331 protein-coding genes, 1 tRNA gene, 2 pseudogenes and 2 riboswitches (1 of these 336 cut by a window edge) are annotated in these 354,583 nt (G+C 70.9%); of the genes and pseudogenes, 189 read left to right on the forward strand and 145 right to left on the reverse strand.

Going from position 1 to position 354,583, the window contains the following annotated elements; all coding sequences use genetic code 11:
- Positions 1 to 236: the beginning of an AMP-dependent synthetase/ligase gene (locus tag OG584_RS26325; RefSeq protein WP_405781435.1), read on the reverse strand. Its footprint begins 1,561 nt before the window's first position; only the first 236 of its 1,797 coding nucleotides appear in the window; its start codon is at positions 234 to 236; the stop codon falls past the left edge of the window.
- A gap of 229 nt (positions 237 to 465) precedes the next feature.
- On the opposite strand from OG584_RS26325, the gene OG584_RS26330 reads away from it, so the two are divergent.
- The 6 genes from OG584_RS26330 (at position 466) to OG584_RS26355 (ending at position 5,319) form a co-directional block, all read left to right on the forward strand.
- The gene (locus OG584_RS26330) at positions 466 to 1,227 is read left to right on the forward strand and encodes a metallophosphoesterase (RefSeq protein ID WP_405781437.1); all 762 of its coding nucleotides are present in this window, start codon (positions 466 to 468) and stop codon (positions 1,225 to 1,227) included.
- Between the two features lie 77 nt (positions 1,228 to 1,304).
- Complete coding sequence (locus OG584_RS26335; RefSeq protein ID WP_405781439.1) at positions 1,305 to 1,775, forward strand: SRPBCC family protein; 471 nt, start codon at positions 1,305 to 1,307, stop codon at positions 1,773 to 1,775.
- A 6-nt stretch (positions 1,776 to 1,781) separates the two neighbouring features.
- Positions 1,782 to 2,930, forward strand: coding sequence for an ArsA family ATPase (locus tag OG584_RS26340; RefSeq protein ID WP_405781440.1), 1,149 nt, complete (start codon positions 1,782 to 1,784; stop codon positions 2,928 to 2,930).
- A gap of 79 nt (positions 2,931 to 3,009) precedes the next feature.
- Positions 3,010 to 3,462 (forward strand): DUF5304 domain-containing protein, encoded by a 453-nt coding sequence (locus tag OG584_RS26345; RefSeq protein WP_405781442.1) that lies wholly within the window; start codon positions 3,010 to 3,012, stop codon positions 3,460 to 3,462.
- Positions 3,463 to 3,531: 69 nt separating this feature from the next.
- Positions 3,532 to 4,473 (forward strand): ROK family glucokinase, encoded by a 942-nt coding sequence (locus OG584_RS26350; RefSeq protein WP_405781444.1) that lies wholly within the window; start codon positions 3,532 to 3,534, stop codon positions 4,471 to 4,473.
- Between the two features lie 93 nt (positions 4,474 to 4,566).
- Complete coding sequence (locus tag OG584_RS26355) at positions 4,567 to 5,319, forward strand: endonuclease/exonuclease/phosphatase family protein (protein WP_405781446.1); 753 nt, start codon at positions 4,567 to 4,569, stop codon at positions 5,317 to 5,319.
- 73 nt (positions 5,320 to 5,392) lie between these two features.
- Here OG584_RS26355 and OG584_RS26360 read toward each other — a convergent pair whose 3' ends face one another.
- Together OG584_RS26360 and OG584_RS26365 are read right to left on the reverse strand one after the other, a co-directional pair.
- On the reverse strand, positions 5,393 to 5,968 hold the full coding sequence (locus tag OG584_RS26360) for a hypothetical protein (RefSeq protein WP_405781448.1): 576 nt from the start codon (positions 5,966 to 5,968) through the stop codon (positions 5,393 to 5,395).
- Positions 5,961 to 6,740, reverse strand: coding sequence for an alpha/beta hydrolase (locus tag OG584_RS26365; RefSeq protein ID WP_405781450.1), 780 nt, complete (start codon positions 6,738 to 6,740; stop codon positions 5,961 to 5,963). The genes OG584_RS26360 and OG584_RS26365 overlap by 8 nt, the downstream gene beginning before the upstream one ends.
- Positions 6,741 to 6,900: 160 nt before the next feature.
- Between OG584_RS26365 and OG584_RS26370 the strand changes: the two genes are divergently transcribed.
- The 4 genes from OG584_RS26370 to OG584_RS26385 all read left to right on the forward strand — a co-directional run bounded on the left by OG584_RS26370 (position 6,901) and on the right by OG584_RS26385 (position 10,858).
- Positions 6,901 to 7,665 carry a lysophospholipid acyltransferase family protein gene (locus OG584_RS26370; protein ID WP_405781451.1) on the forward strand — a complete coding sequence of 255 codons (765 nt, stop codon included), beginning with the start codon at positions 6,901 to 6,903 and terminating at the stop codon, positions 7,663 to 7,665.
- Between the two features lie 63 nt (positions 7,666 to 7,728).
- On the forward strand, positions 7,729 to 9,000 hold the full coding sequence (gene macS, locus OG584_RS26375) for a MacS family sensor histidine kinase (RefSeq protein ID WP_405781453.1): 1,272 nt from the start codon (positions 7,729 to 7,731) through the stop codon (positions 8,998 to 9,000).
- On the forward strand, positions 8,993 to 9,664 hold the full coding sequence (locus OG584_RS26380) for a response regulator (protein WP_405781454.1): 672 nt from the start codon (positions 8,993 to 8,995) through the stop codon (positions 9,662 to 9,664). Before macS ends, OG584_RS26380 begins: the two co-directional genes overlap by 8 nt.
- Positions 9,665 to 9,829: 165 nt before the next feature.
- Positions 9,830 to 10,858, forward strand: coding sequence for a 6-phosphofructokinase (locus OG584_RS26385; protein ID WP_405781456.1), 1,029 nt, complete (start codon positions 9,830 to 9,832; stop codon positions 10,856 to 10,858).
- Positions 10,859 to 10,927: 69 nt separating this feature from the next.
- On the opposite strand, the gene OG584_RS26390 is transcribed toward OG584_RS26385, so the two are convergent.
- Positions 10,928 to 12,787 carry an anthranilate synthase family protein gene (locus tag OG584_RS26390; RefSeq protein ID WP_405781457.1) on the reverse strand — a complete coding sequence of 620 codons (1,860 nt, stop codon included), beginning with the start codon at positions 12,785 to 12,787 and terminating at the stop codon, positions 10,928 to 10,930.
- 115 nt (positions 12,788 to 12,902) lie between these two features.
- Positions 12,903 to 13,013: a trp operon leader peptide gene (locus OG584_RS26395; RefSeq protein ID WP_405781459.1), complete on the reverse strand. Its 111-nt coding sequence runs from the start codon at positions 13,011 to 13,013 to the stop codon at positions 12,903 to 12,905.
- A gap of 50 nt (positions 13,014 to 13,063) precedes the next feature.
- Between OG584_RS26395 and OG584_RS26400 the strand changes: the two genes are divergently transcribed.
- On the forward strand, positions 13,064 to 14,419 hold the full coding sequence (locus OG584_RS26400) for a class II 3-deoxy-7-phosphoheptulonate synthase (RefSeq protein ID WP_405781461.1): 1,356 nt from the start codon (positions 13,064 to 13,066) through the stop codon (positions 14,417 to 14,419).
- A gap of 205 nt (positions 14,420 to 14,624) precedes the next feature.
- On the forward strand, positions 14,625 to 14,885 hold the full coding sequence (locus OG584_RS26405) for a bacterioferritin-associated ferredoxin (RefSeq protein ID WP_405781462.1): 261 nt from the start codon (positions 14,625 to 14,627) through the stop codon (positions 14,883 to 14,885).
- 11 nt (positions 14,886 to 14,896) lie between these two features.
- On the opposite strand, the gene bfr is transcribed toward OG584_RS26405, so the two are convergent.
- On the reverse strand, positions 14,897 to 15,376 hold the full coding sequence (bfr, locus tag OG584_RS26410) for a bacterioferritin (protein ID WP_405781464.1): 480 nt from the start codon (positions 15,374 to 15,376) through the stop codon (positions 14,897 to 14,899).
- Between the two features lie 154 nt (positions 15,377 to 15,530).
- Between bfr and OG584_RS26415 the strand changes: the two genes are divergently transcribed.
- Positions 15,531 to 16,163, forward strand: a complete 633-nt coding sequence (locus OG584_RS26415) for a sulfite oxidase-like oxidoreductase (protein ID WP_405781465.1) — start codon at positions 15,531 to 15,533, stop codon at positions 16,161 to 16,163.
- Positions 16,164 to 16,206: 43 nt separating this feature from the next.
- On the opposite strand, the gene OG584_RS26420 is transcribed toward OG584_RS26415, so the two are convergent.
- The 7 genes from OG584_RS26420 to thiO all read right to left on the reverse strand — a co-directional run bounded on the left by OG584_RS26420 (position 16,207) and on the right by thiO (position 22,293).
- Positions 16,207 to 16,719: a DUF4396 domain-containing protein gene (locus OG584_RS26420; protein ID WP_405781466.1), complete on the reverse strand. Its 513-nt coding sequence runs from the start codon at positions 16,717 to 16,719 to the stop codon at positions 16,207 to 16,209.
- Between the two features lie 118 nt (positions 16,720 to 16,837).
- Positions 16,838 to 17,689, reverse strand: coding sequence for a deoxyribonuclease IV (locus tag OG584_RS26425; protein ID WP_405781468.1), 852 nt, complete (start codon positions 17,687 to 17,689; stop codon positions 16,838 to 16,840).
- Positions 17,690 to 17,696: 7 nt separating this feature from the next.
- Positions 17,697 to 19,583: a Stk1 family PASTA domain-containing Ser/Thr kinase gene (gene pknB, locus OG584_RS26430; RefSeq protein ID WP_405784296.1), complete on the reverse strand. Its 1,887-nt coding sequence runs from the start codon at positions 19,581 to 19,583 to the stop codon at positions 17,697 to 17,699.
- Positions 19,481 to 20,020, reverse strand: coding sequence for a MerR family DNA-binding transcriptional regulator (locus OG584_RS26435; RefSeq protein ID WP_405784297.1), 540 nt, complete (start codon positions 20,018 to 20,020; stop codon positions 19,481 to 19,483). Before OG584_RS26435 ends, pknB begins: the two co-directional genes overlap by 103 nt.
- A 23-nt stretch (positions 20,021 to 20,043) precedes the next feature.
- On the reverse strand, positions 20,044 to 20,874 hold the full coding sequence (locus tag OG584_RS26440; RefSeq protein ID WP_405781469.1) for a thiazole synthase: 831 nt from the start codon (positions 20,872 to 20,874) through the stop codon (positions 20,044 to 20,046).
- 7 nt (positions 20,875 to 20,881) lie between these two features.
- On the reverse strand, positions 20,882 to 21,127 hold the full coding sequence (gene thiS, locus OG584_RS26445; RefSeq protein ID WP_405781471.1) for a sulfur carrier protein ThiS: 246 nt from the start codon (positions 21,125 to 21,127) through the stop codon (positions 20,882 to 20,884).
- Positions 21,124 to 22,293 (reverse strand): glycine oxidase ThiO, encoded by a 1,170-nt coding sequence (thiO, locus tag OG584_RS26450; RefSeq protein WP_405781473.1) that lies wholly within the window; start codon positions 22,291 to 22,293, stop codon positions 21,124 to 21,126. The genes thiS and thiO overlap by 4 nt, the downstream gene beginning before the upstream one ends.
- A riboswitch (TPP riboswitch) is annotated at positions 22,291 to 22,403 on the reverse strand. Its footprint overlaps the gene before it by 3 nt.
- A 131-nt stretch (positions 22,404 to 22,534) precedes the next feature.
- On the opposite strand from thiO, the gene OG584_RS26455 reads away from it, so the two are divergent.
- The 5 genes from OG584_RS26455 (at position 22,535) to OG584_RS26475 (ending at position 26,958) form a co-directional block, all read left to right on the forward strand.
- Positions 22,535 to 23,701, forward strand: a complete 1,167-nt coding sequence (locus OG584_RS26455) for an NAD(P)/FAD-dependent oxidoreductase (protein ID WP_405784299.1) — start codon at positions 22,535 to 22,537, stop codon at positions 23,699 to 23,701.
- An 86-nt stretch (positions 23,702 to 23,787) separates the two neighbouring features.
- Positions 23,788 to 24,153, forward strand: a complete 366-nt coding sequence (locus tag OG584_RS26460) for an Rv2175c family DNA-binding protein (protein WP_405781475.1) — start codon at positions 23,788 to 23,790, stop codon at positions 24,151 to 24,153.
- Positions 24,154 to 24,244: 91 nt separating this feature from the next.
- Positions 24,245 to 24,895 (forward strand): thiamine phosphate synthase, encoded by a 651-nt coding sequence (thiE, locus tag OG584_RS26465; protein WP_405781477.1) that lies wholly within the window; start codon positions 24,245 to 24,247, stop codon positions 24,893 to 24,895.
- Positions 24,896 to 25,025: 130 nt separating this feature from the next.
- Positions 25,026 to 25,943 carry a methylenetetrahydrofolate reductase [NAD(P)H] gene (metF, locus tag OG584_RS26470; protein WP_405781478.1) on the forward strand — a complete coding sequence of 306 codons (918 nt, stop codon included), beginning with the start codon at positions 25,026 to 25,028 and terminating at the stop codon, positions 25,941 to 25,943.
- Positions 25,944 to 25,995: 52 nt separating this feature from the next.
- The gene (locus OG584_RS26475; protein WP_405781480.1) at positions 25,996 to 26,958 is read left to right on the forward strand and encodes a hypothetical protein; all 963 of its coding nucleotides are present in this window, start codon (positions 25,996 to 25,998) and stop codon (positions 26,956 to 26,958) included.
- Positions 26,959 to 27,024: 66 nt separating this feature from the next.
- Here OG584_RS26475 and OG584_RS26480 read toward each other — a convergent pair whose 3' ends face one another.
- The 4 genes from OG584_RS26480 to OG584_RS26495 form a co-directional block, all read right to left on the reverse strand.
- The gene (locus tag OG584_RS26480) at positions 27,025 to 28,476 is read right to left on the reverse strand and encodes a phytoene desaturase family protein (protein ID WP_405781482.1); all 1,452 of its coding nucleotides are present in this window, start codon (positions 28,474 to 28,476) and stop codon (positions 27,025 to 27,027) included.
- A gap of 401 nt (positions 28,477 to 28,877) precedes the next feature.
- Positions 28,878 to 29,483, reverse strand: a complete 606-nt coding sequence (locus OG584_RS26485; RefSeq protein ID WP_405781483.1) for a TetR/AcrR family transcriptional regulator — start codon at positions 29,481 to 29,483, stop codon at positions 28,878 to 28,880.
- Between the two features lie 104 nt (positions 29,484 to 29,587).
- Complete coding sequence (locus OG584_RS26490) at positions 29,588 to 31,672, reverse strand: YhgE/Pip family protein (protein ID WP_405781485.1); 2,085 nt, start codon at positions 31,670 to 31,672, stop codon at positions 29,588 to 29,590.
- Positions 31,644 to 32,522: an ATP-binding cassette domain-containing protein gene (locus OG584_RS26495; protein WP_405781486.1), complete on the reverse strand. Its 879-nt coding sequence runs from the start codon at positions 32,520 to 32,522 to the stop codon at positions 31,644 to 31,646. The genes OG584_RS26490 and OG584_RS26495 overlap by 29 nt, the downstream gene beginning before the upstream one ends.
- A 186-nt stretch (positions 32,523 to 32,708) precedes the next feature.
- Here OG584_RS26495 and OG584_RS26500 point away from each other — a divergent pair, with 186 nt between their 5' ends.
- From OG584_RS26500 to OG584_RS26510, 3 genes are all read left to right on the forward strand, one after another.
- Positions 32,709 to 33,341 (forward strand): SAV_6107 family HEPN domain-containing protein, encoded by a 633-nt coding sequence (locus OG584_RS26500; RefSeq protein ID WP_405781488.1) that lies wholly within the window; start codon positions 32,709 to 32,711, stop codon positions 33,339 to 33,341.
- Positions 33,342 to 33,487: 146 nt separating this feature from the next.
- The gene (locus tag OG584_RS26505) at positions 33,488 to 34,246 is read left to right on the forward strand and encodes a methyltransferase (RefSeq protein WP_405781490.1); all 759 of its coding nucleotides are present in this window, start codon (positions 33,488 to 33,490) and stop codon (positions 34,244 to 34,246) included.
- Between the two features lie 248 nt (positions 34,247 to 34,494).
- Positions 34,495 to 34,887, forward strand: coding sequence for a DUF3040 domain-containing protein (locus OG584_RS26510; RefSeq protein WP_405781491.1), 393 nt, complete (start codon positions 34,495 to 34,497; stop codon positions 34,885 to 34,887).
- Positions 34,888 to 35,022: 135 nt separating this feature from the next.
- On the opposite strand, the gene OG584_RS26515 is transcribed toward OG584_RS26510, so the two are convergent.
- From OG584_RS26515 to OG584_RS26530, 4 genes are all read right to left on the reverse strand, one after another.
- Positions 35,023 to 37,437 (reverse strand): DUF3488 and DUF4129 domain-containing transglutaminase family protein, encoded by a 2,415-nt coding sequence (locus OG584_RS26515; RefSeq protein WP_405781493.1) that lies wholly within the window; start codon positions 37,435 to 37,437, stop codon positions 35,023 to 35,025.
- Positions 37,434 to 38,804, reverse strand: coding sequence for a DUF58 domain-containing protein (locus tag OG584_RS26520; RefSeq protein ID WP_405781494.1), 1,371 nt, complete (start codon positions 38,802 to 38,804; stop codon positions 37,434 to 37,436). The genes OG584_RS26515 and OG584_RS26520 overlap by 4 nt, the downstream gene beginning before the upstream one ends.
- On the reverse strand, positions 38,804 to 39,799 hold the full coding sequence (locus OG584_RS26525; RefSeq protein ID WP_405781495.1) for an AAA family ATPase: 996 nt from the start codon (positions 39,797 to 39,799) through the stop codon (positions 38,804 to 38,806). Before OG584_RS26525 ends, OG584_RS26520 begins: the two co-directional genes overlap by 1 nt.
- A 276-nt stretch (positions 39,800 to 40,075) precedes the next feature.
- The gene (locus OG584_RS26530) at positions 40,076 to 40,657 is read right to left on the reverse strand and encodes a beta-class carbonic anhydrase (protein ID WP_405781497.1); all 582 of its coding nucleotides are present in this window, start codon (positions 40,655 to 40,657) and stop codon (positions 40,076 to 40,078) included.
- 423 nt (positions 40,658 to 41,080) lie between these two features.
- On the opposite strand from OG584_RS26530, the gene rsmH reads away from it, so the two are divergent.
- The 16 genes from rsmH to OG584_RS26610 all read left to right on the forward strand — a co-directional run bounded on the left by rsmH (position 41,081) and on the right by OG584_RS26610 (position 58,823).
- Entirely contained in the window at positions 41,081 to 42,037 is a 957-nt protein-coding gene (rsmH, locus tag OG584_RS26535; protein ID WP_405781498.1) for a 16S rRNA (cytosine(1402)-N(4))-methyltransferase RsmH, read from the forward strand.
- Positions 42,034 to 42,555 carry a hypothetical protein gene (locus OG584_RS26540; protein ID WP_405781499.1) on the forward strand — a complete coding sequence of 174 codons (522 nt, stop codon included), beginning with the start codon at positions 42,034 to 42,036 and terminating at the stop codon, positions 42,553 to 42,555. The genes rsmH and OG584_RS26540 overlap by 4 nt, the downstream gene beginning before the upstream one ends.
- A 4-nt stretch (positions 42,556 to 42,559) precedes the next feature.
- On the forward strand, positions 42,560 to 44,515 hold the full coding sequence (locus tag OG584_RS26545) for a peptidoglycan D,D-transpeptidase FtsI family protein (RefSeq protein WP_405781500.1): 1,956 nt from the start codon (positions 42,560 to 42,562) through the stop codon (positions 44,513 to 44,515).
- Positions 44,516 to 44,529: 14 nt separating this feature from the next.
- Complete coding sequence (locus OG584_RS26550; protein WP_405781502.1) at positions 44,530 to 46,203, forward strand: UDP-N-acetylmuramoyl-L-alanyl-D-glutamate--2,6-diaminopimelate ligase; 1,674 nt, start codon at positions 44,530 to 44,532, stop codon at positions 46,201 to 46,203.
- A 4-nt stretch (positions 46,204 to 46,207) separates the two neighbouring features.
- A complete protein-coding gene (murF, locus tag OG584_RS26555; protein WP_405781504.1) occupies positions 46,208 to 47,629 on the forward strand; it encodes a UDP-N-acetylmuramoyl-tripeptide--D-alanyl-D-alanine ligase in 1,422 nt (473 codons plus the stop codon).
- A complete protein-coding gene (gene mraY, locus OG584_RS26560; protein WP_405781505.1) occupies positions 47,626 to 48,696 on the forward strand; it encodes a phospho-N-acetylmuramoyl-pentapeptide-transferase in 1,071 nt (356 codons plus the stop codon). Before murF ends, mraY begins: the two co-directional genes overlap by 4 nt.
- 32 nt (positions 48,697 to 48,728) lie before the next feature.
- On the forward strand, positions 48,729 to 50,102 hold the full coding sequence (gene murD, locus OG584_RS26565; protein WP_405784301.1) for a UDP-N-acetylmuramoyl-L-alanine--D-glutamate ligase: 1,374 nt from the start codon (positions 48,729 to 48,731) through the stop codon (positions 50,100 to 50,102).
- 74 nt (positions 50,103 to 50,176) lie between these two features.
- Entirely contained in the window at positions 50,177 to 51,499 is a 1,323-nt protein-coding gene (gene ftsW, locus OG584_RS26570) for a putative lipid II flippase FtsW (protein WP_405781506.1), read from the forward strand.
- 6 nt (positions 51,500 to 51,505) lie between these two features.
- Positions 51,506 to 52,600, forward strand: a complete 1,095-nt coding sequence (gene murG / locus OG584_RS26575; protein WP_405781508.1) for an undecaprenyldiphospho-muramoylpentapeptide beta-N-acetylglucosaminyltransferase — start codon at positions 51,506 to 51,508, stop codon at positions 52,598 to 52,600.
- Between the two features lie 17 nt (positions 52,601 to 52,617).
- The gene (locus OG584_RS26580; protein ID WP_405781510.1) at positions 52,618 to 53,424 is read left to right on the forward strand and encodes a cell division protein FtsQ/DivIB; all 807 of its coding nucleotides are present in this window, start codon (positions 52,618 to 52,620) and stop codon (positions 53,422 to 53,424) included.
- Between the two features lie 274 nt (positions 53,425 to 53,698).
- Positions 53,699 to 54,907 (forward strand): cell division protein FtsZ, encoded by a 1,209-nt coding sequence (gene ftsZ, locus OG584_RS26585; RefSeq protein ID WP_405781511.1) that lies wholly within the window; start codon positions 53,699 to 53,701, stop codon positions 54,905 to 54,907.
- 32 nt (positions 54,908 to 54,939) lie between these two features.
- Positions 54,940 to 55,668: a peptidoglycan editing factor PgeF gene (gene pgeF, locus OG584_RS26590; RefSeq protein ID WP_405781513.1), complete on the forward strand. Its 729-nt coding sequence runs from the start codon at positions 54,940 to 54,942 to the stop codon at positions 55,666 to 55,668.
- A gap of 6 nt (positions 55,669 to 55,674) precedes the next feature.
- Positions 55,675 to 56,394, forward strand: coding sequence for a YggS family pyridoxal phosphate-dependent enzyme (locus OG584_RS26595; RefSeq protein WP_405781515.1), 720 nt, complete (start codon positions 55,675 to 55,677; stop codon positions 56,392 to 56,394).
- A 140-nt stretch (positions 56,395 to 56,534) separates the two neighbouring features.
- Positions 56,535 to 57,149 (forward strand): cell division protein SepF, encoded by a 615-nt coding sequence (locus OG584_RS26600; RefSeq protein ID WP_164264969.1) that lies wholly within the window; start codon positions 56,535 to 56,537, stop codon positions 57,147 to 57,149.
- Between the two features lie 71 nt (positions 57,150 to 57,220).
- Positions 57,221 to 57,505, forward strand: coding sequence for a YggT family protein (locus OG584_RS26605; protein WP_250303709.1), 285 nt, complete (start codon positions 57,221 to 57,223; stop codon positions 57,503 to 57,505).
- Between the two features lie 49 nt (positions 57,506 to 57,554).
- The gene (locus OG584_RS26610) at positions 57,555 to 58,823 is read left to right on the forward strand and encodes a DivIVA domain-containing protein (protein ID WP_405781516.1); all 1,269 of its coding nucleotides are present in this window, start codon (positions 57,555 to 57,557) and stop codon (positions 58,821 to 58,823) included.
- 308 nt (positions 58,824 to 59,131) lie between these two features.
- On the opposite strand, the gene ileS is transcribed toward OG584_RS26610, so the two are convergent.
- Complete coding sequence (gene ileS / locus OG584_RS26615; RefSeq protein ID WP_405781518.1) at positions 59,132 to 62,278, reverse strand: isoleucine--tRNA ligase; 3,147 nt, start codon at positions 62,276 to 62,278, stop codon at positions 59,132 to 59,134.
- A gap of 559 nt (positions 62,279 to 62,837) precedes the next feature.
- On the opposite strand from ileS, the gene OG584_RS26620 reads away from it, so the two are divergent.
- From OG584_RS26620 to OG584_RS26640, 5 genes are all read left to right on the forward strand, one after another.
- Positions 62,838 to 63,671: a TraR/DksA family transcriptional regulator gene (locus OG584_RS26620; RefSeq protein WP_405781519.1), complete on the forward strand. Its 834-nt coding sequence runs from the start codon at positions 62,838 to 62,840 to the stop codon at positions 63,669 to 63,671.
- A 62-nt stretch (positions 63,672 to 63,733) separates the two neighbouring features.
- Positions 63,734 to 64,369 carry a signal peptidase II gene (gene lspA / locus OG584_RS26625; RefSeq protein WP_405781521.1) on the forward strand — a complete coding sequence of 212 codons (636 nt, stop codon included), beginning with the start codon at positions 63,734 to 63,736 and terminating at the stop codon, positions 64,367 to 64,369.
- Between the two features lie 38 nt (positions 64,370 to 64,407).
- Positions 64,408 to 65,352 carry an RluA family pseudouridine synthase gene (locus OG584_RS26630; protein WP_405781522.1) on the forward strand — a complete coding sequence of 315 codons (945 nt, stop codon included), beginning with the start codon at positions 64,408 to 64,410 and terminating at the stop codon, positions 65,350 to 65,352.
- On the forward strand, positions 65,352 to 65,846 hold the full coding sequence (locus tag OG584_RS26635) for a GNAT family N-acetyltransferase (protein ID WP_405781523.1): 495 nt from the start codon (positions 65,352 to 65,354) through the stop codon (positions 65,844 to 65,846). Before OG584_RS26630 ends, OG584_RS26635 begins: the two co-directional genes overlap by 1 nt.
- Before the next feature lie 505 nt (positions 65,847 to 66,351).
- Positions 66,352 to 67,938 carry a Na+/H+ antiporter gene (locus OG584_RS26640; protein WP_405781525.1) on the forward strand — a complete coding sequence of 529 codons (1,587 nt, stop codon included), beginning with the start codon at positions 66,352 to 66,354 and terminating at the stop codon, positions 67,936 to 67,938.
- Positions 67,939 to 68,061: 123 nt separating this feature from the next.
- Here OG584_RS26640 and OG584_RS26645 read toward each other — a convergent pair whose 3' ends face one another.
- Positions 68,062 to 69,162 carry a mechanosensitive ion channel family protein gene (locus OG584_RS26645; protein WP_405781526.1) on the reverse strand — a complete coding sequence of 367 codons (1,101 nt, stop codon included), beginning with the start codon at positions 69,160 to 69,162 and terminating at the stop codon, positions 68,062 to 68,064.
- A 30-nt stretch (positions 69,163 to 69,192) separates the two neighbouring features.
- On the opposite strand from OG584_RS26645, the gene OG584_RS26650 reads away from it, so the two are divergent.
- On the forward strand, positions 69,193 to 69,762 hold the full coding sequence (locus OG584_RS26650) for a dienelactone hydrolase family protein (protein WP_405781528.1): 570 nt from the start codon (positions 69,193 to 69,195) through the stop codon (positions 69,760 to 69,762).
- Between the two features lie 62 nt (positions 69,763 to 69,824).
- Here OG584_RS26650 and OG584_RS26655 read toward each other — a convergent pair whose 3' ends face one another.
- Genes OG584_RS26655 through OG584_RS26665 form a run of 3 tightly spaced genes read right to left on the reverse strand, consistent with a single transcriptional unit; the run spans position 69,825 to position 72,754 of the window.
- Positions 69,825 to 70,640, reverse strand: a complete 816-nt coding sequence (locus OG584_RS26655; RefSeq protein WP_405781529.1) for a thioredoxin domain-containing protein — start codon at positions 70,638 to 70,640, stop codon at positions 69,825 to 69,827.
- Positions 70,641 to 70,688: 48 nt separating this feature from the next.
- Entirely contained in the window at positions 70,689 to 71,375 is a 687-nt protein-coding gene (locus OG584_RS26660; protein WP_405781531.1) for a hypothetical protein, read from the reverse strand.
- 53 nt (positions 71,376 to 71,428) lie between these two features.
- Complete coding sequence (locus OG584_RS26665) at positions 71,429 to 72,754, reverse strand: DUF2252 domain-containing protein (protein ID WP_405781533.1); 1,326 nt, start codon at positions 72,752 to 72,754, stop codon at positions 71,429 to 71,431.
- Between the two features lie 146 nt (positions 72,755 to 72,900).
- On the opposite strand from OG584_RS26665, the gene dnaE reads away from it, so the two are divergent.
- Positions 72,901 to 76,437 (forward strand): DNA polymerase III subunit alpha, encoded by a 3,537-nt coding sequence (dnaE, locus tag OG584_RS26670; protein WP_405781535.1) that lies wholly within the window; start codon positions 72,901 to 72,903, stop codon positions 76,435 to 76,437.
- A gap of 87 nt (positions 76,438 to 76,524) precedes the next feature.
- Here the strand turns inward: dnaE and OG584_RS26675 are convergent, their stop codons facing one another.
- Entirely contained in the window at positions 76,525 to 76,710 is a 186-nt protein-coding gene (locus OG584_RS26675) for a hypothetical protein (RefSeq protein WP_405781536.1), read from the reverse strand.
- Positions 76,711 to 76,947: 237 nt separating this feature from the next.
- On the opposite strand from OG584_RS26675, the gene OG584_RS26680 reads away from it, so the two are divergent.
- The 4 genes from OG584_RS26680 to OG584_RS26695 all read left to right on the forward strand — a co-directional run bounded on the left by OG584_RS26680 (position 76,948) and on the right by OG584_RS26695 (position 80,870).
- On the forward strand, positions 76,948 to 78,204 hold the full coding sequence (locus tag OG584_RS26680) for an NYN domain-containing protein (RefSeq protein WP_405781538.1): 1,257 nt from the start codon (positions 76,948 to 76,950) through the stop codon (positions 78,202 to 78,204).
- A 98-nt stretch (positions 78,205 to 78,302) separates the two neighbouring features.
- On the forward strand, positions 78,303 to 79,274 hold the full coding sequence (locus OG584_RS26685; RefSeq protein ID WP_405784302.1) for an ABC transporter ATP-binding protein: 972 nt from the start codon (positions 78,303 to 78,305) through the stop codon (positions 79,272 to 79,274).
- Between the two features lie 53 nt (positions 79,275 to 79,327).
- Positions 79,328 to 80,140 carry an ABC transporter permease gene (locus tag OG584_RS26690; RefSeq protein ID WP_405784303.1) on the forward strand — a complete coding sequence of 271 codons (813 nt, stop codon included), beginning with the start codon at positions 79,328 to 79,330 and terminating at the stop codon, positions 80,138 to 80,140.
- A 34-nt stretch (positions 80,141 to 80,174) separates the two neighbouring features.
- Entirely contained in the window at positions 80,175 to 80,870 is a 696-nt protein-coding gene (locus OG584_RS26695; protein WP_405781539.1) for an AAA family ATPase, read from the forward strand.
- A gap of 181 nt (positions 80,871 to 81,051) precedes the next feature.
- On the opposite strand, the gene ybaK is transcribed toward OG584_RS26695, so the two are convergent.
- The 4 genes from ybaK to OG584_RS26715 all read right to left on the reverse strand — a co-directional run bounded on the left by ybaK (position 81,052) and on the right by OG584_RS26715 (position 85,410).
- Positions 81,052 to 81,552: a Cys-tRNA(Pro) deacylase gene (ybaK, locus tag OG584_RS26700; RefSeq protein WP_405781541.1), complete on the reverse strand. Its 501-nt coding sequence runs from the start codon at positions 81,550 to 81,552 to the stop codon at positions 81,052 to 81,054.
- Positions 81,553 to 81,598: 46 nt separating this feature from the next.
- On the reverse strand, positions 81,599 to 82,342 hold the full coding sequence (locus OG584_RS26705; protein WP_405781542.1) for an LON peptidase substrate-binding domain-containing protein: 744 nt from the start codon (positions 82,340 to 82,342) through the stop codon (positions 81,599 to 81,601).
- A 5-nt stretch (positions 82,343 to 82,347) separates the two neighbouring features.
- Positions 82,348 to 83,364, reverse strand: a complete 1,017-nt coding sequence (locus OG584_RS26710) for a hypothetical protein (RefSeq protein WP_405784305.1) — start codon at positions 83,362 to 83,364, stop codon at positions 82,348 to 82,350.
- A gap of 453 nt (positions 83,365 to 83,817) precedes the next feature.
- On the reverse strand, positions 83,818 to 85,410 hold the full coding sequence (locus OG584_RS26715) for an oxidoreductase (protein ID WP_405781543.1): 1,593 nt from the start codon (positions 85,408 to 85,410) through the stop codon (positions 83,818 to 83,820).
- Positions 85,411 to 85,534: 124 nt separating this feature from the next.
- Here OG584_RS26715 and hisD point away from each other — a divergent pair, with 124 nt between their 5' ends.
- Genes hisD through hisF form a run of 8 tightly spaced genes read left to right on the forward strand, consistent with a single transcriptional unit; the run spans position 85,535 to position 91,266 of the window.
- Positions 85,535 to 86,857 (forward strand): histidinol dehydrogenase, encoded by a 1,323-nt coding sequence (gene hisD, locus OG584_RS26720; protein WP_405781544.1) that lies wholly within the window; start codon positions 85,535 to 85,537, stop codon positions 86,855 to 86,857.
- Positions 86,854 to 87,960, forward strand: a complete 1,107-nt coding sequence (locus tag OG584_RS26725) for a histidinol-phosphate transaminase (protein WP_405781545.1) — start codon at positions 86,854 to 86,856, stop codon at positions 87,958 to 87,960. Before hisD ends, OG584_RS26725 begins: the two co-directional genes overlap by 4 nt.
- A 5-nt stretch (positions 87,961 to 87,965) precedes the next feature.
- Positions 87,966 to 88,559 (forward strand): imidazoleglycerol-phosphate dehydratase HisB, encoded by a 594-nt coding sequence (hisB, locus tag OG584_RS26730; protein ID WP_266861158.1) that lies wholly within the window; start codon positions 87,966 to 87,968, stop codon positions 88,557 to 88,559.
- A 2-nt stretch (positions 88,560 to 88,561) separates the two neighbouring features.
- Complete coding sequence (locus tag OG584_RS26735; RefSeq protein WP_405781547.1) at positions 88,562 to 88,729, forward strand: hypothetical protein; 168 nt, start codon at positions 88,562 to 88,564, stop codon at positions 88,727 to 88,729.
- Entirely contained in the window at positions 88,726 to 89,367 is a 642-nt protein-coding gene (gene hisH, locus OG584_RS26740; protein ID WP_405781548.1) for an imidazole glycerol phosphate synthase subunit HisH, read from the forward strand. The genes OG584_RS26735 and hisH overlap by 4 nt, the downstream gene beginning before the upstream one ends.
- Complete coding sequence (gene priA / locus OG584_RS26745) at positions 89,367 to 90,104, forward strand: bifunctional 1-(5-phosphoribosyl)-5-((5-phosphoribosylamino)methylideneamino)imidazole-4-carboxamide isomerase/phosphoribosylanthranilate isomerase PriA (protein WP_405781550.1); 738 nt, start codon at positions 89,367 to 89,369, stop codon at positions 90,102 to 90,104. Before hisH ends, priA begins: the two co-directional genes overlap by 1 nt.
- Positions 90,101 to 90,514, forward strand: a complete 414-nt coding sequence (locus OG584_RS26750; protein WP_405781552.1) for a RidA family protein — start codon at positions 90,101 to 90,103, stop codon at positions 90,512 to 90,514. The genes priA and OG584_RS26750 overlap by 4 nt, the downstream gene beginning before the upstream one ends.
- Positions 90,511 to 91,266 (forward strand): imidazole glycerol phosphate synthase subunit HisF, encoded by a 756-nt coding sequence (hisF, locus tag OG584_RS26755; RefSeq protein ID WP_405781554.1) that lies wholly within the window; start codon positions 90,511 to 90,513, stop codon positions 91,264 to 91,266. Before OG584_RS26750 ends, hisF begins: the two co-directional genes overlap by 4 nt.
- A gap of 82 nt (positions 91,267 to 91,348) precedes the next feature.
- Here the strand turns inward: hisF and OG584_RS26760 are convergent, their stop codons facing one another.
- Complete coding sequence (locus tag OG584_RS26760; protein WP_405781556.1) at positions 91,349 to 91,981, reverse strand: TIGR03085 family metal-binding protein; 633 nt, start codon at positions 91,979 to 91,981, stop codon at positions 91,349 to 91,351.
- A gap of 83 nt (positions 91,982 to 92,064) precedes the next feature.
- On the opposite strand from OG584_RS26760, the gene hisI reads away from it, so the two are divergent.
- From hisI to lgt, 11 genes are all read left to right on the forward strand, one after another.
- Positions 92,065 to 92,424 carry a phosphoribosyl-AMP cyclohydrolase gene (gene hisI, locus OG584_RS26765; RefSeq protein ID WP_405781558.1) on the forward strand — a complete coding sequence of 120 codons (360 nt, stop codon included), beginning with the start codon at positions 92,065 to 92,067 and terminating at the stop codon, positions 92,422 to 92,424.
- 53 nt (positions 92,425 to 92,477) lie between these two features.
- Positions 92,478 to 93,980, forward strand: a complete 1,503-nt coding sequence (locus tag OG584_RS26770) for an anthranilate synthase component I (RefSeq protein WP_405781560.1) — start codon at positions 92,478 to 92,480, stop codon at positions 93,978 to 93,980.
- On the forward strand, positions 93,980 to 94,630 hold the full coding sequence (locus OG584_RS26775; RefSeq protein ID WP_405781561.1) for a TIGR02234 family membrane protein: 651 nt from the start codon (positions 93,980 to 93,982) through the stop codon (positions 94,628 to 94,630). Before OG584_RS26770 ends, OG584_RS26775 begins: the two co-directional genes overlap by 1 nt.
- Before the next feature lie 152 nt (positions 94,631 to 94,782).
- The gene (locus tag OG584_RS26780; RefSeq protein ID WP_405781563.1) at positions 94,783 to 95,031 is read left to right on the forward strand and encodes an HGxxPAAW family protein; all 249 of its coding nucleotides are present in this window, start codon (positions 94,783 to 94,785) and stop codon (positions 95,029 to 95,031) included.
- Positions 95,032 to 95,120: 89 nt separating this feature from the next.
- On the forward strand, positions 95,121 to 95,594 hold the full coding sequence (locus tag OG584_RS26785) for a DUF2752 domain-containing protein (RefSeq protein WP_405781564.1): 474 nt from the start codon (positions 95,121 to 95,123) through the stop codon (positions 95,592 to 95,594).
- A gap of 115 nt (positions 95,595 to 95,709) precedes the next feature.
- Positions 95,710 to 96,519 (forward strand): indole-3-glycerol phosphate synthase TrpC, encoded by an 810-nt coding sequence (gene trpC / locus OG584_RS26790; protein ID WP_405781566.1) that lies wholly within the window; start codon positions 95,710 to 95,712, stop codon positions 96,517 to 96,519.
- 5 nt (positions 96,520 to 96,524) lie between these two features.
- A complete protein-coding gene (trpM, locus tag OG584_RS26795; RefSeq protein WP_405781567.1) occupies positions 96,525 to 96,665 on the forward strand; it encodes a tryptophan biosynthesis modulator TrpM in 141 nt (46 codons plus the stop codon).
- Positions 96,666 to 96,729: 64 nt separating this feature from the next.
- Positions 96,730 to 97,977 (forward strand): tryptophan synthase subunit beta, encoded by a 1,248-nt coding sequence (gene trpB, locus OG584_RS26800; RefSeq protein WP_405781569.1) that lies wholly within the window; start codon positions 96,730 to 96,732, stop codon positions 97,975 to 97,977.
- Positions 97,974 to 98,789, forward strand: coding sequence for a tryptophan synthase subunit alpha (gene trpA, locus OG584_RS26805; RefSeq protein ID WP_405781570.1), 816 nt, complete (start codon positions 97,974 to 97,976; stop codon positions 98,787 to 98,789). Before trpB ends, trpA begins: the two co-directional genes overlap by 4 nt.
- Before the next feature lie 72 nt (positions 98,790 to 98,861).
- Entirely contained in the window at positions 98,862 to 99,686 is an 825-nt protein-coding gene (locus OG584_RS26810) for a DsbA family protein (protein WP_405781572.1), read from the forward strand.
- Between the two features lie 86 nt (positions 99,687 to 99,772).
- Positions 99,773 to 100,759 (forward strand): prolipoprotein diacylglyceryl transferase, encoded by a 987-nt coding sequence (gene lgt / locus OG584_RS26815; RefSeq protein ID WP_405781574.1) that lies wholly within the window; start codon positions 99,773 to 99,775, stop codon positions 100,757 to 100,759.
- A 109-nt stretch (positions 100,760 to 100,868) separates the two neighbouring features.
- On the opposite strand, the gene OG584_RS26820 is transcribed toward lgt, so the two are convergent.
- Genes OG584_RS26820 through OG584_RS26865 form a run of 10 tightly spaced genes read right to left on the reverse strand, consistent with a single transcriptional unit; the run spans position 100,869 to position 112,147 of the window.
- Positions 100,869 to 101,750 (reverse strand): HpcH/HpaI aldolase/citrate lyase family protein, encoded by an 882-nt coding sequence (locus tag OG584_RS26820; RefSeq protein ID WP_405781575.1) that lies wholly within the window; start codon positions 101,748 to 101,750, stop codon positions 100,869 to 100,871.
- On the reverse strand, positions 101,747 to 102,985 hold the full coding sequence (locus OG584_RS26825; RefSeq protein ID WP_405781577.1) for a CaiB/BaiF CoA transferase family protein: 1,239 nt from the start codon (positions 102,983 to 102,985) through the stop codon (positions 101,747 to 101,749). Before OG584_RS26825 ends, OG584_RS26820 begins: the two co-directional genes overlap by 4 nt.
- Positions 102,986 to 103,008: 23 nt before the next feature.
- The gene (locus tag OG584_RS26830) at positions 103,009 to 104,418 is read right to left on the reverse strand and encodes an ADP-ribosylglycohydrolase family protein (RefSeq protein ID WP_405784306.1); all 1,410 of its coding nucleotides are present in this window, start codon (positions 104,416 to 104,418) and stop codon (positions 103,009 to 103,011) included.
- A gap of 20 nt (positions 104,419 to 104,438) precedes the next feature.
- On the reverse strand, positions 104,439 to 105,596 hold the full coding sequence (locus OG584_RS26835) for an ADP-ribosylglycohydrolase family protein (RefSeq protein WP_405781579.1): 1,158 nt from the start codon (positions 105,594 to 105,596) through the stop codon (positions 104,439 to 104,441).
- Positions 105,593 to 106,786 carry an ADP-ribosylglycohydrolase family protein gene (locus OG584_RS26840; protein ID WP_405781581.1) on the reverse strand — a complete coding sequence of 398 codons (1,194 nt, stop codon included), beginning with the start codon at positions 106,784 to 106,786 and terminating at the stop codon, positions 105,593 to 105,595. Before OG584_RS26840 ends, OG584_RS26835 begins: the two co-directional genes overlap by 4 nt.
- Positions 106,783 to 107,943, reverse strand: coding sequence for an ADP-ribosylglycohydrolase family protein (locus OG584_RS26845; protein ID WP_405781582.1), 1,161 nt, complete (start codon positions 107,941 to 107,943; stop codon positions 106,783 to 106,785). The genes OG584_RS26840 and OG584_RS26845 overlap by 4 nt, the downstream gene beginning before the upstream one ends.
- Before the next feature lie 34 nt (positions 107,944 to 107,977).
- Positions 107,978 to 109,303, reverse strand: coding sequence for an ABC transporter substrate-binding protein (locus OG584_RS26850; RefSeq protein ID WP_405781584.1), 1,326 nt, complete (start codon positions 109,301 to 109,303; stop codon positions 107,978 to 107,980).
- A complete protein-coding gene (locus OG584_RS26855) occupies positions 109,303 to 110,157 on the reverse strand; it encodes a carbohydrate ABC transporter permease (protein WP_405781586.1) in 855 nt (284 codons plus the stop codon). The genes OG584_RS26850 and OG584_RS26855 overlap by 1 nt, the downstream gene beginning before the upstream one ends.
- A complete protein-coding gene (locus tag OG584_RS26860; protein ID WP_405781588.1) occupies positions 110,154 to 111,113 on the reverse strand; it encodes a carbohydrate ABC transporter permease in 960 nt (319 codons plus the stop codon). Before OG584_RS26860 ends, OG584_RS26855 begins: the two co-directional genes overlap by 4 nt.
- The gene (locus OG584_RS26865; protein ID WP_405781590.1) at positions 111,110 to 112,147 is read right to left on the reverse strand and encodes a LacI family DNA-binding transcriptional regulator; all 1,038 of its coding nucleotides are present in this window, start codon (positions 112,145 to 112,147) and stop codon (positions 111,110 to 111,112) included. Before OG584_RS26865 ends, OG584_RS26860 begins: the two co-directional genes overlap by 4 nt.
- Before the next feature lie 298 nt (positions 112,148 to 112,445).
- Here OG584_RS26865 and OG584_RS26870 point away from each other — a divergent pair, with 298 nt between their 5' ends.
- From OG584_RS26870 to OG584_RS26890, 5 genes and pseudogenes are all read left to right on the forward strand, one after another.
- Entirely contained in the window at positions 112,446 to 113,177 is a 732-nt protein-coding gene (locus tag OG584_RS26870; protein WP_405781591.1) for a VIT1/CCC1 transporter family protein, read from the forward strand.
- 302 nt (positions 113,178 to 113,479) lie between these two features.
- Entirely contained in the window at positions 113,480 to 118,057 is a 4,578-nt protein-coding gene (gltB, locus tag OG584_RS26875; RefSeq protein WP_405781593.1) for a glutamate synthase large subunit, read from the forward strand.
- The gene (locus tag OG584_RS26880) at positions 118,050 to 119,528 is read left to right on the forward strand and encodes a glutamate synthase subunit beta (RefSeq protein ID WP_405781595.1); all 1,479 of its coding nucleotides are present in this window, start codon (positions 118,050 to 118,052) and stop codon (positions 119,526 to 119,528) included. The genes gltB and OG584_RS26880 overlap by 8 nt, the downstream gene beginning before the upstream one ends.
- Positions 119,529 to 119,746: 218 nt before the next feature.
- Entirely contained in the window at positions 119,747 to 120,322 is a 576-nt protein-coding gene (locus OG584_RS26885) for a HutD family protein (protein WP_405781597.1), read from the forward strand.
- A 40-nt stretch (positions 120,323 to 120,362) separates the two neighbouring features.
- Positions 120,363 to 120,731, forward strand: a pseudogene (locus tag OG584_RS26890) (VOC family protein); the annotation flags it as partial.
- A 48-nt stretch (positions 120,732 to 120,779) separates the two neighbouring features.
- On the opposite strand, the gene OG584_RS26895 reads toward OG584_RS26890, so the two are convergent.
- Positions 120,780 to 121,151 (reverse strand): VOC family protein, encoded by a 372-nt coding sequence (locus OG584_RS26895; RefSeq protein WP_405781598.1) that lies wholly within the window; start codon positions 121,149 to 121,151, stop codon positions 120,780 to 120,782.
- 466 nt (positions 121,152 to 121,617) lie between these two features.
- On the opposite strand from OG584_RS26895, the gene OG584_RS26900 reads away from it, so the two are divergent.
- Together OG584_RS26900 and OG584_RS26905 are read left to right on the forward strand one after the other, a co-directional pair.
- Positions 121,618 to 121,821: a cold-shock protein gene (locus tag OG584_RS26900; RefSeq protein WP_015607926.1), complete on the forward strand. Its 204-nt coding sequence runs from the start codon at positions 121,618 to 121,620 to the stop codon at positions 121,819 to 121,821.
- Between the two features lie 95 nt (positions 121,822 to 121,916).
- Complete coding sequence (locus OG584_RS26905; protein WP_405781600.1) at positions 121,917 to 123,494, forward strand: DEAD/DEAH box helicase; 1,578 nt, start codon at positions 121,917 to 121,919, stop codon at positions 123,492 to 123,494.
- Positions 123,495 to 123,576: 82 nt separating this feature from the next.
- Here the strand turns inward: OG584_RS26905 and OG584_RS26910 are convergent, their stop codons facing one another.
- A complete protein-coding gene (locus OG584_RS26910) occupies positions 123,577 to 124,467 on the reverse strand; it encodes a hypothetical protein (RefSeq protein WP_405781602.1) in 891 nt (296 codons plus the stop codon).
- A gap of 134 nt (positions 124,468 to 124,601) precedes the next feature.
- Here OG584_RS26910 and OG584_RS26915 point away from each other — a divergent pair, with 134 nt between their 5' ends.
- Positions 124,602 to 125,384, forward strand: coding sequence for a S1 family peptidase (locus tag OG584_RS26915; protein WP_405781604.1), 783 nt, complete (start codon positions 124,602 to 124,604; stop codon positions 125,382 to 125,384).
- 219 nt (positions 125,385 to 125,603) lie between these two features.
- Entirely contained in the window at positions 125,604 to 128,711 is a 3,108-nt protein-coding gene (locus tag OG584_RS26920; protein WP_405781605.1) for an endo-alpha-N-acetylgalactosaminidase family protein, read from the forward strand.
- A 152-nt stretch (positions 128,712 to 128,863) separates the two neighbouring features.
- Here OG584_RS26920 and OG584_RS26925 read toward each other — a convergent pair whose 3' ends face one another.
- Positions 128,864 to 130,615 carry a glycoside hydrolase family 35 protein gene (locus OG584_RS26925; RefSeq protein WP_405781606.1) on the reverse strand — a complete coding sequence of 584 codons (1,752 nt, stop codon included), beginning with the start codon at positions 130,613 to 130,615 and terminating at the stop codon, positions 128,864 to 128,866.
- Positions 130,616 to 130,796: 181 nt separating this feature from the next.
- On the opposite strand from OG584_RS26925, the gene OG584_RS26930 reads away from it, so the two are divergent.
- The 6 genes from OG584_RS26930 (at position 130,797) to OG584_RS26955 (ending at position 138,520) form a co-directional block, all read left to right on the forward strand.
- Positions 130,797 to 131,675 (forward strand): helix-turn-helix domain-containing protein, encoded by an 879-nt coding sequence (locus OG584_RS26930; RefSeq protein ID WP_405781607.1) that lies wholly within the window; start codon positions 130,797 to 130,799, stop codon positions 131,673 to 131,675.
- An 11-nt stretch (positions 131,676 to 131,686) separates the two neighbouring features.
- Positions 131,687 to 132,001, forward strand: coding sequence for a chorismate mutase (locus OG584_RS26935; RefSeq protein ID WP_405781609.1), 315 nt, complete (start codon positions 131,687 to 131,689; stop codon positions 131,999 to 132,001).
- A 97-nt stretch (positions 132,002 to 132,098) separates the two neighbouring features.
- Positions 132,099 to 132,965, forward strand: coding sequence for a phosphotransferase (locus OG584_RS26940; protein WP_405781611.1), 867 nt, complete (start codon positions 132,099 to 132,101; stop codon positions 132,963 to 132,965).
- 132 nt (positions 132,966 to 133,097) lie between these two features.
- Entirely contained in the window at positions 133,098 to 135,587 is a 2,490-nt protein-coding gene (gene pepN, locus OG584_RS26945) for an aminopeptidase N (protein ID WP_405781612.1), read from the forward strand.
- 168 nt (positions 135,588 to 135,755) lie between these two features.
- Entirely contained in the window at positions 135,756 to 137,120 is a 1,365-nt protein-coding gene (locus OG584_RS26950) for a pyridoxal phosphate-dependent decarboxylase family protein (protein WP_405781613.1), read from the forward strand.
- Positions 137,117 to 138,520: a lysine N(6)-hydroxylase/L-ornithine N(5)-oxygenase family protein gene (locus OG584_RS26955; protein ID WP_405781615.1), complete on the forward strand. Its 1,404-nt coding sequence runs from the start codon at positions 137,117 to 137,119 to the stop codon at positions 138,518 to 138,520. The genes OG584_RS26950 and OG584_RS26955 overlap by 4 nt, the downstream gene beginning before the upstream one ends.
- Positions 138,521 to 138,638: 118 nt before the next feature.
- Here OG584_RS26955 and OG584_RS26960 read toward each other — a convergent pair whose 3' ends face one another.
- Positions 138,639 to 140,450, reverse strand: a complete 1,812-nt coding sequence (locus OG584_RS26960; protein ID WP_405781617.1) for a bifunctional metallophosphatase/5'-nucleotidase — start codon at positions 140,448 to 140,450, stop codon at positions 138,639 to 138,641.
- Positions 140,451 to 140,610: 160 nt separating this feature from the next.
- On the opposite strand from OG584_RS26960, the gene OG584_RS26965 reads away from it, so the two are divergent.
- Complete coding sequence (locus tag OG584_RS26965) at positions 140,611 to 141,318, forward strand: SIMPL domain-containing protein (protein WP_405781618.1); 708 nt, start codon at positions 140,611 to 140,613, stop codon at positions 141,316 to 141,318.
- Positions 141,319 to 141,499: 181 nt separating this feature from the next.
- Positions 141,500 to 142,936 (forward strand): pyruvate kinase, encoded by a 1,437-nt coding sequence (pyk, locus tag OG584_RS26970; RefSeq protein ID WP_405781620.1) that lies wholly within the window; start codon positions 141,500 to 141,502, stop codon positions 142,934 to 142,936.
- A gap of 221 nt (positions 142,937 to 143,157) precedes the next feature.
- On the opposite strand, the gene OG584_RS26975 is transcribed toward pyk, so the two are convergent.
- Positions 143,158 to 143,241: transfer RNA gene (locus OG584_RS26975), tRNA-Leu, on the reverse strand.
- Between the two features lie 104 nt (positions 143,242 to 143,345).
- Between OG584_RS26975 and OG584_RS26980 the strand changes: the two genes are divergently transcribed.
- A complete protein-coding gene (locus OG584_RS26980; protein ID WP_405781622.1) occupies positions 143,346 to 143,999 on the forward strand; it encodes an ANTAR domain-containing response regulator in 654 nt (217 codons plus the stop codon).
- Positions 144,000 to 144,088: 89 nt separating this feature from the next.
- On the opposite strand, the gene OG584_RS26985 is transcribed toward OG584_RS26980, so the two are convergent.
- The 7 genes from OG584_RS26985 to OG584_RS27015 form a co-directional block, all read right to left on the reverse strand.
- Complete coding sequence (locus tag OG584_RS26985) at positions 144,089 to 144,805, reverse strand: ABC transporter ATP-binding protein (protein WP_405781624.1); 717 nt, start codon at positions 144,803 to 144,805, stop codon at positions 144,089 to 144,091.
- A complete protein-coding gene (locus OG584_RS26990; RefSeq protein ID WP_405781626.1) occupies positions 144,802 to 145,722 on the reverse strand; it encodes an ABC transporter ATP-binding protein in 921 nt (306 codons plus the stop codon). The genes OG584_RS26985 and OG584_RS26990 overlap by 4 nt, the downstream gene beginning before the upstream one ends.
- A gap of 8 nt (positions 145,723 to 145,730) precedes the next feature.
- Positions 145,731 to 147,506, reverse strand: a complete 1,776-nt coding sequence (locus tag OG584_RS26995; RefSeq protein WP_405781628.1) for a branched-chain amino acid ABC transporter permease — start codon at positions 147,504 to 147,506, stop codon at positions 145,731 to 145,733.
- A gap of 5 nt (positions 147,507 to 147,511) precedes the next feature.
- Entirely contained in the window at positions 147,512 to 148,444 is a 933-nt protein-coding gene (locus OG584_RS27000; protein WP_405781629.1) for a branched-chain amino acid ABC transporter permease, read from the reverse strand.
- A gap of 103 nt (positions 148,445 to 148,547) precedes the next feature.
- Positions 148,548 to 149,777, reverse strand: coding sequence for a branched-chain amino acid ABC transporter substrate-binding protein (locus OG584_RS27005; RefSeq protein ID WP_405781631.1), 1,230 nt, complete (start codon positions 149,775 to 149,777; stop codon positions 148,548 to 148,550).
- A 566-nt stretch (positions 149,778 to 150,343) separates the two neighbouring features.
- A complete protein-coding gene (locus tag OG584_RS27010; protein ID WP_405781633.1) occupies positions 150,344 to 150,802 on the reverse strand; it encodes a PaaI family thioesterase in 459 nt (152 codons plus the stop codon).
- Between the two features lie 93 nt (positions 150,803 to 150,895).
- Positions 150,896 to 153,175 (reverse strand): FdhF/YdeP family oxidoreductase, encoded by a 2,280-nt coding sequence (locus OG584_RS27015; protein WP_405781634.1) that lies wholly within the window; start codon positions 153,173 to 153,175, stop codon positions 150,896 to 150,898.
- 124 nt (positions 153,176 to 153,299) lie between these two features.
- Between OG584_RS27015 and polA the strand changes: the two genes are divergently transcribed.
- The 4 genes from polA (at position 153,300) to OG584_RS27035 (ending at position 158,983) form a co-directional block, all read left to right on the forward strand.
- Entirely contained in the window at positions 153,300 to 156,011 is a 2,712-nt protein-coding gene (gene polA / locus OG584_RS27020; RefSeq protein ID WP_405781635.1) for a DNA polymerase I, read from the forward strand.
- Between the two features lie 222 nt (positions 156,012 to 156,233).
- Entirely contained in the window at positions 156,234 to 157,475 is a 1,242-nt protein-coding gene (locus tag OG584_RS27025; RefSeq protein WP_405781637.1) for a lytic transglycosylase domain-containing protein, read from the forward strand.
- A 240-nt stretch (positions 157,476 to 157,715) separates the two neighbouring features.
- Positions 157,716 to 157,856, forward strand: a complete 141-nt coding sequence (locus OG584_RS27030; RefSeq protein WP_405781638.1) for an SPW_0924 family protein — start codon at positions 157,716 to 157,718, stop codon at positions 157,854 to 157,856.
- 128 nt (positions 157,857 to 157,984) lie between these two features.
- Entirely contained in the window at positions 157,985 to 158,983 is a 999-nt protein-coding gene (locus tag OG584_RS27035) for a DUF3068 domain-containing protein (RefSeq protein ID WP_405781639.1), read from the forward strand.
- Positions 158,984 to 158,990: 7 nt separating this feature from the next.
- Here OG584_RS27035 and hrpB read toward each other — a convergent pair whose 3' ends face one another.
- Both hrpB and OG584_RS27045 read right to left on the reverse strand, forming a co-directional pair.
- A complete protein-coding gene (gene hrpB / locus OG584_RS27040; RefSeq protein ID WP_405781641.1) occupies positions 158,991 to 161,558 on the reverse strand; it encodes an ATP-dependent helicase HrpB in 2,568 nt (855 codons plus the stop codon).
- Positions 161,559 to 161,562: 4 nt separating this feature from the next.
- Positions 161,563 to 162,402 (reverse strand): class I SAM-dependent methyltransferase, encoded by an 840-nt coding sequence (locus tag OG584_RS27045; protein WP_405781642.1) that lies wholly within the window; start codon positions 162,400 to 162,402, stop codon positions 161,563 to 161,565.
- Positions 162,403 to 162,810: 408 nt separating this feature from the next.
- On the opposite strand from OG584_RS27045, the gene rpsA reads away from it, so the two are divergent.
- The 5 genes from rpsA to OG584_RS27070 all read left to right on the forward strand — a co-directional run bounded on the left by rpsA (position 162,811) and on the right by OG584_RS27070 (position 167,334).
- Entirely contained in the window at positions 162,811 to 164,325 is a 1,515-nt protein-coding gene (gene rpsA / locus OG584_RS27050) for a 30S ribosomal protein S1 (RefSeq protein WP_405781644.1), read from the forward strand.
- A gap of 237 nt (positions 164,326 to 164,562) precedes the next feature.
- Complete coding sequence (locus OG584_RS27055; RefSeq protein ID WP_405781646.1) at positions 164,563 to 165,501, forward strand: PAC2 family protein; 939 nt, start codon at positions 164,563 to 164,565, stop codon at positions 165,499 to 165,501.
- Between the two features lie 31 nt (positions 165,502 to 165,532).
- Positions 165,533 to 166,132: a dephospho-CoA kinase gene (gene coaE, locus OG584_RS27060; RefSeq protein WP_405781647.1), complete on the forward strand. Its 600-nt coding sequence runs from the start codon at positions 165,533 to 165,535 to the stop codon at positions 166,130 to 166,132.
- Positions 166,133 to 166,198: 66 nt separating this feature from the next.
- Complete coding sequence (locus OG584_RS27065) at positions 166,199 to 166,567, forward strand: tetratricopeptide repeat protein (RefSeq protein WP_405781648.1); 369 nt, start codon at positions 166,199 to 166,201, stop codon at positions 166,565 to 166,567.
- Positions 166,568 to 166,632: 65 nt separating this feature from the next.
- Positions 166,633 to 167,334, forward strand: coding sequence for a class I SAM-dependent methyltransferase (locus OG584_RS27070; protein ID WP_405781650.1), 702 nt, complete (start codon positions 166,633 to 166,635; stop codon positions 167,332 to 167,334).
- Between the two features lie 71 nt (positions 167,335 to 167,405).
- Here OG584_RS27070 and OG584_RS27075 read toward each other — a convergent pair whose 3' ends face one another.
- Positions 167,406 to 167,741: a hypothetical protein gene (locus OG584_RS27075; RefSeq protein WP_405781652.1), complete on the reverse strand. Its 336-nt coding sequence runs from the start codon at positions 167,739 to 167,741 to the stop codon at positions 167,406 to 167,408.
- 178 nt (positions 167,742 to 167,919) lie between these two features.
- Here OG584_RS27075 and OG584_RS27080 point away from each other — a divergent pair, with 178 nt between their 5' ends.
- From OG584_RS27080 to OG584_RS27090, 3 genes are all read left to right on the forward strand, one after another.
- Positions 167,920 to 169,362: a carboxylesterase/lipase family protein gene (locus OG584_RS27080; protein WP_405781654.1), complete on the forward strand. Its 1,443-nt coding sequence runs from the start codon at positions 167,920 to 167,922 to the stop codon at positions 169,360 to 169,362.
- Positions 169,363 to 169,502: 140 nt separating this feature from the next.
- Positions 169,503 to 172,427, forward strand: a complete 2,925-nt coding sequence (locus tag OG584_RS27085) for a DEAD/DEAH box helicase (RefSeq protein WP_405781656.1) — start codon at positions 169,503 to 169,505, stop codon at positions 172,425 to 172,427.
- The gene (locus OG584_RS27090) at positions 172,424 to 173,584 is read left to right on the forward strand and encodes an SWIM zinc finger family protein (protein ID WP_405781658.1); all 1,161 of its coding nucleotides are present in this window, start codon (positions 172,424 to 172,426) and stop codon (positions 173,582 to 173,584) included. Before OG584_RS27085 ends, OG584_RS27090 begins: the two co-directional genes overlap by 4 nt.
- Positions 173,585 to 173,772: 188 nt before the next feature.
- Here OG584_RS27090 and OG584_RS27095 read toward each other — a convergent pair whose 3' ends face one another.
- The 6 genes from OG584_RS27095 to OG584_RS27120 all read right to left on the reverse strand — a co-directional run bounded on the left by OG584_RS27095 (position 173,773) and on the right by OG584_RS27120 (position 181,054).
- Positions 173,773 to 175,704: a cellulase family glycosylhydrolase gene (locus tag OG584_RS27095; RefSeq protein WP_405781659.1), complete on the reverse strand. Its 1,932-nt coding sequence runs from the start codon at positions 175,702 to 175,704 to the stop codon at positions 173,773 to 173,775.
- Between the two features lie 18 nt (positions 175,705 to 175,722).
- A complete protein-coding gene (locus OG584_RS27100; RefSeq protein WP_405781661.1) occupies positions 175,723 to 176,718 on the reverse strand; it encodes a LacI family DNA-binding transcriptional regulator in 996 nt (331 codons plus the stop codon).
- The gene (locus OG584_RS27105; RefSeq protein WP_405784308.1) at positions 176,715 to 177,542 is read right to left on the reverse strand and encodes a carbohydrate ABC transporter permease; all 828 of its coding nucleotides are present in this window, start codon (positions 177,540 to 177,542) and stop codon (positions 176,715 to 176,717) included. Before OG584_RS27105 ends, OG584_RS27100 begins: the two co-directional genes overlap by 4 nt.
- A 24-nt stretch (positions 177,543 to 177,566) precedes the next feature.
- Complete coding sequence (locus OG584_RS27110; RefSeq protein WP_405781662.1) at positions 177,567 to 178,496, reverse strand: carbohydrate ABC transporter permease; 930 nt, start codon at positions 178,494 to 178,496, stop codon at positions 177,567 to 177,569.
- Positions 178,497 to 178,508: 12 nt separating this feature from the next.
- On the reverse strand, positions 178,509 to 179,801 hold the full coding sequence (locus OG584_RS27115) for an ABC transporter substrate-binding protein (RefSeq protein WP_405781663.1): 1,293 nt from the start codon (positions 179,799 to 179,801) through the stop codon (positions 178,509 to 178,511).
- A gap of 719 nt (positions 179,802 to 180,520) precedes the next feature.
- Positions 180,521 to 181,054: a hypothetical protein gene (locus tag OG584_RS27120; RefSeq protein WP_405781665.1), complete on the reverse strand. Its 534-nt coding sequence runs from the start codon at positions 181,052 to 181,054 to the stop codon at positions 180,521 to 180,523.
- Between the two features lie 187 nt (positions 181,055 to 181,241).
- Between OG584_RS27120 and OG584_RS27125 the strand changes: the two genes are divergently transcribed.
- On the forward strand, positions 181,242 to 181,985 hold the full coding sequence (locus tag OG584_RS27125; protein ID WP_405781667.1) for a hypothetical protein: 744 nt from the start codon (positions 181,242 to 181,244) through the stop codon (positions 181,983 to 181,985).
- Positions 181,986 to 182,456: 471 nt separating this feature from the next.
- Here OG584_RS27125 and OG584_RS27130 read toward each other — a convergent pair whose 3' ends face one another.
- Entirely contained in the window at positions 182,457 to 182,828 is a 372-nt protein-coding gene (locus OG584_RS27130; protein WP_405781669.1) for a nuclear transport factor 2 family protein, read from the reverse strand.
- A gap of 39 nt (positions 182,829 to 182,867) precedes the next feature.
- Here OG584_RS27130 and OG584_RS27135 point away from each other — a divergent pair, with 39 nt between their 5' ends.
- Entirely contained in the window at positions 182,868 to 183,509 is a 642-nt protein-coding gene (locus OG584_RS27135) for a uridine kinase (protein ID WP_405781671.1), read from the forward strand.
- Positions 183,510 to 183,592: 83 nt separating this feature from the next.
- On the opposite strand, the gene OG584_RS27140 is transcribed toward OG584_RS27135, so the two are convergent.
- Positions 183,593 to 185,038: a WGR domain-containing protein gene (locus OG584_RS27140; RefSeq protein WP_405781673.1), complete on the reverse strand. Its 1,446-nt coding sequence runs from the start codon at positions 185,036 to 185,038 to the stop codon at positions 183,593 to 183,595.
- A gap of 115 nt (positions 185,039 to 185,153) precedes the next feature.
- Here OG584_RS27140 and OG584_RS27145 point away from each other — a divergent pair, with 115 nt between their 5' ends.
- Positions 185,154 to 185,285, forward strand: a complete 132-nt coding sequence (locus tag OG584_RS27145) for a hypothetical protein (RefSeq protein ID WP_405781675.1) — start codon at positions 185,154 to 185,156, stop codon at positions 185,283 to 185,285.
- The gene (locus OG584_RS27150) at positions 185,272 to 185,634 is read left to right on the forward strand and encodes a cupin domain-containing protein (RefSeq protein WP_405781677.1); all 363 of its coding nucleotides are present in this window, start codon (positions 185,272 to 185,274) and stop codon (positions 185,632 to 185,634) included. Before OG584_RS27145 ends, OG584_RS27150 begins: the two co-directional genes overlap by 14 nt.
- 127 nt (positions 185,635 to 185,761) lie before the next feature.
- On the opposite strand, the gene OG584_RS27155 is transcribed toward OG584_RS27150, so the two are convergent.
- The gene (locus OG584_RS27155; RefSeq protein ID WP_405781678.1) at positions 185,762 to 186,328 is read right to left on the reverse strand and encodes a methylated-DNA--[protein]-cysteine S-methyltransferase; all 567 of its coding nucleotides are present in this window, start codon (positions 186,326 to 186,328) and stop codon (positions 185,762 to 185,764) included.
- A 79-nt stretch (positions 186,329 to 186,407) separates the two neighbouring features.
- Here OG584_RS27155 and uvrB point away from each other — a divergent pair, with 79 nt between their 5' ends.
- The 4 genes from uvrB (at position 186,408) to OG584_RS27175 (ending at position 192,486) form a co-directional block, all read left to right on the forward strand.
- Entirely contained in the window at positions 186,408 to 188,540 is a 2,133-nt protein-coding gene (gene uvrB / locus OG584_RS27160; RefSeq protein WP_405781680.1) for an excinuclease ABC subunit UvrB, read from the forward strand.
- A 122-nt stretch (positions 188,541 to 188,662) separates the two neighbouring features.
- Positions 188,663 to 189,265, forward strand: coding sequence for a TerD family protein (locus OG584_RS27165; protein WP_405781681.1), 603 nt, complete (start codon positions 188,663 to 188,665; stop codon positions 189,263 to 189,265).
- 127 nt (positions 189,266 to 189,392) lie between these two features.
- The gene (locus tag OG584_RS27170) at positions 189,393 to 191,261 is read left to right on the forward strand and encodes a TerD family protein (RefSeq protein ID WP_405781682.1); all 1,869 of its coding nucleotides are present in this window, start codon (positions 189,393 to 189,395) and stop codon (positions 191,259 to 191,261) included.
- Between the two features lie 235 nt (positions 191,262 to 191,496).
- Positions 191,497 to 192,486 (forward strand): TerC family protein, encoded by a 990-nt coding sequence (locus OG584_RS27175; RefSeq protein WP_405781684.1) that lies wholly within the window; start codon positions 191,497 to 191,499, stop codon positions 192,484 to 192,486.
- Positions 192,487 to 192,504: 18 nt separating this feature from the next.
- On the opposite strand, the gene OG584_RS27180 is transcribed toward OG584_RS27175, so the two are convergent.
- Together OG584_RS27180 and OG584_RS27185 are read right to left on the reverse strand one after the other, a co-directional pair.
- Positions 192,505 to 193,161, reverse strand: coding sequence for an MBL fold metallo-hydrolase (locus tag OG584_RS27180; RefSeq protein WP_405781686.1), 657 nt, complete (start codon positions 193,159 to 193,161; stop codon positions 192,505 to 192,507).
- Between the two features lie 69 nt (positions 193,162 to 193,230).
- Positions 193,231 to 193,854 carry a maleylpyruvate isomerase family mycothiol-dependent enzyme gene (locus OG584_RS27185; RefSeq protein ID WP_405781687.1) on the reverse strand — a complete coding sequence of 208 codons (624 nt, stop codon included), beginning with the start codon at positions 193,852 to 193,854 and terminating at the stop codon, positions 193,231 to 193,233.
- 187 nt (positions 193,855 to 194,041) lie between these two features.
- Between OG584_RS27185 and uvrA the strand changes: the two genes are divergently transcribed.
- Positions 194,042 to 197,071, forward strand: a complete 3,030-nt coding sequence (gene uvrA, locus OG584_RS27190; protein ID WP_405781689.1) for an excinuclease ABC subunit UvrA — start codon at positions 194,042 to 194,044, stop codon at positions 197,069 to 197,071.
- A gap of 441 nt (positions 197,072 to 197,512) precedes the next feature.
- Here uvrA and OG584_RS27195 read toward each other — a convergent pair whose 3' ends face one another.
- On the reverse strand, positions 197,513 to 198,442 hold the full coding sequence (locus OG584_RS27195) for a carbohydrate kinase (RefSeq protein WP_405781690.1): 930 nt from the start codon (positions 198,440 to 198,442) through the stop codon (positions 197,513 to 197,515).
- A gap of 122 nt (positions 198,443 to 198,564) precedes the next feature.
- On the opposite strand from OG584_RS27195, the gene OG584_RS27200 reads away from it, so the two are divergent.
- The 11 genes from OG584_RS27200 (at position 198,565) to pgi (ending at position 209,999) form a co-directional block, all read left to right on the forward strand.
- Positions 198,565 to 198,987: a Rieske (2Fe-2S) protein gene (locus tag OG584_RS27200; protein ID WP_405781691.1), complete on the forward strand. Its 423-nt coding sequence runs from the start codon at positions 198,565 to 198,567 to the stop codon at positions 198,985 to 198,987.
- A 52-nt stretch (positions 198,988 to 199,039) separates the two neighbouring features.
- Positions 199,040 to 201,019, forward strand: coding sequence for an excinuclease ABC subunit UvrC (gene uvrC / locus OG584_RS27205; RefSeq protein ID WP_405781693.1), 1,980 nt, complete (start codon positions 199,040 to 199,042; stop codon positions 201,017 to 201,019).
- Complete coding sequence (gene rapZ / locus OG584_RS27210) at positions 201,012 to 201,956, forward strand: RNase adapter RapZ (protein ID WP_405781695.1); 945 nt, start codon at positions 201,012 to 201,014, stop codon at positions 201,954 to 201,956. Before uvrC ends, rapZ begins: the two co-directional genes overlap by 8 nt.
- The gene (gene yvcK, locus OG584_RS27215; RefSeq protein WP_405781696.1) at positions 201,953 to 202,981 is read left to right on the forward strand and encodes a uridine diphosphate-N-acetylglucosamine-binding protein YvcK; all 1,029 of its coding nucleotides are present in this window, start codon (positions 201,953 to 201,955) and stop codon (positions 202,979 to 202,981) included. Before rapZ ends, yvcK begins: the two co-directional genes overlap by 4 nt.
- Entirely contained in the window at positions 202,972 to 203,961 is a 990-nt protein-coding gene (gene whiA, locus OG584_RS27220) for a DNA-binding protein WhiA (protein WP_405781698.1), read from the forward strand. The genes yvcK and whiA overlap by 10 nt, the downstream gene beginning before the upstream one ends.
- A gap of 266 nt (positions 203,962 to 204,227) precedes the next feature.
- Complete coding sequence (gap, locus tag OG584_RS27225) at positions 204,228 to 205,232, forward strand: type I glyceraldehyde-3-phosphate dehydrogenase (protein ID WP_405781700.1); 1,005 nt, start codon at positions 204,228 to 204,230, stop codon at positions 205,230 to 205,232.
- Positions 205,233 to 205,339: 107 nt separating this feature from the next.
- Entirely contained in the window at positions 205,340 to 206,551 is a 1,212-nt protein-coding gene (locus OG584_RS27230; RefSeq protein ID WP_405781701.1) for a phosphoglycerate kinase, read from the forward strand.
- Between the two features lie 8 nt (positions 206,552 to 206,559).
- On the forward strand, positions 206,560 to 207,345 hold the full coding sequence (gene tpiA / locus OG584_RS27235) for a triose-phosphate isomerase (RefSeq protein ID WP_405781702.1): 786 nt from the start codon (positions 206,560 to 206,562) through the stop codon (positions 207,343 to 207,345).
- A 105-nt stretch (positions 207,346 to 207,450) separates the two neighbouring features.
- Complete coding sequence (secG, locus tag OG584_RS27240) at positions 207,451 to 207,687, forward strand: preprotein translocase subunit SecG (RefSeq protein ID WP_343235085.1); 237 nt, start codon at positions 207,451 to 207,453, stop codon at positions 207,685 to 207,687.
- Positions 207,688 to 207,820: 133 nt separating this feature from the next.
- Complete coding sequence (locus tag OG584_RS27245) at positions 207,821 to 208,156, forward strand: RNA polymerase-binding protein RbpA (protein ID WP_164263395.1); 336 nt, start codon at positions 207,821 to 207,823, stop codon at positions 208,154 to 208,156.
- Positions 208,157 to 208,343: 187 nt separating this feature from the next.
- Positions 208,344 to 209,999: a glucose-6-phosphate isomerase gene (pgi, locus tag OG584_RS27250; RefSeq protein WP_405784309.1), complete on the forward strand. Its 1,656-nt coding sequence runs from the start codon at positions 208,344 to 208,346 to the stop codon at positions 209,997 to 209,999.
- A gap of 91 nt (positions 210,000 to 210,090) precedes the next feature.
- On the opposite strand, the gene pgl is transcribed toward pgi, so the two are convergent.
- The 5 genes from pgl to tkt are packed head-to-tail and all read right to left on the reverse strand — an operon-like array spanning position 210,091 to position 216,672.
- On the reverse strand, positions 210,091 to 210,873 hold the full coding sequence (gene pgl / locus OG584_RS27255; RefSeq protein WP_405781704.1) for a 6-phosphogluconolactonase: 783 nt from the start codon (positions 210,871 to 210,873) through the stop codon (positions 210,091 to 210,093).
- Positions 210,870 to 211,907, reverse strand: coding sequence for a glucose-6-phosphate dehydrogenase assembly protein OpcA (opcA, locus tag OG584_RS27260; protein WP_405781706.1), 1,038 nt, complete (start codon positions 211,905 to 211,907; stop codon positions 210,870 to 210,872). Before opcA ends, pgl begins: the two co-directional genes overlap by 4 nt.
- Complete coding sequence (gene zwf / locus OG584_RS27265) at positions 211,904 to 213,427, reverse strand: glucose-6-phosphate dehydrogenase (protein WP_405781708.1); 1,524 nt, start codon at positions 213,425 to 213,427, stop codon at positions 211,904 to 211,906. The genes opcA and zwf overlap by 4 nt, the downstream gene beginning before the upstream one ends.
- Positions 213,428 to 213,431: 4 nt before the next feature.
- Complete coding sequence (gene tal, locus OG584_RS27270; protein ID WP_405781709.1) at positions 213,432 to 214,550, reverse strand: transaldolase; 1,119 nt, start codon at positions 214,548 to 214,550, stop codon at positions 213,432 to 213,434.
- A gap of 34 nt (positions 214,551 to 214,584) precedes the next feature.
- Positions 214,585 to 216,672 carry a transketolase gene (gene tkt / locus OG584_RS27275; protein ID WP_405781711.1) on the reverse strand — a complete coding sequence of 696 codons (2,088 nt, stop codon included), beginning with the start codon at positions 216,670 to 216,672 and terminating at the stop codon, positions 214,585 to 214,587.
- 332 nt (positions 216,673 to 217,004) lie between these two features.
- Here tkt and OG584_RS27280 point away from each other — a divergent pair, with 332 nt between their 5' ends.
- From OG584_RS27280 to OG584_RS27290, 3 genes are all read left to right on the forward strand, one after another.
- Complete coding sequence (locus OG584_RS27280) at positions 217,005 to 217,958, forward strand: heme o synthase (RefSeq protein WP_405781712.1); 954 nt, start codon at positions 217,005 to 217,007, stop codon at positions 217,956 to 217,958.
- A gap of 106 nt (positions 217,959 to 218,064) precedes the next feature.
- Positions 218,065 to 218,430 (forward strand): hypothetical protein, encoded by a 366-nt coding sequence (locus OG584_RS27285; protein WP_405781714.1) that lies wholly within the window; start codon positions 218,065 to 218,067, stop codon positions 218,428 to 218,430.
- 67 nt (positions 218,431 to 218,497) lie between these two features.
- Positions 218,498 to 219,583, forward strand: coding sequence for an amidohydrolase (locus tag OG584_RS27290; RefSeq protein WP_405781715.1), 1,086 nt, complete (start codon positions 218,498 to 218,500; stop codon positions 219,581 to 219,583).
- A gap of 18 nt (positions 219,584 to 219,601) precedes the next feature.
- Here the strand turns inward: OG584_RS27290 and OG584_RS27295 are convergent, their stop codons facing one another.
- From OG584_RS27295 to OG584_RS27305, 3 genes are all read right to left on the reverse strand, one after another.
- Positions 219,602 to 220,600 (reverse strand): COX15/CtaA family protein, encoded by a 999-nt coding sequence (locus OG584_RS27295; RefSeq protein ID WP_405781717.1) that lies wholly within the window; start codon positions 220,598 to 220,600, stop codon positions 219,602 to 219,604.
- 120 nt (positions 220,601 to 220,720) lie between these two features.
- Positions 220,721 to 221,488 carry an ABC transporter permease gene (locus OG584_RS27300; protein WP_405781718.1) on the reverse strand — a complete coding sequence of 256 codons (768 nt, stop codon included), beginning with the start codon at positions 221,486 to 221,488 and terminating at the stop codon, positions 220,721 to 220,723.
- The gene (locus tag OG584_RS27305) at positions 221,485 to 222,411 is read right to left on the reverse strand and encodes an ABC transporter ATP-binding protein (protein ID WP_405781720.1); all 927 of its coding nucleotides are present in this window, start codon (positions 222,409 to 222,411) and stop codon (positions 221,485 to 221,487) included. The genes OG584_RS27300 and OG584_RS27305 overlap by 4 nt, the downstream gene beginning before the upstream one ends.
- A 165-nt stretch (positions 222,412 to 222,576) precedes the next feature.
- Here OG584_RS27305 and OG584_RS27310 point away from each other — a divergent pair, with 165 nt between their 5' ends.
- The 9 genes from OG584_RS27310 (at position 222,577) to OG584_RS27350 (ending at position 230,816) form a co-directional block, all read left to right on the forward strand.
- The gene (locus tag OG584_RS27310; RefSeq protein WP_405781722.1) at positions 222,577 to 223,299 is read left to right on the forward strand and encodes a helix-turn-helix transcriptional regulator; all 723 of its coding nucleotides are present in this window, start codon (positions 222,577 to 222,579) and stop codon (positions 223,297 to 223,299) included.
- Complete coding sequence (sufB, locus tag OG584_RS27315; RefSeq protein ID WP_405781723.1) at positions 223,296 to 224,717, forward strand: Fe-S cluster assembly protein SufB; 1,422 nt, start codon at positions 223,296 to 223,298, stop codon at positions 224,715 to 224,717. The genes OG584_RS27310 and sufB overlap by 4 nt, the downstream gene beginning before the upstream one ends.
- Positions 224,718 to 224,779: 62 nt before the next feature.
- Positions 224,780 to 226,003 carry a Fe-S cluster assembly protein SufD gene (sufD, locus tag OG584_RS27320; protein ID WP_405781725.1) on the forward strand — a complete coding sequence of 408 codons (1,224 nt, stop codon included), beginning with the start codon at positions 224,780 to 224,782 and terminating at the stop codon, positions 226,001 to 226,003.
- Complete coding sequence (locus OG584_RS27325) at positions 226,003 to 226,323, forward strand: bifunctional 3-phenylpropionate/cinnamic acid dioxygenase ferredoxin subunit (protein WP_356833474.1); 321 nt, start codon at positions 226,003 to 226,005, stop codon at positions 226,321 to 226,323. The genes sufD and OG584_RS27325 overlap by 1 nt, the downstream gene beginning before the upstream one ends.
- A 7-nt stretch (positions 226,324 to 226,330) precedes the next feature.
- On the forward strand, positions 226,331 to 227,122 hold the full coding sequence (sufC, locus tag OG584_RS27330; RefSeq protein WP_405781727.1) for a Fe-S cluster assembly ATPase SufC: 792 nt from the start codon (positions 226,331 to 226,333) through the stop codon (positions 227,120 to 227,122).
- The gene (locus tag OG584_RS27335; RefSeq protein ID WP_405781729.1) at positions 227,119 to 228,375 is read left to right on the forward strand and encodes a cysteine desulfurase; all 1,257 of its coding nucleotides are present in this window, start codon (positions 227,119 to 227,121) and stop codon (positions 228,373 to 228,375) included. Before sufC ends, OG584_RS27335 begins: the two co-directional genes overlap by 4 nt.
- Before the next feature lie 74 nt (positions 228,376 to 228,449).
- Positions 228,450 to 228,905 carry a Fe-S cluster assembly sulfur transfer protein SufU gene (sufU, locus tag OG584_RS27340; protein WP_405781731.1) on the forward strand — a complete coding sequence of 152 codons (456 nt, stop codon included), beginning with the start codon at positions 228,450 to 228,452 and terminating at the stop codon, positions 228,903 to 228,905.
- Positions 228,902 to 229,240 (forward strand): metal-sulfur cluster assembly factor, encoded by a 339-nt coding sequence (locus tag OG584_RS27345; RefSeq protein ID WP_327298283.1) that lies wholly within the window; start codon positions 228,902 to 228,904, stop codon positions 229,238 to 229,240. The genes sufU and OG584_RS27345 overlap by 4 nt, the downstream gene beginning before the upstream one ends.
- A 178-nt stretch (positions 229,241 to 229,418) precedes the next feature.
- Positions 229,419 to 230,816, forward strand: coding sequence for a hypothetical protein (locus tag OG584_RS27350; protein ID WP_405781733.1), 1,398 nt, complete (start codon positions 229,419 to 229,421; stop codon positions 230,814 to 230,816).
- A gap of 69 nt (positions 230,817 to 230,885) precedes the next feature.
- Here the strand turns inward: OG584_RS27350 and OG584_RS27355 are convergent, their stop codons facing one another.
- Positions 230,886 to 231,980 carry a hypothetical protein gene (locus tag OG584_RS27355; protein ID WP_405781735.1) on the reverse strand — a complete coding sequence of 365 codons (1,095 nt, stop codon included), beginning with the start codon at positions 231,978 to 231,980 and terminating at the stop codon, positions 230,886 to 230,888.
- Positions 231,981 to 232,077: 97 nt separating this feature from the next.
- On the opposite strand from OG584_RS27355, the gene OG584_RS27360 reads away from it, so the two are divergent.
- The 3 genes from OG584_RS27360 (at position 232,078) to dapD (ending at position 234,099) form a co-directional block, all read left to right on the forward strand.
- Positions 232,078 to 232,398: a DMT family transporter gene (locus tag OG584_RS27360; RefSeq protein WP_405781736.1), complete on the forward strand. Its 321-nt coding sequence runs from the start codon at positions 232,078 to 232,080 to the stop codon at positions 232,396 to 232,398.
- Positions 232,398 to 232,976: a TetR/AcrR family transcriptional regulator gene (locus tag OG584_RS27365; protein ID WP_405781738.1), complete on the forward strand. Its 579-nt coding sequence runs from the start codon at positions 232,398 to 232,400 to the stop codon at positions 232,974 to 232,976. Before OG584_RS27360 ends, OG584_RS27365 begins: the two co-directional genes overlap by 1 nt.
- A gap of 124 nt (positions 232,977 to 233,100) precedes the next feature.
- Complete coding sequence (gene dapD / locus OG584_RS27370) at positions 233,101 to 234,099, forward strand: 2,3,4,5-tetrahydropyridine-2,6-dicarboxylate N-succinyltransferase (RefSeq protein ID WP_405781740.1); 999 nt, start codon at positions 233,101 to 233,103, stop codon at positions 234,097 to 234,099.
- Between the two features lie 28 nt (positions 234,100 to 234,127).
- Here the strand turns inward: dapD and dapA are convergent, their stop codons facing one another.
- The 4 genes from dapA to OG584_RS27390 form a co-directional block, all read right to left on the reverse strand.
- The gene (dapA, locus tag OG584_RS27375) at positions 234,128 to 235,021 is read right to left on the reverse strand and encodes a 4-hydroxy-tetrahydrodipicolinate synthase (RefSeq protein ID WP_405781742.1); all 894 of its coding nucleotides are present in this window, start codon (positions 235,019 to 235,021) and stop codon (positions 234,128 to 234,130) included.
- Between the two features lie 99 nt (positions 235,022 to 235,120).
- Positions 235,121 to 235,714, reverse strand: a complete 594-nt coding sequence (locus tag OG584_RS27380; protein WP_405781743.1) for a hypothetical protein — start codon at positions 235,712 to 235,714, stop codon at positions 235,121 to 235,123.
- Positions 235,715 to 235,861: 147 nt separating this feature from the next.
- Positions 235,862 to 236,722 (reverse strand): signal peptidase I, encoded by an 861-nt coding sequence (gene lepB, locus OG584_RS27385; RefSeq protein ID WP_405781744.1) that lies wholly within the window; start codon positions 236,720 to 236,722, stop codon positions 235,862 to 235,864.
- A gap of 196 nt (positions 236,723 to 236,918) precedes the next feature.
- The gene (locus tag OG584_RS27390) at positions 236,919 to 238,763 is read right to left on the reverse strand and encodes an endonuclease/exonuclease/phosphatase family protein (RefSeq protein WP_405781746.1); all 1,845 of its coding nucleotides are present in this window, start codon (positions 238,761 to 238,763) and stop codon (positions 236,919 to 236,921) included.
- A gap of 227 nt (positions 238,764 to 238,990) precedes the next feature.
- On the opposite strand from OG584_RS27390, the gene OG584_RS27395 reads away from it, so the two are divergent.
- Positions 238,991 to 240,451 (forward strand): hypothetical protein, encoded by a 1,461-nt coding sequence (locus tag OG584_RS27395; protein ID WP_405781748.1) that lies wholly within the window; start codon positions 238,991 to 238,993, stop codon positions 240,449 to 240,451.
- 69 nt (positions 240,452 to 240,520) lie between these two features.
- On the opposite strand, the gene OG584_RS27400 is transcribed toward OG584_RS27395, so the two are convergent.
- Positions 240,521 to 241,288 carry an SDR family NAD(P)-dependent oxidoreductase gene (locus OG584_RS27400; RefSeq protein ID WP_405781750.1) on the reverse strand — a complete coding sequence of 256 codons (768 nt, stop codon included), beginning with the start codon at positions 241,286 to 241,288 and terminating at the stop codon, positions 240,521 to 240,523.
- A 105-nt stretch (positions 241,289 to 241,393) separates the two neighbouring features.
- On the opposite strand from OG584_RS27400, the gene OG584_RS27405 reads away from it, so the two are divergent.
- From OG584_RS27405 to OG584_RS27415, 3 genes are all read left to right on the forward strand, one after another.
- Positions 241,394 to 241,624: a CarD family transcriptional regulator gene (locus tag OG584_RS27405; RefSeq protein ID WP_365855754.1), complete on the forward strand. Its 231-nt coding sequence runs from the start codon at positions 241,394 to 241,396 to the stop codon at positions 241,622 to 241,624.
- Between the two features lie 657 nt (positions 241,625 to 242,281).
- A complete protein-coding gene (locus tag OG584_RS27410) occupies positions 242,282 to 242,896 on the forward strand; it encodes a TetR/AcrR family transcriptional regulator (RefSeq protein ID WP_405781752.1) in 615 nt (204 codons plus the stop codon).
- Between the two features lie 44 nt (positions 242,897 to 242,940).
- Positions 242,941 to 243,174: a DUF6011 domain-containing protein gene (locus OG584_RS27415; RefSeq protein WP_405784310.1), complete on the forward strand. Its 234-nt coding sequence runs from the start codon at positions 242,941 to 242,943 to the stop codon at positions 243,172 to 243,174.
- 52 nt (positions 243,175 to 243,226) lie between these two features.
- On the opposite strand, the gene OG584_RS27420 is transcribed toward OG584_RS27415, so the two are convergent.
- On the reverse strand, positions 243,227 to 243,382 hold the full coding sequence (locus OG584_RS27420) for a hypothetical protein (protein WP_405781753.1): 156 nt from the start codon (positions 243,380 to 243,382) through the stop codon (positions 243,227 to 243,229).
- A 186-nt stretch (positions 243,383 to 243,568) separates the two neighbouring features.
- Positions 243,569 to 244,216 (reverse strand): winged helix-turn-helix transcriptional regulator, encoded by a 648-nt coding sequence (locus OG584_RS27425; protein ID WP_405781755.1) that lies wholly within the window; start codon positions 244,214 to 244,216, stop codon positions 243,569 to 243,571.
- Positions 244,217 to 244,304: 88 nt separating this feature from the next.
- Here OG584_RS27425 and OG584_RS27430 point away from each other — a divergent pair, with 88 nt between their 5' ends.
- Entirely contained in the window at positions 244,305 to 245,516 is a 1,212-nt protein-coding gene (locus tag OG584_RS27430) for a pyridoxal phosphate-dependent aminotransferase (protein ID WP_405781757.1), read from the forward strand.
- A gap of 39 nt (positions 245,517 to 245,555) precedes the next feature.
- Here OG584_RS27430 and OG584_RS27435 read toward each other — a convergent pair whose 3' ends face one another.
- The 7 genes from OG584_RS27435 to OG584_RS27465 form a co-directional block, all read right to left on the reverse strand.
- Positions 245,556 to 246,770 carry a TerD family protein gene (locus tag OG584_RS27435; protein ID WP_405781758.1) on the reverse strand — a complete coding sequence of 405 codons (1,215 nt, stop codon included), beginning with the start codon at positions 246,768 to 246,770 and terminating at the stop codon, positions 245,556 to 245,558.
- A gap of 117 nt (positions 246,771 to 246,887) precedes the next feature.
- Positions 246,888 to 247,886, reverse strand: a complete 999-nt coding sequence (locus OG584_RS27440) for a zinc-dependent alcohol dehydrogenase family protein (protein ID WP_405781760.1) — start codon at positions 247,884 to 247,886, stop codon at positions 246,888 to 246,890.
- Complete coding sequence (locus OG584_RS27445) at positions 247,883 to 248,758, reverse strand: carbohydrate ABC transporter permease (RefSeq protein WP_405781762.1); 876 nt, start codon at positions 248,756 to 248,758, stop codon at positions 247,883 to 247,885. The genes OG584_RS27440 and OG584_RS27445 overlap by 4 nt, the downstream gene beginning before the upstream one ends.
- Positions 248,755 to 249,702 carry a carbohydrate ABC transporter permease gene (locus tag OG584_RS27450; protein ID WP_405781764.1) on the reverse strand — a complete coding sequence of 316 codons (948 nt, stop codon included), beginning with the start codon at positions 249,700 to 249,702 and terminating at the stop codon, positions 248,755 to 248,757. Before OG584_RS27450 ends, OG584_RS27445 begins: the two co-directional genes overlap by 4 nt.
- Positions 249,699 to 251,066: an ABC transporter substrate-binding protein gene (locus OG584_RS27455; RefSeq protein ID WP_405781765.1), complete on the reverse strand. Its 1,368-nt coding sequence runs from the start codon at positions 251,064 to 251,066 to the stop codon at positions 249,699 to 249,701. Before OG584_RS27455 ends, OG584_RS27450 begins: the two co-directional genes overlap by 4 nt.
- A gap of 39 nt (positions 251,067 to 251,105) precedes the next feature.
- Entirely contained in the window at positions 251,106 to 251,867 is a 762-nt protein-coding gene (locus OG584_RS27460) for a DeoR/GlpR family DNA-binding transcription regulator (RefSeq protein ID WP_405784312.1), read from the reverse strand.
- A 248-nt stretch (positions 251,868 to 252,115) separates the two neighbouring features.
- Complete coding sequence (locus tag OG584_RS27465; protein ID WP_405781767.1) at positions 252,116 to 252,940, reverse strand: NAD-dependent epimerase/dehydratase family protein; 825 nt, start codon at positions 252,938 to 252,940, stop codon at positions 252,116 to 252,118.
- A gap of 255 nt (positions 252,941 to 253,195) precedes the next feature.
- On the opposite strand from OG584_RS27465, the gene OG584_RS27470 reads away from it, so the two are divergent.
- The 5 genes from OG584_RS27470 to araD all read left to right on the forward strand — a co-directional run bounded on the left by OG584_RS27470 (position 253,196) and on the right by araD (position 258,936).
- Positions 253,196 to 254,158: a 5-dehydro-4-deoxyglucarate dehydratase gene (locus tag OG584_RS27470; protein ID WP_405781768.1), complete on the forward strand. Its 963-nt coding sequence runs from the start codon at positions 253,196 to 253,198 to the stop codon at positions 254,156 to 254,158.
- A complete protein-coding gene (locus OG584_RS27475) occupies positions 254,155 to 255,318 on the forward strand; it encodes a hypothetical protein (protein WP_405781770.1) in 1,164 nt (387 codons plus the stop codon). Before OG584_RS27470 ends, OG584_RS27475 begins: the two co-directional genes overlap by 4 nt.
- 233 nt (positions 255,319 to 255,551) lie before the next feature.
- Positions 255,552 to 256,292, forward strand: coding sequence for a GntR family transcriptional regulator (locus OG584_RS27480; RefSeq protein WP_405781772.1), 741 nt, complete (start codon positions 255,552 to 255,554; stop codon positions 256,290 to 256,292).
- The gene (locus OG584_RS27485; RefSeq protein WP_405781774.1) at positions 256,289 to 257,209 is read left to right on the forward strand and encodes a dihydrodipicolinate synthase family protein; all 921 of its coding nucleotides are present in this window, start codon (positions 256,289 to 256,291) and stop codon (positions 257,207 to 257,209) included. Before OG584_RS27480 ends, OG584_RS27485 begins: the two co-directional genes overlap by 4 nt.
- A complete protein-coding gene (gene araD, locus OG584_RS27490) occupies positions 257,206 to 258,936 on the forward strand; it encodes an L-arabinonate dehydratase (protein WP_405781776.1) in 1,731 nt (576 codons plus the stop codon). Before OG584_RS27485 ends, araD begins: the two co-directional genes overlap by 4 nt.
- Before the next feature lie 41 nt (positions 258,937 to 258,977).
- Here araD and OG584_RS27495 read toward each other — a convergent pair whose 3' ends face one another.
- Positions 258,978 to 259,763, reverse strand: coding sequence for a GNAT family N-acetyltransferase (locus OG584_RS27495; RefSeq protein ID WP_405781777.1), 786 nt, complete (start codon positions 259,761 to 259,763; stop codon positions 258,978 to 258,980).
- A gap of 154 nt (positions 259,764 to 259,917) precedes the next feature.
- Here OG584_RS27495 and OG584_RS27500 point away from each other — a divergent pair, with 154 nt between their 5' ends.
- Positions 259,918 to 260,712 (forward strand): HAD family acid phosphatase, encoded by a 795-nt coding sequence (locus tag OG584_RS27500; RefSeq protein ID WP_405781778.1) that lies wholly within the window; start codon positions 259,918 to 259,920, stop codon positions 260,710 to 260,712.
- A 54-nt stretch (positions 260,713 to 260,766) separates the two neighbouring features.
- Here the strand turns inward: OG584_RS27500 and OG584_RS27505 are convergent, their stop codons facing one another.
- The 6 genes from OG584_RS27505 to OG584_RS27530 all read right to left on the reverse strand — a co-directional run bounded on the left by OG584_RS27505 (position 260,767) and on the right by OG584_RS27530 (position 266,684).
- Positions 260,767 to 261,204, reverse strand: coding sequence for a hypothetical protein (locus OG584_RS27505; protein WP_405781779.1), 438 nt, complete (start codon positions 261,202 to 261,204; stop codon positions 260,767 to 260,769).
- A 54-nt stretch (positions 261,205 to 261,258) separates the two neighbouring features.
- Positions 261,259 to 262,710 (reverse strand): peptidoglycan D,D-transpeptidase FtsI family protein, encoded by a 1,452-nt coding sequence (locus tag OG584_RS27510; RefSeq protein ID WP_405781781.1) that lies wholly within the window; start codon positions 262,708 to 262,710, stop codon positions 261,259 to 261,261.
- Positions 262,711 to 262,775: 65 nt separating this feature from the next.
- On the reverse strand, positions 262,776 to 263,441 hold the full coding sequence (locus OG584_RS27515; protein ID WP_405784313.1) for a response regulator: 666 nt from the start codon (positions 263,439 to 263,441) through the stop codon (positions 262,776 to 262,778).
- Entirely contained in the window at positions 263,441 to 264,727 is a 1,287-nt protein-coding gene (locus tag OG584_RS27520; protein WP_405781782.1) for a sensor histidine kinase, read from the reverse strand. The genes OG584_RS27515 and OG584_RS27520 overlap by 1 nt, the downstream gene beginning before the upstream one ends.
- Positions 264,724 to 265,716: a hypothetical protein gene (locus OG584_RS27525; protein WP_405781784.1), complete on the reverse strand. Its 993-nt coding sequence runs from the start codon at positions 265,714 to 265,716 to the stop codon at positions 264,724 to 264,726. The genes OG584_RS27520 and OG584_RS27525 overlap by 4 nt, the downstream gene beginning before the upstream one ends.
- 194 nt (positions 265,717 to 265,910) lie before the next feature.
- The gene (locus OG584_RS27530) at positions 265,911 to 266,684 is read right to left on the reverse strand and encodes an IclR family transcriptional regulator (RefSeq protein WP_405781786.1); all 774 of its coding nucleotides are present in this window, start codon (positions 266,682 to 266,684) and stop codon (positions 265,911 to 265,913) included.
- Positions 266,685 to 266,839: 155 nt separating this feature from the next.
- On the opposite strand from OG584_RS27530, the gene OG584_RS27535 reads away from it, so the two are divergent.
- Positions 266,840 to 268,366 carry an aldehyde dehydrogenase (NADP(+)) gene (locus OG584_RS27535; protein WP_405781787.1) on the forward strand — a complete coding sequence of 509 codons (1,527 nt, stop codon included), beginning with the start codon at positions 266,840 to 266,842 and terminating at the stop codon, positions 268,364 to 268,366.
- Positions 268,363 to 268,971 (forward strand): DUF1349 domain-containing protein, encoded by a 609-nt coding sequence (locus tag OG584_RS27540; protein ID WP_405781789.1) that lies wholly within the window; start codon positions 268,363 to 268,365, stop codon positions 268,969 to 268,971. Before OG584_RS27535 ends, OG584_RS27540 begins: the two co-directional genes overlap by 4 nt.
- 103 nt (positions 268,972 to 269,074) lie before the next feature.
- Here OG584_RS27540 and OG584_RS27545 read toward each other — a convergent pair whose 3' ends face one another.
- Positions 269,075 to 269,266, reverse strand: a complete 192-nt coding sequence (locus tag OG584_RS27545) for a ferredoxin (protein ID WP_405781790.1) — start codon at positions 269,264 to 269,266, stop codon at positions 269,075 to 269,077.
- A gap of 20 nt (positions 269,267 to 269,286) precedes the next feature.
- Complete coding sequence (locus OG584_RS27550) at positions 269,287 to 270,504, reverse strand: cytochrome P450 (RefSeq protein ID WP_405781791.1); 1,218 nt, start codon at positions 270,502 to 270,504, stop codon at positions 269,287 to 269,289.
- Between the two features lie 107 nt (positions 270,505 to 270,611).
- Here OG584_RS27550 and OG584_RS27555 point away from each other — a divergent pair, with 107 nt between their 5' ends.
- Both OG584_RS27555 and OG584_RS27560 read left to right on the forward strand, forming a co-directional pair.
- Positions 270,612 to 271,295: a TetR/AcrR family transcriptional regulator gene (locus tag OG584_RS27555; protein WP_405781793.1), complete on the forward strand. Its 684-nt coding sequence runs from the start codon at positions 270,612 to 270,614 to the stop codon at positions 271,293 to 271,295.
- A gap of 304 nt (positions 271,296 to 271,599) precedes the next feature.
- Positions 271,600 to 272,325 (forward strand): DsbA family oxidoreductase, encoded by a 726-nt coding sequence (locus OG584_RS27560; protein WP_405784315.1) that lies wholly within the window; start codon positions 271,600 to 271,602, stop codon positions 272,323 to 272,325.
- A 27-nt stretch (positions 272,326 to 272,352) separates the two neighbouring features.
- Here the strand turns inward: OG584_RS27560 and OG584_RS27565 are convergent, their stop codons facing one another.
- Both OG584_RS27565 and OG584_RS27570 read right to left on the reverse strand, forming a co-directional pair.
- Complete coding sequence (locus OG584_RS27565) at positions 272,353 to 273,462, reverse strand: serine hydrolase domain-containing protein (RefSeq protein ID WP_405781794.1); 1,110 nt, start codon at positions 273,460 to 273,462, stop codon at positions 272,353 to 272,355.
- Positions 273,459 to 274,301, reverse strand: coding sequence for an IclR family transcriptional regulator (locus OG584_RS27570; protein WP_405781796.1), 843 nt, complete (start codon positions 274,299 to 274,301; stop codon positions 273,459 to 273,461). Before OG584_RS27570 ends, OG584_RS27565 begins: the two co-directional genes overlap by 4 nt.
- Positions 274,302 to 274,355: 54 nt before the next feature.
- On the opposite strand from OG584_RS27570, the gene OG584_RS27575 reads away from it, so the two are divergent.
- Genes OG584_RS27575 through OG584_RS27595 form a run of 5 tightly spaced genes read left to right on the forward strand, consistent with a single transcriptional unit; the run spans position 274,356 to position 279,550 of the window.
- Positions 274,356 to 275,930, forward strand: a complete 1,575-nt coding sequence (locus OG584_RS27575) for an ABC transporter substrate-binding protein (protein ID WP_405781798.1) — start codon at positions 274,356 to 274,358, stop codon at positions 275,928 to 275,930.
- Positions 275,927 to 276,925, forward strand: coding sequence for an ABC transporter permease (locus OG584_RS27580; RefSeq protein ID WP_405781800.1), 999 nt, complete (start codon positions 275,927 to 275,929; stop codon positions 276,923 to 276,925). Before OG584_RS27575 ends, OG584_RS27580 begins: the two co-directional genes overlap by 4 nt.
- Entirely contained in the window at positions 276,922 to 277,833 is a 912-nt protein-coding gene (locus tag OG584_RS27585; RefSeq protein WP_405781801.1) for an ABC transporter permease, read from the forward strand. Before OG584_RS27580 ends, OG584_RS27585 begins: the two co-directional genes overlap by 4 nt.
- On the forward strand, positions 277,830 to 278,642 hold the full coding sequence (locus tag OG584_RS27590; RefSeq protein ID WP_405781803.1) for an ATP-binding cassette domain-containing protein: 813 nt from the start codon (positions 277,830 to 277,832) through the stop codon (positions 278,640 to 278,642). The genes OG584_RS27585 and OG584_RS27590 overlap by 4 nt, the downstream gene beginning before the upstream one ends.
- Positions 278,639 to 279,550, forward strand: a complete 912-nt coding sequence (locus OG584_RS27595) for an ATP-binding cassette domain-containing protein (protein WP_405781805.1) — start codon at positions 278,639 to 278,641, stop codon at positions 279,548 to 279,550. The genes OG584_RS27590 and OG584_RS27595 overlap by 4 nt, the downstream gene beginning before the upstream one ends.
- An 86-nt stretch (positions 279,551 to 279,636) precedes the next feature.
- Here OG584_RS27595 and OG584_RS27600 read toward each other — a convergent pair whose 3' ends face one another.
- A complete protein-coding gene (locus tag OG584_RS27600) occupies positions 279,637 to 280,605 on the reverse strand; it encodes an ROK family protein (RefSeq protein ID WP_405781806.1) in 969 nt (322 codons plus the stop codon).
- A 41-nt stretch (positions 280,606 to 280,646) separates the two neighbouring features.
- Between OG584_RS27600 and OG584_RS27605 the strand changes: the two genes are divergently transcribed.
- From OG584_RS27605 to OG584_RS27620, 4 genes are all read left to right on the forward strand, one after another.
- Positions 280,647 to 281,429: a creatininase family protein gene (locus tag OG584_RS27605; RefSeq protein ID WP_405781808.1), complete on the forward strand. Its 783-nt coding sequence runs from the start codon at positions 280,647 to 280,649 to the stop codon at positions 281,427 to 281,429.
- 57 nt (positions 281,430 to 281,486) lie between these two features.
- Positions 281,487 to 282,614: a mandelate racemase/muconate lactonizing enzyme family protein gene (locus OG584_RS27610; protein WP_405781810.1), complete on the forward strand. Its 1,128-nt coding sequence runs from the start codon at positions 281,487 to 281,489 to the stop codon at positions 282,612 to 282,614.
- A complete protein-coding gene (locus tag OG584_RS27615) occupies positions 282,611 to 283,042 on the forward strand; it encodes a RidA family protein (RefSeq protein ID WP_405781812.1) in 432 nt (143 codons plus the stop codon). The genes OG584_RS27610 and OG584_RS27615 overlap by 4 nt, the downstream gene beginning before the upstream one ends.
- 119 nt (positions 283,043 to 283,161) lie before the next feature.
- Entirely contained in the window at positions 283,162 to 284,208 is a 1,047-nt protein-coding gene (locus OG584_RS27620) for an aminotransferase class V-fold PLP-dependent enzyme (RefSeq protein WP_405781814.1), read from the forward strand.
- A 19-nt stretch (positions 284,209 to 284,227) separates the two neighbouring features.
- Here OG584_RS27620 and OG584_RS27625 read toward each other — a convergent pair whose 3' ends face one another.
- Positions 284,228 to 284,740 (reverse strand): MarR family winged helix-turn-helix transcriptional regulator, encoded by a 513-nt coding sequence (locus tag OG584_RS27625; RefSeq protein ID WP_405781815.1) that lies wholly within the window; start codon positions 284,738 to 284,740, stop codon positions 284,228 to 284,230.
- An 88-nt stretch (positions 284,741 to 284,828) separates the two neighbouring features.
- On the opposite strand from OG584_RS27625, the gene OG584_RS27630 reads away from it, so the two are divergent.
- On the forward strand, positions 284,829 to 285,896 hold the full coding sequence (locus tag OG584_RS27630; RefSeq protein WP_405781817.1) for an alkene reductase: 1,068 nt from the start codon (positions 284,829 to 284,831) through the stop codon (positions 285,894 to 285,896).
- Between the two features lie 70 nt (positions 285,897 to 285,966).
- On the opposite strand, the gene thpD is transcribed toward OG584_RS27630, so the two are convergent.
- The 5 genes from thpD to OG584_RS27655 all read right to left on the reverse strand — a co-directional run bounded on the left by thpD (position 285,967) and on the right by OG584_RS27655 (position 290,618).
- Positions 285,967 to 286,869: an ectoine hydroxylase gene (gene thpD, locus OG584_RS27635; RefSeq protein ID WP_405781819.1), complete on the reverse strand. Its 903-nt coding sequence runs from the start codon at positions 286,867 to 286,869 to the stop codon at positions 285,967 to 285,969.
- A gap of 4 nt (positions 286,870 to 286,873) precedes the next feature.
- Positions 286,874 to 287,272 (reverse strand): ectoine synthase, encoded by a 399-nt coding sequence (locus tag OG584_RS27640; protein ID WP_328539463.1) that lies wholly within the window; start codon positions 287,270 to 287,272, stop codon positions 286,874 to 286,876.
- Positions 287,273 to 287,311: 39 nt separating this feature from the next.
- Positions 287,312 to 288,580, reverse strand: a complete 1,269-nt coding sequence (gene ectB, locus OG584_RS27645) for a diaminobutyrate--2-oxoglutarate transaminase (protein WP_405781820.1) — start codon at positions 288,578 to 288,580, stop codon at positions 287,312 to 287,314.
- 29 nt (positions 288,581 to 288,609) lie between these two features.
- Positions 288,610 to 289,140: a diaminobutyrate acetyltransferase gene (gene ectA / locus OG584_RS27650; RefSeq protein ID WP_405781822.1), complete on the reverse strand. Its 531-nt coding sequence runs from the start codon at positions 289,138 to 289,140 to the stop codon at positions 288,610 to 288,612.
- A 371-nt stretch (positions 289,141 to 289,511) separates the two neighbouring features.
- Positions 289,512 to 290,618, reverse strand: a complete 1,107-nt coding sequence (locus OG584_RS27655; RefSeq protein WP_405781824.1) for a pyridoxal-phosphate-dependent aminotransferase family protein — start codon at positions 290,616 to 290,618, stop codon at positions 289,512 to 289,514.
- Between the two features lie 104 nt (positions 290,619 to 290,722).
- Between OG584_RS27655 and OG584_RS27660 the strand changes: the two genes are divergently transcribed.
- Both OG584_RS27660 and OG584_RS27665 read left to right on the forward strand, forming a co-directional pair.
- Entirely contained in the window at positions 290,723 to 291,808 is a 1,086-nt protein-coding gene (locus tag OG584_RS27660; protein WP_405781826.1) for an amidohydrolase family protein, read from the forward strand.
- Positions 291,809 to 292,144: 336 nt separating this feature from the next.
- Complete coding sequence (locus OG584_RS27665) at positions 292,145 to 293,083, forward strand: SCO1860 family LAETG-anchored protein (protein ID WP_405781828.1); 939 nt, start codon at positions 292,145 to 292,147, stop codon at positions 293,081 to 293,083.
- 163 nt (positions 293,084 to 293,246) lie between these two features.
- Here the strand turns inward: OG584_RS27665 and cobC are convergent, their stop codons facing one another.
- Complete coding sequence (gene cobC / locus OG584_RS27670) at positions 293,247 to 294,311, reverse strand: Rv2231c family pyridoxal phosphate-dependent protein CobC (RefSeq protein WP_405781830.1); 1,065 nt, start codon at positions 294,309 to 294,311, stop codon at positions 293,247 to 293,249.
- Positions 294,312 to 294,420: 109 nt separating this feature from the next.
- Positions 294,421 to 294,855 (reverse strand): annotated as a pseudogene (locus OG584_RS27675) (cobalamin biosynthesis protein); the annotation flags it as partial.
- 74 nt (positions 294,856 to 294,929) lie between these two features.
- On the opposite strand from OG584_RS27675, the gene OG584_RS27680 reads away from it, so the two are divergent.
- Positions 294,930 to 295,652 (forward strand): ZIP family metal transporter, encoded by a 723-nt coding sequence (locus tag OG584_RS27680; protein ID WP_405781831.1) that lies wholly within the window; start codon positions 294,930 to 294,932, stop codon positions 295,650 to 295,652.
- Between the two features lie 38 nt (positions 295,653 to 295,690).
- Here OG584_RS27680 and OG584_RS27685 read toward each other — a convergent pair whose 3' ends face one another.
- From OG584_RS27685 to OG584_RS27715, 7 genes are all read right to left on the reverse strand, one after another.
- Positions 295,691 to 297,067 carry a cobyrinate a,c-diamide synthase gene (locus OG584_RS27685; RefSeq protein WP_405781833.1) on the reverse strand — a complete coding sequence of 459 codons (1,377 nt, stop codon included), beginning with the start codon at positions 297,065 to 297,067 and terminating at the stop codon, positions 295,691 to 295,693.
- Entirely contained in the window at positions 297,061 to 297,657 is a 597-nt protein-coding gene (gene cobO / locus OG584_RS27690; protein ID WP_405781834.1) for a cob(I)yrinic acid a,c-diamide adenosyltransferase, read from the reverse strand. The genes OG584_RS27685 and cobO overlap by 7 nt, the downstream gene beginning before the upstream one ends.
- Entirely contained in the window at positions 297,657 to 299,702 is a 2,046-nt protein-coding gene (locus OG584_RS27695) for a putative cobaltochelatase (RefSeq protein WP_405781836.1), read from the reverse strand. The genes cobO and OG584_RS27695 overlap by 1 nt, the downstream gene beginning before the upstream one ends.
- A 94-nt stretch (positions 299,703 to 299,796) precedes the next feature.
- Positions 299,797 to 301,302, reverse strand: a complete 1,506-nt coding sequence (locus tag OG584_RS27700) for a cobyric acid synthase (RefSeq protein ID WP_405781838.1) — start codon at positions 301,300 to 301,302, stop codon at positions 299,797 to 299,799.
- Positions 301,299 to 302,228 carry a cobalamin biosynthesis protein gene (locus OG584_RS27705; RefSeq protein ID WP_405781840.1) on the reverse strand — a complete coding sequence of 310 codons (930 nt, stop codon included), beginning with the start codon at positions 302,226 to 302,228 and terminating at the stop codon, positions 301,299 to 301,301. Before OG584_RS27705 ends, OG584_RS27700 begins: the two co-directional genes overlap by 4 nt.
- Before the next feature lie 121 nt (positions 302,229 to 302,349).
- Positions 302,350 to 302,492: riboswitch (cobalamin riboswitch) on the reverse strand.
- A gap of 127 nt (positions 302,493 to 302,619) precedes the next feature.
- Positions 302,620 to 302,862: a hypothetical protein gene (locus OG584_RS27710; RefSeq protein ID WP_405781841.1), complete on the reverse strand. Its 243-nt coding sequence runs from the start codon at positions 302,860 to 302,862 to the stop codon at positions 302,620 to 302,622.
- A gap of 19 nt (positions 302,863 to 302,881) precedes the next feature.
- Positions 302,882 to 304,123, reverse strand: a complete 1,242-nt coding sequence (locus tag OG584_RS27715; protein WP_405781843.1) for an anion permease — start codon at positions 304,121 to 304,123, stop codon at positions 302,882 to 302,884.
- A 260-nt stretch (positions 304,124 to 304,383) separates the two neighbouring features.
- Here OG584_RS27715 and OG584_RS27720 point away from each other — a divergent pair, with 260 nt between their 5' ends.
- The 3 genes from OG584_RS27720 to OG584_RS27730 all read left to right on the forward strand — a co-directional run bounded on the left by OG584_RS27720 (position 304,384) and on the right by OG584_RS27730 (position 307,756).
- Positions 304,384 to 305,055, forward strand: coding sequence for a class II aldolase/adducin family protein (locus OG584_RS27720; RefSeq protein ID WP_405781845.1), 672 nt, complete (start codon positions 304,384 to 304,386; stop codon positions 305,053 to 305,055).
- A 106-nt stretch (positions 305,056 to 305,161) separates the two neighbouring features.
- Positions 305,162 to 306,289, forward strand: coding sequence for an alpha/beta hydrolase family protein (locus OG584_RS27725; RefSeq protein WP_405781847.1), 1,128 nt, complete (start codon positions 305,162 to 305,164; stop codon positions 306,287 to 306,289).
- Between the two features lie 99 nt (positions 306,290 to 306,388).
- Positions 306,389 to 307,756, forward strand: a complete 1,368-nt coding sequence (locus tag OG584_RS27730) for a hypothetical protein (RefSeq protein WP_405781849.1) — start codon at positions 306,389 to 306,391, stop codon at positions 307,754 to 307,756.
- 110 nt (positions 307,757 to 307,866) lie between these two features.
- Here the strand turns inward: OG584_RS27730 and OG584_RS27735 are convergent, their stop codons facing one another.
- Positions 307,867 to 308,262, reverse strand: a complete 396-nt coding sequence (locus tag OG584_RS27735; RefSeq protein ID WP_405781850.1) for a VOC family protein — start codon at positions 308,260 to 308,262, stop codon at positions 307,867 to 307,869.
- 208 nt (positions 308,263 to 308,470) lie between these two features.
- Here OG584_RS27735 and OG584_RS27740 point away from each other — a divergent pair, with 208 nt between their 5' ends.
- The 3 genes from OG584_RS27740 (at position 308,471) to OG584_RS27750 (ending at position 311,604) form a co-directional block, all read left to right on the forward strand.
- On the forward strand, positions 308,471 to 310,069 hold the full coding sequence (locus OG584_RS27740; protein WP_405781852.1) for an ABC-F family ATP-binding cassette domain-containing protein: 1,599 nt from the start codon (positions 308,471 to 308,473) through the stop codon (positions 310,067 to 310,069).
- A 397-nt stretch (positions 310,070 to 310,466) separates the two neighbouring features.
- Positions 310,467 to 310,688, forward strand: coding sequence for a helix-turn-helix domain-containing protein (locus OG584_RS27745; protein ID WP_006123601.1), 222 nt, complete (start codon positions 310,467 to 310,469; stop codon positions 310,686 to 310,688).
- Between the two features lie 124 nt (positions 310,689 to 310,812).
- Entirely contained in the window at positions 310,813 to 311,604 is a 792-nt protein-coding gene (locus tag OG584_RS27750) for an enoyl-CoA hydratase/isomerase family protein (RefSeq protein ID WP_405781854.1), read from the forward strand.
- A gap of 38 nt (positions 311,605 to 311,642) precedes the next feature.
- Here the strand turns inward: OG584_RS27750 and amaP are convergent, their stop codons facing one another.
- Genes amaP through OG584_RS27775 form a run of 5 tightly spaced genes read right to left on the reverse strand, consistent with a single transcriptional unit; the run spans position 311,643 to position 313,934 of the window.
- Complete coding sequence (amaP, locus tag OG584_RS27755; RefSeq protein WP_405781856.1) at positions 311,643 to 312,221, reverse strand: alkaline shock response membrane anchor protein AmaP; 579 nt, start codon at positions 312,219 to 312,221, stop codon at positions 311,643 to 311,645.
- A 7-nt stretch (positions 312,222 to 312,228) separates the two neighbouring features.
- Positions 312,229 to 312,885 carry a DUF6286 domain-containing protein gene (locus OG584_RS27760; protein WP_405781858.1) on the reverse strand — a complete coding sequence of 219 codons (657 nt, stop codon included), beginning with the start codon at positions 312,883 to 312,885 and terminating at the stop codon, positions 312,229 to 312,231.
- Positions 312,882 to 313,226, reverse strand: coding sequence for an Asp23/Gls24 family envelope stress response protein (locus tag OG584_RS27765; protein WP_405781859.1), 345 nt, complete (start codon positions 313,224 to 313,226; stop codon positions 312,882 to 312,884). Before OG584_RS27765 ends, OG584_RS27760 begins: the two co-directional genes overlap by 4 nt.
- On the reverse strand, positions 313,223 to 313,414 hold the full coding sequence (locus OG584_RS27770) for a hypothetical protein (RefSeq protein ID WP_266858302.1): 192 nt from the start codon (positions 313,412 to 313,414) through the stop codon (positions 313,223 to 313,225). The genes OG584_RS27765 and OG584_RS27770 overlap by 4 nt, the downstream gene beginning before the upstream one ends.
- Before the next feature lie 28 nt (positions 313,415 to 313,442).
- On the reverse strand, positions 313,443 to 313,934 hold the full coding sequence (locus OG584_RS27775; RefSeq protein WP_405781860.1) for an Asp23/Gls24 family envelope stress response protein: 492 nt from the start codon (positions 313,932 to 313,934) through the stop codon (positions 313,443 to 313,445).
- Between the two features lie 93 nt (positions 313,935 to 314,027).
- On the opposite strand from OG584_RS27775, the gene OG584_RS27780 reads away from it, so the two are divergent.
- Positions 314,028 to 314,723, forward strand: a complete 696-nt coding sequence (locus tag OG584_RS27780) for a hypothetical protein (protein WP_405781862.1) — start codon at positions 314,028 to 314,030, stop codon at positions 314,721 to 314,723.
- Between the two features lie 75 nt (positions 314,724 to 314,798).
- Here OG584_RS27780 and OG584_RS27785 read toward each other — a convergent pair whose 3' ends face one another.
- The 5 genes from OG584_RS27785 to OG584_RS27805 form a co-directional block, all read right to left on the reverse strand.
- A complete protein-coding gene (locus tag OG584_RS27785) occupies positions 314,799 to 315,554 on the reverse strand; it encodes an SDR family oxidoreductase (RefSeq protein ID WP_405781863.1) in 756 nt (251 codons plus the stop codon).
- A gap of 4 nt (positions 315,555 to 315,558) precedes the next feature.
- Positions 315,559 to 317,358 (reverse strand): glycoside hydrolase family 15 protein, encoded by a 1,800-nt coding sequence (locus OG584_RS27790; RefSeq protein ID WP_405781865.1) that lies wholly within the window; start codon positions 317,356 to 317,358, stop codon positions 315,559 to 315,561.
- A gap of 30 nt (positions 317,359 to 317,388) precedes the next feature.
- The gene (locus OG584_RS27795) at positions 317,389 to 318,177 is read right to left on the reverse strand and encodes an SURF1 family protein (protein WP_405781866.1); all 789 of its coding nucleotides are present in this window, start codon (positions 318,175 to 318,177) and stop codon (positions 317,389 to 317,391) included.
- Positions 318,178 to 318,248: 71 nt separating this feature from the next.
- On the reverse strand, positions 318,249 to 318,482 hold the full coding sequence (locus OG584_RS27800; RefSeq protein WP_356833628.1) for a hypothetical protein: 234 nt from the start codon (positions 318,480 to 318,482) through the stop codon (positions 318,249 to 318,251).
- A gap of 64 nt (positions 318,483 to 318,546) precedes the next feature.
- Positions 318,547 to 319,530, reverse strand: coding sequence for a DEDDh family exonuclease (locus OG584_RS27805; RefSeq protein ID WP_405781867.1), 984 nt, complete (start codon positions 319,528 to 319,530; stop codon positions 318,547 to 318,549).
- Positions 319,531 to 319,732: 202 nt separating this feature from the next.
- Here OG584_RS27805 and OG584_RS27810 point away from each other — a divergent pair, with 202 nt between their 5' ends.
- From OG584_RS27810 to OG584_RS27825, 4 genes are all read left to right on the forward strand, one after another.
- Complete coding sequence (locus OG584_RS27810; protein ID WP_405781869.1) at positions 319,733 to 320,443, forward strand: VIT family protein; 711 nt, start codon at positions 319,733 to 319,735, stop codon at positions 320,441 to 320,443.
- Positions 320,444 to 320,638: 195 nt separating this feature from the next.
- Positions 320,639 to 321,736, forward strand: a complete 1,098-nt coding sequence (locus tag OG584_RS27815) for a sterol desaturase family protein (RefSeq protein WP_405781871.1) — start codon at positions 320,639 to 320,641, stop codon at positions 321,734 to 321,736.
- Entirely contained in the window at positions 321,733 to 322,404 is a 672-nt protein-coding gene (locus OG584_RS27820; protein WP_405781872.1) for a lysoplasmalogenase, read from the forward strand. The genes OG584_RS27815 and OG584_RS27820 overlap by 4 nt, the downstream gene beginning before the upstream one ends.
- Positions 322,405 to 322,422: 18 nt before the next feature.
- The gene (locus OG584_RS27825; protein WP_405781874.1) at positions 322,423 to 323,463 is read left to right on the forward strand and encodes a zinc-dependent alcohol dehydrogenase family protein; all 1,041 of its coding nucleotides are present in this window, start codon (positions 322,423 to 322,425) and stop codon (positions 323,461 to 323,463) included.
- A 32-nt stretch (positions 323,464 to 323,495) separates the two neighbouring features.
- On the opposite strand, the gene OG584_RS27830 is transcribed toward OG584_RS27825, so the two are convergent.
- On the reverse strand, positions 323,496 to 325,022 hold the full coding sequence (locus OG584_RS27830) for a S8 family peptidase (RefSeq protein ID WP_405781876.1): 1,527 nt from the start codon (positions 325,020 to 325,022) through the stop codon (positions 323,496 to 323,498).
- A 214-nt stretch (positions 325,023 to 325,236) separates the two neighbouring features.
- Between OG584_RS27830 and OG584_RS27835 the strand changes: the two genes are divergently transcribed.
- The 3 genes from OG584_RS27835 (at position 325,237) to moaA (ending at position 328,381) form a co-directional block, all read left to right on the forward strand.
- Complete coding sequence (locus tag OG584_RS27835) at positions 325,237 to 325,602, forward strand: DUF485 domain-containing protein (protein WP_405781877.1); 366 nt, start codon at positions 325,237 to 325,239, stop codon at positions 325,600 to 325,602.
- Positions 325,599 to 327,221, forward strand: a complete 1,623-nt coding sequence (locus OG584_RS27840) for a cation acetate symporter (RefSeq protein WP_405781879.1) — start codon at positions 325,599 to 325,601, stop codon at positions 327,219 to 327,221. The genes OG584_RS27835 and OG584_RS27840 overlap by 4 nt, the downstream gene beginning before the upstream one ends.
- A gap of 170 nt (positions 327,222 to 327,391) precedes the next feature.
- Complete coding sequence (gene moaA, locus OG584_RS27845) at positions 327,392 to 328,381, forward strand: GTP 3',8-cyclase MoaA (protein ID WP_405781881.1); 990 nt, start codon at positions 327,392 to 327,394, stop codon at positions 328,379 to 328,381.
- Between the two features lie 45 nt (positions 328,382 to 328,426).
- On the opposite strand, the gene OG584_RS27850 is transcribed toward moaA, so the two are convergent.
- Positions 328,427 to 328,687 (reverse strand): hypothetical protein, encoded by a 261-nt coding sequence (locus OG584_RS27850; protein WP_405781882.1) that lies wholly within the window; start codon positions 328,685 to 328,687, stop codon positions 328,427 to 328,429.
- A 239-nt stretch (positions 328,688 to 328,926) separates the two neighbouring features.
- Complete coding sequence (locus tag OG584_RS27855) at positions 328,927 to 329,301, reverse strand: DUF3099 domain-containing protein (RefSeq protein WP_405781884.1); 375 nt, start codon at positions 329,299 to 329,301, stop codon at positions 328,927 to 328,929.
- A 212-nt stretch (positions 329,302 to 329,513) separates the two neighbouring features.
- Here OG584_RS27855 and OG584_RS27860 point away from each other — a divergent pair, with 212 nt between their 5' ends.
- The gene (locus OG584_RS27860) at positions 329,514 to 329,789 is read left to right on the forward strand and encodes a GlsB/YeaQ/YmgE family stress response membrane protein (RefSeq protein ID WP_405781886.1); all 276 of its coding nucleotides are present in this window, start codon (positions 329,514 to 329,516) and stop codon (positions 329,787 to 329,789) included.
- 81 nt (positions 329,790 to 329,870) lie between these two features.
- Here OG584_RS27860 and tyrS read toward each other — a convergent pair whose 3' ends face one another.
- The 3 genes from tyrS to OG584_RS27875 are packed head-to-tail and all read right to left on the reverse strand — an operon-like array spanning position 329,871 to position 334,114.
- On the reverse strand, positions 329,871 to 331,139 hold the full coding sequence (tyrS, locus tag OG584_RS27865) for a tyrosine--tRNA ligase (RefSeq protein ID WP_405781887.1): 1,269 nt from the start codon (positions 331,137 to 331,139) through the stop codon (positions 329,871 to 329,873).
- A 45-nt stretch (positions 331,140 to 331,184) separates the two neighbouring features.
- A complete protein-coding gene (locus OG584_RS27870) occupies positions 331,185 to 332,594 on the reverse strand; it encodes a metallopeptidase TldD-related protein (RefSeq protein WP_405781889.1) in 1,410 nt (469 codons plus the stop codon).
- Entirely contained in the window at positions 332,591 to 334,114 is a 1,524-nt protein-coding gene (locus tag OG584_RS27875) for a TldD/PmbA family protein (RefSeq protein ID WP_405781891.1), read from the reverse strand. The genes OG584_RS27870 and OG584_RS27875 overlap by 4 nt, the downstream gene beginning before the upstream one ends.
- A gap of 184 nt (positions 334,115 to 334,298) precedes the next feature.
- Between OG584_RS27875 and fabG the strand changes: the two genes are divergently transcribed.
- The 3 genes from fabG to OG584_RS27890 all read left to right on the forward strand — a co-directional run bounded on the left by fabG (position 334,299) and on the right by OG584_RS27890 (position 336,392).
- On the forward strand, positions 334,299 to 335,015 hold the full coding sequence (gene fabG, locus OG584_RS27880) for a 3-oxoacyl-[acyl-carrier-protein] reductase (RefSeq protein ID WP_405781893.1): 717 nt from the start codon (positions 334,299 to 334,301) through the stop codon (positions 335,013 to 335,015).
- Between the two features lie 4 nt (positions 335,016 to 335,019).
- On the forward strand, positions 335,020 to 335,787 hold the full coding sequence (gene fabI / locus OG584_RS27885; protein WP_405781895.1) for an enoyl-ACP reductase FabI: 768 nt from the start codon (positions 335,020 to 335,022) through the stop codon (positions 335,785 to 335,787).
- Between the two features lie 275 nt (positions 335,788 to 336,062).
- Positions 336,063 to 336,392: a hypothetical protein gene (locus tag OG584_RS27890; RefSeq protein WP_405781897.1), complete on the forward strand. Its 330-nt coding sequence runs from the start codon at positions 336,063 to 336,065 to the stop codon at positions 336,390 to 336,392.
- 6 nt (positions 336,393 to 336,398) lie between these two features.
- On the opposite strand, the gene OG584_RS27895 is transcribed toward OG584_RS27890, so the two are convergent.
- Complete coding sequence (locus OG584_RS27895; protein ID WP_405781898.1) at positions 336,399 to 337,076, reverse strand: FadR/GntR family transcriptional regulator; 678 nt, start codon at positions 337,074 to 337,076, stop codon at positions 336,399 to 336,401.
- A 78-nt stretch (positions 337,077 to 337,154) separates the two neighbouring features.
- Between OG584_RS27895 and OG584_RS27900 the strand changes: the two genes are divergently transcribed.
- The 4 genes from OG584_RS27900 to OG584_RS27915 all read left to right on the forward strand — a co-directional run bounded on the left by OG584_RS27900 (position 337,155) and on the right by OG584_RS27915 (position 339,635).
- Positions 337,155 to 338,459, forward strand: a complete 1,305-nt coding sequence (locus tag OG584_RS27900; protein WP_405781900.1) for a CynX/NimT family MFS transporter — start codon at positions 337,155 to 337,157, stop codon at positions 338,457 to 338,459.
- Between the two features lie 17 nt (positions 338,460 to 338,476).
- The gene (locus OG584_RS27905) at positions 338,477 to 338,593 is read left to right on the forward strand and encodes an SGM_5486 family transporter-associated protein (RefSeq protein WP_405781901.1); all 117 of its coding nucleotides are present in this window, start codon (positions 338,477 to 338,479) and stop codon (positions 338,591 to 338,593) included.
- 176 nt (positions 338,594 to 338,769) lie between these two features.
- Positions 338,770 to 338,985 carry a hypothetical protein gene (locus tag OG584_RS27910; protein WP_405781903.1) on the forward strand — a complete coding sequence of 72 codons (216 nt, stop codon included), beginning with the start codon at positions 338,770 to 338,772 and terminating at the stop codon, positions 338,983 to 338,985.
- A gap of 98 nt (positions 338,986 to 339,083) precedes the next feature.
- The gene (locus OG584_RS27915) at positions 339,084 to 339,635 is read left to right on the forward strand and encodes a SixA phosphatase family protein (protein WP_405781905.1); all 552 of its coding nucleotides are present in this window, start codon (positions 339,084 to 339,086) and stop codon (positions 339,633 to 339,635) included.
- 134 nt (positions 339,636 to 339,769) lie between these two features.
- On the opposite strand, the gene serB is transcribed toward OG584_RS27915, so the two are convergent.
- Positions 339,770 to 340,999: a phosphoserine phosphatase SerB gene (gene serB / locus OG584_RS27920; RefSeq protein ID WP_405781907.1), complete on the reverse strand. Its 1,230-nt coding sequence runs from the start codon at positions 340,997 to 340,999 to the stop codon at positions 339,770 to 339,772.
- Between the two features lie 297 nt (positions 341,000 to 341,296).
- Here serB and OG584_RS27925 point away from each other — a divergent pair, with 297 nt between their 5' ends.
- Positions 341,297 to 343,864, forward strand: coding sequence for an FHA domain-containing protein (locus tag OG584_RS27925; RefSeq protein ID WP_405781909.1), 2,568 nt, complete (start codon positions 341,297 to 341,299; stop codon positions 343,862 to 343,864).
- Between the two features lie 105 nt (positions 343,865 to 343,969).
- Here the strand turns inward: OG584_RS27925 and OG584_RS27930 are convergent, their stop codons facing one another.
- From OG584_RS27930 to OG584_RS27940, 3 genes are all read right to left on the reverse strand, one after another.
- Positions 343,970 to 344,716, reverse strand: coding sequence for a transglycosylase SLT domain-containing protein (locus OG584_RS27930; RefSeq protein WP_405781911.1), 747 nt, complete (start codon positions 344,714 to 344,716; stop codon positions 343,970 to 343,972).
- A 263-nt stretch (positions 344,717 to 344,979) separates the two neighbouring features.
- Complete coding sequence (locus OG584_RS27935) at positions 344,980 to 346,068, reverse strand: S-adenosylmethionine:tRNA ribosyltransferase-isomerase (RefSeq protein WP_405781912.1); 1,089 nt, start codon at positions 346,066 to 346,068, stop codon at positions 344,980 to 344,982.
- Positions 346,065 to 346,763 (reverse strand): SDR family NAD(P)-dependent oxidoreductase, encoded by a 699-nt coding sequence (locus OG584_RS27940; protein WP_405781913.1) that lies wholly within the window; start codon positions 346,761 to 346,763, stop codon positions 346,065 to 346,067. Before OG584_RS27940 ends, OG584_RS27935 begins: the two co-directional genes overlap by 4 nt.
- 191 nt (positions 346,764 to 346,954) lie before the next feature.
- Between OG584_RS27940 and OG584_RS27945 the strand changes: the two genes are divergently transcribed.
- The 3 genes from OG584_RS27945 (at position 346,955) to OG584_RS27955 (ending at position 349,125) form a co-directional block, all read left to right on the forward strand.
- On the forward strand, positions 346,955 to 348,100 hold the full coding sequence (locus OG584_RS27945; RefSeq protein ID WP_405781915.1) for a GAF domain-containing sensor histidine kinase: 1,146 nt from the start codon (positions 346,955 to 346,957) through the stop codon (positions 348,098 to 348,100).
- A complete protein-coding gene (locus OG584_RS27950) occupies positions 348,093 to 348,752 on the forward strand; it encodes a response regulator (protein ID WP_405781917.1) in 660 nt (219 codons plus the stop codon). Before OG584_RS27945 ends, OG584_RS27950 begins: the two co-directional genes overlap by 8 nt.
- A gap of 133 nt (positions 348,753 to 348,885) precedes the next feature.
- The gene (locus OG584_RS27955) at positions 348,886 to 349,125 is read left to right on the forward strand and encodes a chaplin (protein ID WP_405781918.1); all 240 of its coding nucleotides are present in this window, start codon (positions 348,886 to 348,888) and stop codon (positions 349,123 to 349,125) included.
- A gap of 118 nt (positions 349,126 to 349,243) precedes the next feature.
- Here the strand turns inward: OG584_RS27955 and OG584_RS27960 are convergent, their stop codons facing one another.
- Positions 349,244 to 350,032: a hypothetical protein gene (locus OG584_RS27960; protein WP_405781920.1), complete on the reverse strand. Its 789-nt coding sequence runs from the start codon at positions 350,030 to 350,032 to the stop codon at positions 349,244 to 349,246.
- Between the two features lie 132 nt (positions 350,033 to 350,164).
- Between OG584_RS27960 and OG584_RS27965 the strand changes: the two genes are divergently transcribed.
- The 3 genes from OG584_RS27965 to OG584_RS27975 all read left to right on the forward strand — a co-directional run bounded on the left by OG584_RS27965 (position 350,165) and on the right by OG584_RS27975 (position 352,474).
- On the forward strand, positions 350,165 to 350,962 hold the full coding sequence (locus tag OG584_RS27965; RefSeq protein ID WP_405781921.1) for an ABC transporter ATP-binding protein: 798 nt from the start codon (positions 350,165 to 350,167) through the stop codon (positions 350,960 to 350,962).
- Between the two features lie 59 nt (positions 350,963 to 351,021).
- The gene (locus tag OG584_RS27970) at positions 351,022 to 351,450 is read left to right on the forward strand and encodes an NfeD family protein (RefSeq protein WP_405781923.1); all 429 of its coding nucleotides are present in this window, start codon (positions 351,022 to 351,024) and stop codon (positions 351,448 to 351,450) included.
- An 82-nt stretch (positions 351,451 to 351,532) separates the two neighbouring features.
- A complete protein-coding gene (locus OG584_RS27975; RefSeq protein ID WP_266858387.1) occupies positions 351,533 to 352,474 on the forward strand; it encodes an SPFH domain-containing protein in 942 nt (313 codons plus the stop codon).
- A gap of 93 nt (positions 352,475 to 352,567) precedes the next feature.
- On the opposite strand, the gene OG584_RS27980 is transcribed toward OG584_RS27975, so the two are convergent.
- The 3 genes from OG584_RS27980 to OG584_RS27990 all read right to left on the reverse strand — a co-directional run bounded on the left by OG584_RS27980 (position 352,568) and on the right by OG584_RS27990 (position 354,573).
- Positions 352,568 to 353,071 (reverse strand): HNH endonuclease, encoded by a 504-nt coding sequence (locus tag OG584_RS27980; protein ID WP_405781924.1) that lies wholly within the window; start codon positions 353,069 to 353,071, stop codon positions 352,568 to 352,570.
- Positions 353,072 to 353,212: 141 nt separating this feature from the next.
- Positions 353,213 to 353,749, reverse strand: coding sequence for a YbhB/YbcL family Raf kinase inhibitor-like protein (locus OG584_RS27985; protein ID WP_405781925.1), 537 nt, complete (start codon positions 353,747 to 353,749; stop codon positions 353,213 to 353,215).
- Positions 353,750 to 353,790: 41 nt separating this feature from the next.
- Entirely contained in the window at positions 353,791 to 354,573 is a 783-nt protein-coding gene (locus tag OG584_RS27990; RefSeq protein WP_405781927.1) for a sporulation protein, read from the reverse strand.
- Positions 354,574 to 354,583 lie beyond the last annotated feature (10 nt).

The following is a 354,583-nucleotide window of genomic DNA, read 5'->3' on the forward strand; positions in this document are numbered from 1 at the left end:
GTCCGGGACATCAGGGCGACCCGGTCACCGGGCTGCACACCCGCGGCGATCAGCCCCTTCGCGGCGTCCTGGACCTCGGTGAGGAACCGGGCGGCTGTGACATCGGTCCAGGCGCCGGCCACCTTGCGGCCCATGACCGCGACATCGGGATGCTGAGCGGCGTTGCGGCGGATCAGATCCGTCAGATTGCCGTCCGAAGGGACCTCGTACAGGGCCGGAAGGCTGAACTCACGCAAGACTGCTGCTCCTCTGGTCGACATCGCTGTCGCCACGACTGGACCTGACCGCCCGGACGTTACCCATGAGTAAGCGGTTCCCGATAGGGGGTTCCGGCCAGATGTTCCATGCGTCACATGCCGCTGCGGTGCTTCGCGCAGACTAGTCCACGCATGTCGGGACGCGACGGTATTCGCAGGTCCGGCACCCTCTATCCAGGTTGTGTCCAGGAGTTCTAGGGTGATCTCCATGCGCGTGCATGTGGTCAGTGACGTCCATGGCAACACCAGCGGCCTCGCGAGGGCGGGTGAGGGTGCCGACGCCCTGATCTGCCTCGGTGACCTGGTCCTCTTCCTGGACTACGCCGATCACTCGCGCGGGATCTTCCCCGACCTCTTCGGCGTGGAGAACGCCGACCGCATCGTTGAGCTGCGCACCGCGCGGCGCTTCGACGAGGCGCGCGACCTCGGCAGCCGGCTCTGGGGCGCGGTGGACCGGGACACCGCGATCGAGACGGCGGTGCGCCGGCAGTACGCCGATCTGTTCGCCGCGTTCCCCACTCCGACGTACGCGACCTACGGCAATGTCGATGTCCCACCGCTCTGGCGGGAGTACGCGCGACCGGGCACCACCGTCCTCGACGGCGAGCGCGTCGAGATCGGCGGCCGGGTCTTCGGCTTCGTGGGCGGCGGTCTCACGACCCCGATGCGCACGCCCTACGAGGTCAGCGACGAGGAGTACGCGGCCAAGATCGAGGCGCTCGGGGATGTCGACGTGCTCTGCACCCACATCCCGCCGGAGGTCCCCGAGCTGGTGTACGACACGGTGGCCCGCCGCTTCGAGCGGGGGAGCAGGGCCCTGCTCGCCGCGATCCTGCGCGTCCGGCCGCGGTACGCGCTTTTCGGCCATGTGCACCAGCCGCTGTCCCACCGGGTCCGTATCGGCGGGACGGAGTGTGTGAACGTCGGACACTTCGCTTCGACCTCACAGCCCTGGGTCATGGAGTGGTAGCGGTCCGGGGCCCGGTGCGCACGCGATAGCCTTCACAGCGCATGCACACCGGATTCCGTACTGGAGGAGCCACGGCGATGGCTGAACACACCAGCTCAAGCATCACGATCGAGGCCGCACCGGCCGACGTCATGGGCGTGATCGCCGACTTCGCCCGCTACCCGGAGTGGACCGGCGAGGTGAAGGAGGCGGAAGTCCTCTCCACCGACGCCGAGGGCCGCGCCGAGCAGGTCAGGCTGGTGCTCGACGCCGGTGCGATCAAGGACGACCACACCCTCGCGTACACCTGGACCGGAGCCAACGAGGTCAGCTGGACGCTGGTCAAGTCGCAGATGCTCCGTGCGCTCGACGGCACCTACCTCCTCGCCCCCACGGGCGACGCCACGCAGGTCACCTACCGGCTGACCGTCGACGTCAAGATCCCCATGCTCGGGATGATCAAGCGCAAGGCCGAGAAGGTCATCATCGACCGCGCCCTGGCCGGCCTGAAGAAGCGGGTCGAGTCGGGCGCCGCAGCTTCGGGCACCGCACCGCAGCCCAAGGACTGACGCCCGATGCGCACGGTCCTCGTCACCGGCCCCGGCGGCGCGGGCCGCACCACCGTCGCGGCGGTCACCGCGCTCGCCGCCGCCCGCGAAGGCGAGCGGGTCCTGCTGCTCTCCACCGACCCGGACCCGGGCGAGAGCCTCTCCGCAGCCCGTGAGGCGGGTGTGCGGGCCGAGCGGATCGACTCCGGTGCCCACTTCCGTACCGAACTCCTCGCCCTCCAGGAACGCGGCACCACCGCCCTGGAGCTGCTCGGCGCGGCCAGGCTCGACGAGGAGGAGCTGACCGAGCTGCCGGGCGCCGAGCAGTTCGCGCTGCTGCACGCGCTGCGCACGGTCGACAGCGCCGCGTGGGACCTGACCGTCGTCGACATGCCGCCGGTCCAGGAAGCACTGGCGGTCCTCGCGCTCCCCGAGCAGCTCCGGCGCTACCTGCGCAGGCTGCTGCCGCCCGAGCGGCAGGCGGCCCGCGCGCTGCGTCCGATGCTGGCCCAGCTGGCGGGCGTTCCGATGCCGGCCCAGTGGCTGTACGACACGACCGCACGCTGGGAGACCGAACTGGCCGCCGTCCAGGCCAGGATCGACGACCCGGACACCACCGTGCGCCTGGTGGCCGAGCCGGGACCCGCCGCGACGCGGGCGCTGCGCACCGCTCGTACCGGGATCGCCCTGCACCGCCACACCCTGGACCTGGTCGTGGCGAACCGGGTGCTGCCCGCCGGCTCCCGCGACCCCTGGCTCGCCGCCCTGGCTGAGCAGCAGCAGGAGCACCTCAAGGAGCTGACCGCCGGCTTCGGCGACGGCGTACACGTACAGGAGCTGCCCCACCTGGGCCGGGCCCCCCGCACCGCCGGAGAGCTGGCCGCGCTGGAACGCCCGGCCGCCCCCCACGCCGCGGCCCCGGAGTGGAGCATCGACGACCGGCTCGCCGACGACGGTGTCCTGGTCTGGCGGCTGCCGCTGCCCGGCGCGGTCAAGGAGGAACTCGGCCTGGTCCGGCGCGGCGACGAACTGCTGCTCACCGCAGGGCCGTTCCGCAGGACCGTCAGGCTCCCGTCGGCGCTGCGCCGCTGCACGGTCGACGGCGCGGGGCTGACGGACGGCGTGCTGGGCATCCGGTTCGCGCCCGATCCACGGCTGTGGCCGCAGAGCCGGTGAACGCCGCAGGGCCGTTCGGGTACCGTCGTGAGTACGGCCCGAAGCCCGAAGCACACCCGTCCCGTCGCAGGAGTCCGCCATGAGCGAAGCCCCCGAGCAGCCCGCCACCGACTCGGACGCCTGGGCGAAGGCCTGCGCCGAGGACCTCGCCGCCGAGAAGGCCCGCCGCCGTGCCGAGAACGGGGGCGCCGACGGATCGGCGGCCGACGAGCTGCGCAAGCTCTTCGACGCGGTCGCCGACAAGGTCTCGGACTTCCAGTCGTCGCTGCCCGGAATGGCCGCCCAGGGCGCTGTCCAGCAGTTCCTCAGCCAGGCGAAGTCCGTCGTCGAGCCGGTCGTCGAGCGCAACCCCGATGTCTTCGACCACCTGGCAGCCGCCGGCGGCGAACTCCTCGCCGCCTACCGCTCCGCGGTGGAGAAGCAGGAGCAGCGGTGGACCGCCGGCCGGGGAACGGACACCGCCGACGACACCGGCAAGGACGACGGCGGCCCCGAGGACCCCGGGCCGGCCGAGCGTATCGACCTGGACTGACCGCCCCGGCAAGGCGGCCCTCGGGTACGGTTGCCCCTCAGCGGGGCTCGACCGAAAACTGAGGGACTCATGGGACTCACCATCGGCGTCGACATCGGCGGCACCAAGATCGCGGCCGGAGTGGTCGACGAAGAGGGCACCATTCTCGATGTGCACAAAGTGCCCACCCCGCCGACCGCCGAAGGCATCGTCGACGCTATCTGCGCCGCAGTCTCCGAGGCCGGCAAGGGGCACGAGATCGAGGCGGTCGGCATCGGGGCGGCCGGCTATGTCGACGACAAGCGCGCGACCGTCCTCTTCGCGCCGAACATCAACTGGCGGCACGAGCCGCTCAAGGACAAGGTCGAGCAACGTGTCGGCCTGCCCGTTGTCGTCGAGAACGACGCCAACGCGGCCGCCTGGGGCGAGTACAGGTTCGGTGCGGGGCAGGGACACGAGGACGTCATCTGCATCACGCTCGGCACCGGCCTCGGCGGCGGCATCATCATCGGCAACAAACTGCGCCGCGGACGGTTCGGCGTGGCCGCCGAGTTCGGCCACATCCGGGTCGTCCCGGACGGTCTGCTGTGCGGCTGCGGCAGCCAGGGCTGCTGGGAGCAGTACGCGTCGGGGCGGGCGCTCGTCAGGTACGCGACGCAGCGCGCCAACGCCACCCCGGAGAACGCACAGGTGCTGCTCGGCCTCGGCGACGGCACGCCCGAGGGTATCCAGGGCAGGCACATCAGCGAGGCCGCCCGCCAGGGCGACCCGGTGGCGATCGACTCGTTCCGTGAGCTGGCCCGCTGGGCCGGTGCGGGCCTGGCCGACCTGGCCTCGCTCTTCGACCCTTCGGCCTTCATCGTGGGCGGCGGTGTGTCGGACGAGGGTGAACTGGTCCTCGACCCGATCCGCAAGTCGTTCCGGCGCTGGCTGATCGGCGGAGCCTGGCGGCCGCACGCGCAGGTGCTCGCGGCCCAACTGGGCGGCGAGGCAGGGCTGGTGGGCGCCGCGGACCTGGCCCGCCAGGGCTGACCCGGACAGCCGGTCCGGTCAGTGGCCGGTGCCCGGCGCACCCTGGGGGTGCGGCGGGCACCGGCCACCGGCCACCGTCGTAGGGTGTCGCCCATGGCGATCACTACGCTGCCCGAATCCTGTACGGAGCGCGGCTCGGCCGTAATCCGGGTGCTCAGCTACAACATCCGCTCGATGCGCGACGACCGCGGGGCGCTGGCCCGTGTCATCCGCGCCTGCGAACCGGATCTGGTCCTCATCCAGGAGGCCCCGCGCTTCTTCCGCTGGCGCAAGGCCGCCGCCCGGCTCGCGGCCGCCACCGACCTGGTGACGCTCGGGGGCGGCGCCACGGCCGCGGGTCCCCTGCTGCTCTGCTCGCTGCGCGCCACGGTGGAGCGCACCGAGGACGTGCTGCTGCCGCGCACGCCGGGGCTGCACCAGCGCGGCCTCGCGACCGCGGTGGTGCGCGTCGGGGGCGCCCGGCTCGGAGTGATCAGCTGTCATCTGAGCCTGCAGCCCGACGAACGCCACACACAGGCGGGCCTCGCGCTGGACCGGCTCGGCGCGATGGACGTCCCGCACGCGGTGCTCGCCGGAGACCTCAACGACCGCCCGGACGGCCGGAGTTTCCGGCGGCTGGCCGCGGAACTCCAGGACTGCCGCGCGGTGAAGCCGTGGGGCGGTGAACACACGTATCCGGCGGTCGCCCCGGACCGGCGCGTCGACGCGGTCTTCGCGACGCCCGGGGTCGAGGTCCTGGGGTGCGGGGTGCCGCAGGACGTCGCGCACGCGGATCTCCGGGCGGCCTCGGACCATCTGCCGGTGCTGGCGGCGCTCCGGGTGCCCACGGATCCGCAGGGCGGCTGAACGGGGCGGGGCGGCCCGGACGGGGCAGCCACGCCTGCCGGTACGGGTGATGCGCCCCGATTGCCGGACGGTCTCAGACCACAGCGCCCCGGCCCGGGTCCTCCTCGTCGTCCTCCGGGCCCATACGTGCTACCAGCACCGCGAACCCGCCGAGGAAGCCGCCGATCCCGAGCGTCGTGAGCCACCACGTCATGTCCCAGCCCAGGACCACGGCGAGGATCAGCAGCACCGGGCCGCCCACGACGGCCAGCCACGCGAACTTGGCCGTGACGTCCGCCTCCGGAAGCTCCGGATCGGGCTGGACGAAGTGATCCTCGTCCGAATCGTCGAAGTCGGCGCCCGACGGGCTCGCCAGGCTGTGGTCGCGGGGCCCGCCGACACCCGGCGCGAACACGACCGAGCTGCCCAGCGGCCGGTCGGGACCATCCCCGGTCTCCGGCCCGGGGTCCGCGTCCGGCTTCTCCGCACCGGTCTCCCGGGCGCCGTCGGCGTTGACCCCGTCCTCCAGCAGGGCGAGGTCCTCCACGGATTTGAACGGCTTGGTGCCCGCCGGATCCGCGGGCTCCTCTCCGTACCCCGCGACGATCGCGGCCCACACCGCTTCCTCGTCGATCGGCTGCGGCTCGCGCTCCGCCTCGTTCTCAGCCACCGGTGGTGCTCCCCTTCATCGCGACGCTCGGAGCGAGGCGGCCGATGAACGCGTGGCTCCTGTCGAAAATCCGCTCCGCGTCGTGGTCCAACGTCGCCACGTGGTAACTCTGTTCCAGCAGAACCTCCTCGACGTCCGTCGAGGAGACCCGGCTGAGGATGCGGACCGAGTCGGCGGGCCGCACCACATGGTCCTCGGCGCTGTGCATCAGAAGCAGCGGCTGGGTGACCTGTGGCAGCTCACGGTCCACGAGCCGGCAGAAGCGGCGCAGCGAGTGGGCGCAGTGCAGCGGCACCCGGTCGTACCCGATCTCGGTGGATCCGGCCAGGGCGATGTCGCTGGCGATCCCCTTCGTCGTACGCACCAGGTGCCGGGCGACCGGGAGTGCGTGGGCGGCGAGGCCGTGCACCTTGTTCAGCGGGTTGACCAGGACGATGCCGCTCACCGAGTGACCGTGCTTGGCGGCCAGCCGCAGCGCCAGCGCGCCGCCCATCGAGAGGCCGAACACGAAGACCCGCTCGCACCGGTCGAGCAGGGCACGCAACTCCCTGTCGACCTCCGCGTACCAGTCCTGCCAGCCCGTTACCTGCATGTCCTGCCAGCGGGTGCCGTGCCCGGGAAGCAGCGGCAGCGAGACGGTCAGACCGCGCGCGGCCAGATGCTCCGCCCAGGGGCGCAGCGACTGCGGCGATCCGGTGAATCCATGACAGAGGAGGACGCCGGTCTCCCCGCCTTCGTGGCGGTAGGGCTCGGCTCCAGGAAGCACCGGCACCGGGGTCTCCTGTTCGTCAGGTCGTGAAAGGTGTACTTCACCGTACGCGACCGTGCCGACACCGACCAGGGCCGTCACCGCGCGACGGGGAGCGGATGGCCGGGAGCGTGCCCGCCGCGCGGGTTATGGTCGGTCCGACCGTCACAGGAAGGTATCCGAGTTGATCTACGGCGCAATGAAGTTCGCCATCGGGGGATCGCTGAAGGTCGCCTTCAGGCCCTGGGTGGAGGGTCTTGAGAACATCCCCGACGAGGGACCCGCCATCCTCGCGAGCAACCATCTGTCGTTCTCGGACTCCTTCTTCCTGCCCGCCGTGATGGACCGCAAGCTCACGTTCATCGCGAAGGCGGAGTACTTCACGTCGCCGGGGGTGAAGGGGAAGCTCACCGCCGCGTTCTTCAAGGGCGTCGGTCAGCTGCCGGTCGACCGCTCGGGCAGCCGGGGGGCGGGCGAGGCCGCCGTCAAGAGCGGTGTCGACGTGCTGGCCAGGGGCGAGCTCTTCGGTATCTACCCGGAGGGCACCCGCTCGCCTGACGGCCGCCTCTACCGGGGCAAACCCGGTGGGCTGGCCAGGGTGGCGCTGGCATCGGGCGCCCCCGTCATCCCGGTCGCGATGATCGACACCGAGAAGATCCAGCCACCGGGACAGGTGGTGCCCAAGCTGATGCGGCCGGGTATCAAGATCGGGAAGCCGCTCGACTTCAGCCGCTACTACGGCATGGAGAACGACCGGTTCATCCTGCGCTCGGTGACCGACGAGGTCATGTACGAGATCATGAGGCTCTCCGGCCAGGAGTACGTCGACATCTACGCGACCGCCGCCAAGCGCCGGATCGCGGACGAGGACAAGGCCGGGAAGGCCGCGGAGAGCGCCGCGGCCGAGCAGAAGCGCAAGCACGAGGAGGCGGACGGGTCCGGCAGCTAGCGGCGCGGCGGGCATCCGCCCGCCGCGGCACTGGCCGGACCCGTCCGCCGGGGGGTGGGGGACATGGCGAAGGACCGGCGTGAGCGCGTCGTACGCATGTCGGTCGAGCTGCCGCTGTGGCGGGCGCTGACCGCGTACCGGGTACTGACACTCGTCTACGCGATCGTGCTGTTCGGCTGCGCGCACGGGGAGTTCCAGCGCCAGTGGGTGGCCGTCGGCTTCTTCACGGTGCTGAGCGTGTGGACCCTGGCCACGCTCCCCAGGGTGTCCAACGCGGCCCGCTGCACCAAGCGTTTCCTCGGCGCCGACCTCACCATCGCCCTCGCCGGCATTCTGCTGACGCCCGTCGCCGACTCGCACGCCCGGGTTGTCGGGGGCGCCACGACGATGCCGTCCATATGGACCGCGGGTTCCGTCCTCGCCTTCGCGATCAAGGGCGGCTGGCGCTGGGCGGCGTTCGCCTCGTCGCTGGTGGCGGTCGCCAATGTCACCGAGCGCGGCGAGCCGAGCGGGGACACCGTGCACAACGTGATCCTGGTGTGGATCGCCTCCATCGCGATCGGCTACATCGTCGAGGTGGCACGGGCCTCCGAACGCACCCTCGCCCGCGCCCTGGAGATCGAGGCCGCCACCCGCGAACGGGAACGGCTGGCCCGCGGCATCCACGACAGCGTGCTCCAGGTCCTCGCCATGGTGCAGCGGCGTGGTGCCGAGCTCGGCGGGGAGTCCGCCGAGCTCGGCAGGATGGCGGGGGAGCAGGAGGTGGCCCTGCGCACCCTGGTCTCCACGGGCCTCGTCCCGCTCGCCAGGGACCCCGCCGAAGGGGGGCCGGAGGGGGGCCGGGGGGACGGGGCCGGCGGGCGGCGGACCGGGGAGCCGGGCCCCTGCGATCTGCGCACGCTGCTCGCCCCGCACGCCGGATCGCGGGTGAGTTTCGCGGAGCCGGGCGCCCCGGTACTGCTGGAGCCCGCGGCGGCGAAGGAGCTCGCCGCGGCTGTCAGCGCCGCCCTGGACAATGTCCGCAGGCACGCGGGCGGCAGCGCGCGGGCGTGGATCCTGGTCGAGGACGAGCCGGACGAGGTGATCGTGACGGTACGGGACGACGGCCCCGGCATCCCCGCGGGGAGACTCGCGGTCGCCGAGGGGGAGGGGCGCCTCGGCGTCGCTCTCTCCATCCGGGGCCGGCTGCGGGATCTGGGCGGCAGCGCGGAGCTGATCTCGGTGCCGGGCCAGGGCACCGAAGTGGAGTTGAAGGTCCCGCGGAACACGCGGGACGGTTACGGCAGTGCCGCGCACTCCGCGCGGACACACGGGGGGACGGATGCACATGAGTGAGCAGCGGACGGTCAGGGTGATGGTGGTCGACGACCACCCGATGTGGCGTGACGCGGTCGCCCGGGACCTGGCGGCCGCAGGGTTCGACGTGGTCGCCACGGCGGGTGACGGCCCCCAGGCGGTGCGGCGGGCCAGGGCCGCCGCACCCGATGTGCTGGTCCTCGACCTCAATCTGCCGGGCATGCCGGGTGTCCAGGTCTGCAAGGAGCTGGTCGGCGCCGACCCCAAGCTCCGTGTCCTGGTGCTGTCGGCGAGCGGCGAACACGCCGACGTGCTGGAGGCCGTGAAGTCCGGCGCCACCGGCTACCTGCTGAAGTCCGCCAGCACGCAGGAGCTGTCGGACGCGGTCCGCAGCACCGCGGCCGGTGACCCGGTCTTCACACCGGGCCTGGCGGGCCTGGTGCTCGGCGAGTACCGCAGGCTCGCCTCGGACCCCGTGCCCACCGCCTCCAACGAGCCGAAGGCACCGCAGCTCACCGAGCGGGAGACCGAGGTGCTGCGTCTCGTCGCGAAGGGGCTGAGCTACAAACAGATCGCCGAGCGCCTGGTCATCTCGCACCGCACCGTTCAGAACCATGTGCAGAACACCCTCGGCAAACTCCAGCTGCACAACCGTGTCGAGCTCGTCCGGTACGCCATAGAGCGCGGTCTCGACGACATCTAGGGCCTGGCCCGGCAGGCCCCCCGGGGCTCGTGGTGCCAGGGCCGGTTTCCCACGGGCAACTGCGTTACCACGACCGGGAATTGACCTGCCGCCCTATCCCTTTGTGACCTGGGTCACCGTAGCGTGGACGGTACGGCGTCTTCCACTGCGAAGGGACGTGGTTCCATGCGGGTCGGAGTGCTGACCGGGGGCGGGGACTGCCCCGGGCTCAACGCGGTCATCCGGGCTGCCGTCCGCAAGGGCGTCCAGGAGTACGGCTTCGGCTTCACCGGATTCAAGGACGGCTGGCGCGGGCCACTGGAGGACCGCACCGTCCCGCTCGGCATCCCGGAAGTACGCGGAATCCTGCCGCGCGGCGGCACCGTACTCGGATCGTCGCGCACCAATCCGTTCCGGACCCAGGACGGCGTCCGAAGGGTGCGGGAGAGCCTCGCCAGACATGGGGTCGACGCGCTCATCGTGATCGGCGGCGAGGACACGCTGGGGGTGGCCGACCGCCTCTGGCGCGAGCACGGGATCCCCTGTGTCGGCGTACCGAAGACCATCGACAACGACCTCTCGGCCACCGACTACACCTTCGGGTTCGACACGGCGGTCAATATCGCCACCGAGGCCATCGACCGCCTCCGTACCACCGCCGAGTCGCACATGCGTGTCCTGGTCGTCGAGGTGATGGGCCGGCACGCGGGGTGGATCGCGCTGCACTCGGGGCTGGCCGGCGGCGCCAACGTCATCCTCATCCCCGAGCAGCGCTTCGACATCGATCAGGTCTGCGCCTGGGTCACCTCGCGCTTCCGCGCCTCGTACGCGCCGATCGTGGTCGTCGCCGAGGGGGCGATGCCCAAGGACGGCGACGCGGTGCTCAAGGACGGTACGCGCGACTCCTTCGGCCACACCCGGCTCTCGGGGGTCGGCGAATGGCTCGCCGCCGAGATAGAGAGGCGGACCGGCCACGAGGCCCGCACCACCGTCCTCGGCCATGTCCAGCGCGGCGGGACGCCCAGTGCCTTCGACCGCTGGCTGGCCACCCGCTTCGGCCTGCACGCCGTCGAAGCGGTACGGGACGGGGACTTCGGCACGATGGTCGCGCTCCGCGGTACGGACATCGTGCGGGTGCCCATCGCGGTGGCCACCGCCCGGCTCAAGACGGTCGACCCCGCGCTGTACCGGGAGGCGGGGGTCTTCTTCGGCTGAGCGGGCGCAGGGCGGGCGCCGCAGCGAGAACACGCCGGCGCCCGCCCGCGAAGGGCGACCCGGGCCCGGCTACACCAGTACCCCGGCCAGCAGCCCTGCCACGATCCCGGTCCCGTCCATCGTCAGCACCGACTCCGGGTGGAACTGCACCCCGGCGAACCCCGCTCCCCGCATCGCGTGCACCTCACCGCCGGCCGGCTCCCGGCTCAACTCGATCCGGTGCGCAGCCAGCTCCGCCGCCGTGCCCTCGTCGCACCGCGCCGTGAACGAGTTGTAGAACCCGACCGTCTCGTGCCGCCCGAAGAAGTCGATGCGCTCCTGGGCGCCCTGGTGCGGGACCGCCTTCCGGACGATCTCCAGGCCCAGCTCGGCCGCCAGCAGCTCGTGACCCAGGCACACCCCGAGCAGCCCGTGCCGGTGGTCGCGGAGCAGCTCCGCCGCGAGATCCCGCAGCAGGCGCATCCTCGGGTCCCCCAGGTCCGTCGGGTCGCCCGGCCCCGGGCCCAGCACGACAGGGCCCCGGTGCCCCCGTACCCGCTCCCGCAGACCGGGCTCGTCGTAGCGCCGTACCGTCACGTCGAGCCCCGAAGACCGCAGCAGGTGCGCCAGCATCGTGGTGAAGGTGTCCTCGGCGTCCACCACCAGCGCGTGGCCCGTCATGGTGGCGGCCGTCTCCTGCATCCGCAGCCAGAACGGCGCGAGGCCGGCCCGCCGGGACTCCAGTGCCGCCCGCACCCGCGGGTCGTCCGCGAGCCGCGCACCCGCGGCCCCCCGTCGTGGCCGCCCCTCCCGTACCCCGAGAGCGGTCAGGACCCCCGCCGCCTTGGCGTGCGTCTCGGCGACCTCGCCCGCCGGGTCCGAGTGGCGCACGAGCGTGGCGCCGACCCCGACCCGCAGTGCGCCCCCGGCCGAGATGTCGGCCGTCCGGATGAGGATCGGCGAGTCCAGCGTCTGCGCCCCGCCCGCGTCCCGGCCGATGAGTGCCAGCGCCCCCGCGTAGTAGCCGCGCCCGTCCGGCTCGTACCGCTGGATGACCCGGCAGGCGTTCTGCACCGGTGAACCGGTGACGGTCGCGGCGAACATCGTCTCCTTCAGTACCTCGCGCACATCCATCGAGCTGCGGCCGCGCAACTCGTACTCGGTGTGCGCGAGATGGGCCATCTCCTTGAGCCGCGGCCCGACGACGACGCCGCCCATGTCGCCGACGGTGCACATCATCTTCAGCTCCTCGTCGACCACCATGGAGAGCTCGTCGGTCTCCTTGCGGTCGCCGAGGAACTCCAGCAGCGCGCCGACGGACGGCCCGTCCTCCGGGTAGCGGAAGGTCCCGCTGATCGGGTTCATCACGACGGTCCCGCCGGACATCCGGACATGCACCTCGGGGCTGGCGCCGACCAGGGTGCGCCCGCCGGTGTGCACGACGAAGGTCCAGTACGCGCCCCGCTCGCCGGCCAGCAGCCGCCCGAAGAGGGCCAGCGCGTCCGCCCTGCCGAAGCCGGGTACGGAGCCGGTGTACGTGCGCCGGACGACGAAGTTCGCGCCCTCGCCCCGGCCGATCTCCTCCTGGACGACCCGCCCGACGATCTCCCGGTAGGCGTCGTCGCTCACGTCGAAGCCGCCGTCCTCGACCCGGACGGCATGTGCGGGTAGCCCGCCGAGCACATCGCCGAGCGGCAGCTCGTACGTCTCGTCGGCGACCAGGACGGCCAGCGGCGTCCCGTCGTCGTGCACGTCGAAGCCGCGCTCCGCGATCTGCCGGAACGGCACCATCGCCAGTACCGGGCCGCCGCCCACCGGGATGTCCGCGAGCCGCTCCACCTCGTGGACCTCGCCGATGAGCAGCTCGACGACGTCGTGGTCATGGCCCGGAGTGCGCCTGTGCAGCAGGGCGAAGGGGCGGTGATCGTCCAGCAGTGCGCCGATGAGCATCGGGGTTGTTCCTTCCGGGCGTCCCGCGGTGCGGGGGTGGGTACGGGGAGGAACGGCCGGTGGAAACACGGAAGGCCGCCCTCGGGCGGCCTTCGCTTCGTCTGTACGCGCGATGTCAGTGGGCCGCCGGATGAGCGGTCCACCACCAGTTTCGAGTCGTCGTCGCGAACATGGTGGGGACTGTAGCGCATGGGTGGTGTCCGTCCGGGGCGCCCGGCCGTCTCATCCATCGGGCGGCGCGAAAACCGGTGACGGCGACCCCGTACTGTTGCCTGTGTGACCGTGAACGCTGATTTCCAAGCCCCTGCCGCAGAGGCACCCTGGCGAGACCTTCCCGCGGTGCAGCAGCCCGAGTACCCGGATGCCGGCGCGCTGCGCGATGTGATCGCGGACCTCACGTCGTATCCGCCGCTCGTCTTCGCGGGCGAGTGCGACCAGCTGCGCGAGCGCCTGGGAGCCGTGGCCAGGGGCGAGGCGTTCCTGCTGCAGGGCGGCGACTGCGCCGAGGCCTTCGACGCCGTGTCCGCCGAGCACATCAGGGCGAAGCTCAAGACGCTGCTCCAGATGAGCGCCGTGCTCACCTACGCGGCCTCCGTGCCGGTCGTGAAGGTCGGCAGGATCGCGGGCCAGTACTCCAAGCCGCGCTCCAAGGGCACCGAGACCCGCGACGGTGTGACGCTGCCGACGTACCGCGGTGACTCGGTCAACGGCTTCGACTTCAACGAGAAGTCCCGGGTCCCGGACCCGGACCGGCTGAAGCAGATGTACCACGCGTCCGCGTCGACGCTGAACCTGGTCCGCGCCTTCACCACCGGCGGCTACGCGGACCTGCGCCAGGTGCACGCCTGGAACCAGGACTTCGTGAAGTCCTCGCCCTCCGGGCAGCGTTACGAGCAGCTCGCCCGTGAGATCGACAGCGCGCTCAACTTCATGAAGGCCTGCGGCACCGACCCGGCGGAGTTCCGCGCGGTCGAGTTCTACGCCTCGCACGAGGCGCTGCTCCTGGACTACGAATCGGCGCTGACCCGCACGGACTCCCGTACCGGCAAGCTCTACGACACCTCGGGTCACATGGTCTGGGTCGGTGAGCGCACCCGCCAGCTGGACCACGCGCACATCGAGTTCGCCTCGCAGATCCGCAACCCGGTCGGTGTGAAGCTCGGCCCGACGACCACGCCGGAGGAGGCGCTCACCTACATCGAGCGTCTGGACCCGGACCGCGAGCCCGGCCGGCTCACCTTCATCGTCAGGATGGGCGCGGACAAGGTCCGCGACAAGCTGCCGAACCTGGTCGAGAAGGTCACCGCATCCGGTGCCCAGGTCGTCTGGGTGACGGACCCGATGCACGGCAACACCTTCGAGGCCGCGTCCGGTCACAAGACCCGCCGCTTCGACGACGTGCTCGACGAGGTCAAGGGCTTCTTCGAGGTGCACAAGAGCCTGGGCACGCACCCCGGGGGCATCCACGTCGAGCTGACCGGTGACGACGTCACCGAGTGCGTGGGCGGCGGCGACGAGATCTTCGTCGACGATCTGCACCAGCGCTACGAGACGGCCTGCGACCCGCGGCTGAACCGCAGCCAGTCGCTCGACCTGGCGTTCCTGGTCGCGGAGATGTACAGGGCCCAGTAAGGGGGCCTTGCACTGGCGGGCCCCGGCAGGCAGGCGGGGCCGGCGCGGCCGCCGGACAGTGGCGAGGGCCGTGGGGCGCGGATCACAGCGATCCGCCCCCCACGGCCCTTTTGCACTCCTGGAGCGACGGGTAAGGTTAGGGTTACCTCACCGAATACTTCGGGGTGGTGCCCGTCAGCGACCCCCGTCCGGGAGGTGAACCCGCGTGTACGTCTGCTCGTGCTTCGGCGTGACCGAGAAGCAGGTGAAGGACCACGTGGACGCAGGTGCCTGCACCCCCCGCGACATCGCGTCGGCCAGCAAGGCCGGCACCGACTGCGGTGGCTGCGTACGCAGCATCCAGGCGCTTCTCGGCCGGGGCGGCTGCCCCCGCCGTGAGCTGCTCGACGGTCGGCTGCAGCCCGCGGGGGAGCCTGACGGCGGCCGGCCGGAGCCGGTCGGATCGCCGCTCCCCGAAGCCGCCTGACCCCGTACGGCTCAGCTCTCCGGCTGCTCGATCAGCTGGGCGATGTACAGCGGCTCACCGAGCTTCTCGACCAGCTCCAGCTGGGTGTCGAGATAGTCGATGTGGTGCTCCTCGTCGGCCAGGATCGACTCGAAGATGTTGGCGGACGTGATGTCGCCCTTGCCGCGCATGATCTCGATCCCGCGCCGGAGCCGGTCGATGGCCTCGGCCTCGACCTGCCGGTCCGCCTGGAACATCTCGGTGACCGTCTGGCCCACGCGTACGTGGAAGAGCCGCTGGTAGTTCGGCAGGCCGTCCAGGAAGAGGATCCGGTCGGTGAGGATCTCGGCGTGCTTCATCTCGTCGATCGACTCGGACCTGGTGTATTTCGCGAGCTTGGTCCAGCCGAAATTCTCCTGCATCTTCGCGTGCAGGAAGTACTGGTTGATCGCCGTGAGTTCTGCGGTCAGCTGCTCGTTGAGGAACTCGATGACCTCGGGGTCGCCCTGCATTGCAGAGGCTCCTTCCAGGCGTGTATCCGGGCAGGTTTCGCGCATCCTCGCACCGCCCATCGGGGGCGTCCAGTAAGTGCAGGCTTAGTACGAGTTGACCGAATCGGTGCAGACCTGGTCATGACCACCCCGCGAGGTCTGTCACCATGGATACATGGGTCAGCCGGAAAGCCGGGAGCGGCAGGGAGCGGTGCAGTCCGAGCTTCCGCCGGGACAGCGGCTGCAGCGCGGCTGGCCGGTCACCCACTACGGACCCGTCCCCAAGTTCAAGCCCGACCGGTGGGAATTCCGGATGTTCGGGGCCACGGCGGACGGCGAGAAACACTGCTGGAACCACGAGGAGTTCTCGGCCCTGCCGTTCTCCACCGTGGTCGCCGATCTGCACTGCGTGACGAAGTTCTCCATGCTGGGCGCCGAGTGGGGCGGTGTGCTCGCGAGGACGCTGGTCGAGCTCGCGCCCCCGGCGCCGCAGGTCACGCACGTGATGGTCTGGGCCGAGTACGGTTACAGCGCCAATCTCCGGCTGTCGGACTTCACGGACGCGAAGACGCTCTTCGCCACCCACAAGGCCGGTGAGCTGCTCACCGCCGAGCACGGGTTCCCGCTGCGCCTCGTCGTACCCAGGCTCTACGCCTGGAAGGGCCCCAAGTGGGTCCGTGGCATCGAGTACATGGCGGCGGACCGCCGTGGGTTCTGGGAGGAGCGCGGGTACCACAACCTCGGTGACCCCTGGCAGGAGCAGCGCTACTCGTACCAGGAGGGCCCCGGAGACGGTCCGGAGCTCTGAACTCCGCACCGGCCGGGACCCGCGCCGCCCCCAGGTTCCGAGGTCAGTGGTGGTACTGGTGCACCACCGCGTGGCCCTTGCCGCGGCCGATCATCCACTTGTTGACGGGTGTGGTGACCGTGAACGCCAGGGCGAGCGAGAGGGCCAGCGAGGCCCAGAAGAGCACGTCCGCGAGCTGGGCGTTCATCGCACTGGGCCAGACGGCGATCACGCCGTTGTCGATCAGTTCCATCACCGCGATGGAGAGGGTGTCGGCCGCGAGCGCCACGCGGAACGCCGCCTTGAACCCGATGCCCGCCCTGAGGATCGACCGCAGGGTCAGGGAGTAGCCGAAGGCGAAGGCCAGCGCGATCGCCATGACCGTCGTGGGGATGTTTCCCCAGCCGAGCGCCGTGCCGATCACCATGCCCAGGATCTCGCCGATGGCGCAGCCGGTGAGGCAGTGCAGGGTCGCCCGTGCGGCCATGGACCAGCTGACCGCTCCGGGAGCGCCGTCGTGGTGTGGACCGTGGTGCGGGCTGTGCTGTCCGTGCTGCGTGTGTGCCTCGTGCCGCATGACGTACCCCCAGGGCCTGGAACGGATGCCGGTTCCTGTTCACCTGGGGAACAAGATACCCCTAGGGGGTATTCCTGCGAGAGTCTCCCGGCCCGGATTCCCGGAGGGAGCGGATTCCTCAGGGGCGCAGGGACTTCAGGCGGGCCACGTCCGCCGTGTGCCCTTCCTTGCCGCCGGGGGTCTCGATGATCAGCGGCACCCCGGCGGTCGCGGGATGGGCGAGCAGCTCTCGGAACGGCTCCGCACCGATGTGACCCGCGCCGATGTTCTCGTGCCTGTCCTTGTGGGCGCCCGCAGCCTCTTTGGAGTCATTGGCGTGGATCAGCTTGAGCCTGCCCTCGCCGACGGTGTCCACGAGGAGGTCCAGGGTCTGGTTCATGCCGCCGGGGGCGGCGAGGTCGTGTCCCGCCGCGAAGATGTGGCAGGTGTCCAGGCAGACACCGAGCCGCGGGTGGGAGTCGAGTGCGTCGAAGTACGGGCCGAAGTCCCACGTGCGTGCGCAGAGCGAGGAGCCCTGGCCCGCCGTCGACTCCAGCAGCAGGAACGGGTCGTCGTCGTGCGTCAGCTCGTCGAGAAGCGGCAGCAGATGGGTACGGACCTGCGCGAGCGCCTCGGAACGCGGCCGGCCACCCGTCGCCGAGCCGGTGTGCACGACCACGCCCAGCGCGCCGATCGCCCGGCCGCGGCGCAGCGAGTGGCGCAGTGAGTCGACCGACCGCTCCGCCGTCGCGGCGGTGTGCGAGCCGAAGTTGATCAGATACGGCGCGTGCACGTACGCCGTGACCGACTCGTTCGCGCACTCCTTGCGGAACTGCTCGTCCTGGTCCGGGTTCCCGGCGGGTGTCGCCCAGCCACGCGGGTTGGCCACGAAGACTTGCACGGTCTCGGCGCTCAGCTCGCGTGCGTAGGGCAGTCCGGTCCTGGCGAGGCCGCCGGCCACGGGTACATGGCCGCCGATGGGGTTGCGCACGGTGTGTTCAGAGTCCCTTGGTCTTGATGGTGATGGTGCCGCCCTCGGGGGCCCGGTCGCCGCCCTCGACGGACTGACTCGCGACGGTGTCGCTGAAGGAGAGGAACGGCCGGTCGACGTGGACCTTGAAGCCCTTGTCCGTCAGCGCGCTCTTCGCGTCGTCCACGCTGTCGCCGGTCACGTCGGGGACGCTGATCATCCGGGGGCCCTTGGAGACCGTCAGCGTGATGGTGTCGCCCTCGGCGGCCCTGGCTCCGTCCGCCGGTGACTGCTCGGCGATGTCGCCGGCGTCCTCGGAGGAGTTGACGCGCCCCGGAGCGACCACGACCTTGAGGTTGTCGTCCTTGAGGTCGGCGGTGGCGTCCTCCACGGACTCGCCCGTGACATCCGGCACGTCGACGGGGGCGCCCTTGGAGACCACCAGGGCGACGGCGGAGTCCGTGTGCCGCTCGGCGCCGGCCGCCGGGTCCGTACGGATCACCTTGCCCCGCCCGGTCCCGTCGCTGAACTCCTTGGTGACCATGCCGGACCCCAGTCCTGCCTTCGCCAGCTCCCGCCTGGCCTGCGCGAGGGGCTCACCCTCCACGCGGGGGACCCGGACGATCTCGGGGCCGCGCGAGACGACCAGGGAAACCGCGTCGTTGTCCCGGATACGGGCGCCCGATGCCGGACTGCTGCTCATGATCTGGCCGCGGTCGTAGGTGTCGCTGAACTCGCGTTCGGTCTTCTTCACGTCGAGTCCGGCTGCCGAGAGCCGTGACCGGGCCGTTTTCTCGGGCTGGCCGAGGAGCGAGGGGACCCGGGTGAACTGGCCCGAGTTGATGTACCAGACACCGGCTCCGGCGCCCAGCACCAGCAGCACGGCGACGACCGAGGCGATCAGACCGCGGCGGGTCCGGCGGCTGCGGCGTACGGGCCGGCGCTCGGGCTCGGGCTCCGCCACGGCGGGCATCACCAAGCGGCTGGTCCGGTTGGACCCCGCCACGGGGAGCGGGCGCCGGATCACATCCGTACGGTCCTCGGAAGCACCGGCACCGGCGGGCCCGCCGGAGAGTGCCTGCGGCGGGGCGGCGTCCAGCTCCCGGTCGCTGAGCGCGGCGCGGGTCTCCAGAACCTCGCCGAGCAGCGCCGCGGCGTCGTGCGGCCGGTCGTCGGGGCGGCGGGCCGTGGCGCTCGCCACCAGCCCGTCCAGCCGGGCGGCGAGCCCCGGTACGGCCGCGGACGGCGCGGGCATGCCTTCGTTGAGGTGCTGGTAGAGGACCTGGGCGGCCGTGTCACCGCCGTGCGGTTTGGCGCCGGTCAGCATCTCGTACAGCACCACACCGCATGCGTAGACGTCCGCGCGGGTGTCGGCTGTGCCCTGCTCGATCTGCTCCGGGGCCAGGTAGGAGACGGTGCCCAGGATGGTGCCCGTGCTGTTCGTCTCGGTGTCCACGGCCCGGACGAGGCCGAAGTCGGCGACCTTGACCCGGCCGTCGTCACCGATCAGGACGTTCTCCGGCTTCATGTCGCGGTGGACGAACCCGGCCCGGTGCGCTGCGCCGAGTGCGGCCAGCACCGGCTCCAGGATGTCCAGGGCCGCGCGGGGGCACAGAGCGCCGCGCTCGCGCAGGACGTCACGCAGGGTGCACCCGGCGACGTACTCCATCGCCAGATAGACGTGCGCGCCGTCCGCGCCCTGGTCGAACATGCCGACCACATTGGGGTGGTCGAGGCGGGCGACGGACTTGGCCTCCCGGATGAAGCGCTCCACGAAGGTGGCGTCGACCGCCAGCGCGGGGTGCATCACCTTCAGCGCGAGCACCCGGTCCAGGCGGGTGTCGACGGCCCGGTAGACCGTCGCCATACCACCGACGGCGACGCACGCGTCAACCCGGTAGCGGCCGTCGAGCAGCTGCCCGACGAGCGGGGCCTGCGGGTCACCAAGCGTCGTATCCACGCAGGCGAGTGTACGAGTCGGCGCCGACAGGGCCTAAGCGGTCCTGGTGAACGGGACGTGACTGAAGCCGAGCTGTGACAGGCGTGTGGCGCCCGTGAGCGCGCCGCCGCACGGCCTCCCCGCTTCGTGGCGCGAGGGCAGGTCCGTGCGGCGGGGCCGCCCGGAGCGTCGCCACCCGTTACGGGCCGGCCGTGCGGGTGCCCAGCCGGACGAAGGTGACAGCGGTCTGCACGGCGAGTGCGGCCGGCCCGGTGCCCGCCGGCAGTGCGCCGGGACGGGCTGAGCAGCCCGATGGTGTCCCAGTGGTGGAGGCTACGCACGGTGAGTCCGCCGGCCTCGGCCAGCGGACCTGCCTTCCAGGTCGCGGAAGCGGTCATGGGGCAACAGTGCATCCTCACGTGACGTGAGGTTCACGTCATGAAGGCGACTGCCGCTGTCCGCCCGGAGCCGCCCCGAAGGCGGGCCGCTCCGGATCGAGCACCGCACGCCCCTGTTCCGGTGACGATGCCCGTGCGAAGTGCCTCATCGGGATACGTCCCGCCCGGTAGGCCAGCCTGCCCGCCTCCACGCCCCGCCGCATCGCGGACGCCATCAGCTCCGGCTCCTGCGCGCGCGTCACCGCGGACGCCAGCATCACCGCCGCGCACCCGAGCTCCATCGCCAGCGCCGCGTCCGATGCCGTACCGGCCCCCGCGTCGAGGATCACCGGCACCCCGGCCCGCTCCACGATCAGCTGGAAATTGTGCGGGTTGCGGATGCCGAGACCCGAGCCGATGGGGGAGCCGAGCGGCATGATCGCCGCGCAGCCCACCTCCTCCAGCCTCCGGGCCAGCACCGGATCGTCGTTGGTGTACGGCAGGACCGTGAAGCCGTCGTCGACCAGGGCCTCGGCGGCGTCGAGCAGCTCCACCGGGTCGGGCAGCAGGGTGTGCTCGTCGGCCACGACCTCCAGTTTGATCCAGTCCGTGCCCAGCGCCTCGCGGGCCAGGCGCGCGGTGAGGACCGCCTCGCCGGCCGTGAAGCAGCCGGCGGTGTTGGGGAGCACCCTGATGGAGAGCCGGTCGAGCACCGAGAGCACCGAGCCCTGGACCGTCGGGTCGAGGCGGCGCATCGCCACCGTCGTCAGTTCGGTCCCCGACGCGATCAGGGACCTCTCCAGCACGTCGAGGCTGGGCGCACCGCCCGTACCCATGATCAGCCGGGAGGACAGGACGGTGTCCGCGAGAGTGAAGGGGTCGTCAGCCATGTCCGGTTCAGCCTCCCTGGACCGCGGTGAGGATCTCGACGCGGTCGCCGTCGGCGAGCACGGTGCGGGACCACAGGCCCCGCGGTACGACGGTCTCGTTGACGGCGGCCGCGACGCCCGAGGGAGCACTGGTGAGAGTGGCGACCAGCACGTCGAGGGTGGTTTCGGGCGCGACGGCACGGGCCGCGCCGTTCACGGACACCCGCGGCGAAGGCGCACCCACCGGTGACGCTTGGACGGATGGCACATTCATGCGGGCTGCTCCTGTCGTACGGGCGAGAAGCGCAGGGGAGAGAAGGCACGGGCCTCGGCCGGCAGCTCTCCGGTGGTCAGCAGTCCGGCCATCACGTCGCCGGTCATGGGTGTGAGCAGCACACCGTTGCGGTAGTGGCCGGTGGCCAGCAGCAGGCCGGGCAGCGCGGTCGGGCCGAGCAGCGGCGCGTTGTCGGGTGACGCCGGGCGCAGCCCCGCGCACGTCTCGGTGAGCGGGAGTTCGGTGATGCCGGGCACCAGGTCGTGGGCGTCGCGGAGCAGCTCGTAGACCCCGCCCGCGGTGACCGTGGTGTCCCAGCCCAGCTCCTCGCTGGTCGCGCCGACCACGAGTTCGCCGTTCTCACGGGGGACCAGATAGACGTGACTGCCCCGGACGACCGCGCGGACGGTCCGGCTGAGGAACGGCGCGTAGACCCGCGGCACCGTCAGCCTGAGCACCTGGCCCTTGACCGGACGCACGGGCGGAAGCACCGCGTCCGGCAGCCCCGCGAGCTGTCCGCTGCGGCTGCCGGCCGCCAGCACCACCTGGCCCGAGGTGAGCGCGGTGCCGTCGGCGAGCACGACACCGGTGGCCCGGCCGCCCTCCGTCGTCAGGCGCTCCGCCCAGCCGCGGTGGAAGGTCACCCCGGCCCGCTCGCACGCGATGAGCAGCGCCTTCGCCAGCCGCCGCGGATCGACCTGGTGGTCACCGTCCACCCGCAGCCCGCCGCGCACACCCGGCGCGAGCATCGGTTCGAGCCGCCGGCACTCGCGCCCCGTGAGCCACTCCGACTCCAGACCCGAGCGGAGCTGGAGCGCGTGCAGCTCCCGCAGATGCGCCCGGTCGTCCAGGTCGAGGGCCACGGAGAGCGTGCCGCAGGCGCGGTAGCCGAGATCCTGCCCCGACGCCTCCTCCAGCTCCGCGGCGAACGCCGGATAGCGCCGGGCGGACTCCAGATTCAGACCGAGCAGCACCTGCTCGCCGTAGTGCAGTTCCGTGACGGCGGCCAGCATGCCCGCCGCGACCTGCGCGGCACCGCCGCCCGGCTGCGGGTCGACGACAGCGGTGCGCAGTCCGCGCTGCGCCGACCGCCAGGCGGTGACCAGACCGATGATCCCGCCCCCGACGACAGCTACGTCCGAGGTGTTGGCGTGATGTGTGTGCATGGGCGTCCAGCCCCTCCCTTCGCCGGCATGACCCGGATCAGGTTCGTACGGTCGGAGGCCGTCCAGCCTCCCTCTCAGCCCGGTGCGCCCGGACTCCCGCGAGTAGTTCCGCGTGCCAGCCTAACCCCGGTCCGCACCGCCCCGTAAGGCGTCCCATGACCGCCCCTGTCCTGACGCCGAGTCAGCTGCTTAAGGTGATCAGGTGAGCGAGCCGAGGAACGTCGTCATCGCCGGTGCGGGCATGGCCGGAGTCCAGACCGCTGTCGCCCTGCGGGACCAGGGCTTCACCGGATCCGTCACGCTGATCGGTGAGGAGGCCCACCCGCCGTACGACAGACCGCCGCTCTCCAAGGCGGTGCTGCTCGGCAAGGCCGAACACTCCGCCTTCGACGTCGACTTCGGCGCGCTCGGGGTCGAACTGCGGCTGGGGTGCGAGGTGACCGGCGTACGCCCGGCAGACCGGGAACTGGACACCGCGAGCGGCCCCCTCCCGTACGAGGCGCTGGTCGTCGCCACCGGTGCCCACCCGGTCACGCTGCCCGGCAGCGAGGGCGTCCCCGGCGTCCATCTGCTGCGCACGCTCGACGACGCGGGGCGGCTGCGGGCCGTCCTCGCGGACCGGCTGGACGTCGTGGTGGTCGGTGCCGGGTGGATCGGCGCCGAGTTCGCGACGGCCGCGCGGGAGGCGGGGTGCGCGGTGACCGTGGTGGAGGCGGCCGGCCGGCCTCTTGCCGGGGTGCTGCCCGCCGAGGTCTCGGCTCCGATGGCCGGCTGGTACGCCGACAGCGGAGCCGAACTCATCACCGGCGAGCGGGTGGCCCGTGCCGAACCCGGCACCGTGGTCCTGGAATCCGGGCGGAGGCTGCCGGCCGGGGCCGTGCTCGTCGGAATCGGGGCCAGACCGGCGACCGGCTGGCTCGCCGGCTCCGGGATCGCACGGGGCGCCGACGGCTCGGTCACGGCGGACGAACGGCTGCGCACCTCGGCCGCCGGTGTGTACGCGGTCGGCGACTGCGCGTCCTTCCCGTCCCGCCGGTACGGCGAGCGGCTGCTGGTCCACCACTGGGACAACGCCCTCCAGGGGCCGCGCACGGTCGCGGCGGACGTGATCGGCGGGGAGCCGCGGATCTACGACCCGGTGCCGTACTTCTGGTCCGAGCAGTTCGGCCGGTTCGTCCAGTACGCGGGCCACCACGCGGCCGCCGACACACTGGTGCGGCGCGGCGACCCGGCGGGCCCCGCCTGGTCCGTGTGCTGGCTGCGCGAGGAGCGGCTCGTCGCCGTGCTCGCCGTCGGCAGACCCCGCGACCTGGCTCAGGGGCGGAAGCTGATCGAGTCGGGAACCGCGCTCGACCCGGTGCGCGCCGCCGACCCGGGCGTGCCGCTCAAGTCGGCGGTCCCGCGGTAGACCGCGGGGCCGCGGGCGTGGTCCGCCCGGCCCTGAAGGGCTGAGTCCGGGTATCGGCTGTCAGTGCGGGATGGCAGGCTTGTCCCGTGACCGAGATTGACGCAAGAACAGATGCTCTCGTCCCCGCCTGGCTGCACCTCCCCGACATCGCCGAGATGTTCGACGTCGAGGTGACTCGCGTACGCCAGCTGGTCAGGGACGGCACGCTGATCGCCGTACGCCGCGGTGAGAACCGTGCGCTCCAGGTGCCCGCCGCCTTCATCGACGGCAGCAAAGTGGTCAAGGGCCTCGCCGGCACCCTGACCCTCCTGCGGGACGACGGCTTCAGCGACCAGGAGATGCTGGAGTGGCTCTTCACCCCCGACGAGACCCTGCCCGGCACGCCCGCGCAGGCACTGAGCGAGAATCGCGGGACGGAGGTGAAGCGCCGGGCCCAGGCGCTCGCCCTCTGATCAGAGTGTGAACACCTCCGCGGTGCACGGACCGGGCCCGCCCCGGTCCGTGCACCGCGCCGTCCACTGCCTTCCACGGGGGGAACGCCCGATGTCCACCGCATCCGCACCGCTGTCCGACGCCCGGCTGTACCTCTGCACGGACGCCCGCAAACGCCAGGGGGACCTGCCGGAGTTCCTGGATGCCGTCCTGGCCGGCGGTGTGGACATCGTCCAGCTGCGGGACAAGGGCATGGAAGCAGCCGAGGAGCTCGACCACCTCCAGGTCTTCGCCGACGCCTGCCGCAGGCACGGCAAGCTGCTCGCGGTGAACGACCGGGCCGACGTCGCGCACGCCATCGCCTCCGACGTGCTGCACCTGGGCCAGGGCGACCTGCCGGTCCCGGCCGCCCGCGCGCTCCTGGGCCCCGATGTGCTCATCGGCCGCTCGACCCACGCCGAGTCCGAGGTGGACGCGGCCGCGGCCGAGCCGGGCGTCGACTACTTCTGCACCGGCCCCTGCTGGCCGACGCCGACCAAGCCGGGGCGGCACGCACCGGGGCTCGGTCTCGTCCGGTACGCGGCGGCTCTCACCACCGAGCGCCCCTGGTTCGCGATCGGCGGGATCGACGCAGGCAACCTCGACGAGGTACTGGACGCCGGTGCGCGCCGCGTGGTGGTCGTCCGCGCGATCACCGAGGCGGACGATCCTGCCGCTGCCGCCGCCGCTCTCGCCCGCCGGGTCAGGGCACGCGCCACCTGACCAGCAGGTGGCCGCGAAGCCGCAGGTGGCAGCGGTGAGAAGTGTCCGAATGGTGGGCAAGGATCTCACAAATGGGCCATAAAGCCCCGGCGTGGTTGGGGAAGCGGCAAGCCCTGACTAACCTGCCCGTATGGCCTTCGGTACTTCTTCCACCAGAACCGACCACGCGCGGACCGTGCGTGACCTGCTCGCGACCGGCAGGACGCTGTACTCCTTCGAGTTCTGGGCTCCCAAGACCGAGAAGGGCGAGCGGAACCTCTGGAACGCGCTGCGCCGGGTCGAGGCGGTGGCGCCCAGCTTCGTGTCCGTGACCTACGGCGCGGGCGGCTCGTCGCGCGCGGGCACGGTCAGGGCCACCGAGCAGATCGCGTCGGACACCACGCTCACCCCGGTCGCCCACCTCACGGCCGTCGACCACTCCGTCGCCCAGCTGCGCAACATCATCGGCCAGTACGCCGGCGCCGGAATCCGGAACATCCTGGCCGTCCGCGGTGACCCGCCCGGCGACCCGATGGGCGAGTGGGTCAGGCACCCCGAAGGCGTCACCTACGCTGCCGACCTGGTCCGGCTGATCAAGGAGTCGGGCGACTTCTGTGTCGGCGTCGCCGCCTTCCCCGAGATGCACCCGCGCTCGGAGAACTGGGAGACCGACATCCGGCACTTCACCGACAAGTGCCGCGCAGGTGCCGACTACGCGATCACCCAGATGTTCTTCGACCCCGAGGACTACCTGCGGATGCGTGAGCGGGTCGTCGCCGCCGGATGCGACACCCCGGTGATCCCCGAAGTCATGCCCATCACCAGCGTGCGCCAGTTGGAGCGGTTCGCCCAGCTCAGCAACGCGCACTTCCCGACCGGCCTGAAAGAGCGCATCCTCGCGGTCAAGGACGACCCGGCCGCTGTACGCTCCATTGGCATCGAGTTCGCTACGGAGTTCTGCGCGAAGCTGCTCTCCGAGGATGTCCCTGGGCTGCACTTCATCACGTTGAACAACTCCACGGCGACCCTCGAAATCTACGAGAATCTCGGACTGCACAAGCAGTCCTGACCGGCACACCCGGCCCCCGTACCGGGCCGGGCGGCCGCAGAGAGGGGCGTACATGGGCTGGACGGTCCTCTATGTCGGGTTCGGATTCGTCGCGCTGTGGCTGCTGGGCGAGGTGCTCCTCCAGTACAAGGCCAGGCTGCGCTGGCGCCTGCTCGCCTTCACCGGGTTCCTCGGCGTGGTCATCGGGGTGCTGCTGCACTCGGTGCCGGTGATCGTGGTGGGGGCCATCGCCTTCGCCGTCGGCCAGCTGTACGTCACGCTCTCCTTCCGCCGCGGCTTCTCGACCGGCTGGGCGATCGGGGGCGCGCCCAGGGCGAGCAAGCGGCGCAGGGCGCGCGGCGCGAGCGTGAAGGAACCGGTACTCGAAGTCTCGGACCTCCAGTACCAGGAGGCAGAACAGGGCCGGCCGGAGGGCCAGGAACAGCAGGCCGGGCACGACGACGCCTTCGCGCAGCCCGGTCAGGACCACGACGGATACGGGCAGAGCGCGTACAGCGAGAACGCCTACGCGACGGACGACGGCTTCGGCTACGACGTGTCCGCGTACGGTCAGCAGGCCGCGGGCGCCGGCGTCTTCCCGGACTTCCCGCAGGATCCCGAGACCATGGCCGCGGGTGTCTACGCCCCGCAGCCGATGCCCGACGACACCGGCCAGTACGGCGTGTACAGCGACACGGCGTACGGCTCCGCCGCGCAGTACGGCACCGGCGGCTACGACCAGAACGGCCAGCCGTACCAGGGGCAGTACGGCTACGGCGGCGAGCAGGAGCAGTACCCGGCCTACTCGGACCCGTACATCGGCGCGGGCCAGTACGGGGCCTCCTACGGCGCTGAGCAGCAGTACGCCGACCCCTACCCGGACCCGTACGCCAACGACACCCCGCCCGGCGGGGTCTGGGTTCCGCAGCAGCGCGACAACGAGCCGGCGTACGGCGGCCCGCCCCACCCGGAGCAGCCGGGACACGAGCCGTACCAGCAGGACCACAACGGTTATAACGACCAGCAGCGGTACTGAGCGGGGGCGCCGACGGGTGGCGGGCCTCCCCGGGGCGAGGCGCAGGCCCCGCTACCCGCCGCCCGCTCACTGCGAACCGCGGAACCCCTCACCCTCGACGATCAGCCCGGCGGCCAGCGCCCCGGACATTCCGGCGTGGGCGAGTCCGCCGCCGGGGTGCGACCAGCCGCCCGCGAGGTGGAGACCGGGCAGCGGCGACCGGTTGGGGGCGGGCAGCAGCCGGCCGCCCGCACCGGCCAGGGCCGGGCCGGGCACCTGGAGCGCTCCGGTCTCCCGCAGCGTGTCCGCGGGGGTCCGCACCTCCCGCCACAGCACGCGCTCGCGCAGACCGGGCACAGCGGCCTCCGCGGCCGCCACCACCCGGTCGGCGAACGCCTCCGCACGCGCCTCCGCGTCCTCCCCGGTCCACTGCCCCCCGCCGCCGGTTCCGCCGGGGACCGGGACCGTGACGGTCAGCGTGAGCGACTCATGGCCGGGGCCGGGGATCAGCGCCGGATCACCCGGACGCAGCACCGTCACCACCGGCGGAGCGCCCTGCCCGCCGTGCACCACCGTCCGGTGGGCGGTGTCCGCCGGACGGTCCCCGCGCAGTGCCAGACAGACCACGACCCTGCCGGTCCGCGCACCCGTCTCCCGGTTCGGCCAGGGGCCCGACGGCACCCCGGCCACCGGGGCGCCGGCGACCACGTGGTCCGCCTCGGCACAGCCTCCGCCCGCCAGCCCGACACCGCAGGCCCGGCCGTCCTTCTCCCGTACGTCCGTCACCTCGGCCGAGAACTCGAACGCGACCTTCCGTGCCAGGCACCGCTCGTACACCGCGTCCGCGAGCGCCCGCATCCCCCCGCGTACGTACCAGTTGCCGAAGGTCTGCTCCATGTACGGCAGCACGGCCGCCGACGCGGGCGCCGTCAGCGGATCGAAACCGTGGGCCAGCGCGTAGCTCGCCAGCAGCGCCGTCAGCCGCGGGTCCCGCAGCTCCCTGCTGCCGACCTCGCCGAGCGTGGACGCGCTGCGCCGCAGCAGCCCGGTCCTGAGCGCGGGGTACGGATCGCGGCCCAGCGGGGCGGTATCGGCGGGCAGCGGCTCTTCGAGGAGCGGCCGCCTGGTCCTGTCCCAGGTCTCACGCGCCCGGTCCAGGAACGCGCCCCAGCGCGCGCCCGCGCCGCCGCCCAGCGCGGCGTCGAGCGCCTCGACGGCTCCGGCGCGTGAGGCGTTCGGGAGCAGCACGTCCGTCCCGTCGGCGAACAGATGGCGGCTCGCCGGGTCCACCTGGACGAGCTGGACGCACTTCTCCAGCGGCTCACGGCCCGTCTTCACGAACAAGTCGCGGTATACGGCGGGCAGCTGGAGCAGTCCGGGCCCGGTGTCGAAGACGAAACCGTCCCGGGCGAAGCTGCCCACCGCCCCGCCGTAAGTCGTCGTACGTTCGTACACCGTCACCCGGTGGCCTGCCACAGCCAGCCGGGCGGCAGCCGCCATGGCGCCCATCCCGGCGCCGATCACCGCAATCCGTGCCATGGCACGGACTTTATCGGTGCGGTGTGCGCCAGGAGGAAGCCGGACCCGGCGGCGGGCCGGCGGCGAGGCTGTGCACACAGGCCCGCACACGGTACTGAGTATCCGTACCTAGGGGCCGAGATGAGTAATTGCACGGATGGGCTCTCACCTGCAAAGACGGCAGAGTGTGGGACACGGAAGGGGCGCAGCGCCGAACCGCCGACACGGGGCGGCGGAACGGCGCGGCTCCCCGGACGAGTACGGAATGTACGGGGGAGTACAGCGGGGGAGTACGGGGGACAGCGCCGCTCACGAACGGCCCGGGTGACCGGGCCGGGACGGGCGGCGCTCTTCCTTTCCGGCCCTGTTTCCCGCCTCGCCCTCCGGGCTTCCGGCTTCCTCGTCCCGCCCCGCTGCCCGGGTCAGCGGCCGCTGACGCGCCCGTGCAGCAGCCGCGAGAGCGCCGCGTGCACCTCGTCGATGGACCGTTCGCTCTGGAACGCCTGCCAGTCGAGGGCCGCCACGAGGACCATCCCGACCAGGGCGGCGGCCGTCAGCGGGATGTCGATCTCCTCGTTCAGCTCGCCGCCTTCGACGGCCTCGCGCAGCACGGTCTCCACGACCGCGACAGCCTCCTGGCGCACCACCAGCAGGGTCGACTGCCAGGCGCGGTTGGTGCGCCACACCTCGGCGACATACAGCTGGGTGAAGGCCGGATAGGCGTCGATGAAACCGAGGCCGGACCTGATCATCGCGTCCAGCGCGTCGACCTTGCTGCCGCCGCGCCCGGCCGTGGTGTCGGCCGCGGACTGGAGCGAGGCGGTGAGCAGCCCCACCCCGTGCCGCAGCAACTCCTCGAAGAGCACGGTCTTGCTGGCGAAGTTGTAGTAGACCGTGCCCTTCGCGACCCCGGCGCGCTCGGCGATCTCCTCCACCGTCGTGGCGGAGAAACCCTTCTCCGCGATGAGGGTGACGGCCGCCTCGTACAGCTTCTGGCGGGTGGCCTGCCGTCTGGTGCTGGTGTCCATGCCCCTGATTCTCACAGGTTCTCCGCGCCGGCCTGTCGCACCGGCCGCGCCGAGCCCGCGGGCCTCCGCAGCTGATGCTCCCCGCCCCGCACGGGCCACGCCCCTCACAGGCTGAGCTCTGGATGCAGGCGCTCCATGGTCCACACCTGTTTGCTCCGTGCGGAGAGCGCGGTCAGCGCCAGCGCGGCGACGGTGAAGGCGAGGAGTACGGCCGAGCCCGTCATCACGGGCGCGAGACCCCCGCCCGTGATGAGTCTGCGCAAGCCCTCGACCACGTAACTCATCGGCAGATAAGGGTGGATGGCGTTGAAGAACGCCGGGCTCGTCTGTACCGGATAGGTGCCGCCCGCCGACGTCAGCTGGAGCATCAGCAGCGCCAGTACGAGGATCCGCCCCGCCGCGCCGAAGCGGGCGTTGAGCCACTGCACGATCGCGGCGAAGCAGCACGTCACCAGGGCCAGGAAGCCCAGGGTTCCGGCGGTGCGCACCATCTGCAGCCCGATCGCCCAGTGCAGTACGGCCATCAGCGCGGCGGTCTGGAGCACACCGATCGCGGCCACCGGCAGCCAGCCGGCGAAGGTGATCCGCCACGCCGAGGCACCGGCGGCCAGCGCACGCCGGCTGAGCGGCTGGATGAGCATGTACGCCACCATCGCGCCGACCCAGAGCGAGAGCGGGATGAAGTAGGGGGCGAAGCCCGTGCCGTAGTTGGGCGCGGGGTGCAGCGACTTGGAGGCCAGCTGCACCGGATCGGCCATGACACCGGTGCGCCGGTCCCGGTCCTGCCTGTCGTAGTCGGGGATCTTGGAAACACCGTTGTGCAGACCGGTGGCGAGGGTGCCGGCGCCGTCGGAGAGCTTGACGATCCCGGTGCGCAGGGTGTGCGCGCCGGTGTCCAGTTTTCCGACGCCGGTGTGCAGATCGTCGGCGCCCGTCCTGGCCGACGCGAGCCCTGTGTGCAGCCGTGCGGCGCCGCTCGCGACCTGGTGCGCCCCGCTGTCGAGCTTGTTGATCTTGGCCACGGCGGTATCCAGGTCGGTGGCGAGGTCCGGGGCGTGCTCCGCCAGGCTGTCCGCCTGTTTCTGGAGGGTGGCGAGCTGTCCGTCGAGCTTCTTCAGATCCCCGTTCTGCTGCTGGACGAGGCTGTTGACGTCCCCCGCGATGCGGGCCGTGTCGGCGGCCGCCTCCTTGGCCTTCTTGAGCTGGGGGCAGGCCGGGTCGGGGACGGGCAGGTCCTGGCAGCGGGCCCGGTAGACGGTGTTGAGGTCGGCCGACGCCGTGGTGGCGCCGCTCGCCGCCACCGGGGCCGCCTTCACCAGCGTCGCGAGGTGATCCCGTACGGCCTGTGTGGTGTCGGAGACCAGCCGGGCGGCGTCACCGATGGTCTTGCTGTTGTTCTTGAGGAACGGACGGACCGGTCCGGCGGCGCCGTTCACCGTGTTGGCCAGGGTCCGGGTGCCGGCGGCGACCTGTTTGGAGCCTGACTGGAGACCGGCCGAGCCCTTGTCGAGCTTCTTGATGCCGCCCGCCAGCTTGCCGCTGCCGGCCTTGGCGTCCTTGAGTCCGTCCGCCAGGGCCTTGGAGCCCTTCTTCGCCTTGCCCAGACCGGACTTGAGGTCCGAGGCGCCGTCGGCCGCCTTGGCCGTCTGGTCGTGCAGACTGGAGAAGGAGAGATAGATGCGGTCCAGGAAGGTCCGGGACGCGTGCGTCGATGCCGAGGTCCTGACCTCGGAGAACACCGTCCGGGAGATCTGCCCGACGATGTAGTTGTTGGCATCGTTCGTCCGGACCTGGAGTGCGCCGGTCTCCGGGTCGTCGCCCGAACTGGACGCCACCCGCCTGCTGAAGTCGGCCGGCATGGTCAGCGACAGGTAGTACGTGCCGTCCTCGACGCCCTTGTGGGCCTCGGCGGCGCTCGTCTCGTGCCAGTCGAAGACCTTGCTGTCGCGCAGTCCCTCGGTGATGTCGTCACCCGCCCGGACCTTCTTGCCGGCGGCTTCGGCGCCCCGGTCGTCGTTGACCAGGGCGACGGGTATCCGGTCGAGCCGGCCGTAAGGATCCCAGAACGACCAGAGGTACAGGGCGCCGTAGAGCAGGGGGAGCAGCAGGAGCGCGACCAGCGCGGCGCGCGGGAGCCTGCCCCTGCCGAACCGCTTCAGCTCAAGCGCGGCCAGTCTCGGCGAGCGCATCGGCTGCCCCTTCCGTTGTGTCCTTCGGATTCTTCGTGTCCTGTGTGCCGGTGCCGGTGCCGGTGCCGGTGCCGGTGCCGGTGTCCGTGGTGTCCGTGCCGGTGTCCGTGACGTCCGTGGTGTCCGTGACGTTCGCGGCTGTCCGGGTGCCCGGCTCCTGCCGGGTGGAGACGGTGACCGCGCCTTCGGGCGCCCGGCCGCAGACGGCAAGGACGGTGACACCGCCCGCTGCGACGGAGCGCAGCATTCTCCAGGCCTCGTCGCGTTCGGGGCCCGAGAGCTTGAGGTCCGCGTCATCCACCGCGAGCAGCCGCGGACCGCCCATCAGGCCGAGGGCCACGGAGAGCCGCAGCGCCTCCAGACGCTCCAGATCCCGCACGGAGGTGCGGCCCTTCTTGGGCAGCGTGGTGACATCGAGCCCGGCTGTCTCCAGCGCGCGGTCGATGCTGACCCGGGCTGCGGCGGCGCGCTCGGAGCGCGGCCGCAGCAGGGCGCGGAACGATCCGCTGTACCTGTGCTGGAGCAGGGCGCGCTCGCGCAGATGCTCGTCGACGGTCAGTGCCGGGTCGAGCTCGCTCACCCCGGGGACCGGCCCCAGCGCACTGATCCGCCGTACTTCGGCCAGCCGCTTCGGCAGCCGGAGTCCGGCCACATCGGCGTGGCCCTCGCTCGTACGCATACGGCCGGTCAGCGCGAGGAGCAGACAGGTGCGCCCGGAGCCGGACGGACCTTCGACCGCGACGAGCGCGCCAGGACCCGCGTCGACGCTCACGTCTCGGAACGCCCAGCCGTAGGGGCCCCTGAGCCCCAGACCCTCCGCTATGACAGCTGCCCCGTGCGGGCTGTCCACGACACCCTCCCCTACGCCGTCGGCGAGGTCCGCCTCTCCGACTTTTGAACTGACCGGTCAGTGCAAAAAAATACGCTGTCCTTCGCGACTCTGGCAAAGCCCCAGGTCAGGGCCGATTGTCAGTGGGGGCGCGCACTCTGGACACAGACGGCCACAGACCGTCACACGACGACAGGAGGTTCCGTCATGGCCAGCTCGCACGCCGCATCAGCGCACCGGCACCGTGTCACCGCCCCTGCCCCTTCGCCCGCCGCTTCCGCCGATCCGTCCCGCGCCGCCGCACCGGCGTCGCCGGCTCTCTTCACGCCCGCCTCCCCGGTCCCGCCCCCCTCCTCCGCACCGGCCGACATCCACCCGGTCGCGCGGCGCTCCTCCGCTCCCGCGGCCGCTCTCGACCTGCTGTCCCAGGCCCGCGCCGGGCTGGACGAGGCCGCCACGCTCGGGACGCCGAACGAGCGTTACGCCACAGCCCATCTCGCCGCCCTGCGCACCGCTGCCGCGGTCCTCGCGTCGCGCGCCGTGCCGGAGGACGTCCCCCGCCGGAGGGCGGGCGCTTCCCGGCGCCGCCGGAACACCATCCGTACCGCCTGGGAGCTGCTGCCCGAGCTCGCGCCGGAGCTGACCGAGTGGAGCGCGCTCTTCGCCTCCGGCGCGGGGCGCAGGGCCAGGGCGGAGGCGGGCATACCGGGCGCGGCAGGCAGCCGCGACGCCGACGATCTGCTGCGTGACGCGGCCATGTTCCTGCGCCTCGTCGAGCGGCTGCTGGCCCTCCAGCCGGTGCTGCCGCAGCCGAGGAGCGAGCAACCCCACGGCGGGTGAGCCGGCAGGCCGGGGCGCGGCCCATCCGCGGCGCCCCGGCCACGCGCGGTGATCAGGGAGACCTGCGAAGGCAATAGGGTGGGAGCCAGTCTTTGCTGTCTACGGCCCGCCGTCCGCGGCGGCACCGCGCCGAGGAGTCAACCGCCGTGTCGGACCAGCTGCGCCCCCGCGCCTCCCTTCGTACCGCCGTGGTGTGGGACGTACTCAAGGACGCTCTCGACCGCCGGGCCGAAGCGACCGGCCGGTCCGCCCTGGACGTGCTCGACACCGGTGGCGGCACCGGGAACTTCGCCGTGCCCGTCGCCCGCCTCGGGCACCGGGTCACCGTGGTCGACCCCAGCCCCAACGCGCTCTTCGGCCTGGAGCGCAGGGCTGCGGAGGCCGGGGTCGCGGACCAGGTGCACGGGGTGCAGGGCGATGTGCTCGGCCTGTTCGACGTGGTGGAGCGCGGCGGATACGACGCGGTGCTCTGCCACGGCGTCCTCGAATACGTGGAGGACCCGGCCGAGGGCATCAGGAACGCGGTGGAGGCGCTCCGACCGGCCGGCGCGCTCAGCCTGCTCGCCGCCGGGCTCGGCGGCGCCGTCCTGGCCAGGGCGCTGGCCGGGCACTTCGGTGAAGCCCGGCAGGCCCTGACGGACCCGGCCGGACGCTGGGGCGACGGCGACCCGGTGCCCAGGCGCTTCACCGCCGAACAGCTCACCGGGCTGGTCACCACAGCCGGTGTGGAGGTCGGCGCGGTGCACGGGGTCCGGGTCTTCGCCGACCTCGTTCCCGGGGTCCTGGTCGACACCGAGCCCGGCGCCCTGGAGGCCCTGCTGAAGCTGGAGGCCGCCGCAGCGGAGCTGCCCGCCTTCCACTCGGTCGCCACCCAGCTGCACGTCCTGGGCGAGAAGCAGGGTTGATCAGCAGTGCAGTCACGCACGGACTGACACACAGGCCCCCCATACGGGGGCTAGTCCCCGTATGATCGGGGTAACCATCCGGCATGACGGTCCGGCCGTCGGGGAGTGCACGCCCCGGCAGCTGCGCCTGCGTGGCGGCCCGGATGGTGATTTGGCGTAGAGGGCGGGTTTCACGGGGGCGAATCCCTGCCTATTCTGGAAGGGCCGCATCACGGTCGTACCCCGCGACCGACGAGTAGGAGGACTCCGTGCCGCTCTCGGAGCACGAGCAGCGCATGCTCGAGCAGATGGAGCGAGCGCTGTACGCCGAAGATCCCAAGTTCGCGACAGCGCTTGAGGGAAGCGGGCTGCGTACGTACACCCGTCGCCGGGTGTACCAGGCGATCGCTGGCTTTCTGGTGGGTATCGCCCTCCTCATGGCCGGAATGGTCGCTCAGCAGATCTGGATCAGTGTGGTGGGGTTCCTCGTCATGCTCGGCTGCGCAGTGCTCGCTGTCACCGGATGGCGCAAAGCGCCCAAGCCCGGTGAGCAGCAACAGGCCGGAGGCCCGGCCACGGGCCGCCAGGCCAGGAAACACCGTTCAGTGATGAACCGCATCGAGGAGCGGTGGCAGCGCCGCCGCGACGAACAGGGCCGCTGACCGGCACCGTCACCGGCATTCGGGGCCGCGGAGGCACCGCACGGCCCTGTGCGCGCAATGTGTCAGCCGATGAGGGGCGACCGCCCGAGAGCGGTCGCCCCTCATCCGTGCTGTCGCCCCGCCCCCGCCTCGGCCTCAGCCGCGCTGCCGGGAGGGCCGCAGACGCGCCACCCACCGGTCGAGACCGGCCCGGCGCCGGTCCCAGCGGTCGGACGCGCGTTCCCTGCGGCGGGAGATCTCCCACACCACCCGTACGGACGAGCGCGGCGCCAGCACCGCACGGACCCGTGCCGCCCGGCCCGCTCCCGCCCGCAGCGCGGCCCGGATCAGCAGGACGTCATCGGTGAGAGCGCCGGCCTCACCGGGGTGCGGCGCGTACAGCACCTGTTCCACCGCACGGGCTGCCCGGTGCACCGCATCGGCCGCCGGCCCGGACAGCTCACCGGTCCGTACGATCCGGGCGGCCGACTTGCGCGGTGTCAGCGAGTCGTCGTGCTGGGTCCCGTAGTCCCAGGCCGAGTCAGTGATCTCCTGCCAGGCCGACAGCGTCCGCTCGGCGGCGTCCGCGGGCGTCCGCCCGCCGGAACCCAGCCGCCGGGCACGCGCCCGGATCCGCCAGAGCATCGGCAGCAGAAGCAGCAGGACCAGGAGCAGCGCGGCCAGCGGTACACCCACCGCTGTCGTCAGCGAGGTACCCCCGCCGGGCGGCGGCGCCGCGCCGCTCTGCGCCGCCGCCCCGCACCCCTTGCGCAGCTGCGGCGGGCAGGCGGACGTCGCGGACGGTGTCGCCGCCGGACCGGCCGATGACGTGGCCTCCGGCTCCGCCGGTGACACCGGACTGTCGGACGAGTCGTCCTCACGGGTGTAGGACGGTACGGAACCACGGGTCGGGGTCGGCTCGAAGCGGGTCCAGCCCACTCCCTCGAAGTACAGCTCCGGCCAGGCGTGCGCGTCACGCAGCCCGACCGACATCGTGCCGTCAGGCTGTGCGGTGCCCGGGGTGAAGCCCACCGCGACCCTGGCGGGGATGTGCAGCGTCCTGGCCATCGCCGCCATGGTGAAGGCGAAATGGACGCAGAAGCCCTGCTTCTGCTTCAGGAAGCGTGCTATGGCGGCGGTGCCGGTGCCCGACTGCACCTGGGTGTCGTAGGTGAAACCGCCGTCGGACGCGAACCAGTCCTGCAGCTTGACCGCGCGCTGGTAGTCGTTGGCCGCGCCCGCCGTCACCTTGTCCGCCGTGGCCCTCACCACGTCGGGCAGCGAGCCGGGCACCTCCGTGTACTCCCTCAGGAGCGCGGCCGACGGCTGCGGGGCCGAGGCCAGCTGCGCCGCCGTCGGCCGGACGGTCAGACTGTTCACGCCGTACTGGACACCACGGGTGGTCTGCCCGCGGTCACCCACGAGCGTCCGCCCGGCCGGCTCGAATCGCCAGCGGCCCCTGATGTCCACCTTCGTGGCCGGATAGGGGAGCGGCAGCCAGTTCTGCGCGTACCAGCCGGCCGCCGAGATGTTGGTCTTGACCTCGGTGGTGGCCACATCGGAGCCGAGGCCCTGCGGACCGGGCAGCTCCTTCGGAACGTCCTGGATCCGGCGCTCCGAGGACTTCCACGCGGTGCCGTCGAACTGATCGAGCGAGACGATCCGCAGATACATCCCGTCGGTGTCGGCGGCGTTGGTGCGGTAGCGCATCACCTCGCGGTCATCGGACTGGGTGAGGCTGTTCTGCAGCGAGACCAGCGGGTTGACCGCTGAGATGGTCCCGCCACCGCCGCCCGGCCCGGTGCCGCGTCCCGCGCCGCCGAGCAGCCCGGTGTCCATCGCGGGCAGGGCGGCGGGGACGACCAGAGCGAAGCCCAGCGCGACCACCCCGATACGCCGGCCCGTACGGACCGGCGCCGACGGGCCGCCGGCGGCGTCCGCGAACCCGGTGGAGCCACGCCCGCGGGGGCCCGGCGGGCCGCCGAAGACCCGTCCCCACCGGGAGAGCCTCTCCTTGCTCTCGGCCAGCAGGAGCAGCAGATAGCCGGCCGCGGCGAGCACGAACCACAGCCAGGCCGCACCGCCCTGCGAGATGCCCGCCGCCACGGAATACAGGGCGAGCAGCGGCAGTCCGGCCGGTGCGGCACTGCGGAACGTCACCGCCAGCGAGTCCACCAGCAGTCCGACCAGCAGCACCCCGCCGAACAGCATCAGCTTGATGTTCCCGGTCGTCGGCGCAGGTATGGAGTACTGCCCTATGTCGTCGGCGCCCGCCCGCAGCATCGCCCCGAAGTGCTCCACGGCCTCCGGCCCCGGCACGATGCCGCCGAGTGCCTGGCCGCGCGCGAACACCAGCGTGAGCATCAGCAGCGCGGTCACCGCCTGCGCCGCCACGGTCAGCGGCCGGGCCAGCGGCACCCGCCGGGTGAGCGCGCCCACCCCGCTCTGGACCGCCAGCAGCAGAGCGGCCTGAAAGATCCACGAGACGGGCTGCACGAGCGGAAGCAGTGCGCACGTGGCCAGCATCGTGGCGGCGTAGGCGCACAGCGCCAGCCTCGCGCGGCCGCTCATGACCATCCCCCCGTCGCCGTTACCGCCGTACCGCCGTGCCAGGACGCCGAGTCCGTACCGCCCCGCTCTCGGCCCGCCTGCCGCCACAGCTCGGGGAGCGCCGCCCCTGGCCGGACCTCCAGAGCGGTCCACCCCGCCTCGCGCAGCAGCCGCAGCGTGCGGGAGCCCTGCTCCGCCGGGGCGTCCGGGTGCACCCAGGCGTCACTGTTCAGCACGAAGGCGACAGCCGCCCCGCTGCGCTGCCGCATCCTGGCCGCGACCGCCGCCTGCTCCTCGTCCAGGCTGCCGAAGAAGGCGACCAGCAGGCCTTCGTTCCCGCCCCGCAGCACATCGTACGAACGGGAGAGGCCGGTGCCGTCGGAGTGTCCGACGACGGCGAGTGTGTCCATCATCAGCCCCGCGGAGTCGGCGGACTCCTGGGTCGCCCCGGCGAAGCCGCCGGAGCCCTCGCCCGGCACCGAGCTGCCCGTGTCCGTCAGCAGCCGTACCGAGAAGCCCCGTTCCAGGACGTGTGCCACCGCGGAGGCCGCCCCCGAGACGGCCCACTCGAAGGCCGAGTCGGGGCCGCCGCCCCGGTACGCGCCCCGACGGGTGTCGAGCAGCACCGTGCAGCGGGCCCGCTGCGGCTGCTCCTCGCGGCGCACCATCAGCTCCCCGTACCGGGCGGTGGAGCGCCAGTGCACCCGGCGCAGGTCGTCGCCGTGCCGGTAGCCGCGCGGAATGACGTCGTCCTCGCCCGCCAGCGCGAGCGAGCGCTGTCTGCCGTCCCCGTGCCCGGCCGCCTCACCGGTGAGCCGGACCGGGGGCAGCGGCTCGGTCCTGGGAACCACCGTCAGCGTGTCGTGCGCGCTGAACGACCGCGTCAGCTCGCACATCCCGAACGGATCGGTGAGCCGCAGCTGGAGCGGCCCCAGCGGATAGCGTCCCCGCAGATCGGAGCGGACCCGGTACGACACCTCGCGCCGCCCCCCGGCCTCCACCCTGTCCAGCACGAAACGCGGCCGCGGCCCCAGGACGTAGGGCACCCGGTCCTGGAGCATCAGCAGCCCCGTGGGGAGCCGCGAGACATTGTCCATCCGCAGGTGGACGCGGGCCTCGGACCCGGCAGGCACTCTGGCGGGCGAGAGCCGCCTGCTGGCGGCGACGCGGTAGCGCGTACGGAACAGCACGGCCACGCACACCAGTGGCAGCACGGCGAGCAGCAGCCCCACCCGCAGCAGATCGCTCTGCCCCAGGACGTACGCGCAGACCACCGCGGCGACACCCGCCGCAAGGAACGACCGGCCGCGGGTGGTCAGCCCGGACAGCGCGGTCCGCAGCCCGCCCCTGTCCTCGTCGGCGGCGGCCGGAGCACCCCCGACGGCCATCACAGCCGCCGGGCGCCGGGCTGCTGGTTGTTGTACGCGGGGACCGGCGTCTGCTGGAGGATCTCCAGGACGACCTGCTCCGCGGTGCGGCGGTTCAACTGGGCCTGGGCGGTGGGCAGCAGCCGGTGCGCGAGGACCGCGACGGCCAGTGCCTGGACGTCGTCGGGCAGCGCGTACTCCCGTGCGCTGAGCGCCGCCGCGGCCTTGGCCGCCCGCAGCAGATGCAGAGTGGCACGCGGTGACGCGCCGAGTCTGAGATCCGGGTGGCTGCGAGTGGCCGTCACCAGCTGCACCGCGTATCTGCGGACCGAGTCCGCGACATGCACCGCGCGCACCGTGTCGATGAGCTTCAGGATCTCGTGGGCGTGCGCCACCGGCTGGAGGTCGTCCAGCGGTGAGACGGCGCCGTGGACGTCGAGCATGCGCAGCTCGGCCTCGGGGCTGGGATAGCCGATGGACACCCGTGCCATGAACCGGTCGCGCTGCGCCTCGGGGAGCGGGTAGGTGCCCTCCATCTCCACCGGGTTCTGGGTGGCCACCACCATGAACGGGCTCGGCAGTTCGTATGTCTGCCCGTCGATGGTGACCTGGCGCTCCTCCATCGACTCGAGCAGCGCCGACTGGGTCTTCGGGGACGCGCGGTTGATCTCGTCGCCGATCACGATCTGCGCGAAGATGGCCCCCGGCTTGAACTCGAAGTCGCGACGCTGCTGGTCGAAGATCGAGACACCGGTGATGTCCGACGGCAGCAGGTCAGGCGTGAACTGGATGCGCCGCACCGAGCAGTCGACGGTGCGGGCCAGCGCCTTGGCCAGCATGGTCTTGCCGACGCCCGGCACATCCTCGATGAGGAGATGTCCCTCGGCGAGCAGCACGGTCAGCGAAAGCCGTACGACCTCAGGCTTGCCCTCGATCACACCCTCCACCGACCTGCGGATACGCTCCGCCGTGGTCGTCAGATCCGTGAGGCTCGCTCGATCGTCATAGGTCGTCACCCGGCCCTCCTCGGCCCTACTCCCGCGCTCCTGAGAAGCAGGGGATACCCCATTCGCGGGCCGGGCACCGCGCACGGCCCGCCCCGGCCCGAACAGCGGACGCCCCGCCCGGAGGGATCCGGACGAGGTGTCTGCCCCCGCATTGTCGTCGCCGTTACCGCTTCGTGTCACTCGCCTGTGGACAAGTGGGCGGGATATGTCGCGGGTTGCTGTGATTCCGGGCTGCCGGGCTGCCGTCCGGACCCCGGTGACCAGGTCCTGACGACGGCCCGGCGCTCACTCCTGGCGGCCGGGCGCGGCCGGGGCGATCTCCCGCAGGAGACCGGTCCGCACGTCGAAGACGAAGCCGCGGACATCGTCGGTGTGCGGCAGGAACGGCGAGGTGCGTACCCGCTGCAACGACTGGCGCACGTCCTGGTCGACATCACGGAAGGACTCCACCGCCCAGGCGGGACGCTGTCCCACCTCCTCCTCCAGCTCGTTCCGGAAGTCCTCGGTGAGACTCTCCAGGCCGCAGCTGGTGTGGTGGATCAGTATGACGCTCCGGGTGCCCAGGGCGCGCTGGCTGATGGTCAGGGAGCGGATGGTGTCGTCGGTGACCACACCGCCCGCGTTGCGGATCGTGTGGCAGTCGCCGAGTTGGAGACCGAGAGCGGCGTGCAGATCGAGCCTCGCGTCCATGCACGCGACCACGGCGACCCGCAGTACGGGACGGGCGTCCATACCGGGGTCCTCGAATGCCGCGGCATACTGCCGGTTGGCCTCGACGAGCCGGTCGGTCACCGTCCCGCCGTCAGGTACGGCCGGGTGCGGGCGGGAAGGGGCGGGCTCTGCGGGAAGGTGCGCAGGAGTCGACATATGTACGACGGTAGCCGCAGCTGATCGAACGGTCCCGCCAGGGGGCGGGGAAATACCCCCGGCACGGGAGGTTGTGACCTAACCCACAAGGCCGAAGGGCGCTGCTCCATCCGGGTCGAAACCGGACGCGGCGGCGCGCTGGGCGGTTGATTGACCGGGGGGACCAGTGGACTAAAGTGACGCGAAGTGGGAGGCGTGAGCGTCGTCACGTACAACACGGGCGCACTCCTCACGGTCACTCACCCCGGACACACCTGCTTGACGGACACACCCCGCACACCCGCGCATGCGCGGCGTACGTACGGCCCGGCCCTCTCCCGCTCGCCGGCCGGCCGACGCCCTTCCCGGCGCCGGCGGGCCGTCCCCTTCCGAGCGGGCGGGGACCCGGCAGTACGTCCGACCGCGCCGTACCTGAGAGGGCGCATGAGCCAGTCCCGACATGTCCCGGTGATGCTCCAGCGATGCCTGGATCTGTTGGCCCCGGCCCTTGCCCAGCCCGGCGCGGTCGTCGTCGACTGCACCCTCGGCCTCGGCGGCCACAGCGAGGCGCTGCTCTCCACCTTCCCGGCGGCCCGGCTGGTCGCACTCGACCGGGACAAGGAGGCCCTGCGGCTCTCCGCAGAGCGGCTCGCGCCCTTCGGCGACCGGGCCACTCTCGTGCACGCCGTCTACGACGAGCTGCCCGAGGTACTGGACCGGCTGGACGTCCCGCGCGTCCAGGGAGTCCTCTTCGATCTGGGTGTCTCGTCGATGCAGCTCGACGAGGCCGGCCGCGGGTTCGCCTACTCCCAGGACGCCCCGCTCGACATGCGGATGGACCAGACGACGGGGGTCGGCGCCGCCGAGGTGCTCAACACCTACCCGCCGGGCGAGCTGGTCCGGATCCTGCGTGCGTACGGCGAGGAGAAGCAGGCCAAGCGGATCGTCTCCGCAGTCGTCCGGGAGCGCGAGAAGGAGCCCTTCACCAACAGCGCCCGGCTGGTCGAACTGATCCGCGACGCACTGCCGCAGGCCGCCAAGCGCACCGGCGGCAACCCCGCCAAGCGGACCTTCCAGGCTCTGCGTATCGAGGTCAACGGTGAACTCACCGGTCTTGAGCGGGCGATCCCGGACGCCGTGAAGGCACTCGCAGTCGGCGGACGCATCGCGGTCCTCTCGTACCACTCGCTGGAGGACCGCCTGGTCAAACAGGTCTTCGCGGCAGGCGCCGCCAACACCGCCCCGGCCGGGCTCCCGGTGGTGCCCGAGCGCTACCAGCCGCGCCTCAAACTCCTCACCCGCGGTGCGGAACTCCCTGCGGAGGAGGAGGTCGCGGACAACCGGCGCGCGGCACCCGCCCGGCTGCGGGGTGCACAGCGCATCCGCGAGGAGGCTCTGTGAGCAAGCCGTCCCGGGAACTGAAGGGCCGGGCCGCACGCCTTGCCGCGCTGATGCCCGCCGGGCCCGGCAGGGCGGCCCGGATGCCCTTCGTCCTCCTCGTCGTCGTGCTGCTCGGTGGCGGCCTGATCACGCTCCTGCTGCTCAACTCGGCACTGAACGAAGGTTCTTTCAAACTGAGCAAGGACCAGAAGCAGATCACCGAACTGACCGACGAGGAACAGGCGCTGCAACGGGAGGTCGACGACCGCTCCGCGCCCGGGTCGCTGGCGAAGCGGGCCCGCGAACTCGGCATGGTGCCGGGCGGCGGGCCGGTCTTCCTCAACACCGACGGTACGGTCATGGGGGTCGCCGCCGAGTCCACGGCGCAGCCCGCACCGCCGCCTCCGGCCGGGCCCGAGCCGTCCGCCGCCCCTTCGGCTCCCGCCCCGTCTGCCACCGGCGGCGCCGCCGGTGCACCCTCCGTGCCACCCGCGTCGGCGGGCACCCCGGCAGAGCCGACCCAGACCCCCGGCAGGTGACGCAGTGCCGTCCAAGGAACCCCCGCGCCGCCGCGTACCGGCCCCGGCCCGCCCGGCGCGGTCCAGCGCGCGCCCCGCACGCCCGGCGCAGCGCCGTCCGCGCCCCCCGCGGAAGAACGCGCAGAAGCTGCGGCTCGGCAGCCCGCGTCCCCGGCTGCGGCTGGTCAGCCTCGGCCTGACCCTCGTCATGGCGGTCTTCGTCGTGAGGCTGCTCCAGGTCCAGGCCATCGATGCCAGCGCCTACACCTCCAAGGCGGACAAGAACCGCTATCTGAGCCACACGCTGACCGCGGCCCGCGGGGAGATCACCGACCGCAGCGGGGTGGCCCTGGCCGCCAGCGTCGACGCGTACGACATCACGGCCGACCCCACGATGTTCAGCCGGGCCCAGAGCCACGCGACCGACGCCCCCGAGCAGGCCGGAGCGCTGCTCGCACCGATCCTCGGGCAGGACTCCGAGGCGATCGCCAGGAAACTCAGGACGCCCAACACCCGTTACGTGCTGCTGGCGAGCCGGCAGACCCCGCAGGTGTGGAACCAGATCAAGGACCTCAAGGGCGTCTTCGCGCAGAAGGCGGCCGCCGACAAGGCCAAGGGCGGCAAGGGCGCCGACGTCCTCGCCGGGCTGTTCCAGGAGCCGAGCACCAAGCGTGTCTACCCGAACGGCGATCTCGCCGCCGGGGTGCTCGGCTGGGTCAACGCGGCGGGCCAGGGCGCCGGAGGCCTGGAGTCCTCGCTGAACAAGGAGCTGGCCGGCCGCGACGGCAAGATCACCTACGCGCAGTCCGGCGGACGTACGGTGCCGACCGCCGGTGCCAGCGAGAAGCCGGCCGTCGCGGGTTCGGACGTCGAACTGACCCTGGACCGCGACATCCAGTGGGCGGCGCAGAGTGCGATCGCCGCCCAGGTGAAGAAGTCGAAGGCCGACCGCGGCTACGTGGTGGTGCAGGACACCCGGACCGGTGAGGTCCTGGCCATGGCCAACGCGCCCGGCTTCGATCCCAACGACCTGACCCACGCCAGCCCCTCCGCGCTCGGCAACGCCGCGCTCCAGGACGCCTTCGAGCCCGGCTCCACCAGCAAGATCATGTCCATGGCCGCCATCATCCAGCAGGGGGTGGCCACTCCGACGACCCATGTCACCGTCCCCAACCGGCTGCACCGCGGGGACCGGCTCTTCAGTGACGACGTCGACCACGACACCTGGTCGCTGACGCTCAACGGCGTACTGGCCAAGTCCAGCAACATCGGCACCATCGAGGCCGCGGGGCAGCTCGGCAGCACCCAGCCGCAGGCCAACCGGGTCCTCTACTCCTACCTGCACAAGTTCGGCATCGGCAGCCCCACCGGAGTCGGCTTCCCCGGCGAGACCCCGGGGATCCTCGCCAAGCCGCAGGACTGGTCGACGTCCCAGCAGTACACGATCCCGTTCGGGCAGGGGCTCTCGCTCAACGCGCTGCAGGCGGCTTCCGTGTACTCCACGATCGCCAACGGCGGCGTACGGGTGGAGCCTTCCCTGATCAGCGGTACCAAGGGCCCCGACGGCCGCTTCACACCGTCGCCGGCCCCGAAGAAGACCCGGGTCGTGAGTGCGCGGACGGCGAGTACGGTCTCCCGGATGCTGGAGTCGGTCGTCAGCGATGTGGAGGGCACCGGTATCTCCGCCCGTATCCCCGGCTACCGGGTCGCGGGCAAGACGGGGACGGCCAACCGGGTGGACCCGAAGACGGGCCGCTACCGGGGATACACCGCCTCCTTCGCGGGCTTCGCGCCCGCGGACAAGCCCCGGGTCACCGTCTACTGCGCCATCCAGAACCCGACCAGCGGGAGCTACTTCGGGGGCTCGACCTGCGGCCCCGTCTACAAAAAGGTCATGGAGTTCGCCCTCAAGACGCTCCAGACCCCGCCGACCGGCAAGAAGGCCGACCCACTGCCGGTCACCTTCGGCCCCCACCAGTGACCCAGGAGGCCTCAGTGACGACCATCACCCCGGAGCCGGGGAACCGGAACACCCCCGGACCCTCACTTCGCGGGGAGCCCGGTCCGCCCGGTACGCTCACCGCCGTGCCACACGCTGATCAGTACCAAATCGCCCAGAAAGACCTTTCTGTGACCTATCCGGGAGCACCCCGTCCGGCCGAGGTCCGACCGACCCCTCTGGGGGATCTGGCAGGACGACTGGGCGTTACGCCGACGGGCGCCGCTGAGGTCACCGGCATCACCCACGACTCGCGGGCGGTACGCCCCGGAGACCTGTACGCCGCACTTCCGGGTGCCCGGCTGCACGGTGCCGACTTCGTGGAGCAGGCGGCAGGCCTGGGGGCCGCCGCCGTACTCACGGACCCCACGGGTACCGAGAGGGCCACGGCCACCGGGCTTCCCGTGCTGACCGTCCCCGAACCCCGGGCAGTGATGGGCCAGCTGGCCGCGGAGATCTACGGCCACCCCGGCCGCGACCTCCTCCAGATCGGCATCACCGGCACATCGGGCAAGACCACCACCGCCTATCTGGTCGAGGGCGGTATCCGGGCGGCCGGGCACCTCAGTGGCCTCATCGGAACGGTCGAGATGCGGATCGGCGACGAACGCATCAAGTCCGAGCGCACCACCCCCGAAGCCACCGATCTGCAGGCGCTCTTCGCGGTCATGTGCGAGCGCGGTGTCGACACGGTGGCCATGGAGGTCTCCAGCCACGCGCTGGTGCTCGGCAGGGTCGACGCCTGTGTCTTCGATGTCGCGGTCTTCAACAACCTCAGCCCGGAGCACATGGAGTTCCACTCCGGGATGGAGGACTACTTCCAGGCCAAGGCGCAGCTGTTCACCCCGCTGCGCAGCAAGGTCGGAGTCGTCAACTACGACGACGAGTACGGCCGGCGGCTCGTCGACGAGGCGACCGTCCCCGTCGTCACCTTCTCCGCCGAGGGCCACCCCGACGCCCACTGGCGGGCCGAGCACGTCGAAGTCGCGCTGTTCACCAGCACCTTCACCGCGGTCGGCCCCGAGGGGCAGCGCATCGCCGCGAAGTCGCCGCTGGCCGGCCCCTTCAACGTGGCCAACACCCTCGCTGCGATCGCCACCCTCGCCGTCGCGGGTTTCGACCCGCAGACCGCGGCCGACGGCATCGCGGCCGTCCCCGGCGTACCGGGCAGGCTGGAGCGGGTGGACGCCGGGCAGCCGTATCTCGCCGTCGTCGACTACGCGCACAAGACGGACGCCGTCGAGTCGGTGCTGCGCGCCCTGCGCAAGGTCACTGAGGGCAGCCTGCACATCGTGCTCGGCTGCGGCGGCGACCGCGACCGGACCAAACGCGGTCCGATGGGCGCGGCGGCGGCCCGGCTCGCCGACACCGCCGTACTGACATCCGACAACCCCCGCGGCGAGGACCCCCTCGCGATCCTCGCCGCGATGATCGCCGGTGCCGCAGAGGTGCCGGTGCACGAGCGCGGCGACGTCCTGATCGACTCCGACCGTGCGGCAGCCATCGCCGCGGCGGTCGCCCGTGCCCGGCCCGGTGACACCGTGCTGGTGGCGGGGAAGGGTCATGAGCAGGGCCAGGACATCGCCGGAGTGGTACGCCCCTTCGACGACCGCCAGGTCCTCCGCGCAGCAATCGAGCGCGCAGCAATCGAGAACAACAGTCAGGGATGACCAAGTGATCACCCTCTCCCTCGCCGAGATCGCCGACATCATCGGCGGGCAGTCCCACGACATACCGGATCCGTCCGTCCTGGTCACCGGTCCCGTCGTCACCGACTCCCGCGAGGTGCGGCCGGGCAGTCTCTTCGTCGCGTTCGCCGGTGAGCGCGTCGACGGCCACGATTACGCGCGGAGCTCCGCCGAAGCGGGTGCGGTGGCCGTGCTGGCCACCCGCCCCGTCGGAGTGCCGGCCATCGTGGTGCCCGACGTGACCGCCGCGCTCGGGACGCTCGCGCGTACCGTCGTGGAACGCCTGGGTACCGAAGTCGTCGCGCTCACCGGCTCCGCCGGCAAGACGTCGACCAAGGACCTGATCGCCCAGCTCCTGGAGCGCAAGGGGCCGACGGTCTACCCGGCGGGCAATCTGAACAACGAGATCGGCCTGCCGCTCACCGCGCTGCGGGCCGACGAGAACACCCGCTACCTGGTTCTCGAAATGGGTGCGCGCTACATCGGCGACATCCGTTACCTCACCGGCCTCGTGCCGCCGAAGACCGGTCTCGTCCTGAACGTGGGGACCGCGCACATCGGTGAGTTCGGAGGACGCGAGCAGATCGCCCAGGCCAAGGGCGAGATGGTCGAGTCGCTTCCGGAGCACGGCGTGGCCGTGCTCAACGCCGATGACCCGCTCGTACGGGCCATGTCCTCGCGTACCAAGGCGCGCGTGCTGCTCTTCGGAGAGGCGGAGGAAGCGGACGTACGTGCCGAGAAGGCCCGGCTCACCGAGACCGGACAGGCCGCCTTTACGCTGCACACACCCACCGGGTGCAGTGATGTGACGTTGCGCCTGTACGGTGAGCACCACGTGTCGAACGCGCTCGCCGCGGCCGCCGTCGCACATGAGTTGGGCATGTCCGCAGACGAGATCGCCACGGCGCTCTCCGAAGCCGGCACGCTCTCCCGTTGGCGCATGGAGGTCACCGAGCGTCCGGACGGTGTGACGGTTGTCAACGACGCCTACAACGCGAACCCCGAATCCATGCGAGCCGCGCTGCGTGCGCTGGCGGCCATGGGCAAGGCCTCACAGGCAAAGGGGGGGCGCACGTGGGCGGTGCTCGGCCAGATGGCCGAGCTCGGTGACGAGTCGCTCGCCGAGCACGACGCGGTCGGACGGCTGGCCGTCCGGCTCAACGTGAGCAAGCTCGTGGCAGTCGGGGGCAGGGAAGCGTCCTGGCTGCAACTGGGCGCCTATAACGAGGGTTCGTGGGGTGAGGAGTCGGTGCACGTGTCCGACGCGCAGGCGGCCGTCGACCTGTTGCGCAGTCAACTGCGTGAGGGAGACGTCGTGCTGGTGAAGGCGTCCAGGTCGGTGGGGTTGGAGCAGGTGGCTTTCGCCCTGCTCGACGGTGGTACCGAGGGCGAGGTCGCCGCCCGATGAAGCAGATTCTCTTCTCGGGGGTCATCGGACTCTTCCTGACCCTGGTCGGCACTCCGCTGCTGATCAAGCTCCTGGCCCGCAAGGGCTACGGGCAGTTCATCCGGGACGACGGACCGCGCGGCCACCACGGCAAGCGCGGTACCCCGACCATGGGTGGTATCGCCTTCATCCTGGCCACGATCATCGCGTACCTCGTCACCAAGCTGATCACCGGCGCCCCGATGACGTTCTCGGGTGTGCTGGTGCTCTTCCTGATGGCGGGGATGGGGCTGGTCGGGTTCCTCGACGACTACATCAAGATCGTCAAGCAGCGTTCGCTGGGGCTCCGGGCCAAGGCCAAGATGGCCGGCCAGCTGATCGTGGGCATCGCCTTCGCCGTACTGGCACTGATGTTCAAGGACTCCCGCGGCTACACGCCGGCCTCCACGAAACTCTCCTTCGTCTCGGACTTCGGCTGGTCGATCGGCCCGGTGCTGTTCGTCGTCTGGGCACTGTTCATGATCCTGGCCATGTCGAACGGTGTGAACCTCACGGACGGCCTCGACGGCCTCGCCACGGGCGCCTCCGTGATGGTCTTCGGCGCGTACACCTTCATCGGTGTCTGGCAGTTCCAGGAGTCCTGCGCCAACGCTGCGACCCTGACCAACCCCAGCGCCTGTTTCGAGGTCAGAGACCCACTCGACCTGGCAGTTGTCGCATCGGCCCTGATGGGCGCCTGCTTCGGCTTCCTGTGGTGGAACACCTCACCGGCCAAGATCTTCATGGGCGACACCGGTTCACTGGCACTGGGCGGCGCGCTCGCCGGGCTCGCCATCTGCTCCCGCACCGAGTTCCTGATGGCCATCCTCGGCGGCCTCTTCGTCCTGATCACCATGTCCGTCGTGATCCAGGTCGGCTCGTTCAAGATGACCGGCAAGCGCGTGTTCAAGATGGCGCCGCTCCAGCACCACTTCGAACTCAAGGGGTGGTCCGAAGTCCTTGTCGTGGTCCGCTTCTGGATCATCCAGGGCATGTGCGTCATCGTCGGCCTCGGACTCTTCTACGCGGGCTGGGCGGCAGCCAAGTGAACTGGCAGGGCAAGCGCGTCACGGTGGCGGGCATGGGTGTCTCCGGGCTTCCGGCGGCGCGCGCCCTGCACGGCCTCGGCGCAGAGGTCACCGTCGTCAACGAGGGCGCGGACGAGCGGGCCCGCGCCCAGGCCGCCGAACTCACCGCACTGGGCGTCACGGTGCGCCTCGGCGACGGGGCGTCCCTGCCCGACGGCACCGAACTGGTCGTCACCGCCCCCGGCTGGCGGCCCGACAAGCCGCTCTTCCTGGCGGCGGCCGAAGCGGGCGTACCGGTCTGGGGCGACGTCGAACTCGCCTGGCGGCTGCGGCGTCCGGGCGCCGCGCCCTGGCTGGCCGTCACCGGCACCAACGGCAAGACGACGACCGTACGGATGCTCGCGTCGATCCTGCGGGCCGCCGGGCTGCGTACCGAGGCAGTCGGCAACATCGGCGTCTCGCTCCTCGACGCCGTACTCGGCGACGAGGAGTACGACGTCCTTGCCGTGGAGCTCTCCAGCTACCAGCTGCACTGGGCGCCCAGCCTGCGCGTCCACTCGGCCGCCGTGCTGAACCTGGCCCCGGACCACCTCGACTGGCACGGCTCCATGGAGGCCTACGCGGCCGACAAGGGCCGGGTCTACGAAGGCAACACCGTCGCCTGCGTCTACAACGCCGCGGACCCGGCCACCGAGGACCTGGTGCGCGCGGCGGACGTCGAGGAGGGCTGCCGGGCCATCGGCTTCACGCTCGGTACGCCGGGGCCCTCGCAGCTCGGCGTGGTCGACGGGATCCTGGTGGACCGTGCCTTCGTGGCCGGAAGGCAGAAGCAGGCCCAGGAGCTCGCCGAGGTCGCGGACATCGACCCGCCGGCCCCGCACAACATCGCCAACGCCCTCGCGGCCGCCGCGCTGGCCCGCGCCTACGGCGTGGCACCCGCCGCCGTGCGCGACGGGCTGCGCTCCTTCCGGCCGGATCCGCACCGCATCGAGAAGGTGGCGGACATCGCGGAAGTCGCGTACGTCGACGACTCCAAGGCGACCAACACCCATGCCGCCGAGGCTTCCCTGGCGGCCTACGAGCCGATCGTCTGGATCGCGGGCGGCCTCGCCAAGGGAGCGAGCTTCGACGGCCTCGTCACCGGGGCCGCGAAGCGGCTGCGGGGCGTCGTGCTGATCGGCGCCGAGCGGGCCCTCATCGCCGAAGCCCTCGCGCGACACGCCCCGGAAGTACCGGTGGTCGACCTCGACCGGACCGACACTGGGGCCATGCCGGCGGCGGTCCGGGAGGCGGCACGGCTCGCCAGGCCGGGGGACACAGTCCTGCTGGCCCCGGCCTGCGCCTCGATGGACATGTTCACCAACTACAACAGGCGCGGTGAGGCATTCGCCGATGCCGTACGCGAGTTGGCCGCCGAGAGCGGCTAGGAGGGCGTCTCCTGGCCGGCGTACGGCCCCGCGCCGGGACCCGGCGAAGCCGGCCACGAGTGGAGGGGACTGACATGCCGGTCAAGGACAGAGGCGGGCGTGGCGGCGCCGGGACGGCCCACCGCCCGTCAGCGGTCCGGCGCGGCTCCACGCCGCGCGGCAGCAGCCAGCTCCGCCGCACCTACGAACAGGCACGCAGCACCCTGGACCGTCCTCTGACGGCCTACTACCTCCTGGTGGGCTCCGCCCTCCTGATCACGGTGCTCGGCCTGGTGATGGTCTACTCCGCCTCGATGATCAAGGCGTTGGAAATCTCCGAGCCCGGCTCGTTCTTCTTCCGCAAGCAGCTCTTCGCCGCGGTGCTCGGTGGCGTTCTCGCGTTCCTCGCGACCCGGATGCCCGTGAAGCTGCACCGGGCCTTCGCCTATCCGATGCTCGCGGGCACCGTCTTCCTGATGGTGCTCGTACAGGTGCCGGGGATAGGGCGTTCGGTCAACGGAAACCAGAACTGGATCTCGCTGGGCGGCCCGTTCATGCTCCAGCCGAGCGAGTTCGGCAAGCTCGCCCTGATCCTCTGGGGCGCCGACCTGCTCGCGCGTAAGCAGGACAAGAAGCTGCTCACGCAGTGGAAGCACCTGCTCGTGCCGCTCGTTCCGGTCGCCTTCATGCTGCTCGGACTGATCATGCTCGGCGGCGACATGGGCACCGCGATCATCCTCACCGCGATCCTCTTCGGGCTGCTGTGGCTCGCGGGAGCGCCCACCCGGATGTTCGCGACGGTTCTCGGTATCGCCGCGACGATGACTTTCCTGCTGATCAAGACCAGCCCGAACCGGATGGGCCGGCTCGGCTGCATCGGCGCCACCGATCCGGGCCCGCAGGACCAGTGCTGGCAGGCTGTGCACGGAATCTACGCGCTCGCGTCGGGCGGCTGGTTCGGATCCGGACTGGGTGCGAGTGTGGAGAAATGGGGCCAACTCCCCGAGCCCCACACGGACTTCATCTTCGCTGTCACCGGGGAGGAACTGGGTCTTGCGGGCACTCTGTCGGTACTCGGCCTCTTCGCGGCTCTAGGCTATGCGGGTATCCGCGTGGCCGGACGCACGGAGGACCCCTTCGTGAGGTACGCAGCGGGAGGTGTGACCACCTGGATCACGGTCCAGTCCGTGATCAACATTGGTGCGGTGCTCGGCCTGCTGCCGATCGCCGGTGTCCCGCTCCCGCTGTTCTCCTACGGGGGCTCGGCCCTGCTGCCGACCATGTTCGCCGTCGGGCTGCTGATCGCCTTCGCGCGGTCGGAACCCGCAGCGAAAACGGCTCTGGCCTTGCGGAGGCCCGGGGTGAGATGGAAGTCGATGAGACGGCGCGTCAAGAAGCGTCCGTCCGGAGAGCGGTGAATTTCGGTGCATGTCGTACTCGCCGGCGGGGGGACCGCCGGCCACATCGAGCCGGCGCTCGCCCTTGCGGATGCCCTGCGCAGGCAGGACCCGACCGTGGGTATCACGGCCCTCGGCACGGAGCGCGGTCTCGAAACCCGTCTCGTGCCCGAGCGGGGTTACGAGTTGGGTCTCATCCCCGCCGTACCTCTGCCGCGCAAGCCCACCCCTGAGCTGATCACCGTCCCCGGGCGGCTGCGCGGGACGATCAAGGCCGCCGAGCAGATCCTGGAGCGGACCAAGGCCGACTGCGTCGTCGGCTTCGGCGGTTACGTGGCACTGCCCGGCTATCTCGCCGCCAAGCGGCTCGGGGTGCCGATCGTCGTGCATGAGGCCAATGCCAGGCCCGGACTTGCCAACAAGATCGGCTCCCGGTACGCGGCGGCCGTGGCCGTGTCCACGCCGGACAGCAAGCTCCGCGGTGCCCGCTACATCGGCATCCCGCTGCGCCGCACCATCGCTGTCCTCGACCGGGCCAGGGTCCGCCCCGAGGCGCGCGCCGCCTTCGGCCTCGACCCCAACCTGCCCACGCTGCTCGTCTCCGGCGGCTCGCAGGGCGCCCGCCGCCTCAACGAGGTCGTCCAGCAGGTCGCTCCGGTGCTCCAGCGGTCCGGGATCCAGATCCTGCACGTGGTCGGTCCGAAGAACGAACTGCCGCGTGTCGACAACATGCCGGGTATGCCGCCCTACCTCCCGGTACCGTACGTGGACCGGATGGATCTCGCCTACGCCGCGGCCGACATGATGCTCTGCCGTGCCGGCGCGATGACCGTGGCCGAACTCTCCGCCGTCGGGCTGCCCGCCGCCTATGTGCCGTTGCCGATCGGGAACGGCGAACAGCGGCTCAACGCCCAGCCGGTGGTCAACGCGGGCGGCGGACTGCTGGTGGACGACGCCCAGCTGACCCCCGAGTGGGTCCAGGGCAACGTCCTTCCGGTTCTCGCCGATCCGCACCGGTTGTTCGAGATGTCCCGCGCTGCCGCCGAGTTCGGCCGCCGGGACGCCGATGATCTGCTTGTCGGAATGGTGTACGAGGCGATTGCGGCACGCCGGCAGGCGTGACGCCCGAAGGAGCGAGCGTGGCCGGACCGACGACCGCACAGCGCGGTGAACGCAATCCAGCGGCGGAGTCCGGCCGCGCCGGCCCCAAGGGGCCGGGCAGGCCCTCCGGCCGTCTCCGGCCACGCGGCAGGGGCCTGGTGATCCTGGTGCTCGTTGTCCTGCTGCTTCTGGTCGGTGGCGGTATCTGGGCGCTCTACGGCTCTTCCTGGCTGCGCGTGGAGCAAATTCGCTCCAGTGGGATGCGGGTTCTGACCCGGCACCAGGTGGAGTCTGCTGCGGCTGTTCCGATCGGCGATCCGTTGATTTCTGTCGATACGGATGCGATGGAGAACCGGCTTCGGAAGAAATTGCCCCGAATCGACTCGGTGGTGGTCACTCGTTCATGGCCGCACGGCATCAGCCTGAAAGTGACCGAGCGAAAGCCGGTACTGCTGATGAAGTCAGGCGGTAAGTTCACAGAAGTGGACGCGAAGGGCGTGCGTTTCGCCACAGTCGAAAACGCTCCCCGCAGTGTGCCCGTACTCGAATTGACTGCGGCTCAGTCACCGAGCCTCCGGCGCTTCGGCGCCGACAGGCTGCGGGTCGAGGCGGTCCGGGTCGCCGGGGAACTTCCGTCCGCTGTCGCCCGCGACACCCTTTTCGTCCGGGTCAGTTCATACGACTCCATCTCGCTGCAGCTGTCCGGGCACCGCACGGTGGCCTGGGGGAGCGGCGAGTTCGGTACGGCGAAGGCCCGCTCGCTCATTGCGTTGATGAAAGCCGCCCCGAAGGCGGCGCACTTCGACGTGAGCGCCCCCACCGCCCCCGCCGTGTCGGGGAGTTGACGCACATCGCTGCTGGCCAGCACCCTGGTTGGTCAGCGCAACGGCTGATCACATAGGGTGAAAAGAAAAACGGGAGGTTCGGCGTGTTCATTGAACGTGCGCCACTTGTCGACTTAGTGTCCTGTTCGGAGAGTCCAAGGAGCAGACACACTGGTAACCCTGAACTTCACGGTTAGGGTTCGGGTCGGCGTTCGGACCGTCCCATCGGCATCCGTCGTCGCTACGCGGCAAACGCGCAGCGGCGACACGTAACTCGAGGCGAGAGGCCTTCGACGTGGCAGCACCGCAGAACTACCTCGCAGTCATCAAGGTCATCGGTGTCGGCGGCGGTGGTGTCAATGCCATCAACCGAATGATCGAGGTCGGCCTCAAGGGCGTCGAGTTCATCGCGATCAACACCGACGCACAGGCCCTGTTGATGAGCGACGCCGACGTCAAGCTCGACGTCGGCCGTGAACTGACCCGGGGCCTCGGCGCCGGGGCCAACCCGGCAGTCGGTCGCAAGGCGGCAGAGGACCACCGTGAGGAGATCGAGGAGGTCCTCAAGGGGGCCGACATGGTCTTCGTCACCGCAGGAGAAGGCGGCGGCACCGGCACCGGCGGCGCACCCGTCGTCGCCAACATCGCCCGCTCGCTGGGCGCACTCACCATCGGCGTGGTCACCCGCCCCTTCACTTTCGAAGGCAGGCGCCGCGCCAACCAGGCGGAGGACGGCATCGCCGAACTCCGCGAAGAAGTCGACACCCTGATCGTCATCCCCAACGACCGACTGCTGTCCATCTCGGACCGCCAGGTCAGCGTGCTGGACGCGTTCAAGTCCGCCGACCAGGTCCTGTTGTCGGGTGTTCAGGGGATCACCGACCTGATCACCACACCGGGCCTGATCAACCTCGACTTCGCAGACGTCAAGTCCGTGATGTCCGAGGCCGGATCGGCGCTCATGGGGATCGGCTCGGCGCGTGGCGACGACCGTGCGGTGGCCGCGGCGGAGATGGCGATCTCCTCGCCGCTCCTCGAAGCGTCCATCGACGGCGCACGTGGCGTGCTGCTCTCGATCTCCGGCGGTTCGGACCTCGGTCTCTTCGAGATCAACGAGGCCGCACAGCTGGTCAGCGAGGCCGCCCACCCCGAGGCCAACATCATCTTCGGCGCCGTCATCGACGACGCACTGGGCGACGAGGTGCGGGTGACGGTCATCGCGGCGGGCTTCGACGGCGGACAGCCGCCTACCCGCCGGGAGAGCGCCATCGGTTCGGGATCCGCCAAGCGTGAGGAGCCGATCCCGGTGCGGGCCGCCGAGGCGCCCCGCTCGCTCGGCGGACTGGGTGCGGTCACCCAGCGCGACGAGACCCCGGTACCGGCAGAGACCGAGCACGCGAACGAGGCCCCGGCAGCGCCGGTCGCCCCGCCGCAGGTCCCGCCGGCCCGTCCGTACCAGGACAGCCAGGCCGAAGAGCTGGACGTACCGGACTTCTTGAAGTGACACGGCGTCCCATAGCCGCGTACGACACCGCGATGTCCACGAACGGCGCGCACTTCGCTTTCACCGACAGGTGGGGCGGGGTGAGCGCCGTTCCGTACGAGGCGCTCAATCTCGGCGGGGCGGTCGGGGACGACCCGGCCGCGGTCGCCACGAACCGTGAACTCGCCGCGCACTCGCTGGGTATCGACCCGGCGAGTGTCGTCTGGATGAACCAGGTGCACGGGCGCGAGGTCGCGGTGGTCGACGGACCCTGGGCATCGGTTCTCGGTGACGGGGCCGGGATTCCTGCCGTGGACGCCGTCGTGACCACCCGCAGGGGGATCCCGCTCGCGGTACTCACCGCCGACTGCGTTCCCGTACTGCTCGCGGACCCGGTCGCGGGTGTGGTGGCGGCGGCGCACGCGGGCCGTCCCGGGCTGGTCGCCGGGGTTGTCCCGGCGGTGGTCGGCGCGATGGTCTCACTCGGCGCCGACCCCGGGCGGATCACGGCCCGCACCGGCCCGGCCGTCTGCGGACGCTGCTACGAAGTCCCCGCCGAGATGCGGGCCGAGGTCGCACGGACCGTGCCCGAAGCCTGGTCGGAGACGAGCTGGTCCACACCTGCGGTGGACGTCACCGCCGGTGTACTCGCCCAGCTGTCGGCGCTGGGAGTCGTGGACCGGCGGCATTCGCCGGTCTGCACCCTGGAGTCGGCCGACCACTTCTCCTACCGTCGCGACCGCACTACTGGGCGGCTCGCCGGATATGTCTGGCTGGACTGATAGGGCATGACGGACCGTAAGCACGAACTCATCGCAAATCTGGCCCGCGTGGAGGAACGAATCGTTTCCGCGTGCGCGTCCGCCGGCCGTAAGCGGGAGGAGGTGACGTTGATCGTGGTCACCAAGACGTATCCCGCGAGCGATGTGCGTCTTCTCTCGGAACTCGGTGTGCGGCAGGTGGCGGAGAACCGCGATCAGGACGCCGCCCCCAAGGCCGCGGAATGTGCGGATCTGCCCCTCTCCTGGCACTTTGTCGGTCAGCTTCAGACGAACAAGGTCCGTTCTGTTGCCAGTTATGCCGATGTGGTGCAGTCGGTGGACCGGGCCAGGCTTGTTACTTCTCTCTCAACGGCGGCAGTACGGGCCGGACGTGAACTGGGCTGTCTGGTGCAGGTCGCGCTCGACGCGGAGGCCGGAGGGCGGGGGGAGCGCGGCGGCGTCGCACCCGACGGCGTCGAGGAGTTGGCCGCTCTGGTGGCTGGCGCACCAGGGCTTCGGCTCGACGGCCTGATGACCGTCGCGCCGCTGGCCGGCCCGTATGCGGGACGGCAACAGGAGGCGTTCGGGCGGCTGATGGAAATTTCATCCAGCCTGCGCGCGGCGCATCCGGCTGCCAACATGGTGTCAGCAGGGATGAGTGCGGATCTCGAAGAGGCGGTGAAGGCGGGTGCGACACATGTCCGCGTCGGCACTGCGGTACTCGGCGTCCGTCCCCCGCTCGGGTAACGTCGCGAAGCAAGTCGGACCACAGCAGAAAATATGGTCATTCCCGCTGTTCGGCGGGCAGACCCAGTGGATCGCGGGCACTTGGTGACGCTGCGAAATTGGCACAAGGGCGATCCACCACAGAGCGGAGGACTCAGAGCATGGCCGGCGCGATGCGCAAGATGGCGGTCTACCTCGGCCTCGTGGAGGACGATGGGTACGACGGCCCGGGGTTCGACCCCGATGACGAGTTCGAACCCGAGCCCGAGCCCGAGAGGGACCGAAGGCGACACCAACCTCCGCATCAGTCGCACCAGTCCCAGCAGGACGAACCGGTGCGAATGGTGCAACCTCCCGCCCAGCGCGAGCCTGTTGCGCTACCGGCGGAAAGCGGACGACCCGCCCGAATCGCCCCCGTGGCGTCCATCACACCTGAACGCCCGAGTATGGAGAAGAACGCCCCGGTGATCATGCCCAAGGTTGTGTCCGAGCGGGAGCCCTACCGCATCACCACGCTGCACCCCAGGACCTACAACGAGGCCCGTACCATCGGGGAACACTTCCGTGAGGGCACTCCGGTGATCATGAATCTGACCGAGATGGATGACACGGATGCGAAGCGACTTGTCGACTTTGCCGCAGGACTTGTGTTCGGTCTGCATGGCAGCATTGAGCGGGTGACGCAGAAGGTGTTCCTGTTGTCGCCTGCTAACGTCGATGTCACGGCGGAGGACAAGGCCCGTATCGCAGAGGGCGGTTTCTTCAACCAGAGCTGAGACGAGACACCGGGTACAACCCCGGCCGGGAGGCCGGAAGACGAGAGCGTCAGGGGAGAGGGAAGCGTTAGATGGGCATCGCATTGGATGTGGTCTACATCGCGCTGATGTGTTTCCTCATCGTGTTGATCTTCCGGCTTGTCATGGACTACGTCTTCCAGTTCGCCCGTTCATGGCAACCTGGTAAGGCGATGGTGGTCGTTCTGGAGGCCACTTACACTGTCACCGATCCACCGCTCAAGCTTCTGCGGCGGTTCATTCCGCCGCTGCGTCTCGGGGGCGTGGCACTCGACCTGTCCTTCTTCGTTCTGATGATCATCGTCTACATCCTGATCAGCATTGTGAGCCGGGTGTGAACGATTCGGTCCTGCCGACTGCCGACGACTACGTAGAGGTGAAGAAGAGATGCCGCTGACCCCCGAGGACGTGCGGAACAAGCAGTTCACGACCGTCCGCCTCCGAGAAGGCTATGACGAGGACGAGGTCGATGCCTTCCTCGACGAGGTCGAAGCCGAACTGACGCGATTGCTCCGCGAGAACGAGGATCTGCGCGCCAAGCTGGCAGCCGCCACGCGTGCCGCCGCGCAGAATCAGCAGCAGGGCATGCGCAAGCCGCCTGAGCAGCAGGACGGCCGGGGCGGACCCAACGCTCCGGTGCCCGCCGCCATATCCGGTCCACCGCAGGGCCAGCAGCAGCCGCAGATGGGTCCGCCCCAACTGCCGGGCGGTCAGCCGCAGCTGCCTGCAGGCCCTGGCGGTCACGGCCCCGGTCCCCAGGGTCAGCACGGCCCGGGTCCGCAGGGTCAGCACGGCCCCGGTCCCCAAGGCCAGCACGGCCCGGGTCCGCAGGGTCAGCACGGTCCGGGTCCCATGGGCCAGCAGGGTCCGATGGGCGGCCAGGGTCAGCTCGGCCCCGGCCCCATGGGCCAGCAGGGACCGATGGGCCAGGGCCCCATGGGCCAGCAGGGTCCGATGGGCGGCCAGGGCCAGCTCGGCCAGGGACCCATGGGCGGCCCGATGGGCGGCCACGGCGGTCCTCCGCAGATGCAGCAGCAGGGCCCCGGCGGCGACAGCGCTGCCCGAGTGCTCTCGCTCGCGCAGCAGACGGCCGACCAGGCGATCGCGGAGGCCCGTTCCGAGGCCAACAAGATCGTCGGCGAGGCGCGGAGCCGCGCCGAGGGCCTGGAGCGGGACGCCCGTGCCAAGGCTGACGCTCTGGAGCGGGACGCCCAGGAGAAGCACCGCGTGGCGATGGGCTCGCTGGAGTCGGCCCGCGCGACGCTGGAGCGCAAGGTCGAGGATCTGCGTGGCTTCGAGCGGGAGTACCGGACCCGGCTGAAGTCCTACCTGGAGAGCCAGCTGCGTCAGTTGGAGACCCAGGCCGACGACTCGCTGGCTCCGCCGCGGACTCCGGCGACCGCTTCGCTGCCGCCGTCGCCCTCGATGGCTCCGGCCGGCGCGGGCGCGATGGGTCACACGCAGCACGGCATGGGTGGCAACCAGTCCATGGGCGGCCAGCCGTCGATGGGTGGTGGACCGTCGTACGGCGGCCAGCAGCAGATGTCCCCGGCGATGACTCAGCCGATGGCACCGGTGCGGCCGCAGGCTCCGCAGCCGATGCAGCAGGCGCCTTCGCCCATGCGGGGGTTCCTGATCGACGAGGACGACAACTGACGGCGGGTGCGCCGAGCGCACAACAGTCGGCAGACTGAGGGCCGGGCCCCGGGGTTTCCCCGGGGCCCGGCCCTTTTGCGTGGGCCAGGCGTGCGGGTGCTGCGGTGCGGGTGGAGGGGGCACCTGTGGTGAGCCTGGCCCCCTTTCCCGTAACCGGGGCTCCGCCCCCGGCCCCGCTCATCGAACGCCGGAGGGGCCGGGAGTGGAGAGGCCCAGGCGGCGGCGGTTCGGTGGCGGCGGAGGAAGCCTGGCAAGCCGATGGGCCCGGCCGGGAGATCCCGGCCGGGCCCATCGGGGTGGTGTGCCTGTTACGCCTCCGTCTTGTGGAGGCGGAACGTCAGGGCGAGGCCCTCGTCAGTGAACGGCTCGCCGTACGCTCCTGTGTCCGCGTCGCCTTCCGCGTAGTCCAGGGCCAGGACCTCGTCCGCGATGAGACCTGCGTGTTCGGTCAGCGCGTCCTTGGTCTCCGCGGCGTGGCTGGACCAGCGGACGGCGATACGGTCCGCGACGTCCAGGCCGCTGTTCTTGCGGGCCTCCTGGATCAGGCGGATGGCATCACGTGCCAGCCCGGCCCTGCGCAGTTCGGGGGTGATCTCCAGGTCGAGGGCGACTGTGGCACCTGAGTCGGATGCTACTGACCAGCCTTCGCGGGGGGTTTCGGTGATGATGACTTCGTCGGGGGAGAGGGTGACGTGTTCCCCGTCGACCTCGACTGACGCGGTTCCCTCGCGCAGTGCGTGTGAGAGTGCGGCGGCGTCGGTGTTCGCGACTGCCTTGGCCACGGCCTGGACGCCCTTGCCGAAACGCTTGCCCAGTGCGCGGAAGTTGGCCTTGGCTGTGGTGTCGACGAGCGAGCCGCCGACTTCGGAGAGGGAGGCGAGGGAGGTGACGTTGAGTTCTTCGGTGATCTGGGTGCGGAGTTCGGGTGTCAGCGAGTGGAAGCCGGTGGCGGCGACGAGTGCGCGGGAGAGTGGCTGGCGGGTTTTGACGCCGGATTCGGCGCGTGTCGCGCGGCCGAGCTCGACCAGGCGGCGGACCAGGGTCATCTGCCGGGAGAGTTGCGGGTCGATGGCTGTGAGGTCTGCTTTTGGCCAGCTGGAGAGGTGGACGGACTGTGCGGCACTGGGGGTGACGGGGACGACCATGTCCTGCCAGACCCGCTCGGTGATGAAGGGGGTGAGCGGTGCCATCAGGGCGGTGACGGTTTCGATCACTTCGTGCAGGGTGCGCAGTGCGGCTTTGTCTCCTTGCCAGAAGCGGCGGCGTGAGCGTCGTACGTACCAGTTGGACAGGTCGTCGACGAAGGCGGAGAGGAGTTTGCCGGCGCGCTGGGTGTCGTATGCGTCCAGTGATTGTGTGACCTGGTCGACGAGTGCGTTGAGTTCGCTCAGGAGCCAGCGGTCCAGGACGGTGCGCTCGGCGGGTGCGGGGTCGGAGGTGGAGGGGGCCCAGTTGGATGTGCGGGCGTACAGGGCCTGGAAGGCGACGGTGTTCCAGTAGGTGAGGAGGGTTTTGCGGACGACTTCCTGGATGGTGCCGTGGCCGACGCGGCGGGCGGCCCAGGGGGAGCCGCCGGCGGCCATGAACCAGCGGACGGCGTCTGCTCCGTGCTGGTCCATCAGCGGGATCGGGTCGAGGGTGTTGCCCAGGTGCTTGGACATCTTCCGGCCGTCCTCGGCGAGGATGTGGCCCAGGCAGACGACGTTCTCGTAGGAGGACTTGTCGAAGACCAGCGTGCCGACCGCCATGAGTGTGTAGAACCACCCGCGCGTCTGGTCGATGGCCTCGGAGATGAACTGTGCGGGGTAGCGCCGCTCGAAGAGTTCCTTGTTCCGGTACGGGTAGCCGTACTGCGCGAACGGCATCGAACCCGAGTCGTACCAGGCGTCGATGACCTCGGGGACCCGGGTGGCGGTCTTCTCGCACTGGGGGCAGGGGAAGGTGACCTCGTCGATGTACGGGCGGTGCGGGTCGAGGTCCGACTGGTCGGTGCCGGTCAGATCGCTCAGCTCGGCACGCGAGCCGATGACCGTCAGATGGTCGTCCTCGCAGCGCCAGATCGGCAGCGGGGTGCCCCAGTAGCGGTTGCGGGAGAGCGCCCAGTCGACGTTGTTGTTCAGCCAGTCACCGAACCGGCCCTGCTTGACCGATTCCGGGAACCAGTTGGTCCCCTCGTTCTCCCGGAGCATCGCATCCTTGACCGCAGTGGTCCTGATGTACCAGGACGGCTGCGCGTAGTACAGGAGCGCGGTATGGCAACGCCAGCAGTGCGGGTAACTGTGCTCGTACGGGACATGGCGGAAGAGCAGGCCGCGGGCCTGGAGGTCGGCGACCAGCGTCTCGTCGGCCTTCTTGAAGAAGACACCGCCTACGAGCGGGACGTCCTCCTCGAAGGTGCCGTCGGGCCGGACCGGGTTGACGACCGGCAGGCCGTACTCCCGGCATACCTGGAGGTCCTCCGCACCGAAGGCGGGGGACGTGTGGACGAGGCCGGTCCCGTCCTCGGTGGTGACGTAGTCGGCGTTGACGATGTAGTGCGCCTCGGCCGGAAAGTCGATCAGCTCGAACGGGCGCTGATAGGTCCAGCGCTCCATCTCGGCGCCGGTGAAACGCTCGCCGGTGGTCTCCCAGCCCTCGCCGAGTGCCTTTTCGAGGAGCGGCTCCGCGACGACGAGCTTCTCCGTGCCGTCGGTCGCGACGACGTAGCTGACGTCCCGGTGCGCGGCGACGGCCGTGTTGGAGGGCAGCGTCCAGGGGGTGGTCGTCCACACCACCAGTGCGGCCTCACCGGCCAGCGGTCCCGAGGTGAGCGGGAAGCGCACGAAGACCGAGGGGTCGACGACTGTCTCGTAGCCCTGTGCGAGCTCGTGGTCGGACAGGCCGGTGCCGCAGCGCGGACACCAGGGGGCGACCCGGTGGTCCTGGACCAGCAGGTCCTTGTTGAAGATCTCCTTCAGCGACCACCACACGGACTCGACGTAGGACGGGTCCATCGTCCGGTACGCGTTCTCCAGGTCGACCCAGTAGCCCATCCGGGTGGTCAGCGCGGCGAAGGCGTCGGTGTGCCGGGTCACCGAGGCACGGCACTTGTCGTTGAAGGCGGCGATCCCGTACGCCTCGATGTCCTGCTTGCCGTTGAAGCCCAGCTCCTTCTCCACCGCCAGCTCGACGGGCAGACCATGGCAGTCCCAGCCCGCCTTCCGCGGCACGTGGTAGCCCTGCATCGTGCGGAAGCGCGGGAAGACGTCCTTGAAGACACGGGCCTCGATGTGGTGCGCCCCCGGCATACCGTTGGCGGTCGGCGGTCCTTCGTAGAACACCCACTCGGGGCGCCCCTCGGACTGCTCAAGACTCTTCGCGAAGACCTGTGCCTCGTGCCAGAAGTCGAGCACGGCGTGCTCAAGGGCGGGCAGGTCCACCTGGGCGGGCACCTGGCGGTACAGCGGCGCTGTCATCGAACTCCTCCAACGGACGTTTCTCTCTCCGTCGGAGGGACGAGAGCCGAGTCGCTCCCGCGGTACCACCCTCCTTGGCCACGGCTGCTGCGCTGCCGTAACCCCCTCATTGGGGTCGCGGTGCCGGGTCTACTCGCCCCCGGCCACATGCCCACGGGCTTTCTTCCGGCGGCTCGGGGGTGATCTTCACGCCGTGCCTGCCTCCGGGCTCACACCGTCCCCGGATCGCTCGTGGCCGCCTGCGCCGCTACTCGTCCCGTCCATGCCTTCCGCTGAAGCAAGTGTACGGGCCCGTCCGGGCCGGCCCCGACAGGTTTTCCGCCGGGCGCTCCCGGCGGTCGCGCTGACCCGAATGGCCACACGTGGCCCCGCGGAATACCGGCACTCCCGGTTGGCGGATTACCGGGCGGGGAGCTGGGCACAACGCAGGCAGGTCCGGCTCGGCCCGGACGTGAGGAGGGCTGAACGGGCGGCGTGCCCCGTTGCCGCGGGACTGGTGTCGATTTATCGTCCCAGCAGACTCGCGAGCAAGATCACAAAATGTGAAGGGGCCGCGGCCATGGTGGCGAAAAAGACCGCCGGATCGAGATCGGCGTCCGCAGAATCCACTGGGGCGACGGCCGAGGACGCGGCAGGCGAGCACGGAGCCGCCGCGGACGGGACCGTCGCCGGGAAACCCACCGCGAAGAAGGCCGCGGCGGCGAAGAAGACAGCAGCCAAGAGGGCACCCGCCAAGAAGGCGCCCGCGAAGAAGACCGCGGCAAAGAAGGCGGCCGCCAGGAAGACGGCGGCCGGGAAGGCCGCGTCCAGTACGTCACCGGTCCACACGGCGCCGGGCAGCGAGGCCGCGACCGCGGCCCAGGGGGCGGCCGAGGCCGCGGAACAGACGGGAGCCAAGACGGTGGTTGCGAAGAAGAGCGCTGGAGGGGGCGCGGCGGCCGGCAGGCACGCCGGATCCGCCGTGCCCAAGGCCGGGGTCGCCGCACCCGCGGCCCCGGACGAGCTGCCCGTACGGCCCGGAGAGGACCCCTGGACCCCGGATGAGGTCGCCGAGGCGCGGGCCGAGCTCCAGAGCGAGGACCTGCGGCTGGGTTCCGAGATCGCGGCGGCCGAGACGGCTCTCGCGGGGCTGATGCGGGACTCCGGCGACGGCGCGGGCGACGACCAGGCGGACACCGGCACCAAGAACATCACGCGCGAGAGCGAACTGGCGCTCGCGGCCAACGCCCGCGAGATGCTCGAACAGACCGAGCGGGCGCTGGAGCGGCTCGACGCCGGGACGTACGGGCTCTGCGAGAACTGCGGCAACCCGATCGGGAAGGCCCGGATGCAGGCGTTCCCGCGTGCCACCCTCTGCGTCGAGTGCAAGCAGAAGCAGGAGCGCAGGTACTGAGGGCTTCCGCGACGGTGTGTCGTACCCTCGTCCTCAGTCAGGTACTAGGGCGAGGGAATCACGTGGCAGAGGCGGAGCGCATCATCGGTACGCCGGACATTCCCGAGTCGGAGGGGGCCGCACCGGAGCAGCCGTCCGACGGCGAGACCCCCGCCGAAGCCACTGGCGACGGGCGGGCCGCGGACGGGGAGAGCCCCGGAGGGCGGCCCCGGGGCAAGCGCCGGCTCACGGTGCTCTTCGCCGTGGCGGTCCTCGCCTACCTGCTCGACCTGGTGAGCAAGACGATCGTGGTGGCCAGGCTGGAGCACCACGCCCCGGTCAAGGTGATCGGTGATCTGCTGCAGTTCGACGCGATCCGGAACGCGGGCGCGGCCTTCGGCCTCGGGTCGGCGTACACCGTGATCTTCACCATTGTCGCGGCCTCCGTGATCGTGGTCATTGTCCGGCTGGCCCGGAAGCTCTACAGCGCTCCCTGGGCGGTCGCGCTCGGCCTGCTGCTCGGCGGTGCGCTGGGCAATCTGACCGACCGGATCTTCCGCTCGCCCAGTGCCTTCCAGGGCGAGGTCGTCGACTTCATCAGGCCCGCGCACTTCGCGGTGTTCAATCTCGCCGACTCCGCGATCGTCTGCGGCGGCATCCTGATCGTGCTGCTCTCCTTCAAGGGCCTCGACCCCGACGGAACCGTCCACAAGGACTGACGGGACGGCCGGACCTCCGGGCAAGGCATACTCGACGGGTGAGTACCGTTCCCGAGATCCGCACCCTGCCCGTTCCCGACGGCCTGGAGGGCGAGCGCGTCGACGCCGCCATCTCCCGCATGTTCGGATTTTCCCGCACCAAGGCGGCCGACCTCGCCGCCTCGGGAAAGGTCCAGGTCGACGGATCAGTGGTCGGGAAGTCCGAGCGGGTCCACGGAGGCGCCTGGCTGGAGGTCGAGATGCCCGCCGCGGCCGCCCCCGTGCAGATCGTCGCCGAGCCCGTCGAGGGCATGGAGATCGTCCATGACGACGACGACATCGTGGTGATCCTCAAGCCCGTCGGTGTGGCGGCCCACCCGAGCCCCGGCTGGACCGGCACCACCGTGATCGGCGGCCTGGCGGCCGCCGGATACCGGATCTCCACTTCGGGTGCGGCCGAGCGCCAGGGCATCGTGCACCGGCTGGACGTGGGGACGTCCGGGCTGATGGTCGTCGCCAAGTCGGAGCGCGCGTACACCCTGCTCAAGCAGCAGTTCCGGGAGCGCACGGTCGACAAGCGCTACCACGCGCTGGTCCAGGGCCACCCCGACCCGATGAGCGGGACGATCGACGCCCCCGTCGGGCGCCATCCCAACCACGACTACAAGTGGGCCGTGACGGCCGACGGCAAGCCGTCCGTCACGCACTACGACCTGATCGAGGCGTTCCGGGCGGCCTCACTGCTCGACATCAAGCTGGAGACCGGACGTACGCACCAGATCCGGGTGCACATGTCCGCCCACCGTCACCCGTGTGTGGGCGACCTCACCTACGGCGCCGACCCGACCATGGCGAAGCGGCTCGGCCTGACGCGGCAGTGGCTGCACGCGATGAGCCTGGGCTTCGAGCATCCATCGGACGGGCAGTGGGTCCAGTTCCGCAGCGAGTACCCGGACGACCTGCAGAAGGCGCTGGAGGCGATCCGGGCGGAGAGCGAGCAGTGATGACCGTGCCCGACGGCTTCGAGGTGCGGGTGGTCGCGGACCGTGCCGGCCTTGACGCGTGCTTCGCCGTCCGCAGGGACGTTTTCGTGACCGAGCAGGGCGTGCCGCCCGAGCTGGAGTACGACTCGTACGACGCCGATGACACGGTCACGGTGCATGTGCTGGCATCCGACGCCGACGGTGCGCTGGGAACCGGGCGGCTGCTGCTGCCCGCCGCCGGTCCGGGGCGCGGGGTGGACGAACCGGGTGTCGGCTCGCTCGGCCGGCTCGCCGTCGCCAAGGCCGCGCGGGGCAGGGGCGTGGGTGCCGCACTGGTCCGCGCGATCGAGGACACGGCCCGTGAGCACGGGCTGACCGCCGTGGATCTGCACGCGCAGACCCACGCGCTGGGCTTCTACGAGCGTCTCGGATACGTGGCCTACGGGCCCGGGTTCCCGGACGCCGGCATCCCGCACCGCGCGATGCGCCGCCCGGTCGGGGACGCCGCCCGCTGACCGTACGTCAGGACCGTGCGCCGGGTGCGCAGGCCGGACGGCAGCCGCCACGGCGCGGCCGGCCCGTTCGCCGCTGCGTTTCCGGGCCCCCGGGACGCGTGGGCGCGGCACCACGGCCGCAGCGCGGCGCGACACCCGCACCCACCGTGATCCGGCAGCCGCCGCCCGGTGCCCCGCCCGCGTCCCTGCCCGCCGCGAGTACGCCCAGGAAGCAGCCTCCGGGCGGTGGTTGCGGCGCGGCGGGCATACGAGCTCCCGTCAGGCAGGTGCCGAGAGCTCCCGGCCCCGGGGCCACGCACCCGCACAGCGCCCGTGCCGCGGCCCGCCGGGGAGACCGCCGGCGCGATATACATCGGATGAAAGCCTGATCGCGAGAGGGATGCGGCCCGACCGGGTGGGGCTATTGGGCCGGTACGCGCGCATTGCATGGCACGCTTGAGCCACTGATCGTCAAGGTTTCGACAGCGACGTCGACGGAGATTACGACAGCCCCGGAGGGCACCCCGTGGATCAATTGGCACTGCTGCTCCTGCTGTTGATCGGGGCGGTGGTCTCCGTACCGATCGGCGAGCGGCTCGGGCTGCCCGCCCCGGTCCTGATGACGCTCGGCGGGATCTGCCTCGCGCTGCTGCCCTTCGTGCCCAATGTCGACATCCCGTCGGACTTCATCCTTCCGCTGGTGCTGCCGCCCCTGCTCTACGCGGCCGTACAGCGCACCTCCTGGCGGCAGTTCACGGCCAACTTCCGGCCGATCCTGCTGCTCGCCGTGGCACTGGTCTTCGTGACGACGGCCGCGGTGGCCGCCGTCGCGAGCGCGATCGTGCCGGGCCTGCCCATCGCCGCCGCCGTCGCGCTGGGCGCGCTGGTTGCGCCGCCCGACCCGGTGGCGGCGACCGCTGTGGCGGGCGCGCTCGGGCTGCCCCGGCGGCTGGTCTCGATCCTGGAGGGCGAGGGACTGTTCAACGATGTGACGGCGATCGTGCTCTACCACGTGGCGATCGCCGCCGCTGTCACCGGAACCTTCTCCTGGCCCGTCGCCGCAGAGCAGTTGGTGCTCTCCGCGGTGGTGGCCGTCGCGGTGGGACTCGCCCTGGGCTGGCTCACCAACAAGCTCATGGGACTGCTGGACGACACCACCCTGCAGATCGGCCTGACCCTGCTGGTGCCGTTCCTCAGCTATGTGCTGGCCGAGGAGCTGATGGGCTCGGGCGTCCTGGCCGTACTGATCTCCGCGCTGTTCCTGGCGGAACACACCGCCGACGCCGACGACGTGCGCGGGCGGCTCGAGGGCAACGCCTTCTGGGAGATCGTCGACACCCTCGTGACCGGGGTGACCTTCGGCCTCATCGGGCTCGAACTGCACGTGGTCTTCGGCACCGCAGGCGGGCACCTGGGCGAGATGATCGGCTGGGGCGCGGCAGCCGTCGGAGTGGTCGTCGGTCTGCGCCTGGTGTGGCTGCTGCCCGCGACCTGGCTGGCGAAGAAGCTGCACACGCTGCGGGACTACGACGAGGAGATCCCGACCAGCTGGCGGGAGACCATCGTCATGTGGTGGTCCGGGATGCGCGGGGTGGCATCCGTCGCGCTGGCCCTCGCCATCCCCGTGACGAAGGACGACGGCAGCCCCTTTCCCGCACGCAGCGAGATGATCTTCATCGCCTTCGCCGTGGTCATGGTCACGCTGGTCTTCCAGGGGCTGACCCTGCCCTGGCTGGTGAAGAAGCTGGGGGTCCGCGCCGACACGGGCGCCGAACGCGAACTCGAACGGAGTCTGGCGGTACGCGCGGCCAAGGCTGCCAGGTACCGGCTCAAGGAGATCCAGGGTGTCGAGGAGCTGCCCGAGGACGTACTGGAACGGCTGGCCCGCGGTGCGTTCGAGATCGGGGTCAGGATCAGCCCCGACATGGTCGACGAGGAACGGCACGCCGCGTATCTCAAGCGGGCACAGCGGGTCAAGACCGTCCAGCGGATCCAGCGCGAGATGATGTCGGCCGCCCGGCACGAGGTGCTCTCCGCACGCAACGAACCGGGCGCCGACCCGGAGATCGTCGACCGTGTGCTGCGCCACCTCGACGTGCGCAGCCTGCGTTAGGCCGTGTCCGCAGAGTCGCGTCGTTGCCCGGAGGGCGGGCGTGCGGCGTCCGGTGCGCGCGGATCCGCTCCGCGTCTCCCTGTGCCGCGATTTCTCCCGGTGTCCCGCCCTCGCCCGCGGGCCTCAGCCCTGGCCGGTCCGCGGGGCGGGGTCGTGCTTGAAGAGGTCCGGCCCCCAGCCGCCCTTCGCCAGTTCGGCCGGTGCGGTGGAGACACGCGGCAGGGCGTACGGATGCTCGTCGCGCAGCCAGGCGATCAGCTGCTCCCGCACCGCGCACCGCACGGTCCAGATGTCGTCCGCGTCCTTGGCTGTGACCACGGCCCGCACCTGGATCGTGGTCGGAGTCGTGTCGGTGACGGCCAGCGACCAGTCCCTGCCGTCCCACGCCGGGATCTCCCGGAGCATCTCCCGCAGCTTCTCCCGCATCTGCGGGACCGGCGTCGAATGGTCCAGCTGGAAGTAGACCGTGCCGGACATCTGGGCACCGCCTCGCGACCAGTTCTCGAATGGCTTGCTCGTGAAGTACGAGACCGGCATGGTGATCCGGCGGTCGTCCCAGGTGCGCACCGCGAGGAAGGTCAGTGTGATCTCCTCGACGGTGCCCCACTCGCCGTCCACGACCACGGTGTCCCCGATGCGGACCATGTCACCGAACGCGATCTGCAGCCCCGCGAACAGGTTTCCCAGCGTTGACTGGGCGGCGACACCCGCGACGATGCCCAGCACCCCGGCGGAGGCCAGCAGCGAGGTCCCCGCGGTGCGCATCGCGGGGAAAGTCAGCAGCATCGCCGCGACGGCCACCGTCCCGACGATCGCCGTCACCACCCGCTGGATGAGCGTGACCTGGGTGCGGACCCGGCGGAGCCTGGCCGGGTCGCGGGTCGTAGCCGCGTAGCGGGCGTACGACGAGTCGACGACCGCCGTGGCGATCCGCAGGGCCAGCCAGGCAGTGGATCCGATCAGGACCAGGGTGAGGAGCTGCCCGATTCCGGTGGAGTGGTGTTCCACCGCCTTCAGCCGGATCTCCTGGTAGCTGCCCCGCAGCAACGCTGTGATCAGCACCGACTGCAACGGCACCCGGCACCGTCGCAGCAGGCCCCACAGTGGCGTCTCGTGATGGCGCGCGTCGGTTCTCCTGAGCGCGCGGTCGACCAGCCAGCCGACCGCCAGCGTCAGCAGGACCGAGCCGCCGATGACGATGAGGGGACGCAGCACGGACTCCATACCTCCGACCGTAGCTGGCACCATGGCCACGTGAACATCATCCTTTTCCACTCGACATACGGGCTGCGGCCTGCCGTCCACGCGGCGGCCGACCGGCTGCGGGCAGCGGGCCATGAGGTGCGGGTGCCCGATCTCTTCGACGGTAAGACCTTCGAGACCGTCGAAGAGGGCATGGCCTTCAAGGAGGAGCTCGGCTCCGAGGAGCTGCTCAAGCGCGCTGTGACGGCCGCCGCTCCCCACTCGGACCAGGGGCTGGTCTACGCCGGGTTCTCGCTCGGCGGCTCCCTCGCACAGAATCTGGCCATCGCCGACGAGAAGGCGCGCGGGCTGCTGCTTCTGCACGGGACGTCCGACATCGCGGACGACGTGTCGGTGGACGAGCTGCCCGTGCAGCTGCATGTCGCCGACCCGGACCCCTTCGAGACGCACGACTGGCTGAACGCCTGGTACCTGCGGATGCAGCGGATCGGGGCCGACGTGGAGGTGCACCACTACGCGGGCGCCGGCCACCTCTACACCGACCCCGAGCTGGCCGACTACGACGCCGAGGCGGCCGAGCGGACCTGGCAGGTCGCACTCGGCTTCCTCGAAACGCTCTAGGCCGGGCGCCGTCCGGGCAGGCCGGGCCGGCTCGACGAGCGGGGCCCGGCCCGGCGCCGGGCTCAGGCCTTGAGGGCCTTGTCCAGCGCGGAGTTGAAGGTGGGGACGGTCAGGGGCGCGTTGTCGCTGCCCGGGGTGGTCAGCTTCTTGCCGTCCATCTTGAGGGTGGGCGTGCCCTGGACCCCGCTCTTGTCGAACTTCGCCGACATCTTCATCGCCCACGCGTCGTAGGTGCCGTTGTTGACAGCCTTCTGGAAGACCTTGTTGTCCTTCAGCTCGGGCACGGTCTGCGCGATCTTGATCAGATACGCGTCGTTCTTGAACGTGTCCGTCGTCTCGTCCGGGTGCCACTTCGTGGAGTACATGGCGGTCTTGTAGTGCTCGAAGGCGGTGGGGCTCACATTGAGCGCGGCGCCCAGTGCGCTCAGACCGTTCTTCGACCCCTCGCCGCCGCTCGCGGCGTTGTCGATGAACGTCGCACCGATGTACTGGATCTTGAACTTGCCCGCGTCGAGGTCCTTCTGGACGGTCGGCCCGACCGTCTGGTCGAACGTCGCGCAGATCGGGCAGCGCGGGTCCTCGTACATCTCCAGCGTCTTCTTGGCGGACGCCTTGCCGATGGTGACCGTGGTGCCGTCGGGACCCGAGGTGTTCTTGGGCGCGACGACCGAGTCCTTCTTCGCGGCCTCCCAGTGGGAGGGCTTGTTCAGCTGCATGACGCCGTAGCCGACGCCGGCGGCTATCGCGAGCACGACGACGACGGAGCCGGCGACGACGACCTGGCGGCGGGTCCTGTCCTTCTTCGCCTGGCGCTCGCGCTCGGCGCGCAGCCGGTCGCGGGCCGCTGCCTTGTTGGCCTGGTTGTTGCGTGCACTCATGGTGGTGTCTCCGTGTGGGGCGTGATCGGGCAGGGCGGATCGGGGTACTCAGCTCAGGGCGAGAGCCGGGTACGGAGGTCCGCGCAGCCCCACGGAGTGCACGAGCAGCGAGGTGCGTGAGGTGCGGGGCCGGTGCACGGGGAGCGCCCCGCACCGGGGGGAGACGTACGCCGCTGCCGCGACGGTCGCCACCGCGACGAGCAGCGGGCGGAAGGCGAAGGCGCCGACCGAGCGGACAACCGTGGCCAGCGCGCTCTCGCCGCGCCTCAGCCAGAGCGCCGCCAGCAGTCCGACGGCCACATGCGCCCCGAGCAGTACCCAGGGCAGGGTCGGGGCCGGTGAGTCGAGCAGGGCCACCGCCCCCTTGCCCGGCCCGGCCACGGAGGCCAGCGGGGTGCCGACCTGCCCGCCGCAGAGCACATCGACGCCGACCGAGCGCAGGGCGCCCGCCACGGGGCCGCCCGACGGGCCGTAACAGACGTGCTGGCCGGCCGTGAAGACCGTGTCCGCGGCCAGTTCGAGGGGAATGAGCACGCCCGCTATCGCGCCGAAGCCCCGCTCGCGGCCCGCCAGCGCGAAGGCGACGGCGAAGACGGCTGCGGTGAGGCCGGCGACGGTCGTCAGCGGCAGCGGGACCTGCGAGAGCAGCACATGGGACGCAGCGGAGAGGGTCACGACCAGCGCTGTGAAAAGCGCCGCGCGAACCGCCCTGAGCTGCGTCCCTGATATGTCCATCGGGCCCGAGTTTGCCATGGCCGGCGGTAAGGGTCCCTTAAAGGTTCGTGAGACTAAAGACCGGGGATCCGGCCATTGCGGAACAGATCCACGAAAACGGCGTGGTCGCTGCGGGCCTGCGCCCCGTACTCGTGCGCGAAGGTCACCAGCATTTTGGCGAATCCGTCCTCGTCGCCCGCGATGGCCGCGTCGATGGCCCGCTCCGTCGAGAACGGCACCAGGGAGTGGCCGCTCTCGTCGTCCGCCGCCGCGTGCATGGTGGCTGTCGCCCGCCCGAGATCGGCGACGACCGCAGCGATCTCCTCGGGGTCGTCGAGGTCCGACCAGTCGAGATCCACCGCGTACGGAGAAACCTCAGCCACCAGCTGACCCGCGCCGTCCAGCTCGGTCCAGCCGAGCCACGGGTCGGCGTGCGCCTGCAGGGCGCGCTGCGAGATCACCGTGCGATGGCCCTCGTGCCGGAAGTACCCGCGGACCGCGGAATCCGTGATGTGCCGCGAGACCGCCGGGGTCTGCCCCTGCTTCATGTAGATGACCACGTCGTTCTCCAGGGCGTCGCTGTGGCCCTCCAGGAGGATGTTGTACGAGGGCAGCCCGGCCGAGCCGATGCCGATGCCCCTGCGGCCCACCACGTCCTTCACCCGGTACGAGTCGGGGCGGCCCAGGCTCTCCTCGGGCAGCGTCTCCAGATAGCCGTCGAAGGCGGCGAGGATCTTGTACCGCGTCGCGGCGTCGAGCTCGACCGAGCTGCTGTCGGCGGTGAAGCGGCGCTCGTGGTCCCGGATCTCCGTCATCGAGTCCAGGAGCGCGAATCTGGTGCGCGACCGGGCCGCACGCAGCGCCCCGAGCAGCGGTCCGTCCGCTGTGTCCAGCGTGAACGGCGGTACGTCGTCGTCCCGGGCACCGGCCGCCAGGACCCGGATGCGCTCGCGGTAGGCGGCGGCGTAGGTCTCCACGAGACCGGTGATCTGGTCGTCGCTGAGCGCCTTGGCGTGCCCGAGCAGCGCGAGCGACGCCGCGAACCGCTTCACGTCCCAGGTGAACGGGGCCACGTAGGCCTCGTCGAAGTCGTTGACGTTGAAGACGAGCCGGCCGTTGGCGTCCATGTAGGTGCCGAAGTTCTCCGCGTGCAGGTCGCCGTGGACCCAGACACGGCTGGTCCGCTCGTCCAGGTAGGGTCCGCTGTCCGCGCTCTCGCTCAGGTCCCGGTAGAAGAGGCAGGCCGCGCCGCGGTAGAAGGCGAAGGCCGAGGCCGCCATCTTCCGGAACTTGACCCGGAATGCGGCCGGGTCGGCGGCGAGGAGCTCGCCGAACGCGGTGCCGAAAACGGCGAGTATCTGCTCGCCGCGCTCCTCGGAGCTGGACTGCGGGACCGACATCGCGTGTGCCTCCAGGTGCATGACATATGGGACAGCTGTTCCAACCGGCTCAACGCACGGAGCCGCCGGGGAGTGCCCCGCGGCTGTCGGTCCGCCGACGTAGACTTCCACGCTGTTCCCCCACTCGTCCCGCAGGAGGCATCCCCGTGACCAAGCCGCCTTTCACGCACCTTCACGTCCACACGCAGTACTCCATGCTGGACGGTGCCGCGCGGCTCAAGGACATGTTCGACGCCTGCAACGAGATGGGCATGTCGCACATCGCGATGTCCGACCACGGGAACCTGCACGGGGCTTACGACTTCTTCCACTCGGCGAAGAAGGCCGGCGTGACGCCGATCATCGGCATCGAGGCGTACGTCGCCCCGGAGTCCCGGCGGAACAAGCGCAAGGTCAAGTGGGGCCAGCCGCACCAGAAGCGCGACGACGTGTCCGGTTCGGGTGGTTATACGCACAAGACGATCTGGGCGGCGAACAGTACGGGGCTGCACAACCTCTTCAAGCTGTCTTCGGACGCGTACGCGGAGGGCTGGCTGCAGAAGTGGCCGCGGATGGACAAGGAGACGATCTCCCAGTGGTCCGAGGGCCTGATCGCCTCCACCGGCTGTCCGTCCGGCGAGGTGCAGACCCGGCTGCGGCTCGGGCAGTTCGACGAGGCGATGCAGGCGGCGTCCGACTACAAGGACATCTTCGGTGCGGGCCGGTACTTCCTGGAGCTGATGGACCACGGCATCGAGATCGAGCGCCGGGTCCGCGACGGGCTGGTCGAGATCGGCCAGAAGCTCGGCATCCCGCCCCTGGTGACCAACGACTCGCACTACACGTACGCACACGAGGCGAGCGCGCACGACGCCCTGCTCTGCATCCAGACCGGCAAGAACCTCTCGGACCCGGACCGCTTCCGCTTCGACGGCACCGGCTACTACCTCAAGACGACCGATGAGATGTACGCCATCGACTCGTCGGACGCCTGGCAGCAGGGGTGCGCCAACACCCTGCTGGTCGCTGAGCAGATCGACACCTCCGGGATGTTCGAGAAGCGCGACCTGATGCCGAAGTTCGACATCCCGGACGGCTTCACCGAGATCACCTGGTTCCAGGAAGAGGTCCGGGTCGGCATGGAGCGCCGCTACCCGGGAGGTGTCCCCGACGACCGCCAGAAGCAGGCGGAGTACGAGATGGACATCATCATCCAGATGGGGTTCCCGGGGTACTTCCTCGTCGTCGCCGACTTCATCATGTGGGCCAAGAACAACGGCATCGCGGTCGGACCCGGCCGTGGCTCGGCGGCCGGCTCGATCGTCTCGTACGCGATGGGCATCACCGACCTCGACCCGATCACACACGGGCTGATCTTCGAGCGGTTCCTCAACCCCGAGCGCATCTCGATGCCCGACGTCGACATCGACTTCGACGAACGCAGGCGCGTCGAGGTGATCCGGTACGTGACCGAGAAGTACGGCGCCGACAAGGTCGCCATGATCGGCACCTACGGAAAGATCAAGGCCAAGAACGCGATCAAGGACTCCGCGCGGGTCCTGGGCTATCCGTACGCGATGGGGGACCGCCTCACCAAGGCGATGCCCGCCGACGTCCTCGGCAAGGGGATCGACCTCAGCGGCATCACCGACCCGAAGCACCCGCGCTACAGCGAGGCGGGCGAGATCCGGGGGATGTACGAGAACGAACCGGACGTGAAGAAGGTCATCGACACCGCCACCGGCGTCGAGGGCCTGGTCCGGCAGATGGGTGTGCACGCGGCGGGCGTGATCATGTCCAGCGAGCCCATCGTCGACCACGCACCGGTCTGGGTCAGGCACACGGACAACGTCACGATCACGCAGTGGGACTACCCGCAGTGCGAGTCGCTCGGCCTGCTGAAGATGGACTTCCTGGGCCTGCGCAACCTGACGATCATGGACGACGCCGTCAAGATGGTGAAGGCCAACAAGGGCGTCGACCTGGAGATGCTGTCCCTCCCGCTGGACGACCCCAGGACCTTCGAACTGCTCTGCCGCGGCGACACCCTCGGCGTCTTCCAGTTCGACGGCGGCCCGATGCGCTCCCTGCTGCGCCAGATGCAGCCCGACAACTTCGAGGACATTTCCGCCGTCTCGGCCCTGTACCGGCCGGGCCCGATGGGCATGAACTCGCACACGAACTACGCGGAGCGCAAGAACAACCGCCAGGAGATCACCCCGATCCACCCGGAGCTGGAGGAGCCGCTCAAGGAGGTCCTCGGCCTCACCTACGGCCTGATCGTGTACCAGGAGCAGGTGCAGAAGGCCGCCCAGATCGTCGCCGGCTACACGCTCGGCGAGGCCGACATCCTGCGCCGCGTGATGGGCAAGAAGAAGGCCGACGAACTGGCCAAGAACTTCGTGCTCTTCGAGGCCGGAGCCAAGAAGCAGGGCTTCTCGGACGCGGCGATCAAGGCGCTCTGGGACGTCCTGGTCCCGTTCGCCGGATACGCGTTCAACAAGGCGCACTCCTCCGCGTACGGGCTCGTCACCTACTGGACCGCGTACCTCAAGGCCAACTACCCGGCCGAGTACATGGCGGCGCTGCTCACCTCGGTGCGGGACGACAAGGACAAGTCGGCGATCTACCTCAACGAGTGCCGCCGCATGGGCATCAAGGTGCTGCCGCCCAATGTGAACGAGTCCGAGTCCAACTTCGCCGCCCAGGGTGACGACGTGATCCTCTTCGGCCTCTCCGCGGTCCGAAACGTCGGTACCAACGTGGTGGAGTCGATCATCCGCTCCCGCAAGGCCAAGGGGAAGTACAGCTCCTTCCCCGACTACCTCGACAAGGTCGAGGCGGTGGCCTGCAACAAGCGCACCACCGAATCGCTCATCAAGGCGGGCGCCTTCGACGAGATGGGGCACACCCGCAAGGGCCTCACCGCACACTTCGAGCCGATGATCGACAACGTGGTCGCGGTGAAGCGGAAGGAGGCCGAAGGGCAGTTCGACCTCTTCGGCGGCGGCGAGGAGGACAGCTCCGAGCCGGGCTTCGGGCTCGACGTGGAGTTCTCCGACATCGAGTGGGAGAAGTCCTATCTGCTCGCGCAGGAGCGGGAGATGCTCGGGCTCTACGTCTCCGACCACCCGCTCTTCGGCCTCGAACACGTGCTCTCGGACAAGAGCGACGCCGCCATCGCCCAGCTGACCGGCGGGGAGCACTCGGACGGCGCCGTGGTCACCATCGGCGGCATCATCTCGGGCCTCCAGCGCAAGATGACCAAACAGGGCAACGCCTGGGCCATCGCGACCGTCGAGGACCTGGCCGGCACCATCGAGTGCATGTTCTTCCCGGCCACCTACCAGCTGGTGTCGACCCAGCTGGTCGAGGACACCGTGGTGTTCGTCAAGGGCCGCCTCGACAAGCGCGAGGACGTCCCGCGCCTCGTCGCGATGGAAATGCAGGTCCCGGACCTCTCGTCGGCCGGGACCAACGCCCCGGTGACGATCACCATCCCCACCGTGAAGGTCACCCCGCCGATGGTCAGCAGGCTCGGCGAGATCCTCTCCCACCACCGGGGCAACTCCGAGGTGCGGATCAAGCTCCAGGGATCGCGCAAGACCACGGTGCTCCGGCTCGACCGGCACCGGGTCCAGCCCGATCCGGCGCTTTTCGGGGATCTGAAGGTGCTGCTCGGCGCCGCCTGCCTGGCGGGCTGAGGGGACCACCCGGGGCGAGAGCCCGGACGGGCCGACCGAGGGGCGCGCCGTGCACGGCGCGCCCCTCGAACATCATTACGGCGAAGATCAGTTGTGGCCGAAGCGCTTCTGGTGCTTACGCGCAACATCGGACGGGCTGCCCGGCATCGACTGCGGCTGGGACTGGTTCTGTGATTCGAACGAGCCGGACCGGTCGTCCTGCCCGCCGCGTTCGGCGGCGGACGAGCGGTCCTGCTGACTGTCCTGCTTGTTCCGGTTCTTGTGCTTGGCCATGGTGATTCCTCCTTGAGGGGGACTAGGGGCCAGGGCCGCGACCAGATTCACATATCGCACAGACTGCCGCATTTTGGATCATTACCGTGCGTAATGAGGCCTTGTCCCGGGCGACTTCGCAGCAACTTCGCGTTGCGCCACGCCGATGATCGAGTTCCGGCCGTTAACCCTCGTACGGTCGGGCAGACTCGAAGGAACCCGAAGTACTTCCCCTTCTCCCGAGGTACCCGAAAGAGGGTGGATCGCGTGGACCGCTGCGTCGTCCTGGTGGATGCCGGATACCTGCTGGGCGCCGCCGCGAGTCTCCTCGCGGGAGAGCCGGCGCGCTCGCGCATCACTGTCGACCACACCGCGCTCATCCAGGGGCTGCGCGAGCGCGCCGAGGACGACACGGAGCAGCCGCTGCTGCGGATCTACTGGTTCGACGGCGCCCCCGACCGCGTACCGCAGCCCGAACACCGCAGGCTGCGTGTGATGCCACGGGTGACCGTCCGGCTCGGCGCGCTGACCAGGAGCGACGGCCGCTGGGCGCAGAAGGGCGTCGACGCCGCGATGCACGCCGAACTGACCGAGCTGGCCAGAAACCGCGCCTGCTCGGACATCGTGCTGGTCACCGGCGACGGAGATCTGCTGCCGGGCCTGATGTCCGCGAAGGAGCACGGCGTGGCCGTGCACCTGTGGGCGGTCCAGGCGGCCGACGGGGACTACAACCAGTCCGAGGACCTGGTCGCCGAGGCCGACGAGCGCCGGGTGCTGGACCGGGCCTGGATCACCAAGGCCGTACGGGCCAAGGAGACCGGCGGGGTCTGCGCGCCGCCGCCCGTGCCCCGCCCGGAGATCGCGGCCATCCTCTCCGCCCCGCTCCCCGAGTCGGCGCTCGCCGCGTCCGCCGAGCGGGCGGCCCGAGCCGCCATGCACGACGTCGCGCGTGCGGGCGACGCCCCGCAGGAGCCGACCGACGAGGAGCGGGCACACGCGGCGGCCAAGGGCAGTGTGCCCACGCCCAAGGACCTCGCGGGTCTGCGCGCGCCCGGACCGCAGGCCCCGCAGCACCCGGCCAACGCGACGCTCCGCTGGTCGTCCGAGCGGGGCTGGGTCGAGCGCCCCGGCGGCCAGGGCGGTGAACCGGCGGAGACCGCGTCGCTGCCGACGCTCGCCCAGCTCACCACGGCGGAGCAGCGCTGGGCCGACCGGGAGGAGGACATCACCACGGTCGGCGGCGACCCCTTCGAGGTGGGGCAGGTGTTCGCCAGGCGCTGGATGGAGCGGCTGCCGGATCCGGGCCATGTGCAGAAGCTGTCGACGATGTACCCGCGGATCCCGCACCGGGTCGACGGCGAGCTGCTGCGGTACGCGGCCCGGTTCGGGCTGCTCGCCCACAAGGACGACCAGATCGACGAGCACGACCGGTACGCGATCAGGGCCGGCTTCTGGCGGGAGATCGACGTACGGGCCGCCGAGCCCGCGCCCGCGGGGGAGCAGTCCGGGACCTGACGGGTACGGCGGGCGCCGCCGGGAGCGGCGGCGACCGGCCCCGGCGCCGTCGCGGGCCGCCGAACCCCGTAGGCTCGTCCTTCGTGAGTACGGGCAATGTGTGCGTGGTGCGCGAGCTGGTGAAGACGTACCCGGCCGCGCGCGGCAGACGTGGGGCTCCCGCCACACCCGAGGTGCGGGCCACCGACGGGATCTCCCTCACCGTCCGCCGCGGCGAGATCTTCGGGCTGCTCGGACCGAACGGCGCGGGCAAGTCCACCCTCGTACGCCAGCTCACCGGCCTGATGCGGCCCGACTCGGGCCAGGTCGAGGTGCTCGGCCACGACCTCGTACGGCATCCCGAACGCGCTGCACGGCTGCTCGGATACCTGGGCCAGGAGTCCACCGCGCTCGACGAGCTGACCGTCGCTCTGGCGGCGGAGACCACCGGCCGGCTGCGCGGTCTGTCCGTGCCCGACGCGCGCCGGGAGCGGGACGCCGTCCTCGACGAGCTCGGTATCACCGAGATCGCCGGGCGGCCGCTGCGGAAGCTCTCCGGCGGTCAGCGGCGGCTCGCCTGTTTCGCGGCGGCGCTCGTCGGCGACCGCTCACTGCTCGTACTGGACGAGCCCACCACCGGAATGGACCCCGTCGCACGCCGCGCGGTGTGGGCCGCGGTCGACCGGCGCCGTGCCGAGCGCGGTGCGACCGTCCTGCTGGTCACCCACAACGTCATCGAGGCCGAGACCGTGCTCGACCGGGTGGCCGTCATCGAACGCGGACGGGTGATCGCCTGCGACACCCCGGCCGGTCTGAAGGCCCAGGTCGCGGGCGAGGTCCGGGTCGAGCTGGTCTGGCGGGAGCGGGCGCCGCTCGACATCCCGGAGGTCGCCGCCCTGCGCGAGTCCGCGCAGGAGTCGGGGCGCCGCTGGGTGCTGCGGATGGCGCCCGACGAGGCGCGGGCGGCGGTCGCGGCCGTGACCGGCGGACCGGCCTTCACCGCGCTCGACGACTTCACGCTGTCCACGCCGAGCCTGGAGGACGTCTACATGGCGCTGGGCGGCCGTACGAAGGGGTTGGTGAAGGCGTGAGCGCAGTGGCCTCCGCGCAGTCGCAGCCGTATCCGGGTACCCCGGCGCGCGAGGTGCCGCGTCCTGCCGGAGCCGCGGACGGACCGGCAGGCCCCGGCGCGGCCACCGAGGCCGAGCCGCTCGCGCCGAGGGCCCGGCTGCTGCCCGCGCTTGCCGCCGTGTACAGGGCGCAGCTCTCGCGGGCCAGGGTGGCGCGTATCCCGCTGCTCTTCGTGGCGACGTTCCAGTCCGTCGGGATCATGATCCTGATGCGTGGGGTGGTCGACGGGGGCGAGGAGGCCCGCGCGGTGGTGGCGGGCTCGACCGTGCTGGTCGTGGCATTCGTCGCGCTCAACCTGCTCGCGCAGTACTTCGGCCAGCTGCGGGCGAGCGGCGGCCTCGACCACTACGCCACACTGCCGGTGCCGCCCGCTTCCGTGGTGCTGGGGACCGCCGGCGCGTACGCCTCCTTCACGGTGCCCGGCACGGTCGTCACCGCCGTCGCCGGCTCCGTGCTCTTCCAGCTGCCGCTGGCGCATCTGTGGGTACTCGCCGCTGTCGTCCCGCTCGCGGGAGCGGCGCTCGCCGGGCTCGGCGCGGCGCTCGGGCTGCTCGCGCCGCGTCAGGAGCTGGCCACCCTGCTCGGGCAGCTGGGCATGTCCGCCGCGCTGCTGCTCGGCGTGCTCCCGGCCGGCCGGCTGCCGGGGCCGATCGCTTACGCCCGCGACCTGCTGCCCTCCACCTACGGGGTCGAGGCGCTGGCCCGCACCTTCGGGGACCGGCCCGACTGGCCGGCGGTCGGTGCCGACCTCGGTGTCTGCGCTGCGGTGGGGGTCGTCTCGCTGGCCCTGGCCACCTGGGCCTACCGGCGGGCGGCGGTCCGGTGAGGCGGCACACAGGGCCGCCTGGCACGATGGCAGAGTGACCGCGCCACTGACACCTCCGCACCAGCCGCCGCCGAACGACGACCCGTGGCAGAAGGGTCCTTCGGGAGCCACCCCCTGGCCGGGCCCCGACGGGTCCGGGGACGAGGGCCCCGGGGTCCGGGCCGAGCTCGTGCAGGCCGCCGTCGTCGCGCTCCTGGTGGCGGTCGTGGGTGTGCTGCTCGGCCTGCTGTGGATGTGGCTCGCGCCGCACGTTCCGCTGATCTCCGACGGCAAGGCCGTCTACCTCAAGGACTCCGAGGGCGAGCAGGCGGTCGGTTCCGACGGGACGTTCGCCCTGCTGGGGCTGGCCTTCGGCGCGGTGAGCGCCGTCGCGGTCTTCCTCTTCCGCAGGCGCGGCGGCGTGCCGCTGGTCCTCGCCCTCGCGGTCGGCGGCCTGCTCGGATCGCTGCTGGCCTGGCGCGTCGGGATCTGGCTCGGTCCGTCCCAGGACGTGGTCGCGGCGGCGAAGCACGCGGGCAAGGGCGTCACCTTCGACGCACCGCTGAAACTGGCCGCGAAGGGCGCGCTGCTCGCCTGGCCGGTCGCGGCGATGATCGTGCACCTGGGGCTGACCGCGGTGTTCGGGCCGCGGGACCCCGAGCCGGAGTGGGCTTCACCCTACCCGCCCGCGCCGCTTCCCCCGCTGGGCTACGAGGACTCCGCTCCGGAGCCGGACGGCCAGAAGCCCTAGCCAAGGGCCGGCACGAATCCCTGGCGGCGCACGACGACAGCTGCGGCGCGTCGCCGGGCCGCGCCGCCGGGACGTGCCCGAATACGTCCGGTGCGCGGACGGCCCTGCGTTCCTCCGCACTGGCGCGGCGCAGCCCGTCCGGCGCCGTGCGGTGGCCCACCCGCGACGACGGGGGCAGCCCTCAGGCCGCCCGTCCCACCGGGGCCAGCAGCGCCCCGGTCAGTACCGCGAGGTCGGCCGGCGACAGTTCCACCTCCAGGCCTCTGCGCCCCGCCGACACGCAGATCGTCCCGTGCGACGAAGCGGACGCGTCCAGCACTGTGCGCAGGCGCTTGCGCTGGCCCAGCGGGGAGATGCCGCCCAGGACGTATCCCGTGGTGCGCTCCGCCGCGGCCGGGTCCGCCATCGTCGCCCGCTTGCCGCCCACCGCTGCGGCCAGGGCCTTGAGGTCGAGGGTGCCCGCGACCGGGACGACGGCCACGGTCAGTTCACCGTCCACATCGGCCACCAGCGTCTTGAAGACCCGGTCGGGGGTGACACCGAGAGCTGTCGCGGCCTCCCCGCCGTACGAGGCGGCGGCCGGGTCGTGTTCGTAGGTGTGCAGCGTGTACGCAGTGCCCGCCGCGGTCAGCGCCGCCGTCGCCGGGGTGCCGCCCGACTGCTTCTTCGCCTTCTTCGCCACGGGGGCGCTCCTCGCGTCCGGTCGGGGCCGGCGTTCCGGCCCGGGTTCAGTTGAGGTGGGTCGGGGCCCGGGTGAGATCCGTGGCGGGCACGGACGGAAGGTGCCGGATCACCGCGGTCTCCGACCGCAGCAGTTTCAGCTCATCGCGCAGCCGTGTCGCGACGTCCGGCGCTTCGAGCAGCCGCTGCTTGGCCGGGACGTCGAGCACGGCCGCGGCGGCGACCAGGTACGAGACCACCGACGGCTCGTCGGGAAGCTCGGCACCGGTGGTCAGCGAGCGCTCGCGCGCACCGGCCAGCCGCTTCTGGTAGGAACGGAAGGCGCGCAGCACGCCCTCGGCGAGGGCTCCCGCGTCGTCACCGGCGTCCTCGGACAGCTCTTCGACCTCGGCGGTCAGATACGGGCCGCTCGCGTCCACCGAGTGGATCCGTACCCGCGCCGTGCCGGTGGCGAGCACCTCGAAGCTGCCGTCGTCGCGCTCACGGATCGTCGCCGCGTCCGCGATGCAGCCGATGGTGTGGAAGGCCGTGACCGGGTCGTCGCCGAAACCGGCGGCCGGGCCCGGCTCGGGGAGCTTGGCCCCGCCGGGCAGTCCGGGCAGCGTGGGTGCGACTTCGGAGCCGTCGCGGATCGCGACGACGGCGAACCGGCGCGGCTCCACCTCGTCGTCCACCCCGAGCAGGTCGCGCATCATGGCGCGATAACGCTCCTCGAAGATGTTCAGAGGCAGCACGAGGCCCGGGAACAGCACCGAGTTCAGCGGGAAGAGAGGGAGGCGCGCGGTGGTCACAGCGGTCAAGCGTAATGGCCGCGGGCACGGGTGCGTCCCGGCCCGTCCCGCCGGGCACCCGCGGGGTTGCCCAGCAGGCGCGTGGCGTCGCGCAATTCGAGGAACCGGTCCAGTGGATCGTCGCTCAGCCGGGCCCACGGGAACGAGGTCACGTACGGGCCGATCAGCCTGAACTGCTCCAGCGCTTCGGCCCACCTCTCCCGGCTGACCAGCACGTACACCAGCAGGTTCCGGATCTCGGCGGGCAGCGCGTCGCCCGGCCCGTATCCGGCGGACAGGGCGATGGCGCGGTCCGCCGCTCCGTCGATCCGTTCGAGGGCCCCGGCCGGCTGCCCGCCACCGAGGAGATACGCGTACGCAGCCCGTACCGGCAGCGCCCGCACGAGCGATCCGGGCGGGGCGTCGTCCGCGGCCTGCTCCGCGAAGTCGAAGCATTCGTGGTGCGAGCCGTGCCACTGCGCGGACAGGTAGCGCAGGGCGGCCAGATGGCAGCCGTAGTGCCACGGGGAGCGGCGCAGCGCCTGTTCCCACAGGGTCTCGAAGGCGTGGTGCGCCGCGTGCACCCCACGCGCGTGGTCCAGGGCGAGACGCCAGGGCACCGGGTCCCGGGGGTCACCGGCGGCGGCCGCGTCGATCAGCGGGCCGACCTCCCGCAGGAGTTCGGCGCGTGCGGGGGAGTCCCAGGCCCTGAGGACCGCGAGGCCGGCCGAGACGAGCAGCGCGTCCGGGTCGCCGGGCGCGGCGGCGAGCCAGCCTGACAGCCATTCGTCCCTGCTGAGGGCGAAGGCGGCGAGGCGGCCGAGGTAGCGGTCGCGGTTCTCCCACCCGGCCGTGGCGCGTGTGGCGGCCAGCAGTGCGGCCGCCGGGGCGTGGTCGCCGTCCGCCGCCGCGACGAGTACGGGCGCCAGCCGCGCGTCGGGGACGTCGAGCAGCACCTCGTCGTCGCGGTGGCCGGGCTGCGCCGCGGCGGGGCGGTGCCGCAGGCGGCGCGCCGGACCCGCCAGGGAGCGCAGGGAGGGCAGGGCGGGGAACGAGGTCAGGGGGGACAGCAGGGACAGGGATCGCAGGGAAGGCAGGGAAGTAAGAAGGGACATGGTGCGGACCATTGAAAACCGCAGGTGAGGAGGGCACCAGGGGCAGGACGTGAAGCTTTCGTATCGGCGTGATGGTTGTACGGAGGATGGCCAAGGGGAGGTAAAGAGGCAAGGAGTGCGGACCGGACTTCCCGGACGCGCGGACCGGCCTTCCGGAGGTGCGGACCGGCGATCCGAGGGTGCGGACCGGCCTTCCGGAGGTGCGGACCGGCGATCCGAGGGTGCGGACCGGCCTTCCGGAGGTGCGGACCGGCGATCCGAGGGTGCGGACCGGCCTTCCGGAGGTGCGGGCGGGGCTCCCGGAGGTGGTGAAAGGGCTCCCGGAGGTGCCACCGGACTCCGGGCTCCCGGACAGGGCTCCCGGACGTACGGCCCTGCCCCTCACCCCCGGCGCAGCAGGCGGGTGGCGCCCGTCGCGACCGTCGTCGCCAGGATCCAGCCGAGCACGATCAGGGCGGCAGCCGCCCACTGCCAGCCGCCGTACAGCTTCCAGTAGCCGTCCTGACCGAGGTTGACCACCGGGATCAGCAGGTCGAGCGCGTACAGCGCCGCGTTCCACTGCGGATGCCCGTCCGTGTTGATCGGCGCCGGGTCGTAGCGCGAGAAAGCGGCGGCCCCCGCCGCCCACAGCACCGCCATCCAGAGCGCGGCCCGGCCCGGCCGGTAGCCGTACGCCACCGTCCAGTCCTGGAGGTAGCCCCAGAGTTTCGCGGCGAGCGGCAGCGTCTCGCGGCGTCTGCGCTGCTTCGCGAGGAGCACTTCCCGGGCGTCGGCGTCCTCGCCGCTGTTGCGCAGGACCGATGCCAGCCGTTCGTACGGCTCCGGCGCGTACTCCGGAGTCGCCGCCGTCACCCACTCCAGCCGCTTTTCCAGCGGGAAGTGGCCGACCGGGATCAGGTTCTCGTAGGTGAAGCCGCCCATCGCCAGACCGCCGGGGCCCGGCCAGCTGGCGGTCGTGTCCACGAGGTTGACGACTTTGGCGCCGGAGAGCACCACCCGGCCCTGCTCGGGGCGGTCCCCGAGGAAACGCAGCTCGGGGGTCTGAATGCGGCGCAGTGAGAGCTCCTGGTCCCCGTTCATACGGAACTTCGCGCTCCGTAGATCCAGCGCGTCGCCGAACCTCCCGTCGTCCAGGCGTATCCCGCCGACGCATTCGAACGGCCGGAGTCTGGTTCCGTACGGCGGGGTCGGACCGGTCCCGTACGGGGGAGTGGTGCCGCTGCCGTCCGGCGTCACGCCGGAGGCCGTCAGGTAGAGCGTGCGTTCCACCGAGAGCTGCGGAGCGTTCAGCGCCCTCCGACCGTCCGGGTTCATCAGACGGCTGCCGTTGAAGCTCAGTGAGACACCGATCCGTGCCGAGCGCAGACTCACCTCCCCGTACGACTCGATCAGCTCGGCCTGCAGATCCTGGGCCACGGACAGTCCGTCGGCTGCGATCGAGCGGCCCTTGCGGTCCGGGTGCACCACGATCATGTTGAGCAGCAGATCCGTGCCGATCTGCGCGTCGGTCAGCCGGATGCCGCCCGCCACATGGCAGCGCGGCAGATGCAGATCGCCCTCACTGTGCAGCCGGGCCGCCTCGAGCCGGGGCATCGCGCAGCCGACCATCCGGACGGTGGTGACCCTGCACTCGGGCAGCAGCACCTCGTCCTCGAACCGGCAGCCGGTCAGTTCCACGTACGGGGTGACGGTGCCGCCCGCGAGGTCCAGCGCCCCGGTGATCTGCACACCGCTCAGCTTGAGCGAGGAGACCCGCCCTGCCAGCGCCGGCGGCCCGCTGAGCAGCAGCAGGGCGACCACACGCGCGCGCACCGTCCGCTCCGGGCCCCAGGTCCGGGCCGAGAGCGGGTTGTCCATGACCGGGTTGCGGGTGCGCAGATCGTACGTGCTGCCGTTGCGGAAGGCCTGCCACATGCCCAGCTCCGCGCCGGTCAGCCAGTCGGGCGCATCCTCGTCGTGCTGCGCCTCGGTCACTGCCGCCCCTCCCTGCCCACGAGTGATGGAGTGAACGCTAGCGGTCACCACAAGTGGGCCGGTTGTGTATCAGCCACTGATACGGGCGTCCGGGGGCCGTAACCGGTCTGAGAGAATTGGGACCATGATCTCCCGAATCGATCTGCGCGGCGGTGCCCTCCCCGAGGGCGGCGCGCTGCGTGACCTGCTGCCCCGTGCCGACTTCGACGTACAGGCCGCCCTGGAGAAGGTGCGGCCGATCTGCGAGGACGTGCACCATCGCGGCGACGCGGCGCTGATCGAGTACGCGGAGAAGTTCGACGGTGTGCGGCTTGACCGGGTGCGGGTGCCCGCGGACGCCCTGACCGAGGCGCTGGCCCAGCTCGACCCGAAGGTCAGGGCGGCACTGGAGGAGTCGGTCCGGCGGGCCAGGCTCGTCCACCGCGCCCAGCGCCGCAGCGAGCACACCACCCAGGTCGTGCCCGGCGGCAAGGTGACCGAGAAGTGGGTACCGGTCGAGCGTGTCGGGCTGTACGCGCCGGGCGGACGCTCCGTGTACCCGTCCTCCGTGATCATGAACGTGGTCCCCGCGCAGGAGGCCGGGGTCGAGTCGATCGCCCTCGCGTCCCCGGCCCAGAAGGAGTCCGGCGGACTGCCGCACCCGACGATCCTGGCCGCGTGCGCGCTGCTCGGTATCGACGAGGTGTACGCGGCGGGCGGCGCCACAGCCGTCGCCATGTTCGCCTACGGCACCGAGTCCTGCGCCCCGGCGAACATGGTCACTGGACCGGGCAACATCTGGGTCGCGGCAGCCAAGCGGTACTTCACCGGGCGGATCGGCATCGACGCCGAGGCGGGCCCGACCGAGATCGCCGTGCTCGCCGACGCCACCGCCGACCCCGCGCACGTCGCGGCCGACCTGATCAGCCAGGCCGAGCACGACCCGATGGCCGCCGCCGTCCTCGTCACCGACTCCGCGGAACTGGCCGACGCGGTCGAGAAGGAGCTGGCTCCGCAGATCGCGGCCACCAAGCACGTCACCGACCGGATCGTCCCCGCCCTTGAGGGCAAGCAGTCCGCGATCGTCCTCGTCGACTCGGTCGACGACGGCCTCAGGGTGGTGGACGCCTACGGCGCCGAGCACCTGGAGATCCAGACCGCCGACGCCGCCGCCGTCGCCGCTAGGGTCCGCAACGCCGGAGCCGTCTTCGTCGGGCCGTGGGCCCCGGTCTCCCTCGGGGACTACTGCGCCGGCTCCAACCACGTCCTGCCCACCGGCGGCTGCGCCTGCCACTCCTCCGGCCTCTCGGTCCAGTCGTTCCTGCGCGGCATCCACATCGTCGACTACACCAGGGACGCGCTCGCCGAAGTCACCCACCACGTGGTGACGCTCGCCGACGCCGAGGACCTGCCCGCACACGGGGCGGCCCTCAGGGCGAGGTTCGGATGGCAGGTGCCGACCGCATGACCGGCATCGACGATCTGCCCGTACGGGACGAACTGCGCGGCAAGTCCCCCTACGGCGCGCCCCAGCTGGACGTCCCCGTGCGGCTGAACACCAACGAGAACCCGTACCCGCTGCCCGACGCGCTGGTCGACCGGATCACCGAGCGGGTACGGGACGCGGCCCGCACCCTCAACCGCTACCCCGACCGGGAGGCCGTCGAGCTCCGCACCGAGCTGGCCCGCTACCTCACCGGGACAGCCGGGCACCAGGTCGGCGTCGCCAACCTCTGGGCGGCGAACGGTTCCAACGAGGTCATCCAGCAGCTGCTCCAGACCTTCGGCGGACCAGGCCGTACGGCCATCGGTTTCGAGCCGTCCTACTCGATGCACGCACTGATCGCCCGGGGCACCGGCACCGGCTGGATCTCCGGGCCGCGGCACGAGGACTTCACCATCGACGTCGCGGCCGCCGAGCGCTGCATCGCCGAGAACCGCCCGGACGTCGTCTTCATCACCTCGCCCAACAACCCCACGGGCACCGCGGTCGACCGGGAGACGGTCCTCGCGCTGTACGAGGCCGCGCAGGCGGCGGGCCCCTCGATGGTCGTCGTGGACGAGGCGTACGGCGAGTTCAGCCACTCGCCTTCGCTGCTCCCGCTGATCGAGGGCCGCCCCCGTCTGGTCCTCTCCCGGACCATGTCCAAGGCGTTCGGCGCCGCGGGTCTGCGGCTCGGCTACCTCGCGGCGGACCCGGCCGTCGTCGACGCCGTCCAGCTCGTGCGGCTGCCGTACCACCTGTCGTCCGTCACCCAGGCCACCGCTCTCGCCGCCCTGGAGCACACGGATACGCTGTTGCGGTACGTCGAGCAGCTGAAGGCCGAGCGCGACAGGGTTGTCGGCGAGTTGCGCTCCATCGGATACGACGTGACGGAGTCCGATGCCAACTTCATCCAGTTCGGCCGCTTCCAGGACGCCTCGGCTGCCTGGCGGGCGATCCTCGACCGCGGTGTCCTGATCAGGGACAACGGGGTCCCCGGATGGCTGCGGGTCTCCGTGGGCACTCCGGCCGAGAACGACGCGTTCCTCGAAGCGGCACGCGCACTGCACAAGGAGATCACCGCATGACTCGCGTGGGCCGCATCGGACGGGTGGAACGCACCACCAAGGAGACCTCGGTCGTCGTCGAGATCAATCTCGACGGTACCGGCAAGGTCGACGTGTCGACAGGGGTCGGCTTCTACGACCACATGCTCGACCAGCTGGGCCGCCACGGGCTCTTCGACCTCACGGTCAAGACCGACGGCGACCTGCACATCGACTCGCACCACACCATCGAGGACACCGCGCTGGCGATCGGCGCCGCCTTCAAGCAGGCGCTCGGCGACAAGGTGGGCATCTACCGGTTCGGCAACTGCACGGTGCCGCTGGACGAATCGCTCGCCCAGGTCACCGTCGACCTCTCGGGCCGCCCCTACCTAGTGCACACCGAGCCGGAGAACATGGCACCGATGATCGGCGAGTACGACACGACGATGACCCGGCACATCCTGGAGTCGTTCGTCGCTCAGGCGCAGATCGCGCTGCACGTCCACGTGCCGTACGGGCGCAACGCCCACCACATCGTGGAGTGCCAGTTCAAGGCCCTGGCCCGCGCGCTGCGTTACGCGTCCGAGCACGACCCGCGGGCAGCGGGCATTCTTCCTTCGACCAAGGGCGCGCTGTAAGCATGACTGGTCTCAACACCATCCTCATCGTCGTCGGCCTCTTCCTGGCCGGCGGCGTCTACTCCTTCGCCAAACAGAAGATGCCCGCGAGCCTCATCGTGCTGCTCTCCATCGGAGCCGTGATGTGCCTGGTGTCGGGCGTGATGCGCATCCAGGGGATCTGGACATGACCCTCCGGAAGAAGGTCGTGGTCTTCGACTACGGCTTCGGCAACGTCCGTTCCGCCGAGCGGGCGCTGGCGCACGCCGGGGCGGACGTCGAGATCACCCGTGACTTCGACCGCGCCATGAACGCCGAGGGACTCCTTGTCCCCGGCGTCGGTGCCTTCTCCGCCTGCATGAAGGGTCTCAAGGAGGCCCGCGGCGACTGGATCGTCGGCCGCAGGCTGGCCGGCGGCCGGCCGGTCATGGGGATCTGCGTCGGTATGCAGATCCTCTTCGAGCGCGGCATCGAGCACGGTGTGGAGACCGACGGGCTCGACGAGTGGCCCGGCACGGTCGGCCCGCTCAAGGCCGACGTCGTACCGCACATGGGGTGGAACACGGTGGAAGCCCCCGCGGGCACCGAGCTCTTCGCCGGTCTCGACGCCGGGGCGCGCTTCTACTTCGTGCACTCCTACGCGGCGCACGACTGGTCGCTCGAAGTCACCAACGCCAGGATCCGCGCCCCGCGCGTCACCTGGGCCACGCACGGCGAACGCTTCGTCGCGGCCGTCGAGAACGGGCCACTGTCGGCGACCCAGTTCCACCCCGAGAAGTCCGGCGACGCCGGCGCCCAGCTGCTGACCAACTGGATCGGAACCCTGTGATGTCCGCCTTGCAGAAGAAGCTAGAACTCCTCCCCGCCGTCGACGTCAGGGACGGCCGGGCGGTCCGCCTCGTCCACGGCGAGTCCGGCTCCGAGACCTCCTACGGCTCGCCCCTGGAAGCCGCGCTCGCCTGGCAGCGGTCCGGTGCCGAGTGGCTGCACCTGGTCGACCTGGACGCCGCCTTCGGTACCGGCGACAACCGGAAGCTGATCTCCGAGGTCGCGTCGGCGATGGACATCAAGGTCGAACTCTCCGGCGGCATCCGCGACGACGCGTCACTGGCGGCCGCCCTCGCCACCGGCTGCACCCGGGTCAACCTGGGCACCGCCGCGCTGGAGACCCCGGAGTGGGTCGCGAAGATCATCGCCGAGTACGGCGACAAGATCGCTGTCGGTCTCGACGTACGCGGCACGACCCTGCGGGGCCGCGGCTGGACCCGTGATGGCGGCGACCTCTACGAGACCCTCGCACGCCTCGACGCCGAGGGCTGCAGCCGCTACGTGGTCACCGACATCGCCAAGGACGGCACACTCCAGGGCCCGAACCTGGAACTCCTGAAGAATGTCTGCGCGGCCACCGACAAGCCCGTCGTCGCATCCGGCGGCGTCTCCTCGCTGGACGACCTGCGGGCCATCTCCTCGCTCGTCCCGTCGGGTGTGGAAGGCGCGATCGTCGGCAAGGCGCTGTACGCCGAGGCGTTCACGCTGGAAGAGGCCATCGAAGCGGTGTCGGTATGAGTGAGAGCGCCCCGAACGACGGAGTACGCCGCATCGCGTCCGGCGGCCCGTGGGAGGAGTCCATCGGCTACTCCCGCGCGGTGGAGCTGCCCAACGGCCTGGTCCTGGTCTCCGGCTGCACCTCGGTCACCGGCGGCCGGATCGCGGAGGGCGGCCCGTACGAGCAGACGGTCACCGCCTTCGGCGTCGCCGTCGACGCGCTCAAGGAGCTCGGCCTGGGCGCCGAGCACGTCGTCCGCACCCGGATGTACATCACGCACGCCCGGGACGTGGACGATGTCGGCCGCGCGCACAAGGAGCTGTTCGGCGCGGTGCGGCCCGCCGCGTCAATGATCATTGTCTCCGGATTCGTCGACCCCACCCTGGTCGTCGAGGTCGAGGTGGAGGCGTACCGGGGGGAGCGCGCATGACGCTCGCCGTACGGGTGATCCCCTGCCTGGACGTGGACAACGGCCGGGTGGTCAAGGGCGTCAACTTCCAGAACCTCCGGGACGCGGGCGACCCCGTGGAGATGGCCAGGCTCTACGACGCCGAGGGCGCCGACGAGCTGACCTTCCTCGACATCACCGCCTCCTCCGGCAACCGCGAGACGACCTACGACGTGGTGCGCCGCACCGCCGAGCAGGTCTTCATCCCGCTCACCGTCGGCGGTGGCGTCCGCACCACCGAGGACGTCGACAAGCTGCTGCGCGCGGGAGCGGACAAGGTCGGCGTGAACACCGCGGCCATCGCCCGCCCGGAACTCATCAGCGAGATCGCCGAGCGCTTCGGGAGCCAGGTCCTCGTCCTGTCCGTCGACGCGCGCCGCGCCGCCGACGGCAGCTTCGAGGTCACCACGCACGGCGGCCGGCAGGGCACGGGCATCGACGCCGTCGAGTGGGCGCGCCGGGCGGCACGGCTGGGCGCGGGCGAGATCCTGCTGAACTCCATGGACGCCGACGGCACCAAGGACGGCTACGACACCGAGATGATCGCCGCGGTACGCGCACAGGTCACCGTGCCGGTCATCGCGAGCGGCGGCGCGGGCACCCTGGGACACTTCCCGCCGGCCGTCGGCGCGGGCGCCGACGCGGTGCTCGCTGCCTCGGTCTTCCACTTCGGCGACCTGCGGATCTCGCAGGTCAAGGACGAGCTGCGGAACGCCGGTCACCCGGTGCGGTAGGGCTGCCCGTCCACACCACGTGCGGCGGCGGGCGGCCGGCCCCCGCGGGGAGCCGGCCGCCCGGTCGCTCACCTGCCGTCGCTCACATGCCGAGCCGGGCCTCGATCGCCTTGGCCGATGCCTCCGGGTCCCCGTCGATCTCCACCTTCGCCGCGTCCTGCCGGCCGAAGGCGAAGACCGTCAGCTCGCCCGGCTCCCCGGTGACCGTCACCACCGGCGTGCCCCGGTGCGCGACCGCCGTCTGGCCGTCCGGCCGCCGCAGCACAAGACCGACCGGCGCCCTGCGCCCCATCAGCCGCGCCGCCTTCTCCAGGCGCCGCCACAGGGACTCGGCGAACACCGGGTCCACCTCACGCGGCGACCAGTCGGGCTGCGCCCGCCGTACGTCCTCGGCGTGCACGAAGAACTCGACGGCGTTGGCGCCCTCGTCCACCTGCTTGAGCGAGTAGGGCGAGAACTTGGGCGGCCCCGTACGGATCAGCTGGATCAGCTCCTCGTACGGCTTACGGGCGAATTCGCCCTGCACCCGGTCGAGGCGCCCCTTGAGCGCGCCGATCATGATCCCGCCCGCCGCGTCGAGCCGCCGTTCGCGGACCACCACATGGGCGGCGAGATCGCGGGTCTTCCAGCCCTCGCAGAGCGTCGGGGCGCCGGGACCCGCCGCCTCCAACAGGTCGGCGAGGAGAAGTCGTTCGCGCTTGGCATGGGTCGACATGCCCGCCAGCGTACGACCGCGCGAGCCGTTCCGCCCAGTGGACGGCGGCCCGCCGTGCCCCGGCCGGGCGGCACAATGGACCCATGACCAGTACGCCGCAGTCCAGCAGCCTCGACCCCGAGATCGCCGCACGTCTCAAGCGCAGCACGGACGGCCTGGTGCCGGCCATCGCCCAGCAGTTCGACACCGGCGAAGTACTGATGCTCGGCTGGATGGACGACGAGGCCCTGCACCGCACCCTCACCACCGGGCGCTGCACGTACTGGTCGCGCAGCCGCCGCGAGTACTGGGTCAAGGGCGACACGTCCGGGCACGTACAGCACGTGAAGTCGGTGGCCCTCGACTGCGACGCCGACACGGTCCTGGTGAAGGTGGACCAGGTCGGGGCGGCCTGCCACACGGGCGAGCGGACCTGCTTCGACGCGGACGTCCTGCTGGGCTGAGACGGCACCCGGCTGCCGGTGGAGGAGGGGGGCCCGGCCCCTAGACTTCCGCCATGGACCTGGAGACCTTCCGCAAGCTCGCCGCCGACCGCCGTGTCATTCCCGTGAGCCGCACCCTGCTCGCCGACGGAGACACCCCGGTGGGTCTCTACCGCAAGCTCGCAGCGGAGCGCCCCGGCACCTTCCTGCTGGAGTCCGCCGAGAACGGACGTACCTGGTCCCGCTACTCCTTCATCGGCGTACGCTCCGCCGCCACCCTCACCGAGCGCGACGGCGCCACCCACTGGGAGGGTGAGCCGCCGGTCGGCGTCCCGGTCGACGGCGACCCGCTGCAGGCCCTGCGCGCCACCGTCGAAGCGCTGCACACCCCGCGTGACCTGGCGGGCGGGCTGCCGCCCTTCACCGGAGGCATGGTCGGCTACCTCGGGTACGACATCGTGCGCCGCCTGGAGAAGATCGGGCCCGGCGAGCGGGACGACCTGAAACTCCCCGAGCTGACCATGCTGCTCACCTCTGACCTCGCCGTGCTCGACCACTGGGCCGGCACCGTCATGCTGATCGCCAACGCGATCAACCACAACGACCTCGACACGGGAGTGGACGAGGCGTACGCCGACGCCGTGGCCCGGCTCGACGCCATGGAGGCCGACCTCGCGCGCCCCGCCGGGACCTCGCCGGCGGCCCTGCCCGCGTCCGAGCTTCCCGAGTACACCGCGCTCTGGGGAGGGACGGAGTACCAGGACGTGGTCGAGGACATCAAGGAGCGCATCAGGGCCGGTGAGGCCTTCCAGGTCGTCCCGTCCCAGCGTTTCGAGACGGCCTGCACGGCGAGCGCCCTGGACGTCTACCGGGTGCTGCGTGCGACGAACCCCTCGCCGTACATGTACCTCTTCCGCTTCGACGGTTTCGACGTCGTCGGTTCCAGCCCCGAGGCGCTCGTCAAGGTCGAGGACGGGCGCGCCATGGTGCACCCCATCGCCGGGACCCGCCACCGTGGTTCGACGCCGCGCGAGGACCAGGACCTCGCCGACGAGCTGCTCGCCGACCCGAAGGAGCGCGCCGAGCACCTGATGCTCGTCGACCTCGGCCGCAACGACCTCGGGCGGGTCTGCGAGCCGGGCTCCGTGGAGGTCGTCGACTTCATGTCGGTCGAGAAGTACTCCCACGTCATGCACATCGTGTCCACCGTGACGGGCCGGGTCGCCGAGGGGCGCACCGCCTTCGACGTCCTCACCTCGTGTTTCCCCGCGGGCACCCTCTCCGGCGCCCCCAAGCCCCGCGCGATGCAGATCATCGACGAGCTGGAGCCGACGCGCCGCGGACTGTACGGCGGCTGCGTCGGCTACCTCGACTTCGCCGGTGACTCCGACACCGCCATCGCCATCCGCACCGCACTGCTGCGCGACGGCACCGCCTATGTCCAGGCCGGCGCGGGAGTCGTCGCCGACTCCGACCCGGTCTCCGAGGACAACGAGTGCCGCAACAAGGCGGCTGCCGTCCTCCGCGCCGTCGGATCGGCCAACCGCCTCACCGGGCCTTCGGGGCGTAAGGGATAGTGGGGGGTGTGAGTGCCGTACCCCCGCCCCGATCCGAAGCCGGACCGGCCGCCGCCTCCCCGGGCAGCCGCCGCAGTCTCGCCACCGCCCTGATACTCGGCGCAGCCGGTGCTGCCGTCGTGCTCCTCGCCTCCGGGCAGACCTGGGCCCGGGGCGATGCCCCGGTCGGCGGCGGCGCGCTGCCGCTGACGGCCGACGGCGGCGACGTCAGCGGTGTGCCCACGGCGCTCGCGATCGTCGGTCTCGCCGCTCTCGTCGCCGTGTTCGCGGTACGCAGCGCGGGCCGGTTCTTCGTCGCCGCGCTGCTCACGCTCTGCGGGGCCGGCGTGGCCGTGGCGGCCTTCGCGGGGGCGAGCGACAGTTCGGCCCTCGACGAGAAGGCGGCCACCACAGCGGGCAACACGGCGGCCACGATCGAATCGCTGTCCCACACGGCCTGGCCGTACGTGGCCGCGTTCGGCGGCGTGCTGATCCTGCTCGCCGGCGTGCTGGCCCTCCGTTACGGCAAGCAGTGGCCGGCCATGTCCAGCCGGTACGAGCGCGACGGCACCCCGCGTCCGCGCCGGCCGCGCACAGCACCGGATCCGGAGCGGCCGGAGGAGATCTGGAAGGCGCTCGACCGCGGTGAGGACCCCACGCGAGAAGCGTGACGGACAGCTCACCCCCCAGATCGTCGCCCGGCGCGGCCGTGCGCGACAATGGACGCGACTTCCGGCACACGTCCGAGCCACGGCTGAGACGTGCGACCGCGGAACACACGGCTCCACCGCGGGCCTGGACACACAGCAACGAGGAGCAACTCATGGCGGGCACCAGCCACGGACACACCCCGGCCGCCTGGACCGGCGTCATCATCGCTTTCATCGGTTTCTGCGTCTCGGGCGCCTTCATGGTGATGGCCAGCCCGGTCGGGTTCGTGGCCGGACTCGTCGTCGTGGTCCTCGGCGGTGTGGTCGGTCTCGGCATGAAGGCCGCGGGCCTCGGCATGCCGAAGGAGTCCGAGGCCAGCATCCAGGCCAGGGCCCAGGCCGCCCAGGCGCAGGCGCACTGACAAGCCTCCCTGAGCGAGCGCGCTCCAGCGCGAAGGCGCAGTCCGGTATCCGGGCTGCGCCTTCCCGCATGAACAGGGAGAATCGCCGGGTGGACTCCAACGCAGCGCCTGCCGCCCTCCGCGCCCCGGCCCCCGTTCCCGGCCATCAGGGGCCACGGAGCGCCGAGCCGGCCCGTCGCAGGCTCCTCGTACCGCTCGGCATGCTGGGCGCGGTCGCCGCCGCCTTCACCTATGTCGGGTCCGTCGACCCCAACCACCCAGGTCACTACCCGGTCTGCCCGCTGTACGCGGTCACCGGCATCTACTGTCCGGCCTGCGGCGGCCTGCGCAGCGCCCACGCGGTCGCCCACGGCGATCTCGTGGCGGCCCTCGGTGACAACGCGCTCGCGGTCGCCGGGTACGGGGTCTTCGCCGTGGTCATGGTCGTGTGGCTGATTCGCGCCGTACGGCCCGGGACCAGGAGGTTCACGGCCCGGCCGGCCCTGTGGTGGGCCGTGGGCGCGGTTGTGCTGGTCTTCAGCGTGCTGCGGAACCTTCCCATGGGCTCTTTCCTGGCCCCGTGAGTGTCCACGGACCGGAACTCGCACCGACCGGATGCGGGGCCGGAGGGCTTCTGCGGATAGCATCACCATGGCTGATCCTGATCCATCCACACCGTTTTGGAAGGGGGCCGCTCGCGTGAGTGTGCTCGACGAGATCATCGAAGGCGTACGCGCCGACCTCGCGGAGCGGCAGGCGAGTGTCAGCCTCGACGAGCTCAAGGACCTGGCCTCGAAGGCACCCGAGGCGAAGGACGGTGTCGCGGCTCTGCGCGGCGACAGCGTCAAGGTCATCTGCGAGGTCAAGCGCTCCAGCCCGTCGAAGGGCGCCCTCGCCGCCATCGCGGACCCCGCAGCGCTCGCCGCCGACTACGAGGCGGGCGGCGCGTCCGTCATCTCCGTACTGACCGAGCAGCGCCGCTTCGGAGGGTCGCTGGCCGATCTGGAGGCGGTCCGCGCCAAGGTCGACATCCCGGTCCTGCGCAAGGACTTCATCGTCACCGCGTACCAGCTCTGGGAGGCGCGGGCGTACGGGGCCGACCTGGTGCTCCTGATCGTCGCCGCCCTGGAGCAGGAGGCGCTCGTCTCGCTGATCGAGCGCGCCGAGTCCATCGGGCTGACCCCGCTGGTCGAGGTCCACGACGAGGACGAGGCCGAGCGCGCCGTCGAAGCCGGCGCCCGGATCATCGGGGTCAACGCACGCAACCTCAAGGACCTCAAGGTCGACCGGGGCACGTTCGAGCGGGTCGCGCCCGAGATCCCCTCGCACGTGGTCAAGATCGCCGAGTCCGGTGTCCGCGGTCCGCACGACCTGATCGCCTACGCCAACGCGGGCGCCGACGCCGTACTGGTCGGCGAGTCCCTGGTGACCGGCCGCGATCCGAAGGCCGCCGTCGCCGACCTGGTCGCAGCGGGCGCCCACCCGGCCCTGCGCCACGGGCGGGACTGACCCCCATGGCCATCTCCGTCCGTCTCGCGCGCGGCTGCCGGCCCCGCGGCTGCCGTGCGCCCGCACGGCGGGTGCGCGGGCGGCGGGTGCGGTACCACATCGGGTCCGAGCCCGGTCAGATCAACGGCATGCGATGGCGCCGCTGAGCAGTCGCTCAGCTCCACCGTTCACTCCTGCGTACCACCACTCACGTACCCGCGGAGATCACGCATGTCTTCAGAGTTCTTCATTCCGGATCCGGACGGCCGGATCCCCAGCGCCGAGGGCTACTTCGGCGCCTTCGGCGGCAAGTTCATCCCCGAGGCGCTCGTCGCCGCGGTGGACGAGGTCGCCGTCGAGTACAGCAAGGCCAAGGCCGACCCGGCCTTCACCGCCGAGCTGAACGACCTCATGGTCAACTACACCGGCAGGCCGAGCGCCCTCACCGAGGTGCCCCGGTTCGCCGAACACGCCGGTGGCGCGCGGATGTTCCTCAAGCGTGAGGACCTCAACCACACCGGATCGCACAAGATCAACAATGTGCTGGGCCAGGCGCTGCTCACCAAGCGCATGGGCAAGACCCGGGTCATCGCGGAGACCGGCGCCGGCCAGCACGGTGTCGCCACGGCGACCGCCTGCGCCCTGTTCGGTCTCGAATGCACCGTCTACATGGGCGAGATCGACACCGAGCGCCAGGCGCTCAACGTCGCCAGGATGCGGATGCTCGGCGCCGAGGTCGTCGCCGTGAAGTCCGGCAGCCGCACCCTCAAGGACGCCATCAACGAGGCGTTCCGCGACTGGGTCGCGAATGTGGACAATACGCACTACCTCTTCGGTACGGTCGCGGGGCCGCACCCCTTCCCGGCGATGGTGCGTGACTTCCACCGGGTGATCGGCGTCGAGGCGCGCCGCCAGATCCTGGAGCGCGCGGGCCGCCTCCCCGACGCCGTCGCCGCATGTGTCGGCGGCGGCTCCAACGCCATCGGGCTCTTCCACGCGTTCATCCCGGACACCTCGGTCCGGCTGGTCGGCTTCGAGCCCGCGGGGCACGGCATCGAGTCCGGCGAGCACGCGGCCACGCTCTCGGCCGGTGAACCGGGGATCCTGCACGGTTCCCGCTCGTACGTACTCCAGGACGAGGAGGGCCAGATCACCGAGCCCTACTCGATCTCGGCCGGTCTCGACTACCCCGGCATCGGCCCGGAGCACGCCTATCTCAAGGACGTCGGCCGCGGCGAGTACCGCGCGGTGACCGACGACGAGGCGATGCAGGCCCTGCGGCTGCTCTCGCGCACCGAGGGGATCATCCCGGCGATCGAGTCCGCGCACGCGCTGGCCGGTGCGCTGGACCTCGGCAAGGAGCTGGGCAAGGACGGGCTGATCGTGGTCAACCTGTCCGGCCGCGGCGACAAGGACATGGACACGGCTGCCCGTTACTTCGGGCTGTACAGCGTCGACGCGGAGGTGGCAGCCAAGTGAGCAGCGGCAACAGGGAGCTCCTGAGTTCGATCCTGGCCGGGACCAGGGCGGAAGGCCGCGCGGCGCTCATCGCGTACCTCCCGGCCGGTTTCCCCACGGTCGACGGCGGCATCGCCGCGGTGAAGGCGGTCATCGAGGGCGGCGCCGACGTCGTCGAGGTGGGGCTGCCGCACAGCGACCCGGTCCTCGACGGACCTGTCATCCAGACCGCGGACGACATCGCGCTCAAGGGCGGGGTGAAGATCGCCGACGTGCTCCGCACGGTGCGCGAGGGATACGAGGCCACGGGCGCGCCCATCCTCGTCATGACGTACTGGAACCCCGTCGACCGGTACGGCGTCGAGCGGTTCACCGCCGAGCTGGCCGAGGCGGGCGGTGCCGGCTGCATCCTGCCCGACCTGCCGGTCCAGGAGTCCGCGCTGTGGCGCGAGCACGCGGAGAAGCACGGTCTCGCGACCGTCTTCGTCGTCGCGCCGAGCAGCAGGGACGAACGGCTGGCGACCATCACCGCGGCGGGGTCCGGCTTTGTCTACGCGGCCTCACTGATGGGGGTCACCGGTACCCGGAACTCCGTGGGAGAGCAGGCGCAGGAGCTCGTACGGCGCACCCGCGCGACCACCGAGCTGCCGGTGTGTGTGGGGCTCGGGGTCTCCAACGCCGAACAGGCCGCCGAGGTCGCGGGCTTCGCCGACGGAGTGATCGTCGGATCCGCCTTCGTCAAGCGGATGCTCGACGCGGCCGACGAAACCGCAGGCCTGGACGGTGTGCGCGAACTGGCGGGCGACCTGGCCAAGGGCGTACGCAGAAGCTGACGCCGTCGCTCGTACGGGTGGATCTGGGACCGGGGAGGCACGCTCGTGCCTCCCCGGTTCGTTGCTGCGGGTGTGAGCGAGAAGAACCGAGACGCGAAGAGGGCCGCCCGAGAGCGGCTCATCGAAGAGCGCGACAAGCAGAAGGCCCGTGACCGGCGCAAGCGGGGAATGATCGTCGGCGGCTCCGTGGTGGGGGTGCTGGCGCTCGCCGCTGTGATCGGAGTGGTCGCGGCCAACTCCGGCTCGGACAGCGGCAGCGACAGCGCGAGCAGCCCACTCACCGTGCCGAGCGGCGCGACCGGAAAGGACAGCCTGGCCGTGCCGGTGGGCGCGAGTGACGCACCGTCCACGCTCACCGTGTGGGAGGACTTCCGCTGCCCGGCCTGCGGCCAGTTCGAGAACGGCTTCCGCGGCACGGTCCACGAGCTGGAGAAGTCCGGTCAGCTGAAGGTCCAGTACCACCTCGCCACGCTCATCGACAGCAACATGGGCGGCTCGGGCTCGCTGCGCGCGGCCAACGCGGCCGCGTGCGCGCAGGACGCGGGCAAGTTCCCCGACTACCACGACGTGCTCTACGAGAACCAGCCCGAGGAGACCCAGGACCCCTACTCGCAGAACAGCAAGCTGATCGAACTGGCGGGCAAGGTCAAGGGGCTGAAGACGTCCGCGTTCACCTCCTGTGTGAACGGCGGGAAGCACGACAACTGGGTGAAGCGCTCGAACAACGCCTTCCAGAAGGGCGGCTTCAGCGGCACCCCGACGGTCGAGCTGAACGGCGCGTCGGTCTTCCCCAAGAAGGGCAATGAGCAGATCTCACCCGCCAACCTGAAGAAGTGGGTGACCGAGGCCAACCGGGGCAAGAAGGCGGGCACGGTCTCACCGTCCCCCGCGGCCTGAGCCCGCCGGGACACATTCCTTGTTACGCATACGTTGCCGGGCGGGTTGCCCCAGGGCCCGCCCGGCCATGTAGCGTCGGCGGTGCCATGAACCTTGCCTTCATCCCCAGCCCGTCCACCGGCGTGATCCACCTCGGACCGATCCCGCTGCGCGGCTACGCGTTCTGCATCATCATCGGTGTCTTCGTCGCCGTCTGGTACGGCAACAAGCGCTGGGTCGCCCGGGGCGGCAGCGCGGGCACCGTCGCCGACATCGCCGTGTGGGCCGTGCCCTTCGGCCTGGTCGGAGGCCGGCTCTACCACGTCATCACCGACTACGAGCTGTACTTCAGCAGTGGCCGGGACTGGGTCGACGCCTTCAAGATCTGGGAAGGCGGCCTCGGGATCTGGGGCGCCGTCGCGCTCGGCGCCGTCGGCGCGTGGATCGGCTGCCGCCGCCGCGGGATCCCGCTCCCCGCCTGGGCCGACACGCTGGCCCCCGGACTCGCTTTCGCACAGGCCATCGGCCGCTGGGGCAACTGGTTCAACCAGGAGCTGTACGGCAAGCCGACCCATCTGCCCTGGGCGCTGAAGATCAGTGAAGGCCCCGACCGGGCCGCGGGGACGTACCACCCGACCTTCCTCTACGAGTCGCTCTGGTGCGTCGGTGTCGGCCTCCTCGTCATCTGGGCCGACCGCCGCTTCAAGCTCGGGCACGGCCGGGCGTTCGCGCTGTACGTCGCCTCGTACTGCGTGGGCCGCGGCTGGATCGAGTACATGAGGGTCGACGACGCGCACCACATCCTGGGCCTGCGGCTCAACGACTGGACCGCGCTGATCATGTTCCTGCTCGCCGTGGCGTACTTCGTCATCTCGTCGAAGCTGCGGCCGGGCCGCGAGGAGATCGTGGAGCCCGCCGCCGTGGACGCGGCCGGCGGGGCCGAGGCAGCCGCCGCCGAGGAGGCCGAGGACACCGGCGACCACAGCGACGGCAGCGAGGACGGCGTCGGTGTCGGCGCGGGCAAGAAGGACAGCCAGGCTGCGGCCGACGAGCCGGGCGCGGTCAAGGCCGAGGCGAAGGCCGAGAACGGCTGAACCGCGCCCGACCGGCCGGAACCGGCCGCGCGGCACCGGCCGACCGGCCGGCAGGTGCCGCGCGCCGCACCCGCCACCAGGGGCACCGCGAACAGGCGGCAGTCGCAGCTCAGACGCGCTGCCGCCGTTCCGCGAGATCCAGTGTGCGGCGGGCTCCCGCCACCACCGCCGCGTCCACGAAGCGGCCGTCGGGCAGCGCCAGCGCGCCCCCGTCGGTGAAGGCGGCCCGCACGATGTCCTGCGCGGCCCGGACCTCCTCCGCGGTGGGCAGATACGCCCTCTCGATCACCGGCAGCTGCCTCGGGTGGATCGCCGCCCGGCCCAGGAACCCCAGCGCCCGGCCCCGTGCGCAGGACGCCGCGAGGCCCTCCAGATCGCGTACGTCGGCGAACACCGACTGAGCGGGCGGGGCCAGACCCGCGGCCCGTGCCGCCACCACCGCACGGCTGCGGGGCCACGCGAGACCGGCCTCGTCGTGTACTCCCAGATCGGCCCGGAGGTCCGCCTCGCCCAGCGCCAGTCCGCGCACCGCCGGGGTGGCCGTGGCGATCTCGTAGGCACGCTCCACACCGAGCGCCGACTCCAGAATCGGATAGAGCGCGAGACCCTCCCGGCCGCCCGCTCCCGCCGCCCAGCGGGCCACCTCGCGTACCTCCGCGGGCCCGTTTGTCTTCGGCAGCCGCAGCCCCGCAAGACCCGGCAGCCCCGCGACCGCCCGGACGTCCGCCTCGGCGAGCGGGCCGTCCAGCGCGTTGATCCGCACATGGACCGGCGAAGGTCCGGGGGATGGGTCGGCGAGGAGCTCGGCCGTGGCGTCCCGCGCGTACGCCTTGCGGTCGGGGGCAACCGCGTCCTCCAGGTCGACGAGCACCACATCGGCCCCGGCGGAGAGCGCCTTCACCACTACACCGGGCCGGTCGCCCGGCACGTACAGCCAGGTCAGCGGGGTGTTCACCGGCCGGTCCGCCGGCAGCCCCTCCCAGACACTCACCGGACCGCACCCGCGTCCCGCAGTGCCGCGATGTCCGCCGCTTCCAGGCCGAGACCGGTCAGTACGGCGTCGGTGTCGGCGCCGTGCGGCCGTCCCGCCCACTTGATGGCGCCCGGCGTCTCGGAGAGCCGGAAGAGGACGTTCTGCATCCTGATGGTGCCGAGCTCCTCGTCCGGGACCTCCGTGATCGTGCCCAGCGCCCGGTACTGCGCGTCCTCCATCACATCGCCGATCTCGTAGACCGGCGCGATGGCGGCCTGCGCCTCCTCGAAGGCCGTCACCACATCGGCCCTGTCGTGCCGGGCTATCCAGTCGCTGACCGCCGCGTCCAGCTCGTCGGCGTGGCGGGCGCGCTGCGCACCGGACGCGAACCACGGCTCGTCGATGAACTCGGGCCGCCCCACCAGCCGCATCACCCGCTCCGCGATCGACTGCGCCGAGGTGGAGACGGCCACCCAGCGGCCGTCCCTGGTGCGGTAGGTGTTGCGCGGTGCGTTGTTGTTGGACCTGTTGCCGGTGCGCGGCTGTACGTAACCGAGCTGGTCGTACCAGATGGCCTGCGGTCCGAGCACCGCCAGCATGGGCTCGATGATCGCCATGTCCACGACCTGGCCGCGTCCGGCGCGGTCGCGCCCGGCCAGGGCGGCCATCACGGCGTACGCGGTGGAGAGCGCGGCGATCGAGTCGGCGAGCCCGAAGGGCGGCAGCGTCGGCGGTCCCCCGGGCTCGCCGGTCATGGCGGCGAACCCGCTCATGGCTTCGGCGAGCGTGCCGAACCCCGGGCGCCGCGAGTACGGGCCGAACTGGCCGAACCCCGTCACGCGCGCCAGCACCAGGCGGGGGTTGGCGGCGGACAGCTCGTCCCAGCCGAGGCCCCACTTCTCCAGGGTGCCGGGGCGGAAGTTCTCGATGATCACATCCGCTTCGGCTGCCAGCCTGAGCAGCACGTCCCGGCCGCCGGGCGACGACAGGTCGAGCGTGATGTTCCGCTTGTTCCTGCCCAGCAGTTTCCACCACAGCCCCACACCGTCCTTGCTGGGGCCGTGCCCGCGCGACGGGTCGGGCTTGCGGGGGTGCTCCACCTTGATGACCTCCGCCCCGAAGTCGCCGAGCAGGGTCGCGGCCAGCGGTCCGGCGAAGAGCGTCGCCAGATCGAGGACGCGCAGCCCCTCCAGGGACGACGGCCCCGGCGGTGCGCCTGGAGCGTCGGGTGTTTCCGGGGTGCTGTCGTGCATACGTGGTTCCTCCACTGCCCTGTTCATGACGGTGTGCCCCCTCGCTGTACGTGGCGCAGAGTCCGCTCGGCGAGTGTGTCGAAGCCGATGCCGTCCAGGCCGCCGACCGTGGTGGCCAGCCGGTTCCGCAGCGGCTCGGTCCAGCGAGCGGGCAAGGCCACCGGGCCGCCCGCGAGCAGTCCTGCGACGCTGCCGGCCGTCGCCCCGTTGGAGTCGGTGTCCCAGCCGCCGGACACCGCACGGCAGATGGAGCCGGTGAAGTCGCCGTCCGCGTGGGTCAGCGCGGCAGCGAGCAGCGCCGCGTTCGGCAGTACGTGCACCCAGTGGTGGTCGCCGTAGGCAGCGTGCAGTTCGTCCACGACCGAGGCGAACGCGGCTGCCGTGCCCAGCGGTTCGGCGGCGGCCCGCTCGATGCCGAAGCGCACGGCTGCCGCGTACCGGGACCCGGGCGGGACCACCGTGAGACCTGCCCGCAGACATGTGTGTACGTCGGAGTCGCCGCCAGCGGCGGCCGCGATCACGGCGGCGGCGAACATCTCGCCGTACACCCCGTTCGCCGTATGGGTGAGCACCGCGTCCCGCCAGGCGGCAGCGGCGGCCGCCCCCGGATCGCCCGGGTGCGTCCAGCCGAAGACATCGGCCCTGATCTGCGCGCCGATCCACTCACGGAAGGGGTTGCGGTACGAGGCGGTGTCCGGCGGTTCGGCCCCGGCGAGCAGATTGCGGTACGCGACCCGCTCGGCGGTGAAGGTCCGGCCGGCGGGCAGTTCGTCCAGCCACAGCTGCGCCACGTCGGCGGTGCTGAAGCCGGGGCCGTACCGGTCGAGGAGCAGCAGCCCGAGCAACGGGTAGTTGAGGTCGTCGTCCTCGGGTGCGCCGTCGATGTTCTCCGCGAGCGAGGTGGGACGCGAGCGGCGGTTCCACGGATGGGCGGCGGCCACCTCCGGGTCGAGACCCACTTCGGTGAACCAGGTGTCCAGCGGCCAGTTGCCGGTGGAGCGGGCGATCGCCCTGATGCCGTCGAGCGTGAGCTTCTCGACCGGCTTGCCGAGCACGCAGCCCGCGGCGCGGCCCAGCCAGGACGCTTCGAGCCGTGAGCGCAGCGCGTCACGGTCCAGCAGCCCGGGGGCCGGAGCCGGCCAGCCGGGACAGAGCGCCCTGATCCCGGCGAGGCCGGTCGGCTCCAGGGAGGCCAACGGCGTGCTCATGGTGGCCAGTTCGTCCAGGATCTCCTCGGCGAGTGCGCGCAGCTCCGGTGTGGCCGGCTCGGCGGACGCGCCCGCGCGCGCGGGCGCCAGATGGCCGCCGGCCCCGGTCCAGCGCAGCTGGGCGGCCGACGGATCACGTCCGTCCTGAGCCGCCTGCCGCAGCTCGTGCCCCACCAGGTCCTCGGGCTGCACCCAGGTCAGCCGCAGCGCCCGGCCGGTGGTCACCGCGGGAGAGCCGGATGCGGTCACCGGGCACCCGCTATGGCGCCGAACAGCGCTTCGTGCTCACGGCGCCGCTCCAGGTCCCGGGCGAACACCTCGCGGGTGACGCCGGCGAGCGCGGCGGCCGGGGTGTGCAGGTCGAGACGGCTCGCCGTGGCCACCTCCCGCGCCCAGTCGGCCGGTACCGCGCTCTCGCCCTGCAGCGCGCCGACGATGGCGCCGCTCATGGTGGCGATGGAGTCGCAGTCCCGCCCGTAGTTGACGGAGCCGAGGACCGTCTCTCGGAAGTCACCGCGGCAGGCGAGCAGCATGCCGAGCGCCACCGGCAGCTCCTCGATGGAGTGCAGCCGCGAGGGGCGGCGGGCGCCGAGCGACGGCTTGCGGTACTCGGGGCCCACCGTGTCGAAGGGGGCCACCGCCTCCCGCAGCGGCTTCAGCGCCGACTCGAACCCGTCGTGCGCCGCGGCCACTTCACACACGGCTTCGATCGCGGAGCGGGTGCCGTCCTTGGCGAGCCCGAGGGCGTCACCGACCACCGATTCGGGTGTCGCACCCGGCTTGCAGGCAGCGGCGACCGCGGCCGCGAACACCGCGGCCGCCTCCCGTCCGTAGCTGGACTGGTGGGCGCCCGCGACGTCGAGGGCCTCGGCGTACGCGTTCGCAGGACTGCCCGCGTTGACCAGGCCGACGGGCGCCATGTACATCGCGGCGCCGCAGTTGACGATGTTGCCGACCCCGGCCTCGCGCGGGTCGATGTGGCCGTAGTGCAACCGTGCGACGATCCACTTCTCGGCGAGGAAGATGCGCTGCAACGGCAGTGCCTCCGCCTCCAGTTCGGGTATCCAGCGCGGGGTGCCCATCAGATCGGGCACCAGGTGCTCGGCGACGGCGTACGCGTCGAGGTGGTCGCGCACCGTCTCGTAGACGCGTATCAGCGCATGGGTCATCAGGGTGTCGTCGGTGACGTGCCCGTCGCCCTTGTGGTACGGGGCGATGGGCCGGGCCGTGCGCCACTCCTCCTTGTAGAAGGGCTCCACGATGCCCTGGACACGGCCGCCGTGCCGCTCGCTGATGGCTTCCGGAGTCCAGCCCTCCACAGGGCCGCCGAGTGCGTCCCCGACGGCCGCGCCGATCAGGGCGCCGGTGGTGCGGTCCTCCAGGGAGCGGGTGGGCGCGGTCATGAGCGTGTTCCTTCCGGGAAGACATGCAGATGGGTGGCGAGCCGCGCGGCGACCTCGACGAGGTCGGTGCCGGCCAGCTGGGGCAGGGCGCAGCCGACGAGGCTGCGGCAGCTGTCCCGCCAGGTGTCGGGCAGGGCACCGGCGCCGCCGATGGCACCGGTGAGGGCGCCCGCCAGGGCGGGAGCCGAGTCGGCGACCCGGGACAGGCAGGCGGCGGACGGCACCGCCTCGGCGAGCGCGCCGCCGGCCGCGAGGGTCATGGCCAGTGCGACGGGCACCGTCTCGGCAGCGGCGATCCCGTAGCTGTAGACGTGGTCGACGATCTCGTGCTCCAGGACCGGGACCAGGGCGAACGCGCACCCCGGCCGGCCAGGGCTTGCGGCCGTCGCGGTCCGGGCGAGCGCCACCGCGTGCAGGGCGTTGCGGCGGATCTCGCTGCCGTCGGGGAGCTGCGCGAGCGCCTCGTCCACACACTCCCCGGCCGGCGCCCCGCCCAGCGCGGCCGCCACGGCCGCGGCCATCGCACGGGCCCCGTGCACCCCGTCGCCGTCCTGTGTGTACCGGGCGTCGAACTCCGCCAGTTCGGCGGCCGACGCCGGATCGCCCGGGTGCACCACGGCGAGTACCGCGGCGCGCACACAGGCCGCGTCGTCGAAGTGGTGCGGGTTGTCGTGGCCGGTGGCGGGGGGCCGCAGCCCCGCCGCCAGATTGCCCAGACCGGCCCGTACGGAGATCCGGGCGCGCAGCGGGATCAGTGCCGACTCGATCTCGTCGGCCTGCGCGGACGCCGCGGCCACTTCGTCGGCGAGCGCGTTCCAGGCCAGCGCCAGTGCGGAGCGGACCCGCTGCTGCGGGGCGAGATCGCTGTGCCCCGACGAGGCGGCCGACAGGATCGCCTGCGCGGTGAACGTCGCCCACTCGGCGTCGTCGGACGGCCCCAGCTGGAGCGGGGCGGGCGGCTGATTCAGCGCGATGGGCACCGGCAGCGTGGTGGTGGCGTTCTGCTCGGCGAAGGTGTCCAGTTCCCTGGTGAGCCTGCGGGTCCAGTTGGGCAGCAGCGCGGCGCGGTGCCGCCCGGCCGGCCAGCCCGCGGCGTCGCCCGCCGCGATCCCGAGGAGCAGGCCCTCGACGCGGCGGTGCGGATCGCGTCCGGTGAGTCCCGGCGCGGAATGGGTCAGCTGTGTCGTCATGAGGCGGCCCGCCTGTTGTCGTTCGCTGCGGCGTGCGCCGCGCCGGTCTCCGCGGCGGTCTCGCCTCCGGTGCGTGGCACGAGACCGTCCGCGATGTCGAGGATGTGGCGTCCCTCCATGGCGGGCAGACAGCTGCCGCGCACTGGTCCGATGGCCTCCGCCCAGTCGGCGGGGATGCCGCTCGCCCCGCCGAGCGCCCCAGCCAGCGAGCCGGCGACCGCCGCTGTGGTGTCGGCGTCGCGGCCCATGTTCACGGCCGTCAGCACGGAGGTCCGGAAGTCGCCGCGTGCGGCGATGAAGGCCCCGAAGGCGAGACCCACCGCCTCGGGCGCCAGATCGGTCCACGGGTACCCGCCGATCACGACGGCCGAGCGCACCGCACGTTCGACGGGGAGAGGCGAGCCGTCCGGGCCGGGCACCGCCCGGCGGGCCGCGCTGACCGCGCGGTGCAGCGAGCGCGCAGTCCAGGAGTCCTCGGGGATCACCGAGAGCGCGGCCTGCACCACCGCGTCCGGGCTGTCGCTCACCATGGCGGCCGCCACACCGGCGGCGACGGCCTGCCCGCCGTAGATGCCCTCGCCGTCATGGCTGACCGTGCCGTCCACCGCCACAAGGCGGGCCGCCTCGACGGGCCGGCCGGTCGCGTACACGCCGAACGGCGCTGCCCGCATGGCCAGTCCGTCGCTCCACGCGTGCCGGTGCTGCGCGGAGATCGGTGCGGCGAGGCCGCGCCGCAGGTTCTCCAGGGTGCCGCGCTCGCTGAACCCGGCGCCGCGGAACGGGCCTTCGTCGCGGTCGGCGATCCACAGGTGCCACGCCGCCTCGACGTGCGCGACGGTCAGCGCCGAACCGTGCTCGGCGAGCAGCAGCCCCGAGAAGATCGCGTACTCGGTGTCGTCCGTACCGGCCGGCTCGTCCATGACGAAACCCTCGATACGGCCCCAGCGCTCCCTGATACGGGAGGGCTTCATGTTCTCCGCAGGGGCGCCCAGGGCGTCACCCACGGCGAGGCCGAGGAGGGCGCCGCGGGCGCGGTCCCGCAGGGAACGGGGGTGGCCTGGCTGCTCGCGAAGGGACCGTACCTGGGGTGGTCCGTTGGCCGCGCTGCGGCCGGGTGCCGGGGCGGAACTGCCGCTCATGGTGCTGATCGTGCTCATTTCTGGGGTTGTGCTGGTGCGGACGCGGGAGGCGTCAGCGCTGGTACCGGTCGAGGACCCGCCGGCCGTCACCGGTCAGCTTGGAGCGCAGGGAGCCGAGACCGATCGAGCCGTTGTAGTACTCCTGGAAGGCGGGGGTGGCGATCTTGTCCTTCCACTCGGCGTAGCCGCGCACCCCGAGTACGGGGGAGGGGACCAGGTCGCCGGCCATCCGGCTGCCGGTGCGCCAGCCGTTCTCCGGGGTGCGCAGGGCCGGGTCCTTCAGCGCGGAGCGGCTGTTGGGGAGGAGCCAGTCACCGCGGGCCAGGCGCGCGGCGTTCTTGCCCTGGGTGAGGAAGGAGATGAAGTCCACCGCGGCCTGCTTGTGGCGTGAGTCCTGCGAGACGGAGAGCGTCTGCGGGACGACCCCCTGCGAGCTGCCGTGCGGCCCGCTTCCCGCGGGCATCGGCAGGACGGTCCAGCCGAAGCCCTTCGGAGCCTGCTGCTGGACCTGCTGCCGGAAGGAGAAGTTCAGCGGGACCATGGCGTACTTGCCGGCGAAGAAGCCGGGCAGAGTGTCCGAACCGCCCATGCCGAGACTGCTCTTGGGCGCGGTGTGGTCGTGGTTGATCTGCCGGTTGATGATCTGGGACACCGCGGAGTCCGCGGAGTCGAAGCTCACCGTGTTCTTGCCGCCGGACTTCCTGAAGATCTGTCCGCCGGTGGACGCCGCGCTGTTGACGGACTGGCTCACCGGCTCCTTCATCGACCAGGCCACGCCGTAGCGCCGAGTCCTTCCGCCCGCCCCCCTGGCCGTGAGCTTCTTGGACACCTGCTCGAACTCCGGCCAGCTCCAGGGGTGGGCGACGGTCGGAATCCGTACGCCGGATGCCTTGAGCAGCTTGGTGTTGGCGACCATGACGCGCGGTTCCTGGAGGAAGGGGACGCCGTAGATCCCCTTGCCGAAGGTGGTCATGTCCCACGACTGCCGGGAGATGTCCTTCTTCAGCGAGGCGGGCAGCATGCCGCGGATGTCGGCGAGGTAGCCGCCGTACGCGAAGTCCGTGAGGTCCGATGCGTCGTCGTGGATGATGTCCGGTGCCTGGCCGCCCTCGAAGGACGTCAGCAGCTGGTCGTGGATACCGTCCCAGCTGCCCTGCACGTACTTCACCCGGACGTCCGGGTGCTGTTTGTTCCACTGCGCGACCAGCGCTTTGTTGGCCGCCACGGAGTCCTTCTGCCAGGCCAGGCTGAGGAACTGGAGGGTCACACGGCCCGATGAGTCGTGGGTGTCCCCCTGGCCGCAGCCGGCGACGAGGACGAGCCCGGCAGCTGCGGCGAGCGCCGTAGCGGCGGTACGGATCCGGGTACGGGTGCGCATCAGCCCTTCACCGCCCCTGCGAGCATGCCGCCGACCAGCTTGCGCTGGAGCAGCGCGAAGAAGAGCAGACTGGGGATGGTGGCGATGACGGAGGCCGCGGCGAGCGGCCCCAGGTCGGCGACGCCCTCGGCGCCGAGGAAGCGGGTCAGGATCACGGACATCGTCTGGTTCTCCGGGGACTTGAGGAGCACGAGGGCGAAGAAGAACTCGTTCCACGCGGTGACGAAGGTGAACATCGCCGTCGCGATCAGCCCTGGCGTGAGCAGCGGGAACACCACACTGACCAGGGTCCGCAGCCGCCCCGCGCCGTCGACGGCCGCGGCCTCCTCCAGCGTGACCGGGACGGCCTTGACGTACCCCTGGAGCATCCAGAGCGAGAACGGCAGGTTCCAGACCACGTACACCGCGATCAGACCGGCGAGCGAGTTGATGAGGTGCAGGTACTTCAGCACCAGGAACAGCGGGATGATGATCAGCACGAACGGGAACATCTGACTGACCAGCACCCAGCCGTTGGCGGCCGTGGACATCCGGCTGCGGAACCGGACCAGGGCGTACGCGGCGGGTACCGCCAGCACCACCGAGATCACCGTCGCGCTGCCCGCCACGATCAGGCTGTTGAGAGCGGAGTGCAGCAGTGGCTGCGCGTCGAAGGCGGCCCTGAAATTGTCCAGCGTGGGGTGCCGGGGCAGCCAGGTGGGGCTGATCGAGCCCAGTTCCCTGGGGGACTTGAACGCGGTGGACACCAGCCACACCAGCGGGAAGGCCAGGAAGACCAGGTAGCACAGGAGGGCGAGGTACTGGCCGGTGCGGCCGGCCGTCCGCCGGGCGCGGAGCCTTGCGGGAACACTCATGCCGTCTCCTCCTTCAGCTTCTTGCGCAGGAACGCGGTGAGAAGGACGGCGATGAGGGCGACCATCACCAGACCCATCGCGGCCGCGTAGCCGAACTGGCCGTACTTGAAGGCCTCTTCGTACGAGAAGAGCATCGGCAGCCGGGTCTTGCCGCCGGGCCCTCCTTGCGTCAGCACATAGACCAGGCCGAACGAGTTGAAGTTCCAGATGAAGTTCAGCGCGGTCACGGCGACCACCACCGGTTTGATCGCCGGCCAGGTGACGGTGGTGAACCGGCGCCACATCCCGGCCCCGTCGAGGTGCGCGGCCTCCTTCAGCTCCACCGGCACGTTCTGCAGCCCGGCCAGCAGCACCACGGTCGTCTGCGGCATGCCCGCCCACACACCGACCACGATCACGGCCGGGAGTGCGACCGAGAGGCTGGTGAGCCAGTCGACGTTGTCGCTGATCAGGTGCAGCTGCATCAGCGTCTTGTTGAGGATGCCCGCGTCCGGGTGGTAGACGAGCCGCCACATGATCCCGACGACCACTTCGGGCATGGCCCAGGGGACCAGTGCGAGGGTCCGGGCCAGCCAGCGGAAGCGCAGGTTCTCGTTGAGCAGCAGGGCAAGACCCAGCGCCATCACGAACTGGAGCACGGTGACGCTGACGGCCCAGATGATGCCGATCCGGAACGACTCCCAGAACAGTGAGTCGTGCAGCAGGTCGAAGAAGTTGGCGAGCCCGGTGAACTGCGTCGTCGTGGTGCGCCCGGCCTGCGAGTCGGTGAAGGCGAGCGAGAAGCCGTACAGCAGCGGCCCCACGCTGAGCACGAGGATCGGGATCAGGGCGGGCGCCAGCAGGAACCAGGCCCCACGGTCCAGTCCGAGCGCCCGTTTGCGCTGCTCGGGGGTGCGGGGCGGTGGGGTGCCGCGGTGGCCCGCGGCGTCGTTGCCCCGGGCTGCGGTGAGACTCATACGGACCTCGGGTTCTCCAGGTCGGTCGCCGGCGCGGTGGAGGCGCGCACGACGAGACGGGGTACTGCGGTGCTGTGCTGGGGGGCTTCGGGGGCCGTGCCCTGGCCGAGCCGGGCGAGCAGCAGTTCGGCCGCCCGTCTGCCGCGCTCGACGGAGCCCAGATCGACACTGGTCAGCGGTGGCCAGGCGGCCTGGGCGAGGGTGCTGTCGTCCATCCCCGCCACGGCGATGTCGTCGGGGATGCGCAGCCCGCGGGAGTGCAGGGTGCGCAGCGCGCCGACGGCCAGCTGGTCGTTGGCGCAGAAGAGCGCGTCGGGGGCGGCGGCCAGCAGCCGCTCCGCGGCCGACGCGCCGGACTCGGTGGCGAAGCCGGTGCTCACCACGAGTTTCTCGTCGTAGGGGAGGCCCAGCCCTTCGAGTGCCGTGCGGTAGCCGTTCGCGCGGTTGCGGCCGGGCACCGTGTCGAGCGGGCCGTTGATGAAGGCGATCCGGCGCCGGCCGGTCTCGTACAGATGGCGCACGGCGAGCCCGGCGCCCCGTACGGAGTCCGCGCGCACACTGTCGACCGGCACGTTCTCGGGCAGCGAGCCGATGATCACGACCGGTGCGGCCGCCGAGCCGAGTGCCTTCGCGTACGCGCCGGTGATGCGGATGGGGCACAGGATCAGCCCGTCGCTGGTGCGGTCGCCCAGGCTGCGGATCGCGGCGAGCTCGTCGTCCACGACCGCGTCGGTGGAGTGCAGCAGGAGCCGGTAACCGGCGGCCCGGGTGACGGCCTGGATCCCGCGGACCATCGCCACGTACACCGGGTTGCCGATGTCCTCCATCGCGAAGGTCAGCTGCCGGGTCCTGCCGCCCTTGAGGGAACGGGCGACGGCGTTCGGCACGTATCCGAGCTCCGCCACCGCGCGCTCGACCCGGGAGACGGTGTCGGGCCGGGCGCCGACGCCGTTGAGTACCCGCGAGACGGACGCGATGGAGACGCCCGCGTGCTCGGCGATGGACACGATCGTGGGTGTCCCGTTCTGCGGCATGCCTGACCCCTGAGCATCCGTGGCGTGGTCCGGAGATGAGCTGTAAACGTTTCCAAAGACTGGAAACGTTTACAGATATTGCTGACCCGCCTCCCGGGCGTCAACGGCACCACCGTGTGATCCATGTCTCCACAGGCGTCAGGGGAGATCACATCCGGGCTGGTCCCGGCCCTTCGTGCCCTTGGTAAGTACGGCCTTCCTTGCTGGCGAGAGCCATTTTTCGTGCGTACTTTCGACTGTGTTCCCGGGCCCGCTGTGCGGAGCCGGGGCACTGACGGCACAGAGAGGGCGGGGACCGATGTCCATCATGGAGAACGAGGCGGCGCTGCACGAGGCGCACCGCGACAACCACACCCACCGCGACGTCAACGGAGGCTGGCTGCGCCCCGCCGTCTTCGGTGCGATGGACGGACTGGTCTCCAACCTCGCCCTGATGACCGGCGTCGCCGGCGGCGACGTCTCGCACCGCACCATCGTGATCACGGGGCTGGTGGGCCTCGCGGCCGGAGCGTTCTCGATGGCTGCGGGCGAGTACACCTCGGTCGCCTCCCAGCGCGAGCTCGTCCAGGCCGAACTCGAAGTCGAGCGGGGGGAATTGCGCAAGCACCCGCTGGACGAGATGAAGGAGCTCGCCGCGCTCTACGTGTCACGGGGGGTGGAACCCGGCCTGGCGGCCGCGGTGGCCGAGCAGCTCTCCAGGGACCCCGAGCAGGCGCTGGAGATCCACGCCAGGGAAGAGCTGGGCATCGACCCGGACGACCTCCCGTCCCCGCTCGTCGCCGCGGTGTCCTCCTTCGGCGCTTTCGCGCTGGGCGCGCTGCTCCCGCTGCTGCCGTACCTGCTCGGGGCCACCGCGCTGTGGCCGGCGCTGCTGCTCGCGCTGATCGGCCTCTTCGGCTGCGGCGCGGTGGTGGCGCGGGTCACCGCACGCTCCTGGTGGTACAGCGGGCTGCGACAGCTGACACTGGGAGGAGCGGCCGCCGGGATCACGTACGCGCTGGGCGCACTGTTCGGCACCGCCGTGAGCTGACTCACTGGGGTGAAACGCTATGCATGGCGCATCATAGGTATCGGTTACCCGGCGGTTTTGAGTGCCGGACCTCCGGGCATAAGGCGAAGGCGCTGTAGGCAACGACGCCTGCTCTGCATCGGGCAAACGGACGCTCATCCGGCCGTGTCGCCTCACATTCACCGCCTGTGCGGTGTCCGCATGCTGGAATGAAACATCCGCTTTTCGAGAAGCATTCCATCATGTAACCTGCTCGAAATTTCGCAGAGGGCCAACGTCGTCCCTATGCACTTGCATATGCCACGACGACGACGGGAGAGCCGATGCGCATCCACGCCTGGTCGCCCATGGAGGGTCGCCCTGCCCCGCAGGGTCTGTACGACCCCAGCAACGAGCACGACGCCTGCGGTGTCGGGTTCGTGGCCACTCTTACCGGTGTGGCCAGCCACGACCTGGTCGAGCAGGCGCTGACCGTACTGCGCAACCTCGAACACCGCGGCGCCACCGGATCCGAGCCGGACTCCGGCGACGGGGCGGGAATCCTGCTCCAGGTGCCCGATGCCTTCCTCCGTGAGGCCACCGGATTCGAGCTCCCCGAAGCGGGTGCCTACGCCGTCGGCATCGCCTTCCTGCCGCTCGACGACAGCCCCGGCGCCGTCTCACGCATCGAGACACTGGCCGCCGAGGAGGGCCTCACCGTCCTCGGCTGGCGCGATGTCCCGGTGACCCCGGACCTGCTGGGCAGCCTGGCCCGCGCCACCATGCCCGAGTTCCGCCAGCTCTTCGTCGCCGACGCGGCGGACGGCCAGGACGCCCCCGCGACGGGCATCGCGCTCGACCGCAAGGCCTTCGTCCTGCGCAAGCGCGCCGAGCGTGAGGCCGGTGTCTACTTCCCCTCGCTCTCCGCGCGCACGATCGTCTACAAGGGCATGCTCACGACGGGCCAGCTGGAGCCGTTCTTTCCGGACCTCTCGGACCGCCGCTTCGCCACCGCCGTCGCGCTGGTGCACTCGCGCTTCTCGACGAACACCTTCCCGAGCTGGCCGCTCGCCCACCCGTACCGCTTCGTCGCGCACAACGGCGAGATCAACACGGTCAAGGGCAACCGCAACTGGATGAAGGCCCGCGAGTCCCAGCTCGCGTCCGACCTCTTCGGACCGCAGAAGCTGGACCGGATCTTCCCCCTCTGCACCCCCGACGCCTCGGACTCCGCCTCCTTCGACGAGGTCCTGGAGCTCCTCCACCTCGGCGGCCGCTCGCTCCCGCACTCCGTGCTGATGATGGTCCCCGAGGCGTGGGAGAACCACGCCTCGATGGACCCGGCACGCCGTGCGTTCTACCAGTACCACGCGACGATGATGGAGCCCTGGGACGGCCCGGCCTGCGTCACCTTCACCGACGGCACCCAGGTCGGCGCGGTCCTCGACCGCAACGGTCTGCGCCCCGGCCGCTACTGGGTGACCGACGACGGCCTCGTCGTCCTCTCGTCCGAGGTCGGCGTCCTGGACATCGACCCCGCCAGGGTCGTCCGCAAGGGCCGCCTGCAGCCCGGCCGGATGTTCCTCGTGGACACCGCCGAGCACCGCATCATCGAGGACGACGAGATCAAGGCCGGCCTGGCCGCCGAGCAGCCCTACGAGGAGTGGCTGGAGAGCGGCGAGATCGAGCTGGAGGACCTCCCCGAGCGCGAGCACATCGTGCACACCCACGCCTCGGTCACCCGCCGCCAGCAGACCTTCGGCTACACCGAGGAAGAGCTGCGCATCATCCTCGCGCCGATGGCCCGTACCTCGGGCGAGCCGCTCGGCTCCATGGGCACGGACTCGCCGATCGCCGCGCTGTCCGCGCGCCCCCGGCTGCTCTTCGACTACTTCACCCAGCTCTTCGCGCAGGTCACCAACCCGCCGCTGGACGCCATCCGCGAGGAGCTCGTCACCTCGCTGCGCTCCACGCTCGGCCCGGCAGGCAACATCCTGGAGCCCACAGCGGCCGCCTGCCGCAGTGTGACGCTGCCCTTCCCGGTGATCGACAACGACGAGCTCGCCAAGCTGATACACATCAACGCCGACGGCGACATGCCGGGAATGAAGGCCGCGACGCTCGCCGGCCTCTACCGCGTCGGCGGCGGCGGTGAGGCGCTGGCCGCCCGGCTGAAGGACATCTGCGACGAGACCGACGCCGCCATCGAGGCGGGCGCCCGCCTCATCGTCCTCTCCGACCGGCACTCCGACGCCGAGCACGCCCCGATCCCCTCGCTGCTGCTCACATCGGCCGTCCACCACCACCTCATCCGCACCAAGCAGCGCACCCAGGTGGGCCTCCTGATCGAGGCCGGTGACGTCCGCGAGGTGCACCACGTCGCGCTGCTCATCGGGTACGGCGCCGCCGCCGTCAACCCGTACCTCGCCATGGAGTCCGTCGAGGACCTCGTCCGCGCGGGCACCTTCATCGAGGGCCTGGAACCCGAGCAGGCCATCCGCAACCTGATCTACGCCCTCGGCAAGGGCGTCCTGAAGGTCATGTCCAAGATGGGCATCTCGACCGTCGCCTCCTACCGGGGCGCGCAGGTCTTCGAGGCCGTCGGCCTCGACCAGTCCTTCGTCGACACGTACTTCAACGGCACCGCGACCAAGATCGGCGGCGCCGGACTCGACATCGTCGCCACCGAGGTCGCCGCCCGGCACGCCAAGGCGTACCCCGCCTCCGGCATCTCCGCCTCGCACCGCAAGCTGGAGATCGGCGGCGAGTACCAGTGGCGCCGTGAGGGCGAGCCGCACCTCTTCGACCCGGACACGGTCTTCCGCCTCCAGCACGCGGCGCGCTCCGGCCGGTACGACATCTTCAAGAAGTACACGGACCGGGTGAACGAGCAGTCCGAGCGGCTGATGACGCTCCGCGGCCTGTTCGGCTTCGCCTCCGGCCGCGAGTCGATCCCGCTCGACGAGGTGGAGCCCGCGTCCGAGATCGTCAAGCGCTTCTCCACCGGTGCCATGTCGTACGGCTCCATCTCCAAGGAGGCGCACGAGACCCTCGCCATCGCCATGAACCAGCTGGGCGGCAAGTCCAACACCGGTGAGGGCGGCGAGGACGCGGACCGGCTGTACGACCCGGCGCGCCGCTCGTCCATCAAGCAGGTCGCGTCCGGCCGCTTCGGCGTGACCAGCGAATACCTGGTCAACGCGGACGACATCCAGATCAAGATGGCGCAGGGCGCGAAGCCCGGCGAGGGCGGCCAGCTGCCCGGCCACAAGGTCTACCCGTGGGTCGCCAAGACGCGTCACTCGACGCCCGGCGTCGGCCTCATCTCGCCGCCGCCGCACCACGACATCTACTCCATCGAGGACCTCGCCCAGCTGATCCACGACCTGAAGAACGCCAACCCGGCGGCCCGCATCCACGTGAAGCTGGTCTCCGAGGTCGGCGTCGGAACGGTCGCCGCCGGTGTCTCCAAGGCACACGCGGACGTCGTCCTCATCTCCGGACACGACGGAGGCACCGGCGCCTCCCCGCTCACCTCGCTGAAGCACGCGGGCGGCCCCTGGGAGCTCGGCCTCGCCGAGACCCAGCAGACGCTGCTGCTCAACGGATTGCGCGACCGGATCGTCGTCCAGACCGACGGCCAGCTGAAGACCGGCCGCGACGTCATCATCGCCGCGCTCCTCGGCGCCGAGGAGTTCGGTTTCGCGACCGCGCCGCTCGTCGTGTCCGGCTGCGTCATGATGCGCGTCTGCCACCTCGACACCTGCCCGGTCGGCATCGCCACCCAGAACCCGGTGCTGCGCGAGCGCTTCTCCGGCAAGGCCGAGTACATCGTGAACTTCTTCCGGTTCATCGCCGAAGAGGTCCGCGAGCTCCTCGCCGAGCTGGGCTTCCGTACCCTGGAGGAGGCGGTCGGCCACGCCGAGCTGCTCGACACCGAGCGGGCCGTCAACCACTGGAAGGCCCAGGGGCTCGACCTCAACCCGCTCTTCCACGTCCCGGAGCTGCCCGAGGGCTCGGTACGCCACCGGACGGCGACGCAGGACCACGGCCTGGAGAAGGCGCTCGACAACCAGCTGATCAAGCTGGCCGCCGACGCGCTGGACGCCGAATCGGCCGAGTCGGCGCAGCCGGTCCGCGCTCAGGTCGCCATCCGCAACATCAACCGGACCGTCGGCACCATGCTCGGTCACGAGGTGACGAAGAAGTTCGGTGGCGCGGGCCTGCCCGACGACACCATCGACATCACCTTCACCGGCTCCGCCGGCCAGTCGTTCGGTGCCTTCGCCCCGCGCGGGGTGACGCTCCGGCTGGAGGGCGACGCCAACGACTACGTCGGCAAGGGCCTCTCCGGCGGCCGGGTCGTCGTCCGCCCGGACCGCGGCGCCGAGCACCTCGCCGAGTACTCGACCATCGCGGGCAACACCATCGCCTACGGCGCGACCGGCGGCGAGCTGTTCCTGCGCGGCCGCACCGGTGAGCGGTTCTGCGTCCGCAACTCCGGCGCGACCGTCGTCTCGGAAGGCGTGGGCGACCACGGCTGCGAGTACATGACCGGCGGCCATGCCGTGGTCATCGGTGAGACCGGCCGGAACTTCGCCGCCGGTATGTCGGGCGGTGTCGCGTACGTCATCGACCTGGACCCCGACAACGTCAACGCCGGCAACATCGGCGCGGTCGAGGCCGTGGACGACTCCGACAAGCAGTGGCTGCACGATGTCGTGCGCCGCCACCAGGAGGAGACCGGCTCCACCGTGGCCGAGAAGCTGCTGGCCGAATGGGACACCGCGGCCGACCGCTTCAGCAAGATCATCCCGACCACCTACAAGGCAGTGCTCGCCGCCAAGGACGCCGCTGAGCTGGCAGGTCTCTCCGAGAACGAGACCACCGAGAAGATGATGGAGGCGGCGACCAATGGCTGACCCCAAGGGCTTTCTGACCACGGGCCGCGAGGTCGCGCAGACCCGCCCCGTCGAGGAGCGGGTGAAGGACTGGAACGAGGTCTACGTTCCCGGATCCCTGCTGCCGATCATCAGCAAGCAGGCCGGCCGCTGCATGGACTGCGGTATCCCGTTCTGCCACAGCGGCTGTCCGCTGGGGAACCTCATCCCCGAGTGGAACGACTACGCCTACCGCGAGGACTGGTCGGCGGCGTCCGAGCGGCTGCACGCCACCAACAACTTCCCGGAGTTCACCGGCCGCCTCTGCCCGGCGCCCTGCGAGTCGGCGTGTGTCCTGGGGATCAACCAGCCCGCCGTCACCATCAAGAACGTCGAAGTCTCGATCATCGACAAGGCGTGGGACAGCGGTGATGTCACCCCGCAGCCGCCCGAGCGGCTCTCGGGCAAGACGGTCGCGGTCATCGGCTCGGGTCCGGCGGGTCTCGCGGCCGCCCAGCAGCTGACCCGCGCAGGGCACACGGTCGCCGTCTACGAGCGCGCGGACCGCATCGGGGGACTGCTCCGGTACGGCATCCCCGCGTTCAAGATGGAGAAGTCCCACATCAACCGGCGCATCGAGCAGATGCGTGCGGAAGGCACCAAGTTCCGCACGGAGACGGAGATCGGCCGCGACATAGACGCGGCGAAGCTCCGCCGCAGGTACGACGCGGTGGTCATCGCCGCCGGCGCGACGGTCTCCCGCGACCTGCCCGTACCGGGCCGTGAGCTGAACGGCATCCACTTCGCGATGGAGTACCTGCCGCTCGCCAACAAGGTGCAGGAGGGCGACCTCACGGTGGCCCCGATCACCGCGGAGGGCAAGCACGTCGTGGTCATCGGCGGTGGCGACACCGGCGCCGACTGCGTGGGCACCGCCCACCGCCAGGGCGCCGCGTCGGTCACCCAGCTGGAGATCATGCCCAGGCCCGGCGACGAGCGGAACCCCGGCCAGCCCTGGCCGACCTTCCCGATGCTCTACAAGGTCACCTCCGCACACGAGGAGGGCGGCGAGCGCGTCTACGCCGTCTCGACCACGCACTTCGAGGGCTCCGAGCCCGAGGAGGGGGAGACGGTCGGCAACGTCAAGTACCTCCACCTCGCCGAGGTGGAGTTCAAGGACGGCAAGCTGGAGCAGAAGCCGGGCACCGAGCGGCGCATCCCCGCCGAGCTGGTCACCCTGGCCATGGGATTCACCGGCACCGACCAGGCCAACGGTCTGGTCCAGCAGTTCGGCCTCGAGCTCGACGCCCGCGGCAACATCGCCCGCGACGCCGACTTCGCGACCAATGTTCCCGGCGTGTACGTTGCTGGTGACGCGGGACGCGGTCAGTCGCTGATCGTCTGGGCGATCGCCGAGGGACGCTCGGCGGCGCGCGGCGTGGACCGTTTCCTCACGGGCGCCAGCGAGCTGCACGCCCCGATCAGGCCGACGGACCGTGCACTGACGGTCTGACCCGGTCCCACAGAACGTCCCGCACAATGGGGTGCGGAACTGAACGCGGCGCCTGCCTTGTCCCCGACCGGACACCTGGTGGGCGCCGTGGCGCGTCCCGGGGCAGGCCCCGAAGGGCGGGTGACGACGTCGGACGAGAGGGCGGGACGGCAGATGACACGGCGAACCGGCCAGGGAACGAGCCCCCGCGCGCAGGCGCGTACGCGGGCGGTGCGGGCGTGACGGTACGGATTCTGCGGGCCGCGGGCCGGGCCGCCGCGCCCTGGAAGAACGGCGGCGGCGTGACCCGTGAGATCGCCGCGGGGCCCGAAGGCGCGGGGATGGACACGTTCGCCTGGCGGGTGAGCCTGGCCGAGGTCGGCCGCGACGGCCCGTTCTCGGTCTTTCCCGAGGTCACCAGGGTGCTGACGGTGGTGGACGGCGCGGGAATGGACCTCACGGTCGGTGCCGGCGCCGTACGGGCGGACGAGCGGTTCGTGCCGCACCGGTTCGCGGGTGATGTGGCGACGCACGGGCGGCTGCTGGACGGCCCCGTCGTGAACTTCAACGTGATGTACCGCGAGGCGCTCACCGACGCGCTCACCTCGGTCGTACGCGGCAGACTCACCGTCGGCGTCCCGCCGGACGCCACCGTCCTGATCGTCGCACTGGACGGTACCGCGGTCCTTCCGGACGCCGGATTCACGCTCGGGCGCCAGGACGCGGCTGTGGTGACCGGAGAGTCGCCCGGAGTGCTGCGGGCCGAGGGCCCCACGGCGCTCGTCACGCTGCGGAGCAGGGCGCGCGGAGCCTGAATTCCCTTGCTCCGCAGGGTGGTTGAGGCATGATGCGATCATGACTTCCTTCGTGCGCCATGTGACGGTCGACTGTGCCAACGCCTACGAGCTCGGCAGCTTCTGGGCGAAGGCCCTCGATATCCCACTCACCGACGACGACAAACCCGGTGACCCCGAGGCGCTGATCCAGGCCACCGGCTTCGGGCTGCTCTTCATCCAGGTGCCCGAGCCGAAGCGGGTCAAGAACCGTCTGCATCTGGATCTCCAGCCGACGGACCGCACGCGTGAGGAGGAGGTCGAGCGGCTGCTGGCGCTCGGCGCCACGCTCGTCGAGGACCACCGCAGGCCCGACGGTCGCGGGTGGGCGACGCTGGCCGACATCGAGGGCAACGAGTTCTGCGTCGAGCGGAGCACGGCCGAGCGGTCCAGGGGCTGACCCGCCGGCTCGCGCGGCCGAGGCGGTCCCGCCGTCCGCTCAGTGCCCGACCAGGCAGAAGGGGTGTCCGGCGGGGTCCGCGTAGATACGCCAGCCCGGTGCGCTGTCATCGAGCAGATGGGCACCCGCGTCGAGTACCTCGACCTCCGCCCGGTCGAGGTCGGGCACGCCGAAGTCCAGATGGAACTGCTGGGGCCGGGTCGGGTCGGGCCAGGCCGGCGCACGGTGGTTCTCGGCACGCTGGAAGGCCAGGACCAGGCCGGACGCGGTGTGCAGCGTCGACCAGTCGGAGCTCAGCGTCCAGCGGGGGTCGGGCCGGTCGACGCTGCCGCCGAGGACCGCCCGGTAGAACGCGGCCAGCTCTGCGGGCTCGGGGCAGTCCAGCACTATGCACTGCAATTCGGCGATCATGCCCGGAATCCTAGGCTGCGGGCGGTCGGGCCCTCGTACGGGGAGGGGCGCGCGGTACGCCCGGACGGGCAGGTGAACGTCAATCGAACAGCGCCGGGACTCCGTCATCCTTTCCGGGGGTGCTGCCGGTGGCTCGCCGCCTTGCCCGATTGAGCGGTGGACCGGGACAACTGTGCTTTTGATCAAGGTGAGTTGGCGCCCGTCCGGCCTTCCCGCGGGCCAGGATCGCCGGTCGGGACGCCGCACAAAGATCGTTCGGGTTCCGTGGCGGCCGGACATCCGGGCGGCAAGCGTGCTAGGCTGACGTTGTTGCAGTTTTGGTACCCATGAACTTTATGTGCGCCTGACGGGAATGCTCCGACAGGCGCTTTATTGTTTTCCGGCTTTCTCCGGATGGGGTTCAATGCGGCGACGCGGAATTCGTAAAGTGCGAATTTCCGGCACTGCACCTGTTGAGGAGAATGTTATGGCCACCGGTACCGTGAAGTGGTTCAACTCGGAAAAGGGCTTCGGCTTCATCGAGCAGGACGGCGGCGGCGCCGACGTCTTCGCCCACTACTCGAACATCGCCACCCAGGGCTTCCGTGAGCTCCAGGAGGGCCAGAAGGTCTCCTTCGACGTCACGCAGGGCCAGAAGGGCCCGCAGGCGGAGAACATCGTCCCGGCCTAATTGTCGGACGCGTACCTCGCTGACCGGGGCCCGCACCTCCATGGTGCGGGTCCCGGTTTGTGCTGTCCTACATCTGGCAGGAAGGCTTGAACTGCATGACCCGCTCCGCTGAACGCCCGGCACGCCCCGCACGCACCACTCCGCCGAGGGCCCGCAGCAAGGCCCCCGCAAAGTCTCCGGCCCGCAAGGCTGCTCCCAGGCCTGCTGAATTCACGCTGCCGGACACCATCACCCCCGCGCTGCCCGCCGTTGAGGCGTTCGCCGAGCTGGACATGCCCGCCGCACTCCTGAAGACCCTCGCGGCCCAGGGTGTGACCGACCCCTTCCCGATCCAGGCAGCCACCCTGCCGAACTCACTCGCGGGTCGTGACCTGCTGGGACGTGGGCGCACCGGCTCCGGCAAGACCCTCGCGTTCGGGCTCGCCATGCTGGCCCGTGTCGCGGGCCGCCGAGCCGAGCCGAAGGCGCCCCTGGCCCTCGTGCTGGTCCCCACCCGTGAGCTCGCGCAGCAGGTCACCGACGCGCTGACGCCGTACGCCACCTCGGTCCAGCTCCGGCTGACCACGGTCGTCGGCGGGATGTCGATCTCCAAGCAGTCCGGCGCGCTGCGTCGCGGCGCCGAGGTGCTGGTGGCCACCCCCGGGCGGCTCAAGGACCTCATCGAGCGCGGCGACTGCCGGCTCGACCGGGTCGGCATCACCGTGCTCGACGAGGCCGACCAGATGGCCGACATGGGCTTTATGCCCCAGGTCACCGCGCTGCTCAAGCAGGTCGAGCCGGGCGGTCAGCGGATGCTGTTCTCGGCGACCCTGGACAAGAACATCGACCGGCTGGTCAAGATGTTCCTGACCGACCCCGTCGTGCACTCCGTGGACCCGTCCGCGGGCGCGGTGACCACGATGGACCACCACCTGCTCTACGTCGCCGACGAGACCGACAAGAAGGCCGTCACGACGCGCATCGCGGCCCGCGACGGCCGGGTGATCCTCTTCCTGGACACCAAGCGCTCCGTCGACCGCCTGGTGAAGCGGCTGCTCGCCAGCGGCGTACGGGCGGGCGGCCTGCACGGCGGCCGCTCCCAGCCGCAGCGCAACCGCACCCTCGACCAGTTCAAGACCGGCCAGGTCACCGCGCTCGTCGCGACCAACGTCGCGGCCCGCGGCATTCACATCGACGACCTCGACCTGGTCGTGAACGTGGATCCGCCCACCGACCACAAGGACTACGTCCACCGCGGCGGGCGCACCGCGCGCGCGGGCGAGTCCGGCAGCGTCGTCACCCTGGTGCTCCCGGAGCAGAAGCGCGAGATGACCCGGCTGATGTCGGACGCGGGCATCACGCCCAGGACCGCACGGGTCAGGTCCAGCGACGAGGAGCTCACCCGGATCACCGGGGCGAAGGAGCCGTCGGGCGTGGCGATCGTGGTCGACGTACCGCAGCAGGCCACCGCGCCGCAGCGGCGCTCCAGGCCCAGCAGGCCCGCGGCCGGGGCTGCCGCCTCGTCCGGACAGGGCCGCGCCGGCCGTGGCCGCCGCGGCGGCCAGGGCCAGGGCCAGGCCGGCGGCCAGGGCGGTCAGGGCCGCGGCGGCGCCGGCCGCAGCGCCGGCGGCAGTGGCCAGGGCCGGGGCGGTCAGGGCCGTGGTGGCCAGGGCGGCCGCAGGGCCGCCGCCTGACAGCAGCGTGATTCCGGGCCCCCTCCGTGACGGAGCGGGGCCCGGCGTCATTCCGGGGGCCGCCGGGATGACGGCGCAGCCCTCAGGTGTCGCACTCCAGTACGGTGCGGCACAGCCCGCAGCGCGCCCGGACCCGGCCGCGTACGGGCACCCGGATCCGCTGATGGCAGGTGGGGCAGTCGAAACTGACGCGCAGCCCCTCCGCCGCCGGCTCGAACGCGTACGGCATTCCCGGTGCACCGCGGCCGCCGTGTTCCAGGGCGTACTTGCGGTGTTTCGCATAGGCCCGGCGGCCGGCCCAGCCCGCCGAGGTCAGCGGCGGTCGGCTGGCGTCCTGCGCGGCACGGGCCCGCCCCCTGGTGTACGCCGTGTACGCCTGCGGGCTGGTGAACCAGACCGACGGGTCCTCGTCGAAGAGCGTCGCCCGCTCGGCCAGGACATACCCGAATTCCTCCGGGGTGAGATACCCGAGCTTCTGGCTGGACACCTGGTCCTCGCGGAACGCGTCGAGGAGCAGCCAGCCGGCCCCCAGATAGGTCGTCGCGGTGTCGGTGAGGATCTCGTTGTCCCGGGTCCCGGCGAACGTGAGGCCCAGCCGGTGCAGCAGCACATGCATGACCTCATGGGCGAGGGCCGCGCCGATGTCGCCCCTGTGGGTACGGAAACGGTCGTTGAGCTCGATGAAGTACTCGGGTCCCGCCGCCAGTTCGACGGCGGCGGCGTGCTCCATCTCCCGGAAGCCGACGATCATGCGGGCGTCGGGCAGCCGCAGATGGTGGACCAGCGCCCGCGCCACCCGCTGCGCGCCCAGATGCAGGTCGTCCTGGTCGGAGAAGGCGACATCGACGGGGGCGACGCTCGGGGCGTAGCTGAGGACGCCGTCGTACGAGAGGCGTCTGTGGAGTGCCGTGATGGCCGCCCGCACGGTATCCAGATGCGGAAAACCGTGTACGACCCCGCTGTCGTCCGTCACGGGACCCACTCTACGACCGGGCGGAAACCCGGGACAGCGGCCATTGTCGTGGGAAGCAGTCCTTTCCGGACGGCGGGACCCGGTCCTGTCCGGGAAGCCGTGAGGAACCCTCAGCCCCCACGAGAGGAAGCCCGTTGAACCAGTCAGAGCGCACCATCGGACGATGCGTGGCCGTCGCCGCCGCCGTACTCGCCGCCCTCAGCCTCCAGCCCGCCCCGGCCTCGGCCGCCTCCCCCGAACCCGTCGTGGGGGGCACCCGGGTGGCGGAGGGCCAGTACCCCTTTATGGTGCATCTCTCCCAGGGATGCGGCGGCTCCCTCTACGCCAAGGACATCGTCCTCACCGCGGCCCACTGCGTGACCGGCTCCGGGGCCAACACCTCGATCACCGCTACCGCGGGATCCGTCGACCTCCAGAGCCCGCAGGCCGTCCACATCAAGTCCACCCAGGTCGTCCAGGCCCCCGGCTACGACGGCAAGGGGAAGGACTGGGCGCTGATCAAACTCGCCACACCCTTCGACCTGCCGACTCTGCCCTCCGTCACCAGCACGGCGTACGACAAGGGAACCTTCACCATCGCGGGCTGGGGCTCGACGAGCGAGGACGGCGCTCAGCAGCGCTATCTGCGGCAGGCCAACGTCCCCTACGTGGCCGACGAGAAGTGCGGACAGGAGTACGGGAAGCAGTTCAACCCCGGCGACGAGATCTGCGCGGGGGACGTCGAGAAGGGCGGGGTCGACACCTGCCAGGGCGACTCCGGCGGACCGATGTTCCGCAAGGACGACCAGGGCGAGTACATCCAGGTCGGGATCGTGAGCTACGGCCAGGGCTGCGCCGAGCCGGGCTACCCGGGTGTGTACAGCCAGGTGTCCGCCCTCTCGGCGGACATCAAGGCGGCCGCGGACACCCTGCACTGAGGCCACCGGCGGACACCCGGCGGACGGCCGGGGGAACGGACGGACATACGGCCGGGTGTACGACCGGGTAAACGGCCGGTCAAAGGAGTGGTCCGGGAGCCCGGCAAAGCGCCGGATATCGCTTTAGTCCAAGACCTGTCCCTCCTTTGTCCATAGGCGCACACGCCCCGCCCCTCCATCGTGACGTGCACGGATGATCGTCGCGATGGAGGAGCGAGCGTGCACGAAGAAGACCGAGGGCCCAGCCGCAGGACCGTTGTAGCCGCCACCGCGCTGGCCGGTGTCGGAGCGGCATTCGCCACCCCTTCCGCCTTCGCGGCGGACACGGTGACCACGGGCTCCGGGGACGCCGGCGGAGCCGAGGCCGTCCTGCGCTCCGGTGACCTCGACGTACGTGTCGACAGCGGCTTCCCGCGCATCGTGTCGTACACCGACCGCCGGACGGGGGCACTGCTGCACGGGCAGGAGGACTCCGTCACCTCGGTGCTCATCGACGGAACCCCGCACACCCCGAAGGTGACGTCGAAGCCCGGCCGGGACCGGATCGCGTACTCCCTCGCCTTCGACGGCGGCACCGAGATCGGCGTCGAGATCAAGGTCGACGGACGGCGGACCGACTGGCGGGTCACCCGGATCGCGGACACCGCCGCGCTGCGCGTCGGAACGCTGGAGATCCCCGCGCTCGCCTTCCTCTCCGTACGCAGCGACCAGCCGGGCGCCACTCTGCTGGCCGCCAAGCTCGATCTGGACAAGGCCAGGAGCGGCGACACCCTGGTGAAGGTCACGGCGGACAGCGCGGCGGACGCGGCGCCCGTCGGCTGTGCGTACGCCGTCGTGGCACACGACGGACTGGGCGGGGCTGTCGAGACCAACACGGTCTACGACAAGCCGGACGCCACTCCGGGCGCCACCTGGGAGAACGGCCGGATGTGGCGGCAGACCCTCAAGAGGGACGGCTACGTCAAGGCACAGCTGGCGTGCGGCCAGTGGACCCACCGCGCCGACACCTCGCCGGTCGACGCCACCGAACCGCTGCCGTACGCGACCGTCGTCGTCACCGGGGACCGCAACGGCGACGGCGTGGTCGACTGGCAGGACGCGGCCATCGCCTTCCGCGACATCATGGTCACCCCGCTCGGCGTGGACGAGACCCACCTGCGGGTCGTCCCGCACATCCCCTTCAACTTCGCCTCGCAGGCCACCAACCCGTTCCTCGCGACGCTCGACAACGTCAAGCGGATCTCGCTGGCCACGGACGGGCTGCGCCAGTACACGCTCCTCAAGGGCTACCAGTCGGAGGGCCACGACTCCGCGCACCCCGACTACGCGGGCAACTACAACGAGCGGGCCGGCGGTCTCGCCGACATGAACACCCTCGTCGATGAGGGCAGCAAGTGGAACAGCGACTTCAGCGTGCACGTCAACGCCACCGAGTCGTACCCCGTCGCCCACGCCTTCTCCGAGAAGCTCGTCGACAAGACCGACAAGCAGTGGGACTGGCTCGACCAGTCCTACCGCATCGACTCCCGGCGTGACCTGGTCTCGGGCGACATCATCAAGCGGCTCAAGGACCTGCGGAACGACGCCCATCCCGCGCTCAACGCCATCTACTTCGACGTCTTCCGCGAGTCCGGCTGGAACGGCGACCGGCTCCAGCGGGCCCTGCGCGAGCAGGGCTGGACGGTGAGCAGCGAGTGGGGCCACGGCCTGGAGCGCTCATCCGTCTGGTCCCACTGGGCGAACGAGACGGACTACGGCGCCGACACCTCGCGCGGCATCAACTCCCAGCTGATCCGCTTCATCCGCAACCACCAGAAGGACGTCTTCTCCAACAAGTGGCCCACGCTGCTGGGCGCCGGACGGATGGGCAACTTCGAGGGCTGGGTCAACAAGACCGACTGGAACGCCTTCTACGACATCATCTGGACCGAGGCGCTGCCCGCGAAGTACCTCCAGGCCTACCCGGTGAAGCGGTGGACCGAGCACGAGATCACCTTCTTCGGCCCCACCGGGACCGTGGTCGGCGACACGGACGGCAACCGCCGCATCACCACCGACGGACGTGTCGTCTACACCGGCGGCAGCTATCTGCTGCCCTGGGAGCCCCGCAGGGCGACCGACCCGGAGAAGCTCTACCACTACAACCCGAAGGGCGGCAGCACCACCTGGCAGCTGCCGCGCGGCTGGGCGCACACCTCGCGCGTCGCGCTCTACCGGCTCACCGACCAGGGCCGGGTGCACACCGGTGACCTGGCGGTCCGCTCGGGCAAGGTCACCGTGGACGCCACCGCCGGACAGCCGTACGTGCTGTACCGCTCGCGCGTGGGAGCCCCGACCGACCCCCGGTGGGGCCAGGGCACCCCGGTGTACGACCCCGGCTTCAACTCCGGCTCCCTGAAGGGCTGGCAGACCATGCCGGCTGGGGGGCCCGCATCCGTCGTACGCAACTCCATCGGCGACTACGAGCTGGTCATCGGCGCCGGGGCCGCCACCTCGGTCAGCCAGCGCCTGGGCCGGCTGCCCGCGGGCACCTACGTCGCATCGGCGCAGGTGGAGGTCGGCAAGAAGGCGGGGGAGCAGCGCCGGGCCACCCTGGAGATCCGGACCGCGGACGGTGTCACGGCGGCCAACTGGACCGACACGTCGTGCGCGGGCAACTACGTCGCGGCCGACCGCAAGCACGACACCCGCTTCCAGCGGATGTTCACGTACTTCACGGTGCCGGCGAGTGGCGGCCGGGTCGACCTGACGCTCCGGGCCGCCGCGGGCGACGCACAGGTACGGTTCGACAACCTGCGGATCGCCGCGGCGAAGCCCACCCGGAAGGCGGGTGCGCTGGCCTTCGAGGACTTCGAGAACGTCCCGCAGGGCTGGGGTGTCTTCGTCAAGGGCGACGCGGGCGGTTCGACCGACCCGCGGACCCACGTCGGACAGCGGCACGCGTCGTTCACGCAGCGGGGCTGGAACGGCAAGGTGATCGACGACGTCATCGACGGCGGCCAGTCGCTCAAGTCGCGCGGTGAGAACGACGGCCTGGTCTACCGGACCGTCCAGCACACCGTCCGCTTCGAGCCGTCCAAGCGGTACCGGGTCTCGTTCCGGTACGAGAACGACACAGCGGGCCAGTACGCCTGGATCACCGCGGTCGACGAGCCCGCCGCGCGCGAGCTGGACCGCAAGGCGCTGCCGGTCGCGACCGTACCGACGCAGCTGAGCTACGAGTTCACCGCGCCGGCCAAGGGCGACGCCTGGGTGGGCCTGCGCAAGGTGGGCGACGACGGTGTCGCCGAGTTCGCGCTGGACGCCTTCGAGGTCCGCGAGCTGTAGCGGAGCGCCGCACACAGGCGGGAGGGGCCGGTCCGCGACGGAGGACCGGCCCTCCCGTATGTCGTGCGTTCCCGGCAGCCCTCACCTCCCGGGCAGGCCCGCGCTTCGCGCGCTCCCCGACGCCCGCAGGCCTGCCCGCGGGCGGAGCCGCCTCAGCGCAGTGTCAGCCCCGGCCCGCCACCCTTCTGCGGCTTGGCCCCGGCGAGTTCGAGCACCCACACCTCGTTCTCGCCCTCGCGAAGGACGGGTCCGGGTACGAACAGGGACCGCTGCGGCCCGGCCGACCAGTAGCGGCCCAGGTTGAAGCCGTTCACCCAGACGAAGCCCCGTACCCAGCCGGTCAGTTCGAGTGTGGCGTCCCCGGCCCCGCTCACCTCGAACGTCCCCCGGTGCAGCCCTCGGGCGCCGGAGTCCGGCCCGCCCGGCCGCACCGCGCGGAACGGGAGCTTCGCGACCGCCGCCGCGTCGTCGAACGCGTCGATCCGCAGCCCCCGCGCGCGCACCCCGTGCAGATACTGCCGCTCGTGCAGCACCCCGCCCGTCAGCCCCTTCGGCTCACCCAGGCGGGGGCCGTAGTTGACCCGGCCGAGCGACTCCACCCACAGCTCGGCGGACGCGGGCCCCGCCACCGCTGAGCCCAGCTCCGTCCGCACCCCGTCGACATACAGCTGTGCCACATCGCGCAGTCCGGGCACGGTCAGCGGATACGGCATGCGCGGGCCCGGCACCTGTACGCGGTAGCGCACGAGCCCCCGGTCGACGTCCAGTTCCTCGAAGGACGGCGGCGCCCCGGTGACCTGCTCGGGCCCGCCCAGCTCGTCCGTCACATCGCCGAGCGGCGCCCACCCGGTGAGTACCGGGCGGGCGGGCGAGGCCAGTACGGCGGGGGCGGCGGGCAGCTCCGGCAGCGGTCCGTCCGCGTACTCCGCGAGCACCTCGCGGAACAGCCAGAACTTCTCGGTCGGCAGCCCGTACTCGTCGATCGGCGCGCCGTAGTCGTACGAGGTCACGGTCGGCTGCAACTCGCCGTCGTGCAGCTCACCCGAGCGGTTGGCGCCCGCCCAGCCCGCGAAGTTCGTCCCGCCGTGCGCCATGTACAGATTCACCGAGGCCCCGCACTCCAGGATCTCCCGCAGTGCCAGCGCGGCGTCCGCCGGATCCCGCACGACGGGCTCGGCGCCCCAGTGGTCGAACCAGCCGCACCAGAACTCCATGCACATCAGCGGCCCCTTCGGCTGGTGCCGGCGCAGTACGCCGAAGCCCTCGCGCGCACCCGCGCCGAAGTTGGCCGTGGCCAGTACCCCGGGAAGCGAACCGCCGGTCAGCATGTGATCCTCGGGGCCGTCCGACGTGAACAGCGGCACGCTCACCCCGAGTGTGCGCAGCAGCCCCGCGACATGGCGCAGATAGGCCTGGTCGGAGCCGTAGCTGCCGTACTCGTTCTCGACCTGCACCATGATCACCGGGCCGCCCCTGTCGATCTGCCGGGGGACGATCTCGGGCAGCAGCCGGTGGAACCAGCGGTCGACCTCGCGCAGATACCCGGCGTCACGTGTCCGTACCCGCGGGCCCAGTGCTCCGGTCAGCCAGTGCGGCAGCCCGCCGTTCTCCCACTCGGCGCAGATGTACGGGCCGGGGCGGACGACCGCCCACAGCCCGGCCTCGTGGGCCGCGTCCAGGAACCGGCCGAGCGCCTGTACGTCGTGGAAGCGGCCCTGCTGGGGCTCGTGCAGATTCCACGGGACGTACGTCTCCACGGAGTTGAGGCCCATGGCCCGGAGCATGGCCAGCCGGTGCCCCCACTGGTCCTCGTGCACCCGGAAGTAGTGCAGCGCCCCCGACAGCAGCCGGACCGGCCGCCCGTCGATCCGGAAATCCTCGTCACCCACAGTGAAATCAGCCACCTCCTCACTCTCACCCCTGGCGGCGGCCCGGTCCATGGACAAAGATCAACGCTCATTGGACGCAGCGCGGGACCGCCGGGTACGCCGACAGTGGCGCAGGCGATGCGCCAGGGGTGGTCACCGGAGGCGATGGCTGACGATGATGCACTGTGTACCGGACAACAAGGAGGGAGGTAAGGGGATGTACCACACCTGGATGCGCTATTTCACCCCGAGCCCCGTCCACCACAAACTCGGCCTCGTCTGTCTCGGAGTGGGCCTCCAGCACGGCACCCTGCCCGCGGTCGGCCCGCGGACGCTCGACCACCATGTGGCTGTCGTCGTCGCCGCGGGCACCGGCTGGTACCGCGGCTCCGACGGGCGCCGCACCACCGTCACCGCGCCCGCACTCATCTGGATCACCCCCGGCGCCCCCCACCACTACGGAGCCGACGCTTCCACCGGCTGGGACGAGTCCTTCGTCGACTTCACCGGGCCCGCCACCGCCACCTACACCGAACTCGGCTACATCGAACCCGACCGGCCCGTCGTCCCGCTCACCGACGCCGCGGGCGCACGCGCCGCCGTGGGACGCATCGTCCGCGCCGCGCGCCGCGGGAACCCGCTGCTCGAAGTGGAGACCGGGGCCGCGGTCCACGAACTGCTCGTCGCCCTGCGCCGGGCACGCGCCGACACCGACGCCGAAGGCGCCCCCGTCCTCCAGGCGCTCGCCCGTGACGCCTTCCAGCCGCTGACCGTCGCCGAACACGCGGCCCGCCACGGCATGACCCCCGCCGAACTGCGCAACGCGGTACGGCAGGGGGCGGGCTGCAGCCCCAAGGACTACCTCCTGGGCATCCGCCTCGGCCGCGCCAAGGAACTGCTCGCCGCCACCGATCTGCCGGTCGCGGCCGTCGCCCGCAGGGTCGGCTACGACGACCCCGCTTACTTCTCCCGGCTGTTCACCCGCCGGGTCGGGAAGGCCCCCGTCGTCTTCCGCCAGCAGCAGGGCAACGTCGTCCCCGGCGGCTGGAGTGACCAGATACCGGACCCCGGCAATCCGCCGACGATCACGACGTAAGCTCGATGACCATGACCGAGACAGACCCGTCCGTACAGGCGGAACTGGACCGCCTGCGCGGTTCCATCGACAACATCGACGCCGCCGTCGTCCATATGCTCGCCGAGCGCTTCAAGTGCACCCAGCAGGTCGGCCACCTCAAGGCGCGCAACCAGCTCCCGCCCGCCGACCCGGACCGTGAGGCCCGTCAGATCGCCAGGCTGCGCAGCCTCGCCGAGAGCGCCAGACTGGACCCGGCCTTCGCCGAGAAGCTCCTCAACTTCATCGTCGCCGAGGTGATCAGGCACCACGAGCGGATCGCGGACGGGTCCGCGGCCGACAGCTGAACGGCGCCGCACCTCACCGGCCTCCGGCGGGCGCCGGCCGGTACCGGCCGCCGAGGGGCGCCCGCCGGATGACCGATCTCCGAAGGGGGCCCGCCGGATGACCGACCTCACCACGACCCACTCGGTCGACATCGGCCGCACCACGGTCGTCAAGCACTACCGAAGCTGGGACCGCGGCGAGCCGGAGCGGGAGTGGCGGACGCTCACACTCCTCGCGCGGTACGCCCCCGGGCTCGCCCCCGCACCACTGGAACGGACACCCGACCCGCCCACCGTGACGATGGAACGCCTGCCCGGCGACCCGCTGCGCGGCACGGCCGTGGCCCCCGGCCTGCTCCCCCCGCTCGCCGCCGCCGTCACCCGCTTCCAGGAGGCGGTTCCACGCGCTGAGCTCGAAGCGCTGCCCCCCAGGCTCTGGGCCCCGGGCGACATCCTCGCCGGAGTCCGTGACAAGTGCGCCACCGCCCTCGCCGAGCAGTCCGGACGTACGGCCGGGAGCGGCCGGGGGAGCGGAGCGGGCCCCGAACCGCCGGACGACCGGGAAGCGGCTCTCGCCGCCGGCGCCCGCTGGGTCCGCAATCCCGCCCTCGACGCCCTGGTTGCCGGCGAACCGGCCGCACCGGTACTCGGCTTCGCCGACGGCAACCTCGCCAACTACCTCTGGGACGGCAGCCGCATCCGGCTCGTCGACTTCGAGAGCTCCGGCCGCGCCGACCGCATCCAGGAGCTCGCCGAGATCGCCGAACACGTATCGGTATGGGTCGACAGCAGTCTCGACGCCGACGCACTCCTGGGCCACTTCCCCCTCACCCGCCCCGAGCGCGCCCGGCTCCGCGACCTGCGCCGCCTCGCCGCCCTGATGTGGCTCCTCATGCTCGACGGCGACAGCCGCACCCCCCGCCCGCGCAACCCACCGGGCACCGTGGCCCGGCAGGCAGAGCGGCTGCTCGGGCTGCTGGGCTGACCGCTGCCCGGCGGGCCCCCGCCACACCGGGTGAGCGCCCCGGCACAGTCCCGCGCTGAGCCCCCGCGACAGCCCGCCCGGAGAACCCCGGACCCGGTGCGCGGCGCCGACGGCGTACGGCACGATGGGCTCATGTCCGTACTGACGCGCGACGAAGCGCAGCTCCGAGCCCAGCTCCTCGATGTCCAGCGGTACACGATCGACCTCGATCTGACGCAGGGCGACGACACCTTCGACTCCCGCACCGCCATCCGTTTCACCGCGCGCGCGGCCGGAGACACCTTCGTCGAGCTCAAGCCCGCCGAGCTGCGCTCCGTGACGCTCGACGGACGGCCCGTCGACCCCGAGACGCTCTCCGGGAACCGGCTCCCGCTCCCCGGCATCGCGGCCGGCGAGCACGAGCTGCTGATCGACGCCGTCATGCGCTACTCGCACACCGGTGAGGGGATGCACCGCTTCACCGACCCCACCGACGGTGAGACATACGTCTACACCCAGCTGTTCATGGAAGACGTCCAGCGGGTGTTCGCCGCGTTCGACCAGCCCGACCTCAAGGCCGTCTTCGAGCTCGGTGTCACCGCCCCCGACGGCTGGACCGTCCTCTCCAACGCCGTCACCGGGCGGACCTCCGGCGGCCACTGGCAGGCCGCGCCCACCCCGCTCATCTCCACCTACCTCGTCGCCGTCGCCGCCGGCCCCTGGCACTCCGTGACCACCGAGCACGCCGGGCTCCCCTTCGGGCTGCACTGCCGCCGCTCGCTCGCCCCCCACCTCGACGCGGACGCCGATGAGATCTTCGGGATCACCCGCGCCTGCTACGACCGTTACCACGAGAAGTTCGACGAGCCGTACCCCTTCGACTCCTACGACCAGGCCTTCGTCCCGGAGTTCAACGCCGGAGCCATGGAGAATCCGGGCCTGGTCACCTTCCGCGACGAGTTCATCTACCGCTCCGCAGTCACCGAAACCGAGCGGCAGACCCGTGGCATGGTCATCGCCCACGAGATGGCCCACATGTGGTTCGGCGACCTCGTCACCCTCCAGTGGTGGGACGACATCTGGCTGAACGAGTCCTTCGCCGAGTACATGGGCTACCAGACCCTCGCCGAAGCCACCCGCTTCACCGACACCTGGGTGGACTTCGCCATCGCCCGCAAGAGCTGGGGATACGACGCCGACCAGCGCCCCTCGACCCACCCGGTCGCCCCCGACCCGGCCCTCGTCCCCGACACCGCGTCCGCGATGCTCAACTTCGACGGGATCTCCTACGCCAAGGGTGCGTCCGCACTGCGCCAGCTCGTCGTCTGGCTCGGTGAGAAGGACTTCCTCGCCGGCATCAACGCCCACTTCGCCCGGCACCGCTTCGGCAACGCCACCCTCGCCGACTTCATCGACAACCTGGCGTCCGCCACCGACCGCGACGTCCACAGCTGGGCCGCGCAGTGGCTCGGAACCACCGGCGTCGACACCCTGACGCCCACCGTCACCGAATCCGACACCACCTGGTCCCTCACCGTCGCCCGCACCGGAAGCCGCCCGCACCGCATCGCCGTCGGCGCCTACGACCACGACCCGGTCGACCCCGCCCACCTCGTGCTGCGCGAGCGCTTCGAGCTCGACGTACCCACCGAGGACGGTACGAGGACCTTCCAGAGCCGCCGCCCCGACCTGCTCATCCTCAACGACGGCGACCTCACCTACGCCAAGGTCCGTCTCGACCCGGTCTCCTGGGAGACAGCCGTACGATCCCTCTCCGGCCTGCCCGACCCGCTGACCCGCGCCGTCGTCTGGAACGCCGCACGCGACATGGTCCGCGACGGCGAACTGCCGCCCACCGCCTACCTGGACGCCGCCCTCGCCCACCTCCCGTTCGAGTCGGACCTCGCCGTGGTCCAGGGCGTCCTCGCCTTCGCCGCCACCCAGATCGCCGACCGCTACCTGCCGCCCGCCGACCGGCCGGCCGCGCTCGCCACCCTCGCCACGATCTGCCGCGCCCTGATCCGCCGCACCGAGGACGGGACCAGCACCGGCCTGCGCCTCATCGCCGTACGCCACTTCATCGACACGGCCACCCAGCCCGACGGCATCCAGGCATGGCTCGCCGACGGCGGTGTGCCCGGTGGCCCCGAACTCGACCCGGAGCTGCGCTGGCGCATCCTCCAGCGCCTCGCCGTCCTCGGAGCCGTCGACGAGAACGCCATCGACGCCGAACTCGCCCGGGACGTCAGCGCCACCGGACAGGAAGGCGCCGCCCGCTGCCGGGCCTCGCTCCCCTCACCCGAGGCCAAGGCCGCCGCCTGGCAGCGGATGTTCACCGGTGACGACTCCAACTACCTGTTCAGCGCCACCGCCCGCGGCTTCTGGCAGCCCGAACAGGCAGCACTCCTCACGGAGTACGTGCAGCGGTACTACCCGGACGCCGTGGCCCTCGCCGGCCGCCGCGGCCCGGCCATCGCCGACGCCGCGGGACGGTACGCCTTCCCCGCCCACGAAGTCACCGCCGCCGCTCTCGCCCACGGCGAAGCGTGTCTGCGCGACACCGAAATGATCCCCGCCCTGCGCCGCAAGCTCACCGACCAGCTCGACGACCTGCGGCGCGCCCTGGCGGTGCGCGGGGCATGACCCCCGGCGCGGGACGGCAGCCCCTTTTACCACCACGCGGGGCTCCGACTTCCCCCCGCACCCGGGCAATACCACTTTCGGGTTGAGCTCGTTGTGCTCTTCGGGCGCGCCGCCTGTCCCCCGTACAGGCTGGGGGCGACAGCCCCGAGCGCACCGAAGGACACCCGTATGAGTACGCCGCCACTCGCCGGAGGGGCCGCAGGGCCGAGCGCCCTGCGGCCCCTCGTCGGTACCGTCCTCGACGCGCTCCACGACGGGGCCGCGGACCGGATCGGCCCCCTGCCGGCCGGCGGCCCGCTCGCCGTCGCCGCGCGCGTACGGGCCACGGCCCACCCCGTGCTGCCCGACACCGGGACCGGCGCCGAAGAAGCCCTGCGTACCCTCGTCCACGCCATCGCCGAAGGCGCCGCCGACCCCGCGGACCCGCGCTGCGCCGCCCATCTGCACTGCCCGCCGCTCGCCGTCGCCGCAGCCGCCGACCTCGCGGCCTCCGCCCTCAACCCCTCCATGGACTCCTGGGACCAGGCACCAGCGGCCTCCGAACTCGAAACCCTGGTCACCCGCGCCCTCGCCGCGGAGATCTACCCGGCGGGCGACGCGCTCATCACCACCGGTGGCAGCGAGTCCAACCAACTGGCGCTGCTCCTGGCCCGGGAACGCCACGGCGCCGTACGGATCGTCTGCGGCGACAACGCCCACCACTCCCTGCACCGCGCCGCCTGGCTGCTCGGCCTGCCCGAGCCGCTCACCGTCCCCTCGCCCTCCGGCGTCATCGACCTCGCCGCACTCGACGAAGTACTCGCGGGAACACACGGCCCGGCCCTGGTCACGGCCACCGCCGGCACCACCGACGCCGGACTCATCGACCCGCTCCCCGAGATCGCCGACCTCTGCGACCGGCACGGCGCCGAACTCCACGTCGACGCCGCATACGGCGGACCGCTGCTCTTCAGCGCCCTCCACAAACCCCTGCTCGCCGGACTCGACCGGGCCCACTCGGTAACCCTCGACCTGCACAAACTCGGCTGGCAGCCCGTGGCGGCAGGGATCCTCGCCGTCCCCCGCCCGGCCGCCCTCGACGCGCTCACGCACCAGGCCGAGTACCTCAACGCCGACGACGACACCGAAGCGGGCCTGCCCGACCTGCTCGGACGCTCCCTGCGGACCACCCGCCGCCCCGACGTACTCAAGATCGCCGTGACACTCCGCGCCCTCGGCAGGACCGGACTCGCCGCCCTCGTCGACCGCACCTGCGCCATCGCCGCGGAACTCGCCGACCTCGTCGAGGCCCACCCGGGCCTGGAGCTCTACGACCGGCCCACCATCTCCACCGTGCTCTTCCGCCCCACCGGAGCGGACGACGCGACCGTCGCCGCCGTCCGCCGCACCCTCCTCACCGAGGGGCACGCCGTCCTCGGCCGGGCCCGCGCCGACAACCGCCTCTGGTTCAAAGCCACCCTGCTCAACCCCCACGCCACCACCGGTGACCTGGAAGCTCTCCTCAAACTCCTGGAAGGCAGTACGCCCCGATGACGGACCAGCAGCCTCCCGAAGACCAGCCCCGCGACCTGGTGGGGGTCGGCATCGGACCGTTCAACCTGTCCCTCGCAGCCCTTGCCCACCCCCTCGCCGGGCTCTCCACCACCTTCTACGAGCAGCGCCCCGCCTTCCACTGGCACCCCGGCCTCCTCATTGAGGACGCCACCCTCCAAGTGCCCTTCCTCGCGGATCTGGTGACCCTCGCCGAACCGGCCAGCCCCTGGTCGTTCCTCAGTTACCTCAAGGAACGCGAGCGGCTCTTCCCCTTCTACTTCGCCGAGCACTTCCACATCAGGCGCACCGAGTACGACGCCTACTGCCGATGGGTCAGCGAGAACCTGCCGGGACTCCACTTCGGTCACCAGGTGGACGCCATCCGCTGGAACGCCGAACGCGCCCTCTTCGAAGTCGATTTCACCAAGCTCGACGCCGAAGGAGAGGCCGAGGCGCTCGGCCGGACCCACACCCGGAACCTGGCACTCGGCGTCGGCACCGAGCCGTACGTCCCGGAGACGCTCAAGCCGCTCGCCGAAGCGCCCTCCGTGCCCGTCGTGCACTCCTCCGACTACCTCGCCAGCCGCGAAAGGCTGCTCACCGCAGGACACATCACCGTCATCGGCGCGGGCCAGTCCGGCGCCGAGATCTTCCTCGACCTGCTCAGGGCCCGCCCCGCGGGCCACGAGAAGATCACCTGGATCGCCAGGACCGAGGCGTTCGCCCCCATGGAGTACTCCAAACTCGGCCTGGAACACTTCACCCCCGACTACACCCGCTACTTCCACCAACTGCCCGAAGCCGCCCGTGACTCCCTGGCTCCCCAGCAGTGGCAGCTCCACAAGGGCATCGACGCCGACACCATCTCCGCCATCCACAGCGAGCTCTACCGCCGCACCCAGCACGGAGGCTGGCCCGACGCGGTCCTCACCCCGGGCGTCACCGTCCGCACGGCAGGACGCGTCGCCACCACCAAGGTCGAACTCCACCTCGAACACGCCCGGCAGGGCACCCGCTCCCGTCTCACCACCGACGCCGTGGTCCTCGCCACCGGCTACCGGGAGCGCCCGCTCGACGGAATGCTCGCCGGCCTCGACCCCTACATGCGGCGCGACGCGTCCGAGCGCCCCCGCATCGACGACCAGTACCGGCTGCTCCTCGACCCGGCGGTCACCGGCTCCGTCTACGTGCAGAACGCCGAACGCCACACCCACGGCGTCGGCGCCCCCGACCTCGGACTCGCCGCCTGGCGCAGCGCGACGATCCTCAACTCCCTCACCGGGAAGAACCCCTATCCGCTGCCCCGGCGCACCGCGTTCACCAGCTTCGGCCTCGACCGCGAACGCGCCCTGCCCCCGCAGCGGCGTCCCGGGCTCGTCCCCCTGTCAGGACACAGCTGACGGGGCCCCGACCGGGCCGGTTCACCCGGCCCTGCCGGACAGCCCGCCACGACGAGGCCTCCCGTCACCGGAGGGCGGCACCCGCCCTCCGGTGACGACGCGACCTCGCGGACACGGCCTAGAAGACCGGCGTGCCGCCCCGCGTCAGCTTCCAGTCCACCGAGGCGAACTCCGATGCGTCCACCGTGCCCTTCGCCTGTACCCACGCGATGATCGTGTTCCGGATCTCGTCCGAATTGGCCCACAGCTGCTTGGCCGCGGGCACATGCGGGAAGTTCCCGCCGCCGCTCGCCCGGTAGTTGTTCACCGCCAGCACGAACTGCGCCGCGGGGTCGATCGCCTTGCCGCCGAACGACAGCTTCGCGATCCGTGAGCCGGCCGCCTGGGCGATGTCGATCTCGTACGTCAGACCCGACACCGCGTCGTAGTTGTAGTCCGGGGTGTCGTCCGCGTTCGTCAGCTTCGACGTGTCCACCGGGCCGCCTGCGGGCGTCTGCACGTAGTAGCGCGCCGAGAACTCCAGATAGTCCTTGATCTGCGCTCCCGTCACCAGCCGCGCCTCCAGCGTGTTCTCGAACGGATAGAGCCCGGCCGCGTCCTTGATCGTCACGTTCCCCGCGGGAATCTGCGCCGTACGCGAGAAACACGACGCCTGCGAGAGCACCGGCAGTGCCGCGTACTCGCCACCGGCCAGCGCTGCCTTCACCGTGTCGGTCTGGACGGCATTGATCAGGTCGATGATCGGCTCGTCCTTCCACGGCGCGTCCGCCGTCGTCATCGCGGCGGCGGACGTCCCGATCACCTCGTTGACGTACGCCACGACCTTCTTGTGCTCGTCGGTCAGCAACTTGACGAGCTGCGGGTCCTCGGCCGCGGTATTCGAGTTCAGCACCCGCGCACCCGCCTTCTCGACCGCCCAGCGCCCCTTCTCCCACACCAGGTCGAAGTCGAAGACGGTGAGCCGCTCGCCCCACATCAGCGGCTCGGAGAGGACAACGCTCCTGCCCGTCTTCTTGTTCACCACGAACTTCTCGGGGATCTCCAGATGCGCGTGACCCACCAGGATCGCGTCGATCCCCTCCACCTGCTCGGCCACCAGAGCGGCCGCGTTCTCCACGTACGGGATCTGGTCACCGTACGAGGACGTACCGCTGGCCCCCGAATGCGCCGCCACGATCACCACGTCGGCGCCCATCGAACGCAGCCGCGGAACGTACTTCGCCGCCTGCTCCTCAAGCCCGGGGAACACCATCTTGCCCTGGACGTTCGCCTTGTCCCAGATGGCGATGCCCGGGTTGGTCAGCCCGAGGACCGCGACCTTCACGTCCCGCCCGTGCGGGGTGCGGATAGTCTTGAACACATACGGCGCGAACGCCGGCTTCAGCGTCCTGGCGTCCAGCGCGTTGGCCCCGAGCAGCGGGAACCGGCACTGCTGCTCGAACTTCCGGAGCACCGGAATCCCGTAGTTGAACTCGTGGTTGCCCAGTGCCGCCGCGTCATATCCGATGTGGTTCATCGCCTGCGCCATCGGATGCACCGGGCCGTGCTTCGCCGTGATCGGGTCGATCTTCGCGTAGTAGTAGGACAGTTGGGTGCCCTGGATGGTGTCGCCCGCGTCGATCATCAGGGTGTTGTGACGGCCCTTCTCCGCGCGGATCCCGCTCACCAGCGTCGAGATCTTCGCCAGCCCGACATCGTTGTGCGCGGCGTCGTCGAACTCCTTGTCCGTGAAGTAGTCCCAGTTGAAGAGGTTGCCGTGCAGATCGGTCGTCCCCATCACGGTGAACGAGTAACGCCGCTGCGGACGCCCGTGACCGTGGCCATGGCCGCGCTCCTGCGCCTCGGCGGGCACCGCGGTGCCTCCCGCGATGGCCACACAGGCGCCGGCTGCGGCCGAAGTACCCAGGAACGTCCTACGGTTGAGCGGCATCTCGTCTCCCTAGTCACGAAGCACAACGCGCGTAGATGCGGAACGGCATCCATGCACAACGCGCGTAGATTCTGACCCAGGAGCCGTGCGGCGCAACACCCCCCGCACGTTTCGATCTGGTGACCGGCGACTGTCGTACCGGGGTGCGAGAGTAGGGACCATGAGCGACAGGACTCCGCAGCCCCCCGCCCCCTACGGCACCCCCGAGGCGCCCCGTGTCGCGGTCCGCGGCGAGGCGACTCTGGAGGTCGACCCCGAGACCGCCACCCTCACCGTCACCGCCAACGCCCGCGGCAAGGACCGGCGCGCGGCACTCGACGACCTCACCAGGCGCAACGCCGCCATCCTCGAACTGGCCGGGGGATACGGCGCCGCCGTCGAGAAACTGGAGAGCGGCGCACTCTCCATCAGCCCCGAACTCACCCCGCACGGCAGGGGTGAGCGGATCCGCGCCTACGCGGGCCAGGTCCGGATCACCGTCGTGATGAACGACTTCACCGCGCTCGGGGAGCTCACCACGCGCCTCGCCGCACTGGACCTGACCCGTGTCGAGGGGCCCTGGTGGGCGCTGCGCCCCGGCTCGCCCGCCCACCGCGACGCCCGCCACCAGGCTGTCCAGGACGCCGTCACCCGGGCCCGCGAGTACGCCCAGGCACTCGGCGCCGGACTGTCCGCCCTCGTCGAACTCTCCGACCCCGGCGCGGACGGTGCCCGCCCGCCGGCCCCCGGATTCGCAGGTGGCCCCGGATTCCGGTCGGCCGCTCCCGGCGCGGCCGACGACGTCCCCGCCATCGACCTCCAGCCTCAGCGCCAGACCGTCTACGCGACTGTCAACGCCCGCTTCACCATGACCCCACCCGTGCTCTGAGCCCCTGACCGCACTGCCCCGTGGAATTCACGGCCCGGATTTCCGTACGCGGCTTCCGGAATTGCTCATCGGAGCGCGCCCCCGCACAATTCAACAGTTGTCAATAGCCTTAAAGGTAAAGGTGGTTGAGTCGTCATGTGTGGCCAATCACTTACCCGTCGGTAAGGCCTAGGCTCGAACCATGCGCCGAGCAAAGATTGTTTGTACCCTGGGCCCCGCCACCGACTCGTACGACCAGATCAAGGCCTTGGTCGACGCCGGTATGGACATGGCCCGCTTCAACCTCAGCCACGGCAGCTACGCCGAGCACGAGGAGCGTTACCACCGCGTACGCAAGGCGGCGGAGGAGGCCGGCCGCAGCGTCGGCATCCTCGCCGATCTTCAAGGTCCGAAGATCCGCCTCGGGCGTTTCGCCGAAGGGCCGGTACTCCTCGAACGCGGCGACGAGTTCACCATCACCGTCGCCCCCGGTGCCAGGGGCGACCGGAGCAGCTGCGGCACCACGTACGACGGGCTCGCCGGCGACGTCACCACGGGTGAGCGCATCCTCGTGGACGACGGCAAGGTCGCCCTCGAAGTCACCTCGGTCGACGGCCCCCGCGTCCACACGATGGTCATCGAGGGCGGCATGGTCTCCGACCACAAGGGCCTCAACCTCCCCGGTGTGGCGGTGTCCGTCCCCGCGATGTCCGACAAGGACGCCGAGGACCTCCGCTGGGCGCTGCGGACCGGCGCCGACGTCATCGCCCTCTCCTTCGTACGCAGCGGACAGGACATCACTGAGGTCCACCGCATCATGAAGGAGGAGGGCCGCAGGCTCCCCGTCATCGCCAAGATCGAGAAGCCGCAGGCCGTCGAGAACATCGACGACATCGTCGCGGCTTTCGACGGCATCATGGTCGCCCGTGGTGACCTGGGCGTGGAAATGCCGCTCGAACAGGTGCCGATCGTCCAGAAGCGCGCGATCAAACTGGCCAAGCGCAATGCCAAACCGGTCATCGTCGCGACCCAGATGCTCGACTCGATGATCGACAACTCCCGGCCCACCCGCGCGGAGGCATCCGATGTCGCCAACGCGGTCATCGACGGCACAGACGCCGTGATGCTCTCCGGTGAGACCAGCGTCGGCAAGTACCCGGTGGAGACGGTCAGGACGATGGGCCGCATCGTGGAGGCCGCCGAGGAGGACATCCTCGCCCTGGGTCTGCCCCCGCTCACCGACCGCAACAAGCCCCGCACTCAGGGCGGTGCCGTCGCCCGTGCCGCCGCCGAGATGGGCGACTTCCTCGGCGCGAAGCTGCTCGTGGCCTTCACCCAGTCCGGCGACACCGCCAAGAGGCTGTCGCGGTACCGCTCGCCGATCCCGCTGCTGGCCTTCACCCCGGACCCGGCGACCCGCGCCCAGCTCACCCTCACCTGGGGCGTCGAGACCTACCTGGGCCCGCACGTGGACTCCACGGACGAGATGGTCGCCCAGGTCGACGAGCAGCTCCTGAAGGCGGGCCGCTGCCGCAAGGGCGACATCGTCGTGATCACGGCAGGCTCCCCGCCCGGCGTCGCGGGCTCCACCAACCTGGTCCGCGTCCACCACGTCGGGGAGGACGACTCACCGAAGTAGCAGACCGGGGAATGGGCGCCCGCGCGGGCGCCCATGAGGGCCGCGGACGCACGTCACGTTCTCGCCGTACTCGACCCGGTCCCTGTGCGGCCGGCATGAGACTCAACGTTCGGCCACGCCAGAAGCCTTCGTGGTCGTGACCTGTGGTCGGGCCAGGAGTTCCGGTCACGGCAAAGGCGGATGTTCACGGGAAAGTGAACATCCGCCTTTTTTGTCACATGTGCCCGGTGTGGGATTCGAACCCACATGCCCAAAGGGCACGGCATTTTGAGTGCCGCGAGTCTGACCAGTTCCTCCAACCGGGCAAGCCGGAGAGCTATCGAGCAGTGTACCGGTTCACATCGAGTCGCCGCTGCTAGGTAGGCTGCGTAGGCAGTAACGCCTGCCCGGCCCGCAATGAGGAGCCCCCGTGACCGCCCCCGAGCCGCCCCAGCCCGACGCCGACGACGACAAGTCGCACGTCCCGCCGCTGACGACCCGCGTCGTCATCGCTGAGGACGAGGCCCTCATCCGCCTCGACCTCAAAGAGATGCTCGAAGAAGAGGGTTACGCGGTCGTCGGCGAAGCCGGTGACGGTCAGCAGGCCATCGACCTGGCCCGCGAGCACCGGCCCGACCTGGTGATCCTCGACGTGAAGATGCCCGTGCTCGACGGTATCTCCGCAGCCGAGAAGATCACCGAGGAGTCCATCGCCCCGGTCCTGATGCTGACCGCCTTCTCGCAGCGCGACCTCGTGGAGCGGGCCCGGGACGCCGGAGCGATGGCGTACCTCGTGAAGCCGTTCTCGAAGAGCGACGTCGTGCCCGCCATCGAGATGGCCGTGTCCCGCTTCACCGAGCTGAAGGCCCTGGAGCAGGAGGTCGCGGACCTCTCGCAGCGGCTGGAGACGAGGAAGCTGGTGGACCGGGCCAAGTCGGTGCTGCAGACGCAGTACGGGCTGACCGAGCCCGCCGCTTTCCGGTGGATCCAGAAGACGTCGATGGACCGCCGGATGTCGATGCAGCAGGTCGCCGAGGCCGTCATCGAGGACGCCGAGGAGAAGAAGGCGGCCAAGGAGCAGTAGGCGCCGGCACGACGGTGAAAAGCCGAAGAGCCGGACGGCCCGCCCCGGAGAGGGGTGGGCCGTCCGGCTGTGTGCTGCGGAGACCGCGTTCAGTCCTCGCCGAGGTACGCCTTGCGGACCGACTCGTCGTGGAGCAGGTCGTGGCCGGTGCCGGAGAGCGAGATTCTGCCGATCTCCATGACGTAGCCATGGTCGGCCAGCGAGAGCGCGGCCTGCGCGTTCTGCTCGACGAGCAGGATCGTCATGCCCTGGGACTTGAGCTCGACGATGGTCTCCATGATCTTCTGCATCATGATCGGTGAGAGGCCCATGGAGGGCTCGTCGAGCATCAGCAGCTTGGGCTGCGACATCAGTGCGCGGCCCATGGCGAGCATCTGCTGCTCGCCGCCGGACAGGGTGCCCGCCGCCTGCTTCCGGCGTTCGCCCAGGATCGGGAAGAGATCGTAGGCGCGCTGGATGTCCTTCTCGATGCCGTCCTTGTCGTCCCTGAGGAACGCCCCGAGCTGGAGGTTCTCGAAGATCGACAGGCGCGGGAAGATGTGCCGCCCCTCGGGGGAGTGGGCCAGGCCGAGGGCGACGACCTTGTGGGCCGGGACGCTCGCGAGCGGCTTCCCGTCGAAGGTGATCGTGCCGCCGGCCGGTTTGATCAGCCCCGAGAGAGTGCGCAGGGTGGTGGTCTTGCCCGCGCCGTTGGTGCCGATCAGCGTGACGACCTGACCGGCTTCGACGCTGAAGGAGATGCCCTTGACGGCTTCGATCTTGCCGTAGGCGACCCTGAGGTCCTGGACCTCCAGGAGAGCGGTCACTGGGTGTCTCCTTCGGTACCGGTGGAGCTGGTGGTACTGGTCGTGCTGGTGGGGCCTGTCCCGCTCTGGGCCTCGGCTGCTTCGACCTCGGCCACCTCCTCGTCGCCTGGGGCGCCCTCGAAGGGGGTCCCGAGGTAGGCGGCGATGACACGCTCGTCACCCTGGACGACCTCGGATGTGCCCTCGACGAGCTTCTCGCCCTGGACGAGGACGGCGACGCGGTCGCAGAGGTTGAAGATGAACCGCATGTCGTGCTCGATGACGAGCACGGCGATGCCCTGGTCGCGGATGGCGAAGACGAGCTCCTCGGTGGCGCGGGTCTCCTGCGGGTTCATCCCGGCGGTGGGCTCGTCGAGCAGCAGCAGGCCCGGTTCGCTGGCGAGGGCGCGGGCGATTTCGAGCTTGCGCTGTTCGCCGTACGGGAGGTTGCGCGCGAGGTGTCCGGCCTTGTGCGCGAGGCCGATGAACTCCAGTAGTTCGGTGGCCCGTTCGCGGGACTTCGCTTCGGCCCGGTGGAAACCGGGGCCGCGCAGGATGGCGGACCAGAGGCCCTCCTTGGTCCTGGTGTGGCGTCCGACGAGGACGTTCTCCAGGACCGTCATGTTGGCGAAGAGCCGGATGTTCTGGAAGGTACGGGCGATGCCTGCCTTGGTGACGAGGTGCGGTTTGGGCGGCAGGACGGTGCCCTTGTAGCTGACCTTGCCCTCGGTGGGGACGTAGAGGCCGGTGAGGCAGTTGAAGAAGGTGGTCTTCCCGGCGCCGTTGGGGCCGATGAGGCCGACGATCTCCCCGGCATTGACGGTGAGATCGACGTCGCGTACGGCGGTGAGGCCGCCGAAGCGCATGATGACGCCTTCGGCCCGGAGCACGGGCGCACCGGTGGCTTCCGGGGCAGGCGCGGTCGTCTGGGTGGTCATGTCGTTCCTCACGCCCCTGCCTTGCCTGCGGCGACGGTGTCGTCGCCGGATGTGCGTGGTGCCGGCAGACCGGGCGCGTCGTCGTGGAATTCGAGCTGGCGCCGCCTGTTGGCGATGACGCCTTCGGGGCGGAAGCGCATCAGCAGGACGAGTGCGATGCCGAAGGCGAGCAGTTCGTACTGCTTGAGGAAACCGAGCTTCTCCGGAATGAGGTAGAGGAAGGTGGCGCCGAGGATCGGGCCGCCGACCGTGCCCATCCCGCCGAGTACCACGGCGGCCAGCAGGAAGGCCGAGTTGGGCGGAGCGGCTCCGGCGAACTGGTACGGGGCGGGCGTCACGCTGTAGGTCACGTGGGCGCTGACCGTACCGGCGAGACCCGCGAGCGTGGCGCCGAGTGCGAAGGCGATGAGCTTGACCCGGAAGCCGTTGATGCCCATGGCGGTGGCTGCCGTCTCGTCCTCACGGATGGCGATCCAGGAGCGGCCGATACGGGAGTCCGCCGCGCGGTTGAAGACCAGGACGACGAGCCCGGTGATCACCAGCATGAGCAGGAAGTAGTTGGCGAACCGGCCGAGGGTGAATCCGGCGATGTCGTGGGACGCCCCGAGGTTGAACCCGAAGAGCTCCAGGTCCGGGATGGAGGGGATGCCGTTGGGGCCGTTGGTGATGTCGGGGCCCGACGAGCCGTCCATGCTGTTCACGGCGATGCGGAAGATCTCCCCGAACCCCAGGGTGACGATGGCGAGGTAGTCGCCGCGCAGTCGCAGGGTGGGGGCGCCGATCAGGACGCCGAAGACCAGGGAGGCCGCCATTCCGGTCAGGGCAGCTGCCCAGAAGGGGAATTGGACGCCGGAGAAGGTGGAGAACTCGGAGCCGGAGACCAGGGCAGCCGCGTACGCGCCGACGCCGAGGAAGGCGACGTAGCCGAGGTCGAGGAGCCCGGTGAGGCCGACGACGATGTTGAGGCCGAGAGCGACGGTGCCGAAGATGAGGATGTTCACGCCGAGGTTGGCGTTGTGGTCCTCGCTCTGGGTGAACGGGAAGACCGCTGCCGCCAGGAACGCCATCGAGGTGGCGAAACCTTTGTGCCGGGCGTTGAGTGCCGAGAAGCGGTCGGTGAGTCCGGCGCCGAAGAGCGCCCAGGCGCTGAAGACGACGAGCAGGACGAAGGCGACGAAGACCTCCGGCTGTTCGTCGGGGACTCCGATGCCGTACGTGAACACGATCAGGCCGAGCACGGTGGCCGCTGTGATGACGACGCGCTGCCCCCAGGCCGGCAGGGCGCGGGCGGCGGGGATCGGGTCGGCCTTGGCGAAGTAGGACTTCGCCGTGGTGCCGGGCCGGGGCAGGGCGAGTGTGCCGACGAGGGCGAGTACCGCGCCGACGGCGGCGACCCAGCCGCCGGGGTCGAGGTTGACGAGACCGCCGAGCTCGAAGGCGATGGCGAGTACGACGTACCAGACGACGGCGAAGGAGGCGAGCGCCGCCAGGAAGACCGGGGCGGTCGCACCGCTGGGGTTGAGCCAGCGCAGTCCGCGTACACGGGCATGGCTGAGGACGAAGAGCAGGGTGACGACGCCGCCGATGACCGCCAGGAGCTGGAGGCCCGACGGGTCTCCGGAGTAGGTCAGGTCGTCGGCGAAGTCCGGCTTCCAGGTCCAGGAGAGGAAGGCGCTCGCGATGGTGACGACGGCGCCGGCGACGGTGAGTGCGCGGGCGGCGGTCAGCGGAAGCGGGACGATGGGCGAGGCACCGGTGGGCTCGTTGAGTTCGTTGGTGGTCATGGTCGTCACGCCCTGTCCGCGACGCGTTCGCCCAGTAGGCCTTGTGGTCGTAGGAGCAGTACGAGGATCAGCAGGACGAAGGCCCAGACCGCGGACCACGCCTGGCCGCCGAGCTGCTGCATGCCGGGGACCTGGTCGATGTAGGCGGTGGCCAGGACTTCGGCGACGCCGAGTACGAGGCCGCCGAGCATGGCGCCGTAGATGTTGCCGATGCCGCCGAGCACGGCCGCGGTGAAGGCCTTGAGGCCGGCCTGGAAGCCCATGCTGTAGTCGACGTTGCCGATCTTGAAGCCGTACGCGATGCCGGCGACGGCTGCGAAGAGGCCGCCGATGGCGAAGGCGATGACGATGATGCGGTTGGTGTCGATGCCCATGAGCTGGGCGGTGTCGGGGTCCTGGGCGGTGGCCTGCATGGCGCGGCCGGTACGGGAGGTCCGGGTGAAGATCGCGAGTGCGGCCATGCAGAGGGGGGCCGCGATGATCAGGAAGAGGTCGCCGCTCTGGATGTCGATGGAGCCGAGATGGTACGGGCCGCCGGGCAGGGGCGGGAAGACGCGGGCGTTCTCCGCACCCGGGTACCAGTTGAAGACCGCCTGCTGCAGGGCGAGGGAGAGTCCGATGGCGGTGATGAGCGGGGCGAGCCGTGGTGCGCCGCGCAGTGGCCGGTAGGCGAAGCGTTCGGCTCCGACGGCGACGAGCACGGCGACGATGGCGCCGCCTACCAGCATGGCCGGCAGGGCTATCCACATCGAGGTGCCGTCGGGCAGCACGTACATGTAGACCGTCAGTGCGCCGAAGCCGCCGGTCATGAATATCTCGCCGTGGGCGAAGTTGATGAGCTGGACGATGCCGTACACCATCGTGTATCCGATGGCGATCAGCCCGTACATCGAGCCGAGGAACAGCCCGTTGGCCAGCTGTTGCGGCAGGGAGTTCACCGCATGGCCTCCATGTGGGTGGGAAGTGAGCGAAGGGAGACGGCGGGCCGCGCGGTGACTGGTGGTCGTGGCCGCGCGGCCCTGTGCGCTGCGGTGTTCCTGGTCAGCTGGTGGGCTTGTAGACGCCGCTCTTGACGGCCTTCCAGGCGCCGTTCTTGACCTGGTAGACGGTGAGCTGCTTGTTGGTGGTGTCGCCGTACTGGTCGAACGACACGTGGCCGGCGATGCCGTCGAAGTCCGTCTTCTGGACGGCGTCGACGATCTGCTGGCGGGCGTCGGACGGGACCTTGCCGTCCTTCACGACGGAGCCGACGGCCTTGATGATGGCGGTGGCGGCGTCGTAGGAGTACCCGCCGTAAGTCCCGTAGTCACCGGTGTACTTGGCGGCCTTGTACTTGCTGATGAAGTCCTTGGCGGCCGGAAGGGACTCGACGGGGACACCGACGGAGGTGGCGAGGTCGCCCTCGGCGGCCTTGCCCGCGGTCTTGATGTAGGTCGGCGAGAACATGCCGTCGCCGCCCATGAGCGGGATGTGGGCGCCGGCGTCCTTCAGCTGCTTGGTGATGATCTGGGACTCGTCGTACTGGCCGCCGTAGTAGAGGATGTCGGCGCCGGAGTTCTTGATCTTGGTGACGAGAGTGGAGAAGTCCTTGTCACCGGTGTTGACGTGGTCCTGGCCGGCCAGCTTGCCGCCCGCCTTGAGGAAGTTGGACTTGAAGAGCTTGGCGAGACCCGCGCCGTAGGTCTGCTTGTCGTCGACGACGAAGACCTTCTTCTTCTTGAGCGTCTGGCCCGCGTACTGCGCGGCGAAGCCGCCCTGGAGGGCGTCCGTGGTCGCGGTGCGGAAGTACGTCTTGTACGGGCGGGTCTTCGAGGTCTGCCAGTTCTTGCCCTGGGTGAGCTCGGGTGCGGTGTTCGCCGGGGATATCTCCACCAGGTTGGCGGTGGCGAAGACCTGCTGCATGGTCTGCGCGACGCCGGAGTTGAGCGGCCCGACGACGCCGAGGACGTTCTTGTCGGCGACCAGGGCGGAGGCGTTCTGCTGGCCCGTGGGCGGCAGGGCCTTGTCGTCGAGTGCCTTGATGGCGAACTTCACGCCGGGAACGGTGTTGTTCTTGTTCGCGTCATCGATGGCGACCCTGACGCCGCCCTGGATGCCGAGGCCGGTGGCGGAGTTCGCTCCGGTGAGGGGCGCGTCGACACCGATGACGACCTCGGTCTTGTTGTCGCTGCTGCCCTTGTTGTCCTTGTTGTCGCGCGATCCACAAGCCGTGAGCGTCAGTGCGCCTGTGGTCAGCACGGTGGTGAGTATGAGCAACGAACGCTGTCGCACGATGAATCCTCTCCCTGGCGCCGCCGCCTCTGCTGAGGCGCCGTAGGTCTCGCCGGGCCGTACTGGGATGGTGCAGAGCCGTGCTGCAGACGTGCCCGGCGGCGCGGTGACTGGGCGTGACTCTAAGCGCAGGTGGCGGAAGTGCGGACCGTTGAAGGTCAGGATGTGACTGTCTTGTTATGCCCGGAGGGGTGAACGGTGTGGGCAGTGCGGACAGTTGGGAGAAATGCGGTCACCACGTATCTGCCCGCATAATGAGAACGTGCAGTTCCGCTAAGGGGCTTGAGGCGATCTTGGTGCTGTCGGCCCCGGGCAGTGAGGGTGGCGCGAAACCGCCGCCGGACCGGCCGGCGGCGGGGCGCGGGGGCGCCGATGGGGCGTCCCTTCATTGCGTTCTTATTACGCAGGGTTACGTGAAAATGCCACGACCGGTGTGTTGCGTGACGGGTCCGGCCGCTGGGCGCGGGTGCGTCGACGCCCGGGTGGGCCCGTCAGCCCGCGGAGCCTCAGGGGTCCCTGCACTAAGCCCGTCCGGCGATCCGGACGGGCTTAGTGCAAGGGACCCCTTAGGGGGTGACGTCGCGCAGCAGGCAGGTGAGCCGGGCCGTGCAGACCCGCTTGTCCTGTTCGTCGGTGATGACGATCTCGTAGGTGGCGGTGGAGCGCCCGCGGTGCACGGGGGTCGCCACCCCGGTGACCAGCCCGTTCCGGGCGCCCCGGTGGTGGGTGCAGTTGAGGTCGACACCGACGGCGAGCTTGGAGGGGCCGCCGTGCAGCATGGAGCCGATGGAGCCGAGGGTCTCGGCGAGAACGGCGGAGGCGCCGCCGTGCAGCAGGCCGTAGGGCTGGGTGTTGCCCTCGACGGGCATGGTTCCGACGACGCGGTCCGCGGCGGCCTCGATGATCCGTACGTCCATCCGCTCGCCGAGGTGGCCTGCGGAGAACAGGCCTGGCAGGTCGACGCCGAGGGATGCGTACTCGTCGATGACCTCTTGAGGGAACTTCACGGTGGTCTGCTCGCCCATGGTGGTCCGGCTCCGATCGTCGTGGCGGCTGCTGAACTGCGTACCGGCCGCAGGTGTCCGTCGGGCCTGCGCGCCGGTGGCCTGAGCAAACGCTTAGGCCTCGCCGGATTGTTCCAGACGGACCACTACTGACTTGCTCACGGGGGTGTTGCTGACGTCGGCGGTCGCGTCCAGCGGGACGAGGACATTCGTCTCGGGGTAGTACGCGGCGGCGCAGCCGCGGGCGGTGGGATAGTGCACCACCCGGAAGCCGGGCGCCCGCCGCTCGACGCCGTCCTTCCACTCGCTGACGAGATCGGTGTACGAGCCCTCGGCGAGACCGAGGTCCCGGGCGTCCTCCGGGTTGACCAGGACGACGCGGCGGCCGCCCTTGATGCCGCGGTAGCGGTCGTCCAGACCGTAGATCGTGGTGTTGTACTGGTCGTGCGAGCGCATGGTCTGCAGCAGCAGCCGGCCTTCGGGCAGCTTCGGGTACTCGACGGGTGCGGCGGTGAAGTTCGCCTTGCCGGTGGCCGTGGGGAAGCGGCGCTCGTCCCGCGGGGCGTGCGGGAGCGAGAAACCACCGGGCACGGCGACGCGGGTGTTGAAGTTCTCGAAGCCCGGCACGACGCGCGAGATCCGGTCCCGGATCGTGGCGTAGTCCTTCTCGAACTCCTCCCAGCCGACCGTGGACGCGTCGCCGAGGACCGCGCGCGCCATCCGCGCGACGATGGCCGGCTCGGACAGGAGGTGGGGGCTCGCCGGAGCGAGGTTCCCCCGGGAGGCGTGGACGAGGCCCATGGAGTCCTCGACGGTGACGAACTGCTTCCCGCCCGCCTGGACGTCCTTGTCGGTGCGCCCCAGGGTGGGGAGGATCAGGGCACGGGTACCGGTGACGGTGTGCGAGCGGTTCAGTTTGGTCGACACCTGCACGGTGAGTGAGGCGCGGCGCATCGCCGCCTCGGTGACGTCGGTGTCGGGTGTCGCGCCGACGAAGTTCCCGCCCATGGCGAAGAAGACCTTGGCGTGGCCGTCGCGCAGTGCCTCGATGGCCCGGACGACGTCGAAGCCGTGGTGGCGGGGTGAGGTGATGCCGAATTCCTCGTCCAGGGCGTCGAGGAATTCCGGGGCGGGCCGCTCGAAGATCCCCATCGTGCGGTCGCCCTGGACATTGGAGTGCCCGCGCACGGGGCAGACGCCCGCGCCGGGGCGGCCGATGTTGCCGCGCAGCAGGAGGAAGTTGACGACTTCGCGGATGGTCGGCACCGCGTGCTTGTGCTGGGTGAGGCCCATGGCCCAGCAGACGATGGTCCGCCTGGACGCGAGGACGAGTTCCAGTGCCTGCTCGATGTCCGTGCGGGAGAGACCGGTGGCCGTGAGCGTCGCGTCCCAGTCGGCGGCGCGCGCGGCGGTGGCGAACTCCTCGTACCCGTGGGTGTGTTCCCGTACGAAGAGCTCGTCGGTCGCGCCCTCGGTCTCGATGATCAGTTTGTTCAGGAGGCGGAAGAGCGCCTGGTCGCCGCCTATGCGTATCTGCAGGAAGAGGTCGGTGAGGGCCGAACCCCTGACCATGCCCTGCGGGGTCTGCGGGTTCTTGAAGCGCTCCAGGCCCGCCTCGGGCAGCGGATTCACCGAGATGATCTTCGCGCCGGCGGCCTTGGCCTGCTCCAGGGCCGAGAGCATCCGCGGATGGTTGGTGCCCGGGTTCTGCCCGGCGACGATGATCAGGTCGGCCTGGTGCATGTCGTCGAGGGAGACGCTGCCCTTGCCCACGCCGATCGTCTCCGAGAGCGCCGAACCGGACGACTCGTGGCACATGTTCGAGCAGTCGGGCAGGTTGTTGGTGCCGTAGGCGCGGGCGAAGAGCTGGAGGAGGAACGCGGCCTCGTTGCTGGTACGGCCCGAGGTGTAGAAGAGCGCCTCGTCGGGGGAGTCCAGGGCCCGCAGCTCCTCGGCGATGATCGCGAAGGCCCGCTCCCAGCTGACCGGCTCGTACCGGTCGCCGCCCTCGGGCAGGAGCATCGGCTGGGTGATCCGGCCCTGCTGCCCCAGCCAGTACCCACTGCGCGAGGCGAGATCGGCGACGGTGTGCTCGGCGAAGAACGCCGGTGTGACGCGGCGCAGTGTCGCCTCCTCGGCGACGGCCTTGGCGCCGTTCTCGCAGAATTCCGCGGTGTGCCGTTTGCCGCCCTCGGGCCAGGCGCAGCCGGGACAGTCGAAGCCGTCCTTCTGGTTGACCTTGAGCAGGGTCCTCGCGGTGCGCACCACGCCCATCTGCTGCTGTGCCATCTGCAGGGTGTGGCCGATGGCGGGCAGCCCTGCGGCGGCGTGCTTGGGGGCCGCGACCTGCGGCGCGTCCTGGACCGGGTCACCTGCGGGCGGCTTGGCAGCCATGGCGCTCTCCTTCGAGCGGGCGGATCCGACGTACGCCCACGATCCTGTCACGCGCCACCGACAGGAGCTCCGGGCAGGTGTGCGGAGGTCTGGATTGTCAGTGCTCCGTGGCAGGATCGGACCCGTGGCAAAGACAGCATCGAAGCAGACCGCAGACACCCGCCCCCGCCTGCTCCTCATGGACGGGCACTCTCTGGCGTACCGGGCGTTCTTCGCGCTGCCCGCGGAGAATTTCACGACCGCGAGCGGTCAGACGACGAACGCTGTGTACGGCTTCGCGTCGATGCTGGCGAATACGCTGCGTGATGAGGCGCCCACGCACTTCGCGGTGGCCTTCGACGTCTCGCGGAAGACCTGGCGCGCCGAGGAGTTCCCCGAGTACAAGGCGAACCGCTCGAAGACGCCCGACGAGTTCAAGGGCCAGGTCGAGCTGATCGGTGAAGTGCTGGACACGATGCGGGTGGACCGCTTCGCCATCGAGGGCTTCGAGGCCGACGACGTCATCGCGACGCTCGCCACCCAGGCCGAGGCGGCCGGTTTTGACGTGCTGATCGTCACCGGCGACCGGGATTCCTTCCAGCTGATCACCGACCACGTGACCGTGCTGTACCCGACCAAGGGTGTATCGGAGCTGACCCGCTTCACACCCGAGAAGGTCGAGGAGAAGTACGGGCTGACCCCGCAGCAGTACCCGGACTTCGCGGCGCTGCGCGGAGACCCGTCGGACAATCTCCCGGGAATCCCCGGCGTCGGCGAGAAGACGGCCGCGAAGTGGATCAATCAGTTCGGTTCGTTCGCCGAGCTGGTGGAGCGCGCCGACGAGGTCAAGGGCAAGGCCGGGCAGAATTTCCGCGATCACCTGGAGTCGGTGCGGCTCAACCGCCGGCTCACCGAGATGGTCCGCGACGTCGAGCTGCCGAAGGGCCCGGCCGACCTGGAGCGCGCCGCGTACGACCGGGAGGCGTTCGCGCACGTACTGGACGTGCTGGAGATCCGTAACCCGAGCCTGCGCGAGCGGCTGCTGGCCGTCGACCCGGGCGCGGCGGACGAAGCCCAGCAGGCCCCGGCCGCCGGGGTGGAGCTGGACGGATCCGTGCTGTCCTCCGGCGGGCTGGCGCCCTGGCTCGCCGAGCACGGCGGGCAGCCGCTGGGCATGGCCACCGTCGAGAGCTGGGCTCTGGGCACCGGCAGTGTCGCCGAGATCGCGCTGGCCGCGGCGGGCGGGCCCGCGGCCTGGTTCGACACCACGCAGCTCGACGAGGCCGACGAGCAGGCCTTCGCCGCGTGGATCGCGGACCCCGAAAGCCCCAAGGTCATGCACAACGCGAAGAACCTGATGCGGGTCTTCCCCGAGCACGGGTGGAGCGTCCAGGGCGTCGCGATGGACACCGCGCTCGCCGCCTATCTGGTGAAGCCGGGCCGGCGCTCCTTCGCGCTGGAGCCGCTGGCCGTTGAGTACCTGGGCCGGGAGCTCGCCCCGGCGGCCTCCGCCGACGGCCAGCTCGCCTTCGGTACGGACGAGCAGGCCGAGGCCGAATCCCTGATGACCCAGGCCCGTGCCGTGCTCGACCTCGGGGACGCGTTCGGCGGGCGGCTGGAGGAGGTCGGCGCCACCGGGCTGCTGCACGACGTGGAGCTGCCGACGTCGATCCTGCTGGCCCGGCTGGAGCGGCACGGCATCGCCGCCGACCGCGCTCATCTGGAGGGCATGGAGCAGCAGTTCGCAGGCGCGGTGCAGCAGGCGGTGAAGGAGGCGCACGCAGCGGTCGGACACGAGTTCAACCTGGGCTCGCCCAAGCAGCTGCAGGAGGTCTTCTTCGCCGAGCTCGGGCTGCCGAAGACGAAGAAGACCAAGACCGGTTACACGACGGACGCGGACGCGCTCGCCTGGCTGGCCGCGCAGACCGAGCACGACCTGCCGGTGATCATGCTGCGCCACCGGGAGCAGGCCAAACTGCGGGTGACCGTGGAGGGCCTGATCAAGATGGTGGCCGCGGACGGCAGGATCCACACCACCTTCAACCAGACGGTGGCGGCGACGGGACGTCTGTCGTCCACCGACCCCAATCTGCAGAACATCCCGGTGCGTACGGACGAGGGCCGGGCCATCCGCCGCGGCTTCGTCGTCGGCGAAGGCTACGAGTCGCTGATGACCGCCGACTACAGCCAGATCGAACTGCGCGTGATGGCGCACCTGTCGGAGGACGCCGGCCTGATCGAGGCGTTCACCTCCGGTGAGGACCTGCACACCACGGTCGCCTCCCAGGTGTTCGGGGTGGAGAAGTCCGCCGTCGACCCGGAGATGCGGCGCAAGATCAAGGCGATGTCCTACGGACTCGCCTACGGGCTCTCGGCGTTCGGCCTCTCCCAGCAGCTGAACATCGAGGCCGGCGAGGCACGCGGGCTGATGGACACCTTCTTCGAGCGGTTCGGCGGGGTGCGGGACTATCTGCAGCGCGTCGTCGAGGAGGCTCGCGCCACGGGCTACACCCAGACGATGCTGGGCCGCCGCCGCTATCTGCCGGATCTCAACAGTGACAACCGCCAGCGCCGTGAGATGGCCGAACGGATGGCGCTCAACGCCCCCATCCAGGGCACGGCCGCGGACATCGTCAAGGTCGCGATGCTCAACGTCGACCGCGCGCTGGCCGAGGCCGGGCTGACCTCGCGGATGCTCCTCCAGGTGCACGACGAAATCGTGCTGGAGATCGCGTCCGGCGAGCGCAAGCAGGTGGAGGAGATCCTGCGCAGGGAGATGGCGGGCGCGGCGCAACTGCGGGCCCCGCTCGATGTGTCGGTGGGCGTCGGCGCGGACTGGGAGTCCGCCGCGCACTGACACCGGCCGGATGTGGCGGCGCAGGCCGGGCCGGTATCGGACTCCGAGGGGCCCGGCCTTCCGGCCTGCCTGTCGGCAGGCGGGCCGCAGAGCGGCCCGAAGCTGAAGAAACGGTGAAAAGCGGCAAGTGACCGGTGCCGTGGTGGCGGTTGTTGTCGTAGTGTCACCGGCAGTCCCGCGCTGGGGAGCGCGATCAGCCGTCTACGGGGAGGGACCACACCTATGGCACCGCATTTCAGCAGCCGGCTGCGCAAGGGGGCGACAGCGACCACGGTGGCTGCGCTGGCGGTGGCGGCGATGACCGCGTCGCAGGCGCCGGACGCCATGGGCAGCCAGTCCCCGCAGAGCCGGCAGGCCGCTGATGCCACGCCACCCGCAGGCACCCCGGTGAGCGGCGACTCCCCGTACTTCACCGACCTCCCGCCGCTGAACACCCCCGCCACAGAGCCGGCCCCTCCCGCGACCACCCCGGCCGGGACGGCCGAGGCGGGGATCCCGGCGTCGGTGCTCGCCGCCTACCGGAAGGCCGAGCAGACCGTCGCGGGCACCGATCCCGGCTGCCATCTCCCGTGGCAGCTGCTCGCGGCGATCGGCAAGGTCGAGTCGGGTCAGGCACGCGGCGGCCGGGTGGACGCCCAGGGCACCACGCTCACTCCGATCCTCGGCCCCGTGCTCAACGGCGCCGGCTTCGCCAACATCTCCGACACCGACAACGGACAGTACGACGGCGACGCGACGCACGACCGCGCGGTCGGCCCGATGCAGTTCATTCCCTCGACCTGGGCCACTTGGGGACAGGACGGGAACGGCGACGGCAAGAAGGACCCCGACAACGTGTTCGACGCGTCGCTCGCCACCGGGAGGTACCTGTGCGCCGACGGCCGTGACGTCGCCGTGCAGCACGACCTGGACCAGGCGATCCTCGGCTACAACCACTCCCAGGAGTACCTGAGTACGGTTCTGTCCTGGTTCGGGTTCTACAAGAAGGGCAGCCACGGCGTCCCGGACGGCACGGGTGTGCTGCCTGCCGGGACCGGCCCCGACGGCCAGGGCCCCGGTGCGGGGGACAACTCTCCCGGTAAGGGCGGCAGTTCGTCCCGGCCCGCGCCGGCGACCCCGTCCGCGTCGGCCAGGCCCACCCCCGAGCCGGCGAAGTCCGGCAGCGGAACGGTCTCCCCGGTGCCCGGCCCCAGCAGGAGCGGCAAGCCGTCGCCCTCACCGAGCGGGTCGGGCGGCCCCAGCGGCAAGCCCTCGCCCTCGCCGAGCGGCTCCGGGTGCCCGAGCGGTTCGCCGTCGCCCTCACCTTCGGACAGCGCGAGCCCGACCCCCTCGCCCTCCCCGTCGGGCTCGGCGAGCCCCTCACCGTCCGCCACCCCGTCCCCGTCCGGCAGCCCCAGCGGCTCTCCTTCCCCCTCGCCGTCACCGAGCGGGAGCAGCAGCCCGAAGCCCTGCTCCACGGGCTGACGCGGCCGCGCCCCCGCCACCACCGGCCGACGAGCCCGGCCGTACATCCGAGAGGGGTGTACGGCCGGGCTCCGTCGTGCCCGCTCGGTTCCGGTCCGTACGGCCCCGGCGCGGCGAGTGCTCCGGACCGGGGCGGAGCGTCAGTGCAAGAGGTCGGCGCAACGTGTTCTCATCTCGCGGCCGCGTTGCTACGGTGCCCCATCCCTGACGAAGCATCAGATCTCCCGTAGGAGGCCGTGCATGCGCGCCCTCGTAGCCGCCGCCATCGGGCTGGCCGTGGCCTTCGCCCTCGTCCTCACCATCACGGCTGTCGGCTCACCCGCCGGCAGGACCTCGCCGAAGCCGCTGCTCACCACGGTCCCCGGCCCCAAGAACCAGTAGACCCGCGACGCAGTGGACCAAGCGATCCAGCGAACCCCGACACCCGGCAGACCCAACGACCCGGCAGATCCAACGCCCCGGCAGATCCAACGAACCGGCAGGCCCCAAGACCCAGTAGGAGGACGGCCATGCGCCGTAAAGCCAGTCTGGTGCTGCTCGCCTTCGCGGTCTTCTGCGCCGCCATGTCCCCGCTGCTGCGCTGGTACGCCTTCCCCCGGCTGGCGAAGATCCCCGCCGACCAGTACCAGGAGGAAGTCCTGCAGGCGAAGCCCGCGACCCTCCTCGACTACGGCACCATGCAGGCCAAGAAGGTCCCCGAGGTCGACATCGTGGAGACGCTCCGGGGCAATGTGAAGGAGTCCGACCGCATCGAGCAGAGCGCGGGACGCGACGTCGTCGTCTGGGACTCGCTGACCCATGTCGCCGGGCCCGACGGCAAGATGGTCTCCGAGATCCCCGAGCGCTACATCTTCGACGCACACAGCCAGGCACCGGTCCACGCGACCGGCGAGATGGTCGACGGCGACCCGGTCAGCCGTAAAGGCATCGAGTTCAAGTGGCCCTTCCTCACCGAGAAGCGCGACTACGAGTACTTCGACGCCCAGACCCGCACCTCGTCCCCGATCCACTACCGGGGCACGGTGAATTTCCACGGCCTGGACGTCTACTACTTCGAGCAGACCATCCCCTGGACGAAGGTCCCGCTGCCCAAGAAGATGCCGGTACAGGGCATCACCCCGGAGTCCGTCGCGAAGACCGGCACCACCCGCTGGTACACGACCAAGCGCATGTTCTGGGTCGACCCCGTCACCGGTGCCCCCGTCAACGGCGAGGAGGTCCACAAGGAGGAGCTGCGCGGCGGCACCCTGCTGGGCGGCCGGGCGAAGGTCACCGCGTTCGCCGGGGACGTGAAGATGCGCCCGGACTACGTCGATTACACGGTCGGGCTGGTCAAGTCGAACCGCCTGCTCGTGCTCCTGCTCACCTCGTACCTGCCATGGGGCTTCCTGGGACTCGGCATCTGCCTTCTCGCCCTGGCCCTCCTGCTGGAGGCGCGCAGCCGCCGGCCCGGAGAGCCCGACCGGACGGACTCACCGCTGCCCGGCCCCGAACCGGTCATCGCATGAGGAACGGCTACCCCCGGTCCTGCCGTGCCTTCGTGTGCCGGGTCGGCGCCGCGTCCGACGGGTCCTCCGGCCACGGGTGCCGGGGATAGCGCCCACGCAGCTCCGCCCGCACCGACCGGTAGCCCTCCCGCCAGAACGACGCCAGGTCTGCGGTCACGGCGGCGGGGCGCCCGGCAGGGGAGAGCAGGTGCACCAGGACCGGCACGCCCGCCACGGCCGGCGTCTCGGCCAGGCCGAACATCTCCTGGAGCTTCACCGCGAGCACCGGCTGCGCACCGCCGTAGTCCAGCCGGATCCGGGACCCGCTCGGCACCTCGTACCGCTCGGGCGCCAGCTCGTCGAGGCGCGCCGCCTCGCCGGTCGCCCACGGCAGCAGCCTGCCGAGGGCCTGCCCGGCCTCGATCCGCGCCAGATCGTTCCGCCGCCGCGCCCTGGACAGCTCGGGCTCCAGCCACTCGTCCGTCCTTACCAGCAGCGCCTCGTCCGACACGTCCGGCCAGCCGCCGCCCACCTCCCGGTGCAGGAAGGCCAGCCGCTGCCGCAGCTCCCGCGCGTGCGGCGTCCAGCGCAGCAGCCCGAGCCCCTCCCGCCGCAGCCCGTCGATGAGCGCTTCCCGTACGAGGGCGGGCGGCGGGCTCTTCAGCGCCCGTACCGTCAGTTCGACCGCGCCGAGCCGCTCCACCCGCCGGGCCAGTACGTCACCGTCCGCCCAGCCGACCTCGTCGCCGGCGGCGAGCAGATGCCCCGCCGCCGTCCGGGCGGTGTCCTCGTCGACGACGGCCGCCAGCCGCACCCGGGCCGAAGCGGCGGTCGCGGGCCGGTCGGCCACCGCGACCGCGATCCACGGCGCGCCGCGCAGCCGCGATCCGGCCGCCGTCTCGGCGCCGGTCCCCGACACCATCAGGAAGGCGCCCTCGCCCCGCGCCCTCGCCACCCGCTCGGGGAAGGCCAGGGCGGCCACGAGTCCCGCCACCGTGTCGTCGCTCCCGGCGCCGTCGTGCCCCTGGCCACCGCCGCCGTCACGGTCGCCGGCGGCGCTCCGCGGCCTCGCTCCCGCCGGGGTGCCGTCCACCCCGGCCGCCAGCCTGCGGACCTCCTGGCGCCAGCGGGCCGCGTAGCCGTCGCCTCCCGCACGCGCGGCGCGCCAGGCGGCGGTGAGGTCGTCGCCGTACTCCCTGGGCGGCTCCTCGCTGAGCAGCGCCACCACCTCAGCCGCCCGGCGCGCACCGACCTCGTGTGCGCCGTCGAGCAGCGCCCGCGCGAGCCGGGGGTGCAGCCCGAGCCGTGCCATCCGTACGCCCCGGCCGGTGGCCCTGCCGTCCCCTTCCACCGCGCCGATCGCGGCCAGCACTTCGCGTGCGGCCCCCATCGCCCCGGCGGGCGGCGGGTCGAGAAGGGAGAGGCCGCCGGCCGACGGATCGCCCCAACAGGCCGCCTGGAGGGCGAAGGCGGCCAGATCGGCGACCTTGATCTCGGGGGAGGGGAAGGGGGAGAGGCGGGTGTTCTCGGCCTCGGTCCAGCAGCGGTAGACGGTGCCGGGCGCCTCCCGCCCGGCCCGCCCCGCACGCTGGCGGGACGCCGCCTGCGAGACCCGTACCGTCGTCAGAGCGCTCAGCCCGCGCGCATGGTCGGTGCGCGGTTCGCGCGCCAGTCCGGCGTCCACCACCACCCGCACCCCGGGCACGGTCAGCGACGACTCGGCCACCGACGTCGCGAGCACCACCCGGCGGCTGTCCGAGCCCGCGAGCACCGCGTCCTGCACGGCGGCGGGCGCGCGTCCGTGCACCTGGAGCACGTCCACCCCCAGGCCCGTCAACTGCCCGGCCACCCTGGTGATTTCACCGACCCCGGGGAGGAAGCAGAGCACATCACCGGTCCGCTCGGCCAGTGCCCGCCGGACGACGGACGCGACATGGCTGAGCAGCGCCGGATCGACGCGCATGCCGTGCGGCGGCCGCACCGGCCTGGCGGGCGGCGCCCACACCGTCTCCACCGGGTGGCTGACTCCGTGCGCCTCCACCACCGGGGCGTCCCCGAGCAGCCGGGACCACCCCTGGGCGTCGGTCGTCGCCGACGCCGCCACCAGACGCAGTCCGGGGCGGAGCGTGGCCCGGACGTCCAGCAGGAAGGCGGCCACGGTGTCCGCGTCCAGGTGACGCTCGTGGCACTCGTCGATGATCACCACATCGACTCCGGCCAGCTCCTGGTCGCGCTGCAGCCGCTGCAGCAGGACACCGGTGGTGACGACCTCCACCACCGTCCCGGGCCCCACGGTCCGCTCCCCGCGCACGGTGAAGCCGACGCGGCCGCCGGCCTGCTCACCGATCAGCCACGCCATCCGCCGGGCGGCGGCCCTGGCGGCGATCCTTCGCGGTTCCGCGACGAGCACCTTCCGTACCGGCCGCTGTCCGGCAGCGGCACCGGCGAGCCCGGCCAGCACCAGCGGCACCAGCGTGGTCTTGCCGGTGCCGGGCGGCGCGCAGAGCACGGCGGCGCCGTGCGTGTCGAGGGCCTGTTCGAGCGCAGGCACGGCGGTGCGGACGGGAAGCACGTCGAGCGCGCCGGTACGGATCACCCGCTCAGTCTCGTACGTCGTCCCGTACGCAGACGAAAATCGCCGAGCCCGGAATCAGCTTCCCGCGCAGCGGGGACCAGCCGCCCCACTCGGACGTGTTCCACTCGGGCCACTGCGGCTCGACCAGATCGGCCAGCCGGAACCCGCCGGCCAGTACGTCCCGCACCCGGTCGCCCAGGGTGCGGTGGTGCTCGACGTACACCGCGTTCCCGTGCTCGTCCTGCTCGACGTACGGGGTGCGGTCGAAGTAGGAGGACGCGACCGTGAGGCCCTCGGGTCCGGGCTCGTCCGGGAACGCCCAGCGGACCGGGTGCGTGACGGAGAAGACCCAGCGCCCGCCGGGCCGCAGCACCCGGTGCACCTCGCGGAAGACCTTCACCGGGTCCGCGACGAAGGGAACAGCGCCGTACGCGGAACAGGCGAGGTCGAAGGAGCCGTCGCGGAACGGCAGCACCGAGGCGTCGGCCGCCACCAGCGGGACCTCGGCCACCCCGGGCCTGTTCTCGCCGATGCGCAGCGCGTGCTGGAGCTGGCGGTGGGAGACGTCGAGGGCCACCGGGCGTGCGCCCTGGGCGGCCAGCCAGCGCGAGCACTGGGCCGCCCCTGCGCCGATCTCCAGGACGTCGAGCCCCTTCAGCCCGTCGGCGGGGCCCAGCAGCTCGGCCTCCACCTCGTCGAGACCCTCGGGGCCCCAGACGAAACGGTCGTCGCCCAGGAAGGAGCCGTGCTCCGTCTGGTACTCGTCGGCGTTCCGGTCCCACCAGCCCCGGTTGGCCCGGCTGCTCTCGGTGTCCCCGGCGTCACGGCGTGTCGCTTCGGGTTCGTTCTCGTACTCTTCGCTCATCGTGCCAGTCTGTATCGTCGGTGCACGGGGCCGGGCGTCCGCGGTACCGGCGCCGCCGGGAAACCCGGCTGCCGGGACACCGTCGTGGCCGATGCGGCCTCGTACAACTGAAGTTGTGCCGGGATTGGGGCGATCCGCCCCGGGTGTGCACCTTCGCGCATTGACCCTGTCCGGCCGTCCCCGTATGCTACAAGTTGCGCTGCGAGCCTGCGCTCCTCAGACCTAGCAGGCTGCGCTTGCATCTGTTGTATGTCCCCTCGGTTATCGAGGCGCCACCGATGTGTTCGGCAACGAGCACGGAGTACCGGATCGGCGCTTCCTGGGCTGTCCGGCGTCTGCAGAGGCGATACGGGCTCCCGGCGTAGCAGTACCTACGACTTCAATGTCCGTACCGGAGCCCTTTCCCACATGACGAGCAGCACCGAGACCACCGCCACCACGCCGCAGGTTGCGGTCAACGACATCGGCGACGCGGACGCGTTCCTCGCGGCGATCGACGAGACGATCAAGTACTTCAACGATGGCGACATCGTTGACGGCGTCATCGTCAAGGTTGACCGGGACGAGGTTCTCCTCGACATCGGTTACAAGACCGAAGGCGTCATCCCGAGCCGCGAGCTCTCGATCAAGCACGACGTCGACCCCAATGAGGTCGTCAAGGTCGGCGACGAGATCGAGGCCCTGGTTCTCCAGAAGGAGGACAAGGAAGGCCGCCTGATCCTCTCGAAGAAGCGCGCTCAGTACGAGCGTGCCTGGGGCACCATCGAGAAGATCAAGGAAGAAGACGGGATCGTCACCGGCACCGTCATCGAGGTCGTCAAGGGTGGTCTCATCCTCGACATCGGCCTCCGTGGCTTCCTGCCGGCCTCCCTGGTCGAGATGCGTCGTGTCCGCGACCTCCAGCCCTACGTGGGCAAGGAGCTCGAGGCCAAGATCATCGAGCTGGACAAGAACCGCAACAACGTGGTCCTGTCCCGCCGTGCCTGGCTCGAGCAGACCCAGTCCGAGGTCCGCCAGACGTTCCTCACGACCCTGCAGAAGGGTCAGGTCCGCTCCGGCGTCGTCTCCTCGATCGTCAACTTCGGTGCCTTCGTGGACCTGGGTGGCGTCGACGGTCTCGTGCACGTCTCCGAGCTCTCCTGGAAGCACATCGACCACCCCTCCGAGGTTGTCGAGGTCGGCCAGGAAGTCACCGTCGAGGTTCTCGACGTGGACATGGACCGCGAGCGCGTCTCCCTGTCGCTCAAGGCGACGCAGGAAGACCCGTGGCAGCAGTTCGCCCGTACGCACCAGATCGGTCAGGTCGTCCCGGGCAAGGTCACGAAGCTCGTTCCGTTCGGTGCGTTCGTGCGCGTCGACGAGGGCATCGAGGGCCTGGTCCACATCTCCGAGCTGGCCGAGCGCCACGTGGAGATCCCGGAGCAGGTCGTCCAGGTCAACGACGAGATCTTCGTCAAGGTCATCGACATCGACCTTGAGCGCCGCCGCATCAGCCTCTCGCTGAAGCAGGCCAACGAGTCCTTCGGCTCGGACCCGGCCTCGGTCGAGTTCGACCCGACGCTGTACGGCATGGCCGCGTCGTACGACGACCAGGGGAACTACATCTACCCCGAGGGCTTCGACCCCGAGACCAACGACTGGCTCGAGGGCTTCGACACCCAGCGCGAGGCCTGGGAAGGCCAGTACGCCGAGGCGCAGACGCGCTTCGAGCAGCACCAGGCCCAGGTCATCAAGTCCCGCGAGGCCGACGAGGCCGCTGCTGCCGAGGGTGCTGCCGCTCCGGCCGCGGCCAGCGGTGGCACCGCCGGTGCCGGTGCTTCGGGTGGTTCGTACTCCTCGGAGTCGGACGACAACTCCGGCGCCCTGGCGTCGGACGAGGCCCTGGCCGCCCTGCGCGAGAAGCTGGCCGGCGGCCAGAGCTGACGCTCAGGTCCCCAGCTGGTGCATGACTGAAGTCGAGGCCCGCTCCCTCCGGGGGGCGGGCCTCACTCATTCCCCGGGCGAGCCGCGGGTGTCACCCGCCTTCGCCGCTACCGGCTCCCGGCGCACGCAGTCCCACGGAGGCGCACGCGCGCGCCCGGGGACGTCCGCTCGCTCCGCGGGGAATGCCCGAGCCGCACGGGGCGTTCTCCCCGGTGAACACGAGGAGGAGCGGTAATCGTGCTTGATCCGCAAGATTTGTACGCATGGGAGCCGAAGGGCCTGGCAGTCGTCGATGTGGCGCTCGCGCAGGAGTCGGCCGGACTTGTCATGCTCTACCACTTCGACGGGTACATCGACGCGGGCGAGACCGGTGACCAGATCGTCGAGGGCCTGCTGGACACGCTGCCCCATCAGGTCGTCGCACGTTTCGACCACGACCGGCTGGTGGACTACCGCGCGCGCAGGCCCCTGTTGACCTTCAAGCGGGACCAGTGGGCGGACTACGAGACTCCGACACTTGACGTGCGCCTGGTCCAGGACGCCACGGGGGCACCCTTCCTGCTGCTGTCGGGCCCCGAGCCCGACGTCGAATGGGAGCGGTTCGCGGCCGCGGTCGAGCAGATCGTCGACCGGCTCGGCGTGCGTATCTCGGTGAACTTCCACGGGATCCCGATGGGCGTCCCGCACACCCGCCCGGTGGGGATCACCCCGCACGGCAACCGCACGGATCTGATGCCCGGACACAAGTCGCCGTTCGACGAGGCACAGGTGCCCGGCAGCGCCGAGTCCCTGGTGGAGTTCCGGCTCGCCCAGTCGGGCCACGACGTGCTGGGTGTGGCCGCACATGTGCCGCACTACGTCGCGCGTTCCTCGTACCCGGACGCGGCGCTGACCGCCCTCGAGGCCGTCACCGCGGCCACCGGTCTCGTACTGCCGACGGTCGCGCACGCCCTGCGTACCGAGGCACAGCGCACGCAGGACGAGATCGAGCGCCAGATCGGTGAGGGCGACGAGGAACTGACCGCCCTCGTCCAGGGACTTGAGCATCAGTACGACGCGCTGGCCGGATCGGAGACCCGCGGAAATCTGGTCGCCGAGGCGGTCGAGCTGCCGTCGGCGGACGAGATCGGCCGCGAATTCGAACGCTTCCTGGCGGAGCGGGAGGGCGACATCTGAGACCGCGGGGGAGGGCTCTAGGCTCCTGGTCATGCTGAAAGTGGGGTTGACCGGTGGAATCGGCGCCGGGAAGAGCGAAGTGTCCCGGCTGTTCGTCAGCTATGGGGCGGTGTTGATCGATGCCGACCGGATCGCCCGGGAGGTGGTCGAACCGGGAACTCCCGGGCTGGCGGCCGTGGTGGAGGCGTTCGGAGAGTCCGTGCTCGCAGCGGACGGCACTCTGGACAGGCCCGCGCTCGGTGCGATCGTCTTCGCCGACCCGGAACGCCTGGCGACGCTCAACTCGATCGTCCACCCGCTCGTCGGGGCCCGCTCCGCCGAACTGGAGGCCCTGGCGCGGGAGGACTCGGTCGTCGTCCACGACGTACCGCTGCTGACCGAGAACGGGCTCGCCCCGCTCTACGACGTGGTGGTCGTGGTGGACGCGTCGGCCGACACGCAGCTGGACCGGCTGGTGCGGCAGCGCAAAATGCAGGAATCCGAGGCCCGCGCCCGGATGGCCGCCCAGGCCACCAGGGAACAGCGCCGCGAGATCGCCGACATCCTGATCGACAACGACGGCCCGCTGGACGCCCTGGAGCCGCAGGTGCGCACCGTCTGGTCGCAGCTGTCGGCGCGGGCCGGAGGCTGATTCCGCGACCGGGGTGACCACAGCGGCGCGGGCGGCCACAGCGACTACGAAGGAAGGCCAGGACCGATGTCACACAGCAACCCCGAGACCCATGTCATCGACTACCGCGCGGCCGAACAGCTGCTGGACGCCCGTGATCCGCGAGGCGCCGTGAAGCTGCTGGACGAGGTGATCGCGGCTCACCCGGAGAACACCGCGGCCCGGCTGCTGCGCGCACGGGCCTTCTTCGCGGCCGCTCAACTCCGCCCGGCCGAGCTGGAGTTCCAGCTGGTCCTGGAGCGGGAGCCGGACAACGCCTTCGCGCACTTCGCCCTGGCGCGCACCTTCGAGCGGGCCGGGCGCCCCGAACAGGCCAGGCGGCACTTCAGGTTGGCCGCGGCGCTCGACCCGCAGCCCGCATATCTGCGGGCAGCCCGGTTCGATTCCGGGGACTGACCACTGGCCCCCGGAGCACCGTGCTCCGGGGGAACGCGGGCCGCGGCGTGTTCGTTCTGCATGGCATGAGCGTCCGAATGCGCAAGGGATACGGCGGAACAGGACCGGGGGAGAGAACACCCGACGGGTGCTCCGTCGAGGTGTACAAGCGGATGCCGGTCGGGGACGAACCGGATGTCGTGGCGGCTGCGGTGCCGCCCGGCGCGAGCATCCTCGAGCTGGGGAGCGGGGCGGGCCGGGTCACCCGCCCGCTCGCCGAGCGGGGATTCGCAGTCACCGCGGTCGACGAGTCGCCCGGAATGCTGGAACAGATCGAGGGTGTCGAGGGCGTCCGCACGCTCCGCAGCCCGATCGAGGAGCTGGACACCGGTGAGACCTACGACGTGGTGATGCTCGCGTCCTTCCTGGTGCACACGGGAGATCCGCAGGTGCGCCAGGGGATGCTGCGTGCATGCCGCCGGCATGTGAAGGACGGCGGGTGCGTACTGGTGCAGCGCGAGGGCCTGGACTGGCATACGGACGTACCGAGGGAGCGGCGCGACAGCGCGGGCGGGACCGTCCGGATCAAGTCCGCGACCCCGGTCGGTGACGGGGTCGACGCGATGCTCTGCGAGTACGTCTACCCCGACGCGACCTGGACACAGACCTTCCTGTCCCGTCCGCTGAGCCGCGAGGAGTTCGAGGGCCACCTGGGCGATGCGGGCCTCGTCGTGGACAGATATCTCACCGACGACGGCACATGGGTACGGGTACTGCCCGCGCTATGAGTGCCCGACGCCCGGAGCGCCGGCGTGCCCCCGTGAACGCCATGGTCCGTGTCGCCCGCGGTACGCCGGTATCAGTGGACCAGGGTGTAGCTGCGCCAGGCCACCAGCGGCGGGGTCACCGTGTTCGTCAGGGTGGTCGCGTTGTACACCGTCGGCTTGCCGGTGCAGCCGCTGCCCGGGTAGAGCCACATGTCGATCAGCGTGTTGTTGTCGACGGACGCGGCGCCCCCGCGCTTCAGCGGGTGGCAGCCCGACACGGAGGGATTCGAGACCCTGACGACTTTCGAATCCGGCGTGGTGTACGAGATCGTACCGACCGCGGTGCGGCTGAGACCGGTACACCCGGCTACGGCGAACGGCAGGAGCACTGCGCCGGCGATGAAGCCGAGGCGCCGGTGATCGGACATGCGCGGTCCCGTCTGTACGGAGAGTCACTGGTGGGAGCAACCCTGCCCGCTTCCGGACGCCGCGGCATCCGGTGCTGGGCCGCGCGGGGGACGGCCCCTGTGTGACCGCGCGTTTCCGATCGAGCCGATGGGACCGGAATTGAACAGTGGAGAGCTGAATCAGATGGAACCTGTGTGCATGACGCGTCAGGGCGCCGTACGGGGGCGGATGGACGGCGCGGGGGTGGCGTCCTTCCTCGGCATCCCCTACGCAGCGCCGCCGTTCGGGCCACGACGGTTCCTGGCCCCGGCGCCGCCCGTGCCGTGGGACGGCGTGCGGAAAGCGCAGGCCCACGGCCGGACAGTGCCGAAGGTGCCGTACGCACCACCGTTCGACGCGCTGATCCCCGAGGATCTGGGCAGCGACGGCGAGGACTGCCTCAACCTCAGTGTCTGGACGCCCGAGCCGGGGCCCAACGGCGGCCTGCCGGTCATGGTGTGGCTGCACGGGGGCGCTTTCGCGAACGGATCGGGGTCGGCGTCCGCCTACGACGGGAGAGCGTTCGCCCGCGACGGTGTGGTCTGCGTGACGGTCAACTACCGGCTGGGGACGGACGGTTTCCTGAGCCTGGAGGGGGCGCCGGACAACCGCGGTCTGCTCGACCAGATCGCCGCCCTGGAATGGGTGCACGAGAACATCGCCTCCTTCGGTGGCTCCCCCGACCGGGTCACCGTATTCGGGGAGTCGGCCGGCGCGATGAGCATCGGACTGCTGCTCGGGATGGAGCGGACCCGTGGGCTGTTCAGGCGAGCCGTCCTGCAGAGCGGGGGCGCACACCACTTCCTCCGCCCCCGGTCCGCCCGGCTGATCGCCGCGTATCTCGCGGAGCAGCTCGGCGTCGCCCCGACAGCCGGGGAATTCGCCGCCGTCCCGCTCCCCGCCCTGCTCGGCGCGCAGTCGAAGCTCCGCACGGAGATCGGGCGCCGCCCCGACCCCGCCCTGTGGGGCGACGCCGTGCTCAACGCGATGCCCTTCGAACCGGTCGCTCCCGGACTCGCCCTGCCGGACCGGGACTGCGGTGTCGACCTGCTCGTCGGGAGCAACCGTGAGGAGAACCGCCTCTTCATGGTCCCGACCGGGCGGATGGACACGATCACGGATGAGCGGCTGCGCCTGGCCGCGACCGCGTACGGACTCGACCCGGACCGCGCCCTGGCCGTCTACCGCGCGGGCCGCGCGGACGCGAGCGCGGGCGAGCTGTTCGACGCGGTGGCGACCGACTGGTTCTACCGGATTCCCGCCCTGCGCCTGGCGGAGGCCGTCCCGGGCTCCCACGTCTACGAGTTCGCCTGGCGCTCACCGCAGTTCGGCGGCAGGCTCGGCGCCTGCCACGCGTCCGAACTGGGCTTCGTCTTCGACAATCTGCACGATCCCGCGTATCTCCCGATGCTCGGGAGCCACCCGCCCCAGGCGTTGGCGGACACGGTGCACGGCGCCTGGGTCGCCTTCGCGGAGACCGGCGACCCGGGGTGGCCGGCGTACGGCCCGGCCGACCGCACCACGATGGTCTTCGGCGACGAGTCAGGCACTGTCGACGACCCGCGCCCCGCGGAGCGGGCCCTGTGGGACGGGGTGCGCTGACCCCGCCCCCACAGGGCCCGCGCCCCCGCCCCGTCCGCCCCGCATCTGCGGGCGGACGGGGCGGGCCTCCGCGCCGCACCTGACTGTCGGACCCCGCACCTACACTCGCAGGAGAGAGCGGAACCAGGGCGGAAGGGCAGGTGAGCGGCGTGCGGGGACCAGCTGACGCGCAGGGAACGAGCGGGGCCGGACCTGCGGCGCTCACCCGGCGGGCCGTGGTCTTCCTGCCCGCCTCGCTGCCCCGCGACGGCCGGTTCGCCTTCTGGGACCCGGCGGCGCGAGAGGCAGGGGGCGCCGGACCCGGCGAGCTCACTGTCGTACGGCGGCACGGCACGGCGGCCCGCCGGCGTACCGTGCCCGCTGTCCTGCTGCCCCTCACCGACGCTCTGCCGCTGCTGGCCGCCGCCCGGCACGCCCCGGCCGCCCACCCCGCCGCGCGCTGCTGGGGCGCGGCAGCGCTGCACGCCCTGCAGCTGGTGGCGCGCGGCCGGTTGCTGCCAGGACTGACCGCCGCAGGCCACGACGCCTGGCGGGCCGGGCCGCTCGACGCGGAGGACGTCGCCCATCTGCGAGCGGTGGCCGCCGCCATGCCGCCCGAAGCGCACGCGGTCCCGCTCCCCGGCCGCACGCCCATGGAGCTGCCCGAGCCCGAAGGCCTGCTCCGGTCGTTCTACGACGCGGTCGCCGACTCACTGCCCCGTACACCGGCCGCGCCGCACGCGGTGGGGGCCGCCTATGCCGCGCAAGCACCACAGCGGCTGCCGGAGCTGCGCGAGTGGGCTGCGGAGGTGGCGGCGGGGGCGGACGCGGGCGTACAGGTCTCGCTCCGCCTCGATCTCTCCAACTACGAGCTGTTCGACCGCGCCGACGACGTGGCGGTCCCGCCGGACGAGACCGCCACGACGGGCAGAATCACCGGCGGGACCACCGGGGCCGGCGCCGCGGGTCATGCCGGAGCGGTGGAGCGCCGGGCGGCCGCGGCCGTGGTCCAGGTGCACAGCCTCGCCGACCCGACGCTGGTGGCCGACGCGGGGCGGCTGTGGGCAGGCGACGGCGACGAGCACTTCGGGCCGCGCGTGCGGATCGACGCCGTGCTGGCGCTGCGGCGCGCGGCCAGGGTCTGGCCGCCGCTGAGCGCGCTGCTGGAGCGTCCCGTGCCCGATGTACTGCCGCTGTCCGAGGACGAGTTGTACGAGCTGCTCGGTCCGGCGGCCGCACGGCTCGCCGCGGCGGGCGTGGCCGTGCACTGGCCGCGGGACCTGGTCCGGTCACTGACCGCCGCCGCGGTCGTCAGACCGGCACCGGGCTCGGCCACGGACGGCACCGCGTTCTTCGACGCGGAGCAGCTCTTCTCGTTCAGCTGGCAGCTGGCCGTCGGCGACGAAGGGCTGACCGAATCGGAGATGGACATCCTGGCCGAGGCGCACCGCCCGATCGTGCGGCTGCGTGACCAGTGGGTCGTCATCGACCCGGCTCTCGTGCGGAAGGCACGCAAGCGGGAACTGGGCCTCCTCGCGCCCGTCGACGCACTGTCGGTGGCGCTGACCGGCAGCGCCGAAGTGGACGGCGAGACAGTCGAAGCGGTCCCGGTCGGTGCGCTCGCGGCCCTGCACTCCAGGCTCACGTCGGACACGGCGCCGCTGCCGCAGCCGGCGGGGCTCGACGCCACCCTGCGCGACTACCAGCTGCGCGGCCTCGGCTGGCTCGATCTGATGACCTCGCTCGGCCTCGGCGGCTGCCTCGCCGACGACATGGGCCTCGGCAAGACGATCACCCTCATCGCCCTGCATCTGCACCGCGCCCGTCCTGAGCCCACGCTCGTCGTCTGCCCGGCCTCGCTGCTCGGCAACTGGCAGCGCGAGATCACCCGGTTCGCCCCCGGCGTGCCCGTCCGCCGCTTCCACGGCACCGACCGCTCACTGACCGACGCCGGGGGCGGCTTCGTCCTCACCACGTACGGGACGATGCGTACCAGCGCCGCCGAACTCGCCGCGCAGCCCTGGGGCATGGTCGTCGCCGATGAGGCACAGCACATCAAGAACCCCAACGCGGCGACGGCGAAGGCGCTGCGGACCATCCCGGCCCCGGCTCGGGTCGCGCTCACCGGCACCCCCGTGGAGAACAACCTCTCCGAGCTGTGGGCGCTGCTGGACTGGACGACTCCGGGACTGCTGGGCCCCCTGCAGACGTTCCGCGCACGCCACGCGAGGATCGTCGAGAACGGCGAGGAGGACGGGGCGGTCGAACGGCTGGCCCGGCTCGTCCGGCCGTTCCTCCTGCGCCGCAAGAAGTCCGACCCCGGCATCGCCCCCGAGCTCCCGCCCAAGACGGAAACCGACCGCCCCGTCGCGCTCACCCGGGAGCAGGCTGCTCTGTACCAGGCGGTCGTCCGTGAGTCGATGGCGGTCATCGAAGCGGGTGAGGGCTTCGGCCGGCGCGCACAGATCATGAAGCTGCTCACCTCGCTCAAGCAGATCTGCAACCACCCGGCGCAGTATCTGAAGGAGGGCCCCTCCCGCCTCGCGGGACGCTCGGGCAAGCTCGCCCTCCTGGACGAACTCCTCGACACCATCCTCGCCGAGGGCGGCTCCGGCGGCGCCGTCCTGGTCTTCACCCAGTACGTGGCCATGGCCCGGCTGCTCTCCGACCACCTCACCGCGCGAGGTATCCCCTCGCAGCTTCTGCACGGCGGGACACCCGTGGCCAGGCGGGAGGAGATGGTGGACGCATTCCAGGCCGGTGGCTGCCCGGTCTTCCTGCTCTCCCTCAAGGCGGCGGGCACCGGGCTGAACCTCACCAGAGCCGGTCACGTCATCCACTACGACCGCTGGTGGAATCCGGCCGTCGAGGAACAGGCCACGGACCGCGCGTACCGCATCGGCCAGACCCAGCCGGTGCAGGTCCACCGGCTGATCGCGGAAGGCACCGTCGAGGACCGGATCGCCGAGATGCTGGCGTCCAAGCGGGCGCTGGCGGACGCGGTGCTCGGCTCCGGCGAGAGCGCCCTCACCGAGCTGGGCGACGCGGAGCTGGCCGACCTGGTGTCCCTGCGGAGGCCGTCATGAGCAGCTGGTGGGGGGACGCCTGGGTGGCCGCCCTGGAAGCGCTGTCCCTCGACGCGGGACGCCTCGAACGGGGCAGGCGCTATGCGGACGGCGGTCATGTCGCCGCGGTGAACGTCGCGCCCGGCCGCATCCTCGCCTACGTCCAGGGGAGCCGCCCGCGCCCCTACCGGGCCGAACTGCGGCTGCGGACGCTCTCCGACGCCGACTGGGACCACTTCCTGGAAGCGGCTGCCGACCAGCCGGGCCATATCGCCGCCCTGCTCGACAAGGACATGCCCCACTCACTCGTCGAAGCCGCGGCCGGTGTCGCGCTGCTGCCCGCACCGGGCGACCTCATGCCGTCCTGTTCCTGCCCGGACACCGGCCGCCCCTGCAAGCACGCGGCGGCCCTCTGCTACGAGACGGCCCGCCTCCTCGACGCCGACCCGTTCGTCCTGCTTCTGATGCGAGGCAGGAGCGAGCGGGAACTCCTCGACGAACTGGCCCGCCGCAACGCGGCCAACTCCGCACGCGAACAGCCCGCCGCGCCCCCCGCCCCCGGCGTCCCCGCCCGGGAGGCACTCACCCCCCGGTTCCTGCCGCCACTGCCCGCGCCGCTGCCCGTCGGGGCGTACCCCGGCACCCCGCCGTCCTACCCCGGGGCGCCCGGGGCACCCGATCCGTCGGCTCTCGACGATCTCGCCACCGACGCGGCGGCACGCGCCCACGCACTGCTCACCACCGGCGCCGACCCCGTCGGCGGGCTCACCCCGTGGCAGGACGCGGTCCGGCTGGCAGCCGCCCGTCCCACCGCCGGGCTGACCGGCACCACCCGCGCGCTCTACCGCGCCCTCGCATCGGCCACCGGCCGCACCCCCACAGAGCTGGCGCGCGCGGTCGCGGCCTGGCGGCAGGGCGGCGCCGAAGGGCTGGCCGTACTCGAAACGCCGTGGGATCCGCCCGCGGGCCCCTTCGACCGGGCGCGCCCCGCCCTGGCCGCCGCCGGGCTCCCGCGCTTCCAGCCCGCACGCAACCGGCTGACCGTGCCCGACGGCGCCCTCCAGCTGCGCTTCGGCCGGGACGGCCGCTGGTACGCCTACGAATCGGACCCGGGCAGGGACGACTGGTGGCCGCGCGACACCCCCCACCCCGACCCGGTGGAGGCACTGCGGCACTGATGGCCGACGGTGGATGAACAGCGTTCACTGACCGGTTCGGCCGACGGCCCCACGGCTCACGCACCCTCAGGCAGGCTCGCGCGACCCCGGGCCCACGCACAGGGTCGCGCAGCCGGTCCGGAGCCCGCCCGAGGCTGCGCCCGACGGCAGCCGCGTCCGCCCGAAGCCGCGGCTGTCTCGCACTGTGCCTACCGCAGTTCGAGTACCTGGACCCCGTACGGCTCCAGCGTGACCTCCGGCGACTCCGCCCCCGTACCGAGGCCGAAGAGCCTGCCCCCGGCCGGCCGCACCGCCAGGGCGGACGGTGACTGGCTGACCAGCCAGACGAAGCGCCTGCCGTCCTCGTGGACCAGCACATCGGCGCTGACGTACGGGGTGTCCACCGTCACCGGACGGGTCACCCCGGCGATCTCCGCGAGGGCCTCGTACAGCCGGTGCGTCTGCTCGGGGTTGACGCGCGCCGTGCGGGCAGCCATGTGCTCCAGCGGGTAGGTCGCCAGTACGGCCCTGCCCTCCCCGGTCTCGTTCACCAGCAGCGCGGGCCTGCCGTGGGCGTCGGTCGCCACCACGCGGGCGCTCGTCGGCAGGACGGGCAGATAGGCGATGCTGTCCTCGTTCCCGGCGACAGGGAAACGCAGCGTCTCACCGGCCTTCAGCGTTCCGAAGTCCTCCGTGAAGGTCAGATCGAGGTCCTTGTCCTCGATCGGCTCGGTGACCCCGTACGACAGCTGGTGCTCCACACCGAAGAGGCCGTCCAGGTCGTGGAACCACGGCCCGCGGGTCGCCGGGTGTTCACCCGAGCAGAACGACAGATAGACGGTCGCCCCCTCGCGGGCCCGCCGCTCCAGGTCCCGCCGGGTCCGTGTCGTCAGCTGGCGGGTCGAGGGCAGCAGATACAGCTGGACGTCGTCGGCGAGCCCGTCCGCCTCCCGTACGAACCCGACCGGCAGATCCGCGCCGTGTGCCGCGACGTACCCCTGGTGCAGCGAGGAGAAGATCAGCGGGCGGTCCGCCGGCCGGCTGTAGGGGTAGCCGCGCTCCAGGAACGCGGGTACGACCAGCGCGGCTCCGGCGTCCGCACGCCGGCAACGGGCGAAGTCGACCTGGCCGAGCACCGCGGCGAAGGCGGCGAGCTCCCGCAGCGGCTCCTTCGGGCGCCCCTCGCTGTCCGTGATGCCGAAGTGCATCTCGAAGGGGTGGTGGTCGTAGGGCGACTGGTCCCACAGGTCGTCGTAGTCCGTGTTGTTCCAGGCCATCCAGCCCGTCGCCCCGCCCAGCAGCGAGTTGTGCAGCGTCTGGCGGTAGTACACACCCGCGTTGCGCGCCGACACCGTGTCCGTGGACAGGCCGAACTCCTCGAGGACCACCGGCTGCCCCGTCACCGCTGCGAGTTCGCACTCGAAGGCCGCCCGGTAGTGCTGACGGACCGGGTCCGTATCGGAGCGGTAGACGTGCGGCCCGACGAAGTCGACGTACTCGGCGGTCTCGCGCAGCGAGAAGCCGTTGTCGCGCCCGGTCACCTCCTGCCCCCAGGCGCCGTCGCCGAGCGAGACCGGCTGGGTGCCTCCCGCCGCCCGCACCGCGTTGCACATCGACTGTGCCCACGCCGTCACCACATCCGCCGACGGCGGGTCGACCTGGTAGATCCGCCCGTACCCGGGCATCTCGTTGGTGATCAGCCAGCCCGTGACGGCTGCGTGGTCCTTGAAACGCCGGGTCATCTCACTCGCGAACCAGGCCTGCCGGCCGACCATCCACACGTCCTCGTAGAGGTCGCGGCCCGCGCGCCAGACCGGGTCCCAGTTCTCGCCGGACATGTGGCCGACGATGAAGGTGGGCACCGTGCCCATCCCGTACTCGCTGTGCGCGTCCAGGAAGTCCCGGAAGCGTTCGCACAGCTCCTCGTCGATCCGGTGCGGCTCGGGGTGGAAGTCGGGCCAGTAGAAGAACGAACGGGTCATGTTGAGCCCGTGCTCGCGCAGTACGGCGAGCTCCTCGCGCACCACACGGGGATCGTAGTTCCGCCACATCAGCGGGCCGCCGGTGCGGGACCAGAAGTTGGCGCCGAGCCAGGGCAGAACGGCCGGGTCGTGGGCGAGCTGGGCGCTGTGGCGCTGCATGTTTCGTGCTCCAGGAAATCAGACGGGGCCGGTCGACTCGCGTACGACGAGCCGGGGTTGTCCGGTGAGGGGTTCAGTGGGTACGTTCTCGCCGCACCGCGCGAGCAGTGCCCGCGCGGCGGCCGCGCCGGCCTGCTGGACGTACTGGTCGACGGTGGTCAGCCGGGGGTGGATCCAGCTGCCGACCGGCAGGTTGTCGTAGCCGACGACGGACAGGTCGGCGGGCACCGAGAGCCCGGCGCGCTGCGCCGTGCCGATGCCGCAGACCGCCATCGAGTCGTTCGCGAACACGATGGCGGTGGGACGCGGTTCGAGTGCGAGCAGGCGCTCGGTGGCCGCGGTGGCGGCAGCTTCGGTGAAGTCCGTGTGGAGCACCGCGACCGGGGCGAGGTCCGCCGAGGCCAGGGTCTCCTCGAAGACCTGCCGGCGAAAGCGCGTGTGCAGCAGCCCCGTCGGCCCGGTGACGTAGGCGATGCGCCGGTGGCCCAGGTCCAGCAGATGGCGGGCGGCTTCGCTGACTCCGCTGCCGTGCGCCGTGCCCAGCAGGACCGCGGGCAGCCCGAGCCGTTCGAGGAGCGGCGGGCGCGGGTCGTCGGCCCGGTGCTCGGTCAGTACGGCCCCGTCGACCCGGCCCTCTGCGGCGAGCCGCTCGTACAGCGCTGTCTCCTCCCGCACGTCGCCTGCCAGATGCAGCAGCAGTCCGTAGCCGCGGGGCGACAGCTCACTCTCCAGCCCGGTGATCAGCTCCGAGAAGTGCAGATCCGTGCCGAGTACGTCGGTCGGGCGGCGTACGACCATCGCCACCGTGCGGGTACGGGCCCGGCGCAGCGCGCTGGCCGACGCGCTCGGTGACCAGCCGAGGCGCCCGGCTGTCTCCAGCACCCGGCGGCGGGTAGGTTCGGAGATCCGGCCGGTGTTGTTGAAGACCTTAGAGACGGCCGCGGTCGAGACCCCGGCCTCCGCCGCGACGTCCTTGATCGTGGGCCGGGGGGCGGCCGACGTGCCGGGACTCACATCTTCACCGCGCCGCTGACCAGGGCCTGCTGCATCCGCTTCTGCAGCAGCGTGTACATGATCCAGACCGGGATGAGGGTCAGGATCGTGCCGGCCGTGAGGATGCCGTAGTCGGTGCCGATCTGCGACTTGAGGGTGGGCAGCGCGACCTGGATGGTCCGCAGGTCGGGGTCCGGGCCGATGATGATCAGTGAGTACAGGTACTCGTTCCAGAAGGTCAGGAAGTTCAGCAGCAGCACCGTCGCGATACCCGGCATGCACATCGGGGTGTAGATGTGCCGCAGCACGCCGAAGGTCGACGCGCCGTCGATCCTGGCGGCCTCCTCCATCTCGGGCGGGATGGTGCGCATGAACTGGATGAGGATCACCACCGACAGCGGCATCGCGGTGGCGGGCAGGAACAGCACCATGAACAGCCGGGTGTGGAAGAGCCCGGTGGCCGCCGACAGCAGGAAGGTGGGGAAGAGGGCGGCGAAGGTGGGAATGAGGAAGCCGAGCGAGAAGACCTTCTCGATGACGGAACCGACCCGGCCCTGCGCGCGGGCCAGCGAGAACGCCGCCGGTATGGCGAGCCCCAGTGTCAGAGCCAGCGAGAACACCGTGACGATCCCGGAGTTGAGGATCGCCATCCCCAGATCGGCGCTCTCGAAGGCAGTACGGAAGTTCCCCAGGCCGAGGGAGGTCGGCGGGGCGAGCGGGTGGGCGAAGATGGCCTCGTTGGACTTGAACGCCGACGCCAGGAAGTAATAGAGCGGGATGGCGAGCAGCACGGCGTAGGCCCACACCAGAATGTGCGCCGGGAGCCAGGACTTCCTGAACTTCATGGTGGCCATGGGGTCGGGCTCCGATCAGTAGCTCTGGCGGAAGGCGCGGCGGATGGCGAGCAGTCCGGCCAGCCCCGCGAGGAAGAGGACCACGCCGACGGCCTGGCTGTAGCCGAGGTCGCTCTCCATGAAGGCCTTCTCGTAGACGAGGAAGGACAGCGTGGTCGAGGAGTTGGCCGGTCCGCCCTGGGTCAGCAGCAGCACCTGCTGCGCGGAGCCGAAGAGCGTCCAGAGGAACTGGAGCATCGTGACGACGCCGACGTACTCCTTGATGACCGGGAAGTGGATGCGCCACATGGCGCGCCAGTGTCCAGCGCCGTCCAGCTGCGCCGCCTCGCCGATCTCCTCGGGCACACTGTCGAGACGCGCCGCGAAGAGGACCGCGGTGAAGCCGATACCGGCCCAGACGTCCAGCGCGATCAGACAGTAGAGCGCGGTGTCCGGGTTGGCGAGCCAGGCGTCGGTCATCGACCCGAGACCGACCGACTTCAGGGCGCCGTTGACCAGCCCGTCGGGGGAGAGGGCGGCGTAGAACACCATCGCCTTGGCCGGGGTGGAGATGAGCCCGGGGACGAACAGCAGGTAGCGGATCACCCGGTGGCCGGGCGGCTTCTGGGCGACGTAGTAACCGATCATGTAGGCGCAGACGATCATCACCGGAAGCGCGATGACCATCTGAAGACCGGTGTTGCGCACCGCCTGCCAGAACACCGGATCGTCGAAGAGGGCGCGGAAGTTGTCGACGCCGGCGAAGGACGTCGGCTGGAGCATGCCGGGCCAGTGCAGGGCCGCGATCACGAAGATCGCGACCATCGGCCCGACCATGAAGACCAGGTACCAGACGAGGGCGGGCAGCGCGAGGATCGTCGTGCGCGGACCTCGCTGCTTGCGCCGTGCGGCGGAGGGCGGAGCAGCCGGCCGGGAGGCGGGCCTGACGGATGAGGTCATCGTCATGGGGTTGCCTCCTCAGGCGTTGCGGTAGGCGCCCTGGAGCGCGGAGAGAATACGGCGGGAGCTGACACCCGGGGTGAACGCGGTGCTGGTGGCCTGGATCATCGGCTGCACGGCCGACGGCGGTACGTAGAGGTCGGGCAGCACGACCTGGCTGACGCTGCTGCCGAGCTGCTGCGCCTTGGCGACCAGCGGGAACTGGTCGCTCAGGGTGTCCGTCCGCACCGCCATGTCCCTGCCGCCCTCCTTGATGAACCGGCTGACGACCTCCGGCCGGTACATGAAGCGCACGAACTTCTCGACGGTCCCGATCTTCTTGGTGCCGTTGGGGCTGACCCAGAATCCGGAGACGGTGAAGGTCCGCAGGATGGTCGGCTTGTCGTGCACGGCGCCGGGCGGCAAGGGCCAGCCGCCGACATCCGTATGGCTGGCAACGTTGTCGGGAACCCGGGCCAGGGCCGAGGACATCGCCGACTGCATGGCGGCGGCCTCGGTGTTGAACTGCGTGGTCATCGAGTCGGTGGTGAGCCCCTGGGCCTTGTCGGTGAAGACCCCGGCGTCCCGCAGCTCGACGAAGTACTCGATGCCCTCCCGCGCGCCCTTGATCCCGTTGAAGTCTCCGGTGGCGTAGAGCTTCTTGGCCTGGTCGGCGGTGAGGAAGGACTGGATGATCTGGGCGAGGAGCTTCTGCCCGGTCCAGTCGTTGCCGCCGATGGTGACGGGGGCGGTGCCCTTCGCCCGCAGCTTCTTCGCCGCGGCCATCAGCGCGTCCCCGGTGAGCGGGATGTCCTCGACGCCGGCCTTGCGCATCACGCTGCGGTTGAAGGCGACGGGCCAGTTGCTCGCGATGTACGGAAGGGCGCGGAGCCTGCCCTTCTCGTCGGTCCACTCGGTGAGGGCTGCGGGCAGGATGCGCTTGCGCAGGTCCCAGTCGTCGAGATAGCCGTTGACGGTGACGGTGGCGCCGAGTTCGGTCCAGGAGACGGTCTTGTCGTAGAGGTTGACCATGACGACGTCGGCCTCTTTGTGCGCCAGCCGTGAAGTCTCGTAGACCTGCCCCAGTTCATCCCCGTTGATCAGGCTCTTGACCTTGAGCCCCGGGTTCTCCTTGCGGAACATGTCGAGTACGGCCCGGAAGGTCGCGGACCCGGGCGCGGTGCCGCCCAGCGAACTGTGGATGACCAGGGTGTCGGGGTCGGACTCGTCCCCTCCGAGCACCCCGCACCCGGACAACGAGGGTACGGCGACACCGGCGGCGACGGCCGCACCCGCGGAGATGAACCCGCGGCGATTCAGCATGGAACGCACGGCGTGCGGCCTCCTACGGGGGAGCAGGGGAGTGGGGTACCTGGGAGGTGGTTAATCGATATACCTGCGAGGTGCGAGCACCGTACGAGGCGACGGGGGCGCGGTCAAGGGGCCGTTGCACATGGTGAACGGGGGCGGCTCGGGTGTCCTGAACTGCCCGGCTTGCCCCGAGGATGGCCCTGCGACGTCAGCTGTCCCCGGCCCGTTCGCCGGCCGGGCCGCGGAGCCGCGGCCGCTGCTCGGTGCGAGCTGGTCCCGCTGCGAGTGTGTCCGGGCGGAGCTTCGGTCCACGGGGCCGGCGCGACCCTTCCGGCAGGACGTTCCCGGGGGCAGGACGGGGGCTACGCGCCATGGCTGATCCGCTCTGCGTACCGGTCCGGGATCGCAGTGCGGGTGAACGCCGGATGCGGAGTCGCGCTCACGGCGAGGGCAGGCCGGGCTCGGGAAACCCGGGGACGTGGTCCGGGACGGGACACGTCCAGTACATGGGCCTCGTCGCGGACCAGCTCAATCACGGACGGGTCAGTCGTCGTCGAGCCGTCGAGTTCCCGGCTGGATACGCCCCGTTGCCGGGTCCTGGTGCTGACGGCGTGCACCGGTCACCACCAGGAGCAGGGGGCGGGACGGCGTGAGTTCGTCAACGGCACGAGCCGGTCACTGTGCCGATGCCTGCTGCCTGCTGCCTGCTGCCGCAGTGTGCAGGGTCTTGCCCCGCCGGATCAGAGTGACTTCGACCAGTCGGTCAGAGCGTTGAAGTCCCTTTCCCGCAAGCCCTGCCGGGGGTCGATGCGCAGGAGCAGCGACGGCGCGTCGTGGTGCGCAGTGACGTGCGCCGTGTCCAGGTCCGTGATCAGGTCGTCGACCCAGGCGAACGCGCGGCCCGCGGCCCATTCCAGGAGGGGGCGGGTCTTCCAGTAGAGGCCGTCCGGGTCCTTCGCGAAGAGCTCGGGCCATTCGATGACCGGCAGCGTGCCCGACAGGCCGATGGCCGGGGCGATCATCTCGTTGGCCTGGTGCATCCACGTGGTGGCCCAGGCGAGTTCGAAGGGGAGGGCGGTGAGGCGGGTCCCGTGGCCCGGGTGGAGGCGGACGCGCAGGCCGCGGCGGTGGGCACGGGAGCCCGGGGTCTGGCGGGCCAGCCAGTTGGCCGGGTGGAAGCGGTGTGCTGTGTAGCCGCGCAGCCCTGCGAACCGGGCGGTGTACGGGTTGAGGGGGCCATCCACGTCGATGAGCAGCAGCGGGCGTTCCGTCATGGCAAGGTACTTCCCCTTGCGGGGTGCCTCAATGCCAAAGGCTCCGCAGGAGGTTCGCGATGGTGAGGTCCGAGGTCCGGGACGGAGCACCGGGTTCCTGGCGGCAGCGTGCCACCACTCCTCGTGCATTGGCGGTGGCGGTAATAATCCCTGGAGTCCGGGGAGTTGTCGCTGATACGTTCCATGCGTGGCGAAACTCAATCAGATCATCGCAGTCGAAAAGGGAATCAAGTCCAAGTCCCACCAGGACCTCACCGCGGCTCAGCAGGGTTTGCAGAAGCCGGTCCTGCTGTCGGGGATTTCCCGTACCTACCAGCCGAAGGACGAAGAGGGCGAGCAGCTGCCGCCCGAGTCCACGCGGGTCCAGGTGCAGGCCGAGGACGTCCTGCGTGACACCGCCACAACCCTGACCAGGCTTTTCGATGTCACCGCCACCAAGGACCGGGCGAACTGCTCCGCTCGCGCCGATGTGAAGGTCGACGGTCGCGTGCTGCTCACAGCCGTACCGGTTTCGTATTTGCTTTTCCTGGAGAAACAGCTCACGGATCTCCATGCCTTCGCGCGGAAACTGCCTGTTCTCGACGCATCCGAATTCTGGGTGCAGGACCCCTCGACCGATGCCTGGAAGACGGAGCCGGTACGCACGGTCCGTACGCGGAAAGTGCCCCGCAACCACGTCAAGGCCGAGGCGACCGAAAATCACCCGGCACAGGTCGAGGTGTACTACGAGGACGTGCCCGTCGGTTACTGGACCACGGTCAAGTTCTCCGGTGCGCTGCCCGCTCGTCGGGTCAATGAGCTGGTCGGCCGGATCGAGAAGTTGCAGCAGGCGGTGAAGTTCGCGCGCGAGGACGCGAACGGCGCAGATGTCACCGACGAGCACGTGGGCGACACGGTGTTCGGCTACCTCTTCGGAGACGGGCAGGGGTAGCGGGCCGCGGGCGTAAAGACTCCCCGGCCGCCTCCGTGCGGCCGGGGCGCGCGAGGAGCGCAAGCTGAAACTGAAGTTCGTCGTGATGAAGCGGCATCAGCCGCGTGCCATCTCAGACTCTTGCTCCAGACTCAGCATTCGCCGCTCATCGCCGGCCTGACCGGGCGCGGGCTTGGTCGTCGGTTGCCGGTTCGACCCCGGCCCGCCCCTCTCCATGGGGCGGTAGCTCAATGGCAGAGCGCGACGACGTAACAGCTGACCTGCGCCCTCAAGCGGGGCCGGCGTGTGCAGTGGGGCGGCATCATCGGGGCCCGGGGGTTGGACACACCTCCGGGCCCGCTCCATGTCCGGGTGCTGGAGGTGCTGGAGGTGCTGGAGGTGCTGGAGGTTGAAGGTACTGGAGGTGCTGAAGGTGTTGAAGGTTGAAGGTGCTGGAGGTGCTGCGGAGCGGCGCGGCGCCATGCTCCCCGCTCACTCTGCGACAGCAAGCACCGTGCCATATGCACCGAAGCCCGCGATCACCAGTCCGTCCCGGAAGGTCAGCACCTCGTAGACCCGCCCGCCGATCTGGTTCCGGTAGTCGATCACCAACGAGTCGACCCCCGTCCGTACGTCCATGACGTCGAAGTGCAGGTCGGGGATACGGTCGAGCCCCGTCCGCCAGTAAGCCCGCAGCTGGTCCTTGCCGTGAACGGTCCCCGACGCGTCACCGTTGAAGCGCGCGATCATCGGGGAACTGAAGGTGACGTCCTCGTGGTAGTGGGCGAGAATCCGCTCCAAGTCATGTGAGTTCCAGTCCTCCCGCCACTGCGCGGCGAACTTCTGCGCGAATTCGAGATCCATACGGCCGATCGTAGAGGCCGGTTCGGCGATGATGAACGGGTGCGACTCGAAGCGATCTCCTGGGAACGGCTGACCGACGCTCTGGTCCGGAGCGCCGATGAACTGAAGGCCGGGGACGGCGGCCCCTGGCCCAAGATCGCGATGGACGGCGCTCCCGCGGCGCCGGGCGGCGAGTTGGCGGCCGCTGTCGCTGACGGGCTGCGGATCCGCGGGCGAGCCGTGCATGTGGTCGGGACGCAGGATTTTCTGCGTCCGGCGTCACTGCGGTACGAGTTCGGGAAGCGGGATCCCGACGCGTACTACAGCAGTTGGTTCGACACGGGCGCGCTCTGGCGCGAGGTCTTCGGTCCGCTGGAGGCGGGCGGGAGCGGACGAGTACTGCCCGACCTGTGGGACCCGGTGACCGATCGTGCCACCCGCAGCCCGTATCAGCAGCTGCCGGAAGGAGCGCTGGTCATCGTGCAGGGGCCGTTCCTGTTCGGACACTGGTTTCCCTTCGATCTGAGCGTCCATCTGCGGCTCTCTCCAGGTGCGCTCCAGCGCCGCACGGGCGCCGACGAGCAGTGGGCCCTGTCCGCCTTCCAGCGGTACGAGGATGAGGTCGGCCCGGCGGAGACAGCTGACGTGGTCGTACGGGCGGACCACCCGGACCACCTCGCCTGGAGCGGGCCCCCGGCATGATGACCACCGGCGAGCGATGACCACTGGCCTGCTGACCACTGGCCTGCTGACCACTGGCCTGCTGACCACTGGTCCGGCGCCCGTTACACGAGGCGCTTTATCTCGCCCCGCACCCGGTAGAAGCCCCCCGTCGAGGAGTGCAGGGCGTCCACCACATAGCGGGCGCCGGCCTGTCGTATCCCCCGCGGGAACTGCACGTGCCAGGTCGGCTCATAGCCGTCCGACACCACCTGGACCCGCAGCCTGCCTCCGACCTGTACGCATTCCACGACGATCCCGGCACCAGGCGCGGGAACCACGCTCACGGTGGCCACGTCGGCCGTCGGTGTGTAGGTGGGCAGCGCGGCTGCCTGCTTGACGTCCACGGCGACCGGCAGGGACCCGCCCTGTGCCGCGGTGATGGCGGCCTCGCTCGCGTCGATGCAGGCCAGCGAACCGTCGGTCGTGACGACATAGAGCTTCTCCTCGTGGTACTGCATCGAGAGCGCCGAGCCGCCACCCGTTCCCAGCTTCCACAGCCGGGTGCCCTCCGAAGTGAAGCAGTAGACGGACGAGGCCAGATCGCCTGCGAAGACGTACTCCCCGTCGGCGGACGTCGCGCAGGAGTACACGGCGGCGTCGCACTGGTACCGCGCCTCGCTCCGGCCGGTCGCCTTGGAGAGCCGCTCGACGACCTGACGGCCCGTACCCGCGTACACCGACGTCTCCTCCTGCCAGCCGAAGAGCACACCGCCGAAGGTGTCCGCATGCCACAACTCGCCGGTGCCGTCAGCCGCGTAGGCCGTCACGCCGTGTGTGTGGCCGTGGTACACCGCATGGTCGTCGGCGCGCACCATCCACGCGTTGCTGCCCTTGGAGCGGCGCGACCACTGGAACTCGTCCTCGTGGTCGATGACCGTGAGACCGCCGCTGTGGTCCGACACGTTCAACACGCCCTCGTGGATGTCCAGCCAGAAGATGTCCACGTCGTCCGCGATCTCGTAGGCGGCGAACGGCACCTTGGACGACAGGTCGTACACCTTCCCGTCGTCGCAGCCCGCGTATATCCAGAAGTCGTCGGCGACCAGGCACTTGACCCCGTCCGGAAGCGAGAACCGGGCCAGCACCTCGCCGTCGTGGCCCAGCGTGAACACATCGCCCCGCTGATTGCCGACCCAGCAGTGATCCTCGTCGATATGGATGCCGAACGCGGAAGTGCCGGTGCGGAAACGCCAGAGAACAGGCGCCGTCGCCCGCGCCGTCGAGGGAGCCGAGGTCACCTGACGCCGCGTCACCGACCGTGCCGCGCGCTGTCCCCGTATCGCGGGCGCGTACCCCTTGCGGACCTTCTCGCCCACCTTCTTCGCCGCTGCCGCCTGCGCCTTGACCGACGTCGGGAAGGAGGAGACCTGGCGCTGGCCTTCCGCGCCGATCCGCCCGTACCGCACACTCACCGTGGCCCCGACCACGGTCACTTCGTAGAACTTGTGCGCCCCGCCGTCCTCCTGGGACAGCTCCAGATACGTCGTCTCTCCCGACCCAGCGGCCACGGCACACCCCTCCCCAGGGACCGGCCCGTCCGGCCGGTCTCCACTGACTCCAAGCTAGATGCCACCACTGACAGTCGGTCCGGAGAGAGGGGGAGCCCAGGACAGTCCGTGCGTCATGGACCCGGTCGGACTCTTCTGCGACGGACCGGCCGCCGGCTTCACCGCGGCCGTCCGGCGCGAGCCGGTGGACACCGGATACTTCCGGCTCGTCCTGATCGCTAAGGTTGCCCGCCATGACGACAAGTGATCAGACACCCGCCTCTTTTGCCGTGCACATACCGGACGCCGAGCTGGAGCCCGAACCGCTCGATCCCGCACAGATCATCTCCGGAGACCCCGTGGTCACCGGAAAGGTCCTGTGGGAGTCCGCGGACGGCACACAGCTGCGCGGGATCTGGCAGATCACGCCCGGCGTGGTGACGGACACCGAGGCCAACGAGCTGTTCGTGGTTGTCAGCGGGCGCGCGACCGTCGCGGTCGAGGGCGGCGGGACGCTGCGGCTCGGGCCCGGCGACGCCTGCGTGCTGCGGGAGGGCGACCGTACGACGTGGACCGTCCACGAGACGCTGCGCAAGGCGTACCACGTCAGCCTCTGACCAGGGCTCGGACGATCAGGGCCGGTCGGATGACCACGGCTGGAACGGCCTGCCGCGGAGCCGGGCCGGCCTCCGGCCACGGCCCGGGACCGGATCGGATCGGCCCGGAGCAGGACCGGGGGCCGGGTCAGAACAGGGGCTGCGGCAGTACGCCCTCCAGGGCGAGGAGCTGCCGCTTGGTCTCCGGGCCGCCCCCGAACCCGCCCAGGCCGCCGTTGCTCTCCACCACCCGGTGACAGGGCACGACGACGGGCAGCGGATTCGACGCCATCGCGACGCCCACCGCCTGCGCGGCCCGGGGCTGCCCCACCCGGCCGGCCAGGTCCCCGTACCCGACGACGGACCCGTACGGCACGCCGGACGCCAGTTCACGCAGCACCTGACGGTTGAAACCGGAGGTCAGTGTCCAGTCCAGCGGCAGCGAGAACGAGCGCAGGCCCCCGGCGAAATAGGCGGCCAGCTGGCGCACCGGCTCGGCCAGCCGCTCCGACCCCGGCGCCTCGACCGGCGGCGCCCCGAACCGGGCCGCCAGCCGCTCCAGCGCACCGCGCCGCACGGCGGGGCCGGCGTGGAAGACCACTCCGACCAGCCCCCTGGTGCTCGCCGCGAGCAGCAGGGGGCCGATGCCGCTGCCGACCGTGGTCCACTCGATCTGCGTTCCGCTCTCCACGGCCCCTACCGTACGGCGCCCCACCGGCGGCACCGGCCGGGCCGACAGCGTGGCCGGACCGCGAACCGGCCCGGTTGTCAGTGGGGGGTCGTACGGTGGATGCATGCGGCCCGTTTCCAAGATCGAACGCACGGTGGCGCCTTTCGAGGTCGTCAGTCCCTACCAGCCCAGCGGTGACCAGCCGACGGCCATCGCTGAGCTAGAAAAGCGTATCCGTGCAGGTGAGAAGGATGTCGTCCTGCTCGGTGCGACCGGTACAGGCAAGTCGGCGACCACTGCCTGGATGATCGAGAAGCTGCAGCGCCCCACGCTCGTGATGGCGCCGAACAAGACGCTCGCCGCGCAGCTGGCGAACGAGTTCCGCGAGCTGCTCCCCAACAACGCCGTCGAGTACTTCGTCTCGTACTACGACTATTACCAGCCCGAGGCGTACGTCCCGCAGTCCGATACGTACATCGAGAAGGACTCCTCGATCAACGAGGAGGTCGAGCGCCTGCGACACTCCGCGACGAACTCGCTGCTCACCCGGCGCGACGTGGTCGTGGTCGCCTCGGTCTCGTGCATCTACGGCCTCGGTACGCCGCAGGAGTACGTGGACCGGATGGTGTCCCTCAAGGTCGGCGAGGAGTTCGACCGGGACGAGCTGCTGCGCCGGTTCGTCGACATCCAGTACACGCGTAACGACGTCGCGTTCACCCGTGGCACCTTCCGGGTGCGCGGCGACACCATCGAGATCTTCCCGGTGTACGAGGAGCTCGCCGTCCGGATCGAGATGTTCGGCGACGAGATCGAGGCGCTCTCGACGCTGCATCCGCTCACCGGCGAGATCATCAGCGAGGACGAGTCGCTCTACATCTTCCCCGCGACCCACTACGTGGCGGGCCCGGAGCGCATGGAAAAAGCGGTCAACGGCATCGAGAGGGAGCTTGAGGAGCGGCTCGGGGAGCTGGACAAGCAGGGCAAGATGCTGGAGTCCCAGCGGCTGCGCATGCGCACGACCTACGACCTGGAGATGCTGCGCCAGATCGGCAGTTGCTCCGGCATCGAGAACTACTCGATGCACTTCGACGGCCGCGACCCCGGCACAGCTCCCAACACGCTGATCGACTACTTCCCCGAGGACTTCCTCCTCGTCCTGGACGAATCGCATGTCACCGTTCCGCAGATCGGTGCGATGTACGAGGGCGACGCTTCCCGTAAGCGGACCCTTGTCGACCACGGCTTCCGGCTGCCGTCGGCCCTGGACAACAGGCCGCTGAAGTGGGAGGAGTTCCAGAAGCGGATCGGGCAGACCGTCTACCTCTCGGCCACACCGGGGAAGTACGAGCTCTCGCGCGGCGACGGCTTCGTGGAGCAGATCATCCGCCCCACCGGACTCGTCGACCCGGAGGTCGTCGTCAAGCCCACCGAGGGGCAGATCGACGACCTGGTCCACGAGATCCGTACGCGTACGGAGAAGGACGAGAGGGTCCTGGTCACCACGCTGACCAAGAAGATGGCCGAGGACCTCACCGACTACTTCCTCAACCTCGGTATCCAGGTGCGTTATCTGCACAGCGACGTCGACACGCTGCGCCGTATCGAGCTGCTGCGCGAACTCCGGGCCGGTGAGTACGACGTGCTGGTCGGCATCAACCTGCTGCGTGAGGGGCTCGACCTCCCGGAAGTGTCCCTGGTCGCCATCCTCGACGCCGACAAGGAGGGTTTCCTCCGCTCGGGCACGTCGCTGATCCAGACGATCGGCCGTGCCGCGCGCAACGTCTCCGGGCAGGTCCACATGTACGCGGACCGGGTCACTCCGGCGATGGAGAAGGCCATCGAGGAGACCAACCGCCGCCGCGAGAAGCAGGTCGCGTACAACGAGGAGCGCGGGCTCGACCCGCAGCCGCTGCGGAAGAAGATCAACGACATCGTCGCGACCATCGCGCGCGAGGAGGTCGACACGGAGCAGCTGCTCGGTACGGGCTACCGCAAGCCGAAGGAGGGGAAGCAGCCGACGGCGCCGGTGCCCGCGCTGGGCGGCGGAGCGGCGAAGGGCGGCAAGGGGGCGAAGCGGGCGAGGGCGGTTGCGACCGACCGGCCCGCGGAGGAACTGGCCGGAATCATCGAGGAGATGACCGAGCGGATGCGCGCAGCCGCTGCGGACCTGCAGTTCGAGGTGGCCGCCCGGCTCCGTGACGAAGTCGGTGAGCTGAAGAAGGAGTTGCGCCAGATGAAGGAGGGCGGTCTGGCCTGACCCCGTTGGGTGCGAGCCCGTTGTTTCAAGAGCGACACAAAAGGGCCCCGGCCCTCCTGCGGTGTCCGCGCCACTGCGTAGGGTGCGGGGAAAACGTGGGGAAACAGGAAGAAGGGACAGCCGTGACGGCCAATTTTGCCAAGGGCCCTGGCGTCAATCTCACCAAGGGGCAGGCCATCAGCCTGCAGAAGAACGACGGGGGCACCCTGACCGCGGTGCGCATGGGACTCGGCTGGCAGGCGGCGCCGCGGCGCGGGCTGTTCGGTTCCCGCACCCGGGAGATCGACCTGGACGCCTCGGCGGTCCTGTTCGCCGAAAAGCAGCCTATTGACGTGGTCTTCTTCCGCCACCTCGTCAGCGACGACGGTTCGGTCAAGCACACCGGTGACAACCTGGTCGGCGGTGCGGGCCAGGGCGGCGACGACGAAGCCATCCTCGTCGACCTGGCGAGGGTCCCCGTACACATCGACCAGATCGTCTTCACGGTGAACTCCTTCACCGGCCAGACGTTCCAGGAGGTGCAGAACGCCTTCTGCCGCATCGTCGACGAGACCAACGGCGAAGAGCTCGCCCGCTACACGCTCGACGGCGGCGGCCAGTTCACCGCCCAGATCATGGCGAAGGTGCACCGTGCCGGCGGCGGCTGGCAGATGACGGCGATCGGCAACCCGGCCAACGGCCGTACGTTCCAGGACCTGATGCCGGCGATTCTGCCGCACCTGTAGTCACCACCCGGCGCCTTGGGGGAGGGCACAGCAGTTCCCGGCGGCGCGGCGCGGCCGGGAACTGCCCGTACGCACCGGCAGAACCACCCGGCGGGACCAAGAGCAACGCGGCGAGGGGACACGTGCGATGACGGCCGAGCTGGTCCGGGGGCAGAACCATCCCCTGCCTGTGGCCCGACTGGACATCCGGGTGTCGGCCGGGAAGCCGGTCCTGGCCGGTGCGACGCTCAGCGACGACCGGGGCAGGGTCCGCGGCACGGAGTGGGTCGCCCACCCCGGATCACCGCGGCTGCCCGGTATCGAGGTGTCCGGGCAGGCCGCGGCGGACCACCGGCTGTCGGTGGACCTGGAGGCGCTGCCGGAGGCCGTGCACCGGGTGACAATCCTGCTCGCTCTGCCCACCGGCACCGGCGGGCCCGCGTCCTTCGCCTCCCTCGCCCCACCCTTCACCGCCGTCGCCGGGCGGGACGGCGCGGCAATCGTCAGCTATCGGATCACCGGCCTCGTGGCGGAGTCGGCAGTTCTCGCTCTGGAGCTCTACCGCAGACAGGGGGCCTGGAAGGTCCGTGCTGTCGGCCAGGGGTACGCGGGTGGTCTCGCGGACCTGCTCGGCGACCAGGGGCTGCCGCACGCCCCGGAATTCGCGGATGCCATCCAGGACGCAGTCGTCGGTGCGGCGGCCCGCTCGACGGCAGCCGCCCCGGCTCGTACCGGACCGAGCGGCGCGACCGGGACCCGCGGGGACACCGCCGGACGCCGCCCGGTCGACTACACGCATCCGCGCCGGCAGCGGACCGCCGACCCGGCACCGCCACCGGTTGTTCCCGGCGCCAGGACCCCTGAGCTGAGCCTCGGTGAGCAGAGCCCCGGTGAGCGGGCCCGGCCTGTCGCCGGCGATGCCACCGGCCGGACCATGGATGAGCGCCTGTACAACCAGGTCCGGGGCATGTTCGAGGATCTGGCCCGCACCGCTGCCGCGTACCGCAGCGCTGTCGATTTCGCCGACTCCCGACTGGAGCGCGAGATCGACCGGGCGCTCTCCGACCCGCGCAGCCGTACCGGTTCCGCGGGTGCCGAGGCCCGCCGGCAGGCACAGGAGAAGCGCGACCTGCTGACGGCTCAGGCAGCAGAGGTACTCGACCGGGACCTCGATCAGCTGACCGCCGAGTCCCAGGTGGTGGAACCGGCCCTGGCCCCGGCCTTCGCCCGCTGGGACAGCGCCGTCTGGCACGGGTACCAGGTGCCGGATGAGGCTCCGACGGCGCTGCGCGTCGGTGATCTGCACCTCCCCCTCCGTCCCGGGCTGCGGATTCCGCTGCTGGTGCGGCTGCCGCTCGAGCGCGGGATCTGGGTCGACAGCGGGCACACCGGCCCGGCGGGGGAAGCGGACTCCGCCGCATCTCGCGGCCGCGCCATGGACACCGCCGTTGCCCACGCCGTCCGCCTGCTCGCTGTCCACCCGCCGGGGGATTTCACCGTGCAGGTGATCGATCCGGCCGGCTCGGCCGGCGGGGCGCTGGCTCCGCTGACCGCTTCCGGAGTGCTCGACGAGCCGCCCGCCACGGGTGCACAGGGAGTGACCTCCGTACTTGCGCGGCTGGTGCAGCGGGTGGATCTGACGCAGATGGCGGTGCGCGGGGGTGTGACCGACTCGCTTCCTCCGGATCTGGACACCGCGGAGCAGCTGCTGATCGTCAACGACTTCCCGCACGGCTTCGACGACCGAGCCCTCACCCAGCTGCGTTATCTGGCCGATGAGGGTCCCTCCGTGGGCGTCCACCTGCTGATGGTCGCCGACCGGGAGGACGCCGGCCAGTACGGGCCGGTGCTCGATCCACTGTGGCGTTCGCTTCTGCGTATTACTCCGGTACCGGACGACCACCTCGCGGACCCCTGGGTCGGGCACGCCTGGACGTTTGAGCCGTCGCTGCCGCCGGTGGGCAGCGACGTACTGACTCGCGTCCTGAAGCAAGTCGCTGGGGCGCGTCGGGCCTGACACCACTGAACTGGCACTTTGGGTAATCCTTTACCAATCCCTTTACCTTCCATTGGTGTTTCCTGTACTGTTCTTGATGCGGAGGGGAGTACTCCCCAAGTGCGGCGTACCCGTCAATACGGACCCGTCAGGGGCCCGGGGCGCCGGCCCGAGTGCCGGTCGTCCGGCACGGGTGGAAGAGACCTCCGGCAGCGACGACGCTGATCAGGTAGCCGTAGCAACCGCCGGAGGAGCAGTGGACGTTTCTCTCACCCTGTGGGCACTGACCATTCTTGGTCTGGGTGCCCTGATAGCGGCCGACTTCGTCATCGGGCGCAAACCCCATGACGTATCCGTCAAGGAGGCCGGTGTCTGGACCGTCGTCTGGATCGCCCTGGCCGCGCTCTTCGGCCTCGGCTTGTTGGTCTTCGCCGGCGGCCGGGCGTCCGGCGAGTTCTTCGCCGGTTTCATCACCGAGAAGTCGCTGAGTGTCGACAACCTCTTCGTCTTCATCCTGATCATGGCGAAGTTCTCGGTACCGTCCCACCTGCAGCAGCGGGTGCTGCTGTTCGGTGTCCTGATAGCCCTGGTGCTGCGGGCCGTCTTCATCGCGGCGGGTGCGGCGATCATCGCCGGCTTCTCGTGGGTCTTCTTCCTCTTCGGTGCCTTCCTGATCTACACCGCCTGGAAGCTCATCAAGGAAGCGCGCTCGGACGACGGGGAAGAGGAGTTCGAGGAGAACCGCCTGCTGAAATCCATCGAGCGGCGTTTCGGCGTCGCCGACCGCTATCACGGCACCAGGCTCTTCATCCAGCAGAACGGCAAGCGGATACTCACACCGCTGATGGTCGTGATGCTCGCGATCGGCACCACCGACGTGCTGTTCGCGATGGACTCGATTCCCGCGATCTTCGGACTCACCAAGGACCCGTACATCGTCTTCACGGCCAACGCCTTCGCCCTCATGGGGCTGCGTCAGCTGTACTTCCTCATAGGCGGCCTGCTCAAGAAGCTGGTGCACCTCAGCTACGGGCTGTCGGTCATCCTCGGCTTCATCGGTGTCAAGCTGCTGCTGCACGCGCTGCACGAATCCGGGGTGCCTGTCCCGGAGATCTCCATCCCCGTCTCGCTCGCCGTCATCTGCGGGGTGCTGATCGTCACCACGGTCACCAGCCTCCTCGCCAGCAGGAGGCAGGAGGCAGCCGAAGCCGCGGAGAAGGGCAGCAAGGACAGCGCCGACGTCTGAGCCCGATGGGAAGGGCACTCACCAGCCGCGTGCGCGCCACTCCGAGAGGTGCGGACGCTCGGCGCCCAGCGTGGTGTCGTGCCCGTGTCCCGGATAGACCCAGCTCTCGTCGGAGAGCCGGTCGAAGAGCTTCGTCCTGACATCGCCGAGGAGGCTGGCGAAGGCCTCGGGGTCCCCGTGGGTGTTGCCCACGCCGCCCGGGAAGAGGCAGTCACCGGTGAAGACGTGCGGATGGCCGTGCGGGTCGTCGTAGATCAGCGCGATCGAGCCAGGGGTGTGACCGATCAGCCTGCGGGCGGTCAGAGCGACCTGGCCCACCCGGATCGTGTCGCCGTCCTCCACGGGGACGTCGGTGGCGACCGGGATGCCACCGGCGTCGTACCGCCCCGCGTAGGTACGGGCACCCGTGGCGTCCACTACGGCCTGCAAGGACTGCCAGTGGTCGCCGTGACGGTGGGTGGTGACCACGGAGGCGATGGAGTCCGGGCCGATCAGCTGCAGCAGTGTCGGGGTGTCGTTGGCCGCGTCGATCAGCATCTGTGCGCCGGACTCCCGGCAGCGCAGCAGGTACGCGTTGTTGTTCATCGGGCCCACTGCGACCTTGGAGATCATCAGAGCTGTCAGCTCGTGTACGTCCGCCGCGCCGCCGACCTTCACCACTCCGCTGTACGTCATGGTGCCGAGTCTAGATCCACTGCACCTGACGCGGGGCCGGGCAGCCGGGGATGCGGCCGCGAACTGCCTCTACAGGGACGGCAGTACCGGCAGGGCGCCCCCGTCGGGGGCCTTGAGCTCCTTGCCGTCCCCGCGCCCCGAGAGCCAGCCGAGCAGCGCCGTGGCGGGCCCGGTGACACCGGCCACCGCAGGGTCGGCCGAGAAGCGCTGCCGCAGGAAGTCGATCTCCCGCTCGGTGAACTCCGGCGGAAGATCAGCCAGCTCGTAGCCGATACCGAGATCGACATGGTGCAGCTCGACCTCGGCCCACCGCCGGAAGGGGACGTGAGCGGCTGAGTCCGTGACGCCGTTGCGGAGGGTCACGGTGCGGGACCAGTCCGCGGGGAGCGCCGCGCGCTCACGGAATCCGGCCGCACTCCCGCGCACATCCGCGAGCTGCACGGCGAGTGGGCGGGGCGCGTCGCGCTCGATATCGGCGTCCCGGACCTCGGAGTCCGCATACATCGGCAGCCCGGCGAGAACATTTCCGAGGGCGTCGGCGTTACGGGAGATGTGGGCGAGCACATGTCCGCGGGACCAGCCGGGAAGCCGTGACGGTTCGGCGGTCGTGGCGTTGTCCAGTCCGGCGGCCGAGGCCAGGAGCCGCTCGGTCGCCTCATCCACAGACGTCAGGTCCCGCACGTGATCGATCATGCGGCTCACGATAGGCGTCCCACTCCTTCGGGTGAAGCTGTTCACCGAAGACCGTTAATCGAATGCACGTGCTATACGCTTGTGAGAGACATCCAACAAGTCATCTTCAGACATCGCTGAGGCGCCCCCCATACCCTGGGGAGGGGGCTCCGCCCCTGCTTCTTCTCTCAGAAAGGTGCGGACCGGCGTGGCCGACCGTCTCATCGTTCGTGGCGCTCGCGAGCACAACCTCAAAAACGTCTCGATCGACCTTCCGCGTGACTCCCTGATCGTCTTCACCGGGCTCTCCGGATCGGGCAAGTCCTCCCTCGCGTTCGACACGATCTTCGCGGAGGGCCAGCGGCGCTATGTCGAGTCGCTCTCCTCGTACGCCCGGCAGTTCCTCGGGCAGATGGACAAGCCCGATGTGGACTTCATCGAGGGTCTGTCCCCCGCTGTCTCGATCGACCAGAAGTCGACCTCGCGCAACCCGCGCTCGACGGTCGGCACCATCACCGAGGTCTACGACTACCTGCGTCTGCTCTTCGCGCGCATCGGCAAGCCGCACTGCCCTCAGTGCGGCCGGCCCATCTCGCGCCAGTCCCCGCAGGCCATCGTCGACAAGGTCCTCGAGCTGCCCGAGGGCAGCCGCTTCCAGGTGCTCTCGCCGCTCGTGCGCGAGCGCAAGGGTGAATTCGTCGACCTGTTCTCCGACCTTCAGACCAAGGGATACAGCCGCGCCCGGGTGGACGGCGAGACGATCCAGCTCTCCGAGCCGCCCAAGCTGAAGAAGCAGGAGAAGCACACCATCGAGGTGGTCATCGACCGCCTCACCGTGAAGGACAGTGCCAAGCGCCGTCTCACCGACTCGGTGGAGACCGCACTCGGACTGGCCGGCGGCATGGTCATCCTGGACTTCGTCGATCTGCCCGCGGACGACCCCGAGCGTGAGCGGATGTACTCCGAGCACCTCTACTGCGCGTACGACGACCTGTCCTTCGAGGAGCTGGAGCCGCGCTCCTTCTCGTTCAACTCGCCCTTCGGCGCCTGCCCCGACTGCACCGGCATCGGGACGCGTATGGAGGTCGACCCCGAGCTGATCATCCCGGACGAGGAGAAGTCCCTCGAGGAGGGCGCTATCTCGCCGTGGTCGCTCGGCCACACCAAGGAGTACTTCGCGCGGCTGGTGAGCGCGCTCGCCGGAGAGCTCGGATTCCGGACGGACATCCCGTGGGCGGGGCTCCCGCAGCGCGCCAAGAAGGCCCTGCTGTACGGCCACAAGACTCAGATCGAGGTCCGCTACCGCAACAGGTACGGGCGTGAGCGCGCCTACACGACCTCCTTCGAAGGCGTGGTGCCCTTCGTCAAGCGGCGGCACTCGGAGGCCGAGAGCGACTCCAGCCGGGAGCGCTTCGAGGGCTATATGCGCGAAGTGCCCTGCCCGACCTGTGAGGGCACCCGTCTGAAGCCGATCGTCCTAGCCGTCACCGTGATGGAGAAGTCCATCGCCGAGGTCGCCGCGATGTCGATCAGCGAGTGCGCGGAATTCCTGGGCAGGCTGAAGCTCAATGCCAGGGACAAGAAGATCGCCGAGCGGGTACTCAAGGAGGTCAACGAGCGGCTGAGGTTCCTGGTCGACGTCGGTCTCGACTACCTCTCGCTGAACCGGGCCGCGGGGACGCTCTCCGGCGGCGAGGCGCAGCGCATCAGGCTGGCCACCCAGATCGGCTCCGGCCTGGTCGGCGTGTTGTACGTACTGGACGAGCCGTCCATCGGCCTGCACCAGCGCGACAACCACCGCCTCATCGAGACGCTCATCCGGCTGCGCGACATGGGCAACACCCTGATCGTCGTCGAACACGACGAGGACACGATCAAGGTCGCCGACTGGGTCGTGGACATCGGCCCCGGCGCGGGCGAGCACGGCGGCAAGGTGGTGCACTCCGGGTCGCTGAAGGACCTCCTGACCAACAAGGAGTCCCTGACCGGCCAGTATCTGGCGGGCAAGCGGGCCATCCCGATCCCGGACGTGCGCAGGCCCGCGGACCCGGGGCGCCGGCTGACGGTGCACGGGGCCAGGGAGAACAACCTCCAGGACATCGACGTGTCGTTCCCGCTGGGGGTGCTGACCGCGGTCACCGGGGTCTCCGGTTCCGGTAAGTCGACCCTGGTCAACGACATTCTCTACACGCACCTCGCCCGTGAGCTCAACGGTGCGCGGACGGTCCCCGGCCGGCACACCCGGGTCGACGGTGACGACCTCGTCGACAAGGTCGTGCACGTCGACCAGTCGCCCATCGGCCGTACCCCCCGGTCCAACCCGGCGACGTACACCGGAGTCTTCGACCATGTGCGCAGGCTCTTCGCCGAGACGATGGAGGCCAAGGTCCGGGGCTACCTCCCCGGACGGTTCTCCTTCAACGTCAAGGGCGGCCGCTGCGAGAACTGCTCGGGCGACGGCACGATCAAGATCGAGATGAACTTCCTGCCGGATGTGTACGTCCCGTGCGAGGTCTGCCACGGCGCGCGCTACAACCGGGAGACTCTGGAGGTCCACTACAAGGGCAAGTCGATCGCCGAGGTCCTGGACATGCCGATCGAGGAGGGCCTGGACTTCTTCGAGGCCGTCCCGACGATCGCGCGTCATCTGCGCACGCTCAACGAGGTGGGCCTGGGCTACGTCAGGCTGGGCCAGTCCGCACCGACACTGTCGGGCGGTGAGGCGCAGCGCGTGAAGCTCGCGAGCGAGCTCCAGAAGCGCTCCACCGGCCGCACCGTCTATGTCCTGGACGAGCCGACGACGGGGCTCCACTTCGAGGACATCAGCAAGCTCATCAACGTGCTGTCGGGCCTGGTGGACAAGGGCAACACGGTAATCGTCATCGAGCACAACCTCGATGTCGTGAAGACCGCCGACTGGGTCGTCGACATGGGCCCCGAGGGTGGCAACGGCGGTGGTCTGGTCATCGCCGAGGGCACTCCGGAGCAGGTCGCCGGGGTACCGGCCAGCCACACCGGCAAGTTCCTCAGGGACATCCTGGATGCCGAGCGGATCAGCGACGCGACTCCGTCCGTCAAGGCGCCGGTGAGGAAGACCGCGGCGAAGAAGACCGCGGCGAAGAAGGCCGTGGTCAAGAAAGCCGCGGCGACGAAGACCGCCGCCGCGACGAAGACCGCCGCGAAGGGCACGGCGAAGACCGCGGCGAAGAAGGTGCCACGCACACGCCGGGCTTCGTGACCTTGGCGGTCACGGTGCCGGAGATGCCGGCACCGTGACGGCGATGGCGGGATTACGGACCGCCGACGGTGCACGCCTCCGGGCCGTGCACCGCGGCGAGGGCCCGCCCGTGGTGTCCTGCCACGGCGGCCCCGGTCCGTGGGGCACCCCGCACGACGTGGCGGACCGGCTGCCCCTGGTACGCGGCGCCCCGCTGGTCCCAGCGGGGCGGCGGCCGCTCAGAGCCGTCCGCCGCCCGTACACGGGCCCCGCTCGGTCTCGGGCCTCGCCGAAGGCGTGCGCCGCAGCTCCGGCTGCCGCTGCTCGGCGCACGTGACCAGGGCCCGTACACGGGCCCCGCTCGGTCGTCGGCCTCGTCGAAGACGCGTGCCGCCGCTCCGGCCTGGACCGGCTGCCGCTGCTCGGCGCACGTGACCAGGGCGGGCATAGTGCAAGGACCCCTTATGCGGGGTGCTCAGCCAGCTCCCAGGCGTACGGCGGCTGGGCGCCCGTCCGGGAGCAGGTCAGTGCGGCCGACCGGGCCGCGAACCCCAGGACCTGAGTCCAGTCGTCCCCGGACAGTGCGGCCGTCGCGGTGGCCGACAGCGCGTCCCGCTCCGCGAGACTGTGCAGCAGCGCCGCATTGACCGTGTCGCCGGCGCCGATCGTGTCCACCACATCGACCGCCGCACCTGGGACCGCGTACTCGCCGCCCGCCCTGGTCCGTACGGTCAGGCCATCGCCGCCGTGCGTGACCACGACCGCCTCCGGCCCCGCGGCCAGCCACTCCTGCGGGGTGCCGCCGAGCCACTGCGCGTCCTCCTCCGACAGCTTCAGGAGGGTGACATCGGGGAGCCAGCCCCTGAAGCGCTTCCGGTAGGCGTCCCCGTCCTGGATGAGGCCCGCCCTGATGTTCGGGTCCAGCAGAGTGAACACCCCCCGCGCCGATTCCCGCCGCAGCAGCGCCTCGTACGCGCTCGCACCCGGTTCGAGGACCAGCGAACAGGTGCCCAGGGACAACGCCCGCACATCGGACGGGAGTTGTTCCGGGAGTTCGAAGAGCCGGTCCGCGCTGCCCTCCGCGTAGAAGCCGTATCCCGCGGACCCGTCGTCGCCCAGGGCCGCCACGGCGAGGGTCGTGGGCTCCGGACCCCGCTGCACCAGCGAGACATCCACCCCGGCCGTCCGCAGCCCGTCGAGGAGCGCCTCACCGAAGCCGTCGGTCGACACCCGCGAACAGAATCCGACCCGCGCGCCCAGCCGCCCGAGGGCGACAGCCGTGTTGTACGGGCCGCCACCCAGCCGTGGCAGCAGTGCGGGCAGGGGCTCGCCCGGTGCGGCGGCATCCTGCGGCACCAGGTCGATCAGGGACTCTCCGGCGACGGTGATCACAGATCCCGAACGTAGCCGAAGTTCCCTGGCCCGTAAACGCCGCAAACGCCGCCTGCGGCAACGGAGATCTCCCCCGGTATGGTCGGTTCCGTCGCTGATGCCTGCTGAACAGTGGAGCCCCCATGTCAGGTCTGCCCCCCGCCCGTCGTTCCGTCCTCATGGGAGCCGCGCTGGCCGGTGCCGCGGGGCTCGGGCTCACCGCGTGTTCGGGCGGGTCCGGCACCTCCACGGGACCGGACAAGCCCGTCGACCTGGGAGCCGCCGACGCGGTGCCGGTCGGGGGAGTCAAGTACTACCGGGACCAGTTCCTGATCGTGACCCGGCCGAGCGCCGACGAGTACAAGGCGCTCTGGTCACGCTGCACCCACCAGAACTGCCCGCTGCAGAAGATCGAGGGGAAGGTCGGCATCTGCCCCTGCCACGGCAGCCACTTCGACGTCACGACCGGCAAGGTGCTGCAGGGCCCCGCCGAGCGCCCGCTCCACGACGTGCAGGTCAAGGTGGTGGGCGGAAAGCTGATCGCGGGCCCCGGCAAGAAGGCCTGACGTCACCCGCGGTGACTCCGCGCTGTCAGTCACCGCCAGTAGGGTGGGAGGCATGGCAGACCCCTCCAGCTACCGCCCCAAGCCGGGACAGATCCCCGACTCCCCGGGGGTCTACAAATTCCGCGACGAGCACCGCCGGGTGATCTACGTCGGCAAGGCGAAGAGCCTGCGCCCGCGCCTCTCCTCGTACTTCCAGGACCTGGCCAACCTCCACCCGCGGACCCGCACCATGGTCACCACGGCCGCATCCGTGGAGTGGACCGTGGTCTCCACCGAGGTCGAGGCGCTGCAGCTCGAATACTCGTGGATCAAGGAGTTCGACCCCCGTTTCAACGTCAAGTACCGGGACGACAAGAGCTATCCGTCCCTCGCCGTGACGCTGAACGAGGAGTTCCCCCGGGTGCAGGTGATGCGCGGCCCCAAGAAGAAGGGCGTGCGCTACTTCGGTCCTTACGGCCACGCCTGGGCCATCCGGGAGACCGTCGACCTGATGCTCCGCGTCTTCCCCGTACGCACCTGCTCGGCCGGAGTGTTCAAGCGCTCCGCCCAGATCGGCCGCCCCTGCCTCCTCGGCTACATCGGCAAGTGCTCGGCTCCCTGCGTCGGCCGTGTCACCCCCGATGAGCACCGCGAACTGGCCGAGGAGTTCTGCGACTTCATGGCCGGCCGTACCGGCGCGTACATCCGCCGCATCGAGCGGGAGATGCGGGAGGCGGCCGACGAGATGGAGTACGAGCGGGCCGGCAGGCTCCGCGACGACATAGAGGCGCTCAAGCGCGCCCTGGAGAAGAACGCGGTCGTCTTCAACGACGCGACCGACGCGGATCTGATCGCCGTCGCCGAGGACGAGCTGGAGGCCGCCGTCCAGATCTTCCACGTCAGGGGCGGCCGGGTCCGCGGCCAGCGCGGCTGGGTGACGGACAAGGTCGAGGCCGTGGAGACCTCCGGCCTCGTCGAGCACGCGCTCCAGCAGCTGTACGGGGACGAGAAGGGCGAGGGCGTGCCCAAGGAGGTTCTGGTCCCGGCGCTGCCCGAGCAGACCGACGCCGTCAGCCAGTGGCTCGCCGACCGGCGTGGCTCGCATGTCTCCCTGCGCATCCCGCAGCGCGGTGACAAGAAGGACCTGATGGCGACCGTCCAGCGCAATGCCCAGCAGGCGCTGGTCCTGCACAAGACGAAGCGTGCGTCCGACCTCACCACCCGCTCCCGGGCACTGGAGGAGATCGCCGGCGCGCTCGGTCTCGACAGCGCGCCGCTGCGGATCGAGTGCTACGACATCTCGCACCTGCAGGGCGACGACGTCGTGGCATCGATGGTGGTCTTCGAGGACGGCCTGGTCCGCAAGGGGGAGTACCGCCGCTTCCAGATCAAGACCTTCGAGGGCCAGGACGACGTCCGGTCCATGCACGAGGTGATCACCCGGCGCTTCCGCCGTTATCTCCAGGAGAAGGAGCGGACGGGGGAGTGGACCGAGGAGCAGACCGCCGAGGCCTGCGAGGAGGACGGGCGGCCCAAGCGTTTCGCCTACCCGCCCCAGCTGGTGGTGGTCGACGGCGGGCAACCCCAGGTGGCGGCCGCGAAACGTGCTCTCGACGAGCTCGGTATCGACGATGTCGCCGTCTGCGGACTGGCCAAGCGCCTGGAGGAGGTCTGGCTCCCGGACGACGACGATCCGGTGGTCCTGCCCCGGTCCAGCGAGGGGCTCTACCTCCTCCAGCGGGTGCGCGACGAGGCTCACCGGTTCGCCATCACCTACCAGCGGGCGAAGCGGGCCAAGCGCTTCAAGGCGGGCCCGCTCGACTCCGTCGCGGGACTGGGCGAGACCAGGAAACAGGCGCTGCTCAAGCACTTCGGCTCGGTCAAGAAGCTGAAGCAGGCCACAATTGAGCAGATCTGCGAAGTGCCCGGCATAGGCCGCACGACGGCCGAGGCGGTGGCCGTGGCGCTCGCCGCGGCGGCCCCGGCCGCACCTGCCGTGAACACGGCAACAGGAGAGATCATGGAAGACGACGGGGGCACCACGGATGAATGACGAGCAGGAACGGGACGGAGCACACGTGAGTACGGGCAGCGCGGGCACGGGGACACCGGCCGAGGCCGCGGAAACGGCCATTCCGGAGCTGGTGATCATCTCCGGGATGTCCGGCGCCGGACGCTCCACAGCGGCGAAGTGCCTGGAGGACCTCGGCTGGTTCGTCGTCGACAACCTCCCGCCCGCGCTGATCCCCACCATGGTGGAGCTCGGCGCCCGCTCGCAGGGCAATGTGGCCCGTATCGCCGTGGTGGTCGACGTACGCGGCCGCCGCTTCTTCGACAACCTCCGCCAGTCCCTCGCCGACCTGGCGGCCAAGCAGGTCACCCGGCGTATCGTCTTCCTGGAGTCGTCCGACGACACGCTCGTGCGCCGCTTCGAGTCGGTCCGCCGACCGCACCCCCTCCAGGGCGACGGCCGGATCACCGACGGCATCGCAGCCGAGCGCAACCTGCTGCGCGAGCTGCGCGGGGACGCGGACCTGGTGATCGACACCTCCAGCCTCAACGTGCACGAACTGCGGGCCAAGATGGACGCCCAGTTCGCCGGTGACGAGGAGCCCGAGCTGCGGGCGACCGTGATGTCGTTCGGCTACAAGTACGGGCTGCCGGTCGACGCCGACCTCGTCGTCGACTGCCGGTTCCTGCCCAATCCGCACTGGGTCCCCGAGCTGCGCCCCTTCACCGGCCTCAACGAGGAGGTGTCCGCGTACGTCTTCAACCAGCCGGGCGCCAAGGAGTTCCTCGACCAGTACAGCGAACTGCTCCAGATCATCGCCACCGGCTACCGCCGCGAGGGCAAGCGGTACGTGACCATCGCCGTCGGCTGCACCGGCGGCAAGCACCGGTCCGTCGCGATGTCCGAGAAGCTCGCCGCCCGGCTGGCTTCGGAAGGGATCGAGACGGTGCTCGTCCACCGCGACATGGGGCGCGAGTGACGAGCCGCAGCACTCCCAAGCTGCGGCGCGTACGGCTGGTACCCGGCCGCACCCGCCGCGGCACCCAGCCGAAGGTCGTCGCGCTGGGCGGCGGGATGGGGCTGTCGGCCTCCCTCGCCGCGCTCCGCCGGATCACCGGGGACCTGACCGCCGTGGTGACCGTCGCCGACGACGGCGGCTCCAGCGGCCGGCTCCGTGAGGAGCTGGGGGTGCTGCCGCCCGGCGACCTGCGCAAGGCGCTCGCAGCGCTCTGCGGGGACGACGACTGGGGCCAGACATGGGCCCGCGTCATCCAGCACCGCTTCCAGTCCAAGGGCGAGCTGCACGAGCACGCGGTCGGCAACCTGCTGATCGTCGCCCTGTGGGAGCAGCTCGGTGACCATGTGCAGGCACTGGATCTGGTCGGCAAGCTGCTCGGCGCGCACGGCAGGGTGCTGCCGATGTCCGCCGTGCCGCTGGAGCTCCAGGCGCTGGTCCGCGGCCATGACCCGAGCCGTCCGGACGACATCGACACGGTCCGCGGCCAGGCCACGGTCGCCCTCACCCCCGGCGAGGTGCAGTCCGTGCACCTCGTGCCGAACGACCCGCCGGCCGTCCCGGAGGCCGTGGCCGCCGTCCTCGACGCGGACTGGGTGGTGCTCGGTCCCGGCTCCTGGTTCTCCTCGGTGATTCCCCACCTGCTGGTGCCGGAACTGCTCGACGCGCTGATCGAGACGAAGGCCCGCAAGGTGCTCTCGCTCAATCTCGCACCGCAACCCGGTGAAACCGATGGCTTCTCACCGCAGCGTCATTTGGAGGTTTTGGCCCGACACGCCCCTAAACTCGCCATGGACGTGGTGCTTGCCGATGAGGCCGCCGTGCCCGACCGCGAGAGTCTCGCCGAAGCCGCCAAACGGCTCGGTGCGGCGGTCGAGCTGGCGCCCGTGGCCGCGCCTGACGGTTCCCCTACGCACGACAGGGAGCTGCTGGCCGCCGCGTACGACCGTATTTTTCGGATGCATGGAAGGATCGGCCCATGGCGATGACGGCAGCGGTGAAGGACGAAATTTCCCGGCTCCCCGTCACCCGGACCTGCTGCAGGAAGGCGGAGGTCTCGGCGATTCTTCGGTTCGCCGGCGGTCTGCACCTGGTGAGCGGGCGGATTGTGATCGAGGCTGAGCTGGACACCGCTATGGCGGCCCGGCGGCTCAAGCGGGACATCCTGGAGATCTTCGGACACAACTCCGAACTGATCGTGATGGCACCCGGCGGTCTGCGCAGAGGCAGCCGCTACGTCGTGCGGGTGGTGGCCGGAGGCGACCAGCTGGCGCGCCAGACCGGCCTGGTGGACGGCCGCGGCCGGCCCATCCGGGGTCTGCCCCCGCAGGTGGTCTCGGGGGCCACCTGTGACGCGGAGGCGGCCTGGCGAGGCGCCTTCCTGGCCCACGGCTCGCTCACCGAGCCCGGCCGCTCCTCCTCGCTGGAGGTGACCTGCCCCGGCCCCGAGGCGGCGCTGGCCCTGGTGGGCGCGGCCCGCAGGCTCCAGATCGCCTCCAAGGCCCGTGAGGTGCGCGGTGTGGACCGGGTCGTCGTCCGGGACGGGGACGCGATCGGTGCCCTGCTCACCCGGCTCGGCGCGCACGAGTCGGTCCTGGCCTGGGAAGAGCGGCGGATGCGCCGCGAGGTCCGCGCCACGGCCAACCGCCTGGCCAACTTCGACGACGCCAACCTCCGCCGCTCGGCGCGGGCAGCCGTCGCCGCGGGAGCCCGGGTGGGGCGCGCGCTGGAGATCCTCGCCGACGAGGTGCCCGAGCACCTGGCGGCCGCGGGCAGGCTGCGGATGGAGCACAAGCAGGCGTCGCTGGAGGAGCTCGGCGCGCTCGCCGACCCGCCGCTGACCAAGGACGCCGTGGCGGGCCGCATCCGCCGGCTGCTGGCCATGGCCGACAAGCGGGCGCAGGATCTGGGGATTCCCGGAACCGAGTCCACGCTTTCCGAGGAGATGGACGACAGCCTCGTCGGCTGAGCCGCGCAATCCTGCGGAAACTCCCGCCGGGAATTCCCCGGCGTACGGCATGACGGCGCCGGTGCCCATATGGGTACCGGCACCGTCGTATGAGCCGGCGTATGTACTGGTCGGTAGGGGTGTCCGTACCGCATGTGAAATTCCGTACGGTCATGTTCGATATGACCCTGGGGCCTCTGGAGAGGTAGGGTCGAAGGCGGTCGGGGACATCCCATACATCTCGCCGTGGCGTCGAAACCCGGCGTACCAACGAGGAGATCGAGTTCGTGACGATCCGCGTAGGCATCAACGGCTTTGGCCGCATCGGTCGTAACTACTTCCGCGCGCTGCTGGAGCAGGGTGCGGACATCGAGATCGTGGCTGTCAACGACCTGGGTGACACCGCGACCACCGCGCATCTGCTGAAGTACGACACGATTCTGGGCCGTCTCAAGGCCGAGGTCTCGCACACCGCAGACACCATCACCGTTGACGGCCACACCATCAAGGTGCTGTCCGAGCGCAACCCGGCCGACATCCCCTGGGGTCAGCTCGGCGTCGACATCGTGATCGAGTCGACCGGCTTCTTCACGAAGAAGGCGGACGCCGAGAAGCACATTGCCGGCGGCGCCAAGAAGGTCCTCATCTCGGCTCCGGCCAAGGGCGAGGACATCACCATCGTGATGGGCGTCAACCAGGACAAGTACGACGCGGCCAACCACCACGTCATCTCCAACGCCTCCTGCACCACCAACTGCGTGGCGCCGATGGCCAAGGTTCTCCTGGAGAACTTCGGCATCGTCAAGGGCATGATGACGACGGTCCACGCGTACACCAACGACCAGCGCATCCTGGACTACCCGCACTCGGACCTGCGCCGCGCCCGCGCCGCCGCCGAGAACATCATTCCGACCACCACGGGTGCCGCCAAGGCCACCGCGCTGGTCATCCCGGAGCTCGAGGGCAAGCTCGACGGCATCGCGATGCGCGTCCCGGTTCCCACCGGCTCCGTGACCGACCTGGTCATCGAGCTGGAGCGCGAGGTCACCAAGGACGAGGTCAACGCCGCGTTCCAGAAGGCCTCCGAGGGCCAGCTCAAGGGCCTCCTCGACTACACCGAGGACCCGATCGTCTCCTCGGACATCGTCAACTGGCCGGCGTCCTGCACCTTCGACTCCTCCCTGACCATGGTCCAGGGCAAGAGCGTCAAGGTCATCGGCTGGTACGACAACGAGTGGGGCTACTCCAACCGCCTGGTCGACCTGACCGTCTTCGTCGGCAACCAGCTCTGATCACGGGCCGGTAGGCACCTCGATGTGAGCACGGGGCCCGGACAGCGCAACGGTGCGCGGTCCGGGCCCTGTCGCCTGTGCAGATCTTCCTAGGAGTCCAGGAACTCATGAAGACCATCGACGAACTTCTCGCCGAAGGGGTCGCGGGCAAGCGGGTATTCGTCCGCGCCGACCTCAATGTGCCGCTCTCCGGCACCACCATCACCGACGACGGGCGGATCCGCGCCGTCCAGCCGACGGTCGCCAAGCTCGCCGAGGCCGGCGCCCGTGTCGTCGTCGCCTCGCACCTGGGCCGCCCGAAGGGCGCCCCCGACCCGGCGTTCTCGCTCGCCCCCGCGGCAGCCCGCCTCGGCGAACTCCTCGGCGCCGACGTGGCGTTCGCGACCGACACGGTCGGTGAGTCCGCGAAGGCCACGGTCGCCGCGCTCACCGACGGCCAGGTCGCCGTCATCGAGAACCTCCGCTTCAACGCCGGTGAGACGTCGAAGGACGACGCCGAGCGCGGCGCCTTCGCCGACCGGCTCGCCGAGCTGGCCGACGTCTACGTCGGCGACGGCTTCGGTGCCGTGCACCGCAAGCACGCCTCGGTCTTCGACCTCCCCGCGCGCCTGCCGCACGCCGCCGGATACCTCATCGCCACCGAGGTCGGTGTCCTCAAGAAGCTGACATCGGACGTCAAGCGCCCGTACGCCGTAGTGCTCGGCGGTGCCAAGGTCTCCGACAAGCTCGCTGTCATCGACCACCTGCTGGAGCGCGCCGACCGCATCCTCATCGGCGGCGGCATGGCGTACACCTTCCTCAAGGCCCAGGGCCACGAGGTCGGCAGCTCCCTCCTCCAGGAGGACCAGATCCCGGTGGTCCTCGAATACCTGGAGCGCGCCAAGGCCAAGGGCGTGGAGTTCGTGCTCCCCGTCGACGTCGTGGTCTCCGCAGGGTTCCCCGACCTCAAGGCCAAGGAGCCGACGCACCCCGAGACGGTCCCCGCGGACGCGATCCCGGCCGGCCGGATGGGCCTGGACAACGGCCCCGAGACCAACAAGCTCTACGCATCGAAGCTCGCCGACGCGGCCACCGTCTTCTGGAACGGCCCGATGGGCGTCTTCGAGCACCCCGACTACGCCGACGGCACCCGCGCCGTCGCGCAGGCGCTCCTCGACAGCCCGGCCTTCACGGTCGTCGGCGGCGGTGACTCCGCCGCCGCGGTCCGCATCCTGGGCTTCGACGAGAACAAGTTCGGACACATCTCGACCGGTGGCGGCGCCAGCCTCGAATACCTCGAAGGCAAGACGCTTCCCGGCCTCGCCGCACTGGAGAACTGACAAACCTCATGACAAATCAGAGCACCCGCACCCCGCTGATGGCGGGCAACTGGAAGATGAACCTCAACCACCTCGAGGCCATCGCGCACGTCCAGAAGCTCTCCTTCGCGCTCACCGACAAGGATCACGCCGCCGTCGAGGTTGCGGTCCTGCCGCCCTTCGTCGACCTGCGCTCCGTGCAGACCCTCGTCGACGGCGACAAGCTGAAGATCAAGTACGGCGCCCAGGACATCTCGGCACACGACTCCGGTGCCTACACCGGTGAGATCTCCGGGCCGATGCTGGCCAAGCTGAAGTGCGCGTACGTGGCCGTCGGGCACAGCGAGCGCCGCCAGTACCACGCCGAGACCGACGAGGTCTGCAACGCCAAGGTCAAGGCGGCCTACCGGCACGGCATCACGCCGATCCTCTGTGTCGGCGAGGGCCTGGACATCCGCAAGGCGGGCCAGCAGGTCGAATACACGCTGGGCCAGCTCGACGGCGGGCTCAAGGACATCCCGGCCGGCGAGGCCGAGTCGATCGTGATCGCGTACGAGCCGGTCTGGGCCATCGGAACCGGCGAGGTCGCCACCCCCGAGGACGCCCAGGAGGTCTGCGGGGCGATCCGCGGCCGGCTGGCCGAGCTGTACTCGCAGGAGCTGGCCGACAAGGTCCGCATCCAGTACGGCGGCTCCGTCAAGTCCGGGAACGTGGCGGCGATCATGGCGCAGCCCGACGTGGACGGTGCGCTGATCGGCGGCGCCGCCCTCGACGCCGACGAGTTCGTCAAGATCGTCCGGTTCCGCGACCAGTGAGTATGCGCTAGCGCGGATCCGTCGTACCCTTGCGGGGCCGAGACGGCTGGCAACAGCCGTCCGGCCCCTTCGTCCGTTTTGAGTTCCGAGGAAGTTGGTCCAGCCGTGATTCTGGGGTTCTCGATCGCCCTGATCGTCTTCAGCCTGCTGCTGATGCTGCTGGTGCTGATGCACAAGGGAAAGGGCGGCGGCCTCTCCGACATGTTCGGTGGCGGCATGCAGTCGTCCGTCGGTGGCTCCTCGGTCGCCGAGCGCAACCTCGACCGCATCACCGTGGTGCTCGGTCTCTGCTGGTTCGCGTGCATCGTTGTGCTCGGCCTGCTGATGAAGCTGAAGAACTGACTGTCGGTACCCGCGTTCTCTCCGCGCGTAGCCCCGCGTTTCGGTGCGGGGTGTAACTCCAATCACTGGACGCGCGTTGGGCCTTACGTAGACTGGGGCATCTTCGAGCACCATCACGCAGGGAGTTACGACCGTGGCAAGTGGCAACGCGATCCGGGGAAGCCGGGTCGGAGCGGGGCCGATGGGGGAGGCCGAGCGCGGCGAGTCCGCGCCGCGCCTCCGCATCTCCTTCTGGTGCTCGAACGGGCACGAGACGCAGCCGAGCTTCGCCCACGACGCGCAGGTACCGGAGACCTGGGACTGCCCGCGCTGCGGGTTCCCGGCCGGTCAGGACAGCGACAATCCGCCGGATCCGCCGCGCACCGAGCCGTACAAGACCCACCTCGCGTACGTCCGCGAGCGGCGCAGCGACGAGGACGGCGAAGCGATCCTCGCCGAGGCCCTCGCGAAACTGCGGGGCGAAATCTAGACCTGTGAAATCCGGCCGGACCCATTCGGGTGTCCGGCCGGACTGCGTGGTGCCCGGTGTGCGGCCTCGGTGGGGACGCCCGTGAGCCCGGGGGCCGTTGGTCGCGGCGCTCGCCCGCCGGATCAATTAGGTTGGACGGGCAGCGGGGCATGTACGCAGGTACGAGAAGAATGGACTGATGTCCGAGATGAACGCAGAAAGCCGTACCAGGCTCAACCAGATGCCCGAGTGGACCGCTCTGGGCAAGCACCGGGAGCAGCTGGGCGACACGCGTCTGCGGGAGCTGTTCGACAGGGACCCGGCGCGGGGGAGCACCTACACCCTCCGGGTGGGCGATCTGTATCTCGACTACTCCAAGCACCTGGTGACCGACGAGACGCTCGGCCTGCTCAGGGAGCTGGCCGCGGCCGCCGGGGTCGCCGGGCTGCGTGACGCGATGTTCCGCGGCGAGAAGATCAACACCACCGAGGACCGCGCGGTGCTCCACACCGCACTCCGCGCCCCGCGCGGCGCGGTCGTCGAGGTGGACGGGGAGAACGTCGTGCCCGCGGTGCACGCCGTGCTCGACAAGATGGCCGCCTTCTCCGACAAGGTGAGGTCGGGGGAGTGGACCGGGCACACCGGCAAGCGCATCAGAACCGTCGTCAACATCGGCATCGGCGGCTCGGACCTGGGCCCTGCGATGGCGTACGAGGCGCTGCGCTCGTTCACCGACCGTGAGCTCCAGTTCCGGTTCGTCTCGAACGTCGACGGCGCCGATCTGCACGAGGCCGTAAGGGACTTGGACCCGGCGGAGACGCTCTTCGTCATCGCCTCCAAGACCTTCACCACCATCGAGACCATCACCAACGCGACCTCGGCGCGCAACTGGCTCCTGACGAATCTGCGGGCCGGTCAGGAAGCGGTGGCCAAGCACTTCGTGGCGCTGTCGACGAACGCGGAGAAGGTCGCGGACTTCGGTATCGACACGGACAACATGTTCGAGTTCTGGGACTGGGTCGGCGGCCGGTACTCCTACGACTCGGCGATCGGCCTCTCGCTGATGATCGCGATCGGACCCGGGCGCTTCCGGGAGATGCTCGGTGGTTTCCACCAGGTCGACGAGCACTTCCGTACCGCGCCGCCCGAGGAGAACGTCCCGCTCCTGCTCGGCCTGCTGGGTGTCTGGTACGGCGCGTTCTTCGACGCCCAGTCGCACGCCGTCCTGCCGTACTCGCACTACCTCTCCAAGTTCACGGCCTACCTCCAGCAGCTGGACATGGAGTCCAACGGCAAGTCCGTCGACCGTGACGGCAATCCGGTCGACTGGCAGACGGGCCCCGTGGTCTGGGGGACTCCCGGCACCAACGGCCAGCACGCGTACTACCAGTTGCTGCACCAGGGCACGAAGATCATCCCCGCTGACTTCATCGGGTTCGCCAAGCCCGTAGAGGACCTGATCGCGGGGCTCGAAGTGCAGCACGACCTCCTCATGGCGAACTTCTTCGCCCAGACCCAGGCGCTGGCCTTCGGCAAGACGCCCGACGAGGTACGGGCCGAGGGTGTCGCCGAGGAGCTGGTGCCGCACAAGACGTTCCGCGGCAACCACCCCACGTCGACGATCCTCGCCGACGCGCTCACCCCCTCCGTCCTCGGGCAGCTGATCGCGCTCTACGAGCACAAGGTCTTCGTCCAGGGCGCCATCTGGAACATCGACTCGTTCGACCAGTGGGGCGTCGAGCTCGGCAAGGTACTCGCCAAGAAGATCGAGTCCGTCCTCACCGGCGGCCGGGGCGGCGCCGACCTGGACAGTTCCACCGCCACACTCGTCGACACCTACCGCGCGCTGCGGGCCAAGCAGTAGCCGCACCCGACAGCACCTGCCGACGCACGAAGGACCGGCCCGTACCCCCTCAGCAGGGGTGCGGGCCGGTCCTCTCCGTGTTCCGCCCGTGTCAGGCCGTGGCCGGCGGGTAGAGCTGGGGCGGCAGCTGCGAGGCGGCCGCCGTGTCGAGGAGCCACAGCGTCCTGCTGCGGCCCCGGGCACCCGCGGCCGGGGCCTGGACCTCCCCGGTCCCCGACAGTGCGAGAGCCGCGGCGCCCGCCTTGTCCTCGCCCGCCGCGAGCAGCCACACCTCGCGTGCGGCCCGGATGGCGGGCAGCGTCAGTGACAGCCGGGTGGGCGGCGGCTTGGGGGCTCCGTGCACACCCACGACGGTGCGCACGGACTCCCGTACGGCCGGGAGCTCCGGGAAGAGCGAGGCCACATGCGCGTCCGGCCCCACCCCCAGCATCAGCACATCGAACGCCGGCACGTCACCGTGGTCCTCCGGACCCGCGGCGGCGGCCAGCTCCGCCGCGTAGGCAGCGGCAGCCGCCTCGACATCGCTGCCGTACGGCCCGTCCGACGCGGCCATGGCGTGCACCCGCTCGGGGGCCACACCCACCGAGTCGAGCAGCGCCGCCCTTGCCTGGGTGACATTCCGCTCCGGATCGCCTTCCGGCAGGAAGCGTTCGTCGCCCCACCAGAGATCGATCCGGGACCAGTCGACGGCGTCCCGCGCGGGCGCCCCGGCGAGGGCCGCGAGCAGCCCGTTGCCGTTGCGCCCGCCGGTGAGTACCACCGAGGCCGAGCCGCGGGCGGCCTGGGCGTCCACGATCTTCGTGATCAGCCGGGCCGCCGCGGCCTGTGCCATCAGCTCCTTGTCGCGGTGGACGACGAGCTGCGGCGCACTCACTTCGAGGCCGCCTTCTTCGCGGGTGCCTTCTTCGCCGCGGGGGCGGCCTTTCCGGACTTGTCCGCTGCTTCATCGGCGGGAGCCCCGTTGCCGGACTGCTTCGGCGAGGGCGTGACCAGCCGGTCGACGCCGTACTTCAGCGACGCCGCGTACGTGTCGTCCGGGTCCAGCCTGCGCAGCTCCTCGGCGAGCAGCTCCGAGGTCTCCCGGCGCTTCAGCGCCACCGCGCGGTCCGGCTGGCCCTCCATGCAGAGCGTGGCGAGCGAACCGTCGGGCCGGTCCAGCACGATCTCACCGTGGTCCGTCTGCATCCGTACGGCCGTGAGACCCGGGCCGGACGAGACGGAACGGGTCACCGGCACGTCCAGCCGGTCGGCGAGCCACATCGCGAGCAGTTCGCAGCTCGGATTGAACTCCTCGCCCTCCACCTCGGCGCCCTTCACCCGGCTCGGCACCTGGTCCAGTGCCGCGGCGAGCATCGAGCGCCAGGGGGTGATGCGCGACCACGCCAGGTCGGTGTCGCCCGGCGTGTAGGTGTCGGCGCGGCCCGAGAGCTCGGCGATGGGCTGCTCCGAGGCGTAGGAGTCGGTGACACGCCGCTGGCCCAGCGCACCGAGCGGGTCCTTCGCGGGGTCGAGCGGCGAGTTCACCGGCCACCAGACCACCACGGGAGCGTCCGGCAGCAGCAGCGGCAGCACCACCGACTGCGCGTGGTGCAGCACCTCGCCGTACATCCGCAGGACGACGGTCTCGCCGCTGCCCGCGTCCGTACCGACCCGGATCTCCGCGTCGAGCCGGGCAGTGGCCCGGTCGCGGGGGGAACGGGAGACCCGCTTGACCACCACGAGGGTCCGCGAGGGGTGCTCGCGCGACGCCTCGTTGGCCGCCTTGAGCGCGTCGTAGGCATTCTCCTCGTCGGTCACGATGACGAGGGTCAGCACCATGCCGACGGCGGGGGTGCCGACGGCGCGACGCCCCTGCACCAGTGCCTTGTTGACCTTGCTGGCTGTGGTTTCCGTCAGATCGATTTTCATGGCCGACGCCAGCTCCGTCCTTCTCGTGCGAGCATTTCGTCCGCCTCGACCGGTCCCCAGGTGCCCGACTCGTACTGCGCGGGCTTTCCGTGGGTGTCCCAGAAGGCCTCGATCGGGTCGAGGATCCGCCAGGACTGCTCGACCTCCTCCAGACGCGGGAAGAGGTTCGAGTCGCCGAGCAGCACATCGAGGATGAGCCGCTCGTACGCCTCCGGGCTGGACTCGGTGAAGGACTCGCCGTACGCGAAGTCCATCGACACGTCCCGGATCTCCATCGAGGTGCCGGGCACCTTGGAGCCGAACCGCATGGTGATGCCTTCGTCGGGCTGGACGCGGATGACGATCGCGTTCTGGCCCAGCTCCTCCGTCGCCGTGTGGTCGAACGGGGAGTGCGGTGCGCGCTGGAAGACCACGGCGATCTCTGTGACACGGCGGCCCAGGCGCTTGCCGGTGCGGAGATAGAACGGGACGCCCGCCCAGCGGCGGTTGTCGATCTCCAGCCGCACCGCGGCGTAGGTGTCGGTCGTCGACTTGGGGTCGATGCCGTCTTCCTGGAGGTAGCCGACGGCCTGCTCGCCGCCCTGCCAGCCGGCCGCGTACTGACCGCGCACGGTGTCCTTGCCGAGGTCCTTGGGCAGCCTGACGGCGCCGAGCACCTTGGTCTTCTCGGCCACCAGCGCGGAGGCGTCGAAGGAGGCGGGCTCCTCCATCGCGGTCAGTGCGAGCAGCTGGAGCAGGTGGTTCTGGATGACGTCACGGGCGGCGCCGATGCCGTCGTAGTACCCGGCCCGGCCGCCGATGCCGATGTCCTCGGCCATGGTGATCTGGACATGGTCGACGTACGACCGGTTCCAGATCGGCTCGAAGAGGGTGTTGGCGAAGCGGAGCGCCAGGATGTTCTGGACGGTCTCCTTGCCGAGGTAGTGGTCGATCCGGAAGACCTCGTGCGGCGGGAAGACCTCGTGGACGACCTTGTTGAGCTCCTGTGCGCTCTTCAGGTCGTGGCCGAAGGGCTTCTCGATGACCGCGCGGCGCCAGGAGCCGTCCCGCTGGTCGGCGAGCCCGTGCTTCTTGAGCTGCTGGACGACCTTGGGGAAGAACTTGGGCGGTACGGACAGGTAGAAGGCGAAGTTGCCTCCGGTGCCCTGCTGCTTGTCCAGCTCCTCGATCGTCGACTTGAGCGTGGCGAACGCCGTGTCGTCGTCGAAGTCACCCTGGACGAAGCGCATCCCCTGGATGAGCTGCTGCCAGACCTCCTCACGGAACTGCGTCCGCGCGTGCTCCTTGACCGAGTCGTGGACGACCTGCGCGAAGTCCTCGTCCTCCCAGTCGCGGCGCGCGAACCCGATGAGCGAGAAGCCCGGCGGGAGCAGGCCGCGATTGGCCAGGTCGTAGACAGCGGGCATCAGCTTTTTACGGGACAAATCACCCGTGACGCCAAAAATGACCAGGCCCGACGGCCCCGCGATACGCGGGAGCCGTCGGTCCGCAGCGTCACGCAGCGGGTTGCTGCTTGACAAGGTTTCAGCCCTCCGAAGGGGCGAGGCGCTCGAGCTCTGCCTCAGTGGACTTGAGCAGGTCGTTCCAGGAGTCGGCGAACTTGTCGACGCCCTCCACCTCCAGGACCTGTACGACGTCGTCGTACGCGATCCCGAGCTTCTCCACGGCGTCGAGGTCGGCGCGGGCCTGCTCGTAGGTGCCGGAGACGGCGTCGCCCTTGACCTCACCATGGTCGGCGGTGGCGTCGAGCGTCGCCTCCGGCATGGTGTTCACCGTGTTGGGCGCCACCAGGTCCACGACGTACATCGTGTCCCGGTAGGCCGGGTCCTTGACGCCGGTCGAGGCCCACAGCGGACGCTGCTTGTTGGCGTGCGCCTTGTCGAGCGCGGCCCAGCGGTCGGAGGAGAAGACCTCCTCGTACGCCTGGTAGGCGAGGCGCGCGTTGGCGACGGCGGCCTTGCCCTTGAGCGCCTTGGCCTCGTCGGTGCCCAGGGCGTCGAGGCGCTTGTCGATCTCGGTGTCCACGCGGGACACGAAGAAGGAGGCGACCGAGTGGATCTTGGAGAGGTCGAGGCCGGAGGCCTTGGCCTTCTCCAGGCCCGCCAGGTAGGCGTCCATGACCGCGCGGTAGCGCTCCAGCGAGAAGATCAGCGTGACGTTGACGCTGATGCCCCGGCCGATGGTCTCGGTGATCGCAGGCAGGCCGGCCTCGGTCGCCGGGATCTTGATGAGCGTGTTCGGGCGGTCCACCAGCCAGGCGAGCTGCTTCGCCTCGGCGGCCGTGGCCTTGGTGTTGTGGGCGAGACGCGGGTCGACCTCGATCGACACGCGGCCGTCCTGGCCGTCCGTCGAGTCGAAGACCGGCCGCAGGATGTCGGCGGCGTCACGGACGTCCGCCGTCGTGATCATGCGGACGGCTTCCTCGACGGAGACCCTGCGGGTCGCGAGGTCGCTGAGCTGCTGGTCGTAACCGTCGCCCTGGGAAATGGCCTTCTGGAAGATCGACGGGTTGGTGGTGACACCCACCACGTGCTGCTGGTCGATCAGCTCGGCGAGGTTGCCGGATGTGATGCGCTTGCGCGAAAGGTCGTCGAGCCAGATCGCGACGCCTTCGTCGGAGAGGCGCTTGAGTGCGTCTGTCATGGAAATTGCATCTCCTACTTGTTGTATATAAGCGTCAGCGCGCTGCGGCTTCGAGTGATTCCCTGGCGGCCTCGGCCACCGCCTCCGGGGTGAAACCGAACTCGCGGAAGATGACCTTGGCATCGGCGGACGCGCCGAAGTGCTCCAGCGACACGATCCGTCCCGCGTCGCCCACGAAGCGGTGCCAGGTCAGACCGATACCCGCCTCGACAGCCACCCGCGCCTTGACGGCCGGCGGCAGCACCGAGTCGCGGTACGCCTGGTCCTGCTCCTCGAACCACTCGACGCACGGCATCGAGACCACCCGGGTCGGGACACCCGCGGCCTGGAGCTGCTCACGCGCCTCGACGGCGAGCTGCACCTCGGAGCCGGTGGCGATCAGGACGACATCGGGCGCGCCGCCATCGGCGTCGAACAGCACGTAGCCGCCCTTGGCCGCGTCGTCGTTCGCCTCGTACGTCGGAACACCCTGGCGGGTCAGCGCGAAGCCGTGCGGGGCACCCTTGCCGAACACCTTGGTGTAGCGCTGGAGGACCTCGCGCCAGGCGATGACGGTCTCGTTGGCGTCCGCCGGGCGGATCACGTTCAGACCGGGGATGGCACGCAGCGAGGCCAGGTGCTCCACCGGCTGGTGGGTCGGTCCGTCCTCGCCGACGCCGACCGAGTCGTGCGTCCACACGTAGGTGACCGGCAGGTGCATCAGCGCCGAGAGCCGGACGGAGTTGCGCATGTAGTCGGAGAACACCAGGAAGGTGCCGCCGTAGATACGCGTGTTCCCGTGCAGCGCGATGCCGTTCATCTCCGCGGCCATGGCGTGCTCGCGGATCCCGAAGTGGACCGTGCGGCCGTACGGGTCCGCGCCCGGCAGGGCGTTGCCCTCGGGCAGGAACGACGACGTCTTGTCGATCGTCGTGTTGTTCGAGCCGGCCAGGTCGGCGGAGCCGCCCCACAGCTCCGGGATGACACCGCCCAGCGCCTGGAGCACCTTGCCGGAAGCGGCGCGGGTGGCGAGGGACGTACCCGCCTCGAACGCGGGGAGCTCGTCCGTCCAGCCCTTGGGCAGCTCGCCCGCGCGGATCCGGTCGAACTCGGCGGCGTGCTCGGGGCTCGCGGTGCGCCAGGCGGCGAAGCCCTTCTCCCAGGCGGCCTTGGCCTCACGGCCGCGGTCACCCAGGGCGCGGGTGTGCGCGAGGACCTCGGCCGGGACGTCGAAGGACTTCTCGGGGTCGAAGCCGAGGATCTTCTTGGTCGCGGCGACCTCTTCGTCGCCGAGCGCCGAGCCGTGCGCGGCGCCGGTGTTCTGGGCGTTCGGGGCGGGCCAGGCGATGATCGAGCGCATCGCGATGAACGACGGACGCCCGGTCTCGGCCTTCGCGGCCTCGAGCGCCGCGTACAGGGCGGCCGGGTCGAGGTCGCCGTTGGCCTTCGGCGCCACACGCTGGACGTGCCAGCCGTACGCCTCGTAGCGCGCGCAGGTGTCCTCGGAGACCGCGGTCTCCGTGTCGCCCTCGATCGAGATGTGGTTGTCGTCCCACAGCAGTACGAGGTTGCCGAGCTTCTGATGGCCGGCGAGCGAGGACGCCTCGGACGAGATGCCCTCCTGGAGGCAGCCGTCGCCGGCGATCGCGAAGATGAAGTGGTCGAACGGGGAGGTGCCGGGGGCCGCCTCCGGGTCGAAGAGGCCACGCTCGTAGCGGGAGGCCATGGCCATGCCCACCGCGTTCGCGACACCCTGGCCCAGCGGCCCCGTGGTGGTCTCGACGCCGGTGGTGTGGCCGTACTCCGGGTGCCCCGGGGTCTTGGAGCCCCAGGTGCGGAACGCCTTGAGGTCGTCCAGCTCCAGGCCGAACCCGGCCAGGTAGAGCTGGGTGTAGAGGGTCAGCGAGGAGTGACCGGCCGAGAGGACGAACCGGTCACGACCGGTCCACTCGGGGTCCGCCGGGTCGTGCCGCATCACCTTCTGGAAGAGGGTGTACGCGGCCGGGGCCAGGCTCATGGCCGTACCGGGATGGCCGTTGCCGACCTTCTGTACGGCGTCCGCGGCCAGCACGCGGGCGGTGTCGACGGCCCGCTGGTCCAATTCGGTCCACGCGAGTTCAGTGGTGGTCGGCTTGGTACTCACCCTGGGTCAGGGCTCCTCTCCACATATGTAATCCCGGTTACGTTCGGTGCACCGGGCGTTGTCGAGCCTACCCCCGCAGCAACGCCCGTCTTTTCGAGTTCCCGCCGGTGGAAGGCAGACACTTCCCAGGGTGCGGGCGTTGCTGCGGATTCGCCCGTCGAGGCGCGCCTCTCCGCTCGGAACAGCGGCTCTTTCCGCCCGGAACAACGGGCCCAACACGACCGCACCCCCGGGGATGGCGGCGTATGGGCAACGTCTAGAGTGGCGTGGTAAGCGCAAGTCTTTACCGGCTCTTCACGGCCGGAACTTGCTGGGAACATTCTCTGTCAGGGGTGTACGTGACGGCCGTCGAGTCCCGACCCGCAGGGGTCGTCCCGACTCCCAGCCCGGGGGCCCATAGGCCGTTCGGGGCCCGCGTCAAGGCGTTTGTGGCGCTGACAAAGCCGCGGATCATCGAACTGCTGCTGATCACCACCGTTCCGGTGATGTTCCTCGCCGAGCAGGGCGTGCCCAATCTGTGGCTGGTCCTTGCGACTTGCCTCGGCGGTTATCTCTCCGCCGGCGGTGCCAACGCGTTCAACATGTACATCGACCGCGACATCGACGCGCTCATGGACCGCACGATGCAGCGCCCGCTGGTCACCGGCATGGTCTCGCCGAAGGAATGCCTGGTCTTCGCGGTCGCGCTCGCCACCTTCTCGACGCTCTGGTTCGGGCTGCTCGTCAACTGGCTCTCGGCAGTGCTCTCGCTGGGCGCGCTCCTGTTCTACGTCGTGGTCTACACGATGATCCTCAAGCGCCGGACCTCGCAGAACATCGTCTGGGGCGGTATCGCGGGCTGTATGCCGGTGCTGATCGGCTGGTCCTCCGTCACGGACTCGATGTCGTGGGCGCCGGTCATCCTGTTCCTGGTGATGTTCTTCTGGACGCCGCCCCACTACTGGCCGCTGTCGATGCGGGTGAAGGACGACTACGCGCGTGTCGGAGTCCCGATGCTGCCCGTCATCGCCACCAACCAGGTCGTGGCCAAGCAGATCGTCATCTACAGCTGGGCGATGGTCGTCGTCTCGCTGCTGCTCACCCCGCTCGGCTACACGGGCTGGTTCTACACGGTGGTGGCCGTGCTCGCCGGGGCCTTCTGGCTCCGGGAGGCGCACGCGCTGCGCGGCCGGGCCAGGAGCGGCGTCACCGGGGCGAAGCTCAAGGAGATGCGGCTCTTCCACTGGTCCATCACTTATGTGTCGCTGCTCTTCGTGGCGGTCGCCGTGGACCCCTTCCTGCGGTAGTCCCGTCCAGAGGCGGATCTCCGGGCCACTGCGGCTTCGTGCGCAGTGGCCCGAGTCATGTCACCTGTCCGTCGCGCCCACTGCTACCCGCGAGTAGCATGCGGCCATGGCAGATACGCAGGTTGACGAGAAGCAGGTTGACGAGAAGCAGGACGCCAGGGCCGAGCGCAAGGTCGCCGGGCTCGCCCGGCGGATCGAGGCCTTCGGCCGGGAGCACGGCGGCACCGAGGCGCAGGTCGCGTACATCGGGGAGCGGGGCGCCCGCATCGTGCTGGTGGGTGAGGACGGCGGCTGGGGCGACCTGGTGGCGCCCTCGTACGCCATGGCGCAGAGCGCGGTGGAGAAGGCGGGGGTCACCGTCCACGAGTCCTTCGACGGCGAGTTCGCGGCCAAGGTCCGCACCGGCCCGTACGAGTGGAAGCGGATGGCGGGCATCCAGCTCGGCGGAGCCGGAGCCGGAGCCGGGGCCTGAGGGCAACACCTGAGGGCGGGTTCAGCCGTTAGGGCTGAAGGAGAACAGCCCGAAGCGGAGGCCCCGGATGATCGAGACACCATGCCTGGTGGACCAGTACTGCCACGGCGTGCTCCGCACCGAGCTCGGTCTCGGCACCTTCGAGGCGCACCTCGGCAGGACCCCGGGGCCGCCCGCTCCGGGCACCACCTTCTTCGACACCCAGACCGGTTTCGCCGTGCGCCGCTGGTGCCCGCCGCTCCTCGGCCTCGAACCGCACTGCGCCCCGGCGCACTACCTCGCCCGCCGCCGGGAACTCGGCGTGCTGGAAGTGGGGAGACGGCTGCTGCGCGGCAGCGGGATCACCACTTATCTGGTGGACACCGGACTGCCCGGAGACCTCACGGGGCCGGCCGAGACCGGGGCGGCCGGCGGCGCCGACGCACATGAGATCGTCCGGCTCGAACTCCTGGCGGAGCAGGTGGCCGACACCTCCGGCACCGTGGAGTCCTTCCTCGCCAATCTGGCCGAGGCGGTGCACGGCGCGGCCGGTTCCGCCGTGGCCTTCAGCTCGGTCGCCTCCGTACGGCACGGACTCGCGCTGGAGCCCGACCCGCCGGGGCCCGGCGAGGTGCGCGGCGCAGCCGGGCGCTGGCTCGCAGACCGCCAGGTGGGCGGCAGCCTCACCGATCCGGTGCTCCTGCGCCATCTGCTGTGGAACGCTCTCGCGTCCGGCCGCCCGCTCCAGCTGCACATCGGGGCGGGCGACCCGATGCTGCTGGCCGACTTCATCGTCGCGGCGACCGGGCTCGGTACCGATCTGGTGCTGCTGCACGGTTATCCGTACCACCGGCAGGCGGCACACCTGGCGAGCATCCATCCGCATGTGTACGCCGACCTCGGCCCGGCGCTGGCCCATACGGGCGGGCGGGCGGCCGCCGTGCTCGCGGAGATCCTGGAGCTCGCGCCCTTCGGGAAGCTGCTGTTCTCCAGCGGCGCCCGCGGTCTGCCCGAACTGCACGTGGTGCGCGCGCGGGTGTTCCGGGACGCGCTGGGCCGCGCGCTGGGCGGCTGGGTCGACGACGGAGCCTGGTCGCACGCGGACGCGACACGGGTCGCCGCGATGATCGCGGCAGGAAACGCCCACCGTGTCTACGGTCTCGAACCGGTCTGACGGGGGCCGGGGTGGGGATCAGACGGCTGTGAGCGCCGGGTCCTCGGACTGCGCCGGGATTCCCGCACCGCTGTGCGGCCGCTCGCGGAGCGACAGCAGCACCCTCATCACACCGATCCACACCAGCGTCGCGCCGAACATGTGCAGCCCGACCAGGATTTCCGGCGTGTGGGTGAAGTACTGGATGTAGCCGATCACGCCCTGGGCCATCAGGATCAGGAAGAGGTCACGGGCCCGGTGCAGCGGTCCGGCCGGTGCGTCGACGGCCTTCAGTACGAACCAGAGCGCCGCGGTGAGCGCCACCACGACCCAGGCGAAGTCGGCGTGCAGCTGCGCGATCATCGACCAGTCCACCGGGATGCGCTCCACCTCGCTGGAGTCGCCCGCGTGCCGGCCCGCTCCGGAGACGACGGTGCCGACCGCGATCAGCGCCCCCGCCGCGATCACGAGCAGCCAGGTCAGCTGGACGACCGCCTTGCCCACCAGGGGGCGGGGCGCTTCGTCGCCCTCGCGCACCCGCTGCCAGGTCAGCACGGCGACCGTGATCAGTGCGGTGGACAGCAGGAAGTGCGCGGCCACGGTGTACGGGTTGAGGCCGACCAGCACCACGACGCCGCCCAGCACCGCGTTGCCCATGACCACCCAGAACTGTGCCCAGCCGAGCCGGGTCACGGAGCGGCGCCACGGCTTGGCCGAGCGGGCCGCGATGATCGCCCAGCCGACCGCCGCGCACAGCACGTACGTGAGCATCCGGTTGGAGAACTCGATGGCGCCGTGGAAGCCCATCTCGCTGGTCGCCGTGAGGCTCTGGTCGGTGCACTTGGGCCAGGTCGGGCAGCCGAGCCCGGAGCTGGTCAGCCTGACCGCGCCGCCGGTCACGACGATGACCACCGTCATCACCAGGGCGACGAGCGCCGCGCGCCGGACGGTCCGGGGGTCCGGCGTCCAGCGGTCGGCGATGAAGGCGAGCGGATTGCGCACGGCGCCAACAGCTTCGGCGCGGGTCAGTTTCGGCACGGAGACATCGTAGGCCGGGCGCTTGTGCGTACTTTCACGAGGGGGCGCTTTCCCGCCGGACCGGGCGAACCGGACCTGCCGGGCGGCGGCCGCCCCGTCGGCGCGCCCCCGGCGGGGCGGTTACTCCCAGCGGAAGAAACGGGCGGCCGCTCCCAGCCCGAGCACCGCCCACACCGCGAGGATGCCCAGGTCACCCCAGGGCATCGACGCGCCGTGCTGCAGGACGTCCCGCAGGCCGTCCGAGAGCGCCGAGACCGGCAGCAGCTCCAGCACGGACCTGACGCCACCGGGGAACTTGTCCATCGGCACGATCACACCGCCGCCGACCAGCAGCAGCAGGAAGACCAGATTGGCCGCGGCCAGCGTGGCCTCCGCCTTGAGTGTCCCCGCCATCAGCAGACCGAGGCCCGAGAAGGCGGCCGTACCGAGGACGAGCAGCAGGAGCACGGCGAACGGATTCCCGTGCGGCGACCAGCCCAGCAGGAGCGCGATCACGGTCAGCAGGACGGTCTGCAGGGCCTCGGTGACGATCACGGACAGGGTCTTGGAGGTCATCAGCGCCCAGCGGGGGAGCGGTGAGGCCCCGAGCCGCTTGAGTACGCCGTACCGGCGCTCGAAGCCGGTCGCGATCGCCTGACCGGTGAAGGCCGTGGACATCACGGCGAGCGCGAGGATGCCCGGGGCCAGGAAGTCCACGGACTTGCCGGCCCCCGTGTCGACGATGTCGACCGCGGAGAAGAGGACGAGCAGCAGCGACGGGATGATCACGGTCAGCAGCAGCTGCTCGCCGTTGCGCAGCAGCATCCTCGTCTCGAACGCGGTCTGCGCTGCGATCATGCGGGACAGCGGGGCGGCGCCCGGCCGCGGGGCGTACGTACCGGCGCTCATGCGCGCAGCTCCTTGCCGGTCAGTTCCAGGAAGACGTCTTCGAGGGTGTGGCGCTCGACCGCGATACGGTCCGGCAGCACGCCGTGCTGCGCGCACCAGGAGGTCACTGTGGCGAGCAGCTGGGGGTCGACCGTGCCGGTGATCCGGTAGTTCCCCGGAGTCAGCTCGGTGGCCGCCGAGCCGTCCGGGAGCGCCTTCAGCAGTGAGCCGACGTCGAGTCCGGGGCGTCCGCCGAAGCGCAGCGTGTTCTCGGCCCCGCCGCGGCAGAGCTCCTCGGGGGTCCCGTGTGCGACGGCCCGGCCCGCGTCGATGATCGCCACGTCGTCGGCGAGCTGCTCGGCCTCGTCCATGAAGTGGGTGGTGAGCACCGTCGTCACCCCGTCGGCGCGCAGCTCCCGCACGAGGTCCCAGGTCGACCTGCGGGCCTGCGGGTCGAGCCCGGCCGTCGGCTCGTCGAGGAAGACCAGTTCCGGGCGGCCCACGACCGCCATCGCGAGGGCCAGCCGCTGCTGCTGTCCGCCGGAGAGCCTGCGGTACGCCGTGCGGCCGCAGCCGTCGAGTCCGAGCCGCTCGATCAGGGCGCCGACGTCGAGCGGGTGCGCGTGGAGTCTCGCCGTGTGGCGGAGCATCTCCTCCGCGCGGGCACCCGAGTAGACGCCGCCGGACTGGAGCATCACACCGACGCGGGGGCGCAGCCGCGCCGCGTCGGCCACCGGGTCGAGGCCCAGGACACGCACGGTGCCGGAGTCGGCGCGCCGGTACCCCTCGCAGGTCTCGACCGTGGTGGTCTTGCCCGCGCCGTTGGGCCCGAGTACAGCGGTCACGGTGCCGGTACCGACGGTCAGGTCCAGGCCGTCCACCGCGGTCCTGGCGCCGTACCGCTTGACGAGGCCGCGGACCTCAACGGCGGGATCTGTGCTCATACGGGGGAGTCTACGAAGCCGCCGACCGGCGGATGGCGCAGGGGGCGCAGGCCGTGCGGCGCCCGGCATCCGGCCTTGTTTAGGTAACCCTAAGTGATCGACACCACCGCGCGCGTCCGGGATCTTTACTTGTCGCGGGCCGGTGAATTACGCAACAATGGCGTTGTGAAAAACGTTGGCGAGGCTCCGCAGGAGGAACTCGCGACCGGTGAGCGGTCCACCCGCAACCGGGTCGCGCGCTCCATCCTGGACCACGGCCCGTCCACCGTCACAGAGCTCGCCGGCCGTCTCGGCCTCACTTCGGCGGCGGTCCGCCGCCACCTCGACGCCCTGGTCGCGGATGACGTCGTCGCCCCCCGTGAGCAGCGGGTGTACGGCGCCCGGACCCGTGGCCGTCCCGCCAAGGTCTTCGCGCTCACCGACTGCGGCCGCGACGCCTTCGACCAGTCCTACGACCAGCTCGCCGCGGACGCCCTGCGCTGGATCGCCCGGCGCTCGGGCGACGAGGCCGTCATGGAGTTCGCCCGTGACCGGCTCGCCACGCAGGCCGAGACGTACCGGGAGGCGGTCGAGGCCGCAGCGCCCGCGAGCCGCGCCGAGGCACTGGCCAAGGCGTTGACCGCCGACGGGTACGCTGCTACGGCGCGAAGCGCACCGGTCGGCGAGCAGCTGTGCCAGCACCACTGCCCGGTGGCTCATGTCGCCGAGCAGTACCCGCAGCTCTGCGAGGCGGAGACCGAGGTCTTCTCCCGCCTGCTCGGGACCCATGTGCAGCGTCTGGCCACCATCGCCCACGGCGACGGCGTGTGTACGACGTTCATCCCCAAGACCACCCATCAGACCACCGATTCAGCATCCGCCAGCACGGCCGGGAGGAACCCCGCATGACGCTCCCCACGGAGACTGCCCACCCCGAACTCGATGGCCTGGGCACGTACGAATTCGGCTGGGCCGACTCCGACGTGGCAGGCGCCGCAGCCAAGCGCGGCCTGTCCGAAGCGGTTGTCCGCGACATCTCGGCGAAGAAGAACGAGCCCGAGTGGATGCTGAAGCTGCGCCTCAAGGGCCTCAAGCTCTTCGGCAAGAAGCCCATGCCGAGCTGGGGCTCCGACCTGTCGGGCATCGACTTCGAGAACATCAAGTACTTCGTGCGGTCCACCGAGAAGCAGGCTGCTTCCTGGGAGGACCTGCCGGAGGACATCAAGAAGACGTACGACAAGCTCGGCATCCCGGAGGCCGAGAAGCAGCGCCTCGTCGCGGGTGTGGCCGCCCAGTACGAGTCCGAGGTCGTGTACCACCAGATCAATGAGGAGCTGGAGGCGCAGGGTGTCATCTTCATGGACACCGACACCGCGCTGAAGGAGCACCCGGAGCTCTTCCAGGAGTACTTCGGCACGGTCATCCCGGTCGGCGACAACAAGTTCGCCTCGCTGAACTCGGCCGTGTGGTCCGGCGGTTCCTTCATCTACGTGCCGAAGGGTGTGCACGTCGAGATCCCGCTCCAGGCCTACTTCCGTATCAACACGGAGAACATGGGCCAGTTCGAGCGGACGCTGATCATCGTCGACGAGGACGCCTACGTCCACTACGTCGAGGGCTGCACCGCCCCGATCTACTCGTCCGACTCGCTGCACAGCGCCGTCGTGGAGATCATCGTGAAGAAGGGCGGCCGCTGCCGCTACACGACGATCCAGAACTGGTCGAACAACGTCTACAACCTCGTCACCAAGCGTGCCGTGGCGTACGAGGGCGCGACCATGGAGTGGGTCGACGGCAACATCGGCTCCAAGGTGACCATGAAGTACCCGGCCGTCTACCTGATGGGCGAGCACGCCAAGGGAGAGACGCTGTCGATCGCCTTCGCGGGCGAGGGCCAGCACCAGGACGCCGGCGCCAAGATGGTCCACATGGCCCCGAACACCTCCTCCAACATCGTCTCCAAGTCGGTGGCGCGAGGCGGCGGCCGTACCTCCTACCGCGGTCTGATCGAGATCGGCGAGGGCGCCGAGGGCTCCAAGTCGAACGTCCTCTGTGACGCGCTGCTCGTCGACACGATCTCCCGCTCCGACACCTACCCCTATGTGGACGTCCGCGAGGACGACGTGTCCATGGGCCACGAGGCGACCGTCTCCAAGGTCTCCGACGACCAGCTCTTCTACCTGATGAGCCGCGGTATGACGGAGTTCGAGGCGATGGCGATGATCGTGCGCGGTTTCGTCGAGCCGATCGCCAAGGAGCTCCCCATGGAGTACGCCCTGGAGCTCAACCGGCTGATCGAGCTGCAGATGGAGGGATCGGTCGGCTAGCAGCCGTCCGCACCCTCGACCGACCCAGACGTATTCATCAGAAAGCGAGCACGACGACAGCCATGGCTGAGGCTCAGAATTCCCCCAAGGACCTACGAGAATCTCCGGTCCAGGGGGGACCCCCCGCGGCAGGATCCACCACTGCCGGGTCCATCGCGGTGGCTGCCGACTCCACCGTCGCCACCCGTATGAGCGCGGCTCCGTCCTTCGACGTGGCGGACTTCCCGGTCCCCCACGGCCGTGAGGAGGAGTGGCGGTTCACCCCGCTGGAGCGCCTCAAGGGCCTGCACGACGGCACGGCGGTCGCGACCGGCGCCGGCGTCGAGGTCGAGGTGTCCGCGCCCGACGGCGTCCACGTCGAGACCGTCGGCCGTGACGACGCGCGCATCGGCCGGGCCGGCACCCCCGTGGACCGGGTCGCCGCTCAGGCGTACTCGTCCTTCGAGAAGGCGTCGGTCGTCTCGGTGCCCAAGGAGACCGTGCTCAGCGAGCCGATCCGGATCGCGGTGCGCGGTGTCGGCGGAGTCGCCTACGGCCACCAGGTCATCGAGCTCGGCGCCTTCGCCGAGGCCCTCGTGGTCATCGACCACACCGGCGACGCGGTGCTCGCGGCCAACGTCGACTACATCCTGGGCGACGGCGCGAAGCTGACCGTCGTCTCCGTCCAGGACTGGGATTCCGGCGCCGTCCACGTGGCACAGCACAACGCGCTGGTGGGCCGGGACGCCTCGCTCAAGTCGGTCGTGGTCACTTTCGGCGGCGACGTCGTACGCATCCACCCGCGCGTGCAGTACGCGGGCCCCGGCGGTGAGGCCGAGCTCCTCGGTCTGTACTTCACCGACCACGGCCAGCACCAGGAGCACCGCCTCCTCGTCGACCACAACGCCCCGCACTGCAAGTCGAACGTGGCCTACAAGGGCGCGCTCCAGGGCCAGGACGCGCACGCCGTCTGGATCGGCGACGTCCTGATCAGGGTCGCAGCCGAGGGCACCGACTCGTACGAGCTCAACCGCAACCTCGTCCTCACCGACGGCGCGCGGGTGGACTCGGTCCCGAACCTGGAGATCGAGACCGGCGAGATCGCCGGCGCGGGCCACGCGTCGGCGACGGGCCGCTTCGACGACTCGCAGCTCTTCTACCTGCAGTCGCGTGGCATCCCGGAGTCCGAGGCCCGCCGTCTGGTGGTCCGCGGCTTCTTCGCCGAGCTGGTCCAGCAGATCGGTCTGCCGGACGTCGAGGAGCGCCTGCTCACCAAGATCGACGCCGAGCTGCAGGCAGCCGTCTGATGGCCGCCTTCGTCAGGGCCTGCGCGCTGAGCGAGCTGGAGGACGACACCCCGAAACGGGTGGAGCTCGACGGCACGCCGGTGTCCGTGGTCCGTACGGAAGGGGAGGTGTTCGCGATCAACGACATCTGTTCGCACGCGAACGTCTCCCTCTCCGAGGGCGAGGTCGAGGACTGCACCATCGAGTGCTGGCTGCACGGTTCCAGCTTCGACCTCCGCACCGGCAAGCCGTCCGGCCTTCCCGCGACGCGCCCCGTCCCCGTTTACCCCGTAAAGATCGAAGGGGACGATGTGCTCGTCTCCGTATCCCAGGAGTCCTGAGTCACCCATGGCAACGCTTGAAATCCGCGACCTGCACGTCTCCGTCGAAACCGAGAACGGTACGAAGGAGATCCTCAAGGGCGTCGACCTGACCGTGAGGCAGGGCGAGACCCACGCCATCATGGGCCCCAACGGCTCCGGCAAGTCGACGCTCGCGTACTCCCTCGCGGGACACCCCAAGTACACGATCACCAGCGGCACCGTCACCCTCGACGGTGAGGACGTGCTGGAGATGACCGTCGACGAGCGGGCCCGCGCCGGCGTCTTCCTCGCCATGCAGTACCCGGTCGAGGTCCCGGGCGTCTCCGTCTCCAACTTCCTGCGTACGTCGGCCACCGCCATCCGCGGCGAGGCGCCGAAGCTCCGTACCTGGGTGAAGGAGGTCAAGACGGCCATGGAGACCCTCCAGATGGACCCGGCCTTCGCCGAGCGCAACGTCAACGAGGGCTTCTCCGGCGGTGAGAAGAAGCGCCACGAGATCCTCCAGCTGGAGCTGCTCAAGCCGAAGATCGCGATCCTCGACGAGACGGACTCCGGTCTGGACGTCGACGCGCTGCGTCAGGTCTCCGACGGCGTCAACCGTGTCCGCGAGGGCGGCGATGTCGGCACCCTGCTGATCACCCACTACACGCGCATCCTGCGCTACATCAAGCCCGACTTCGTGCACGTCTTCGCGAACGGCCGGATCGCCGAGTCCGGCGGCCCGGAGCTCGCCGACAAGCTGGAGAACGAGGGCTACGAGGCATACACGAAGGTTGGCACCGTGAGCGGAGCGAACCCGGAGGAGGACGTCGCGTGACACAGCTGCCGGGCCTCCTTGACACCGACGCGATCCGCAAGGACTTCCCCCTGCTGGATCGTGTGGTCCACGACGGGAAGAAGATCGTTTACCTGGACAACGCGGCGACCTCGCAGAAGCCGCGCCAGGTGCTCGACGCGCTGAACGAGTACTACGAGCAGCACAACGCCAACGTCCATCGTGGCGTGCATGTGCTCGCCGAGGAGGCCACGGCGCTGTACGAGGGCGCCCGCGACAAGGTCGCCGCCTTCATCAACGCGCCGAGCCGCGACGAGGTGATCTTCACCAAGAACGCCTCCGAGTCGCTCAATCTCGTGGCCAACATGCTCGGCTGGGCCGACGAGCCCTACCGCGTCGACCACGAGACCGAGATCGTCATCACGGAGATGGAGCACCACTCCAACATCGTGCCGTGGCAGCTGCTCTCGCAGCGCACCGGCGCGAAGCTGAAGTGGTTCGGCCTCACCGACGACGGCCGCCTCGACCTGTCCAACATCGAGGAGATCATCACCGAGAAGACGAAGATCGTCTCCTTCACGCTGGTCTCCAACCTGATGGGCACGGTCAACCCGGTCGAGGCGATCATCCGGCGCGCCCAGGAGGTCGGCGCGCTGGTCTGCATCGACGCGTCCCAGGCCGCGCCGCACATGGTGCTGGACGTCCAGGCGCTGCAGGCCGACTTCGTGGCCTTCACCGGTCACAAGATGGTCGGCCCGACGGGGATCGGCGTCCTCTGGGGCCGCCAGGAACTCCTCGAGGACCTGCCGCCGTTCCTCGGCGGCGGCGAGATGATCGAGACCGTGTCGATGCACTCGTCGACGTATGCCCCCGCGCCGCACAAGTTCGAGGCGGGTACGCCCCCGATCGCCCAGGCCGTCGGCCTCGGCGCGGCCGTGGACTACCTCTCCGCGATCGGCATGGACAAGATCGCCGCGCACGAGCACGCGCTCACCGAGTACGCGATGAAGCGTCTCGCCGAGATCCCGGACCTGCGGTTCATCGGACCGTCCACGGCCCTCGACCGCGGCGCGACGATCTCCTTCACGCTCGGTGACATTCACCCGCACGACGTGGGCCAGGTCCTCGACGAGGAGGGCATCGCGGTCCGCGTGGGTCACCACTGCGCACGGCCGGTCTGCCTGCGGTACGGAATTCCTGCGACCACGCGAGCGTCGTTCTATCTGTACTCCACGCCGGACGAGGTCGACGCGCTGGCGGACGGGCTGGAGCACGTGAGGAATTTCTTCGGCTAGGGCCTTTCGTTTGGCATATGCCTGGCCGGACCGGCCCGGCCATACGGACGAGGACATCGGGTAGGGACTGGATCGTGAAGCTGGATTCGATGTACCAGGAAGTGATCCTGGACCACTACAAGCACCCGCACGGGCGCGGTCTCCGTGACGGCGACGCCGAGGTGCACCACGTCAATCCGACGTGCGGCGACGAGATCACGCTGCGTGTGCGGTACGAGGGCGACCGCGTCGCGGATGTGTCGTACGAGGGTCAGGGCTGCTCCATCAGCCAGGCCAGTGCGTCCGTGATGAACGAACTGCTGGTCGGCAAGGAACTGGGCGACGCCCAGAAGATCCAGGAGACCTTCCTGGAGCTGATGCAGTCCAGGGGTCAGATCGAGCCGGACGACGCGATGGAGGAGGTACTGGAGGACGCCGTCGCGTTCGCCGGTGTCTCGAAGTACCCGGCGCGCGTCAAGTGCGCGCTGCTGAGCTGGATGGCGTGGAAGGACGCGACGGCGCAGGCGCTGTCCGAAGGGAAGACCGCATGAGCGAGAACGAGACCGCCACGATGAAGCCCGCCTCCGAGGAGGAGGTCCGCGAGGCGCTGTACGACGTCGTCGACCCCGAGCTGGGGATCGACGTGGTCAACCTCGGCCTGATCTACGGCATTCACGTGGACGACGCGAACATCGCCACGCTGGACATGACACTGACGTCCGCGGCCTGCCCGCTGACCGACGTCATCGAGGACCAGGCGAAGTCGGCCACCGAGGGCATCGTGAACGAGCTGAAGATCAACTGGGTCTGGATGCCGCCGTGGGGCCCGGACAAGATCACCGACGACGGCCGCGAGCAGCTGCGCGCGCTCGGCTTCAACGTCTGATCCGTCCCGCCGCTCCTCCCGGCGCATGCCCTGTACGGCCCCGGTGCTTCCCGCACCGGGGCCGTATTGTGCTGTTCGCCTTCCGTACGTACGGTGTGCGCGCCCCGTTGGCGCGCAGACCGGAGCCTTCTCGTCGACGACGCCCCACCGCGATCCGCCCCACGACGAGAGGGTCCCCGTGCACATCTCCGCCAACCCGCTGCGCCGCACGTCCGCCGGAGCGGCCGCCGCGAGCGGGCTGCTCACCCTGGCCCTCACCGGCGTCAACGCCCCCGCGCACGCGGCGAGTTACGGAACACCCACCGTTTCTCTCTCGGCGGGCTACCTGTCCGGAGCGGTCGGTGCCACCGGAGACCCCGCTCTCACCGTCACCGTGGCACAGAGCGGTGCGGCCGCCTCGGACCTCACCGTGGCCGCGTCGGCCAGCTCCAGGCCGTCGGTCGCCGGGACCGGTGACGTCTCCGTCACGGGAACGGGCGCCACCCGGCAGCTCACGGTCGGCGCCCACGCGCAGGGCTACACCGACCTCACCATCGAGGTCACCGGCCTCGGCGGAAAGAGCGCCACCAAGACCCTGCACTATGCCGCGTCCGCCGCCGCGCAGCACAGCGCGGACACCCGCTACTTCACCGGCTCATCCGATGCCTCCGCCGCCGTTCCGGTCGGCGGCGGCTACGTGGTGGTGGCCGACGACGAGTCCAACACCCTCCGCCTGTACAACGGTTCGGTCTCCGGCGCGCCCGTGCGGACCTGGGACTTCAGCGATGAGCTGGGCGTCGGCAAGGAGATCGACATCGAGGCCGCGGCGCGGGTCGGCGACACGGTCTACTGGACGGGCTCGCTGGGCAACAACAAGGACGGCGAGTACAAGTCCGACCGCAACCGCGTCTTCACCACCGAGGTCACCGGCTCGGGAGCCTCCACCCAGCTCGCCTTCGGCGGCTCGTACGCGAAACTCCGTGACGACCTGGTCGCCTGGGACAAGGCCAACGGGGACCGCTACGGCTTCGCCGCGGGTACCGAGGACGGACAGGTCCCCAAGCAGATCGACGGATTCAACATCGAGGGACTGGAGTTCGCGCCCGGTTCGTCCACCACCGCCTACCTCGGCTTCCGGGCACCGCTGGTGCCACCGGCGAACGGCGGCAAGGCGCTGATCGTGCCGGTCACGAACATCGACCAGGTGGTCACCGGCAAGAAGGCCGTCTTCGGCACACCGGTCGAGCTGGACCTCGGCGGGCTCGCCATCCGGGACATCCGGAAGAACGCGGCCGACCAGTATCTGATCGTCGCCGGTTCCTGGGCCGCCGACGACAACTCCGACCCGTACGCCCTCTACTCCTGGGACGGTGTCGCCGGGCACGCCCCGGTGAAGCGGGCCGATCTGCCGACCAGCGACCCGGGCGGCTGGGAGGCCGTGGTGGATGTCCCCGACCTGACCGCAGCCGGCGCGCGTGCCCAGCTGATCACCGACGACGGCTCGGCCGACCTCTACGGGGACGGTACGGAGGCGAAGGACCTCGCCCACGACGAGTGGAAGAAGTCCCGCGCCACCTGGTTCACCGTGGGGCAGTGACGCCGGGCCCGCTCGGTCCTCCCGGTGCTGCCGGACGGTACGCCCGCGCCGGCCCCTCGGTGCCCCGGGTCAGTACTGCCGGGCCGCCGCTTCGATGAGCACGGGTGCCAGCTCCTCCTGGCGCATCCGCCGGTCCACGTAGAGCAGGCCGGTCACCAGCTGCGAAAAGGTCACCGAGACGATCTGGCTGAGCGTCTGGCCCAGCAGGGAGGCGGCCAGATAACCGGCGACAGTGGCCAGCACCCGGGCCGGACTCGGCTCGGCCCCGGAGTCCAGGTGGAGCGACAGGCCGCTGAACATCCCCAGCGCGGTGAAGGGGATCTGGATGAAGTAGCCCGTCAGGCCGCCGATCGCCAGCGCCAGCAGCGAGATGCCGCAGACCCGCCACCATGAGCCCCGCACGAGCCGGGCCGACCGGCGCAGTGCGCCGGCCGGCCCCTGGCCCTCGAACACCACGGCGGCGGGGGCCAGGCTGAAGCGCACCCACAGCCATACCGCGGACGGCACCAGGGCAAGCCCGCCGAGCACGCCCACCGTGATCGCCGCGGCTGTGTTGTGCGCATCGGCGGCCGCCACGACGACGGCGGTCGCGGCCCCGGTGATCACCAGCAGCGGCACGAGGACGACCAGTCCGCACAGCAGGACGGTGCCGATCACCGGAAGCAGCCGTGACCAGGCCTTGCGCCAGACGGCCCGGAAGGTCGTCGGCCGGCCGAGCACCGCTTCCTGCAGGACGGTCGCGCACGCCGCGCAGACCATGGCGGTGCACACCATGCTCAGGAGCCCTGCGGCCAGGAGCACGCCGGAGAGGGACAGCACCAGAGGCCGGGCCTGCTCCCAGCTGACCCCGGAGGACTCCGGGGTGTGGAGGATCCCGTGGATCCGGCCGGAGAACGACGCGTAGAGGACGCCCAGCGCCGCCGCCAGGGCCGCTGCCGCACCGCCGTACACCACCGCGGCCGTACCGAGCAGTTGCTTCCAGTAGCGGCCCACCGTCGACATCGCGCCGCCCAGGATGTCGCCGAGCTGCAGGGGCCGCAGGGGTATCACGCCCGGCTCGGGTGTCTGCGGCTGCGGGGCGCCCCATCCCGCAGGCCCCCAGCCCGCCGGCCCCCCGTACGGCGCACCTCCGTGCGCGCCTGCCCACCCCGGGTCCTGTGTCACTGCTCGCTCCGTCCCCCGTGCGTCGCCGCCCGGCTTTCCGTGCCGGGATTCCCGGACGGCACACCGTAGCCCGTTCATGATGTGTACGGTCGTACACATGCCCTATGTACTGCTTGCCGCGGCCATCGCCGCGGAGGTCGGCGGGACCACCGCGATGAAGTACAGCGACGGTTTCAGCCGGCTGTGGCCCTCGCTGGCGACGGCGACCGGGTATGTGCTCGCCTTCGTCCTGCTCGCCCAGGTGCTGAAGTCGATGCCGGTGGGGACCGCCTACGCGATCTGGGCCGGCGCCGGTACCGCCGCCATCGCGGCCATCGGCCTGGTCTTCATGGGGGAGGCGATGAGCGCGGCGAAACTCGGCGGTATCGCCCTGGTCATCTGCGGGGTCGTGCTGCTGAATCTGGGCAGCTCCCACTGATGGCCAGGCGGTACGACCCCGGCCGCCGGGACCGGATCATCGATGCCGCGATCCGGATCGTCAGCGATCACGGCATCGCCGGGCTGAGCCACCGCTCGGTCGCCGCCGAGGCCGACGTGCCGCTCGGCTCGACGACGTACCACTTCGCGACCCTCGACGAACTGCTGGTCGCCGCGTTGCGGAGGGTCAGCGAGGAGCCGCAGACCGCGGTCGACGGGTGGGCGCGGGCCCTGGACGAGCCGGGCGAAGCGCTCGCCGGCCGGCTCACCACGCTGCTCGGGCGGCTCGTCGCGGGGGACCGGAGCCGGGCGCGTCTGGAGTACGAGCTGTATCTAGCCGCGCTGCGACGAGAGGCGCTGCGGCCCGTGGCGGCGGAGTGGCTGGACGCTTTCGTGGAGGTCGTACGGGCGCACGTCGACGGTGACGCGGCAACGGCCCGCTCGGTGGTCGCCCTGATCGACGGGCTGCTGATCCAACTCCTCCTGACCGGCCGGGCGTTCGAACCGGAGGAGGTGCGGGAGGCGCTGGCCCGGGTCATCGGCGACCGGGGCACCACGCGGCCGGCCGCCGACGGCTGAGCGCGCCGGGCGCCGCCCGCCCCCCGTCCACGGTCGTCCTCACCGCCGTGGGAAGCGGTGGCCCGGGTGGCCGGTCGCTGAGACCGGTTCGCAGGTGCGGCGTCCGGGCGGTTAGGTTTTGGTCATGACCGACACGCTCTCGCAGACCGCTTCCCGCTCCACCGGCGCCGTGGCCGCCGGACTTGCCACGATCACCGCCGACGGCACCGTTCTCGACACCTGGTTCCCCGCGCCCGCGCTCACCGCCGACCCCGGCCCTGCGGGCACCGAGCGGCTCTCCGCCGAGCGCGCGGCGGAGCTGCTCGGAGAGGCCGCCCCGAAGGCCGTGGGCCCCGACCCGCGCCGTGGCGTCGAGGTCGTCGCCGTCCGTACGGTCATCTCCTCGCTCGACGACAAGCCGCTGGACGCCCACGACGCGTACCTCCGGCTGCACCTGCTCTCGCACCGGCTGGTCCAGCCGCACGGGCAGAGCCTGGACGGGATGTTCGGCCTGCTCGCCAACGTCGCCTGGACGTCGCTGGGCCCGGTCGCCGTGGACGACATCGAGAAGGTGCGGCTCAACGCCCGCGCCGAGGGCCTGCACCTCCAGGTCACCTCGATCGACAAGTTCCCGCGGATGACGGACTACGTCGCGCCCAAGGGTGTCCGGATCGCCGACGCCGACCGCGTCCGCCTCGGTGCGCACCTCGCCGACGGCACGACCGTCATGCACGAGGGCTTCGTGAACTTCAACGCGGGCACGCTCGGCACCTCCATGGTCGAGGGCCGTATCTCCGCGGGCGTCGTGGTCGGCAACGGCTCCGACATCGGCGGCGGCGCCTCCACCATGGGTACCCTCTCCGGCGGCGGCAACGTCCGCATCACCGTCGGCGAGCGCTGCCTGGTCGGCGCCGAGGCGGGCGTCGGGATCGCGCTCGGGGACGAGTGCGTCGTCGAGGCCGGTCTCTACGTGACCGCGGGGACCCGGGTGACGATGCCCGACGGACAGGTAGTCAAGGCCCGTGAACTCTCCGGCGCCTCGAACATCCTCTTCCGCCGCAACTCGGTCACCGGCACCGTGGAGGCCCGCCCGAACAACGCGGTGTGGGGCGGCCTCAACGAGATCCTGCACAGCCACAACTGAGACTGGCGTGCCGGTCCGGCCGCCGGACTCATCCGGCGGCCGACAGCTCCGCATGAGCGCGCCGCAGCGCGTCGACCGCATCGCGGCCGGCGGGCTGCAGCGGTTCACGGACCGGCCCGGCCGGCAGTCCGGCCGCGCCGAGCAGGGCCTTCGCGGTCACCGTGCCCGGCAGCCCCGACGCCATCATCAGCTCCACCAGGGGAAGACTGAGCCCGTTGAGCCGTGCTGCCTCACCGGGGTCGGCGGCGTCGTGCGCGTCGAGCACGGCGCGCAGGGGGCCGGGCGCCACATTCGCGACCGTGCTGACGAAGCCCGAGCCGCCCACCGCGTACAGCGGCAGGTTCAGCTCCTCGCAGCCGGAGTAGAAGGCCAGCCCGGTACGCGACATGACCTTCGTGGAGCCCATCAGGTCGTACGCGCAGTCCTTCACGGCCGCGATGCGAGGGTGACCGGAGAGCCGCAGCAGCGTCCCGGTCCCGATACGGGTGCCGGTGCGGCCCGGAATGTCGTACAGCATCACCGGCAGCCCGGTGGCGTCGGCGACCGTGCGGAAGTGGGCCTCGACGGCTTCCTGCGGCGGCCGGCTGTAGTACGGCGTCACCACCAGCAGGCCGTCCGCGCCCGCGCTCTCGGCCGACCGTGCCAGCTCGACGGTGTGCCGGGTAGCCGCACTGCCCACCCCCGCCACGATGTGGGCCCGGTCGCCGACGGCCTCCGCCACCGCCCGCACCAGCGCGGTCTTCTCGGCGTCGGTGGTGGTCGGGGACTCTCCGGTGGTGCCGCTGAGGACGAGTCCGTCGCACCCCGCGCCGACCAGGTGTACGGCGAGCCGCTGCGCGCCCTCCAGGTCGAGCTCACCGGTGGTGGTGAACGGCGTGATCATCGCGCAGAGCGCACGCCCGAAGGGCCGCGAAGGGGTCATGGCGTCAGTCTTGCCCCGGCGGAGGGGCAGGTCCACTTGATTCGCTTCTTCCAGGACGAAGCGGCAGCGGAGCGGAGCTGAACAGTGCCGCTCCGCGGCTCAGTAACCGCCGCCGCTGCTGCTGGAGCTGCTGGAGCTCGAAGGCGAACTGCTCGACTTCGGCGGGGCGGCGACGATCTTCTTGCCCTCGGGGTTCAGGACGTACCACTTGGCACCGAACTGGGTGAGGCCCTGACCGTTGATGTCACCGGCCTTGTGGTCGCCCAGGAACGTGTAGAGCGGGTGGCCCTTGTACGTGACCCCCTTGACGCCCCCGCTCCGGACGGACGTGGACAGCAGCTTGGTCTGCACGCCGGTACCGGCGGTCGGCGTGTTCTTGGCCAGGAGCGGCGGCCACGCCTTGGCGCAGGCGCCCGAGCAGGTCGACTTGCTCGTCTTGTCCGCCTCGAAGAGGTACAGCGTCCGGCCCTTGCCGTTGACCAGGATCTTGCCGAGCGGGGTCTTCTTGACCATCACCGTCCTCAGCGCGCTCGCGGCCGAGGGGCTGCTGGACGCCGTCGTACTGCTGGACGGTGTGGATCCGGCCCCGTTGACCTGGGACTTCGATCCGTCTGTGCTGGAACAGCCGCTGATCGTCGTGGCGATCAGTCCGGCTGCCGCTACGGCTCCTGCTGCGGTGATGCGGCTCCTCATGGAGGCTCCTCCGGGTCGGCCGCCGACCCGGCGGCACTCGCTCGTGGCCGGCCCTGAGCGGGCCGCCGGATCCACTGGACCGCGAGACATGTCGGCGGGCCACCCGGATGAGCCGTCCGGAGTACGGCCTCGCGGGCCGGGCGGCCGCTACGGCAGGCTCGGGGCGCCCGCCCGGCGGGTCCGCCTGCGCCTGCGCCACAGGACCAGGGGCACGGCGCCCATCAGGCCGGCCGCGCCGGGGGCCGAGGCCGCCGCGGCGCTGAGACCGGACTGGCGGAAGGTGGCGGGGACCGGCAGGTTGTTCAGCCGGTCGAGCGGCCAGGCGATGACCTCGGCGCGCCCCACGACGTCCTTCACCGGGACGGAGCCGCCGCCCTTCTTGTCCTGGTGGTAGCGGGAGTCGGCCGAGTACTGGCGGTGGTCGCCCATGACCCAGATGTGCCCCTCGGGCACCTTGATCTTGAACTGGCCCTGCGGATCCGTGCTGCATGCGGTGTTGCCCGCGAAGACGTACGGCTCGGCGAGGGGTTTGCCGTTCACTTTCACGGGACCCGTGCCCTTGCACTCCACGGTGTCGCCGCCGACTCCGATGACCCGCTTGATCAGGTCCTTCTCGTTGGCCGACGGCATCAGCCCGATGTAGCTGAGCCCCTTCTGAACCGGATTGGGCCTGGCGGCCGGCTCATCCGCGAGCCAGCCGTCCGGGTCGTGGAAGACGACGACCTCACCGCGGTGCGGCTCCGCGCCGAACCACGGGGTCAGCTTGTCGACCAGCACCCGGTCGCCGGTCTGCAGGGTGTTCTGCATGGAGTCCGACGGAATGGAGAACGCCTGCAGCAGGAACGTCTTGATCAGCAGCGCGAGTACCAGCGCGACGACGACGAGCAGCGGCAGCTCCTTCCAGAAGGAACGCTGCGTGCTCCTGGTGGTCCTGCCGCGGCCCGGATCCCGCGCGTCCGACGCGTCGCTCTCCTGGTCCGACTCCGTGCCGACCGTCACATCCCCCACCCTCACTGCATTCGGGAGCTGGATAATTCCACCCAGATCTTCGCACGCGACGCGGCCGGCCCGGCCCACCCCTTTATCCCGGGCACATCCGGGAGCCGGGGCGGGCCGGGGAGCAGCGGGTACTCCGGGCGGGGGCGTGAGGCACGGCACTCCGCCCGGAGACCGCCGCGCGGCAGGCGGTGGTCAGCCGGCCACGCTACGGCCGGAAACGCAGCACGCTCGGGTCGTGGTCGCTGTTCTGGTCGGCGAACTCGGCGTTGATGTGGACGATGTCCAGCTGGTAGTCCCGGACCGACGGGCTCACCAGGACCTGGTCCAGGATCTGCGAATTGCCTTCGTAGACGTACGAGTAACGCTCGTTCGCCGGCAGTGAGTACGCCGTCGCCGACAGGGCCTTCCCATCGGTGAGGATCTTCGCTGTGCCGGAGAACTCGAAGTCGTTCAGGTCACCGAGGACCACGACCTCGGCGTTGCTCTGCACCGCACGGATCTTCTTCACGAAGGTGTTCACGGCCTTGGCCTGCTCGTGGCGGGCGGTCTCGGAACTGCGCGTCGGCGGCTGGTACTGGGAGTCGATCGCCTGGTCGCCGCCCTTCGACGCGAAGTGGTTGGCGACCAGGAAGACCTGCCTGCCGTGGAAGGTGAACTCCCCGGCGAGCGGCTTGCGGCTGTCCTTCCACGCGGCGTTGGCCGGGTCGACACGGCCGGGGGAGTAGGTCAGCGCGGCCTTGCCGCCCCGGGAGACGACGCCCGTGGCACTGGTCGCCGTGCCGCCCGCCCGGTCGGTGAAGCCGACGCGGGCCGGGTTGTAGAGGAAGCCCTGGCGGATGTTGCCGCCGGGCTCCCCGCCGTCCGCCAGGTCGACCGGGTCGATGGAGCGCCACTCGTAGCGCGGACCGCCCGCCGCGACGATCGCGTCGATGAACTTGCCGACCGTCACGTCGGAGGCGACGACCCCGTCGTTCTTGGCGCCGTCGTTGTCCTGGATCTCCTCGACGGCCACGATGTCGGGTGCCGAGAGGTTCCCGACGACGCCGGCCGCGAGCTTGTCGAACTTGCTCTGCGGGTCCGTCGGGTCCAGGTTCTCCACGTTGTACGTGGCGACGGCCAGCTCGTCCTTCTTCTGCTTCCGGGTGACCTCCGGCTTGATCCGGCCCGCCTCTACCTTGCCCAGCCGGCGGGCGACGACGGTGTACGTACCCGCGTACTGGTTGTAGTCCAGCGGGCCCTCGGTCGAGCCGGTGAGCGAGTCGCCGACATTCGCCGCGGGGACGGCACCGGCGGTGGCCGGATCCGACGACTGGATCATCAGCCGCCCGGTGTTCTGCGACGTGTACGCGTTGTAGAGCGTGCCGCCGCGCGGGGTGGGGCGCTCGCCGGGCTTCACGGTGACCCACAGTTCCCCGTAGGTGTCGGTCGCACCGGTGACCCGGGAGGTGCCGATCCGGACGTTCATGCCCTCCAGGGACTCATAGCGGTCGAGGGCGTACTTCTGCGGCCTCAGGGTGAGGCCGTTGATGCTGCCGCCGGCCGCCTTGTCGCCCGCCGGGGCGAAAGCGGCGGGCACAGTACGGGAGTTGATCACGGTCGCGGCCGGCACGGGGTTGCCCGACGAGACGACGGTCACGGCCGGCTTGCCGATCTCGGTGACCGACTGGTTCCCGGATGCGGCGCCGCCCGGTATGTACTCGTCGACCGTGCCGGAGACCGTGACCGAGTCGCCCACCGCGACGGCCGGTGCGGAGCCGGTGAAGACGAAGACGCCCTCGCTGGTGGCGGGGTCGGCGTCCGGGTCCGGGTCCTGGTACCAGAAGCCCTTGGAACCGGACGTCCGCACAGCCGTCACGATGCCGGGCACGCCGGCCACCTCCTTTCCGGCCAGCGGGGAGAGGCGGGTCGTGCCCTGGATGTCGTGGATCCTGACCGCGGCCGCACCGGCGGAGGCAGGTGTCACGACGAGCAGCCCGGCCGCCAGCGCGGCCGTGACCACGGCTGTGACGGCGGCGGGTTTGGCGTGGGGGAAAGCGGGGAGAGCGCGCATCTACAGAACTCCGGATGTGAGGGTGGAGCGGAGCGGGGCTACGTTCTACGCGCGTCAATCTCTTGTGTGGGCAGGGGAGTTGTCAAGGGTTCGAAGGTGGACGGCGTCCGACGGGTACGTGAACCAGGTTGCATGGGTCGAAATGCGTCTACGCTGGGTCGCCCGAACCGTACGTCCGAAGACCGTGCACACTCGCCGGCCGGTCTCAGCCCCGAGGAGAACCACCGATGTCCGGAGACCGCCCCACCCTGCCGCCGGTGCGGCTGAACTCCGAAGCGGAGCTCGCACGTGACGCGCTGGCCGCCCCTCTTCTGACGCGGGCCGTCCGGCTGGCGCGGTGGGCGGGTCCGGACACGCGCGTCGGCGCGGGGGGCGAGCTGGCCGATGAGCTGCTGCCCGCTGCCGCCGCCGAGCTCGGTCTCACCGCCGACGAGGACGGCGCCGCCCTGGCGAGCGAGGCGTGGCGGCTCGCCGTGGACACCGGCCTCGTCGACGTCGACGAGGCGCCGGAGGAGGACGGCGAGGGAACGGCGGCCCCCGGCGAGAACCTGGAGCTGATCACATCGGGCAGCCCCCAGGAGATCCTGGCGCTCTGGCTGGACGGCCTCGAAGCCGTGCACGCCGACGCCATCGCCCCGCAGTTCGACGACTTCGCCGACCTGGTGGGCGAGGACGGCGAGATCGACTTCGAGAAACTGGAGTGGGACCCGGACGCGGAGTCCGAGTTCCTCGACGGTGTACTCGGCAATCTCTATCTGCTGACCGTGACGGAGACCGGTGCCGAGGATGCGCCGGTCCCGCTTCCCGCGCTCGCCGCTTCGATGATCGTCCCCGATGACATGGGCGAGCCCACGGACGACGTACTGGAGCAGGTGTCCGAGGCGATGATGCGCCTCGACGACCAGTTCAGCCTGCTCGAACCGATCGGCCTCGTCGAGTACCACCCGGTCGACGAGGCGCTGATGGCCGAAGAGGCGGAGTACGCGGAGGGGCGGACGGAGCCGGAGCGGCCCGTGGACGACGAGGACGTCTCCCGGTACGGGATGGTGCGGCTCACGCCGCTCGGTCTGTACGGGATCCGCGCCCGGATGCTGGACGCCGGGGTCGACGCGCCCGCCGTCGGCGAGCTCGCTGACAAGGACGCCGGGGCCCTGCTCGATGCCCTCGCCGGCTTCCCCGAAGCGGCTGCACGGGCCGAGACCGTACTGTGGCTCAACGGCCGTGAACCGGCCGCCGCCGCCAAGGAGTTGCTGTCTGCCGCCCGGGGAGTGGACCGGGGGGCGCCGCTGCGCCGGCTGCACTGCCAGCAGGCGCTCTCGCTGGTGGCGGGCGAAGCGGCGGAGCACGAGGTCCGTGACGTCCTGGACGACGGGCAGCTCGGTGGGCTCGCCCGGGTCTGGCTCGCCGAGCGGGGCTCGGCGGACGTGCCGGCGCCGCCCGAGTCGATGATCTTCTGGCTGGCGATCGACACGCTGGCCGCGCAACTGGACGCTGAGGGTGAGGCCGAGGAGCTGCAAGGGCTCGTCGAGGGACTGACCGGGCAGCACAGCGGCTTCTTCGAGGCGGCCTGGCGGGTGGAGCACCCGGCTACCGCCGAGGTCCTGGAGGCGATGGGGAGGCTGCACCCGGACCGGAAGGCGGCGAAGGACGCCCGTAAGGCGGCCTTCAAGGCCAGGTCGCGGGCCTGAGGCTGGGCGCGTCCTGCCGGGGGCGGTACCGGGCGGCTGACCAGCCCGGTACCGCCCCCGGCGTACGCCTCAAGTCCGCAGGTAGGAAGCTCCGTTGACGTCGAGTACGGTGCCGGACGACCACTCGGCGGCCGGTGAGGCCAGCCAGAGCACAGCGGCCGCGATCTCGTCGGCCGACGCCACCCGGCCGAACGGTGACTGGGCGCGGATCGCCTCGCCCTCGGCGCCGCTCAGCCGGTCCGCCACCCGCTCGGTCCCGAAGAACCCGGGGGCGACCGAGGCGACCCCGATTCCGTACGGCGCGAGGGAGACGGCGAGCGACTGGCCGAGTGCGTGCACGGCTGCCTTGGTCGCCCCGTACGCCGGATGGTCGGGCTCCCCGCGGAATGCCCCGCGCGAGCCGATATTGACGATCCTGCCGCCGTTGCCCGCGTCGATCATGCGGCGCCCGGCGAGATGGCTGAGGTGTGCGGTGGCGAGCAGATTGACCGAAACATGACTCTGCCAGGCGGCCACCCACTCCTCGTACGGCGTTCCGGGCAGCGGGTGGCGGGCGTTCACGGCGGCGTTGTTCACGAGGACGTCGATCCCGCCCAGTCCCTCGGCCGCGCGTCCGGCGACCTCGGCGGCCACCGAGGCGTCCGACAGATCGCCGCCGACCAGCACATGGCCGGTCCCCGGGAGCGACGCGAGCGTGTGCCGGGCGTCGTCCTCCCGGGTGCCGTAATGCACCGCCACCCGGTCGCCGTTGCCGGCGAAGGCCTGGGCGGCGGCGCGGCCCAGACCTCGGGAGGCACCACTGATGAGCACGCGACGACCGGTCGCCGGGAATTCCATCCCCTGATCATCGCAGGAGGAATCCGCAGGGGGAATCACGGCCCCGGGGCCGTGCGGCGGGACAGACATAGCGTGAGGGGGGCTCGCGGGCGCATACTGAGAGCAATGACTAAGTCAGCCGGATCCCGGCGCCACCTGCCCTCCAGTCCCTTCAACCGCCCGGCGCAAGCCGCCGCACCCATCGAGATCTTCGATGTGGGCGACCGGGTTTCGCATGACCAGTTCGGGCTCGGAAGAGTCGTCGGCATCGAGGGCGACAATGACGCTGTGCTCATCGACTTCTCCGGGCGTCAAGGGAGGATTCTCAGCCCCTACGCCAAGCTGACCAAGCTCTGAGTCCGGCGAGGACAGGCCAGTCACGGACCGGGCGCCGTCCCTTGATCATGAGGGCGGCGACCGGTACGGAGCAGCGAGTGACAGGCCCTCCCGCGAGGAGGGCGCCGGCCGCGCTCCCGGCGAGTGCGGCGTGAGGTGACCCGGTGATGCACCGGGTCACCGTCTCGTTTGCCGTCCCCGGGCCCGGGGCGCCGAGCGCCCGCTCGGCCGCTGGAGAGCCTGCCGCGACCCGGACGGCGCGGCGCTTCCGGTGGCCGGATACCGATGGGGACCGTCGGGTTCAGGATCGTGAAAGTCCAGCGGCGCGACAGGCCGGACCCGTGCCTCGCGCCCAGTGCCCCGTCCGTCCAGGCCCGTACGGCGCTTCCCGGGCCCGGTGGCCCTCCGTGTGGCCCTGGGCCTCCCTGCGGGGTGTTGCCGGGCCCTTGGCGTCGCCGTTGCGGCAGGGGGCGGACATTGACGGCGGTGGGGCCGATGGCGACCATGGGAGAAGCGGTGACGCCGGCAGCGCGGACGAGACCGGGCCGTGCGGGCCGGGGCCCGGCGTCCGGATGACGGGCGGTACGGGCATGATCAACTCCCGTTGAGCGGACAGCGTTCACCGCCCGTGCAGCACGCGGAGGCTGTCTCCGGTTGTTGCCCGATACGATGCGGAGAATGTCCCGGGTTCGCGAGGAGCAGCTGATGCCGAAGCCGATGCGGGCCGATGCGCGCCGCAATTACGAACGCCTCCTGAAGGAAGCGGCCATGGCTTTCGCCGAACGCGGGGTGGACGCGTCCCTGGACGACATCGCGAAGCGTGCGGGCGTCGGCTCCGGCACGCTCTACCGTCATTTTCCGACGCGGCAGGACCTCCTCGAAGGGGTCTATGTCGACAGCATCGACGAACTCGCTGCCCAGGCCGTCGAGTTCGGTGCCTCGGCGCGTGCGCCGGGTGAGGCGCTCGCCGACTGGCTGCAGAAGCTGGCGGAGCAGATGATCCACCTGCGAGGTCTCAAGACGCTGCTCGGCGCGGCGATGGCCGACGGCTGCTCGCCGGTGATCTCGGACTGCAGCGGCCGTCTCAAGGACGCGGTGGCCGACCTGCTCGCGGCCGCGCAGAAGGCGGGTGCGGTGCGCGCGGACCTGGAGACCGCGGAGGTGCTCCGGCTCACCCATGCGGTGGCCACGGCGGCCGAGCTCGGTGCGAGTGGCCCGCCCGATGTGCGCCGCTACCTGGAACTGATGATCGAGGGGATCGGCGGCGGGGACCGGCGCGCGATGTGCCTGTGACCCCGGTGGAACCTTCGGCCGGGGGAGCCGGCCATCTGCCCGGAGTGACGGGCGCAGCCGTGGATGATGCCGCGGTGGAGGGCGGGGCGGTACCGGATGGTCCCGGCCGGACGGTGCTGTGCCGGATGTGCGGCAGGCCGCTGACGGGTGCCGCCTCGCGGCGCACCGGGCTCGGGCCTGCCTGTGACGCGAAGCTGCATCCGGCGGGGCCGGACATCCGCTCGCGCCGGCATGGAGTCGATCAGGACCCGATTCCGGGCCTGGACGGTCTGGACTGAAACGGTGGGGCGGGGCCCCGGTGGCCGGAGGGCGTCGGCCGGACAGGACCTACTAGGCCGCGGGCTCGATGCCGCCCTGTATGGCGGCGGCCCAGTCGAGAAGCAGCACTTCGTAGTCCTCCGAAGGCCACTCGCCGTCCGTCGTCTGGGCATCGACGAGCCTGCGAATGGCGTCGTTGGCCTGGGAGGCGGAAGGGGTGGTGGACATACGAACAAGGCTACGGCCTGCCACTGACAGTTAACCCTCATCTGCGCGTGGTATCGGTCACGTGTTCCGGGCGGGGGCGTGTTGTCCATCACTCCTACCGGCGGTAAGGCCCGCAGAGCCCTTAACGGGCCTTTATCAGGACGGAGTTCGGGAGGGTGAGGTTGCCCCGCGACGGTGCGACACGGCTCACTCCGGGCGCTGGGCGCCCGTCCCGGTCCGTGCTCCGTGCGGCGTGGTGGCCGACGGCGTGTCGAGCTGTACGCGGCCGTCCCGCACCCCGTCGTCGAGGGTGAGACTGCCGTCGCTGATGGCGATGCAGGTCTGGGCGTCCAGGGTGAGGCGGACGTCGGGGTGCTCGGCCGGGCCGTCGCCGTAGAGCGGCTCACCGCCGTCGGTGCGGATGTGGAACACACCCTCGTCCAGCCGGACCTCGACCAGTCCAGGGCCGAGCCCCGCCAGGCGCCGGGCCAGCGGGATGGCGAACCAGTGCGCGCGAAGGGCGTCGGTCGGCCGCCGCTCGGCCAGTGCGGGCGCGCCCCAGGCGGCGAGCGCGGCGAGGACGGGCAGCAGCTCGGTGCCCCGGGGCGTGAGCTGGTACACGGAGGCCGGTGCGGGCGGCGGCAGCCTGCGCCGTGTCGCCAGCCCCTCGCGCTCCATGCCCTTGAGGCGTGAGGCGAGCACGTCGGTGCTGACGCCCGGCAGGTCGGCATGGAGGTCGGTGTAGCGGCGGGGGCCGGCCAGGAGTTCGCGGACGATCAGCAGGGTCCAGCGGTCCCCGACGGCGTCGAGTGCGCGGGCGGCGGCGCAGTACTGGTCGTAACTTCGGCGTGGCATGCGAGGCAGTCTAAACAGAAAGTTGGACTTTCCAAGCTGTCACTTGGTAAAACCAAGTGAAGCAAGTGAGACCTGGGAGGGCCACGGCATGGAGTTCCGCCAGTCGAACAAACTGAGTGACGTCTGCTACGAGATCCGGGGCCCGGTGATCGACCATGCCAACGCACTGGAGGAGGCGGGGCACACTGTGCTGCGCCTGAACACGGGCAACCCGGCCGTCTTCGGATTCGAGGCGCCGGAGGAGATCGTCCAGGACATGATCCGGATGCTGCCCCAGGCGCACGGTTACACGGACTCGCGCGGCATCCTCTCGGCTCGGCGGGCCGTGGCCCAGCGCTACCAGGCGCTCGGGCTGCCCGATGTCACCGTCGATGACATCTTCCTCGGCAACGGCGTCTCGGAACTCATCTCGATGGCGGTCCAGGCGCTGCTCGAGGACGGCGACGAAGTCCTCATCCCGGCGCCGGACTTCCCGCTCTGGACGGCCGTGACCACGCTGGCCGGCGGTCGGGCGGTGCACTACCTCTGCGACGAGTCCGCGGAGTGGTACCCGGACCTCGACGACATGGCTTCGAAGATCACCGACCGTACGAAGGCCGTGGTGATCATCAACCCCAACAACCCCACAGGCGCGGTGTATCCACGCGAGATCGTCGAGGGCATCCTCGACCTCGCCCGCCGCCACGGTCTGATGGTCTTCGCCGACGAGATCTACGACCAGATCGTCTACGACGACGCCGTCCACCACTCCGCCGCCGCCCTCGCACCCGATCTGGTCGTCCTCACGTTCAGCGGCCTGTCCAAGTCCTACCGCGTCGCGGGTTTCCGTTCGGGATGGCTGGTCGTCACCGGGCCCAAGCAGCACGCGAAGAGCTATCTGGAGGGGCTGACGATGCTCGCCTCCATGCGGCTGTGCGCCAACGCCCCGGCCCAGTACGCCATCCAGGCCGCGCTGGGCGGCCGTCAGTCCATCAGGGATCTGACGGCGCCCGGCGGCCGCCTGCACGAGCAGCGCGACCGGGCATGGGAGAAGCTCAACGAGATCCCGGGGGTCTCCTGTGTGAAGCCGAAGGGCGCGCTCTACGCGTTTCCCCGGCTCGACCCGAGGGTCCACCGGATTCACGACGACGAGAGGTTCGTCCTCGACCTGCTGCTCCGCGAGAAGATCCAAGTGGTGCAGGGCACCGGCTTCAACTGGCCGCGCCCCGACCACTTCCGGATCCTGACCCTGCCCTACGCCGACGACCTGGACGCGGCGATCAGCCGTATCGGACGCTTCCTGGCCGGGTACCGCCAGTGACACCGGGGCCGGGCCGCCACCCGGCCCCCGCGCCCGGATCTACAGTGCCTGCGCCGCGGGCTTGACCATGCCGCGCACCGTGCGGGACTTCACGAAGTCGCCCACCGCTGTCATCTCCCACTCGCCCGAGAACTGCTTGATCAGCTTGGCCATCAGCACCCCGGTCTGCGGTTCGGCGCCGGTCAGGTCGAACCGGACCAGCTCCTCACCGCTTGCCGCATCGATCAGCCGGCAGTACGCCTTGGCCACGTCGGTGAACTTCTGCCCGGTGAACGAGTTGACCGTGAAGAACAGGGCGGTGGCCTCGGCGGGGATCCTTCCGAGGTCGACCACGATCACCTCGTCGTCGCCGGCGCCCTTGCCCGTGAGGTTGTCCCCGGAGTGCTTGACCGCGCCGTTCAGGATCGAGAGCTTGCCGAAGTAGCAGCTGTCGATGTGGTTGCGCTGCGGGCCGAAGGCCATGACCGATGCGTCGAGGTCGATGTCCTTGCCCTGGAAGGCGGGCTCCCAGCCGAGGCCCATCTTCACCTGGGACAGCAGCGGCTTGCCGCCCTTGACCAGCGAAACGGTCTGGTTCTTCCGGAGACTGACGCGCCCCTTGTCCAGATTGATCCGGCTCGTGGCGGCCGGGGCGGCCGGCGGCGCGGGGGGCGTCGCGGCCGGAGCGGCGACGGCGGTCCGGGGATCCGCCGGCGGCGCCGACGGCATCGGCGGAACTGCCGTCGGCGCCGGGACCGCCGCCGGCGCGGCGGGCTCCTCGACCGAGACTCCGAAGTCCGTCGCGATACCGGCCAGGCCGTTCGCGTACCCCTGGCCGACGGCACGGACCTTCCACGCCCCGTTGCGCAGGTAGATCTCCACGATGACCAGCGCGGTCTCCGCGCCCAGCCGGGGCGGGGTGAAGGAGGCCAGGACACTTCCGTCGTCCGTGGAGCGCACGGTGGCGGTCGGCTCGATGCCCTGGAAGGTCTGGCCCGCCGCGTCCGGGCTCGCGGTGATCACGATCTTGTCGATGCCCGCGGGGACCGCGGCCGTGTCCACCACGATCGCGTCCGGCGCCGAGCCGCCGCCGGACCGGTGGCTGACGCCGGGGCCCGACGGCTGGTTGTAGAAGATGAAGTCGTCGTCCGAGCGCACCTTGCCGTCGGCGGTGAGCAGCAGGCCCGACACGTCGAGCCGCACCGGAGCTGCCACGTCCACCGCGACGCGGGAGATCGGAAGCGGGATGTTCGAACCTGGGGTCATTGCGGTCATGTCCGGAGGAACGAGCGACAGCGCTTTACGGTTCCTTGAATCTTTTCCGGCCCCCTCGCACCGGCTCACTGCCGGTTTCCCGCCCTCGGTTCCCGCATCCCGGACGGCGGTGCCAGGTCACTGACCCGGCAGCACCACGATCTTCCGGCCGATGCCCGCCTTGAAGCGGTCGAGGGCGGCCGGGTAGCTCTCCAGCGGCATCCGGTCGCTGATGAACACGGCAGGGTCGAGCACCCCGGCGGCGAACAGCTCGGCGGCCCGCTCGTAGCTGTGCAGCACCGCCATCGAACCGGTGATCGTGATCTCCTGGTTGTAGATCCGGTACGGGTCGATCGTCGCCCGCGTCGCGTAGTCGGCGACCCCGAACTGCAGATACGTCCCCGCCTTGGCCACCCGTCCCAGACCGTCCTGGATCGCGGCGGCGTTCCCCGTCGCGTCGATGACGACGTCCCAGCCCTGCGGGGCCCGGTCCAGCTCGTCGGCGCCGCCCGCCGCGGCCGAGCAGCCGAGGCCGCGAGCGGTGGTGAGCCGCTCCTCGTTGATGTCGACCATGTCCACACTCGCAGCGCCGGTCCGCTTGGCCAGCTCCAGCATCATCAGCCCCATCGTTCCCGAGCCGTAGATCAGGACGTGCGATCCGAGCCTGCTGTTCAGCACGTCGTAGCCGCGCACCGCGCAGGACAGCGGTTCGATCAGGGCGGCGTCCTCGGTCCTCACGTGGTCGGGCAGTTTCACGCAGTTCGCGGCGGGAGCCACCGCGTACTCGGCTGCGCCGCCCGCCGTGGTCACCCCGATCGCCGCCCACTTCTCGCACATGTTGTTGTGGCCGAGGCGGCAGTAGCGGCACTCGAAGCAGTAGAGGGACGGGTCGACGGCCACCCGGTCGCCCGCGGCCAGCGAGGTGACGTCGGAGCCCAGCGCCACGACCGTCCCCGCGAACTCATGACCGGGCACCACCGGCAGGGTGGGTGCGAACTCGCCCTGGAGGATGTGCAGATCCGTGCCGCACAGCCCGCACGCGGCGACTTCGACGATCACGTCCCGCGGCCCGGGGGTGGGGTCCGGCACCTCGCCGTACCCGACTTTGCCGACGGCTTCGATGATGGCGGCCTTCATTTCACGGCTCCCAGCGACAGGCCCTGGACCAGTTTGTCCTGGGCGGCGAACCCTGCGGCGAGCACCGGCAGGGAGATGACGAGCGACGCGGCGCACACCTTCGCCAGGAACAGCCCCTGGCTGGTGATGAAGCCGGTCAGGAAGACGGGCGCGGTCTCGGCGACGACACCCGTGAGCACCCGGGCGAAGAGCAGTTCGTTCCAGCTGAAGATGAAGCAGATCAGGGCGGTCGCCGCGATGCCCGGCGCGGAGATCGGGGCGACGATCCTGGTGAGGATCACCGGGAGCCTGGCCCCGTCGACCCGTGCCGCCTCGATGACGGCCACCGGCACCTCAGCCAGGAAGGACTGCATCATCCACACCGCGATCGGCAGATTCATCGAGGTGTAGAGGATGACCAGCATCCAGATGTTGTCGAGCATCCCGGTGTTCTTCGCGAACAGATAGACCGGCAGCAGCCCGGCGACCACCGGGAGCATCTTCGTGGAGAGGAAGAAGAACAGGACGTCGGTCCACTTCTTCACCGGCCGGATGGACAGCGCGTACGCGGCCGGGAGCGCCAGCACCAGCACACAGAGGGTCGAGACGACCGAGGCCACGGCGGAGTTGGCCAGCGCCGGCCAGGGGCTCGCGCCGCCGCCCGCGCCGAAGAAGTCGCGGTACCCGTCGAGAGTGAGCGAGGCGGCGAGCGACGGCGGGTTGGTGGCCGCGTCGGACTCGGCGTGGAAGGAGGTCAGCGCCATCCAGGCGATCGGCAGGAAGAAGAGGATCCCGGCCAGCCAGGCCGCCAGGCCCAGCAGCGCACCCCTGGTGCGGGCGGCGGCGGGTACGCGGGCCGAGCGCTCGGCGGCCGCCGTGTCCGATGACGTCATGCGCGTGATGCCTCCTCGCTGAAGAGGGACGAGACCACGCGGAGCGCGAAGGTCGCGATGATGATCGTGCCGATGACGACCAGTACTCCGGCGGCCGACGCCAGACCGTTCTCGTGAGCCTGGTAGAAGGCCTGGTAGACCGTGTACGGAAGGTTCGCTGTGCCGAGCCCGCCCGAGGTGATGGTGAAGACGGCGTCGAAATTCTGCACGATGTAGATCGAGCCGAGCAGCGCGCCCAGCTCCAGATAGCGCCGCAGGTGCGGCAGCGTCAGATGGCGGAAGATCTGCCAGCCGCCCGCCCCGTCGATCCGCGCTGCTTCGATCAGCTCCGGCGAGCGGCTCTGCAGCCCGGCCAGCAGGATCAGCATCATGAAGGGCGTCCACTGCCAGATCAGCGCCGCCTCGACCGCGAGCAGCGGGGTGTTAGACACCCAGTCGGGCTGCGGTGCGCCCCCGCCGCCCACCCAGTGCAGCAGGCCGTTGAAGAGCCCGTACTCCGGGTTGTAGAGCACATGTTTCCAGAGCAGCGCGGCCGCCACCGGCACCACCAGGAACGGCGCGATGAGCAGCGTACGGACGAACCCCCGGCCCTTGAAACGGCGGTCGAGCAGCAACGCCAGGACGAGACCCAGCACCAGGCTGACGAGGACCACCGCGACCGTCAGCACCACGGTGGTGAGGACCGACTTGCGCAGGGCCGGGTCGGTGAGCACATCGGAGTAGTTGGCGAATCCGGTGAAGTGCCTGGCCTTCGGATAGAGCGCGTTCCAGTTGAAGAAGGAGATCACCACGGTTGCCACGAAGGGAAGTTGGGTGACCACGATCATGAAGATCAGCGCGGGCAGCAGCGGAGCACGGGTGGCCCAGGCACGCAGCCGGCCGCTCGGCGGGGACACGGGTGGGGAGACCGCGCGGGGCGCGGCCGGAGCGGTGGTCGCTGTCATCGTCCCTCGTACTCCTTCGCGATCTTCGCGGCGAGCCGCTGGGATGCGGCGATGGCCGATGCGACGGACTGGCGCCCGGCGATGGCCGCGCTGATCTCCTGGGAGACCTTGGTGCCGAGGTCCGTGAACTCGGGGATGCCGACGAACTGGATACCGGGCGCTGGGCGCGGCTGCACCCCCGGATCGTTGGGTCTGGCGTTCCTGATGGCGTTGAGTGTGACGTCCCCGAAGGCGGCGGACGCCTTGCGGTACGAGGGGTCGGAGTAGGTGGAGGCCCGCTTGCCCGCGGGGGCGTCGGACCAGCCGGTCTCCTTGCCGACGAGCTGCTCGTACTGCTTGCCGGACGCCCACGAGATGAACTTCCAGGCCTTGTCCGGGTTGCGGGCGCTCTTCTGGACGCCCCAGGCCCAGGTGTAGAGCCAGCCCGAGCTGGACGTCTTCTCGACCGGCGCGGGTACGTAACCGATCTTGCCCTTGACGGGGGACTCGGCCGACTCCAGCGACCCGGCGGCGGACGTCGCGTCGTACCACATGGCCGTCTTGGACTGGGTGAGGTCGTTCAGGCACTCGGCGAACCCCGACTGGGCGGCGCCGGACTCGCCGTGCTCGCGGACCAGCTGGACATAGAAGTCGACGGCCTGCTTGAAGGCGGGGGAGTCGAGCCGCGCCTTCCAGTCCTTGTCGAACCAGGTGCCGCCGAAGGTGTTGACCACCGTGGTCAGCGGGGCGATCAGCTCACCCCAGCCGGGCAGGCCGCGCAGACAGATGCCCTTCATGCCCGGTTTCGCGCCGTCGGCCTTCGCGGCCAGATCGGCGACCTGCTGCCAGGTGGGGTGGGCGGGCATGGTCAGGTGCTTCTGCGCGAAGACGTCCTTGCGGTACATCAGCATGGACGACTCGCCGTAGAAGGGCTCGCCGTACAGCTTCTTGTCGTCCCCGGTGAGGGACTGCCGCAGCGCGGGCAGGATGTCCTTCTGGTCGAAGGCGGTGTCCTTGGCCGTGTACGGGCCGAGGTCGTGCAGCCAGCCGTTCCTGGCGTAGATCGGGATCTCGTAGTTGCTGAGCGTGGCGACGTCGTACTGGCCTGCCTGGTTGGCGAAGTCCTGGCTGATCTTGTCGCGTACGTCGTTCTCGGGCAGCACGGTGAAGTTCACCTTGATGCCGGTCTCGCGGGTGAAGTGGGCGGCGGTGAGCTTCTGCAACTCCGTCATCTGCGGGTTGTTGACCATCAGCACATTGATCGAGTCCCCGCCGGACCCGCCTCCTCCGGCGCCGGTCCAGCAGCCGGACAGGCTGATGAGCAGCGCCCCCGATGCGGCCTGCGCGAGCAGTGCGCGCGGCCTCCGTCGGCTCGGGCTTCGCATGGATCGCTCCTCGGGTGGGTTGGACTCGGACCGGCCGTCTCAGACTCGGATGACCTGCGGTCCCAGCAGGGAGTAGCGGTGCGCCTCGGGTGCGGGCAGCAGCGTGCTGGTGACGATGGTTTCGAAGTCGGTGACATCGGCGAACCGGCAGAAGCTCGACGCGCCGAACTTGGTGTGGTTCCCGGCGAACACCCGGCGCCTGGCGGCCTTGACGGCCTGCGCCTTGACCTCGCCGACGGCCGGGTCGGGGGTGGTCAGGCCGTGTTCGCGGGAGATCCCGTTGGCACCGATGAAGGCCAGATCGATGACGAACCCGGAGAGCATCCGGGTCGTCCAGTGGTCGACGGTGGCGAGGGTGCCCGAGCGCAGCCGGCCGCCGAGCAGCAGGACCGTCGTCCGTTCGGCCAGGGCCAGCGCCCCGGCCGTCACCAGCGATGCGGTGACCACGGTCAGCGGCCGGTCGTGGGGCAGGGCCTCGGCGATCAGCTGGGGGGTGAACCCCTCGTCGATGAAGACCGTTTCGGCGTCACCGAGCAGTCCGGCGGCAGCCTCCGCGATCCGCCGCTTCTCCGGTACGTGCATCGTCGTACGGAAGTCCAGGGTGGTCTCGAAGCCCGCGCTCTCCACCGGGTACGCACCGCCGTGCGTACGCCGGACCAGTCCGTGGTTCTCCAGGGCCCGCAGATCACGGCGCACCGTCTCCCTGGCCACGCCGAGCCGGCCGGACAGCTCGGTGACATCGACCGAGCCTGCCTGCCGGGCGGCACGCACGATCTCGCGCTGCCGCTCCTCCGCGCTCACTGACACTGGGCCTCCTCGGGCTCCCGCTGGCTGTGTGGAGATTTGTACAGCGGTCCGAGTGGTGTGAACAGGGCAGGAACGGGCCTGATCATGACCGTTCCTGCCCGTTTCTGTCGACGGCGGCACCGTTCCGACCTGGGGCTGTGTGCCCGTCCGGGCATGCCAAAGGCCCGTCCGGCATGCCGGACGGGCCCGTTCGGTGCCCGTTCACGGGCGCCGGAGGTGTGGGGAGGCCGGTGCGGGCCGGGTCAGCGCGGCCAGATGGGCGGGTCGGTGAGGAACGGTCCGCCGAGGTGGGAGTGGGCGGGGTTCAGCGGATCGAGCTCGCCCTGTTCGGCGATGAGTCCCGCCGCGTACGGCTCGGAGTCGTCCTGCGGCTCGTACCCGAGCGCCCGCGCCGACGAGAGGTCCCACCAGATACGGGTGTTGGCGGACGATCCGTAGACCACCGAGTGGCCGACGGAGGGGGCGGTCAGCGCCGCGTGGAAGAGCCGGGCGCCGTCGGCTGGGCTCATCCAGACCGAGAGCATCCGTACGGACGTCGGCTCGGCGAAGCAGGAGCCGATCCGGACGGAGACGGTCTCCTGGCCGAACTTGTCCCAGTACAGCTGCGCCAGGTCCTCGCCGAAGCACTTGGACAGCCCGTAGTAGGTGTCGGGCCTGCGCGGGGTGTCGACGGGAATCAACGTGCCGGGAGCGGCGGGGACTTCGCCGCCCGGACTCGGGGTGTAGCCCACCGCGTGGTTGGAGGAGGCGAATACGATCCGGTCCACGCCCTCCTCGCGCGCCGCCTCGTAGAGGTTGTACGTGCCTTCGATGTTGGCCCGGAGGATCTTGTCGAAGGACGACTCCAGGGAGATGCCGGCGAGGTGGATGACCGCGTCGACCCCCCGTACCGCCTCACGCAGCGCCTCCCTGTCGGCCAGGTCCGCGGTGATCGCCGCCGGGTCGCCCTCGACCGGTACGGCGTCGAGGAGGCGCAGCTCGTAGCCGTACGCGGGCAGCAGGCCCCGCATCAGGGTGCCGAGGCCTCCGGCGGCTCCGGTGAGCAGGATGGTGCGGGGAGCGGGCATGAGCGGGTCTCTCCTCGGTGGATCGGGACCGGCCGGACGCGATGGGTGGATGCGTCCGTGGATGATATTCACATGCGTGGACAAATTAAAGAGCCTCGCCGAGCCTCGTCAAGTGTCGGGCGGGGCTGCGGAATCCGCCTCTGTCGTGGCGTTTCGCGTCTTGACCGTCCCCGCCCGGCTGGCTTAGCGTGGCGCTGTTCAGAAATATAGACACAGATCAGAACTGTGCACGACTGGATGACCCAGGGAGCGCCCGTGTCCTCAGCCCCGCTCGCCGGCCGACTTGACGGTCTGCTGTTCTTCCCCGTGACCCCGTACGGGCCGGACGGCGCCGTCGACCTCGATGCCTTCCGCACGCACGTGCGCAGCGGTATCGACTCCGGTGCGGCCGCGGTCTTCGCCTGCTGCGGTACGGGGGAGTTCCACGCGCTCGGCCCCGAGGAGTTCGCCGCGGTCGTCACCGCGGCGGTCGAGGTGAGCGGGGGCCGGGTGCCTGTCGTCGCCGGCGCCGGGTACGGCACAGCACTCGCCGTCCAGTTCGCGAGGGCGGCCGAGGAGGCGGGCGCCGACGGGCTGCTCGCCATGCCGCCGTACCTCGTCGCCGCGGGCCAGGACGGGCTGATCCGCCACTACGCGGCCCTCGCCGCGGCCACATCGCTCGACATCATCGTCTACCAGCGCGACAACGCCGTGTTCACGCCCGAGACGGTGGTGGCCCTCGCGCAGGTCGACGGGATCATCGGACTCAAGGACGGGCACGGGGACCTCGACCTGATGCAGCGCATCATCAGCGCGGTGCGGACCGGCCTGCCGGGCCGGGACTTCCTCTACTTCAACGGACTGCCCACCGCCGAACTCACCGCGCTCGCCTACCGCGCCATCGGCGTCACGCTCTACTCGTCCGCGGTCTTCTGCTTCGCGCCGGACATCGCACTCGCCTTCTACCGCGCGCTGCGCTCCGGCGACGACGGGACGGCGAACCGGCTGCTCGACGTTTTCTACCGGCCACTCGTCGAGCTGCGCAACCAGGCGCCCGGATACGCGGTTTCGCTGATCAAGGCGGGGGTGCGACTCGGCGGGCTGGACGTCGGCGAGGTCCGTCCGCCGCTCGGCGAGCCGTCCGCCGAGCACATCGGCGAGCTCGCCGCCATCACCGAGCGGGGCCGCGCCGCACTGGCCGTCCCGGTGGGTGTGGCAGGTCCGGGGGAGCGGGCGTGAAGACCTCGGCCTTCCTCTACCCCTGGGACGTCGTCGGCGACCCGCAGGCCCCGGCCCGCATCGCGGAACTGGGCGTCCAGCAGGTCACCCTCGCATCCGCCTACCACTCGACCCGCGCTCTGACGCCGCGTCACCCCCGGCACCGGATCGTCACCGCGGCGCACGCGTCCGTCCTCTACCCCGCGTCCGGGGAACTCTGGGCCGGGCGCGGACTGCGCCCGTACGCCGCAGGGGACTGGGCCCCCACCCCCGACCCGTACGGAGAGGCCGCCGCGGCGCTGGCCGGCGCCGGCCTGGAGGTCCACAGCTGGGTGGTCCTGGCGCACAACTCCCGCCTGGGCGCCGAGCATCCCGGAACGTCGGTGGTCAACGCCTACGGGGACCGCTACCCCTGGGCGCCCTGCATCGCCCAGCCCGCCACCCGGGCCTACCTCACCGACCTGGCCGCCGAGGCCGCGGTGCGGCCCGGTGCGCTGGGCACCGAACTGGAGTCGCTCGGCTGGTACGGCCTCGCCCATCTGCACGCCCACGACAAGATCGCCGGAGTGGGGCTCGGCGACGCGGGCCAGTACCTGATGTCGCTCTGCTTCTGCCCGGCCTGCGCGCAGGGCTACGCCGGACTCGGCCTGGACGCAGGGGAGTTGAGCGCGGCTGTACGCCGGGCGCTGGAGCCGGTGTGGACCACGGGCCCGTCCGGGGCGGGCCACGCCGCGATCGAGGAGCTGCTGGGGCCCGATGCGACCGCGGCGACGCTCCAGTGGCGCGCCCGGACGGCCCGGACGCTTCAGGAGCAGGCCGTCGCCGCGGTACGGGCCGCTGCGGCGCCCGGCTTCCAGGTGCTGCTGCACGCCGACCCGGTGGCGTACCACTGCGGTGCGAACGCGGGCGTCGACCCCGGGCACATCCTGTCCGTCGCCGACGGTGTGGTGGTGCCCTGCACCAGCGGTCCCGCCCTCCTGGCGCCGTTCGCCGGGCACCGTACGGAAGGCTCGGTGATCGCGGCCAACCTCACCGTCGTCTCCGGCATGGGAGGCAGCCCGGCCACCCTGGCCGACGACGCGGCCCGCGCCGCGGGACTCGGCGCGACCGAACTGCGGCTGTACCACGCGGGACTGGCGTCCGACGCCGACCTCACGCTCGTACGCGCCGCGCTGTCCTGACACCCGGGCGCACGAGAGCGGCGGCGCGGCGGCCCGCCGGCCGGTGGCCGTCACCGCCCCCGGCGCCCTGACGTCCACGCACGAGGGGGCCAGGGCGGCCTCCCCACCGGCCGCGCCGGGCGGACGCGTGGGGCGCACGCCCCCTTGACGTCTCACCGGTGCGGGCCTAGCTTCAGCGCGTCGTACTTCGTACGTCATATATGAGACGCGATACGCGAGATCTGAGAGCCCTCATGACCTTTGCCCCGAGCCCGGCCCCCTCGCGGACCCAGTACGTCCTGGACGCGGTCAGACACGCCATCCTCACCGGGCAGTTCAGCCCCGGACAGGCGCTGGTGGAGACCGAACTGGCCGCGTGGGCCGGGGTGTCCAAGACCCCCGTTCGCGAGGCGCTGAAGACCCTCGCGGGCACCGGGCTCGTCGTCATGAGCCAGTACAAGGGCGTCACCGTCCGCACCGTGGACGCCGCCATGGCCCGCGACGTGTACGACGTGCGGCTGCTGCTCGAACCCGGGGCGCTGCGGCGGACCGTCAGCGGGGCGGCGCCCCTGGACGCAGCGCGGGACGCTCTGGCGCGTGCCGACGCGGCCACGGACCGCGCCGAACGGTCCCTCGCCAACCGGGATTTCCACCGAGCCCTCTACCTCCCCTGCGGCAACCCGCTCCTGGTGAGGATGCTCGACGAGGTGCGAGATCAGGCCGCACTCGTCGCGGCCGTCGCCTGGGCCGCCGAACCCTCCTGGGACCGGGAGGCCGGTGAACACCGCGACATCCTGCGGTTCGCAGGCGAGGGCGACGCCGAGCGCGCGGCGCGCGCCCTCCACCACCACATCGCCGGGTTCGTCGCTCGGGCGTTCCCCGCATCCATCTCCGCAGGCGCATCCACCTCCGCAGGCGCACCCGCTTCCGCAGGCGCGTCCGCATCGGCAGGCACGGACGCATCCGCGGACGCACAGGGAGGCACATCCCGATGACCGCCCCACAGACCTTCGCCCGGCTGCGCGAGGCGCTCGCCGGTGTCGTCGCGATCCCCGTCACCCCGTTCGCCGGCGACGGCACGATCGACGAGCGTGCCCACCGCGCCCTGCTGCACAGGCTCACCGGCGCCGGTGTACGGACGCTGACGCCCAACGGCAACACCGGCGAGTTCTACGCCCTCACCCCGGAGGAACGCCGCCGCGTCACCGAACTGACCGCTGACGCGGTGGCGGGAACGGCCGGCGGCACCGTCCTGGCCGGCGTCGGCCACGACCTGCCCACCGCGACCGCCGCCGCCCGGCACGCCAGGGACTGCGGCGCCGGGATGGTGATGGTCCACCAGCCCGTCCACCCGTACGTCTCACAGGACGGCTGGGTCGACTACCACCGCGCCGTCGCCGACGCCGTCCCCGAGCTGGGCGTCGTCCCGTACCTCCGCGATCCGCACCTCGCCGGTGCCCGCCTCGCCGAACTGGGCGAACTGTGCCCCAACGTGATCGGGGTGAAGTACGCGGTCCCCGACTCCGCGCGATTCGCCGCCTTCGCCCGCGACGCGGGCCTGGGCCGCTTCGTCTGGATAGCAGGGCTGGCCGAGCTGTACGCGCCGTCCTACTTCGCCTGCGGAGCCACCGGATTCACCTCGGGGCTCGTCAATGTGGCGCCCGGTCTCGCCCTGGAACTCCTGGCCGCCCTGCGCGCGGGTGAGTACGCCGCCGCGATGCGGATCTGGGAGCGGGTCCGCCCCTTCGAGGAGCTGCGCGCCGCCGAGCGCTCCGCGGACAACGTCGCCGTGGTGAAGGAGGCGCTCGCATCGCTGGGACTGTGCCGGCGTGACGTCCGCGCGCCGAGCCGGGCGCTGACCGGTGAGCGCCGCGCCGAGGTCGCGGCGATCGTGGCCCGGTGGGCCGTATGAGCGGCGCACGCCGGGAGCCCGAACAGCTGCGCAGCCACCAGTGGTACGGCACCGACGGGCTCCGCTCCTTCAGCCACCGCGCCAGGACCCGACAGCTCGGCTACCTCCCGGAGGAGCATCTCGGCAAACCCGTGATAGCGGTGCTCAACACCTGGAGTGACATCAACCCCTGCCATGTCCATCTCCGCGACCGGGCCCAGGCCGTGAAGCGCGGAGTCTGGCAGGCCGGCGGATTCCCTCTCGAATTCCCGGTGTCGACCCTCTCCGAGACATTCCAGAAACCGACGCCGATGCTCTACCGCAACCTCCTCGCCATGGAGACCGAGGAGCTGCTCCGCTCCTACCCGGTGGACGGGGCCGTCCTGCTCGGCGGCTGCGACAAGTCGACCCCGGCGCTGCTCATGGGAGCGGCCTCGGTGGACCTTCCCACCGTGTTCGTCCCCGCGGGACCGATGCTGCCGGGGCACTGGCGTGACGAGGTCCTCGGCTCCGGCACCGACATGTGGAAGTACTGGGACGACAGGAGAGCGGGCCTCATCGGTGACTGCGAGCTGGCCGAGCTGGAGAACGGGCTCGCCCGCTCGCCGGGCCACTGCATGACGATGGGTACCGCGTCCACACTCACCGCGGCAGCCGAAGCGCTGGGTGTCACCGTCCCCGGCGCCTCGTCGATCCCGGCCGTCGACTCGGCCCACGACCGGATGGCCGCAGCCTCCGGCCTGAGGATCGTGGAACTGGTCCACCAGGATCTGCGGCTGTCGCAGATCCTCACCCGGGACGCGTACGAGGACGCGGTGGCCACCGTGCTCGCCCTCGGCGGTTCCACCAACGCCGTCATCCACCTGATCGCCATGGCGGGCCGGTCGGGGACCGGGCTCACCCTCGACGACTTCGACCGCATCGCCCGCACGGTTCCGGTGCTCGCCGACGTCCGCCCCGGCGGGCGCTATCTGATGGAGGACTTCCACTTCGCCGGCGGGCTCCCCGGATTCCTCGGCCGGCTGACCGATGTCCTGCACCTGGACCGGCCCACCGTCTCCTTCACGACGCTGCGCGAGCAGATCGCGGGAGCCCCCGTGCACAACCCGGAGGTGATCCGGCCACGCGAGAACCCGCTCGCCGACGAGGGCGGCGTCGCCGTGCTGCGGGGCAACCTCTGCCCCGACGGCGCGGTCATCAAGCACATCGCCGCCGAACCCCGGCTGCTCAGCCACACCGGGCCCGCGGTGGTGTTCGACGACTACCGCACCATGCAGCGCACCATCAACGATCCGGAGCTCGGCATCACCGCGGACCATGTGCTCGTCCTGCGCAACGCGGGCCCCAAGGGCGGTCCGGGAATGCCCGAGTACGGAATGCTGCCCATCCCGGACCACCTCCTCAAGCAGGGTGTCCGGGACATGGTGCGGATATCCGACGCCCGGATGAGCGGGACGAGTTACGGCGCGTGCGTGCTGCACATCGCCCCCGAGTCGTACGTCGGCGGACCGCTCGCCCTGGTCCGCACCGGGGACCTGATCACTCTGGACGTCCCCGCCCGTACGCTCCGCCTCGAGGTGTCCGACGAGGAGCTGGCGCGGCGCGCATCCGCGTGGACCCCACCGCCCGCCCGGTACGAACGCGGCTACGGGGCCCTCTACAGCGACCAGATCACCCAGGCCGACACCGGCTGCGACTTCGCGTTCCTGTCCCGGGCCGGACAGGTGCCGGACCCTTATGCGGGCTGATTCGCGCGCCAGGGAGGTCCGGGCCGCCGGGACAGCAGGCGCTACCCCCGCACCCCGTACACATGGGGAGTGGTGGTGGTGAGTGCGGCGAAGCCCAGGCGCCGGAGGATCGGGCGGCTGTCGTCGGACGCGTCGACCTGGAGGAGCCGGACCCCGTGCGCGGCCGCGATCGCCGCGCGGTGCGCGACCAGGGCGCGGTAGATGCCGCGGCCGCGCCAGGCCGGAGCCGTGCCGCCGCCCCAGAGACTGGCGAACTCGGTGCCCGGATGGAACTCCATCCGGGCACCGCAGACCGGCTCGTCACCGGCCATCGCCACCACCGCGGCAATCGAGCCGGGGTCCTCGGCCAGCCGGGTCAGCACCTGGTGGTGGATCCGCGAACCGTCCTCGCCGAACGCCGCCTCGTGGGCACGCGTCATGAGCGCCACCCCGGCCGCGTCCGTCACCGTACGGAGCCGCACCCCCGCCGGCAGCCGCACCTCCGTCGGCAGCTCCCGGACCTCGGCGACCATCAGGGTCTCCGCCGGCTCGGGCGTGAAGCCGGCCGCCACGAGCCGGTCGGCCAGATCGGCGGGGCCGTCGTGGGCGTACAGCTTCCACTCGAAGTCCCGGTTGAGCGCGGTGAAATGCCGCACCTCCCCGGCGACGGCCGCATCAGCGGTGGCCCGGTCCAGGTCCGACCAGACGACGCCGTTCCAGCTGTCGGCGTCCGGGCCCGTCTGCCGCACGATCCCGCCGACGCGCTCGACCACGCCGCCGCGCCCCTCCGGCCGGGCGTCCCGCCGCATCTGCAGGTCGAACGCCGCCCGCACCGCTCCTGTATCCATCCGATCACTCAACAACCGGGCCCCGCACGCCGCAACCGGGTTTCCTCGCTACGGATGCCGCAACGGATGCGCAAAGGGTCTTGTCAAGTCCATGTGATGCGCGTAGACAACCAGTGACCTGCAGCCCGTCACACCAGAACCGGAGCACATCCGCATGCCCTCCAGACTCACCAGGATCTCCGCCTGTACGGTCGCGCTCGCCGCAGCCGGCAGCGCCCTCTACGGCATCGGCGCCGCCAGTGCCACCGCCGACAACTCAGTCCCGCGGACGGACCGTGACATCCCCAACGTCACCAAGGTCGAGGACAGCATCAACGCCTACTACGGTGGCACGGCCGATGCGTCGGGCGTCTACCAGGCCTCGCCGGAGAGCAACTACGCCAAGCAGGTCCGGGGTATCGAGGCCCGCGCGAAGCGGCAGATCGCCGACGCCGTCCACCGCACCGGGCACGGCCGCAAGCCCGCCATCGTGCTGGACGTGGACGACACGACGCTGCTCACCTACGACTGGGAGAAGAAGTACGGCTTCGCCTACAACGCGACCGCCTTCAACGACTACGTCCAGAGCGCGCGGTCGATCGCGGTCTTCGGAATGCCCGACGTCGTCAACTACGCGGCGAAGAAGGGCGTCACGGTCTTCTTCCTGACCGGACGCGACGAGTCGCAGCGTGCGGCGTCGGCCGTCAACCTCACCAAGACCGGCTACGAGGTGCCGGTGGACAGGCCGCATTTCTACCTCAAGGACCAGACGGCCGTCCCGTCCTACCTGAGCTGCGGAAAGCCGAAGTGGACCTGCACCACTGTCCAGTTCAAGTCCGGCACCAGGAAGCACATCGAGTCGCTCGGCTACAGCATCGTCGCCAACTTCGGGGACCAGTACTCCGACCTCGACGGTGGCTATGCCGACAAGACGTACAAGATCCCGAACCCGATGTACTTCCTTCCCTGATCCGCTCGGGCCCGCGCCGACCGCAGGCCGCCGACGCCGGCCGCACCGCCCCGGTCACATGGCCGGGGGCGGTGCGGACCGCCGGGCCGTGACCGTCTCGTACCGCAGCGCCATGCCTGTGACGACCGCGCCGGTCCCCTCCCACAGCCCCACGCCGAGGAACCCGGACGGGGCGCGGCCGGACACGACGGCTGTGGTGAAGACCGCGAACGTCAGCAGCCGGAACGGCACCGTCCAGCGGAAGAAGGCCCTCCAGTCGGCTGCCGCCGCCAGGACGTAGTACACGCCCATGTTCACAGCGGCCATCGAGGAGGCCGTGATGAAGGTCCGGGTGTAGTCGGAGGCCGGGCGGCCGGACGCGGGTGCCGAGAAGCCCATGACCTTCAGCAGCGCGTCGGGCGACAGCAGACCGACGGCACCCAGCGCGACGGCGAGCACACCGAAGACGGCCATGGTCCAGCCGGCGGGGGAGCGGGGCAGTTTTAAGGCCATGGCGGCACCCTAAGGGGTCACTCCGGCAGCCCGGTCCGGTCCGGACGGCCGCCGTTACTTCCTCAACGCCGCCGCCATCATCTTCTGGGCGACCGGCGCCGCGAGACCGTTGCCGCTGATCTCCGCGCGGAGCGCGTCCGAGTCCTCGATGATCACTGCGACGGCCACCTCCTTGCCGGTCGACTTGTCCTTCGCGTACGACGTGAACCAGGCGTACGGCGCCTTGCTGTTGTTCTCACCGTGCTGGGCCGTGCCGGTCTTGCCGCCGACCTCGGCGCCGGGCACCTTCGCGTTGGTGCCCGTGCCCTGATCGATGACCGTCACCATCGCACTGCGCAGCTGGGCCGCCGTGGACGACGAGACGATCCGCTCGGCCGGATCCTTCCCGAAGGACTGGAGGCTGTTGCCGTCCCCGTCCGTCACCTTGGAGACCATGTGCGGGTCAGCCATCACCCCGCCGTTGGCCAGGGCGGACGACACCATCGCCATCTGCAGCGGGGTGGCCGTCACATCGAACTGGCCCATGCCGGTCAGCGCCGTCTGCGCCTTGTCCATGTGTGAGGGGTAGTTGCTCGACGACGCCCGCACCGGGACGTCCTGCTTGGCGTTGTTGAAGCCGAACTTCTCCGCCATCGCCTTCAGCTTGGCCTGCCCCAGGTCGTCGGCCAGCTTGGCGAAGACGGTGTTGCAGGAGTACTGGAGGGCCGTGCGGAGCGTGGCGTTCTCGCAGGGCGCCGAAGCGTTCTCGTTCTTGAGATCCGTGCTCGTGCCGGGGAGCCGGTACGGGTTGGGGCTGTCGGTCTTCTCGTCGACCGACGAGAAGAGGCCGTCCTCCAGCGCGGCCGCCGCGACCACCAGCTTGAAGGTCGACCCCGGCGGCAGCGGCTGGCGCAGCGCGCGGTTGAGCATCGGCTGGTTCTTGTCGCCGGTCAGCTGCTTCCACTCGGTGCCGTCCGCCGTACCGCTGATCTTCGACGGATCGTAGGAAGGCGTGGAGACCATCCCCAGGATCTCGCCGGTCTTCGGATCGATGGCGACGGCGGCGCCCTTCTTGCTGCCGAGCGCCTCGTATCCCGCCTTCTGCACGGAGGGATCGATCGTCGTCAGGACGTCACCGGGAGCGGTCTGCTTGCCGGTGAGCGCGTCGACCGGGTTCTTCAGCCGGGTGTCCGTGCCGTCGAGGACATCGCTGTAGATCCCTTCGAGCTGGGTGGACCCGTAGGCCTGTGAGCTGTATCCGGTCACGGCCGAGTACAGGTCTCCGTCGGTGTAGTCACGCCGGTAGGCGAGGTCGCCGCTGTCCGTCCTCTCCGATCCGGTGACCGCCTTGCCGGCCACGATGATGTCTCCCAGCGGATGCGCGTACTGCGCGATCGCGGTCCGCCGGTTGTTCTTGTTGTCCGCGAGGGCCTTGCTGTCGTACGCCTGCACCCAGGTCGCCCGCGCGAGTACGGCGAGGACCAGAAGCAGGCAGAAGACCGAGGCACGCCTGATTGTCTTGTTCATCCCGTACTGGAGGACGAACGGAATGGGCGGAGCCGTTCCTTTTCCATGGATTTCTCAGAGATCTCTCATCCGGCGGTCTCTCGTCCGGGCCGGATGAAACCCGACTCGTAGGCGGCGATCACCGCCTGTGTCCGGTCGCGTGCCCCTGTCTTGGCCAGCACCGCCGCCACATGGCTCTTGGCGGTGGCCGCGCCGATCTCCAGCCGCTCCGCGATCTCCGCGTTGGTGAGCCCGGACGCCATCAGCCGCAGCGCCGCGGCCTCACGTCCGGTGAGCCGGGCGGCCCACGGCGGCGGGGAGGCGGCCCGCTGTCCGCGGCCTTGTCCGGCCGCCAGCTCACGCACCGACGCCGGGAAGAGCAGGGAGTCGCCGCGCACCACGAGCCGTACCGCCTGGATCAGCTCGTCGGCGGCCGCGCGCTTGAGCAGAAAGCCCGAAGCGCCCGCGCGCAGTGCTTCGTACACGTACGAGTCGTTCTCGAAGGTCGTCACGACCACGATGCGCGGCGGCCCGGACATGGTGGCCAGGATCTGCTCCGTGGCGCGGATGCCGTCGGTCTGTGGCATCCGGACATCCATCAGGACGACATCCGGGCGAAGCTCCCGGACCACCGACAGCGCATCGGCTCCGGTCTCGGCCTCTCCGACGACCGTCAGATCCGGCTCGGCTTCGAGGATCACCCGCAGCGCCGTACGGACCATCCGCTCGTCGTCGGCGAGCACCACCCGGATCACCCGGTGTCCTTCCCCAGCGGCAGCCGCACCGCCAGCCGCCACACCCCGTCCACCGCACCCGCGGCGCATTCACCGCCGAGCAGGGCGGCTCTCTCGCTGATGCCGGGCAGCCCCCGGCCGCCACCGGGGCGGGCCCGCGGCACCGGGTCCGGCAGCCGGCTGACCATCGTGATGGCCAGCTCCCGCCCGTCCAGGGTGATGCGCAGCTCCACTGGACCTGGCCCGCCGTGCCGCAGGACATTGCTGAGCCCTTCCTGCACGATGCGGTACGCCTCCCGGGACACCCGCTCCGGCGCCTGCGCCGGATCGCCCGGCCCCGCGTACACCACCGGCAGCCCGCACCGCGCGATCAGGCCGTCGACCGCGTCCAGGGCGGGGCCCCCGAAGGCCCGCGCCGCCGGGACCTTCGCGCCGGTCCCGTCCGCGGGGCCGTTCGGCGGCTCGGTGTCCTGCTGCCGCAACAGGCCCAGTACCGCGTCCAGTTCGCCCACCGTGCGCCGCGTCGTCTCCTCGATCGCGGCCAGCGCCTCCCGTACGAACTCCCGGTCCGTGTCCAGCACCCGGCGGGCGGCGCCCGCCTGCAGGGTCACCGCGCTCAGCGCGTGTCCCACCGAGTCGTGCAGTTCCCTGGCGAGCCGGTTGCGCGCGGCCAGGTCTGCCGCCCGCCGCTCAGCGGCGGCCAGCCGCTCCATGGGCGCAGGCCCCAGCAGTACCGGCGCGGCGCGGGCCAGCAGGGCCCCGGCGGCTGCCGCGCACCCCGCCAGCGCGAACAGCAGGGCGGCACCGGTGAGCGGGGCGAGCAGCACGCTCCAGCCGCTGAACACGTGCGCGTCCGCGGGCTCCGCCGCCGGCAGCCGGCCGCGCAGGGAGGCGGAGAAGGGCAGCGCGACGAGCAGCAGTGCGAGCGGCGGCACGGTCAGCGTCAGCGCACCGAGAACGCCGCCGAGTCCGGTGTGCAGCGTGAACCACCCCGCCGTCCGCACCCGCGCCGCCCACGATCCGGCCGGACCGTCGGCCAGCAGCGCGGGCCGCGTCCCGCACAGGGCCCGCGCGGCCAGCACCGACAGGGGGCGGGCCCGCGCGGCGAGCGCCGTGAGTGCCGCGAGCGGCAGGGCGCCGGCGAACGAGACGAGTTGCAGCGGCAGCGAGGTGTACACGCTGCCACCCCCGGCCAGCCTCCCGGTGACGGACGACGCCGCCAGGAAGTACGGCATCAGCAGCGCACCGCCCAGGACGAGATGAATCCAGCGCTGCCGTGCCCGCGGCCCGAAGAGCGCGTTCACCGGTCGCGTTCGGCGAGAAAGGAGGCTCCGGCACTGAGGACCAGCAGGCCGACGGTCATCTGGACAGCGTAGGTCAGCGTCATCAGCTGGGTCTGGGCCGCGTCAGGACCGCTGGAGGCGAGCGAGGAGATCAGCAGCCAGGCCCCCCAGCAGGCCAGGGCGCCGGAGCCGGTCCAGGACAGGGACAGCGGGACCCAGGCCGGCAGCCGCCCGCTGCGGCGGAAGGCGAGCAGCAGTGCCCCGGCCGCCGATACCAGGGCGAAGGCGGCGTACACCGCTTCGAGGGCGTAGAAGTCACTCGTCCGGTCCGTGATCCGCGCCGGGGAGAGCCCTGCCTCCACCCCGCAGGCCCACAGCGTGTGCATGAGCGCGGGCAGCAGCGCGAGCAGCGCGGCTGCGACGGCCGTGGCCCGCTGGACCGGGGCCGTGGCGGTGCGGGTGGGCAGCTCCCCGGCCCTGCCGCGCCAGAGGTGGCCCCAGCGGTCGCGGGCGTACAGCACGAAGAGGGTGCCGAGCGTGAGCCCCTGGACGATGAAGCCGCAGTAGACGGCACCGAACACCCACCCGTCGAGGAACGGCGCCCGGGGGGCGGCCGGAGTCGTGGACCCGCCGAGGCCCCGGACGAGCAGCTGGAGCGGGAAGCCGGCCATCACCGGTGCGAGCAGCCCCGTCGCCACCCACATCGGGAAGGCCGGCAGCCAGGCCGGTACCCGTCGCCCCCAGCCCTGGGTGAGCAGCAGCGCGAGGACGATGACGCAGGCGTCCAGCAGCACTGACGCGCTGTTGCCGGCGATCATGGCCCCGCGGTGGTCGAGCAGGGTGCTGTGGGCGGGGATGCCGACCGTACTGCCCGCGATCCAGGCGGTCTTCAGGCCGAGGTAGGGGCTGCAGGACGCGATGGCGAGCGCCCGCAGCACGGTGCGGGCCCGCGACCGGCGCCCTGGTCCGGCGGGAGGTGCGGGGGCGGGGCCGAGCAGTGTCGGTGTCATGTCGTCCACGCTCCGCCGCATCCGCCGCCCTGGCGTCCTTCCCGCAGACGATCCGTCTCCGCCGCGCGGCGGAGAAGCCTCTCACCCGGTGGGCCGCCTCTCGCGCGCCGGAGCCCGGCGCTCGGCGGGTGAGGACGTTTCCCGCCGGACGGAGGTGTGGCCCGTCCGGTGGCTCCGCGCGGTGCGGCCCCGGCTCAGAGCCGCCGGGTGGCGAGGGTGAGCCGGTCGCGCGCGTCGAAGAGCGCGTCCTTGACCATCTGCTCATGGGCCGGGGTGAGCCGCGCCACCGGCACCGAGCAGCTGATCGCGTCGCGGGCCGGTGTCCGGTACGGGATCGCCACGCCGAAGCAGCGCAGCCCCAGCGTGTTCTCCTCGCGGTCCACGGCGTACCCCTGCTCGCGGACCAGACGCAGCTCCTCGATGAGCTTCTCGCGGTCCGTGATGGTGTGCTCGGTCAGCTGGGGCATGGTCTCCGGCAGCATCTTGCGGACCTGCTCGTCGCTGTGGGTGGCGAGCAGGGCCTTCCCGAGCGACGTCGAGTGCGCGGGCAGTCTGCGGCCGACGCGGGTGAACGGGCGCAGATAGTGCTGCGACTGCCGGGTGGCCAGATAGACGACGTTCGTCCCGTCGAGACGGGCGAGGTGGATGGTCTCCGTGGTGTCGTCGGAGAGCCGGTCCAGGGTGGCACGGGCCGCGGCGACGACCTCGTCGCCGTCGATGTACGACGTACCGACGAGGAGGGCCCGTACGCCGATGCCGTACCGCGTCCCGGTCGCGTCGGTCTCCACCCAGCCCAGCTCCACCAGCGTGCGCAGCAGCATGTAGAGACTGGATTTGGGGTAGCCGACCGCCTCCTGGACGGCTGCCAGCGAGTGCATACCGGGGCGCCCGGCGAAGTACTCCAGCAACTCGACCGTCCGCACCGCGGACTTGACCTGCGCCCCACCTGCTGTCTCGGCAGTCGACATTCGACCTTGCCCCTCTTGTCAATACTCAACGCGCGTTATTAGAGTTCCTGGAGAAATTCATCATCAGGAACTGTGTTCAGAATACCGAACAACTTTACCGAACAACTCGTTGTGCGGCAGTGGTTTGCGGCAGTGGATCTGGAAGGACGTTCGCGGTGGCAGCAACACCAGTCTGGAGTGTCGACCCCCGAACCGGGAAGCAGCGTGAGCAGGTTGCGCTGGAGGCCACGACGGGTGAGGTGGACCAGGTGGTCCGCGCCGCGCACGCCGCACGGGCATCGCTCGCCGACCGTAGAGTACGGGCAGCCCTGCTGCGTACCGCGGCGGACCTGCTCGACGAGGCCGGCCCGCACGTCATCGAGGCCGCCGACGCCGAGACCGCGCTCGGCCCCGGCCGGCTCACCGGTGAACTCGCCCGCACCACAGCGCAGTTCCGCGCCTTCGCCGATGTGATCGACGAGGGTTCCTTCCTCGACGTCCGGATCGACCACCCGGACGCCGGCGCGACCCCGCCGCGGCCCGACCTGCGCCGGTACAAGCTGCCGCTGGGTGTGGTCGCCGTGTACGCGGCGAGCAACTTCCCGCTGGCCTTCTCCGTGCCCGGCGGCGACACCGCGAGCGCGCTCGCGGCCGGCTGCCCGGTCGTCGTCAAGGCGCACCCCGACCACCCCGCCACATCCGAGCTGTGCGCCTCCGTGCTGCACCGGGCCGCCGAACAGGTCGGCCTGGACCCCGCGGTGGTCTCGGTGGTACACGGATTCGACGCCGGGGTGGCGCTCGTCAAGCACCCGCTGGTCGCCGCGGCCGGTTTCACCGGCTCGGTGCGCGGCGGCCGCGCCCTCTTCGACGCGGCTGCCGCACGGCCCGTGCCGATCCCCTTCCACGGCGAGCTGGGCTCGCTCAACCCGGTCGTGGTGACGGAGGAGGCGGCAGCCGAGCGAGCCGAGGAGATCGGCGCCGGTCTCGCGGGGTCCGTCACACTCGGCACCGGCCAGTTCTGTGTGAAGCCCGGCTTCGTGCTCGCGCCCACCGGGCCGGGCGGCGACGCCCTGGTCAAGGCGCTGACCGCCGCGGTCAGCGACAGTGAGGCCGGCGTCCTCCTCGACCACCGCATGCGGGACAACTTCCTGGCGGGCGTACGCGAACGGGCCGCCCTGACCGGCGTCGACGCCCCCGTCACTCCCGGGGCCGGCGGCGAGCACACCGTCAGCGCCGGCTTCCTGACGCTGCCGGCCGCGCTCCTCGCGGCGGACGGCGAGCACGACCTGCTCCTGGAGGAGTGCTTCGGGCCCGTCACGGTCGTCGCACGCTACGGATCGGCCGACGAGGTCACCGCGGTGCTGTCCCGGCTGCCGGGCAACCTCACGGCGACCCTCCAGGTCTCCGCGGCGGAGGCCGCGGGCGAGGGCGGGGCCTCCGCCCTGCTCGACGAGCTCATCCCGCTCGCCGGACGGGTCCTGGTCAACGGCTGGCCCACCGGTGTCGCGGTCGCCCCAGCCCAGCACCACGGCGGCCCCTACCCGGCCACGACCTCCACCTCCACCTCGGTCGGCGGCACCGCAGTCGAGCGCTGGCTGCGCCCGGTCGCGTACCAGTCCACGCCCGACGCACTGCTCCCCGCCGAGCTGCGCGAGGCCAACCCGCTGGGGCTGCCGCGCCGGATCAACGGGCTGCCCGAGTGACCCGGCTTCCCGAGCTGCCCTTTCCGCTGCTCCCCGAGGGACCGCGGACCCCCTGGTCGTACACGGCGGGGGTGCTGTCGGTCCGCGCCGGGGCGGGCGAGGACCGGTTCGTGCCTCCGGCGGGCGAGTCGCTCGACCCCGCGTCGGACGCGCCCAGGCTGGTCGGCACGCCACCGCCGGGTGACTTCCAGCTGATCGCCAGGGTGGCGGTCGGATTCGCCGGGGCGGGGGACGCGGGCGCCCTTTATCTGGAGACCGGTGAGCGCGAGTGGGCGAAGCTCTGTCTCGAACTCTCCCCGGACACCCCGACCATCTGCTCGGTGGTGACCCGCGGGTACTCCGACGACGTCAACTCCTCGGTGGTGGAGGGCGACAGCGTCTGGCTGCGGATCAGCCGTACCGGGAAGGCCTTCGCCTTCCACGCGTCGGCCGACGGTGAGCGCTGGACCTTCGTACGGGTCTTCGCGCTCGGCGACTCCGGGGCAGCGGCCGGCGCGCGGATCGGGTTCCTCGCGCAGTGTCCTGCGGCGGACGGCTGCGCCGTGGCATTCGACTCCGTCGTCTTCCGGGACCACGCGCCCAGGGGCATGCGCGACGGCAGCTGACGGCGGGACGGGGCCCTGGAGCCGACTGCGTTCGCTCCGTCCCGTCCCTCCGTCAGCTGCGTGCCACCCCGGGGCGGCGGCTCGCCCTCCCCGCCCCGCGGGCCTACTCGGCCACGCGCACCGCGCCCGACGGACAGAGCATGCCGGCCTCACGCGCCGCGGCACGGGCCTCGTCACCGGGATCGGCGGCCAGCACCGTCACCAGCCCCTCGTCGTCCTGGTCGAAGACCTCGGGTGCCGTCATCGCGCACAGGCCCGCTCCGACGCAGACCTCCCGGTCGGCCGTCACACGCATGGCTGCTCCTTTCGACGCGGTCACCAGGTGACCGGGAGTTCGTTGACGCCCTGGATGGTCGTACCCGGACGCAGTGTCAGCCCGTCGACCGGAACCGCCAGCCGCAGGCCCGGCAGCCGTTCGAGCAACGCCGTGAGGATGACGTCCAGTTCGAGACGGGCCAGATTCTGGCCGAGGCACTGGTGCACGCCGTAGCCGAACGCCAGGTGGTGGCGGGCCTCCCGCCGCACGTCGAAGGTGTCCGGGTCGGCGAAGACCGAACTGTCGCGGTTGGCGATGGAGTTGGTGACGATGACACCCTCGCCCGCACGGATGAGCTCCCCGGCGATCTCGATGTCCGCCGTCGCGATGCGCCCCCCGGCGATGTCAGCGATCGCCAGATAGCGCAGCAGTTCCTCGACCGCGCCCGGCACCAGCGACGGATCGGCGCGCAACGCGGCGTACTGGTCGGGGTGTTCGAGCAGGGTGATGACGCTGAGCGACGTCATCGAGGCCGTCGTCTCGTGGCCGGCGACCAGCAGCAGGATGGCGGTCGACACCAGTTCCTCGCGGTCGATCGTGCCCTTCTCCAACTGCTCCGTGACCAGCGTGCTCAGCAGGCCAGGACCCGGCTTTCCGCGCAAGGAGTCCACCAGGCCGCCCAGATAGCCCTCCAGCTCGTCCCGGGCGGCGCGTGTGCCCGCGGCGTCCGGGGACTGGATCAGCCGCCTGCTCGCGTCCTGGAAGAAGTCGTGCTCGGCATAGGGCACGCCGAGCAGCCGGCAGATCACCAAGGAAGGCACCGGCAGCGCGAACTGGCTGACGAGATCGGCGGGCGGTCCGGAGGCGATCATCTCGTCGAGGAAGCCGTGCACGATCTCCTCGATGTCGGCCCGCATGCCCTTGATGCGCCGGACCGTGAACTCGCTGATGGTCATGCGGCGCTTCGGCCCGTGCTCGGGCGGGTCCAGGCCGATGAAGGCCGGCCGGCGGTCCCGGAAACTCGTGACCCGCTCGGAGGTCGCGGGGAAGTCGACATGCGTGCGGTCGGACGAGAGCCGGGGGTCGGCCAGCAGCTTGCGGGCTGTGTCGTACCCGGTCACCAGCCAGGCCTGGCGGCCGTCGTAGAGCGTGATCCGCTGCAGCGACCCCTCCTGGTCGCGGAGGTCGTTGTACTGGTCGGGCAGGGCGTAGGGGCAGGTGCGGTCGCTGGGAAAGGCGGGGGCGCCTGATGGGGGCGTCGTAACGGTCTCGGTCATCGTTCCCTCGATGTGCTCGACGCTTAAAGAACGGTCAGTTCTCTAAAGGGAGGCTAGGCTGACGCCCTCGGGGTACACAACGGGTGTCCGACAAATGGCTGGGAGTCATGCCTCCGATCAACGGGGACGCGCCGGACCGGCCGGCCGCCGACCACCGCAGGAACCCTCGCCGCCGGGGCGAGGAACTGGAGAACGCGATCCTCTCGGCGGTCCTCGAAGAACTCGCCGAGGCCGGTTACGCCGGACTGACGATGGAGCGGGTGGCCGCGCGCGCCCGCACCGGCAAGGCCGCCCTGTACCGCCGGTGGCCAGGCCGCGCCGAACTCGTCATCGACGCCTGCGCAGCTCACCGGCTGTCCGAGGCCGATCTGCCCGACACCGGGGTCCTGCGCACCGATGTGCTGGCCGCGCTACGGCAACTCTCCGCCAAGTTGGCCACCCCGCACGGCGACATCCTCCGGGGCCTGCTCACCGAGGCCATGCACGATCCCGAGTTCGCGCGGCTGGTCCGCGAACGGGTCCACACCGCCGGCCCGGGGCCGATCGAAGGCGTCCTGCGGCGCGCCGTCACACGTGGCGAGATCGCACCGTGGGTCCCTGCCTCACGGCGGGCGACCGTGGCGGTCGACCTGCTGCGCCACCACTACCTGCTGTACGGGGCCCCGATCCCCGAGGCCGTCATGGCCGAGATCGTCGACGACGTCTACCTCCCCCTCCTCCTCGCCCCGCCGGGTGCCCCGGTGAGCGCAGCCTCGGCTCCGCCGCCGAGTGGCTCGGCCGGGGACGCGTAGCCCGATCCGGACGGGTGTTCGGGGCATTCCCGCCCTGGCCGCCGACGGCAGGGCGGCCGACGCTTCGACGCCCGCGCAGGCGTGGGAGCCCTACGTGAGAGGGGGAAGTGCGGGAGGAGGGTCTGCCCGGCCGCCACGAGGACATGACACAGCCGGGCATGCTCGCGCCGGTGGGAGAGCTGACCGCGCGATGGCTGTATGAATGCCGCTGACGACGCGGTGCAGGAATGTGCCGGTCGGCGCGCATGTTGACCAGGTGCGCAGGGAGCTCCTGCGCCGTACGACCCCTGGAGAGATGAAGATCATGCGCGTCGAGATCTGGAGCGACATCGCCTGCCCCTGGTGCTATGTCGGCAAGGCCCGGTTCGAGAAGGCCCTGGCCGGCTTCCCGCACCGTGACCAGGTCGAGGTGGTGCACCGGTCCTTCGAGCTCGACCCGGGGCGGGCCAAGGGTGATGCCGCGCCCGTCATCGAGATGCTCAGCAAGAAGTACGGGATGAGCACGGAGCAGGCGCAGGAGGCCGAGAACAACATCGCGGCCAACGCCGGCGCCGAGGGACTCGGGTACCGCACGGAGGGCCGTGACCACGGGAACACCTTCGACATGCACCGGCTGCTGCACTTCGCCGGTGAGCAGGGCCGGCAGGACGAGCTGATCGGGCTGCTCTACCGGGCGAACTTCGCCGACGAGCGGTCCGTGTTCGACGGCGGCGACGCGTATCTGGTGGAACTGGCCGCCGAGGCGGGCCTCGACGCCGACGCGGCCCGCGCGGTGCTCGCGGACCCCGCCGCCTACGCCGACGACGTACGCGCCGACGAACGCGAGGCGGCCGAACTCGGCGCGAACGGGGTGCCGTTCTTCGTCCTGGACCGTGCTTTCGGTGTGTCCGGGGCCCAGCCGGCCGAGGTCTTCACCCAGGCGCTCGGCCAGGCCTGGGACGCCAAGCCCCGGCTGGCGACGCTCAGCGGCGACGGGGAGGTCTGCGGCCCCGACGGGTGCGAGGTCCCGGCGCCCGGCGACCGGGCCTGACCGCCCCGGGCCCGGCCGCCGCGGGGATCACCCGCCGCCGAGCGCGTGCGCCGCGTCGTGGAAGGCGCGGCGCACCGCCGTGATGCCGTTCCCCTCCCGGCTGGGGTGCACCCGGTTGGTGAGCAGCACCGAGTAGCGGCCGGTCGCCGGGTCGACCCAGAGGCTGGTGCCGGTGAATCCGGTGTGTCCGTACGAAGCGGGCCCGAGGGAATCGCCGACGGGGGAGCCGACCGGGTCCTGGCCCTGCCAGGCGAGCCCCCTGCGCTGCGGGAGGCCGTCCGTGTGTCCCGCTGTCATCAGGGCGAACGTGCCGGGCCGAAGGAGCTCCCGGCCGCCGCCCGCCAGTGACCGGCCCAGTCGCTCCATGTCCTCCAGTGTGGCGAACAGACCGGCGTGGGCGGCCACCCCGCCGAGCACCGCGGCGTTCTCGTCGTGCACCTCGCCGGTGACCACCCGGCCGCGCCAGGGGCAGTCCTCGGTGGCGACCGCGCGCGCCCGGCCCGCAGCGTCGGGGTTGAAGACGGTGTCCTTCAACTCCAGCGGTGCGCACACCAGTTCCGCGACCAGTCGGTCGAGTGGGCGGCCGGTGGCGGCCTCCGCGATCAGCCCGAGCAGGATGAAGCCCTGCGAGGAGTACTGGACGCGGGCGCCCGGTGGCGCGGTCGGCCGCAGGGTCCGTACCGCTTCCAGCAGCGCCGTGCGCGTCGGGTTGTCCCGGTAGAGCGGCACCTGCCCCGGCAGCCCCGATGTGTGGGTCAGCAGTTGATGGAGTGTCAGGCCGGCCTTGTCCCCTCCCCGGTACTCCGGCAGATGTGTGCCGACGGTGTCGGTGAGCGCCAGTACGCCGTCATCGACGAGGGCCATCACCGCGAGACCCGCGACCGGTTTCGTCACCGACGCCAGATCCCACAGCTCGCCGCCGTCCAGCGCCGGGCCTGTCCAGCTCCTGGTGCCGGTCCAGCCCCGGTCCAGCGGCCCGTCCGCCGTGCCGACCGACCAGGCCGCCGCCGAGTAGACCCGGCGCTCCCGCCCCTCGTCGAGCAACCGGGCCGGCCGGCCGGTGCCCGCGGGGCCCGGGTCCGGCGGGCCGCCGCCCGGTGCCGTCGCGCCCGCCGGGCTCACGTCCGCCGCGCTCATGTCCGCCCACCGTCCCGCACCGCCGTAGCGGCGACGATCCCGAGCGCCGGTCCGCTGCTGCCGAGACCGGCCGAGACGGTGCGGGCCGCCGCGCGCACCATCGGTCCGAACAGTTCGGCGCTCTCCGGGTCGAGGGTGAAGGTGAGCCCGGAGATGCCGATCGCGCCCACCACCCGCCCGTCCCCGTCCGTCACCGGCGCGGCCACCGCGCGGACGTCCTGCTCGTGGTACTCGTCGTCCACCGCGTAGCCCCGCTCCGCCGTACGGCGCAACTCGGCCCGGATCTCGCCCGGTCCGGTGAGGGTGCGGGAGGTGCGCGCGGTGAGCGGGGCGTCGTCGAGCGCCGCGCGCACCTCCGCGTCCGGCAGCGCGGAGAGCATCGCGAGACCCACCGCCGTGCAGTACAGCGGTGTCTCGCCGCCGGGCCGGGTGCTCAGCCGGTAGCCGCGCACCGGCTCCGAGAGCTCCAGGTGCACGGCGGCGGACCGGTCCCGTACGGCGTAGTAGGCCAACTGGCCGGTGCGGGTGCGCAGATCGGCCAGTGCCGGACGGACCAGCCGGAGGTCGTCACCGGCGTCCAGCGCGGCCGCCGCCAGGCCGAGCAGCCGCGGTCCGGCACGGTAACTGCCGCCCTCGGCCGGCTGGGCGAAGCCGTGATCGGCCATCGTCCGCAGATGGCGGTGGACCGTCGGTTTGGTGAGCCCGGTGCGCCGGGCGATCTCGCCCAGGCGGTGCGGGCCGCCCGCCTGTACCAGCGCCTCCAGTACCTCCATGGCTTTGTCGACGGGGCCCTTCCCGGGCTCCTGCTCGCTCGATCGGGTGTTGACCGTGTTCGGCATGGGGCCTAGCTTAACCCCATCGCATTCCATCTTCCGGAACGGAAGTGTTGTTCAATGGAACGAATACGTCAGGGGTGGGTCGCGGACCGCAAGCACCCGTCCCGCCGCGACGTGGTGCGGCTCGGCGGTCTGCTGGTTCCGGCCGTCGCCGCCCCTGCTCTCCTGACGGGGTGTGGCGCCAACCCCGCGAGCAGCGCCGGCAATGTCCTGCGGGTCTCGCAGCCCGGCGACGCCACGACCATGGACCCGCAGAAACAGGGCGACATGGTGTCGATGAACGCCCTGATCAACATGTTCGACACGCTCACCACCCGAGGCCGCGACAACAAGCTGCACCCGCGCCTGGCGCTCTCCTGGACGGCCCGCTCCGAACGGACCTGGCGATTCCGGCTGCGCCCCGGTGTGAAGTTCCACAACGGTGAGCCCTGCGACGCGGCAGCCGTGAAGTTCAGCATCGAGCGGCTGCTCGACCCGGCGACCAAGTCGCCCATCGTCGAGCTGCGTTACGTGAAGAACGTGAGCGTCGTCGACCGGCTCACCGTGGATGTGCACACCACGCTGCACGACCCGATCCTGCCCGACAAGCTCTCCCTGTTCGGCGGTGTGGTCGTCCCGCCGCGCTATATCGCCGAGGCCGGGGACGAGGGCTTCGCCGACCACCCCGTCGGTACCGGTCCGTTCACCTTCGTCAGCTGGCAGCGCGACCACCAGCTGCGGATGCGGGCCAACCCCGGGCACTGGGAGGGACGGCCGGACGTGGACGAGCTGGTCTTCAGTCCGGCGCCCAACCCCTCCTCGTCACTGGCGGCACTCCAGAGCGGCGGCGTCGACCTCGTCGCCGGGCTGACCCCCGACGCCGCCCAGCAGCTGGAGGGATACGGCGGGGTGACGCTGGACAGCTATCCCGGCATCCGCACCTCGTACCTCTCGCTGAACACCCTGGACGGAGGTCCGCTCGGCGACCACCGGGTGCGGCAGGCGCTCAACCACGCGATCGACGTCCCCCTGCTGATCAAGGCGGTGCTCGGCGGCAAGGCCCGTGAGGTCCCCGCGATGATCCCGCGCGGCGCCTTCGGCTTCGACCCGTCCGTCAAACCCTTCACCCGCTCGGCGTCGAAGGCCCGCGCGCTGCTCGCCGACGCCGGATACCCGCACGGCTTCTCCACCACGCTCACCGCGTCCAACATCGACTCCAATGTGGCCGAAGCGCTGTCGGGACTCCTGGCCGATGCCGGGGTGCACGCCCGGGTAGCGCTCCTGGACCCCGGTACGTACGCGGCCCGGCTCACCTCCGCCGATCACGGCGCGCTCGGCCCGATGTATCTGGCCGCGAGCACCGTATGGACCCTCGACGGCGAGAGCATGCTCCAGTCCGTCGTGCGCAGCGACCGCAGGCAGAGCCGCTGGCACTCCAAGGAGGCCGACCGGCTCATCGACACCGAGGAGCTGTCGGTCGACCCCGCCGAACGCGCCCGTGCCTTCTCCGACCTCCAGCGGCTGATGCGCGAGCAGGCCCCCTTCGTCTTCCTCTACCAGCTCGACAACATCCTCGCCCGCAACGAACGGCCCCGGTGGAAGCCGGGCGCCGCGGGCTCGCTGGCCATGCAGAACGCGGAGGTCACGGTATGAGCCACCTGTCCCTCCGGGAACCGGACACGACGGCGGTCCGCCCGGCGGCCCGCTCCGTCCGCGACCGGACCCGGCTGCTGCGCGGCGTCCTGGTCCGGCTGGGCACGGCGCTGCTCGTCCTGCTGTGCACGGCGACCGTCTCGTTCTTCCTGGTCCGGCTCTCCGGCGACCCCGTCAAACAGCTCCTCCCGCCGGACGCGACCGCCCACCAGGAGACCGTGCTGCGGGCGAGCCTCGGCCTGAACAGGCCACTGTTCAGCCAGTACCTGGACTTCCTGTGGGGGCTGCCCCGCCTCGACTTCGGCAACTCCCTCTTCTACAACGAGCCGGTCAGGACCGTGCTGGCCGACCGGCTGCCCGCCACTCTCCAACTCGCGGGCGCCGCACTGGTGGTGACCCTGGTCGTCGCGGTACCCGCCGGGATCTTCGCGGCCATGCGCCGCGGCCGGGCCTCCGACCGCGGAGTGATGACCGGAGTGCTGCTCGGGCAGTCCACACCGCCCTTCTGGGTCGGCATCCTGCTGATCCTCGTCTTCGCCGTGGGACTGCACGCGCTTCCGGCGTCCGGATACGGCACCTTCGCCAACCTCGTCCTGCCCTCGGTCACCCTCGCCGTCTACTCCATCGCGGTGGTCGCGCGGCTGCTGCGGTCCTCGCTGATCGACGTGCTCTCCTCCGACCACATCAGGACCGCCAGGGCCAAGGGGTTCAGCCCGCTCAAGGTGGTGTTCAGGCACGGGCTGCGCAACGCATCGCTGCCCGTGATCACGGTGGTCGGGCTCGAAGTGGGCAGCCTGCTCGGCGGCGCGATCCTCACCGAACAGGTCTTCTCCTGGCCCGGTGTCGGACAGCTGACCATCGAGGCCATCTCCAAACGGGACTTCCCCCTGGTCCAGGCCACCGTGCTCTTCTTCGCCGCCACCTTCGTCGTGGTGAACCTGCTGGTGGACCTCTCCTACAGCTTCCTCGACCCGAGGGTGAGGTCATCCCGATGAGCCAGACCACCGCCACCCCGCAGGCCGCTCACCCCACGGCGCCGGGCCGCGGCCCCGGATCCGCCGCGCTGCGCGCCCTGCTGCGCAACAGGCTCGCCGTCGTCGCCCTGGCCGTACTCGCCATCATGCTGATCGCCGCCGTGTTCGCCCCGCTCATCGCCCCCTGCGACCCGAACGCGCAGAACCTGCTGCTGCGTCTGAGGCCGCCCGCCTGGCAGCACGGCGGCAGCGGCGCCCACCTCCTCGGCACCGACCAGCTGGGCCGGGACATGCTGTCCCGGGTCGTCTACGGCACCCGGGTCTCGCTCCTCGTCGGCGCGGGGGCCGCGCTGCTCGCCGGAGTCATCGGCACGGCCGTCGGCCTCGCGTCCGGGTACTTCGGAGGCTGGACCGACCGCGTACTGATGCGGCTGGCCGACGTCCAGCTCGCCTTCCCGGCGATTCTGCTGGCGCTGGCCATCGTCGGCTTCCTCGGCTCCGGCCTCTGGTACGTGATCCTCGTGCTGGGCTTCACCGGCTGGGTCTCCTACGCCCGGGTCGTCCGTTCCGAGGTCATGTCGCTGCGCTCCCGCGACTTCATCACCGAGGCACGCGCGATCGGAGTCACCGACGCCACCATCATGCGCCGCCATCTGCTGCCCAATGTGATGGCGCCCCTGGCCACCATCGGCACCCTGCACGTCGCCGCCGCGATCGTCGCGGAAGCGTCCCTGAGCTACCTCGGGCTCGGGGTCCCCAAGGAGACCGTCACCTGGGGCTCGATGCTCTCCGACGGACAGCTCTACCTGGGCACCTCCTGGTGGCTCGCGGTCTTCCCGGGAGTCGCCCTGATGGTCACCTCGCTCGCTGTCAACATCACCGGCGACGCCCTGCGCGACGTCGCGGACCCGAAGGCGTACCGCCGATGAAACCCAGTCAGGCGGAGCCACTGCTCCGCATCAACGACCTCAGCGTCGATTTCCGGCTCGAAGGCTCCACCGTGCACGCCGTCCGGGGCGTCTCGCTGGAGGTCCGCGCGGGCGAGACTCTCGCGGTGGTCGGGGAGTCCGGCAGCGGGAAGACGGCCACCGCCCTCTCCGTGCTGCGCCTCAATCCGGCGCCGCCCTGCGTCTACAGCGGCGGCGAGATCCTCTTCGACGGCCGCGACCTGCTCGCGCTCCCCGAGAAGGAACTCGGGCGGATCAGGGGACACGACATCGCCATGGTCTTCCAGGACCCCATGACCAGCCTCGACCCGCTGCAACGCGTCGGCAGCCAGGTCGCCGAAGTGCTCCGGCACCACCAGGGGGTGTCCCGCGCCCGTGCCCGGGAGGCCGCCGTCGCGGCCCTGGACGAGGTCGGCATCCCCGACCCGGAACACCGCTACCGGCAGTACCCGCACGAGCTGTCCGGCGGACTGCGCCAGCGCGTGATGATCGCGACCGCCCTGGTGGGCAGGCCCCGGGTCCTCATCGCCGACGAGCCGACCACCGCGCTGGACGTCACCGTGCAGCGGCAGATCCTCGATCTCCTCGTCGAGCTCCGGCAACGGCACGGCATGGCCGTCGTCCTCATCACCCACGACCTCGGAGTGGTGGCCGAGACCGCCGACCGGGTCGCCGTCATGAACCACGGCAGGGTCGTGGAGACCGGCGGCGTCCTCGACGTCTTCGCTCACCCGGCGGACGACTACACCCGCCGGCTCCTGGACGCGACCCCCCGATTGGAGCCGGCATGACATCCGGAACAGGCCAGGCGCAGCCCGGCACAGACTCCGGCCCGCGCCCCGGCGCGCACCGCGGTCAAGACCGCCCGCTGCTCGAACTCGACCGTCTGCGCAAGGAGTTCGGCGGCAGGCCGGTGAGCGTCGCGGTGGACGACGTGTCGCTGGCGGTGTACGAGGGCGAGACCCTGGCCCTGGTGGGTGAGTCGGGGTGCGGCAAGACCACACTGACCAGGCTGCTGCTGCGGCTCATCGAACCCACCGCCGGCAGCGTGCGGTTCGCGGGACAGGACCTCGGCACGCTCACCGCGGCCCAACTGCGCTCCGTACGCCGTGAGATGCAGGTCGTCCTGCAGGACCCCTACTCCAGCATGAACCCGCGGATGCGGATCGCCGACATCGTGGCCGAGCCACTGGTCACCCACGATCCGGCCGCGCGTGGCCGGCGTGGCCGGGCCCGCACGAGGGAGCGCGTCGGCGAACTCCTGGAGGCGGTAGGTCTGGACGCGGGCATCCAGGACCGCTATCCGCACGAGTTCTCCGGCGGCCAGCGCCAGCGCGTGTCGATCGCCCGCGCGCTCGCCATCGAGCCCCGGCTCGTGGTGCTCGACGAACCCACCAGCGCGCTGGACGTATCGGTTCAGGCCAGGGTCCTCGACCTGCTCGCGGAGCTCCAGCAGCGGCTCGGCCTGACGTACGTCTTCGTCTCGCACAACCTCGCCGTGGTGCGCCAGGTGGCGGACCGGGTCGCCGTGATGCGCCGGGGCGCCCTGGTCGAGGTCGGCGACGCCGCCGACGTGTTCCGGCGCCCCCGGCACGAGTACACCCGCCGGCTCCTGGACGCGGTGCCCGACCCGGACCCGCGCACCGCGCGCCGCCCGGCGCGGCAGGGGGACGACGCGGCCGGGACGGTGCCGCGGTGACCGGGACAGCCGCGGCGCCCGCCACCGTGCGGACCGCCCGGCCGCGGTCCGCCGTCACGCGCGGCGCCGCCCCGCGGCCGGCCGGCCTACAGATGCGACAGGACGAGACCGGCACCGCCGAGCAGCGCCACATCGTCCACGGCCGCCGCACTCACCGACACCCTCGGCCGCTCCGCAGCCGCCGACGCCCCGTCGGCGCTGTCGGCCCGCAGCCGTTCCTCGATCATCGTCCGGAACCGCTCGCCGCCCTCCCGCGCCTCGCCGTGCAGCACGAAGAGCCCGGGGGCGAAGAGCTGCTGCACATTGACCAGGCCCAGGGCCAGGTTCCGCGCGTACTCCTCGACGACCCGGCGAGCCGGTCCGTCCGTCCGCTCCACCAGCGCGGCCAGCGAAACCCCGTCGCCGAGCCCGGCCCCGCGCGAGCGCTCCCGCAGCCAGCGGGTGGTGGCCACGGTCTTCCAGCAGCCGCGGCGCCCACAGGTGCACGGATCGCCGCTGGCCGACACGGTCATATGGGCGCCGCTGCGCCCACCCGGCGGGGCCAGTACCTCACCGTCGTAGAGGATGCCCACCCCCAGCACCTCGCCCGTGGATACCGAGGCGAAGGTGCGACGCCCGCGCCCCGCGCCGAACCAGCGGTCGCCGAGCACCTGGAGCCTGGCCCGGTGCTCGACCCGTACCCGCAGCCCCGTCAGCGCGCCCAGCCGGGCGGCCACCGGGTAGCCGTGCAGCCCGGGAACGTCGTTGACCTCGGTGATCAGACCCGCGTCCGGGTCGACGAGACCGGCGGCCGCCACTCCGACCCCCTCCGGCTCATGACCGGCGAACACCTGGGCCGCCCCGGCCAGTGCGGCGTCGATGTCCCGTGGGGTCGCCGTGTCCGCGTCGTACGTGGCCTCCGCCCGCTCCAGCACGGCGCCCGACATCGTCAGGACGGCTGCCGTGATCCGGCCGGGCACCAGCTCCACCGCGCCGAGCGTCCGCCGGGCGCCGGCCACGAGGGGGGCCGGCGCGGGCTCGGGCACCAACCGCAACGGAGAACGTCTCTGCACCATGCACCGACTCTGCCACGGCGGAGTTTCGAGGAGGTAGCGCTGTGAGCCAACTGCAACCGACCGGGCAGGCCCGGCTGACCGAACTGACCTGGGGCGAGGTGCGCGCCGCCGGTGAGCACGGCATCGCCCTGCTGCCCATCGGGTCCCAGGAGCAGCACGCCGGACATCTGCCGATGGGAACCGACACGCTGCTCGCCGAGGCGGTGATCGACCGGGCCGGTGCCCTGCTCGACGCGGAAGGGGACGTGCCGGAACTGGTCAGGCTCCCTGCCCTGCCTTTCGGGCACAGCCCGCACCATCTGTTCGCCGCCGCTGTCTCGCTCTCCGCCGCCACCCTGGGCGCGGTGCTCGACGACATCCTGGAATCGCTCGTGACCAGCGGATACCGCCGGATCATGGTGGTGAACGGACACGGCGGAAACGACGAGATCATGCGCCTCGCCGTGAAGCGGTTCGCGCTGCGTTCCGACGTGACCGTCGCCGCCTGCTCGTACTGGACCGTCACATCGGGCGCGGACGACGGGGGCAGGCCCGAGGTGACCCCGGGGCACGCCGGCTGGTTCGAGACCTCGCTGATGCTGGCGGCCCGTCCGGATCTCGTCCGCACACCGGTACCCGCCCGTCCGCCCGTCGACCCCCCGCCGCTGTTCGACAACCCCCCGTACCCGGGGCTGACGGTGGAGCGCCACGGCGAATGGGAGCGGGTCGGCGGTTCGACCGACGACGCGTCAGGAGCCGACGCGGAGAGCGGGGCCCGGCTTCTCGACGACCGGGCCGTCGGACTGGCCCGTGCGATCCGCGCGTTCGACGTGGCCTCCCGCTGAACCGCTGAACCGCTGAGCCGCTGAACCAGGCAAGACCCCGAGGAGAGACAGAGAGACATGAAGATCACTGATGTCGACGTATGGGTCGTGAACCTTCCGCTGGTCAATCCGTTCACCAGCTCGTTCGAGACCAAGACGGGTGAGACGCGCACAGTGGTGCGCATCCGCACCGACACGGGCGTCGACGGCTGGGGCGAGACCATGTGGGGCCGCCCCGTCGCGGCGATCGTCGAAGCGCTCGCAGCGGACCTGATCGGCACCAGCCCGTTCGCCCTGGAGAGCTTCCACCGCAAACAGCACATGGTGCCCTTCTTCCACGGTTACCTGGGCTACGCGGCCATCGCCGCCCTGGACGTGGCCTGCTGGGACGCGATGGGCAAGGCCACCGGGCAGTCGGTCACGGATCTGCTCGGCGGCCCGGTACGCGACGAGGTCCCCATCACCGCGCTGGTGACCCGGGCCGACGCGCCCGGAGTGGGCGCCGAAGGACTGCCGCAGGCGCTGGCCGAGCACACCGCACGGGTGGTGGCGGAAGGCGGTTTCAGCGCGGTCAAGCTCAAGGGGACCAGGGACGTCGCCGGTGACGTCGCCATACTCCGGGCCGTGCGCGAGGCCCTGCCCCGGGTCGATCTGCGGGTCGATCCGAACGCGGCCTGGTCGGTCCCCGACTCGGTGCGTGCCGGGATCGCCCTGGAGGAGCTCGATCTGGAGTACCTGGAGGACCCCTGTGTGGGCATCGAGGGCATGAGCCAGGTGCACGCCAAGGTCCGGATCCCCCTGTGCACCAATATGTGCGTCGTGCGCTTCGAGGAATTCGCCCCGGCCATGCGGCTGAACGCCGTCGACGTGATCCACGGCGACGTCTACAAGTGGGGCGGTATCGCCGCCACCAAGGCGCTTGCCGCCCACTGCGAGACGTTCGGGCTCGGTATGAATCTGCACAGCGGAGGCGAGCTGGGCATAGCGACCGCGGCGCACCTGGCCGTGGTGTCCAGTACGCCGGTGCTCTCGCGGGCGATCGACAGCATGTACTACCTGCACGCCGACGACATCATCGAGCCACTGCACCTGGAGGACGGCCGGCTGCGCGTCCCGACCGGGCCCGGCCTCGGCGTGAGCGTGGACGAGGAGAAGCTGCGCCACTTCGCCGGTGTCAACGAGCGGGAAGGGGACCTGACCGGATGAGCCCGGCACCCGAACAGCAGACGGCACCCGGACAGCGGGGGGAGCGGAGCGCCGAGCGGGCCGTGAGCAGTGCCCACGCGCCCCGGCCCGCCGGGGCGTACAGCCAGGGCGTACTGGCCGGAGGGTTTCTGTACACGGCTGGATTCGGCCCGCAGGACCCGGTGACCGGGCAGCTGCCCGGCACGGTCGGACAGCAGACCGCTCAGGCGCTGCGCAATGTCCGGGCGGTGCTCGCCGAGCGCGGGCTGGCCCTGGACGACGTCGTCAAGGTGACCGTGCACCTGGCCGATCTGCACCGCGACTTCGCCGGCTTCGACGCTGCGTACGGCGAGTTCTTCACCGCCCCGTACCCGGTGCGCACCACGGTGGGCTCGGAGCTCATGGACATACTGGTCGAGATCGACGTGGTGGCGTACGCCGGTGACTGAGCCGCTCCCCCACGGGAGGGAGGAAGCGCAGGTCAGCGCTGTTCCATAAGTCCTGCTTTGCGGAACCCGGCAGTTCTGCGCCATGGACGGGGACCGGCCGGGGCCGCAGAGTGGAGACCATGGAGACCCTGAACCTGGCAGGCGCCGAGTTCGCGCCCGAGATGACGTATCTGAACACCGCGAGCAGCGGCCTGCTCCCGGCCCGCACCGTCACCGCGATGCACACCGCGGTGGCGGCGGCGGCCACGGGCAGGCCGACCGACATGTTCGCCGATGTGGAGGCGTCCCGCGCCTCCTTCGCCCGGATCGCGGGGGTCCCGGCCTCCCGTGTCGCGGCCGGGGCGTCCGTCGCCGTCTTCACCGGACTGATCGCCGCATCGCTTCCGGCGGGCGCCGAAGTCCTGGTCGCGGAAGGCGACTTCAGCTCGGTGGTGAACCCCTTCGTGGTGCGCGGCGACATCGAGGTGCGCTCCGCGCCGCTGGAGTCGCTGGCGGACGCGGTGCGTCCGGGCACCGCGCTCGTCGCGGTGAGCTCCGTGCAGTCGGCCGACGGCCGGATCGCCGACCTGACGGCGATCCGGGCCGCGGCCCGTGCCCACGGCGCCCGGACGCTGGTGGACGTCTCGCAGTCGGCGGGGTGGCTTCCGGTCGACGCCGCAGGGAACGACTACACCGTGGCCGTCGCCTTCAAATGGCTGACCTGTCCGCGCGGGGTGGGCTTCCTGGTCGTCCCCGACGACCTGGGCGGGCTGACCCCCGTCTTCGCCGGCTGGGTCGCGGGGGAGGAGCCCTGGGACAGCTGCTACGGGCCGGTGGCCGAACTCGCTCACTCCGCGCGGCGGTTCGACGAGAGCCCGAGCCTCTTCTCGTACGCCGGCGCCCGGCAGTCCCTCGCGCTGATCGAGGAGATCGGCCCCGAGAAGGTCCGGCACCACGACGTCGCGCTCGCCGACCGCTTCCGCGCCGGCCTCGACCGGATCGGACAGCCCGTCCTCGCGGCGCCGGGCTCGGCGATCGTCTCGGCGCCGGGACTCGGCCACCGCCGTGACGAACTCGGGCGGGCGGGCGTCGAGCTCTCCGACCGCGCGGGCAATCTGCGCGCCGCCTTCCACCTCTACAACTCGGCGGCCGACGTCGACCGCCTCCTCGACGTACTCGCCGGCTGACCGGCCGGACCCGGCCCGGTCAGCACCGGGGGGCGGGACAGCCGTCCGTCTCCGTGCACAGATTGGACTCGACCTTGGAGAGGAGCCGCCCGAGTTCCCCGCGCTCGCCCTCGTCGAGGCCGGCGAGTGTGTGGTCCTCCAGCGTGGCCCAGGCCTGCTCGACCTCGCCCAGCAGCGCACAGCTGCGGTCCGTCGCCGATACCAGGACCGCCCGCCGGTCCGACGGGTCGGGGGAGCGGCGCACGTGTCCGGCCTGTTCGAGCCGCTGGAGCATCTTGGTCACGGTGGAGGGGTCGACGTCCAGCACCCTGATCAGCTCGGACTGCCGCACGGCCCCCGCGTCCCAGAGGCGCATCATCAGCACCTCCTGTCCCGGGTAGAGCCCGAGGTCCTTGAGCAGTCTGCCCGCCGCGGTGCGGTGCAGCCGCGCGATCCGCATGACGAGGTGACTCACGGGACCGCAGCGGGCCGTGGCGGGCAGGCGGTCCGGCTCGGTACAGGCAGGGTCTTCCGATGTCATGGGCGATGTCATGGGGCGATATTACCTTGGTCGGCCAAGTAATGAGCTACAGTGAGGCCCGGCAGTTACTTGGCCGACCACACATCTTTCGGAGGGCTCCATGACCACCGCGTTCGATCCCATCGACCTGTCGGGCACCGAGCTCGCCAACCGGATAGCCATGGCCCCGATGACCCGCAGCCGGGCCGGGGACGGGGGTGTCGCCACGGATCTGACCGTCGAGTACTACGCCCAGCGCGCATCGGCCGGACTGATCATCACCGAGGGCATCCAGCCGTCGGTGATCGGCCAGGGCTATCCCTCGACGCCCGGTCTGCACAGCGCCGAGCAGGTCGCCTCCTGGCGCAAGGTCACCGACGCGGTGCATGCCGGGGGCGGCCGGATCTTCGCCCAGATCATGCATGCGGGCCGGATCGGCCACCCGGTGCTGCTTCCCGACGGGCTGAGTCCGGTCGGCGTGTCGCCGGTCGCCGCGCCCGGTCAGGTCTACACACACGTCGGTCCGAAGGACCTCATCGAGCCGCGCGAGCTGACCGGCGACGAGATCCGCGCGACGGTGGCCGACTTCGTGTCGGCGGCCAGGGGCGCGGTCGACGCGGGGTTCGACGGCGTCGAACTGCACGGCGCCAACGGCTATCTCATCCACCAGTTCCTCGCGCCCAACACGAATCTGCGCACCGACGAGTGGGGCGGCTCCGAGGAGAACCGCATCCGCTTCGCCGTCGAGGTGACCCGCGCGGTCGCCGCGGAGATCGGCGGCTCCAGGACGGCACTGCGGATCTCCCCGGCCAACCCGTTCAACGGCATCGAGGAGCCCGCCCCGGACGCCACGTACCTGGCACTGGCCCGGGAGATCGAGCCGCTGGGCCTGGCCTATCTGCATGTGCTGGAGGGCCAGGACATCCGCCCGCTGACGCTGGCCCTGCGCAAGCAGTACTCGGGCACGGTCATGCTCAACGTGTTCACCGAGGGCGTGACGGGCCCCGAAGCGCTCTCGGTGATCGAGGACGGCATCGCCGACCTCATCTCGTACGGCGCGCTGTTCCTCGCCAACCCCGACCTGCCGGCCCGGCTGAAGGCGGGCGGCCCGTACAACACCCCGGACCCGTCGTCCTTCTTCGGCGGGGACGAGAAGGGGTACACCGACTACCCCGCACTCACCGGCTGACCGGCAGAGGCGCCGGCATACGCGGGAGGGGGACGGCACCCCGTGCCGTCCCCCTCCCGCGTACTTCGGATCACTTCACAGGAGTGAAGTCCCGCGCCCCGATGAAGTCGGGCCGCCGGATCGGAGCCGAGAAGGGCTCCACCGCCGCGTTGTCCACGCTGTTGAACACGATGAAGACGTTGCTGCGGGCGTACGGAGTGATGTTGTCACCCGAACCGTGCATGCAGTTGCAGTCGAACCAGGTGGCCGAACCGGCCCGGCCCGTGAAGAGCTTGATGCCGTGCGCGTCCGCCATCCGGGTCAGCGCGGCGTCCGACGGGATGCCCGCGTCCTGCATCTGGAGCGACTTCTTGTAGTTGTCCTCCGGCGTCTCGCCCGCGCACCCCAGGAAGTGCTGGTGCGAACCCGGCATGATCATCAAGCCGCCGTTGGTGTCGAAGTTCTCGGTCAGCGCGATCGAGACGGACACGGTCCGCATGTTCGCGAGGCCGTCCTCGGCGTGCCACGTCTCGAAGTCCGAGTGCCAGTAGAAGCCACTGGCACCGAAGCCGGGCTTGACGTTGATCCTGGACTGGTGGACGTAGACGTCCGAACCCAGGATCTGCCGGGCCCTGTCCACCAGCCGCTCGTCCCTCACCAGCCGGGCGAAAACCTCGCTGAGCCTGTGCACCTCGAAGACCGACCGTACGTCCTGGGACTTCGGCTCGATGATGGACCGCTCGTCGGCGCGGACGCCCGGATCGGCGACGAGCCGGTCCAGCTCCGCACGGTAGAGCGCCACTTCGTCGTCCGTGAGCAGGTCGGCGACGGTGAGGAAACCGTCCCGCTCGTAGCCCTGGAGATCCGGCTGAGTCACCGGGCCCGGCGTACCGGGCTGCGACCAGACCACCGGGTCCTGGCGGGGGGTGGTCACTTCACTCGCGCCGCGGGTGGGGTAGAGATCCGCCCGGATGTTGGACAGTACTTCGGTCATGGCTTCAGGCCTCCTCGGTCAGCAGCGGGTATACGCCGTTCTCATCGTGGTCCTCCCGTCCGGTGACCGGAGGGTTGAAAACGCAGACGCAGTGGAAGTCGGTCTTCGGACGCAGGGTGTGCTTCTCGTGCCCGTTGAGCAGGTACATGGTGCCGGGCTCGATCCAGTGGACCTCGCCGGTGTCGTCGTTGGTGAGCTCGGCCTCACCCTGGGTGCAGAGCACGGCCTCGATGTGGTTGGCGTACCACATCGACGTCTCGGTTCCCGCGTACAGGATGGTCTCGTGCAGGGAGAAGCCGACCTTCTCCTTGGCGAGCACGATGCGCTTGCTCTCCCAGGTCCCCGACTTGGACTTGATATGGCGGTCGGTTCCCTCGACATCCTTGAATGATCGGACAATCACTGTGACTTGAGCCTTTCTGTGTAACTGGTGCGCTGTACGTCAGGCGGTCTCGCGGACGGAACGGGCCAGAATGCTGAGGCCCTCGTCCAGTTCTTCGGGGGAGACGGTCAGCGGCGGCAGCAGCTTCACGACCTCGCTCTCGGGACCCGAGGTCTCCAGGAGCAGTCCGAGGTCGAAGGCGCGGCGGCAGACAGCCGTGGCACGCGGCTTGTCCTCGAACTCGATGCCCCAGACGAGACCGCGGCCGCGGAAGCTCACGCCGGCGCCGTCGTTCTCCTCGACGAGGGCGAGCAGCGCGCGCTCGACCTGCTCGCCGCGGGCGAACGTCTGCTTCTCCATCTGCCCGTCGGTCCAGTACGTCTCCAGCGCGGCGGTGGCCGTGACGAACGCCGGGTTGTTGCCGCGGAAGGTGCCGTTGTGCTCGCCCGGCTCCCACACGTCGAGCTCGCCCTTGAAGAGGCAGAGCGACATGGGCATCCCGTAGCCGCTGATCGACTTCGACAGGGTGACGATGTCGGGGGTGATGCCCGCTTCCTCGAAGGAGAAGAAGCCGCCGGTACGGCCGCAGCCCATCTGGATGTCGTCGACGATCAGCAGCATGTCCTGGCGGTGGCAGAGGTCCTGCAGCGCACGGAGCCACTCGGCGCGTGCGACGTTGATGCCGCCCTCGCCCTGGACCGTCTCGACGATCACGGCGGCGGGCTTGTTGAGACCCGAGCCCTGGTCCTCCAGCAGACGCTCGAACCAGAGGAAGTCCGGGATCTGGCCGTCGAAGTAGTTGTCGAACGGCATCGGAGTGCCGTGAACCAGCGGGATACCGGCGCCGGCCCGCTTGAAGGCGTTGCCGGTCACGGCCAGCGAGCCGAGCGACATGCCGTGGAAGGCGTTGGTGAACGAGACGACGGACTCGCGGCCCTTGACCTTGCGGGCCAGCTTGAGTGCGGACTCGACGGCGTTGGTGCCTGTCGGGCCGGGGAACATCACCTTGTAGGGCAGGTCACGCGGGCGCAGGATCACATTCTGGAAGGACTCCAGGAAGGCGCGCTTGGCCGTCGTGGCCATGTCCAGGCCGTGGGTGATGCCGTCGCGCTCGATGTAGTCGATGAGCGCCCGTTTGAGCACCGGATTGTTGTGGCCGTAGTTGAGTGATCCGGCTCCGGCGAAGAAGTCGAGGTAGGTGTGGCCGTCCTCGTCGTGGAGGTAGCTGCCCTGTGCGTGGTCGAACACGGCGGGCCAGCTGCGGCAGTAGCTGCGCACCTCGGACTCAAGGGTCTCGAAGACGCTCAGGGCGGGCGGGGTGATGGTCACAGCAAGTCTCCTGGGGTGAGGGATGTCAGTCAGGCCGAGACGGGGCTGATGCGGTACAGCACTTCCGGCTGGTGCGTCCCTTCGGGGAACAGTCCGCCGTCGAAGAGCACTTCACGTTCCACTGCTGCCCCGTGACGCTCTGCGAACGAGCGGAACAGGCGGTCGGACGCGGTGTTGTCGGGGGAAATGGTGGTTTCGAGCTCGCGAACCACTCCCCTGGCGGTGACCTTGGCGGTCAGGGCGTCCAGCAGCAGACCGGCGAGGCCCTGGCCGCGGGCGGCCTGGTCGACGGCCACCTGCCAGACGACGAGGGCTTCGGGGCGGTCGGGGCGCACGTATCCGGTGACGAAGCCGATGGGGGCACCGGCCGAGTCGCGCGCCACCACGGAGGTCGCGGCGAAGTCGCGACACCACAGCAGGTAGCTGTACGAGGAGTTGAGGTCCAGCACCTCGGAGTCGCGGGCGATACGCCAGATCGCGGCCCCGTCCTCCACTCGTGGGGTGTCTATCTCCTGGAATTCGCTACGGGCACGTACAAGGTCTTCTTGCGCGGCGGTCATGTAAAGGAAATTTACCCAGCAAATTCAAAAAATGCATTCTGGCGCGGGGTTGGCCAAAAGTGGCATTCATGCTATCGCGCGGGCGCGGGTCCAGCCAGTCGGGGTCGCGAATATGAGTGATTTGTACGGGAATTATCGGGCAAAACGACTGCGGTGTGGGGTCGGTCACATGTGCGTAACCTCCATGACCCATGTCCGAAAACCGCTGGTCGAAGCTGTGGAGAATCTAGCGTTTAGGCTGCCGGAAAGCGGGCAGAAGAAAGTCGGTAGTACTGGTAAATGCCAGAATTCCGCTTTCTCTAATTCTCTTGATTAGTGGCTGTGCGCGGTCGACCGCGCACAGCCACCGCCGTGTGGGAGGGGCCGGCGGCTCAGCCGAGCTGCCAGGCCCGCGTCACAGCGGCGCGGGCGGCTTCCGGATCCACCGTCGCCCCCGGCCCGCCCAGCGCGGCACCCAGTGCCGCGAGCGAGGAGTGCACCACGTCCTCGGTGGCGTCCCGGCCGTAGTGGTTGATCCGGATCATCTCCGCGGCCAGCGCCCCGCCGCCCGCGATCAGCGGCAGCGCGGGGTCGGCCGCCAGGGCCTTCGCGACCAGCTCGGACGCGTCGACCCCGGCCGGGGTGCGGAGCGTGGTGGCCACCGGGGCGGCGTCCCGCGCGTCGTGCACGAAGGGCGTCAGCCCGCCGCCCAGGGCCAGCACCCCGGCCCTGGTGGCGGCGGCGGCCCGGGAGTGCCGTCCCATCACCGTCTCGTGGCCCTCCGCCTCGATCCGCTCCAGGCTGGCCTGCAGCGCCAGCATCTCCAGCTGGGCGGGCGCGTGCGGGAGCGCGGTGCGCCCCCCGTCGATCCAGCGCTCCTTCCAGTCGATGAGCGACAGGTAGGAGCGGCGCGGGGCCCGCGGGTTCTCCGCGAAACGCTGCCAGGCGCGCTCGCTCACGGAGACGGCCGAGACCCCGGCGGGTCCGCCCATCCCCTTCTGCGCGCCGATCACGCAGAGGTCCACCCCCCAGGCGTCCGGCAGCAGCGGCTCAGCGCCCACCGAAGCGACCGCGTCCAGCATGAACAGCGCCCCGTGGGCCCGGACCACCTCACCGATCTCCGCGACCGGGTTGGTGTTGCCGGTGGCCGCCTCCGCGTGGACGAGGGAGACGAAGTCGGTCTCCGGGTGGGCGGCCAGTGCCTCCCGTACCTGGCCGGCGGTGACCGCGGTGTGGAACGGCACGGCCAGATCGACCACGGTCACCCCGCAGTCCCGCAGCCAGTTGCCGAAGGTCTGGCCGTAAGGCCCGGTGACCACGTTGAGTGCGGTGGAGCCCGGCCTGGCGCCGGAGCGGATGCACCCCTCCAGCGGCAGCAGCGCCTCGCCCTGCATGATCACGATGTCCTGCCGGGTACCGAGCAGCGAGGCCACCTGCCGCTCGATCGCGGCGAAGTGCGCGGGGGTGAGCGGGGCGAGGTCAAGGAAGGGGTGCGTCACGGCGGTGCTCTCTTCGCGAGTTCGTTCGGGCTGCCGGTCCGATGGTACTGAGCGGGCCCCCGGGCCCCTCCCGTCCGGCCGTGACCCGTCGTTAGGCTCGCCGCATGAGCGATCACACGGTGCTGCATGTGAAGGGGCGGGTGCTGGTCGGGCCCGAGGACGTGAGGGACGAGCTGTGGGTGGTCGGCGGGCGGATCACCTTCGTACGCCCGGCCGCGGAGGCCGTCACCGTGCGGGGGTGGGTGCTGCCGGGCCTGGTCGACGCGCACTGCCACGTCGGACTCGACGCACACGGCGCTGTCGACGACGCCACCAGCGAGAAGCAGGCGCTCAGCGAGCGGGAGGCCGGAGCGCTGCTGCTGCGCGACGCGGGATCGCCGTCCGACACCCGCTGGATCGACGCCCGCACGGACCTCCCGAAGATCATCCGGGCCGGCCGGCACATCGCGCGCACCCGCCGCTACATCCGCAACTACGCCCATGAGATCGAGCCCGGGGACCTGGTCGAATACGTCGCGCGGGAGGCCCGCGACGGAGACGGCTGGGTCAAACTCGTCGGGGACTGGATCGACCGGGAGACCGGCGACCTGTCCGCCTGCTGGCCGCGCGGCGAGGTGGAGGCGGCCATCGCCGAGGCGCACCGGCTCGGCGCGAGGGTCACCGCCCACTGCTTCGCGGAGGACTCGCTGCGCGACCTGGTGGAGGCAGGCATCGACTGCATCGAACACGCCACCGGACTGACCGACGAGACCATCCCGCTCTTCGCCGGGCGGGGGGTCGCCATCGTGCCGACGCTGGTGAACATCGCGACCTTCCCGCACCTCGCCGCGGGCGGCGACGCCAAGTATCCGCGCTGGTCGGCCCATATGAGGCGGCTGCACGAGCGCCGCTACGACACCGTCCGCTCCGCCTACGACGCCGGCATCCCGGTCTACGTCGGCACGGACGCCGGAGGCTCGCTGCCGCACGGACTGGTCGCCGAGGAGGCTGCGGAGCTGGTGAAGGCGGGCATCCCGGTGCCGGACGTGCTGTCGGCGGCGTCCTGGGGCGCCCGCGCGTGGCTGGGCAGGCCGGGCCTCGTCGAGGGCGCCCCGGCGGACCTGGTGGTGTACGGGGAGGATCCCCGGGAGGACGTACGGGTGCTGGCGGCGCCGCACCAGGTGGTGCTGGACGGGCGCCCGGTGGGGTGAGGTGACGCGGGGCGCCGCGTTGACGCCCCGAGGGGCGCCGGGTTGACCGGGCGTGACGTGAGGGCGCCGACGCTCGTTGAGGCACCCGGTGCGCGCCCTGCGGGACCACCGGCGCACCACCTCCAGGGCGGTGAAACGGGGGACTGGAGGAACGCCCGTGCCTCAGGATTCGAATGCAGACACGGAAACACCACTTTGGAGTGAACTCACGCCAGGTCGCTGACCGTTCACCCGCAGTGCGTAAAGATTCCGGTGTCTCGGTCGCCGGCGCAGCCACGAAGTCCCCGTGGCACGCGCCCCCGGCGACGTCATGTCTCTTGTGGGGGTTCCACCGCCTTGAACAGCAACACCTTCCGCATGCCCGCACGCCGCACGGCCACTGCCCTGGTGGCCGCCGCGCTGACCGCGGGCCCCGCGGCGCTCCTCGCCGCTGCGCCGGCGCAGGCGACCACCGGCAGTGTCGGAAAGGCGAGCGCTGTCGTGCTCAGGACCGGGCTCGACGTCTCGCTGCTCAACAAGACCGTCGATGTGCCGCTGACGGTCGCGCTCAACGAGGTGCACGCCCCGGCCAGTGCGGAGAAGACGGCGCTGACCGCGAAGCTGGACGGCGTGGACAAGGGCCGCCCGTTCAGTCTGCTGCGCGCCGATGTCGCCACCGCCAGTGCGACGGCCGACCGGCACAGGGCGGAGGGATACGCCAACATCGCCCGCGCGTCGGTCCATGTCCCCGGGCTGCCGCTGCTGTCGCTGATCGAGGTCGAGAAGGTCACGTCGAAGGCGGTCTGCGAGGCCGGTGAGCGGCCGCACGCCGAGTCGAACGTACTCGGCCATGTGACGGTCCTCGGCAAGAAGATCACGCTCACGGCCGGTGGCACGACCCGGATCCAGGTGCCCGCGGTCGGCGATGTGACGCTCGGCCTCTCCAAGACCGGCACGACATCCCGTACGGCGGCTGCCACCGCGCTCCAGCTCAAGGTGTCGGTCAATCCGCTGAAACTCAACGTCGCGGATGTGGAGGGGGAAGTCACTCTCGCACAGGCGACCTGCGAGTCGCCTGCGGCGGCCCCGCCGGGTCGCCCGGCGCAGCCCGCCCCCGGTGTCAAGGAGCAGACCGTGGCGCACCCGAAGCCCGCAGCCGAGCCGGAGAAGGAGAACCTGGCGGAGACCGGCGGCAGCTCGGCCACCCCGTACATCGCGGGCGGTGCCGTGGCCCTGGTCCTGGCCGGCGGCGGCGCGGTCGCGGTGGCACGCGGCCGGAGCCGCAGCAAGGCCTGACACAGCCGGGGCCGGACACGGGGGCACGGCCTCCAGCGGGGGAGCAGGGGGACGGGGGAGCAGGGGGGAACGGGGGACAGGGGGGAGCAGGGGCGACGGCCGCACCGGAGGGGGGTGCGGCCGTCGAGCCGCGCTACGGGGCCCGGACCGAACCACCCGCACGTCAGCCGCAGACCCCGCTCAGCGCCTGGTCGAGTGCCTGCAGGAACCGGTTGGTGGTGGCGCGGTCGCGAACCGCGAGCCGCAGCCACTCGGGCCCGAGCCCCGGAAAAGTGTCACCGCGGCGGGCGGCGAAGCCCAGCCGGCGCAGCCGCTCACGCACCTCGTCGGCGCGCTCCATCCGGACGAGCACGAAGGGACCCTCGGCTGCCTCGACCGTGTGCACTTCGTCGAACTCCGCGAGCCCGGCAAGCAGATGGGCGCGGTCCGCCGCGATGGCGTGGGCGGCAAGCGCCGCCTCGGCGAGCGCGGGAGCCGCGGAGCATGCCTCGGCTGCCGCCAGCGCCGGCGTGGACACCGGCCACAACGGCTGTGCGTGCGCCAGCAGTTCGACGGTCTCCGGATCGGCCAGTACATAGCCGATCCGCAGCCCCGCGAGCCCCCACGTCTTGGTGAGGCTGCGCAGCACGATCAGGCCGGGCACGTCCGTACGGTCCGCCAGTGAAGCGCGCTCGTCGGGGACCGCGTCCATGAAGGCCTCGTCGACCACCAGCAGCCTGCCGGGCGCCGCCAGGGAGGCGAGTGTCGCGGCCGGGTGCAGGACGGATGTCGGGTTGGTCGGATTTCCGGCCACCACCAGATCCGCCGCTTCCGGGACGGCCGCCGGGTCCAGCCGGAAACCGTCCTCCGCCCGCAGCAGCACCCGCCGCACCGTGTGCCCGGCGTCGCTCAGCGCGGCCTCCGGTTCGGTGAACTGCGGATGCACCACGACAGGTCTGCGTACGCGCAGGGCGCGGGCGATCAGCACGAAAGCCTCGGCGGCGCCGGCCGTCAGCAGCACCCGTTCGACCGGCAGGCCGTGCCGGGCGGCCACCGCGGCTCTGGCGGCCCGCCCGTCGGGATAGGCGGCCAGGCCGCCGAGCGACCCGGCTATGTGGTCCCTGAGCCAGGGCGGGGGAGTGCCCGCCCTGACGTTGACCGCGAGGTCGGTGAGGCCGCCGGGGCCGCAGTCCCGTACCTCCGCATCACCGTGGTGCCGAAGATCATGGACTTCAGTGTGTGGGCGCATGACTGCCATGGTGGTGAAGGAGTTGCCCCTCGTCATCAGGGTGGACGTGGGGCTGTTGTGGAATTCCGGCGTTCGCCGCGCTGCCGGCCGGTGCGAACCGGACCGCCGGGCCGGGACCCGGCTGCTCCCGGCGTACGACGGCGCAGGTCGCCGTCGCCGACTTCCGCTTCGGGACGAGCAGTTCGCCGCCGCCGGCGAGCGCGGACGCCTCCGCGACCGAAGGGGTGCCGACCGCGGCCCGTGCGGCGTCCGACGGATGGGGCACCCCGATCCGGGCGAGCGCTGCGGCGCCGTACGTGCGCAGCGGCACGCCGAGCCGGGCGGCCGCGGCGACCAGCCCCGGCTCACCGGCCCTGGTGTCCAGGGTCGTCAGCTCGGCGATGTCGAGCGGCGAGAGCCCGGCGTCCCGCAGGGCCGACGAGATCAGCCCGAGGACCTCGTCGGCGCGGACACCCCGGGAGGCACCGACGCCCACGACGAGCCGCGCGGACGGCGCCGCGGGCTCCTTCGGCATACGCGCCGGGCCGGCACCGGCAGCGGTCATGGGGACGGGGTCCTCTCCTGCCGGGTTCGCATGTTGACGTGCGGGACCGGGGTGTCATGGGCTAGCAAGGGCCCATGGCGGTCTTCGTCGCGCTCGGCGCGTTCCTGATGACGCTGGTCGGTGGCTGGACGGCCCAGCGCGTCACCGACCGGCGCCACCTGGTGCTGGGTCTGGCGGGCGGCCTGATGCTCGGCGTGGTCGGGCTCGACCTGCTGCCCGAGGCGCTGCGCGCGGCGGGCGGCGAGATCTTCGGCGTACCGGCGGCGCTGCTGCTGTTCGTCGCCGGGTTCCTCGCCGCGCACCTGGTGGAACGGCTGCTCGCGGTGCGCCAGACGGCGCACGGGGCGGCGGAGGAACGGGTGCCCCAGGTCGGTCTGACGGCGGCGGCCGCGATGGTCGGCCACAGCCTGATGGACGGCGTCGCCATCGGCGCCGCCTTCCAGGTGGGCGGTGGGATGGGCGCCGCCGTGGCCATCGCCGTGGTCACCCACGACTTCGCCGACGGCTTCAACACCTACACCCTGACCAGCCTGTACGGGAACGCCCGCCGCAAGGCGGTGGCGATGCTGGTCGCCGACGCGCTGGCTCCGGTGGTGGGCGCGGCGTCGACCCTGCTGTTCACTCTTCCGGAGCAGCCGCTCGGCTGCTATCTCGGTTTCTTCGGCGGAGTGCTGCTCTACCTCGCCGCCGCCGAGATCCTTCCCGAGGCCCACCACGACCATCCGGCCCGCTCCACACTGCTCTGCACGGTCGCCGGGGTGGCGTTCATCTGGCTGGTGGTGGGGTTCGCGGGCTGAGCGCCCGCGGCCGGATCCCGCACCGGGGACCGGCCCGTTCATCCCGCGCATCCGTCCAGGAACCTGCGCGCGACGGAGGGCTGGGCGGCCCAGTGCGTGTGCAGATAGCTCGCGTGCACGCCCTGCTGGACGAAGCCCTCGACCCGGCGCTCCGGCTGGTGCACGCCCCACGCGGGCGAAGCGCCCGCGCCGGGCTCCAGGACGGTCCGGTGGAACTCATGGGCCCGCAGCCGGGTCCCGGCCGGGGCGAGAGAGCTGTCCGACACGGCGACCGCGTCCCGGTAGCCGAGCGTGAGCCGCTCCGACATCCGCGCCTCGGCGTCCAGCACCCCGCACATCGGATGCCCGTCGAGCGAACGCGACAGATACAGCAGCCCGGCGCACTCGGCGGCGACCGGGGCACCGGACGCCGCCAGCGCGGCGACGGCCCCCCGCAGCGGCTCGTTCGCGGACAGCTCGGGCCCGTACACCTCGGGGAAGCCGCCGCCGATGACGAGCGCCCGGGTGCCTTCCGGGAGCCGCTCGTCCTGCAGCGGATCGAAGCCGACGACGTCGGCGCCCGCCGCGCTCAGCAGCTCGGTGTGCTCGGTGTACGAGAAGGAGAACGCGGCCCCGCCCGCGACCGCGACGACGGGACGGCCGGTAGCGCCCTCACCCCGGCCTTCGCCGTCGCTGTCACCGGCGGCCAGAGCGCTCCGCGGGTCCCACACGTCGGTCTCCAGCGGCGGCGCGCTGCGCGCCAGCGCCAGCACCGCCTCCAGATCGCACCCCGTCCGCACCTGCTCGGCCATCGCCGCGACCGCGCCCACCGCGTCCGGGCGCCGCTCCGCCACCGGCACCAGACCCAGGTGCCGCGACGGCGTCCGGGCCTGCCCGGTACGCCGGAGCACTCCGAGCACCGGCACCCCCGACTCGTCCAGGGCCTCGCGCAGCAGCGCCTCGTGCCGGTCGGATGCCACCTTGTTGAGGATCACCCCGCCGATCCGCACCCTGGGGTCCCAGGAGGCGAACCCGTGCACCAGCGCGGCCACCGACCGGGACTGCGACGACGCGTCGACCACCAGCAGCACCGGCGCCCGCAGCACCTTCGCGACCTGCGCGGTGGACGCCAGCTCGTCCTGCCCGGCCGCCCCGTCGTACAGACCCATCACGCCCTCGACGACCGCCAGGTCCGCGCCGGCCGCGCCGTGCGCGAAGAGCGGTGCGATCAGATCCGTACCGCAGAGATACGCGTCGAGGTTGCGCCCGGGACGGCCGGTCGCCAGTGCGTGGTAGCCCGGATCGATGTAGTCCGGGCCCACCTTGTGCGGCGACACGGCGAGTCCGCGCCCGGCGAAAGCGGCCATCAGGCCGGTGGCGACCGTGGTCTTGCCGCTGCCGGACGACGGGGCGGCTATGACGAGTCTGGCTACCACTCGATGCCCCTCTGCCCCTTCTGCCCCGCGTCCATCGGATGCTTGACCTTGGACATGTCGGTGACCAGGTCGGCGAGGTCCAGCAGCGGCTGCGGGGCGTTCCGCCCGGTGATCACCACGTGCTGGGCGCCGGGCCGGTCCCGCAGTACGGAGACCACCTCGTCGGTGTCCACCCATCCCCAGTGCATCGGGTACGCGAACTCGTCCAGGACGAGCAGCCGGTACGTCTCGGCCGCGAGATCGCGCTTGACCTGCTCCCACCCCTCACGGGCGGCCTCCTCGCTCGACTCGATGTCCCGCTGGACCCAGGACCACCCCTCGCCCATCTTGTGCCAGGCGACCGTCCCGCCCTCGCCGCTGTCACCGAGCACCCGCAGAGCCCGCTCCTCGCCGACCTTCCACTTGGCCGACTTCACGAACTGGAACACCCCGATGGGCCAGCCCTGATTCCAGCCGCGCAGCGCGAGCCCGAAGGCCGCGGTCGACTTCCCCTTCCCGATGCCGGTGTGCACCATCGTCAGCGGCCGGTTGCGGCGCTGGCGGGTGGTGAGCCCGTCCTCGGGCACGGTGGTCGGCTGTCCCTGCGGCATTACGCTGCCCTCCTGGATGAAGTGCTCTGTACGTCCTTGACCAGCCCCGCGATGCTTTCGGCCCGCAGCTCGTCCAGCGTCACCGCGGTGCCGCCGAGCTGCTGCGCCAGCTCTCCGGCGAGCCCCAGCCTGACCGGCCCCGCCTCGCAGTCGACGACCACGGACGCGACGCCCTCCGCCTCGTGCAGCCGCGCCGCGCGCGCGGCCAGCGCGACCGGATCGGGGCCGCCGGTGGCCCGGCCGTCGGTGACGACCACCAGCAGCGGCCGCCGGGACGGGTCCCGCATCCGCTCGACCCGCAGTACCTCATGGGCCTTCAGCAGCCCCGCGGCCACCGGGGTGCGCCCACCCGTCGGCAGCGTGTCGAGCCGGGCCGCGGCCGCGTCCACCGACGAGGTCGGCGGCAGCGCGATCTCCGCGTCCTTCCCGCGGAAGGTCACCAGACCCACTTTGTCCCGCCGCTGGTACGCGTCGAGCAGCAGCGAGAGCACGGCGCCCTTCACCGCGCCCATCCGCTGCCGGGCCGCCATCGACCCGGACGCGTCCACCACGAAGAGCACCAGATTGCCCTCGCGCCCCTCGCGGGTGGCCTGCCGCAGATCGTCCCTGCGCACCACCAGACCGCGGCCCGACCTTCCGCGCGCCCGCTGGTGCGGCGCGGCGGCCTGGACCGTGGCCGCCAGATGCAGCTTGGTGAGCGCGCCCTGCGGCCGGCGCGAACCGGTGGTGCGGCCGTGCTCGGTCCTGGCCCTGGAGCGGCGGCCCGCGGCGCCCTCGCCGAGCCCCGGCACGCTCAGCATCCGGGTGCGGAACGGTTCGGCGGCCTTCGCGGCAGGCTGCTCCCGTCCACCACCGGGCGGCGGGGACCCGTTCCCGCCCGCCTCCTGCGGCGCCGGCGTGTCGGACCCGTCGCCCGGCGGCTCGTGCTGCGGCGGCGTGTCAGCAGGCCCGCCGTCCCCGTCGCGCTGCGGCGGCAGCCCGCCACCGCCACCGCCGTCGGGGCCCGGGTCGTCGCCGTCGCCGTCCCCGTCCTCGTTGCCGGACTCCCGCAGCGTGTCGTCGAGTTTGTCCTCGTCGAGCCCCGGCGCGTCGAAGGGATTGCGCCTGCGGCGGTGCGGCAGCGCCAGCAGCGCGGCCTGCCGTACGTCGTCGGCCGTGACATCCGTATGCCCCGCCCAGGCGGCCAGCGCGGTCGAGGTGCGGGCCATCACGATGTCCGCGCGCATCCCGTCCACCTCGAAGGCGGCGCAGGTCGCCGCGATCTGCCGCAGCGCCGGATCGCCGAGGCGAACGGACGGCAGCAGCGCCCGCGCGGCCACGATGCGCTCCCGCAGCTCGCTCTCCTCGTCCGCCCACCGGGCGGCGAACCCGGCGGGGTCGTCGTCGTACGCGAGCCTCCTGCGCACCACCTCGACCCGCTGGTCCGTGTCGCGGGAGGCGGCCACCTCGACGGTCAGCCCGAACCGGTCGAGCAACTGGGGCCGCAGTTCGCCCTCTTCGGGGTTCATCGTCCCGACGAGCAGGAACCGCGCGGCGTGCCGTACGGAGACGCCCTCGCGTTCCACGTACGAGGCGCCCATCGCGGCGGCGTCGAGCAGCAGGTCCACCAAGTGGTCGTGCAGCAGGTTGACTTCGTCGACGTAGAGGATGCCGCGGTGCGCGTCGGCGAGCAGCCCCGGCTCGAACGCCTTCACGCCGTCGGCCAGCGCGCGCTCGATGTCCAGGGCGCCGACCAGCCGGTCCTCGGAGGCACCGACGGGCAGTTCGACCATGCGTGCGTCGCGCGTCACCCCGCCGGTGCTCTCGTGCGGGCCGTCCGGACAGCCGGGGTCGGGCGCGTCCGGGTCGCACGAGAAGCGGCACCCGGTGACCACCGGGACCCCGGGCAGCAGCGCGGACAGGGCCCGCACCGCCGTACTCTTCGCGGTTCCCTTCTCGCCGCGCACGAGTACGCCGCCGACTGCCGGGCTGACCGCGTTGAGCAGCAGCCCCAGACGCAGGTCATCCATGCCCACGACAGCGGTGAACGGATAGGGCGTGCTCACTGGGGGATCACTCCTTCACATGCTCGGGTGACAGATTCGGTAACGGGCGGACGCCCGGCGGCCCTGCGGGGCGCTCCCGGGGCCCCGGGAGCGCTCATGGCGCTCCCGGCGGTACGAAGGGGAGGCCGGCCGGAGCGCCCGACTCGATGAGCGCGAGCAGCCCGTCGGTGTCCGCGTGCTCCTCGATGAGGTCGCCGAGCCGGTCCAGCTGCTCCTCGCGGAGCACGCCGAAGCTGGTGTCCGGGGCCGGTACGAAACGGCGCCCCGCGACGGCCGCGACCTCGCGCAGGAAGGCCCTGCGGAATCCGTCGCTCTCCAGCGAGCCGTGCCAGTGCGTGCCCCACACGGAACCGGCGCGGCAGCCGTCGAGGAAGGGCGTGCCGCCCAGGACCTCGGCGACCCCGTGATGGATCTCGTATCCCTCGACAGGTTCTCCCAGCGCCTCGCCGACGGGGCGCCCCAGGGTCTTCTCCACGGCGAACCGCACCCGGACGGGCAGCAGCCCGAGTCCGTCCACGGCCCCGGCGCGCGATTCGACGGTGTCGTCGATGTGCTCACCGAGCAGCTGGAAACCGCCGCAGACACCCAGCACCGGACGGCCTTCCGAGGCGCGCCGGGCCAGTGCGTCGGCGAGCCCGCGCTCCCGCAGCCACTCAAGGGCGCGCACCGTGCCGCGTGTCCCCGGCACGATCACCAGGTCCGCGTCGGCCAGCTCCTCCGCACGGTCCGCGAACCGCACCACGACGCCCGGTTCGGCGGCCAGCGCGTCCACATCCGTGAAGTTCGACATCAGCGGCACCGCGCACACGGCGACCCGCAGCACATCCTCCCCGTACGGCGCCGACACGGCCGGCTCGCGCACCGTGCCGCGCATCGACACCCGCAGCCCGTCCTCCTCGTCGATGCCCAGACCGTGGGTGAACGGCAGGACACCGTAGGTACGCCGCCCGGTGAGTCCGTGCAGCATGTCGAGACCCGGCTCCAGCAGGGACACATCGCCGCGGAACTTGTTGACCAGGTACCCGGCGACGAGCGACTGGTCCTCGGGGCTCAGCAGCGCCGTCGTGCCGAAGAACGAGGCGAAGACACCGCCCCGGTCGATGTCGCCGACGACGACCACCGGGAAGCGCGCGGCGCGCGCGATGCCCATGTTGACGATGTCGGTCCGCCGCAGATTGATCTCGGCGGGACTGCCCGCCCCCTCGCAGATCACCGCGTCATACGTGCCCCGCAGCTGGGTCAGGCAGTCCGTGACCGTGCCGAGCAGCGCCTCCTGACGGCCGCCGTGGTAACCGCGGGCGCTCATCTCGCCCACCGGCTTCCCCATCAGCACGACCTGGCTCGACCGGTCGCTCCCCGGCTTGAGCAGCACCGGGTTCATCAGCGCCGTGGGTTCCACCCGCGCGGCCTGCGCCTGCATCGCCTGCGCCCGCCCGATCTCCGCGCCTTCGCGGGTGACGAACGAATTGAGCGACATGTTCTGCGCCTTGAACGGCGCCACCTTCACGCCCCGGCGCACCAGCCACCGGCAGATCCCCGCCGTCACCACGCTCTTCCCGGCGTCCGACGTCGTCCCGGCCACCAGCAGTCCGCCGCTCATCCGCGCACCTTCCTCACCGCGAGAGCCGTCGCGAGCGCCAGCAGGGACACCCGGCGCGACAGCCGCACCGCGCGCTCGATGTCGCCGAAGGCCACGGCCCGGCCGCCGCCGTTGAGGACCGCCCGGTGCTCGGCCCGTCCGCCGTAGGAGAGGGCGCCGCCGAGGCGTACGCCCAGCGCACCCGCGAACGACGCTTCCACCGGGCCCGCGTTGGGGCTCGGGTGGCCGCCGGCGTCCGAGCGCCAGGCCCGCAGGGCGCCGCGCGGGTCCCCGCCCGCCAGCACTGCCAGTACCGCGGTGAGCCGGGCGCCCGGCCAGCCCGCCAGATCGTCCAGCCGGGCCGACGCCCAGCCGTAGCGCCGGTACCGGGGCGACTTGTGGCCGACCATCGCGTCCAGGGTGTTCACCGCCCGGAATCCGACGAGCCCCGGCACTCCGGCCAGAGCGCCCCAGACCAGCGCCCCGACGACCGCGTCCGATGTGTTCTCGGCTACGGATTCCACGACCGCCCGCGCGATCTGGTGCTCGTCGAGTGCCTGCGGGTCGCGCCCGCACAGATGCGGCAGCCGTTCCCTTGCCGCCTCGACATCCCCCGCGGCCAGTGCGTCGCCCACGGCGCGCGCCTCGCGCCCCAGCGAGGTGCCGCCGACGACGGCCCAGGTGGCGGCGGCGGTCAGCGCGACGCCCGCGGCGGCCCGGCCGCGTACGGCACGCCGGGCCAGTACGGCGGCGCCGACCGCGCCCCCGGCGCAGACCGCGGTGTGCAGCGTGCCCCACCCGCGGTGGTCGCGCCACAGCCGCCGCTCCACGGCGGCCGCGGCCCGCCCGAAGGCGGCGACGGGGTGCCCGCGCCGGGGATCGGCGCAGACGAGGTCTGCCAGGAGGCCCGTGGTGGCGCCGTACACGAAGACACGCTCTCCACGCATGGGGTCAGCAGGCCGGTACGCCTCGGCGGGCCCACACGGCGGCCGTACTCGGAACGTCGGGCGGTTCGGGCAGCAGGCAGCCGCGCATGGCGTAGTCCTCACTCAGGGTGTCCGCGCCCTGGTTCGACGTGATCGGCGGTGAGAGTTCCTGGCTCCCGGGGATGCGATCCCCGATGACAGTGGCGGGACCGCGCCGGATTCGCACCGGGCTTCCTCTCCTGCCGCCGTATTGGCCCCGGAAGTCCACCACGGTCCGCGAACACCCGTCAACTCACCCTTGACCTGGGCCGGGGCGGTGTGCCGAGCCCCACACGCGCCGCCCGCCCGGCGGCCGTTGAAGGCTGCCGGGCGGGCGGGGTGACGCTTCGGGTGGTGCGCAGTGGCGCGGAGGTCAGGCGACGATCAAGTAGATCCCGTACGCGACGGCCGCGGCGCAGAGCGCGAAGCACGCGTACGAACCGGCGCGGACCACGGGCGCCGGGCCCGCACCCGCAGCCGAGGGTGCGGAGCCTGCTTCCGGCGCGGGCTTCCGCGCCAGGCCCACCACGCCGAGGGTGAACAGGCCCACCAGGCCGACGGTCGCGACGACGCTGACACCGAAGACGGTGCCGAGAGCTGCCCAGTCGATGTTCATGGGGCGGTCTCCTTCTCCTTCAGACCGTGGCGGGCCGGGTGGGTTCCGGCGCGGGGATGGTGGCACGGAGGCCGTGGGATGCCGCCGCTCCGGCCGGCGGCGGCGTGACGGCGGCGATGGCGGTGGTCACCACCCCCGCGGGCTCGTCGAGGCCGGCCGGTTCGTCGGGGGTGACGCTGTGCCGGCTGACCGGCTTGCGGCGGGAGAGCGACCAGATGAGACCGGAGCCCGCGACCAGCAGTACCGCCACGGCACCGATGCCCCAGGGGCCGCGGGCCGTCAGATACTCGGCGCCCGCGCCGACGGCAGCGGCCGCGGGCAGGGTGAGGCACCAGGCGATCAGCATCCGGGTAGCGGTGGACCAGCGGACCACTCCGCCCTTGCGGCCCACGCCCGCGCCCATCACGGCGCCCGAGCAGACCTGGGTGGTGGAGAGCGAGAAGCCGAGGTGCGAGGAGGCCAGGATCACGGTGGCGGCGCCGGTCTGGGCGGCGAAGCCCTGCTGCGGCCTGAGCTCGGTGAGCCCCTTGCCCATGGTCCGGATGATGCGCCAGCCGCCCAGGTAGGTACCGAGTGCGATGGCGGTGCCCGCGGAGACGATGACCCACAGGGGCGGGTTCGAACCGGGTGCGATGACGTTCCCGGTGACCAGGGCGAGGGTGATGACGCCCATGGTCTTCTGCGCGTCGTTGGTGCCGTGGGCGAGGGAGACGAGACCGGCGGACGCGATCTGGCCCGCCCGGTAGCCCTTCGCGGTGGACCTGTCGTCCGTGACGCGGCCGATCCGGTACGTCAGCCGGGTGGCCAGCAGCGCCGCGAGCCCGGCCACGACCGGTGCGGCCACCGCCGGGAGCAGCACCTTGGTGATGACGACGTCGCCGTTGACACCGGACGAGCCGACCGACATCAGCGTGGCTCCGATGAGCCCGCCGAAGAGTGCGTGGGAGGAACTGGACGGCAGCCCGAGCAGCCAGGTCAGCAGATTCCAGAGGATGGCACCGACGAGTGCCGCGAAGATCACTTCTGTGGTGATGCCCTGTTCATTGATGATCCCGCCGGAGATCGTCCTGGCGACCTCCACGGACAGGAACGCTCCGACAAGGTTGAGTACGGCGGACATGGCCACCGCGGTCTTCGGTTTGAGAGCGCCGGTCGAGATGGTCGTGGCCATCGCGTTGGCCGTGTCGTGGAAACCGTTCGTGAAGTCGAACACGAGAGCGGTAATGATCACGATCCCAAGGAGCAGGGTCAAGTGTTCCATTTACCTGGGCAATCGTTCGAGGTCATTGACGAGATGAACGTAGGCAACCTTGGTGAACGGAAGATGAACTGAGCCGGGCGCTGTGGTGACCCTGCCCGGAGGCTCTCGTTCCGTGGCCTCCCGCTCGCGTGCGGCGTACCGGTCCGCCGGGAGGCCTGGCATCATCGCGGCATGGCCGGCCGGTCGGCCGCCTTCCGTGAGAGTGCGGTGGCGGACCCGGCTGGGGACGTGCGACGGCGGAAGCAAAGGGGACAGGTGCGATGGGGGAGCAGGCAGCGGTGGACGGGGCCGGTCCGCTCGCGGGGGCCTGGCGCGATCTCGTCGCCACCGCCCGCAGGACCGCGGCCGAAGGCCTGGTCGTCGGCACATCGGGCAACGTCTCGGTGCGCTGCGGGGACCTCGTCCTGGTCACGCCGAGCGGCGTGCCCTACGAGAAGCTCGGCCCCGGCGACCTCGTCGCCGTCGATCTGGACGGGCACCAGGTCGAGGGGGCGCTGAAGCCGACGAGCGAGTTGCCCCTGCACCTCGCCGTCCACCGCGGCACCAGCGCGACCGCCGTGGTCCACACCCACGCGGTGCACGCGACGGCGGTCTCCACGCTCGTTCCCGAACTGCCCGTCATCCACTACATGGCTGCCGCGCTGGGCGGCCCGGTGCGCGTCGCCCCGTACGCGCTCTACGGAAGCGACGAGCTGGCCGGGAACATGCTGAAGGCCCTCGACGGCCGCTCCGGCTGCCTCCTGCAGAACCACGGCACGGTCACCTACGGCACCTCGCTGGACCAGGCGTACGACCGCACCGCCCAGCTGGAGTGGATGTGCCGGCTCTGGCTCACCGCTTCCGCCGTGCCCGGCCGCACTCCCTCCCTGCTGTCTGCAGGGCAGCTGGCCGAGGTCACCGGGAAACTCCAGGGGTACGGTCAGCCCGGTTAGCGGGCCGTCGGCCGTGCCGCCCCGCAGCCGCGGGTCTCCGCCCCGGTGCGGCCCCGTTTGCACCGGCCCACTGGCACCGCGGGCCGCGCCCCGCGACACTGGAGGAGTGCGCCCGGCAACCGCGACGGCAACGGCCGTCACCACTCTGATCGGCGTCGGCGCGGCCGCGGCAGCGGCCGCCCGGCTGGCAGGCGACGCCGCGCTCCGGACACCGCACGGCAGGGCCCTGCCCGCCGAGCCCCGGCTGTCCGTACACGCGACGGCCCCCGGCCGGATCACCCTGACCAGATGCCTGGCCTCGCTGCGCCCCGGCGTGTACGGCCTGGAGGGGCCGGGCGTCCACGCGGTCGTCGGGCCGGTGATCGACGGCGGATCGGACACCGCCGACACGGTCGTGCGCCGACTCGACCGCGTCACCTACGGCACGCCGGCGCCCGGCACCAAGGCGCGGCTCACCCCGCAGGTGTACGTCGGCGACCCGCGCTCCGCGCTCGGCATCGACTACGCCGACGTGGACATTCCCGGTGAACTCGGCGCCTCTCCGGCCTGGTTCGTGCCCGGTCCCCGGCCCACCTGGGTGATCACCGTGCACGGCCTGGGAACCGGCCGGGAGCAGCCCATGAACGTACTGGACTTCCTGCACCGCCAGCAGTTCCCCGTCCTCGACATCTCCTACCGCGGGGACCCCGGGGCCCCCGCGGCACCGGGCGGCCTCGGGCACCTCGGAGCGTCCGAGTGGCGCGACCTGGACGCTGCCATCCGCTACGCCGTCGGCCACGGGGCCGAGCGCGTCATCCTGCACGGCTGGTCCACCGGCGCGTCGATGGCCCTCCACGCCGCCGCGGGCTCCGGCATGCGCGACCTCATCAGCGGTCTGGTACTCGACTCGCCGGTTCTCGACTGGGAGGCCACCCTCGGTGCGCTGGCCTCGGCCCGGCGCACCCCGGCCGCCCTGGTGCCGCTGGCGGTACGGGCCGCCCAGGGGCGCACGGGCCTCAACGGCGACCGGCTGCGCTCCGCCGCCGACCCGCGGGGACTGACCGTACCCACGCTGATCCTCCACGGTCCGGACGACCGGGTGGCCTCCTGGCAGCGTTCCCGCGAACTCGCCGCCGCCAAGCCGTCGTTGGTGGAGCTGCGGGCCGTCCCCGGCGCCCCGCACGGGGCGATGTGGAACGCGGACCCGGCCGGTTACGAGGAAGCCATGCGGCGCTTCCTCACCCCGCTGATGTAGCGGTCCGGGACGCCCCGCCCGCTCGGGTACGCCCTGCGTCAACCTGTAGTGAGGGGTTCCGTTTGGGCTTTCGGCCTGTCAGGGGCAAGACTGCTCCCCGTGACGTCCCGTAACCCGCGCGACTCCAGACTCCGCCTCGTCCGCCCCCGACCTCTGGTCACGGCCCGCCGCGTCGTGAGCAACCGGCCCATCCGCCCCGCGCCGCGCCCGCCCGCCGGTACCCCGGCCCCGGCAGAGCTGGCCCGCCAGGCCAGGGCCGTCCTCGCCGACGCCGTGCGGATCGCCCACTGGGCCGGGGACACCCGGCCGGTGCAGGGTGGCGGCGCGCTCGCCGCCGCCGCTGCCGAACACGCCGTACGTGCCCTCTCGTTGACACCGGAAGCGGTCCGCGCGGGCTGGGACCGCGCCCGGCTCGCCGGACTCGTCGAACTGCACGGGGACATCGCACGGCCCGGGTGGCGACTGCGCGCCTGGGCCGGCGACGACAGTGCGGTACTGCGCGGCTGGGTGGCCCTCTTCGACGCCTGGTCGATCGTCCACCCGGCCGCCGGCGACGTCCCGGCCACAGCGGTGGCCGAGGTCGTCGAGGCCGTACCGCAGGTCCTCTCGCTCCTCCAGCTGTCGGCGGGGCCCGTGACGGTGCCGGCGCTGCTGGACCTGCTCCAGCAGCGCGTCGCCGAACTCCACGAGGAGCGCTGCGAGGTCCCTTACGGCCCGCAGCCGCAGCCCGTACCGGCCATGGACGTGCCGCTGCCCGCGCTCCTCGACTGGGCGCTCCGGGGCCTGGCGGCGGTCGGCGCGCTGACGCTGGCACCCGGCCAGGCGACGCTGACGCCGCTCGGGAACTGGGCGGTCTGGGTCAAGCTGGAGCAGATCTGCGTCGCGGCGCAGAGCCCGGCGGGCAATATCGAGCAGCGCGCCGACGACATGCTGCGCGGCTGCGCACAGCTGACTCCGGGCCCGGCCCGCGCCGAGTACCGGGCGTGGCTGGCCGCCCGTACGGTCGGCAGCGCCGTCACCGAGCTGCTCGATGTGGCCCGCGGGGACGACGCCCTGCTGCGCGGTCTCGCCTTCGAGGCCCTGCGGGTGGTCGGCGCACCCGCCGAAGCGGCCGTACGCGGCGCCGCCGGCGAGAGCTCGCTCCGTCCGTACGCCGTCCTCTGGCTGGCGGAGTACGAGGGCGCCGACCCCGAGGACGCGCACGACGCGCTCACCCGTGCCGAGGCGACCTGGCTCTGGGTGGACACGGCGGCGGCCGTCGCGGACCACGGCGAGAGCACCCTGCTGGTGCGCCACCTGGAATCGGCGGTGCAGGGCACGGTCCCCGCACTGCTCGAAGAAGTACAGGCCGTGGGACACCCGCGCACCGTGCAGGTGCTGGTGGCGCTGGCGGCCGCGCACCCGGACCCGGCCCTGGCCAAAGCGGTGCGCCGGGCCGCGTTCCAGGTGCACACCGGGGGCGTCTGAAGGCTGCCCCGCCGTGACGTCGCTGCCGCCGGTCACCCGGCGGCAGCGACCTCACGGCTCCGGTGGGCCGGTGGCAGGGCGGAGGGAGCGGCCCCGCCGGCGTCTGCGTCTCAGGCCGCGGTGCCCGGCAGATATGTGCCGAAGCTCCAGACGTTCCCCTCGCCGTCGCGCGCCATGTAGTCGCGGGAGCCGTAGTCCTGGTCGGTCGGCGGCATCAGGATCTCCACGCCGTGTTCCACCGCCTGCCGGTGATGGGCGTCGGTGTCCTCGACGGCGACGTAGACGGCGACGGGGCCGCCCTTCGCCATCGCCTCGGCGAAGACCCCCTCCCGGCCCCGGGTGCCCAGCATCACCATGCCGTCGCCGTAGGCCAGCTCGGCGTGGAGAACCGCGCCGCTCTCGTCCTCGTACACGGCGACCTCGGTGAAGCCGAACGCGTCCTTGAGCAGCCGGACGGCCGCCTTGGCGTCGTCGTACAGCAGCGTCGGGCTGATGGTGGCAGCCATGCCGGACACCTTCCGTTCCGTTCGCCTTCCGGCGGGTTGATTTATCCTTTTTGAGTAGTTCGTCTCCCAGTCTGGCACCGGGGCCCGGCAGAGTGCTCGCACGGCACCGTTAGACTGGGCCCCATGGCATTTCTCCTTGTGCATTAGCCGGCGTCGAAGCAACCCTCCGCCTGCCCTTCCGCCGTCCACACCGCCCTGGAGTTTTACCGTGATCACCGCTTCCGGCATCGAGCTGCGCGCCGGCGCCCGCATCCTCATCGAGTCCGCCTCCTTCCGCATCGCCAAGGGCGACCGCATCGGCCTCGTCGGCCGCAACGGCGCGGGCAAGACGACGCTCACCAAGTGCCTCGCGGGCGAGGGAGTCCCCGCGGGGGGCACCATCACCCGCTCCGGTGAGGTCGGCTACCTCCCGCAGGACCCGCGCACCGGCGACCTCGACGTCCTCGCGAGCGACCGCATCCTCTCCGCCCGCGACCTGGACTCGGTCCTGCGCAAGATGCGGGAGAACGAGGAGCGCATGGCGCACGGCCAGGGTGCGACCCGCGAGAAGGCGATGAAGAAGTACGAGCGCCTGGAGACGGAGTTCCTCACCAAGGGCGGGTACGCCGCCGAGGCGGAGGCCGCCACCATCGCCGCCGCGCTCGGGCTGCCCGACCGGGTGCTCGGCCAGCCGCTCCACACGCTCTCCGGCGGTCAGCGCCGTCGCGTCGAGCTGGCCAGGATCCTCTTCTCGGACGCCGACACCCTGCTCCTCGACGAGCCCACCAACCACCTCGACGCCGACTCCATCGTCTGGCTGCGTGACTACCTGAGGAACTACCGCGGCGGCTTCATCGTGATCTCCCACGATGTCGAACTGGTCGAGACGGTCGTCAACAAGGTCTTCTATCTGGACGCCAACCGCACCCAGATCGATGTCTACAACATGGGCTGGAAGCTCTACCAGCAGCAGCGCGAGGCCGACGAGAAGCGGCGCAAGCGCGAGCGCCAGAACGCCGAGAAGAAGGCCGCCTCCCTCAACTCGCAGGCGGACAAGATGCGCGCCAAGGCGACCAAGACCGTCGCCGCGCAGAACATGGCCAAGCGCGCCGACCGGCTGCTCGCCGGTCTCGAAGCGGTACGGGTCTCCGACAAGGTCGCCAAGCTGCGCTTCCCCGATCCCGCGCCCTGCGGCAGGACCCCGCTGATGGCGGAGGGCCTGTCCAAGTCGTACGGCTCGCTGGAGATCTTCACCGATGTCGACCTCGCGGTCGACAAGGGTTCGCGCGTCGTCATCCTCGGCCTCAACGGCGCGGGCAAGACCACACTCCTGAAGCTGCTCGCGGGCGCCGAGAAGCCCGACACCGGCGAGGTCATCGCGGGCCACGGGCTGAAGATGGGCTACTACGCCCAGGAGCACGAGACCCTGGACCCCGACCGCTCCGTCCTGGAGAACATGCGCTCCTCGGCACCCGACCTCGACCTGGTGCAGGTCCGCAAGACACTCGGCTCGTTCCTCTTCTCGGGCGACGACGTCGACAAGCCTGCCGGGGTCCTCTCCGGCGGCGAGAAGACCCGGCTGGCGCTCGCCACCCTCGTCGTCTCGTCGGCCAACGTGCTCCTCCTCGACGAGCCCACCAACAACCTCGACCCGGCAAGCCGCGAGGAGATCCTCGGGGCGCTGCGCACCTACAAGGGCGCGGTCATCCTCGTCACCCACGACGAGGGCGCCGTGCACGCGCTGGAGCCCGAGCGGATCATTCTGCTGCCCGACGGCGTCGAGGACCTCTGGGGCCCGGACTACGCGGATCTGGTCGCCCTGGCCTGATCCGGCGAGTGCCGGCGGCCGGTCCGTCCGGTCCATGGCCTGATCCACTCGCTGATCCACCGGCAGATCCACTTCGGATGGATCATTCGGCCTACGCGTGATCCTTCATCTGAGTGAGCCGCTCTCATACCCCGGCGTGTCCCGCACCGGCGTGCCGCTCCGGGGCTTCGCGCGGGCCTGCCCCGTGCTGACGCTGCCGGCCCGCCTCTGACCAGCGGATTCGTGCTCGACGGCCGTGCTGGGTGGGCGCTGCGGATGCCGGAATGGCGCGATCCGTTCCGTGGAGTGAGCCGGGACACACAAATCCCTGTCGCACGGACCTTGCCGAATGGGTGGCCAGGAAGCCCGGTAGGGGTGATCATGAGAGTCCAGAGCGCACTTCCTTGAGGAGGCACGGGTGGCCGAGACTCTGAAGAAGGGCAGCCGGGTAACCGGCGCCGCGCGTGACAAGCTCGCGGCAGACCTGAAGAAGAAATACGACTCCGGTGCAAGCATCCGGGCGCTGGCCGAAGAAACCGGCCGCTCCTACGGATTCGTTCACCGGATGCTCAGTGAGTCCGGTGTGACGCTGCGTGGCCGCGGTGGAGCAACGCGGGGCAAGAAGGCCGCATCGGCCTGACGGGCCCCCGTAGTCCGGATCGCGGGTTCACCGGTTCGTCACGGTGGCCACCCGGTCGGCCGAAGGGCCGACGGGGTGGTTACTGTGCAGTCACTTAACTGTCTGCACCGAACCGGGAGACCCGATGACCTCGCTCGACTACGTGCTCGACAAGGACGGCGTACGGCTGACCGTCGAGGACGCGGTTGCCACGGTGACACTGGCCAACCCCGCTAAGCGCAACGCCCAGTCTCCCGCTCTGTGGCGGGCGTTGACAGAAGCGGGACGGTCACTGCCGGGCAGCGTCCGCGTCGTGGTGCTGCGCGGAGAGGGCAAGTCCTTCTCCGCGGGCCTGGACCGTCAGGCGTTCACGCCCGAAGGTTTCGACGGTGAGCCGTCCTTCCTCGATCTGGCACGCGGTGATGACGCCTCGCTCGACGCGGCCATCGCCGAGTACCAGGAGGCGTTCACCTGGTGGCGCCGCACCGACCTGATCACGATCGCCGCAGTCCAGGGCCATGCGATCGGCGCCGGGTTCCAGCTCGCCCTGGCCTGTGACCTGCGGGTCGTCGCCGAGGACGTGCAGTTCGCCATGCGCGAGACCAGCCTCGGACTCGTCCCCGACCTCACCGGCACGCATCCGCTGGTGGGGCTCGTCGGTTACGCGCGGGCGCTGGAGATCTGTGCCACCGGCCGCTTCGTGCACGCCGACGAAGCCGTACGTACCGGCCTCGCCAACCTGGCGGTTCCCGTCGACGAGCTCGACGGAGCGGTGACCGACCTGGCGGCCGCTCTGCTCGCGGCCCCGCGCGACGCCGTCATCGAGACCAAGGCCCTGCTGCTCGGAGCGCCGGACCGCACCTACGAGGAGCAGCGCACAGCCGAACGCGCCGGACAGGCCCGCAGGCTGCGCGACCTGGCTGGCCTCTCCGACTGAACGCCCTTCACCGGGAACCCCTCATGTACGGGAACCCCTCACGACACCCGCTGCGCGCGGTGCTTCGCCGCGCGCAGCCGGACCTCGGCGGGCAGCTTCGCGAAGCCCGCCGATTCACGGGCGTGGGCCAGGGCCCCGGCGGTGAGTTCCGAGAGCGCGGACAGCGGCTGTGCGTGCGCCGCGAGGACCAGGCCCACCCGCGCCCCGGGGGCGGTGCGCCGGCCGGTCAGCCTGGCGGCGGCACGGTCGACGCCGTGCAGCGATTCGGCCTCGGCCGCCATGACGTTCTCCAGGGCCCGGCCCCTGAGCCGGGCGCCGTGACCGTCGCCGCTGTCCACCAGCACCTCGGAGAGACGCGAGCGCCGCAGCTGGGAGAGCAGCCACCACAGAGCCAGCAGCAGGATGACCGCGAGCGCCGCGATGACCACGGGCCACCACCAGCCCTCGCCGCGCCACTTGGTACGGCGAGCCGTGCTGAGCAGGACGTCGTGCGGCCCGTTCCAGGGCCACCACGACGGAACGGAGAGGTTGAGGCCGGCCGCCAGCACCGCACCTCCCAGCGCGAGCAGCACCAGCCCGGCGAGGGCGAGCAGCACCCGGTTGACCGTCTTCAGCATCGCGGCTTCACCCCTTCCTGGCGGGACGGTGGACGCGCACGGAGAGCCGGGGACGCGACGCGAGCCCCAGCCCGTCGATCCCCGCAGCCATCGCGCTGTCCAAGTCGTCCCGTACGTCGTCGAGTTCGCGGAAGTGCGAGCGGGCCCGCACCTTGACCTTGGCCCGCTTCACCTTGATCTGCGCGGACTGCACGCCGGCCACCTCCATCGCGCGGTCCCGCAGCACCAGCGCCGCCGCGTCCCGTTCGAGTCCCGCCTTGACCTGCGGGCTGTCGCGCCGCATCGAAAGAAGCGAACGCAGCCCCGGCGTGAGCGCCAGGATGAGCAGCCAGAGGCCGATGGCCATCACGACCCCGGCGAAAACCTTGATCCAGACACTGTCGAGGGGGCGTGTCGCCAAATCGTCGGCGACCACATGGCGCCAGTGCATCGCGGGGCGCCCGGCCCGGACCGCCGACACGTCGTACAGCAGTACGCCGGCCACGGCGATCACCACCAGTGCGAGCAGGGCCGACGGTGTCCTGCGCCGCGACCAGAAACGTCCCGCCCGGCCACCCGAGCCGGGTTCCGGGGCGTACACCGTGGCGGAGCCGGGCCGGCTCGGACCGGCCGGGGCCTTCTCCGTGACGGGAAGCCGCTGGGTCCTGTCGTCCGCTTCGCTCATCGGGCCCTCCCCCCGCCGGCGCCGCGGGTCTGCTCCGAGTGCAGCCGCTCGATCTGTACCGCCACCTCGGGCACTTCCATGCCCGCCAGTGACTCGACCCGCTGGGCCACCCGGCTGCGCACCGCACCGCACTGGGCGCCGATGTCGGACGGGTAGCCGAGATCCAGACTGACCCGCACCCGCGCACGGGAGTCCTGCACCGTGACCGTGGCGTGCGGGGCGGTACCGCCGTCGGGCACCGTGCCGATCGCCTCACGCGCCGCCTGCGCCGCGATCTTCGACACGACCCGGTCGGCGATGCGGGTCGAACCGCGTTCCGCAGGCGCCACCTGACCGGTCATCGCCGCCCGTCGCCGTGGTCGCGGCCGCGGAAGAAGTCGCCGGCCTCGAGGTCACCGTCGGCGAACTTGCCCGCGACGAAGCCGATCGCTCCGAGGGCGGCGACCAGAAGAAAGGCTCCGAAGCCGCCGAAGTACCCGGCGAAGCCAAGTGCCATACCGACCAACAGGCCGACCACAGCCATACTCATCGTGCGCTCCTAAGCCGAAGGTACGTGGTTACTGAAGTCGGGACTCCGGCTCTTCGTCGTCTTCCTCGTCGGGCAGCTTCACGTCGCTGACCGCGATATTGACCTCGACGACCTCAAGTCCCGTCATGCGCTCCACAGCGGAGATGACGTTCTCCCGCACATCACGGGCGACCTCCGCGATCGACACGCCGTAGTCGACGACGATCTCCAGGTCGAGCGCCGTCTGGACCTCGCCGACCTCGGCCTTCACCCCGCGCGACACGGACTTGGTGCCGCCGCCGGGGACCCGGTCGCGCACCGCGCCGAAGGTACGGGAGATGCCGCTGCCCATCGCGTGCACGCCCACCACGTCACGCGCCGCGAGACCGGCGATCTTCTCGACCACGCCGTCCGCGATGGTGGTCCGGCCGCGGGAGGCGGGGTTGCCGCCGCCGCGCTTGGCCGTGTCGGGCCTGCGGGACTCCTGGCCCGGTCCGTTGCCAGGGGTCTCGGACTGGTTCTGCTGCGGGGTCTCACTCATCGCCGTACGTCCCTCTCCGAGCGGTAGCGGATTCTGTACCCACGGTAGGTGTGCTTTCCCGGTTCCGCGCCGGGAATGCGGCAGGGTGGACGCATGACGGGTGACGGATCGTTGGGGCACGATGGGTTGGCGCAGGCCGTCCGCAGCAGGCTCGGACTGGGCAGGCTGCTGCCGCTGGGCGGTGCGGCGGACGGGGCATGGATCGCCGAGGAGGCGGCCGCGGCGGTGCTGCGGCGCGCAGCGGACGGGCTGCCGGGGACCGCGCTGGGCAGGCTGCGGATCGCTCCGGTGGAGACCGCAGCGGTTGGCGGTGCGGTGGTTCCGCCCCCGCCGAGCGCCCTGCTCCCCGGACCGCTTCGGGTCGAGGCCGAGGTCGAGGGGGTGCTCGGGGGAGAGTCGCTCCCGGCGGCGGTGGAGCAGCTGCGGGCCGCGCTGTTCGGCGCTGCCGCCGAAGCGCTGGGGCTAGGCGTGACCGAGGTGGACGTACGGGTGACGGGGCTGCTGGACGCCCGGCCGAATCCGTCGGCGGCGGTTGGGCCGGACAGGGGAGCCGCGGCTGTACGGGGCCCCGAGGCGCAGGCCGCGGCAGCCGTCCCCGGCGTCGCACACCTGACCGGAGCGCTGGGCGCCGCTGTGCACCGCACCGACGGTCATGTCCGGGTGGAGCTCGCGGTGTCCGCCGGGCGACGGGCCCTGGATGTGACGGGGGCGGTGCGGGCGGCGGTGGGCGCTGTGGCCGGGGCGGGCCGTACGGTGGCCGTGCTGGTCACAGCGGTGGAGCTGCCCTGACCGCCCCTGCCCTGACCGCCCCTGCTCTGGCCCGGCCCCTGTCCGGGGCCGGGCCGTCCCTCAGGGGCCGGGCGTTCAGAAACCGTGCCGGGAGCCGCCGTCGACCGGCAGCATGACCCCGGTGAGGTACGAGGCTCCCGGCGACAGCGCGAACGCGGCGACCCTGCCGAATTCCTCGGGCCGCCCGTACCGCCGCAGCGCAACCCCCGCCTCGGCCTTCGCGCGCGACGCCGCCGGATCGCCGCTGAGTGTGTCCAGCTGCCGCACCCGGTCCGTGTCGATGCGGCCCGGCAGCAGTCCGACGACCCGGATCCCGCGCGGGCCCACCTCGTCGGCGAGCGACTTGGCGAAACCGGCCAGACCGGGGCGCAGGCCGTTGGAGATCGTCAGGCCCGCGATGGGTTCGTACACCGAACCGGAGAGCACCAGGCCGATGACGCCGCCGTCGGACAGCTCGCCCGCCGCGGTGCGCGCGAGCCGTACCGCGCCCAGGAAGACGGCCTCGAAAGCGGTCCGCCACTGCTCGTCGGTGTTGTCGGCCGCCGAGCCGGGGGCCGGGCCGCCGACGCTGATGAGGATGCCGTCGAAGCGTCCGAACCGCTCCCGTGCGGTGGCGATCAGCCGGGCGGCGGACTCCGGGTCGCCGTTGTCCGCCGCCACCCCGATGACGCCGGGACCGAGCTCGGCCGCCGCCGCGCGCGCCGTCTTCTCCTCACGCCCGGTGATGATCACCTTTGCGCCGTCGGCCGCCAGCTCACGGGCGGATGCGAACCCCAGTCCCCTGGTGGCCCCGGTGACGATGTAGACGCGGTCCTTCAGTCCAAGATCCATGCTCCTATCCTGCATCCTCCTCGGGCGCGCCCAGCGCGCGGGCCAGCGCGAGAGCGGTGTTGACCAGACCGATGTGACTGAACGCCTGCGGGAAGTTGCCGAGCTGGCGTCCGGCCACCGGGTCGTACTCCTCGGCGAGCAGCCCCACGTCGTTGCGGAGAGCCAGCAGCTTCTCGAAGAGGGCCTCGGCCTCCTTCACCCGGCCGGTCATCCGCAGCGCGTCGGCCAGCCAGAAGGAGCAGACCAGGAATGTGCCCTCGTCGCCCGGCAGGCCGTCCACGGCGGGCCCCCCGGTGCTGTAGCGGCGTACCAGGCCGTCGTGGCTCAGCTCCGCGTACACGGCGTCGACCGTGCCGATCACCCGGGGGTCGTCCGGCGGCAGGAAGCCGACCTGGGGGATGAGCAGCGTCGCCGCGTCCAGTTCGGTGGAGCCGAACGACTGGGTGAACGTGTTGCGCTCCGGGTCGAAGCCCTTGTCGCACACCTCCTGGTGCACCTCGTCGCGCATCCGCCGCCAGCGCTCCACGTCCCCGTGCAGCTCCGGGTCGGCCTCCAGCGTGCGTACGGCCCTGTCGGCCGCCACCCACGCCATCACCTTGGAGTGCACGAAGTGGCGGCGCGGGCCGCGCACTTCCCACAGCCCCTCGTCCGGCTCACGCCAGCGCGCCTCCAGGAAGCCGAGCACGGCCAGCTGGAGGCTCCAGGCGTGCGGCTCGCTGGCCAGACCCGACGTGCGGGCCACGTACAGGGAGTCGATGACCTCGCCGTAGACATCGAGCTGCAGCTGGTTCACGGCTCCGTTCCCGGTCCGCACCGGCGCGGATCCCTCATGACCGCGCAGCCAGCCCAGCTCCGTCTCGGGCAGCCGCCGTTCGCCCGAGAGTCCGTACATGATCTGCAGGTCCTCGGGGCTGCCCGCGACCGCGCGCAGCAGCCAGTCACGCCAGGCCGCGGCCTCGTCCAGATAGCCGCAGGCCAGGAGCGCCCCGAGGGTGAGGGTGGAGTCACGCAGCCAGCAGAACCGGTAGTCCCAGTTGCGGACGCCCCCGATCTCCTCCGGCAGCGAGGTGGTCGGGGCGGCGACGATGCCGCCCGTCGGGGCGAAGGTGAGGGCCTTCAGGGTGATCAGCGAGCGGATCACGGCTTCGCGGTAGGGCCCCTGGTACCGGCAGCGGGACGACCACTCGTGCCAGTCCTCCAGAGCGTGCTCCAGTGCTTCGTACGGGTCGACGAGAGCGGGCCGCGGTTGTTGCGAGGGGTGCCAGGTGAGCACGAACGCCACCTTCTCGCCCGCGGCTACAGTGAACGACGAGCAGGTGGAGAAGTGGTGGCCGTAGGTCTTCACCTCCGGCTCGCTGCGCAGCCACACGGAGTCCGGGCCCGCCACCGCGACCCGGTGCCCGTCCGAGCGGCGCATCCACGGGACGACCGAGCCGTAGTCGAAGCGCAGGCGCAGCGTTCCCGCCATCTCCACCTCGCCGGACACGCCTTCGACGATCCGCATGATGTCCGGGGCGGTGTCGCGCTGCGGCATGAAGTCGGTGACCTTGACGGTGCCGGTCCCCGTCTCCCAGACCGACTCCAGGACGAGGGATTCGTCCAGGTAGCTCCGCCTGGTGCAGGCGCCCGCTCCGGCGGGGGCGAGGCGCCAGTGCCCGTTCTCCTCGTCGCCGAGCAGGGAGGCGAAGCACGCGGCCGAGTCGAAGCGGGGCAGGCACAGCCAGTCGATGGAGCCGTCCTTGCCGACCAGGGCGGCCGTCTGCAGATCGCCGATGAGGGCGTAGTCCTCGATACGTTGGTTCACGATGTGGCGTGTTCCCGGGAGGCGCCCGTGTTAAGCGGCGGCGGCCACCGGTTCGGGTGCGGTCTCCGTCTCGGCCGCGGCGCGGTCGCGCTTCTCACGGCGTACGAGGATCACGAATCCGATGGGGACTCCGGCGGTGAACAGCCACCACTGGACCGCGTACGCCATGTGCGGGCCGATGTCCGAGTGTTCGGGTGCCGGGATCAGCTGCGGTGTGCCGCCCTTGGGTACCGGCGCGGTCTGCTCGATGTAACCGCCGAGCACCGGCCTGCCGAGCGCCTTCGCCTGCTGGGCACTGTTGATCAGCATCACCTGGCGGGGAGGGAGCCCCCGGACGTCCTTGATCCCGCTGTCCCCGGTCGTCTGGTCGGCCATCAGCCGGCCGGTCACCGTCAGCCTGCCCCTGGGGGCGGCCGGGATCCTGGGCAGTGTCGTCTGGCTTCCGTTGTCCGGGATCCAGCCGCGGTTGATGAGTACGGTCCTGCCGCCGTCCAGGACGAAGGGCGTCAGCACGTGGTACCCGACGGTTCCGTCGGCCGATGTCCTGCGCCGCACGACGACCTCGTGCGCGGTGTCGTAACGGCCGGTCGCCGTCACCTGACGCCAGTACTGGTCGTACGGCACGGTGTGGCCGGGCGATGTGAGGTCGCCGACCGGCACGGGTCTCGACTTGAGGTTCTCGCCGATGAGCGCGTTCTGCGCGACCTTGTGCTCGTGACGGTGCAGCTGCCAGAAGCCCAGCTTGACCATCGTCGGCATCAGGACGACTGAGACAAGGGCGAGAATCACCCACTGCCGTGACAACAGGAAGCGGTACACGTCTTTGAAGGTACCTGGCCGGGGAGTCCCCCCGGACGGGGGGTCCCGCCGGGGGACATAGCCGGGCAGAGTCATACCTTGTCGACGATGCCCTCCTTCCCCTCCGCGCGAGCGCAGTGCCCGCCGCAGTACCACTCACCGTCCACCTCCACGCCCTGCCCGATCACCCGGACACGGCAGTGCTCGCAGATGGGCGCCATGCGGTGAATGGCGCAGGAGAAGCAGTCGAAGACATGCACCGCGCCCTGTGCGTGGACTTCGAAGGACATGCCGTAGTCGTTTCCGCATACCTCGCAACGTGCCATGCGCCACAGGGTGGGACGCACAGGCGCCGGCGGGCGAGCGGGTGCCGGGCGAGTCGCCCGGCAATCACCCGTCTGCCGGGGTGCGGGCGATGTCGCGCAGGAGCTGTGTGAAGGCGGCCTCGTCGATGACCGGGGTGCCGAAGGTCCTCGCCTTGACCGTCTTGGAAGTGGCCGAGTCCGGGTCGTTGGTGACGAGCAGGCTGGTCAGCCGGGAGAGGCTCGTCGCCACATGCAGCCCGGCCTCCGTCGCCCGGTCCTCCAGCAGCTCGCGGTCGACCGACGTGTCGCCCGAGAACGCCACCCGCATCCCCTGTGCCAGCGGCTTCCCCGGCTCGTAGCGCCCCGGATTCGGGTAGGGGCAGGCCGGCCGCTTCCTGGCCGGGCGCCAGCTGCCCTGCCGGTACGAGGCCTGGTGTCCTACGCGTGGTGCGGCAGGGGCGTCGGACCACTCGGTGAGCGGCCGGCACTCTAGGAGCGGGAGCCGTACACCGCCCCTGGCCGCCGCGTGCAGACTCGGGCGGAACGCCTCGGCCAGCACCCGGGCGTCGTCCAGCGCGTGGTGGGCACGTTCCTGCACGACACCGAAGTGCGCGGCAAGCGACTCCAGCTTGTGGTTGGGCAGCGGCAGGGCGAGCTCCTTGGAGAGCGCGATGGTGCACAGCCGCTGGCGGACCGGGGCGGTGCACCGCGCACGGGCGTATTCCCTGGCGATCATCTGCCAGTCGAAGATCGCGTTGTGCGCCACCAGCACACGGCCGTCCAGCCGTTCGGCGAAGTCGGCCGCGATCTCCGGGAAGAGCGGGGCGCCCTCCAGTACGTCACTGGTCAGACCGTGGATCCAGACGGGCCCGGGATCCCGCTCCGGATTGACGAGCGTGTACCAGTGGTCCTCGACATCGCCCCGGGCGTCCAGCCGGTAGACGGCAGCGGAGATTATCCGGTCGTCGCGTGCGAGGCCGGTGGTCTCCACGTCGACGACCGCGTACCCCTGCGGGTAGGCGGCCGGCCACGGTGTCGCTGCTGTCTGGCGGTCGTCGAGCATGGTCACAGAGAATACGGGCCCCTGCCGACAACAAGGGAATCACGGTGCGGACCGGCTCGGCCGGCCCCGGCCGCCGCTGCCCGGGTGCGGGCCGTCCCCGTACGGTTTCCGTTGCCCCGCAGCCGATGTGAGGGGGTGTCGGGTCCGCACCGGCGCCCGCGGTGGTGGCCGGTGCGGTGGGCCCGGACCGGGATGAGAGTCTGGGCCGATGACTGACTCCTCCCACGACGAGCCCCACCACAAGGGTCTCGGAGCGCGCCTCAACTGGCTTCGGGCCGCCGTACTCGGCGCCAACGACGGTGTGGTGTCGACCGCGGGCATCGTCGTCGGTGTCGCCGGCGCCACCGGCTCGCGTACCGCGCTGCTCACCGCCGGTCTCTCCGGACTGCTCGCCGGGTCCATGTCGATGGCGGCGGGGGAGTATGTGTCCGTCTCCACCCAGCGCGACTCGGAGAAGGCCGCGCTCGCCCTGGAGAAGCGCGAGCTGCGTGAGACCCCGGCTGCCGAACTCGACGAGCTGACCCGGCTCCTGGAGGGGAAGGGCCTCTCGGCCGACCTCGCCCGGGAGGCCGCCGAGCAGCTCACCGAGCGCGACGCCCTGCGCGCGCACGCCGAGGTGGAGCTGGGCATCGACCCCGACGATCTCACCAGCCCCTGGCACGCGGCGGGCGCCAGTTTCGCCGCGTTCACGGCGGGTGCGCTCCTGCCCCTGCTGGCCATCGTGCTGCCGCCCGCCTCGGTCCGGCTCTACGTCACGGTCCTCTCGGTCCTGGCGGCGCTGGCGCTGGCGGGCTGGTGGAGCGCCCGGTCGGGCTCCGCCCCGGTGCGGCCCGCCGTGCTGCGGAACATGGCCGGGGGAGCGCTGGCCATGGGGGTGACGTACGCGGCCGGCGCACTGCTGGGCGCGGCGGGGGTCTGAGCCGCCAGGGGCGGGCACGGGCTGCGCGGGACGCCCTCCGCCCCATGGTGCGGACAAGGTATGCACCAAGTACTCAAGAGCCGCTCCGGCGGCGCCGATTGGTGGAACTCACCAAAAGACGCTGACAGAATGTCTCGCATACTTGTCGGTAACAACGTCTAGCCGGGGCCGATCCGGCGGCCTTACCGTGCTCACATGCCGAACCTGCCCGATGTCGTGCTGTGGTCCATACCGGCCTTCGTTCTGCTCACCGTCGTGGAGATGGCGAGCTACCGGTTCCATCCGGACGAGGACTCCGCGGGCTACGGGACCAGAGACGCCGTCACCAGCGTCGGTATGGGCCTGGGCAGCCTGGTCTTCGATTTCCTCTGGAAGATCCCGATCGTCGCGATCTACACGGCGGTGTACGAACTCACCCCGCTGCGCATCCCCGTCCTGTGGTGGACCGTCCCGCTGATGCTGCTCGGCCAGGACTTCTTCTACTACTGGTCCCACCGTGGCCACCACGTGGTCCGCGTCCTGTGGGCCTGCCATGTCGTGCACCACTCCAGCCGCAAGTTCAACCTCACCACCGCGCTGCGCCAGCCCTGGACGTCACTGACCGTCTGGCCGTTCTACGTCCCGCTGATCGCCCTCGGTGTGCATCCGGCCGCGCTCGCCTTCTGCTCGTCCGCCAACCTCGTCTACCAGTTCTGGGTGCACACCGAGCGGGTCGGCAAACTGCCCCGGCCCTTCGAGTACGTACTCAACACGCCCTCCCACCACCGGGTGCACCACGCATCGCAGGGCGGCTATCTGGACCGAAACTTCGGCGGCATCCTCATCGTCTGGGACCGGCTGTTCGGATCCTTCACACCGGAGACCCTGCGGCCGGTGTTCGGGCTGACCAAGAACATCGAGACCTACAACCCGCTGCGGGTCGCGACGCACGAGTACGTGGCGATTGCCCGCGACGTACGGGCCGCGACGAACTGGCGCGAGCGTGCGGGGCGGGTCTTCGGCGGGCCGGGCTGGCAGCCGGCGCCGGCGGCCGCGGCGGCCGCCGTCCCGGCGGAGCCCGCCACGGCGGCCGCCGTCCCGGCGGAGCCCGCCACGGCGGCCGCCGTCCCGGCGGAGCCCGCCACGGCGGCCGCCGTCCCGGCGGAGCCCGCCACGGCGGCCGCACTCACCGCCCCCGCTCTCACCGCCCCCGCTCTCACCGCCCCCGCTCTCACCGCCCCCGCACTCACCGCCCCCGCACTCACCGCCCCCGCCCCCGCCCTCGGCGAGACCCCGACCGAGCCCATCGCGTGACGCCGGAGCGGGAGAGGGCCGCGCGGCTGCTGCTGCTCGCCTACACGCTCGCGGCCCTCACCGACCTCTGCGCGCTCCTGGCACACGGACACACCGCCCAGGGCCTCCACGCGGCGGCCAAGCCCCTCCTGATGCCGCTGCTCGCAGCCCAGGTGTACGTCCGGGGCGCGCCCCGGCTGCTGATCGCCGCGCTGCTGTTCGGCTGGGGCGGCGACACCCTGCTCCTGATCGACGCGCAGCCCGCCTTTCTCGCCGGGATGGCGCTCTTCGCCGCCGGACACCTCTGTTATCTGGTGCTCTTCGGCCGCGGCCGGACGAGCCCGTACCTCGGGATGGGGTACGCGGTGGCGCTCGCCGCCACGGCCACCGTGCTGCTGCCCGCTCTCCCGGCGGGACTGCGGATCCCGGTGGCCGGGTACTCGCTGCTGCTCACCGCCATGGCGTACCGGGCGAGCGGTCCCGGGCTGCGGGCCGGGCTAGGCGGGGCGCTCTTCCTGGTCTCGGACACTCTGATCGCCACGGGGATCGCGGACCTTCCGCGGCCGCCGGCCGCCGACTTCTGGATCATGGCCACCTATGTGGCGGCTCAGTCCCTGCTGGCCGCCGGGGTGCTCGGTTTCCGGACCGGGCCGGCCTCCGCGTACCGTGAGGCTCGTACATCTGTCTGATCAGCAAGGATCCGCCCCATGCGCGCCACCGTCATCCACGCCCCTCACGACATACGGGTGGAAGAGGTGCCGGACCCCGAGGTCCAGCAGCCCACCGACGTCGTCGTCCGTGTCCTGCGCGCCTGCATCTGCGGCAGCGACCTCTGGGCCTACCGGGGCGTGGCCGCCCGTGTCCCCGGGCAGCGCATCGGCCACGAGTTCCTCGGCATCGTCGAGGAGGCCGGTTCCGACGTGCGCGGCTTCGCCGCCGGTGACCTCGTCGTCGCGCCCTTCGTCTGGTCCGACGGCACCTGCGAGTACTGCGCCGAGGGGCTGACCACCTCCTGCCCGCGGGGCGGCTTCTGGGGCTCGGTCGGCTCCGACGGCGGCCAGGGCGAAGCGGTCCGAGTGCCCTTCGCCGACGCCACCCTCGTCGGGCTCCCGGCCGCCGCCGCGTCCGACGACCGGCTGCTCACCGGGCTCCTCGCGCTCTCCGACGTCCTGGGCACCGGCCACCACGCCGCCGTCGGCGCGGGTGTGCGGCCCGGCAGCACGGTGGCCGTCGTCGGTGACGGAGCGGTCGGGCTCTGCGGCGTTCTGGCCGCCAAGCGGCTCGGCGCCGACCGCATCATCGCGCTCGGCCGCCACCAGGCCCGTACGGACATCGCCAGGACCTTCGGCGCCACGGACATCGTCGCGGTCCGCGGCGACGAAGCCGTCGCCGCGGTGCGCGAACTGACCGCGGGCCAGGGGGCGCACGCCGTGATCGAGGCCGTCGGCACCGAACAGTCGATGGCCACCGCCGTCGGCATCACCCGCGACGGCGGGGCCATCGGTTACGTCGGTGTCCCGCACGGCAGCGGCACCGGGCTCGACCTCAGCGACATGTTCAACCGCAACATCGCACTGCGCGGCGGTGTCGCCCCGGTGCGCACCTACATTCCCGAGCTGCTCCCCGACGTCCTCGACGGCACGATCGACCCGTCCCCCGTCTTCGACCGGACCGTCGGCCTCGACGAGGTGCCGGACGGCTACCGGGCGATGGACGAGCGCACCGCGCTCAAGGTGCTGGTGAAGTAACGCCGTGGTCCCGGTGCCCCGGCCCGCCGGGGCTACCGGGTGACCGCGTGCAGGGCGTCGGCCAGGCCCGCCCCGTAGAAACCGTTGTGGGCCCGGCCGCCCTCGCAGACCGCGTCGGGCCTGCCGTCGCCGTCAGCGTCGACGGGGTACGGCTTCGGGCAGGCGAGCCTGTCCGCCTCCGCGTACAGCAGTGCCTTGACCAGCGCGGGCGAGGCGTGCGGATGCCGGGACTCGATCAGGGCCACCACCCCGGCGACATGCGGGGACGCCATCGACGTACCGGCCATGTAGGCGTATCCGCCGCCCGGCACGGGGCCGAGGACCGCGCTGCTGGTGGCCGGGGCCTCGGGGGGCTGGTACGCGGCCGAGTCGCCGCCCGGAGCCGCGATGTCGACGACACCGAGACCGTAGTTGGAGTAGGAGGACTTCAGCGTCCTTGAGCCCGTCGCGGACACCGTGACGACACCCGGCAACTGGGCCGGGATGTCAGGGCACTTCGACGGGTCCACCGTGCGCGGGGCCGCCGTGCCGTCGTCCGGGCTCAGCGGGTCGGTGACCGAGTGCGATGCGAGGTCGTACCCCTCGTTGGCGGCCGCCGCTACGTTGACCGCGCCCTTGCGTTCCGCGTAACGCGAGGCGCGGGTGACCGAGTCGACCAGGGCCCTCTGGTCCGGGTCGTCCGTGCAGTTGAAGTACCACGGGTCGGTGAAATAGCTGTTGTTGGTCACCCCGGCACCGTGGTCGGCGGCCCAGATGAAGCCGCAGACGACGGCTTCCGTGTAGAAGAACCCCGCCGTGGTGCCCACCTTGATGCCCGCCACCCTCACACCGGGGGCGACACCGGTGATACCTGTGCCGTTCCGCGCGCCCGCGATCTCGCCCGCCACATGCGTGCCGTGCGGGCTGTCACCGGCGGCCGGCCGCCAGGCGCCGTCCTTCGTGTCGGGCCTGCCCGTCGTGCAGTCGGCCGAGGCCCGGCGGTCGAAGTTGGGGGCGATGTCCGGGTGGGTGTCGTCGACACCCGTGTCGATCACCGCCACCGTCACATCGCGGCTGCCGAGCGTCACCTTGTGCGCCTGGTCCGCCCTGATGGCCCTCATGTCCCACTGGAGCGGCTCCATCGGATCCTCACCCGGCGCGGCTTTCGCCGCCAGGGCCTTCTGCTGCTGCGCCGTGAGCTTCAGCGGGGTGCCCGAGTCCACCGGCGGCCGGGCGGGCAGCGGTTCGGTGCGGGTGGCGCCGGCCGAATCCACCCCGGGGGCCCGGCGGACCGTCCGCGCGAAGTCCGGGGCCGACGAGTGCGCGACGATCACCCCCACCTCGTCGTACGCGATGACCACGGTCCCGCCCGCCCGGGAGACGGCCCGCTCCGCCGAGGCGACAGCGCGGTGCCCGGTACCGGTGTTCACGACGTACGACATGCCGGGGCCGGAGGCGGGTGCCGGGCCTCCGGCGGGCTCCGCTGCTGCCGGGCCCGGCAGCAGACCGAGCGAGGCGACGAGTGCCAGTCCGGCCGGCAGCGCGAGTGCGCGCCACGGGCGTGATGCCAGACGATCCATGGGTTCTCCACATCATCCGAGACCAACCACCCTTGCTGCGGAGTGCAGTTGGGCGGTACGTGAAGCTATCGCCGGTCCTCGCGACCAGCAATCGGTACAGCGGGAACGGCCGGGCGTTGAACCACACCGCCGTGCGCTCCGTGCCCCTGTCGGAGGTCCTGGACCTCCGGCCCTTCCGCACCCAGCCACCGCACTCACGTCGCGAGGAGAAACCGTGGCCACCGATGCACCGCAACCCCCGGACGGAACGGGCGCAGGCCCCGGCCGGCCCACGACAGAGCTGTTCGCCGATGTGCAGCGGAGCGCGGAGTTCGGCGAACTGCGCCGCGCCCACCGCTCCTTCGCCTTCCCGCTGACCGTCGGCTTCATCGCCTGGTACCTGCTGTACGTCCTGCTGTCGAGCTACGCGGGCGGCTTCATGGGCACCACAGTCGTCGGCAACATCAACGTGGCCCTGGTCCTGGGGCTCGGACAGTTCCTCACCACCTTCCTGATCGCGTGGTTCTACTCGCGGCACGCCGCGACCCGGCTCGACCCGAAGGGCGCCGCGATCAAGTCCCGTATGGAGGAAGGCTCATGAACCCCGCAGTCCAGCTCGCCGCATCGGCCACCACTCAGCACCGGCCCCTGATCATCACGCTGTTCGCGGTCTTCGTCGTCGCCACGCTCGTCATCACGGTCTGGGCCGGCCGCCGGACCAGGAGCGCGGCGGACTTCTACGCGGGCGGCCGGCAGTTCTCCGCGTTCCAGAACGGGCTCGCGGTCTCCGGCGACTACATGTCGGCCGCGTCGTTCCTCGGCATCGCGGGAGCCATCGCCCTCTTCGGCTACGACGGCTTCCTCTACTCGATCGGCTTCCTGGTCGCCTGGCTGGTCGCCCTGCTGCTCGTCGCCGAGCCGCTGCGCAACTCCGGCCGCTACACGATGGGCGACGTCCTCGCGTACCGGATGCGCCAGCGCCCCGTCCGCACCGCGGCCGGGGCCTCCACCATCGTCGTCTCGATCTTCTATCTGCTGGCCCAGATGGCGGGCGCGGGCGTCCTGGTGTCGCTGCTGCTCGGCATCACCAGCGACGCGGGGAAGATCGCCATCGTCGCGCTGGTCGGGCTCCTGATGATCGTGTACGTCACGATCGGCGGGATGAAGGGCACCACCTGGGTGCAGATGGTCAAGGCCGTCCTGCTGATCGCCGGAACCGTCCTCATCACGTTCCTGATCCTGCTGAAGTTCCACTTCAACGTCTCCGACCTGCTGGGCTCGGCCGCGTCGAACAGCGGCAAGGGGAAGGCGTTCCTGGAGCCCGGTCTCAAGTACGGCGCCACGGGCACCTCCAAGCTGGACTTCATCTCGCTCGGCATCGCCCTGGTGCTCGGTACGGCGGGCCTGCCGCACATCCTGATCCGCTTCTACACAGTGCCGACGGCCAAAGCCGCCCGCAAGTCGGTGAACTGGGCGATCGGCATCATCGGCGCCTTCTACCTGATGACGATCGTGCTCGGATTCGGCGCCGCCGCCCTGCTCAAGCCGGCGGACATCATCGCGTCCAACCCGGCCGGCAACACGGCGGCCCCGCTCGCGGCCATGGAGATCGGCGGCGGCGCGGGCTCCACCGGCGGGTCGGTCCTGCTCGCGGTGATCTCCGCGGTCGCCTTCGCCACCATCCTCGCGGTGGTCGCCGGTCTGACCCTGGCCTCCTCCTCGTCGTTCGCGCACGACATCTACGCCAACGTCATCCGCAAGGGAAAGGCGACCGAGAAGGAGGAGATGCGCGCGGCCCGCTGGGCGACCGTGGTCATCGGCGCCGTCGCCATCGTGCTGGGCGCCTTCGCCCGCGATCTGAACGTCGCCGGCCTCGTCGCACTCGCCTTCGCGGTCGCCGCCTCCGCCAACCTGCCGACCCTGCTCTACAGCCTCTTCTGGAAGAGGTTCACCACCATGGGAGCCCTCTGGTCCATCTACGGGGGCCTCGTCTCCTCCGTGGTGCTCGTGCTCTTCTCGCCGGTCGTCTCGGGGAAGCCCACCTCGATGTTCAAGGGCGTCGACTTCGCCTGGTTCCCGCTGGAGAATCCGGGCCTCATCTCGATCCCCCTGGGATTCCTGCTCGGCTGGCTGGGCTCCCTGCTCTCCAAGGAGGAGCCCGACAAGGGCAAGTACGCCGAGCTGGAGGTCAGGTCCCTCACCGGGTTCGGGGCGCACTGACCGGGGGCCGCGCAGGTCGGACTAGGTGACGGCCGCGGGGGCCCCGTCGTAGGGATCTACGACGGGGCCCCCGCCTGCCTCGTGGTAATCGGACCTGTCGTTGTCACAGGTGTCGCGTACGCTCGGTGGCGTACACGTTCACGTTTCCGTCTTCGGGGAGGGGGCCCACCGTGCTCATCGACACCTTTGGCCGAGTGGCCACTGACCTGCGGGTATCACTCACAGACCGCTGCAACCTGCGCTGCACGTACTGCATGCCGGAAGAGGGCCTGCAGTGGCTCGCCAAGCCGGATCTGCTCACGGACGACGAAATCGTCCGGCTGATCCGCGTCGCCGTGACCGACCTGGGGATCACCCAGGTCCGCTTCACCGGGGGTGAGCCGCTGCTGCGCCCCGGACTCGTCGGCATCGTCGAGCGCGTCGCGGCCCTGGAGCCGCGGCCCCGGATGTCCCTCACCACCAATGGCATCGGCCTCAAGCGAACCGCTCGGGCCCTGGCCGCCGCGGGCCTCGACCGGGTCAACGTCTCGCTCGACACCCTGCGCCCGGACGTGTTCAAGACCCTGACCCGCAGGGACCGGCACCAAGATGTGCTGGACGGCCTGGAGGCCGCCCGCACCGAGGGACTCACCCCGGTGAAGGTCAACACTGTGCTGATGCCGGGGCTCAACGACGACGAGGCACCGGACCTGCTCGCCTGGGCCGTGGCGAACGACTACGAACTGCGCTTCATCGAACAGATGCCGCTCGACGCCCAGCACGGCTGGAAGCGCGACGGGATGATCACCGCGGGTGACATCCTCCAGTCGCTGCGTACCCGCTTCACCCTGACCGATGAGGGCACCGCAGAGCGCGGTTCGGCGCCCGCCGAGCGCTGGGTGGTCGACGGCGGACCTCACCGGGTCGGGGTCATCGGCTCGGTCACCCGCCCCTTCTGCGCCGCCTGCGACCGCACCCGGCTCACCGCGGACGGACAGGTGCGTACCTGCCTCTTCGCCCGCGAGGAGTCTGACCTGCGCGCCGCGCTCCGCTCCGGAGCGTCCGACGGGGAGATCGCCCGGCTCTGGAAGCTGGCGATGTGGGGGAAGAAGGCGGGATCCGGGCTGGACGACCCTTCGTTCCTCCAGCCCGACCGGCCCATGTCGGCGATCGGCGGCTGACGGGCTCCGGCCCGGCCGCTGACGGTCCGCCCCGTGCCCGATGGGCTACTGCGCACCACCGCTCGGGGTGTCCCGCTCCCACTCGGCCAGATCCACCACGTCCTTGAGGAAGCCGCGCACCCCGAGGAACTGGGACAGGTGTTCCCGGTGTTCCGCGCAGGCCAGCCAGGTCTTCCGGCGTTCCGGGGTGTGCAGCTTCGGGTTGTTCCACGCCAGTACCCAGAGTGCGTCGGCGCGGCAGCCCTTGGCCGAGCAGACCGGGGCGGGCGGGACCGGACCGGAACCGGTGGCGTCAGGGGAGTTCACACCTCAACCCTAGGCCAACGCATCGCCGTTACCGACCGGCGGCGGTCCTGGCAGGGCCGCGGAAAAGGGCGACGCCGAGCAGCCACGGGGGGAGCTGCCCGGCGTCGGTCCGTCGCTCCGACGGGGGATGCGGAGCGCCTGCAAAGTATGTCACGGGCCAATGGGCCTGCGGCACCGGAACTTCATGATTGATCTGAGCTTTTCTTGAGCTTTGACACCGGCGGAGATCCGGCGGGGTCTCAGCTCTGCCCGGCGGCCCGGTGCTCACGCTCCGTGGTGGCCGACCCGTCCGCCGATTCCGCCCCCGGTACCACGGACGACGGTTCGAGCACCGGCCGTACCGGCGCGGGGACGAACGTGGTGGGAAGACCCGGGGCGTTCTCCCGGCCGGCGTTCGCGATCACCACGGCCACGTACGGGAGGAAGGCACCGAGGATCAGAGTGCCGATCGCCACCGGCCGTGCCACGTTCCACAGGGCCGCGGTCAGGATGACCGCGACGGTCCGCACCGTCATCGAGATGATGTAGCGGCGCTGCCTGCCGCGGACGTCCTCGTCGAGACCCGTGCGGGCCTCCGTGATCCGGAAGACCTCACCACTGCTCTGCTTCCGCATTGCGCTCCACCACCCGATTCCTGCGCCGGACTCACCCCGGACCGGACGCCATCACGTTACGCCGATGCTCCGACGCCGATAAGACCGGGGCGCGCCCGTTCCGGACGTACCCGGGGGCGCACGGGCTCGTATGGAGCTGTCCGACATGCGCCGTATGGAGGATGGGCCGAAACTGAGGCCCACGTGTACACAGCAGCCGCATCGGAGGCGACATGAATTGGTTGTGGGCCATCATCGTGGGGCTGGTGCTCGGTCTGATCGCCAAGGCGATCATCCCGGGCAAGCAGCAGATCCCGCTGTGGCTGACCGTGATCTGCGGCATCCTGGGCAGCGTGCTGGGCAACTGGGCGGCGACCGGCCTGGGGGTCAACGACACGAACGGCATCGACTGGATCAGGCATCTGCTCCAGCTGATCGGCGCCGTGATCGTCGTCGGCGTCGGCGACAAGCTCTGGACCGGGATCCGGGGCAAGAGACACGCCACCTGACACCACGAACGCGTGAGGGGCGACCGGTACGAACCGGCCGTCCCTCACGCCTGCGCGGCGCGCGGCCACCCGGCCGGGCGGTTATCCGCCGGCGACCTCGACAGCCGCCAGGTTCTTCTTGCCGCGGCGCAGCACCAGCCACCGGCCGTGCAGCAGATCCTGGCGTGCGGGCACGGCGTCCTCTGCGGTGACCTTCACGTTGTTCACGTACGCCCCGCCCTCCTTGACGGCGCGGCGGGCCGCCGACCGGCTCGGCACCAGACCCGTCGCGGCGAGCAGTTCCACGACCGGGACGAGTTCGCCGACCTTGGTGTGCGGCAGCTCACAGAGCGCGGCGCTCAGCGTCGCCTCGTCGAGTTCCGTGAGCTCACCCTGGCCGAACAGAGCCCTGGACGCCGCGACGACCGCAGCGCACTGGTCCGCGCCGTGCACCAGCGTCGTCAGCTCCTCGGCCAGCGAACGCTGAGCGGCCCGCGCCTGCGGACGCTCCGCGGTGAGCTGCTCCAGCTCCTCCAGCTCCGCGCGGCTCTTGAAGCTGAGGATGCGGTTGTACGTGGAGACGTCGCGGTCGTCCACGTTCAGCCAGAACTGGTAGAACGCGTACGGCGTGGTCATCTCCGCGTCGAGCCAGACGGCTCCGCTCTCCGACTTGCCGAACTTGGTGCCGTCCGCCTTCACCATCAGCGGGGTGCCCAGTGCGTGCACGGACGCGTCGGGCTCCAGGCGGTGGATCAGATCGATGCCCGCCGTGAGGTTGCCCCACTGGTCGCTGCCGCCCTGCTGGAGGGTGCAGCCGTACCGCCGGTACAGCTCCAGGAAGTCCATTCCCTGGAGCAGCTGGTAGCTGAACTCCGTGTAGCTGATGCCCTGTTCGGACTCCAGGCGGCGGGCGACCGACTCCTTGGTGAGCATCTTGTTCACCCGGAAGTGCTTGCCGATGTCCCGCAGGAACTCGATCGCGGACATGCCCGCGGTCCAGTCCAGGTTGTTGACCATGACTGCCGCGTTCTCGCCCTCGAAGGAGAGGAACGGCTCGATCTGGGAGCGCAGCCGGCCCACCCAGTTGGCGATCGTCTCCGGATCGTTCAGGGTGCGCTCGGCCGTCGGCCGCGGATCGCCGATCTGGCCGGTGGCCCCGCCCACCAGCGCCAGCGGCCGGTGCCCGGCCTGCTGGAGCCTGCGAACGGTGAGGACCTGCACGAGGTGGCCCACGTGCAGGCTCGCCGCCGTCGGGTCGAAGCCGCAATAGAAGGTGACGGGACCGTCCGCGAGCGCCTTGCGCAATGCGTCCTCGTCAGTGGAGAGGGCGAAGAGCCCCCGCCACTTCAGCTCGTCGACGATGTCCGTCACGGGTCTCGCGTCTCCTTCGGTGTGGCTGGAAGTACGTCCCAGAGGTTATACGCCCTGGCTGACGGAACTCATATTGAAATCCGGGATGCGCAGGGCGGGCATCGCGGCGCGGGTGAACCAGTCGCCCCACTCGCGCGGCAGCGTCCGTTCCGTACGCCCGGCCTCGGTGGCCCGGGAGAGCAGATCGACCGGCGACTCGTTGAAGCGGAAGTTGTTCACCTCACCTGTGACCTCGCCGTTCTCCACGAGGTAGACGCCGTCCCTGGTCAGCCCGGTCAGCAGCATCGTCGCCGGGTCGACCTCCCTGATGTACCAGAGGCAGGTCAGCAGCAGGGCGGGCCCGTCATGGCCCGAAGCGGCCACCATCTCCTCCAGCGAGCGCTCCCCGCCGCCGTCCAGGACCAGATTGCTGATGGCGGGGGCCACCGGGAGGCCGGTCAGCTCCGCGCTGTGCCGGGTGGTGACCAGGCGCTCGAGGCGGCCTTCGCGCATCCAGTCGGTACGGGAGAGCGGCAGGCCGTTGTCGAAGACCGACGCATCGTCGCCCGAGGAGTGGGCGAGGACGAACGGCGCCGACTCCAGACCGGGCTCGGCCGGATCGCTGCGCAGGGTCAGCGGAAGCGGGGAGAGCCGGTCGCCCAGCCGGGTGCCGCCGCCGGGGCGGGAGAAGACCGTACGGCCCTCCGCCGCGTCCCGGGCGGCCGACGACCAGAACTGGTGGATCAGCAGATCGGCCACGGCGGTCGGCGGCAGCAGCGTCTCGTACCGGCCGGCGGGCAGCGCGATCCGGCGCTCGGCCCAGCGCAGCCGCTGCGCCAGCTCGGCGTCCAGGGCGGCCGGGTCGACGTCGGTGAAGTCACGCGTCGCCCGGCCCGCCCAGGCGGAACGGGACCGGTCGGGGGACTTGGCGTTCAGCTCCAGCGTGCCGTTCGGCTGGTCGTGGCGCAGCCGCAGACCGGTGGACGTGCCGAGGTAGCTGGAGGTCGTCTCGTGACTGGCGAAGCCGTACAGCTCCCGCCCGCCCGCCCGAGCGCGGGCGAAGGACTCGCCCAGCGCCGGTGCGAACGCGTCGAAGACCGCCGGTGTCGTCTCGCCGGGCGCTCCGGTGAAATCGGCGGACGCGGGTACCCCGGTGACCAGCGGCCGGGCGTCCTCGGCCGGTGAGCCGGCACGGGCGGCGGCCTCCGCGGCCCGGACCAGCGGTTCGAGGTCGCCGGCGGTCACCGCCGACCGGGAGACGACACCGGAGGCGGTACCTTCCCTGCCGTCGACCGTCGCGATGACGGTGAGGGTCCGGCCGCGGGTCACACCGTTGGTCGTCAGCGTGTTCCCGGCCCAGCGCAGGTTGGCGCTCGAATGTTCGTCGGCGATGACGGCGCAACCGTCCGTGGTGGAGAGCGCCAGGGCACGCTCGACGATCTCGTGCGGCCTGCTGGTGCGGTTCGACGGGGTCATCGCCCGGCCTCCTGGGTGGTGTTCAGGATGTTGACGCCCCGGAAGAGGGCGGACGGACAGCCGTGCGAGACCGAAGCGACCTGGCCCGGCTGGGCCTTGCCGCAGTTGAAGGCGCCACCCAGTACGTACGTCTGCGGACCGCCCACCTTCTCCATCGAGCCCCAGAATTCCGTGGTCGTCGCCTGGTAGGCGACGTCCCGCAGCTGACCGGCCAGCCGGCCGTTCTCGATCCGGTAGAACCGCTGACCGGTGAACTGGAAGTTGTAGCGCTGCATGTCGATCGACCACGACCGGTCGCCCACCACGTAGATCCCGCGCTCGACGCCCCCGATCAGATCCTCCGTGGAGACCCCGCCGGGCTCCGGCGCCAGCGACACATTGGCCATCCGCTGCACCGGGACATGAGCGGGGGAGTCCGCGTACGCGCAGCCGTTGGACCGGCCGAGACCCGTCAGCTTCGCGATCCTGCGGTCCAGCTGGTACCCGACCAGTGTGCCGTCCCTGATCAGGTCCCAGGACTGCGCCTCGACGCCCTCGTCGTCGAACCCGACGGTGGCCAGGCCGTGTTCGGCGGTTCTGTCGCCCGTCACATTCATCACGGGGGAGCCGTAGGCCAGCTTCCCGAGCTGGTCGAACGTGGCGAAGGAGGTCCCCGCGTACGCGGCCTCGTACCCCAGCGCCCGGTCCAGCTCGGTGGCGTGCCCGATCGACTCGTGGATGGTCAGCCAGAGGTTGGACGGGTCGACGACCAGGTCGTACGCCCCCGCGTCGACACTCGGCGCCCGCATCTTCTCGGCGAGCAATTCCGGGATCCGCTCCAGCTCGGCGTCCCAGTCCCACCCGGTGCCGGTCAGGTACTCCCAGCCGCGCCCGGCAGGCGGTGCGAGGGTGCGCATCGAGTCGAACTCACCGGTGCCCGCGTCCACCGCCACGGCGGTGAGCTGCGGATGCAGCCGGACCCGCTGCTGCGTGGTGACGGTGCCCGCGGTGTCCGCGTAGAACTTGTTCTCGACCACCGTCATCAGCGAGGCGTCCACGTGGGCGACGCCGTCCGCCCGCAGCAGCCGCGCCGACCAGTCGGCCAGCAGCGCGGTCTTGTCCTCGGCGGGTACGGAGAAGGGGTCCGTCCCGTACGAGGAGATCCAGGTCCGGTCCGCGTGCACCGGCTCGTCCGCCAGCTCCACCCTCTCGTTCGACCCGGCGGCTTCGATGACCTTGGCGGAGAGCTTCGCCATCGCGACCGCCTGCCCGGCCACCCGCGCCGCCGCGTCCATCGACATGTCGACGCCGGAGGCGAAGCCCCAGCTCCCGCCGTGCACGACGCGCACGGCGTATCCGAGATCCGTGGTGTCGGTCGATCCGGCTGGTCTGGCGTCGCGCAGCCGCCAGGTGGCGCTGCGGACGCGTTCGAGGCGGAAGTCCGCGTGGTCGGCGCCGAGGGCGCGGGCACGGGCGAGTGCCGCGTCGGCCAGGGCACGCAGCGGCAGAGCCGTAAAGGCTGCGTCGATGGAATGGGGCACAGAGGTCTCCTGTCGTCACGACCGGTCGCTCGCATCATGTCGTGTGTACGCGCCCCTCGGCAGGTGCTTTCTGTAGGGACCCGACAGGGACCACCGCGCGGCCCTGTCGGGGGCCGATTCCTCCTAAGTGGCGCCGGACCGATAGTTTGCGTGAGTACCACACAGCTATCGAAAGGGTGATCCGTTGAGCCGCTCGGTTCTCGTCACCGGAGGAAATCGGGGCATCGGCCTCGCTATCGCCCGTGCTTTCGCAGACGCAGGCGACAAGGTCGCGGTCACGTACCGCTCCGGTGAGCCGTCAGCGCTCGCCGAGCTGGGGTTCCTGGCCGTCAAGTGCGACATCACCGACACCGAGCAGGTGGAGCAGGCCTACAAGGAGATCGAGGAGAAGCACGGTCCCGTGGAGGTGCTGGTGGCCAACGCCGGTGTCACCAGGGACCAGTTGCTGATGCGGATGTCCGAGGAGGACTTCACCGCCGTACTCGACACCAACCTGACCGGCACCTTCCGGGTCGTGAAGCGGGCCAACCGCGCGATGCTGCGAGCGAAGAAGGGCCGGGTCGTCCTCATCTCGTCGGTGGTCGGCCTGTACGGCTCCGCCGGACAGGCGAACTACGCCGCGTCCAAGGCCGGACTCGTCGGGTTCGCGCGCTCCCTCGCCCGTGAACTCGGCTCGCGAAACCTCACTTTCAACGTAGTCGCACCCGGTTTCGTCGACACCGACATGACCAAGGTGCTCACCGACGAGCAGCGTGCGGGCATCGTCTCGCAGGTGCCGCTCGGCCGGTACGCGCAGCCGGAGGAGATCGCCGCGACGGTGCGGTTCCTCGCCTCCGACGACGCGTCGTACATCACTGGAGCCGTCATCCCCGTTGACGGCGGATTGGGCATGGGTCACTGATCACATGAGCGGAATTCTCGACGGCAAGCGCATCCTCATCACGGGTGTGCTGATGGAGTCCTCCATCGCCTTCCACGCCGCCAAGGTGGCCCAGGAGCAGGGAGCCGAGGTCATTCTGACCGCCTTCCCGCGCCCCACCCTCACCGAGCGCATCGCCAAGAAGCTGCCCAAGCCCGCCAAGGTCCTCGAACTGGACGTCACCAGCACAGAACACCTCGACCGGCTCGCCGATCTGGTCCGTGACGAGCTCGGATCGCTCGACGGCGTCGTGCACTCCATCGGTTTCGCACCGCAGGACGCGCTCGGCGGCAACTTCCTCAACACCCCGTTCGAGTCCGTGGCCACGGCGATGCACGTCTCGGCGTACTCGCTGAAGTCGCTGACCATGGCCTGCCTGCCGCTGATGAGCGAGGGCGGCTCGGTCGTAGGACTGACCTTCGACGCCCAGTTCGCGTGGCCGCAGTACGACTGGATGGGCCCCGCCAAGGCCGCGCTCGAGGCGACATCGCGCTACCTCGCCCGCGACCTGGGCAAGCAGAACGTCCGCTGCAACCTGATCTCCGCCGGGCCGCTCGCCTCGATGGCCGCGAAGTCGATCCCCGGCTTCTCGGAGCTCGCTGACGTCTGGAACCACCGCTCCCCGCTCGCCTGGGACATGACCGACCCCGAGCCGGCCGGCCGCGGCGTCGTCGCGCTGCTCTCGGACTTCTTCCCGAAGACCACCGGCGAGATCATCCACGTCGACGGCGGCGTGCACTTCATGGGGGCCTGACCACCCGGACCGTTCAGGAGGCCGCGTGACCGTCGGGCGGACGGCGCGCGGCCTCCGCGCGTTCGGGGGAGCGCCTGAGCGTTCGGGGGCGCGCCTGATCCGGCCGGACGACGATCCGCGGAGCCACCGAAGGATCCCTCTTCCGCGGGGCGGGCCGGGGCCGACGGCCCCCGCCGCCCCGTCCCGGCCGTCGCGCCCGACTCGTGGAACGGGGCGGATCACCGCAGACTGTTCAGGCCGGGGCATCCCGGTTCTCCTGGGGAGGAGGCACGGGTATGCGTTCGATCCGGTACCGCTCAGCGGTTCTGCTCGTGGCCTCGGCCGCGGTGGCGGGGTTCATGACTCCGGCGAGCGCGCACGCCCGTACGGCCCCCTTCGGCGCCGGGTGCCTCATATCCGTCAGGGGCTCGCATGCGAGCGCCACCTGCCACAACGCGTACGTCGAGGGCGACCGGATAGCCCTGCACGTCGAATGCGCCCGCTGGTGGGACATCGACACGGACAGCACACCGGTAGAAGTGGGGCCCGCGCGCAGCGTGCGGCTGGCAGGCCGCTGCTGGAAGGAGATCAGCGCGGTCTGGGTCTCGCACCGGCGGGCGGGCTGAGCACTCTCACACCGGGTCGCCGAGACAGTTGATGAACGCGTGACTCGCGGCCTCGGTGGCCGCCAGGTCCGCGTCGCGGTTCCGGATGGCCTCGATGAGCCGGCTGTGGTCCATGTACCCCTCGGGCCGCAGCTCCCGCCCCACATCGCCGCGCAGCCAGTGCCGGAGCAGATCACCGAGGTCCGCGTAGAGCTCGGTCAGTACGTCGTTGTGCGACGCGTTCACGATCGCCAGGTGCAGGGTCGCGTCGGCGGTCACGAACGCGTCCGCGTCACCCGCCTCCCAGGTCCGCTCCCGCTCCGCGAGCAGCGAGTCGATCTGCTTGAGATCCCGCTCGGTACGCCGGTCCGCGGCGAGCCTGGCCGCCGACGACTCCAGGGTGGAGCGCAGTTCCGCCACGTGCCGGGGGTCGGCCGCCGCGAAGCGCCGGTGCATCACCCCGGCCAGCTCACTGGTGGCGATGACATAGGTGCCCGAGCCCTGGCGGATGTCCAGCAGCCCGTTGTGCGCCAGGGCCCGCACCGCCTCCCGGACGGTGTTCCGGGCCACGCCGAGCTGCTCCACGAGCTCCGGCTCCGTCGGGATGCGCGAACCGACCGGCCACTCGCCCGATGTGATCTGGTTCCGCAGCTCGGTGATCACCTGGTCGGCGAGTGCGGAACGACGGGGAGAGTTCAGCGCCATGGTGTTCCTCGTTCGTGGTCGCCCAGGTGGAAACCCGGGATTGGACAACCAATCATCCCATGATTCTATGATGTCCGTATGCAAGACGACGAGACGAAGATCCTCGCCCCGGCGGACGGGCCGGCCGCCCCGGTCGCTGCCGAGCGCCCGAAGCCCGCCGGGTGGACCGTGAAACTGGTGATGGCAGGCATCGTTCTCGCCGCTGTCAATCTGCGGCCCGCCATCACCAGCCTCGGCGCGCTCCTCGAGGAGGTGCGGGACGGCCTCGGGATGAGCGGCAGCGTCGCCGGTGTCCTCACCTCCGTACCGTCGCTCTGCTTCGCCGTCTTCGGCGTCATGGCACCCCGGATGGCCCGCCGTTTCGGACCGGGCGCGGTCGTCTGTGCCGGCATGGCCGCGATCACCGCCGGCCTGCTGATCCGGCCCTTCGCCGGCGGCACCGCGGGCTTCCTCGCCGCGAGCGCGCTGGCCCTCATGGGCATAGCCGTGAGCAACGTGCTGATGCCGGTGATCGTCAAGCGGTACTTCCCGGACCGCGTCGGCTCCATGACCGGGCTGTACTCGATGGCGCTGGCCCTGGGCACTGCCCTTGCCGCCGCCCTCACCGTTCCGGTCACCGACGGCCTCGACGGCAGCTGGCGGATGGGGCTCGGGGTGTGGGCGGCGCCGGCGGCGGTGGCCGCGCTGCTCTGGATCGCGCTCGTCAAGGACCGCAGCACCACCGCGGCGAACGGCGGGGACGCCGGGGATACCGGGAACGGCGGGACTGCCGGGAACGCTGCGAACGCCGTGCGGCCGCCCGCGCGGCGGATCACCAGCAGCGGTACCGCGTGGGCCCTGGCCTGCTTCTTCGGCCTCCAGGCCACCGCCGCGTACGTCACGATGGGCTGGATGCCGCAGATCTTCCGCGACGCCGGGGTCTCGGCCGGCACGGCGGGACTGCTGCTCGCCGTGACCATGGCGATGGGCGTGCCGCTCGCCTTCGTCATCCCGCGCCTGGCGAGCCGGATGAAGACCCAGGGCCCCATCGTCATCGCCCTGGGCGCCTGCGGGCTCGTCGGCTACGGCGGTCTCTATCTGGCGCCGTCCGGCGGTGCCTGGGCCTGGGCGCTGCTGCTCGGCATCGCCAACTGCTCGTTCCCGCTGGCTCTCACGATGATCGGCATGCGCTCCAGGAGTGGCGCGGGCGTCGTCCGGCTCTCCGCCTTCGCCCAGTCCACCGGCTACCTGATCTCCATTCCCGGACCGCTTCTCGTCGGAGTCCTCTACCAGCACAGCGGTGGCTGGGGGCTGCCCATCGCGCTGATGGCCGGGCTGATGGTGCCGCAGATCGCCGCCGGGATCCTCGCCGGACGGGACCGGACGATCGAGGACGAGTCCTGAGATGCGAGACTGACGTCATGCCAGTGCTCGAACCGAATCCCCCGAACGGTCAGAAGAAGCTCCTGCTCACGCTCGGAGCGATGCTCGCGGTCACGGTGATCGTCGCGATCATCGCGACGATCGCCTCGCCCTGACCCGCTCTCCTTCCCCGATGTGCTGACCCGCTGCCCGCATCCGGTGGTGGGGCCAGCACCACTGTCCCCTAGGGGGCCAGGGTCAGGGTGAAGTGGGTGGGTCACCGGATGGGCCGGGCCACCGGCACTCCGTAGGTTCAGGTACATCAGTAACCGCGAACCTCATGGAGGCGGCCATGCCGGCCCGTACGCACCCTACCCGCCCCCAGCGCCGCGGCCCCGCACAGAGTGGTATCGACGTCCGGCTGCCCTGGTGGGCCGTCGTCCTGCCCGCGCTCGCGTTCGCCGTTCTGCTGCTGCTCATCAGCGCGCCCGGCCAGGCGCACGCCGACGCGGGCGACGCCGCGGTCACGCACGTGCTGCAGCGGATCCAGCAGAGCCTGCCGCTGTAGTGCCGCCCGGCCGCCGTGGCCGGACAGCGTTCACTCGTGCTGGGGGAGCCTCCCAACACCCTGCGCCCGATGGTCCGATCCGTGCGAAGCTGGACTGTATGAGCGCCGTTGTGTCATCCGGGGGGACAGCCCCCGGAGCCCCTGAGTCCCGCAGGATTGTCCTGCTCCGGCACGCGAAGGCCGACTGGCCCGAGGTGGCCGACCACGACCGGCCGCTCGCCGACCGCGGCAGGATGGACGCCGCGGCCACGGGAAGCCGGCTCGCCTCCTACGATCTCCATCTCGACCTGGCCCTCTGCTCGACATCGGTCAGGACGCGCGAGACCTGGAAGCTGGCTGTCCACGAGCTGGCGGACCGCCCCCGCACCATCTACGAGGAGCGCCTGTACGAGGCCTCCCTCGGCGAACTGCTCGTGCTGCTCAGCGAGACGCCGGACGACGTGGCCGACGTGCTGGTCATCGGCCACAACCCCGGTATGCACGCCCTCGCCGACGCGCTCTCGGGCCAGGCCGAGGGGGACGCGCTGACGAGGATCAACCGCACCGGCTTCCCGACCGCGGGGCTCGCGGTCATCGAGTTCACCGGCCCCTGGAAGTCGGTGGAGCACGGGGTGGGCCGGCTCACGGATTTCTGGGCACCGCACGAGTGAGCCCGGCCGGCTGAGCCCTGCTCACGTCATCGGCGCAGCCCCGGCCCCGCGCCCCGACGGGGGCGGGGCCGGGGCTGCGCTCCATCCCGTACACGGTTCCGCAGGGATGCCGCGCGGGCGGGGGTGGCCGCCGGTCAGACCCCGTCGTCGACAAGGCCGTCCGCGGCCTCGACCTCTTCACGGGTGATACCCAGCAGATAGAGCACGGTGTCCAGGAACGGCACGTTCACCGCTGTGTCGGCCGCCTTGCGCACCACGGGCTTGGCGTTGAACGCGACACCGAGCCCCGCCGCGTTGAGCATGTCCAGGTCGTTCGCGCCGTCCCCGATGGCGACGGTCTGTGCCAGCGGAACGCCCGCCTCCGCGGCGAAGCGCCGCAGTAGCCGTGCCTTGCCCGCCCGGTCCACGATTTCGCCGACGACCCGCCCGGTGAGCCTGCCGTCGACGATCTCCAGCGTGTTGGCCGACGCGAAGTCGAGGCCGAGCCGGTCCTTCAGATCGTCGGTGACCTGGGTGAAACCGCCTGATACGACGCCCACTTGGTAGCCGAGTCGTTTCAGCGTACGGATGAGGGTCCGGGCTCCGGGCGTGAGCCGCACCTCGGAGCGCACTTTGTCGATGACCGAGGCATCGAGCCCGGCGAGCAGCGCGACGCGGGCGTGCAGCGACTGCTCGAAGTCCAGCTCGCCCCGCATGGCGCGTGCCGTCACCTCCGCGACTTCCTGCTCGCACCCCGCGTGCGCGGCGAAGAGCTCGATCACCTCGTCCTGGATGACGGTCGAGTCGACGTCCATCACGACGAGCCGCTGGGCACGGCGGTGCAGCCCAGCCGAGATCACGGCCACATCCACGCCGAGCGCCGACGCCTCTATGGCCAGCGCCGTGCGGAGCGGCTCGGTTTCCACGCCGGACACGGCGAACTCCACCGCTGTCACCGGGTACTTGGCCAGCCGGAAGATACGGTCGATGTTGCCGCCGGTGGCGGTGATGCTGGCCGCTATGGCGGCGGTCGACTCGGCGGTGAGCGGGTTGCCGAGCACGGTCACATGGGAACGCCCGCTGCCGCGGGGCCGGTTGTCACCGGTCCCGGAGATGATCTCGGCCTCCAGCTTGAGTGACTCGGCCCAGCTGTGCACGGTCGCCCGCAGCTCGCCCTGGGCGTTGCCGCCGGGGCCCGGAGCGGTGACAAGGGCGCACAGGACGATCCGGCCACGGGTGACCACCTGCTCGATGTCGACGACGTCGACGGAGTAGGCGGCGAGGGTGTCGAAGAGCCCGGCGGTGATCCCGGGGCGGTCCTTCCCGAAGATCTTGACGAGAAGCGTGGGGGAGTCCGCATGGACTGGGGGCTGCGATGCGCTCATGGTGATCCCACCGTATAGGGCGCCGCGGGGCAGCCGACGGCGCGTCCCGAGTACCGGACGCGCGTGGCGGGGCGGGCCGGGGCGCGGCCCGCGGCGGCCGCTTCGCGTGCCGTCCGCCGTCCCGCCTTTTGTCCTGGATGTCGCCCCGGCCTGTACACCGCCACCCCATTGGTACGTGGTCGTCACACGTCCCGACTTCCCGATACGTCACTGTGCCTGAAATAGTTCCCCACGATGTTCGCCATCCCTAGACTCCCTGCAACGGGGGTACCTCGGGGGACAATAAGTGGGGCTGGAGTGCCGGAACTCGTAGTTGAATCGAATGGCAGGACCTGGACGCTCGATCCGTCCAGGTCGTACACCCTCGGCCGTGATCCACAGGGCGACCTGGCGATCGAAGACGCCAGGGTCTCGTGGCGACACGCCACTATCAGCTGGGGGGGCCGCAGTTGGGTCATTGAGGACCACGGCTCGACCAATGGCACCTTTGTGCAGGGGCAGCGGATCCAGCAGTTGGAGATCGGCCCCGGCTCGGCCGTACACCTCGGCAACGCGACCGACGGACCGCTGCTGAGCCTGTCGGGCGCCGCGGCTCAGGCTCAGGGGCCCGCCCCGGTGCAGGCTCAGGCGCCCGCGCCGGCGTACGCCCCGCAGAACGCCGGGGCCCAGGGGCCGGCGTACGCCCCTGCGCAGCAGCAGGGCGGAGCTCCGGCGGGCTGGGCGCCGGCCCAGCAGCCCCCGCCGGACGCGGGCCGGCAGCAGCCGCAGGGTCAGATGCCGCAGCACGGTCAGGTCCCCCCTCAGCAGGGCGGTCCGGCCGGCGGGGGCGCGGGGGCCCCGCCGGCCCACGGTGACCGCAGCCCGACCACCTTCCATCAGCTGGCACTCGGCCGGGTCATGCGCATCGGCCGTGCGCTGGAGAACGAGCTGGTCGTCTCCGACCTCCAGGTCTCGCGCAACCACGCCGAGTTCGTGGCGACACCGGACGGCCGCTTCGAGATCCGCGACCTCGGATCACACAACGGCACGTACATCAACGGCCAGCCGATGGCCAAGTCCGGCACCGCCCTGATCGGACCGAACGACATCGTCGGTGTCGGCCACTCGACCTTCCGGCTGGTCGGCGACCGCCTCGAGGAGTTCGTCGACACCGGCGAGGTCTCCTTCTCCGCCCGCCACCTCACCGTGACGGTCGACGAGGGCAAGGACATCCTCAAGGACGTCTCGTTCGGTGTCCCCGAGAAGTCGCTCGTCGCGGTCATCGGCCCGTCGGGCTCCGGGAAGTCCACGCTGCTCAAGGCGCTCACCGGTTACCGGCCCGCCAACCGCGGCGACGTCCTGTACGACAACAGGAACCTGTACAAGCAGTTCGCCGAACTGCGTCAGCGCATCGGGCTGGTCCCGCAGGACGACATCCTGCACAAGGAACTCACGGTCCGTAAGGCGCTGAAGTACGCGGCCAAGCTGCGCTTCCCCGCTGACACCACCGAGGCCGAGCGCACGTCGCGCATCGACGAGGTGCTGCGCGAGCTGAAGCTGGACATCCACAAGGAGAAGAAGGTCGCCTCGCTCTCCGGCGGCCAGCGCAAGAGGGTCTCGGTCGCACTCGAACTGCTGACCAAGCCGTCGCTGATCTTCCTGGACGAGCCGACGTCCGGGCTCGACCCGGGCATGGACCGCGATGTCATGCAGCTGCTGCGCGGTCTGGCCGACGACGGGCGTACGGTCCTGGTCGTCACGCACTCCGTCGCCGAGCTCGCCATCTGCGACAAGCTCCTGGTCATGGCGCCGGGCGGCTCGGTCGCGTACTTCGGACCGCCCGAGGAGGCGCTCAACTTCTTCGGCTACAGCAGCTGGGCCGATGTCTTCTCGGCCTTCGAGAGCTACCGCGACTACGACTGGGCCGGCCGCTGGCGTGGTTCGCAGCACTACCAGATGTACGCGGCGGACATCGACGCGGTCGCCGTGCAGTCGGTCCAGATGCCGTCCGCGCAGTCGATGAAGCCGCCGAAGCCGCAGGCATGGGGCTCCCAGCTGTTCACCCTGATGCGACGCTATGTGTCCGTGATCGTCTCCGACCGGGGCTTCATGGCGCTGTCGTTGCTGCTGCCCGCGGTGCTGGGCACGGTCGGTGCGCTGATCCCGGCGGACTACGGACTCGGATTCGGGCCGCCGGCCGGGCACCTCAGCAACGGTGACGGTTCGGTGATCCTGCTGATCCTGGCGGTGGGCGCCTGCTTCGCGGGGGCGGCCAACTCCGTACGAGAGCTGATCAAGGAACGGGTCATCTACGAACGGGAGCGGGCCACCGGCCTGTCGCGTTCCGCCTACCTGATGTCCAAGGTGATCGTGCTCGGTCTGATCACCCTGGTGCAGGGCGCCATCATCGGCGGGATCGGCTTCGGCATGAAGAAGGCGCCGGCCGAGGGGCTGATCTTCTCGAACTCCACCCGGATCGAGCTGACCCTGCCGATCATGGCCCTCGGCCTCACCTCGATGATGATCGGTCTGATCATCTCCTCGCTGGTGAAGACCTCCGAGAAGACCATGCCGCTCCTCGTCATGTTCGCCATCACGCAGGTCGTCTTCACCGGCTGCCTCTTCACCCTGAACGGCGCTGCGGGAATCAACCAGTTCTCGTTCCTGATGCCCGCCCGCTGGGCCGTCGCCGCTGCGGGCACCACCGCGTCGCTGAACGTCCTGCTGCCCAACAAGAAGGACCCGACGAGCACGGACCCGCTCTGGGACCACACGCTCGGGACCTGGGTGATGGACATGGGGATCCTGCTCGCCATCGGCGTGATCTGCGGCATCGTCGTGGCGCGGCTGCTGCGCCGCCACGAGCCCGAGGTCATGCGCAAGTAGACCCGGCACAGGCTCGGACCACGCCGAAGGGCGGCACCCGCAGTGGGGTGCCGCCCTTCGGCGTGGTCCGGCGTCGCCCGACCCGGATACGTGCTCAGTGCCGGATCAGTAGGCGCTGTTGACGTTGTCGATCGAGCCGTAGTTCGCGGCGGCGTAGTTCGCGGCGGCGGTGATGTTGGCGACCGGGTCGTAGATGTTCGTCGACGTACCGGCCACGTGGTACTGGTCGAACGTCGGCTGGATGGTCTGGAGCAGACCCTTCGACGGGACACCGTTCTGGGCGTTGATGTCCCAGTTGTTGATGGCCTGCGGGTTGCCGCCGGACTCGCGCATGATGTTGCGCTGCAGGCCGTCGTACGAGCCGGGAATGCCCTTGGCCTTCATGATGTCGAGGGCCTGGCGGATCCAGCCGTCGAGGTTGTTCGCGTAAAGGGTCGTGCGGGTGGTCGAGCGGCTGGCGGCCGCCTTGGCGGTGCGCTCCTTGGCGGCGGCCTTCGCCTTCGCGGCGGCCTTCGCCTTGGCGGCGGCCTCGCTCTTGGCGCGGGCTTCGGCCTTGGCCCTGGCTTCGGCCCTGGCCTTCGCCTTGGCCGCTTCGGCCTTGGCCTTCGCCGCGGCCGTCTTGGCGGCCTTGTCCGCATGGGCCTGCTGGGCGTGGAGCCCCGCCTGCACCGTCTTGGTCTGGGAGGCGAAGGCCACCGGAGCGGCGTCGACCGACGTGTGGGTCGTGTCGGCGGAGGCGTTTCCGGGAACAAGTGTGAACGCGACGGCTGCGGCGCCGACGGCGGCCACACCACCGATCGAGTACTTGTGGGTCTTGGTCAGCCGACGACGGCCGTGGCGGTTCTCGGTCATGCGGGCGTACCTCTTCGAATAGCGGAAGTCGCGAAGCGCCGGGGCCGGCGGAACGCCCTGGGGCGGCGACGGGAGCAATTCTTAGCGGCCGCAAAATCTTGTGGCAAAGGTGTGACGTACGATGCCGCTTAGTGGCGTAGGGGAGCCGTCTGAGTGCCGGGCGCCCGCGCGTACCCGGCCCAGGGGCCCCTTAAGCATCAACTAGACAACCTCGTAAGTGACGTGGGTCCTATGTGCGGCGTCACACCGGATGCACAGCAAATTCACAGTGCGTTGCTCTCGCAATGCGGAGCGTTAGCTTCCTCATCCGGAAGTATGAGGTGAACGTCCCCGAACTCGTGCCAGAGGTAGAGGGCCCGTACCGCTTCGGCGTAGCCGAGGCTCAGGGCCTCGGGTCCCGCCACCGCCTCCAGCAGCAGAAGATGCGAGGCCCGCGGCTCGTGCAGGCCGGTCAGCAGCCCGTCCACCACCCGCGTCCCGCGGCCCGGTGTGACCACCAGATCCGTCCATCCCGCCAGTGCGCGGACCACCCCACCGGCATCGGCCGCGGTCTCCAGGGCGCGCACCGCGGTCGTCCCCACCGCGACGATCCGCCCGCCGCCGGCCCGCGCCGCGTTGACCAGACGGGCGGTGGCCGCAGACACCTCGAAGCGCTCGGGACAAGGGGTCTCGTCCGCCTCCGCCGACGCGACACCGGTGTGCAGCTCCACCGGGGCGAACTGGATCCCCCGGCTGACCAGCTCCGTGACCAGACCGGTGGTGAAGGGCCGTGCGGCACTCGGCATCTCCGCCGAACCCGCGCCGTCCGGCGCGGGGTGCGCGAACACCGTCTGATACGCGGAGAGCGGCTGGTCACGACGGGTGTAGGAGTACCGGATCGGGCGCCCGTGCCGCCGCAGCAGCTCCGGGACGCCGTCCACCGACGGCCGCACCCACCACAGCCGGTCCTCACCGGCTGCCAGCGGTTCCTCCCACACGAGCCGTACGCCGCCGGGAAGCCGCACCACGGACCCGGCGGGGCCGCCCCGGCACCGCCGGGTACTCCCGCCGGGCACAGGCTCCCGCAGTTCGACCGCCCACCGGCCGTCGTCCCCGCGAGTGGAGAAGTGCACCACGACACGGACACCCGCCGCTGTCGCCCCGTCGACCGCGGCGGCCAGGGTCGGCGAGGTGTTCACCACCAGAACGTCACCGGCCCGCAGAAGGCCGGGCAGTTGCCGGAAGGCATGGTGGGAGACCGCGGTGCCGCGCGAGACCAGCAGCCGCACGTCGTCCCGGCCCTGCCCGCGCTCCTCGGCCGGCACCGACGCCAGCAGCTCGTCCGGGATCCGCAGCGTCTGCCGGGCACTCATCGCGTCTCCCCGGCCAGGGCCGCTGCCGTGTACCGTCCGCTCGCCGGCCGTTCGTCGAGCAGCCGCAGGAACGCCGGTACCACCTGGGAAGGCGCGGGCCGCGCCTCCTCGTCGCCGGGCACCGCCGCGGCGTACAGAGCGGTCCGCATGTCGCCCGGGTCCACCGCCCACACCCGCAGCCCCGGCTCCTCGGCCGCGAGCACCGCCGACAGCTGGTCGAGTGCGGCCTTGGACGCCCCGTAACCGCCCCACGTGGGGTACGCCCCGACAGCTGCGTCCGAACTCACCGCGATCACCGCCCCCGCGCCGGCCGACCGCAGCAGCGGCAGTGCCTCCTGCACCAGGCCGAGAGCCGCCACCACGTTGGTCTCCAGCGCCGACCGCAGCCCGTCCAGCGTCAGCTCGTCGAGGCGTACGAGCGGCTCGGCGCCCAGTGCGCTGGCGTTGCTGACCAGCAGATCCACCCCGCCGAGACGCCGCGCCGCCGCGACCAGCCGGCTCCGGTGCGTGTCGTCGCCGACGTCGCCCGCCACCGCCACCACCCGCGTTCCGTACTCCGAGAGTTCCCCAGCGGCCTCTGCCAGGACCTCCCTGTCCCTGGCGCCGATGACCAGATCCCAGCCGCGCTCCGCGAGCCCCGCCGCGAACGCCAGGCCCAGCCCCTTCGATCCGCCCGTGATGACCGCTACCGACATGACACGCCCCTCCGCACATTGCCCGTGCTCCGGTTCCTGCCGTTCCGCGCCACCAACGTAGGAACGCGCCCCGTCCCGCGCCTCGGCCTCCGGGTGCACCGGGCCACGACATTTCGGCCTAGTACGGATGTCGTACACGGGGCCGGCCGCAGCCCGATACCGGACGGCCGGCCCGCCGGTACGGTGTGGCCATGTCCCATCGACCCGCTTCAGGGCTGTCGGCCGTGAGCACCGCGCTGCTCGCCATGAGCAGGCATCTGGAGGTCCGCGACGTCCTCAAGACGATCGTGGCCTCGGCCCGTGAGCTGCTGGACGCCGAGTACGCCGCACTCGGAGTACCCGACGACCACGGAGGCTTCGCCCAGTTCGTGGTCGACGGCGTCAGCGAGGCGCAGTGGAAGGCCATCGGCCCGCTCCCGCGCCAGCACGGCATCCTCGCCGCGATGCTGCACGACGAGAAGCCCCAGCGCCTCGACGACGTACGCCAGGACCCGCGCTTCGGCGGCTGGCCCGCCACGCACCCCGACATGTCGGACTTCCTGGGCCTGCCGGTCCGCGACGGCGACGAGACGATCGCCGCGCTGTTCCTGGCCAACAAGCGGTGCCCCAGGCCCACCGGCCGCTGCGGATTCACCGAGGAGGACGAGGAGCTCCTGACGATCCTCGCCCAGCACGCCGCCATCGCCCTCACCAACGCCCGCCTCTACGAGCGCAGCCGCGAACTGACCATCGCCGAGGAGCGCTCGAGGCTGGCGCACGAACTCCACGACGCCGTCAGCCAGAAGCTCTTCTCCCTGCGGCTGACCGCGCAGGCCGCCGTCACGCTGGTCGACCGCGACCCGGCCCGCGCCAAGGACGAGCTCAAGCAGGTGGCCGGCCTCGCGGCCCAGGCGGCGGACGAACTCCGCGCGGCCGTCGTGGAGCTGCGTCCCGCGGCCCTGGACGAGGACGGCCTCGTCCACACGCTGCGCACGCACATCCAGGTCCTCGACCGGGCCCACGCCCCGCACGTCACCTTCCGCAGCGGGCAGCTGAGGGCGCTGCCCGCCGCCCAGGAGGAGGCGCTGCTGCGGGTGGCCCAGGAGGCGCTGCACAACGCCCTGCGCCACTCGGGGGCCGAGCGGATCGATGTCGTACTGGACAGGAACGGACCGGGCGCCGTCCTGCGGGTCACCGACAACGGGGGCGGGTTCGAGCCCTCGGTGGTCCGGCGCGCCGGAAGGCACCTCGGCCTCGTCTCCATGCGGGACCGGGCGAGCGGCGTCGGCGGCCGCCTCAGGGTGGAATCGGCGCCCGGAGAGGGCGCCACGATCGAGATGGAGGTGCCCGGTGGCTGACACCGCGCCCAGGTCCAAGGCGGCCATCCGTGTCCTGCTCGTCGACGACCACCAGGTGGTCAGGCGCGGCCTGCGCACCTTCCTGGAGATCCAGGACGACATCGAGGTCGTGGGCGAGGCGCCGGACGGGGAGCAGGGGGTGGCGGCGGCCGAGGAACTGCGCCCCGACATCGTCCTGATGGACATCAAGATGCCGGGCATGGACGGTATCGAGGCCCTGCGCAGGCTCAGGGAACTGGCCAATCCGGCGAGGGTGCTGGTGGTCACGAGCTTCACCGAGCAGCGCACCGTGGTTCCCGCCCTGCGGGCGGGTGCGTCGGGTTATGTGTACAAGGACGTCGACCCGGACGCGCTGGCCGACGCCATCCGGTCCGTACACGCCGGGCATGTCCTCCTCCAGCCCGAAGTGGCCGGGGCCCTCCTCTCGCAGGAGCTCGGCGGCGGCCAGGGGAGGGGCACCGCGCTCACCGAGCGGGAACGCGAGGTGCTCGGGCTGATCGCCGACGGGCGGTCCAACCGGGAGATCGCCCGCGCGCTGGTCCTCTCCGAGAAGACCGTCAAGACGCATGTGTCGAACATCCTGATGAAACTGGACCTCGCCGACCGGACCCAGGCGGCTCTCTGGGCGGTACGGAACGGGGCGGCGGGCTGAGCGGACCGTCATATTCCGGTGTGAGATTCATACCGTCGGGTGTAAGTAACCCACATGGCGTATCCGAGCGGGCTGTCCGCCGTTCTCCATGCGTGCTGCGGCGCCGGCCGCAGCCAGCTAGGAGGATCCTGAAATGAAGAACCTGAAGAAGGCCGCCACCCTCACCCTCGTCGCCGGTGGCGTCCTCGCCGCCGGAGCCGGCGCCGCGTCCGCCGCCTCGCACGCGGCGGGCGCCGCGACCAGCTCGCCGGGCGTCGTCTCCGGCAATGTGGTGCAGGCCCCCGTGCACGTCCCGGTGAACGCCGTCGGCAACACCGTCTCCGTGATCGGCGTCCTCAACCCCGTCTTCGGCAACCACGGGCTCAACCACTGACCGCAGCAGCGGCCATCGGCCGACGGCCCCCCGGACACGAGCGTTCCCGGGGGGCCGTCGGCGTTCCGTGAACCCCCGGAGGACACCCCGCCGGGGCCGACGGTTCGCGGCGGCGAGGTCAGCCGCGCCGCTCCCGCTCCTCCACATACGCGTTGTACGCCGCCACCTGCGCCCGCCTGGCGACCCGCTCCACCGGCCGCAGCGCCTCTCCCCTGGCGGCCATCTCGGACGCGCTCACCGCGCCGCCCGGCCCGTGCTCGTACGCCACCGAGACCAGCAGCCCGACACGCCGCGCGAGTTCGAGCACCCGGACCGCACGCGCCGGGTAGCCGGGGGCCAGCAGTTCCCCGGCCCCTGCCTCCGCCCGCGCCCGGTACGCGTCGATGGCCGCATCGGCGGCCGGTCCGCCACCCGCCACATCGAGCCCCGAGAGCACCGCGGTCGCCTCCCGCAGGGCCTCGGCGAGCTCCCGTTCCGCCTCACCCAGTGAAGGGACATCGGCGGGCGGAGCCTCGCGGACCGGCAGGCAGTGCCAGACCACCTCCCGGTGCAGATCACCCTCGGGGCCCGCTTCGTACAGCTCCGGCACCAGGCCCAGCGGCACCCCGAAAGCCGTGACGGCCTCCGCCGCCTCCAGCGCCCGCGCGTTGAACTCCGGTGGTCCGCTGAGACCCAGCGGATGGCCCGCTGTGGGCATCGCCACCCGGTAGCCCGTCGCGCCGAGCCCTCTCAGCCGCCCCAGGGCCAGCGTGAGCCCGACGGGCCCCGCTTCCCCGGGCAGCCCCTCGACCCGGTGCACCGCGTCCTCGCCCACGATGGCGAGCGCGGCGTCATCCGGCGATACAAATCCGGCCAAAAGGGCATTTCCCCATGCGGCCAGCCGTCCTGAGCGTGGTTCCGTGAACATGGACCCAGGGTAGGGACTGGACCCGAGAGGCCCTAGGCACGGGACCACTACTCAGGTGGCGTAGGTTTTCCCTGGGAGCTGCGCCCGCAGGCGCACGCGCGAACCGAGACTGCATGGGGAGACAACGCGCTCATGAGCGATGTACTGGAGCTGCTGGACGTATCGGTGGTCCGCGACGGACGTGCTCTGGTGGACGACGTCTCGTGGTCGGTGAAGGAAGGGGAGCGCTGGGTGATCCTCGGCCCCAACGGCGCGGGCAAGACCACCCTCCTCAACATCGCGTCCAGCTACCTCTTCCCGAGCACCGGCACCGCGTCGATCCTCGGTGAGCAGCTCGGCAAGCCCGGCACCGACGTCTTCGAGCTCCGCCCGCGCATCGGCATGGCCGGAGCCGCCATGGCCGAGAAGATGCCCAAGCGGCAGACCGTCCTCCAGGTGGTACTCACCGCGGCCTACGGCATGACGGCCACCTGGAACGAGGACTACGAGGAGGTCGACGAGAAGCGCGCCCGCGCCTTCCTCGACCGCCTGGGCATGACCGATTTCCTGGACCGCAGGTTCGGCACGCTCTCCGAGGGCGAGCGCAAGCGCACCCTGATCGCCCGCGCGATGATGACCGACCCCGAACTGCTCCTCCTCGACGAGCCCGCCGCCGGTCTCGACCTCGGCGGCCGCGAGGACCTCGTGCGCCGTCTCGGCCGGCTCGCCAAGGACCCGTACGCCCCCTCGATGGTGATGGTGACCCACCACGTCGAGGAGATCGCCCCCGGCTTCACCCATGTCCTGATGATCCGTCAGGGCAAGGTACTCGCGGCCGGCCCGATGGAGACCGAGCTCTCCTCCCGGAATCTCTCCCTCTGCTTCGGGCTGCCGCTCGTGGTCGAGCAGCGCGGCAACCGCTGGACCGCGCAGGGCCTTCCGCTCGGCTGACCGGTTCCGCACCTCGTGCGCCCTGTCCCCCGAGGGGACTGCCGCCCTACCATGAGCCCGTGGACATCGAGGCATGGGTGTGGTGGCTGATCGGCGCGGCCGGGCTGGGTATCCCGCTCGTCATCACCGCCATGCCCGAATTGGGGATGCTGGCCGTGGGCGCGGTCGCCGCATCGGCCGCCGCCGCGCTCGGCGTCGGCCCGGTGCTCCAGGTCCTCGTCTTCGTGATCGTGTCCGTCGCACTCATCGCCGTCGTACGCCCCATCGCCAACCGGCACCGGTCCCACCGGCCCGGACTCGCCACCGGAATCGATGCGCTGAAGGGCCGTCAGGCCCTCGTCCTGGAGCGGGTCGACGGCAGCGGAGGCCGCATCAAGCTCGCCGGAGAGGTCTGGTCGGCGCGGGCCCTCGACAGTGACACCAGTTATCAGCCAGGTCAGCAGGTGGATGTCGTGGAGATCGACGGAGCGACAGCAGTCGTCCTGTGACAGAACCTCACACACGGCAGACCGAGGTCTGCGAAGATCGCTCATCGGGAACTGCCGGCAATCGAAGGGCACGGGGAGCACGATGCCATCCGTCATCATCGTTCTGATCATTCTGGTGGTGCTGGTCTTCATCGCCCTGATCAAGACGATCCAGGTGATCCCACAGGCCAGCGCAGCCATCGTCGAGCGGTTCGGCCGCTACACGCGCACCCTCAACGCCGGGCTCAACATCGTCGTCCCGTTCATCGACTCGATCCGCAACCGGATCGACCTCAGGGAACAGGTCGTACCCTTCCCGCCCCAGCCGGTGATCACGCAGGACAACCTGGTCGTCAACATCGACACGGTCATCTACTACCAGGTGACCGACGCCCGAGCAGCGACGTACGAGGTGGCCAGCTACATCCAGGCGATCGAGCAGCTCACCGTCACCACCCTCCGCAACATCATCGGCGGAATGGACCTGGAGCGGACACTGACCTCCCGCGAGGAGATCAACGCGGCCCTGCGCGGGGTACTCGACGAAGCCACCGGCAAGTGGGGAATCCGCGTCAACCGAGTCGAACTCAAGGCCATCGAACCGCCCACCTCCATCCAGGACTCGATGGAGAAGCAGATGCGCGCCGACCGTGACAAGCGCGCCGCGATCCTCCAGGCCGAAGGTGTCCGGCAGTCCGAGATCCTGCGCGCCGAGGGCGAGAAGCAGTCGGCCATCCTCCGGGCCGAAGGTGAGGCCAAGGCGTCGGCGCTGCGCGCGGAGGGCGAGGCCCAGGCCATCCGTACGGTCTTCGAGTCGATCCACGCGGGCGACGCCGACCAGAAGCTGCTCGCCTACCAGTACCTCCAGATGCTCCCGAAGATCGCCGAGGGCGATGCCAACAAGCTCTGGATCGTGCCGAGCGAGATCGGCGACGCGCTCAAGGGACTCAGCGGAGCCTTCGGGAACCTCGGCGACAACGTCCCCGGCTTCAACACCGGCAAGGAGTCGCCCGCACCGCCGGCCGCCAGGCGCCCCTCCGAGTAACTACCGCTGTGACGGTCCGGCCCCCGGGCCGAAAAGAATCAGCCCGCCTCCGCCCCGGGGGCGGGCTGACGCGTACAACGGGCGGGCCGACGGCTACGCGGTCTGCGGCAGCCAGTCGGGCAGCGCCTGCCGGTCACCGGCGCCGAGCGCCAGCATCATCGCGTCGGCCGGCGTCGGCACGAACGGGCCGCGCAGCAGCGGCATTCCGGCCTGGTCCGGGGTACGGGCCGCTTTTCGGTGGTTGTCCTCGGCGCAGGAGGCGACCGTATTCAGCCAGGTGTCCTGGCCGCCCTGAGCCCGCGGCACCACATGGTCGACCGTGGTCGCCCGCCGCCCGCAGTACGCGCACCGGTGCTGGTCCCTGACCAGCACGCCCCGTCTCGACCACGGTGCCTGTCTTCGGAACGGGACGCGGACATAACGGCAGAGCCTGATCACCCGCGGCACCGGCAGCTCCACGGCGGCCGCCCGCACCCGCAGACCGGGGTGGGCCTGCTCGACCACGGCCTTGTCCTGGAGCACCAGCACCACGGCGCGGTTGAGCGTCACCGTCGACAGCGGTTCGAAGCTGGCGTTCAGTACCAATGTGTCCCGCATGGTGCCCACCTCCGTGTGCCGGCCCACCCCCTGGCGGGCTGGGATCAACTCTGGCCGGGCACGCCACGATGGACAACGCAATAAAAAAGGCCCTGCCCTGATCTCTCCAAGACCAGGGCAGGGCAAACAACCGGGGGCTGTTCAGCTTTCGGCGGGAGCGGCGTACTCGGCGATGAGCTGGGCGCGAGCCAGCGTATGGAAACGCAGGTTGAAGCCGACCGCGGCGGGCGGGGTGTCCGAGTCGATACCGAGCTTCGCGGTGTCCACCGCGTACACAGTGAAGACATAGCGGTGGTTCTCACCGGCCGGCGGCGCGGCGCCCCCGAACTCCTTCGCACCGTAGTCGTTCCGTGCCTGGACCGCGCCGGGCGGCAGCCCCTTGGACTCGCCGCTGCCCGCGCCCGCCGGGAGGCCGGTCACCGACGCCGGGATGTCGAACACCGACCAGTGCCAGAACCCGCTGCCCGTTGGGGCGTCCGGGTCGAAGCAGGTCACGGCGAAGCTCCTGGTCTCCGGCGGGAAGCCCTCCCACCGCAGCTGCGGCGAGGTGTTCCCCGCCGCGTACACCTGAGCGTCCTTCAATACCGACCCCGGCGCGATGTCCTCGCTCACCACGGTGAACGAGGGCACCGGCGGATGAAAGTCATGGGGGAGCGGCGGCTTGCTGAGCCCGGTCACGACGGCACCTCCTGCATCGGCTGTCAGTTCCGTGTCCGACCCTAGAGCCAGTTCCGTCTGCCGCCCACATCGGCCAGCCACTGATGGAGGTACCCCGCCCAGTCCGTATCCCGGAAATCGTGCAGCCCCACCTGGAACGCCCGGTACGAGTCGCTGCTCTCGCTGAAGAGACCCGGCTTCTTGTCCATCTCCAGTATCACGTCCATCTCACGGTCGTCCGTGACGAACGTCAGCTCGACCTGATCCAGCCCGCGGTACTGCTCCGGCGGCCAGAACTCGATCTCCTGGTAGAAGGGGAGCAGCTGGCGTGTGCCACGGATGTGCCCGCGCTCAAGATCCGCGCTGCGGAAGCGGAACCCGAGTTCTCCGAACGCGTCGAGAATGGCCTGCTGGGCGGGGAGCGGATGCACCTGTACGGGGTCCAGATCACCCGAGTCCACCGCCCGCGCTATCTCCAGCTCGGTCCTCACCCCGATGTGCATGCCGGGCAGTGGCCGCCCGGCGATGTTCGTGATCGGCGTCTCCCACGGTATTTCGAGTCCGAACGGCACCACATGCCCGGCGCCCGCCGCGATCGCCAGATCCCCGCCGAGCCGCAGTTCGGTGAACTGGATGTCCTGCTTGGTCTCGTGGTCGTGCCCCTCGGTCTCCACCCGCCCCTGGAGGCCCACGGTGAGACCTTCGATCCGCTGGTCGACGGCGCCGCCCCGGATCCGCACCTCGCCCTGGACGACACCGCCCGGTACGACGTTCGCCTCGGTGAGTTCCGTCTCCACCGAAGCGCCTCCGGCTCCCAGACTCGCGAGCAGCCTCCTGAACCCCATGCCCACTCCA

Origin of the sequence: Streptomyces sp. NBC_00859 (genome assembly GCF_045161865.1) — a bacterium.
GTDB lineage: Bacteria > Actinomycetota > Actinomycetes > Streptomycetales > Streptomycetaceae > Streptomyces.

Excerpts from the sequence above, each read along its gene's own strand:
- OG584_RS26330 (WP_405781437.1), top strand. The coding sequence starts at position 466 with ATGCGCGTGCATGTGGTCAGTGACGTCCATGGCAACACCAGCGGCCTC.
- OG584_RS26335 (WP_405781439.1), top strand. The coding sequence starts at position 1,305 with ATGGCTGAACACACCAGCTCAAGCATCACGATCGAGGCCGCACCGGCC.
- OG584_RS26340 (WP_405781440.1), top strand. The coding sequence starts at position 1,782 with ATGCGCACGGTCCTCGTCACCGGCCCCGGCGGCGCGGGCCGCACCACC.
- OG584_RS26345 (WP_405781442.1), top strand. The coding sequence starts at position 3,010 with ATGAGCGAAGCCCCCGAGCAGCCCGCCACCGACTCGGACGCCTGGGCG.
- OG584_RS26350 (WP_405781444.1), top strand. The coding sequence starts at position 3,532 with ATGGGACTCACCATCGGCGTCGACATCGGCGGCACCAAGATCGCGGCC.
- OG584_RS26355 (WP_405781446.1), top strand. The coding sequence starts at position 4,567 with ATGGCGATCACTACGCTGCCCGAATCCTGTACGGAGCGCGGCTCGGCC.
- macS (WP_405781453.1), top strand. The coding sequence starts at position 7,729 with ATGGCGAAGGACCGGCGTGAGCGCGTCGTACGCATGTCGGTCGAGCTG.
- OG584_RS26380 (WP_405781454.1), top strand. The coding sequence starts at position 8,993 with ATGAGTGAGCAGCGGACGGTCAGGGTGATGGTGGTCGACGACCACCCG.
- OG584_RS26385 (WP_405781456.1), top strand. The coding sequence starts at position 9,830 with ATGCGGGTCGGAGTGCTGACCGGGGGCGGGGACTGCCCCGGGCTCAAC.
- OG584_RS26390 (WP_405781457.1), bottom strand. The coding sequence starts at position 12,787 with ATGCTCATCGGCGCACTGCTGGACGATCACCGCCCCTTCGCCCTGCTG.
- OG584_RS26395 (WP_405781459.1), bottom strand. The coding sequence starts at position 13,013 with ATGAGACGGCCGGGCGCCCCGGACGGACACCACCCATGCGCTACAGTC.
- bfr (WP_405781464.1), bottom strand. The coding sequence starts at position 15,376 with ATGCAGGGCGACCCCGAGGTCATCGAGTTCCTCAACGAGCAGCTGACC.
- OG584_RS26415 (WP_405781465.1), top strand. The coding sequence starts at position 15,531 with ATGGGTCAGCCGGAAAGCCGGGAGCGGCAGGGAGCGGTGCAGTCCGAG.
- OG584_RS26420 (WP_405781466.1), bottom strand. The coding sequence starts at position 16,719 with ATGCGGCACGAGGCACACACGCAGCACGGACAGCACAGCCCGCACCAC.
- OG584_RS26435 (WP_405784297.1), bottom strand. The coding sequence starts at position 20,020 with ATGCACTGTTGCCCCATGACCGCTTCCGCGACCTGGAAGGCAGGTCCG.
- OG584_RS26440 (WP_405781469.1), bottom strand. The coding sequence starts at position 20,874 with ATGGCTGACGACCCCTTCACTCTCGCGGACACCGTCCTGTCCTCCCGG.
- thiS (WP_405781471.1), bottom strand. The coding sequence starts at position 21,127 with ATGAATGTGCCATCCGTCCAAGCGTCACCGGTGGGTGCGCCTTCGCCG.
- thiO (WP_405781473.1), bottom strand. The coding sequence starts at position 22,293 with ATGCACACACATCACGCCAACACCTCGGACGTAGCTGTCGTCGGGGGC.
- OG584_RS26455 (WP_405784299.1), top strand. The coding sequence starts at position 22,535 with ATGGCCGGAGTCCAGACCGCTGTCGCCCTGCGGGACCAGGGCTTCACC.
- thiE (WP_405781477.1), top strand. The coding sequence starts at position 24,245 with ATGTCCACCGCATCCGCACCGCTGTCCGACGCCCGGCTGTACCTCTGC.
- metF (WP_405781478.1), top strand. The coding sequence starts at position 25,026 with ATGGCCTTCGGTACTTCTTCCACCAGAACCGACCACGCGCGGACCGTG.
- OG584_RS26475 (WP_405781480.1), top strand. The coding sequence starts at position 25,996 with ATGGGCTGGACGGTCCTCTATGTCGGGTTCGGATTCGTCGCGCTGTGG.
- OG584_RS26480 (WP_405781482.1), bottom strand. The coding sequence starts at position 28,476 with ATGGCACGGATTGCGGTGATCGGCGCCGGGATGGGCGCCATGGCGGCT.
- OG584_RS26485 (WP_405781483.1), bottom strand. The coding sequence starts at position 29,483 with ATGGACACCAGCACCAGACGGCAGGCCACCCGCCAGAAGCTGTACGAG.
- OG584_RS26490 (WP_405781485.1), bottom strand. The coding sequence starts at position 31,672 with ATGCGCTCGCCGAGACTGGCCGCGCTTGAGCTGAAGCGGTTCGGCAGG.
- OG584_RS26500 (WP_405781488.1), top strand. The coding sequence starts at position 32,709 with ATGGCCAGCTCGCACGCCGCATCAGCGCACCGGCACCGTGTCACCGCC.
- OG584_RS26515 (WP_405781493.1), bottom strand. The coding sequence starts at position 37,437 with ATGAGCGGCCGCGCGAGGCTGGCGCTGTGCGCCTACGCCGCCACGATG.
- OG584_RS26520 (WP_405781494.1), bottom strand. The coding sequence starts at position 38,804 with ATGGCCGTCGGGGGTGCTCCGGCCGCCGCCGACGAGGACAGGGGCGGG.
- OG584_RS26530 (WP_405781497.1), bottom strand. The coding sequence starts at position 40,657 with ATGTCGACTCCTGCGCACCTTCCCGCAGAGCCCGCCCCTTCCCGCCCG.
- rsmH (WP_405781498.1), top strand. The coding sequence starts at position 41,081 with ATGAGCCAGTCCCGACATGTCCCGGTGATGCTCCAGCGATGCCTGGAT.
- mraY (WP_405781505.1), top strand. The coding sequence starts at position 47,626 with ATGAAGCAGATTCTCTTCTCGGGGGTCATCGGACTCTTCCTGACCCTG.
- murD (WP_405784301.1), top strand. The coding sequence starts at position 48,729 with ATGGGTGTCTCCGGGCTTCCGGCGGCGCGCGCCCTGCACGGCCTCGGC.
- ftsW (WP_405781506.1), top strand. The coding sequence starts at position 50,177 with ATGCCGGTCAAGGACAGAGGCGGGCGTGGCGGCGCCGGGACGGCCCAC.
- pgeF (WP_405781513.1), top strand. The coding sequence starts at position 54,940 with ATGTCCACGAACGGCGCGCACTTCGCTTTCACCGACAGGTGGGGCGGG.
- OG584_RS26595 (WP_405781515.1), top strand. The coding sequence starts at position 55,675 with ATGACGGACCGTAAGCACGAACTCATCGCAAATCTGGCCCGCGTGGAG.
- OG584_RS26600 (WP_164264969.1), top strand. The coding sequence starts at position 56,535 with ATGGCCGGCGCGATGCGCAAGATGGCGGTCTACCTCGGCCTCGTGGAG.
- OG584_RS26605 (WP_250303709.1), top strand. The coding sequence starts at position 57,221 with ATGGGCATCGCATTGGATGTGGTCTACATCGCGCTGATGTGTTTCCTC.
- OG584_RS26610 (WP_405781516.1), top strand. The coding sequence starts at position 57,555 with ATGCCGCTGACCCCCGAGGACGTGCGGAACAAGCAGTTCACGACCGTC.
- ileS (WP_405781518.1), bottom strand. The coding sequence starts at position 62,278 with ATGACAGCGCCGCTGTACCGCCAGGTGCCCGCCCAGGTGGACCTGCCC.
- OG584_RS26620 (WP_405781519.1), top strand. The coding sequence starts at position 62,838 with ATGGTGGCGAAAAAGACCGCCGGATCGAGATCGGCGTCCGCAGAATCC.
- OG584_RS26635 (WP_405781523.1), top strand. The coding sequence starts at position 65,352 with ATGACCGTGCCCGACGGCTTCGAGGTGCGGGTGGTCGCGGACCGTGCC.
- OG584_RS26645 (WP_405781526.1), bottom strand. The coding sequence starts at position 69,162 with ATGGAGTCCGTGCTGCGTCCCCTCATCGTCATCGGCGGCTCGGTCCTG.
- OG584_RS26655 (WP_405781529.1), bottom strand. The coding sequence starts at position 70,640 with ATGAGTGCACGCAACAACCAGGCCAACAAGGCAGCGGCCCGCGACCGG.
- OG584_RS26660 (WP_405781531.1), bottom strand. The coding sequence starts at position 71,375 with ATGGACATATCAGGGACGCAGCTCAGGGCGGTTCGCGCGGCGCTTTTC.
- OG584_RS26665 (WP_405781533.1), bottom strand. The coding sequence starts at position 72,754 with ATGTCGGTCCCGCAGTCCAGCTCCGAGGAGCGCGGCGAGCAGATACTC.
- OG584_RS26675 (WP_405781536.1), bottom strand. The coding sequence starts at position 76,710 with ATGGCCAAGCACAAGAACCGGAACAAGCAGGACAGTCAGCAGGACCGC.
- hisD (WP_405781544.1), top strand. The coding sequence starts at position 85,535 with ATGATCTCCCGAATCGATCTGCGCGGCGGTGCCCTCCCCGAGGGCGGC.
- OG584_RS26725 (WP_405781545.1), top strand. The coding sequence starts at position 86,854 with ATGACCGGCATCGACGATCTGCCCGTACGGGACGAACTGCGCGGCAAG.
- OG584_RS26735 (WP_405781547.1), top strand. The coding sequence starts at position 88,562 with ATGACTGGTCTCAACACCATCCTCATCGTCGTCGGCCTCTTCCTGGCC.
- hisH (WP_405781548.1), top strand. The coding sequence starts at position 88,726 with ATGACCCTCCGGAAGAAGGTCGTGGTCTTCGACTACGGCTTCGGCAAC.
- priA (WP_405781550.1), top strand. The coding sequence starts at position 89,367 with ATGTCCGCCTTGCAGAAGAAGCTAGAACTCCTCCCCGCCGTCGACGTC.
- OG584_RS26750 (WP_405781552.1), top strand. The coding sequence starts at position 90,101 with ATGAGTGAGAGCGCCCCGAACGACGGAGTACGCCGCATCGCGTCCGGC.
- hisF (WP_405781554.1), top strand. The coding sequence starts at position 90,511 with ATGACGCTCGCCGTACGGGTGATCCCCTGCCTGGACGTGGACAACGGC.
- OG584_RS26760 (WP_405781556.1), bottom strand. The coding sequence starts at position 91,981 with ATGTCGACCCATGCCAAGCGCGAACGACTTCTCCTCGCCGACCTGTTG.
- hisI (WP_405781558.1), top strand. The coding sequence starts at position 92,065 with ATGACCAGTACGCCGCAGTCCAGCAGCCTCGACCCCGAGATCGCCGCA.
- OG584_RS26770 (WP_405781560.1), top strand. The coding sequence starts at position 92,478 with ATGGACCTGGAGACCTTCCGCAAGCTCGCCGCCGACCGCCGTGTCATT.
- OG584_RS26780 (WP_405781563.1), top strand. The coding sequence starts at position 94,783 with ATGGCGGGCACCAGCCACGGACACACCCCGGCCGCCTGGACCGGCGTC.
- trpM (WP_405781567.1), top strand. The coding sequence starts at position 96,525 with ATGGCCATCTCCGTCCGTCTCGCGCGCGGCTGCCGGCCCCGCGGCTGC.
- trpB (WP_405781569.1), top strand. The coding sequence starts at position 96,730 with ATGTCTTCAGAGTTCTTCATTCCGGATCCGGACGGCCGGATCCCCAGC.
- lgt (WP_405781574.1), top strand. The coding sequence starts at position 99,773 with ATGAACCTTGCCTTCATCCCCAGCCCGTCCACCGGCGTGATCCACCTC.
- OG584_RS26825 (WP_405781577.1), bottom strand. The coding sequence starts at position 102,985 with ATGCACGACAGCACCCCGGAAACACCCGACGCTCCAGGCGCACCGCCG.
- OG584_RS26835 (WP_405781579.1), bottom strand. The coding sequence starts at position 105,596 with ATGACCGCGCCCACCCGCTCCCTGGAGGACCGCACCACCGGCGCCCTG.
- OG584_RS26840 (WP_405781581.1), bottom strand. The coding sequence starts at position 106,786 with ATGACGACACAGCTGACCCATTCCGCGCCGGGACTCACCGGACGCGAT.
- OG584_RS26845 (WP_405781582.1), bottom strand. The coding sequence starts at position 107,943 with ATGAGCACGATCAGCACCATGAGCGGCAGTTCCGCCCCGGCACCCGGC.
- OG584_RS26850 (WP_405781584.1), bottom strand. The coding sequence starts at position 109,303 with ATGCGCACCCGTACCCGGATCCGTACCGCCGCTACGGCGCTCGCCGCA.
- OG584_RS26855 (WP_405781586.1), bottom strand. The coding sequence starts at position 110,157 with ATGAGTGTTCCCGCAAGGCTCCGCGCCCGGCGGACGGCCGGCCGCACC.
- OG584_RS26860 (WP_405781588.1), bottom strand. The coding sequence starts at position 111,113 with ATGAGTCTCACCGCAGCCCGGGGCAACGACGCCGCGGGCCACCGCGGC.
- OG584_RS26865 (WP_405781590.1), bottom strand. The coding sequence starts at position 112,147 with ATGCCGCAGAACGGGACACCCACGATCGTGTCCATCGCCGAGCACGCG.
- OG584_RS26870 (WP_405781591.1), top strand. The coding sequence starts at position 112,446 with ATGTCCATCATGGAGAACGAGGCGGCGCTGCACGAGGCGCACCGCGAC.
- gltB (WP_405781593.1), top strand. The coding sequence starts at position 113,480 with ATGCGCATCCACGCCTGGTCGCCCATGGAGGGTCGCCCTGCCCCGCAG.
- OG584_RS26880 (WP_405781595.1), top strand. The coding sequence starts at position 118,050 with ATGGCTGACCCCAAGGGCTTTCTGACCACGGGCCGCGAGGTCGCGCAG.
- OG584_RS26895 (WP_405781598.1), bottom strand. The coding sequence starts at position 121,151 with ATGATCGCCGAATTGCAGTGCATAGTGCTGGACTGCCCCGAGCCCGCA.
- OG584_RS26900 (WP_015607926.1), top strand. The coding sequence starts at position 121,618 with ATGGCCACCGGTACCGTGAAGTGGTTCAACTCGGAAAAGGGCTTCGGC.
- OG584_RS26905 (WP_405781600.1), top strand. The coding sequence starts at position 121,917 with ATGACCCGCTCCGCTGAACGCCCGGCACGCCCCGCACGCACCACTCCG.
- OG584_RS26930 (WP_405781607.1), top strand. The coding sequence starts at position 130,797 with ATGTACCACACCTGGATGCGCTATTTCACCCCGAGCCCCGTCCACCAC.
- OG584_RS26935 (WP_405781609.1), top strand. The coding sequence starts at position 131,687 with ATGACCGAGACAGACCCGTCCGTACAGGCGGAACTGGACCGCCTGCGC.
- OG584_RS26940 (WP_405781611.1), top strand. The coding sequence starts at position 132,099 with ATGACCGACCTCACCACGACCCACTCGGTCGACATCGGCCGCACCACG.
- pepN (WP_405781612.1), top strand. The coding sequence starts at position 133,098 with ATGTCCGTACTGACGCGCGACGAAGCGCAGCTCCGAGCCCAGCTCCTC.
- OG584_RS26950 (WP_405781613.1), top strand. The coding sequence starts at position 135,756 with ATGAGTACGCCGCCACTCGCCGGAGGGGCCGCAGGGCCGAGCGCCCTG.
- OG584_RS26955 (WP_405781615.1), top strand. The coding sequence starts at position 137,117 with ATGACGGACCAGCAGCCTCCCGAAGACCAGCCCCGCGACCTGGTGGGG.
- OG584_RS26960 (WP_405781617.1), bottom strand. The coding sequence starts at position 140,450 with ATGCCGCTCAACCGTAGGACGTTCCTGGGTACTTCGGCCGCAGCCGGC.
- OG584_RS26965 (WP_405781618.1), top strand. The coding sequence starts at position 140,611 with ATGAGCGACAGGACTCCGCAGCCCCCCGCCCCCTACGGCACCCCCGAG.
- pyk (WP_405781620.1), top strand. The coding sequence starts at position 141,500 with ATGCGCCGAGCAAAGATTGTTTGTACCCTGGGCCCCGCCACCGACTCG.
- OG584_RS26990 (WP_405781626.1), bottom strand. The coding sequence starts at position 145,722 with ATGACCACCCAGACGACCGCGCCTGCCCCGGAAGCCACCGGTGCGCCC.
- OG584_RS26995 (WP_405781628.1), bottom strand. The coding sequence starts at position 147,506 with ATGACCACCAACGAACTCAACGAGCCCACCGGTGCCTCGCCCATCGTC.
- OG584_RS27010 (WP_405781633.1), bottom strand. The coding sequence starts at position 150,802 with ATGGGCGAGCAGACCACCGTGAAGTTCCCTCAAGAGGTCATCGACGAG.
- OG584_RS27015 (WP_405781634.1), bottom strand. The coding sequence starts at position 153,175 with ATGGCTGCCAAGCCGCCCGCAGGTGACCCGGTCCAGGACGCGCCGCAG.
- OG584_RS27025 (WP_405781637.1), top strand. The coding sequence starts at position 156,234 with ATGGCACCGCATTTCAGCAGCCGGCTGCGCAAGGGGGCGACAGCGACC.
- OG584_RS27030 (WP_405781638.1), top strand. The coding sequence starts at position 157,716 with ATGCGCGCCCTCGTAGCCGCCGCCATCGGGCTGGCCGTGGCCTTCGCC.
- OG584_RS27035 (WP_405781639.1), top strand. The coding sequence starts at position 157,985 with ATGCGCCGTAAAGCCAGTCTGGTGCTGCTCGCCTTCGCGGTCTTCTGC.
- OG584_RS27045 (WP_405781642.1), bottom strand. The coding sequence starts at position 162,402 with ATGAGCGAAGAGTACGAGAACGAACCCGAAGCGACACGCCGTGACGCC.
- rpsA (WP_405781644.1), top strand. The coding sequence starts at position 162,811 with ATGACGAGCAGCACCGAGACCACCGCCACCACGCCGCAGGTTGCGGTC.
- coaE (WP_405781647.1), top strand. The coding sequence starts at position 165,533 with ATGCTGAAAGTGGGGTTGACCGGTGGAATCGGCGCCGGGAAGAGCGAA.
- OG584_RS27065 (WP_405781648.1), top strand. The coding sequence starts at position 166,199 with ATGTCACACAGCAACCCCGAGACCCATGTCATCGACTACCGCGCGGCC.
- OG584_RS27070 (WP_405781650.1), top strand. The coding sequence starts at position 166,633 with ATGAGCGTCCGAATGCGCAAGGGATACGGCGGAACAGGACCGGGGGAG.
- OG584_RS27075 (WP_405781652.1), bottom strand. The coding sequence starts at position 167,741 with ATGTCCGATCACCGGCGCCTCGGCTTCATCGCCGGCGCAGTGCTCCTG.
- OG584_RS27080 (WP_405781654.1), top strand. The coding sequence starts at position 167,920 with ATGACGCGTCAGGGCGCCGTACGGGGGCGGATGGACGGCGCGGGGGTG.
- OG584_RS27090 (WP_405781658.1), top strand. The coding sequence starts at position 172,424 with ATGAGCAGCTGGTGGGGGGACGCCTGGGTGGCCGCCCTGGAAGCGCTG.
- OG584_RS27095 (WP_405781659.1), bottom strand. The coding sequence starts at position 175,704 with ATGCAGCGCCACAGCGCCCAGCTCGCCCACGACCCGGCCGTTCTGCCC.
- OG584_RS27105 (WP_405784308.1), bottom strand. The coding sequence starts at position 177,542 with ATGAAGTTCAGGAAGTCCTGGCTCCCGGCGCACATTCTGGTGTGGGCC.
- OG584_RS27110 (WP_405781662.1), bottom strand. The coding sequence starts at position 178,496 with ATGACGATGACCTCATCCGTCAGGCCCGCCTCCCGGCCGGCTGCTCCG.
- OG584_RS27120 (WP_405781665.1), bottom strand. The coding sequence starts at position 181,054 with ATGACGGAACGCCCGCTGCTGCTCATCGACGTGGATGGCCCCCTCAAC.
- OG584_RS27130 (WP_405781669.1), bottom strand. The coding sequence starts at position 182,828 with ATGGATCTCGAATTCGCGCAGAAGTTCGCCGCGCAGTGGCGGGAGGAC.
- OG584_RS27145 (WP_405781675.1), top strand. The coding sequence starts at position 185,154 with ATGGACCCGGTCGGACTCTTCTGCGACGGACCGGCCGCCGGCTTCACC.
- OG584_RS27150 (WP_405781677.1), top strand. The coding sequence starts at position 185,272 with ATGACGACAAGTGATCAGACACCCGCCTCTTTTGCCGTGCACATACCG.
- uvrB (WP_405781680.1), top strand. The coding sequence starts at position 186,408 with ATGCGGCCCGTTTCCAAGATCGAACGCACGGTGGCGCCTTTCGAGGTC.
- OG584_RS27170 (WP_405781682.1), top strand. The coding sequence starts at position 189,393 with ATGACGGCCGAGCTGGTCCGGGGGCAGAACCATCCCCTGCCTGTGGCC.
- OG584_RS27180 (WP_405781686.1), bottom strand. The coding sequence starts at position 193,161 with ATGACGTACAGCGGAGTGGTGAAGGTCGGCGGCGCGGCGGACGTACAC.
- OG584_RS27185 (WP_405781687.1), bottom strand. The coding sequence starts at position 193,854 with ATGATCGATCACGTGCGGGACCTGACGTCTGTGGATGAGGCGACCGAG.
- OG584_RS27200 (WP_405781691.1), top strand. The coding sequence starts at position 198,565 with ATGTCAGGTCTGCCCCCCGCCCGTCGTTCCGTCCTCATGGGAGCCGCG.
- uvrC (WP_405781693.1), top strand. The coding sequence starts at position 199,040 with ATGGCAGACCCCTCCAGCTACCGCCCCAAGCCGGGACAGATCCCCGAC.
- rapZ (WP_405781695.1), top strand. The coding sequence starts at position 201,012 with ATGAATGACGAGCAGGAACGGGACGGAGCACACGTGAGTACGGGCAGC.
- whiA (WP_405781698.1), top strand. The coding sequence starts at position 202,972 with ATGGCGATGACGGCAGCGGTGAAGGACGAAATTTCCCGGCTCCCCGTC.
- OG584_RS27230 (WP_405781701.1), top strand. The coding sequence starts at position 205,340 with ATGAAGACCATCGACGAACTTCTCGCCGAAGGGGTCGCGGGCAAGCGG.
- tpiA (WP_405781702.1), top strand. The coding sequence starts at position 206,560 with ATGACAAATCAGAGCACCCGCACCCCGCTGATGGCGGGCAACTGGAAG.
- pgi (WP_405784309.1), top strand. The coding sequence starts at position 208,344 with ATGAACGCAGAAAGCCGTACCAGGCTCAACCAGATGCCCGAGTGGACC.
- opcA (WP_405781706.1), bottom strand. The coding sequence starts at position 211,907 with ATGAAAATCGATCTGACGGAAACCACAGCCAGCAAGGTCAACAAGGCA.
- tal (WP_405781709.1), bottom strand. The coding sequence starts at position 214,550 with ATGACAGACGCACTCAAGCGCCTCTCCGACGAAGGCGTCGCGATCTGG.
- OG584_RS27285 (WP_405781714.1), top strand. The coding sequence starts at position 218,065 with ATGGCAGATACGCAGGTTGACGAGAAGCAGGTTGACGAGAAGCAGGAC.
- OG584_RS27290 (WP_405781715.1), top strand. The coding sequence starts at position 218,498 with ATGATCGAGACACCATGCCTGGTGGACCAGTACTGCCACGGCGTGCTC.
- OG584_RS27300 (WP_405781718.1), bottom strand. The coding sequence starts at position 221,488 with ATGAGCGCCGGTACGTACGCCCCGCGGCCGGGCGCCGCCCCGCTGTCC.
- OG584_RS27305 (WP_405781720.1), bottom strand. The coding sequence starts at position 222,411 with ATGAGCACAGATCCCGCCGTTGAGGTCCGCGGCCTCGTCAAGCGGTAC.
- sufB (WP_405781723.1), top strand. The coding sequence starts at position 223,296 with ATGACGCTCCCCACGGAGACTGCCCACCCCGAACTCGATGGCCTGGGC.
- sufD (WP_405781725.1), top strand. The coding sequence starts at position 224,780 with ATGGCTGAGGCTCAGAATTCCCCCAAGGACCTACGAGAATCTCCGGTC.
- OG584_RS27325 (WP_356833474.1), top strand. The coding sequence starts at position 226,003 with ATGGCCGCCTTCGTCAGGGCCTGCGCGCTGAGCGAGCTGGAGGACGAC.
- sufC (WP_405781727.1), top strand. The coding sequence starts at position 226,331 with ATGGCAACGCTTGAAATCCGCGACCTGCACGTCTCCGTCGAAACCGAG.
- OG584_RS27345 (WP_327298283.1), top strand. The coding sequence starts at position 228,902 with ATGAGCGAGAACGAGACCGCCACGATGAAGCCCGCCTCCGAGGAGGAG.
- OG584_RS27360 (WP_405781736.1), top strand. The coding sequence starts at position 232,078 with ATGCCCTATGTACTGCTTGCCGCGGCCATCGCCGCGGAGGTCGGCGGG.
- OG584_RS27365 (WP_405781738.1), top strand. The coding sequence starts at position 232,398 with ATGGCCAGGCGGTACGACCCCGGCCGCCGGGACCGGATCATCGATGCC.
- dapD (WP_405781740.1), top strand. The coding sequence starts at position 233,101 with ATGACCGACACGCTCTCGCAGACCGCTTCCCGCTCCACCGGCGCCGTG.
- dapA (WP_405781742.1), bottom strand. The coding sequence starts at position 235,021 with ATGACCCCTTCGCGGCCCTTCGGGCGTGCGCTCTGCGCGATGATCACG.
- OG584_RS27380 (WP_405781743.1), bottom strand. The coding sequence starts at position 235,714 with ATGAGGAGCCGCATCACCGCAGCAGGAGCCGTAGCGGCAGCCGGACTG.
- OG584_RS27390 (WP_405781746.1), bottom strand. The coding sequence starts at position 238,763 with ATGCGCGCTCTCCCCGCTTTCCCCCACGCCAAACCCGCCGCCGTCACA.
- OG584_RS27395 (WP_405781748.1), top strand. The coding sequence starts at position 238,991 with ATGTCCGGAGACCGCCCCACCCTGCCGCCGGTGCGGCTGAACTCCGAA.
- OG584_RS27400 (WP_405781750.1), bottom strand. The coding sequence starts at position 241,288 with ATGGAATTCCCGGCGACCGGTCGTCGCGTGCTCATCAGTGGTGCCTCC.
- OG584_RS27405 (WP_365855754.1), top strand. The coding sequence starts at position 241,394 with ATGACTAAGTCAGCCGGATCCCGGCGCCACCTGCCCTCCAGTCCCTTC.
- OG584_RS27410 (WP_405781752.1), top strand. The coding sequence starts at position 242,282 with ATGTCCCGGGTTCGCGAGGAGCAGCTGATGCCGAAGCCGATGCGGGCC.
- OG584_RS27420 (WP_405781753.1), bottom strand. The coding sequence starts at position 243,382 with ATGTCCACCACCCCTTCCGCCTCCCAGGCCAACGACGCCATTCGCAGG.
- OG584_RS27425 (WP_405781755.1), bottom strand. The coding sequence starts at position 244,216 with ATGCCACGCCGAAGTTACGACCAGTACTGCGCCGCCGCCCGCGCACTC.
- OG584_RS27430 (WP_405781757.1), top strand. The coding sequence starts at position 244,305 with ATGGAGTTCCGCCAGTCGAACAAACTGAGTGACGTCTGCTACGAGATC.
- OG584_RS27435 (WP_405781758.1), bottom strand. The coding sequence starts at position 246,770 with ATGACCGCAATGACCCCAGGTTCGAACATCCCGCTTCCGATCTCCCGC.
- OG584_RS27440 (WP_405781760.1), bottom strand. The coding sequence starts at position 247,886 with ATGAAGGCCGCCATCATCGAAGCCGTCGGCAAAGTCGGGTACGGCGAG.
- OG584_RS27445 (WP_405781762.1), bottom strand. The coding sequence starts at position 248,758 with ATGACGTCATCGGACACGGCGGCCGCCGAGCGCTCGGCCCGCGTACCC.
- OG584_RS27450 (WP_405781764.1), bottom strand. The coding sequence starts at position 249,702 with ATGACAGCGACCACCGCTCCGGCCGCGCCCCGCGCGGTCTCCCCACCC.
- OG584_RS27455 (WP_405781765.1), bottom strand. The coding sequence starts at position 251,066 with ATGCGAAGCCCGAGCCGACGGAGGCCGCGCGCACTGCTCGCGCAGGCC.
- OG584_RS27465 (WP_405781767.1), bottom strand. The coding sequence starts at position 252,940 with ATGCCCGCTCCCCGCACCATCCTGCTCACCGGAGCCGCCGGAGGCCTC.
- OG584_RS27480 (WP_405781772.1), top strand. The coding sequence starts at position 255,552 with ATGACCTTTGCCCCGAGCCCGGCCCCCTCGCGGACCCAGTACGTCCTG.
- OG584_RS27485 (WP_405781774.1), top strand. The coding sequence starts at position 256,289 with ATGACCGCCCCACAGACCTTCGCCCGGCTGCGCGAGGCGCTCGCCGGT.
- araD (WP_405781776.1), top strand. The coding sequence starts at position 257,206 with ATGAGCGGCGCACGCCGGGAGCCCGAACAGCTGCGCAGCCACCAGTGG.
- OG584_RS27495 (WP_405781777.1), bottom strand. The coding sequence starts at position 259,763 with ATGGATACAGGAGCGGTGCGGGCGGCGTTCGACCTGCAGATGCGGCGG.
- OG584_RS27500 (WP_405781778.1), top strand. The coding sequence starts at position 259,918 with ATGCCCTCCAGACTCACCAGGATCTCCGCCTGTACGGTCGCGCTCGCC.
- OG584_RS27505 (WP_405781779.1), bottom strand. The coding sequence starts at position 261,204 with ATGGCCTTAAAACTGCCCCGCTCCCCCGCCGGCTGGACCATGGCCGTC.
- OG584_RS27510 (WP_405781781.1), bottom strand. The coding sequence starts at position 262,710 with ATGAACAAGACAATCAGGCGTGCCTCGGTCTTCTGCCTGCTTCTGGTC.
- OG584_RS27525 (WP_405781784.1), bottom strand. The coding sequence starts at position 265,716 with ATGACACCGACACTGCTCGGCCCCGCCCCCGCACCTCCCGCCGGACCA.
- OG584_RS27530 (WP_405781786.1), bottom strand. The coding sequence starts at position 266,684 with ATGTCGACTGCCGAGACAGCAGGTGGGGCGCAGGTCAAGTCCGCGGTG.
- OG584_RS27545 (WP_405781790.1), bottom strand. The coding sequence starts at position 269,266 with ATGCGTGTGACGGCCGACCGGGAGGTCTGCGTCGGAGCGGGCCTGTGC.
- OG584_RS27550 (WP_405781791.1), bottom strand. The coding sequence starts at position 270,504 with ATGACCGAGACCGTTACGACGCCCCCATCAGGCGCCCCCGCCTTTCCC.
- OG584_RS27555 (WP_405781793.1), top strand. The coding sequence starts at position 270,612 with ATGCCTCCGATCAACGGGGACGCGCCGGACCGGCCGGCCGCCGACCAC.
- OG584_RS27560 (WP_405784315.1), top strand. The coding sequence starts at position 271,600 with ATGCGCGTCGAGATCTGGAGCGACATCGCCTGCCCCTGGTGCTATGTC.
- OG584_RS27565 (WP_405781794.1), bottom strand. The coding sequence starts at position 273,462 with ATGAGCGCGGCGGACGTGAGCCCGGCGGGCGCGACGGCACCGGGCGGC.
- OG584_RS27570 (WP_405781796.1), bottom strand. The coding sequence starts at position 274,301 with ATGCCGAACACGGTCAACACCCGATCGAGCGAGCAGGAGCCCGGGAAG.
- OG584_RS27575 (WP_405781798.1), top strand. The coding sequence starts at position 274,356 with ATGGAACGAATACGTCAGGGGTGGGTCGCGGACCGCAAGCACCCGTCC.
- OG584_RS27580 (WP_405781800.1), top strand. The coding sequence starts at position 275,927 with ATGAGCCACCTGTCCCTCCGGGAACCGGACACGACGGCGGTCCGCCCG.
- OG584_RS27585 (WP_405781801.1), top strand. The coding sequence starts at position 276,922 with ATGAGCCAGACCACCGCCACCCCGCAGGCCGCTCACCCCACGGCGCCG.
- OG584_RS27590 (WP_405781803.1), top strand. The coding sequence starts at position 277,830 with ATGAAACCCAGTCAGGCGGAGCCACTGCTCCGCATCAACGACCTCAGC.
- OG584_RS27595 (WP_405781805.1), top strand. The coding sequence starts at position 278,639 with ATGACATCCGGAACAGGCCAGGCGCAGCCCGGCACAGACTCCGGCCCG.
- OG584_RS27600 (WP_405781806.1), bottom strand. The coding sequence starts at position 280,605 with ATGGTGCAGAGACGTTCTCCGTTGCGGTTGGTGCCCGAGCCCGCGCCG.
- OG584_RS27610 (WP_405781810.1), top strand. The coding sequence starts at position 281,487 with ATGAAGATCACTGATGTCGACGTATGGGTCGTGAACCTTCCGCTGGTC.
- OG584_RS27615 (WP_405781812.1), top strand. The coding sequence starts at position 282,611 with ATGAGCCCGGCACCCGAACAGCAGACGGCACCCGGACAGCGGGGGGAG.
- OG584_RS27620 (WP_405781814.1), top strand. The coding sequence starts at position 283,162 with ATGGAGACCCTGAACCTGGCAGGCGCCGAGTTCGCGCCCGAGATGACG.
- OG584_RS27625 (WP_405781815.1), bottom strand. The coding sequence starts at position 284,740 with ATGACATCGCCCATGACATCGGAAGACCCTGCCTGTACCGAGCCGGAC.
- OG584_RS27630 (WP_405781817.1), top strand. The coding sequence starts at position 284,829 with ATGACCACCGCGTTCGATCCCATCGACCTGTCGGGCACCGAGCTCGCC.
- thpD (WP_405781819.1), bottom strand. The coding sequence starts at position 286,869 with ATGACCGAAGTACTGTCCAACATCCGGGCGGATCTCTACCCCACCCGC.
- ectA (WP_405781822.1), bottom strand. The coding sequence starts at position 289,140 with ATGACCGCCGCGCAAGAAGACCTTGTACGTGCCCGTAGCGAATTCCAG.
- OG584_RS27660 (WP_405781826.1), top strand. The coding sequence starts at position 290,723 with ATGAGCGATCACACGGTGCTGCATGTGAAGGGGCGGGTGCTGGTCGGG.
- cobC (WP_405781830.1), bottom strand. The coding sequence starts at position 294,311 with ATGCGCCCACACACTGAAGTCCATGATCTTCGGCACCACGGTGATGCG.
- OG584_RS27680 (WP_405781831.1), top strand. The coding sequence starts at position 294,930 with ATGGCGGTCTTCGTCGCGCTCGGCGCGTTCCTGATGACGCTGGTCGGT.
- cobO (WP_405781834.1), bottom strand. The coding sequence starts at position 297,657 with ATGCCGCAGGGACAGCCGACCACCGTGCCCGAGGACGGGCTCACCACC.
- OG584_RS27700 (WP_405781838.1), bottom strand. The coding sequence starts at position 301,302 with ATGAGCGGCGGACTGCTGGTGGCCGGGACGACGTCGGACGCCGGGAAG.
- OG584_RS27705 (WP_405781840.1), bottom strand. The coding sequence starts at position 302,228 with ATGCGTGGAGAGCGTGTCTTCGTGTACGGCGCCACCACGGGCCTCCTG.
- OG584_RS27710 (WP_405781841.1), bottom strand. The coding sequence starts at position 302,862 with ATGAACATCGACTGGGCAGCTCTCGGCACCGTCTTCGGTGTCAGCGTC.
- OG584_RS27715 (WP_405781843.1), bottom strand. The coding sequence starts at position 304,123 with ATGGAACACTTGACCCTGCTCCTTGGGATCGTGATCATTACCGCTCTC.
- OG584_RS27720 (WP_405781845.1), top strand. The coding sequence starts at position 304,384 with ATGGGGGAGCAGGCAGCGGTGGACGGGGCCGGTCCGCTCGCGGGGGCC.
- OG584_RS27735 (WP_405781850.1), bottom strand. The coding sequence starts at position 308,262 with ATGGCTGCCACCATCAGCCCGACGCTGCTGTACGACGACGCCAAGGCG.
- OG584_RS27750 (WP_405781854.1), top strand. The coding sequence starts at position 310,813 with ATGACCTCGCTCGACTACGTGCTCGACAAGGACGGCGTACGGCTGACC.
- amaP (WP_405781856.1), bottom strand. The coding sequence starts at position 312,221 with ATGCTGAAGACGGTCAACCGGGTGCTGCTCGCCCTCGCCGGGCTGGTG.
- OG584_RS27760 (WP_405781858.1), bottom strand. The coding sequence starts at position 312,885 with ATGAGCGAAGCGGACGACAGGACCCAGCGGCTTCCCGTCACGGAGAAG.
- OG584_RS27765 (WP_405781859.1), bottom strand. The coding sequence starts at position 313,226 with ATGACCGGTCAGGTGGCGCCTGCGGAACGCGGTTCGACCCGCATCGCC.
- OG584_RS27770 (WP_266858302.1), bottom strand. The coding sequence starts at position 313,414 with ATGAGTATGGCTGTGGTCGGCCTGTTGGTCGGTATGGCACTTGGCTTC.
- OG584_RS27775 (WP_405781860.1), bottom strand. The coding sequence starts at position 313,934 with ATGAGTGAGACCCCGCAGCAGAACCAGTCCGAGACCCCTGGCAACGGA.
- OG584_RS27780 (WP_405781862.1), top strand. The coding sequence starts at position 314,028 with ATGACGGGTGACGGATCGTTGGGGCACGATGGGTTGGCGCAGGCCGTC.
- OG584_RS27785 (WP_405781863.1), bottom strand. The coding sequence starts at position 315,554 with ATGGATCTTGGACTGAAGGACCGCGTCTACATCGTCACCGGGGCCACC.
- OG584_RS27800 (WP_356833628.1), bottom strand. The coding sequence starts at position 318,482 with ATGGCACGTTGCGAGGTATGCGGAAACGACTACGGCATGTCCTTCGAA.
- OG584_RS27810 (WP_405781869.1), top strand. The coding sequence starts at position 319,733 with ATGACTGACTCCTCCCACGACGAGCCCCACCACAAGGGTCTCGGAGCG.
- OG584_RS27815 (WP_405781871.1), top strand. The coding sequence starts at position 320,639 with ATGCCGAACCTGCCCGATGTCGTGCTGTGGTCCATACCGGCCTTCGTT.
- OG584_RS27825 (WP_405781874.1), top strand. The coding sequence starts at position 322,423 with ATGCGCGCCACCGTCATCCACGCCCCTCACGACATACGGGTGGAAGAG.
- OG584_RS27830 (WP_405781876.1), bottom strand. The coding sequence starts at position 325,022 with ATGGATCGTCTGGCATCACGCCCGTGGCGCGCACTCGCGCTGCCGGCC.
- OG584_RS27840 (WP_405781879.1), top strand. The coding sequence starts at position 325,599 with ATGAACCCCGCAGTCCAGCTCGCCGCATCGGCCACCACTCAGCACCGG.
- OG584_RS27855 (WP_405781884.1), bottom strand. The coding sequence starts at position 329,301 with ATGCGGAAGCAGAGCAGTGGTGAGGTCTTCCGGATCACGGAGGCCCGC.
- OG584_RS27860 (WP_405781886.1), top strand. The coding sequence starts at position 329,514 with ATGAATTGGTTGTGGGCCATCATCGTGGGGCTGGTGCTCGGTCTGATC.
- OG584_RS27870 (WP_405781889.1), bottom strand. The coding sequence starts at position 332,594 with ATGACCCCGTCGAACCGCACCAGCAGGCCGCACGAGATCGTCGAGCGT.
- fabI (WP_405781895.1), top strand. The coding sequence starts at position 335,020 with ATGAGCGGAATTCTCGACGGCAAGCGCATCCTCATCACGGGTGTGCTG.
- OG584_RS27890 (WP_405781897.1), top strand. The coding sequence starts at position 336,063 with ATGCGTTCGATCCGGTACCGCTCAGCGGTTCTGCTCGTGGCCTCGGCC.
- OG584_RS27895 (WP_405781898.1), bottom strand. The coding sequence starts at position 337,076 with ATGGCGCTGAACTCTCCCCGTCGTTCCGCACTCGCCGACCAGGTGATC.
- OG584_RS27900 (WP_405781900.1), top strand. The coding sequence starts at position 337,155 with ATGCAAGACGACGAGACGAAGATCCTCGCCCCGGCGGACGGGCCGGCC.
- OG584_RS27905 (WP_405781901.1), top strand. The coding sequence starts at position 338,477 with ATGCCAGTGCTCGAACCGAATCCCCCGAACGGTCAGAAGAAGCTCCTG.
- OG584_RS27910 (WP_405781903.1), top strand. The coding sequence starts at position 338,770 with ATGCCGGCCCGTACGCACCCTACCCGCCCCCAGCGCCGCGGCCCCGCA.
- OG584_RS27915 (WP_405781905.1), top strand. The coding sequence starts at position 339,084 with ATGAGCGCCGTTGTGTCATCCGGGGGGACAGCCCCCGGAGCCCCTGAG.
- serB (WP_405781907.1), bottom strand. The coding sequence starts at position 340,999 with ATGAGCGCATCGCAGCCCCCAGTCCATGCGGACTCCCCCACGCTTCTC.
- OG584_RS27930 (WP_405781911.1), bottom strand. The coding sequence starts at position 344,716 with ATGACCGAGAACCGCCACGGCCGTCGTCGGCTGACCAAGACCCACAAG.
- OG584_RS27935 (WP_405781912.1), bottom strand. The coding sequence starts at position 346,068 with ATGAGTGCCCGGCAGACGCTGCGGATCCCGGACGAGCTGCTGGCGTCG.
- OG584_RS27940 (WP_405781913.1), bottom strand. The coding sequence starts at position 346,763 with ATGTCGGTAGCGGTCATCACGGGCGGATCGAAGGGGCTGGGCCTGGCG.
- OG584_RS27945 (WP_405781915.1), top strand. The coding sequence starts at position 346,955 with ATGTCCCATCGACCCGCTTCAGGGCTGTCGGCCGTGAGCACCGCGCTG.
- OG584_RS27955 (WP_405781918.1), top strand. The coding sequence starts at position 348,886 with ATGAAGAACCTGAAGAAGGCCGCCACCCTCACCCTCGTCGCCGGTGGC.
- OG584_RS27960 (WP_405781920.1), bottom strand. The coding sequence starts at position 350,032 with ATGTTCACGGAACCACGCTCAGGACGGCTGGCCGCATGGGGAAATGCC.
- OG584_RS27965 (WP_405781921.1), top strand. The coding sequence starts at position 350,165 with ATGAGCGATGTACTGGAGCTGCTGGACGTATCGGTGGTCCGCGACGGA.
- OG584_RS27975 (WP_266858387.1), top strand. The coding sequence starts at position 351,533 with ATGCCATCCGTCATCATCGTTCTGATCATTCTGGTGGTGCTGGTCTTC.
- OG584_RS27980 (WP_405781924.1), bottom strand. The coding sequence starts at position 353,071 with ATGCGGGACACATTGGTACTGAACGCCAGCTTCGAACCGCTGTCGACG.
- OG584_RS27990 (WP_405781927.1), bottom strand. The coding sequence starts at position 354,573 with ATGGGGTTCAGGAGGCTGCTCGCGAGTCTGGGAGCCGGAGGCGCTTCG.